Source organism: Desulfocicer vacuolatum DSM 3385 (assembly GCF_900176365.1).
GTDB lineage: Bacteria > Desulfobacterota > Desulfobacteria > Desulfobacterales > Desulfobacteraceae > Desulfocicer > Desulfocicer vacuolatum.
The window spans coordinates 1-439,668 of record NZ_FWXY01000001.1; the positions used below are offsets into that span (position 1 = coordinate 1).

Genomic DNA, 439,668 nt, shown 5'->3' on the forward strand with positions numbered 1-439,668 from the left:
GATTGACCTCCTTTCGCATTTGTATGTTATGGGAATCATTATACCGCGAATGGTGATTCAACAAAACCTTTTTGGTTCTGGCTTGTCCAGGTTAGGGAACATCGCCTTGTGCCAAAAAAATATTTTTCAAACAGGCTCTCCCATGGGGGGCACTGCGGATATTGAAACACATGATTAAAAAAACCATCTTCACGCTCTTGATTCTGGGCAGCCTGTTTGCATTGGCCGGATTCACCTATATGAACCACTTTGCCACAACGCCTTTAAGTACCCGGGGAAACACCCGCATGGTCACCATAGAAAGGGGTTCTGTTTTAAAGCAGATTTCAAATCACCTTTACACCCGTCACCTGATATCAAACAAACTTTTATTTGAAGCTTTTGTCAGGCTTCAGAAAAAAAGCGGGGCCATCAAATCAGGGGAATATGAACTCTCACCTGCCATGTCCCCGGCATATATTCTTGATCTTATCTGCCAAGGAAAAGTCAAGCGATACCGCATCACCATCCCCGAAGGCTTCACTGTGGCGGAAATTGCCCAAACCATTGAAAAAAAAAGCCTTGGTAAAAAAGCAGAATTCATGGCACTTTCCCAGGATTCCTCCCTTTGCCGCACCCTTGGCATACCGGCAGACCGCCTGGAGGGATACCTGTTCCCGGATACCTATTATTTTGAGAAAGCCACCCCCACATCCCGCATCATCACCACCATGGTGAAACGATTCAAAACCATTTTCACACGGGAATGGGAAGCCCTTGCAAAATCCAAGGGGCTCTCCATGCACCAGGTGGTCACCCTTGCCTCCATCATTGAAAAAGAGACTGGTACCCCTGAGGAGCGGCCCTTGATTTCATCGGTGTTTCACAACCGTCTGAAAGCAAAAATGCCACTGCAAAGTGATCCCACGGTGATCTATGGCATTGCCGATTTCAACGGCAACCTCACCCGCCGGGATCTGAGAACATTTACCCCCTACAACACCTATAAAATTAAAGGCCTGCCCCCGGGGCCCATTGCAAACCCGGGAAGACAGGCCCTTGAAGCAGCTCTGTTTCCGGCAAACAGTAACTTTCGATATTTTGTATCCCGAAACGACACCACCCACTATTTCTCAAAAACTTTAAAAGAGCATAACCGCGCTGTGAGAAAATATCAGCTGGGCAGATAAACCCATGGTATGGAACAGTGGGGGCGTGTGTCAGTCAAATTGATTGAGATACACAATCACAGCGCCGCTGTGGGCTTTTACCTTCTGATCCCATTCAAACCATAAAACCACCCCGTCTCGCTTGAGCCGCACCAGAAGATCTTCCACCACATGGGGCAGCACTGCACCGGATTCAGAATGAAGCCCCTTTCCCACCACCACCCGCAGGGTAAAGAAACCGTTTCTCCAGGAGTGACGAAGATAGCTTTCCGTACGGGACTGGGCCTCCATGGCAGTGAACCCGTGGAGATCCAACTGATTCTGGGGCGGGGGGTATCGTTTCAGCCTTTTTTTAAGCGGTACCGGCCGGGGGGGCTCCCGATCCCTTTTTTCCCTTAAAAGAAGATCCTGGTTTTTGCCCTTTAATGAAGATTCCAAAAGCTCAGAAAAATTTTCATCGGGTTCATTTTCCTCTGTTTTCGAGACCCTAAACAAATCAGACAAGTGTGACGATTTATCCAGAAAGGGCAAGCCATGGCGGTCCCTTGGTATGGGCCTGGATTTTTTGGGCAAATCCCCTTCCTGATCACCTTTTTCCCCTTTGTTCTCCCGGGGTTCCAAAATTAATTGAGAAAACATCCCGGTGAAATCCTCATCCTTTTTAAATACCCGGATTCCATTTCGATTAACCCGGCGGTCAGGGGATATTTTATCTCTTTTTTTTCTTTTCTCAGCCATGGAACCATATTAGTGGAAGTGCCCTTTTTTTTCAAGAAGAATAGCGTCATGTTAATTGACTTTACATATACTTGCTGATATTGTATCCCGTTATGGATACAGGAAATATAGTAGAATATATTGATCAGCAAAGAGTGGTTTGTGCGGTGGTGATGCAGCTCAAGAACCTGCGGTTAAAATTGCTCACGGAAAACAACCGTGAAGTCAATCTTGCCACAGGACGACTGGCCCACATCTCCCGGGAGGGACTCAACCCTTCTGCCTCCAGGGAATCCCTGGTAAGAGAGTTAAAGCTCATCTCCCAGAAAAGACGGAATCTGGCACAAACCCTTGATGTTGAGGAGTTGTGGGAACTGCTCCACGAGGATGGAGAAGCCATTGATATCCCCACCATGACAGCTCTTTGCTTTGATCCCCCGGTGACACCGGACCATGAGTCCGCCGTGATCCGGGCATTTTTCAGTGACAAGCTTTATTTCAAATTCGGCAAAGACATTTTAACCCCCAATACGCCGGAGCACATTGAGCTCAAACGCAGACAGATCCGGGAAGCCGAAGCCAAAAAACGCCTCATTGATAAAGGAAGTGCATGGTTCAAAGGCATGGACCAGGGCAAAACCACAGACCCGCCTGATCCTGAAATCATCAAAATTCTCACCGATTATTATATCCATGAAAAAGAGAGCAAAACCGCCAATGACGCCAAGGCCATTCTCTCTCGGACGGGCACTGAATCCCCCCATCAGATTTTCAACATCATGGTCAAAGCCGGTATCTGGAATAAAGATGAAAACCTTGACCTCATCCGTCTTGATATTCCCACCAAGTTCCCATCTTCGGTCATGGAAAAGGCCGACGGCCTGATCACAGCCCATGGGGATTTCACCCAAGATCCCCTGAGAAAAGACCTGAGAGATGTGCCTCTTATTACCATTGACGGCCAGTCCACCCTGGACTATGATGATGCCATCAGCCTTCAAAAAAAGGAAGACGGAGGCTATCTTCTGGGAATTCACATCATTGACGTGGGCTTTTATATCAAAAATGATGATATCATTGATAAAGATGCCAGGGACAGGGCCAGCTCCATTTACATGCCCGATGATAAAATTCCCATGCTGCCCCCCAATCTGTCCGAAGATCTTTGCAGCCTGCGGGAAGGAGAACTGCGGCCCGGCATATCCACCCTGGTAAATCTCAACCGTTTTTTTGAAATCATTGACTATGAGGTTACGGCCAGCATCATTAAAGTACACCACCAGATGACCTACACCGAAGCCAATATGCTCAACGGCGAAGACGACCCTGTCACCACACTTCACAAAATTGCCACGGTGCTCCGGGAAAAGCGCATCAAGGCTGGGGCCGTGCAGATCACCCTGCCCGAGGTCAATATCTGGGTGGAAGAAAACGGAGAAATCGGCATCTCCCGCATTGACCGGGAAAATCCATCCAGAATGCTGGTGTCTGAAATGATGATCCTTGCCAATTCTCTCATGGCAGAATTCCTTGCATCCCATGAGGTTCCTGCGGTGTTCAGATCCCAGCCCGAACCCAAACAGCGCCTGTTCCAGGGGGTGGAAACATCATTGTTCATGAACTGCATGCAGAGAAAACAGCTCAACCGGGCCGCCACCGGCACCAAACCGGCCCCCCATTCCGGACTGGGGGTAAAAGCCTATTCCACGGCCACCTCCCCCATCAGAAGATACGTTGATCTGATCACCCAGCGTCAAATCCGGGGCATTCTGGGATATGAAAAGCCCTATACCAGAGATGAGCTTGAATCCATTCTCCAGAGAATTGATATCCCCATGTCCAACACAGGCAGAGCCCAGTTCCAGCGACGCCGCTACTGGCTGCTTAAATATCTGGAAGGCATGAAAGGCTCTGCCCAGGAAGCCGTTGTTCTTGACAGTCGCAGGGATTTTTTCACCATCCTCATAAAGGAGTTCATGTTAGAGTGGAGACTGCCATCCGGGGGCATGAAACTAAAACCGGGAGACTTGGTCCAGGTAACCATCCAGCACGCCGATGCCCGACGGGATCAACTCTCTTTATTCAGCTATTAAGCGCCCCCCTGAAACAAAAGCAAAACCGCCACGGGCAGACCAAGACATAGCCTTGGTCTGCCCGTGGCGGTTTTTATATGATAAAGGGCCGGGAAGCCCCCCCCATGTAAGGAGTCTACAACCCAAGCCCTTGAATTGGTCAAACAATCAACAATATTAATGTTTAAAACTTCTCTGACCGGTGTAAACCATGGTGGCATTGTTTTCGTTACACGCCTCAATCACCTCATAATCATTCATGGAGCCACCGGGCTGAATCACCGATTTAATGCCTTGATTTAATCCCACATCAATGCCGTCCCTGAAGGGAAAAAAAGCATCGCTGACCATGGTCGAACCAATGAGTCCGCCCTTTTGGGTTTCCACATCCGCAGTAATTTCTGCCCGTTTGTCCAGATCAGTCAGCAGATTAAACGGTGTGTCATATCTTTCAAAGGAAAATCGATCCATTAATTTTCGATAGGCCTTATCAACGGCAATTTCTGCCACACCCACCCGGTCCTGCTCTCCGGTACCGATGCCCACAGTGACATTATCCTTCACATAAATCACCGAATTGGAGGTGATGCCGGACTCCACCAGCCACCCAAAGAGCATGTCCTGATACTCCTGCTCTGTGGGCTCCCGGTCCACCTTATAGGTTTTATCTTTGTACACTGTTTCGGCAACTTTCAAATCATCCCTGGAAAGGGCCGTGGGGGCAAAGGACCATTGGGCCACAATACCGCCGTCCATGAGACTCTTAAAATCCAGGACCCGCTCTCCAATGTAATTTTCCAGTCGATGGATATTATTGATACGAATCACCCGCAGATTCTTCCGCCGGGCCAGAATATCCACAACACCGTCTTCAAAATCAGGTGCAACCACCACCTCGGCATACTGGTTGGCAATGGCTTCTGCCGTGGCTTTATCCACAGATCGATTCAAGGCAATGCATCCGCCAAAGGCTGCCACCCGATCTGCCATGTAAGCCTTTTCATAGGCACTTTCCAGGCTGTCTGAAATGGCTGCACCACAAGGGTTGTTATGCTTTACAATCACCGCACCCGGGGTGGCGGAAAAATACCGTAAAATATTAAGCGCATTGTCGGCATCGGTGAGATTTGTCTTACCGGGATGTTTGCCCGACTGAAGAAGCTCCAGATTGGACACCATGTATTTTCCCGGCTGAATGGTTTCAATGCCCCCCAATACCAGGTTGCCGTTTACCAGGCGATAAAGGGCTGCTTCCTGGCCGGGATTTTCACCATAGCGCAACCCTTTTTCTATGCCGTCAATGGTCCATGCCACTTTATCATAAAACAGGGTCTGACGACCGTTTTCATCCACAAAGCTGATCTCCATGGACGGGGTAAAGTGGTCATCCATCACTGTTTTGTACATTTTTTTTAAATCATCTGCCATTTTTTATTCCTCTGTGCTGTTTTTTTAAGAAAAATCCGTGCAAGACACTGGTTTTTATCCTTCTTTGCGGACAGAACAAAACCGGTATGGAATCTATCCCCGGCAGTTATAGCAGGCTGCCATATCATCCACGGACATCTCTCCCAGGTAGTCTGCAATGGTTCTGTCATACACTGCGGTGTGTTCAAATGCCTTTTGTGAAAGTGCAAACCGGTCCGCCAGGGTCAACGCCCCGCTGTTTTTTTCCATGCTCTGCAAAATACCCGCATAATCATCGGGATTCACCACCGAGGCCACCCGGATAAAATTCTTTGCCGATGCCCGGATCATGGTGGGCCCGCCAATGTCAATGTTGCCCCTGGCGTTTTCGCAGGTGATCCCCTGTTTTTCAATGGTCTCCTTAAAGGGATAAAGATTCACCACCACCATATCAATGGCCAAAGAATCGGTGCGTTTCAAATCATTTTGGTGATCTGGATTGTAAGTTTCCGTGAGAAGGCCAAGGTAAATCCTGAAATCCAATGTTTTCACAAGACCGCCCTGGGTTTCGGGCTGACCGGTATAGTCAGACACCTGCTGCAGGCAGTCCTTTGCCCGATCCCCCAGAATCTCTTTAATCCGACCATGGGTCCCGCCGGTGGAGAGAATTTTCACCTGGGGATTAATATCCAGCAATCCGGGAACAAATGTTTCCAGTCCGGATTTATCAGAAACACTCACCAGAACCGTTTTGATTTTTACGGCATCATCAATTTTATTTACAATATTCTTATCCATTATCCACCCTTAATTGACTGGCAAAACAACCCCTGTCCACCACAAAACGGGTGTCTGAAAAATTGAGTTGTTTATGAACATGTCCGTTCCAATCGCTAATTGCCATACACCGGCTGCCCAATGATCTTAAGGCAAAATGCACAGCACACCCGGGAACAGATATGAGCCATGATTATAAATTGCAAATAATAATATAATTCAAAGATATAAGTCAAGTTGGTTTCACAAACAGCACCCCCTTTTATATGAAAAGACAGCCTCCAAGCCAACCTCAGCAGAGCCGCCCCCCCGATGGGTAATAGGAACCGGACAATTGAGCTGTCTACAGTTCCGGTCCGGGCCCATTGCCCATCGGGGGGGGCGGCGGCATGTTAGAACCAAGCCCCAAACCATATTTAAACGGCCCCTTTTAAAGCGCTCCAGACATGGGATCAAGGGCATTTTTTTATATTTTTTATTGATCCCCGGGTTATTTTTATGTACAAAGATGCTTCACAAAATAACACCCATGATTATTTTACATTCAATCATAAAAATAATGAAATTGGCCAAGGCATTAAAGAACAATTGGGCATGCCTCATTCACGGCTTACATTTTTCAAAATAATGTTCCCATTTCAGGGACAAGCTTCCAACAAAGTGTAAACTGATTTTTGGATCATATGAGGGATGCTGTTAATTTTCACACCGGAGAGGTTAACATGTCAGAAAAAAAAACATCAATACCTGAAGCCAGCACCGTTGATCTCCGGGGAAAGCAGTCGGTGCGGGCCACATTCAAACTCTCGGAACGGGCCATTGATTATTTAAGCCTGGTGGCGGTTCATCTGGGAATCAAACAAAAATCGCTGTTTGACCACCTCATTGATGATGCTCCGGCCCTGCGGGACATTGCCGCAACCATTCACTTGCGCAAATTCAACCGCATTGACAGGGTACAAAAAACCTATGTGCTCAGCAGAAAAACCCTGGAGGTCCTGGAACTCATATCAAATGATCTGGACACTCCCAGGGATGCGCTGGTGGAGTATTCCCTGCACAAACTTGAAGCGGTGATCCAGGGGGAAAAAAAACGCCATGAACAACGAAAACGTCTGTTTAAAGATCTCATGGCCCATTGGGAGGAAGGAAAAGATCTACTGGAAAAAGCGAGAAAAACCCTGGGGGAAGACGATCCTTTCTGTTTGGAAATACAGCGCTCCATGGGCGCCTTGACACGCACCACAAAGGAGCTCTCCGCCTTTATTGAAAAAAGCAGAGTCATTGAACAATATTAAATCCCAACGTTTGTCACCACAGGGACTGCCTGTCGTGACAGTGACACACCACCTGAAGGTTCCAGGCATTCCCCGGGAATGCAACATTCAGGTTGTAAAGGAGGTTCTGTGATACAGGTCAACAATCTGACCAAATACTACGACAGCTTCTGTGCTGTGGACGGCATCAGTCTGGAGATCAGACAAGGAGAGATATTAGGGCTCCTGGGTCCCAACGGTGCCGGTAAAACCACCACATTGAGAATGCTCACCGGTTTTTTCAAACCCACATCGGGCACCATTAAAATTGATGATCTTGAGATACCAAAGGACACCCTTGAAATAAAAAAACGCATGGGTTACCTGCCGGAATCCGCCCCCCTGTACCACAACATGCTCGTATTTGATTATCTCACCTATGTGGCAAAGGTGCGGGGGCTTGCCAAGGAAGATATTCCCGGAAGGCTACAGGAACTTTCAGGGCTATGCGGCCTTGCCGATATCATGCATAAATCCATAGACGCGTTATCCAAGGGATTAAAGCAGCGGGTGGGCCTTGCCCATGCCATGATGACCGATCCTGAAATCCTCATATTGGATGAACCCACGTCAGGACTTGATCCCAATCAGATTGCAGAGATAAGAGCCATTATAAGGCGCATTGGAAAGAAAAAAACCATCATTTTTTCCACCCATATCTTAAGTGAGGCAGAAGCCACCTGTGACAGAATCGTCATCATTAATCAGGGGAAAATGGTGGCCGACGACACCACAGAAAATTTAAAGCACAGGGCAGAAAAAGGTACCACCTTCTCCCTTGCCCTGTATGGAGAAACAGGAAAAGCACCCATAAAGCTTTTAAATACCCTGGACGCAGATCTTGACATCAGACAGGTGGCAGCCAGGGAGACCGGGACCTCACTGTACGAAGTCAAGACCGGCAGCTCCCGGGACTTTAGAAAAGATATCTATCTTAAAATCAAAGAAACCGACTGGGTCATGGCTGAACTGACCAGGGAGTCCCAGAGTCTGGAAAACATCTTTCAGGAATTGACAAAGGGAGCATAAACAATGCATCAGACCATTCACATTGCAACCAAAGAATTCAAAGATTATTTCATCTCCCCCATTGCCTACATTGTTATTTCACTTTTCCTGGTGATAACCGGGTGGTTTTTCTTTTCCACCTTTTTCATCTTTGACCGGGCCGACATGCGAAACTTTTTTGCCCTTCTTCCCACCATTTTTTCCTTTATCATACCGGCGGTGACCATGCGCCTTTTTTCCGAAGAGGTCAACGTGGGATCCTATGAGACCCTGATGACACTGCCGGTGTCCTTCAGGGACATTGCCCTTGGAAAATTTCTGGCAGCCACCGCTTTTTGTGGCTGCATGCTGCTGCCCACCCTGTCTTACCCTTTGTTCATCTCCATGATCGGTGAGGTGGACCCGGGACCCGTCATGGGTGGATACCTTGGTGCCCTGCTCCTGGCCGGGGCCTATTGCGCCCTTGGTATTCTGGCCTCCAGCATGACCCGGAATCAAATCGTGGCTTTTATTCTGGGGGCTGCCATCTGCTTTGCCCTCACCATACTGGACCGGGTTCTTTTCTTCATCCCGCCCTCCCTCACAGAACTCATCGGATTTCTGGGAACCAACACCCATTTTCAAAGTATTGCCAAGGGAGTCATTGACTCAAGGGATATTCTTTATTTCTTAAGTGTCATGTTTCTTGGGCTTTTTGGCACATACCTTGTCATGCAGGAAAAGAATTAAGGAGGATTCCATGCAAAAATATTCCAACAAAGGTGCATACCTTAAATTTTTCACCTATGCTGTGGTGGTCATCCTCATTAATGTGGTGGGGGTCACCCTTTTTTTCCGCAGCGACCTCACTGCAAACCGTATCTATTCCCTTTCCCAGGCCAGTAAAGATGCAGTAAAAACCCTTTCTGAACCCCTGACCATCAAGGTATTTTTCACCAAGAATCTACCGGCCCCCCATAATTCCACCGAACGGTATCTCCATGATCTTTTTGAGGCTTACGCCGCCGCAGGAGGTGATCGGTTCAACTACACCTTTTACGATGTCACGGCCGATGAATCCGGTCTCACAGACCAGTCCAACTCCAACAAAAAACTAGCCCAGGACTACGGCATCTCCCCTGTGCAGATCCGTATCATTGAAAACGATGAAATGAAATTCCAGCAGGCTTACATGGGGCTTGTGATCATCCACGGTGACATGATGGAAAAGATTCCCGCCATCACCTCCACCGACGGGGTTGAATATCTATTGACCACAGCCATCCAGAAACTCAACAACAAGGTCAGCGCCTTTATGGCCCTTAAAGAGAAGGTAAAAATTCGATTCTACCTATCCTCATCCCTGGAAAAGGTGGCCCCTCTCATGGGCCTTGACCAACTCCCTCTTTTACCCCGGGCCGTGGAAGAACTTGCAAAAAAGATGAATCTGGAAAGCCTTGACAACATAGATTATGCCTTTGTGGACCCCCGGGAAGATAAAACCCTGAACGATCTTGCCGCCAAATATGATCTCATGGTCATGAAGTGGCCGGATGTACCCCAACAGGGCATCAAGGCAGGAAGCGGCGGTGCCGGTATTGTCATGGAATACCGGGACCGGGTACGGGTAACCCCTGTGATCACCAGCGTAAATCTTCCCATCATCGGCACCACCTACCAGATGGCCGATCCGGCAGGGCTTGAAACCATACTCTCTGACACCATGGAAACCATGATCGGTATCAATGAAAATTTAGGATACCTTGCCGACCATGGCACCCCCACCCTCTCCCCGGGGGGCATGATGCCGGGCCAGCCCCGGAGCAACATGAACGCCTTTAATCAACTTCTGTCCAAACGCTACAGCATTGTGCCGGTTTCCTTAAAAGAAAAGAACATTCCAGAAGGGTTAAAAACCCTTATCATTGCAAAACCCACTGAAAATTTTTCCGATTATGAACTATTCCAGATTGACCAGGCATTGATGCGGGGAACCAACATTGCTTTTTTTCTGGATGCTTTTAAAGAGATCATGCCCCGGCAATCCATGGGCATGGGGGGCGCCCCCCAGTATGTACCTTTAAACACAGGCCTGGAAAAATTGCTCAAACATTATGGCATCACCATTGAGCCTGCCTATGTTCTGGATGAAAGCTGTTACAAACAGCAACGTCCTTCGGCCCAGGGTGGCGGAGAACAAAACATCTATTTTGCCCCCATCATCAAAGATGGCAGCATCAACCGCAGCCTTGCCTTTATGAACAACATAAAGGGGCTGATCACCATGCAGATTTCCCCCATAATGGTGGATCAAGACAAGTTGAAACAAAACGCTCTTGTGGCCACACGGCTTTTTTCCTCTTCGGAAAAATCCTGGACCATGGCAGACCGCATAGATCTTAATCCCATGTTCATGTCTCCCCCCACCCAGACATCGGAAATGAAAGCCCGGGATCTTGCTTATATGGTATCCGGGGAGTTTTCCAGTTATTTTGCCGGAAAACCCCTGCCTGCAAAACCAGCCGAGGAAAAAGAGCTGAGCCCGGAAAAAGAAAGCCCTTCTGCCGCCACAGAAACAGCCCCAAATGAAAATAACACCACAGCGCCCGGAGCAGAGAAAGATGCCCTTGTGGCAAAAATAGAAACCCGGAATGCCGTTATCACCAAGGGCAAACCAGGTAAAATATTTGTCATGGGATGCGCTTCCATGCTCCAGGACAACATGCTGGACCCCCAGGGCCAGAGCACCAATGCCGCCTTTATCCTCAATGTCATTGACCACCTCAATGACCAGGATAACATTGCCGTGTTACGAAGCAAAAATCAGACATTTAACCCCCTTGCCGAAACCACCCCCATGATCCGGGGGATTATCAAGCTGTTTAACATTGCAGGGCTGCCCATATTAATTGTGATCTCAGGGTTTGTGGTTCTGTTAAAACGCCGGGGCAGAAAACGGAAAATCAAATTGATGTTCCAGGAAAATTAAGGAGGCGTAACATCCATGAAAAAGGAATATCTCATACTTGCACTTATCATTGCCGGGCTTTGCGCGTATCTTGTGACCCACAATGAAAACAGAAATAACTACTCCCTGCCGGAACTGACATCCCTGGCAGGGTCGGACATCACCGGCATTACCATTGAACAAAAAGAAACATCCATAAAAATCACAAAAGTCGACGAGGTATGGGGGATTACGGAAAAATCATATCCAGCTGACACAGAGACAATCAAAAACCTTGTAAAAGACATCTCCACCCTTAAAATAACGGCCCTGGCATCGGAAAAGGGAGACCTTAAACGGTATCAACTGGACCTGGGAAACCGCATCAAGGTCACAGCCAGTGGTACATCAGGTGAAATACGCGCCTTTGAAGTGGGAAAAACAGCACCGTCGTACCACCACACCTTTGTAAAAATTAAAGGAGATGACAACATTTACCATGCCGCTGGCAACTTCCGTGGGAGTTTTGACACAGATGTCAATGGACTGCGGAATAAAAAAGTGCTCTTCTTTGATGAAAGTGTCATTGAAAGAATGGAAATTACCGCCGCCGGTATCACCCGGACCCTCAAGGCGGTATCTCCCCGGAAAACCGATACAGAAACTTCCCCGGAGGAGAAAAACACCGCCACAGAAGACAAAAAAATCTGGCAGTTTGAAAAAGATAACAGCCCCTGTGATGAATCTGCAGTGAAAAACATTCTCTCCACCCTCTCATCCCTGACGTGCGACGCCTACACGGGGGATGATAAAAAAATGCCGGCAGATGAAAATCCTGTGTGTCAAATCACCTTCAACGGGGAAAATCAGCTATCTTTTACCCTGTTTGATAAAAACAGCAATGACAAATATCCGGCACTTTCATCAACAAGTCCCTACCCTTTTGTTTTGGATGAATACGTCGGTAAAAATATCCAATCCCATGTGGAAACCCTTCTGGGCATTGGAAAGGAAGAGCCCTCCACCCCAAAAGAATAACATCACCTTTCAGGCCCGGTTTTCTCAATATTTGCAATGGTAAAAGCCGGGCCTGACCCTCTTTTTATTATCATCCTCCACCGTGTCCATCCTGTTTTTTGCAGCACGCCCCAATTTAAAATAAAAGCCACAAGACATTGAAACAACTATGTTTTATGGCTTTAAAATCATTTTTATACATATTTTTTTTCTTGACTTAAGAGTATTATTCAGAGAATAGTAGACTCTACAGTGGATAAATGTGGAGTTACATTTAAGAATACGACATCTTCTTTAACTCCTTACATCCATTTTTTGAGGAGGAGCAAGCACACTTAAAGGCCTTATTTACAGTAAACTCAAGCCTTGAGAACCTTTGACCGATAAAACAAATAGCACATTCCTGACTCTGATTCCCCATACCCCCTCCCCCAAAGCGTGCTTATTAATACTTAGAAGAAACAGAATCCAGGATACCAAAATGTTTAGATCCAGCTCATTTCACACCATGGACCCCAAAGGACGGCTTATCATTCCGTCCCGGTTCAAGAGCGTCATTGAGGCCGGTGGGGCAAATGAACTGATGATCACCACCAATGCAGGCTGTATTTACGCTTACACCATGAAAAAATGGACAGAAATAGAAAAGAAACTCATGGTGGTTAAACTGGATTATATGACCCGATTCAAACGGATATTTCTTGGTAATGCCACCCTTTGCAGCTGTGATAAACAAGACAGGATACTGATTCCCAAACCCCTTAGAGTTTATGCCGGTCTTAAAAAAAAGATTGTACTGGTGGGGCTGCTGGACCGATTTGAAATCTGGTCCATGGAGGGCTGGGAGATGGAGGGGAACAAATTTAATGATGACCTTAATCAACCGGATGTAAGCAAAACAGTTGCATCCCTGGGACTTTAATCAATGCATTTTGAACATACATCTGTCATGCCCGTGGAAGTGGATCTGCACCTGAACCTTAAACCGGGGGATGTGTGTGTGGACGGCACCCTGGGGGGGGCAGGCCATGCATCACAAATGGTGAAACGGATTTCTCCGGAGGGCACATTCATCGGCATTGACCAGGACATGGATGCCATTGTAAATGCCTACAAAAAATTATCCTGCAAAGAGACACAAATCACCATAGTGCATGATAATTTTTCCCACATGCCGCAGGTCCTTGACAAACTTCAAATACCGGGGGTGGACGCCATCCTCCTTGATCTTGGGCTTTCCCTTCATCAATTGAGAAAGGGGCAGCGGGGCTTTAGTTTTTTAAAGGATGAACCCCTTGATATGCGCATGGATAAACGCCAGGGACTCACGGCTGCCGACATTGTCAACACCTTTACCCTGAAAGCACTTACAGATCTGTTTTTTTCCTACGGGGAGGAACGGATGTCCCGGCAGATTGCCCGCAAAATTGTTGACCTTCGCCGGCAATCCCCCATCATGACCAGCGCCCGGCTCGCTGACATCATTGTGGACACCGTTCCCGCAAAAATAGCCAGAAACCAAAAAATTCATCCTGCCACCAGGGTGTTTCAGGCCCTGCGGATCAAAGTAAACCGGGAACTGGAACGTCTGGAAAAAATCATGAAAGAGATTCCGCAACTTCTCAACCCCGGGGGAAGGATCTGTATCATTGCCTTTCATTCCCTGGAGGATAGAATTGTAAAGCACGGCATCAGGGCCTTTGAAGAGGGATGCACCTGCCCCAGGGATTTTCCCCAGTGCACCTGCGGGTTTACCCCCTCTTTAAGATCAATATCAAGAAAACCCTTCATGCCCACTGCTGAAGAGTGCATTGCCAATCCCATGGCCCGGAGTGCCCGACTGCGGGTTGCTGAAAGAATATAACCGGTGAACACCGCCAACAGAAAAAAAGCAGTCAACAGCCAAGGTAATACCTTCCAGGGAAAATGGATAGTTTTCATTGTTTTTTTTATTTTAGAACTGTTGCTTTACACCTGGATCAGGGTGGAACAGACCCACACAGACAAACGAATTTTACTGGCAACCCAGGAACAGAAAACAGCTCTCAAATACCGATCTGAACTTCTGGTGGAGCAGGAAAGACTCTCTTCACCGGAAAGAATCATGACCATTGCCCGGGACCACCTCAATCTTCACACACCGGACCCGGATCAGATTATAAAAATGGATAACACCCCATGAACCCGCCCCTTTCCCGCAAAATAGCCAGGCGTATACGCCTGGTGGAAATTGTATTTGGGGTGATCATGGTTCTAATAGGGGCAAGGGCCGTGATGCTGCAATTGTTCAATGTGAATAAGCTTGCAGACAAGGCAGATAAAGATCTTATAAAAACCATTGAAATAAAAGGAAAAAGAGGCAACATACTGGACAGGCATATGAAAAAACTGAGCACAAGCCTGGATGCCGTATCCATTGCGGCCGCACCGGAGGATATAAAATCCCCCCATGTAACGGCACGCACCCTTTCTCCCCTGCTCCACATGGAAGAATCCCTCATCGCCGACAGGCTGGCTTCAAACAAAAAATTTGTCTGGCTCAAGAAAAAGCTCTCCCCCGGGGAGGGAAAAAAAATCAAAGCCCTGAACATCCCGGGTATTCTTACCATGCAAGATACCATTCGATTCCATCCCAGCCGGGAACTGGCAGCCCAGGTCATTGGCATCACCGGATGGAATAACCGGGGCAAAGAAGGACTTGAATTTAAATTTGACGAAATACTCAGGGGGAAAACAAAAAAAATTACTGTCAAAAAAACGACACGCCAGAGCACACAAGAGATGACACGAGAACTGTCAGGGAATTCCCTGGTGCTCACCATAGATAAAACCATTCAATATATTACTGAAATGGCGCTGAAGGACGCAGTGACTGACAATGGGGCACAATCGGGAATGGCCATTGTCATGGAACCTGACACAGGAGACATCCTTGCCATGGCCCACTATCCGCTTTTTAATCCCAATGCCTTTGGTGAATTTGATCCAAACAACTGGCGCAACAGAGCCGTGACAGATGCCTTTGAACCGGGTTCCACCCTGAAAATCTTTCTGGCAGCCGGGGCACTGGAACAGGGAATCAGCTCCCCGGACACTCCCTTCTTTTGTGGAAACGGTTCCTATGCCCTGGGCAGCAGAACCATACGGGACACCCATGCCCATGGCTGGCTCACCCTGGCACAGATTATCAAAGTCTCCAGTAACATCGGTGTGGCAAAAGTAGCCCAACTCATGGGGAAAAACAAACTTCACACCACGCTTACCCGGTTCGGTTTTGGCAATAAAACAGGTATTGCCTGCCCCATTGAAACAAAAGGCACACTCATGCCCCCGGCCCAATGGTCCATCATGGATACTGCGGCCATTGCCTTTGGACAAGCGATTTCCGTATCTGCCATCCAGCTTGCCTGTGCTGTGTCCGCCATTGCCAACAGGGGAATTTTAATGGTACCAAGACTTATCCGTGCCGTCATTGCAGAGAACGGCACGGCCAGAGAAACTTATCCCCCCAAAGTAACGGGCCGTGCCGTTTCAGAAAAAACAGCTTCTTCTGTCACCCGGATGATGGCATCGGTGGTCCAGAAAGGAGGCACCGGGACCCGGGCATATCTTCCCGGCTATGGCGTGTGCGGTAAAACCGGCACAGCCCAAAAGGCAATTCCCCATGCACGGGGATATTCAGATAACAATTATACGGCCCTTTTTGTGGGATTTGCCCCCCCAAAAAAGCCCAGGCTCACCTGTCTTGTTATTGTGGATGAGCCCCGGAAAAGTCATTATGGCGGCACAGTGGCCGCCCCGGCATTTAAAACCATTTTACAAAAGACCTTTAATTACCTGAACATTCCCCCTGACATGGGTAAATATTCGTCCAATATCCCATCTTCACCGGTCTGGGGCTGCTCACAACCGGGCAGTTCCCAATACGCGAATATGGGCCGGCGGTGAAACAACTACTACCCCCGATATTTACTGACATGATAAAGGGACAACCCATGGCCCCAGGGCCGGCGGAGCATAAGCTGTGAGACTTTCTTATTTGACCAAAACCTGTACCCCCCTTTGGGAAAGAAGCCTTGAATCTGAACGGGAACCGGGCATTGACCCCGAGATTCTCTCCATCCACTACCGGGCCCAGGACGTTACCCCCGGTGGACTTTTCATTGCTGTCAAAGGCCTTAAGGCCGACGGCCACGACTACATTGATCAAGCCGTTGGAAACGGAGCCGTGGCCGTTGTGGTGGACCGCCACATAAAAACCGCTGTGCGCACCATTGCCGTGAAAAATACCAGAAGAGCCATGTCCGCCATCAGTGCGCGTTTTTACGGTGATCCCTCAAAAAAACTGATTCTGGTGGGAATTTCCGGCACCAACGGCAAAACCACCACTGCCTGGCTTGTGGAGCACATCCTGAAAGCTGCACAATGTGAAACCGGCGTCATTGGTACCGTCAACTGGAGATACCGGGACAAGGTGGCAGATACACCGGTGACCACCCCGGAATCCATGGATCTTCAGAGAATGCTTGCCACCATGCTCAAAGCCGGAGTCACCCATGTGGTCATGGAGGTCTCTTCCCATGGCCTGGACCTTCACCGGGTCCGGGACTGCTTTTTTGATGCAGCCGTTTTCACCAACCTCACCCAGGACCATCTTGATTATCATAAAACCATGTCTGCGTACTGGGCCTGCAAAAAAAAGCTTTACACCCGACAGCTGGCCCGGGGGAATAAAAACGGCAGGGCCGTGATCAACATGGATGATAAAAGAGGGGCCAACCTTGCTGGCAAACTGTCCGGTGCTCCGGTCACCACCGGTATCCATGACGCCGCAGAAATTCGTGCCGTGGACGTGATTGAGGATATTTCCGGCATCAAGGGAAGCATTAACATTGGGGGCATTGAAACAGAATTTGCATCCAGCCTCACCGGTGCATTTAATCTGGAAAACATTCTCTCCGCCGCAGGGGCAGCCCATGCCCTTGGCATTGCTCCTGATATTATCTGCCGGGGAATTGAAGCGTGTAAAGGGGTACCCGGCCGCCTGGAACGAATTCCCAACCACGGGAACCGATTTGTATTTGTGGATTATGCCCATACCCCGGATGCCCTGGAATCCATATTAAAGACCCTAAAGCTGCGGGCACCGGCCCGGGTGATCACCGTATTTGGATGCGGCGGAGACAGGGATCGTTCCAAACGCCCCCTAATGGGAGAAATTGCAGCCAGATATTCTGACATTGCCATGGTCACCTCGGATAATCCCCGCACAGAATCCCCTGAAGCCATTATCATGGATATTCTGGCAGGTATGACACCTTCCCCGGAATCCAGCCAAAAAGCAACATGGGTCTCCCAGATAAGTGTAACCCAACCCCCTGAGTCCATTCTGGTGGAGCCGGACCGGAAAAAGGCACTTAATGCTGCCGTTGACCTTTCCTTTCCCGGGGACATCATCATTGCTGCGGGCAAAGGACATGAAACCTACCAGGTCACAGCCAGGGGCACCATTGATTTTGATGACCGCCAGGTGCTGAGAGAAGCCATGGAGCGTGCCAACTGGACTCAAGGAGGCAATCCATGATCTCCTTTTCCCCCATCCCCTGGCACACAGACCACATCATTGAAGCCCTTGAAACAGCCCAAACACCCCTTATTGCCCCCTGCACCTTTCCCAAGGTTGCCACGGACTCAAGGACCATGGCAACACAAGATCTCTTTGTGGCCATTAAGGGAGAGACCTTTGACGGACACCGTTTTGTCAAGCCGCTCATGGACAGGGGCGTCAGGGGATTTGTGGTGGAAAGCTCATTTTTCCAGAAGCTTTCCCCGGCTGAAAAGAAAAAATTGATATCCAAAGGCATATCTTTTTTTTGTGTGGAAAACACATTGACGGCCCTGGGAAAACTTGCAGCCTTCCAGAGAAACCGGGCCAATGTAAAGGTGATCGGCATCACCGGTTCCTGTGGAAAAACCTCCACCCGGGAAATGATTACAACCATTTTCAAACAAAAATACAAAGTGCTCACCACCCAGGGAAATTTTAACAATGAAATAGGCCTGCCCCTGACCCTGCTCAACTTATCCCATGACCACCAGTGGGCCGTGGTGGAAATGGGTATGAACCATTCAGGAGAGCTCACCCGCCTGGGGAAAATAGCCCGGCCGGACATGGGTATTATCACCAACACTTTCCGGGCACACCTGGAGGGCCTGGGGTCTGTGGAGGCAGTGGCCCGGGCAAAATCAGAACTGCTGCCGTGCATCCGGGACAAGGGCCTTGCCATTCTCAACAGGGATGATAAACGGTTCCATATCATGGAAGAAATTGTGGAGCGGTTGAACATCCCCCATTGCGTGTTTGGCATTACAAAAGACGCCCGGATCAGGGCCCAGGAGATCTGCCAGAAAGAGGACAGTCTCAACTTTACCCTGCATTGCCCTGGGAAAAAAGGCAGTGACAGTGTGGAGATAACCCTTGCCACCCCGGCACCGGCCATGGTGGAAAATGCCCTGGCAGCGGCAACAGCGGCCCTCAAGGCCGGTTTCAGCCTGGCTGAAATTAAAAAAGGCCTGGCTGATTTCACACCGGTGAAGGGTCGTATGGAAATACTGGAACCGGGGTGTGGCATAAAACTCATCAACGACACCTATAATGCCAACCCCGGTTCCATGGCAGCGGCCCTGGACATGATAAGTCACCACACCGGCCCCACCATTGCGGTGCTGGGGGATATGCTGGAACTGGGAGGAAAGGCCCCCATACTGCACAAAGAGGTGGGCCAAAGGGCCGCCATGTCCGGTATCTCCCATCTGTTTATCCACGGAGATATGGCGCTCCATGTCATGGAAGGTGCCCTGGAAAAAGGATTTCCCAGGGAAAAAATCTTCATTGGAAGCCACCCGGAACTGATCAAAAAAATCATACAAAAACTGACGCCCCAAATGAGAATCCTTGTGAAAGGGTCCCGGGGAATGCGCATGGAACATATTGTAACGGCATTGCACAACCACCTTGGAGAAAAAAATTAATCATGCTTTATGATCTTTTATATCCACTCCATACGGATATTTCTTTTTTTAATATATTCAGATACATCACCTTCCGAACCATCTATGGAGGACTCACCGCCTTTACCCTATGTTTTCTCTTGGGTCCCTGGGCCATTAAACGGCTCTCCCGGCTCCAGATCGGACAAATCATTCAAAAGGACGGACCCCAGACCCACCTGGACAAGGAGGGCACCCCCACCATGGGAGGGTTGCTCATTCTCTTCTCCATTGGGGTATCCACCCTTTTCTGGGCCAGGCTGTCCAACCACTACATCTCCATCACCCTTTTAAGCCTTATGCTCTTTGGGTTCATCGGATTCATTGATGACTATCTCATGCAGGTGAAAAAACGAAACATGGGATTCACAGCCCGGGGGAAATTCATATTGCAAATCATTGCAGGCCTGGGGATTTCGTGGCTTATTTACCACTGCCCGGACTTTACAAGTGAACTGACCATACCCTTTTTCAAATCCTTGTCTCCGGATCTTGGCATCTGGTATATTCCCTTTGCCACCCTGATCATTGTGGGCACCTCCAATGCAGTGAATCTCACCGATGGACTGGATGGCCTGGCCATCGGCCCCATCATCATTGCCGCAGTGGCCTACATGCTCTTTGCCTATGTGGCAGGGCATGCCAAGATTGCCCAATACCTCCAGGTGCAGTCCATTGCCTCCTGTGGAGAGCTTTCCATTGTGTGCGGCATTCTTGCCGGGGCAGGCCTTGGTTTTTTGTGGTTCAACGCCCATCCTGCCCAGGTTTTCATGGGGGATTCCGGTTCCATTCCATTGGGAGCCGTTCTGGGAACCATTGCTGTGATGACCAAACAGGAAATTCTTCTTTTACTGGTGGGGGGATTGTTTGTCATTGAGGCATTGTCTGTGATAATACAGGTGGGCTATTTCAAAATGAGCAACGGTAAACGGGTATTCCGCATGGCCCCCCTGCATCACCATTTTGAACTCAAGGGATGGCCGGAATCCAAGGTTATTGTCCGATTCTGGATCATTTCCATCACCCTGGCCCTTGTCTCATTGAGCAGCCTTAAAATAAGATAGGAACCATTAATGACTCACATGTCTCATCCATATATCCTGGTGGTGGGCCTGGGAAAATCAGGCATTGCCATGGCCCGTTTTTTAAAAAAAAGGGGAAACAGCGTGGTGATCACGGACAGTGATCCCAATATGAAAAAAAAGGCCAAAGCGCTTGAAAAAATGGGGATCACCACAGAAATCGGACCGCACAATGCCACCACCTTTGACCGGGCCCGGATGATCATTGCAAGCCCGGGAATCCCCCTTGACATGCCCCATCTTAAAAGGGCCGCCCAAAGGAAAATCCCCATCAGGGGGGAACTGGATGTGGCCGCAGAACAGATCAAAGTTCCTGTGGTGGCTGTGACAGGCACCAATGGTAAAACCACGGTGACCACCTTGATTGATCTTTTACTTAAATCTTCCCACACCGCTGTTTTCACCGGTGGTAACATCGGTGTGCCCCTTACCCGGTATTTTGATGAAGACGTCCCGGCAACGGTGGTGGTGGCAGAGGTGAGCAGCTTCCAGCTGGATACCGCCATGGCATTTAAGCCCCATGTGGCCGTTCTTTTAAACATCACACCGGATCACATGGATCGCTACAGCAGTTTTGCAGCCTATGCCGGGTCCAAATGGAGTATTTTTGCCCACCAGGACAAAAATGATGTGGCCATCCTGGGAAGCAGCCTGTCCACGTATAAAAAAGAGATTCAAGCACTCAAGGCAACACCTTTTTTCATTCGCCCGGCCCATGAAACACCCCCCGAAAACGGGGCGCACATCCAGGAAAAGAGCATCCGTTTTTACACCCGGGGCAAGCAAATGGCCGGGAAGCTGCTCATTTCAAAAATACGCATCAAGGGCAAACACAACCTGGAAAATATTGCGGCATCTGCCCTGGCAGCCCTGTGCATGGGAACCCCCATGGCCGACATTGAACAAATTGTGTATCACTTTCCAGGGCTGGAGCACCGCATGGAATTTTCAGGATATGTGAACGGCATTCCCTATTACAACGACTCCAAAGCCACCAATCCCGATGCCGTGATAAAGGCGGTTTCCTGCTTCAAAAACCTCATTCTCATCATGGGGGGGAAAGAAAAGAACACAGATTTTTCTTCCTTAAAGTCCAGTGTCACATCCCGGGTAAAGCATCTGATTCTCATGGGAGAAGCAGCAAACAACATTCAAAAAGCGCTTAGGGGCTCATGTGACATCACCCAGGTGGGCACCATGGCATCTGCCGTGGCCCTGGCCCGTACCCTGGCCCGAAAAAACGATACAGTCATGCTTTCCCCGGCCTGTGCAAGTTTTGACATGTATTCAAGCTATGGACACCGGGGGGATGATTTTAAACATCAAATCAAACAATTGACAATGCCATGATAACAAAAAACAACATCACAGCTCCGTTTTCCCGTGAACCTGCCATATTGATACCTGTTTTGATCATCACAGGCCTTGGCATTGCCATGGTTTACAGTGCCAGTGCTGACATCAGTGTGGCAAAACACAACACCTCGATGTACTATGCCGGACGTCAGGCCATCTTTCTTCTTCTGGGACTTGTGGTGATGTATGTCGGGGCCTTGTTTCCCCATGAACATTTTAAAAAACTGGTTTATCCCATCCTGGGGACTGCCCTGATTCTCATGGTGGGGGTGTTGACGCCCCTGGGAGCCGGGGCCGGTGGGGCCTGTCGCTGGATCACCGTCAAGGGGCTCACCTTTCAACCCTCGGAACTGCTTAAACTGGGCCTGGTGCTCTATCTTGCCTACTCCCTTTCCACCAAACAGGAAAATATCCGCTCATTTTGTATCGGTTTTTTACCCCACTTGCTACTTCTCACCGTGTTAACGGCCCTTCTGGTATTTCAAAGGGATCTTGGATCCATTGTCATCATTGGCTTTATTACATGGACCATGATGTTCATTGCCGGTGTACCCATGCTGCAACTTTCCACTGTTATTCCCCTTGGGGCAGCGGTTTTTTATTTTTTTGTGTACAATGAGCCCTATCGATGGGAACGGGTGCGATTCTTCATGGACCCATGGCAGGATCCCCTGAACGCAGGATACCAACTGACCCATTCCCTTAAAGCCTTTGGAGCCGGAGGGGTTCTGGGAAAGGGCCTGGGCCTGGGCTTCCAGACGGTCCATTACCTTCCCAAACCCCACACAGACTTTATCTTTTCCGTCATCGGAGAGGAATTGGGACTTGTGGGGGTTTTAGCCACCCTTGTGCTTTATATCCTTATTTTAAAACGGGGCGCTGTCATTGCCCGAACAGCCCACACCGTTTTCGGAAGCTTTCTGGCTGCGGGCATTACCATTCATCTGGGGCTCCAGGTGGTTATCAACACCGGTGTCACCCTGGGGGTGCTCCCCACCAAGGGACTTCCCCTGCCCTTTATCAGCTATGGCGGCACCTCCCTTGTGGTGAGCATGGCAGCCATGGGTGTTCTGATGAACATCGGCAGGACCGGCACCGAAATCCCCCGGGAAAAACACGCCACCCCACAAGATCAATCCACAATACCACCTGTTTCAATAACTGCCACGGACAGACCATATTCTGATCCGGTTCTGCCCACAACAAAACATGAAAACCCGTCAAATTTGGCGAAAATTTCTTATAAAAAAGGGAAAGCCATTGTCCAAACCTATTAAAATCATTATTGCCGGCGGTAAAACAGGGGGACATCTTTTTCCGGGAATTGCCACGGCCCAGGCACTTAAAGAGCAGTCAAACTCCGTTGAAATTCTCTTTGTGGGCACCAATACCCCCTTTGAGAAAAAGACCCTTTTAAGGTACGGCTTTACCCATGTTGCCATCTCCTCCAGTGGGATTAAAGGAAAAGGCATCCGGGAAAAACTGTCTGCCATGGCCACGATTCCCTTTTCCGTTTTCCAGGCTGCCTGGATCATTGTTTCCTTTAAGCCGGATCTGGTACTGGGGGTGGGCGGATATTCATCCGGCCCGGTGCTCATGGCGGCCAGGATTCTTGGAAAAAGAACGGCCATCCAGGAACAAAATGCCATCCCCGGCATCACCAACCGTATATTGTCACGCATTGTGCATAAAATATTTATTTCCTTTAAAAACACAAAGGGGTTTCCCGCCGGGGCAAATATCATCCTCACCGGAAATCCCATCCGAAGGGCAACCCCTTCCCCGGAAGCAGACCTTTCCCATGAGATGCCGTTGCCATCCTTTCCTGGCAACGGATTCAACCTTCTTATCACCGGGGGAAGCCAGGGGGCAGCCAGTATTAATAAAGCTGTTGTGGAGGCCATGCAACGCCTGAGTGATACATCTTCATACACAGTGATCCACCAGACTGGCAAAAATGACCAGAAACAGGTGGTAAACGCCTACAAAGAAATGGACATAAACGCAACGGCCCGGGCATTTTTCCATGACATGCCCCAACGCCAGAAACAAGCCGATCTCATCATCTGCAGGGCCGGAGCCGGTACTTTATCGGAAATCACCTCCCTTGGTAAACCGGCCATTCTGGTGCCCTATCCCCATGCTGCAGATGATCACCAGCGCCACAATGCCATGGCCCTGGTGCAACAGGGGGCGGCCATGATGATCCTGGACCATGAACTCAATGGAAACCGTCTTGGAAAACGCATTGAACAGCTGAGAAAAAATCCGGAAAAACTAAAAAGAATGGCCCAACAAGCAAAAAAAATTGGCATGCCCCATGCCCGGAACACCGTGGCCCGGGAAATTATCCACCTCATTACAAAGAACAGGTAAGATTCATGTACCAGAAAAACTATCATATTCATTTTGTGGGCATTGGCGGCATCGGCATGAGCGGCATTGCAGAGCTTCTTCTGGGGCTGGGGTACCGGGTGTCCGGATCCGATGTCAATGCGTCTGACATCACCCGCCGCCTACAGGAACTGGGGGCCACGGTTCACACCGGCCACCACCGGGATCAAATCAAGGGTGCCAGTGTCATTGTCACCTCCACGGCCATCTCACCGGATAACCCCGAAGTAACGGCGGCCCGGGAACAATCTGTTCCCATCATTCCCCGGGCCGAAATGCTGGCAGAACTCATGCGCATTAAATATGCCATTGCCATATCCGGGGCCCATGGGAAAACCTCCACAACTTCCATGGTGGCCCACATTCTGGACCGGGCAGGTCTTGACCCCACCGTGGTCATCGGCGGCCTTTTAAAACATCTTAACACCAATGCCCTGCAGGGCAAAGGGGCGTACATTGTTGCCGAGGCAGATGAGAGTGACGGGTCCTTTCTCAAATATAGCCCGGCCATTGCTGCGGTGACCAACATTGACCTTGAACATCTGGACTATTACACCGGCATTGAAGATATCAAATCAAAATTTAAGCAGTTCATCAACTCTGTCCCCTTTTACGGGCTGGCCGTTGTCTGTCTGGACAACGAGCATATCCAAGATATCCTTCCAGATATCCGGGTGAGATATACCACCTTCGGACTGACGGCCCAGGCAGATCTCAGGGCCCGGGACATTGAATTTGACGGCATAAAATCCTCATTTACGGTGGTTCACAAGGGAAACAGCCTTGGTAGCATCGCCCTGAATCTTTCCGGCAGACACAATATTTCCAATGCCCTTGCCGCCATTGCCGTTGCCCTGGAACTGAACATTCAATTTCCCACCATCAAAGGGGCATTGGAAGACATTGACGGCGTTAAACGACGCCTGGAAATAAAAGGAGAGGCAAAAGGCATTCTGGTCATGGACGATTATGGCCACCATCCCACGGAGATTAAAGCCACACTTAAAGCCATCCGGGAAAGCCGGCCGGACAGACGGGTGGTGGTGATTTTTCAGCCCCACAGATATTCCAGAACCCAGGCACTGTTTGATGCCTTTACCCGGGCCTTTTACCAATCTGATATTTTAATGGTTTTACCCATATATGCGGCCAGTGAAACCCCAATAAAGGGGGTGACCTCCCAGACCCTGTGCCGGGGCATCACAGCCCACGGCCATAAAGAGGTTTTTCATGTGAAAAGCGTTGAGCAGTGCCTCACCGTGCTCATGGAAACTGTAAAGCCCAATGACCTGGTCCTCACCCTGGGGGCAGGAGATGTCTATCGCCTGGGGGAAACCTTTGTAAAAAAACTTGGGGAAAATTAAAAATGGTTCTTTCTCGGTTAGCCAAAGACACCCGCCACTGCCCCCCGTGGCATCATAAAATAAGCCCCACCCCGGAGGAATGGGCCATGCACAAAAAAAATTTAATGCCCCTGACCCTGGAAACCTTTGAAAAACTGGGAATCAAACAAAAAGAACCCATGAAAAAACACACCTCTTTCAAGGTGGGGGGACCGGCAGACCTGTTTGCCCGGCCCCATTCCATTGAAACCCTTGAAAAACTGCTGAAGATGGCAAAATTCCATGACCTGCCCCTGACGGTCATGGGCAGTGGCACAAATCTGCTGGTAAGGGACAGAGGCATCCGGGGACTTGTCATCTCCATGGACAAACTTAAATACCCCATAATCATCACCCCTTTACAGCAGGAAATATACCGGATCCAGGTCTCTGCCGGCACCATCCTTGCCGGGCTGTACAGGGAGACCATGGCCCAGGGTATCGGCGGCCTGGGGTTTGCCGCCGGAATACCCGGAAGTGTGGGGGGAGCGGTGATGATGAACGCAGGAACCGGAGAGGGAACCATGGCAGATGTGGTGGCGTCCATTGATATAATGGATACCCAAAAAGGCGTCATCACCCTGCCCAGATCAGACCTGCGGTTCAGCCACAGATGTCTGAGCTTTAATGAAAACGTTCCCCGGCAACAGCGCCCCATTCTTGTGGGGGCCACCTTGATCATGGCCCGGCAGGATAAAAAAGAGATCAAGGCCCAATGGCAGACCCTGCTGGAAAAAAGAAAAAAGTGTCAACCCGTCCAGGGTGCCGGTGCCGGATGTTTTTTTAAAAATCCTCCCCGGGGAAAATCCGCAGGAGAACTCATTGACCGGGCCGGATTAAAAGGATTTAAGGTGGGCAATGCCATGGTGTCCTCAAAACATGCCAATTTTATCCTGAATATGGGCCAGGCCACGGCAGAAGATATTATAAAGTTGAAACATCTCATTGAAAAAAAGGTAAACACTCAATTTGGCATCCGCCTGGAAAATGAGGTAAAAATTGAAGGCGAATAAAAAAATTAAAAAAAATGAGTCTTCCACACTGTCTCTGTTACCCACCCTGGGTTTCATGGAAACCCTTGATCTGGGCATTAAATTCATTTTCACCATTGTGGCGATCATGCTCACTGGATTATTGTTCATTTTCATCCATGATTATGTGACCCAGAGCACCTGTTTTTCCATTAACACCGTCTCCATCCATGGGCTAAACCGCCTGACCAGGACCGAGACGCTGGTCCAGGCAGGCCTTACCCCCGGCGATACCCTTTTAAATATCAATGCACTTAAAATGAAAAAAAGGCTGGTGGCCCATCCCTGGATAAATACAAGCAGAATCAAACGAACATGGCCCCACACCCTTGACATTTTCATCCAGGAAGAGGTTCCAGTGGCCCGGGTGAACCTGGAAAACGCCCCGCCGCTGCTCATCAACACACAGGGAATCCCCTTTGCAGAAAATCCCCCGGAAACAACCACAGTTACAATGAAATTGCCCCTTATAAAAGGATTAATCCTTGAAAAAAAAGAGGAGCAGTGGGGGTTTCACGGCACCCTGTATCAAAAAATCATGGGATTGCTCAGGGAGGACCCCGGTCTCCCTATCACATCCATCACCGCTGACATTGCCACCGGCATCACCGTTGACACCCATTTTCTTTCCAATGATCTATCCGGGCAACCCGTTGAGACACCCATTACCCTAAAACTGGGTTTTTCACAATTTAAGTCTAAATTTGAAACTGCCGGGAAAATATTTCAGCATCTCCAGCAACAGGGCATGGGAAAAAATATCAAAGCCATGGACCTGTTCAACCCGGAACGGGTCATTGTCACCCCCGGCAGACACACCTCCGGAGCACAGACACCACAAGGAGCTTAAATTGCAGGAAAAAGAAAAAATCATCGTAGGGCTTGACATTGGTACCACCAAGGTATGTGCCGTTGTGGGAGAGGTGGTGGGCCGGGATATCAACATCATCGGCATGGGAAAAAGCCCCTCCAGCGGCATGCGTAAAGGCGCTGTTGTGAATATTGAATCCACGGTGGAGGCCATCCGCCATGCTGTGGATGAAGCGGCCATCATGGCCGAATGTGACATCAGCTCGGTGTATGTGGGCATTGCCGGGGGGCACATCAAGGGATTTAACAGCCATGGTTTCACCGCCATAAAAGCTGAAGAGATAACCCCGGAGGATGAGGCCCGGGTGATTGAAGCGGCCAGTGGCAGCGCCGCAAAACCGGGACGAGAAACCATTCACATCATTCCCCAGGAGTTCATTGTGGATGAGCAGGAGGCCATCCAAAATCCCCGGGGCATGACCGGCGTACGACTGGAGACAAAAATCCACATTGTCACCGGTGCTGTTTCGTCGGTGGGAAACATTATTAAATGCTGCAACAAGGCAGGTCTTGCTGTCAGTGATATTGTGCTGGAATCCATGGCTTCCGGTGAAGCCGTGCTCTCCCCGGAAGAAAAAGAACTGGGATGCACCCTGGTGGACCTTGGTGGGGGCACCACCAACCTTGCCATCTTCAAGGGGAATAAGGTAAAATACACCTTTGAGCTTCCCCTGGGGGGAGAGACTGTAACAAATGACATTTCCATTGGTCTGAGAGCCCCCTCCAACGAGGCAGATTACATTAAACTCACCCATGGTACCTGCCTTCGCGAAAAGATTAAACAAGGTGAAAATATTGATGTTCCAGGCATGGGGGGACGGGAATCCAAACAATTTTCCAGGGATATTCTGGTGGATATCATTGAACCCCGTGTGGATGAAATGGCCACCATTTTAAAAGACGCAATCCACAGTAACGGCCTTGAAAATGCCTTTCCGTCGGGCATTGTGCTCACCGGAGGCACGGCCCTTCTCAACGGCATTGAAGAGGTCATTGAATCGGTATTCAATGTACCGGTGCGCGTGGGAACTCCTTCAAACATCGGTGGACTCAAGGAGGTGGTGAACAACCCTGTCTTTGCCACAGGGGTGGGCCTGGTCATTTACGGCAGCCGCATCAGCCACAATAAAGAAAGGGGTCCCGGCAGTAAAACCGGAATATCAAAATTCATGACAAGAATCGTACAATGGTTCAGAGACATTATTTAAACCTTAAAAAACAACAGGCAGACACACCTAAATTTTACCCCGGGTATCCCTTCCGGATACAGGGGTAAGGCAATGCATAAATCAAACAGGGGGGACGATGGGCTTTTCTTATGTGGAAATAAATGATGATACCAACATCAAGGTTATGGGAATAGGCGGTGCCGGTGGAAATGCTGTCAATAACATGATTGACTCCGGCCTCTCAGGGGTGGAATTCATAGTTGCCAACACAGATAACCAGGCATTAAAGATCTCCAAGGCAGATTATAAAATCCAGCTGGGTGAAGAGCTGGCCAAAGGACGGGGTGCCGGTGCCAATCCCCAAAAGGGAAGAAATGCCGCCCTGGAAAATGTGGAAGAGATCAGGACCCTGCTCAACGGCAATGATCCTGACAAAAAAGCCACTGACATGGTCTTTATCACCGCCGGAATGGGGGGAGGTACCGGCACGGGAGCGGCCCCTGTGGTGGCGGAAATCTGCAAGGAGCTTGGAATATTGACCGTGGCTGTGGTGTCAAAACCCTTTGAATTTGAAGGTAAGGGCAGAATGAAAAAAGCCGAGGTAGGCATTGAAGAGTTAAGGACGGTCACCGACACCCTCATCACCATCCCCAATGAGCGCCTCATGTCCCTTGCCGAAGAGGATGAACTCATGGTGGAGATGTTCCTCAAGGCAGATGAAGTGCTTAACCATTCCGTAAAAGGCATCAGTGATCTGATCATGGTACCCGGATACGTCAATCTTGACTTCACCGATGTGGAAACCATCATGGCCCAGTCAGGGGCCGCATTAATGGGCATTGGCGTGGCCTCCGGCGAAAACAGAGCACTGGAAGCCGCAGAAAGTGCCATTTTTCATCCCCTTCTGGAGGAGGTCTCCATCAAGGGAGCCCGGGGGGTTTTGCTCAACATCTCTTCCAATAGAAATATCACCATGAAAGAGATGAAAACCGTCACGAAACGCATTGCAGATGAAGTGGGGGGGGAAAACGAAATCATCTGGGGTCAAACCATTGATGAAAGCATGGGGGATGAAATCAGAATCACCGTTGTTGCCACCGGCATTGGCCAGGAGCACGCAGTGGAAGACCCAAAGGTCAATTACCTGCGCAGGGCAACGGAACAGACCTCCCAGACCGGTGGTCGTTCCAACCGTTCCACCGCCATTGCCCGCGGCACCGTCCGCTCCGTCACCGACGATGATAAACAAAAGGAGTGGCAGGATGATGTGAACACTGTGATTGTAGCCCATCCAAAAGTCTCCAATGACGATGGCAGAAATCACCACGAAAATGCCAATATTCCAGCCTACCCGGATATTGAAAGTGACCAGGAGAACCTGGACATTCCCACATTTTTGCGCAGATCCACCAAATAATGGGTATTCGTCGTAAAAAGGGGGCGCCATGCCGGCGCCCCCTGGAAAAAGGTCAGGTGTTCCGGGGAGCAGGGGCGGGCATTAACATTGCCCTTGTGTATCCCAATACCTACCGGGCCGGGATGTCCAGTCTGGGATTTCAAAAGGTGTTTCAACTGTTCAACGCCCTGGAAGGCATGGCATGTGAACGGGTATTTCTGCCGGGAAAATCCACCGGCCCTGCCCGGAGCTGTGAAACGGACCGCGCCCTTGGACAATTTGACATCATTGCTTTTTCCATCTCATTTGAAAACGATTATTCCAATGTTGTCACCCTTCTTAAAAACGCTGGCATTCCCCCCCGGCAAAACCAACGCAACCTACGCCACCCCCTTGTGATGGCAGGGGGGGTTGCCTGTTTTCTCAATCCTGAACCCCTGGCCCCCTTCATGGACTGTTTTTTATTGGGTGAAATTGAAAACACCCTTCACCTGTTTTTAAATTCCATCCAGGCGGCACCCTTTAAACAAAACCTGACCCATGAACTGGCAGTGGAGATTCCCGGTCTTTACATCCCCTCCCTTTACACACCGATTTACGATGAAACCCTTATTTTTAAAGGCCATGAAAAACATCATCCCCAAACCCCTGATTCCATAGAGGTGCAGCACGTTGCCCACCTGGAAAACCATCAAACCGTCACCGGCATCATCTCTTCTGACACAGCCTTTAAAAACACCTGCCTCATTGAAACCGGCAGGGGGTGCCACCATGGATGCCGATTCTGCAGCGCCGGGTTTATATACAGACCCCCCAGGCTTTATCCCAAAGAAGTGATCACCCGGTCCATGAATGAGGCAAGTGAACTGACCAACCGCATGGGGCTTGTGAGTGCTGCGGTTTCCGATCACCCCCAGATAAATGACATCTGCACCTGGGGTATAGAACACGCCCTTAATATATCATTTAGTTCCCTCCGCTTGGATGCCCTCACCCATGAACTGGTGGAGACCCTCATGGCATCCGGGGTGAAAACCGCGACCATTGCGCCAGAAGCGGGCACCCAGCGCATGCGAAATATCATCAATAAAAAAATAACCCGTCAAGATATACTGGGGGCGGTGAAAACCTTGATCCAGGGTGGCATTCTTAATCTGAAACTCTATTTCATGGTGGGGCTTCCCTTTGAAACAGATGAAGATATTGAAGGGATCATTTCCCTTACCCTGGACATTCGAAATATTTTTCTTGAAGAAAGCAAAAAAAAGAAAAAAATCGGCACCATCACTCTAAGCGTCAATCCCTTTGTGCCCAAACCCGCCACCCCCTTTCAATGGCTGCCCATGGCACCGGCAGCGGTGCTGAAAAAACGAACCAACCATTTAAAAAACTCATTAAAAAAAATTCCCAACATGAAAATCAACTGTGAATCCCCCCGCATGGCAAGAATCAACGGAGTACTGGCCCGGGGGGATCAACGTGTGGCCACTTTAATCGAAACCGCGGCACAGGACGGATGGTCCAGGGCCATATCCCAAAAAGACCTGGCCCACTATCTTTACAGAAAAATTGAAATAAAGGCCCCCCTGCCCTGGGATATCCTGGACAGCGGTATTAAAAAAAGCTTCCTGGCCAGGGAACTTGAACGGGCAAAAAAAGAGAAAAGCACCCCGGATTGTCCCATGATTGACTGCAAAAAATGCGGTATCTGCCGATGAACAGCTCCCAAAGGTTGCCTTTCATAACTCTCCAGTGATATCATGCCGGACACTCCCTTGGTGAAAATAGTGTTATGCCGGGGAGGTCAGCGTTCACCATGCAAAATGCTCAAAATAACGGAGGCAGCCATGTATCTTGTCACAGCCGGGGAGATGCGGGAGATGGACCGGAAAACCATTGAAGAATTTGGCCTTCCCGGTCAGATTCTCATGGAAAATGCAGGGCGAAAGGCCCTTGATATGCTCTTTGACCATTTTCCGAAAATGATGTCAAAAAAAATAGGAATAGTTGTGGGACGGGGCAACAACGGCGGGGATGGCCTGGTCATGGCACGATACCTGCTACAGATGGGAAAAGATGTCACCACCTTTGTTTTCACTGCCAGGGATAAAATAAAGGGAGACGCTCTATCCAATCTCATCCTCCTGGAAACGCTGTGTGAAAAAAAGGAAGGGGACCATCTCTTTTTCATCCCGGACAAGGACACCTTTGAAACGCTTCAATCCCATATCTGCATGCATGACATTTTTGTGGACGGTCTGCTGGGAACCGGCCTGAATACACCGGTGAGGGGATTTTTCAAGGAGGTGATCACCGCTGTGAACGGCACCGGTTGCCCCATTTTCAGTCTGGATATTCCATCGGGGCTGGATGCAGACACGGGCATGCCCCTGGGAACCTGCATCAAGGCCACGGCCACGGCCACATTTGGGTTTGCCAAGGCAGGTCTTTTTCTGGGACACGGCAGGGAGTTCACCGGAAAAGTAAAAGTAATGGACATCGGCATCCCCGATTACATTGCCACCCAATCGCCACCAAGGCTCCAGGTCAGTGATACTTCAACCATTGCCCCGCTGTTCCCCCCCCGCAGCCCCCACGATCACAAGGGCACCTGGGGTCATGTGCTCATCATTGCAGGCTCCCGGGGAAAATCCGGGGCTGCCGTTCTGGCTGCCAATGCCGCAGTGGCCGCTGGCACCGGCCTTGTCACCCTGGGAATTCCCCATGACATCAACAGCAGTGTGGAAACCGCCACCCTTGAGGCCATGACAGCTCCCATGGGCAATGGACCACACGGCTATCTCACCCTGGATACCTTTGATCCCCTCATGGCGCTGGGCCGGAACAAAACCGCCCTGGCCCTGGGTCCCGGCCTGGGCACCCATGAAGAGACCCGAAAACTTGTGACGGCTCTGGTGAAAGAAAGTGACCTTCCCCTGATTCTGGATGCCGACGGTCTTAACTGCATTGCCCATGATCCATCCCTTTTAAAACAACGAAAGGCTCCCACCATACTCACCCCCCACCCCGGTGAAATGGCCCGGCTCACGGGATTGTCAACCCGGGAAATCCAGGCCCATCGTCTCGGTATTGCCACACAATTTGCCAAAAAATATAATGTCATCCTGGTATTAAAAGGGGCAGGTACCCTCACGGCCCTTCCCAACGGTTTCGTTTTTTTCTGCCCCACAGGCAATCCAGGCATGGCCACCGGCGGTACAGGGGACGTCCTCACCGGCATGATTGCAGGTCTGGCAGCCCAGGGCATGACTCCAGAAGATGCGGCCCGGGCAGGCACCTTTCTCCACGGTGCATGCGGGGACTTTCTGGCACAGGCAAAGGGCCCATGGGGATTTAAAGCTTCAGACCTGATCACAGCCCTGCCCGGCATTTTTTCACAATTAACAAAAAACAACGCCCAGGACATCTGACCTATCATGATCCTTGAATTGTATTGTACCTCCCACAACCGGACCCAGGCAGCAGGAGAAAAACTGGGTTCCCTGATCTCTTCACGCATGACCATGGCCCTGCACGGTGACCTGGGGGCAGGAAAAACCACCTTTGTCCAGGGAATAGCAAAGGGTCTTGGGGTACCGGACACCTATTATGTGACCAGCCCCACCTACACCCTTATCAATGAATACCCCGGCCGGGTCCCACTGTATCACATGGATCTTTACCGCCTGGGCGACATTGATGAACTGGAATATCTGGGATTTGATGAGATCATCTCCTCCCCGGGGGCCATTGTTGTGGAGTGGCCGGAAATCCTGGGATCGCATTTTGTGAAATTTGATCTGGATATCACCATTAAAACAGATAAAGCCTTTAACCGTAAAATAATTATTAAAGCATCTGGACTTGACGGAACAAATCTGTTAAGGGAACTGTCTGTATAATTGCCATGGGTGGTTGGTATTTCCATCCGGGCCTGCCCACAACGAAGATTGAAAATGGTATTATACCGCCGCCGCCCCGATGGGCAATGGGCCCGGACCGGAACTGTAGACAGCTCAATTGTCCGGTTCCTATTACCCATCGGGGGGGCGGCTCTGCTGAGGTTGCCTTGGAGGCTGCCGTTTCATATAAACCCACATGGCTGTAAGTACCAGCCACAACGAATAATGAAAAAGTAGTTGCTGTGAGTACCCAGAACCTAATACCCAGTACCCAGTACCCACTTTTTCATATAAAAAAAAATCCCATCAATCCAGGGAAATTTTCAAACCCAAATATTAACACAAATCTGACCCCGTTCCACTTTGCCAAAATCCGGAAGCCGGGTCATTAAACATATCAGGAGTCGTTATGGCATTGAAGGTGCAAAAATTCGGAGGAACTTCGGTTGCCGACATTGAAAGAATTAAAAATGTTGCCGACAGGGTAATTAACACCCAGAACCAGGGCGACCAAGTGGTGGTGGTGCTTTCTGCCATGGCCGGGGTCACAGACAGTCTCATTGCCCTGGCCCATGAGGCCGCAGAAACACCGTCAGCAAGGGAACTGGATGTCCTTTTATCCACTGGTGAGCAGACCACTGCGGCGTTGCTTGCCATGATGCTCACCCACCGGGGATATAAAGCAAAATCCCTTTTGGGATTCCAGGCCGGTATTTTAACGGATATGACCTCAGGAAAGGCCCGTATCCGGGACATTGACGGTGCACGCATCCAGGAGCTTCTGGACCAGAATTATATTGTTGTTGTGGCTGGCTTCCAGGGCCGGGACACTGTGGGAGATATCACCACACTGGGCCGTGGCGGTTCTGACACATCTGCTGTGGCCATTGCTTCGGCCATCAAGGCCGATGTATGCGAAATTTATACCGATGTGGACGGGGTCTACACCACCGACCCCAGAATCTGCAACAAAGCAAAAAAAATAAACAAAATATCATATGAAGAGATGCTTGAAATGGCCATACTCGGTGCCAAGGTGCTGCAGATCCGTTCCGTGGAATTTGCCAAGAAGTACAATGTACCCGTGCATGTCAGGTCATCATTCAACCAGGAGGAGGGAACCATGGTGGTCAATGAAAGTGCGGATATGGAAAGTGTGGTGGTGTCCGGCATCACCTGTGACAAAAATGAGGCCAGAATCACCCTGAGAAAGGTACCGGATCAACCGGGAATTTCCGCCCGTGTCTTTGGTCTTCTGGCCGAAGCCGAGATCATGGTGGACATGATCATCCAGAACACCCGGTCCGACGGCGAAACCGATTTGACATTCACCGTGACCAAGGATGATTTTAAAAAAGCGGTGGAATTGTCAAAAAAAGCAGCCAAGGAAGTGGATGCCAAGGAAATTGTTACTGCTGATCACATTGCCAAGGTCTCTGTTATCGGGCTTGGCATGAAGAGCAATTCCGGGGTTGCCGCCACCATGTTTGAAGCCCTTGCCAAGGAAAACATCAACATCCGTCTCATCAGCACCTCGGAAATCAGAATTTCCTGTGTCATTGAAGAAAAATATGCTGAACTGGCGGTGCGGGTACTGCACACAGCCTTTGGCCTTGATCAGGCAATTAATGAATAAAGCCCCACATCATGGTGGATAACAGTTCAAACCGCCACAGGCGGTATATTTCAACCTCAATCCCCCATAAAAAAATTGAGAATGCGGCATCTGCCAGACCTTTCAAAAGCACTGCTTTACATTTTTAAAGGACGAACACCGCAATATGGGCACTCACCCCATAAGGGAGTCAGCAGTTTTCAATTTACCGTTTATCCAATGTGCCACTTATAGAATGTGGCGGTCTGAATTTTGTAAATGGTAAATCAATAAAATCTGACTCCCTAAAAGTGTAAAGTAGAAATAAAGGATGCCAAAAATGCTGTTGTACATCCCGGACGGGCAGTGGGAACGCTCACCACCGTCCGGGACGCTCTTATTGCCCCAGGGCCTCATCAATTTCAGCACCGATTCGGCGGGCAGCCTCCCTGGGATCTGCTGCGGTCCGGATGGGACGTCCCACAACAATGAGATCTGCCCCGGCCTGCACTGCCATGGCAGGTGTGGTCACCCTGGCCTGGTCATCATTGTCAAGAAGGGACCACCCCGGGCGGATACCCGGTGTAACTGTCAGAAAATTTTCTCCCCAAAGCGCCTTCACACCAGCCACTTCATGCCCGGAACAGACCACGCCCCGGCATCCTGCCCCATGGGCCATCCCGGCCCGTTTCAATACCAGGGATTTGAGATCCTTTACATACTTTTGTTCATAGCCTGCCGCCTCAACGGCCAGGGAATCATTATCCGTGAGCAGGGTTACCCCCAATACGCCTGTTTTTCCCCGGCTGCCGGCCACGGCCCTTTCAAGCATTTTCCGGTTGGAGGCACAGTGCACCGTCACAAGGTCCACCCCCATCCGGGCCACCTGTTCCATGGCCCGTCCCACGGTTTCTGAAATGTCATGGAGTTTAAGATCCAGGAAAATCCCAGCATTACTTATTTCCCGGATCATCTGAACCACAGCAGGCCCCTCTTTAATGAAAAGTTCCAGTCCCACCTTGAACATACCCACTGATCCGTCCAGTTTTCTGACATAGGATCGAGCCTCTGAAAGGGAGGGTACATCAAGGGGGAAAACGATATATTCTGTACCATTTTTCATGGTGCCTCCAGTAAAAATGCTTGAATTTTAAGGTTGAAACAAACCAAAATTTAATGATATCTATGTGAGATCAAGATACTGTGTATTTTATTAAACCGATTTGGCACCCATCATTTATTCATAGAAACCGTTTAGACTTTTTATTTAGTTTTTCCGGAACTGCACAACATACTACGGGGGTGGTATGCGAGCAGCCCCAAATGAGTGAAGATGGGATACTGGCCAAATATTTACCTCCGGTCAAAGCCATGCCTACCATATCGGTCACAAAATGGCAAAGGGCCAATTGCATCTAAGGAAACCATATAAACCACATGCCCCAGCAGCCACAACAAATATTGAAAATAGTATGATGCAGCCCCCCCGACGGGCAGACCGTATTCTGACCCGGTTCTGCCCACAAAAAAGCATACAACCCGTCAGGTTTGCCGGGCGTTTTTTATAAACGGAGTATTATGATAAGTAAAGACAAACATCACGTTCTAAAACAACTTCCCGGAGTGGATCATCTCATGGTACTTGCCATGAACGATCCACGACTCCAGGAAACCCCTGTATCAGTAATCAAAACCGCCATTCGAAGGGTGCTGAAGCAGACCAGGCAAGCCATTTTATCCAACACCATGGAGCAATGCAACCAGGAGCAGATACTGACACATGTTGCCAGCCTGTCCGCCGAGATTATTGCCCCCCGCCTGCGGCCGGTGATCAATGCCACAGGCGTGGTGCTTCACACCAATCTGGGGCGTTCCCTGCTTGCTTCCAATGCCCTTGAAAACATAACCACCATTGCCGGGGGCTATTCCAACCTGGAATTTAACATTACAACGGGCAAAAGGGGCCTTCGATACGATGCTGTGGAACAGCTCATCTGTGAACTCACCGGTGCAGAGGCCGCCATTGCCGTCAACAACAATGCCGGGGCCGTTCTGCTTTGCCTGGACACCCTGGCAAAGGGCCGGGAAGTGGTGGTGTCCCGGGGAGAACTGGTGGAAATCGGCGGTTCCTTTAGAATCCCCGATGTAATGACCAAAAGCGGATGTATTCTCAAAGAGGTGGGCACCACCAACAGAACCCATGCCAGGGACTATGAAAATGCCATCCATGGAGAAACCGGCCTTTTAATGAAGGTACACACCAGTAATTACCGCATCCAGGGATTCACCAAAACGGTTCCCCTGAAAGATCTGGTGACCATTGGACAAAAAAATCACATCCCCATCATGGAAGATCTGGGCAGCGGCTCCCTCATTGACCTGTCATCCTTTGGTCTTGGCAAAGAACCCACCGTGGCCCAGGCCGTGTCCACAGGGGCAGATATTGTCACCTTCAGTGGAGATAAACTCCTGGGAGGTCCCCAGGCCGGTATCATCGTGGGGGGACATGACGCCCTTGACAAAATCAAAGCCAACCCCCTGACCCGGGCCCTTCGCATTGATAAACTGACCCTGGCCGCCCTGGAAGCCACCCTTTCCCTTTACCGGGATGAAAAAAAAGCATTGAAGCAGATCCCCATACTCAGGATGTTGACCATCCCCTTTGAAACCATTACAACCCGGGCAGACCGAATGGTCACGCTTTTAAAAAACACACTGGGATCAAAGGCCCGGGTGGCCACGGCAGATCTCTCTTCCCGCACCGGGGGAGGCGCTTTTCCCGAAGTTCGTCTGCCCAGCCGCTGCGTCACAATAACGGCTCCGGGAATGTCAGCCGCCCGCATGGAAAAGGCCATGCGTAATCATACACCGGCCATCATAGGCAGAATTGACAACGAGCGTTTTATCATGGATCCCCGAACCCTTCAAAAAGGAGAGGAGAACATCATTGCCTCGGCCCTTAGAATCATTTTATGCAGCGGATAACCATGACGGCAACATCCAGACTCCACATTGCAGAACAATTTCTGACATCCCGGGAGGTGGCCAATCAAACACTCCCGGACGCCCCCTGGCAAAAAGAATTGACCCCACCCCGGGAATATGTATCCGACATACTCATCCAGGGAAATTACAGAACAGACGCTTTTTCTTTTAAACTGAATCAATTCCAGAAACCGGAACAGGGCTTTCTCTGTGCAGTTATATCATTCACCGACAACAAAACCCTGGAAACCCATTTCCAGGACCACCCCCGTTACACTGAAAAAATATCCGGGATTATCACAGATCGGGGCGGCATAATGAGCTGGTTGACCCCCAATGTACTTTCCATGGCCATTCCCCGGCCCTGCCCCCCAGCCCCAATGGCACACCTGGCATCATCCATTAAAAAACAGATGGAAAAAAGCCTTGGGGTGATCATTTCCATGGGGGCTTCTATTTTCCCCTGGATGGATTTCAGTGCCCAAGAGACATTCCACCATGGGGTCAGGGCACTGGACCATGCCGGGTTCCATAAACCCGGTGCCTTGATTTTTCCCAACCCTGTCACCTTTAACATCTCCGGTGACCGTCGCTACCGGCTGGGCCACATTGATGACGCCCTGGCAGAATATCGCTTGGGATTATTGCTGGCCCCCACCAATTTTAATCTGCTCAACAGCCTTGGGGTGTGCAACAGTGTACTGAATCAATTTGACCGGGCCCTTGACCAATTTGAGAAAGCCCTTGAAATCATGCCAAAAGATGTGATGGCACTTTACAATGCCGGTCTGGTGTGCAATCTCATGAATCACCTGGACAAAGGAGCAGAGTACCTCACCCGGGCAAGCAAGCTAAATAATACCATTTTTGAAATTGAACTCACCGCAGGTATTTTGTTCACCAAGGCAAACCGTTTCTCCCGAGCCCTTGATCACCTGGAAAGAGCAGGTAAAATATCCCCGGGCACGGCGCTTCCCCATGGACTCATGGGAGATATACACCTTAAACAGGGGGACTGTTCCCGGGCGGTCAAGAGCTATACAAGGGCCATCAAATGCAATGCCCGGGATACCTGGAGCATGTCTGGACTGGCCCGGATTTATGAAATCCAGAATATCAACATGGACATTGCCATGGCCCTGGCCCGGCAGAGCGTGATGCTTGACCCTGGGATATCTCTGTTTCGACATCGACTGGGAAAAATTTATCTGAAAAAAGGATGGTATGAAAAAGCGGCCATTGAATTTAACCCAAAGAAAAAACCTTTTAACCTTGACAAAGGAGTGGCATGAAAAAAAGCATCCTTGACACCCTTGAAAAAAGCATCCAGGTGAAAACCGAATTTATCAACCACCATGCCGGGGCCGTGGAAAAATGCGCCGTTCACATGGCAGAAACATTTAAAAACGGAGGGAAACTGCTGTTGTTTGGCAATGGCGGCAGTGCCGCAGACGCCCAGCACATCGCAGCAGAATTCATCAACCGCTTCCAGATGGAACGCCCTCCGCTGCCAGCCCTGGCCCTGACCACTGACACTTCGGTGATCACCAGCATTGGCAATGATTACAGTTTTGAAGACATTTTCCATAAACAGGTCCAGGCCCTGGGGTGTCCCCATGACATGGCCCTGGGTATCACCACCAGCGGCAGTTCCCCCAATGTCATCAAGGCCGTGAAAACAGCAAAAAAACAGGGCCTAACTGTGATTGGATTTTCAGGCAACCGGGGAGAGTTAAAAGAACTGGCTGACTTTCCCTTTTGTGTTCCTTCAACGGTGACAGCCCGAATACAGGAAACCCATATTTTGTTGGCCCATATCCTTTGCGACCTCACTGAACAACTGCTTTTCAACCATCCCCAATGCCCATGAAACACATTTCCCGTGTGTATGCCCCACAGACACCCCATATGAATCTTGCATTTTTTTAATTTTGCTATATATTAGATAGGTTGTGAAGAAAAGACAGTAACGCAGGCTTGGCCCTGTGGGAGCCGTGGTGCTTACGGCATCCCATGGGGAGACCAAGCCCCAACCTGAAATCCAGGAAAATTAAAATGCCCATATACGAATACAAATGTAATCATTGCGAAAAAACCTTTGAAACCCTGGTTCTGGGATCTGATGTTCCCTCATGTCCTGCCTGTAACAGCCAGGACCTTGCCCGGCTTCTCTCCTGCTGCGGTTTTGTAACCAAGGGTGCAGGAGCAGCCAATGCGGCCTCTTCCCCCTCTTCATCCACTTCATCCTGCAGCGGCTGCACCGCCACCAGCTGCGCTTCCTGCAGCGGGTAATTCAATGAAAAATATAATTAAAATAGGCACCCGGGGAAGCCAACTTGCCCTGTGGCAGGCCAACTGGGTTAAAAATCAGATAGAATCCGGGTTCCCCGAAATTCAGGCCCTGATCATTGAAATTAAAACCACCGGAGACAAAATTGTGGACCGCCCCCTGGCCATGGTGGGGGGTAAGGGCCTTTTTGTAAAAGAAATTGAAAAAGCCCTGCTTGACAAAGACATTGACATTGCTGTCCACAGCATGAAAGACATGCCAGGAGACCTGCCCGGGGGGCTTTGCATCGGTGCCATACCGGTGAGGGAAGACCCCAGAGACGTATTGGTTTCCCGTAATAATATCCCTCTTAACGAGCTGCCTTCCGGGGCCGTCATCGGTACCAGCAGTTTACGGCGCGCCTCCCAGATAAAATATGTAAGACCGGATCTTACCATCGCCTCCATCCGGGGAAATCTGGGCACCCGTCTTGGCAAACTTGACAATGGAGACTTTGATGCCATTGTCCTTGCAGCAGCCGGTATTATTCGTCTGGGCATGAAAGAACGAATCACCCAGTACCTGGAACCGGACACCATGCTGCCTGCCGTGGGCCAGGGAGCCCTTTGCATTGAAACAAGGGAAAATGATGCGGATATCGCACCCATACTTGCCGTACTGGACAACCGGGATACCCGAATTCCAGTGGTGGCGGAACGGGCATTTCTCCGAAAGCTGGAAGGAAGCTGCCACATTCCCGTGGCCTGCTTCGGTACCCTGAAAGACCGGGAGTTGATCTTGACAGGACTTGTGGCGTCAGAGGATGGAACCCAGATGGTGAAAGAGGTATCAAGGGGTCCTGGGGCATCGGCAGAGGCGATCGGCACATCGCTGGCCACTACGTTGTTAGACCGGGGTGCCGCTCAAATACTGGAGAATTTATAAATCAAATGGACAAGACAAACGGAATAATATACCTCATTGGCGCCGGCCCCGGTGATCCCGGACTGATCACAGTAAAGGCTGTGGAATGCATTAAGGCGGCGGATGTTGTCGTATATGACTACCTGGCATCCCCCACCCTTTTGTCATATGCAAAACCAGGGGCAGAAATCATATATGTGGGTAAAAAAGGGGGGGATCACACCCTTACCCAGGACAAAATAAGTGAACTGCTGGCCCAAAAGGGTGAACAAGGTCATGTGGTGGCACGACTTAAAGGGGGAGACCCCTTTATCTTTGGCCGGGGGGGAGAAGAGGCAGAAGTTCTCATTGAACGCAATATTTCCTTTGAGGTGGTACCGGGTGTCACCTCTGCCGTTGCAGCCCCGGCCTATGCAGGTATTCCCCTCACCCACCGGGATTACACCTCGTCTGTTTCCCTTATCACAGGCCATGAAGATCCTTTAAAGGAGACCTCCAGCATTCATTGGGACTGTCTTGCCAAAAGCGGCAGTACCCTTGTTTTTTTCATGGGGGTTAAAAACCTTCCCAACATCGTCAACCAACTGCTGGAAAACGGGAAATCTTCCCAAACCCCTGTGGCATTGGTGAGATGGGGAACCACCACCCGCCAGCAAACTGTTTCCGGTACCCTTTCAAACATCGTTGAAAAGGTGAAAGAGGCAAAACTCAAATCCCCTGCCATCATTGTGGTGGGAGAGGTGGTCTCACTCCGGGAAAATATGAAATGGTTTGAAAACAGACCTCTTTTTGGGAAAAAAATCGTGGTGACACGGGCCAGGGCCCAGGCCAGCGGACTGGTGGACAAACTTCGGCATCTGGGGGCACACTGCATAGAGATCCCCACCATAAAGGTTGTGCCCCCCCGGGATAACACCCCCCTTGAAGATGCCGTCTCCTCCCTTGAAAAATATGAATGGATTATCTTCACCAGCGTTAACGGGGTAAAACACTTTTTTAACACTCTGTTTGCAAAGGGACTGGATGTGCGGGTCCTGGGCCGTCATAAATTTGCATGCATCGGACCTGTTACCCGGGATGAGCTTGGAAAATTCGGCATTGTATCTGATGTGCTTCCCAAAACCTATCGTGCGGAATCCGTGGTGGAGGCATTTAAAGACGCTGAAATCAATGGGAAAAAAATTCTGCTTCCCAGGGCCATGGAAGCCCGGACCATCCTTCCGGAAGAGTTGAGAAACATGGGGGCCCATGTCCATGAGGTCACTGCCTATGAAACCCAGCAGGTATCCACTGCCAAAGAAGAGCTCATGGCCCTTCTCAGAAACGGTGAAATTGACATGGTCACCTTCACCAGCTCCTCCACAGTGAAGAACTTCATGGCCCTGATTCCAGAACAGGAAAGAACCTCACTGCTGTCAGATGTTCTCCATGCCTGCATCGGTCCCATCACCGAAGATACAGCCGTCTCACTGGGACTTGCCCCTGAAATAGTTGCTGACAGCTACACCATTGATGGACTGGTGGACGTCATTGTGGCGTATTACACCGGAAAGGAGAACTGATGACCTATCTCTCGTCCCTTCCCCACTCCCCCGGAGAGACTCCCCGGGATAACAGAACCATCAACTACCTGAGAATATCGGTGACAGACCGATGTAATCTGGCCTGTCGATATTGTGTTCCCAAACAGGACCTTCCCTTTGTCACCCACGCAGATGTGGCAAGATATGAAGAACTTCTCACCATTGTGGAAGCGGCGGCAGAGCTGGGCATTACCAAAATACGCATCACCGGCGGAGAACCCCTGGTGAGAAAAGGGCTGTTTGGGTTTATCAAAAACCTGTCTGATGTCCCGGGAATTGAAGACATTGCCATCACCACCAATGGGGTATTGCTGGAAAAAAACATGGATGCCCTCGTGGCATCCGGTGTGCGACGGCTTAACATCAGCCTGGACACCCTGAGTCCGGAGATTTTTAAACAAATCACGGGAAAAGATCGCCATGCAAAGGTGTGGCGGGGGATCATGGCAGCCCATGACCGGGGCATTGCCCCCATCAAATTGAACATGGTCCCCTTGAGGGGTATCAATGAGGATGACATCGAAAAAATGGCCCGCCTGGTGCTCTCCTACCCCTTCCATGTGCGATTCATTGAATATATGCCCATGGGCAACTCAGGGGTCACCATGGATCAGCAGATGCTGATTCCGGAAATATCTGCCCGGGTGGAGGCCGCCCTGGGAAGCCTGACCCCCATGGGAAAAGGTAAACACGATGGACCGGCCCGTCGCTTCACAGCCAAACATGCGTTGGGGGAAATCGGGTTTATCTCACCGGTGAGTTCCCATTTCTGCCATCAATGCAACCGCCTTCGACTGACCTCAACGGGAATGCTCCGCCCCTGCCTTTTGCACAACTATGAAACAGACATCCTCTCCATTGTGAGAAATGGCGGCACCTGTGATGATATCAAATCTGTTATCCTTGAAACCATTGCCAATAAACCCCTGCAGCACTCATTGGGGGAAAAGGCCCCTGAAAAGATCAATTCCCAGATGTTCACCATCGGGGGGTGATGGGGGGCCCGCCCGGCCGGAACTGTAAATAGCTCAATTGTCCGGTTCCTATTGCCCGTCGGGGGGAGGCCCCCCCTTAGGTAAACTTGGAGGCTACCTTTTCATATAACGCATCTAAATCCAATAAAAAAACCGATTATCGGGATTTTCCCGACAATCGGTTTTTTTATGGTTGCTTCACGGCAGCCCCGGATTACACCGTGGTCTACCCAAAGCAAAACTTGAAAATTTATCCGGTTTACCGGAATATTTTTCTGTAGAAAGTAAAACAAATCCCCTGAACTATGCCCGTTCATCGGCCAGCGCTCTATTTCACTGCACTGTTCGATGTTCCCCGGATCTTTTCAGGGGAATGTTTTTAGTTATCTATGATCAATTCAATCATGGCCATGGGAGCGGCATCACCGGTTCTGGGTCCCAGTTTAATAATCCGGGTATATCCCCCCTGACGACTGCCAAACTTCTCCACAGCGTCATTGAACAGCTGATGAACCACATCTTTTTCTCTGATAACGGAAAAGGCCTGACGTCGGGCATGAAGATCTCCCCGTTTGGCCAATGTGATCATCTTATCCGCCAGTTTCCGAAGCTCTTTGGCTTTGGCGTCGGTGGTTTTGATTCTCTCATGTTTGAAAAGAGAGGTGACCATATTTCTGAACATCGCCTTTCGATGACTTGATGTTCGATTAAGCTTTACGCCTGATTTTCTGTGTCTCATGGGAAAATTTATTCTCCTTCGTTGGGTTGGTCTTCCTCAGGTGGCACAAATCCCTCAAGATCCATTCCAAGGGTGAGATCCATGGATGTCAGAACCTCTTTTATCTCATTCAAGGATTTTCGTCCGAAATTTTTTGTTTTCAGCATTTCACTTTCAGTTCTCTGTACAAGCTGATAAATTTTCAGGATCTGTGCATTTTTAAGGCAGTTGGAACTTCTTACAGAAAGTTCAAGCTCATCTACACTTCTGTAGAGATTATCATTAAAATTTCTTTCGGCACCATTATGCTCTTTTTCTTCCTGCTCAGGCTCAATGTCTTCATCAAAATTGATAAATGGAGTCATCTGTTCCTTGAGAATTTTCGCAGCAAAGGCAACAGAGTCCTCAGGCGTAACACTGCCATCTGTCCATACTTCCATGGTGAGTTTATCATAATCGGTTTTCTGACCAATCCTGGAAGTTCCAACGACATATTTTACTCTTTTAATGGGAGAAAAAACACTGTCAATGGGAATGGTTCCGACAGGCGCATCCTCATTCTTGTTGGCCGCAGAAAGTGCATACCCTTTACTGGTTCGAATCAGCATGGTCATTCGAAGCTCACCACCATCATTCACCGTGGCAATGTGCTGCTCTGGATTTAAGACCTGGACCCGACCGTCTGGAGAGGTAATATCAGCAGCTGTTGCCGCTTTTTCTCCGGTGACATGGAGATGCACCTCTTTGTCCTCCAGGTCCGATACCTTAAATCTGATCTCTTTGAGATTCATGATTATTTCAGAAACATCTTCACTGACGTTTGAAATAACACTGTACTCATGAAGTGCTTCTTCAAATTTTACGGATACAATGGCACTGCCGTAGAGTGATGAAAGAATAATCCGCCGCAGAGAGTTACCAATGGTAATACCAAACCCCCGTTCCAGGGGCTCACACACAAATTTACCATAGGTGGAGGTTGTGGTAACGGCAACTTTCTCGGGCTTGATCATCTCGTGCCAGTTGACATATACAAGTTCATCTGATGACATTGTTTATCTCCTGAATATAAACATAGGACAAACTGCAGCTCACTTATTTGGAGTAAAGCTCTACAATCAGCTGTTCCTGTATGGGCAGTGTAACATCTTCACGGGCTGGCAGACTCTTGACCGCGCCTTTAAAACCGTCTTTGTCAAGCTCAAGCCACTGGGGGATACCACGTCGAACAATGGTTTCAAGGGACTCGGTGATGGCAGCCACATTTCGGCTTTTTTCCTTGAGCTCAATGACATCCCCTGCCTTTGTAATATAGGAAGGAATGTTGACCTTTTTACCGTTCACAATGAAATGATTGTGTCGGACAAAATGACGTCCCTGGGTTCTGGAACTGGTAAAGCCCAGACGAAATACCACATTGTCAAGACGACGCTCCAGCATACCCAAAAGGTTGGTACCGGTGATGCCCTTTTGACGATCTGCCTTGGTAAAAATAATTCTAAACTGCTTTTCAGAAATTCCGTATATTCTTCTGACCTTTTGTTTTTCCCGCAGCTGAATACCATAATCAGAGAATTTAGCGCGTCTCTGTCCATGCTGGCCGGGGGGATAGCCCCTTCGATCAAAACTGCATTTATCTGAATAGCACCGATCGCCCTTCAGAAAAAGCTTCATATTTTCGCGTCTGCACTGACGGCAGACAGAACCTCGATAACGTGACAACGTTCTCCTCCTTTATCTCAAAAATCAACAAACGTTAAATTGGACAGTGATGATTTATACTCTTCTTCTCTTGGGCGGGCGGCATCCATTGTGGGGTACCGGGGTAACGTCCTTGATCATGGAGATATTAAACCCAATGGCATGAAGGGCACGAAGGGCGGATTCACGTCCAGCTCCCGGGCCTTTCACGTACACACTAACATTTTTCATACCATGTTCCATGGCTTTTGCACCGGCATCTTCGGCGGCCAGCTTGGATGCAAAGGGTGTGCTTTTTCTGGACCCTTTGAAGCCCTGGATTCCGGAGCTGGACCAGGAGATTGTATTTCCTGATTCATCGGTGATGGTTACAATGGTATTGTTAAACGTTGACTGAATATGTACAACGCCTGTTGATATATTTTTTTTAACTCTTTTCTTGGTAACGCTCTTTTTGGTCTTTTTCGCCATAACTTAGCAAAGCCTCCTGGTGGTCAACCGTCAAACAACAGATGTTTTTGGTTAACTTACTTTTTCTTTTTGACAGCCGCCCGTTTCGGACCTTTTCTGGTTCTCGCATTGGTGCTGGTCCGCTGGCCATGACAGGGCAGGGATTTCCGATGACGAAGTCCACGGTAGCAACCAAGGTCCATCAGCCGTTTGATATTCATTGAGGTAAGTGTTCGAAGTTCACCCTCAACTTTATATTTACTGTCAATGACCTTTCTGATCTGATTGGCCTGCTCTTCTGTAAGGTCATCGGATTTTAATGTCGATTCAATGCCGACTTCAGAAAGGATCTCCTGGGATCTGCTTCTGCCAATACCATAAATATAGGTGAGAGCGATCTCTATGTGCTTATTCCTGGGTAAATCTACGCCTGCAATTCTTGCCACGCTTTATGCCCCCTTATCCCTGTCTTTGATTATGACGTTTATTAATACAAATCACCCGGATGACTCCCTTTCTGCGGATAATCTTGCAATCCTTACAAATTTTTTTAACAGATGCTCTGACTTTCATCTTGAATATACTCCTCGCATCAACTGGCTCTTGCTCCCAGTGATGTGTTATTTATATCGATAGGTAATCCGTCCCCGGCTTAAATCATAGGGTGACAGCTCCACGGTTACCTTATCTCCCGGTAGAATTTTAATGAAATGCATTCTCATTTTGCCTGATATATGTGCCAGCAGCTGGTGCTTGTTATCCAGTTCAACCTTAAACATGGCGTTGGGTAATGTTTCAAGCACCGTACCTTCTACTTTAATGGCTTCTTCCTTTGCCATAGTCCACCTCTCATTCAATTATTCGTCTGTGATTGTGATGCTGAATTATACTACCGTCTCGATTTCACACTCCCCCCTGATTTCCCCAGGAAACCGTCATAATTCCTTGAAATCAGATGGGACTCTATCTGCGCAATCGTGTCGATGGAAACACCAACAACTATCAGCAGTGCTGTACCGCCAAAGTAGAACGGCACATTAAATTTTGTCATCAACATGGTGGGCAGAACACACACGGCAGATACGTAAACAGCGCCGCCCAGTGTAATTCTTGTCAGCACTTTATCAATGTATTCAGCGGTCTTTTTCCCCGGCCGGATGCCGGGAATATATCCCCCATTTTTTTTCATATTATCTGCCACATTATCAGGGTTAAAGGTAACCGCAGTATAAAAGAAACAGAAAAATATGATAAAGCCCACATAGATCAAATTATAAATTATGGTTCCCGGACTCATGGCAGCTGCCACCGTCTGCATGACGGGCAGATCAATAAAATTGGCCAGGGTGGCCGGAAACATAATAATGGATGAAGCAAAAATAGGGGGAATCACCCCGGCGGTATTGATCTTCAAAGGAAGATGTGAACTCTGGCCTCCATACATTTTCCGCCCCACCACCCGCTTGGCATACTGCACGGGAATTCTTCGCTGGGACTGTTCCATGAAAATAATAAATCCAATGACGGCCACCATGAGAACAATGAGAATAATCAGGGCAAAAATTCCCATCTCACCGGTGGAAACCAGACGCATGGTATTTCCCATGGCCGTGGGCATCCGTGCAACAATGCCGGCAAAAATGATCAGAGAAATGCCGTTCCCAATACCCCGCTCGGTGATCTGCTCTCCCAGCCACATGATAAAGGCAGTTCCCGCCGTCAAGGTGAGCACAGTCATCAAACGAAACCCCCATCCGGGATACATTACAATGGGTGCACCGGCCGGTGAAGTCATGCTTTCAAGGCCCACGGCAATGCCAAAGCCCTGGATCAGACTCAGGCCCACTGTGCCATATCTGGTGTACTGGGTGATTTTTTTGCGACCCTGCTCTCCCTCTTTGGAAAGTTGTTCGAGGTGGGGGATCACCACCGTCATCAGCTGAAGGATAATCGAAGCACTGATATAAGGCATAATCCCCAAAGCAAAGACAGAGAGACGATCCAGGGCACCTCCTGAGAACATGTTGAACATTGCAAAAAGGGTGCCCCTGGCATTGTCAAAAAACGAGGCCAGTGCCGCAGTGTCAATCCCGGGTGTGGGGACATGCACACCCACCCTGTAAACAAAAAGCAATGCAAATGTAATCAAAAGCTTTCGTTTTAAGTCTGGAAGCTTGAGTATATTCTGATATCCGCTCTCAATCATTTATAACAACCTCAGATAGAATTACAGTTCAATATTTCCGCCGGCAGCCTCGATTTTCTCCCGGGCAGACCGGCTCACAAGGCATCCCTTAAGGGAGAACGTTTTTGTCAGCTCTCCATTACCGAGGATTTTTATTCCGTCTATTTTCCCCTTTACAAGCCCTCTCTCTTTGAGAAGTGCCGCATCAATGGTGACACCGCCGTCAAAGACATCAAGGTCTGACAGGTTCAAAACAGCAATCTTTTTCTTAAAAAGGCTGGTAAAACCTCTTTTGGGAAGCCGACGATGCAAGGGCATCTGACCGCCCTCAAACCCGGGACGAACCCCGCCGCCGGATCTGGCATTGTGGCCTTTATGACCCCGGGTGGAAGTTTTTCCCATCCCGGAACCGGGACCGCGCCCCACTCTTTTCCTGCTTTTTCGGCTACCTTCTGCAGGGGATAATTCGTGCAGTTTCACTTTAAACCTCCTCTACCCTGACCAGATGTGGAACCTTTTTTGCCATCCCGAGGATTGCCGGGTTGTTCTTATGTTCAACGGTCATGTTTATCTTTCTCAAACCCAGCGCACGGAGAATTCTGCGATGTTTTTCAGGACGTCCGATGATGCTTCTGATCTGCGTTAGTTTCACTTTACCTGACATGTCAAGTCCCCCTTATATATCTTCCGGTCGAAGGCCCCTTCTTCTGGCAACCTCTTCCCTGGTTTCAAGTGACTTCAGTCCGGCCATGGTCGCTCTGACCACATTGTGAGAATTATTGCTGCCAATGCATTTGGTCAAAATATCGGTGACACCCACAGCTTCAAGAACCGCACGAACAGCACCACCTGCAATAACACCGGTACCCGGGGATGCCGGTTTTAAAAGTACGCGTCCGGAACCGGCATGTCCCACCACTTCACAGGGAACAGTACCGTCCAGAAGGGATACCTTTGTCATGGAGCGTTTTGCTTTTTCCACACCTTTGCGGATGGCTTCGGGAACCTCACCTGCCTTTCCCAGACCATAGCCCACGCTGCCTTCTCCGTCACCCACCACACACAAGGCGCTGAAACTGAAATTTCTACCGCCCTTTACAACCTTTGCCACCCGGTTGATCCGAACGACTTTATCAATCAACTGATTTTCATCTGTCTGTTTGCTGCCCAAGGAACTCCCTCCTTAATTAGAAATTCAACCCGGCTTCCCGGGCTCCGTCAGAAACAGACTTAACACGTCCGTGATAAAGAAAGCCATTTCTGTCGAAGGTGACTTTAGTAACCCCCTTATCCAGGGCCCGCTGACCAACAAGTTTACCCACGGCAACAGCACCTTCTTTGCCGCTGCCTTTAATACCGGTCTCTTTAAATTGGGCATCAAGGGTGGATGCTGACACAATGGTATGCCCCTTGACATCATCAATGATCTGGGCATAGATATGGCTTGCACTTCTGAAAACGCTCAGTCTGGGGCGTCCCGAAGTACCATTGATATTCTTTCTGATTCTTCGCTTTCTCTTTAATCTTGAGATTCGCTTTGTAGTTCGATTTGCCATTGTATTCTATTCCTGGTTATGATTATTTTGCTGCAGCCTTTCCGGCTTTTCTGATGATTCTTTCATCTGAATACATAATTCCCTTACCTTTGTAAGGCTCGGGCGGACGGACCTTTCGAATCCGTGCTGCAGTCTCTCCAAGAACCTCCTTGTCAATGGATGACAAGGTGATCTGGGTATTTTTATCCACCTTTGCGGTAACGCCGTCAGGCAGTGTAAAATCAACGGGATTGGAATAACCGACATTCAATATCAGTTGACTTCCCTTTGCTTCGGCACGATAGCCAATTCCGTTCAACAAAAGTGTTTTCACGTACCCTGTGGTTACACCGATCACCATATTCTGAATCAATGATCGATATAAGCCCTGCAGGGCCACGGTCTTCCGGTCCTCATTTACAGGGGAGACCAGAAGCCTGTCTTCTTCAATTTTAATTGTGACTGCCGGATGCAGACTGCGCTGAAGAGATCCCAAAGCACCTTTAACGGCAATGGAATCATCTGTGAGTGCAATTTCCACTTTTTCAGGAATCTGGACCGGCTTTTTACCAATTCGAGACATTTATCCCTCCAGTTTTACCAGATATTACAGAGGACTTCGCCGCCCACATTCTCTTTTCTTGCCTGCTTATCCGTCATCAACCCTTTTGATGTGGATAAAATCGAAATACCAAGACCGTTTAATACCGGCTTAACTTCTTTGGACTTTGTATAAACCCTGCAACCGGGTTTGCTGACCCTTTCAAGTCCATGAATGGCAGGTTTATTGTCATCTACATATTTAAGATAAACACGAAGCACACCTTGTTTGTCATCTTCAAGGAATTTGTGATTCTTAATGTAGCCCTGCTCTTTCAGCACCCGCGCCAATTCTCTTTTTAATTTGGACCCGGGGATATCCACTTTTGCGAACTCTGCCTTAGCACCATTTCTGATTCTTGTAAGCATGTCCGCGATGGGATCACTCATTGCCATAATAATCTCCTGAAACACCTTAACTGCCCTTTCAGACAGAAAAGAACTATTCGATATCTGTTATCCAAGCTTAATATAATCAAGCCGCCAAGACCAAGTCCCGGGGAATGATTACCAACTTGATTTTGTCACACCCGGCAATTTTCCGGCAGAAGCAAGATCCCTGAAGCAGATTCGACAGATACCTGCTTTCCGGATATATCCCCTGGGCCGGCCACAAATGGTGCAACGATTGTACGCCCGCACTTTAAATTTCGGCGTTCTCCCCGCCTTTGCGATAAGAGACTTTTTTGCCAACTTTACCTCCTGGAGGGATATGTTGAATGTATGGAAAAAAACGGAGCTGCTTTTCCATAAATCCATGCCATACCCGATTTACAACTTGCGATTAACGATCAGTTTTTAAAGGGCATTCCAAAAAGCTTCAAGAGCTCCTTGCCCTCTTTGTCGGTCTTAGCCGTGGTGACGATGGTAACATTCAGACCTTTGATACTGTCGGTCTTGTCATAATCAATTTCCGGAAAAATGATATGTTCTTTGATACCAAGGCTGTAATTACCTCTTCCGTCAAAGGCCTTTCCGGAAATACCCCGAAAGTCACGGACACGGGGAAGGGTAATGTTCACCAGTTTTTCCAGGAAATCATACATCTTTTCCCGGCGCAGGGTCACCATACATCCAATGGGCATACCTTCCCTGAGCTTGAATGCTGCAATGGATTTTTTTGCCTTGGTGATAACAGGCTTCTGACCTGAAATCAAGGTCAAATCAGCGGCGGCGGAATCCAGCAATTTTACATTTTTGATGGCTTCGCCCAATCCAATGTTCAGCACAATTTTTTCCAGGCCAGGCACCTGCATTCTGTTTTGATAGTCAAAGGACTGCGTGAGCGCCGGGACTATCTCTTTTTCATATTTCTCTTTAAACATCGAAAATTAGCTCCTCAGTCGAATCCTAAGCATCGATCTGTTCATTGCATTTTTTACAGAATCTGACCTTTTTTCCATCTTCAAGCACTCTGATGCCCACTCGAACCGGTTTAACGCATCGGTTGCACATGAGCATGAGATTGGAATAATCCACCGGCATTGCTTTTTCTACAATGCCGCCCTGGGGATTTGCCTGGGTGGGTCGCTGATGGATTTTTGCCACATTAATATTTTCAACAACGGCTCTGTTTTTCTTTTTAATGACTTTCAGAACCTTGCCGATTTTGCCTTTATCCTTACCGGCAATGATCTTTACCTTATCATCGGTCTTAATTCTTGTTTTGATCTTTTCCATGGAATCCTCTCCAACGTAGTGAACCGCTACAGTACCTCGGGTGCAAGGGATATTATCTTCATAAACCGTTTGGCCCGGAGTTCCCTTGCAACGGGGCCGAAAATACGAGTGCCAATTGGTTCATTGGAAGGATTGATAATAACAGCTGAATTATCATCAAATCTGATCATCGAACCATCGGGTCTTGCGACCTCTTTTTTAGTCCGCACGATAACCGCCTTGACAACATCACCCTTTTTAACCTTGGCATTGGGAATGGCTTCCTTAACGGAAACAACAATAATATCCCCGATGCCGGCATACCGTCTTTTGGATCCGCCAAGGACCTTGATACAATACAGTTCCTTGGCACCGGAGTTGTCTGCCACAGTCAATCTTGTCTCTGTCTGAATCATTATCTCAACTCCTTATAAAATCAAACTGCCCGTTTGACAATCTCACTGACGCGAAATTTCTTGGTTTTGCTAAGGGGTCTTGATTCAGTAATCTTAACGACATCCCCGGGACGACAAAGGTTGTTTTCGTCGTGGGCAGCATATTTTTTATAGCTTTTAATATATTTTTTATAAACCTTGTGCTGCACCAGTCTTTCGACCTGAACCACCACTGATTTATCCATCTTGTCAGATACTATAGTACCCAGAAGTACTCTTTTTCTTCCTCTTTCATTCATGGCATCAACTTTAAAGCTATGTGTTTAAATTCATCTCCCGGGAAACAGTTTTCAAACGGGCAATGTCCCGCCTGATTCCGGGAAGAATGGCTGTATTCTCAAGCTGACCAACACCATGCTGAAAACGAAGATTGAAAAACTCTTTTTTCAGCTCAGTCAGTTTTGTCTCAATCTCTTCGGCGCTCATGGCTCGAATTTCACTGATTTTCATGGGATTTAACTCCTTTCCACAAAGCGCGTTTTCACAGACAGCTTTCTGGCAGCCAGGCGAAGGGCTTCCATGGCAAGCTCTCTTGGGACACCTTCCATTTCATAGAGAATCCGTCCGGGTCTAATGGCAGCCACCCAGGCATCTGTGGGTCCCTTACCCTTACCCATTCTGACTTCTGCGGGTTTCTTGGTAACGGGCTTGTCTGGAAAAAAACGAATCCAGGTTTTCCCACTTCTCTTAATTTTTCGGGTCATGGCAATACGGGCAGCTTCAATCTGTCGGGCATTGACATACCCGCACTCAACGGCCTGTAGTCCGAAATCACCGAAGTTGAGTTCTGTGCCTCCGGTGGGCTTTCCCTTGAGCCGTCCACGCATCCGTTTGCGATACTTTACCTTTTTAGGACTCAGCATTGTATATATCTCCTAAGCAAACTTTCTATTAAGCTGTGAGGTTCTGCTCGGCATTAAGCACTTCACCTTTGAAGATGAAGACTTTAATTCCAATGGTACCATAGGTGGTCTGGGCTTCAATAAAGCCATAGTCCACATCAGCTCTCAATGTGTGAAGCGGAATACGGCCCTCTTTGTACCACTCCGTCCTTGCCATTTCTGCACCACCGAGTCTACCGGCACAAATGATTTTGATCCCCTGGGCACCAAACCGCATGGCAGAAGAGACACTTCTTTTCATGGCCCTTCTAAATGCAATGCGTCGTTCAAGCTGGGATGCAATATTTTCTGCAACAAGCTGGGCATCAACCTCAGGTCGTCGGACCTCTTTGATGTCTATGAGAACTTCGGGGGTAAGCATCTTTTCCAGCTCTTTTTTCAAAAGGGCAATTTCAGATCCTTTTTTCCCGATGATGATCCCGGGTCTTGCTGCAAATACGCGGAGTCTGATCCGTTTAGAAAACCGCTCAATTTCTATTTTAGAGATACCTGCATGGTAAAGCTTCTTTTTAAGAAATTTTCTAATTTTGTAATCTTCATAAACAAAATCAGCATATTCTTTATCGGCATACCACCGGGAATCCCATGTTTTGATAATACCTAATCTTAACCCGATTGGATTTACTTTTTGGCCCAATCCGAACCCTCCTTATTTAGACCGTTTCCGCAACTGTTACTGTGATGTGGCTGGATCTTTTAAGAATCCTGGCACCTCTGCCCCTGGCCCTTGCCCGGAAACGTTTCAGGGTAGGGCCCTGGTCAACAACAATGTTTTTAACGATGAGATCGTCAACATCCAACTCATTGTTGTGTTCAGCGTTGGCCACAGCCGAACTCAGGGTTTTGGATATGATACCGGCGGCTTTAAGGGGCATGAACTTGAGGATATTTAACGCTTCCTCAACAGGCTTTCCCTTTAAAGCTTCAACAGGAGCACGCAGTTTCAACGGTGATATTCGTACGTATTTAGTGACTGCTTTAACTTCCATTTCAGTTTCCTCTTACATTGTAACCCCTTGGGGGTTATCGCTTCATTTTGGACTTTTTATCACCTGCGTGACCGTAAAATGTTCTTGTGGGAGAAAACTCGCCAAGTTTATGTCCGACCATGTTCTCCGTAACAAATACCGGCACGAATTTCTTACCATTATGAACTGCAAAAGTGATTCCCACCATCTCGGGAAAAATAGTTGATCTCCTGGACCAGGTTTTGATCACTTTGTTGCTCTTTTTATCTTCTTGAGCAGCAACAACCTTTTTTATCAGTTCCGGGGCTATATAAGGGCCCTTTTTCAACGACCTTGGCATATCAGATCACCTATCTATTTGCGTTTAGCTCTTCTTTTCACGATGTACTGGTCAGTACGCTTATTATTACGGGTTCGATACCCTTTGGTCGGCACACCCCAAGGCGTACAAGGATGACGACCACCGGAGGATCGACCTTCACCACCACCCATGGGATGATCCACAGGGTTCATGGCAACACCTCTTACAGAAGGTCTGCGACCCAGCCATCTTGAACGACCGGCTTTACCAAGTTTGATATCATCGTGTTTCTCATTACCCACCCGTCCAATGGTTGCTTTGCACTTGATGTGCACCATGCGCACCTCACCGGAGGGAAGAAGAACCTGGGCATAGCGACCTTCTTTTGCCATGAGCCTTGCAAAGGTACCGGCACTTCTGACGATCTGACCGCCTTTCTGCTGCTTAAGCTCCACATTATGGATACGGGTACCCAGAGGAATATTTTCCAGGGGCAGACAATTGCCGGGCTTGATATCTGCATCGGGCCCGGTTTCAATGATATCACCCACCTGGAGATCCTTGGGACAGAGGATATAGCGTTTTTCCCCATCCACATAAAACAAAAGAGCAATGCGGGCACTTCTGTTGGGATCGTATTCAATGGCAGACACCTTGGCGGGAATGCCATCTTTATCTCGTTTAAAATCAATGATCCTGTACTGCTTTTTTGCCCCACCACCTCTGTGACGACTGGTAATCCGGCCATGGACATTACGCCCGGCTGTCTTTTTAATTTTTTTCAGCAGGCTCCGTTCGGGCTTTACCTTGGTAATTTCCTCAAAGGTAAAGTACTCCTGGGCCCGTCTGCCGGGTGATGTCGGCTTTGTCTTCTTTATTGACATGTGCTTACCTCTTTATACACCTTCAAAAAAATCAATTCTCTGCCCGGGCATTAACCGTACAATGGCTTTTTTCCAATCCCGCCGTTTTCCAAGGACCTTGCCACGACGTTTTACCTTGCCCTTCATTTGAATGGTTCTGACGGTCTGAACTTTGGTATTGAAAATACGTTCCACCGCATCTTTAATTTCCATCCGGTTGGCCTGACGGTCCACCTCAAAGGAAACCTGGTTGAAGAGCTCTTTTTGCAGAGTTGTTTTTTCCGTATTCAAAGGCCTTCGAATTATATCATAATCTTTAATCATCACCCGAGCCTCCCTTCAATTCCCTGAATGGATGACTCAACCAGCAGGAGCTTGTCATATTTCAGGATATCATAAACATTGAGGCCTTCGGTTTTAATCACCTTGACCCCGGGAACATTGCGTGAAGAGAGAAACAGATTTCTATCGTCGTCTGAAGTAACCACCAGGACCTTTTTCAAACCAAGTGCCCGGGTCACATCCACAAAAGCTTTTGTTTTGATCTCTTCCAGACCAAAACCGTCAATCACCCTTAAAGAATCGGTGGCCAATTTACTGCTCAATGCCATCTTAAGGGCCAGTGCGCGCACTTTTTTGGGCAGATTATAGGCATAGGATCTCTGGGTGGGACCGAAAATAACACCGCCGCCCCGTCTCAGGGGAGACTTGATGCTTCCGGACCTTGCATTACCGGTACCTTTCTGCCGGTACAATTTCTTGGTACTTCCTGCGATGTCAGAGCGCCCCTTTACAACGGCGGTTCCGCGTCTTCTACTTGCGAGCTGCATCCTCACAACATCATGCAGTACACTTTTTTTAACAGGTATGCTGAATATCGTATCAGGGAGCTGGGCCTCGGAGACCTTTTCACCTGACCTGTTCAAAACATCTACAGCAGCCATATATGTCCTCATTAAATTCCGACTGTGCATCACTGCGAAGGTCATTGCAATACCCACAGTCGTGGTAAAAACTACGTATACAATTCCAACTACTTTGCCACTTTTACGATCTCAAGGATGCCGGTTTTTGCTCCCGGAACAGGCCCTTTGACCAATAAAAGATTTTCTTCGGCTCTAACATCAATCACCACAAGGTTCTTGATCGTTTTTCGATCAACACCCATGTGTCCGGGCATTTTTTTGCCCTTGGTGATCCGTGCAGGCCAGGCAGAACATCCCACTGAACCGGGCTTACGATGGTTTCTGCTACCATGGGTCTCAGGCCCACGGCTGAAGCCGTGCCGTTTAATGGTTCCCTGGAAGCCGCGGCCCTTGGAGGTACCGGACACATTCACCTTATCTCCGGGCTGGAGAAAATCCAGATTCAGAACCTGACCGGGTTCATATTCTTCAGGGGCATCCACTTTGAACTCACGAAGGGTTGTAAAGCCAGACCCTCCGCTCTTTGCAAAATGCCCTGCGGCAGGTTTGGTACAGCGTTTAATATCTTTGGCTCCAAAGCCCACCTGCACTGCATTGTAACCGTCCACACTGAGGGTTTTAACCTGGGTAACCACACAGGGTCCCACCTCAAGCACAGTTACCGGCACAAGGGTACCGTCGGCGGCAAAGACACTGGTCATTCCCACCTTTTTTCCCACAATTCCATCACACATAATCATATCCTGTTCTATGTTTTCAAACCCCTTACAAAGGGACTTGATCTTATAGCTTTATTTGTACGCTTTTTAATCAGCACCGGAAATTCAAAAAAGCCGTCCAATCCCTGTGAGGAATCAGATTACAATTTAATTTCCACCGCCACGCCCGGGGAAAGATCCAGCTTCATCAAAGCATCCACAGTCTGCTGGGTGGGTTCAAGAATATCCATCAGACGCTTGTGGGTCCTGATTTCAAACTGTTCCCGGGATTTCTTATTTACATGTGGAGAACGCAGCACACAAAACTTATTGATCCGTGTTGGAAGTGGAATGGGTCCCACAACCTTTGCACCGGTTTTTCTTGCTGTATCCACGATGTCAAGGGATGAGCGATCAAGCAACTTATGGTCATAAGCTTTGAGCCTGATCCTTATTTTTGTTTTTATCATAACGATTCAATCTTCCCCGGCTTAGTCTTCAATTTCGCCAATAACACCGGCACCCACAGTACGTCCACCTTCCCTGATGGCAAACCGAAGTTCTTTCTCCATGGCAATGGGAGCAATGAGTTCAGCTGAGATACTTGCGTTATCTCCAGGCATGATCATTTCCACACCCTCAGCCAGGGTCAGAATACCGGTTACGTCAGTGGTTCTAAAAAAGAACTGGGGACGATAGCCGCTGAAGAAAGGTGTATGACGACCGCCTTCTTCTTTACTCAGACAATAAATTTCCGCCTTGAACTTGGTATAGGGTTTGATGGTTCCGGGTTTGGCAACGACCTGACCCCTTTCAACGGCGTCTCTTTTGGTTCCACGCAGCAGCAGTCCGACATTATCACCGGCCTGACCTTCGTCCAGAAGCTTTCTAAACATCTCAACACCGGTACAGGTGGTTTTGGTGGTTTCACGGATACCCACAAGCTCAACTTCTTCACCGGTCTTGATTACACCACGCTCGATACGACCGGTTACAACGGTACCACGACCGGAAATACTGAACACATCCTCAATGGGCATGAGAAAGTCTTTATCTGTATCGCGGACAGGCTCTTCCACATAGGAATCCAGAACACCCAGAAGCTCTGCAATACATTTAGCTTCTTCACCGTTGGGATCATCACATTCCAGAGCTTTCAGGGCAGATCCTCTGATAATGGGTGTATCGTCACCGGGGAATTCATACTTGTCCAGAAGCTCCTGAAGTTCCATTTCCACCAGCTCAATGAGCTCTTCGTCATCCACCATGTCACATTTATTCAAAAACACAACAATACTGGGAACGCCAACCTGACGGGCAAGAAGAATGTGCTCACGGGTCTGGGGCATGGGGCCGTCATCGGCACTTACAACCAGAACAGCACCGTCCATCTGGGCAGCTCCGGTGATCATGTTCTTGATATAGTCAGCATGACCGGGACAATCCACATGGGCATAATGACGATTGGCAGTCTCATACTCAACATGGGCGGTTGCAATGGTAATACCGCGCTCACGTTCTTCCGGGGCCTTGTCAATCTCGTCAAAGGGGACATAGTCGCCATGACCTGCAAGGGCGGCATGCTTTGTAATTGCAGCAGTCAAAGTGGTCTTACCATGATCGATATGTCCGATGGTTCCGATGTTAACATGCGGTTTTGTCCGCTCGAATTTTTCCTTAGCCATTCTAAATTTTCCTCCCTGAAATCTTAACAGGACTTTTTAAATATTCTTAAAAATTACCATCTGAAATGAGCAAAAGCTTTGTTCGCCTCAGCCATTTTATGGGTATCTTCTTTCTTTTTCATGGCACCGCCGCGCTCATTAAATGCATCCATCAGCTCAGCTGCAAGCTTGTTGGCCATCCCCTTTTCAGACCGTTTCCGGCTAAAGGTCAACAACCAGCGAAAGGCCAGAGCTGTCTGCCTTGAAGGCTTTATCTCTGTTGGCACCTGATAGGTTGAGCCACCCACCCGGCGTGATTTCACTTCCACAGAGGGACGAACATTACTGATCGCTTTTTCAAACACATCCAACGCTGTTTCACCGGTTTTCTTTTCAATGAGATCCATTGCATCATTAAAAACCCTCACAGCGACGCTTCGTTTACCATCTTTCATCACGCAATTAACAAACTTGGACACAAGGGTTTTTTCGCCCTTTGCACCCATGGTCAAATGCGCTGAAACTATTTTTTTTCTTGCCATACATCCACCAATTTCTTAAACTGATTCAATGATCCCAAGTCCAAACCCGATGCCCAAAGAACTTATTTGGGTCGTTTTGCACCATATTTAGATCTACCCTGCCTTCTATCTTCCACCCCAAGCGTATCCAGTGTTCCCCTCACAATGTGATAACGAACACCGGGAAGGTCCTTCACCCTCCCGCCCCTGACAAGAACCACGGAGTGCTCCTGCAGGTTATGACCCATACCGGGAATGTAGGCGGCAACTTCCATGCCTGTTGTCAGACGAACCCTGGCAACCTTTCTCAATGCAGAGTTCGGCTTTTTGGGCGTCGATGTATAGACCCTGGTGCAGACACCACGCTTCTGGGGACCACCCTTTAAAGCCGGGGTGCCCTGCTTCTTTTCGGCCTTTACCCGTCCCTTCCTTACCAGTTGATTAATGGTTGGCATACCTTTATAAAACTCCTTATCGAATGATTTCGAACAATCTTATGTGACAAAATGGTGAATTATTATATAGACAACTAAACTTGTCAAGCTTTTTTTATATTACCGCTGAGCGCACTCCCCCATTCAAGGCAGTTATAAATACAGCACCACAAATCAAAGCCGGTGTGATTTAAAGAAAAAAAACACTTTTGAAAAAAACCGGGGTCCATCTTTTCAACAGTTTTTTCCATAAAAAAATCTCCGCAAGGGGAAATATTTTCATACTTTGATGTGGGCGAACCAAGGTCATAGCCAGGGTCCGCCCGTGGCGGTTTTTATAAAATACCCCGCAGATCAGGAAAGTATTTTAAACTTTGTTCCGGGCGAAACGAGATCAGAATACGGTCCGCCCGTGGCGGTTATACAGGAAATAATAATTTCAAAAGCGCGTATAATTAATTCTCCACCGTCTCAATCTCCACATTTTTATACCCCACAAAACCTGTCCCGGCGGGAATCAAGCGTCCCATGATAACATTTTCCTTCAACCCCTTGAGGTTGTCGTATCTTCCCTGGATACTGGCTTCGGTGAGAACTTTGGTGGTCTCCTGGAACGATGCAGCAGAAATAAAACTGTCCGTTGCAAGGGACGCCTTTGTGATTCCCAGAATCAAAGGCTCTCCCCTGGCAGGCTCCCCACCCTTCATGACAATATCCCGATTAACCTCTGCAAATCGGTCTCGATCCACCTGCTCATCGGGGATAAAATCTGTGTCTCCAACTTCCAGAACCTTCACCCGCCGCATCATCTGGCTGATGATCACCTCAATGTGTTTATCATTGATGCGAACGCCCTGGAGACGATATACTTCTTGAACCTCATCCACCAGGTAACGGGCCAGGGCCACCTCTCCCTTGATATTAAGAATATCCTGGGGATTGGCAGAACCACCGATGAGGGGTTCACCGGCCTTTACATAATCACCGTCATACACATTGATATGACGGCCCTTGGGAATGAGATATTCTTTTTTGTCCCCCACATCAGTGGGCGTGACGGTGACTTTCTGTTTTCCCTTGGTACCCTTGGACACGGAAACATACCCGTCAATCTCTGTGAGTACGCTGGGCTCTTTGGGTTTTCGAACCTCAAACAGTTCGGCCACCCGGGGCAGACCACCGGTAATATCCTTGGTTTTAGTGGTGGCCCGGGGAAGCTTGGCAATGACATCCCCTGCCATGACCTCATCATCATCATCTTTCATGAGAATGGCGTTCACCGGCAGATAGTACATGACATTGGCCGAGGAACCCGGAAGTTTAATGCCCTTTCCGTCCTTGTCTTTAATGGTGATGCGGGGACGGATATCAGAAGACTTCCCTTCAATGATGGTGCGGGACACCTTACCCGTCACCGGATCAATCTGCTCCTGGACCGTATTTCCCACCTCAATATCGGCATACCGGGCACGACCGCTCACCTCGGTGATGATGGGTGTTGTAAAAGGATCCCATGAGGCAAGGACATCCCCCACCTCCACGGTTTGACCGTCCGTCACATGGAGATTGGCCCCGTAAATGACATCTTCCTTGGCCCGCTCACGCCCCTCGGGACCGGTGATGGAAAAACCGCCCCCTTTTCTGTTCATGACAATCTGTTCCTGGGTTGCAGTGGTAACGATCTGGATATTTTCATTGAATTTAATGATCCCTGCCACCCTGGCTTTAATTTCAGCCACTTCCACCTTTCGACTGGCAGTACCGCCAATGTGAAAGGTTCGCATGGTAAGCTGGGTTCCCGGCTCTCCAATGGACTGGGCCGCCATGATACCGATGGCCTGGCCAATCTCAACGGTTTTACCGTGGGCAAGGTCCCGACCATAACACTTGGCACATACCCCGTGTCTTGATTTACAGGTAAGTACGGAACGAATTTTCACACTGGTCACACCGGCACTTTCAATGATTTCAACCAGCTTCTCATCCAGCTCAACCCCTTTATCTGCAAGCAGAGTATTTTTATACGGGTCAATCACCGGGGCCTGGACCACCCTTCCCAAAATTCTCTCCCCAAGGGTCTGGATGACCTCTCCACCCTCCAGAAGAGACTCCACTTCCACCCCCATCAGGGTACCGCAGTCTTCTTCCATGACGGTACAATCCTGGGCCACATCTGCCAGACGACGGGTGAGATACCCGGAGTTGGCCGTTTTAAGGGCCGTATCGGCAAGCCCCTTACGGGCGCCATGGGTGGAAATAAAATACTGAAGCACAGTCAATCCCTCACGGAAACAGGCTGTGATGGGATTCTCAATGATCTCACCCGAAGGTTTGGCCATGAGACCACGCATTCCAGCCAGCTGACGCATCTGATCCTTGCTGCCCCTGGCACCGGAATCTGCCATCATGTAAACAGCGTTAAGGACATCATCGGATGCATCTTCACCACCGGGATTTTTCATGACAGCCATCATGGCATCGGCAATATCATCGGTACTCTTGGCCCAGATATCCACCACTTTGTTATACTTTTCTCCCTGGGTGATGAGACCTTCGGAGTATTGCTGCTTAATCCCTTGAACCTGCTCTTCGGACTTTCGGATGATATCCCATTTACCGTCGGGGATAATCATGTCATCAATGCAGATGGACAATCCTCCCAAAGTGGAATACCGATATCCAATATCTTTTAAGCGGTCTGCCAGAATAACCGTTTCTTTAAGACCGATATTTCGATAGGCATAATCCACAAGTCCCCGGACAGCGCCTTTATCCATCAGACGATTTAACAACTCAAAGGGAATGGTGATTTTTCTCTCATCCACCCTGAAAATATTAAACCTGCCATTGTATTCCACCACATCGGAATACTGGCCTTCCAGCAATCCAAACAGCTGGGTGACCACGATTTCACTGACTTGAAAATAATTTTGAAATTCCTTGCTGGTGAGAATACCGGTCTGGGTGACAGACACCGGATTTTCCTCATCCTCGATCTCGTCCAGCACGCCCTGGAATTCCCGGCCCTTTTTCAGTTCACCCAGAACCGCCTGGGCCGTTTCCCGGGTGGAAAAGCCGAAACAATTCATGGACAGCAGGGTATCTCCGGGAATAATTTCCCACAGTAAAATCCTGCCGGTGGTGGTTTCATGGATAACGCCGTCAATGCGCACCTTGATTTTTGCATGGAGATCCAATGCCTTGGAATCAAAGGCAGAACGAACTTCTGCAATACTGGAGAAAAGAACGCCTTCCCCTTTTTTACCGGACGCTTCCCGGGTCATGTAATAAATACCCAAAACAATATCCTGGGTGGGAACAATCACAGGCTGGCCATTGGCCGGGGAAAGAATGTTATTACTTGCCAGCATCATCACCCGGGCTTCCAGGCGGGCCTCCAATGAAAGGGGCACATGCACGGCCATCTGGTCACCGTCAAAGTCGGCGTTAAAAGCGGGGCAAACCAGGGGATGAAGCTGAATAGCCTTTCCCTCAATGAGAATGGGTTCAAAGGCCTGGATACCCAGTCGATGCAATGTGGGTGCCCGGTTGAGCATCACCGGATATTCCCGGACCACATGGTCCAGGGCATCCCACACGGCAATTTCTTCGCGCTCCACCATTTTTTTGGCACTTTTAACGGTGGATACAAGTCCTTTTTTCTCAAGGTAATTATAGATAAAAGGCTTAAAAAGCTCCAGGGCCATTTTTTTGGGCAAACCGCACTGGTGCAACCGCAGATCCGGACCCACAGTGATAACGGTACGACCGGAATAATCCACACGCTTTCCCAGAAGGTTCTGACGGAACCGGCCCTGTTTACCTTTAAGGGTGTCACTCAAGGATTTCAACGGTCTTTTATTGGTACCGGTGACCACCCTTCCGTGGCGACCATTGTCAAACAGCACATCCACAGATTCCTGGAGCATGCGTTTTTCATTGCGCACAATAATATCCGGCGCATTGAGGTCCATTAAGCGTTTCAATCGATTGTTTCGATTGATCACCCGCCGATACAGATCATTTAAATCCGAGGTGGCAAACCGCCCGCCTTCCAAAGGCACCAAGGGTCTTAAATCCGGCGGCAACACAGGAATGGCCGTCATGATCATGCGGGTGGGGCTCAGCCCGGAATTGAGGAATGCATCCACCACCTTGAGCCGTTTTGACATCTTTTGACGTTTGGCAACGGATTTGGTTGTGGCAATCTCTTCTCTGAGTTCATCATACACAGCCTTGAGGTCAATCTCTTCAAGGAGCTTTAAAATGGCTTCGGCCCCGATGCCCACCTCAAATTCCCCGGGACCAAACACTTCCATGGCCTCATGGTATTTCTCATCCGACAGCAGCTGATACTTGGAAAGCTCAGTTTCACCGGGGTCAATGACCACATAGGAATCAAAATAGAGCACTTTCTCAAGATTTTTAAGGGTCAAATCCAGCACATTACCGATTTTGCTGGGAAGACTCTTTAAAAACCAGATATGGGACACCGGACAGGCCAGTTCTATGTGGGCCATGCGTTCCCGGCGCACCTTGGATTGAATTACCTCCACGCCGCATTTTTCACACACCACCCCACGATGCTTCATGCGTTTGTACTTACCGCAGTTGCACTCATAATCCTTGGTGGGGCCAAATACCTTGGCACAGAAAAGACCGTCACGTTCCGGCTTGAACGTTCTGTAATTGATGGTTTCGGGTTTTTTTATTTCACCATGGGACCACTCTCTGACCTGGTCAGAAGAAGCAAGGCCTATCTGGACACCTTTATACATCTTGGGATCTTTTGGCTTGGCAAAGAAATCGTATATGGTTTCCAATATCTTCTCCTTAATTCTTTCCTTCAATAAGATTTATATCCAGTCCCAGGCTCTGAAGCTCCTTGGTCAACACCCTGAAAGATTCGGGCATCCCAGGTTCAAGCACATTCTGACCCTTGACAATTTTCTCGTACATGCGGGTTCGACCGGTCATGTCATCGGATTTTACTGTGATAAATTCCTGGAGGGCATGGGCCGCCCCATAGGCCTCCATGGCCCACACTTCCATCTCTCCCAGTCGCTGTCCGCCAAACTGGGCTTTACCGCCCAGGGGCTGTTGGGTGACCAGGGAGTAGGGGCCGATGGAGCGGGCATGGAGTTTGTCATCCACCAGATGATGGAGCTTGAGCATATACATGATACCCACGGTGATGGGCTTGTCAAAGGGCTCACCCGTACGTCCGTCATAGAGAATTGATTGACCTGACGGATGAAGACCGGCAAAGGAGATAAGCGATTTAATCTCTTCTTCCGAGGCCCCGTCAAAAACCGGTGTGGCCATGTGAACGCCATTTTTATAATAATTGGAAAACAGCGTCAATGCCATTTCATCCATCTGATCCACGGTTTCAATGAACTTTTTCTCATCTTCATTTACCAGTGGCGGCATGGGTTCACCCAGGGTGTAGTGCGCCTCAAAATCAAAATCTTTCACATCTTCCACACCGGTGATTTTCTTTTTCAACGGCGGCGTGGTGAAAATGCGTTTCAATCTTTCCTTGAGCTCATCATGTTTTTTCTCCTCCATGAGATCTTCAATCTGACGTCCAAGGCCCCTGGCGGCACATCCAAGATGAATCTCAAGGATCTGCCCAACGTTCATTCGGGAGGGAACACCAAGGGGGTTGAGCACCATATCCACGGTGCGGCCGTCTTCAAAGTAAGGCAGATCTTCCACAGGAAGAATTCTTGACACAACACCCTTGTTTCCATGGCGGCCTGCCATCTTATCACCCACAGAAAGCACCCGTTTCATGGCAACATTGATCTTGATGAGTTTTAAAACACCCGGGGGCAGATCATCGCCTTTTTCAAACCGATTCACCTGGCGGTTAAAATGATCCCTTGAATCCTGAATCTGCTTTTCCGCCCGCTCCAAAATGGTCTGTGCCATCTCGGTGACATCGGGGTCATCAACGGCCAGAGCCATGAGATCCGAAACAGACATTCCGTTCAATGTACCGGACAACACCGGTGTGCCCGAAGGAATAAGTACCTTTTTCCCCCGCTTCAAGTGGGTGGAAGTGGTGTGACCGGAAAGAATGCTTTCAAGCCGCTCCCATACATATTCAGTGATGATGTTGATCTCATCATCTCGATTTTTTTCCAGGGTTTCAATCTCGTGGTCTTCGATGTTCCGGGTACGATCATCCTTGGCCATGCCCCGGCGGGAAAAGACTTTGGCATCAATGACAATCCCCTCCACACCCGGCGGCACCCGCAGGGATGTATCTTTCACATCCCCTGCTTTCTCACCAAAAATTGCCCGTAGCAGTTTCTCCTCCGGTGAAAGCTGGGTTTCCCCCTTGGGGGTTACCTTGCCCACCAGAATATCACCGGGCTTTACCTCGGCACCCAAACGGATAATACCGCTTTCATCCAGATCTTTCAGGGCATCTTCACCCACATTGGGAATATCCCGGGTGATCTCCTCCTTGCCCAGCTTGGTATCCCTTGCCACCACTTCAAATTCTTCAATGTGCACAGAAGTGTAAACAGCATCTTTTACCAGGCGTTCACTGACCAGAATGGAATCCTCATAATTATAGCCGCCCCAGGGCATGAAGGCCACCACCACATTTTTACCCAGTGCCAGCTCTCCAAGATTGGTGGAGGGACCGTCGGCAATTACCTGGTTTTTCTTTACCTTTTCTCCCTTTTGTACAATGGGACGATGATTAAAGCAGGTATTTTGGTTGGATCGAACAAACTTGGAACAGGTATAGATGGAAACAAGGCTGGATGCATCCTTGTCCTTGGTGTCGATATTTTTAATGACAATGCGTTTGGCATCCACATCCACCACTTCACCGGCTTCATCGGCAACAATGGACACACCGGAATCCCTGGCAACAACCCCTTCAATGCCGGTGCCCACCAGGGGCGCCTCACTGCGAATCAAAGGCACTGCCTGGCGCTGCATGTTAGACCCCATGAGTGCCCGGTTGGCATCATCATTTTCAAGAAAAGGAATAAGAGAGGCAGACACTGAAACCAACTGGTTGGGAGAAACATCCATGAACTGAATTTCATTTTTATCCACCATTTCAAAGTTACCCTCCACCCGGCAGGTGACATGATCCCTTAAGAATCGACCGTCCTGATCAATGACGGCATTGGCCTGGGCAATGGGATGCTGCTTTTCTTCAAAGGCGGACAGATGCCTGATCTCCCGGGTGGCACTTCCGTCACCGGCGATGCGGTAAGGGGTTTCCACAAACCCAAACTGATTCACCCGGGCATAGGTACAAAGGGAAACAATGAGACCAATATTGGGTCCTTCCGGGGTTTCAATGGGACAAATTCGTCCATAATGGGAAGGGTGCACATCCCTGACTTCAAAACCTGCCCGCTCCCGGGTCAAACCACCCGGTCCCAGGGCACTGAGACGACGTTTATGGGTGGTTTCGGAAAGGGGATTGGTCTGATCCATGAACTGGGACAGCTGACTGGTACCAAAAAACTCACGCACAACCGCTGATACGGGCTTTGGATTCACCAGATCATGGGGCATCATGGCATCCACTTCCTGCATGCTCATGCGCTCTTTAATGGCCCGTTCCATGCGTACCAGGCCGATGCGGTACTGATTTTCAAGCAATTCACCCACAGCCCGTACCCGCCGATTCCCAAGGTGATCAATATCATCCACGGCCCCCTGGGTATCCTTTAGTTCGGCAAGGGTGTATGCAGTGAGCAAAATATCTTCTTTTCTTAAGGTCTTCACCTGAATACCGGTGTTCACCCCCAACCGGTGATTCATTTTCAAGCGTCCCACATCGGAGAGATCATAGTAGGCAGACTTGAAAAACAGATGATCAATGAAATCCTGGGCCACTTCGGGCGTGGCAGGATTTCCCGGTCTAAGACGTCGGTAAATCTCTATCAGTGCTTCGGAACGCGAGGTGATCTTGTCAACGGACAGGGTTTTTCGCATGGAATCAGAACTATAAGAATCCACGTAAAGAACCCGAAAGGTGTCCCGGCCCAGCTCCACGATCTTATCAAGGAGCTCCTGGTCTATGAGATCCCCGGCATGGACAACTACCTCATCGGTCATGGGGTCCACAATGGCCTCGGCAAAACCCTTGCCATAGAGCTCTTCCGGGGCAATGGGGATGTACTCAAGCCCGGCTGCCTGGAGTTGCTTCAGGCTTCGCTGGGTAAAAAGCCGCCCTTTTTTAACTGCCACATCATCGGTTCCAGGCAAAATAACATCATAGCTGGCCCGCTGACGCTTCAAATGCTTGGGAATGAACTCTTTGAAAAAGAGACCGTCCTTGAGAACAATTCTCTCTTTTTCATAAAAAAAGCTTAAAATATCTTCATTGGTATACCCAAAAGCTTTAAATAGAATGGTCACGGGAAATTTTCGACGGCGGTCAATGCGGATATTGACAATATCCTTGGGGTCAATCTCCATGTCAATCCAGGAACCCCGCACTGGGATAATCCGTGCCGTATAAACAATTTTACCCGACGAATGATTTTTCCCTTTGTCGTGATCAAAAAAAACACCGGAAGATCTGTGAAGCTGACTGACAACAGCGCGCTCTGTTCCGTTGATGATAAAGGTTCCACGTCGGGTCATCAACGGGATGGTTCCAAAGTATATTTCCTGCTCTTTGATGTCCCGGATGGTGGTAACACCCGCATCTTTGTCAACATCATATACAGCAAGTCTAACCCGAATATTCACGGGAATTTCATAGGTCATGCCCCGGCTGATACATTCCTGGATGGAATGTTTTATCTCACCAAAGGAATAGGACACATATTCAAGGGAAGACGTTCCGGTAAAGTCCTTAATGGGAAAAACGGATTTAAAAACCGAATGTATTCCTGTGTCCTCTCTGTTTTCAGGAAGGACATCTCTTTGTAGAAATCGCTCAAAGGAGGTGCGCTGCATTCCGATGAGATCCGGAATTTCAACAACCCTGCTCTTACTTCCAAACTCTTTTCTGATGCGCTTGTGTGCCAGAAGGCTCCCGGTCATGGTATCTCCAAATAATGGTTTATTATAACCGTGAAAGCGGAGACAGAGTCCATAAGACCTTGCCTCCGCATCGTGTGAGTGCAAATAACAATTTTTTTCAGATACTTACATAACAGGCTTTTTTATTTAACAGTTACCTGTGCACCAGCACCCTCAAGTTGTTCTTTAATTTTTTCAGCGTCTTCTTTGGCAATACCCTCTTTCACAGGTTTAGGAGCACCGTCAACCAGGGCTTTGGCCTCTTTCAGACCCAGACCGGTGATGGCACGAACCTCTTTAATGACACCGATTTTCTTGTCACCGGCAGCTTCAAGAATAACATCAAACTCAGTCTGCTCAGCAGCAGCGGCACCGTCACCGCCTGCAGGAGCAGCCATGGCCATGGCCACGGGGGCAGCAGCAGAAACACCGAATTTTTCTTCCAGTTCTTTTACCAGCTCAGAAAGCTCAAGAACGCTCATGTTTGCTATGAATTCTACAACATCTTCTTTGGTTACATCACCCATTGTTTATCTCCTTAAACGCACAAGGCGCATTTTAACATATATATATTTTCAAAAATTAAATAAATTTTTAAGCAGCTTCTTTCTGATCTTTGATGGCATTCATAACATTCACCAATGCCGTGGGAACGCCATTGAGGACGCGAACCATGGACGTTGGAACCGCATTCATGGCAGACAGAACCTGGGCAAGCAGGACTTCCCTTGAAGGCATGGTGGCCAGGGCTTTAATTTCATCCATGGACAATGCCTTGCCATTCATGGCAGCGGTCTTAATCTCAAGCTTGTCATTGTCCTTGGCAAATTTAACCAGAACCTTTGCAGGCGCAACAGGATCATCCTTGCTGGTGATTATCGCATTGGGACCTTTGAAAGCATCATCAATTACAGAGACATCCGTCCCTTTGGCTGCCATGGAGAGCAATGTATTTTTAACAACCTCCATACTGGCACCTTCTTTACGAAGCTCAGCCCGCAATGTTGTCATGGACTCAACATCCAAGCCCTTGTAATCAACAAGCACTGTGATCTGGGACTCTGCCAGTCTGGCATTCAAGTCCGCAACCAATTCTTTTTTTTCAGATAAGTTCAATATTCAAACACCTCCTTCCCATATATTAATTTTTCAGAGGTGCCAACTGTGCCAAAACATAACGCTGTCTCGGCAGGCCGGCATCGCCGATTAGACATAAAGCAAGGCTTTATGCACCTACTGTCTTGGACAGGCAAACAGTAATCTATATTATTATTAAAGCACAAAAAAAATTATTTAATTAAAAGAGGATCAATCTTGATACCGGGCCCCATGGTGGTGGAAACGGTAATCCCCTGAACATAAGTTCCTTTGCTGGCTGCGGGCTTCAGAGCAACGACTTTATTAATAAAGGCCCTGATATTTTCCACCAGTTTTTCAACACCAAAGGAGGCTTTTCCCACAGGAGCATGGACAATCCCGGCCTTTTCAACCCTGAAATCAATTTTACCGGCTTTAAGCTCATCAATGGCACGGGCAACCTCAAAGGTAACAGTACCGGTCTTGGCATTGGGCATTAAGCCCCTTGGTCCGAGTACACGGCCAAGCTTACCAACGGTACCCATCATGTCCGGTGTGGCAATGGCACGGTCAAAACCGAACCATCCCGCTTTAATTTTCTCCACAATTTCATCGTTGGCAATGAAATCTGCACCCGCATCAAGGGCCTCTTTCTCTTTTTCACCCTTGGCGAACACCAGGACCTTCACTTCCTTACCCAGACCATTGGGAAGAACCACGGTCCCTCGAACCATCTGATCTGCGTGCCTTGGATCAACACCGAGTTTAACAGCAACATCAACAGTTTCGTCAAATTTTGCAAAGGATGAAGAGAGTGAGATCTCTATAGCTTTATCAAAATCGTATCGCGCTTGCCTGTCGATCTTTTTAACAATTTCTGTATATTTCTTACCATGCTTAGGCATCTTGTATCACTCACTCCTTAATAACAGTTAAACAACCTCTATCCCCATGCTTCTGGCGGTTCCTGCAATGATATTAACGGCAGCGTCCACATCATTGGCATTCAAATCTTCCATTTTTATATTTGCAATCTCCACCAACTGATCCCGGGAGACTTTTCCCACCTTATTACGATTGGGTTCACCAGAGCCCTTGGCAATATTGGCAGCCTTTCTAAGCAGCATGGAAGCCGGAGGGGTTTTTGTTATAAAGGAAAATGTTCGATCCTGAAAAACAGTAATAACCACCGGAATAATTGAGCCGGCATCGTTGGCAGTCCGGGCATTAAAGGCCTTGCAAAAGTCCATTATATTCACACCATGCTGACCCAGGGCCGGGCCAATTGGCGGAGAGGGATTGGCTTTACCTGCCGCGACCTGAAGTTTAATCTGCGCCATCACTTTTTTTGCCATCTTCTTTACTCCTGACACACGCTTTAATGTTTCTAAATTTTGTAAGAAAAACCCGTGCGAGCCACTGGTTTTTCAAGCTTTGTTGGGGGTGGACCGAGCTCAGAACAAGATCCGCCCGTGGCGGTTATATCTTTGTCACCTGGACAAAATCCAGCTCCACAGGTGTTGCCCTGCCGAAAATACTGACAAGCACTTTCACTTTGCCTTTTTCCGGATTCACTTCTTCCACAGTTCCGTTAAAATTCACGAAAGGACCGTCAGTCACCCGGACATCATCTCCAATTTCGAAAAAATACTTAGGCTGGGGCTTGGACTTCCCAAGCTCCATGCGCTGGATAATATCCGCAGCTTCTTTTTCACTGATGGGCGCAGGTCTGTTTTTGCCCCCAAGGAACCCGGTCACTTTGGCCGTGGATGTAACGATATGCCACGTTTCATCATTGAGCTCCATGTTCACCAGAATATATCCCGGATAAAATTTCCGTGAAGATTCCTTTTTTTTGCCGTTGACAAGTTCAACCACATGTTCGGTGGGAACCAGAACTTCACCAAACTTATCAGAACATCTTGCGTTCTTAATCTGGTCTTCCAGTGCCAGTTTCACCTTTTGCTCATAGCCTGAATACACATGAACCACATACCATTTGAGAGACAATTTCAACTCCCTTTTTATGCCAGAACAATTTGAACAAGCTTGGACAAGCTGATATCCACCAACCCGAGAAACGCACCAAGAATAAAGACCAGAATAATAACCACAAGGGTGGAACCCGCTGTCTGCTTACGCGAGGGCCATGTTACTTTTTTCAACTCCACACGGACTTCCCTTAAAAATTCCAGCCCCTTTTGAATAAAATTGGGATCAGAAGGAACCACAGGCGCCGCTGCCGGTCGATTTTCCCCACGTTTCTGGCCCGCTTTGACAGAAGAAGCTGCCGGACTGTTTTTTTCGTTGACTGACACCCCTGAAGATGCCTCACGTTTTCGAGTCTTGTCCGATGATACTTTCTTTTTCTGTAACCGTGCCATGCCACTCCTGTCGAATACAACCGCCATCTTTATGCTTACAAAGCAGCGTATTTCCTATCTTAAAATTTTACACAAAATCATTATCCACAAACAAAAATGGCAGGTCAGGAGGGACTCGAACCCCCAGCATCCGGATTTGGAGTCCGGCGCTCTACCAATTAGAGCTACTGACCTGCATTCACAAACATAACTGGATAATCAACTCAATTCTACAATATCAATGCACAGCCTACTTTGTTTCCTTGTGCAGAACATGTTTTTTGCAGAATCGACAATACTTCTCAAATTCAAGCTTATCCGGTGTGGTTCGTTTGTTTTTCGTCGTTGTGTAGTTCTTTCGCTTACATTCAGTACATGAAAGCGTAATATTTACTCTTGCCACAAGAAACTCCCTTAGATTCTATTCGATAGTTAGAGCTATTCGATAATTTCGCCGATCACACCGGCACCAACAGTGCGTCCACCTTCCCTGATGGCAAATCGAAGTTCTTTTTCCATGGCAATGGGGGCAATCAGTTCCGCAGAAATGCTTGCATTATCACCAGGCATGATCATCTCAACACCTTCTGCCAGATTTAAAACTCCTGTCACATCGGTGGTTCTAAAGAAAAACTGGGGACGATACCCGCTGAAAAAAGGCGTATGACGCCCACCCTCTTCCTTGCTCAGACAGTAAATTTCCGCCTCAAACTTGGTGTAGGGCTTAATACTACCGGGCTTGGCAACAACCTGACCCCTTTCAACAGCATCCCGCTTGGTGCCCCGCAGAAGCAGACCGACATTATCTCCGGCCTGACCTTCATCAAGGAGCTTTCGGAACATTTCAACACCGGTACAGGTGGTCTTTGTTGTCTCCCGGATACCCACCAGCTCAACCTCTTCTCCGGTTTTGATCACTCCGCGCTCAATTCGACCGGTAACAACCGTCCCGCGACCGGAAATACTGAACACATCCTCAATGGGCATTAGAAAGTCTTTATCTGTGTCGCGCACAGGCTCTTCAACATAAGAGTCAAGAACGCCCAGAAGCTCAGCAATACACTTGGCATCTTCACCATCGGGATCATCACACTCCAGAGCCTTCAAGGCAGATCCCCTGACTATGGGAGTATCATCTCCGGGAAATTCGTACTTATCCAGCAATTCCTGAAGTTCCATCTCCACCAGCTCAATGAGCTCCTCATCATCCACCATGTCGCATTTATTCAAAAACACAACAATACTGGGAACACCCACCTGGCGGGCAAGAAGAATATGCTCCCGGGTCTGGGGCATGGGGCCGTCGTCGGCACTTACAACCAGAACCGCGCCGTCCATCTGGGCAGCTCCGGTGATCATATTTTTGATATAATCAGCATGACCGGGACAATCCACATGGGCATAATGACGATTGGCAGTCTCATATTCAACATGGGCAGTGGCAATGGTAATACCCCGCTCACGCTCTTCGGGCGCCTTGTCAATCTCATCAAAGGGAATAAAATCACCATGACCTGCAAGAGCAGCATGCTTGGTAATTGCAGCAGTAAGAGTGGTTTTACCATGATCAATGTGACCGATGGTTCCGATATTGACATGCGGTTTGGTCCGCTCAAATTTTTCTTTTGCCATTTTAAACAGATCCTCCCTGGTGGGGTGGAGCCCATGAACGGATTCGAACCGTTGAACCTCTTCCTTACCAAGGAAGCGCTCTACCTACTGAGCTACATGGGCATTGTCCACTGAATAACTACGATGCAACTATTTATTATGAAGAAATCAAAATAAGGTGTGGAGCGGGAGACGAGGCTCGAACTCGCGACATTCAGCTTGGAAGGCTGAAGCTCTACCAACTGAGCTACTCCCGCTTTTATAAAGAAGCGACCGCCGCAAAAAAGACAATCGAAACTTAAAGCATACATTCAATGCAGTATGCGACCCCTGTCATTTTGAGATCTCCTACACGAACAATTTTGTGGTGGTGGGGGGAGGATTTGAACCTCCGAAGGCTGAGCCGTCAGATTTACAGTCTGATCCCTTTGACCACTCGGGAACCCCACCATTACATTTTTTTCTGGAGCCGATACCCCGAATCGAACGGAGGACATTCTCATTACAAGTGAGATGCTCTACCAGCTGAGCTATATCGGCATCATCATCCGCAGCTGTTCTGCCTTGCGAAAGACCCGGGGATAATAACAAAGCACCCCCCATCTGGCAATCCCCAAAAAATGAGTTTAAAAATGATAAAAGCAGATTAAAACAGATTAAAAACCAAATTCAATCTATTTTCATCTGAATACTACTATTTTAAAGACTTATTGCTGTTTTTCACTATTTATTCAATTTTAATCAACAAATTCATTCCATTTGCCTCTGTGATCACCGGGTTCATATTTACTTGACACCTGTATATTATTCCGATAACAATAATCCCTGTGAATATGCTTTGGAGCCCGGGGTTTAACCGTCCCGGTGAACAAATGGCTCCGGGGATCAGGCTTGATTCAAATATTAACCCCATATCCAACAAGATCTATTTTTCATACAACTCGCCTGGGGAACCCTGTAATAATCCCCGTGAAAATTTTTATTAAAAGTCTGCCCCACCCCGTCAATCCTTGTACAAAAAAGCAGTTCACCGTCACTTCAACCCAAAACCGCATACCCAAGAGACGATGATATCACCATGAATAAAAATAATATTGGCACAGGCCTGAAAATTGTTTCATTGATCGGCATCTTTTATCTCACCGGCTGTACCCATACCATGAACACCGCTTCCACCTCTCCCCCCACCCAGCCTCCGGCATCAACCTTATCAGGATTACAGCCATCCACCGTTCACCAGCGTTTTTTAAAAGATTTTTCCCAAAATGAAACAATAGAAAATGAAGGGCCATGCGAAAAAACATCAAGCACAGACAATGCCCCCCTTCCCGTTTCCGCCACAGACAAATCCATCCCAATGGCCCAGGAAGGCATTGATCATGCCCTGGAGCTGTGCGAATCGGCCCAGGATTTCTGGGAAAAAGGCGAACTTGAGAGCGCACTCAATGAGCTGGACATTGCCTATGCCACCATCCTGGACCTGGATCTTCGGAATCAGCCTGAACTGAACCAGCAAAAAGAAGATCTTCGGTACATGATTGCCAAACGCATCCTTGAAATTCATGCGTCCCGCCATATTGTGGTCACAGGGGAGCACAACGCCATTCCCCTGACCCTTAATACCCATGTCAAAAAAGAGATTGCCCGGTTCACCGGTCCTGAAAAACAATTTTTCATCCGCTCCATGAAAAGGGCGGGCCGCTATCGCCCTTATATTTTGGCTGAACTTAAAAAAGCAGGACTTCCCCAGGAACTCTCCTGGCTTCCCCTCATTGAAAGCGGTTTTAAGGTAAAGGCACTTTCCCATGCCAGGGCCCTGGGACTGTGGCAATTTATTCCCTCCACAGGATATAAGTTTGGTTTAAAACGCAACTACTTCATTGATGAACGCCTTGATCCCGAAAAAGCCACCCAGGCCGCCATTGCCTATCTTTCGGAACTGCACAACATTTTCGGAGACTGGGCAACGGTGCTTGCCGCATACAACTGTGGAGAAGGAAGGGTCTTAAAAACCATCAGAAGGCAAAAAACAAATTATCTTGATAATTTCTGGGATCTCTATGAAAAACTGCCCCGGGAAACCGCACGGTACGTTCCCCGATTTCTGGCCACCCTGCACATTTTAAAGAACCCGGAAAAATACAACATTGATCCCGGGAAAATAGACACACCCATTCCCTATGAAGTATTTACGGTGAAAAAACAGGTTTATTTGAAAAATATTGCCTCGGCCACCGGTGCTTCCCTTAACAGCCTTAAATCCCTGAATCCGGAGTTAAGATACGAACTTCTGCCTGCTGATCCCTACGAACTTCGAATTCCGCAAACAGCTGCCCATGGCTTCCTGGCCCGCTTTAAAACCATAAAACCGTCCAGGACACGTACCACGGAAAAAAAATATGTATACCATCGCGTAAAAAGGGGGCAGACCCTTTCCTCCATTGCCAGATACTACGGCACCACCTTGAAAACGGTGACATCCGCCAATGGGCTGTCCACCCGTTCTGTTATCAGAACAGGCAAGGTGCTGAAAATCCCGGCAAACAAAGTAAAAAAAAGAACTGCCCCCGCCAAAAAGAAAAAAAACCGCCGCGCCTCTGTGAGATACACCGTGAGATCCGGGGACAACCTCTGGCTCATTGCCAATAAATACGGCACCACCACCAAACGCATACAGGCAGCCAACAAACTTCGCTCCACCCGGTTGTATGCCGGCCAGAAACTGATCATCCCCGGCAGTTCTTCTTCCAAAACAAAAAAAAGGAAAAAAACTGTATCCTATCGGGTGAAATCGGGGGATAATCCCTTTACAATTGCACAAAAATATAATATGACACTCCAACGCCTGCTCTCATTGAATCGCCTTACCTCAAAAAGCAGGATCTACCCGGGGCAAAAACTCCTGGTGGAATAAAACATCCAAGGCCCCCGTAGCTCAGTGGATAGAGCATAGGATTCCTAATCCTTGAGCGCAGGTTCGATTCCTGCCGGGGGTACCATTCTCTAAGCGAAAAATCATGCCTGAAAATTTTACAACACCAGAACTCCTGGCACCGGCTGGAAATTTTGAAAAGCTGGAAGTGGCCATCCACTATGGTGCAGATGCTGTTTATCTTGCCGGAAAAGATTTCAGCCTCAGAAATCTCACCCACAACTTCACGGAACCGGAGATGGCAGATGCCATAAATCTGGCCCATAAAAACGGCGTCAAGGTTTATGTGGCCTGTAACATCTACTCCAGAAACCACGAACAGGAAAGGCTTGCAGACTTTCTTAAATGTCTCGGAGATATGGGTCCCGATGCCGTGATCATTGCTGATCCCGGCATTATCCTTCTTGCCGGAAAGCTCATACCCCATGTGGATATCCATTTGAGCACCCAGTCCAACACCACCAATTATAATGCCCTGGAATTCTGGAAACAGACCGGGGTGACAAGGGTGAACCTGGCCCGGGAACTGAGTCTCAAGGAGATCCGGGATATCAGCAAAAGAAATATTCTGGAAACGGAAACCTTCATCCACGGTGCCATGTGCATCTCCTACTCCGGCCGGTGTCTGCTGAGCAATTTTCTCACCCGGCGTGACAGCAACCGCGGGGCGTGCAGCCATCCCTGTCGATGGAAATACCGTGTGGAGGAAGAGCAGCGCCCGGGGCAGTATCACTCTTTAATGGAAGATGAAAGGGGCACCTATATTTTCAACTCCAAGGATCTTTGCATGGTACAGTTCATCCCGGAACTGATAAAAGCCGGTATCACTTCTTTAAAGATTGAGGGTAGAATGAAGGGCGTCAGTTATCTGGCATCGGTGGTGAAAACCTACCGGGAAGCCATTGATGCCTTTGTCCGCTCCCCAAAGAATTTCCAGGTCACAGAACAATGGAAAAAGGAGCTGGCCCTTGTTTATCACCGGGAATACAGCACAGGATTCTATTTTAATTCTCCGGATGAGATCATGCCAAACTATGCCAATTATCATACCGGGCTGATCCATGCATTCATTGGGCGGGCAAAAACATGTGTCCCCGGCAACCGGGTTACACTGGATGTGAAAAATAAGATCTCCCGGGGGGATGAAGTGGAAATCATGGTACCGGAAGGAATACCTGTTAAAAGCCGTGTGAAAAACATCATTGATGCATCGGGGATGACCATTGAGAACGGACAGCCAAATTCCAGTCCCACCCTGGAACTTGAACACCCCTGCAGGCCCGGTGACATCATTCGCAAAGTAAGCAGCTAAATGTATGAAATAATTGTGAAGGATATGGATCCGGGTCAGGTATAAATCATCTTAAAGGGGATGGGGGAATATTTACACACCCCGGGACGGGGAATGATCTGTTCCAGGGACACCGTCAACCAGTTGGTATCGGGATTTAAATCACGAAGGCGTCCTCCCTCGGGGGGCAGGGAGTGGCAGGTGTAGTCGTAATTGACATTAAATATGCACACAAGTTTCTTACCTTCTCTTGCAATGGCATAATTTTTTGTAAAGCTGTTCTGGGTGATCATGGCACTTTTGGCAATCTCTCTGACCTCATCCCGGGAAAATCTGGCCAGTACAAATTTGGACAACCCGTTCTCCCCCAGTTTCAGCAATGCCCGGGACTCGCTGCTTCCCACATATATGGTCTTGATGCCCCTTATTTTTCTAAGATACTGTGCCGCCACAATGGCGGCTGTGCGCCGGCCCCCGGCCATCACTGGCACACCATGATACTCAAAAAATTTTTTTTGAAAATTTTCCGCGTATTTATCTCCTTTTTCATAAAGATCCTTGGAAATATATCTCAAATAAATGGCAAGGTCCTCGGCTGCATCGGCAATGGGCCAGTCCACCCGTACATGAAAATGGGTCAGAGCATACCGGCTCTTGGAATTCATATCCCGCTGGATCAACAGGGCATAATCCACAGGCATAAGGGATTTCATGAAGTCAAAAAAACCATCGGTTTCCAGGAATTTAACATTACGGTTAAAATCCATCACACTGGGAAATTCCTTATGTTTTAACAGATTGGTCTTGGTGGTTTTATTGATATCAAAAAAACGGATGTATTTTTTATGCTGATCATCAACATGATCCTCCAGAAACAAAATCAAGAATGAATTCTGACACTCAAACTCAACACTGGGAATCCTTGCCCGGGGTTTCATCTCCCGGGTCTCCACAAATGGATACCGTTTATTCTCCCTTAAAAAATTATTATATGAATCCACCAGGGAATATTCAATGACAAATTGATCCATCTCATCCCGGAGAACTTCATAGTAGGAGCGTCGCAGTTTTTCATCCCGGCTCAACGCATCTCTGGGGCAACAAAATTCCATATTATATTTTATCCAATTTTTCAAGGGCTGTCACACCGGGCAGTGTACGTCCCTCCATGAGATAAAGAAAGGCCCCGCCACCTGTGGAGATGTAATCCATTTTTTCTGTTACCCGACACACATTCACCGCAAGTCCGGTGTCCCCGCCACCCACCACGCAAAATCCCCGGGATGCGGCAATGGCCTGGGCAACGCCGCAGGTTCCACTGCGAAAACGTTCCATTTCAAAGACCCCCATGGGGCCGTTCCATACAATTGTTGCCGAGGTCTCCACAGCCCTGGAAAAGGCTGCTGTGGTTTCAGGGCCGATATCCATGACCATCCATTGCCGGGGAATATTCTCCACAGACACGATCTTCTTTTCTGCATTTTTGTCAAACGTTTCTGCAATCACCACATCCACGGGCAGAAGGCAATTGACCTTTTTTTCCGCGGCTTTTTTAAGAATCTCTCCAGCCGTGGCCACAAGCTCATCCTCAACCATGGATGCCCCCACATCAATGCCCCGGCTTTTTAAAAAAGTGTTGGCCATGGCCCCTCCGATGATCAGGGTGTCCACATGATTAATAAGATTATTCAAGGCGGAAAGCTTACTTGAAACTTTGGCACCGCCCACAACGGCAGTCAAGGGACGCTTTGGAGCCTCCACAGAATTTCGATAACAGGCAATCTCTTTTTCCAGTAAAAAACCGGCCCCGGACATCTTCACCACACGGGAAATACCCACCACCGAGGCCTGGGTTCTGTGTGACACGGAAAAGGCTTCGTTAACAAAACAGTCGCAAAGGGCGGCAAACTGTTTTGCAAATTCTGGATCATTGGCTTGTTCTTCCCCATGAAACCTTAAATTTTCCAGCAGTACAATATCTCCCGGTACCATTTTTTCAACGGCGGCGTGAACCTCCGGTCCAATGCAGTCATTGACAAAGGTAACAGGATGGGAAAGAAGTGCTTCCAGCCGCCTTGCCGCAGGGGCCAGGGAAAGTTCCGGCACCCGCTTGCCCCTGGGGCGGCCCATGTGGGAAATTAATATAATCCGGGTGTCATGTTCAAGCAGATAACGAATCAGGGGAAGGGTGGCCTTTATTCTGTTATCATCGGTGATGACCTGGTGTTCATCCAGGGGTAAATTATAATCCACACGCACCAGCACCCTTTTACCTTCCAGATCAAGATCTTTTACTGATTTCATTTTTTTCCCCAAATTTTTTTTTTTGCCTGTGAAGTTTCTTTTTTTTGGACCAGCGCTCAAGAAAACCAATGGCACCGGCTTTTTCCCCCCGCCTTACCATCTCTTCTTTTACATTGAGTCCCCCGGTGCCGGACATGGCCTGTCTAAGACAATCGGTTTTATGGATGCAGCCCATGCACACCTCCGGTGTCTGCCTGAGTCCCCGGTCCCCCATGGGAAATACTTTTTCAAGTTGCCCAAAACATTGCGGAAGAGATCTTTTCCCCGGATCAGCCATTTTGTTCAAACTCCCTGTTAAATTCAGCAATATAGCCCTGTTCAGCAAAACTGTAAAACCCGCTGCCCCCGGTGATCATGTGCTCATGGACCGTGATACCCACATGGCGCAGGGCAAAGACCAGTCGTTTGGTGATGGCAATATCTTCCGGTGAAGGGGAGACATCCCCCGAGGGATGGTTGTGGGCAAAAATGATGGCTGCAGCCCTGTGCTCCAGGGCCTTGACAATCACTTCCCTTGGATAAACAGAACTCATGGTCAAGGTGCCTTCAAAAAGAATTTCCATGGCATTGACCCGGTTCTTGGCATCCAGAAAAATCCCGGCAAACACCTCTTTATTTTTCCTTCCAATGGCATGACTCAAATAGGTTTTGAGTTCCCGGGAATTGCCAAGAATCTCCCCATGAATCACCCGGGAGGCAAGATATCTGTCTGAGACATCTTTTATCAGGCGAAGTCCCAGAATGTTGGATGGACCAATGCCCTTGACCCGGGCAAGCTCTTGGGGATTGGCCTCAAACACCCCCTGGAGGGTCTTAAATCGTTCCAATAATGCCTTGGCCCGGTCTTTACAATCCTGTCGAGGGGTGTTCAGGGTCAACAAAAGTTCAATGACTTCATAATCGAGAAATCCGGCAAGCCCTCCTTTGAGGAACCGTTCCCGCAATCGTTTCCGATGGCCCCGACCTTTATGATTGTCCTGCGTCTCCTTGCCCATGTTCACCATCATCCGTTTCCGGCGCATCCTCCCCAGGGGCCGATTCAGCACTTTTATCCGGGACCTCCCGGGGGGTATCTTCTTTATGATCCTCGGAAAGAGGCGTCTCTTCCTCAGGAAGTCTTGCCGCCCCAATGAGTTTTTCCCGGTCAGAAAGATTGATCAATTTTACCCCCTGGGTGTTTCGGCTGATCACTGAAATGCTGCTGATGTCGGTGCGAATGAGTTTTCCCTTGTCTGTTACCAGCATTAACTCATCTTTGTCTTCCACCAGCAATAAAGAAACCATCTGGCCGTTACGCTGGGATGTTCTGATGGAAAATACCCCCTTGCCTCCCCGGGTCTGGCATCGATACTCCTCAATATTGGTGCGTTTGCCATACCCATTTTCAGTCACGGTTAAAAGGGTTTCTCCATGGCTCAAAACTTCCATACCCACCACATGGGAATCTTTTTCACCGATGCGCATGCCACGGACCCCCATGGAGCCCCGGGCCGTGGATCGGACCTCTGCTTCGTGAAAGCGAATCACCTTGCCTTCATTGGAACCCAAGAAAATCTCCATATTGCCATCGGTGATGCCTGCGGCAATGAGCTCATCGTCGTCAGCAAGTTTAATACCGATAAGTCCCCCGGAACGGGGTCGGGAGTAAGCCATGAGGTCGGTTTTTTTCACCCTGCCCCGGGCCGTGGCCATGACCACATATTTATTTTCCGTGAACTCAGGCACTGTCAGCACCGTGGCAAGTTCTTCTCCTTCATCCAGATTCAACAGGTTTACAATGGCCTTTCCAAGACTTGAACGACTGGCCATGGGAAGTTCATACACCTTACTCTGGTACACCTTGCCCATGTTGGTGATAAATAAAAAGGTATGGTGGGTGGAGGCCACAAAAAGGTGTTCCACAAAATCATCCTCTTTTGTGCCCATGGCCATCTTGCCCTTGCCGCCCCGGTGCTGGGTGGCATAAAGAGTGATGGGATTTCGTTTAATATAGCCGCTGCGGGAGATGGTCACCACCATGTCTTCTTCGGCAATGAGATCTTCAATATTGATATCACCGGTACTTTCAACAATGCGGGTGCGTCTTTCATCGGAAAACTCTTCCTTAAGGTTCTCCATCTCCTCTCTGATAATTCCCCGAACGACTTGGTCACTGGAGAGGATTTCCTGGAACCAGGCAATATCCTTTTGCAATGCCGCATACTCTTCCTCAATTTTATCCCGTTCAAGGCCGGTGAGACGCTGAAGACGCATGTCCAATATGGCCTGGGCCTGGATTTCTGACAATTCAAATTCAGCAACCAACCCTTGTTTTGCAGCTTCCGGGGATCGGGACGAACGGATCAGGGCCACCACCCGGTCCAGCTGATCAAGCGCCACCCGCAGTCCTTCAAGTATATGTGCCCGCTCCTGTGCTTTTCTCAGGTCAAACCGGGTTCTCCGCAAAATCACATCCTTGCGATGCTTGATAAAATGTTCCAGCAGCTCCTTAATGGTAAAAAGTTCTGGACGCTTGTTAACAACCGCCAGAAAAATAATACCAAAGCTGGACTGCATGGCTGTATGTTTGTAAAGCTGATTGATAACCACTTCGGAAAATTGATCTTTTTTCAGGCCGACAGCAATTCTCATGCCGTCACGGTCGGACTCATCCCTTACAAATGAGGCCCCCTCAATGACCCGGGTCTTCATGAGTTCTGCGATCTTTTCCACCACCCTTGCCTTGTTCACCTGATAGGGCAGCTCTGTGACAACAATTGTTTCCCGCTTGGTTTTCTTGTTTTCCTCCACCTCAATTTTAGCCCGCATCACCACAACCCCCCGGCCGGTGGTGTATGCATCATGGATACCGTTTTTCCCATATATCATACCGGCGGTGGGAAAATCAGGCCCAGGCACATGGGTCATGATCTCGGGGATGGAGATGGTTGGGTTATCCAGCAATGCAATAACGGCATTGGCAACCTCTTTGATGTTGTGGGGAGGAATATTGGTGGTCATACCAACGGCAATACCCGAAGAGCCATTGACCAGGAGAGCCGGTAACCGGGTGGGCAGCACCGACGGTTCCTCCATGGTTTCATCATAATTGGGAATCCAGTCCACGGTTTCTTTTTCAAGATCCGCCAGCATCTGGTGGGCCACCTTTTTCATGCGGATTTCCGTGTACCTCATGGCCGCCGGAGAATCTCCGTCCACGGAACCAAAATTTCCCTGGCCGTCCACCAGGGGATAACGCATGGAAAAATCCTGGGCCATGCGTACAATGGTGTCATACACCGCAGAATCACCATGGGGATGATACTTACCAATCACATCACCCACCACGCGGGCGGATTTTTTATAGGATTTATTCCAGTCGTTGCGCAGCTGACGCATGGCAAAAAGCACCCGTCGATGAACAGGTTTGAGGCCGTCTCGAACATCGGGAAGGGCCCGGCCGATGATGACGCTCATGGCATATTCGAGATAGGACTGCTTCATCTCCTTCTCGATGCTTGTTACATTGTTGTCTTGGTTTATCATTCACTGTCCTTTAGGAACTTTACAACGGATATTATCAATCCAGATGAATCCTGGGGAAATGCCTGGGAACCGGATGTGCCGGGTTCAAGGCATTGCAGGCAGCTGTACCACACCGGGTTTGCAAGGCTCAATTCAGCTGCCGGAAAAAACGTTGGGGGGAATATTAAAGAGTAAAACTCGTGTAAAATAAGTGGCAGAAGCAGTGGCAGGTTTTGCATACAAGCGCCACGGGCGGACCGTGTTCTAACCTTGGCCCACCCACAACAACACTTGAAAATCCGTCAGGTTTGCCGGGTTTTTCATTTAAAAAATGAAACAAAATTTTTAATCAGTGCTGTGGAATTTATAACGACAAATAATATCGGATGTCCTGATGCTGTGCACAACATATTCCAGGTTTTTCAAAGCGGTTTACTTACGGCCGGTACACCCTACGGCTGCCAGCAAAAGTACGCATTCATAAATAATCACCTGAACAAAGCTTCCAAAAAAATGATACACAATACCACCACCGATGATCGCCGGAACGGCGGAAAAAATCATGATACCCAATTTCCTGCTGATGTCCATAGCTTCAAGCTCCCCTGTTTTATTTGCACCTGTTACGGTTTTTAAAAATTCCCTTGGTAACCAAGAGGACTTTCCTGTTTTTATTGTGGGCAAATTCAAGTGCCGCAATACACGATCTGCCCATTGTGAAAATTTCCCGGGGTTCCGGGAAATTTTCACATATTATTGTGGGCCCCAGATGTGAAAATATGGGCCCGGCCACGGCTATTTCCAATAAACCGCCGCAGCGGACCGTATTCTGATCCGGTTCCACCCACAACAAAGCTTGAAATACACCTCTGATTTGCGGAGTATTTCATATAACTGCCATGGGCAGACCTTATTCTGAACTCGGTCTGGCCACAACAAAGATTGAAATACATCCCTGATTTGCGGAGTATTTCATATAAAAAAAAGAAATAACGCGAATACGCCTTCATGCTTCATTGTGGGCAAACCAAGATGCAACATGCGGTCTGCCCTTGGCAGTTATAAACAATCTGTTTTTTTACCACCGGGAACGCTTCAAGTAAAGTAAAATTTACCGTTCAATGACCATGGCCATACCCATGCCGCCGCCAATACACATGGAAATAAGACCGGTGCCGTATCCCTTTCTCTTCATTTGATGAATGGCAGTGACCATTTGTCTGGCACCGGTGCATCCAATGGGATGACCCAATGAAACACCGCTTCCCAGCTCATTGGGTTTTTCCACATCAATGTTGAGCTCCCTCATGCATCCGATGGCCTGGGCGGCAAAGGCCTCATTGAGTTCCACCATATCAATATCACCCATGGCCATGCCGGTGGTGGAGAGCACCTTGTTAATGGCCGGTACCGGTCCCAGCCCCATATAGGCAGGATCAAGTCCACCGGCGGCAAAGGATTTTATCCGGGCAATTTTTTCAAGGCCCAGGGCGTCGGCTTTTTCTTCTGTCATGAGCAGCACTGCAGCGGCCCCGTCATTAATGCCCGATGCATTTCCTGCGGTGACACTGCCGTCCTTTTTAAAGGCAGGCCTTAATTTGCCCAGTTTTTCCATGCTGGTCTCCATGGGCCGTTCATCCACATCCACCACAACCTCTTTTCGCCGGGACATGAACGACACAGGGATGATCTCCTGGGCAAAGGTACCGTCCTTGATGGCTCCCAGGGCCCGGGTATGGCTCATCAAAGCCAGCTCATCCTGTTCCTGGCGGGTGATGCCGTATTTTGCCACAATGTTTTCCGCTGTCAGTCCCATGTGATATCCATAAAAAATTTCGTAAAGACCGTCAAACACCATCAAATCATAGATGTCACCGGTGCCGGTGAGTTCCATGCGATGGCCCCAACGTGCCTTGGGCAGTGCCATGGGGGCATTGCTCATACTCTCCTGGCCCCCGGCAAGGATAACATCTGCTTCTCCGGTCATGATGGCCTGGGCCCCCAGGGCAATGGCCTTGAGTCCGGAACCACATATTTTATTGGCAGTGAATGCCGGGGTAAAGCGGGGGATACCGGCGGCGATCATGGCCTGGCGGGCCGTATTCTGTCCCTGGCCTGCCTGGAGCACATTCCCCATGATGACCTCATCAATGTGCACCGGAGTAAGGGATTCATCGTAGTCATAGCCCTTTTTTTCAAGGTCAATCTGTCCCTGATCCTTGAGGGTGTCAGGACCAAATGCCTTAATGGCTTCATCCGCTTCAGGGCGCAGGCCCGCCCGCTTTAAAACCGATTTCATCACTGTGGCACCGAGCTCAACAACAGATACACTTTTTAACGAACCGCCAAAGGACCCAACAGGTGTTCTGACACCACTTACGATCACAACATCTTTCATTTTTTTCTGTCTCCGATGTGTTGATGCTCCCCCCGGCAAAACGCGTTGCCTGAATCAAACAAAGCCGCTGCAAGCGCCATGGGGAAGACAAGATTTTTTCCGACGGTACAGCCCCATGATAGCACCGGGGCCACCCATCGCTGGATACGCAATGATTTAATTTCAAACGGTTGTATGGAAATGAAACACGGGGCAGGCGGTGATGTTTTTAGCAGTCAGCATGGCGTACATCAAGGAACGGCGGCCCCATCCCATAACAGTCCGGATAAAAGCAAAATCATCGAATGAAACTGTTTCTACCATGAATCCATAGCAAACTTAAACAAAACATACAAGGAATTACAGCCATATTGGCTACTCTGATTTTGCTTCAGAATCTGTTAGAAATTCAACAAGTTACTTCTTCTCTCTTCCAGCATCATGCCTGTGAATGCGTTGCCGGGCCTCCAGACGATTTTTCACAGTTGCTTCATATCCCCGGGCCGTGGGATCATAAAAAGAGCAACCGTCAAGTTCCCGGGGAAGATATTCCTGGGGCACATACCCCCCGGGATAATCATGGGCATATTTATACCCGGCATGATATCCCTGCTGCTTCATCACCTCGGTGGGGGCATTTCTGATGTGCAGGGGAACGGGCAGATAACCGGTATTTTCCACCTCCCGGCGCACAGCCTTCCCTGCCATGTACACGCGATTGCTTTTGGGTGCCGTGGCCAGATATATGGCGGCCTGGGCCAGACAGTCATCCCCTTCGGGGTGTCCCAGAAACCGGAACGCTTCCAGGGCATTCAGGGCAACGGTCAATGCCCCGGGATCTGCAAGGCCCACATCTTCCACAGCAAAGCGCACCATGCGCCTGAGGATATACAAGGGATCTTCCCCGGCTGACATCATGCGGGTCATCCAGTACAATGCAGCGTCAGGGTCACTGCCCCGAAGACTTTTGTGAAAGGCGGAGATAAGATTAAAATGCTGATCTCCACTTTTATCATACCTCAACGCCTTTTTCTGCACCGCCTGCTCCACATCTGCAAGGGTGACATCCATGGGGGCACCTGTACTGCCACTTTTCACATCCGGCGTGCTTTGCCGGGCAAAGCCGGCAGCAGCCTCCAAATTTGTCAGGGCAATGCGGACATCGCCGTCAGAAACAGCGGCAATGTGATCCAGGGCCTCCCCTGACATGGTCAGATTCATATGCCCAAGGCCCCGCTCCCTGTCTGTTAAAGCACGCTCCAGGATAAGGCGAATCTGCTTTTTACTCAATCGCTTCAAAGCCACCACACGACACCGGGAGACCAGAGCCGGAATCACTTCAAAAGAGGGATTCTCCGTGGTGGCACCCACAAGAATAATAAGGCCCTTTTCAACATGATGGAGAAAGGCATCCTGCTGGGCTTTGTTAAAACGATGAATCTCATCCACAAACAAAATGGTTCTCCGGGCATGGAGCCTGCGCTGTTCCCCGGCGGCATCAATGACTTTGCGGATCTCTTTTACCCCGGAAAGCACCGCAGAAATTTCCATGAAATGGGACCGGGTCTCCCGGGCAATGATACCTGCAATGGTGGTTTTACCGCACCCCGGCGGTCCCCAGAGAATAATGGAAAAAAGGCGATCATCGGCAATGGATCGACACAGCAGCGAATCCCGGCCCACCACATGGGCCTGTCCCACCACCTCTTCAAGGTGCCGGGGACGCATGCGATCGGCCAGGGGCGCATGGGACAGCTGCTCTGCCATACCCGCATCAAACAGATCCATTTATTTATCCATCCCGTCCCGGGCCCGTTTCCTACGCTGTTGTTCCATGCGCGCTTTTTTTCGACGGGTGGTGGTTTTAAATTTCTTTTCCGTATACCGTTTTTCAGCCACGGTTTTTCCGGTGAACTCCATTTTTCCGGTTTTCTCCCGGAAATAGAGATTAATGGGGGTTTTTTCCAACTCTGCCATTTCCCGTATCTGATTAATCAGATAACGCTTGTAGGAAAAATGAACCGCTTCGGGATAATTAACAAAACAGACAATGGTGGGCGGCTTCACCGACACCTGGGTGGCATAAAAAAATTTCAGCCGTTTGCCCTTGTGAAGGGAGGGCTCTGAACGATAAATGGCATTTTCAATAATTCGATTGAGCAACCCTGTGTTTATGCGGTAATTATACTCGTCATACACCGATTCCACCATGGAGAAAATCTTATGGGTTCGCTGGCCCGTGAGGGCAGAAACGGTGATGGCCGGGGCAAAGGATAGAAACTTGGATTTCATCCTTAACTCTTCCATAAACATCTTTTGATTCTTTTCCTCCTTATCCAGCAGATCCCATTTATTCAACACAAAAACAGCGCCACACCCCCGGTCATGGGCATAGCCTGCAATGGTGATATCCTGGTCTGTGACCCCCTCACTTGCATCAACAAGAATCAGTGCCACATCACAGCGATCCAGGCTTTTCAACGCTTTGAGAATGGAATATTTTTCTATTTTTTCCCGAACCTTTCCCTTGCGGCGAATACCTGCGGTATCAATGAGACGGAATGTTTTGCCATCCTTGTCCATGGTAAGATCAATGGCATCCCTTGTGGTACCGGCCTTTTCACTGACCACCACCCGTTTGGTGCCAAACAAACGGTTAATCAGGGAGGATTTCCCCACATTGGGCCGCCCAGCCACGGCAATACAGATTTCCTGGTTTTCGGCTGCTTCCTTTTCGTCCATGGGGGGGGCAAGCAACACCTCATCCACAAGCACACCAATCAAAGCATCCATGAAAGTGGGAACTCCCACCCCGTGCTCTGCGGATACGGGAAAAAATTTATCCATGCCCAGGGTGAAAAATTCAGCAAGATCATCCCGCTGTCGGCTATTTTCAATTTTATTTATGAGATAAAAAACAGGTTTATCACTTCTTCTTAAAATATGAACCAGATCCTGATCAAAGGGAGACACCCCGGCCCGGCCATCCAGCACCAGCACCACAACATCGGCCTCTTCCACGGCCATTTCCACATGCTCCCTGATCTCTGCGGCAAAGACATCATCATCGGACACAAGAAATCCCCCGGTATCCACCACAGTAAAAGGAATTTCATCCCACAGGGCATCGGCATAATGACGATCCCTTGTTACCCCGGGAAAATCATCCACAAGGGCATTTCTGGATTTGGTCATTCGATTAAAAAGAGTAGATTTGCCCACGTTGGGCCGCCCCACAAGGGCAACAATGGGTTTCATTTGAATATAGAACCTCCGAATTTAAAAACAGAGTGCACCATGATCCTCAAAAAAGAGGGATCCCGTAAAAGTATATATCATCATGGCAGGCACGGGTATGTGACACCAGCAACTTTGTCATAAAAAAACACCGGCAAACCGGGCATATATTTCCAGGCTTGGCTGTGAATGGACCGGGACTGGAACGCAGGTCATACCCCGGGAGTGTGTATGGTTGTCAAAACAGATAATGTTGTGCCCGCAAGGGCATGTATTTTTCATGGGGATGGATCACAGTGGAGTATACAGGAAAAAGCACACCGGGCAAAGCATGAAAATATCCGACACGGCCCGGATGACAAAAAACCGGTACAAACAAAAAAAGCCCCGGAAAAAATTCCGGGGCTTTTATAATTTTTTCAAAGTCCAAAATGATGGCGTCCCCAAGGGGATTCGAACCCCTGTCGCCGGCGTGAAAGGCCGGTGTCCTGGACCGGGCTAGACGATGGGGACGCAACATCATTTTTGGGTGGTGGGCCGTACTGGGCTCGAACCAGTGACTCTCTGCTTAAAAGGCAGATACTCTACCGACTGAGTTAACGGCCCCCAAAAACAAGGCGAAACTATACTTTTCTGCCGGGCTTGTCAACTCTTTTTTTGAAAAAAGTTTTTTTAAAGCGTGTTATTTTTTCCAAAACTCAGGTACCAGCAGGATAATAACTGTATAAATCTCTAATCTTCCCAATAACATACACCACAAAAGAAGCCATTTCCCCGCCATGGGAATATGGGCAAAATTATCCACCGGTCCAACGGTACCAAAGCCTGGACCGATGTTGCCTATGCATGATGCCACAGCCCCAAGGGAGGTGAGCATGTCAATGCCCATGGCAGCCAGCAACACGCTACACACCACAAACAGCAAAAGATAGATCCCCAGAAATCCCATGATGCTCTTAAGAACATGATCCGGCACCACAGCATCATTGATTTTCACCTGGGCCACACTCCGGGGATGTATAAGGGTAAAAAGCTCCCGGTAACAGTATTTCATGCACACCATGAGACGGGCACATTTCATCCCCCCCCCGGTGGAGCCTGCAGAAGCCCCCACAAACATGCAGATAAAAATGATCACCTGGCTTAACCCCGGCCACAGTTCATAATCTGCCGTGGCATACCCCGTTGTAGTCACAATGGAAACGATCTGAAAGGAGGCATAGCGAAAGGCTGTGGAGACACTGTCATAAACAGTACCGTAAAGATCAAAGGTGACCACCAGGGTAAGCCCCAGGCACATCATCAGAAAAAAACGACACTCGGAATCCCGCCAGAAAATAAGGGTCCGGCCCCTTAAGAGCTGATAATGCAGGGAAAAATTGATGCCGGCAAGCACCATGAACAACACAATCACAAAATCGAAATAGGCATTGTCAAAATGTGCCACAGATGCGTTCTTAGTGGAAAACCCACCGGTGGGCATGGTGGTGAATGCATGGCACAGGGCATCGTAAAATCCCATGCCGCCTCCCATCAAAAAAAGCACTTCCAGCACAGAAATCAGGGCATATACATACCACAATATCTTGGCAGACTCACTCAACCGGGGGGTGAGCTTATCCGGCACAGGACTTGGCACCTCAGCCTTAAATAACTGCATCCCCCCCACCCCGAGAAAGGGCAGTATGGCAAGGGATAGCACAATAATTCCCATGCCCCCCAGCCATTGAATAAAACTTCGCCAGAAAAGAAGACTTTTAGACACACCTTCTATATTGCTAAACACCGACGAACCTGTGGTGGTAAACCCGGACACCGACTCAAACACCGCATCTGTAAAACAGGGGACAGCATCCCCAAAATAAAACGGCAAGGCGCCGAACAACCCGATGGCACTCCAGCCAAGGGCGACGATGGCAATGCCTTCCCGGGGGTTAATGTACTCAATGTCAGGCCGCCTGGATATAAAAAAAAGTCCGCATCCGGCACAAAAGGTGGCACCCATGGACAATAAAATGGCCATGAGGCTTCCGTCATTATAGATAAAACTGCACCCCAGGGGAAACACCATGACCGCCCCCAGAAACACAAGCAGAATACCGATGATATTTCCAATATATTGCCACCGCATCAGAAAAACTCCAATTTAACTGTCAACATTTTTTCAAGTTTATGAACCACCTGACGTCTTGCAAAAATAATGATTCGATCGCCGGGTTCCACAACACTTTCACCCGATGGAATCATGATGGCATCTTCCCGGATAATGGACACCAGAATTGCCCCCTTGGGAAAGGATATTTTTTTCAAGGGACGACCGGTGACGGCCGAAGTCTCAAGGGCCATGGCCTCAATCATCTCCGCCTCTTCACCCAGCACAGAGATGGCGGAAAGCACCTTTCCCTTTCTTACATCATGGAGAATGGAACTGATGGCCGACAAGCGCGGACTCACCACTTTTTGCAGCCCAATGGTGGACATCAAAGGAATATAACTGAACTTACTCACCTTGGTAATGGTACTTCTTGCCCCGAGATTTTTTGCCAGCAAAGACACCAGAATATTGGTCTCCTCATCATTGGTCAGGGCCACCACCACATCGGCATCCCCCACGTTCTCTTCCAGCAAAAGGTTCTGATCAGAACCGTCACCATGGAGCACCACCGCCTTTGACATTCCCTCGGACAGCACGTGGCATCGATCCATGTCAGCTTCAATGATTTTGGTGTGGATGGATTGTTTCTCAAGAAGGGTGGCCAGTCGTTCCCCAATGCGTCCTCCCCCCACAATCATCACCCGACGCAAAGGAATGGTGGTGGTGTCAAACAGGGCCACGGTCTCTTTTAATCTCTCATTTTCACAGATAAAATAGACCAAATCCCCCACTTCCAGGCGATGTTCCCCCCGGGGAATGATCAGTTCCTGACGTCTCACCACCGCTGCAATCAAGGGCCGGGTCTGTCCGAACATGGAAGCAAAATCCTTGAGCCGCACACCGGCCATGGGTGAATGTTTGTCCAGGCGCAGCCCCACAAATTTCACCCGTCCCTCCACCAGTTCCCCCATGTCCACTGCTGCCGGAATTTTCATTAACCGGTGGATGGTTTTCACCACCTCTATTTCAGGATTGATCACCGTGTTAATGTGTGGCGGTGCCGCTTTAAAGGCATCGTGGTAATTATCATAATGGGCATTACGAATACGGGCAAGGGTTCGGGTGGCAGGCGAAAGCATGTCTGCCATGAGGCATGCCACCAGATTGGCCTCATCGCTGTCTGTTACGGCAAGAAGAATTTCAGCCTGGCGGATACCGGCCTGTTCCAGGGTTTCAGGGGAACTGCCCGATGCGGTGATCCCCTGCACATCGAGATTTTCGGTGATCCTTCGAATGGCTTCCATTGATTTATCAATGACCACCACATCCTTATTTTCAAAGGCAAGGCGACTGGCAATGTGATAGCCCACCTCCCCTGCGCCGACAATAATTATTTTCACGGCCTGACTCCTAAATATTTTTATGATAAAATCCAGGTTACCCCGGAGACTTTCAAACGCAGTTATGACTGAGTAATTTCAGAATACGATCTGCCCGTGGCTGTTAAAGTGTGGATGTACTACATGCACATTTCAGTGTCAACCTCCAGCCCGTTGACAGTCCACCTCTGATTTTGACCTTGCAACCCGACAGGATATAACATATAGAAACGTCAAGATAATGATCCGAAACACACCCCGGGAACATGGCAACCCAGTCCGTAGGTCCATCTTTTAAGCAAACCAACCTGCTTTAAAAACGTGTTGCAAAGCGTCACCGGTGTGTGTTTGGGCACAACACCATAATTTCACATGGAGACCCCCATGAAAACCGAGAATCAAAAAGAAAAGGGGAAGAAAGGCAAAAAAAAAGCAGATCCCCAGCGCCGCATGGCCCTGGAAAGTCTCCCCCCCCACCTGCGGGACCACATGACCCCGGAAGAAGTTGAATTGTTTCTGTATGCCGAGGTATGGCCGGAAACATTAATGGAAAAAATGGAAGAATTCATCATCCCCCAGGAATAAAAAAAGGCCATGACCCCATAAAGGGTCATGACCATGAATGTTCCATACCGGCAATTGCGTCAGGGCGGACCCAAAACGGTCCGCCCATGGCGTTTATCCGGAAACAGCTTCTGTAAATTCCGGCATAAACTCCAGAATATCAGCCACAACACCCACATCTGCCACCTGGAAAATGGGGGCCTTGGGATTTTTGTTGATGGCAATAATATAAGGATTGCCCTTTACGCCGCCCATGTGCTGGAATGAGCCGCTGATACCCATGGCCAGATAAACCTTGGGTTTGACAGTCTGGCCGGAGGTCCCCACCTGACGGGATTTTTCCAACCATTTGGCATCCACAATGGGCCTGGAGCAGGAAACAACCGCGCCCATGGCTTCGGCCAGTTCCTGGGCCACTTCAATATTATCTTCTTCTTCAATACCCCGGCCAATGGATACCAGCAGATCAGACTTGGTAATATCCACATCCCCGACCTCGGCTTCCACCACTTCAAGAAAACGACGCTTACAGGCCAGATCACCGGCATCAGCGGATTTATCAACCACAGCACCGCCTGCCGCAGCATCCTCCGCCGGAACAAAGGAACCGCCACGCACAGTAACCACGGCACCGGCTGCCACATCACAGCTGACATGGGTGCTCACCGCACCGCCCAGTTCCTGGCGAACCACCTTAAGGGTTGTGCCGTCACAGGAATCAATGTCCACCACATCGGCAACAAAGGAGGCATCCATTTTAATGGAAAGCCCCGGTCCAAGATCCATACCAAAGGTGTTATGGGGAAGTAAAACAATGGCATCAGCAGGCAGCACGCTCACCAGGGCCTTTCTAACCACCTCTGCATTGGGATAGGCAAGGGCCTCATTGTCAATTTTAATCACAGATGAATAAACACCTGTCATGGCCTCCACCACCTTGTCCAGATCTGCGCCGGAACCGGTAACAACGGCTGTAACCGCAGCAGCGGCATCAATTTTTTTGGCAGCATCGGGGTATTCCATGGCAATGTCTTCTGCCACGCCTGCACTGTGGGGTATATATGCAAATATTTCAGCCATTATGCGAGCCCTCCCTTGCTTTTAATTCTTTCAATGAGCTGGGCAATAATCTCATCGGTGGAGCCGTCCAGCATTTCTGCACCGTCACCCATATCCGGCACAAAATAATCAACCCGTTTCACCTTGGCTGCGGCATCACCCACAGTGGCTGCATCCAGACCCAGATCAGAAGCGCCCTTCACAGGGATCTCCAGCTTGGCCACTTTACGGATACCCCGGATACCCACATATCTGGGCTCATTAATACCTGTTTGAATGGAAAGCACACAGGGAAGATCCAGTTCGTTCATTTCCTGGTTCCCCCCTTCGATCTCCCGGCCCACCTTTATGGCAGCATCTCCATCCACTTCCACTTTATTTACCAGGGATGCATAGGGATAATCCAGCATGGCGGCCAGCATGCCACCCACCTGACCGGCACCTTCATCAGCCTGTGCACCGGTGAGAATCAGGTCATAATTTCCCTTTTCCACCTCAGCTTTAAGAATGGTTGCAATTCCTTTTCCGTCGGCACCTTCAAATGCATCATCACTGAGCAAAATACCATTGTTGGCACCCATGGCCATCTCCCGGCGGAGAACCTCTTCTGACTCATCATCACCGACAGTTACAACCGTAACGTTACCGCCAACATTATCCACAATTTGAATGGCTTCTTCAACGGCATAATTATCCCATTCATTCACGGAATAGACCAGATCGTCACGATCAAGATCATTACCGGCACTGTTGAGCTCAAACTCATTCTCAGCAGTATCGGGCACTCGCTTGACACATACCAAAATCTCCATTGCAACCTCCAAATAAAATTAAACGTCCGTGCATTGCTTCCCCCGGAACTGAACCGGATTGACTCTTTTTGACAAAAAGATTTCCATAAAAAAACCAAAAGGTCACAGCTGGAGGAGAAATGCAAATTTACCCAAATTGTTTTTTTCAAATCGCAAAGATCGACTTTGCCCGGTGGAAGCGATGCCAGGCATGCAGTGCTGTATTTTTGTCATTGCCGCCGTCAAATGACAGATTACCGGACAAAAAAACAATGCTGCAAGACCTGTTCGGTTTCCATCCATGGCAATGGACAAAGTCAAATCCATGCGTTATTTTCAGGCCAGGTGCTGCTCAATAAGAAGCGTAAGATCCATTGCCTCAATTTCACCTTCTTTGCCTGCCACCTTAATACCGTCCTGAATATTCACAAGACAGAAAGGACAGGCCGTAACAATAACATTGGCACCGGCCTCAGCTGCCATGTTCACCCGCAATACACCCATGCGAACCTCTTCCTCCGGTTCATAAAACAGCATGAGGCCCCCACCGCCGCAGCAAAAAGAACGATCGCGGCTTTTTTCAAGCTCCACCCGCTTGAGGCCTTCAATGGCATCCAGGGCCTCCCGGGGATCATCATAAACACCGTTATGGCGACCCAGGTAGCAGGGATCATGGTAAACATATACCTTTTCCGGATGAATGGCATGCTTCAGGGTCAAAGAGCCTGATTTAATTTTTTCCGTAATCAGCTGACTGATATGTTTCACCGGGGGCAGTCCCTGGTAATCATTTTTCAGGGCATTGTAAGCATGGGGATCTGCAGTGACAATATTTTTAACCCCTGATTCCAGAATGGCTTCGGTGTTCTGCTCTTTGAGATCCTGAAAAAGCATTTCTTCACCAAAGCGAATCACCTCGTTGGCACTGTCCTTTTCTGCCTTGCCAAGGATACCGAAATCAACTCCGGCCCGATCCAGAATCTTGGCAGTACGCCGGGATATTTCCTGGATGTTATCATCATAGGAGGAGATACTGTCCACAAAGTACAGGGTATCTGCGGTGGCACCCTTTTCCAGAATTTTTACTTCACACTGGGCAGCAAATTCTTTTTCTTTGGTCCAGTCTGCCCGTTTTTTCTCCATCATACCATAGGGATTGCCTCTTTTTTCCAGGGCTTTCAGGGGTTTTTGCAAAGACTGGGGCACCATGCCCTCATCCACCATGCCCCGGCGCAGATCCACCACCTTGTCAATGTATTCAATGCCCAGGGGACATTCTTCTTCACAGGCACCGCAGGTGGTGCATGACCAGATCTCATCCTCAGTGTAGATATCTTCCACCAGAAGATTACTTTTATAAATTTCCCCGGACATGGGATAGTTTTTAAATATGAGATCCCTTGCCTTTATGGTGATAAAACGCGGGGAAAGGGGACGTCCCACGGCATTGGCAGGACACTGATCCGAACATCGGCCACAATCGGCACAGGAGTAGAAATCCAGCATGTGTTTCCAGGTAAAGTCCTCCAGGTATTTCACACCAAAGGATTCCAGGTCGTCCAGTTCCTCTTCGGAAATACCGTGTTTAACCGGCTTGATATTGCCTTTTTTAACCCGCATGAAAAAAACATTAAAAACAGAGGTGATGACATGGAAATGTTTGCCCATGGGCAAAAAGCATAAAAAGAAGAAAAAGGTAAGATCATGGATGTAGTACATCAAAATATGCAGTGCCTGCAATGTACCCTGGGACATACCGGCAACCATTTTTTTAAATATCCACACAAGGGAAAGGGGAGCCAAAAAAACGCCATGACCCGAAGCGGCCTCTTCTGCTGCCACCTGGGTGGCCTCAAAAAGACTTTCAGAAATCATCAAAGTGGAAATAATGGCAAGAACAAACACAGCTTCTGCTGTATGATCTTTGCCGTATTTCTCCGGCACGGCATAGCGACTGGGTTTGGTCACAAGGCGGCGGTAGGCTGCCACGATACAGGCAATGAACACGGCAGTGGCGGCATAATCTTTAAAAAAATTATAAACGCTGCCCAGGGCACCGTCAAAACCCGGTAACGCAAATCCGTCGGAAAGACCAATGATCACAAGGGATGTGGAGCGAATGGATAAAATTAAAAATCCTGCAAAAATAACAATGTGACAGATACCTGCCACCCGATACCGTGGCTGTCGGTACTGGGCAAGCCAGATCACTGCCAGATTTTTAATGCGATTGGGGATATCATTGAGCCGATTGTCCGGCGCCGCCTTTACCAGGGGGGCCAGTCGACGGGCCATGATATAGGCAAAAAATGCAACACCCACAACAGGTATCACAAATGAAAAAACTGCAGCGGGGAAAACCCCAAAGAACTTAAAGCTTGCAGGTCCAATCAGTGGTGACATGTTTTAAACTCCATTATATTTAATGATTAATATTCAGCGATCCCTATAGTCCACTCGTGGAATATATATAGCACCATACTCCTAATCAAGAAGGGCAAAAAAATCAAGAAGAAAGGGTATTTATCAAAAAAATATCATTTAGGTCTTGCATTCCATTTACCGTTTCTGTATTCCTCCGAGATAAAGATCCACCAGAGGGTCTGCCATGGCCACAAGATCATACTTTCTTTCAGCTGCCACCCAGGTGGCAATGATACCCTCCACTGCCCCCAGAACAAACCGTTTCACAAGGCCGATGAAAAGATCTTGGCGCAGCTGTCCTTCCATTTGCCCCAATTCAATGATCTCCGTTAAAAAATCAAGGTACAATTTTGAGATATCCTTCACCTGCAGGGCATTATTGCGAAGGTATCTCACTTCGGACTGAAAAATAACAGCCATGTTTCTGTCGTTCTGAAACTCTTCCAAATGGCAACGGATCAAATTTCTGAGTTTTTGTTCAGCTCCATCTGCCACATCCACTGCACTTCGCATTTTTTCAAAGAAGGCGGTGGTCTTAAATTGAATGTACTGATAGAGAATGTCATCCTTGTTTTTAAAGTAGAGATAAATGGTTCCATCGGCAACCCCCGCCTCCTGGGCAATCTGGGATATGGTCGCCTTGTAGAACCCAAGGCGGGCAAAGACAGCTCCGGCCCCCTGGAGTATACTTGAATATTTTTCAGATTTCTCTTTCGGCAAAATAAATTCGTCCTTTTTCAACGTGCACAACAAAATGAATATATATTCATAACTTCTATCAAATACTTTTTCCCATTGTCAAGAAAATAATCACTTTTCATTTTTGCAAATACACTGTTTTTAATTGATATTTTAGACAAACAACGTTTTCAAGCAAGAACGAGTAGTTCGTTTAAAAAAAATCTACAACTGAGCAAACATTCATTCATGAGAAGAATTCCGGCACCCGCAATTGCGTTTTTCATTCCCATGCTCTCCAAGGCCCATGCCATTCAAATTGCGCGTTAACTTTCAGTGGCTCCATTTATCCTGAATGGCTTGATTTTTTCCTCATTTCATGAAACAAGACAGAAAGAACATAATTAAATCAACAAGGAGGTTATATGCCCGTGCTTACCCACCCGTCTCCCCATTTCAAAACAGCCTTGGATCTGGGCAGACCCCCCACAATAAAAGAGCTTTTCCCCCATTCCCAAGCCCTGATTGTCAGTGGGAAATACATTGATCGTGCCATGAATGCCAAAGGCCGTGCCATGACCATTGCCGCCAACGGCAGGAATTTTTTCGTGCTCCAGGGGGCGCTCATGGCAGCCCAGAGGGCCAATGCCGCCATTATCATTGAAATTGCTCGATCCGAAGGCGGCACCGGGGCCTATTGTGCCGTGAACCTCTGGAACATTGCCAGACAGGTGGACGCCATCTGCAACCAGAAAAAAATCACCGTCCCCGTGGCCATCCATGCCGATCATTTTGGCATCAAATCCATGGCAGATATGGAACAGGCTGAAATTGAAATTCCCACCCTTTTTGATGCAGGCATCACCTCCATTGCCATTGATGCCTCGCACATGCCCGATGACCAGAACCTCATGGCCAACCTCTCCCTGGCCCACCTGATTCCCCCATGGGCAGGCCTTGAAACAGAAGTGGGTGAAATAAAAGGAAAACTGGGTCTTTCCACGGCCCAGGAAGCCCTTTTTCTCATCCAGGGACTCAATGCCCATGACATCTTTCCCAACTGGATCGCTTTAAACAACGGCACCACCCACGGCATTGAGGCCAGCGGGTCCGGCATTGACGTGGCATTAACCGGGGAAATCCACACCGCATTAAAACCGTACAACGTATCCGGTGCCCAACACGGCACATCGGGAAACAGCTCTGAAAAACTCAAGGCCATTGCCAAGGAAACCAGAACAACCAAAGCCAATGTGGCAACGGCCCTTCAGATGATTTCCTGGGGGGTGGAAGTCAATGATTACGGCAACGCCATCCTGGACGATGACAATCAATTCATCAAAAAAAGAGGGGAAGGGACATCCCAGAAGGTGTGGGAAGAGATGCTGGCCTTTGCACAAAAAAACAATCTCACAGGGGGGAATTTTAAGAAACTGAACCTTCCCTTTGAAAACAAACTCATGGCCCAGCCCCGGGAAATCCGGGAACGTATGGCAAAAGGAGTTGAAACATTTGTTTATGATCTTCTGACCAATGTATTCAATGCCGGAGATACGGCAGAGCTTGTGTTGGAGGACATTCTCAGGGCGAAATCCTGTGATCCCGGTCCCCAGGGAGAGCGCATTGAAGACCCGGCCCAGTGGACCCGGGAAAAAATCATGGAAAAAGCAGCGTCAATCGAATCAGACAAAGGACCTGAAGGCGACTTTGACGATTAAACGACTTATTGCCGGTGGGCTTGCCATGTACAGGCCACCGGCATTAAAAGTCAAATCGGGGACGTATTTCAAACTTTGTTGTGGGTGGAACCGGATGACAATACGGTCCGCCCGTGGCGGTTATTCAAATTCAAGGAATTTTGCCCCATGACAGTGCCTGCTTACCAAATACAAAATATTTTAACGCTTTACTGTCGAAAATTAAAACAATCCAGTTGCAAAGAGCAAGGTAAAATATCCACACCATTGCCACTGCAACTCAATGTCATTGCAAAAAGTAAAAAAGAGACAGTGATTAATAAGGTAAAAGAAAGCATTGTTTCCAAAATCACCATCATGGGGCCCCGCCGGTACATGGAAACCCATGTCCGGCCCACCATCTCCGTGGTAAGCCCTTTGCGAAAAAGCGCCTCCCGGAAAAACCACCTTTTTTCATTTACATCCCTGGAAAAAGGCAATATCCGCATACAAAAAAGCATCTCCATGGAAAACAAGGACGGTATTTGGTTCTAAATTTTAATCCCCCCGGGCATGAACAGCCGGGCCCCAAAGACTTTCATAATCCAGCGGTTCACAGAGTTAAAACACACCTCCTCAATACCGACCGGCATGGTCCCGAAAATATTTTTGGGACCATGGGATCAAACCTGTTCCTTAATTTTCAGCTCTTTCTGACCTTTATGTCTTTTCCGGATAAAAAGGCCTTTATCTCTTCAATGGTATAGGTTCCAAAATGAACCATGGAAGCAATAAGGGCGGCATCGGCCCGGCCCCGGGTGAGGACATCTGCCAGATGCTCAGGGGTTCCGGCCCCTCCCGATGCAATGACGGGAATATTGACATTTTCTGAAATCATGCGTGTCAACGCCATTTCGTACCCATCCTTTGTGCCATCGGCGTCAATGGAGTTGAGACAAATTTCTCCGGCCCCCAGGGCCTGGCCTTTCTGTGCCCATTCCAGGGCGTCCATGCCCATGAAAGTGCGTCCGCCATTGATAACGATCTCATACCCCGATGGAATCCCTGTCTTCTGCCCCACATGCTTTACATCCATGCCAAGGACCACGCATTGATTGCCAAAGGCCCGGGCCCCCTGGGAGATGATGTCGGGATTTTTCACGGCAGCGGAATTGACACTAACCTTTTCAGCCCCGGCCAGAAGCACGGCCCGCATATCCTCCAGGGTTCTTATGCCCCCGCCCACGGAAAAAGGGATAAAAATGGTCTGGGCCACCTTTCTCACCACATCAATCATGATATCCCTTTTTTCATGGGATGCCGTAATATCATAAAAAACCAGTTCATCGGCACCGGCTTCATAATAAAATTTTGCCATCTCCACAGGGTCACCGATTTCAACGTTGTTCTTAAACTTAATACCCTTGGTTGTCTTGCCCTCCCGCACATCCAGGCAGGGAATAATTCGTTTACTTAACATGGTGCCCACCTGCAAAAATTTTCCAAAATTAAAAGTCCGGGTTTACCACTTTTTTCCAGATGAAACTGTGTGGCAAACAGATTGTGCTTTCCCACGGCTGACGCAAATTTGATACCGTAATCCGTGGTTCCAAACACGTCATCCCCACTCCGGGGCACAGGGTAATAAGAATGAACAAAATAAAATTCATCTGTTTTTTTCACACCCTCAAAAAGGGGATGGGACCGGACCACATCAAGGCCGTTCCATCCCATGTGCGGCACCTTGAGAAAGCCGTCCCCATGCTCCGAGGGCATGGTGTCTGAAAAGGCCTTTGCACTGCCCGGGATCATGCCAAGACAGGCGGCATCATTTTCCTGGCTGCTGTCCATGATAATCTGACAGCCCACACAGATCCCAAGCATGGGGATACCGGCTTTAAACACCTGCTTCAAGGCATCATCAAGACCCCTTTCCCGCATGGTTTCCATGGCAGATCCTGCAGCGCCCACCCCCGGAAAAATCACCCGCTCTGCCCCGGTGATCTGCGCCGGATCATCGGTGATGACACAGTCATAGGACAAAAACGATACGGCCCGGGCAACACTTGTCAAGTTTCCTGCACCATAATCCACTATTGCAATCATATGTTATTTTTCACCTTATCCCATAAAAGTTCAAGCTCCCCACGGGGGATATCTTTCAGTGCAAGTCCCCGGCAGGCAAGCTCATTTTCCATTTTCCGATATCGTTTTTCAAACTTATCCGTGGATCGGGCCAGGGCCGTTTCCGGATGAATTTTTGCCAGGCGTGCCACATTGGTCAGGGTGAACATCACATCGCCAAATTCCGTTGCAATGTCATCCCGGTTCCCGGTGGCCAATGCCTCCCGGAATTCGGAGAGCTCCTCCTGGACCTTTTCCAGCACTTCATCCATGCCGGACCAGTCAAAACCTGCCCGCACTGCTTTTTCTGAAACCTTGGAGGCCCGGAGCAATGGGGGCATACCCGATGGAATGGCATCAAGCACAGATGCAGCAGCCGCTTTACCGGCATTTTTTTTCTCTTCTCCCTTGATCTGTTCCCAGCGCTCCCACAACTGTTTTTCATTTTCAAGGGTGGCCCTGGCATAGACATGGGGGTGACGGCGCACCATCTTTGCCGCAATGGCTGCCATGCTCTGGGATATATCAAAGCTTCCTTTTTCACGATAAAGTTCAGCAATGAAAAGGAGCTGGAATAATACATCTCCGGTCTCTTCACACACCCCGTCTTCATCACCCTCTTCAATGGCCTCCAGAAGTTCATACACCTCTTCAATGAGACATTTCCACATGCTTTCCGGGGTCTGTTTCCGGTCCCAGGGGCAGCCGTCTTTCCCGCGCAGGGTTCTGATAATCTGCGTCAGCTCATCTATGCCTTTGTTTTGACATCCATCTTCTGTTTTTCCCAAAGTGCTTTGATCCTTTTTATTTTTTTCTGGAATTGGCTTTTTATATCATTGTCCACAAAAAGAGACGCCCACTGGGAAATTTCACCCAGGTACGGCGCAAACCGGGAGCTGGAGATCCATTTTCCCTGACCGGGCACAAAGGTGGTGGCAAGGATGAAAATAACCACACACACCAGGATGCCCTTGGTTGCACCAAAAACCATGCCGCAGAAGCGATCCACCCACCCCAGCAATGCAATTTTCATAAAATAACGCAACAGCGTGGCCCCAAGCCCCACCCCCAGCACAATTAACATGAAAATGATAAAAAAACCCAGAAGTTCACGATGGGTTGCCGCATCAATCCAGGGCATTAACAGATCCCCTGCTGCGGCATAATAAACAGAGGCGCCGTAAAATCCGGCCACCACCCCCACAATGGAGGCCACCTCTTTGACAAATCCACGAAAGCCTCCACGCACAAGGCCGATACCGACAATGACCGCCACAATAATATCAAAGGAATTCATATTTTCACCATTTTATCCGGGCCGCCTTGCGCCGCCATAACTGCCCCGGCAAAGCCAACCATGGTATTTTTTCGGTGCAGGGATTGAAAATTCACCGTGAACTCTAAAAATCCGTTTATTTTCAGCTGGCACTTAATTATCAGGAGGCACTCTGCAACGTCAAGATTTTTTATTGACCTTTTAGCCAAGAGAGTGCACTCTATGGGCCATGAAACAGCTTACATTTGACAACATATCCTTGGCCCAGGAACTGTTTGGGCAGCACAACGATAATCTGGCCCGGGTGGCAGACGGTGCCGGGATTAAAATTGATGCCAGGGGCAACACCCTGACCCTCCGGGGAGACACCCTGCGCATTGCCGTGGCAGAAACCATATTGAACCAGCTCTATGAACTGCTTCAAACAAAATTTTCCCTGCAACCGGCGGACATTGAAGCCACCATCAAGGCCATCACCCAGGATCCTTCCTGCCGAATTAAAGAGATGTTCCTTGACACCATCTTCACCACCGTGAAAAAAAAACCCATCACCCCCAGAAACAAAAACCAGCAGCAATATCATAAGGCGGTGAAAGACAACGATGTTGTTTTTGCCATCGGCCCTGCCGGTACGGGTAAAACCTATCTTGCCGTTGCCATGGCCGTGGCGGCCCTCTCCCGGGGAGAGGTCAATCGCATCATTTTATCAAGGCCTGCAGTGGAAGCCGGTGAAGCACTGGGATTTCTTCCCGGAGATCTTGCCGAAAAAATAAATCCCTATCTGCGGCCCCTTTATGATGCGCTCTATGACATGCTCTCCTTTGAAAAGGCAAGGGAAATGATTGACCGGGGCACCATTGAAATTGCCCCCCTGGCCTTCATGCGCGGCAGAACCCTTAACAATGCGTTTATTATCCTTGATGAAGCACAAAATACCACCTCCCAGCAGATGAAAATGTTTTTAACCCGCATGGGATTCAGCTCCCAGGCTGTCATCACCGGAGATATTACCCAGATCGATCTTCCATCGGGAAAACCTTCCGGCCTTGTGGAGGCAAAGGCATTGCTCCATGGCATAAAAGGTCTTAAATTTATTTTTTTCACCAAAGCGGATGTGGTGCGGCACCAACTGGTGTCAAAAATAATAGACGCCTATGAAAAACAATAAGGTATTCCATGAAATCTGACAGCAAATTCCACGCCGTATCGATTTTTATTGGTACCAGCCCCAGCGTACTCTGGGTATTGTTAATCGCCCTTACCCTGATTTTCACACTGGTTCTCACCCCTTACAAGAACGATGTCACAGCCACCTATCACCAGGGAGATGTGGCAGAAAGGGACATCAAAGCACCCAGAGATTTTTTCATTGAAGATCAAGAAGCAACCCGCCAGAACCAGCTGACCACCGTGCGGACCATCCCCTTTGTCTATGACTACGATCCCGGGCTTTACCAACGCATTTCCCAGCGCATAGAACAATCCTTCAGTATTCCCCGGGACCTGTTCAACCCCAATAACCAGGAAGCCCCCCCCACCCTTGCCATGGTCATGGCCGCCCGGGAAGAATTTGAAGAAGCCCTTGGCATTCCCATGAGCAAAGGGGCCTATACCATTCTCCATAAAAATCAATTCTCCCGGGAAATCCCCCAGCTCACCCTGACCATTCTGAAACAAATTCTGGACAACGGGGTGGTGGCCAACAAAGAGCTTCTTCTAAAAGAAGAAGACAAGGGTATTCTTCTGAAAACCATTGACTCTTCCCAGGAACGTCTGGTGACAAATCTAAAGGCATTTTATGGTCCGGACCAGGCCAAGGCCATGGTGAGAATCGTTGGGGACCCCCTTCTCAAGGGCATCAATTACGCCCTTAGCAATCTCATTGTGGATATTTGCCAGCGCCTGCTGCTGCCCAACATCACCATGAACAGAAACGAAACCGAGCAACGCATTAAAGAGGCACAGTCCAAAGTAAAGCCGGTCCTTTATCAGATTAAAAAGGGTGAAATGATCCTCCGGGAAGGGGAGCGGGTGGATGAATTAAAAATGGTGAAACTCAAAACCCTGGAACAGCAAAGCCATGGAAAAAACATTTTCACGGCCCGCATCGGCTCCGGTCTTTTAATTTTTCTATCCATCCTCACCATATATATTACCTCACTGAAAGACCATGAAAGTCTTGAGAAACACCACAACCGCAACATTATTTTTATGACATCCCTGCTTTTGATCTTCATGATCATTGCCAAGCTGGGAATACCCATTGCCGGGAAAATGGATCTGGCCCTGCCGGTGACCATGGAAGGCGCCTCGGTTTTCATGCTCCTGCCATTGGGGGCCGGTGCCATGACCGTATGCATGTTTCTGGGATTTCATGCGGCCCTTTATTTTTCTTTGCTGCTTTCCATTCTGGTATCCATCATCATTTCAAGCCGCATGGATGTGTTTTTGTTTTTCTTTTTAAGCAGCATGGCTGGTGCCTTCTGGATAAAGGAGTGTAGGGAACGAAAAACCTTTATTTCCGCAGGCTTTAAGCTGGCTCTTTTCAACGGATCACTGGCTTTTTTCATGTATCTATACGCCGCCACCATCCTCCAGATTTCACCCGTTTTAAAAGATGTCATCCTGGCGGCATGCGGTGGGTTCATTGCAGGGGTGATCACGGCGGGATTAACCCCGGTGATGGAAATGCTCTTTGGATTTACCACAGAGATAAAGATGCTGGAGCTGTCCAACCTGGATCAACCCCTGATGAGGCGTCTCATGATGGAGGCCCCCGGAACTTACAACCACAGCATCATCGTGTCAAGCCTTGCCGAGGCTGCGGCCTCTGCCATTGGTGCCAGCACCTTAAAAGCTAAAATATGTGCCTATTACCACGACATTGGAAAACTTGATAAACCCCTTTATTTCATTGAAAATCAAACCGACGGAAAAAATCGGCATGACAAACTCTCCCCGTCCATGTCTGCCCTGGTTCTCATCCAGCATGTAAAAAAAGGGGTGGCCTTTGCCAAGGAATACAAGCTTGGCAGCGATATTGTGGACACCATACGACAGCACCACGGCACCAGCCTCATTCGGTATTTTTATAACAAAAGTGTTAAACTTCACGGAGAAGATGCTGTCAAAACCAGTGATTTTCGATATCCCGGCCCCAAGCCCCAGACCCGGGAGGCAGGCATTGTCATGCTGGCCGACGTGGTGGAAGCAGCATTGAGGACCCTGGAACGCCCCACTTCGGCACGTATCCAGGGCAGGGTACAGGATCTCATCAATGCCATCTTTGCCGACGGTCAACTGGAAGAGTGCGAATTGACCTTAAAGGACCTTCATCACATTGCCGGCAGTTTTAATAAAATTCTCACCGGTCTGTACCACCATCGCATTGAGTACACCGACAAACCCCAGGAAGCAAAAAAAGAGAGCAATGGAAAAAAAGAACATACAGATTCTGATTCAGGCAAATCAGACAAAGATACCAAAGGACAGCATAAGCCAAAAAGCCAACAAAATCTTAAGCGCCTTGGCATATGAGGATCATGAACTGTCCATTGTGATCACGGACAATGAAGAAATAAAAAAAATGAACCGGATCTATCGAAACATGGATCGTCCCACCAATGTGCTGGCCTTTCCCATGCTTGATCCGGAAGATATCCCTTCCGCCCCCGGCACCGCCGCCGGAGAAAACCATGCTCCCCCACTTCTGGGGGACATTGTCATCTCCATGGAAACAGCGGCAAAGGAGGCAGAAACAGCCTCCATTTCCCTGGACGAACGCATCAGCCAGCTCATGGTACACGGCATATTGCATCTTGTGGGCTATGACCACGAACAAGGGGAAGATAAAGCCCGGCACATGGAAGAAAAAAGCCTTGAACTGATTCGGTTGATTGAACCCAACCCGGATCTTGAAATATTTTAACCAGGAGGAAACATGGCAAAACTTGCGGTGAATGTGGATCACATTGCCACCCTGAGACAGGCAAGAGGAATCAACTACCCGGAACCGGTGGCCGCAGCCGTTGCTGCAGAAACAGCCGGGGCCGACGGCATTGTTGTGCATCTGCGTGAAGATCGACGTCACATCCAGGAACGGGACGTGAGAATATTAAGGCAGGTGGTTCAAAGCAAATTAATTCTGGAAATGGCTGCCACAACGGAAATGATCGGCATTGCCCTGGAGGTAAAGCCTGAAATAATTACCCTGGTGCCGGAAAAAAGAGAAGAACTCACCACCGAAGGCGGTCTGGATCTTCTCACCCACCACAGCGCCATTGAACAAAGCATCGCCACCTTGAAAAATGCCGGCATGGCCGTGTGTATTTTCATTGATCCCGATCTTGAACAGATTAAAATGGCCCACAAAATTGATGCCGACATGATAGAAATACACACCGGTGCCTTTTGTGATGCCAAAACAGAGCAGGAAAAAGCATTTGAATTTTCAAGAATTGTGGATGGGGCTGCCATGGGTCATAAATTAAAACTGGAGGTCAATGCCGGTCATGGATTGTGCTACAACACCATCAAGGCATTTAAGGGGCATGCTATCATAGATGAGTTCAGCATTGGGCACAGCATCGTGGCCCGGGCCACCCTCACGGGAATGGAAACCGCTGTAAGGGATATGCTGGCCCTTGTCAAATCCCTGTAATCCCAGACTGCCTGAAAAACAACATACATTGACGGACACAACGAATATTGAAATATGGTATGATGCCGCCCCCGATGGGCAAGGATGACTGACATAACAAATATGGCAAATGGCTTTAAAAAACGACCTCCATGCCCCGGAGGATGAAATTTCAAAATTTTTCCTTGTGTATCTTTTCAATTCGCCCTATAAGAAACCATGCACTTTTCTGAAATTCAGACTGGCAGTCAAATCAACCTATTGGACTGGATTTCCCATAAAAAAATTCATTATGGATGATTATTGGATCAATTAATCATCAGAAGTAGCACCATAATTTATTATATACGTACAATTTAAACGAGGAGGATTTATGTCAACGCTTGTCTTTGGTCACAAAAACCCCGATACGGACTCTGTATGTGCAGCCATCACACTGGCAAATCTTAAAAAAGCCCTTGGTGAAGATACCGCACCTGCCATGCAGGGCGAGCTGACCCCTGAAAGCAAATTCGTACTTGAGAAATTTGGCGTTGCCGCCCCTGAAGTGGTCACCTCATATGCAGGAAAAGATGTTTATCTGGTGGATCACTCTGACCTGGCCCAGAGTCCTGATGATCTGGCTGATGCCAATATTCTGGGTATTGTTGACCATCACAAACTGGGTGATGTGACAACGGGTCAGCCCCTGGAATGCTGGATATGGCCTGTGGGTTGCACCTGCACCGTGATCAAATCCATGTACAACTTTTTTAATGTGGAGATCACCAAAGAGATGGCAGGCCTCATGCTGTGCGCCATTATCAGTGACACCGTTATTTTCAAATCCGCCACCTGCACAGACCAGGACAAGGCAGCATGTGAAGATCTTGCAAAAATTGCCGGCGTGGCTGACACACTGGAGCTTGGCATGGATATGTTCAAGGTTAAATCCGCCGTTGACGGAACCCCTGCAAGGGAACTGGTTCTGCGGGATTACAAAGACTTTGACATGAGTGGCAACAAAGTGGGCATCGGCCAGCTGGAAGTGGTTGATCTTTCCATCCTTGACGGTGTAAAAGCAGATCTTGCCGCTGACATTGCCGCCCTTAAGGCTGAAGGTGGACATCACTCCATTTTTCTCCTTCTCACAGACATCATGAAAGAAGGGTCTGAAGTGCTCATCGTGTCCGATGATGAATCTGTCATTGATAAAGCTTTTGGTGTTAAACCCGAAGCTGGCAAAGCATGGCTTGACGGCGTCATGAGCCGTAAAAAACAAGTGGTTCCCAACCTTGAAAAAGCGTTTGCCTAAAATATAAAAGAGCAGACCAAGGTGGTTATGGACATTCTTTGTCCCAAACCACCCCAAGGAATATAAAAGGCACCTGGGATTTTCACCCAGGTGCCTTTTTGCATTGTTACACAAACAGCACAGGCAGACCGAGGTCAGAATAAGCTCTGCCCATGGCAGTTATAAAAAAAGGGGATACCCATAAATCGGTATCCCCTTTTTTATACAATTCAATTTTCCCGAAAAGGAAAAAGAGCCTTTATGACAGACCGCGATTTTTTACTATATCAGGCAGCTGACTCTTCTGCCTTTTCCGCCCCATCAGCCAGGGTCCTTTCATAGCACAAAAGACCGCATTTGAGACATCGTTCCGCCTCGGCCTTTGCCGTTTCCGGGGTATAGCCCGCAGCCAGTTCTGTCTTCACGGCCCGGGTGGCGGCATCATTCACCGGCATGATATTTCTTGGAATAATCTGTACCCCTTCCACCTTGGTGATACCCTGGAGGATGGAACGCCCGGTAACCGGTTTATAAGGCCCGGACAGCACAGGAACACCGTACATAACGCTATGAATGGTGGCAGCGGCCCGACGTCCGCCGTTTATGGCCACCACAGCAGCACTGTAACCGCTGAGTTCATCGGCAGGGGAAAGCATGCCAAGTTCATTATTGTCGGCAGGTTCCTTAAATATTTCCACCCCTTCCCATTTCACAGGAAGGATATCCTGGCGGACGGCCTCTTCTTCAGAAACGTCCTGTGCTTCATCCTTTGATGGTTCCACAGCCTCTTCAATACGTGAAAAAACAAGTTCCGGAAATCTTCCCGCTGACAGAATCAAAGAATCTGCGTTCACAACGTTTTTTGCACCCGTGGGAATATCCGTTAATTCAACGGCCTGGAGCATTTCATCCTGGCCCAGTACCCGGGTGACACCGGCAGTATATATAATGGTGGCACCATCTGCTTCCATGGCAGCCAGGGAAGAGGCATCAAATGCAGAATCGGCCTGCCCCCTTCTCTCCACCACGGTGATGGAGCGGGCACCCTGTTCACGACACACTCTCACGGCTTCAGGGGCCATTTTACCGCCTCCCACAATCACCACATCCCCGTCACAGGGTATACGCTCATCCTGCTGTACATCGCTGCGCAGAAGATCAATCATGAGATATCCACCGGGAAACACATTGGCCACAGTGTCAATTTCTCCCCGGGCCAGCCGACTGTCCCAACCGCCTGTGGAAGAAAAAACCGTCTCATAACCTTCTTTTAAAAGAGAGGCAATGGTGACATCCTGACCTGCTTTTTTCCCTGTTTTTACCTTAACGCCCATTTCCAGGATACCGTCAATGTCCCAGTCCAGCACATGCTGGGGCAAGCGTTCATCTGAAATAGCAATTCTCAACAGTCCACCCAGGGTAGATGTGGCCTCAAAGATAGTTGGGGTATGGCCCAGTCTGGCTGTGAAAAAAGCAGCGGAAAGACCTTCCACACCGCCACCGAGAATGGCCACCTTCCGACCGGTTTCAGGGGCTTTATAAGGAAGTACCCGCTCCCCCATATCCATTTCAAGGTCACACACAAATCTTTTCAGATTATTAATACCCACAGATTCGTCCACCAGCTGACGGCGACATTCCGACTCACATGGGGCCGGACAAATACGGCCGATCACCGTGGGAAATGGATTGCGTTCCTTGATTACCTGGACTGCCCCAGCATTGTCTCCTTCACGGATGTGGGCCAGATACTCCCGGATATCAATTCCTGTGGGACATGCCCGTTGACAGGGTGTGATACATTTATCCTCGGTGTACTCACGCATGATTCTGCGGGAGGTGGATGTCAGACGAATAATATGTTTGGGGCATACCTTTTCGCAGGTACCGCAGGCCGTACATTTTTCTTCATCCACCACAGGGATGCCGTCTTCTCCCATGGATAGGGCATCAAAGGGGCAGGCAGACACGCAGGTGCCAAGGCCCAGGCAACCGATATTGCACTCCTTCATACCGCCGAACACCATGGCTGCTGCCCTGCAATCGTCAATGCCATCGTAAAGATATTTCACATCAGCATCCTTGGTGCCGTAATAACACCCGGGTTTTGCCACTTCAGGTTCTTTTTCACCAATGACGACGCCCATGAGCCCGGCAATGGCGACGGCCACATCTTCGCCTGCCGCCACACAGGAATCAGGAGAAGACTTACCGCTGGCAATGGCCTCGGCATTGGGCGTGCAACCGGGATAGCCGCAACCGCCACAATTGGCACCGGGAAGCACATCATCAATGGCAGCCACAAGCGGGTCCACATAAACGTAAAAAATTTTGGATGCAAAGGCCAACACACCGCCAATCAGGAGCCCAAGGCCACCCATCAAAAAAACAGATTCAAGCATAAATCCCCCTGTTGTATATTTTTTGGTCTATTTGTTTATTGTAGTCTTATAAGCACTTGCCCGGGAAAAAGTCAAGAAGTGGTGAAAAATAGAGATGGGGCACATTGACAGAACTTGTTTTATCATGTACTTAAGTTTTATAATAAATTATTGATAAACCGTCGGTCATAACTTCTGAGGGCAGGCTTGGGGCATGGCGTTCTCATCGATTTCGCCCTTTGCGCCATGGCCTTCCACAAAAGCATGGAGTCGAATCACAAGTTCAGCCTCCAATAAACAAAAGCCAGACACCAATGAACCAATAAATAAACTCCCCCTCCAGGGCAAATGAAATTGGAAAACAGACTGCATTCTGGCTTAATTACTATTTAAGAGGAAAACCCATGGGTAAAGAAGATATTATCTACATTGATGACAACCCGTTTACCTTTACGCCCGGTGAAACCATCCTTGACGTCGCACATCGGAACAATATTTTCATTCCCACCCTGTGCCACCTGAAAGGAACCACCCCCACCGGTGCATGCCGCATCTGTGTGGTGGAGGTGGAAGGTGCAAGGGATCTTGTGGCCTCCTGTGCTGCACCGGCAACCCCCGGCATGGTGATCCATTCGGAATCAAAAGAGGTCATTAATGCCCGTAAAAACATCATACAATTGATGCTTTCGTCGGGTAATCACAACTGTGCCATACGGGATTTTGAATCCGATGACTGGACCTCATTCCAATTAAAAACACTGGAAGCTGACCAATACAATGAACTGTGCCCGGTGTGGGGAGACTGCAAGCTCCAGGACCTGGCCTATCGATATCAGGTCACCACCCGTCACATGCCGTTATCTGAATCCAAATATCCCATTGAAAGGGAAAACCCTTTTATTCAAAGGGATTTTTCCCGCTGCATTCTCTGTGGCAGATGCGTCCAGGCATGCAGAGAAGTCCAGGTGAACAATGCCATTGACTTTGGTTACCGCGGGGCGGACACCAAAATCATTGCCGGAACAGATGTACCCCTGAAAAATTCTGACTGCGTTTTCTGCGGTGAATGTGTGGAGGTCTGCCCGGTGGGGGCTTTGATCCCCAAAGAAAGCCTTAAGGCCAAAACACGCTTTGAAGATATCAAAAAAACACGTACCACCTGCTCCTTCTGCGGTGTGGGCTGCCAAATGGAACTTTCCGTTCAAGACAATAAAATTGTGGGGATCAACAGTGCAGGCAGAGACGTTGCTCCCAATAACGGAAGCCTTTGTGTTAAAGGAAGATACGGATACGATTTTGTGGCATCTCCCAAGAGACTGACAACCCCCTTAATAAAAAAAGAGGGAAAGCTCACCGAAAGCACCTGGGATGAGGCCCTGGATTTTGTGGCCACACGATTAAATGAAATCAAAGATCGTTCCGGGTCCGACAGCATGGGAGTGCTCACCTCGGCCCGGGTGACCAACGAAGAAAACTACATTGCCCAGAAATTTGCCAGGGCTGTGCTAAAGACAAATAATGTTGACCATTGTGCCCGACTGTGACATTCCTCCACCGTAGCCGGTCTGGCTGCAGCATTTGGAAGCGGCGCAATGACAAACACCATCGCCGACATTGAAACCGCCGATGTGACACTGGTAACAGGTTCCAACACCACAGAAAACCATCCGGTGTTGTCAACCTTTGTAAAACGGGCAGCCCTTCACGGCAAAACCCTCATTGTCATTGATCCCAGAAGGATCAAACTGACCCAGCATGCCAACAGCTGGCTTCGTCCCCAGCCGGGAACAGACATTGCCTGGATCAATGGCCTGATGCATGTTATTATTAAAGAAGATCTCCATGACAAAAAATTTGTCGAGGAACGCACCGAGGGCTTTGAGGCCCTGGCAGAAACTGTTAAAAAGTATACCCCGGAATATGTGGAAGCCATCACCGGCATTGATGCCGATGACATCGTGGCCACGGCCAGAAAATTTGCCAGGGCCAGGGTTGCCACCATTCTTTACTGCATGGGAATCACCCAGCACACCTGTGGTACAGACAATGTAAAATCCCTGGCCAACCTTTCCATGCTCTGCGGTCATATGGGAAAACCCGGTGGCGGCGTCAACCCCTTAAGGGGGCAAAACAATGTTCAGGGGGCCTGCGACATGGGGGGACTTCCCAATGTATTCACTGCCTATCAAAGCGTGGCTGATCCCAACAGCGCCAAGAAATATGAGGCTGCCTGGGATGTGGAAGGCCTTTCCACCACCCCCGGCCTGGTGGTCACAGAGATGATACAAAAAGCAGAATTGGGGGAATTAAAATCTTTGTACATCATCGGTGAAAACCCCCTGGTGTCAGATCCAGACCTTAACCATGCGGAAAAAGCATTTGGCAACCTGGAATTCATGGTGGTGCAGGATATTTTTCTCACGGAAACAGCCCAGATGGCAGACGTGGTGTTTCCGGCCTTTTGTTTTGCAGAAAAAGAGGGCACCTTTTCCAACACCGAACGACGGGTCCAACGGGTGAGAAAGGCAGTGGAAGCCCCGGGATTTGCCTGGGAAGACTGGAAAATACTGTGCGAACTTGCCACCCGCATGGGAAACCCCATGAACTATGAAAATGCCGAAGAAATTTTTGAAGAGATCCGAATGGTGACACCCTCCTACGCCGGAATCACCTGGGAGCGCATTGATCAAACCGGAATTCACTGGCCCTGCCCCACAGAGGAGCACCCGGGAACACCCATTCTTCATACGGCCCAGTTCACCCGGGGAAAAGGTCTGTTTCATGCCATTGAGCACCAGCCACCGGCGGAACTGCCCGATGACGCCTATCCCTTCATGCTCACCACCGGACGGGTGATCTATCACTACCACACCGGTTCCATGACCATGCAATCCAGGGGATTAAATGAGCTGTCACCGGAGTGCTTTGTGGAGATCTCCTCCAACGATGCGGCCAAACTGGACCTGGCAGATGGAGAAATGGTCAATGTTTTCTCACGCAGGGGCAAAATAACAGCCCGGCTCAATGTCTCCGAAAAAGCCGTGGACGGTACCATTTTTATCCCGTTCCACTTTGCCAAGGCAGCGGCCAATCGTCTCACCAATGCCCGCCTTGATCCCGTTGCCAAAATACCTGAGTTCAAGGTATGTGCAATCAGTATTGAAAAGGCAGCCTGATATATAACCGACACGGGCAGGCCGTGATTTAATCCCGGCCTGCCCGCAACAAAGCTTGAAATGCGCCTTTGATCCACCAGGCATTTCATGTCCAAGAATAAACATCCCCCCTTAAAAACAGCTTTCCCCATTGCCATCCCAAAGCCCATGGCTCAAAAGCAGTGCCTCCATGTCAGGGGCCAGGGGGGCAGTAAAATCCATGCGACGCCCGGACCAGGGATGGCGAAAGCCAAGTCGCCATGCATGGAGCATCTGGCGAGAAGCGGCTTTTTCAATGGGAAGCATATTTTTTTTTGTTTTTTTTCGCCGGCGCTGGCCATAGCAACCATCCCCCACCAAAGGATATCCCAATGCTTTAAAATGAACCCTGATTTGATGGGTTCTACCGGTTTTAAGGGCCACCTCAACCAATGTGGCACCTTTGCAGCGGGCCCGTTTACGCCACAGGGTAATGGCTGGCCTTCCCTGGGAAAGATCCACTGCCATGCACTTTCGTTTCACCGGGTGACGACCGATGGGCAGGGTCACCGTTCCCGAGGTTTCATCCATTTCACCGGATACCAGGGCAAGATACTGTTTTTCCATCCGTCGATATTTAAAAGCTTTTTTTAAAAATTCATGACTTCCGGGGGTTTTGGCCACCACCATGATACCGCTGGTATCTTTATCCAATCGATGGACAATACCGGGACGCATGCCATCGCCTCCCACCTTGTCAATGCCGGGACAATGGGCAAGAAGTCCATTTACAAGGGTGTCTTCCCAATGGCCCGGGGCAGGATGAACCACCAGCCCTGCTGGCTTGTTAAGGACCAGAATATGGGGATCTTCGTGGATAATATCCATGGACATGGGGGTGGCTGACACAGGGGGCAAAGGGGCAATTAAAAGTCTGCCGCTGATAACATCCCCGGGTTTCATCCGGTATCCAGGTTTTTTTTTAACCCCGTTGACCCGGATATCACCAGAACGAATCATGGCTGACACACTGCCCCGGGAAACCCCATGGGCCATCCGGGCCGCCACCGTATCCAATCGCTGCCCGACCTGCCCTGCCCCACTTTTAATTTCACTTTTAATTTCAATAACGGTATCCATATTATTACACATCACCACAAGATCGCCTTCCCCAAAAAAAACATGTATCCATTTTCCAACAAAAAACCGAAAGGCACCTGCAATGGCATCTTCCGGTTCGTTGGAATACGGTTTTTACTCAACTTTCGAAATGAATAAATGAGAATGGATATGGTGATAAAGAGATGTATAAGGTCACAATATTATCCCACAAATCATCAAGGGACTTTCCATCCGGGATGGAATATAACCGAAAGTCAAGGGCTATTTAAAAAATAATTGTCTAATCAAATAATTTTTCAATTTCCTGCATCATTAACTTTTCATCCATGTCCTTTGCAGTGGATAACTCCTGTACAAGCAGACTCTGGGCTGTATCCAGCAGTTTACGCTCGCCAAAGGAGAGATCTTTTTCAAGTTTGAGTTGAAAAAGGTCTCTGAACACTTCTGCAACATCATAGATTGACCCGGTTTTAATTTTATCCATGTACTCGCGGTACCTGCGATTCCAGGTCTGGTTATCAGCAGAAGCTCCTTTTTTCTGCATCACCTCATAAACCTGGGGAATCTCATTTTTCGGGATTACCTGCCGGAGACCGACAGATTCGACATTGCAAGTTGGAATCATGATGACCATGCCGTTTTCTATGATCTTCATCATATAAAAATTCATGGATTCACCGTTAATTTCCTTACTTTCAATGGCCTCTATACAACCCACGCCATGAGCCGGGTATACTGCAAGATCTCCTTTACAAAACTCTCTTTTTTCAGGTGCAAGCACTTCTGCCATTGTGGATTTTCCCCCCCATTCTTAAGTGAGAACCGTGGATGTAACGCCTTTGACCCATAGCCACAACACCGAAGAGAATATCAGCCCCACCATTTTGGGGGGATAAAATCTTCGGTGTTCCTGTTAAACAACAATCAACGTATATTTCCAGCGATCCCTTTACGTCTTTTTTTCTTTCAAATATTACCAGCAACATGTAGATATTCGACTTGGTACTGTAAATGTTTGGCCAGTGCCCCATATTTGCCTGTTTTGGGACTGCGTCGCATACCATTGCTAAGGGTGAGCAGGCCCAAATGAGTGAAGATGGGGTGCCGGCCGAATATTTACAGCAACATTTTGCCCATCATCTAATAATATAGCATATATTCGCACCTACAGCAAACACAAAACACAATTGTGATATCGATGGGAATTTCATGTGGGCAAACATTAAAATTCGGCACGCTTCATTTTCCAGCTTACACTTTGCAAAAAAATATATCCATTTCCCGGGGAAAATTGGACAAAAAAGCAAAAACTATTTTTGAAGTTGTGTAAAATATGCCTAAAACGCAATGAATTTGAGCGGCAGGAGGGGGGGGGGAAAGGCAAAAAGAAACGGCTCTGTGACGGACAGCGCCGGGCAGAACATTCATATCAACCTCTGTTAATGAGGTTCATGGCAGATGTGACCCCGTTCTCAATGATGGCCACGCAGGCATCCACACCGGCTGCCACCACCTCCTCAAGTTGCTTCATTTCTCCGGGGACAAATTTCCCCAGCACATGTCCCACAGCACCCGATTCTCCATGGGGTCTGCCAACGCCCACACGAACACGATTAAAGCCCTTGCTGCCAAAGGCATCAATTATGGAACGAATGCCGTTATGCCCACCATGCCCCCGATTATGAGCCACACGGATGCGCCCGAATGGAAGATCCAGGTCGTCATGAACAACAATAATGTCAGACAATTGAATTTTATAATATGAGGAGAGCTTCTGGACGGGGAACCCGCTTCGGTTCATATAGGACTGGGGTTTGAGTAAAACAATCCGATGTTGATGAAAAACACCCTTTGCACATTGCGCTTGGAAGCGAGTATTTTTAAATCCCAGGCACGCCCGGGTGGCAAGGGCATCAAGGATGATAAAGCCGATATTATGACGGGTCTGGACATATTCCCTTCCGGGATTGCCCAAACCCGCCACCATAATACCACTATTTTGAGACATGGATAAACCCTGTTCGTGAATAATGGGCTTACTCGTCTGCCGGAGCTTCTTCTTCGGCATCAGCGTCAGCATTAACGTCAATGTCCAGTTCATCATCATCTTCTGTGGTTTCCTGCTCAGCTGCACTGGGCGGTACCACGGTGAGAACTGTAAAATTCACCTCATGGGGAATTTCAACATCAGCACCCAGATCAATGGATTCCACATGGACAGAATCACCAATTTCAAGATCGGCAATGTCAATAACAATACTTTCCGGGGCATCTGCAGGTCGACAGATCACATCCAGTTCACGCCGGATAACCTGAACCATGCCACCCTCTTTTTCGCCCTTGCTTTCTCCGTTGGTTTCCACAGGAATGGTCACCGTAACGGTGTTATCCAGGTTGATTTCCTGGAAATCGGCATGAAGATAATTCAAACGAAAGGTGTCCATCTGAACGTCTTTGAGCATCACTGTACGTGATGCCTTGCTGTCACCGTCCACAACAAGTTTCATAAAGATACCGGTTGTTCCGTTTTTTCTGATGATTTCGGAAAAAGCATAGGTGGGAACGGCAACCGGCACAGGCTCGGTTTCAGGTCCATAAATCACCGCCGGCAACAGCTCGTTTTTTCTAAGGGCCCGGGCAGCACTCTTTCCCCTGCCCGATCTTACTGATCCTGTTAAATCTATTAGTTCCAAAAGTTTGTTCCTCCGTATCTGTGCTGCCGCACAGATCTGTCATTTTATTTTCTATACAAAAAGAGAATTTACAGAATCTCCCCTGTAACTTCGAAGAATGGCTTCACTGACAAGTTTTGATATGGAGACCTGGGTAATTTTTTCACAAGCTGAAGCAGCCTCGGACAGCGGAATGGTATCGGTGACCATAAGGCTTTCCAGGGAAGAATTGCTTATCCGATCCACAGCAGGCCCAGACAAAACCGCATGGGTGCAGCAGGCATGAACCGCCTTTGCACCTTTATCTTCGATAACACCCGCAGCTTCTGTGAGGGTACCGGCAGTATCCACCATATCATCAAGAATAATGGCTGTTTTATCCTTAACATCTCCAATAATAGCCATGGCCTTGGCCTGATTGGGGGCACTGCGTCGTTTATCAACAATGGCAAGACCGGCATGGAGACGTTTGGCAAAGGCCCGGGCCCGCTCCACCCCTCCGGCATCGGGGGAAACCACCACAAGATCACCGGAAAAATTGGATTTGATATGGTCCAGGATAACAGGAGCAGCATAAAGATTGTCCACGGGAATATCAAAAAAACCCTGGATCTGTCCTGCATGGAGATCCAGGGTAATGACTCTGTGAACCCCGGTCTGGGTTAAAAGATCAGCAACCAGCTTCGCACTGATGGGAACCCTGGGTGCCACCTTCTTATCCTGCCGGGCATAACCGAAATAAGGAATAACTGCCGTAATATAGCTTGCAGAGGACCGTTTCAAAGCGTCAATCATGAGCAAAAGCTCAAAAAGATTGTCATTTACCGGAGCGCAGGTGGATTGAATAACAAACACTTCCTGACGCCTGACGTTCTCCTGGATTTCCACCTGAATCTCACCGTCGCTGAACCGATTGATCTTTGCCCGGCCAAGGTGCAGGGAAAGATAATCAGAAATGCTCTGGGCAAGGGGTTCATTGGAATTCCCCGAGAAAACCGACATAGCATTCATATGAATTCTCTTCTTCGCAAATCTTATTTTTTTAAAAGTGGCTGGGGCGGGAGGATTCGAACCTCCGAATGCAGGAATCAAAATCCTGTGTCTTACCGCTTGACGACGCCCCATGAATGCGTCATATGAAGGAAGTTAGAAAAATGCGTTTGTGCGGGTTATTATGCCATCTCCGGGACAGCATGTCAAACGCGCACTCAGCCTGTCCATCTTCCCAGAACAGCACAAAAAAAGAGGCCCCACTTCCTGTCATCATCACCTTTTGGGTCAGAAGACCGGCCATCTCCGTTTTAAATGCCTGGATCTCCGGGTACAACTCACATGCAGATGCTTCAAGATCATTGTGCATATCCACACTGATATCCAGCACCCGATTCTCCTCACACGCAATAATCAGGGCATTATTAGTAGATTTATGCCCGGTTGTCAATGCTAAATTAATATTTTTATAAACCAGGGCCGTTGATGCTGCAACGCCGGGGCTGGCCAGCAATACCCTGCAGGGAGTTTTCAATGTACAAGGGGTCAGCAATTCCCCCACCCCCCGGGCAAGGGCAGCCCCCCCCTGGACAAAAAAAGGCACATCAGCCCCCAGGCAAAGCCCCATATCCATGAGATCCCGGCGGGAGAAGGGCTTGTCAAACCAATGATTCAATGATTTTAAAACAGTGGCAGCGTTACTGCTGCCCCCCCCAAGTCCCCCTCCCACGGGAATCTGTTTATCAATGGCAACAGCCACCCCCCCGGGCACACGCCCCACCCCCCTCTTGCGGGCCAGTTCTTTCCAGAAAATGGTGGCAGCCCTGTGGGCAAGGTTGGTTTCATCTTCAGGCACCCGGGGATGGCTGCATGTCACAGAAATATCCGATGCCTGGAAATCAAAATAGATGTCATCACATAGATCCACACAGGCCATCACTGTTTCCAGATCATGGTAGCCGTTCTTCCTCCTGCCGGTGACATGGAGGAAAAGATTGATTTTTGCCGGAGAAGCGACCTTCATCAACACCCCTTGGCCTTTACATAGGAAATCTGCAATTCATGGAGAAGACTGGTGATAAGATGGGCCTCTTCAGAATCCAGATTCCCCTTGGTTTTTTTCTGGAGCACATCAATGATATCCACTGTCTGCCTGGCAAGATCCATATTTTTAGACCGAACTCCGGTGGCCGGATCAGGCATTTCTCCCATCTGCACCAGGGCCGTTGAATACAAAGAGACAATCAGGGTTGAAAAATCCGCCTGGGGAAGCCCTTTTGGCGGTGGACAGGGTCCTTTATTACCGTCACACTCATTCATGCTGAATCCATTACCTTGTGCCATTTGTTTATCTCCTCTTAAGGTTAGATTATTTGTGTTAAATGAAGACACCGGCCGACATATCTTTTTATCTGCCAATGGCCCTATTGGTGAATAGCAGCCTAAAAACAGGGAATGCCAAAGCATCCACCGGCGCCCCCTTTTGCCAAATTCAAACCCTCTGATAAATTTATCTGTTTTAGTTATTCATGGCCCGGTCCACACCACATGGGATTGTCCCCCGGCAATGGATGCCACATGTCCATCCGACATAAAGTGTTCCACCCGGGTAACGACCCCTTTATAAGAGAGCTTCAGATGCAGGGGGCCGTCAACCGACACCACAGAGACATCCTTTAAACCAATCAATCCAATGCCATGAAGTTTCAGCACAGCCTCCTTGGCTGTGAAACAGCGGAAAAAAACAATCTCCCGGAGGACATCATGGAAAAGCCGGGTCTCCCCTTTGGAGCAGATACGCCGGAACAACCCGGGTGCAACAGGTTTTATCTCTTCAATATCAATTCCCACCGGACGCCGGGACACCACCCCGGCCACATGGCACGGCTTATGGCTAAGGGACCAGTGCACCCCACCCCATGGAAGGGGCTGCCCCTGATCTCCTTTGGGAAAGGTGCCCATGACAACACCCGCCCTGCGGGCGGAAAAACGCACACTTTGCCGGGCCAGCATGCCAAGGGCTTTTAAGCGCTTCTTGGGACTCAGTTCCCGGATATGCAAAGGCACCTGCATTACCACCGGAAACAAAACCCCCGCCCCCCGTGGAGATAGCCCCCCGTGGTGACCGGGTATCACGCAGGTGGAGCCAGTGAGATAATAATGTCAGCCACCGTGGTCCCCTCTCCCCCGACATGTACAAACAGAGGATTGATGTCCAGCTCCTTTATTTCAGGATGATTTTTCACCATGGCACTTAGACTCACCAGATTCTTTTCCAGGGCCTCAATGTCTGCCGGTGCTTCTCCCCGCACCCCGGTGAGGATGGGATATCCTTTTATGGCTTTTATCATGCGCCGAACCACATTCCGGCCCATGGGCGCCATGCGGAAAACCACATCTTTATAGACTTCCACAAAAATCCCCCCCAGTCCGAACATAATCACATGTCCGGAGGCGGCATGGCGGCTTACCCCCAGAATAACCTCTTTACCCTTGGTGGCCATCTGCTGTACCAGCACACCGTCCAAGGTAGCCTTGGCATTGTATTGCCGGGCATTCTTGATTATGGAGTCAAAGGCTTTTTTAACTGCCGCTTCATTGTTCAGCCCCACCTTCACACCTCCGGCATCGGACTTGTGGAGGATCTGGGGAGAAACAATTTTCATCACCACAGGAAAACCTATTTTTCGGGCAATGTCAACGGCCTCATCCGCAGTGGTTGCCAGGGCCATTTCCAGGGTATTAAATCCATAGCATTTAAGGATTTCATTTCCATCCAGTTCCCCCAGGGTATCTATCCCCTGCGCCATATAACCGTCAATGATAGCCCGGGCCTTTTCCACGTCATGGCTCATTTCATACTGGGGCAGGCGTCTTCTGGAAAGCCATCGGTTATTGGCATAAAGGGCACCCATGGCCCGGGCTGCACTTTCGGGAAACTGGTACACCGGCACATGATTTTCCTGGAGAAGGTGCACCCCGTCGGAAACATCCACCACCCCCATGAACGCACACACAATGGGTTTCACCTCAGACCTTGCAATATTAACAATGGCTTCTGCGGTTCCCATGGCATCGGTCATGGACTGGGGGGTTAAAATAATCAACACACTGTCCACCCCGGGATCACTGATCACCGTGGCCAGGGTGTTTTCGTACCGGTCCCGGGCTGCGTCTCCAATGACATCCACAGGGTTATGGAAATTGGCAGTGGGGGGCAGATATTTATGCAGTTCCCGGATGGTGTCCTGGGTGAATTTTGCCAGTTTCAATCCGGAATTTTCACTCATATCCGTGGCAATGATTCCCGGCCCCCCGGCATTGGTGACAATGGCAATTTTATCCCCCCGGGGCACTTTTTTGCAGGCAAGGGCCTTGGCATAATCAAACAGCTCATTCACGGTGCTGCATCGCATGATGCCGGACTGGGAAAAAATAGCATCATACACGGCATCAGAGCCTGCCAGGGAACCGGTGTGGGAGGCGGCTGCTGCTGCCCCGGCATCGGAGGTTCCTGATTTAATGGCAATCACCGGAGTGGGATTTAAGCCGGAGGTCATTTCCCGGACCTCACGGATAAAGGTCTGTGCATCACAGGAGAGCTCTTCCATGTAGATCATCACCACATCGGTGTTGGGATCAGCGTGATAGTAGCGCAGCAAATCCAGTTCATCCACATCGGCTTTATTTCCAATGGAAACAAATTTTGAAAACCCAAATCCCTGGTCCGCCGCAAAATCCAGCACTGCCGTACACAGGGCCCCGCTCTGGGAAATAAAAGAGATATTACCGGGCTGGGGCATGCGATTGGAGAAACTGGCGTTGAGGGACACCCCGGGGGAGGGATTGATCACACCCAGGCAATTGGGACCCACCAGTCGAATATCTGCATCCTGACACAATTGCTGGATCTTTTTCTCCATCTCCAGCCCTTCTCCACCCACCTCTTTAAATCCGGCAGAAACAATGACAATCCCCTTGACCCCTTTGGCAATGCACGCCTCCACAGCCTTCACCGCAGGCCGGGGGGGTAAAATAATCATGGCAAGATCAATGGGATCAAGAATATGGGCAATGGTCTGATAGCATTTTACGCTGAGAATGGATCGCGCCTTGGGATTTACGGGATAAAGGGTTCCTTGAAATCCCCCATAAAGGATATTGGCAAATATATCATGCCCCACCTTACCTTTTTGGGTGGAGGCACCAATCACAGCAATGGATTCCGGCGAAAAAATTGCATCAAGCTTATCCATTTTACCTCTCCAGTGCTTAAGCGTTAACAGTATCCATCACTTTTTCCATCATCTGCTGCACCGCCATGACCCCGGGGGAATCATCGGGTAACTCCAAAAGGGATTTTTGTTCCATGTCATATTCCAGCAAGGCATCATCATTGGGAATGGTGCCGATGATGGGAATACCGATTTTTTCCACCTCACCCAAAAAGACATCCCCCAGGGTTTCCGGTGCACGGTTCACCACCAGCCCCACATGCCCCACAGAAAGCTTGAGATCATCGAGCATGGAAACAATGCGACCCACGGCCCGAAGCCCCCGCAAAGCGTAATCCGTAACCAAAAGCAGCATATCCACCTTGCCGCTGGTGCGGCGGCTCAAATGCTCCATGCCCGCTTCATTGTCCACCAGAAGATATTTATAGTTTTTTTCCAGCTCTTCGGAAAATCTATTGAGAATATTATTCACCATGCAGTAGCAGCCCTGGCCTTCCTGACGTCCCATCACCAAAAGATCAAACTCTTTATTTTCTATGAGCACCTGGTTCATGAGCATTTCAAGATAAACAATCTTATCCATACCCGATGGAACGCCCTGGGGATCTTTCATGAAACTTTCCCGGATATCCCCAACGGTTTTTTCAACATTCAGCCCCAGAGTTTCTCCCAGGTTGGAGTTGGGATCTGCATCCACGGCAAGCACCGGGGAGTGGTTATTCGTTGACAGATATCTCAGTACCAGTGATGCCACAGTGGTTTTTCCCACTCCGCCCTTTCCAGCCAGTGCAATAACTTTACCCATGTTTACTCCCAAAAAATAGTTGTAATAGAAAATTTAGCGAACTTTATATTTTCACAAATCCAATGTCGCAAACCAGTTCACTTTGAACAGTGCTGTGTTTAAGCTTATCAATGTTATGATAAAATCCCATCACCGCATCGGTTGCAATAATATATAAGGACTAATTTCCCCAAAAGCAAAGTTTTTCTCAGTATTTCCCATTCAGTGCTATTTTTTGTCTTTCCTGCCACATTTCACCACGACGAAAAAGCAATATTAAAAACGGTGCTATGCCACCCCGGCCCAAAACAAAGCTTGAAATATCCCCCCTGATCTGCGGAGCATTTCAGACAAACGGGCATCTCCTGTCGGGCACAACGAAGATTACAATGGTATCATGCCGAAAAGTTCACAAATTTTATGTTGCACATTTTTTCAAAATAGATATGATTCTCCATCAAAAAAAACAAGCACGATTCAAACATAACCGCCATATAGCCGTCGGGGAGCATAATGCCATTTTCTATATGCGTTGTGTCCGGCAGGGCATGCCCATCATAAAAATTTTCAGAAAAATAAGGATAAAAACATGAGCAACACTGCGCAGAATATTTTAAGAAAAATCAACTACATTGAAGCGGACATGGACATTCAAAAGCAGATTTTATTTTCCATTCCATCGGAAGAAAAACAGGAGATGGAAAAAGTACTGAAAATCATTGCAGGACAAAAAGAAGAAATAAATACCCTGAGGCAGGAGATGAAAAAAGCGGCACCGGAGGAGTATGAAAAAATTCTCATGTTTGAAAAGGCCGCCCAGAAATTTAAAGCCCTTGCAGCAGAAAAAAAATTCAAAGATGTTTCATCCTTTGACGGTACAACACCCTGCACCGTTTCCCTTAAAGACGGCACAAGCATGGACTGCCTGGTCAAAGCCCAGGATGATGCAGGCGACTGGACCGTGATGACATTGGACGGCAAGATCCAGACATTTCAAGCAGATAGCGTGGTCTGATTTCTTACAACCCACATTTTTTCAGGAAAATAAAGAATCTTGAAAATGGTATCATGCCGCCCCCCCGGGGGGGGGCTCTGCCAAGGTTGCCCGGAGGTTTTATTTTCCAACAACCGCCACAGGCGGACCGTATTCTGACCTCGTTCCGCCCACAACAAAGTTAGAAATACTCCCCTGGTTAACGGAGTATTTCATATAAAAAAGCCCATGGCAGTTACAAAAAAAGGCCGGAGAAAAAATTCCCCGGCCTTTATAAAAAATCGGCAAATTTCCCCTGGATCTCGTAATCCAGAGATTATCAGCCTTTAATACAAATTTTTCCGCAAAAACAAAAAGTCCTGCTATCCCTGAATACTCAGCTGGGCAGATCTCAAGGTGTTTTTCATGAGCATGGCAATGGTCATGGGTCCAACACCACCGGGTACCGGGGTAATCTTTCCGGCAATTTCCTTTGCCTTTTCAAAATCCACATCACCCTTGAGAATGGCTTTGCCGGTCTCTTCGTTCATGCCCACACGGTTAACTCCCACATCAATAACTGTGGAACCGGGTTTAATCCATTCGGGTTTCACCAGATCGGGAACGCCTGCAGCCACAATGAGAATATCAGCACGTTTACAATGGGCAGCCAGATCTTTGGTACGGGTATGTACAATGGTAACTGTGGAGTTGGCACCCACACCCTTCTGGGCCATCATCATGGCAATGGGTTTTCCAACGATATTGGAACGACCCACAACAACCACCTCGGCACCGGAGGTTTCCGTGCCGGAGCGTACGATCATTTCCTGGATACCGGCAGGGGTGCAGGGCAGAAATTTTGCTTCATCACCGCCGATCATCAAACGCCCCACATTCACGGGATGGAAGGCATCCACATCTTTGTCAGGATCAATGGCATTCAACACTTTCTTATCATCAATGTGCTTGGGAAGGGGAAGCTGAACCAGAATACCGTGGATTTCAGGATCATTATTATATTTATCAATGAGGGCAAGAAGATCTGCTTCAGAGATATCATCTGGCTGATCGTCCTGGATCTCTTTGAATCCCACACTGAGGGCGGTTTTAACTTTAAGGGTCACATAGCTGATGGATGCAGGACTGGAACCCACAAGAATTGTTACCAGTCCAGGTACCTTTCCATGCTCTGCCTTCATTTTCTCAACATCTGCCTTTACTTCTGCAAGGATATCCTTGCGAATACTGGTACCGCTGATAATTTCTGCTGTCATTTTTCTATATTTCTCCTGATTTTTGGCAAAAACCTGTAGCCGCATTTACATCCCGGATGTTCATGGGATTAGAAGCACCCCACATTTACAATGTTTATCCCCAAAGTGAAAAAACTCTGGAATTTAAAACCGGACAGATTACGAACGATTTTCACCATCCATACAAAATAACAATAACACTTCACCCTCCCGGCTGCTAAAGTCGGGAGAATGAAGCATTATTCAAGACATGTCATCAAATAGAAAGGATATTTAACAAATCCTTAGAATACACCCTGAACCTTACCGGTTTCAACGTCTACATCAACACGTTTGAAAGCGGGGTTGGAGCCGGTACCGGGCATGAGGCTGATGGCGCCTGCCACAGGCACGATGAATCCGGCACCACCATAGGTAAGGACCTCTCTGATGCTGAGAGTCCATCCCTTGGGCACACCCTTGAGGGCAGGATTGTCAGAAAGAGAAAGATGGGTTTTAACCATGCACATACCCAGTTTGGAAAGTTCAGGATCTGCCTGGATTCTTGCAATGGCAGCATTGGCATCAGCAGAGTACTCAACACCGTCTGCGCCGTAAACTTCTTTGGCGATGAGTTCGATTCTTTCCTTAATGGGCATATCCAGCTCATAGAGGAATTTGAATTCTGTTTTTTCTTCACAGGCAGCCACAACGGTTTCAGCAAATTCAATGGCTCCGTCACCACCTTTTTCCCAGTGACGGGACAGGGCAACCTTGGCACCTTCAGCTTCACAAAGTTCACGAACCTTGGCAATTTCAGCATCTGTATCAGTATAAAAAGCATTGATGCAGACCACAGGAGAGATACCGGCTTTTCGGACGTTTCTGATGTGGTGAATCAGGTTGTCACAACCCTTGGCAACCCATTCCACGTTTTCTGTGCTGTACTCTTCCGGCATGGGTTTACCCGGCACAGGTACCGGAGCGCCGCCATGGCATTTAAGTGCACGGATGGTGGCCACAACAACGGCACAATCGGGCACAAGACCGGAGAAACGACATTTGAGGTTCCAGAATTTTTCAAAACCGATGTCCGCACCAAATCCAGACTCTGTGACATGGTAGTCGGCAAGCTTGAGACCCACACGGTCAGCAATGATGGAGCTCTGACCAATGGCAATGTTGGCAAAGGGACCGGCATGAACAATAACGGGCTGGCCTTCCAGGGTCTGCATGAGAGAAGGATTAAGAGCATCCACCATCCATGCGGTCATGGCACCGGCAACCTGGAGATCTTCTGTTGTGACAGGTTTACCTTTTTTGGTGTAAGCCACAACGATTTTACCCATTCTTTCACGCATGTCTTTAAGATCACGTGCCACAGAAAGGATGGCCATAACCTCGGAAGATACGGCAATACCGAATTTAGATTTCATCATGAAACCGTCGGATTTACCATTTACACCGTCAATACCGATGATGATATTTCTAAGGGCCTGGCAGCAGAAGTCCATGATCCATCCCATTTCAACCTTGGTGGGATCAATGTCAATGCGTTTCATGCCGGAAAGTCTTTCCAGCTGTTCATCAGTATAGTTTCTTTCATGCTGGAGTCTTGAAGTCAAGGCAACCATGGCAAGGTTATGGGCATTCATGATAGCGTTGATGTCACCGGTAAATCCAAGAGAGAACGGTGTCAGGGGGATACATTGAGCCAGACCGCCGCCTGCAGCAGAACCTTTGATGTTCATGGTGGGGCCACCGGAGGGTTGACGAATGGCGGCACATACGTTTTTACCAATTTTTCCAAGACCCTGAACAAGACCCATGGAAGAAGTTGATTTACCTTCTCCAAGGGGTGTGGGGGAGATGGCAGTTACGTCAATGTACTTTCCATTGGGTTTGTCTTTAAGGCGATCAAGAACTGCACGAAAATCAATTTTTGCAATATAATGCCCCTGGGGAAGCAGCTCTTCTTTGGTCAGACCAAGTTTTTCACCGATTTCATAAATGGTCAGCATGTCTTTTTCTGCATCCTGGGCAATTTCCCAGTCCGCATGTTTGGTTGGATCCAATGCCATGGTAAAACTCCTTTTTTTGGTATTTGGGCTCAGGGGATGAGCCGATCAGTTTTCTTTATTACAAAATACTGTGACAAGGTTGCCTGTCACAACTATATCAATAGTTTAAATATTATAAATTTTCGATGGGCAACTTCTTTAATGTGGCCCTACATAAAAATTGAATTTAAAGTAGCAGCATTATCATACAGAGGCCATGGACAATTACAAATTGATAATGCAATAACAGTCATGGCCAGACCTTAATTTTGATCAGGTTCTTCCCACAACGAAAGATAAAAGATTGCTGGAAGGAGCGATCAGGCTCGCCTTCCAACCAAAAGGTGCAACAGACACACTTCGCATGCTGATGAACTTTTAGTTAGCCCCATGTATCCTAAAATTTGTAAAACAGCCCTAAGCAAATCTGAATACTTCACAATTAAAAATCAAATGAGCACCACAAGATTTCACCGGGAATAATCTTATAATGTGCATTACTCGTCAAGAACTATTTGCACATTTACCAAAAAAAACATTCTCCATTTTTCATCCACAGCACAAATCGCCATGCAAAAAAACGAAATCACGCAGACTAAATAAGATTCATTCATTAATTATATCAAACATTTTTAAGAACTGCCGACTTTTACTATATTTTTGACTTTGTGTTTTTTTTAAGCCCTCATCTATTGACAAATAACCCCTCTGGATGTAAATCATTACACGGTAGACTTTGTGGCATAATTCAATTAGACATGTAATTTCACATCTAATAAAGGTGGATGGTGGGCCATAAATCAATTCAAAATTTCCAGAAAAAATATAACTCAAAAGGTGTTTTTTCAACACCCGTATCTGTTATTCCTATTTTTCCCCCATCCCCCCTTCACACCTATATATCCTTCCTGTTTCTTCCATTCATAATGTATGACAATTTCCCCATTGTTCATACTATCCATAATCAACCCGCAACCAATAACTATCAACTTATAAGGAGGTAAGAGTGGGATTTGAACTTACAAAAGAATCCTATGCTGGCGGAATTAAAGCAGTCACCATTGGAAAGGGTGATAACGCATTAACCATCGGCGGCCAAACATGTTATCCTTTTTACCAGTTCGAAGGTGAAATGCCCGGCAAACCCATCATTGCCATGGAAATCTGGGACATGGAACCCGAAGAATGGCCAGCAGCCGCCATGGCACCGTTCAAGGATGTCCTTGGTGACCCGGTGGCATGGGCCAAAAAATGCATTGACGATTTTGGTGCACAGCTCATCGTTCTCCAACTAAAAAGCATTGATCCCAATGACAAAGATAGAAGTCCTGAAGATGCTGCGGCCCTGGTGAAAAAAGTGGTGGATGCCATTGATGTTCCCCTCATTGTCTGGGGATGCGCATCCCCGGCCAAGGACGAAGATGTCCTCAAGGCCGTGGCTGAAGCCTGCCAGGGTGAGAATCTGATTCTTGGTCCTGTGGAAGAAAAAAATCATAAAGGTATTGGTGCGGCAGCCATGGGTTACGGCCATGCCATTATATCATCCTCCCCCATTGATGTTAACCTTGCAAAACAGGTGAACATTCTTCTTGAAAACCTTGGTATCCCCCTGGACAAAGTCCTTGTGGACCCCACCACCGGTGGTTTGGGTTATGGTCTTGAGTATACCTACTCCGTCATGGAACGTCTGAGCATGGCAGCCATGGCCCAGGGCGATGACAAGCTCCAGAATCCCATGATCAACAACCTGGCCAATGAAGTCTGGAAATGCAAAGAGGTTAAACAAACCGCAGAAGAGGCACCGGAACTGGGTGATCCTGAACGACGCGGTATCCTCATGGAGGCTGTGGGCGCTGTGTCTTACTTCATGGCCGGTTCAGACATCATGATCATGCGTCATCCTGAAGCCATCAAACTTGCCAAGGCATTTGTGGATCTCATCTGCGACGGCGGATCTGCCGCTGACGTGGCTCCCATCGCCAAGCAGCTTGATGATGTGGAAATTGACTTTGCAGCCCTTGCACCTGCCCCTGATCTTGCCATGGAAGCAGATGAAAAAGCAGCAGCTCCGGCAAAAGCCGAAGCTCCCAAGGCAAAAGCCGAAGCTCCCAAGGCTGCACCGGCAGCAAAAGCTGAAGCTGCACCGGCTCCCAAGGCAGAAGAAGCACCTGCTCCGGCAGCTGAAGCTGCACCGGCTGTGGATGCCAAGGCCCAGGCAGAAGCTGAGGCAAAAGCAAAGGCAGAGGCAGAGGCAAAAGCCAAAGCTGACGCAGAAGCTGCTGCTGCAGCAAAGGCTAAGGCTGAAGCTGAAGCTGAGGCAAAAGCAAAGGCAGAGGCAGAGGCAAAAGAGAAAGCTAAGATAGAAGCTGAGAAAAAAGCGGCTGCCGAAGCCGTTGCCCAGCGCGAAGCTGAAGAAGAGGCGATCAGGGAAAAACGGGCTGCGGAAAAAGCCCAGCATCACACAGCAGCTCCCAAAAAGGCTGTTACCCTCACCGCCGCCGAAGAACAGCTGTCTGATCTGGATAAAATTCTCAAAAGCCTTGAAAGAATCCACAGACGACATGTCGCATAAATGCCTAACAAAATTATGATTGCCATGTTCCAAGGCAAGCATTTACATAACAGGAGGAGGAACCTCTAATGGCAGACGTAAAAAAAGTTAAAAAAGCAAAAGCACCCAAAGTAGCCAATCCACTTGAGGCCACCATAGATGTGGCATCCCAGGAGATGATTGTCCGTGCCCAGGAATTGGGAATTGACACGGTATTTGACCGTGCCGTCACCATGAAACCCTGTGCCATCGGCCTCCAGGGAATTTGTTGCAAAAACTGCTCCATGGGTCCCTGTAGACTGCCCCTTCCCAAAGACGGCATTGAAGGCGAAGATACCCGTAAAGGTCTTTGCGGTGCCACTGCAAATACCATTGCCGCACGAAATTTTATTCGCATGATTGCCGGTGGTGCTTCTGCCCACTCCGACCATGGCCGCTGCGTTGCAGAAGTGTTCATGGCCGCTGCCAGAAAAGAAACCGAAGCCTATCAGATCAAAGACACAGACAAACTGCTCCAGATCGCCCCGGCACTGGGCGTTGACATTACAGTTGACGTTGACGGTGAAATCAAAGACCGTGACATCGACGAAATTGCCCTGGAAGTTGCAGAAGTGGCTCTGGCCGAATGGGGAAAACCCGAAGGCGAGATCCTCTACATGAAACGGGCCCCCGAGGCACTGTATGAAAAATGGAAAAAACTGGGCGTTCTTCCCAGAAACATCGACCGGGAAATTGTAGAAATCATGCACCGCACCCACATGGGCGTGGATCAGGACTATAAAAATCTCATGAAACAAGGCACAAGAGCGGCTCTGGCAGACGGCTGGGGCGGTTCCATGCTGGCAACGGATCTCCAGGATGTTCTTTTTGGAACTCCTTATCCGGTACAGTCAGAAGCCAACCTCGGTATCATGAAAGAAGACCATGTTAACCTCATCGTACACGGTCATGAGCCTGTATTGTCAGAAATTCTGGTGGCGGTTGCCCAGTCCCAGGAGATGGTGGATTATGCCAAGGAAAAAGGCGCCAAGGGTATTCAGCTGGGCGGCATCTGCTGTACAGCCAATGAAATCCTCCAGCGTCACGGTATCCCAACAGCTGCCACCTTTCTACAGCAGGAACTTGCCATCATCACCGGTGCCTGTGATGCCATGGTGGTTGACATCCAGTGTATCATGCAGAACCTGGCCAATGTTGCCAAGTGTTTCCACACCAAACTGATTACCACCCACCCCATTGCAAAAATGGAACAGGACAACGTCATTCACATTGAGTTTGACGAAGCTTATGCCCTGGAAGATGCCAAGAAAATCGTCAAAATGGCCATTGACAACTTTGAGAACAGAAGTTCTGAGGTAATGATTCCCCAGTACAAGAGTTCCCAGGTTGCAGGATTTGGCGTGGAATCCATCCAGTATCATCTGGGCGGAACCTTCCGCGGCACCTACTACACCCTTAACGATAATATCATCAACGGACGTATTCGCGGTATTGCCGGTGTGGTCGGCTGTAACAACGCCAGAACCAAACACAACGACGGCCACATCAAAGTTGTAAAAGAGCTGATTAAAAACGACGTCATCGTCCTCACCACCGGCTGCAACGCCATTGCCTGTGCCATGGAAGGACTGTTGACCCCTGAAGCCGCTGCCGTTCATTGCGGTCCCGGCCTTGCAGAAGTCTGCGAAACCGTTGGTATCCCACCGGTTCTTCACCTGGGTTCCTGCGTGGATAACAGCCGTATCCTCCTGGCAGCCACAGAGGTTGTTAAGGCCGGCGGTCTTGGCAACGATATCTGCGATCTTCCCGCAGCAGGAAGTGCCCCTGAATGGATGAGTGAAAAGGCCATCTCCATTGGTCATTACTTTGTGGCATCCGGCGTTTATACTGTATTTGGCGTCACCCTGCCCACCTCCGGCGCACCGGTATTTCACAAATACATCTCCGATGAATTTGAGAAAATCACCGGCGGAAAATGGGACCTTGAAATTGATCCCATCAAACATGCCCAGAAAATGATCGCACACATTGATAAAAAACGTGCAGAGCTGGGTATTGACAAAGCAAGGGAAAGGGTCCTCATGGATATGGCCGATCGTCAGAAACTTGAGGCGTAATCCATACAGGGTATGAACCATTTCGTTATTAACATAAGCTAAATCCTCAACGAAGGAGGAACACATGTCAAAATTAATAGCATTTGCAGCTATTCAGGGTGGATATAAAGTCGTTTCAGAGGTTGAAGGTCTTTACCAGAAAGCATTACAGACTTACAATGCAGATACAAAAGTTGAATTTCCCAACACCGGTTATTTTCTGCCGGTTATTTACTCATTAACAGGTCTTAAGGTACAGACCCTGGAAGATATCCAGAAACCGCTGGCCTTTGCCCGGGGACTTCTGCCCCCCCATGTGAAAAGTAAAAATCACCTGCCCTATCTTGGACCACTCCTTGATGCCGGTATGGCAGGTATCATTGCCTATGAGATCAAAGAGGCATTAAGAAGTGTTACAGATCCTGAATTTTACTATCCCCATGAAGATCCGGATCTGGATGCCGGTAAAATCTGGACAGGCCCTGCAGATGATACCATCCTGAGAAAAAGGGGTGTTGAGTTTGTGGATGGCTCCGCCCCGGGATTTGCCGCCATCGTGGGTGCTGCACCCAACCCGGAAATTGCAAAAATGATCGTGGAAGACTATCAGAAAAAGAGTCTTTATATCTTCTGTGCGGCCAACCACAACGGTCAGACTGTCATTGAACAACTCATTGAAGCCGGTGTCCAGGTGGGTTGGAATACCCGTATTGTTCCCTTTGGTCCGGATATTTCTTCTGCTGTATTTGCCCTTGGTTTTGCCAACAGGGCAGCCATGGCATTTGGTGGCGTTCAGCCGGGTGATCACAAAAAGATCCTCATGTACAACAAAGAGAGAATTTTTGCCTTTGTAAATGCCCTTGGTGATATCGGCACCGAATGGGGTGTGGCTGCTGCCGGTTGTGTTAACTGGGGTTTCCCGACCTTGGCTGACACAGATATTCCGGAAATTCTGCCCACAGGTATCTGTACCTACGAGCATGTGGTCACCAATGTTGCCCATGACGAAATGTGCCAGAGGTCCATTGAAACCCGTGGTCTCAAGGTTAACGTCACGGAAATTGACATCCCCATGGCATTTGGTCCGGCCTTTGAGGGTGAGCGCGTTCGCGGTGCTGATCTCCATGTACAATGCGGCGGCGGTAAGACCCAGTGCACCGAGCTTGTGAAAAAAGCCGAGATGAACGAGATTGAAGACGGCAAGGTTATTCTGGAAGGTCCCGATGTCACAGATCTGAAAGAAGGCGAAACCTTTCCCCTTGGTATCTTTGTTCAGATTGCAGGACGTGAATTCCAAGATGATTTTGAACCCATCATGGAACGCCAGATCCATCATCTGGTGAACTACATCCAGGGCATCATGCACATTGGACAGCGTGACATCTCCTGGGTTCGTGTTTCCAAGGGTGCCATGGAAAAAGGCTTCAGCCTGAAACACATCGGTACTGTGCTCTATGCCAAGTTCCATCAGGATTTCCAGAAGATTGTGGACAAGGTTCAGGTCACCTTGTACACCAAAACCGATGAAGTGGACAAAATGACTGCCCTGGCAAGGGAAAACTACCTTGCCCGTGACTCCCGCGTGGATGCCATGACCGACGAAGACGTAGATACATTCTACTCCTGCACCCTGTGCCAGTCCTTTGCTCCCAACCATGTCTGTTCAGTCAGTCCTGAAAGAACCGGACTTTGCGGTGCATACAACTGGATGGACTGCCGTGCCGCCTTTGAGATCAATCCCACAGGCCCCAACCAGCCCATTGAAAAGGGTGAATGCATTGATCCCAAGCTGGGTCAGTGGAAGGGTGTTAATGACTTTGTCAACAAAGCCTCCCGAGGTGCTGTGACCCATTACAACTTCTACTCCATGGTAACAGATCCCATGACCACCTGCGGTTGCTGTGAGTGCATCGCTGCCATGCTGCCCTCCTGTAACGGCGTCATGACTGTAGGCCGGGATTATTCCGGAGATACCCCCTGCGGTATGAAGTTCACCACCCTTGCCGGTGTCATGGGCGGTGGCGCATCCTCTCCCGGATTTGTGGGTCATTCCAAACATAACATTACCCAGGGAAAATTTATACTGGGTGACGGTGGCCTGTTGAGAATGGTGTGGATGCCCAAGATGCTGAAAGAAGAACTCAAAGATCGTATCGTTGCCAGAGGCGAGGCCATGGGTGTACCCGATCTCTACGACAAAATTGCCGATGAAAGCGTTGGTATCACCGAAGAAGAGATCCTTCCCTTCCTCGAAGAGAAAGGACACCCGGCACTGAGCATGGACCCACTGATTGGATAAACAACAGAATAACCGTGCTGCGGGTCTGCCCCACCATAACCGGCAGCACGGATACTCATATTTTTTGAAAAAAGGAGAGAACAATGGCATTAACCGGTATTCAGATCTTCAAACTCCTTCCCAAGACCAATTGTAAGGAGTGCGGTGTTCCCACCTGTCTTGCGTTTGCCATGAACCTGGCATCGGGCAAGGCAGAGCTTGACAGCTGCCCCTATGTGTCCGATGAAGCAAGGGAAAAACTGGCCGAAGCATCTGCTCCTCCCATCCGTCCCGTAAAACTGGGTAAGGGTGTTCGCCAGACCACAACCGGTGGCGAAACCGTTCTTTACAGACATGAAAAGACTTTCTTTAACCCCACCATTCTTGCCGGTACCGTGGCATCGGACATTGCGGCTGCCGACCTTGAACAAAAACTGAAAATATACAATGCCTTTCAATACGAGCGGGTAGGACTGAACTTAAGACCTGAACTGCTTGTGGTAAAAGATGCAGGTGCCGGTGCCGACGCCTTTGCCGCCACGGCAAAATGCATTGCAGAAACCTCGGAATTCAACCTGGTTCTCATGACTGAAGATCTGGATGTCATGAAAGCCGGTATTGCAGCCGCCGGTTTTAAACGGCCCCTGCTCTACGCTGCCACAGAAGCCAATGTTGATGACATGGGTGCCCTTGCCAAAGAAAACGATCTGCCCCTGGCCGTGAAAGCCGATTCCATTGACGCGTTGATGCCCCTCACCGAAAAACTCACAGGCATGGGATTAAAAGACCTTGTCATTGATTCCGGTGCCCGGGAAATCAAACAAGCCCTGGAAGATCAGGTGGGCATCCGTCGTGCCGCCCTCAAGGCCGGCAACAAGGCCCTTGGCTTTCCCACCATTACCTTTCCCTGTGAAATGGCTTCCAACCTTGACATGGAAACCGTTATTGCCGCCATGTTTGTGGCCAAATACGGCGGAATTGTGGTGATGTCAGACTTTGCTGCTGAATCTTTATTCCCGCTGCTCCTGGAAAGACTCAATATTTTCACCGATCCCCAGCGTCCCATGACCGTCACCGAAGGTATCTTTGAAATCGGTAATCCCGATGAAAATTCACCGGTTGTTGTCACCACCAACTTTGCCCTGACCTATTTCATCGTATCCGGTGAAATTGAAGGCAGCAAGGTTCCCTGCTGGCTGCTCATCAAAGATTCCGAAGGTCTTTCCGTTCTCACGGCCTGGGCTGCCGGTAAATTTGGCGGTGATGATGTGGGTATGTTCGTTAAAAAATGCGGTATCATGGACAAGGTGAAACACACCGAGCTGATCATCCCCGGTTATGCTGCAGCCATTGCCGGTGATGTTGAAGAAGAACTTCCCGGATGGACCATCACTGTGGGTCCCAGGGAAGCGGCCCATCTTCCTGCATTTCTTAAAACCAAATAACCCCGGATAAAATCAAAAGGGAAAAAAGGACCTCTTTTTTCCCTTTTGATCTATCCTGTTGATCCATCATAACCCATTTTTTTAACCTGAAAAAATCACTTTTAAACCTGAAAGGAAGACACTATGATACTTTTCGGAGAAAGTCTGAATGTTATCTCCAATGTCATTGGTAAAGAGTTCAAAGAGGCGGATCCTGCCAAGCGGAACCCTGAGCCCATCCAGAAAGAGGTCATCATGCAGAAGGAAAAGGGCATGGATTATATTGACATCAACCTGGGACCGGCAAAAAAATTCGGTACAGAGCTCATGCCCTGGGTGGTCAATGTTGTTCAGGAAGCCGTCCCCGGCATGCCTTTATTACTGGACTCCTCCAACATAGATGCCATTGAAGCAGGACTTAAAGTGGCAAAACCCGCTGACAAGCCCCACATTGTCAATTCCATCATGGCACGGCCGGAAAGATACGAAAAAATGGTTCCCATGACTGCCCAGTACGATGCGGACTTTGTGGCATTGATGTGGGGTCCTGAAGGACTTCCCAGGGACGAAAATGAACGTGCAGCCCTTGCTGTGGAACTGCTCTACTTTGCCAATGAAGCAGGCATTCCCAATGAAAAGATCTGGGTGGACGGTATTGTTACTCCGGTGAATATCCAGCAGCCCCAGGCCATCAGCCTCATGGAATTCCAGGGCATGCTCCAGGACATTGCTCCGGGTGCCAAAAGCACCTGCGGTCTGTCCAATATTTCCAATGGGCCGCCAAATCACCTGCGTCCCATTTTGAACCAGACTTACATGGTCATGCTGCAAAAATACGGCATGGAATCAGTTATTTCCGATCCCCTGGATGAGCAGCTCACTGCCATTGCCAAGGGCCAGCGCCAGGATATTGTTGACCTTGTTTACGGCATCATGGACGGCAACCAGCCGGATATGGCATCTCTTAGCAAAGAGCTTGCAGATTATGCAAAAACCGTCAATGTCATCCTGGGCAACACCCTTTATTCAGATTCATGGCTTGAGCTGTAATCGCTTTTGCCTGAAAACGTAGGACAAGACCTCTCCCTGGCAAAGGGAGAGGTTTTTACTTTTGGGAAATCTTATGGAACCGGACAAAACAATAAAAAATCAGTGGGTTCATGTGGTGATTCAAAACCCCGGCACACCGGGGGAAGAACTCATGGGCTATGGCACCGAACAGATACCGGAACCTTTTATTCCGGCCTTTACCACCCGGGAGGAAGCCCAGGCCTGTTTTTTAATGATGCCCAAGGATATCATGAACAAAAAATATGAAGTCCATGCCATCTTAAAAGAGGATCTCATTGAACAGGCCCGGACAAACGGGTTTAGAGTTTTTCTGATGGATGATAAAAGCAGTATCAAAGAAGAATTGTGTTAAGGGGAGAAATCAATGAGTTTAAAACTGGCCATCGGCGGTAAAGGCGGGGTTGGTAAAACAACCATCACATCTCTGCTTGCCAGATGTATTGCACACCTGGATAAAGAAAACAGCGTCATTGCAATTGATGCCGATCCCGTGGCCAATCTGGCTGCAGGCTTAGGCATTCCTGAAGACACCCCCATCACCCCCATATCCGAACTGTCCGACCTCATTGCAGAGCGCACCGGGGCAAAACCGGGAACCATGGGGGGATTTTTCACACTCAATCCCAAGGTGGATGATATCCCCGATCGATTTTCCCTGGAACGGGACGGGGTGAAACTGCTGGTCATGGGCACTGTACAAAGCGGCGGTTCCGGCTGCATATGCCCGGAGAGCACCATTTTAAAAGCCCTGATGAACCATCTGGTTCTGGCCAGAAATGAAATTGTGGTCATGGACATGGAAGCCGGGGTGGAGCACTTAGGTCGCGGCACATCAGGCTCCATGGATGCCCTGGTGGTGGTGGTCAACCCTGGAAAAAGAAGCCGTGTGGCTGCCGAGAAAATCAGAAAACTGGGCCATGACATTGGAATTAAAAGGGTGGTGGTACTGGGAAACCGGGTGGCATCACCTGAAGATGAAGCCTTGATAAGAGAATCCCTTTCCGACTATGAAATCATCGGATGCCTGCCGGAAATGGAAGAAATTGCCATGTCCGACCGCAGGGGCGTCCGACCCTACGAAGACATTTCCAAGGCTCCTGAAGCCTTGATGGACATTGCCAGAAAATTCATGGCCCTGGTGTAACCGCCATGGGCAGATCTTACTCTGATCTCGATCTGCCCACAACAAAGATAGAAACTTGCCCCTGATTGACGGGAAGTTTCTTATAACTGCCATGGGCAGACCTTGTTCTGATCTCGTTCTGCCCACAACGAAGCATGAAAGATTGATAGGTCTATCTACTCTTTCATATAAAAATGGTCATGTCCTGCCGAACACAACGAATATAGGGTCGTAGACGCGGAGCCAAATGGTATCATGCCGCCTCCCCCGACGGGCAATGGGCCCGGGCCGGAACTGTAGACAGCTCAATTGCCCGGTTCCTATTGCCCGTCGGGGGAGGCTCTGCTGAGGTTAACTTGGAGGATACCTTTTCAAATAACCGCCACGGGCGGACCGTATTCTGATCCGGCTCTGCCTTAGCTTGCCTTGAGACTGCCTTTTCATATAACTGCCACGGGCAGACCGTATTCTGATCCGGTTCTGCCCACAACAAAGCTTGAAATACGCCCCTGATTTGCGGAGTATTTCATATAAACGGCCATGGGCAGATCATATTGGGAACCTGACCCGCCCTTGGAAATTTCATCGTAAAAGCAAATTATAAAATGGCGTCAAATTTACAGCGATCATAACAGCTCATGCACTTGATGCACTTATCCTTATCAATAACAGCCACCTCTTTTTTCTGCCAGGCAATGGCATCGGCCGGGCAACCCTTGGCGCACAGCCCGCAGCGCTTGCACGCATCCGGGTCCACCTCAAATTTCACCAGATCAGGACAGGTCTTGGCAGGACAGGTCTTGGCATAAATATGGGCCTCAAATTCATCCCTGAAATACCTCAATGTGGATAAAACAGGGTTGGGCGCTGTCTGCCCCAATCCACAAAGGGCTGTGTGGCCCACCACATGGCAAAGGGATTCCAGTTCTTCAATGTCCCCGTCTTTACCCTTTCCCTTGCAGATATCCTCCAGAATGGTAAGAATCCTTTTGGTACCCTCCCGGCAGGGGGTGCATTTACCGCAGGATTCATCCTGGATAAAATCCATGAAATAACGTGCCATATCCACCATGCAGGTGGTATTGTCCATGACAATGGCACCGCCGGACCCCATGATGGCACCCACCTTGGCAATGGCTTCATAATCAATGGGGGTATCCAGATGTTGTTCCGGCACACATCCCCCTGAAGGCCCACCCAGCTGAACCGCTTTAAATGTTCGTTTACCGGGCACCCCGCCCCCGATGTCATACACAAGACTTCGAACAGAAGTCCCCATGGGCACTTCCACAAGGCCGATGTTGGCCACATCCCCGGACAGGGCAAAGACCTTGGTTCCCTTGCTGTTTTCTGTGCCCACACCGGCATACCAGGCCCCGCCTTTCAACATGATTTGGGGCACATTGGCCAGGGTCTCCACATTGTTTAATATGGTGGGTTTCCCCCACAATCCCTTGTGGGCCGGAAAGGGAGGTCTGGGAATGGGCATTCCCCTTTTTCCCTCAATGGAACGCATAAGAGCCGTTTCTTCACCGCACACAAAGGCCCCGGCGCCCTGGTACACTTCCACGTCAAAATTAAACCCTGATCCCAGAATATCGTCCCCAAGAAGTCCGTAGGCCTTTGCCTGGTCAATGGCAATGTGAAGGCGTTTAATGGCAAGAGGATACTCGCTCCTGCAATAGATATATCCCTTGTCAGCGTTGATGGCCCTGGCAGCAATGGCCATGCCCTCCAGCACCGCATGGGGATCAGACTCCAGGATGCTTCGATCCATAAAGGCCCCGGGATCCCCCTCATCGGCATTGCACAACACATATTTCTCATCCCCGTCGGCCCATTTGGCAAATCGCCATTTGGCACCGGCAGGAAAGCCAGCCCCCCCCCGGCCCCGGAGACCTGATGCCATCATCTCATCAATGATATCTTCAGGTTTCATCTCTGAAAGCACCTTGGCAAGTCCAAAATACCCGTCCCTGGCAATGGCCTCATCAATGAGCTCAGGGTCTATGAGCCCTTTATTTCGCATGGCCCTGAACTCCTGGCTGGCAAAAAAGGGAATATCCCCCATCTTGGAGATTCTCTTTTTTGTGGCCGGATTCTTATAAAAAAGCCGCTCCACCGGACGTCCGTGCAGACAATGCTCCGTGACCAGCTCCTTTGCATCTTCGGGTTGAATCTTCTGGTAAAAAATTCCTTCGGGCTGGGTCACCATCACAGGCCCCACCGCACAAAACCCGTTGCAACCGGTGATAACAATGGAAACTTCTTCTGTTAATCCCTGCTTTTCAATCTCTTCCTGGAGGGCAGCCCTCACCTTTTCACTGCCGGTGGAGTCACACCCGGTACCGCCACAGAGCATCAGCTGCATTCTAATTTTATTCATGTCCCTCTCCTGATCCCATGCCGGGTTATTTATAGTTTTCCAAAATCTGTATCACCTTGTCAGATGAAACCGCGCCATGGACATCTTTGTCCACCACCATCACAGGGGCAAGCCCGCACGCCCCCAGGCAACGAACCCCTTCCAGGGAGAAACGACGATCTTCTGTGGTCCCCCCCTCTTTTAAATTATATTTGCCGTGGATGCGATTGAGGCTCTCTTTAATGCCCTTGACATAACATGCCGTACCGGTACATGCCTTAATGGTGTGACGTCCCTTGGGGGTCAGGGAAAAAAAAGAATAAAACGTGGCCACCCCGAATACCTGACTCACGGGCAGATTCAGCCCGGAACTCACATAGGACAATAGCTCCCGGGGAAGATAACGCACCACGTCCTGGCACTCCCGAAGCACTGTGATCAATGCCCCGGGTTCTCCCCTGCCCGCCTCAATAATTGTATCTATTTTTTCCCACATATTTCCATCAATATCCGGATGGTGTGGATGAATCCTTTTTATCATTATATACCCCATCTATTTGGTTCTCCAGACCCGGGAACAGTGGCTGTTGAACCTGATTTTTTTATATGAAATACTCCGTTAACCAGGGGAGTATTTCTACCTTTGTTGTGGGCAGCACCGGATCAAAATAAGCCCTGCCCATGGCAGTTATTAAGAAATACCAGCACCTGCGACCGGGATATCCCCGGTTAATTTTAAAAAGATAAGTGGTAAATTTACCCCCACCCCCCATTTTTTGCAACCATTAATAATGAGATGCCAGCAAATCCAGCTCTGTGTCATAGGCGGCAATGATCCGGTTCCAGGCATATTGTTCCATCTTCTTGATCAAAACATCTCTCACCGGAATAAAACGAGAATAGTTAAGAATGATATTTTCAAGCATCCCGGGAAGGTATTTATACCCTTGATAAATCAGATCTCCATGGAATTCACGGGGTATGATTTCCGGATAGGCCAGGCGATCCGGCAACAAAGGCACACACCCCCGGCGCACTGCTTCCACAACGGAAATACCAAAATTTTCCTGATTGGCCGTACTCACCACAATGGCCCCCCGGTCCAGCCATGTTTCATACTCTTTTCTGGATGCCGCATACCCCCAGGTAACAATTTCCTTTTGAAAAAATCGCCGGGCAGACGCAAAGGCAGCAGGCACTGTTGTGCCGCCTTCTCCCAAAAGGGCCAGCTGAAAAGGGATTTTTTTTAATTTTAAAATTTTCAATGCTTTAAAAAAAGGGCCGGGATTTTTATCAAATTCCCATCGATGATTCCATATAATCAAGGGGGGATTTAACCAGGGGGTGCCGGGGAGTGCCTCCCCACCGGGAAAAGGGCACCCCGGATAAAGGACACCCGATTTTTCTGCAAGGGCTCCTTCACACCATGTGATATTTCCCCCGGGGATACGATTTAAAAAGTCAGATGCCCCTTCCAGAAAATCCCGGCGATGAAACCGGGAATTAAATATAATACGCCGGGCTGCCAGGGCCGTTGTGATATTCATGATCCCCAGGGATTCATCCCGTTGTTTTCCCGGAAACAGAGGATAGGTTAATTGATTTTCATGGAAATACACCAGGCAGGGGGGAAGGGGTTTTCTTGCCAGGGCCATGAAATCAGCAAGGTTCATCATGTCCGAAGTGATGATTCCGTCATAGGTTTCATAATTTTTTTTCTTTCCAATAAATTGCAGCGCCGCCCCCCGCATGCGCCATTTCCAAAAGGTATCCGGCAGGGTCAGAAGTTCAATGTCATGCCGGGAATGGGCCTGCCATCCCAGGGCAAAAGACTTATGGGAGCCGCCAAAAAACGGCTCCATAAATAAAAATTTCATGTATTCCTTTTTCACACTCTTTTATACAGACTGCCACGGTCAGCCCGTATTCCGGTCCCCGCCGGCTATGATCAAAAAGCCATATTGTGAGCAGACCGGAAAATGGCAATCCACCCGGCTGCAATGATGATATGGCTCATCTATAACACAACTCCCGGCAAGGGAAAACAAAGGATAAAATCCCTGATTTCAGCCTTAATTCATCAAAAGACTTGACTATTTAACCGTTTTTGCGTTTTTAAGGGAGGGGAAATAACTGTTTTTATCTTTACACCACCCGCTGGAGAGGATATTAACCAGATTAAACATATTTTTTTACACTTAAATTTGCCCAGGAGCATATGTAATGACAGACGATGTTGAAAAAAAAGAAGCATCCGGCAACCAAGAAGAGAGTTTTGCCGAACTTTTTGAAGCCTTTGGTTCAGATATCAGCCATGATGTCCGGCAGGGTGATAAAATTGAAGGAAAAATAATTGCCGTCGGCACAAACAGTGTTTACGTCAGCACCGGCTCTAAAAGCGACGGTGTGGTGGACAAAGCAGAACTCCTGGACGAAAACGGAGAACTCCCCGTGGCCGTGGGAGATACGCTGGAACTTTATGTGGTCTCCATGACAGAAAGTGAAATCATTCTCTCCAAAGCCCTTTCCGGCGCCGGAACCCTGGATCTTATTGAGGAAGCCTCCTTTAACAAGACCCCGGTGGAAGGCAAGGTCACTGAAACCATCAAGGGAGGCTTCAGCGTGGATATCATGGGCAAAAGAGCTTTTTGCCCGGTGAGTCAGATCGATATCAAATATGTTGAAACACCGGAAGACTATGTGGGGCAGCAGCTGTCCTTTATTATTACCCGATTTTCCGAATCAGGCCGTAATATTGTGATCTCCCGGCGGGATCTTCTGAATCGGGAAATCAAAGCCTCCCGGGAAGCTTTTTTAAAGGACCTCAAGGAAGGTGATACCTGCCAGGGCCGCGTGGTAAAACTGATGCCCTACGGTGCATTCATAGAGCTTGCTCCGGGGGTGGAAGGCATGGCCCACATTTCTGAACTCTCCTGGTCCCGGGTGGACAAGGCCGAAGAAGTGCTGGCACCGGATGAAACCGTCACTGTAAAAGTGCTTAAAATAGAAGCAAGGGATAAGCAGGAGAGCCCCAAGATATCCCTGTCCTTAAAGCAGATGTCCTCAGATCCCTGGGAAAGAGCCGTTGATACCATCCGTCCCGGAGATCAATTCACGGGCAAGGTGGTGAGGCTTGCACCCTTTGGTGCCTTTGTGGAAATAGAGCCCGGCGTGGACGGTCTGGTTCATCTAAGTGAAATGAGCCACACCCGCCGCATTGTAAAAGCCGAGGATGCCGTGTCCCAGGGAGAGCATATCCAGGTGGTGGTGAAAGAGATCAACCCCGATCAAAAACGAATTTCCCTGAGCATGAAAGATGCCCTGGATGACCCATGGTCAGGCGTAACGGCAAAATATCAGCCGGGTCAGCCCGTGGAAGGGACCGTGGAAAAAAGGGAGCAGTTTGGCCTGTTTATTAATCTGGAACCGGGGATCACTGCCCTTCTTCCCGCCTCACTCATGGGAAAATCCGCCACCTCCGCTGATTTTGACAAATTAAAACCGGGAGATACCGTTTCCCTGGTGGTGGAAAACACCGATGAAGATGCCCGCAGGATCAGCCTGGCACCGACGGATCTCAAGGAAAAAGACAATTGGAAACCCTTTGTGCCGTCGGAGAAAAAAAGCCTTGGCACCATGGGCAGCCTGTTAATGGAAGCCATGGAAAAAAATAAAAAGTAGGATTATTCGGCATGCTTCATTTATGGTTTACACTTTCCAGAACAATGTTCCCATTTTGAGGATAAATTTTCAAAAAAGTGTAAACTACTTTTGAAGTTGTATGAAAGATGCCGATTATTCAACGTAAATATTGGGGCAGTGCCGTACCTTTGCGGTACTGCCTGAAGTTAAAAAAAGCACCAGTGTGTACAGGGAAACAGACATGGGTAAAATCACCATTGAAGATCTTAAAAAAATAAAAGAAAAAACCGCCGGCATCGTATCCCAGCGGGAAGGAAAGGCCACCGTCACCATCCGTGTTCACATGGGAGAATGTGGCATTGCAGCCGGATCAAGGGATGTCATGACAGCCCTGCTTGAAGCCCGGGCAGAAGCCCATCGCTCGGATATCATGATCGTTGCAGCAGGCTGCGTGGAAAAATGCCGAAATGAACCCATGATAACCATTGAGGAAAAAGAAAAAGCTACGGTACAATACGGTAATTTAAATCCGGAAAAGGCCCGCCAGATATTCACCGGCCATATCCTTGACGGCCGGGTTCAAGAAAATTTCCTCATGTCCGGAGACTAAACTTTTCACCACTGATGTATGGCAACCTTTAATGACGGCAACCATTTTCACAGATGAACACCATAAAATATGCCTTGATAAACCCGGGGCAGACACCTACATCAAAATCAGCTATCCCCTGAAGTACGGCAGATACTCGGAAATTGAAACCCGGGATGCGGTACTTCAGTTCAATCTCAACCATGAAATTGTCCGTGCCAGGGGAAAGGACAGTAAATGGATACAACCCACGGAATGGTTGAAAAGAAGTATGGGAAACGACTGGGTCTATTACTCCACCGGGGGATACACCGGCGTATTTGAAGCCACCGGGGAGTATTATCTGCCCAACCTGCCCTACCCCACCAACTCACTTCTGGGGGGCAAACCCCTTAAAGAACCCTCGGTGATGCGCATTACCCACCACTGGTATGATATCCTCCAGGCAGTGAAGGCCCAATGCAACCGGCCCCATCCGGCGGTGCAGTCCTTTCTGGAACAGGCAGTGGCAAACACCCCAAAAATCCTGGAGCAAAAGGCGCAACAACTGTTTGATATTGCCGACGGACGCATAACAGTGATGCCCCCGGATGCCCGCCATGTGGATTATGATATCATCCCCCTGACCATTTCCCACGGCTGTATTTATAAATGTAAATTCTGCCGGGTGAAAACCAATGCGCCTTTTTCCATGGCCTCTGAGACAGAAATCCTTTCCAAAATAGCCCGGTTAAAAAAACTGTATGGTAACGATCTGGTCAATTACAACGGCCTTTTCCTGGGGGAACATGACGCCTTGAATGCCCATGCAGGTCTAATCCTGTTTGCCGCAGACAGTGCTTTTAAAGCATTTGATTTTAAAAACGCCTATATGAAAGGGGCAAGGCTGTTCATGTTCGGCAGTGTGGATTCCCTTTTAAAAGCCCCCCCATATCTTTTTGAAAAACTCAATGCCCTTGACTACCGGACCCACATCAACATCGGCCTTGAATCCGCCAACCAGGAGACCCTGGACCGCATTGGAAAACCCATCACCACAGATCAGGTTTTAAGGGCCTTTGATAAAATGCAGCAAATCAACGGGCAGTATGACCGCATTGAAATCACTGCCAATTTTATCATGGATGACACCCTTCCCAAGGCCCATTACACCACCTTTCTCTCCCTTGTAAGAGACAAGGTTCCCCGGCCCCGGGACAAGGGTTCCATTTACCTTTCCCCCCTTCGCATCAATGCCCCTTCCAGATCGGTTCTCTTCCAGTTCAATGAACTGAAGCGCCTCAGCCATCTGCCCACATATCTTTATATTATCCAGCGATTGTAACCTGTTGATCCTCTTTTCAATCCCCACCGGATGTGATATGGGAGAGCCCATGGAAAAAATAAGATACGTCTCTGTCCACGGCGGCCACAGTGGTGAATTCTGCGACCATGCCCGGGATAACCTGGAAGATATCATTGAACAATACATTGAAATGGATTTTGCGTGGGTGGGCATCACCGAGCATGTTCCCCCCCCCACCGATGCCCAGAGATATCCCGATGAAATTGAAAAGGGCATCAGTGCCGCCTTTCTCCGGGAACGATTTGCCCGTTACATGGGCCACTGCCGTCATCTCCAGGCCAAATACCAAAAAGAAATCACCCTTTTTGTGGGGTTTGAAACGGAAAGCTGGCAGGGATGCCTGCCCTATATTCAAAGCGTTGTCAAGCAGTTCAGGCCCGATTACATCGTGGGGTCTGTGCACCATGTGGATGATCATTGCATTGACTATTCACAAGCGCTTTACCGTGAAGCTGCCGGGGCTGTGGGTGGCATGGACAGCCTTTACTGCCGTTATTTTGACCGGCAGCATGAAATGCTTCTGGCCCTGGAGCCCGCCGTTGCAGGCCATTTTGATCTCATTCGAATTTTTGATGCAGATTATGAAAGGCGATTAAAAAAACCTGAAATATGGCAGAGAATCACCCGGAATCTGGCGTGCATTAAAGCCCTTGACATTGCCCTGGACTTTAACCTTCGTGCCCTTAAAAAAGGGGCAAAGGAGCCCTATGTCTCCCGGGCCATACTCCAGCAGGCAAAGAAGATGGGCATTGTCGTCATTCCCGGGGATGATTCCCACGGCGTGGCGGACATCGGCACATATATGAAGGTGGGCATGGAACACCTGAAAACCGCAGGTATCAGTGCAGGTCCCTGGCTGCCCCCACGCCTTTATGACGGCCCCAAAAGGCCCCGGTGGGGGGCCGATCTTAAGTACAACAAAATACCAAAATAGAGGAGAGAAATTCCATGAGAGCTGTTGTGCAACGGGTGAAGAATGCCCGGGTAACCGTTGGCGGGTCCGCCACCGGAGAAATTAACCGGGGGCTTACGGTGCTATTAGGGGTTGCCGGGGGAGATACCCAAAAAGAGGTCGATTTTCTGGTGGAAAAGATTATTCATTTGAGGATTTTTGAGGACAGTGACGGTAAAATGAACCACTCCCTCATGGACATCAAAGGGGATCTTCTGGTGGTCTCCCAGTTCACCCTGCTGGGGGATGTGAAAAAAGGGCGTCGGCCTTCCTTTACCCAGGCGGCCCCCCCGGATGAGGCAAAAGCCCTTTATGAATTATTCATTGAAAAAGCCCGGCACATGGGCATTAACACCCAGACCGGTGAATTCCGGGCCATGATGGATGTCTCTCTGGTCAATTCAGGACCGGTAACCCTTATTCTGGACACAGCAACCCTATGAAATACGATAATCTGAGTGTGGTGCTTGTGGCACCCCAGGGCCCATTAAATGTGGGTGCCACCTGTAGAACCATGATGAATTTTGGTTTTTCCGATTTGAGGCTGGTCACCCCATGCACCGCCTACCGGGGCCTGGAGGCCAGAAAGATGGCATTGACTGCCCAGCCCATGCTGGAAAAGGCCCGGGTATTTGACAGCCTTGCCCATGCCCTGGCCGATTGTCATCTGGCCTTTGGCACCACCCGGCGGTTTGGAAAATATCGAAACAATTTTTTCACCCCTGATGTGGCCGGAACAAAAATAGCACAACTGGATGATTCGTTTAAATGTGCCCTTGTCCTTGGCCGGGAAGACAATGGCCTCACCACAGAAGAGCTTTCCCTGTGCCAGCACTTTATCACCATTCCCACACAGGATGCCTTTGCATCCATGAATCTGTCCCATGCCCTAACACTTTTTCTCTATGAAATTGCCAAGGCCATGCAATCCGGCCAACAGCACACCGTGGCCCAGGGTCGGCCTGCCACCATGAAAGCCTCGGAACAGATGTATGCGCACATGCGAAAAACCCTGTGCGACATCGAATATCTTGATCCCCAGAATCCCGATCACCTGTTGCGAACCTTTCGAAGAATCTTCAGCCGGGCCGGGCTCAGGGACAGGGATGTAAACATCATCCGTGGGCTCATGAGTCGCATTGACTGGATCAACAAACAAAGAAAAAAATAATCGTCACGGGCAGACCTTATTCTGATCTCGGTCTGCCCACAACAAAAATAGAAATATTCCCCGGATTTGCGGAGTATTTCATATAAAAAAAATTCTTTAAATGAGCACGAACAGGGCCTGGTCTGTTTTTTCTATCAAACCGCTTTTTTTCAGTTTATACACCGCATCTGCCACTTTTTTAGCACTGAAACCGGTTTTTTTCTCCAGGGTTTTGGAGTCAAGTCCTGTTTTGCTTTTCTTAATGTGGTTTAACACCGTGGTGGCCGCCGTGATCCGGGGTTTTCGCGCAGCGGTTTTTTTCTTTGCTTTGGATGGCCGGGATGTTGATGCTGCTTTGGATTTCTTTGTCGTTTTTTTCACAGATTTTTTAGCAGCAGGGGTTGATTTTTTTTCAGGCACCGCAGACGCCTCCGGAGACTTAACAGCCCCGGCATCCTCTTTAACCGCAGCGTCTTGAACATCCGGCACCGGAGCACTGCCCGATGCTTTTTCAGCCGTTTCTTTTGCTGGAATTATCTTTTCTGTTACGGTGTCCGGAGTTTCGTCTTTTATGCCGTCGTTTTTTTCGGCTTCCGGGGGCACAGGTGCCTGGTTTTTCTCACTGTCTAAATTCACTGCAACTTGTTCAAAAATCTTTATAACATTGCTGATTCCAACAGAAATTGATTTCAATTGTTTTTGGATTTTTTCCATTGAATCTTTATCTGCGTCAATTTTTATTTCGATCTTCATGGGTGGGAAATTCCTAAGAAATTTTTTTAAATTTATGGGATTAAAATTTACACACGCTAACAGAAAAACGTTGGGAAATCGATCCCCACATTTTCACTGACAACACGGATAATCGTTGCCGGATCTGTGCAACCGGCATGGGCCGGAATCATAAAACGTCTAATATCATGGGGTTTTTATAAATCTTTTTCCCACAATATTCAATATAAAAATAGACATTAACTCCAATTGACGATCATAGAAAAAAGCTTTAAAAGCGATGTTTAAACGAAGCCATACTTTTTTCTTGAAAAACTTTCAATTTTAGATACACTGAAATGCATGAAAATCTTAAAAATAACGCTACTTATTATACAGACATTTTTTGTGATATCCCCACTGCCCGCCGGGGCCGGAGAAATCCAGGAAGTGATGCCGTCCACCATGGTACTGAGCCATGCTGTCATGTGCGAATCCATTGAGGATTTCAAACCCCGAAATCCTGCCATTGTCTTTTCCATTGATCTTGGCAAGGTATTTTGTTTCACCACTTTTAAGCAGATCACAGAAACAACCCGCATTTACCATAAATGGTTTCAGAGAAACCGCCTGGTTTCCCAAAAAAAATTAACGCTGAAACCGCCCCAATGGTCCACCATCAGCAGCATGCAGCTGCGCATGGCTGACAGGGGGCCCTGGTACGTGGAAATAACAGACAAAGACGATACACTTTTACAACGTTTACGATTCAGCATATCAGATTAAAGGAGCATCATGACAGATGCCTTGAGCTTCATGTCCAGTCTCCGATGGCAGGATTTTCTGGACATCGGACTGAACGGTTTTATTCTCTTCAGACTTTACGTACTTTTCAGGGGATCGGGACTGATTCGCGTCATGCCCGTGGTGGTTATTCTCTGGGCGCTAAGGGGGGTGGCCCTTTTTGCAGGACTGGTGGTGACAAGCTGGGCCATCCAGGGCATCATTGCCGCCGCAGCACTGATTCTTATCATCGTATTCCGGGATGATATTGCCTCGGTTTTTCAGGCCGGCAATCTTAAAACGTTTTTGTGGGGCCTTCCCTCCCATGGGAATATCACCTCCATGGATATCATTGCCCAAACCACCTTTGAAATGGGAAAAAACAAAATCGGTGCCCTGATGGTGTTCCCCAGGACAAAGGAGATCAACAATATTATCCAGGGCGGCATTGACTGGGATGGCAAACTGTCCAGGGAAATGCTGCTCAGTATTTTCTGGGACAAAAACCCCGTGCATGACGGGGCTGTTATCATCAAACAAAATAGGATTTCACGGGTGGGAGCCATTTTACCCCTTTCCCGGCGCAGCGATCTGCCCTCCCGGTACGGTACCCGCCACCGGGCAGGCCTGGGACTGGCGGAATCATCCGATTGCCTGGTGATCATCGTTTCTGAAGAATCCGGTCGGGTGACTGTGGTAAAAGGAACTGAAATAAAAGATGTCAGAAACGTGGCACAGCTTAAGATCATCATGGAAGGGCATCTGGGCAATGGCAAAAAAAAGAAATCAGCCCTGTGGAAAAATTTCTTTGAATACGGAACATCGGCCCTGGTGTGTCTGGCCCTGGTCACCGGCATCTGGTTTGGCCTTTCCAGGGGCCGGGAGACCCTTAAAAGCATTGTTGTTCCACTGGAATACACCGATATTCAAAAAGACTTTGAAATCATTGAATCTTCCACAAACACTGTGACCCTTCACCTTGGGGGATCGGTTCCCCTGCTCAAATCCCTGGGGCCCAAGCAGATTAAAGTGCTTCTGAAGCTCAATGCTGCATCTGCCGGTGAAAACATCTACACCGTGTCCGGTAAAAATATTATCCTGCCCCCGGGAATTCATCTTAAAAAGGTGGAGCCCTCCAGTGTCAAACTGGTGCTTGACGGTACCGTCACAAGACAGCTTCCCATCCAGTTGAACTGGACCGGAAAATTATCCGAAGAACTGATTCTGGCCAATGCACAGATGACCCCCCAAAACATCACAGTGACAGGTCCCCGGAAAGTTCTCAAAACCATCACCACACTTTACACGGAAAAAATCCCCTTGGACACCATCCAAACCTCCGGTACCAGGGAAGTGGCTGTAATCCTCCAGCCATCATCCTTGAATGTGGCTGACAAGAAAAACAGGGTGAAGGTCAGCTACACAGTGGTTAAAAGAGAAAAGGCCCCTGTTCTATAGAACTCTGCCTCCCTGTTTTTGATAACCGCCACGGGCGGACCGCATTCTGATCCGGTTCTACCCACCACGAAGCTTGAAATACACACCTGATTTGTGGAATATTTCAAATAAACTGGCATCTATGGCATTATACCGCCCCCCCCGAGGGGTAATGGTTCCGGCCCGGAACTGTAGACAGCTCAATTGGCCGGTTCCTATTACCCCTCGGAGGGGGCTCTACTGAGGTTACCCGGAAGTTTTATTTTCTAACAAACTGCCACGGACAAACCTTATTTTCCAATGCCCAATACATCTTTGGCATATTTAATGCTTTTAATACACGCATCCATCTCTTTTTGACGGGCCACTTCCACGGAATCTTCTCCCATGTCCCATTCGATTTCAAAGGTAATACGATCGGTGGGGGAAAGTTCCCGAATGGTATTGTAGGTTTTAAAGCAATCAATATCGCCGTCACCCAGGGCCACCCCATGAAAACGGATGCCAAACTGATCCCGGTCCAGCTTATGATCACAAAAATGGTTGGAAAAGGCATAGGGCGCCAGCTTTTCCACGGCATCTTCGGGATTTTCAAGAACCCCCATGGAGTTCACGGTATCCACACAGGCCCCCACCAGAGGATGATTTATCTGTTCAATGAGCCAGATAATTTCATCACTGAAGGTTTCCGTATGATTTTCCAGGGCCAGTTTAATACCGGTTTTTTCAAGAAACGGCACAACAGCCATCACCTCGTCGTAAACATCACACAATTGACGCATGACCTTGGGATGAAAGCAGCTGCCGTACAATGGACGGGGACGTCGAATGTCAAGACTGAGTTTGGCAAGGTCCGCCCCAAGCTTATGGGTGATGTGAAGGCCGTCTTCCACGGTGTCTGTGAGCCGGGGATCAAACTCTTCAGCCCGGGAATAATTATATTCCAGATAAAGTCCATGATCCTTTGCCGCCTGATTGATCTCCCGGAGTCGGGCATCGTCCTTGGTTTCAAGATCACAACCTGTGATATGCAACCCGTCAAGGCCCCATTCCACTGCCTTGTCCATCAACTGCAGCAAATTCATCTCTTTGGGCCGCGGGTCCGCCTGAACCCCCCAGTTCTGGCCCAATCCCCACAGATGCAGTGTATAGGTGTGAAGTCCAAGTTTCATTTTTTTTCCCATGGTAAACCTCCTCATAAATGATCTTTCAGTCCGCTGGATTTCGCATCATTGCGTTGTCATTTGACGATTATTTTTGACATGATTTTGCCAAGGCAGCAAAAAGTACCAATTTTATGGGAGATACAGCAACTTCCATACCATGCAAATATGCGAGATAAAAGTTCATATGGAAAAAATGCATAAGCACGGCATCATTTCCGGAAAACTGAATCAAAAAGATACACAGGACAAAGGTCGGTTCTCATTGCCGGGAATAATTATTGGGAGCAGTATGCTACGCAGTCCCAAACAGGTGAATATGGGGCGCTGCCCAAACATTTACATTAGCCAGCCGACTATTTCCCGGTAAAAGCAAAAAAACTTCAAAATTCAAAATATTAACTTCAAAAGGAGAAATCATAAAAATAATCCCCCACACTGAATATCAACAAAGGATCAAAATAAAAAAACAAATTTTTTTTAAAAACCCAAAGTAAATTTTTTTACCTGAAAATTCAAAAAAGAGTTAAACAACATGCGCAATCCCGCATCCCCGCTCTACAGAAGAAAATCCTTTCGAAACAGGTTGTGTTTTTTCATCTTGTAATGAAGAAGCTGGGGGGAAATACCCAATTCCTTTGCTGACCGGGATATATTACCCTGGAAGCGGCTTAACATGGCGTATATGGCCCGATACTCATTTTCCGCCTGTATACTGCCCAGGGATTGCCCCCCTGCCCCCGGGGACACTTTAAATCTCCGGCCGGGAGGAACAGATTGAGGCCCGGCACAACCCGTATCTCCCACCGGTTCATCGGAGAATGCATCCAATATTTCAGAAGAATCAGAAACGGAGGAGGATATACGACGAATGTGGACCGGCAGATGCACAATTTCAATAACCGTTGCATCCTTTTCCACCAGGTTGGCAGCCCCCTCAATGACATGTTCCAGCTCCCGGACATTACCAATCCAGCGATAATTGTAAAACAGCTCCATGACATCGGCGGAAATCGCATTGATGTTTTTACCCAGAATGGCATTGCACTTATGAAGGAAATGAGTGATAAGGGCCTCAATATCCCCCATGCGCTCCCTCAACGGCGGCAGATTGATGAGCACCACCCCCAGACGATAGAGAAGGTCATATCGTAAAGCACCCCTTTCTGCAGCCCCATGGGGATCTTCATTAACAGAACTGATAATTCGAAGATCAATGTCCATTTCCTGTAATGATCCCACCCGTCGTACCTTTCGTTCCTGGAGCACCCGGAGCAGTTTAGACTGCAAACCAACGGACATGGAGTTTACTTCATCCATGAACAGGGTGCCCCCATGGGCCTGCTCAAAAAGTCCGGCCTTATCCTGGGCACCGGTGAAGGCCCCTTTCACCGTTCCAAACAAAATACCTTCCAGCAGATGTTCGGGTATGGCGGCACAATTGATGGCAATGAAAGGTTTGTCTTTGCGTCCACTGCTGTTATGAACAGACTGGGCCAACAGTTCTTTTCCTGTACCGGTTTCACCGCTGAGCATGATGGAGGAAGGTGAATTGGATGAAAGCTTTGCCGCCGTTAACGCCCGGGTGAATACCGGCGACGTACCGATGATATCATGAAAAGAAAATCGAGTTCCATTGGCCAAGGGAGGTTTGGAATTTCCTGTTTTTGAAGATGGATCAAAATGTTGTATAGTGTTTCCTTTTCGGGGTTGGGATATGATTTCATATGTTTGCTCCACAATACTGTAATCCCTGACAAAACAGATGGTACCCACCAGGGTGTCGTGGGCATACAGGGGAAAAACATTATGAATGGAGTTGATCACCCGCCCCAGACGGGTACGATAATAACAAGGAAAATTTTCAACAATTTTTCCACTCTCCAGACACTTGATAATGGGGGTATCATCATCATCCACACGATAAAGCTCCCGGACAGAGCGCCCAATCACCCCGGTGGTATCCAGGTCATCAATTCTGGCCTGGGCGTCATTGAAATAGCGAATATGCCCCAGATGATCAGTAATAACCACCCCTTCGTAAAACTGATCCAGAACGGAAAAAAAAGGGATGGAACCAACATCCACACCTGGAAATAATTTTTGAATTTCAACCGACTTCATGGCGTTTTTGCCTCATCTATCCAATTACTTAAACCGTTTAAAGGAAATAATCCAGAACTGCAATGTATCCACCCGGAGATGAATTGTTCACGAAAAGATTTCAAAACAACCTGAACGTTAACTGGGATACGGTACAATGGAGGAACACAAATATCACATTTTTTTATTAAAATATATTGGGGTGGACTAAACATTGTCAATATAAAAAGGTGCCATACACCAATTTCAGGATTGCTATTTTTCAAATATCCCATGGTTGTCACTGGCCGGGACATGCTCAATCCCAAACATTAGCCTTGACGGTGCACGATCTTTACGCAACGTGCCGAATAAAGCGTGTTGTTTTCCCCCCATAGTGGTGATAAGAGGGCATGGTAAAAATAAATATTCAAAAAACGCATCTTGTTTGAATAAATGGGCTTGATCATAACGTCGAACACCTTGTAATGGAATTTCAAACTTGGAAAATAAGCGATATTATTCCAAGTGTTAGCGATGGGTGTTAATTCCTCTCCCGCATAGTGGCCCATATTATGATCAAGCCTGAAAAAATGGAGAAAATACAATGGATTTTTTTCTGGAACACGGATACTGGGGACAGTTTATTTCTTCATTTATGGCTGCCACTATTCTACCCCTGAGCTCGGAAGTTGTATTAACCCTGCTCCTTGCCAATTACTATGATCCTGTGGCTACAATCGCCGTTGCCACATTGGGCAACGTCCTTGGATCTGTATTAAACTATGCCATGGGATTCTGGGGACGTACCATGGTGGTGAAACGCGTACTGAAAATCTCCGATAAAGAAATTGACAAGGCCACCCGGCGATTTTCACGCCACGGTGTTTTTTCCCTTTTTTTTGCGTGGGTACCCATCATCGGTGATCCTTTAACCGTGGTTGCCGGGGCATTGAGGGTAAACGGGCTTATTTTTTTATCCCTTGTCACCACAGGAAAGCTGCTGCGTTATATTGTGGTTGGCTATGCAGCCATGTGACAATGAACAGACAATTGATTTGTAAAACTTTTGTCCCCATTTCCAACCATCTTTACTTTTCATCTGAATTCATCCATAAATATCTATCCATCAGCGTTACCACAGATCTGCCCCTGAAATTCCATGAAAAATGGGGCTGTGAAACTGAAAACCTGAACTTTTTGAATCCAATGATAATCGTCACGGATGAATCTTAATGATGATATTGGTCCGTCCGTAATAACACCCGAAAACCGGAACAAAAATTACCAGGAAAAAACGTTTTGTCCCATACAATCTTTGATAGCCCGGCCCTGAAAAAAATAATGCCGCGCCTTTCTCGAATGATATTAAAAGCGGCCCAATGGCGGGTTGAAGGAAGCCTTCCCCAAAGCTCCAGGTTTGTGGTCATTGCAGCACCCCACACATCCAACTGGGATTTTCCCTTTATGCTCTTAATCTCGTTTGCCATGGAAATGAAAGTTAACTGGATGGGGAAAGATGCTATTTTTCGTAAACCGTTCAGGGGACTTTTTAAATGGCTGGGGGGAATTCCCATTGACAGAAGCAGGAGCAATAACGTTGTTGGGCAGTCCATTGAAACCTTGACACATCTCGATAATCTGGCCCTGGTCGTTCCCCCTTCGGGAACCCGACAGCGGGTGACCCGCTGGAAAACGGGATTTTATCACATCGCCCATGGGGCAAAAGTACCCATTGCATTGGGTTTTCTGGATTATCAAAGAAAGGCAGGCGGCATCGGCCCCCACCTGATACCCCGGGGAGATCTGGCGGCAGACATGGAAATCATCAGTAAATTTTATGCCCGGGTAACAGGCAAACATCCGGAAAATGCCATACTCCCCTCCCATGTCAACAACAAAACCCCTTGAAATCGGCATCCGCATATAACCGCCACAGGTGGCCTTTTTTTTACGGATTATTATTGATTTTTTTTTATTCTGGTCTACTTTATAGAGCGACTTAAGAGTCATAACTCATAAATAAGTAAAGGAGACCTAAATATGCGTGTTGCCACACTGTATAAAAACCAGACACACCCCAGTATTTCCTTTGAATTCTTCCCTCCCAGGGATGAAAAAGCCGAGGTAGAATTCACCACTGTTGTTGATCAACTGGCCACCCTGGCACCCGATTATATGTCCATGACCTTTGGAGCCGGCGGCTCCACAAGTGAAGGCTCTTACCAGGCTGTCAAAATGATGAAACAAGAAAAAAAGCTGCCCACCGTGGCCTACCTGGCCGGATTTGGGCTCAGCCCCGACAGCATCACCACGGTCCTGGATCGATACAAAGCCCTTGGCATTGAAACCATTTTTGTCCTGCGGGGGGACGAACCCCGGGGCAGTGATTTTGTTCCCCACCCGGACAGCTTTTCCTATGCATCAGACATTCTCAAATTCATCAGTGACCGCTACGATTTTGATCTGGGATGTGCCGGTTATCCAGAGGCCCATGTCCAGGCAGAAAGTCTGGAAAAAGACATTGAATATCTCAAGCTGAAACAAGATAACGGCGCACAATATGTGGTGGTCCAGTATTTTTACGATAACGATTTTTTCTACACCTATGTGGACAAATGCCGGGCCGCCGGTGTCACCGTTCCCATCATTCCGGGTATCATGCCCATTTACACGGCAAAACTGACCAACATGCTGTGCAAATTGTGTGGTTCCACCCTGCCCCAAGGAATAAAAAAACAATTGGACAACACAAAAAACGCAAAGGAAGCCGCAGCATTGGGAATGGATGTGGCCTTTGAACAATGCAAAGATCTCCTGGCCCACGGCGTGGACGGCCTCCATTTCTACACCATGGACCGGGTCCCTTCGGTGACCCGGATTGTTCAACGATTAAGGGAAGAAAAACTTATTAAATAACAATACCTTCGCCAATTTTTAGGATGTGCTTTGATCTGAAATTTATGGCTCAATATATAGTGTGTTTGTTATTTAACAAGCACACTATATGGCTGAAAAACTGATCAGAAATATAATTGGCAAAGGTATTAAATAATAGGCATACGTCATTTTTCAGTTTACACTTTCCAAAAAAATATACCCATTGCCCGGGAAAAATTGATCGAAAAGTGTAAACTGCTTTTAAAATTGTATGAAAAATGCCAAATAAAGGCTCAAACAATTACCCCGGACAATCAGGAAACATAGAAATGGCAGACAAACTGGATCAATTTCTGGATGACCTCCAGGAAAAAATATTTGATGAAGCAAAAGAAGTGTTGGGAGACAAGGGATTTCATCGATGGCAGAATCCCAGATTCAGAGGAAAACTATCCGACTGTGATGTCCATGCCCACACGGTTGGGGCCTGCGGAGATTCCATGGATATCTATCTTAAATTTGATAACGAAATGGTGTCAGAGGCCTCCTACATCACCGACGGATGCGGCTCCAGCAATGTATGCGGCTCCTTTGCCGCCGAATTGAGCCTGGGAAAACGGGCAGAGGAACTTGCCGACATCACAGGAGAACTTATTCTCTCAAAACTTGGAGAGGTCCCCGAAGATGATCAGCATTGTGCCTTTCTGGCCGCCGGTACCGTGCAAGAGGCATTAAAACAATACTATACCGCCGATAATAATAAGACGAAAAAAAAAGAAACGCCCCAATGAACTGCATCCCGGAAATGATAGCGATTCAGGTCAATCTGGACATCACTGTTGCAGCATTGCAGACCGCTGTTCCCACTGCCAGAAAAGCTGTAAAAAAGGATGAACGGGGAGAGTCTACTGTGGAATACTGGAGAATGTCTGTGAAAGATAGTTTAACAATTTCTGTATAACCGCCACAGGCGGACCTTATTCCGACCCGGTTCCGCCCACAACGAAGCATGAAAGAGTGTTAGGCTTGCCTGCTCTTTCTTGTAAACTGTCACGGGCAGATCGCGGTCAGACTACGGTCCGCCCGTCGGGCGGTGTCGCACCATTGTTATACATATATATCATTACTAAATGATACACAGCCCAAATCCTGCAACCGATTATTTTCGAGCCTTTTGAAGGGCCTGCTCCGCAGCAATGGTGATGGGCTCTTTGCTGGGCTCTGATGCGCAATCCGGATTTCCTGCGCACATGAGCATCACCAGATCCCCAATCTTCTTTTCCCCCAGTATCAGGGCATTGACGGTATCAATTTCCTTTACCGGTCCTTCAGCATCACTGATGATCTGCCCCCCCAGAAGCTTCTGGGAATCTTTGTCAAACACCAGCTTAAGGGTCCAGGGACGCACCCCGGGGATCATGCTGTGCTTGCTCACCGAATCCACTGTGGCGCACACCGGGGTAAACCCGTTCTGTTTTGCCATCTCCTCTGTGAATCCCGTGGCAGAAATATTTTTTTCAAACAATTTCACGGCACTGTTCCCCAGAAGCCCGGGAAAGGGAAGTTCAAATCCGGCCAGACGTTTGGCAATGAGGCGGCCCTGGATCACGGCAGGTCCCCGGAGCTGAATGGGGGTGGATTCCTTGGTGATGAAATGGAAATTATCAATGCAGTCCCCCCCTGCAAATATATCTGGATCTGAGGTTTCCATGAATTCATTGGCTTTTATGCCAAATTGCCCCATGTCAAGTCCTGCGGCCGTGGCCAGTTCCAGATTGGGCCTGGAGCCCACATTCATGAACACCATGTCCGCCTCCACAGTTTCTCCGGATTCAAACTTCACTCCGCAGACATGCCCGTCTTTACCAAGAATTTCAACGACCTTTTCTCCCATGCGCATGGCAAGGCCTTTTTCTTCAAGATAGGTCTGAACCGTACCTGCCATTTCAGGGTCCAGCATCAGTCCCAGGGGGTGATCCAGCACTTCCACCACGGTTAAATCATAAAAATCAGGATTGGACTCCTTTAATAAAGTGGCCACTTCCAGATTTAAAAAACCCGCCCCGATGAACACGGCTTTTTGGGGGGATTTTGTATCCACATATGTCCGCACTTTTTCCGCATCCACAAGGGCTCTGAGGGTAAAAACCCCTTCCAGCTCATTGCCGGGGATGGGCAGTAAAAATGGGGAAGACCCCGTGGAAAGAATCAATTTATCATAGGCAATCTTTTTTCCACCACCCAGAGAAACGGTTTTATCTTCCCGGTTCACACTTTCAACACGATCAATGATCACGTTGATATTATTATTTGTAAACATGGCGTCGGGATTAACAATGGACTCTCCTGTGACCAGACCGGCCACGACATGGGGCAGTGCTCAGCGAACAATGAATCGGTCTTCAGCCCGGATCAAGGTGATATTCACCCCGGGCATCAATTTTCTGGAAAGCATGGCAGCCGGGGCACCCACACCACCACATCCTACAATGACAAGATTTTCTCCCTTTTTCATGCAATGTCTCCTTTATTTTAACAAATAACTACCATGGGCAGACCTTATTCTGACCCGGTTTTACCCATAACAAAATTTGAAATACCCCCTGATCTGCGGTGTATTTCATATAACCGCCACGGGCGGACCGTATTTTGATCCCGCTCCGCCCACAACAAAGATAGAAATTTTCCACAGATTTGCGGAGTATTTCATATAAACTGCCACGGGCAGACCGTATTCTGATCCGGTTCTGTCCACAACAAAGCTTGAAATACGCCTCTGATCTGCGGAGTATTTCATATAAATTCATATAAAATGAACTCGTATTCCTGGAAAGGCATATATGCAAAAGAAATACCACATTTTGATCATTACCTCATTACACCAAAAAAGTCACCCATTAACAACAAAATCAATGAAATCAGGAATGCTCACACGTATTTAACTCAACTTTCGGTGTTCGCATTTCGTGGTGGGGCCAGGCTTTCGTTATTGACATTATCGAGGCTTTTTTCGTTGGCAAAGGCCTTGGTCAATAACATCAATAACAAAAGCCTGACCCCGTCGGCACACTGACCCCATCGGTACATTTAAAAATGCCGGCTTTGAAATGAAGCCCAAAAGTTGAGTATTTAAAATAAACAAAAGCATTTCTCTCTCTGCCCCAAAGCGTTACCGTTACAAAGAAACGTCAACTACCCTCATGGTAACGCCACATTGGGAACCCCCAAAATGCAAATTCCTTACAAATTCATGAAACCGTATGGCCAATTTCAGACAATTAAACGCGTATGGGTCAAATCGTCGACTTTTTTTTAAATCCCTGATATGGATGACACAATGAACCATCCACAAAGACAAATTTCCAAAAGATACAAGACACTCATAAAATTATTAACATGGAGGTGTCATCATCATCATGGGCTTTACAAAAATAATTTGGGCAGTTTTTTATCTGTGCTGTTTCATCAGCAATCCCTTGACAACAAGGGCCTTTGAACCTGTCAAAATCGCCGTTATTCTTGCAAAGACAGGTATCGCAGCCCAAGACAATGTGGCCATGGGCCAGGCAGCCACCATGGCAGTGGAGGAGATCAATGAAAAAGGGGGGCTTCTGGGCAGCCCGGTTGAATTGATTTTAATTGATAACAAAAGCACATCATTGGGGTCAAAGGCTGCCGCCATGGAGGCGGTACAGCGTCAGGTCACAGGGGTTATTGGAGCGTCCTGGAGTTCCCATTCTCTGGCCATGGCACCAGTGCTGCAAAGGGCAGGGATACCCATGATCACACCGGTTTCCACAATGCCCGGGCTCACTGAAATCGGAAACTATATTTTCAGGGTCTGTTTCACCGACGAACTCCAGGCCAAAGCCATGGCAAGCTTTGCCACAAAGGATCTCAACGCCCATACCGCTGTGGTGCTGCATAATGTCAATGAACAATACAGCGGCACCCTGGCAAATTATTTTTCCCAATGCTTTATCAAAAATAACGGAAAAGTGCTTTTCCATGGGTATTACACAGCAAAAAGCGTTGACTTTACAGACATGCTTGCAACGGTCAAAGACATGGCCCCGGATATTGTTTTCATTCCCGGTTATTCCAGGGACAGCGCCCTTGTGATCCGTCAGGCCGTTGAAATGGGCATAACAGCAACCTTCCTTGGAGGAGACGCCTGGACAGAGAAAATGTTTGACTATGCAGGCAACGCTCTAAACGGCAGCTACACCACTGCCAGCTGGCACAAAGATTTTTCCTTTCCTGGGTCCCGTCATCTCAAAGCATTGTTCCGTAAAAAATATACCAACACCCCGGTGTATAACTCCGACATTCCCCTGACCTATGATGCTATGGGACTCCTTGCCCATGCCGTTAAAAAAGCCGGAACCCTTAACACTGAAAAAATCCGGGATGTCCTGGCCAAAACAGTTGATTATCACGGTGCCACCGGAGATATTGCCTTTGATGGAAAGGGGAATCCCCTGGGAAAGGAAGTTGTCATTGTTCAACTGGAGGGGAACACCTCCAGATTTGTAAAATCCGTTAAAGAAGAAACCGTCAAAATAGCGGCAATTTATGCATTATCCGGTAAAGCCGCAGAATCAAATAAACCCTCCCTTGAAGGCGTGATCAATGCGACAAATGACATCAATGCCTCAGGGGGTATTTCAGACAAAAAAATAAAACTTCATATTTTTGATAACCAAAGCACCCCCATCGGTGCCAAGATGGCTGCAAAAGAAGCGGTGGCAAAGGGGGCCAGAGCCATCATTGGAGCAGACTGGAGTGACCACTCTCTGGCCGTTGCCAGGGTGGCCCAGGCCGCAGGCGTCCCCATGATTACCAACGTTTCAACAAACCAGGAGATTACAAAAACAGGGAATTACATTTTCCGGGTCTGTTTTATTGATTCGTTTCAAGGAAAGGTAATGGGTAAATTTGCCCTTGAGGATTTAAGTGCTGCCACTGCCGTTATTTTTACCAATATAACAAGTGCGTACAGCATGGGGTTGTCCCGGGAATTTCAAAAAACCTTTGAAAAGTCAGGGGGTAAGATTTTATTCACTGCACCATACAAAACCGGGTTAAAAAAATATAAAAAACTTATTTCCCAAACCAAAAATAAAAATCCCGATGTAATCTTTTTCTCAGGCCACGATGAAAGCGGTTTTCTGGCCCGGCAGATACAACGTTCCGGGGTGCGGTCAATTTTACTGGGAGGAGATGACTGGGATACAAAAAGCTTTTTATCAAAGGGGGGGAAATATATCACAAAGGGATATTATTGTACCCATTGGTCCATGGCATCCAAATCTCCTGTTTCCCTTGATTTTGTAAAAAGATATCACACCATGGAAAAAATACCTTCAGCCTTTGCTCTATCCCATGATGCCGTTCTATTGCTGGCCAATGCCATGAATCGCGCCGGAAAAATGGACAGAAAGTCCATTCGAGATGCATTACAGGAAACCGCCGCCTTTGAGGGTATCACCGGTAAAATAGTTTTTAACAAAAACAGAAATCCCGTTAAAAATGCCATCATCAATGAAATTAATCATGGACAGATCAGATATTTTAAAACCATCTCCCCCTGATCAACAGCCGGAGAAATGAATATTGAGTTCTAAGTGAGCCAGATCTTATTGATTTACCATTTAACCATACCAAATTGATATGTTTTATGGATAAAATTTCAGATAAACGGTAAATTGAAAACTGCTGACTCCCTAAAGTTTAACTTGGCTTAACAATTTGGAAAAACAAGTGATAAATCCATGAACAGAACGATAAAAACAACAAGTCTTGGTTTTAAAATAAACACCATTATTATAAGCACATGTTTAATATTTGCACTGGTGTGCGGTTGTGTATTGTATTTTACCAGCATAAACATCCTGGCACAGAAATATGATGAAAACAGCACCCTGTTACATGTACTGTTTGAGCAAAATCGAGAAGACATTGCCAATGAAATATTTGCAGAACAGAACATGGCACTCCAGGAATCATTAAATGACATCCTGGATGTTAAAGGAATGGCAGGGGTGGCAGTATATGACAAAAAAGGGATTTTAATACTGTCCACAGGAACAAATCACAGGGCAACACTTTCTCAAAATGAGATGCAGTCCCTTAATGAAAAATCTATTTTTAAAAAAAGAGTTAACTCAAATAAAAATATGACTTCCTATTCTTCCATGATTAAAGTCATTGGGGAGCAACTTGGCTATATAACAATGTATTATGATTCCAAATCCATAAATAAACAATTAAACCAGGTTGCAATCATTTTTATCTCCTTTTTTGTCATGTTGACCATTTTTACCCCATTAATTTTAAATATCCTTTTATACCGTTTTATCATTAATCCTGTTTTGACCTTAAAGCACTCCATGGAAAAACTGGACAAGGGCAGTCTCGGTATAAAAGTAGATCTTTCCGCCAGGGATGAAATCGGTGATATGGGGTCGGTTTTTAATAAAATGTCTGAAACATTACTCCAGAATCACACGGCCCTTGAAAATGCGGTTCAAACAGAGGCGGATTACGCATTAAAGCTTGTAAACGCCAACACAGAGTTAAAAAGAGTCAATGTTGAAATTGAGAGGTCAAACAATGCACTGGCCCAACTCAATACCGATCTTGAAAAAACCGTGGAAAAACGAACCGCAGCCCTTATGGAATCCAATGCCAGCCTTCAAAGGGAGATGGATGAAAAAGAAAAAATGCAAAAAGACCTCATCCGGGTGGAAAAACTTGAATCAACGGCCTTGCTTGCCGGTGGTATTGCCCACGATTTTAACAACATTCTAAGTATTATTACGGGTAATATCTCCCTTGCTCAACTCCAGGCAGAACAGGGAGAAAACATATCAAAAATCCTCGTGGATACTGAAAAAGCGTGTTTCCGGGCCAGGGATCTAACCAAACAGCTTCTCACATTTTCCAAGGGGGGAAGCCCCGTTAAAAAAACGCTGGTGGTGAGCGAACTCATACAAGAAACCGTTGTGTTTGCCCTAAGGGGCTCCAATGTGAAATATGAGTTTTCCATTGCACCGGATTTGTCTCCTGTGAATGTGGATGAAGGCCAGATCAATCAGGTGTTGAGCAACATCGTTATCAATGCTGGCCATGCCATGCCCCATGGCGGAACAGTCATGGTGACGGCAGAGGATTTAACCATTAAAGCGAAAAACTCTTTTTCCATTCCCCTGTCCCCGGGACCTTACATCAGAATAAGTATCAAAGATACAGGCACCGGCATTGCAAAGAAAAACCTTCACTCCATATTTGATCCTTATTTCACAACCAAACCAACGGGAAGCGGTCTTGGCCTTGCCACGGCCCATTCCATCATTGAAAAACACGGAGGATTCATAGGGGTTGAATCCCAGGAAAAAAAGGGCACCACATTTCATATTTATCTGCCCGCATCCATGAAAGGCATCCATGGCAGTGGTTCTCCGATCAATGCATCCATGACAACACTTTCCCAGGGACATGGAAAAATTTTAATCATGGATGATGAAGAGATGGTAAGAAAGGTTGTGGGAGAATTGCTCAAACACATGGGTTATGCACCTGATTTTGCCAAAGATGGTGTCGAGGCATGCAGGAAATATCAGGAAGCCATGGCAAATAACGATAAGTTCAAAGCAGTTATCATGGACTTGACCATTCCCGGGGGGATGGGTGGAAAGGAAGCCGTGCAGCATATCCTGGAAATTGATCCCCAGGCAAAAGTGATTGTTTCCAGCGGATTTTCCACGGATCCTGTGATGGCAGATTATAAATCCTATGGGTTTTCCGGTGTGGTTGCCAAACCGTTCATGGTTCAGGAATTAAGCGATGTGCTTTGTAAAATAATCTAACTGTTTGTCAGACACATGTCCACATGGGGAATACCGTCTTCAAGATAATTCCGGGAAATGGTGGTAAAACCGTGGGAGAGATAAAATTTTTTCAGGTAAACCTGGGCCGCAATGCGAATATTTTTTCCTGACCACAGTTGCCCGGTCTCACAAAAAGCCTGTTCCAGGAGTCGGTGTCCCAGCCCTTTACCCCGGTAGGGAGATGCCACCACCAACCGTCCCAGTCCCACCTCAGGAAACACCATCCCCGGGGGCAGTATGCGAAGATAAGCTGCCAGCTCACCACTGCCTGACACCCGACCCAGCAAATGCCGGGTGCCCGGCCGGATGTCAAGCCCGTCCAAATCAGGATAAATACACAGTTGAAATTTTTCCTTTTTCGCTTTGACAAATGTGCGATTCTTGCATACAAATAAACCATAGACCCACCACCCAAAACAGGGATACGGGAGGGAAAAATGACCCCCATCATCAAAAAAAGTACGCCCATGCTCCCACGCACCAGGTACTATATTATGATTCTTTACACACTGATGGGCATGATCATCCTATGCAGTTTATCCTTTATACAGAAATTCAGTGCAGGATTTAATCCCTATATACTGAAGGGATATGTCATCCCCCTGATATTCGGAGGCGGATCAGGGTTAACCATTGGCATATACATTTCCAGACACAAAGCTGTGGAAGCGATCTTAAGGGAAAGTGAGAGCCGTTTCAGAACCATTGCCGACTATACCCATGACTGGGAATACTGGCTGAAACCAGACGGCAGTTTTGAGTATATTTCACCCTCCTGTGAACGGATCACCGGATACAGGCCCCAGGCATTTTTTAAACGGCCTGAGCTGTTCACGGAAATCGTTCATCCCAAGGATCTTCCAAACTTCAAGCAACATCTTCAAACAGAAAAAGATATAAATGAACCGGTGCCCATTCATTTTCGCATCATCACCCAGGGCGGAAAACAAAGATGGATCAGCCACTCATGTCGATCCGTGTACAATGAAAATGGAAAATATCTTGGCCAGCGGGGCAGTAACCGGGACGTCACAGAATCAAAAAAATTACAAATAAAACAATTCAAACAACAACGGATGGAATCCATTGCAACCCTTGCCGGGGGTGTGGCCCATCAGTTCAACAATGCCCTTGCCGTCATCACCGGCAACATGGATCTGATGCAGGAAGACATTTCTCCCAATGATGCTGTGGAACATTATACCCATGAGATAAAAGAAGCCACAGACCGAATGACCCGCCTGACAGCTCAATTGCTGGCCTATGCCAGGGGAGGGAAATACCGGGTCCAGGATATTGAGTTAAATGGTTTTATCACAGAAACGGTTCCCATTATCCGACATAAACTTTCCGAAAATTTAGAAATTCATACCCCGCCACAAAGTGGCGATCTGACAATCCACGGAGATCCCATTCAGTTGCAGATGGTTTTATCCGCAGTGCTGACCAATGCCCATGAAGCCATGGACGGCCACGGAAAAATTTACATTGCATGCGAAAAAATAAACGCAGGCACAAAAGATAAGGCACTGCCCGTGGAATTATCTCCGGGGGAATATGTCTGTCTCAGCATTGCAGATAATGGAAAGGGGATGGATGAAGAAACCCGGGAACGGATATTTGAGCCCTTTTTCACCACCCGCTTTGAAGGGAGGGGACTTGGAATGGCCGCTGCCTTTGGTATCATAACCAACCACAACGGCACCATTAAGGTGGCATCCCAAAAAAACAAAGGAAGCACTGTTTCCATATTTATCCCCCTTGTCCCCCATGAAGCTGAGTCTACCCCACCAAACGCTGCATCAAAACCAACTGAGATTGCCCCCCACCACACCATTTTAATCATTGAGGATGAAGAAAGCGTCATGATCGTATGCCGACAAATGCTCCAACGCATGGGATATCATATACTGGAAGCAGACACCGGAGAAAAAGCGCTGGCCCTGGCCGGTGATGCCGATAACAAGATGGATCTTGCGTTGCTGGATGTAATGATACCCGATATCCAGGGAGATCTGCTGTACCCGCGCCTGAAAAAACTGCGTCCGGAGTTAAAGGTTCTTGTCACCAGCGGTTACTCCCTGGACAGTCCTGCCCGGGACATCATTCGGGCCGGGGCTGAAGCCTTTCTCCAGAAACCATTCACAACCGCCGCATTGGCCCATAAAATTAAAATCTGTCTGGATCAATGAGCGTGGAACAAGCCGGAACGAAAATATTGCAGGGAAAACTAAAAAGTGTTTTAATGTGACATGGGTTCAATCGTACTGTTCTTTGTTTTCCATGAAAAAAAAATCGGTGAATTCATCAATCCCATTGCTAGCTGACAGGAGACTTTTATTGGCAACGACCAGACTGCAAAGATATTGGTTCTTAAAAATCCACCTCCTTTTCATGACCCTTTTTTTATTTTTTTTTTGTTCCATGGCCGGGGCCGCAGAAAAAGTATCCATACAGCTGGCCTGGAATCACCAGTTTCAATTTGCCGGTTACTACGCGGCCCTGCACAGGGGATATTACAGCAAGGAGGGTCTTGATGTCACCATCATCGAAGGGGGAACAAACACATTTGCCAGGGAAGCTGTGGCCGGTCACCGGGCCCAATATGGTGTGGCAGGAGCAGAACTGATGCTCCACCGCATTGACGGTGATCCTTTTGTTGTACTGGCTCCCATATTTCAGCACTCTGCCACCATCCTTCTGGCCAGACGGGATTCGGGCATATCCACCATCCATGATCTCATGGGCAAGCGGGTGATGTTATTGCCGGGGAAAAAAGATGCCGACATTCTGGTGGCTTTTTTAAACGAAGGTATCCCCATAAGTGCCATTGAGCGCATGGATCAGACCTACAATCTCAATGACCTCATCCAAGGACGCACCCATGCGGTGAGCGCTTACACCACCAATGAACCCTGGCAGTTACTGCAAAACAACATAGAACCTGTCATCATTTCTCCCCGGACCTATGGCATTGATTTTTACAGCGATTGCCTGTTCACCACCCACAATGAAATCAAGCATCATCCCCGTCAGGTGAAGGCATTTCTGGAAGCCTCCCTCAAGGGATGGGCCTATGCCATGGATCATCCTGAAGAGATCATTGATCTGCTCATATCACACTACCATGTTAAAAAAAGCCGGGGTCATCTCCGGTATGAAGCCCAGGCCATCCGAAAAATAATGCGTCCTGATTTAATTCAAATCGGGCACATGAATCCCGGCAGATGGCGTCACATTGCAAAAACATACCGGAAACTGGGGCTTCTCACCGGGGAATTCCCCTTTGATGACTTTCTATACGACCCCAACCACACAACAGATGCGACCCGACTCAAACGCATTGCCGCCGTTGCTGTGGGCATCTGCATGGTATTTATCGTGGTCATCTTAACGCTATACTTTTTTAATAGAAAGCTGGCAAACGAGATAAGAGAACGTAAAAAGGTGGAAAAAAACCTCCGGGAAAGGGAACAGCTTTTAAATGAGATGGGAAGCCTTGCCAGGATCGGCGGCTGGGTACACGATCTGGTGGAAAACCGTGCCACCTGGACCAAGGAAATCTATAAAATCATTGAAATAGATGATTCCACCGTTCCCCCGGGCCCTAATGAACACCTGAACTACTATCCCCCCCGGGACAGGGAAATGCTTGCCAGAGCCTATGATCTTTCCATGGAAACCGGTGAAAAATTTGATATTAAGTTACAATGTCACACGGCCAGTGACCGCCTGCTCTGGGTCCATGCTGTGGGGCGACCCGAGTATGCAAATGGGGAATGCATCAAAATGAAGGGAATCTTCCAGGACATCACAAAACAAAAAGAAATCGAAACTCAGCTCCTCCAGGCCCAGAAAATGGAAGCTGTGGGAAGGCTGGCCGGTGGTGTGGCCCATGATTTTAACAACATGCTGAGCATCATTCTTGGCAATGCGGAAATTCTTCTGGAAGATATGCCCCCCACCGATCCACTCACAGACAATGTCAAAGAAATTCATAAAGCAACAAAACGATCTGCCAATCTCACCCGACAATTGCTGGCCTTTGCAAGAAAGCAGGCCATTGCGCCCCGGATATTGGACATCAACCAGGTACTGGAAGAAATGCTCAAAATGCTCCAGCGACTTATCGGTGAAGACATTGAACTGTCCTGGATACCCGGACAAGGGATATGGCCGGTGCGCATGGACCCTTCCCAGGTGGATCAACTGCTGGCCAATCTGTGCCTCAATGCAAGGGACGCCATTGAAGACATCGGAAGGGTCACCATAGAAACGGATAATGTGGTGTTCAATGCCGATTACTGCCGGGACCACATGGGGTTTCACCCCGGTGAATTTGTCATGATCGTGGTCAGTGACAATGGTGCAGGCATGGACAAAGAAACCCGGGAAAATCTTTTTGAACCATTCTTTACCACAAAAAGCATTGGCCGGGGAAGCGGGCTGGGACTGGCAACTGTGTTCGGTATTGTCAAGCAGAACAAGGGGTTTATAAATGTTTACAGCGAACCCGGCAAAGGTTCAACATTTAAACTGTACCTGCCTGCATCCGGGAAAAGCATGCCACCTGAACCCCCAAAAAATATGCCCTTCTCCCCCCAGAGCGGTGATGAAACCGTGCTGCTGGTGGAGGATGAGCCACCCATTCTTAAAATAGCACAAAAGATACTTGAACAGCTGGGGTACACAGTGCTGGCCACCCATAGCCCTGATGAGGCCCTTAAAATGGCCGGAATGTGGGGAAAAAATACCATCCACCTGCTCATCACCGATGTGATCATGCCCGGCATGAATGGCCGGGAGCTGTCTGAAAGGCTGTGCCGTCTTCACCCTGACATGAAATGTATTTTCATGTCAGGCTATACGGCCAATGTTATTGCCCGCCACGGGGTCCTGGACAAAGGCGTACATTTTATTAATAAGCCCTTTTCCAGGCAGGATTTGGCCCAAAGCGTCCGGGAAGCCCTGGGTCACAGCTAAGGAATGAGTCCGAAATAACTTTGCCATTTAGGGGCGGGGACAGATTTAAAAATCTCTGCCCCTAAAAGCACACAAACGGGCAACCCGGTTACAAACCATTTCCAATGCGGATGTTCAAGAAACAAAGGAGCTTTTCCATGAAAACCCATAAGATGTGGGACATTCATTTTTTCAATCAAATCCTTGACACCATGGCTGACGGTTTGTTCACTCTGGACAGCCACGGACAGATCACTTCATGGAATCGTGCCATGGAAGATCTCACCGGGTATACGGCAAAGGAGGCCTTGGGCAAAGGCTGTAATCTGCTCCAGTGCAATCGATGTTTTGGCAAAGACTGTCCTTCTGACATGAAAAAATGCGGTGTACTCAAACACGGCACTTCAGAATCCAAAGAGTGTCATGTAAGGCACCGGGACGGCTATGATGTGCCTGTGATCAAAAGCGCCCGGGCAGTGAGGGATGAAAATGACACCCTTCTCGGCATTGTGGAAACCCTGACCAACCTCACAGAACTCAACCGCATGAAAAAAAAAGCCCAGGACGCAGAGCGGCGGCTGGGGGAAATCCATGCACTGGGAAACATCATCGGCAAAAGCCGGGGCATGCAGGACGTTTTCTATGCCATTACAGCGGCGGCGGACAGCCGTGCCACCGTACTGATCCAGGGAGAAAGCGGCACCGGCAAAGAACTGGTGGCCGGTGCCATCCATTACAACGGTCAACTGTCCCAGGGGCCTTTTATTCCGGTGAACTGTGCGGCCCTGTCTGAAACCCTCTTGGAAAGCGAATTGTTTGGACACATTAAAGGAGCCTTTACCGGGGCCCATCGGGATCGAAAAGGACGGTTTGAAGAGGCCCACGGGGGCACCATTTTTCTGGATGAAATCGGAGAGCTTTCACCATACATGCAGGTTAAATTGCTCCGGGTGCTCCAGGAAAGGGAAATCCAGCGGGTGGGGGAATCCCGTAAAATAAAAATCAATATCCGAATATTGGCAGCCACCCACAAGGATCTCTACCGCCTCACCCGGGAGGGGCAGTTCAGGGAAGATCTTTATTACCGACTCAAGGTTTTTCCCATCCATATCCCACCGCTTAAATCCCGGCGGGAGGACATTCCCCTGCTGGTGAGAAAATTCATTGATAAAAACAATGATCGGGAATCAAAAAAAATCAAGGATATCAGTCGCAACGCCATGGCAAAGCTCATGGAATATCCCTGGCCCGGCAATGTGCGCGAACTTGAAAATGCCATAGAACACGCCTTTGTCCTGTGCCCGTCACAGCAAATTCAAACCCGGGATCTTCCCATTGAAGTCAGAGAAAAAAAAGAATGCCTTGAAATCCCCCCATCCGGGTCTGAATCGCCCATGCCTGCCACTGCCATGGGGGCTCAACCCAAACTGAACCGGGAAAATCTGATAACGCTTCTCCATGAATGCGGCTGGAACAAGGCCGAAGTGGGACGACGCATGGGTAAAAGCCGAACTTCCGTGTGGAAATACATGAAAAAATGGCATATCCCCCTGCAGCCGGAAACCAAATAACTCCATACTCCCGGTGAACACAACGAATATATGAAAATGACATCATATCTCACCCTGCGGGGTATGACACGAAAGCAAACCATTGCTACTTCATGTGCTTGTGTTTGTTAAAAAAATCCTTCATCAGACTTTCATGGGTATCTTCTGCTTGAATCTGTTCCAGCAGGCGCTGTATCATACGGGCATGGATCTTGGCAATTTCAAAGGAGATCTGGGGGTACTCCATGAGCATCTCCTCAAATTCCTGCTTATGAATCTCCAGGAGCCGTGTGGATTCCTTTGCCCGACAGGTGAGCAAACGTTTGCTGTCCACCAGAAAGGCACTCATGCCAAAGCTGTCCCCCGGGTTAAACGTACCCACACCCACGTTGTTTCTGGATGCTGACACAGCCCCTTCCACGCAGATATACATGGTATCTGCAAACTCCTTTTCCTGGAAAAGAATTTCTTTGGGAGCAAAGGCCACTTCCTGGGCAATATCACTGATGGCAGCCAGTTCATTGATGGCCAGATTTTTAAAAATATCCACTTTCTGGATATAAACAATTTTTTCCTGGAAACTTAAGCTGTTTTCCATCACCACCTCCGTTGAGCTGAAATCTTCCAACCTGTCTGCATTGGCATTTCCTTGAAATAATTGCCCTGTGCACAGCGTTTTTGTTGTTTTAATGTCACCATCCAGCACATCCTGCGGTAATGTTTCCAATACCCCCCGGGCCAGACGTACTGTCAACCGGCTATCACTTTGCAACAAAAATTCAAGGGCCTTTACCGGCTCAAATAAGCGCTCCGCTCCCCCCGGTTGCCTGTATAAACTTTTTAGAATATCCTCTGGCGCTGTCCCATCCAGAAAAGGCATGATTTGCCGGACCAACCGCGGATGCATGGTGCTTTCCAGGGCCTCCAGTGCATTGGATCGCCTGCGATGATCCCGGGAAAAAAGACTTCTTAAAATAAGCCGCACCTGCCCTGAATCATCATTAATGGAAGCCACCCGAAGCCCGGCCTGGATATGAACGTGTCTGATTTCAGAAAGGTGACGGATCAGCAATCGGCAGGACAGATTCCGGGGTAATTTTTCCAAAGCCCGGGAAACGGCAAGGCAGATGCATGCCTTACGAATCTCTCCTTCAAAAAAGGCAAACATGTCAGGATCTTTGATGTCAAGGGCTTTAAGAATTTCAAAAATGCCCTCCCGCATTTTCCGGGAAGCCGGATACAAAAATTCAAACAGCAGCCGTCCATTGCAATGGGGACAAATTTTGATCTTTTCAATGGCAAGGGTGCGGATCTTGTCGGAACGATCCCCCACAAGGGCAAGAACCCGGCGCCGCAGCCCATCGTCATCATTTATTTCCAACGCTTCCAGGGCTGCCATGCGCACCTCAACCCGGGAATGGTTTAAAAACAAAGCCACCCGATGTGTGACACCGTCCGGATCAAGCTTTTTTAAGGCACGAATCAGGGCCGGCAGCAGCCGCTCATGGGAAGCCCCCCGGTTCAACAGCTGATTCAACAAAGAAACATACACAGTCTCCCCTGATTCTGCCACGGCAATGATGGCGGCATGGACATGATCCAGGTTGGCGCCGCGCATCCACTGCCCCATGAGCTCCCGCCGGTGTTCAGACATTTCCATGAGCAGACAGGCAGCGGAGTGGGCCCTTATTTCCGGAGAAACACAGGTTTGTACCCCCCGGGATCGACATTGCTGTTCCAATGCCTGATAAAATTTTCTACAGGCCTTTGTGTTGCGGGGTTGGGCCACCCGAATCATGGCAAGGGTCAATGGCTCATCTGCCACATTGATCATTTTTTTCAATATCCTGAAAAAACGATCACCACATTGGCCTGAAATCAGCGGCAACAGCTTAATCACAGTGGCACTGTCCTGATATTTCAAATTGTTTAAAATATGATTATCAAGATTTTCCATGCCCAGGTATTTCAGCAGACGGGCATGGAAAAAAGCGTCGATGCCCCTGCTGGATTTAAAATTATCCAGCAATTTATCCTGTATTTGCCTGTCGTGGAACAATTTTTTGATCACATGGGCTTCGGTGGACCTTAAATCCAGAAAATTAGCCCCAAGTAACCGGATAATCAAGGCGGCATATTTAAACTTTAAAAAAATCACCGTGCCAATCCAGCCAACCACAAAGGGAAGGGCCACAATGGAGAGATAATGGGGTGGCAGCACAGTGGTGGTCAGCAATATCAGGCAGGAGCCGGTGATCAATCCGGCCCGGGCCACCACGCCCCTTAAAAAGGGACGCATTCTGGAGCGATATTCATCCGGGAAAATGCCAATGAGCATATTGTTCACCGGCTGGTTAAAGGTGGTACGAATCACATTGGTGGAAAATCGGGCATACATGGCGGAAAAAATATCAAACCGAAACAAAAACCCCAGAAAAACCAACAGATAATTCATTGGATGGAACAGCAATGCCATGGGAATACCCCACCTGCCGTAAAATCGACCGGAAAAAAAAAGAAGCAATATGGAAACCACATTCATGGCCCCCCGAAAGGTGCCAAAAAAGACAATCATGGCATTTTCACCGCCAAAACGGTGATCCACCGCCACATTGAACTGATAGTTCATGATGGGCAGCACCACATTGGCAAAAAAAGTAAGTCCCACCATCACCGGAACAAGAGTGGATTTTTTCATCAAGGGGCCCATGCCCACAATGCGCTTTAAAAAGGTGCTTTCTTCTTTTGTGGCGACCTTTGGCTTTTTCGGCACCACCTGCAAAGGAAATCGGTTCCCCAGATACCGGGTCATCACGGCAGCAGAGATTAACACCGCTCCATACATCAGCAGCAAATGGTTAATGGCAACAACCTGTGAAACACCAACAGTTAAAAGGTTTCCCCCCATATCCCCCAGGACACCGCCAATGGTAATCAAAGGAAACAATCGCTTGGACTGATGAAAATTAAACAGTTCATTGCCAAGGTTCCAGAAAAAAACACTGAGCAGGGTCTCAAACTGCACTTTCATCACAAACAATATGGGATATAAAAATCGGCCTTCCATAAACATCAGCACCCAAATAAAAAACGCCATGGTGCCACAGCTGAAAAGCAAAAAAGAGAGACGACGGTAGGCAGAAAGATGGGGTTTAATGCTGGATAATTTTTCCAGGAAAAACAGTGTGATCATGGGATTGACAATATAAAGCACCGGCAACCAGGAAACCCCGAAACGCTTTAAAAAAGCGGTTTCAGCAAAATTATTAAAAATCAGCCCGGCGCATCGGATTAAAAAGATCAAGGCCACGGATCCCAAAAACAGGCCCATCTCCCGGGGACGAATTTTCATCCATTTTTGCATATAATTTATCATAATTGTTCTTAAAAGCCTTGTATTTGGGAATTAACAGCAACATCAATAAATTATCAAAAACTTAATTTTGAAATTCAGTATCAATACGCACAAAACATACAAAATACAAGCAAAGAAGCCAAGACAATGTAAAACTTTCATTGAAACTTACAAAAAATGTTCAGCAAAAAACGTTCCATTTTTTTCATAACTGCCACGGGCAAACCGTATTTTGATCCGTTTCTGCCCACAACAAAGCTTGAATTACGCCTCTGATTTGAGGAGAATTTCATATAACGGACATTTCCCGGCGGACACAACAAATATAGGGCCGTAGACGCGGAGCCAAATGGTATTATACCGCCGCCCCGACGGGCAATGGTCCCGGACCGGAACTGTAGACAGCTCAATTGTCCGGTTCCTATTACCCATCGGGGGGGCGGCTCTGCTGAGGTTGCCTTGGAGGCTGCCTTTTCATATAAACCCACATGTCTTGGCGGACACAACGAATATTGAAATATGGTATCATGCCCGCCCCCGGGGATAATAGTAGCGTCACACCAACCGTTACCGCTACCGTTACATCAACGTTAAAATTACGTTACATCACCTCTTTGAGTCCGTCCATTTTCATCAAAAAAAATATCCATGAAAATAAAAGAAACTCCTGAAACACCCTGCCGGCAAAGATTTCAAATGATTCTTCGCCACACATGGACACCAAAATCTCAAAAAAATCAAGACAAAAAAAAACTGGGCACACCCTTTGCTATTTATACATTTCACAGGGCGGTATCTCATTTTTCTGCCGCCAACACTTCAATTTTTTATTCAGGAGATAAAAGATGAAAAAACTAACACGTTATATCGCAATTGCAGTAACATGCCTTTTCTTTGTGGCTGCCGGTGCCAACGCCATGACCTTTAAAGCTGGAGATATGGGAGAAATGCAGATTAACGCTGCTTTCAAGGCAAGCTTTGGTGCCACCCAGTACCTTGATTTTGTGGATGACTATTCCAAAGGTGATGATTCCGATTTTGATGCCACACGGGAATTGAGTTTCAAGGCCCAGTGGATTCTTAATAAAAACCTCAAGGGGGTGGTCAGTTTCCAGATCGGTGAAGGTTCCACCGGTGGTTATTTTGGTAGCACAGATGCCCTTGTGGGTGGTGAAGAAGACGGGGATCTTATTCTGGAACTGGATAATCTCTACATTGATTTCACAACGGATTCAGGAATTAATTTTAAAATAGGTTCCCAAGGTTTCAGTCTTGCTGAAATCGCATACGGCAGTAATCTTTTCTATGAAGTCCCCGCAGGTGTCACTTTTTCTGCTCCCCTGACCAACTCATCAAGCCTCCAGGCTGGCTGGTTCCGCATGGCAGACCTCATGGATGATTCCAACAGCAACACCGATGATCAGGCTGATTTCCTGTATGCTAAATTACCTGTTAAAATGGATGCCATCAGCTTTACCCCCTGGGCCGCCTATGCCAATATCCAGGAAGATGTCATTGCCAATGCCCCCAGCCACTGGAGATATGCCTACTTTGACTATCCCGGATTTCTCACCGGTGCCAACAGCGCAGTGATTGATCCCACAGCAACGGACGATGTGTCTGCCTGGTATCTGGGTGTGAGTTTTGGATACACCATGGATGCCCTTTCCATTCAGGCCAGTGCCACCTACGGTGATATGGACTGGGAAACCGCCACAGTGGATGCAAGTATTGCCGGTTATTTTGCTGACCTTGTCATTGACTATAAAATGGATGGATTCACCCCGGAATTTTTCGCCTTTTACGGCAATGGACCCGATGCCAATGACGAAGATTTTGACATGATGCCGGTCCTCATCGGCGGTCCCACCTACACCAGTTCCTACTTTGGCGGCAGCCGGTTCAATGACAACATGTTTGACTCCTATGATTCCACCTATGCCACTTCCATGTGGGCCGTGGGTTTTAAGGTAAAAGACATTAAAACCGGAGAAAAACTCTCCCATGAGTTCCAGATCATGTATGCCGAAGGTACCGCAGAAGATACCATTTTTCAATCCCCCAACGACATTCTCATGAACGAAGATGAAAGCGTTCTGGAGGTCAATTTCAATTCAGAATACCAGATCATGAAACACCTGCTCTTTGCAACGGAACTGGGCTACATGACCTTTGATGAGGACTCTGACTACAACGAGGCCCTTAACGGATCAGTGGAAGATTTCTGGAAAGTGGCCTGCGCCATTGAGCTTTCATTCTAACCCTTCACAATATCTATCCCCCTTAAACCGGGGCCGGGCGGGCAGCTATTTAAATATCGTCAAGCAGCACATGTTTTCCTCCTACAAAAAACGTGATTAAACGCCGATTAAAATAGCGCCCTTTTAAACAAACACCGCCGTTTTCAGACACATGCCTGCCCGGCCCCAAATCACCACTTACACCCTAACACCACAACCTGTTCAGTGTGGTAAACTTAACAGTTTAAGTGATCCAATTATCTTCTCCCCCATTGACCAGGCCCGAACCCCATTGGACCGATACCGGATGGTACCGATTGGGATTGGGAACGGACCGATCAATTTGATAGCCGAGGCTTTTCGACATTTTTTCCATATACAGTTCTTATGGATAGCTTAAAGTGACGATAAAGAAGAAATAGTTTTAAAACAATTTGCCCCGGTTTTGAGAATATGCTAATTTAAATCTCATCAAAAATTATCATGGAGGTCCAAATGAAAATCATACCCATTATTGCAACAGCCTTTATCATTTCAGTTTATGGCACATCCTACGCCGATGTGGACCATTCAGAATTTATTGAGACCCAATGCCTCACAGGAGAAGATGTCACCCGCACCTGCCTGGAATGCCATGAAGAGACCGCAATGGAATTCATGGACACGGCCCACTGGATGTGGAAGGGCAAAACCCCCTATCTCAAAGGTCATGAAACAGATGGCCGATTTGGCAAAATCAACCTGATGAATGATTACTGAGTGTCCATTGAATCCAATTGGTGCAGTTGCACCAAATGCCACGCCGGCTATGGATGGAAGGATGCCTCATTCGATTTTTCAGACATGGAAAAAATGGACTGCCTCATCTGCCATGACACCACCGGTACCTATTCAAAGAAAAAAAACAGCTGCGGTATGCCCAACAAAGATCTTGACCTCACCGACATTGCAAAACAGGTGGGCCTTCCCGGCAGGGGTAACTGTGGAGAATGCCACTGGTATGGCGGGGGCGGTGACAATGCCAAACACGGAGATCTTGGAAGCGATCTTCTGACACCGGATGCCAGCCTTGACGTTCACATGGGCAAACTCGATTTTACCTGTCAAAAATGCCACGTAACAGATGCCCACAAAATAGCAGGCAGCAGCACCACCTCTTCGGTGAGTGAGGGCCGGGTCTCCTGCACCGACTGCCATGATGAAAATCCCCATGACAGTTCCTTTCCCCTGTTAAGGAAACTAAATGAACACGGCATGGCCATGGCGTGTCAAACCTGCCACATTCCCCAATATGCGGTGAACAAATTTACCCTGACCTATCGGGACGGATCACGCATTTCAGACAAAACCGAAGTGGTGAGCCAGAGCCCCGATAAACGGGAACTCAAAACCCCCATGGGCCAGAAAATCCTGGAAAAAAATTTAAAGCCCTCCTATGCCTGGTACAATGGGAAACATCACAGATACATGAAAGGAGATCCGGTTGATCCCAAGGGCATCACACCATTAAATGCCCCGGATGGAACCATTAAAGATCCTTCAGCAAAAATTACCCCCTACAAAATCATTAAAACCCGTCAGGCCATTGATGCCCGCCATGGATATCTCATTGTTCCCCATCTGGCCGGAAAAGACGGATTGATTTCAACCCATGACTGGCAGGTCACCGCAGAAAAAGGCATGAAAGCCGCAGGCCTCAAGTTCAGCGGAGAAATCGCCTTTGCAGATACCATGATGTACTGGCGCCTGAACCATGGCGTGGTTCCCAAGGAAAAAGCGCTGTCCTGTCTTGATTGTCACGGCCCCGAAGGTGTGATGGATTTCAAGGTCCTGGGATACAAAGGAGATCCCATGGCCACGGGATGGCGATTTGCACCAGACAAATAAAATTATCATTTAGAAACAATACGTTAACAACAGATACAGTAAGTTCTCAACAAATCAGGCATTCAGAAATTCGTTTTGAATGCACCCGGATTTTAAAGGCTTGAGCAGACTTTATCCCCCGGGTTATTGAGAACTTACCAGATACAGGAGTAACTTTTCATGAACAATATATCATTTTCGGACATGGCCGTTGTTTCCTGCGGCACCATGCAAATGGAGCTGGAGTCCCTTAGAAAAGAGGGATTTCTTGATACAGAGCATCTGTTTTTCACCCCACCCGGTCTGCATCAGGATGTGGAAAAGCTGGAAGAACGGCTCATTGCCACCATTGACAGGGCCAAAAAAAAGGCAGATAAAATCATTGTGGTCTACGGCGGCAAGTTCTGTTACGTCAATGCCGACAACCCCACCCGGAACATGCAGGAGATCATTGAAGAACAAGGCCCGGGTGTGGCACGGATCGATGCCACCCACTGCATGGATATGGTGGCAGATGAATCAGAGCTAAAGCGCATTGGTGAAGAACTTGCCGGTGGCGAACCGGTGTGGTGGATGACTCCCGGCTGGGTGAAATTCAAACATCAGGTGTTCAAGGGGTGGGACAAGGCCCTTGCCAATGAAAATTTTCCCCGTCACACCGGCGGTGCCATTGTACTGGACAGCATTGGATTTATGGAGCAATACATGGAGACAGATCCGGAAGGCTTTCTGGAGTACTGCGACTGGATGGGGATTCCCATGCAGGCATACCCGGTGACCCTGGATCGCTTTAAAGCCCTTCTCTCGGATCAGGCCCAGGTGTTAAACTCAGTCAAATAACACATACAGGTGCTTTATTTTTTGTGCCATTTCGTCAACATTAGAGCCTTTCCAAAAGATGCCGTCCCCCCGGGTAATGCACCCGGGCCGGGAGCGTAGACGGCTCAATTTGCCGGTTCTCATTAACCCTCGGGGGCCCTGCTGAGGGCAATTTAACGTTACTTTGTATATATCCTGTCGGACACAACGAATATAGCAAATGGTATTATACCGCCGCCCCCCGACGGGCAATGGGCCCGGACCGGAACTGTAGACAGCTCAATTGTCCGGTTCCTATTACCCGTCGGGGGGCGGCTCTGCCTTAGCTTGCCTTGGAGGCTGAATTGTATATAACCGCCACGGGCGGACCGTATTTTGATCCGGTACTGCCCACAACAAAGCTTGAAATATGCCTCTGATCTGCGGAGTATTTCATATAAAAAAACCACGGGCATCGGAAATAGTGATTTTCAACCCGGGTTATTGAGATTCCTCGGAAATATCTCTGTTTTTTTTGAAAACCACAATCTTACCCTCAACAGCGGCAGGCTCAGGGGAAGCCTGCCTTGCCATCCAATTCTTAAGCGTGGTCTCCACTTTGATTTTTATTTCTCCAAGGCTGCCGTTCTTTCTTGCTTCAAGTTCCATTAATGTAATGATAATCTGACCTCCCCTGTCGGGATTCCTGAAACGCCGTGCCATGAAATCATTCAGGGGAAGCACATTCTCAGCTTCTTTGTCTTCTGACAGTTCATTTCCTGCCATGACAGTGGCGGTTCCGATGCTGGAATGGCTTTTTTCAAACATCTCCTGAATCCATCCCACGGTGTCGAAAAAGGCCCGGGGGTACTCCCGCTCCAGTGCGAGTAAATCGGCAATAATACGGCAGGCAACTTCACTGTTTTGAAACTTCACAGATATAGCTTTTTTCACAGAGCTGTCCATCTTGTTTATCCGTAAGTTTACCCCCCGTAAATACTCACCGACGGAAACAGAGATCGATCCGTATGGGGATAAAACTTGGCCCCGGAAAAGGTGTTCATGAAAGACTGATTCACATTAAGCTCAATATAAGTGATACTTTGCCCAATCATCCGGATCTCTTCAAAGGCATGGGGGTCCACAAGAAGCCGGGCCGCCCCACCCAGGGAAGAGTTACCCAGAACCTCAAATTTATCCAGGGGCATATCCGGCAGCATGCCGATGGAGATGGCAGATCTGGGATCGATAAAAGAGCCAAAGGTACCGGCCACGTAGAACTTTTCCAGTTCTTCAAAGGAGAGCCCCGCAGTCTGCCGGACAATGACCTCCAAAATGGAGTGCATGGCCGCCTTGGCACTGGTCAAGGAGTTTAAATCCACCTGGCTGAACAAAATTTCCCGGCCGGTGCCGGAATCTTCCCGTTTCACCAGGCAAAGATGCTGGATCTCATCTTTTTCAAAAAGCCTTTCCCCGCACCGTTCCGGGCTGAACTTGCCCCTGATATCCACCATGCCGGACAAAAAAAGCTGGGCTGCCAGATCAATCATGCCTGATCCGCAGATGCCCACAGGGGGTTTATTTTCAATGGTACCAAGATCAATTTCAAGGGTATCAATATCAATGGACACCCGGTCAATCACGCCGGGCCCTGCGGTCATGCCCATGTCACTGATGCCCCCTTCCAGGGCAGGGCCCGCAGCCCCGGCACACGCCATGAGCCAATCCCGGTTTCCCACCACCACTTCAGCATTGGTGCCCACATCCACCATGAGACAGGGATTTTCCTTTTTATGGAGCTGTGCAAATAAAATCCCGGCAATGAGATCCCCCCCAAAATAGGAGCCGATATTGGGAAATAAAAACACCATGCCATGGGGGTGCATCCCAAGGCCTGCATCACCGGCGGCCATGGATTCCGGGGCATTCACCGCCGGAATATAAGGTTCCCGTATGATAAAAGAGGGCTCAATGCCCAGAAACAGATGGGTCATGGCGGTGTTGCCGGCCCCGGTGAACAGATACACAGATTCCACACCCAGCCCCGCAGCATGCACAAGCTTTTTGATGTGCCGGTTCATGCCGTCAATGATCAGGGCCTGCATCTGTTCAAGCCCTTTGGGGTCCCGGGCATGGTGAATCCTTGTCAACACATCGGGCCCCAGGGCAATCTGGGGATTATCAAACCCCAGTTCCCCAAGATTGGCACCTGTTTCCAGATTCACCAGGCGAAGCACCACCCGGGTGGTGCCAAGATCCGCTGCCACCCCGCACACCGGCTGGGTTAATTCCGGATCTATGACAGCAATCACCCGCCACCCCCGGGAATCTTTAAACAGCACCACCTTGATGCAATGTCCCCATTGGCGAAGCTGCCGGGCAAGATCCGGCACCAAATGCGGTGGAAAATACACCGATGAATCCTTTGGGGCGTTTCCCTTCTGTTCCAGGTCATGGGAAAGGGCTGATACCAGGCGCTCCACATCTGCGGTGTTGTTACCCAGGCGTGGCTCTTTCACCTGTATTGTGCGAACAAATCCGTTGATATTTTCCACCGTTGTCATCAGGATGCCTGCCTTGCCCGGGTCTTTTCCTGGAGCCGTTTATGGAGCCGTGGAAAATAATTGAGCTCTGTGTGGGGTAAAAACAATGCTCCCACATAATGATCCATGTATGAAGGGGTTTCAGCCAATTCAAAGTTGGTCATCATCTCCACCACATCCACCACATCCCGGCGAAGCACATTGGTCAAAGAACTCATGCGGGCCCCCAAAAGGGAGCTGTTGCCCAGATAGACCACCTGTTCCGGATCAACCTCGGGCAGCAACCCGATGGTCATGGCTTTTTCAAGATCCACATAACTGCCAAATCCACCGGCAAGGATAATCACCTCAATGTCCTGGATGGTGAGCCCCACCTCCTCCAGCAAGGTCAAAGCACCACTGTACATGGCACCCTTGGCCCGGATGAGATTGTCAATGTCCGGCTCGGTGATGACAATGTCCCTGTCAATCTGTGTGGCATCCTTCCACACCAGTACATACTCCCAGATCTCTTCTCTCTGGCGAATACGATCTGTGTTCAAATTACGATTGAATTTACCACGGTTATCAATGACACCGTTTTCAAACAGCAACGCCACAATGGTAATAAGACCGGACCCGCAGATCCCCTTGGGTCTGACATTGCCCTTGGTGACAATCATGGGTTCACAGGAGATGGGATCAATGGAAAAATCCTCAATGGCCCCTTTTGCAGCCCGCATGCCAAAGGTGATACCCCCGCCTTCAAAGGCAGGTCCGGCAGAACAGGCGGTACAGGCCATCCAGTCCTTGTTGCCGATGACAATCTCGGCATTGGTGCCGATGTCCATGAAAAGGGTCAGTTTTTCTGATTTATACATACCGGCCCCCATGACACCGGCCACAATGTCGCCCCCCACATAACTTGACACACCGGGATAAATAAGGGCCTGGGCATGGGGGGCCAGATCAATGCCAAGGCTTTGGGCATGGAACGGCGGGTACATAATGGCCGCCGGCACATAGGGCGCTCTTCTGACATACCGGGGATTAATCCCTAAAAGCAGCTGGGTCATGGTGGTATTACCGGCCAGGGTGATGGTGGTAATACACTCGCGTTTGACTTTTCCCCTTTTAAAAATACGGTCCAGGACGCCGTTAATGGTTTCCACCACCCTTTTTTGAAGGGTGGCAAGGCCGTCCCCTTTTTCGGAAAACATGATCCGGGATATCACATCTTCGCCATAACTGATCTGCCCGTTGAAGTCTCCATATTCCGAAACCACCTCTCCGGTATTCAGATCCAGGAGTTGACCGTATATGGTGGTGGTACCGATATCCATGGCCACAGAGTAATTGCAGTCTGTGGTATCACCGGCCTCTATATTAACAATCTGATTTTTACCGTCTTCCCGCACCGGGCGAACAATGGTGGCGGTGACTTCAAATTTTTTTTCCCGGAAGACATCGGGCACCTTTCGCATGACATCTAAATCCACTCCCAGGCGATGCTCATCATATTGCACCTTAAGATGCTGGATCAAACGGGTGACATCGGCAATATTATCCTGGGCAGAGGGCTCAGGCAATTTGAGATATTTTTTCTCCACCGGAGGAATCAACAGCCCTTTTTCCTTGAGATCTTCAAAACTGAAACTCTTTACCCGGGCCGTGTGGCGGGGGGCCGTATGTTTATTTAAAACAGAGGCATCCACCTCTGATTCCACAGGAACCCTTATTACCACATCGGATTTCACCTGGGAAAGGCAGGCCAGGCGGTAACCGTGTTCCCTGTCCTCGGTGGAAAGCTTATCCAGGCCACCGCCTTCAAGGTCACCGGATTCCACCAAAATTCGACACTTACCGCACACCCCTTCCCCACCGCAGGAGGCATTGATGTGTACCCCGGCTTCCATGGCCGCCCGGAGTAAATTTTCACCGTCTGCAACTGAGATCTCTTTTCCATGGGGTTGAAACAAAATTTTATGGGTTTTCAGACTCATACATTCTCCTGATTTTTTAACAACAGCCCCCAGTGTCACATGGTCTGTCGTCTGTTTAAAAGGTCTATTTTCTTACGTATAAATTCCACGTGACATGTCTGTCCCGGTAACTTCCTGCATTTTCCCCACCCCATGTGTATAATCCCTTCCCCAAATAATATCCAGTCTTTTTAACTCAATTTTCAAACCCGGATTCATTGGCACCGTAGCAACATTTTGCCCAGCTACTTTATATTTTTTTTTATATGAAATACTCCGCAAACTTGTGGAGCTTTTCTGTCTTTGTTGTGGGCAGAACCGAATCAGAATAAGGACTGCCCGTGGCAGTTTATATAAATCCAGAACCTCCTTTATTTGCTGTATTTTATTCATTGCGATTATCATAAAGACCTTGCTTTTACAAGTTTATGCTCATATAGTGGTTAAACACTGTTTAGTATTGACGTATTTTATTTTTATGCATATGACTCATAATCAAAGGACCACCCATTGGAATATCACCGTAGCAAGTCAAACATACTATACTAATTTTCGACATTAACGGATTTACAGGGAATTTGGCCTGTATGATTGCATTTTTGTCAATGCGGCACTGTCTCTTTTTTAATATGAAATATTCCGCAAATCTGTGGAGCATTTCTACCTTGGTTGTGGGTAGAGCCGGATCAAAATACGGTCTACCCGTGGCAGTGACATGAAATACCCAGCAAATCAGGGATGTATTTCAAGCTTTGTTATGGATGGATGGAGATCAATATGAAATTTACCCATGACCGTTAATCAAAAGGACAAAAAACGCCTTATTCCCAGCCACCGGAATCCAATTTCAAAAATCAAGTATACCAGCTGACGCTTTCATAATTATTTTAGGTTAAGAGGGAAAACACTGATGAACACTCTAAATGTTTCCATATTGCAAGGCATTGTGGGAAAAAATAATGTAAAGGATGACCCGGCCGATCTCATGGTGTATGGATCAGACAGTTCCGTACATGCAGCCAGACCCTGGGCTGTGGTGCGCCCCGGAACCGTTGAACAGGTTCAAAAAATCATGAAATACGCCCATGAAAATAAAATTCCCGTCATCACCCGGGGAGCAGGTTCCGGTATGTGCGGTCAAACGGTTCCCATCAATGGGGGAATTTCCCTTGATATGAAAAGAATGAACCGAATTCTGGAAATCAATCCGTCGGATGTTTACTGCAGGGTGGAACCGGGGGTTGTGGATGATGATCTCAATGCGGCACTCAAACCCCATGGGGTGTTTTACCCCCCCACACCGGCATCCAGCCGCATCGCCACCATCGGGGGTGAAATCGGTAACAACGCAAGTGGGGTAAGATCTGTGAAATATGGTGCCACCCGGGACTCTGTACTGGGACTAAAGGTGGTGCTGCCCGGGGGCAAGCTTGTAACCCTGGGGGCCAGAACCCGTGTGGAAGCCACCGGATACCAGCTGCACAAACTGGTTGTGGGATCAGAAGGTACCCTGGGTGTGGTGGTGGAAGCCACTTTAAGCTTTGTACCCATCCCAAAATACAGATGCCTTGGCATGGCCAACTTTGACCGACTGGAAGACGCAGGCAATGCCATTGCCGACATCATGGCAGGGGGAGTGATTCCTTCCATGCTGGAACTGGTGGACAATGTGGCCATCAAAGCTGTGAACAAAACCATGGATCTGGGACTTCCGGAGGTGGAAGCCGTACTCCTTTACGAAGCCGACGGCATGGTAAAAGAGGCCGTGGATTATGAAATCGACACCATGAAAGCCCTGTGTAAAAAGAACAACGGTACAGGCCTGACCAGCAGTTTTGATCCCAATGAACGGGCCAAAATCTTCATGGGCCGAAAGAAACTCTTTCCGGCCCTGTCCAAATTCAGTGAAGTGCTCTCCAGCACCTCCCTTGCCGATGACATGGCTGTTCCCTACTCTAAAATGGCGGAAATGGCCCGGAAAATACATGAAATTGCCGAGAAAAATGACATTATCATGACCGCCTACGGCCATTGCGGTTCAGGATGCATGCACACCAAAATTTTGATGGAACCGGGCCGAAAAGATCAATGGGAATCTGCCAAGAATGCCGTATCCCAGATTTATGAATATGTGCGTTCGGTGAACGGCACCACTTCGGCAGAACACGGCATCGGCATCTCCAAGGCAGATGCATTTAAAGCTGAAAAAGCCGACTCCCTGGATCTCATGTCCCAGGTTAAAAAAGCCTTTGATCCCCACGGCATACTCAATCCGGGAAAATTGATGGATGCCCCGAAAAACTGGGTCACTGCCACGGACTTAAGGTATATGGTTGGCTGATCATCTCTATTTTGGGGTTACACAGGATAAATTCGTAATCCTTGATTGATCCATGAACAATTGACAATCCGGCACTTTATTTATGGGTTCATCCCGGATAAGCCGAAAAAAAACTTTATAACACAATCAAAAAGAAAAAATCGGTGAAAAAGGGGCTGACTTCACAGGCCCGGCGTACCCAGTACCCAGTACCCAGTACCCAGTACCCAGTACCCAGTACCCAGTACCCAGTACCCAGTACCCAGTACCCAGTACCCAGTACCCAGTACCCAAAATTTATCCCCTTTTTCACAAACATACGGAAATAAAATACATGGAAACCAAAACAAAGTTTCGAGAATTCAAACCCACCCACCTGGAAAAATGGAAAAATAATCTGGACAGCTGTATCCGCTGCGGCTACTGCTACGAGCATTGTCCTGTATTTAAATATGACCGATGGGAATCCGACGCCCCCCGGGCAAAAATGATCATGATATTCGGCCTTTTGTCAGGACAGCTGGAACCCTCCACCTACATTGCGGACAAAATCGCCTCCTGCTTTCATTGCGGACGCTGTGTGGCAGCCTGCTCCAGTGGCGTTCCCCTGCTGGACATCTTCACCGATGCCAAGCGTGATTTTGCCGGTACAGAATGGGAAAGCCCCGGCACCACAACCCTCACCGGACCGGAGTGTGCCGCCTGTCTGGCCTGTGTCCGGGCCTGCCCCCATGAGGCAAGAAGTTTTGTGGACGGTAAAATTATCACTGATATTGTCAAATGCCAAAGTTGCGGTGCCTGCCTGGACGTCTGTCCCAACAAAGCCGTCTTTACCCACCTGAGCTGCGGCACGGATCAGCAGGCATTGAACCGGGAAATCGGCCAGTTTCTTGAAAAAGAGAAGGCCAAGGCCATTGTATTTGGGTGCAACTGGTCCTATTATCCAGATCTTCAATCATCCACAATGGAAAGTAACGTACCCGAGGAGTATAAGATACTCATCAACATGTGCGGCGGCAGACTGGAAAAGCCCCTGCTCCTGGAACCCTTTTTGAAAAATGGATGGGGGGTCCTGGTGGCCTGTTGCCCGGACGGGGATTGTGAGCATGATGGAAACGTCAAGGCTAAAACCCATGTGGCTGCCATTAAGGATTTTCTGGCCCAGATCAATATTGCTCCGGAACGGATTGAGCTTGTTCAGATCGCCCATGGCGACAAGGCAAGATTCCAGTCTGCCATTGATGAATTCATGGAAAAAATCAATGCCCTTGGGCCCATCAAAAAATAATTTAAACAATGTCCCACATATGAAGAGGAAAATATGAAAATAAGTGTTCCCTACGGAAAAAAGGGAGAACTCACCGCCGAGATCAACGACACCATTGCCCCGGTATTTCTGGAGGCCAATGATGTAAACATCGGTGACACCGACAATTTGATTAAAGGGGCCATGGCATCCCCCCATGAAAGCCCGGACCTGTCGCAGTTTCTGGGCGATGCAAAGGACCTTTTAATCATTGTCAATGATGCCACCCGTCCCACCCCCACCAAAACCGTATTGGATGCCATCTGGGATGATATTAAGGATATCCCGGTGAAATTTATCATTGCCACCGGGGCCCACCGGGGACCCAGTGAGGAAGAGTATGTTCAAATTTTCGGTTCCCATTATGAAAATATCAAGGACAAAATTATAGTTCATGATGCCTTGAAAGATGAAGAGATGGTGTTTCTGGGAACCTCTTCCAACGGTACGGAAATGTCCGTCCATGAGGCTGGGGTCAACGCCCATAAAATCATCATCATAGGCTCTGTGGAGCCCCATTATTTTGCCGGATACACCGGAGGACGCAAATCCTTTCTTCCCGGCATTGCCTCTTATAAAACCATTGAGCAGAACCACAAGCTTGCCCTGGGTCCCGAGGCGTGTGCCCTGGCCCTTGAAGGCAACCCTGTGCATGAAGACATGGTGGATGCCCTTAAAGTGGTTAAAAAAGAAATATTTGCCATCATGACGGTGCTGGACAAAAACCACAAGGTGTACGCTGTCACCGCCGGGGATATCTATGCTTCCTTTGATGCCGCCATTGAACGGGCCAATGAAGTATTTTGTGCCCCCATTGAAAAAAAGGCGGATATTGTGGTGTCCGTGGTTAAATTCCCGGCAGACATTGACCTTTACCAGGCCCAGAAGGGTATTGACAATGCCAAGCTGGCACTGAAAGAAAACGGTATCCTCATCCTGGTGGCCAAATGCCGCTGCGGGATCGGCGGCAAGGCATTTGCCGATCTCCTGGGCAGCTGTGACACCCCCCAGGAAGTATTGGACACCATTGAAAAGGGTTATAAGCTGGGGTATCACAAGGCGGCTAAAATGGCGGAAATCGGACGCTGGGCAGAGATGTGGGGGGTCACCGATGTTCCGGATGAAGAACTCTCACAACTGTTTATCCGTCCCTTTGACACCCTTCAGGAAGCCCTGGATAAGGCTCTGGAACAAAAAGGAGCAAATGCCGATGTGATGTTCCTCATGGACGGCAGTCTCACCGTTCCCATGCTCCAGAACAAATAAGAGGCACCATGGCGCGGGTCTGAAAGAACCGCCGTGGACAGACATGGGTTTGCCCACATTTCATCCGGGAGCACGGACGGAACGTCCGCGCTTCCGGACATATCACCATAAAAAAAGACCGGCGGAAGGGAATGATCCTTTCCAACGGTCTTTTTTATTTAAAAAAAAATCTTTGAACAGCATTCAAAGATCAGCGCTTTAAATTTCGGCCATATCTGAACCGGGGGCCTGTCAGGCCCCTGGATATCTCACTTTAAAACGCACACAGGTAACTGCGGTTAGAGCTTTTCGGCAAACTCATTGACCTTACAGGCAAATTCCCGGGCCATGTTGGATGCAATGGTGGTGAAAACCACCCGATCCTTATTGAGTCCCATATTTTCCAGTCGCTGGCGAATCTCTTCCACTCGCCATCCTGCGTAAATATTGCCCCTTTCAGCCTTGCAGTTTCCTTCATGACAGGCAGCAACCATGACACCGTCAGCCCCTTCCACAAGGGCATTCATGATAAAGTCCACATCCACCTTACCGGCACAGGGAACCTTGACCATGCGGAACCCGGCGGGCATTTCATGGCCAAATTGAGCTGCTGCTTCCCCGGCTTCCAGGGCAGAATTCTTGCAGCAAAAAGCAACAATGGAGGGGGTTGCATCGGCTGCAGAAGCCACGGCTTCTTTCACACCGCTCTTTAAATCTGCATCGGTGAACTCGCCCAGCTGAATGGCATCCATGGGACATTCACTGGCACAGATACCGCATCCCTGGCAGGCCGCCGGAGAAATAACCGCAGCTCCGTCCTGCCAGAAAATGGCACCATGGGGACAACAGCGGTAACAGGTAAGACAAATAACGCACTTGGTGTCATCCACCACGGCAATGTCCTCGGTGAGTGTGCGAACACCGTCACCGATAAGGGCTTTTACCTGCAGGGCCACATTGGCGGCATCCACATCGTTCTGGGCAACATAGATACCCTCTCTATTGGATTTCACCGGAAAACGGTGGACATTGTTGCTGGGCAGAAAACCGTCAACATCCGCATCAATGCCAAGGGTCTGGGCAATGCCAAGATTGTCTGGCCCCACCACAACACCTTCTTCAACCACCACATAATCGGGTTCCAGCTCAACATCGGCCCGGACCACAGGATCAGTGATAACGATCTTCACATTTTCCTTGTCCTGTTCAATGGTGGGCATGGTTTTGGGTTTGAAACAGACCACGCCTTCATTTCTACCCTGGGTAAAAAGTCGTTCCATTCCTTTGGCACCCACTTTTACATTACCCGCATAGATGTAGGAACGACAATTTTCCAGTTTCTGAATTTCAAGGGCAGACGCCAACACCCTGCCTGTGGCTGTTGGATCACCTTCCTGGCCAAATCCGGACAAAAAGGCCACGGTGCTGCCGCTGCCGTTGACCAATTTTTCTTTACCGGCATCATCGGCCAGCAGGGCTTCCAGCTGGGTCTGACTGATCACCTTGTCATTAAGAGCCAGACCATAGGCACTGTTCAGGGGCACACCGGTGTACTGGGGAGCCACCACCACGGCCCCAAAAGTGACCTCACAGGTTTCTTCTCCTTTGCCAAGGGTGACCCTGAAATCACCGGCCACACCGGCAATGTCCACCAGGGATGTACCGTCCTGGATTTCCACAAGTCCTGCATCCTGCATCTCTTTGCTGCATCCGGCACCACAGGCACAGGCGGTTTTGTTCCCAATCACCACGGCCTTATAGCCCTGGGCTGCAATCTGGGCTGCGGCAGTAAGACCGGCCTTGCCGGCCCCCACCACCAGGACATCTTTATTAATCTGAACGTCTATTGTTTTACTGCTTTTTTCTGCTATCATTTGCTCCCCCCCAGATAATTCATGGTCGCAAGGGCGACATTTCCAGCACCTGCAATGGTGGCGGCAATACTTCCGGGGCCTCCGGCCGTTCCGGCAACAAATACACCTGAATCCCCCGGAACGGCGTCAAGAAAGCCGTCCTGGTTCACGGGGATATTTAATATTTCAGAAATTTTCGCCGTGTCCATGCCGGGCATGATTCCCACAGAGAGCACCACAAGATCAAATTGTTCCGATGAGGGAGCGCCCTCGTCTTCGGCCATGTGGCGAAGTTCCAGGCTGTCTCCTTCCAGGGGATAAATATCCACAGGAATGGTTCTGACAAACCTGATTTCTTCTTTTATCTTTTCATAAAATACCGGGAATTCCTTGCCGCTGTTCTGGATATCAATGTAGAACATGGAAATTTCAGCTTCAGGATCGGCATTCTTTGCCACACCTGCCATGCGCATGGCATAGGGACAGCAAACCTCAGAACACCACAGGTTCCCCAAACGTTCATCCCGGGAGCCCACACACTGAATAAAGGCAATGCGTTTGGGTTTTTCGCCATCTGAAGGACGTACAAGGGAGCCATTTTCCCGAATAATATTTTCAAGATCAAGGCCGGTGATCACATTGTCCCACTTATCATACCCGTAGGTGCCTTTAAGATTGGGATCAAAGGGGGTATACCCCGTGGCAACCACAACCGCATCAACATCCACTGCACCTTCACTGCCCAGCGTATCAATACTGACGGCCCCTTCCGGCGCATCAGCTGCACCGTCGGCAACCACGTACAAAGGTGAATTATGATGGGAAAATCCCTTAAGCACACCCTGGGGAGCCACCTCTTCCACTGCACTTTTGGCAAGGGAAACACTGAAACCGTCTTTTTTCTCAAGGCCGCATACTTCGGTTCTCAGATGTACATTTATTAAGGGTTCATTCACCACGTTGGCGAGCATCTCTTCCACACTGCAGGCACCGCATTGCTTGCAGGTGTCTGTGGCCTTGCAGGTAAATCCGATACTGTGTCCACCCAGAAAGCAGCTTTTTTCCACCAACTCCACATTGATATTCTGCCTGGAAAGTTCCCAGGCAGCAGTGAGACCGGCAATACCGCCACCAATGACCATCACTTTTCCGGTTTTACTATTCAATTTGGAAACTCCTTCTCTTGGGTTTAAACTTCAGGCCTTGGCAGGACTCCGGCTCTCTCAGCAATTTCAGGAACCTTATGTTCCCATTCAATGGCCATGAGATGAACGCCGGCCACACCTTTCATCTCCTTGAACTCTTCAATCTGTTCACAGGCGATTTTAATACCTTCGTCGGCCACGTTTTTCTTGTCAACGCCCTGGAGTCGCTTGATCAACTCCTCCGGCACGTCCATGCCGGGCACTTTTTTCTGCATGTACCGCGCCATACCGATACTCTTCATGGGGGTGACACCGGCAAGAATATGAACCTTGTCTGTCAATCCCATCTCATTGGCCTGGCGAACCCATTCACGCATTTTGGGCATGTTGTAAATACACTGGGTCTGGACATAATCGGCTCCGGCGGCAATTTTCTTGGCCAGACGGTGAACCCGCCATTCAAAGGGCTCGGCAAAGGGGTTGGCAGCAGCGCCGATGAACATCTTTGGGGGCTCATCAATGTCCGCACCGCCCAGAAATTTTCCTTCATCACGCATTTTTTTCACCATGCTGATCAGCTGCATGGAGTCAATATCAAAGACACCTTTGGCCTGGGGATGATCCCCAAACGTCTGGTGATCTCCGGACAGGCAAAGCATATTGCGAAGTCCATGGGCATAGGCACCCAGGATATCCGCCTGCATGGCCAAACGGTTTCTGTCACGGCATACCATCTGAAAATTGGGCTCCACACCCTCTTCCAGACAAATCATGGAGGCGGCCCAGCTGGACATTCTGACCATGGCAGTCTGGTTATCGGTGACATTGGCCATGTCCACCATGCCCTTCAAGGGTTTAATTTTTTCACGCAGTGCCTCCACATTGGCACCCCGCGGCGGTCCCACTTCCCCGGTAAAGGCAAAATGGCCAGCCTCAAGCGTTCTTTCCAGTTTACTTCCTGATTTCATATTTTTTCTCCCTGAATTTATTAAATATGATGGTCCGTTCACGATTATTCCCCCATTGTACGGCCCTGCCATGCACCATCAGAACAAATATTCCCGGCAGCATGATATGGCTGTGAAATAAAGGAAATCCCGTCCACGGAATCATCAAATATGTTTCATCACCGGATCTGTCTAACCAAGGGCTTTAACACGCGCTTCGTAGCCTGGCTGAATCACTTTGCGAGGTTTCTGATTACTCCAGTCATTGGGAGGAGACAGCTTAATGATCTGATCCAGACGTCCCTGGGCCGCCAGGCGTTCATAAATCTGGAACCACGCACAGGGCTGATCAGGATCAATTTCACAGGATCCCTGGTTGGTACCGCCGCAGGGACCGTTGAAAAGACCCTTGGCACACATGGTCACAGGGCAGATCCCGCCGGTCATGTCAAGCACACAATTACCGCAGGCCCGGCATTTTTCCTCGTACCAGCCCACGTCCAGATTCACACCGATAAAGCTGGTGTTCACTGCGGGAAGTACGGGTTTGTCGGGAAAGCGCTGGGCCAGAAACTGGATGCCTGCACCGCATGCCATGGAAAGAAAGGCATCATACTCACCGGCTTTGGATTCCAGTTCATCCAGAAACTCCATATCACACTGGCGCTCCAATGTTTCTGCACCAAATTCAACGCCGTCCTTGCCAAATGCCAGATTCAGCTCGGCATTCAAGGTTTCCACTTCCTTGGACCCTCCGGCCAGACATACGGCGACACAGGTTCCACAGCCCACGGTGAGAACCTTTTTATAACTTGACACCATATCTTTGATCTCATCAAAGGGTTTTCTCTCTGCTACAATCATGAATCCTCCTGTTATACAGACAACATATAATTTTATCCCTGAAATCTATAACTCAACCTTCAAACCGGGTATTTTTTGCCAAGGAGGTCTGTGAAAGGTTTATCGCACTTTTTTTTCAAAAAATGCCCTTTCCAGACAAAAAGACAATAGACCATGCTCGTTCCAATGCAAAGTGACCCGTTCCGGACAGCTGGGCCTACAAATAACAAAAAAGCAATAATTTAAAATTCTTATTTGCTTGTTTCTGCAATTGTCCATGGAGTGTCTAAACCCTGAATTTTTGGACACTATTAAAAACACTCCCTTATATAAATAAAACATGGCCACATTTCCAGATTCAAATAAAAAAGTCAAGGATATTGACTTATTATTGAAAAAAACAAAAAACATAAAATAAATCAAGTTCATTCCTTTGCTTTCAATCAATGATTGACTTGACATGAAAAATAAGATGTCTTATAACTTGAAACAAGCAGGGCCAGCCCCTCCGTGACATTTTTTCCCAATTCTCCTGCCCTGATTTAATTGTGTAACCACCGCAACCCCACCACAGATTGATTTAGGTAACGTCATGGATAATAGATTGGAATTAGAAAACAGTTATCTCAACAAAGCCTTGGGAGCAATCAAAAAACAGCTCATCGTTATCTCACCTGAGTATAAACTTGTTGTCACCAATGAAAAAGCCCATATGACAAACACCGCCGGAGCCACGCACAATAATGCTCTTTGCTGCCATGAATTGATTTTCAACAGCCCCACCCCTTGCATTCATTGTCCGGCCACCGAAGTGATGCGCACAGGCAAACCGGCACTGAGGCATATTTCTCTGCACAACAGCGCCAATACCTGTTCCTGCCTTTATGCCTTTCCCGTTCAGCACACCGATTCCCTGGAAAAAGCCATTGTGATCCTGGATTTTGATCTGCCTCCCCTGGCTAAGTTTGACGAAAAAAGACTCACATCCAATGTTTTTCTGCGAAATCTCATTGATAATGCCGTGGACGGTGTCATAGCAGCGGACATGACAGGGAAAATATTCATATTTAATAAAGCTGCCACAAAGATAACCTCCTACTCCAAAAAAGATGCCATTGAAACCCTGAATATCAGGCAAATTTATCCGCCTGGAGACGCCCGGAAAATCATGAAAAAAATGAGAAATCATGGCAATGGAGGAAAAGGAATCGTACGCTCCCTTGAGCAGGTGGCCATACGAAAAGACAATACCCCCACCCCCATTCGCCTTAATGCATCCATTGTCTACGAAGACGGCAAAGAGGTGGCCAGTATCGGATTTTTCCACGACCTCACCGAAAACAAGCGCATGGAAGCTGAACTGGAAAAAACTCAAATTCAGCTGCTCCAGGCCGAAAAGATGTCTTCCCTTGGAAAACTTGCCGCTGGCGTGGCCCACCAGCTGAACAACCCCCTGGGGGGCATCACCCTGTTCACCCAGCTCATGCTGGAAGAACATGAACTGTCACCGGATGCCACCAATGATCTATTGAGAATCCAACGCGATGCCCAGCGATGCAGCGACATCGTCAAGGAACTGCTGGAATTTGCCCGCCAGACCCGGCGGGAAGTGCGTCCCCAGAGCATTAATAAAATCATTGCCAGAACCCTTTTTCTGCTGCGCAACCAGACCATTTTTCAAAATATTGTTATTATTGAAGAGTATGACAAATCCATTCCTGATATTCCTGCAGATATCCAACAGCTCAACCACGTTTTCATGAACATTATTCTCAATGCCGCAGACGCCATGGAGGGAAAGGGATACCTGGAAGTAAAGACTTTTATGACGCCGGATGAAGATATGGCCCAAATCACCATCACCGATACAGGCCCGGGTATTCCAAAAGGCGTTTTATCCAGTATTTTTGAACCCTTTTTCACCACCAAAGAAGAGGGAAAAGGCACAGGATTGGGCCTTAGTATGGCCTATGGCATAGTTGAAAGTCACCATGGTAAAATCATGGCGGAAAATATCGCCGACTCCGGCGCACGCTTCCACATCAAACTGCCACTGGCGGCCCCGGCACCATAGACGATATTTTTTACTAAGTTTTTGGTTGACATGACGAACCGAGGCCTATATAAATTAATCATGGATTATTTTTTAAATTCCATTTAGACAATCAAATCAAAAAGATGTCACACCTTTCACCCCTTTTCACTTGATGAACGATTTTTTTGAACAAGATATTGGAAAAAGGGTATCTGGCTTGTAATCCAGCGCGGTTACCTGCACAAAAAAACAACACATACATCTCAAAACAACTCAGATCCCACGGCTTCGATTTTAAAAAAAGCAGATCATCAAGTTCCATTAATTTTTTTACCAGGGAGATCAATTATGAGCGAAAAAAAAAGAATACTGGTTGTTGACGATGAACCCGATTTTGCATCAATTGTTCAGTCCAATCTTGCCCGGGAAGGATTTCAGGTGGAGGTGGCCTATGATGGTGTGGAAGCCATGGAAAAAATAAAGGCCAGCCCGCCGGATGCCATTGTCCTGGATGTAATGATGCCGGAAAAAGACGGATATGAGGTCTGTTCTGAAATTAAGGGAGATGAAAAAACCCGGGATATTCCTGTCATCCTGCTCACTGCCGTGGCAGACCATGTGGGCTCCACCCGGTATTCCCATGCCGACGGCATGAGCATGGAAGCAGACGATTATCTCCCGAAACCTGCGTCTGCCGAAGAAATCACGGCAAGTGTCAAGGCCTTGGTTTCATAAGTTTAGCCTTTGACTGCACATTGCACTGCGGGACTTGGTCATAACATTTTCCACCCACCATCATCCAGGGGCCACCAAAACGGCCCCGCCATGTAACGGGTGCTGTGACCGGGCCCCGGGGCAATGTTGTCTGCCGTTACCGTCATGAGGGCAATGGCAACAACAATTTGGCAACGTTGATATTATCCCGGGGGGGACAGTATGGCTGTATTGTAAAGCTGTCCACCGGGTTTTTTCGTAAAATCCGGCAAAATATTGCCTTTAGAAAGGGCCTCCCGTCATACAATGAAAATTTTTTGCATACTCAGCGATGAAAGGGCATTCCAATCAAAGTCTCCGGCCCTGTACAATGCTGTTTTTAAAAAAATCGGCATCAGTGCAGCCTACGTTCCCTTGAAGGTAATGCCAGATCAGATAGGACCTGCCATGCAGGGGCTCAGGAACCTGAATTTCAGTGGTGCCAATGTCACCATCCCCTACAAATCACTGGTGATTCCCCACATGAACATACTGTCGGAAGGTGCCAACATCATTGGTGCCGTTAACACCATTATCCGCAATGGAGATGAACTTAAGGGATATAACACCAATGCCATCGGGTTCATGGATACCCTGGAGGAGGTGGGATTTGACGTCACCGGTAAAAAAGCCCTTATTTTCGGCTCCGGCGGAGGGGCCAGGGCCGTTATTTTTATTCTCAACTGGTTACGGGCCGATGCCATTGACATTGCCGGTCGCACAGCAACAAGGGTGGAAGATATCGTCACCGGAATCGGAGGTAGCCCCACCACCCTGGAGCATCTGGATGACACCCCCAGTGAAGCCCAGATCATTGTGAACACCACCCCCATATCCGCCCCGGAAGATTCACCGCCTTTTTATGAATTTATCCAGCGCCAGTCCTTTAAAAACTGTCGTTTAATCGTTGATCTCAATTATGGAAGGAAAAATAACTTCTGGGAACAAAAGGCCCGGGAACTGGACATTGAATTTGTTGACGGGCTGATCCCCCTGGCCCATTCTGCCCGGCGGACCTTGATATTATGGACCCGGGTGGATGTGCCCCCGGTGGAATTCATGAACGCGTTAAAAAAAATTTAAAGCTTGATCATAGCTTGACCATGCCACAAAAAGCCAAAACAATGATCAAAGCCCGGCACTTAAGACAGAGAACTTCAAGATGAGGAGCATTGGCCATGGATAAGTTGGACCCCGGCAAAATTCTGGTTATTGATGATGAACAAAGCCTCAGAGAGGGTGCCCAGCGTATCCTCACCCGCATGGATTTTGAAGTATTCATGGCATCCCGGGGGGATGAGGGAATTGCTCTTTTACAGGAAAAACCTGTGGGCATTGTGCTTTTGGATATGAAAATGCCCGGCATGGACGGCATGGAGGTTCTCAAACGGATCATGGCCATGGAGCGGGGAATCATTGTTATTGTCATCACCGGTTATGCCACGGTGGAAACCGCCATTGAAGCCATGCAGCTGGGGGCTTACAATTTTATCCCCAAACCCTACCAGCCCGAACAATTGAGAATCACCGTATCCAGAGCCCGGGAAAAAATAGAGCTTGCCCTGGAGGCGGAAAAGCTTGCCAGGGACAGAAAAAGAACCCTGGCAGATCTGCACACGGAACAGAGCCGAACCCATACCATCATTGAATCCCTTCCCAATGGGGTCCTTGTGACAAACCCCCGGGGAAATGTGGTGCTGATCAACCCGGCATGTTACCATCATCTGGACATTGACTCGGACAAAAAACCGGGATTACCCATTGAGGCGTTCATTGAAGATCAAGAGCTTTGCCAGTTGATCCTGGACATCTCCCGGGGAAGATACATTGATTATACAGACATCCCGGCCCATGAAATTGACATCAACAATGGAAAATTTTTTCTGGCCCGGTGCCGTCCGGTGCTGGGAGAAAAAAGAGAGTGCCTGGGAGCCGTGGTGAACATCATGGACATCTCCGCCATGAAGGCCCTGGATCAGTTAAAATCAGAATTTGTGGCAAAGGTGACCCACGAATTAAGATCTCCACTTTCCACCATCCATGAACAATTGAAAATCGTCATGGATGAAAAGGGAGAAGATGCCAGTGAAGAAGATCAATACATGCTCTCCCGGGCAAAGGAAAAAACCGCAGGCCTTATCTCCACCATCGGGGATCTTCTGGATCTCTCCCGCATTGAGGCGGGCATCTCATCGGCCCGGGAATCCACCCCTGTGAAGGTTGATGAACTGCTAAAGGGTATTGGTGAATTTTTAGATGCCAGGGCCCTGGCAAAGAACCAGACACTGACAATTGTGCAGCCCCCCTGCCCCATCCCCCCCCTCACCGCTGATTTCATGGCCCTTGAAAGCCTTTTTGGCAACCTTATTTCCAATGCCATCAATTACACCCAGGAGGGCGGAGAAATTAATGTCACCTGTGATGTCACAGGAAACAATATCCGGGTCAGGGTCAGGGACAACGGATTTGGCATTGATGCCAAATACATGGACAAAATATTTGACCGCTTTTACCGGGTGAAAAACGACAAAACCCGTTTCATCACCGGCACCGGCCTGGGACTTCCCATTGTAAAAGGCATTGTGGATAAACTGGGGGGGTACATCAACGTGGAGAGCGAAGTCAATAAGGGCACCATCTTCACCGTGCTTTTACCCCAAAAAAAACAGCTTGCTCATGACGCTGCCATGGGACTTATGTAAATTTTACGGTTTTCCATGCTCAACAATAAAAAAAACCTGAAACTGAGCCTTTCCCGGGCGACGGGGACGGGCCTCAGTTCCAGGTTTTTATATTTCCCGATTAACTATATTTAAGAATAGATACTACACGATTACGACCGGGGAGTAAAGACAATTACAAGAATTTTTGCAATTTCCCCCACGCCTCTGACAGCATGGGGAATGCTGGAATCAAAATATATGGCGTCACCCTCGTTCAGCACATGGCTCTGTTTTGCCGTACGAAACTCCAATTGCCCCTCCAGAAGAAACATGAACTCCTCCCCCACATGATTATTGTAAAGCAGCTCATCATCCCGGCGACTCTCAATTTCCGCAATAAAAGGTTCCATCTGCTTATCTGCCATGGGATAGGCAAGGGATTGGTAACGATAACCGATATCTGAGCTATAGTTGTGGTGGGATAATTTTTTAACCCCATACCGCTGATCCTTTCTCACCACGGCAATGCGGCTGTGATCCATGGAATGGTCCTGGAAAAAATGGCTGATCTTCACCCCCAGGGCCGTGGAAATTTTAATGAGCGTGGCAATGGGCGGGGCGGCAATATTATTTTCTATCTGGGAGAGTAACGGCTTGGACAAACCGGTGAGATCAGACACGGCCTGGAGGGTAAATCCCCTTAAGGTGCGAAGCTGTTTTATTTTCTTACCAAGATTCAGGGCGGCAACTTCATCTTTTATATTAATGTCCATGGCATTGGGCATACTGGGTAATCCATTCCTAATTTATAAATGATTTAAAGTGTCTGAATCTACCATGAATGGCCACCCCCATCAAGGAAAGAGTCTACTTCACTTTGGAATCATCGTCCCCGGTGCCCCGAAGAGAACTTAAAAACAAACCCAGCCCCCCAAAGGCCAGCACAAGGATGGTGATCAAGTCAAAGGCACTCATGGAGCGAAACCCCATACGCAGGGTTGAAATAACCCCAAAAATCAATGAACCCAATGCCCCCAGAGACACCAGCCATCCAATGATGCTGCGGGCATTGTAAAAAATCATGCCCACCCCCAGTATCAGGGGAATGAAAATCATACCGCTGGTGATATTGAACTGGCCCCCCATCATGGAAAAGCGGTAAATGCCAAGCCCCATATGAAAACCGGATCGGATGGTGATGGCACTTAAAAGCATGTAAAACCCCGCACACATCATGAAAAACCCTAAGAAAAACCGTCCTGCTCCCCCCTGTGTTCCACCTGCGCCCATGGATACTCTCCTGTTTACCAATTAACTGACCTGGCGTGTAACGTAATTTTGAATGATGCCAAATTTTTCATATCTTAATCTTATTTCAATGGATTTTCAACTCCCTTGCCACCTTATATCTTCTCCATTTATATTGCCCATGCAACCGCATAAAAAACATTGCAGTCCATTTCTACCCCACTAAGATGGAGATCCCGGTATCTAAAAGGCAAAAGAATCTTTGCAATATAAATCATGCGGTGCAAGATTATCAATGCACTTAATTTAAAGAAAAACAAACGAAAAGCCCTCAGCAGAGCCCCCCGAGGGGTAACAGGAACCGGCCAATCAAGGGGTTTACAGTTCCGGTCCGGGACCATTGCCCCTTTGGGGCGGCGGTATAATACCATTTTTAATATTTGTTGTGTTCCACAAAAGATGCCCGTTTATATGAAATACGCCACAAATCTGTTGGAGTGTTTCTACTTTTGTTGTGGGCACATCAATTTCAAAATAAAATTCGCCGCAGACATCTTATGGTACCCATATTGCATGCTTGGATTAAAAAATATTTTTCCGGCACCACCGGCGGAGTGAATCAATACTTTTGGAGGCTATGAATGAGTAAATACTATCTGTTCCAGGATGCAAAACAATGTATTGGATGCCGTACCTGCGAAATCCAGTGCAAAACCAATAAAAAACTGCCCACCGGTCCCCGGCCATGCCAGATCATCCAGGTGGGCCCCCAGCTCATTGGCGGCCTTCCCAGAACCTCCTATATTTTCATGCCCTGTTTTCATTGTGAAACCCCCTGGTGCGTGGCTGCCTGCCCCACGGGAGCCATGCAGAAAAGAAGCAAGGACGGCATTGTTTTCATTGATCCTGATCTGTGCGTGGGCTGCAAAACCTGCGTATCTGCCTGCCCCTGGGGTGCCCCCCAGTGGAACCCGGAAACAGGCAAAGTGGTAAAATGCGACTATTGCATGGACCGCATTGATGAGGGCCTTCAACCGGCCTGTGTCACCACCTGCACCAGTGGATGCCTTAAATTCGGCAAGGTGGAAGATATGACCCAGATCCGCCGGGAACGACATGCACAACTGGTGGCTGCCCTTGAAAATTCTGTATCATAATTCCATGGCATCCCAGGCAATCTTCAATGGAAAAAGGAGTTCACATGGCTGAAAATCTCTGTCCGGTTCATGGCACCATCCTTTATTTATCCCGACAACTGGATTCCGGTGCAATCACTGAACCCAGAACCATAAGGATCGCAGAAGAAATTTTAAAGTTGCTGGAAGAGATCTCCAACGGTCATGCCGGTACGGAGCATCTCAACGGCGTCAATGCCAGGGTGGCGGAGTTTTTTAAAAACCCGGGTAATCCCCAGGGACTTAAAACCGGTACATATCTAAGGGATATACTGGAACAACACGGACCGGTGTTTCAAAGCCACATTGACACAGGCAACTGCGCATCCATGGACTGTGTCAGGCTGGCCCCCTCCCCCTGCCAGATGGCATGCCCGGCCGGCATTGATGTACCCACCTACCTCTCCCTCATTGCCGAGGGCAGGGATGCTGAAGCCATTGAGGTGATCCGCCATGACAACCCCCTTCCCTGGGTGTGCGGTCTGGTGTGTACCCGCCCCTGTGAAATGATGTGCGTCCGGGCACGCATTGACACCCCGGTGTCCATAAAATTTTTAAAGGCCTTTGCCGCAGAACGGGCCATGTCCCACGGCTTGTATACCAATCCCCCCCCCAAGCCCCCCAACGGCAAAAAAGTGTGTGTGATGGGGGCAGGCCCGGCAGGACTCTCTGCAGCCTATTACCTGGCCCTCATGGGATACGGTGTCAGAATACTGGAAGCCCTTCCCGTACCCGGCGGCATGCTCATGGTGGGTATTCCCCGGTACCGCCTTCCCCGGGAGATCATTGACCGGGAAGTGGCCATGATCCAAGACCTTGGGGTGGAGATCTGTTACAACACTGTTTTTGGCAAAGATGTCACCCGGGAATCCCTGGAAAAAGAAGGCTTTGGGGCCTTTTTTCTGGCCATTGGTGCCCATAAATCTTACCAGCTGGGGCTGGATGGAGAAGAAGAGTACAAAGATAAAGGTGTTGTTGACTCTGTGATGTTCCTTAAAAATGTGGCCCTGGGTCAACGCACCGTCCCCGGGGACCGGGTGGTGGTCATCGGTGGTGGCAATGTGGCCATTGATGCGGCCCGGACCAGCCTGAGACTGGGGGCCAAAGAGGTGACCATTGCCTATCGAAGAACCCGGTCAGAAATGCCCGCAGATGTGGAAGAGGTGGAGCATGCAGAAGAAGAAGGCGTCAAATTTGCATTTCTCACCATCCCCACCGCCATTGTGGGTAATGGAGAAAAGGTCACCGGTCTTCATTGTCTGAGGGGGGAACTTGTTAAAAAAGAGGGCAGTGACCGCCTCTACCCTGTGCCCGTTGAAGGCAGTGATTATGTCATGGAAACAGATGCCGTCATCAGTGCCATCGGACAATTTGTGGACACCGACGGCATGGATCAATTCCAGGAAGTTCAATGGACCCGCAGGGGAACCATTGAGGTGGCCCGGGCATCCATGGAAACCTCCCAGCACGGTGTGTTTGCCGCCGGAGATGCTGTCACCGGTCCTGCCACGGTGATAGAGGCCATTGGCGGCGGGAAACGGGCAGCAGAAGCCATTGATCGCTATTTCAACGGGATGCCCCAGCCCAGAATTCCCAAGGTACCGGTGCGGTACCGCAGGGAAAAAACCCTGGAGATGCCTGCCAGCACCAAAATGGTTTTAAAACGACCGGACATGCCCATGCTCAACATTGACCGAAGACGAACCATGTTTCAACAGGCAGAGCTGGGCTACACCGAAAATATGGTCCGGGAAGAGGCTCGACGCTGTCTGCGTTGTGATATTTGCCTGCGCTGCGGTAAATGTGTGGAGGTGTGCCGGGATAAAATGGGCATTGATGCCCTTAAATTTGGTTACATGGATTTTGATAATCCCGGTGAAACAGACTTTCGTAAAACCGCAGAAAACTGTATTGCATGCGGTGCCTGCGTGGCCAATTGTCCCAATGACGCCATCACCATGGAAGATCGAAACGGGGAACGCCTTTTAATGCTCTGCGGCACCGTGATCAACCGCCAGAAACTGGTTCATTGTGAATCCTGCGGGGCCATCATGGGACCGGCTAAATACCTGGATTACATCAACAAAAAAACACAAGGTATCAGACCCGTCACCCAGAAAGCTCAATTGTGTAATAATTGCGCAAGGGAGCAAACTGCGGGTTTCAATGTTGCCACCCACCCTGTGACACCTAAATAAAAGGAGGAAACATGCAATTTCGAAGGGGTCAGAAAATAGAAGTATACCAGACGTCCAAAGATGAGGCATGGGAATCCTACATGGACGACTTCATCGGTTGCCATGGCATCATCACCGATCCAGACACTGCCATCAATGATCCGGACGCACTTATTGAGGTAAGCCTCCAGGGCATGGGAACCCACCGCTTACCCCAGGACTGCCTCCGGGCCCTTGAAACACATACATGAAAAGGATGATATATGCTTGTAAAAGAGTTGTTGAAAAAAGAAAAAAACCCCTTTCACACCATTGGTCAGGAAGAGACTGTGGCAGCCGCTTTGAAACTGATGTCAGGATATAATATTTCCGCCCTGCTGGTCATGGACGACCGGCGCATTGCCGGTATTTTTACGGAAAGGGACCTGCTCCGCTGCCATGTGATCTTTCCGGAAAAAAACACTGTGGAGATACAGGTTCGGGAAGTCATGACCCACAATCTCATTGTGGCAGAACCCGACGATGAAATCAAAGACGCCATGGGCATGATGATCAAGGCCAAAATCCGCCATCTGCCGGTGATTGAAAATGCTGCAATCAAAGGCATCCTTGCTCTGGAAGATCTTGTCAAAAACCATGTGGGAGCGCTGACCCAGGAACTTCATTACCTCCAGGACTATGTAACGGATCTCCAGGACGCAGCCCAGGATTAAGGAGGAACACATTCAATGGTTGACATTACCATAGATGGACAACCCATAACCGCAGAAAAAGGCGAAACCCTGATTCAGGTGGCCAAAAGAAACGGAATTCAAATTCCCCATCTGTGCTACCACCCGGCTCTAAAGCCCTCGGGGGCCTGCAAGCTATGCGGCGTGGAAGTGACCTCCCATTCGGGAAAGGCCGTTGTCATGCTCTCTTGTATTCTCAAGGTAAAACCGGGACTTGAGGTAAAAACCAATACCCCCCTTGTCCAGAAGGCCCGGACCAAGGCCTTTAACAAATTGCTTCAAATGGCACCGGATGCGGAAAGAATCCGAACCATTGCCCGGGAATTTGATGTGGAGGTTACTCCCCCCCCGGACGGTTGTATCCAGTGCCGGCTGTGCATCAGGGTATGCAATGACATCGTCAAGGCCAAGGCACTTAAAATGGTATCGGATGAGTCCGGCAAACGGGTGGTGGCAGATCCTTCTTTGTGCATCGGTTGCGGTACCTGTGCCAACCTCTGCCCCACCCATGTGATCACGGCCACGGACAAAGATTCCATGCGAACCATGGCCATAAAAGATCAGGTGTTTTGCCAGCTTCCCCTGGAACGATGTGAAGGATGCGGTCGACGCTATGCCACCACCCGGTTTCTTCACCACGTGGAAGATGTCACCATTGAACAGCCCCACGTCAAAGAACACCATAACTATTGCCCCAACTGTGTAAAAATAATGTCAGATAAGGCAATTACCGAACGAACACATTTGCCAAAAAGAATCAAATAACTGCCACGGGCAGATCGAATGATGATCCGGATCTGCCCACAACGAAAAATGAAACCCTCATAATTCCAGAGTGTTGGGCGGGATTTTATATAAAACGAGTATGTCCTGTGGAACACAACAAATATAGGGTCGTAGACGCGGAGCCAAATGGTATTATACCGCCGCCCCCCCGATGGGAAATGGGCCCGGACCGGAACTGTAGACAGCTCAATTGTCCGGTTCCTATTCCCCATCGGGGGGGCGGCTCTTCTGAGGTTGCCTTGGAGGCGACCTTTTCATATTCAAAAAACAAACTGTTCAAAAAGAATAAACATTAAAACCGGTATCCTTTATTCAAGTCCCGGCACATTCCCATTCCCATGGATCCCCATCCCGGAGGGGAACCCGGGAGGAAAAAAGGTAACCCTAAAGCTCATCTCAAAGGAGAAAAACATGCAAAAAATTGTTTCACGTCTTGTATTTGTGTCAATGCTCATGTTGTTTGCCGTTGCAAACGCATCCGCCGGCATTGAAGCCTCATTGTCTGCCGACACCTATAGTGCCGGCGATACCATTCAGATCACCGGAACCATTGAACCTGGAGCAGATCTTTATTTGAGTATTGCATCCAAAGAACGATTTGCCTCCAAAGACACCGACGGTAAAACAGAGGTGAAAAAGTTAGCCAAGGAAGCCAAGAAATATGGTTACACAGTGGACACCAGCATCCCCACTCTCTACTATATGCTCACCTCAAATCCGGAAAAATTCGGTGCCGTGATTGATAAAAAATTTGGAGGTCCCTCCTTTTTTACCCAAAAGGGAAAAAGAGGACTTTACAGTACCACCATGTTTAAACTCAAAAAATGGTCTGAACTTGATGAAGAAACCCGGAATATGCTGGGCAGCATCAAGGATGAAGCAGAATGGCGTTTTTATAAATATGCCCATGAAAGCAGTTATGGTATCAACACCATCACCAAAGAGAGTACCAAAGTGGGTAAAGTAACCATTTTCTCCAGAAGTGTTCTGGGAGATTATGGGGCCTCGGATAATTATTGGGACAAAGGAACCAGCATTCAACTGGACAAAGCCACAGGAAAATTTACCGCGTCCTTTAAAAGCTTTCGCCACACCCCCCCGGACACAGAATTTGAGGTGTTTGCCAATGGACAGCCTGCGGGCAATTTCACCCTGGAACCCAAAGGATTCTGGCTCACCAAAGGCGGCCGTTACATGAATCCGCTGTGGATCATCATCGGTGCCATTCTGGTGGGCGCTTACTTCTCCATGATCGGTGCCGCAGGCGGTATGCTCATGGCTGCCTTCCAGGTGATGGTGGTACAGACAGCAGGTCCCATCGGTATTAATGCGGCCAACGTTCTTCGCCCTTCAAACATTGCACTGACCCTGTTTTCCCCCCTGGGTTCTTTTTATCGATTTGCCGTAAAAGAGCGTCGGGTGGCATGGCCTGTGGGGCTATCCTTTGGTGCGGGAATTTTCATCGGTTCTGTGTGGCTGGGGAAATATGCCATTGAATACCTTCCCATGAAAACCTATAAAGAATGGCTGGCCATTCTGGTTGTGATCATGGGCTTTAAAACCCTCCAGGAATTAACCCCCAAAGCCATGGAAAAACGAAAAAACATTAAAGCCATGGTGAAAAAATTCAATGCTGCCGTTGCCAAAGCAAAATCAGAGGGGACCGCTGCTGAAATGGGTACCATTGAGCCTGTGGCCTCCAGCCTGACCAACTATCGCTTCAAATTCTGGGGAGAAGAGTTCAAAATCAATCCCCTGCTTTTTGCCATTCTGGGGCTTGGTATCGGTGTTGTTTCCAGAAGTTTTGGTATTGGTGGTGGATTCCTTCTGGTGCCTGCCATGACAAGCCTGGGAGCCCTTCCCATGTATGTTGCTGTTCCCATCGCCCTTGTGGGAACCTGTTTCAGCAGTATCGGTTCCTTTATCGGATATCTGCTCAACGGGTATCTACCGGACATGTGGCTTGCCATCAGTATCATCATCGGTGGATTTGCCGGCGGTATGCTGGGCAGCAGACTTCAGACGCTGTTTTCTGAAATTCAGCTGAAATGGGTTCTTGCCATCACCCTGTTTTTTCTCTTTTTCAGATTTTTTAAGATTGAAATCTGGATCTAAACATTTTAAACTGTATTTGACAAAACAAAACAGTGAATGAAAACAGATCCGGGAAACAGCGTCATTGCTGTTTCCCGGATTTAAAATAAAAAAAAAGGGATATCAATGGATGATATGCTGGACAATGTGTGGTTCGGGATTGAAGCCGGTATCCAAAAAATTGCCGGGTTTATGGATGCGCTGCTCCTGCCCCTGCGGTTTCTGGGGCCGGAAATGATTATTTTTATTCTGGTTCTTCTGTGTATAACGCTCTCCCGGTTTTTCAAAAAACACTACAACACCCAACGATATATCCGGCTGAAAAAAAATTTTGACCACTGGTTTGAACTTCGCCAGGAAGCCATGAACCATGCAGAAACAGAAAAAGGGCGTGCCATGGCCAAAAACATTGACCAGGCAGAACTCAACCGGGCCTATTATGACTTCTTTTTTGAATCGTTACTTAAGAGCCTTATCACCACATGGCTGCCCCTTCTTTGCACCCTGGCATATGTAAATCGAAGTTTTACCCCCGGTGGGCTCATGCAATGGTTTGGCAGGCCCGAACTTTTCATGATCAATGGTCACTCCATACTTCCCTGGTCAATTCCCTCAATCTTTTGGTTTTTCATTTCAGTGCTGCTTGTTTATGCACTTTTTCCCACCATGGCATGGGTGCGCAAAACGATTTTTAATCATGGTGAATAGCCCAAAGTTCAATACAGCATCATCTGTTTTTCATCATCCGCCATATGGATGACGGGCCAACCATATTTTCAGGAAAAGCCGTTGAACAAAATCCTTCCTTTACAAAAAAGACTGACTAAAAGATCAATAATCATGGCAATGATCTTTATCATTTCTCCAACCCTGTCCCACGCCACCCAGATGCACAGCGCCAAAGAAGGTATTCTGGTTCATCAGCTGGGACATCTTTTTTTTCTGATCTCCATGGCCATTCTCATCCTCACCATCCAGGGTAAAAGACTGCACATGGAACGGGGATGGCGGTTGATACAATACAGTGCTCTGTTTTTTATTTTCTGGAACATGGATGCCATCCTGGTGCATCTGCTCGATAATCAGACAACCTTTATTTCCACCTCCCTGATCTCCATGACTAACATCCACATAAAAACCCTGGAGCACCATGAAGGGCTGGCCATCCTCTACTATCTGCTGCGACTGGATCATCTTCTCTGTCTGCCAGCAATGATATTTCTCCACAGAGGACTTTCTCACTTACTGCAGAGGAAAACCCCATGATATTTCCCTATATGCCCATTCTGGCCATTGATGTCCTGGGGTCACTGGGGATGATCTGCATTGCGGGTGTTTCCCTTTCCAAAGCCCGCAAATTAAGGGCAAAGGAACCGGATAATGCCATCTGCCTTTATCTGGTGTGGATCTGCTCCGGTCTTACCATTTTTGCTCTGTCCCGCGCGTTTGGCCACATTTTAAAACAGGTTCTCCTGCTCACCTCCCACGGCCATATCTGGTCTGCCATCGGTCCTTACAGCGGCACCATCAACACCGTTTCTTTCATGCTTGTGGGACTTGTGACCCTTTTTTTCAACCAGAGCTGGACCATCAACACCAAAATTTTGTCCAGCCGCAGGGCCCTGGAAGAGACCCACTCCCAACTTGTGAGCCTGAACCAGACCCTGGAGCAAAAAGTGGTGGAGCGCACTGAAATGCTCACCACCTCGGAACATAAATGCCGACGTATTTTTGAACAATCCCTGGACACCATTCTGGTCACAGATGATCACTGGCACATCCGGGAAATCAACCCCGCAGGGGTGGCCATGACCGGATATACCAAAGAGGAACTTTTAATGGAAAACATGCCCATGGACCGGTTATTTGCCTCGGATGAAGACTGGCAGCGAATCAGCCGACTAATCATGGAAAATGAATTTATCCTCAATGAAGAGACCTATTTTAAAGGAGTCCGGGGTAACAAACTCTACGTAATCATCACCGGCGGTATTGATTATGGTGCCTTTGGGTGTGCAAAAACATTTCATTTTATCATCAAAAATATCAATGAAAAAAAAGAGATGGAAGAGCAGATCGTCCAGGCAGACAAACTGGCAGCCCTGGGAGAACTTTCCGCAGGGGTGGCCCATGAAATCAATAATCCATTGGGAATCATATTGGGGTACACCCAGCTGATGCTCAAAGCCGAAGCCGCCAACAAAGACAATTTTCCCTACCACGATGATCTTAAAATCATTGAAAAACATGTAAAGAACTGCAAAACAGTGGTATCAGACATGCTGGCCTTTGCCCGAAAGGATACCCTGGAGCGGGGCATTATCAACATTAACCAGGTGTTGACGGATGTGGTGAATTTTATCCATAACCACGCTGATTTCAGAAACATCACCATTGAACTGAATCTCTTTGACAATTTCCCCCTCAACATCATGGGCAATGAACAGGAACTCAGACAGGTAATTATAAACCTTCTGATAAATGCCTGCCATGCCCTGGACAAAAAAGGAAATATATCTGTCAGCACCCGGAAAAACCGTTCAGATGAGGCTGTAATTGTGGTAAAAGACAATGGAAAAGGAATCAGCCCGGAAAACATCACCCGGATATTCCATCCGTTCTTCACCACCAAACCTGTAGGCCAGGGAACCGGACTGGGTCTTTCCGTGAGTTATGGTATTATTAAAAAACACGGTGGCCGTATCCAGGCAGAAAGCGAAAAAAACAAAGGGGCCACATTTACCATTACCGTGCCCCTGCCACCGGAAAAAGGAGATTATTAATGGCTGCACATATTCTTGTTGTGGATGATGAACAAGATATGACAAGACTGTTAAAGCGTACCCTGGAAATTGAATTTAACTGCCATGTCACCATGGCATTTTCCGGTGAAACAGCTGTGAACATTCTTGCCAGGGAATCCTTTGATCTCATGCTGTGTGACATTAAAATGCCGGGCATGGACGGTTTTGAACTGCTCCGGCACACCGTGGAGCATTACCCGGACCTCACTGTGCTCATGCTCACCGCCTTTGGCAGCATTGATGTGGCCATTAAAGCCATCAAAAGCGGGGCCTATGACTTTGTGTCCAAACCCTTTGAGCAGGACGAAATCCTTTTCCGGGTAAAAAAAGCCCTGGAACGGGGGGGACTCATAAAGGAGAATAAAAAGCTCCACAGAGAAAAATCCGCCACCTTTGGAAAACTCATTGGAGAGAGCCCGGCCATGCAGGAGGTGTATGATAAAATATCCATGGTGGCCCAAAGTGATGTCACGGTGCTCATCACCGGTGAATCCGGCACAGGTAAAGATCTCACGGCCCAGTCCATCCACGCCCTGAGTCAACGGAAAAAAAAAAAATTTATCCCGGTGAACTGCCCCACTGTTCCCGAAGCCATTCTGGAAAGTGAATTATTCGGCTATAAAAAAGGCGCTTTTACCAATGCCATGAGGGATAAGTCAGGTCTGTTCCAGGAAGCCCATGAAGGCACCATTTTTCTTGATGAAATCGGAGATATCGGCCCCACCATCCAGACCAAGCTGTTGCGGGTACTCCAGGAAAAAGAAGTTAAACCCTTGGGGGACACCCGGTCCAGAAAAGTGGATGTGCGCATTGTGGCCTCCACCAACCGTAATCTTGCCCGGAAAATAGAGAAAGGCGAATTTCGCGAAGATTTTTTCTACCGACTCAGCGTGTTTACCATCACGCTTCCACCGTTAAGGGATCGCATCACAGACATTCCCCCCATTGCCTGTCATCTGGTGGAAAAACATTGTAAAAAACTCAATAAAACAGCAAAGAAAATAGATCCGGCACTCATGGATCTTCTTTTGAAGCAGCACTGGCAGGGAAATGTCCGGGAGCTGGAAAATATGTTAATCCAGGGTATTTTACACAGCGATGGAGATACCATCTCCCCGTCCCACATGGATCTGGCCGATCAGCAAAAAACAGTTCAGCCTCCTTTTCCAGATACAGAAAACCTTTTTAAATTACCTTATAAAGAGGCAAAAGAGCAGTTACTCCAGCAATTTAACCACAATTACATCGGCACCCTTCTCTCCCTGACAGGGGGCAACGTCACCCAGGCTGCGCGACAATGCGGTCTGGAGCGCCAGGCCCTGCAACAGATAATGAAACGATTTACCATTAAAGCTGATACTTACAGATGAGCCTCAATATTCTGGCGCTGACATGCAGCCAAATCACCCGTTACCTGGAAAAAAATTACGGCAAAGGAAAATTTCACGCAAGGGCACTGATCCGTGAAATCATAAAAACAGGCAATTTACAATTTCAGCAGGCCCGGGAATTTACAAATTCTCCCCGGCTGACGGTGCAGCTGGAGCAGGACCTCTTACTGCCGTCCATGGAAATTATTGATCAGCAAGAGGATTCAGGAACCCTTAAATTTGTCACAAAGCTTAAAGACGGCCTGACCATTGAATCGGTGATCATCCCCATGAAGCACTACAGCACCCTTTGTGTATCCACCCAGGCGGGCTGTCGCATGGGATGCATTTTCTGCGAAACGGCAAAACAGGGATTTCACCGAAATCTCGCCGTTGACGAAATCACAGGACAGCTCTTTTCCGCCAGATTCACGCTGCAAAAAAAAATCAAAAACATTGTTTTCATGGGGATGGGAGAACCCTTTGATAACCTGGATTCGCTATTCCAGGCCATCCGGGTACTTAACGATCCCCGGGGATTTGACATGGCCCTTCGTCATATGACCGTATCCACCTGCGGCGTAATACCGGGCATTGAGTCCCTTGCCCGCCAAGGCATGCCCCAAATCAATCTGGCTGTCTCCATCAACAGCGCAAGTGATAAAACCCGCTCCATGCTCATGCCGGTGAATCAACGCTATTCCCTGGGAAAATTAAAACAGGCTCTGCTGGCATACCCCCTTATGTCCCGGCGGGTGATCCTCATTGAATATATTCTCATCAAAGGCATCAATGACTCACCCAAAGACGCAGAAAAATTGGTAAACTACCTTTCCGGATTGACGGTGCGGGTCAATCTCATCGCCTATAATCCCCCTGATCATGGGATTTCAAGCGCCGGGATATCACGAAAACGTCCTCAAAATTTATCTTTACAATCCGTTGATGACAACGCCATGCATCAATTTGCCGCCATCTTGGAGGCCAAAGGACTTTTTGTGGTCAAGCGATGGGCCAAGGGCCGAAGTCTTCAGGCAGGATGCGGTCAACTTTCAGGCAAAAATCTACATCAATCAATGTAAACGGGCAGAATTTACCGGGACAGGAGATTATCGGTACAATTTGTATGGGAAAAGGCTGAACACGGGAACGTGTCAGTAACCTGCATGGCGATCGGCGATGAAGGGGTCTCTCAGGGAGTCGTTCAATTCAACTTCAGGATAAGGCATGGGATCGTGATGGGATTCAAAGGTTTTTACCGCACCGCAACAGGGGCAGGTTTTCTGATTTTTCAAGAGTATTACGCCACATGCTTTACATACGTTTTCCATAATTAAATTTCTCCTTTCTTTAACCGTTTTCACAAAAATATCCACGACACAGCCCAAAAGTGAAAACAGGTTGTTATTATGAGCCCTTGGCTTCAGGGGAACGAAGACAAGGTAAATCCCTTTTAGCGCATATTGTCAATCCACCGGAAATGACAAAGAATTACACACTGGGCGTCCCTGGAATCAGGAACAATAATGAAAGGATGCGTCATGAATTATGAGCATATGGTATGCATTGACGATGATATTGTCAAGGTAAAGTTGGTAATTTATCCAATTTTTCTTATATTTTCCCCATGGGCGGTGTACAGGCAAGAAAAGGAATTTAGAGATTTCAGATTGAATTAAGGAGTGATAAAACAGCATCATGGGTAAAATAGAAACACAAAGGAACAGATAATAACATTATACTTCAAGGCATCCCTGAAAAAACAACACACGATATGTATCATAATCTTATTAAGGCTATCATGCCTCCCGACAATTGCCATATCCTGATCGGCAACGCTCCCGATGCTTTTTAAGCAGGACAATCGTAAAATTCGGCTCATAAATGTAAATGTTTGAGCAGTTCCCCATATTCACCCATTTGGGCGGCGTAGGGCAGGCCAAAACGGGTGAAGATGGGGTGTTAATCGAATATTTACGGACAATCGCCGGGACTCCAAGAGAGTTATTCTTTTTGGGAAAGGTTATCAATATACCAGGACATGGGGTCCAACAAAGAAAATCCAAGGGCTGTGATTTTCTTTTTCACCCGCACCACATTGTTGGTTAAAAGATAAATAAAAACGGCCCGTTTATCTTCTTCCCAATGGCGATTGACAAGTACACTGCCAAAGGAAATCCCCTCTTCGGTGATGGTGTCCACAAGTTTTTTCAATTGCCCCACTTTCTCTTCCACCAGCACACAAAGCAATGTGCCCGGCTCATTGATATTGAGCACATTAATAAATGAGCTGAGTAGGTCCCGCACGGAAAGAATTCCCATGAGTTCTTTTTTTTCGTTGATGACAGGGAAAGCCCCCACTTTGTGCTGCTGAATCAAAAGCAAAGCATCCTGGATGGTATCCATGGGAGAAATGCTTTTGGGATCAAGGGTCATGATATTTTTAACTTTAAGATCGATTAAACCTGCTTTTTCCTCATCGGTGTGGGACCCCTTGAGCAGGGTGTAGGGCAAGGCACTTCTGATATCTCTGTCCGTCACAATGGCCAAGAGTCTATTTTCAGCATCCACAATGGGCAGATGACGAATTTGTTTTTCTGCCATGAGTTGCTGTGCTTCAAAAACAGAAGCATCCTGGTCCACGGTGATCACGGTTTTTTTCATGTGATTGCTGACAAACATCTTTTACCCTCCAGTTTTTTATGAATCAAGCAAAATTTTTACATGATTTCCGGCAAGTTCCGGTAATCGTTGCAGGGAATAGCCCCCCTCGAGAATGGATATCACCCGACCGTCACAATGGCGTTCCCCCAGATCCATGATGGTCTGCATCATCCATGAAAAACACTGGGTGCTGACTTTGATATCAGACATCTCGTCATCTCTGTGGGCATCAAATCCCGTGGAGACCAAAATCACCTCCGGTTCAAATTTATTAATGGCAGGCATGAGATCGCCCTGGATTAACATGTAATAAACATCATCCCCCTGCCCCGGAAGTACCAGTGAATTTTTGGTAAAACCGTGTCCTCCAAGGGTTCCCACCTCAAAATCCCTTCCGGTTCCGGGATAGGCAAAGGAAGGGTGCTCATGGATGGAATAATAAAACACCGATGCATCCTGTTCAAAAATATGCTGGGTACCATTGCCATGGTGCACATCAATATCAATGATAGCCACTTTTTCAATTCCCCATTTTTCCTGGAGATATCGAGCAGTAATGGCAATATTATTAAAATAACAAAATCCCATGGCCTTGTCCTTTTCCGCATGGTGTCCCGGTGGACGTACAGCACAAAAGGCATTATCAATTTTATCTGTCATCATCAGATCAACGGTGTCAAGGATGCCCCCCACGGCAAGAAAGGCAGATTCATAGGTGTCCATGGAGATACAATTATCCGGATCATCAAAGGTATTGTGTCCGGACAGACAGATCTCTTCAAACCGCCTTATATAAACGGGATCATGGACCGTTTCAATCCATTTCAAGTCGGCCCGGGAAGCAGAAATCATGGTGAGGTGTTCCAGTATCCCTTCTTCTTTAATTCCCTCGTATACGGCCAGAAGTCGATCGGACGTCTCGGGATGATGAGGCCCTGTATCGTGTAGTATATATCTATTATCATGCAAATAACCAGTTCTTTTCATATAAAAATTTCCCCATCCGGTAAACCGGAATTCATTATTTCAATGTTGTTAATAAAACTTTTCTGGCACCCATGAAAGTGCTACTGGCTTCAAACAAGTTGGTCTATTTAATTATGGTGGTCCGTCACCATACGGTATTTCATATATTCTCCATCTCTTGGCGGATACAACGAATATTGCAAATGGTATTATGCCGCCCCCCGAAGGGCAATGGACCCGGCCGGAACTGTAGACAGCTCAATTGGCCGGTTCCCATTGCCCCTCGGGGGGCTCTCTGCCGGGGTAAACGTGGAGGCGGCCTTTTCATATATAAACTGCCACGGGCAGACTCTATTCTGATCCGGTTCTGCCCACAACGAAGTTTGAAATACACCCCTGATTTACTGAGTATTTCATACCAAAAAAAGTTCTGAATGGCCGGACTCAATTGAAAACTTATGTATATTTTTGATTCTCTGGATTTTTCCGAATATTTAAAAGAGTTTGGGCAACCCTTATTAAACATATCAACTGATATAACCCCATGGTACCACGATTTTGCATTCTTTCACTGCCTACTCTTCACATATTTTCAATATGTGTCAAGCAAATAATAAAAAAGAATTTCAAAACAAAATAGACTTTAATTTAAAATACTATTATACTTCAGTAAAAATAGAGAGAATCAACAACTACTTGGCATTAATTAACTTAGAGACTCAACTTTCGGGCTTTATTTCAAAGCCAGCATTTTTAAATGTACCGATAGGCTCAGTGTGCCGACGGGGTCAGGCTTTTGTTATTGATGTTATCGACCAAGGCCTTTGCTAACGAAAAAAACCTCGATAATGTCAATAACGAAAGCCTGACCCCACCACGAAATGCGAACACCGAAAGTTGAGTTAGAGATTCAGAAGTTTTGAATTCACCGTTTATTCAGGATTTCAGCCATGGACAATAATAAGCGAAGATTATTCAATGGTAACTCAATAAAGTCTGATTGAGTCCCTTCGTGCTGCACCATCACTTGTTCTCAGCCCAACCGGCCTGGAAAAATTTAAAAGGGCAATTCGCTGTGGCAGGTGTCCCGATTTTTTTAAGCAACCTCAGCAGAGCCGCCCCCCGACGGGCAATAGAAACCGGACAATTGGGCTGTCTACAGTTCCGGTCCAGACCCATTGCCCGTCGGAAAGCGGCGGTATAATACCATTTGGCTCCGCGTCTACGACCCTATATCTGTTGTGTCCAACAGGAGATGCCCGTTATATCAAATGCCTCTCAAATCTGGGGCATATTTCAAGCTTTGTTGTGGGCGGAACGGGATCAGAATACGGTCCGCCCGTGGCGGTTATATGAAATATTCCGCAAACCTGAGAGACATTTCTACCTTTGTTGTGGGTAGACCGAGGTCAGAATGCGGTCCGCCCGTGGCAGGCATCAGAAGAAACTCTTAAAAAACAAAATAAACAGTAAAGAGGAAAATATGAAAATCACCATCACAGGCGCATCAGGGTTTGTAGGCACCCATCTCACACGCATCATGATTGAGCAGGGACACACCGTAACAGGGGTGGGAACCTCTGCCACACACCCCCGGGAAGGAACAAAAAACTTTAACTGGATCAGCGCCGACACCACCCGCCCCGGACCATGGCAAAAAAACATATCCCAAGCAGAGGTCATTATAAATTTAACTGGTAAAAACATTTTCGGATACTGGACAAAGCGCTATAAATCCCAAATTTATGACAGCCGAATTTTAACCACAAAACACATTGTGGATTCAATCCCAGAAAGCAGCCAGCCCCTTTTGATGAACACCTCCGCCATTGGATATTACGGAGACGGCGGGGAGGATACATTGGCAGAAAATCGGGAACCCGGTGATGATTTTCTGGCATCGGTGTGCATTGACTGGGAAAAAGAGGCCCTCAGGGCCACCGAAAAGGGATGTCGGGTGGTTTTAATGCGTTTTGGGGTGGTACTGGGCAAAGAAGGAGGCGCCCTTGCCCAAATGATACCCGCATTTAAATTATTTGCCGGGGGTCCATTGGGCAGTGGCAGGCATTGGTTTCCCTGGATTCATGTGGCAGATCTTTTACAGGCAATTATTTTTCTCATGCAAAATAAGGAGTTTTCCGGACCGTTTAATTTTTGTGCGCCGGAAACCGTTCGCCAGAAAACCTTTGCAAAGGAGCTTGGAAACGCATTGAAACGCCCAAGTATCATGCCGGCACCTGCATTTATGATGAAGCTTGCATTGGGGGAAATGAGCAAGGCCATCATGGGCAGTCAAAAAGCTGTTCCCAAGGCGCTTTTAAAAGAAAAATTTCAATTTCAATTTCCCCGTCTTGCCATTGCATTACAAGAAATTCTCAAGTGATGGTCTCAACTTTCGGGCTTCATTTCAAAGCCGGCATTTTTAAATGTACCGACGGGGTCATGTGCCGACGGGGTCAGGCTTTTGTTATTGATGTTATCGACCAAGGCCTTTGCCAACGAAAAAAGCCTCGATAATGTCAATAACGAAAGCCTGACCCCACCACGAAATGCGAACACCGAAAGTTGAGTGATGGTTGTCTTAATAATTCAGCAACTTCAATTAGCTGCATTGCAAGTAACAATTTTGAAATCGTTTGGATTTTATGGACGAATCAGGAAAGAGCCATCAAATGGAAACGCAGATTTTTCTTTCGATCGGAAATACCCAATTTTTTACGAATATTTTTTCGATGGAAATGCACGGTTGATTTTGAGATATATAAAATATCGGCTATCTCTTTGCTGGGCTTGCCTTCTTTGACCAGGGTGGCCACCTGGAGTTCCTGGGGGGTCAAAAAAATCCCGGCATGGCTGAGGCGATTCATAAAAGGAGATATGATGGCCATGAGCTGGGAATCAATAATGTCCACAATTTTTTGCTCCTCTTTCCGAAGGGGGGCTGCCTTTAATCGCTCAAGGTAAGGCAAAATGGTCTCTTTGACATTGGTCAGAACATTTTGTTCCATCTCTATTTTATCTGCCTCTCGCTGCTCCAGCAGCACCTTAAGCGCAATATTTTTTTCTTCCAGAATTTTTTTTTGTTTTTTAAGACTCTCCTCCCCCAGTCGAAGGGCCTCCTGTGCCAGCTTCAGCCCGGTGATGTCTTCATGGCTCACCAGAAGTTTTAAGGCCCCCCGGGCCGACAGACGCATGACCCGAATATAGTACCAGATACGCTCCCCCGGAGTATGAAGTGGATATTCCAGGCAGAATTCCCCAATGGAACCATCAATAACCCCCTGAATACCCTCAATGATTTCAAGGGTTTTCTGACGATTATTCCCCATTATTTTTCGGCACACCTGCAGATAATTTTCTCCGGGCACATCATAACCACACGGGTTTCCCCTTTTTCTGGCACTTTCATTCCAGGCCCGATTGGTGGAAAGAATGGTGCCGTTTTCATCCAATATGGCAAGATGGGCTGTCAGGGAATCAAATACGGTGTCATTCATGGAAAAATTTACATCCCAGATACTTTCTTTTTTATCCATCTTTCATCCCCTGTATGGTGGATATGATCACAATATTCCCCTACCCTGAAAATCCCGGAGCATGTCGCACCGGGGGTAAAGCAATTGACAAACAACCATTCAAATTATAAATACAATGTTTATTGAACTTGTGCGCCACGTGCAAGTTTTTTTATGTTGACAAAAACAAACACAAAATAACCACATTAATATAACTCAGGAAACATACCATGGCTGGAGCGATTGAAGATATAGAAAAAATCGGTGTAATCGGTGCCGGAAGCTGGGGTACAGCCCTTGCCAACCTTCTGGCAGACAAGGGGCACAAGGTGGATTTGTGGGCCTATGAAACAGAAGTTGTCCAGGATATTATGACGCACCGGGAAAACAAAATGTTTCTCCCCGGCATTGCCCTGTCTCCCAACCTTATTCCCTCCAATGACCTTGAACAGGTGGTGAAAAGCAATAAAATCATACTGGTGGTGGTCCCCTCCCACACCATGCGGGACATGGGCGGCAAAATGGCCCCCTTTATTGCAGAGGATACCATTGTCATCACGGCATCCAAGGGCATTGAAGACGGAACCTATCTGACCATGTACGGCGTGCTGAAAGAGTGTCTTCCCTCCCTGAATCCCCACAACATTGCCGTATTATCCGGCCCGAGCTTTGCAAAGGAAGTGGCTCTCAAGGTTCCCACTGCCATCAGTGTGGGGGGAAAAGACAATGCCGTTGCCACCCGGGTTCAACACATTTTTGCCACAGATTACTTCAGGATATATGTCAATGATGATCCCATCGGGCTGGAACTGGGGGGGGCAGTGAAAAATGTCATTGCCATTGCCGCAGGATTTGTGGACGGCGTGGGCTTAGGGCTCAACACCCGGGCCGGTCTCATCACCCGGGGACTTGCGGAAATAAGACGACTTGGCCTGCACATGGGGGCCAATCCCCACACTTTTTCCGGTCTGTCCGGTGTGGGGGATCTGATTCTTACCTGTACAGGGGATCTAAGCCGGAATTACACTGTGGGAAAACAATTGGGACGGGGAATGACCCTGGCGGAAATCCAAGCGGAACGACGCACCGTGGCAGAAGGGGTCCGGAACACAAAATCCATCTACCACCTGGCCAAAAAACTGGACATAGAGCTGCCCATCATCAATGAAGTTTACCGGGCACTGTATGAAAACAGCAATCCTGAAAAAGCCATCACACGCTTAATGACCCGTCCCCTGGGGCACGAAACCAGCGAAATTGACAAATACGCTGCCCGATCCCACAAATAATTTTTCCGATCAATGCCCGGATTTTACCACACCGGGCTCAAAAAAAACAAACTCAGGGAATTGTGATGGTTCGTTTTTCAGGTTCCCTGTGTTCCCTGTAATATATGGCCACATGGCCGATGAGCCCGGCCAGATGGGACTGGGTACGCCGGGCAATCTCCCGGGCCAGTGCTGTTTTGGTCTCTTTTTCTTTATTATCCACAAATTTTACCTTGATCAACTCCGCCGCATCCAGCCCCTGGTTGACCTCACTGATAAGGGCATCGGTCATTCCCTTTTGCCCCACAAAGGCTGCCGGATTTAATCCATGGGCAAGCCCTCTTAAATATTTCCGTTGTGATCCTTTTAATTCTTTCAATATACTTTCCTCAGATCCTGTTGAAAAATCAGGAAATCAACGCCTAATCCCATGGAAACCGGAACCGATTTTCTCAAATTTTCTGTTAACAGCCGGACCATTGACCGAAAATCCGGAAAACTCAAGACCGTTCCCATGGGGTTGCAGCCGATTCATCTATTTTTAAACAAGCTCTTACATCAATAGGTTTTAGGTTTTGAAAAGCCCCTTCCAAGGACATTAAAGGTATTTTCAGTGATCATAAAAGCCAGGGGATCAATCAAAAGTACAGCCTCTTCAAGGCGTTTGAGCTGATAATTATGAACCACCGTTAAAATAATTTTTTTCTCCTTGCCGGAGTAAACACCGGCACCGTTAATAAAAGTGGCCCCCCGGTTTAATTTGTTTTTAATGGTATCTGCAATCTGATCATGGTAATCCGAAATAATTAAAATCATTTTTCGCTGGTTGAACATGGTTAACACATGTTCCAGCACCTGGGAAGTGACATAACTCAATGCAATGGAATAAAGCACAAGATCTGTCTCCATAATACTGAAACTGAAAAGAAACAATACCATGTTAAAGGCAAACAGAAAATTGCCGATGCGGATACCAAACTTTTGGTTAAGCATGATACAAACAATATCAAGTCCCCCCATTGATCCCAGGGAATGCAGGGCAATCCCCGCACCAATCCCCATGATGCTCCCCCCGGCCAAAATGGCCAGAAAGGGATCGTTTATGGCAATCTCAAAGGAAAAAATTTCCATACAAAGAGAGAGTGCAACCATTCCAAAAAGACTGTAAAAGAAAAATCGACGGCTGATTTTCACCCAGCCCACAAGAAACAGGGGGATATTGATAATCAAGTACCAGACACCGGTGGAAAGCAAATCTGCGGCATAGTAAATCAACAGACACACACCGGACAATCCCCCGGTGATAAATCCGTGGGGAATAACAATGGCGTTAATACCAATGGCAAGAATGATGGAACCCACAGTCAGGAGCAAAAGGTTCCACAATACAGAGGAGAGTAATTGTTTTTTTTCAACACTCATGGGAAAATTTCCAATTAAAGACCACTAAAGGGCATGGAATCATATCTCCTGAAAGTAACATTCAAGATGCAAAGCCATGAATGCAACCTCCAGGTATTAAATAACAATTCAGTACATTTCCGCAAATATTCGGTTAGCACCCCATCTTCACTGTTTTGGCTTGCTCACCCCCTTAGCAATAGTATGCTACGCAGTCCCAAACAGCCCCATATGGGGCACTGCACAAACATTTATATCACCAAGCCGAATATTTACACATTCCCGACACATGACCGGAATATCTTTCCCATGGAAGGCCACACGACCGCCAAGGAAAGAACGCAGCGTTTACACCTATTTTATAATAGAGTCAACCCTTTTTATGCCCCAGAGTTTAAAAATGAAAAAATCAACAAATCCGGGGGAGCTGGTCCCCGGCCAGCATGTCAACAATTCGGGCACCCCCGATGACGGTTTCCAGAAATACCTTGCCGGGATCTTCTGCGGTCACCTCCCCGATAACTGCCGCGTCCCTGCCAAATGGACTGTTCTGAATGGCCCTCAATGCGGCATCGGTATCTTCCGGAGCAACAACGGCAAGCAATTTTCCTTCATTGGCAATGTAAAGGGGATCAAACCCCAAAAGTTCACACATGCCAAGGACGGCCCCTTTTAAAGGGATATACTGCTCTTTTATGCGAATGCCCACACCGGACTGGGCTGCAATTTCGTTCAAGGTGGTTCCCACGCCCCCCCGGGTGGGGTCCCGAAGGACATGGACACCCGGGGCCGCTTTGAGAATTTCTTTGACCATATGGTTCAAGGGAGCACTGTCCGTTTCAATTTCAGAGTCAATTCCCAGCCCCTCCCTTGCCGTAAGAACGGTGATCCCATGGTCGGCAACGGTTCCACTGATGATCACCCGGTCTCCGGGGCTTGCACTGCTGCCGGAAAGATGAATCCCCGGGGGAATAATACCAAAGCCCGAGGTATTGATGAATATTTTATCTGCCTTGCCCCGGGGAACCACCTTGGTGTCCCCGGTGACCACCTGGACACCGGCCTTTTGGGCGGCCCGGGCCATGGATTGAAGAATAATGGACAAGTCATCCGAGGAAAAGCCTTCCTCCAGGATCAATCCCACACTGACATACTCAGGGATGGCACCACACATGGCCACATCATTCACCGTGCCGTTAATGGCCAGATCTCCAATATTACCACCGGGGAAAAAGATGGGGTCCACCACATAGGAATCTGTGGAAAAAGCCACCCGACCGCCGTTCATTTCAAGGACGGCACCATCATCCAGGCGGTTTAACACAGGATTGTTAAAGGCGGGAAGAATCATGTTGGAAATCATGGCATGGGAAATCTTCCCGCCGCTGCCGTGGTCCAGTAATACCTTGTCATTGCCCATATATTGTCCTTTCTTTTGTAAATATTCGGTCAGAATCCCCCATCTTCACTCATTTTGGTCTGCCCCCCCCCCCTTAGCATTGGTGTGCTACGCAGCCCCAGCTAAGCCAATATGGGGCACCGGTCAAACAGTTACAATAGCAAATCAAATACTTACTTTCTTTTTCTAATTTCAATAATCGCCAAGGGCGGATTCTATTTTGACCTTACCAATCATCCATAGCGATAAAATGCGGCGCAGGCCCCTTCGCTGGAAACCATGCAGGGTCCCACAGGATTCATGGGGGTGCATCGTTTTTTATAAAGTTTGCACTGATCAGGTTTTTTCAGGCCCATTAAAATGTCGCCGCAGGCACACCCGGCAGGTTCCGGCGCATCACCGGCCTGGATATCAAATTTTTCCAGGGCATTGAACCGGTTAAACCCCTCCCGGAGTACAAGCCCGCTGGCCGGAATCATGCCAATGCCCCGCCACACAGTATCTGCTTTTTTAAACACCTGGTCCATCACGGCCAGGGCCTTGGGGTTGCCCTTGTCACAGACAGCCCGGGGATAGGCGTTTTCCAGGGCCGGAACACCGGAAACATTTTGTCTCACCAACATTAAAACGGCCTTTAAAATATCCACTGGCTCAAACCCTGCAATCACCGCCGGTATTTTATATTGATCAAACACCGGAAGATAGGCCCCGGTGCCGGTGATCACAGAAACATGGCCGGGAAGCAAAAATCCATCAATCTCCACCCCCGGGGTTTCCATGAGCGCTGCCAGGGCAGGAGGGGTGAGTTTATGTGCGCAATGGATGGAAAAATTGGTGAGCCCCTGCTGCTGTGCCACCATGATGGAGGCCGCCACTGTGGGGGTGGTGGTTTCAAATCCCACTGCACAGAACACCACCTGACGATGGGGGTTCTCCGCCGCCAGCTTCACCGCGTCAAAGGCGGAATACACCACCCGGATATCCCGGCCCCGGGCCTTTTCCTGCTGTAGAGACGAAAGGGTTCCGGGTACCCGCATGAGGTCGCCAAAGGAGGTAAGAATCACCTCCGGCACCATGGAAAGGGCCACAAAAATATCAATATCCCGCTGGGCAGTCACACACACAGGACACCCCGGCCCGGTCAAAAGGGTTATACTATCAGGCAATACACTGGGAATTCCATGGCGAAAGATGGACATGGTGTGGGTACCGCACACCTCCATGAGACGCATTTTTTTACCCTCAATATCACCAATGGCCGCAATGAGCTGTCGGGCAAGCTCTCCGTCCCGATACTCCTGAACATATTTTAATGCCATATGAATTCCTTTATTCTGATATCTTTGCCCGTTGTCCGGCAATCACGGCCTGGCCCAGGCTGATGCCCCCATCCCCGGCAGGAACCTTTTCATGGGTATAAACCTTTAATCCCTGATCTTCAAGGCGTTTTAAAATCCCTGACAATATCCATCCATTATTAAAAACACCACCGGACAGCACCACCTTGCAAATACCTGTCTTGTCACTCACCACCAGGACAGCGCGGGAAAATGCCTCAATAACGGTTTCATGGAAGCGTCCCCCGATGCTGCCGCAAGAAAGGCCCTGTTCCATCTCCTGCAGCATCTCAATAAAAGCCGGAGCCAGATCCATTTCCATCACAGACTGCCCGTTCTCATCAAAGGCATCATTAAATTCAATCCCATAGGCCCCCTTGTTTTCCATGTGACTCATTGCCTGGAGGTTCATGGCTGCCTGCCCCTCAAAGCTGATCTTATCCCGGAGTCCCAAAAGGGAGGCCACGGCATCAAACAACCGTCCGCAACTGGAGGTCAGGGGACAGTTCACCCCCCTGGTCATCATGGTGGCCACAAAGTTAAGTTTGGCCCGCCCCAGACGCTGGATCAGGGGAATTTTCAAATCCAGAAAATCATTTCCCCGGATGTGCCACAAATAAGCCGCTGCCATGCGCCACGGTTCCAGAACCGCTGCATCCCCTCCCGGCATGGGAATGTATTTAAGATGGGCCCGGCGTTGAAAATCGGTCAGCGTGCAGGTAAGCACCTCACCGCCCCATATGGCACCGTCACTGCCAAGGCCTGTGCCGTCAAGGGTGACGGCAATCACCGGTTCCACAATGCCGTTTTCCGCCATGCACGACACGGCATGGGCGTGGTGGTGCTGAACCCCCACCTTTATCATCCCCTGTTGCTCCCCGGCCCAGGATGTACTCATGTAACCCGGATGAAGATCATGGGCAATGATGTCAGGGGAGATATCCAGTATCCGCTTAAGATGATCCACACTGGTCTTATAGAAATGAAAAACCTTTTCATTGTCAAGATCCCCAATGTGCTGACTTAAAAACGCCCTGTTCTCCCGGGTGAGACACAGCGTGCTTTTTAATCCCCCGCCACAGGCCAGGACCCGGGGCATGGATTGCTTTAAAAAGACCGGCATGGGGGCATACCCCCGGGAACGTCGGAAAAATCGCGGCACATTTTCCTGAACCTGCATGATGGAATCATCGGCCCTGAAATAGATATCCCGATTGTGAAGCAAAAAATAGTCGGCCATGTGGGAAAAGGCGGCAAGGGCATGGTCATTGTCAATGGAAAGGGGTTCTCCACCGGGATTACCGCTGGTCATGACAAGTATGGAAGGCCCTTTTTCCAAAAGCAGATAATGGAGGGGGGTATAGGGAAGCATGACCCCCAGAAAAGGATTGTCCGGGGCAACAGCATCACTTAAGGGCAGGGCCCCGTGCAAGCCCCTTTCCTGCCCATTATCATTAAGACACCGGTCACCAGGGGAACGGCGCTTTTGAAGCAGCACAATGGGACGGTGACGGGAGGTGAGCAAACGCTCTTCTTCCGGGGTCATGACAACATGACAGGCAGCATCTCCGGGACATCGCGCCATCAGAGCAAAGGGTTTATCCGGTCTTTTTTTTGCTTCCCTCAGGCGGGTCACCCCGGGATGACAGGCGGCATCCACAGCCAGATGAAATCCCCCCAGTCCTTTTATTGCGACAATGTGTCCCTGCTTTAGCAGCAAGGCTGCTTTTTCCACGGCCTCCCCGGGCGTACAATCCACCGGCCTTCCCCCGGCATCCACCAGAAAGGTATGGGGGCCGCACACGGGGCAGGCATTGGGCTGGGCATGGAAACGTCGATTCATTGGATCATCATATTCTTTCCGGCATGCCGGGCACATGGGAAAAGAAGCCATGGCCGTTTTGGGACGATCATAGGGAATGTCTTTAATGATGGTGTATCGGGGCCCGCAATTGGTACAATTTATGAATGGATATTCAAACCTGCGATCCGTGGGATCGGTCATCTCCTTAAGGCAATCATCACAGACAGAGACATCCGGAGATATCAATGCCGACCGTTCCCCCTCCCCATGGCTGGTACAAATGGTAAAATCAATATATCCCCGCACCGGAACCGGGGTGTATTGCAAATCACACACAGATGCAAGGGGGGGATGCTTTTTTACAATGTCCCGGCAGAAGTCGTCCATTTTTTCAGGATTGCCCTCCACCACCAGGCGAACCCCCCGGGAGGTATTGCTGACCTCTCCGTTAAATCCATAGTCATGGGCCAGCTGGAATAAAAAGGGACGAAATCCCACACCCTGAACAACGCCGGAGATATTAATCCTTCCGGCTGAAATGCTCTTATTGATCTCCATGCCGATGCATCACACTGTTTTATCGGACATGTCACCCGCAGCATCCAGCATGTTCCGCATATCCACAAGGGCCTGTCTGGCAACATCCTCATCCACCTTGCTGATGGCAAAACCGGCATGGATAATGACGTAATCCCCGATGCTGACATCCTCCAGGAGCAAGAGGCTGGCTTCCCGCCGCACCCCATCCACATCCACGGTTGCCAGAGATTCTTTTATTTCAACAATTTTTGAAGGAACGGCAAGACACATATTTTGATTTACCCCATTTAATTTCAGTTACGGTATAGTACCCGGGCCCATCAAATGAGTCAATAAGGAACTCAGGTGGAAACGCCCCTGAAAATACCCAAATCAAAAACTTGCCATTGACAATGTGGAAAATATGCACTAAAAGATTCTGATGTAACACTTTTTTTAAACTGAAAGCAAGTCAAAAAAAGTCATGATTATAATCAGCCCGCATATTCACCTTGCCTACATGAAACATAAAGGGCCTGTCAAGCCGGACGGCTTCATACAGCCATTCATGGACATTGCAACCCATCCCCAATACCTTCCCAACATGAACATCCTTTTTGATTACCGTCTTGCTGATATCAGCAACCTCCTTTTAAAGGAGATCACCGCGTTTCACAATTATCTCATGGATCAGCACCAACGGTGGTATAACCGCATTTCCATTGTGGTGGACAACGGAGTATTCCAAGACAAAATATGCCCCTTACCCTTTAAAGAATTTTCACAAAAAGAAAAAATATTTCAATCCATTTTCCAGGGTGAAGCATGGCTTTTTAAAAATACCCAGCCCCAGATTAAAGCCAGCTACCAAAGCATGAATCAACACATGGAAAAAATAAGAAACCTGCACGATCACCATGTGATGTATAAAGACGGCACCATTTTAAGCTCCACAGTCAAAATGCCCCTGGATAACATTCCCCTCCGGGGAAGAAAAATATCAGAGTTCCTCCATGACGCCTATGCTTACCCATTCATGTGCCTCCTTCGCAGGGTTACCAAGGCCCAGAAAAAGGCCTGGATAAATTTTCGAATTCACCATCAGGACTATGCCCACTGCATCATCCCCATTGACAGTACAAAAGCACATGTCACAGAATTTAACATCTCAGGTATGGGGGAGTACGAGGTGGAACGATTAAAATGGTATTATGCCGCCCAATAGCATGCGGGCACACTGAAAAATTAATCAAGGGAAATCTCAGGCAGGGGTCTTAGTTTTTTATTCCTGTCCAGGCACACCAGATGAATTTCTCCTGTGACAGCGGGCTTTTCTCCACCGGGTCGCCATACCTCCTGGTGCCATATGACCCGGTACAGACTCTCTTTGTCCCACCGGGTACGAATATCCAGGGTATCGCCGAAGACAGCCCCTTCATGAAAGGAAAGATCTGCCCGGTAAACGGCAAACCCCACCCCCTCCTCATGCCAGAGCCGTGAAAGTTCCTCAATTCCGATGATATCTTCCCTGGCCCTTTCAAAATATTTAAGATAATTGGCATGGTAAACCACACCGGAATGATCGGTGTCTTCATAATAAACCTGGGCCGTGAAGTGATGCAGCTGGGATGACATAGTTTTCCTTTTTTTTATATGAAATACTCCACAAACCGGGGGTGTATTTCAAACTTTGTTGTGGGCAGAGCTGGATCAGAATACGGTCCGCCCGTGGCGGTTATATGAAATACTCCGCAAATTCAAGGCGTATTTCAAGCTTTGTTGCGGGCGGAACGGGAGCAAAATACGGTCCGGCGGTATAATACCATTTGGCTCCGCGTCTACGACCCTATATTCGTTGTGTCCGCCGGGACATGCCCGTTATTAACATTCAAAGGACGGGATGTAAATAATGACATGGAACCGGTTTTCTGCTATAACCCCTTTGCTTTGGGCCGGGGGTGAGTCTTTTGCTCTCAAAAAACCGTCCGGATACTGTCCATTCAACGCTCTCTTCCAAATCAAAGAGCCGAAAGGGGAGCGCAAACGCCAAGCTAAAACAGTTGAATAACTGCCATGGCAGAGCTTATTTTGATCCGGTTCTGCCCACAACAAAGCTTGAAATACGCCGCTGATTTGTGGAGTATTTCATATAAACTCAACTTTCGGTGTTCGCATTTCGTGGTGGGGTCAGGCTTTCGTTATTGACATTATCGAGGCTTTTTTCGTTGGCAAAGGCCTTGGTCGATAACATCAATAACAAAAGCCTGACCCCGTCGGCACACTGAGCCCATCGGTACATTTAAAAATGCCGGCTTTGAAATGAAGCCCGAAAGTTGAGATATAAACCCACATGTCCTGGCGGACACAACGAATATAGGGTCGTAGACACGGAGCCAAATGGTATGATACCGCCGCCCCCCGACGGGCAATGGGCCCGGACCGGAACTGTAGACAGCTCAATTGTCCGGTTCCTATTGCCCGTGGGGGGGGGGCGGCTCTGCTGAGGTTGCCTTGGAGGCTGCCTTTTCATATAAAAAGAACATATATGGCTGTAAGCAACGGCCACAACGAACAATGAAAAAATAGTTACTGTTAATACCCAGTACCCAGTACCCAGTACCCAGTACCCAGTACCTGCTTTTCATACAAATAAGGATAAGGCCATGAAAAAATCAAACCCACGCAAACCCAAACATAAAACCATGAACAAAACCCCGCTGGCACCGGTGGTGGCCAACAAAGACGGAGAAATCTTTGAACTGGAAGGCTTTGGGGCCGCGGCCATGGCCGGTGATCAACCGATACTTCTCACCCGGGGAGAAAGCATAGAAATGCCCTACGGCAGTGAATTGATGATGCTGCCGGATCGCTTTCCCCTGGTATTCAATTTTGATAAATTTTGTTTTGAAACCCTTAAAACAAACCCCTACAACCCCGAAGAACCCATCCATGCGGTGTCTGTTTTCAACTCTCCGGGATATGTCAACAGATATGTTGCCGCCTATGAAAGTGCCGTAAAAGGTGCTCTTTTGCCCCTGTTTTCATACGGCGCCGTTGGCTGGGGAAAGGGGGGATTCAGGTCCGCTGCCATTTGCGTGGATCGGGAAAGACGTCAGGATCTGCGCCTCATGCCCCGCAAAGGCATTGTGGCCGGGGTCAAGGCCATGCAGAAAAAGTACCCGGACAATCGCCTCATGCGACATCTGGAAAAATGCGCTCTGGAATACAGCTGCCCTGCGGCAAAAAATTTTTTTCTGGGCAGATTTGAAGCCCCGTTGCCCACATCACAGGTGTGTAATGCCAACTGCATGGGTTGCATCTCCCTTCAAAAAACTGACAATCTTGCCGCCTGCCAGGATCGCATATCCTTTACCCCCGAGCCCCATGAAATTGCCCAGGTGTGCCTTGAACATATCCCCAAGGTGAAAAAAAGTGTGGTGAGCTTTGGCCAGGGATGTGAAGGCGACCCCCTCACCGCATTCCATGTCATTGAACCTGCCATTTACCAGGTAAGGGAAAAAACAGACCAGGGCACCATTAACATGAACACCAACGCCGGCATGCCCCATCGCCTTGATAAATTATTTGATGCAGGACTCGATTCCATGCGGGTGAGCATGAACTCTGTGCGGGAAACCTGTTACACCACCTATTTCAGGCCCAAAAGCTACACCTTTCAGGATGTGATGAAAAGTTTTGACATTGCAGAACAAAAACAAAAATTCATCTCCATCAATTACCTCAATTGTCCCGGAGTGACAGATTCCGAAGCAGAATTTGAGGCCTTGAACCGCTTTTTATCCACCCACCGGGTCAATATGATCCAATGGCGCAACCTGAACTATGATCCATTGGGATATTTTAAAATCATGGAAACCGCCGGGGGAAAAAGCCAGGCCCTGGGCATGGAATTTATTATTAAAAAACTTTCCCAGCGATTTCCCCACCTCATCCACGGTTATTTTAATCCGCCGGTGAGATAAGGAAGTCAGTAATTTTCAACTTACCGTTTATTCGAAGTCTCATTTGCGAAAAATAAGAATCAGAGCTTATTAAATGGTAAATTAATAAGCTCTGCGTCCCTACAACAGTGCTAACTAAATGGTGGGCACACTCCTTCCCTGAACCAGAAGGGTGTTCCACACCCCGTCAGGGCTGATGCGCTCCACCAGGGTAACCGATTTTTCTTTCAGACGCTCACACACCTTATCTGCCTCGCTTTTCAACAGCCCGGAAAGAATGAGCCACGGTTTTTCCACAAATTCCGGTGCTTCAATTAAAATTTTCATCACATCATAATGGATATTGGCCACCACAAGCTGGGCAGGTACAGCCATAAAAGCCTCCCCCCGGGCCTGAATGGCCAAAATTCTGTCATGGAAATCATTTAATCGAATATTGTTCAAAGTGGTGCGCACGGCCAAAAGATTAAAATCAAGTGCCAGCACCCGGTCACAGCCCAATGCCGCAGCCCCCAAAGCCAGGATACCCGTTCCGGTGCCGATATCCACAACCGTGGAAATTTTTTCTTTCCGACAAAGGTATTCCATGTATCCCAGACAATCCTCTGTGGTCTGATGACGACCGGTGCCAAACACCACGCCGGGGTCCAGAAGAATATGGGTCAAATTCCGTTGATTGACAAAAGGAATTTTCCAGGGGGGGGAAATCACCAGACTGCCTGCGGTGTAGGACTCTATTTTATCACCATGCCATTGATCACTGGTCATCTCATATTTATCAATAAGTGAAAGGTGGTCTTCCCGGGCAACCATCTCGTTGATCAGATCATCATGGGGGTAAGAAAAAAAAAGAAAAGAAAAACCATCCTCTTCCCAGTTGCCGATAAAAGTACTCTCTTTAATGGCCGGGTCAAGGGAAGAGGGAATGCCCTCCAGATAGTAAATATAAAGATATTCATAGGGATTGGACAAAAAAGACCTCCTGCAATGGACGCGCCAGCTGGATTATCCCGGCGCATTTCAAGGTTAATTATCTATTTTTTTATGAAAAGGCAACCTCGGCAGAGCCGCCCCCCCCCCCGATGGGCAATAGGAACCGGACAATCGAGCTGTCTACAGTTCCGGTCCGGGCTCATTGCCCATCGGGGGGCGGTATAATACCATTTGGCTCCGCGTCTACGACCCTATATTTGTTGTGTCCGTGAGACATGCCCATTTTTATATGAAATATTCCGCAAATCAAAGGTGTTTTTCAAGCTTCATTGTCACCCAGAATCACTCTGTCCCGGCCCTGGGCCTTGGCCAGATAAAGAGCCTGATCTGCCCGGTGTAATAACTCTTCAAATGTCTTGCCGTTATCGGGAAACACCACCACCCCCAAAGAGGCGGTGACTGGACTTATCTGCCGGCCTTCCCAGGAGATATCAAGCCCTTTGATTCCCTCCCTGAGTTTCCGGGCCCGGGCGCAATAATCTTTTGCTTCCCCGGAGGTCATCAATATAAAAAACTCTTCTCCGCCAAAGCGACACACCAGATCCTCAACCCTGAAAGCTGATTTAAGAAAGTGCCCCACTTTTTTCAGCACCTCATCCCCGGCATCATGGCCAAAACTATCGTTAACATCCTTGAAGTAATCCAGATCCACCATGATGGCACCAAGGGATGCCCCGGCTCTTTTGGCCCGTATGATTTCCCGGGGAACAGTTTCATCCATGTGTCTGCGGTTGAACAAACCGGTGAGCGGATCTTTCAGGGTCAGTTCATGGAGGCGTTTCTTGAGCCTTAAATTAACAATGGCCAGGGCAAGATATTCTGCCGTAACAAAGGCAAGCCCCCGGTAACCGGCTCTGATCCGGGCAGTTGCGCCACTTAAACACAGTATGCCAAAGGCGTGACTCCCATCACAGAAAGGAATGCAACACTCCCCCCGACGACACTTTTCACAGGGAATCGCTCTATTCTCACTGGTATTTACAACAACACCGCAGGCAAAGGCCCGGCAGTGCTCAAAATCCGGCATGGGCATCTCTTTTGTTAATTTTCCCCAGACAAATGCGGAATGAATCTCCTTTTCCAACGTATCCTGTAAAAAGATCTCGCCATAAACATCGGGAAACAATTTGGGTAGATATAAAAAGATAACATCAAACAACTCCTCTTCCTTATCACAGCTTTGAAGAAGCATAGCCATACCGGTGAGCAATTTGAATTTTTCAAGATAGATGGTTTCATTCATCATGGCAGTTCCATGAACCCCCTTATTTTAATCCATTTTATGCCAGATCCCGCAAAAAAATAACAGGCGTTGTGTTTCCATGTTGAAAAAAGAGCTTTTTCCATGATATTCAAAGGACAATTTTCCAATGAGCCCACGCTCCAGCCACAACGAACAATGAAAAAGTAATGAACGCATAAAAGAAAAGAAGATACCATGAAATGGATACATGTAAAAGCCGTCTTTACCGGCAATGATGAACAACTGGCAGAAGAGCTGGTCACCGATATTTTTCTCAGCCTTGGCCTGAAAGGAGTGGTGTGTGATGTCCCCCTTCCACCGCCTGTGGATGGATTTGCCAGCGATGCCTTGCCCCGGTCCACGGAAAACGCCATTTCAGGATATATTCCTGACAGTGACACCTCCCGGAACCTTTTAAGCAATATTAAACAAAAATCCACAGAGCTTTTATCCAGCGGCGTAACAGTAAATATCACCACCCAACTGGTGGACCAGGAAGAGTGGGCAGACTCCTGGAAGGAATTTTTCTTTGTCACCCGCATCACCGACAAAATTGTCATCAAACCCCAGTGGCGGGAATTTGAGGCCGGTGATGACGATCTTATCATCCACATCGATCCGGGCATGGCCTTTGGCACAGGCACCCATCCCACCACAGCCATGTGCATTGCCATGATTGAAGAAACCCTTAAACCGGGTCAGACCTTTTTGGACGTGGGAACCGGTTCCGGTATTCTCATGATTGCAGCCGCTCTTCTGGGGGTATCTGCCATGGCAGGCATTGACACCGATGAGGTGGCAGTACAGGTGGCGGGAGACAACCTTGAAAAAAACAAAGTTGACCCGCAGATTTATCATCTGGCGCAAACCACCCTGGATCAATACCCGGACAAGGGCATGGGACCCTTTGATGTGGTGGTGGCCAACATCATTGCTGAAATAATTCTGGAAATCATCACAGACATCAAGCAATGGATAAAACCCGGGGGAACAGCTATTTTATCGGGAATTATAACGGAAAAGAAAGACAGTATTGTGGCAAAACTCCTGGAAAATGAGTTCACTGTCACAGAAGTCAGGGAAGAAGGCGAGTGGGTGGCCATTTGCGCCATTTTTTCCGGTAAAGGGTAATGTCACAGGCCATCATTGCGGCACGGCCACCAGTTGCGAGGCCCTTACAATACGGGCCTTTTTCTGGATTTTCGGTAACAGATCCTCCAAAGTGGCCAGGGTAATCCGGTAGGGGTGCCCGATGCCGATGGCAGCCCCATGGTGCCGGCTGATGCCAATCAATCGGGAAATCTGCCCGCTGATATACTTTTTATCCTGGATATTATCCAGAAAAACATCCCGCCGGGCAAAGGCAAGCTGGAACAGGCGGGCAGAGTCCCTGCATACAGACTCTCCCGCCGTCAGGCTGTCAATGAAAAAAAGTTCCCTTTTTTTCAAAACAGTAAAGACCTGGCGCATTTGATCAGACCGGGTGGTTAACCGTGATCCCATGTGATTGTTCACCCCTTTTACATGGGGTATGAGATCAAGATTATTCCGCAGGGTCTGTAAAAGCTCATCCGGTGACATCCCGGTCATGATTGCCCCGGGTCCCGGGTCCACGGCCGGGTACTGCAAAGGTTCCATGGGCAGATGGAGCATGATCTCACATCCCCTGACATGGAGCCGTTCAGCAAGGCTTCTACCAAAGGGTGATCCCGGCAGTATGGCCATGGTGATATTGGGATGTAACCGGGAAAATGCCATGGCAAGGGTTTTATCAAACCCCACATCATCAATGATGATGGCCACCAAGGGTAATGGTTCGTTGCCTTTGGCAACAGGCATCTCCCCCGGCCCGTAAACCGAAAGATTCTCCTTATCAAACACCTCATATATGGGTCTCTCCCCTTGCACAGCACCAGTGTCAAATTCAATGACTTGGGAGGGGGGGGAATCCGATTCCAAAACAGATTGTCCGGCGCTTAAATCAGGAGGAGGAGGGAAAATCAATGTCGGGTCTGTCTTTTCAGGCACTTCTTTTTCACCCAAGGTCTGCAAAGTCCCTTGAGAATCACTGTCCGTGCCGGTTTCAACAGATGTTTCCGGCCCGGAAGATGGATGTGGGGCAAATACCATGCTCTCTGGAGGGACATCGGGTTTCTCCGTCAAATCTCCATGGTTCACATAAAAATGAATTCCCAGAAGTGCCAATGAAATAAAAAAGAGAAAAACCAACAAAAAGGCACCCCCCTTTTTTGAAGCAAACTCAAAAAGAATATGGTTTTTTTTTTCTTTTTTCCTTTGATTATTTTCACTCTGCGGGACTTTTTTATCCCAGTTTTTCATCGCTCTACAGCCATGGGCTTACCGGGTTGCCTCTGAACGGCTCAGCAGACTGTATCCCATGAGGATTCCCAATGCCTGCCGGACCTGGGAATCATTTTTAAGTCCCTCAAAACCAATGGAATCTGCCGGAGCAAGGTGATCTGTCTCTTTTTTTATCTTTTTGCCGGATTTATCAAGCAGCTCCATTTCCGGTTCAAGGTGGTTTTTCAAATCCTTTTCCCGGAGCATATGTTCCATGGAAAATTTTTTGTGCTCCTTGTTTTCTGTCCCATTTTCCGGTTCATCCATTATTTTGTGAAAGGACACTTCAATGTCCGGGTGAATGCCCTGGGCCTGGATGGATCTGCCGCTGGGGGTATAATATCTGGCAATGGTATACTTGAGCCCAAAACCGTCTTTCATGGGTTTCACCGTTTGAACAGATCCCTTGCCAAAGGAGGTGGTCCCCAGGATAACGGCCCTTTTATGATCCTGTAGTGCCCCGGCAACAATCTCCGCAGCACTGGCACTGCCGCCGTTAATGAGCACCACCATGGGATATCCCCGCTTCACCGAACCCGCCCGGGCCTTAAAAATTTCCGTATGGTCTGCCTGACGGCCTTTTATGGACACAATGACTCCCTGGTCAAGAAAGGTGTCAGACACGGCCACAGCCTGGTTTAAGAGGCCTCCGGGGTTATTTCTCAAATCCATGATCAATCCCTTTAAAGGAACCTCGGCGGATTCAAGTTTTGTCAAAGCCTCCACCATGTCACGGGCCGTGTTATTCCTAAAATTTGTCACCCAGATATACCCATACCCCGGCCGCAGGGTGGTGCTTCGCACACTGGTCATGGGAATAATATCCCGTTCCAATGAAAAAATAAGGGGATCCGTCTCTCCCTTACGGACAATGGTTAATACAACAATTTCTCCCCTGGCCCCCCGCATTTTTTTAACACATTCCCACAGGGCAAGTTCTGCGGTGTCATGGTCATCAATCTTGACAATGACATCTCCTGCCATGATACCGGCCTTGTATGCCGGGGTACCTTCAATGGGGGACACCACCGTCAACACACCTTTTTTCATGGAGATCACAATACCGATGCCGCCAAACTCTCCCTTGGTATCATCCTGGAGTTCATCAAAGGCCTCGGGGGGCATGAAATTGGAGTGGGGGTCCAGATTGTCCACCATGCCTTTGATGGCATCCTGGATCAATTGTTCAGCATCCACCTCATCCACATAATTTTCTTCTATCTCCTGCAGCACATCGGAAAAAAGTTTTAATGACTCATAGGTCTGTTCTTTTTCCGCCATCAGGGACCCTGCAAAGCCCTCCCCCAATATGAACATCACCACCATTGCACCCAAAGGCAGCCACTGTTGCATCAGCTTTGCCAAACGCACTCTCATCTTACGCTCCTTTTTTCAGCCATTTAAGGGGATCCATCGGTTTGTCATGGTGTCTGACTTCAAAATGAAGGTATGGGCCCCGCACCGTTCCCGTATCCCCGGCTGTGGCAATGACCTCCCGGTCCTCCACCACATCTCCCTTTTGTTTGAAAAGCTCTTCCACATGGGCATACAGGGTATAATAGTTATCGCCATGGTTGATAATGATAAGATTGCCATATCCTTTTAACCAGTCTGCATAAAGGATCTCACCCCTGAAAACCGATTTCACCGGCTCCCCCATGTCCACCCTTATATCAACTCCCGTTTGAAAAGTGAAGGTCTTGTCATCTTCGTCAATTCGGGTTCCGAATTTTGACAAAATATGCCCATCCACCGGCATGGGTAAACGCCCCCTGCGGGATAAAAAAAGGCCTTTTTCAGCTTTCCATTTCCGGGCCGGGGATTTTTTTTCCGATATGTCATCGGAGGAAAGGGATGATTTTTTCAGGGACTGCATGGTCTTTACCAGGGCTTTTCTAGCAGACACCATGGCCGCCTTTGTCAATGCCCTTTTTCCCTTTACCTCTGCCAGCAGGGCCTGGCGTTTTGCTTTTTGGTTTTCCAGGGCTTTGATCTCCAGGTTCAAACGGCTGTCAAGGCGCTGTTTCTCCCTGATTTCACCTTCAAGCAAAAGGGTGGTTTGTTCAAGCTTTTTAAGGTCTGCAGCCTGTTTTTTCACAAGATCCACATCTGAAGCCAGGATAACAGTTAATGTCTGCTGTCGTTTCCAGAAATCAAAAAGCGATCGGGGTTTTGAAAAAAGCGACCAGGAACCGGTTCCCCTGATGCGATGCAGCGCACAAAGACGTTCCCCCACTATGCTGCGATTTTGATCAATGGTGTTTATAACTGCCTTTTGCTTCTTTTCAAGGCGCTTGATTTCCCGAGTTATTTCATTATTCTCCTGGGAGACAAGGGACACCCGAAGTCTGCGTTGATTGATGCTTTGATTCACATCATCCAGTTGCCGGACAATGTTCAACCGGGTCTGGCTCAATTGATTGGCCTCTTTTTCCAGGGCCGAAATTCGATTTTCAAGGAGACGGATATCCACCACATTTTTTTTCCGGGTCATCTTTTTAAGGGATTTTTTATGCGCCACCGTCTCTCCCCGGGCCGGGGGCACCATGATCCAGCCCAATGACACCGCAAGGATAAGAAACATTCCCAGTATATTTATTTTGTTTAATTCGATTTTAAAGAGATAAAACATCCCAGCCATCCCAGAAAAATACCTGCACCCACGATTAAAGCCATCATGGGAAAAGAGAGAAATTGAATATCCATCAACGGAACCAAGGACGCCTCCGGTGGGATTGCCCCCCGTATCCCCTGGAACAGAAAAAATAAAATAACAAGACCCACACTCCCCCCGCAAAAGCCCTGGAAAATGCCCTCCAGGTAAAAAGGGGTGTTCACAAAGGCCTCTGTGGCCCCCACAAGGCGCATGATCTCAATTTCTTCCTGTTTTGCATAAAAGGCCAGTCGCACCGTATTGGCAGACACAAAAAGAGCTGTTATTACAAAAAGGCCTCCCAGCACCAGGGCCCCGGTTTTCAAAGTATTAACCATGGGTAAAAAAGCCGCAACCCAGCCATGCCCATACACCACCTCCTTGACATGGGCCCTTTGCCCGGCACTCTCCACAAAGGCTTCCACGGCATCAAGGGTATCAAGGGAAGGAGAAAGAAGTATCTCAAGGGTGTGCGGGAGGGGATTTTCCCCAAGATCAGACAAAGTAACACCGCTGGACTCAAGGTCTTTTTGCAGTTGTTCCAGGGCAGTCTCTTTGGAAACAAAACGAATATCCTTTACCCCCTCAATGCTTCTGAGATCCCTGGTTACACCTGCCAGATCCCGGGGGGTAAAGCGCTCATCAAGATACGCCATGACCCGTATGCCCCGGTTCCAGTCCCCTGCCAAGCGGGCGGCATTTTCAAAAAAAAGAAAAAAGGCACCGGCAATCAACACAGACAGTGCAATGGTGAAAAGGGTGGTGGCGGTGAGAAAAACATTGGCAGCCATATTTTCCAGTGCCCGTTTTACATAGGATCGCATGCTCAAGAAACCCTCCCCCGGGTCTCATTCCCCATGATTGGATTCATGGCTGCACAGATATTTTCTCCGGGCTGTGCAAGTTGTCCTGCTTCAAGGGTATAAAGGACATCAAAGCCTGTGCTGTTTATTAATGCCGTATTGTGACTTGCAATGAGTATGGTGGTTCCTTTTTCTTTGTACTCCATGAGATACCGGGTAATCACTTCGGCCGAACAGGCATCCAGGCTGCCGGTGGGCTCATCTGCCAGGATAATATCCGGGTCTCCCACCACGGCCCTTGCCACTGCCACCTTCTGCTGCTGACCGCCGGAAAGGGAAGGGGGCAGTGCATTCATATATTCTGTCATACCGGTTCGCTCCAGCACCTCCTCCACTTTCTTTTTAATAACAGCCGGGGGCTGTCCTGCGGCTTCCAGGACCAGGGAAATATTGTCAAACACACTTCGGTGGGAAATCAATTTAAAGTCCTGAAAAATAACACCGATGCGCCGCCTTAAATAGGGAATTTTTTCCGGAGACAATCGTGCCAGGTTCATGCCCCCCACAATGATCTGGCCCCGGGTCACCGGCGTGGCCAGATATAAAAGATTTAACAATGTGCTTTTACCGGCTCCAGAGGCACCGGTGATAAAAACAAGATCCCCCACCTTCACGGACAGGGTGATGTTTTTCAAGGCGTATCCGGCACCATATTGTTTGGAAACATCAAAAAGCTGAATGATTGATCGTTTTCGTTCCATGAATTTTTCTGTGCGTCCCTCCACGTTGACGTATGTGGAATTTACTGATATATGACAGGTGTTGTCAAGGAGTGCTGCCAAACAGTTTTCCTTACACACCGCCTTCACTGGATCCCGCCCGGCGGCTTCTTCCTTCAGTGGAGGCGTTCTTTACCCCCCCCGTCATTGCCGCCCCTGTGATTTACCAACAAAAACATTTGCTCAAAACAGACATTTCAACTATAATTACAAAACTTGGCCATAACACCATCCCCCATAATTTTATGTTATGAATCAATGGAAAATCAGGCTGTCAAAATTTGATCATCAGATGATAACTGTAGTGGGCAGGCCTCATATTGACCCCGGTTTGCCCACAACAAAGCAGACCAGCCGTCACGTTTGCCGAATATTTACTTTTTTTTTAATGAAATTACCTTAAAAATCTTAAAGAAGAAATAAGATTCATCATTTTTAACATCCTTATTAAGGTTTATCCACTCATACCAGGCATAGGAATAGACTAAATGACTGAAGAAAATATTGATTTCAGCACCATGGCCTCAAATCTGGGCTTTGACGAAGATGAGTTCAAGGAAGTGGCCCAGTTATTAATTACTGTTTCACTCACAGATCTGGAAAACCTTGAACAGGGAATTAAAGAAAACGACCCTGACAAGGTAAAGGACGCAGCCCATTCCATCAAAGGCGCTGCCGGGAATCTGGGATTCACGGAACTTTCAAATTGCGCTGAAACAATAGAAAATTCAGCACGTTCTCAACAGATAAATGAACTCACTTCCCATGTCATGACCATAAAAACACAATTGCAGACCATTTCCAGTGCCCTTTCCAGCTGAAAAATGTCCCTTTCCTGTTCCAACGGGGTGTGGCCTGGGTGGCATGATATCATTGTGCTTTAAATTTATGACTCAACCTTCGGGCTTCATTTCAAAGCCGGCATTTTTAAATGTACCGATGGGCTCAGTGCCGACGGGGTCAGGCTTTTGTTATTGATGTTATCGACCAAGGCCTTTGCCAACGAAAAAACCTCGATAATGTCAATAACGAAAGCCTGACCCCACCACGAAATGCGAACACCGAAAGTTGAGTTTATGATAACAGCCGCGCCTGCATTGGGAGGTTTTTTCTATAAATTACCAAACCGAATATTTACTTCGTTGTGGTCAGGGCCGGATTAAAATACGGTTCGCCCGTGGCGGTTATTCAACATTTTCACATCTGCATCACCGGATTTTTAACATGTTTACCACACACCCCATGACCATCCTGGCCATTGATGATCATCCCCTTAATCTCAAGATTATTGAAAAGGCCCTTTCCAAGGAAGGGTACCGGGTTCTTTGTGCAGATAACGGCCCTGAAGGCAGAAAGCTGGCCGTGGAGCAGCACCCCAGCCTCATCCTTCTGGACATTACCATGCCCGGTGAAACCGGTTTTGATGTCATCCGTGCCCTGAAAAAAAATTTTATAACCACCGCCATTCCCGTAATTTTTTTAACGGCATCCCATTCAGTGAAGTCAAAGCTCAAGGGTTTTCAGCTGGGTGCCGTGGATTACATCACCAAACCTTTTCATCCCCAGGAGGTCATTGCAAGGATTCAACTGCACCTTAAGCTCTCCATTGCCTCCAACTCATTGATCACGGCCCAGGCAGGCCGATTGCGCCAGATCACCCAGGCCCAGGCATCACTGTTACCCACACCGGAAGCACACCCCGATGCCACCTTTGGCGTTTTTTATAAAACCATGGAAGAAGCCGGTGGGGATTTCTACGATATCATTGACGTTGCAAAGGATATCAAGGGGTATTTTGTTGCAGATTTTTCCGGTCATGGCATTGAAACCAGCTATATGACCTATTCCCTCAAGGCCCTGCTCACCCAGAACTTCATCCCCGTATATAAGCCTGTGGAAAGCATGAAAATCATCAACGACGTGCTGGTGGAACTGCTCCCCGAAGAAAAATACCTCACGGCCTGCTATCTTCTTATCAACCGTATAACAGGCATTGCCACCATCATCAATGCCGGTCATCTGCCGGTGATACTGCTTCCGGTATCCGGAGCCCCCCATCTTGTGAAAACCGATGGCGATATTCTGGGAATGTTCACCGATGCCACCTTTGGCATGATGCAGTTCAAAGTTCACCCCGGAGACAGGCTGTTCATGTACACCGACGGCCTGGTTGAATCCGTAAAAAACAAAATCACCTGGTGCCGTGGGGCAGACACCCTTCTGCCCATGTTTAAAAAGGCACCCCCATTGCCCATTAAAGAGATGTCCCGCCGGCTGGTTCAGACAATCTTCAACAATTCAGGCCCTCCGGAGGATGATATTTTACTGCTCAGCATAGAGGTGTAATCCATGCAAAGTGACACCACTTTTACCATGACACGCAGAGGAGACCGTCTGGCCATCACCTTTAACTCCACATTGGATAATGTGGACAAGGCATGCGGCCATGCCCTTGAGTTTTTGCACCAAAAGATCAGTGACTTTGAACATGATTTTGAGATCAACCTGCTCATGCGTGAGGGCCTTATGAATGCGGTGAAACACGGAAATGCCTTTGCCCTTGATAAACTGGTTCATTTTTCCATAAGGGCGTGTCCACCGGATGCCATCCTCATGGAAATAGAAGACCAGGGGGAAGGATTTAAATGGCAAAAAAAAGGATACGATCTGCCTGAGAATTTTGCCGAAAGCGGCAGGGGAATCTTCATCATCCGGCAATATTGCTCCCTGGTAAAATACAATGCCAAGGGCAATCATCTCACCATCCACAAGCAACTCACGGTTGAATAACTGCCACGGGCAGACCTTATTCCGGCCTTGGCCTGCCCAAAGCTTGAAATACACCCCGGATCTGCGAAATATTTCATATTTAAAAAAGTAAAAAACAGTAATCAAATTTCAATCAAAGTGTATCAGCATAGAGGAAAACAATGGAAATTAAATTCTGCAGCAACTGCGGCGGCAACATGAAACAAGGCATCCCCCACGGCGATGACCACATGAGAGCCATCTGTACACAATGTGGCTTCATACATTATCTTAACCCCAAAGTGGTGGTGGGCTGTATTCCCCAATGGGGGGATAAGATCCTCATGTGCAAACGAAACATTGAGCCGGGAAAGGGAAAATGGACCCTGCCTGCGGGATATCTTGAAAACGGTGAAACCATGGAAGCCGGGGCCGCAAGGGAAACCCTGGAAGAGACACGGGGCATGGTGAATATCACCGGTCCCTGCCGACTGTTCAACATTCCCCATGTCAACCAGATTTACATGATGTTCAGGGCCGAACTCACCTCAAGGGAATTTGGTCCCACACCGGAAAGCACCCATGTGCAATTGTTCCAAAAAGAAGAAATCCCCTGGGATAACATTGCCTTTTCTGTGATCCACAAAACCCTGAAAGACTTTTTTTCCGAAAAACACCGGGGTTCCCATTCCTTTGAAATAAAAACCATGGAAGCCCCTTTACCCCATGGATGACAAGGCCAAGGCAACCACGTCTGCCCTTGACAGTGCAAGTAATTTTTGGTTAGTATACCAGCGTTACATTACTTGCTTCTTGAATCAAATACATTAATAAAAAAGGATTTATACCATGCTTAAACTTGGAGAAAAGGGTGTTGTGCCCCAGCGTGACAAAAAGACCTATGCCATTGCCCCCCACATCCCCTGCGGGGTCATCACCCCTCAACAGCTCAGAACCATTGCCGATGTTGCAGATAAATATGAAGCCCAGGCGTTAAAACTCACCAGCGCCTCCCGCATTGCCATGGTGGGCCTTAAAGAAGAAGACATAGACAATGCCTGGAAAGACCTTTCTCTGCATCTTGGGCATGCCGTGGGGCTGTGCGTCAGAAGCATCAAAGCCTGTCCCGGCACCACTTTTTGCAAACTGGCCCAGCAGGACAGCCTGGGCATGGGCATGAAACTGGATGAAATCTACCACGGCATGGAGCTGCCCAGCAAAACCAAGATGGGGGTAAGCGGCTGCACCAATCAGTGCGCTGAAAACTGCATCAAAGACATCTCCCTCATGGGCAAAAAATCAGGCTGGACCCTCATGGTGGGAGGCAACGGTGCCTCCCGTCCCCGCCTTGCCGAAGTTTTTGCCCAGGAGCTGGACTCTGACACGGCCCTGGATCTCATTGAAAAAATCGTAGCATTTTACAAGGAAAACGGCAAAAAAGGTGAACGCATCGGTAAAATGATCGACCGCCTGGGGCTGGACACCATGAAAGATGCCATTCTTGCCTGACAATCCAGGTATTGCCTCCGTTCAATCAATTTTGACATCCGGAAAATCCCTGCCCTGCCGTCATGGGCAGGGTCTTTTCTCTAAGGGGAGAAAACAAATGCCACAGGAAGCTATGCCATGAAAAAAATAACAGCGCTTTTTTTACTTTTTTGCGGAATCATCCTGCCGGCATGTCCGTCTGAAAAGCCCCCCACACCCACCCCGACCATGCTCATATTTTGCGGTATTACAATGATCAAACCCATGATGGACATTGCCGAAATCATTGAATCCAAAGAAAACATCAACATCCTCATCACCAAGGGGGGGTCAGGAAATCTTTTAAAATCCATTGTGTTTAACCAGAAGGGCGATTTATACCTGCCCGGCTCAGAGCGGTATTACCAGACCATCAAAACAGATCACCCGGGCCTCATTGTGGATCAGGTTCCGGTGGGAAAAAACCGGGCTGCCATCATGGTGCAGAAGGGAAATCCCAGGCAAATTTCATCCGACCTTGAGAATTTCACCCGATCGGAATATGCTGTGATCATCGGCAATGCCACCAGTGGCAGTATTGGCAAGGAGACCCGAAACATCTTCACCAACAAGGGCATCTACGAAAAAGTCCTGGCCAACACCATGCATCTGACCACCGATTCCAAGGATCTGGCCCGGGCCTTAAGAGAGAAAAAAGCCGATATGGTCATCAACTGGTATGCCGTATCCACCTGGGAGGAAAACGCAAAATTCATGGACACCATTGACATTGATCCACGCCATGCAAAACCAAAATCCTTAATTCTGGGTCTTTTAAAATTTTCTAAGCACCCCGAAATTGCCCGTAAATTCATGGCCCTGGCAGCATCTCCACAGGGCCGGGCCATTTTTAAAAAATATGGATTGCATTTTTAATCAGGTTCCCCATCACCGCTTTTCGGCATCGGATATCCAGCTATGCAACATAAACATCCTGTTGTGAAACTTATTTTTTCAGAACCCATTACCCGGTTACTCATCTATTTTATGGCCATCCTGATTCTGAGCTCCACGGCACAGATCATGGTGGAAAACCTTTTATTAAGTAAATTGGAAAGCCAGAATAAGATTGTTGAGAACCAGCGGGCCAAACAAAAAATAGGGGAGTTGATCCAACAGAAAATTATACTTCTGGAATTGAACTTCAGACAAATGCTACTTTCCAGAAACCCCCATGCCATCAAAGAGATCGCCCTGCAATCCCAAAAACACATTGCGTCACTTAAAAAAATGCTGATAATCCTTCAAAGGGGAGGAATGTTCATTGAAACCATGCAACTTAACCTCAACCGCACAGATCTGTTCCAGGAAACCATCTCATACACCCGGGACACCCCCGGAGAAATGGCTGTTGAGGTCATTAATATTTCACCCAAACTTGCCCAGCTGGAAAAAATTCTTTTAACCGTCACAACGCTGCTGCTGGATACCTTGGACCAGCCCACAACCGACACAAGCCTTGAAAACGGCATTGCCATAACAGCACTGGAGGCAGATCCCCTGTTCCGCCGCTGCCGGGAAAATGCCAATAAAATAAGCCATGACACCAGCCACACCCTGGCCAGGCTCATCCAGGAAAGAAATCAGCAGAAACAAAATTTCCAGAAAATCAGAAATATTTTCTTTGTTTTAATCCAAATCTTTGTCATCACCATGATGGTTTTGATCTTATTCAGAATCATGCGCATTTTAAACCAGCGAAAAATTGCCGAAGATAAAAACAAACAGCTCTTATCAGCCATAAAATTAAGCCCGCTTACCTTTATCATCACCGATAAAAACGGCATAATTGAGTATGTTAATCATGCCTTTGAAAAAAGCACGGGCTACTCAGCAAAAGAGGCCATTGGCCAATCCACCCGGATCATGAAATCCGGACAGTATGACAACGCGTTTTACCGGGAGATGTGGCAGACCCTCCTTTCCGGACAAATATGGAACCGGGAAATTCAGAACCGCAGAAAAAACGGAGAACTTTTCTGGGAAAGTGCCACCATCATCCCCCTGTACGATGAAGACGGCAGCATCAATCAGTTTCTGGCCATTAAAGAAGATATGACGGAAAAAATAAACCTCTTGAAATCCTATGAAGAAGCCAATGAGGTGTTTGAAGAAATTTTTTCCAACCTGCCCGTGGGTATTGTCATTGTAAATACAGACAAAGAAATTCTCCAGATCAATGCCGAGGCAGAACAGATACTGGGGTATGCCCCCAATGAAGCAGAACATTTTTTGAAAAACCGGGTATGCCATGGTAATTATTGCACTCTAAAATCAGGTGAATGTCCCATTTTTGAAGGCAAAAAATCAAAGCTAATTCTGGAAGAAAAATATGCCATTAAAAAAGACGGTACCACCATTCCCATTCTAAAAAGCGTCATCCCCATAAAGCTCAAGGGAAAACGGGTACTGCTGGAAGCCTTCATGGACCTATCCGCACGAAAACAGGCAGAAACGGCAATGATTGAAGCAAAAACTGCAGCAGAAACCGCCAACAAAGCCAAATCTGAATTTCTGGCCACCATGAGTCATGAAATCCGAACCCCCATGAATGCCATCATGGGGTTCACCGACCTGCTGTTGTCCGAAGAGTCCGGGGAGGATAAAAAAGAAAAACTCAAAATTATTTCAGAATCTGCCCATAACCTGCTACAGCTAATTAACGATATCCTTGATTTCTCAAAAATAGAGGCAGGAAAAATTGAGTTGGCAAATCTGCCGTTTTCCATGAAAGCGTTGCTAAATCAAGTGCACAGTCTTTTTGTATTTAAAGCAAAAGAAAAATCACTGGAGCTTGTCCTGGATATCAGGGAAGATATGCCGGAATATGCCCTGGGGGATGAACTCAGGGTTCAGCAGATACTGATCAACCTGCTGGGAAATGCCATTAAATTTACCCAAAATGGCTCCATACGGATCCATGCAGACCATCGCGACACCCACTTTTTCCTCCAGGTGGAAGATTCCGGGGTGGGCATCCCAAAGAAGAGTATCAACCATATTTTTGAATCCTTTCGCCAGGCAGACAGCTCTACGGTGAGAAAATATGGCGGCACAGGTCTGGGGCTTGCCATCTCTTCATCCCTGGTAAAATTAATGGGGGGACGCATTGAGGTTTCAAGTGAACCGGATAAAGGCTCTTGCTTTTCCATCCACCTGCCCCTGGCCACACCGGAATCGAAAAACACAGAATCACCCGACCCCGTGCAAGATAAAAAACAGCCGTTTCTGGCAAAAAAAAAGATCCGGGTACTGGTGGTGGAGGACAACGCCTTTAATTTAAAAATCGTAACCGCCATGCTCAAACGCATGCACATTGAGCACGACAGTGCAGAAAACGGTGCGGTGGCCATGACCATGCTGGGAATCAGTCGCTATGACCTGGTTCTTCTGGACATGCACATGCCGGTTATGGACGGCATGGAAACCATTGCCGCCATCCGCAACACACCGGAACTGAAAAATATTATCGTCATTGCCCTCACTGCCAATGCCATTGTGGGGGATCGGGAAAAATACATCAAGGCAGGCTGTAACGACTATCTGTCCAAACCCCTTAAGCGGGAGGCCTTCCAGGAAAAAATACAATCCATCTTTCCCGATATATTTTAAAGTTTCCCTGCCACCCCGGCATCATCAAAAGAGGCCATCTCGCACATAATTTTACAGGCAGCTTCTGCGGTGTCCATGGTCAGGGCCGCACCGGTGCCCTCCCCAAGGCGCATTTTAAAATCAATGACAGAGGTGATATCCATGTATTCCAGGGCCGATTTCTGGGCCACTTCAACGGATTTATGACCGGAAATAAGATATCCCCGGATATCAGGGTTAATCACACAGGCCACAAGGCCCGCTGCAGTGGAGATCACCCCATCCAGCACCACGGCACATTCCCGGGAGGCGGCGGCAAGTACAGCCCCGGCAATGCCGGCAATTTCATAGCCCCCCACCTTTTCCAGAATTTCCAGGCCGTCTGCGGGGTTGGGCTGCTGAAATGCCAGGACCTTTTCAATGACTTCGGTTTTATGGATCAACCCTTTATTGTCCACACCGGTTCCCCGCCCTGTTGCCTGGGCAGGGGTAATACCGCAGACGGTGGCAATGATGGCCGAGGCTGAGGTGGTATTGCCAATGCCCATCTCCCCCACCCCCACAATGTCCACGGGAGTGTTATCATGGCTCTCCAGAAACACAGACATGCCATGTCCCAGGGCCGTGAACATCTCCTGCCGGGTCATGGCAGGTTCCAGGGCAAAGTTCCGGGTACCCCGGCGGACCTTTTTGACAATGAGATCAGGATGGGAATCAAAGTCTCCATCCACGCCCATGTCCACAATTTTCATGTCAATGTGATGATGGCGGCACAACACATTGATGGCAGCCCCGCCATCCAGAAAATTTTTCACCATCTGCCGGGTCACTTCCCGGGGATAGGCAGACACCCCCTCTTCGGTGATACCATGGTCCCCGGCAAAAACAAAAAGAGCCTTTCGATGGATGCAGGGATTCAAATTCTGCTGGATCATGCTCATTTGAAAAGCCAGTTGTTCAAGGGTACCAAGGGCACCTAATGGTTTTGTTTTATTATCAATTTTTTCCTGGACCCGGGCCGCCATTGCCATATCCACAGGTGAAATGCTTTTAATGAGATCCCGGCAAAACCCCTCACCGGGCAGGGCCGTTTCAGTGGATATATTACCGGATATTTTTTCCGATGTTCCCCCGGAACTATCCAGGGACCTTGCCATGACACAGCCGGATGTGCTCTGGCCATGGGCACCCGTGTAATTCCCGTTTTTGATCCCATGGGCAACAACGTTTTTTTCTGCATCAATGGGGGATCCATTCCCTGATCCCCCCCCCTGCAAGACAGAAAACTCCTCCAGATAATCACCGGTAAAGTCAATGATATATTTCAAGGCTTTGCCATCCACCACCTGCTGCATGAGTCCGGCAACGGCAACAGGGGATACACAGGCCTCCACCAGCAATTCCAGAAAATGCTGATATTTTTCCATGAAAGGCACCCCGTCCACCATGTTTTTCCGGGTCAAGCCATAGGCCCCGGACACCACAGCCTCTTTGTAATGGATAAGGTTTAAAAGATTGCTTTCAATGGTTTCATTTTTGGTGATGCCGCTGAAAAAACAGATCCTGCTCCCCTTTCCCGCCTTGACAATACCAAGGCTGAAGGCAATGAAATCAGCGCAGGCATTCACCACCACATCAAATTCACTCTCCACAGTGTCCTTGAGACAGGAAATAGCCGTGGCCTCCAGAAAAGGGGCGATCCTGGATCGTTTTTCTTCACTTTTTTCAACGACAAGCACCTTTGCCCCGGCATCTTTAAAAACCAGGGCCGCCACAAGCCCCATGGTGCCGCCGCCGTAAATGATCACCCGATCATCCCTGATACTTCCCAGTTTATCCAGAAGATTAAATACACACCCCACAGGTTCGGCAAAACAGGCAATGGGGTCGGAAAGCTCCCCGGGCAGCGGTACCAGGCTTGATGCAGGGACCACCACCTCTTCGGCAAACCCCCCATGGGTGTGAAAGCCCATGATTTTCATCTCTTCACACAAATTTTCCCGGCCCCCACGGCAATACCGGCAATGGCCACAGCTCTTTCCCGGCCACACGGCAAAGCGATGGCCCCCACGGTCAACCACCACCATTTCATGGCCCGGTACCCGGGGCAGGGAGAGGTCCCGGTGTCCCTGGGCCCACATCTTTGCATCGGTTCTGCACACGGCGCAGCAGCGCACCTTGAACACAGAATCATCTGTTAAAAAATCATCCTCCGGGGTATCCACGTACTCAAGGCGTTTCAAGCCTGCCAATACCAGTTTTTTCATATAAACCCTCTTTTATCCGCCTGCAATGAACAGCAACTTTTTTTATATGAAATACTCCGCACATCAGGGGTGTATTTCAAGTTTTGTCGTGGGCAGACCGAGGCCAGAATACGGTCTGCCCATGGCAGTTATATACAATGCAGCCTCCAAGGCAAGCTAAGGCAGAGCCGCCCCCTCGACGGGCAATAGGAACCGGACAATTGAGCTGTCTACAGTTCCGGTCCGGGCCCATTGCCCGTCGGGGGGGGCGGCGGTATAATACGGTCCGCCCGTGGCGGTTATTAAAAATATCCCCTATGCCAAGGGCTCTTCCCGAAGAATCAGGCGATGAATGCGCCCCTGCCATCCATGCTCTTTTTCCATGGCCACCACATGGGCTTTAACAATTTCAAGTTTATTCATGGGAAAAACAGAGGCCTTGTCAAGTCCACATACAAGGAAGTGGTCCTCTTTCACCCGGATATAATCATTGCCGTTTTTGATAATCAACAATTGTGTCTCCATGGGGTCTCCATTGCCCGTCGGGGGCGGATCATACCATTTCTATTTTTCGTTATGGGTGACCAAGCTTAGAATGCTTTTTACCCATGGCACCTATAAAAGCGTATCAAGTTTTTTCAATCCCTGCTCAGGCTCGCTGTTCTGGGAAGAGACCCAGTTTTCCAGGGTCTCAAATGCACCATTGCCGTCCAGTGCCTTTGCGGCAGCTTCAATGCCGGCAGCAATGGTGTCAACCTTACCGGCCACATAAAAAATCAAAGCCGCATTTAAAATGGCAGCATCATACCGGGCACCTTTTTCCCTGCCCCGAATAAGCGCCACAAAACGGGCCGGTTCATTGATAATATCTACCTCTGGGGCCAAATCCACAGGATCATGGCATTCCAGGGAAAAGTCCCCAGGCAAAAACTGAAACTGAGAAATATCACCATTTTCCATGAGTTCTGCACACCAGGTGGTGCCGCACACCGAGGCTTCATCCATTCCCTTGTCAGACCTGTTGATTCCTCCATGGAGCACCAGGGCACGTTTAAATCCAATGGCCTTCATCACCTCAACCACAGGAAGAATCATCTCCTTTGCATACACCCCCCGGACGGCACGATCCGGCATGACAGGATTGGCAAGGGAGGCTGCAATATTAAGGGTGGAGCCAAAGGAGATCTGTGAAAGAATTCTGCCAAGGGCCATGGGATGAATCAGGGGACTCATGCCGTTGAACAGTCCCAATCCTGCGGTTTCAATGCTTTTGGCCACCACATCCACATGGCACTCCACATCCACACCCAGCGCTTCTGCCAGATCCACGGTGCCGCACCGGGAGGTGATGGCCCGGGCACCGTGGCGTGCCATGCGGATACCTCCGGAAGCGGCAATGATGGAAGCGGCCGTGCTGATATTAAAAGTCTTAAACGTATCCATGCCCGTACCGCTGTTCTCCACAACCGGGTTTGATCCGTTTAAACTAACCTTGTTTGTGTCCAGTTCATAGATCGCCTCCCAGCTGCCCGCCACTTCGTGGGCTGTTTCCCCCTTGGCGGTGAGGGCCGCCAGAAAGGCCCCCTGGTGCATGGCAGTGACGTCATCATTTAATATGTGCTCAAAGGCCTTGTTGGCCTCGTCTCTGTCCAGATTTTCCCTTCGAATAAGGCGGGTAATCAACCCACCAAATTCTTTATTTAACGCCAATTCCTGCATATTCACTGTTTATTCTTACTCCTGAAAAAATATAAAATCATGGGGTCCCCCATTTGCGATTTACATATTTTGGGGTTGATCATAAGCTGGACCACTATACATGAGATAATATTTTATTAGCTACAAGGTTTTGTAATTACAAATATTAATTTTTACCGCCAAAATTTTATCACAAAATGGCCGATGTTATGACCAAGCCCCATATTTTTTTGTTAACAAAAAAACTTCCGGGCAACCTCAGCAGAGCCCCCCGAGGGGCAATAGGAACCGGCCAATTGAGCTGTCTACAGTTCCGGCCGGGCCCATTGCCCCTCGGGGGGACGGCATAATTCCATTTTCTGTATTCGTTGTGGCCGCCATAGCCTTATTTTGGCCCGCAACAAAGATAGGAAATGATATTTTTACACCCTTATGGGCATTTATGGAACAGTGCCATGAGCGCCCGGGCAACCTCCCCGGGGGATTTTGACGTGGTGTCCACCTGGTGATATTGCCCATATCCTTTTTTACGTTCCGCCAAAAGGGCCGTAAGCGTCTCCATGCCGTGGGCATTCTGGAGCAAGGGCCTTTTGACCCCGGTATCTCCGGAAACCCGATGCATGATCGCAACAGGATCTGCCACAAGACAAAAAACAGCACCGCTCTTTTCCAGGATATCCTTATTGGCCTTATCCAGCATCATTTTCCCCCCGGTGGAAATCACCAGACCCTGCCGGTGGGAAAGTTCCCGGGCAAGTTCGGCTTCCATGGATCGAAAAGCAGATTCTCCCCGGGTTTCAAAAATTTCTTCAATGGTGCAATGATGGCGATTCATGATTTCAATGTCGGTGTCCACAAATTCGTATTCCAGGGCCTGTGCCACAAGTTTACCCACGGTTGTCTTTCCTGTTCCCATGAAACCTGTTAAAATTATATTCTTTTTAGTTTCCATTATCTGCAAAACTCCCCATTGCCTTTAAAGACAAACCTTTGACTCAACTTTCGGGCTTCATTTCAAAGCCAGCATTTTAAAATGTACCCATGGGCTCAGTGTGCCGACGGGGTCAGGCTTTTGTTATTGATGTTATCGACCAAGGCCTTTGCCAACGAAAAAAGCCTCGATAATGTCAATAACGAAAGCCTGACCCCACCACGAAATGCGAACACCGAAAGTTGAGCCTTTGAGTTAATTCAAACCTCATCTGACCGGAATCAGTGGACAATATCATTAAAAAAGCTGTGATATCCAACCCACGGCCCGGCTTTACTCCAAGGGGGGATACCGACAACACAAAAGTTGTTATAATATTTATTATTTAAGGCTTTAGTCAAGCCATTTTTACTTGCCCTTATCTATTTTTGGTGCTAATTTTCTAACTTTCCAGCTTGCATTATGCAACCAAAGTGATTCTGTTAATCTCCACTGCTTGATGACGTTTCACAATGGACAGCAAGTTTTTGAGCCCGTATGCCCGGGATATGTCATACCCTGTGTAAACATTAATTTCTGTGTACAGGACTGTTCAATGGAAAATTCTTCTTCCTGGACATGATGTCATTAATTTACTGCGCACCGTGGACATATCGCGCATACATCATTTTTTCAAAATATTTCAAACCATTAACTAAGGGAGACTGTTTGTGAAAAAGATTTTCAGTTCTTTATGTGTTGTGGCTGTCATGTTTGCCTGTGTACCCATGGTATTTGGTCAAACCATTAAAATTGGATTTAATATTCCCCTCACAGGAGAGATTCCCAAGGTGGGTGAAGAATCCAAGTACGCCGGAGAAATGCTGTTGAACGAAATTAATGGCAATGGCGGTCTTGAAGTGGGTGGCGAAAAATACATGCTGGAGTTTGTCTACGAAGACAATGAATCCAAGGCTGAATCAGCCGTAACCGCAGCATTAAAATTAATTGAGCGGGACAAGGTCCTTGCCATTGTGGGACCAAACTCCAGTAAACAGGCCGTGCCGGCAGGGCAGGTGTGCAACGACAACCGCACCCCCATGATCTCCCCCTGGTCCACCAACCCCGACACCACCAAAGACCGTCCATGGGTGTTTCGAGCGGCCTTTCTTGATCCCTTCCAGGGACCTGTGGCCACGGATTTTGCCATTAAAACCTTTAATGCAAAAAAAGCTGCCGTTCTCTATGCCCTTGCCAATGATTACAGTAAAAACCTTGCTGAAATCTTCCAGGCAGACTTTAATAAAAAAATGGGAGAAGGGGCTGTGGTTGCCTTTGAAACCTATGGGGATAAAGACCAGGATTTCAGTGCCCAGCTCACCAAAATCCTTGCTGCAAAACCCGATTTTATCTTTCTGCCCAACAATTACAACGAAGTGGCCCTCATTGTAAAACAGGCCCATGACCTTGGCTGGAACGGCCCTTTCATGGGGGCTGATGCCTGGGGGAATTCCGAACTCATGACCCTTTGCGGGGATGACTGTAAAGGCCACTATTTTTCCACCCATTATGCCGCCGCCGGTGCCACCGGTGCCACCAAGGAATTCATTGACAAGTATACCAAACTGTACGGATACCAGCCTGCAGATGTGGCAGCCCTGACCTGGGATGCCATTAATGTGGTTCTGGCAGGCATCCAGAATGCCGGGAAAGTCACCGGTAACCTTAGAAAAGATCGTAAAAATCTCAAAAATGGTATCAGCGCCATCACAGAAGTAAAGGGCATCACCGGCAACATGAAATTTGATGAGCAGGGAGATCCCATCAAATGTGCTGTTGTGGTTAAAATAAGTGACACAGGTGAATTTGAATTCACGGAGTCTGTCTGTCCATAAAAATTGGGGTAATTCCCCGAACTAAAGACTCCGGGGGGGCTTGCCTATTTTTATAACTGCACGGCGGACCGTTCCTTAATCCGATTTTGCCCGTGGCGGTTTTTATATGAAATACTCCGCAACCCCGGGGAGTATTTCTAACTTTGTTGTGGGCGGAACCCAATCAGAATACGGTCTGCCCACGGCAGTTATAAAAAAAGGATATTCCCGTGTTTGACAGTATCTTTCAAAACCTATTCAATGCACTGCAATGGGGCAGTTTTTACTCCCTCATCGCCCTGGGGTACACCCTGGTTTACGGAGTGCTCCGATTGATCAACTTTGCCCATGGAGATATTTTCATGGTGGGGGCTTATATTGCCTTTTTCCTTTCGATCTTCTTTTTTAAAGGAGACCTGGCCCTCTCCGGCAGCACCACCCTTGTCCTTGTCATCCCCTTAACCATGATTCTCACCTCCATCTGCGGGGTGACCCTGGAACGTATTGCCTACCGCCCCCTGCGACGCAAGGGTGCCAACCGACTCTACGTGGTGATCACCGCCCTGATGTGCGGCTTGATTCTGGAAAACGGCAACCTTGCCTTTCTCGGGGCCAGCCGGAAAAGTTTTCCCGAACTCATAGACAAGGTGGTCTATCAATTCGGTCCCATCAGCATGACCAACCTGAAAATCGGGGTGGTACTCTCCTCCATCATTGTCTTTTTCATCCTCAATGCCTTTATCACAAAAACCAAAATCGGCATGGCCATGCGGGCCATCTCCTATGATAAATTTGCCATTCCCCTCATGGGCATTCCCATAGACACCATCATTGTGGTCACCTTTGTCCTGGGCTCATCCCTGGCCGGGCTTGCCGGTATTCTCTTTGCCATGTCCTACCCGGTGCTGGACCCGTTCATGGGGGCACTCATTGGGTGGAAGGCCTTTATTGCCGCCGTGGTGGGAGGCATCGGAGATATAAAAGGGGCCTTTGTGGGCGGATTTTTATTGGGGATTGTGGAAATCATGGCTGTGGCGGTGTTTCCCTCCACCTTCAGGGATCTCATTGCCTTTTCCATTCTTCTGATGATTCTGGTGGTAAAACCCACCGGCCTTTTCGGCATTGCAAAATCAACCAAAATATAGGGTTCTCACATGAAAAAGTTATCCATACCCCTTCTGCTGGCCCTCATTGCCGTGGGAACTGTGCTGGCAGCCCATTTTGAGCTGCTGGATCTTTACATACAAACGGTGATCATGTTTGTGGGCGTTAATATCATTTTGTCTTCCAGTTTTAACATCATCAACGGCTACATGGGAGAATTTGCCTGTGGCCACGCCGGATTCATGGCCGTGGGAGCCTATGTCACCTCGGTGCTAAACCTCATGCTGTTTACCAAAAGCAAGGCCTTTGGCCCTCCATTGCTTTCCCCGGACCTTGCGCTGTACTTCTTTCCGGTGACGCTGATACTGGGCGGTATTGCCGCTGCCATTACCGGGCTTATTGTGGCGGTGCCCTCTTTTAAAACAAGGGACGATTATCTGGCCATCATCACCCTTGCCGCCAATTTCATCATTGTCAGCCTTTTCATCAACATGGATATTGTGGGGGGTGCCCGGGGGCTCATGGGAATGAAACAAATTATATTTGCCATGGAAGACATTGTCTTTATCCCCTGGATGCTCATATGGGTGTTTACCTTTACCTATCTCACCGTCTTCATCATCCGGCGCTTTGTCACCTCCACCTATGGCAAGGGTATTATTGCCATCCACCAGGATGAAATCGCCGCAGAAATCATGAGTGTCAACACCGATAAGATGAAACTTGTGGCCTTTATGCTCTCCTCGGGCCTTGCCGGTGTTGCCGGAGGTTTATTTGCCCACATATTAGGATACATCAACCCCAACTCCTTTGGTATTTTAAAATCCACGGAATGTCTGGTCATGGTGTACATGGGCGGCATGGGTTCCCTGAGCGGTTCCATCATTGCGGCCATCCTCTTTACCCTGCTCATTGAAGGATTACGGTTCATCATCCCGGCAGCCGATACCCTGATCCACTATCTTCCCTTGATCCCGGACACCTTTCATTTAAGCCAGGTATTAAAATGGGTAATTATTCCCCTGATCCTGGTGATTCTCATGCAATTCAGACCCGAAGGCATCATGGGAAACAGGGAGCTGTCTGATTTTTTTCCAAAACTCAAGCGATTCTATGTTTTTAAATAGCCGCCGCGGCATGGCAAAAAACATGGTAAACAGCCCATTAAGCACTCAAGCGGAACCACGCATCTTGGGAATTTTTCAACGGAGAGATGATTTATGTCTTTACTTAAAATAGAGGGTCTAACCCAGAAATTCGGAGGGTTAACCGCTGTATCTGATTTTTCAACACATTTCCAGGGTAATGAACTCATGGGACTTATCGGCCCCAACGGTGCCGGGAAAACCACTGTTTTTAATATTGTGTCAGGTTTTTACACCCCCACCCGGGGCAACATTATTTTTAAAGACAAACCCATCAACGGCCTTAAACCCCACGTGGTGACAGGCATGGGTATTGCCAGAACCTTCCAGAATATTCGTCTGTGGCATGACATGTCCCTTTTGGACAATATTCTTATTTCCCAGCACCACAACCTTGGCTACACCTTGCTTGATTCTTTTTTGCGAAACAAACGATATGTGGACAATGAGCACCGCATGCGCACCATTGCCATGGATCTTCTGGAACAACTTGATCTTATTCAATTTAAAGATGAAAGGCCTGGGAACCTGCCCTATGGGGTCCAGCGAAAAATTGAAATTGCCAGGGCCTTGTCTGTTAAACCGGATCTGCTGCTGTTGGATGAACCGGCAGCCGGACTGAATTCAGCAGATGTCCAGGATCTGATAAAGCTCATTGCCTGGATTCACAAGGAGTTTAATATTGCCATCTGGATGATAGAGCATCAAATGGCTGTGGTCATGTCTCTTTGCTCATGGATACAGGTGATTGATTTCGGGAAAACCATTGCCCAGGGCACCCCCGAAGAGATCCAGAGCAATCCGGCGGTTATTAAAGCATATCTGGGGGATGATAATATCTGATGTTACTTGAAATCAAAAATTTATATGTTAAATACGGCAATATCGAAGCCCTGCACGGCATCTCCTTCACTGTGGACAAGGGTGAAATAGTCACCCTCATCGGCTCCAACGGGGCGGGCAAAACCACCACCCTCCACGCCATCACCCGGGTGCCCCCTCCCGAGGGCTCCAAGGTGAGCGGAGGGGATATCCTTTACGATGGAAAAAGCATTCTCAATGTGTCGGCCCACTCCATTGTGGCAGACTATCACATTGCCCTGGCCCCGGAAGGACGTCATATTTTTGGAAACCTCACCGTGGAAGAGAACCTGAAACTTGCCACCTATTCCCGAAAGGATGATGCGGCCAGAAAAAAGGATTATGAACGGGTCTATGATCTGTTTCCCAAAATGGCAGAACGGCGATATCAACGGAGCGAAACCCTGAGCGGCGGCGAACAGCAGATGCTTTCGGTGAGCCGGGCCATTATGACGGCCTGTGATTTTATTCTGTTGGATGAACCCTCCATGGGATTGTCTCCCCTTCTTATGTATGATATGTTCAGGGTGTTGAAAAAGCTCAATGAAGAGGGAATGACCATCCTGCTCATTGAACAGAATGCCAACCTTGCCCTGAAGTTTGCCCACCGGGGATATGTCCTGGACACCGGAGAAATTGTGGCCCGGGGCTCAGCCAAAGACCTTCTAAACAACCCGGATGTTAAAAAAGCATACCTGGGTGGATAAAACCTATGAAATTCAGACCCTGTATTGACTTGAAAAACGGCAAAGTGGTTCAAATTGTGGGGGGAACCCTTAATGATGATCAGGATAAGGCCCCTGTCACCAATTTTGAAACCGAAAAAACCCCGGGGGCCTTTGCACAATTATACAAAAAAGACCGACTCCACGGGGGACATGTGATTGCACTGGGCCCAGGAAACCATGATGCCGCCATATCCGCCCTTAAGGCCTTCCCCGGAGGACTGCACATGGGGGGCGGCATTACCCCGGACAATGCCTTTGACTACCTTGATGCCGGGGCCAGCCATGTCATTGTCACTTCCCATGTTTTTTCCAGGGGGAAACTTGACATGGACAAACTTGACACCCTGGTAAAAAAAGTGGGAAAAAAACGCCTGGTGCTGGATCTGAGCTGTAGGAAAAAGGACGGACAGTTCTTTATTGTCACCGACCGCTGGCAGACCTTTACCCGTGTGCCTGTCACCGAAAAAACCCTTGCCGATCTTTCAGCCCACTGTGATGAATTTCTCATCCACGGGGTGGACGTGGAGGGGAAAATGGCAGGCATACAAACCGAACTTGTTGAGATACTGGGGAAATATTCCCCCATCCCAGCCACCTATGCCGGGGGAGCCGGTGAATTTTCCGATCTTGAGCGGGTAAAAAAACTGGGCAAAAACCGGGTGGATCTCACCATTGGCAGTGCCCTTGATATTTTTGGGGGCAGCATACCCTATGCCGATGTGGTGGCATGGCACAATGCCTGTGCTGAATAACTGCCACAGGCAGGCCGTATTTTGATCCGATTCCACCCACAATAAAGCTTGAAATACATCCCTGATTTGCGGGATGTTTCATATAAAACGGGCATGTCCTGCCCACACAGCAAATATAGGGTCGTAGACGCGGAGCCAAATGGTATTATACCGCCGCCCCCCCGATGGGCAATGGGCCCGGACCGGAACTGTAGACAGCTCAATTGTCCGGTTCCTATTGCCCATCGGGGGGCCGGCTCTGCTGAGGTTACTCGGAAATTTTATTTTCTAATAACCGCCACAGGCGGACCGTATTCTGATCCCGTTCCGCCCACAACAAAAGTTGAAATACTCCCCGGATTTGCGGAGTATTTTTATATAAAACATACATGGCTGTAACCACCAACCACAACGAACAATGAAAAAGTAGTTGCAATGAACACCCAGTACCTGCTTTTTCATACAAAAAAAACACCAATGTCCAAGGATATATATATCAAAATGGAAACAACCGATAGCATGGATGCCCCAAGCAGAACCAAAAAGAAAAAAAACGCCGAGGCCCTTCAAAAAATTGGCGTGGCCCTGGTGGAACTTCCGGAAAAAGAGCTCAAAAGCCTGGATATTCCCGGGGAGCTGAAAACGGCTGTACTGGAGGCCAAGGCCATGACAAAACACGGCTCCAGAAGGCGTCAGCTCCAGTATATCGGTTCTTTGATGCGCAACCTTGATCCGGAACCCATACAAATGGCCGTGGAGCATCTTTCCCTGGACAGGGCAAAGGCGGCCCATCAATTCCAGAAAATGGAAGCCTGGCGGGATCACCTGATATCCTCGGACAGCAAAGAACACACACCGAAAGATTTTATAAGCGCCTTTCCCCACACAGATCGCCAGCGGCTGGGGCAGCTCATCCGCAATGCTGCAAATGCCAGGGATGAAAAAAAAAGAACCAAGGCATCCCGGACATTGTTTCGGTATATCCGTGAGGTCATGGAAGACACCGGGGAGCCTGCCCACTGATGTTTCTGCCCACCACAAAAAAAGAGTGCAGGGAACGGGGCTGGAGACAGCTGGATGTGATCATTGTAACCGGTGACAGTTACATTGATTCTGCCTTTATCGGGGCTGCCGTCATTGGCAAAACCCTTACAAAAATGGGGTTTAAAGTGGGAATCATTGCCCAGCCGGACATGGATTCACCCGGGGATATTACTCGCCTGGGGGAACCAAAACTTTTCTGGGGTATCACCGCCGGGGCCGTGGATTCCATGGTATCCAACTACACTGCCACAAAAAAGCGAAGAAAAAAAGACGATTACACCCCCGGCGGCATCAACAACCGCCGCCCGGACCGGGCCGTCATTGCCTACACCAATCTAATTAAACACTATTTTAAAGGAACCTGCCCCATTGTCCTGGGGGGCATGGAAGCAAGCCTGCGCCGGGTGGCCCACTATGATTTTTGGAGCAATAAAATCAGGCGCTCCATCCTTTTTGATGCCAAAGCAGATTATCTCATCTACGGCATGGGAGAAAACAGTGTAATGGCCCTGGCCAAAGCCCTTCATCGCCATGATAAAGCCCCCTGCCCGGACACACTTCAACGGGACATATCTAAAATAAAAGGGCTTTGCCATATTTCCAGAACCCCTGTACCCGGCTATAAAGAACTGCCATCCTTTGATAGGGTTAAAAAAGATCCAAAAGCCTTTATCCAGAGCTTCCATGATTTTTACCAAAACAATGATGCGCTCACTGCCACAGGGATTATCCAGAAACAGGATGCCAGATATCTGGTGCAAAATCCCCCCTGGCCGGTGCCGGACACGGCAGAGATGGACCGCATCCACGACCTTGACTTTGAAAGGGAGCTTCATCCCTATTATGAAAAAATGGGACATGTAAAAGCCCTGGACACCATCCGTTTTTCTGTTTCCACCCATCGGGGATGTTATGGTGAATGTAATTTCTGCGCCATTGCCCTCCATGAAGGACGTACGGTGCGCTGGCGAAGCCAGGATGCCATTGTGAAAGAGGTGGAAAAAATGACAGCCCACCCCAAATTCAAAGGCAACATCTCCGATGTGGGAGGCCCCACAGCCAACATGTATGGGTTTGAATGCAAAAAGAAACGAACAAAGGGCCCCTGCCGGGACAAACGCTGTCTTTTCCCAGCCACCTGCAACAGTCTTATGCCCGACCATGCCAACCAGATATCTCTTTTAAAACGCATCAAGGCTGTAAAGGGTGTTAAAAAAGTATTTGTGGCGTCGGGTATCAGGTATGATCTGATCCTGGCAGATAAAAAACACGGACAGCAATACCTTGGACAAATTGTTAAGGATCATGTGTCCGGTCAGATGAAAATTGCACCGGAACACACGGAAAAAGGCGTTCTTGAACTCATGGGCAAACCCGGTGAAACAAAAGCCCTTGTGGCGTTTAAAAACCGCTTTGACACCCTGTCCAAAAAGGCAGATAAAAAACAATTTCTCACCTACTACTTCATGGCTGCCCACCCGGGTTGCCAAAAAAAAGACATGGGCGCTCTGCGACAATTTGTGCAAAAAGAGCTTGGCATACACCCCGAACAGGTCCAGATTTTCACCCCCACCCCTTCCACCTATGCCACCTTAATGTACGTCACAGGCTTTAATCCCTTTTCCATGGAAAAAATTTTTGTGGAAAAAAATGTCCCGGAAAAAGAGAAACAAAAACAAATGATCACAGGTTTTGGAAAAACCGCCCCAAAACGTCATGGAAAAGCAGCAGGCTCCAAACCCTGCCATAAAAAGATAAACAACCGGTGTGCCCCCCACTGCCATGGCAAAAGAAGAGATCGTGCCTCCAGTCCGGGAAACAAAAGATCATGACCCTATTTCATTCCATACGCACAAAACTTGCGCTGTCAGCCTTTTTGATTGTTTCTTTATCCATTGGAATGATCACGGCCACAGCCACCTGGAAAATCCGTGAAACCACACTGTTAAACAGCCAGCAGGAAACCCGGCTTTTTCTAAAAAAGAACAGCCAGGAAATCCATGAAAAAATACAGGATGCCATTCAACTGAACCACATCCTTGCCCAGTACATCGCCGCCACCCACCACCAATGGCAAAAAACTATTTTTCTCAACAATATTTTAAAAAACAGTCACATCGCCGGTATTAAAAGCATTTTCATCATCCCTTCCGCCAAAAAAGACACCCGACGTCTCAACGATGAACTCATTCAATTCTGGCAAACCACCCCCACAGGGGAAACCAGCAGCACATTTTTTGACCCGTCCCAGATTCCCGAGGTCATGAAAAGTGCCATGCAGGCCAAAATATCAGCTAAGACCATTATTTCAACCCCCTATCGCGATCCATCGGAAATGACGGACACCCTGTTGTGCGCCATTGTAACCCCGGTGTTCCGGCACAAAAAATTCCAGGGCACCACCTGTGTGGAGCTTTCCATCAAAGAGATATGCAAACCCATCATCGATAACTTGAACAATTTTTCCCTGGCAAAAGAGATCTCCCAGATGGATCTTTTCACCGACAGCGGAGCCCTTGTGTGGCAGTTAAAAACCGCTTCGATTCAAGGTAACCAAGCCATGCCCCTTGAAGCGCAACACATTGAGCCCAGTCCCTTGCATGGCACCGAAAAAATAGGTCAATCCCAGATCATCACCATGATAATTCAAGGTAAAAAAGAGATCGGCACCCACATTCCCATCCATTTCAAAAACTCAGAAAGCATCTGGTCCATTGGCCTGAGAATACCCTTTACAGCAGCCACAAAAAATGCTGATAAACAGATGCGCACCCAAGCCCTGTTGGGCCTTCTGATCTCCCTTATCACCCTTCTGGTGGTAATGGTTCTTTCACGGAGGCTCACAGAACCTCTTCTGGATCTGTCCCGGGCCGCGACCCAGATCTCCCGGGGAAATTACAATCACCCCATCACTCCCCGGGGGGCAGGGGAAATAAGGGAGCTGTGCCGGGCCTTCAGGGATATGATTACCCAGGTACAACAGAGCCGTCAACATCTCCAGAGCTCCATTGAGGCGTTGAAAATCATCATTGAAAAGGTTCCCTTTGGCATGATCCTCATTGATGGTGATCACCGGATAAAAAGCGTCAACAGAGAAGCCCTTGCCATTTGTGGAAAAACCGAAGAAGAGACCCTGGGGCAACCTTGCTACCACCATTTCTGCATTGATCCCACCCCCAGATGTCCCATTAAAAGAACCGGAATTCATCCTGAAAATCAGGAAATGCTTCTTAAGCAGAAAAACGGACAATTTATTCCAGTACTCACCACGGTAATCCCCGCCAGGCTCTACGGGGAGGAGATGCTCATCAAAGCCATCATTGATATCTCTGAAATAAAGAAAAAAGAAGAAGAGCTGAAACGGGCCAAAATCGCCGCCGAACAGGCATCCCGGGCCAGGAGCGAGTTTCTGGCAAACATGAGTCATGAAATAAGAACCCCCATGAACGGCATCATCGGCATGGGAGAACTTTTGTGTGAAACCCCTTTAAACCACGAACAAAAGGAGTATGCCCAGGCCATTTCCACCAGTGCAGACGCCCTGCTGGTGATCCTCAACGATATCCTGGACTTTTCCAAAATAGAAGCCGGTAAAATTGACATTGAGCACATCGACTGCAACCTTGCCGTGATTATTGAAGGCGTTGCCGATATTTTATCCCATAAAAGCAATGAAAAGGGCATTGAATTCATCTGCATGGTTGACAATGACATCCCCGATTTTGTCAAGGGAGACCCGGGGAGACTACGCCAGATATTGATGAACCTTGGGGGGAATGCCCTTAAATTCACAGAAAAAGGGGAGGTGGTGATCCAGGCAAAGCTTGAGAGCATCACAGACCACACCACCACAGTGAAATTCACCGTAAAAGACACCGGAATTGGCATCTCCAAAGAAAAAGTGGGACAATTGTTTGAAAAATTCACCCAGGCTGATGCCTCCACCACCCGAAAATATGGTGGCACCGGCCTGGGGCTTGCCATTTCAAAACAACTCACCGGCCTCATGAATGGAGAGATGGGAGTCACCTCATCCCCGGGTCACGGTTCCACATTCTGGTTCACCATCCCCTTTGGAAAAAGCACAACCCCCCTCAACCCTGCCCACCAGGCATCTCTTGGCACTTCCCTTTTAAATAAAACTGTTTTGATCATTGATGACAATGCAACCAACCGCACGGTGATACAAAAATATCTTGCCCCATATCATTGTCAAATCCTTGAAGCCGATTGTGCCGCTGCCTGCCTTAAAATTTTAAATTCCCCTCCCCCAACGCCCATTGATCTGGCATTGGTGGATTTCATGATGCCCGGAATGAACGGTATTGACCTTGGGTTCACCATCCGACAAAGAAAACAATTTGATCCCATGGTGCTGGTGATGCTCACCTCTGCAGCCATGCGGGGGGATGCCCAAAAAGCCGGAGATGCGGGATTTGATGCCTACCTTACCAAACCCATCAAAAAAGAGGCCCTGCTCAAGTGCCTGGGCACCCTTCTTCATCCAAAGGCCAAAAGACGTCCGGATATACTGCTGACAAAGTACAACTTCACCCGGGAAGATCACCCCGGGGAACGAAGGCAGGCGCCCCCTCCCAGGGGGGGGAATTTAAAAATTTTAATTGCAGACGACAATAGAATGAACCTCATGGTTGTGGAAAAAATGATCAACAAAATGGGGCACACCCCCATTAAAACCATGAATGGAAAAGAGGCTGTAACGGCCCACCTGGAAATGGCGCCGGATATTATTCTCATGGACATAAATATGCCGGAAATGGACGGCCTTGAAGCAACAGCCCTGATTCGGAAAAACGAAGCTCAGCACAATAAAAAACCCACCCCCATCATTGCCTTGACCGCCAACGCCCTGAAAGGAGATCGGGAACATTTCCTGGCCAACGGCATGGATGACTACCTGGCAAAACCCATGAAAAAACAGGATCTTGAAACCATGCTGACCCGTTACAGTAATATCAAAGCCACGGCCAGCCGCCCCCCCCATGGGCCAGACAAAACAAAAAAACCATGACAAACTTTCCATTCACAGAAAAAAAATTTCACACCCTTTCCCCCACGGGAAAACACCGCTGGATCATTAAATGGCTGTCAACATTTTATCATGGGTTAACCACCAACCGTGTATCCCCGGCGGAATGCACCTCAATTGCCCACCAATACACCACTGTTAGAAAATGGATGGGATTTGAGTCATTGGACTTCCCGGATGTCATGGAAAAAAGGGAATGGATGGAGTTCATATCCAATGCCATCCATCTTCATCGCATGCACATGGGACTGTCTCCCCGGGACCATGATCTGCTGCCCAATGTACGCACCGGGGATAAAAAAAAAGAATCCGTCCTACCTGCCTTCCATTACCACATGGCCCTGGATGGCCTGCGAAGCCTTTTTAATGTGGGGGGTATTTTTCGTACCTGTGATGCCGGGGGATTTCAAGGCCTTATTCTGGGCAATATCCCCAAAGGAGACCACCCCACCATCCGGAAAACCTCCATGGGCACCTCGGCCTGGATGCCCCATTGCACCACCCCGGACCTTGCAGGGGAGCTCCTGGAGATGAAAAAAAAGGGCTTTTCCATCATTGGCATTGAAACCACAGAAAACTCTTCTTCCCATGCTGCATATGCATGGCCCCAAAAAGCGATCATTGTTCTTGGCAATGAAGAGTACGGTATCTCCTCCCATGTATTACGGGTGTGCGATGCCTTTGTGCACATCCCCATGCTGGGACGAAAAAATTCCATCAATGTGGTCAGTGCCGCATCGGTGATTGTCTTTCACATCGGTGCATTCTTTAACCGGCCCGGATGAACAAAAAAACACCCAAAACGACATCCCTTTATTGATTTCGTAATTTCACACGCCATTGCCAAAAACCAACCCGAAAAAATGTAATTTTATCTTGCTTTATAATTGGCTCTCGGGTTATACTTTGTGGTTATCTTAGCTTCCCTTAAAACCACTTGATACTCTTTAAATATCTCTGTTAATTTTTCAAGGCTTGCCTGGAAAATACCAACTGGTTTTGGGCAACGGCGGATGCCTTTATTTTAATAACATTTTCGTGTGAACACCTCTTTTGCAACGTCAATGGCAAAACAACACAAGGAGAACCCCATGAAAAAAAGAGCGGTATTGAGTCTACTTGTTATTTTACTGGTCTGGTTTGCGCCCATGGCGGCACCGGCTGCGGATAATATATTGGTGGGTATTTCAAAAATTGTGGCCCACCCGGCCCTGGATGCCCTGGAGCAGGGGGTTCAAGATGGCATAAAGGAAAAATTTCCCCAGGCCGTATTTGACCTTCAAAATGCCAATGGAGAACTTTCCACCGCCGCATCCATTGCCCAGAAATTCAAGGCAGAACAGGTCTCCCTGGCTGTTGGCATTGCCACTCCCACAGCCCAGGCCCTGGTGGGAGCCATCAAAGACAGACCCGTACTGTTCTGTGCCGTCACCGACCCTGAGGGGGCAGGCCTTGTGGCCTCGGTTCACAAGGGAGAAAAATATGTCACCGGCACATCGGACATGACTCCGGTAAAAGAGCAAATTGCCCTGCTCAACCGCATTAAACCCATCAAAAAACTGGGGCATGTCTATTGCAGCAACGAAGCCAATGCTGTCACCCTGGCCGCCATTGCAAGGCAGGTGTGCAAAGAGATGGGCATCATTTTTATTGAAACCACGGTGACCAACTCCGCCGAGGTTAAACAGGCAGTGCAGACCATTGCCTCCCGGGTGGACGGCATCTATCTGAGCAATGACAACACCATTTTTTCCGCCCTGGGTGCTGTCACCGAAGTGGCCATGAAATATGGTATCCCGGTGATGTCCGCCGACCCAAGTTCTGCCGTGGACAATGATGTCCTTGCTGCCTGGGGATTTGATTATTATAAAATGGGGGAAAAAACCGGGCATATTGCCGCTGATATTCTCAAGGGAGCCTCCCCCGTGGATATTCCCACGGTGTACATGACCGATCCTTCGGATGTGGATATTCTGTTAAACATGGACGTGGCCAAAAAACTGGGGCTGAGCTTCCCCGATGATATAAAAGCCACGGCCAATAAAATCATTGAAAACGGTAAACTGACAGAACCGCTTAAAAAATAATCAGGAGTCACACAACAACCAATGATTGAAGGTATATTTGTTGAAGGATTGATCTATTCTATCATGGCATTGGGGGTGTTTTTCACCTTCAGAATCCTTGATTTTCCAGATCTCACAGTGGATGGTTCATTTCCCATGGGGGCGGTGATCATGGCGGCCTGTCTCCACGGCGGCATCCATCCCCTCACCGGGCTGCTGCTCTCCTTTTGCGGCGGGCTGACAGCCGGCGCTGTCACGGCAGCCATCCACAACAAACTCAAAGTACCCCATCTGCTGGCCGGAATTCTCACCATGACCATGCTCTATTCGGTGAACATCCGCATCCTTTCCAATCGGGCCAATCTGCCCCTGTTACGGGTGGAAACCCTTCTCACCCGGGTCCATGACTACACCCGGGAATTTATCCCCCCGGAATATGCCTCCCTTTTATTTTTCATCCTGGTGGTATTTATTATTAAAAAATTGCTGGATCTTTTTTTCATCACCGACATGGGACTTGTATTTGGTGCCCTTGGAAACAATGAACAGATGGTCAGGGTCCAGGGCATCAATCCTGCCACCCTGAAACTCATTGGTGTGGGGCTTTCCAACGGCCTTGTGGCCCTGTCCGGTGCCTTTGCCGCCCAATACCAGGGATTTGCCGACATTAACCTGGGCCAGGGCATTGTGGTCACAGGCCTTGCCTCTGTGATGCTTGGGGAATTTTTATTAAAATCAAACAAAATATCTGTCCTGACCCTGCGGGTGATCCTGGGAACCATTTTGTTCAAGGCCATCATGTATCTGGGGCGGTATTACGGCTATTATATCAACATGACCCCCAATGATCTGAAACTCATTGCCGGTATTCTGATCATCCTTTCCCTTGGGGCCACCAACTTCAAGGGCATTAAAAAGGGGAGCAGATCATGATTACACTTAAGTGTCTTACCAAAACCTTTAACAGGGACAGCGCCAGCGAAAAACAGGTGATCAAATCCATTGATATTCATGTGAACCCCGGGGATTTCATCACAGTGATCGGCAGCAACGGTGCCGGAAAGACCACCCTGTTCAATCTCATTTCCGGGGCCATATCCCCCACCTCCGGCAGCATCCTGATCCGTGGCAATGATGTCACAACCCTGCCCGAATACCTCCGGGCCAAAAACATCGGCCGCATATTCCAGGACCCCCTGGCCGGCACCGCCTCCAACATGACCCTGGAGGACAACATGATGATCACCTGTAAAAAGGGGTTCAAATGGCCAGTGATCAGCCTGAACAAAAAAATGCGGCAATTTTTTCAAAAAGAAGTCACCTGCCTGGACATGGGGCTGGAGTCCCGCATGAAGGAAAATGTCAGTACCCTTTCCGGGGGACAGCGCCAGGCATTGACCCTTCTCATGACCGTGTTGTCCCGTCCGGACATTTTATTGCTTGATGAACACACGGCAGCCCTTGACCCAAGGAATGCCACCATGGTAATGGCACTGACCCGACGGTTCATCATCGAAAAGAAACTGACCTCCCTTATGATCACCCACAACATGGGGCATGCCATTGAATTTGGAAATCGACTGATTATGATGGACGGGGGGGAAATTATAATTGATGTACAAGGGGACACCAAAAAATCGCTGACCATTCCAAAACTCATCGATATGTTTGGTTCCATCCGAAATAAAACCTTTGAAAATGACGAGGTCCTCCTCACAACTTGAAAAATCCGGGTTTAAACAACCCGTTTTTCCATACTTGAATTAAAGGATTAAACGCACCAATGAGCCAGAAACAAGAAAATAAAAACATTCGAAATATCGCCATCATTGCCCATGTTGACCATGGTAAAACCACCTTGGTGGATGCCATGTTCAAACAGAGCGGGGTGTTCAGACAGGGAAAAGAGGTGGATGACCGCATCATGGATTCCATGGATCTGGAGCGGGAACGCGGCATCACCATCTCCGCCAAAAATTGCGCTGTCATGCTGGGGGAGACCAAAATCAACATCTTGGACACCCCGGGCCATGCCGACTTCAGTGCCGAGGTGGAGCGTGCCCTTTCCATGGTGAACGGTGCCATCCTTCTGGTGGATGCCTCGGAAGGCCCTCTGCCCCAGACCCGGTTTGTGCTGAAAAAAGCACTGGAGGCCGGGCTTCGTATCATTGTGGTGATTAACAAGATTGACCGGGCCGATGCAAGGACCATGGAGGTGCTGGATGAGATCTATGACCTTTTCATTGATCTGGATGCCACGGATGATCAGATTGACTTTCCCGTGCTATATGCAGTGGGACGGGACGGCATTGCCAAAAATGAACTGGAGGATGATTCCCAGGACCTTCAGCCACTGTTTGATGTTATTTTAAATGAAATTCCTGCCCCCACCTTTGATCCGGCAGAGCCCTTTCAAATGTTGGTATCTGATCTGGGCCATTCCGATTACACCGGGCGTCTTGCCATTGGTAAAATTGCCAACGGTCGGGTCAGTTCCCGTGATGAATTGGTGCTCATCGGACAAGACAACACCCCCATGAAATTGAAGGTTTCCAGCCTTCAAAGTTATGACGGTGCATCCCTTGGTCCTGCCGATGTGGTGGAGGCCGGTGACATTGCTGTGGTTTCGGGAACTGACATCTTTGAAATTGGCGACACCATATGCACCAAGGAGTTTCCCAAAGCATTGCCCCGCATCACCGTTGATGAACCCACGGTGTCCATGATGTTCTCCTCGTCAGACTCCCCTTTTTCCGGTATGGAGGGCAAGCTTGTCCAGTCCAGTCGCATCAGGGAACGCCTGGAAAAGGAAGCCCTGGCCAATGTGGCAATCTCCGTTAAAGAAACCGTGGAAAGGGGCTCTTTTGTGGTCCAGGGACGGGGAGAATTCCAGATGGCCATTCTGGTGGAAACCATGAGACGGGAAGGATTTGAGCTTTGTGTGGGCAGACCCGAGGTGATTTATCGCACCGATGACAAAGGCCATAAAACAGAACCGGTGGAACGCCTTTACGTGGATTGTGAAGAGACTTTCACCGGTGTGGTCACAGAAAAACTTTCCATTCGAAAGGGACGTCTGGTGAACCTCTCCAACAAGCGGGGACGAGCCAACATTGAATTTTCCATTCCCTCCCGGGCCCTCATTGGTTACCGGGATGAATTTCTCACTGATACCAAGGGTACCGGTATCATGAACTCCATCTTTGATGGATATGAGGAGTACCGGGGGGATTTTCCCACCCGGCGAACGGGCTCCCTTGTCAGTGATAGAAAAGGAAAAGCCGTCCCCTATGCCCTTTACAACCTGGAACCCCGGGGGCGTCTCATGATTGTCCCGGGCACCCCTGTTTACGAAGGCATGGTGGTGGGAGAACACAGCAAGAGCAACGATCTGGATGTCAACCCCTGCAAGGAAAAGAAATTAACGAATATGAGGGCTTCGGGTAAGGATGACAGCACCACCTGTTCTCCGGTGAAACCCCTGACCCTGGAGCAGGCATTGAACTTTGTCAATGAAGATGAGCTGGTGGAAGTAACGCCTTTGAGTATCCGGGTTCGCAAAAAAATTCTTTCCCGTCAAAGACGGTATACCAACAGATAACTTCTTTATAACTCAACTTTCGGGCTTCATTTCAAAGCCGGCACTTTTAAATGTACCAATGGGGTCAGTGTGCCGACGGGGTCAGGCTTTTGTTATTGATGTTATCGACCAAGGCCTTTGCCAACGAAAAAAGCCTCGATAATGTCAATAACGAAAGCCTGACCCCACCACGATATGCGAACACCGAAAGTTGAGTTTATAACTGCCACGGGCAGATCTTATTCTGGCCTCGGTCTGCCCACAACGAAGCTTAAAATACACCTCTGATTTGCGGAGTATTTCATATAAAAACTGCCACGGGCAGCCCATAATGGCAAAAGATTTATCTGCGATAGCGTAATATTCTTCCTCGAAACGGTTGCACTAAGTATTCTGTGGCACCGGGTTTGGTCTGGGTGTGGGAATAACCCAATTTCACCATTTTTTTACTGAACTTGGCATGGTTTCCGCGTCCCGGGTCCACGATAATCACTTCACAGTTATTTTTTGCATGTTGATTGATAAAAAGAGATAAAATTTGTGCATGGTCTCTTTCATACAAAAGGTCACTGCCGATAATAAGATCAAATTGGCCCAGATCACTCTTTTCATCTTCCCAGCCGGTACGAACAAAGGGTATATTTTTTCCTTGATTCAGTTTGATATTCTCAAGAAGAAAATTTTCAGCTTCAGGATGGTAATCTGTGGCAGTGATATCAGCACAACGATGATTCAACAAAAGACTGGCCAATCCGATGCCACACCCCACCTCTAAAATTCGCTTTCCAGCGATATTAAAATCAAAAAGAAAATGAGATAATACCAGGCCGGAATCCCAGACAACGCCAAACAAGGGCCATGTTGCCGATGAAATTCCCAATTTCTCGGCGATACCATCATCATCACGGTATTGCTGATTGTCGCGTAAGGTTCGGACATGAATATCTACTTCATCAAACTCAATGGTTTGATAACAAATGCGTAACGATGACATAATATGCCTATGTTTTATTTCAAATATGTTAACTTATATGCTCAATGGTATCCAATAATTCAATATCTCCATCACAGGTGAAAATGACGCCCAGCGCCCCACCACCCACACGTTAGCGACGCTTTGAATCTCCAGTAAATAGCTTCTGTAAATTTTTAAAACAAAATCCAGATTATAGATTACAGGTCACGCCCAAGGACATCAGGCAGAATTTCATAATGATCAAAAGGAGGCATCACACAGGCCCCCTGGAAGAACTCCCGGGCCACAGCCACCATGTCCCGGGCATTGGACACCCCCTGGGCCACGGAATCCGAGGCACTGTGCATCTTTTTTCTAAGGGCTTCAGGCACAGCAATGCCTGCCACGCGCTCATGGAGAAAATCCGCATGCCTGGGGGTTCTTAAAGGCAAAATTCCCATGATAACGGGAATGTTCAAGTGGGCCACAGCCTGGGAAATTTCCTTTGCAGTGTCCCGGTCATAGATGGGCTGGGTCACTGCGTACTGCGCCCCTGCTGCCACTTTTTTCTCCAACCGTTTCACTTCCCGTTCCAGGCCGTTCACTTCGGGACGAAAATCCAGTACTGCACCGGTGTGAAGACCGGACTCCCGGGCCATGGTCACCAGCTCAAATACATTAACATCCTTAACATCAGACACGATTTTTCGATCTGCCATGGCCACAAAATCCCCGGTGGCAACCAGGACGGAAGAAACTCCCAATGCCTTGGCCCCCCACATCAGGGACTGGAGACTGATGCGGTTATGATCCCGGGTGGTGCAATGGAACACAGCCGGACGTCCGGTGCGCTGCTGAATCAGGGCACACAAAGCCATGGCGCACATGCGGGGTTTGGCAACAGGGTTGGTGGCCACGCTGAAACCATCCACAGGCAGATCCCCAAGCGCTTCCAAGGAGGTCAAAAGGGCTTCCGGATCATCCCCCCCCGGGGGCACCACTTCAATTGTGAGGATAAATTTTTCAAAATCCAGGTCGTTTACAATTACTTTTTCTGCATCATCAAATGTCCTGTTTTTCACAATTCACCTCCATGATTTTAAATTGAATTTTGATACCGTCTGAAACGGCTTTGAAACTCAAAGAAACGCGGGGTCTGCCATTATTGTATTTTCATTGTTCCTACCGGCGGCATGGCGATTAAACATCTTCATCCCCGGGTCCATTGAGGCTGAAATCCAGGCGAACCGTGGCCTTTCGCTGGGCAAGTTCTTTATCCAGCATCATAAGGCCCTGGGGACTGGGTCCAATGAGTTTAAGCTGATCAATGATGTCATGATCATTTTCCTCTTCTTCCACCTGTTCCGTCACAAACCACTGGAGAAAAATCCGGGTGGCATGGTCTTTTTCTTCCATGGCGGTTTCCATTAAATCATTTATGGAGGCCGTAATAAACTCTTCATGGGCAAGGGTTTTCTCAAACATGTCCATGGCGGATTCAAAGGAGGAAGCCGGGGCTTCAATGGCTTTCAAAATCACCCGTCCCCCCCGGCTGTGAATATAGTCATACAATTTCATGGCATGGGACATCTCTTCATGGTACTGCACCATGAACCAGTTGGAAAATCCCTTAAGACCCATATCTCCGGCATGGATGGACATGGACATATAAAGATAGGCAGAAAACATCTCTTTGTTCACTTGATCATTTAATGCGGTTTCCATTTTTTTACTGAGCATGTGCGGTTCTCCTCTAAATTTATAGTATTTTTTTACATGAAACTCCTGTCCAAAGGTCTGGAATCATATCAGCATGCGAAGGATGTCTGTTGCAACTTTTGGTTGGAAAACGAGTGCAGCGAATCCTTCCAGCTATTATTTACTCGTCAGTCATAAGTTCTCCAGTTTGACGCCACACAATGTGTTTCTTTGAAATTAACATATCCCATGTGGTATGAGAAATGAGAACTTCGGACTCATGAGTTATTTATTTACTCTAATTATATTAAGAGCGCATGTCAAATTTAAGATATAAGGCATTGCATTGCTCACAAATGTAAACATTATTCTCTTGACAAGACAGATACACACACATACTATCACAACGATTGCTTTTATTATCTTGATATTTGCTGATTATTTTTTGTAAAAAATTTCGGGAACCCAGAATGAAAACAAGGGCATTTCCTGTGAAATTTTACAGTGAGGCCCTTTTGGTGAATGAACACCAAAGCCAAAAATTTCGACCCTGCTTTTGCAAAATCCTCCGGCAACACTTTAATCATCCTCAGATAAAACAGCAAAATCGGGACAAACAGAGCAACAAATCTCCAAAACTTTTAAACTATTTTCCACCATGCCACCGGCATCTTTGGACCGGGGAACTTTTCCCAAGAGTCCTGCTTTTATAATGGATGATCCAACCGATCATCCGTGGCAGCCAACCTTTTACCAAAGGAGTAACACCATGGGCGTAAAACTCATTGAAACCACCCCTTCGGCCTATAGCTATCCTCTTCTTGTCAAAAACATCTTTAAAAATTCCCTGATACGATCCCCCGATCAGGAGATCATCTACCGGGACAAGATGAGATACACTTACCGGGATTTACATCGCCGGGTGGGGCAACTGGCCAACGCTCTTAGTGAGCTTGGTGTGAAACAGGGAGACACCGTGGCCGTGATGGATTTTGACAGCCATCGATATCTGGAATGTTATTTTGCCATTCCCATGATGGGTGCCGTGCTTCACACCGTGCACATCCGACTGTCACCGGAACAGATTCTCTACACCATCAACCATGCACAGGACGATGTGATTCTGGTGAACTCCGAACTTCTGCCTCTTTTGGAACCCATTAAAGATAAAATTGAAACCGTCAAAAAAATCATTCTCATCCAGGAGACTGACAAGGCCCCGGAAACAGCCATCCAATTTGACGACACCTACGAAAATATGGTCACCAATGCCAAAAAAGGGTATGAGTTCCCCGATTTTGATGAAAATGCCATGGCCACCACTTTTTATACCTCGGGCACCACCGGTAACCCCAAAGGGGTTTATTTCAGTCATCGTCAGCTGGTACTGCACACCTTTGGCCTCATGACCGGATTATGCGCCATTGACTCCCAGGCAGTGATGACATCCAAGGATGTGTACATGCCACTGACCCCCATGTTCCATGTCCATGCATGGGGCATGCCCTATCTTTTCACCATGCTTGGCAACAAACAGATCTATCCGGGACGCTATGAACCGGAAATGATTTTAAAGCTGGTGGTGGGAGAAAAGGTCACCTTTTCCCATTGCGTTCCCACCATTATTCACATGCTGGTGAACTCTCCTGTGGCGGATAAGGTGGATCTTTCCCAATGGAAGGTGGTCATTGGAGGCTCGGCATTGCCCAAGGGGCTTTGCAGTGCAGCACTTAAACATAAAATAAATCTCTATTCCGCCTATGGCATGTCAGAAACCTGCCCCCTCCTCACCATTGCGCACATCAAACCCCACATGGAAGAATGGAATGAAGATGCCTTGATTGACATCCGATGCAAAACCGGTATGCCCATTCCACTGGTGGACATTGAAATCATAGATCCCATGGGCAACCCTGTACCCCATGACGGTGTCCAGACCGGAGAAGTGGTGACAAGAACCCCATGGCTCACCCAGGGATACCTCCATAATCAGAGCAAAAGTGAAGAGCTCTGGGAAGGTGGCTGGTTACACACCGGCGATGTGGGCCACATTGACACCGAAGGGTACCTTAAAATCACCGACCGTCTCAAGGACGTGATCAAAACCGGGGGAGAATGGGTTTCTTCTCTGACACTGGAGGACATCATCAGTCAACATCCGGCAGTGAGTGAGGCAGCCGCCATTGGCATACCCGATGAAAAATGGGGAGAACGCCCAATTGTGCTGGTTGTACTTAAACCGGATACCCCTTCCCAGGGCCTGGAAGAGGAGATGAAAGCCATATTCATGGATGCCTTTAAAAAAGGCGAAATTCCCAAATATGGTGTACCGGATAAAGTACTTTTTGTGGATGAAATTGCCAAAACCGGTGTTGGCAAACTGGACAAAAAAGTGCTCAGAGTTCAATTCGCCGATTAATCCCTACCCAAAAAAAATTCTCCGGCAGAAGCATTGCCTTTGCCGGAGAAATCCGCCTCCCCGCCCCTCCTATATTCCAGTCTATCAGTTGATTAAAAGCAATGGGCAGCAATGGCGCTCCCCTGTTGCCACCCAAACGGCCAGAATAAGAATGAACCGCTTTTCAGGCTTGGCATTGACAAAAAAAGTCCGCTCATATATTAATTTTTATCTGTATCACTTTAAATTATGCCCCCCTGGAATTCCATTGACACCATAAACGGTCAGATGAATGTGGGCTGGAAATGATACTGCAACAATCAAATAGAAGTGGTTGACAGACCACATGTAATATACTGTCAAACGATATTTTTAACCCAGAAAATTAATTTTAACAAAGGGAGATGATGATCCATGTTGACAAAAATTTTTCCGTTTCTGCTGTGGTTTAAAGACTATGATGGGGACAAAATGAAACTGGATGTGGTGGCGGGTATCACCGTTGCCATGGTCCTTATTCCCCAATCCATGGCTTACGCCCAACTGGCAGGACTGCCTGCATATTACGGCCTGTATGCCGCCTTTTTGCCCCCCATGGTGGCGGCCCTTTTCGGTTCCAGTCGTCAGCTGGCCACAGGCCCCGTGGCTGTGGTCTCGCTGATGTCCGCAGCCTCCCTGGAACCCCTTGCCACGGCAGGAAGCGCCCAGTTTATTGCCTATTCCATCATTCTGGCTTTCACTGTGGGCTCATTCCAGCTGTTTCTGGGTGTTTTCCGGTTGGGACTTGTGGTGAATCTTCTTTCCCACCCTGTGGTTAACGGTTTTACCAATGCTGCTGCCATTGTCATTGCCTCTTCCCAGTTTTCCAAACTGTTCGGCGTATACGTGGATAAAGCAGGTCATCACTACCAGACCATCATCAACGTATGCAAGTCAGCCTTCCACTATACCCATTTCCCCACCCTTGGCATGGGTGTCCTGGCCATTGTGATCATGGTTGTGTTAAGGCGTTATAATCCCAGAATTCCCAATGTACTGGTGGCTGTGGCCGTTACCACTGTGTTGTCTTACTTCACCCATTTTAACAATGATACCTTTGTCTCTGTTACCCAGATTAAAAATCCTGAAGTTATTGAAATAATCAACGAGTTCAACCATGAAATCGCTGAAATTGAAAAACTGGGATCAGAACGTGCCATCTTGAACAATGAGATGAAGGCTGCCAAAGAAGAATCCAAGGCCCATGGCGGTCATTTTATCTCCAACAGAGAAATCGAGCTGAATCACCAACTGTCACTCCTCCAGGCAAAAATTGATCATGCCAAGGCCAAGGCCCATGAAAAACGGGAAACACTCAGACTGATTCATTTTTCCGTGGCAAAACAGGGGGGTGACACACCGGAATTTTACGTAGGCCCCGCCCTTCCGGACAACTCAGAAACCGATGGAAGAAAATGGCGCATCAAGATAGGTAATAAAGCCTTAAATATTGAAAGTTTAAAAATGATCGGCGGCGGTGCCGTTGTGGGGGATATCCCCAAGGGATTAAAAGTAGGCATTCCCAAGGCACCAGACAACACCTCCTACCTGGCCGCATTTATACAGCTGCTCCCCTATGCTGTGATTATTTCCCTTCTGGGATTCATGGAAGCCATTGCCATTGCTAAATCCATGGCAGCCAAAACAGGACAAAAGCTGGACCCCAACCAGGAACTCATTGGCCAGGGGCTTGCCAACATCATTGGCTCTTTTGGGCAAAGTTATGCCGTATCCGGTTCCTTTTCCCGCTCGGCGGTGAACCTCCAGGCCAATGCCGTCACCGGAGTATCTTCGGTTGTCACCAGTGTCATGGTGGCACTGACCCTTCTGTTTTTCACCCCGCTTCTTTATCATCTCCCCCAGGCAGTGCTGGCATCTGTCATCATGATGGCGGTCATCGGCCTTATCAACACCAAAGGTTTTGTCCATGCCTGGAAAGCCAAACGTTCCGACGGCATAATTTCCGTCATATCCTTTGTATGCACACTCTATTTTGCACCCCATCTTGAAGAAGGTATCATGGTGGGTGTGGCATTGACCTTCTTTTTGTTTATTTATAAGCACCTGAGGCCCAAAGTGGCCCTGTTGTCCATGTCCAAGGACAATACCTTGAAAAGTGCCATCAAATGCGGTCTTAAAGAGTGTGATCACATAGCAGTTGTGAGATTTGACGGTGCATTGATTTTCACCAACGCCACCTACCTTGAAGACAAGGTACTGGAATACATCTCTGAAAAGCCTGATCTTCTCCATGTGCTTATAGAATCCAGCGGCATCAACGACGTGGATGCGTCGGGGGAAGATGCCCTGTCCATTCTCATTGATACGGTGCGGGGAAGCGGTCGAGAGATCTCCTTTTGCGGACTCAAAGAGCGGGTCCTTGATGTCATCACCCGGACCAATCTGATCCAGAAAATCGGAGAGGAAAATATCTATCCTGAATCAGGTGCGGCCCTGTACCATATCCACAAGGCCATTCATGACAAAGGCGATTGTGTCTCCTGCCCCCTTAAAACCTGTAAGCCACTGGAGGATATTGCTGTTTCCTGATCCTGCCCTTTAACAGGTAGCGTCCCTCTTGAGTTTCTGATTCAGGAGGGACATTCACCAGATACCATTTGCCCAAAACATCAAAGGCCTTTCCCAAATCACTTTGGAAAAGGCCTTTTTTTTATATGAAACACTCAGCAAATCAGGGGTGTATTTCAAGTTTTGTTGTGGGCTGATCGAGGTCAGAATACGGTCTGCCCATGGCAGTTATATCGTATTTTTTTATAGCCCTCAATATCCTCCCCCTTATTTTTTCCATCCTTTCTATGGTTTAATGACAATGGTGGGATACAGCCCCTTTCTGGGTCCCTCGGGATAAGGTTGCAAAGTATTAAAAGAGATATATTGATTTTTCTGGGCATGGCCTTTTTTATCGCTGCCGTTGAAAAAGGCCCCATTGGCCTCCAGAATGTGATGAATGCGATCTTGAAAACCGGCAATAAAACTTGCACCATCCCCTTCAAAGAACATGTTGCCCATGGAAAGGCCACCATTTATCTTTGAAAATTTTTCAATGGAGATACTGTGATTTTTCAAATCTTTTGCAGATTTGATCATCCCCCACACAAGAGACCCTGCCGGTATTTCAAGGGGCTCTTTAATGTCAATGATGGTATGGGGCATGACAATGGAATCCTTGCCAATGGTCAGCCGACTGTCCGGACCGCCCTTTAAAAAGCTGTTAAATCCCACAAATACATTGGTACCCATATCGGCTTCAATGATCTTTGCTCCATGGGCCGTGACATTACACCCTTCCAGACGCGAATTGATGATATAACAATTTTCCTGGGCATTGGCACCTTTGCCCAGCCAGGCATTCTGTAAAAAAGCCCTCTGGGATACCAGTACATTCTCCCCGATATGGATGGGGGATTTGCTCACGGCATATCGATCCAGGGAAGCAGAGCTGGGCACTGGGATGGATTGTTCAATATTCACCACATCAAACACCCGCTGAAAAGCCTCTTTGCGATCCTCCACAAAATCAATGAGCTGTCCCTGGGGGGCAATTCCTGCTTTAAAATAAATATAATGATTTAACTCTTCCTGGGGATGGGTATAGATAAAATTAAATTCACCGGGAACCCGGACCCACACCGTTCCCGGTGCAATGTCAAGATGACTGATTTCTCCGGCCTGGACATAGGCAAAGTTGCCAATGACACTGTCTCTCATGGTGGTGAGATCCACTGTGGCAAAAGAGCCCAGAAAACAGCCGTCAGAGGGCGCACCATGGATATTGGCATAATTCATGGAGATGGTGTCTTTAATAAAAAATTCTTCCAAGGTTTCCGGATCATGGGAAAAATTGTGCACCAGGGTTTTAATGAGCAGACTGTCTGTGATCTCAATCTCTTCATCCCGGCTCACGGGAATTTCAAAGCCTTGATATTCAAAAAGATCTCCCGCCCTTTTAAGCTCATCGCCCCGGATATCACTTTTATATAAGAGCGAATTGGTGATGCGACACTGCCCCAGAAAATAACTGCCGGCAAGATTGGAATTTTTAAATTGAAAATTGAGACGATGATGGGGGGATATCCCAAAAAAAGCATAAAATTTAATCATCTGCTCAAAGGGGATAACGTTTTGAACATAAGGATTTACATCAAACTCCAGCTCCCTTAGATTGATATTGGCACGCTGGATAATCCGGTCATACAGCTTCTGTATCTCTTTCATGATTTATCCTCAAACTTTTTATCATCAGGTTTTTGATTTCATGGCATTGATCACGGCAGTGAACACATCGGACAATCTCAATACGCCAACGACTTCGTCATCCCGGGTGACCAGCATGGAAAGCCTTTTTCGCACAGACATCTGGTGCGCTGCCGTGGCAAGGGAAGTATTTTCATCAATGAAATCATTATCAGCAAGTTTTTTCATGAAATCTTCCACTTTCATCTGTAATGTTGTGGAGCTTGTGTACACATTTTCAATGGAGGTGTCATCCAGGCGAAGTTCTTCCCGCAACTGGGTGATAAAATTTGAACCAAACCCAAATTTACCCAGTTTATCAATATTTTTGACATCTTCTGTTCTGGGCTCCAATGCCCGGAGCATGTTAATCTGACTCAGCTTACCAACCACCTTTTCGTCACTATTGAGCACCAGCACTATCCAATGGGGATGGATGGAATTTTTCAAATCCACCTCAGGGGTTTCCAGGGCAAGAAGGGCTTCCAGAAATGTAGAACCTTCTGAAATGGTGGCATAATCGGAAATTGGGACCATTAAATCTTTTACAATATAATTCATCAAAAAATACTCCGATTGCAGGTTAATCAAGTTAAATCATCTTACTATCAGCGTTGCACAATATGATTCCAGAGCCAATTCAGTTTGACCATTTGATGACGGGACCGGCCAATTCTCTAAATTCCCTGAAATTTAAATTCTTAAAATAATCGATTTTTTCTACCATGTCTTTACTGTTATGGCAAGATATTGAAATTTTTGATCTTGATTCTTGTTTTTAACGTCTCTCCCCATTGAGAGGTTGCCAGCCATTGAGAAAATGGATATAACCTCCCCATGAAATCCCGCAATAACAAAAAAACCACCGTAAAAAAAAGAACCATCAATACCTTCACCCCCCATAAAGGTATTTTTTTCACGCTTTTTTTTACCTTGTTTGCCACGGTCACCGGCGTGGGCATTGTGGTGCCGTTGCTGCCGGTATATGCAGAACATCTCGGAGCCGCCGGCATCCAGGTGGGGCTTATATTCGGCTCTTTCTCCCTGTCGAGGACCCTGTTTCTTCCCTGGTTTGGGAAACTGTCGGACCAGAAGGGACGAAAAACCTTTATCCTCATGGGACTTGCCGGGTATACCCTGATGTCCATTGCCTTCATTGCCGGAGACTCGGTGACAGCCCTTATTTTCACACGATTTTTCCAGGGAATTGCCTCGGCCATGGTAATGCCCGTGGTCCAGGCCTATGTGGGAGAAATAACACCCCGGGGCAAGGAAGGCTACACCATGGGGCTTTTTAACATGTCCATGTTTGCAAGCCTGAGCATCGGCCCCATCCTGGGTGGGGTCATCACCGATGCCTGGTCCATGGATACAGCCTTTTTGTGCATGGGACTTCTGGCAGCCCTTGGCTTTGCCCTGAGTGCCTTTTATCTTCCCCCGGTGAGCCGGGAACCTGCCGCTGCCAGAGAAACGACACCCATTGCCTGGAAACTGCTTTTTAAAACCCCTTCCTTTGCCGGACTTTTTATTTATCGTTTTGCTTATACTGCCTGCATCTCCATCATCTGGTGCTTTATTCCGTTGTTTGCCCAGAATCGCTTTAATCTGTCCGGATCATCCACGGGTATTCTTGTAACCCTTGGCATCTTCATCAGTGGTCTTCTCCAGATCCCCATGGGAAAACTGGCCGACGCTATCAATAAACGATGGATGGTGATCATCGGGGGAATTTTGTGCGGAATAGCGTTCATGCTTATTTTCACCGCAGCCACCCACCGGGATTTACTCCTGGCAATATCGTTTTTTGGCCTGGGAGGGGGTATTTCCATGCCCGCCATCATGGCCATGGGGGTCATTCTGGGGCATGAAAAAAACTCCATGGCATCGGTGATGTCCATGTTAACCGTGGCGCACAGTGCGGGAATGATGGTGGGGGCCATGGGGGCAGGCGGGGTCATGGACTATTTTTCCCTTGAATATGCCTTTCCCTGTGGTACCATCCTCATGGCAACAGGGGTGATTCTGTTTTTTATATTCACCCGATCCCTTTCATTGATTCAAAAAAAGATATCTCCGGCAAGGCCCGGAGAACATGACATATAAGGATAACCTGATGCACCACAAACAAACATTATCGTTACAAGTAAATATTTGACTTGGGAATGTAAATGTTTGGGCAGTGCCCCATATTTGCCTGTTTGGAACTGCGTAGCATTCTATTTGCTAAGGTGAGCAGGCCAAAACGGATGAAGTTGGGGTACTGACCGAATATTTACCGTTACAACGAGGTGAATTCTGTTAAATAAACGCCTTAACCCGATGTTTTCAACATGGAGAAGCGCACAATGACCGTCCAGTCAAACTGCAAGGATTTGCTCAAAAAAATAGCGGACCTGGAAAAAGAACTCACAGATATTAAAAAAAATATTGCAAAATCTTACCAGGGTATATTTTCCCGCATGGGCACCCCCCATGAAAATAATTTATTTGAGATGATCATTGACAATGCACCGTTAATCATTGATGCCTTTGACACCCGGGGAAACTGCGTATTCTGGAATAAAAAAGGAGAGGAACTCCTGGGCTGGACAAAAAAAGAAGTGATCAAAAGCGATGATCCCCTGGCCCTTTTTTATCCAGATCCAACCTATCGTAAGAAAATTTTACAAATTATCCTGAAAGCAGACGGTAAATTCCGAAAATTCAGGCTTAAAGCCAAAAACGGTGACATGAGAATCCAGGAATGGGCCAACTTTAAATTTGGCGAAAACATTCACATCGCCTTTGGTATTGATATCACTGAAAAACAAAAAACCGAAAAAGATCTTGAACAGAGCCATTATTTCATCAAAACCCTGCTCCAGACCATTCCCAATCCTGTTTTTCACAAAAATGCCCAGGGCAGATACACCGGTTGCAACACCGCCTACGAGGAGTTCATGGGTATCCCGGAAAGAGAATTAATGGGTAAAACAGTGTTTGAAACGGCCCCTGAACATCTGGCCCAAAAATATCACGAACACGATACCGCTCTTCTGAAAAAACCCGGGAAAAATCATTTTGAAACCCAGGTGACCCAGATGGATGGAACACTCAGTGACATTATTATTGACAAAGCATCCATCATCAATTCCAAGGGAGAAATCACGGGTATTGTGGGGATATTCACCGATATTACCCACCGAAAACAGATGGAAAGGGCATTGAAAAAAAAGGAGGCACGTTTTCGGGCCTTTACCCAGGCCATTCCAGATATTTTGTTTATCTTTGATGAAGACGGCCGCTACATTGAAATTTTCACCAGTGCATCGGAACTTCTTTTTGATGAACTGACAGTATTAAAGGGAAATTATATTAAAAACACCTTGCCCACGGAGGTGGCCAGACAGCATATGCAGGTGATTGAAAAAACCATCCAGACCCAGAAAAGCCAGTTTTTTGAATATGCCCTGGATGTGCCCAAGGGCAGGTGCTGGTTTGAAAGTCACACAGCCCCCATCATGGGCCTTGAAGAAGAAAAATACTTTATTGCATCATCTGTAAGGGATATCACCGATCGAAAGCTTGCAGAAAAAGAAATTAATGAAAAAGAACGTCTGGCAGCCGTCATGGAGACCGCCGGGGCTGTGTGCCATGAATTAAACCAGCCTTTGCAGATCATATCCGGATGCTGTGAACTGCTGGCAGATGTCCATGGCCTGGATGCCAAGGTCCAGCGCAAAATAAATATCATCATGAAAGAGAGCCGGCGCATGGCAAAGTTAAATCATAACCTGATGAACATCACCAGCTATAAAACCAAGTCATACCTGAAATCAAAAATAATAGATATCAAGGGTGCCACAGAAGCATAGCAGGCACTTTTTTAACAATATCACAACGCCGCCAATGGCAGGATCAATTCCCTTTGCGGCGGATAAAGGAAAATATATTTATCATGTTAATCATCGGCAGTTACAATGATCTTGTGGTGGAACGGGAGGTTTCATTTGGATTTTACCTCAACCCCAAAGAGGATGAGGTATTACTCCCTGGAAAATATGCCCCCAGTGGACTCAAACCCGGGGATACCATCACGGTATTTGTTTATACGGATTCAGAAGATCGACCCATTGCCACCACCCTTACCCCCCGGGCTGTGGTGGGGGAATTTGCCTGCATGACCGTGGTGGACACCACAAGTTTTGGGGCCTTTCTGGACTGGGGCCTTGAAAAGCATCTTTTGGTACCGGCGGACGAAATGTCCCCCCGGCTGAGAAAGGGAGAACGCCATGTGGTCAAGGTGTGCCTGGACCCGGAAACCCAGCGGGTGTATGCCACGGCCCGCATTGAGCAGAATTTAAGTAAATACAAGGCCGGTATATCCCGGGGGGACGGGGTGGACCTCTTGATTTACCGCATCACAGATATGGGCTACCAGGCCATCATCAACAACAGTCACAGCGGTATGCTGTACAAGGCCGACACCATTCCCCCGCTTACCGTGGGGGATAAAACCAAAGGGTTTATCCATAAAATCAGGGAAGACGGAAAGATAGATCTGGTGCTCAAGCAGCCCGGTTATGCATCGGTGTCCGGCTCCAGCGACATTGTTCTTGATATTCTTGAAAAAGCAGGGGGGTTTCTCCCCTGCCATGACAAAACCAACCCGGAAATTATCAGAAAAACCTTTGCCATGAGTAAAAAAGAGTTTAAACGATCCATTTCCCGGCTCTACCGGGAGAGGGAAATTACCATTTCATCCACCGGCATCACCCGGAAATATTCTGATGCTCAGGACGAAGCAGATCATTCACCGATTTCACCGGATTAAAGGTGGAAAGGGGCACTTCCACAAACACCGTGGTCCAGAACGCCATGGAGCCATTCCACAATCCTGGAAGTTCCATGGCTTTAAGCTCCTTTCCCTGGCTGGATTTCATGGTGATGAAGCCGCTGTTATAATCGGCATAGTCATTTAAATTAAAAGGATTTCCCTTGTAATCCCGTACGCCGCACACCAGGTCCACAGGATTAAAATGGGTGGAAGAGGAAAGAATCTGTGCCTGGATGGGATCGTCATCATCCACCTGGGACGATTCCACAATTTGAAGGGAACACCCATATTTTCTGTCCCTGGCCCAGAAAGGCCCTCCTCCGGGCTCCCCAAGATTTTTAACCATGCCGCACACCCGGATGGGTCGGTTAAAAAGAGAAAATAAAGTGGACAATTTTTCCGATGCTTTCATAAGATTAAAATCATCCGGCAATGTCAAATGAAGTGTTTCACGGGCAAACCCAACCATTTTCTCCATGGCATCAACGGAAACTTTCCTGCCCTTTTCCAGAAAACCAAGGTACTGAAACACCTGATTCTGCAAATGAATTAAATAACCGCACAGCAATGCTTTCCAGGTGATGGTATCGCCCCGGTGGCAATCGGGAACCACATTATCAATGTTTTTAATAAATACAATGTCCGCACCAAGATCATTGAGATTTTCCAAAAGGGCACCATGGCCCCCCGGTCGGAAGATAAGTTCATCATCCAGGGAGCGAAATGCCCTGTTTCTCATATCCACGGCAATGGTATTAGTGGATTTTTTCTGTGTGGAAAAGCTGATATCAAAGGATTGACTGTTGTGCCGGTATCGATGTTTTACCGATGCAATGTGATCTTTTATGGCCTGTTCATGGACCTTGGAAACGGTATAATGAATGGGAATGGGCATTTCAGAACTCCGGGACTGGGCCATGGCCTCTGCCATGTGTTCCTCAAAGGCGGTGCGGGGGTGATCATCATAATTATGGAATTGAATAAGTCCTTTGGGTTTTTCCCCATAACCAAGCCCCCAGTGCTCCAGAACCCCCCCCAGGATTTTCCGGAACGCCCCCTTTTTCCGAAGTGTTTCCATGTTATACCCCTTCCGGGCCAGGCAGGACGAAAGCCCATCATAAAAAGCAAATTTATCAATGGATTCAATAAATTCAAAGAATAGTTTGTAATCTGCATTCTCTTTTGCCGCTGTGGCAATACTTTCCCGGGTGAGGGGATTATTGGAATTATACACAGACAGCAACGCTTTAAACATACGGGTGGCGGCACCGGATGCCGGAACAAATTTTAAAATACGATGGTCATTCAAAGCCTGGCTGTAACATTCAAGATAGGTGTCAAACAGATTCTCAGCAATTCTGTCAATGCCGTCTCCGGGGGTGCAGGGACGCACAAGGGAGATAAAGGAAAAACCCTTATCAAAAATCTCCATTTGAGAAATAATTTTTTCTTCAGGGATACCGCTTGAAATCAATTGTTCGATATTTTTTTCAGTTTCGCGAATTTTATCTTGGAATGTCTTCACAGAATTTATCTCCTCCACAGTTAAGAATCAAGTCATTGGTTCTCCCCCGGGCCATTGGCGGATAAAAACATACCGGGATGTATATTTTTTTTATTCGTATTCAAGACAGCCCGTTTCCATGCATGGAAACACGCCATACAAAAGACGGGTAAAAAACAACCGAGTCGGTATATCCTTTGACAGAAACAGCCCTGTTGATTCATATCTTTATGACACAAGTGTGTCAAGGGCATAACCTGCCACGCGATTCTTTCCACACAGTCACAACAATCCGTAATAAAAGCACACCCACCAAACAAAAATCCCCCCAAAAGCACATTTGTCTTTTGGGGGGATTATTTTATAAACACAAAATTCTCAGGAAGCTTTTTTAACGGTGACAAAATGCTCCTGCATGGCAACGGCACCACCGGCCTTGTCCCATTTTTCAAGACCGCCTTTCATCAGTTCATGGTCGGCAACCCCTTTGCCAAAGGCCCGGGATTCCACCGGCAATTTATGCCCGAACCCGTGAATCATGAAAACACAGTCCCTGTGAATAACATCGGTTACATTGGCACCGGTCACCGCAGAATACCCATTGGAACTGACCTCCACGGAATCTCCGTCCCGAATACCCATTTCCCGGGCCACATCGGTATGAATCCAAACAGTGTTGGTGGGCATCATCTCATGGAGAAGGGGGTTGTTCACTGTATGCCCCTGGGTGTGCAGGGCGCAGCGGCCAAAAACAACCCTGAAACGCTTTTCTCCATCTGTATTGGTATCCTGGTCCGGGTCTTTATAAGGCGGCAGGGAATCTATATCTGCCTTGGAAAGCTTTTCACTGATGACTTCAAGTTTTCCCGACGGAGTTTTCCAGGTAAAAGAATCCATGTCATGATAAATAGGATCTTTGGTAAGGGGAACCTGTGCCCCGTTATCAAAATCGTCAATGGTCAGACCGGTTCCCTGGAGCTGGTAGTTCCAGATCTCTTCAATGGTTTTAAATTCTCCCAATTTGCCTGCGTCCAGCTCCCGGGCCAGACCGGTGAAAATCTCCCAGTCGGCCAGGGAATCATACCGCGGCGCCAAAGCCCTTTTTCGCATGAAAAATTTAGGTTTAAGGCCACCTTTATGGGCAATGATGCTTTCCCGTTCAAGATAGGTGGACAGAGGTAATACCACATCAGAGTGCCATGCAGTATCACTCCAGGAAAAGGTAATGGAGACCAGCAGGTCCAGGTTCTCAAATATTTTTTTCTGGGCCTCGGGATCAGGCAGTGCCATCAACGGGTCATGGCGAAAGGCAATATAGGCCTTCACCGGATAGGGCTCAGCCGTTTCAATGGCTTTAAATGCCAGATGAAGCAGCCCCGGACCGGCATCAAAATGGTTGTACTTCCACCCCACCCCGTCAGCTCTTTTTTCATCGGGTTTGGGATAAAGATCGGCAAGGGCAGTTAATCCCTTTTGATTGCAGTCTTTGGCTTTATTGGTGATGGCAAGGCCACCCTTGGCCCCCAGGGAGCCCAGGAGTCCGTTAATAAGATAAGCGGTGCGACTCACATAAAAAGAGTCTTTAAACCGGGCCGTATTCCAGCCCGGATGCCACAACACCCGGGGCGCTGCCTTGGCAAGTTCCCGGCAAAAGACCAGCAGCCGATCCGGATCAATGTCACACACCTTGGCGGCCCATTGGGCTGTATAGGGTTTCACAAATTCTGCCAGGGCGTCAAAATCCTTGAAATGGCGTGACACATAGTCTGCATCGTAGAGGTTGTGGGCAATGAGGGTGTTTATCACCGCCAGATTAAACCCATAATCTGTTCCAGGTTTGACCAGAAAAAAATTATGTGCCTTGGATGCCGTCACCGTGGAACGAACGTCAATGACAGACAGCCTGCAACCGTTTTCCATGGCAGACATCAACTGATTTACTTCTCCCACGTTCACAGCTTCAAAAATATTGCGACTCTGGAGTATCACATGTTTTGCATTTTTAAGATCATAACTGACGCCCTTTCGGCCCAGCCCCATCACCGATTGGGCTGCATGGTGAACGTTCCGGGCGCAGGAAGCATCATGGTTGCAATAGTTGGGGGAGCCGATGCTTCGCATGAAAGCTTTGTGAAGATCGGGAAAGGGCCCCCCCCGATCGGACATGAGCACACTTTTGCTGCCATACTCTGCCATGATATTTTTAAGTTTATCTCCCACATAGGAAAAAGCCTCTTCCCAGGTGGCTTCACGCCATTTACCCTCACCCCGCTCTCCCACCCGGATAAGGGGTTTCTGGGGTTTTTCAGGATCATTTAACAGGCCGACCCCTGCGGCCCCCCTGGGACACACGGAGCCATCCAGGCCGCCGGGACGGCTTCCCTCAATGTTAACCACCTGACCATTTTCAGTGAAAACCTCGATGGGACACCGAACCGTACACATACCGCAAATGCTATAAGTTTTCTCCATGCGTTTTTATAAACCTCCCATGTGAACCACGCACCCGATGCTGCCTTGCAGCTTTAAAACGCACGATTCAACACTGTTTTATGGATTTGCCAAACCAAATCCAATACTGATTTCAAAGAGTGGGGACTCTTAAGAGCCAATTTAAATTTTCATTTTTTATAAGCAATTTCCATACCGACACAACAAAGATAGAAATTCCCCATAGATTTACGGAGTGTTTCATATAAAACTGGCATGTTTTGGCGGGCACAACGAATATAGGGTCGTAGACGCGAAGCCAAATGATATTATACCGCCGCCCCCCCGATGGGCAATGGGTCCGGACCGGAACTGTAGACAGCTCAATTGTCCGGTTCCTATTACCCATCGGGGGGGCGGCTCTGCTGAGGTTGGCCTGGAGGCTGCATTGTATATAACTGCCATGGACAGACTTTGTTTTAATCCGGCTCTGTCCACAACAAAACTTGAAGTATGTTCCTGATTTGCGGCGTAATTCATATAAAAAGAACCGCAACAGACGGGCCTCATATTATATGAGGTTTATGGATGCCCCATATGCAATAAAAAAGATGCAACGCAATAAAAAAAATGCGTCGCATCTTTAAAAGAACTGCCACGGGCAGACTGTATTCCGCCAGTGGCGGTTATAGAGAGGGGTGCAATAAAAATTTGCCCCCTGGATTATACCTGCCGGACCATAAAACCCCAGAATTCGATATTTGTTGTGTCTGTCAGGGTAAACACTCTTCAATTTGATCTATAAAACGACTTTTATTTGCATACTGCCCCTTACGATAGCTGGCATGGGTCAGATAGAGGAAACGTTCGGCCCGGGTCATGGCCACATACATAAGACGTCGCTCTTCCTGTAATGCCTTGGCACCGGCATCCACAGAACGCCAGTGGGGGAAAAGCTTTTCTTCACACCCCACCACAAACACTGTATCAAACTCAAGCCCCTTGGCTGAATGGATGGTTAAAAGTGCCACCCCGGATTCAGGTTCATCTTCATCATTGGTGTCCTCCCGGATCAGGGCTGCCTCTTCAAGGTACTCCAGAATATCTGATTTTTCCCGGGCCGCATATCTGAGTTGCTCCAGGTTTTCTTTTTTGGAGATAAATTCCCCTTCGGTTTTAAGCTTTTTTTTCAGATATCCATAATAATCCGTTGCATCAATGACACGGTCAATGGCCTCATCCGGGGTCAAATCCCGAATATCATCCAGAAGGTCCAGAAGATCAGATAAATTTTTATGAACCTTTGGCGTGAGCACCCGATCTTTCACCATGACCCGGGCACATTCCTGCAACCCCATGCCCTGCTCTTTAAGGGCACCGATTTTTTTCACCATGGCAGGTCCTATGCCCCGTTTGGGGGTATTGATCACCCGATCAAAGGAGACATCATCATTGGGAAACTGGGCTGCACTTAAATAAGAGTTGATATCCAGAACTTCCATTCTCTCAAAAAAACCCTGGGCACCCATGAGGCGATAGGGGATCTTAAACAGCCGAAACGTTTTCTCAAAGGCAAGGGAACAAAACTTGGTCCGGTACACCACTGCCATTTTATCAAAGGGAATGCCATCTCCATGGGCATTAAGGGCCTTGGCCCGGGCCGTTACCCACTGGGCTTCTTCGGCATCGGTGAAAAAATCGTGGATCTCCACCGTGCCCCCCCGTTTTTTGGAAAAACATTTTTTTTCCATCTTGTCGGCATTAAAATCAATGAGGCCGTTGGCCACTTGGACGATCTCATCTGCGGAGCGGTAATTTTCCTCCAGGCGGAAAATCCTGGCATTGTCATATCGCTTGGGAAAATCGAGAAAATGGTTGACATTACTGCCCCGGAATCCATACACCGCCTGCCAGTCATCCCCCACACAAAAAAGATTGCCATGGCTTCCCAAAAGCAAGCGGGTGAGCTCATCCTGAAGATTATTGGTATCCTGGTACTCATCCACCAGAATATGGGTGAACAATTGTTGATAATGCTTTCGGATGTCAGCATGATCCCTTAAAATATCCCGGGTTTTCAACAAAATATTATCAAAATCAACACTGTTGGCTTCCAACAGTTTTTGCTCGTATTTTGCAAATATATCCGCCACTCTTATCCCTGCAATGTGGGATTTAAAATCAAAATAGCTTTCCGGATTTCCGCTGTTTTTTGCCCGGGAAATGGCGGAAATAAAATTTGAAGCATGTTTTTTATCAAAATTACTTTCCACCAGAGCTTCGGTGACCAGTTTTTTCTGCTGGTACACGGAACATATCTGTATGGGCTCCCCATAGCCCAGCAGGTGACAATGTTTTTTAAAAATCAAGAGACAGGCAGAGTGATAGGTGCGCACCCAGGAAAATTTTGAATATCCCATGCCTGTGAGCTTGTAGAGCCGATTTTTCATCTCTTCGGCGGCTTTATTGGTAAAAGTGATGGCAAGAATTCGACCGGGGTCTTGACCTGTTTCAATCAAGTGCAGAATCTTTGCAGTCAATGTCCTTGTTTTGCCGGACCCGGCACCGGCAACCACCAGGGCCGGAGAACCGGAATGATTCACCGCGTTTTGCTGTTGTTGTGATAATTCCATGAACGGTTTATAGCTCCAAATTGAAAAACAGTGCCTGGAAATTACACCGGACACTGTTTTTTTTTATATGAAATACTCCGCAAACCGGGGATGTATTTCAAGCTTTGTTGTGGGCAGACCGAGGTCAGAATAAGGCCTGCCCGTGGCAGTATTAGATAATAAAACTTCCGGGCAACCTCAGCAGAGCCGCCCCTCCGACGGGTAATAGGAACCGGACAATTGAGCTATCTACAGTTCCGGTCCGGTAGGAGGGGCGGCGGTATAATACCATTTTATGGCATCTTTCATATGCCCCCAAAAGTAGTTGACACTTTTTTATCAAGTTTTTCCGAAAAATGGGTATACCTTTCTGAAAAGTGTAAACTGAAAAATGAAGATGCCCATTTCCTATATTTGTTGTGTCCGCCAGGACATATGGGTTAGAAGAAATTCAATTCAGGAGGCAATAATTTTCTTCAACTCGGTTTCAACTTTATTTCGAATTTCATCCAGACGTTCCGAAGAGTCGGCCTCAAACCGAAGCACCAGGGCCGGCTGGGTATTAGAGGCACGCACAAGCCCCCATCCTCCCTCAAAAAGGGCACGCATGCCGTCAATATCAATGACCTCATACCCTTTTTTAAACAAATCCGTGATCCGCTGCACCACATCAAACTTGATATCATCGGCACATTCCACCCGGATTTCCGGGGTGGTAAAGGTCTTTGGAAGATCCTCAATGAGCTGGGAAACGGTTTTACCGGAATTAACCATGATTTCCAGAAGACGCAAGGTGGCATACAAGGCATCATCAAACCCCAGAAAACGATCACTGAAAAAGATATGACCGCTCATCTCCCCTGCCAGGGCCGCGTTTTCCTCTTTCATCTTTTTCTTGATCAAAGAGTGCCCTGTGCGCCACATGATGGCACGCCCCCCATGTTTTTCAATGTCATTGTACATGGTCATGGAGCATTTCACCTCGGAAATAAATGTGGCACCTGGCTTCCGGGAAAGGATCTCCCTGGCAAATATCACCATGAGTTGGTCCCCGTAAATTATCTCTCCGTTTTCGTCCACCACACCAATGCGATCCCCGTCTCCATCATACCCAACCCCCAGATCAAGTTTTTTATCTTTTACAAGATCAATAAGCTCCAGCATATTTTTTTTCACCGTGGGATCAGCTTCATGGTTGGGAAAATTCCCGTCCATATCGCAATAAAGCTCATGCACCTCACATCCCAATGATTTCAACACCGGAAGGGCGGTTACACCACCGGTACCATTGCCTGCATCAATGCCAATGCGTATTTTTTTATCAATGGATACATTTTCTTCAAGGTAGGCTTTGTACGGGGTCACTACGTCCACCTGCTCAAGGGAACCCTCTCCCTGCACAAACTCACCGCTGTCAATAATCCTGCGGATATCCTGGAGCCCCTGGCTGTGGATGGAATCAAACCCACTCATCAATTTAAACCCATTGTATTCCGGAGGATTGTGACTGGCAGTAACCATGCCCCCACCCTGGGTTTGACAATGGTGAATGGAAAAATAGAGCACCGGCGTGGGGCAAACACCAATATCAATGACATCACATCCGGTGGAGAGAATTCCCTGGATAAACAGACGGGCATAATTTTCACCGGTCACCCGGCAATCCCTGCCCACGGTCACTTTTTTATTTCCATGGTGGTTTAAAAGCGTTCCATAGGCCTTTCCAATTTTAATCACATCCTCATCATTAAAATCTTCACCTGCCACACCCCTTATGTCATATTCCCTGAAAATTCCCGGATTCATGCAGCCTCCTTAAAAGCCTTGGTTTTATGTTTAAAAATTATTTTTTTTTATATAAAAAGGCAGCCTCCAAGGCAACCTCAGCAGAGCCGCCCCCCGACGGGCAATAGGAACCGGACAATTGAGCTGTCTACAGTTCCGGTCCGGGCCCATTGCCCGTCGGGGGGCGGCGGTATAATACCATTTGGCTCTGCGTCTACGACCCTATATTCGTTGTGTCCGACAGGACATGCCCGTTTTATATGAAACGCCACCCAAAGCATTGCAATGATTAGAGTTTCAAATTTCGTTGTGGGCAGGTCAAATCCCAATATGATCTGCCCATGGCAGTTATATGAAATACTCCGCAAATCTGTGGAGAATTTTTATCTTTGTTGTGGGCAGAACCGGATCAGAATACGGTCTGCCCGTGGCAGTTGTACGATCAACAAATATGTCCGGCAATGATGGCAACAATTCCCAGTGCCCAGCAATAGGGAGCAAAGAGATGCAATCTGCCCTTTCGAACAATGCGCATCAAAAAAATCAGGGCGCCATACCCCACAACAAAAGCGATGACTGTGCCACAAAGGGTGGCTCCCAGATCTATGGAAGAACCATGTTGCATGAAATCCTTAATACTTAAAATTTCCGCCCCCACAATGGCCGGAATGGACAGTAAAAAAGAAAACCGTGCCGCAGTTTCCCGGTCAATGCCTCCAAAAAGCCCTGCGGAAATGGTTGCGCCGGACCGGGAAATACCGGGTATTACAGCCAATCCCTGGCACAACCCCACCAACAACGCCCGTTTCATTCCAAAGGTCATGACACCGTCTCCTTGTGGGGCAACATGGCGGGTCATCCATAAAAAGGTGCCGGTGACAAGGAGCATGCACCCCACAAAGGATACCGAAGAAAATAAGGTATGAACATACGGTTTAAATCCCAGCCCCAAAAAGGCCGTGGGAATGGACGCAACAATAATTAAAAAAGCCAGTCGAACATTTTCATCTGTTTTGACTGTCTCCAGAAACTCTTTTCCGGAAAAAATCAGCTTAATCAGTTCAAACAGTGAAATGAGCATGCGTTTAATATCCTGGAAAAAAACAACCACAACGGCCAGCAATGTACCCATATGGAGGCTGACATCAAAAAACAACGCCGGTTCTGTGATACCGAAAAAAGATTGGCCCAGTGCCAGGTGCCCGGAACTGCTGACGGGTAGGAATTCGGTGAGTCCCTGTAGAATGCCAAGAATAATGCCCTGATAAATTTCCATTTTTTCTCCGATTGCTGCTTTATTTGAATCAATACTGCTGAGGTTGCCTTGGAGGCTGCATTGTATATAAAACTGCCACGGGCAGACCGTATTCTGAACCCGCTCTGCCCACAACAAAACTTGAAAGACACCTCTGGTTTGAGAGGTATTTCATATAAACCGCCACGGGCAGACCGTATTCTGATTCGGTTCCGCCCACAACAAAGTTAGAAATACTCCCCGGGATTGCGGAGTATTTCATATAAAAAAGAATGCTCATAACAAGCTTACTGACTTCCATGACGTTTTATCTGTTTGAACAAAAAAAATCAAGAAGGAGCATGCTTAAAAACCCTTCATTTCAAGTCCTCCCGGGCTTTTATGCAATCCTTGCCAGCCTTGAGCACGAATTTTAATCTGCATCTTTGTCACAAAGCCCTTGCCACATTAAAGTAAACAATTTATACTCCACAATGATACACAATGGGTTTCATGATTTCAGCCACCCCAAAGATTCCAACTACCAATATAATACGTATCATCTCTGTCACAAATAAATATAACGACCACGGCCATATTGTATTTTTTATAAAAGATTGATCCAGATCAAATTTTTTTCGCCAAAACTGCTTTATAGTGATCATCAGAACAAGCTCAAAAAAAGCACCCTAACCAAATAAAAGGAGAGCGACCATGTTTTGTTTTCAATGTCAGGAAACTGCGAAAAATATCGGATGCACCGTAAAAGGCATGTGTGGAAAAGAAGAAGAGACAGCCAATCTCCAGGATCTTTTGATCTTTAACCTCAAGGGTATTGCCGTTCTTGCCCAGGCACTGAAAGCCAATGGGAAAAAAACAGACAATGAAGTGGGTCATTTTGTATCCAAAGCCCTTTTCACCACCATCACCAATGCCAATTTTGATGATGACAGTCTTGTGAAATGGGTGGATCAATCCCTGACCTGCAAAAAAGCGTTGTCCACAAAACTTGATGACGACATTCTGAACACCCTGCATGCGTCAGCCACCTGGTTCTGTGACAATGTGGCTGATTACCGGGAAAAAGCCAAAACCGTGGGGGTTCTTGCCACGGAAAACGAAGATGTGCGATCCCTGCGGGAACTTTTGATCATCGGCATCAAGGGTATTGCCGCCTATGCTGATCATGCCGCCGTCCTGGGTGTGGAAAAGGATGAAATCTATGATTTTATTTTAGAAGCTCTGGTCTCCACCACCCAGGATCTTTCAGTGGATGAAATGGTGGGCATGGTGATGAAGGCGGGTGAGTGCTCGGTTACCACCATGGCAGCCCTGGATGAAGCCAACACCGGTGCCTATGGCAATCCTGAAATCTCCCAGGTCAATATCGGTGTGGCTGACAACCCCGGTATTCTCATCAGCGGCCATGATTTAAAAGATATGGAAGAGCTGTTAAAACAGACCCGGGGCACAGGGGTGGATGTGTACACCCATGGCGAAATGCTGCCGGCCAACTATTATCCCGCCTTTAAAAAATATGATCACCTCAAGGGTAACTACGGCAGTTCCTGGTGGAAACAAAATGATGATTTTGAAACCTTTAACGGTGCCATCTTAATGACCACCAACTGCATCATTCCCATTAAAAAGAAAAACACCTACCAGGATCGTATCTTCACCACCGGCGTGGTGGGTTATCCCGGGCTTACCCATGTGGCAGACCGTGCCGACGGAAAGAGCAAAGATTTTTCCGCAGTCATTGATCGGGCCAAAAAATGCGCCCCTCCCACAGAGATTGAAACCGGCACCATTGTGGGTGGATTTGCCCACAATCAGGTGATGGCCTTGGCAGACAAGGTGGTGGATGCCGTTAAATCCGGGGCCGTTAAGCGCTTTATTGTCATGGCTGGCTGTGACGGCAGGCAAAAAGGGCGGGGCTATTTCACTGAAGTTGCACAAAAACTGCCAAACGACACCATCATCCTCACCGCAGGCTGTGCCAAATATCGTTACAACAAGCTCAATCTTGGCGATATCGGCGGTATTCCCAGGGTTCTTGATGCCGGTCAGTGCAATGACTCTTATTCCCTGGCCGTCATTGCACTGAAGCTTAAAGAAGTGTTTGAACTTGACGACATTAATGATCTGCCCATCTCCTTTGACATTGGATGGTACGAGCAAAAGGCTGTGGCTGTACTTCTGGCCCTCTTGTTCCTGGGGGTTAAAGGTATCCGGCTTGGGCCCACACTTCCGGCCTTTGTTTCCCCCACTGTTCTTAATGTATTGGTGGAAAACTTTGATATCAAACCCATTGGGGATGTGGACGAAGACATAGCAGCCATGATGCTGGGAAAATAACGCTTCCATCTTTACCATAATTTAATTTAACTGGCCCACAGGGCGGGTTGCCCGGTTTTTTAACCGGCGCACACCTGCCCATTGGTGGTTTGGTCTTCCAAAAAATCATGGATAGCAGGGAGGGAGAAATCAATATGTCCAACTATGCGCTTCGACTGATTGCAGTGGCCACTACCCTTGTTGTGGCCACGGGTATCGGATTTGTGGTAAAGGCCCAGCTCATTCCAGATTCCTTTGGGAAATATGGCCATTACCGGGCAAATGCCATTGACGAAGAGGTTCAAAGACCCATCCGCCACGGCACCAATACATCCTGCCTTAAATGTCATACCTATGAGGCGGCCATCCACCTCAAGGGCCGCCACAACACCATCTCCTGCGAATTCTGCCACGGCACCTATGCCGATCATGTCAGCAACGGTAAAAAATCCGGCACTCTGCCAGTGAAAAAAAACACTGAAATCTCCACCTTGTGTCTTCGCTGCCACAACACAGAAATCAAGGCCAGATCCCAGGCAGTGATTAAAACCGTTGCCATGCCCCAACATCTTGAATCCCAGGAAGTAAAACTCACCCACACCTGCAACCAGTGCCACCATGTCCATGCACCGCTTAAATACATCAACCGGGCAAAACAGATAACAGGATTAACGGAGGCGGAATCATGAAAATTGAACAGGCACCGCCACAACTCAACCGCAGAGCCTTCATCAAAAAAGTGTTAAAGGGCAGTGTCACAGGTTCGCTGCTTCTGATCTATCCCATGGGCGGGGGCGATGCCCTTGACATGCTCCAGCCCTCCACCATGCCTGATATGCCGGAACAAATTCCAGGCATCCGGGGCAAAGCGTATAACATCCATGAGCGCAAATTTGCCTTTATTGTGGATATCACCCGCTGCATCGGGTGCGGTTCCTGCTGTGTGGCGGACAAACGGGAGTACAATGTACCAGATGGGTATTACCGCACCTGGGTGGAACGATATATCAAGGATTTTGACGATCAGGTGTATGTGGACTGTCCCAACGGCGGGCTTGACGGCTACCAGAAGCCCAGGGAAGACATTGACGTCCAGGTTCGAGACACCTTTTTTGTACCCAAACTTTGCAACATGTGCAAGGAAACCCCCTGTACCCAAGTGTGTCCGGTGGGGGCCACCTTCACCACCCCGGACGGCTTTGTACTCATGGACAGTGACCGCTGTGTGGGGTGTGGATACTGCATCCAGGCCTGTCCCTATTCGTCACGGTTTCTAAACCCTGTTACCCACACTGCAGAGAAATGTACCTGGTGCTATCATCGGGTGAGAAAGGGACTGTTGCCCGCCTGTGTGGAGGTGTGTCCCACCGGGGCCAGAAAATTTGGCAGTCTTAAAGACGAAACATCGGAAGTCTATAAAATTCTCAAGGGCCCCGGGGTACTCACCGTGCTCAAGGAAGCCATGGGGACCTGGCCCGCCCTTTACTATCTGGGCGCACGACTGGAGGTGATATAGATGAGTGGATTCCATGAAGGTTCAGCCATGCTGCTGTCCAACTTTGTTCTGCCCAATGATCTCCATGTGCACTGGAGCATGATGATCGTCCTTTATCCTTACATCACAGGGCTTGTGGACGGCGCCTTTATCATTGCGGCCCTTTATTACCTTTTTGACATCAAAACCCTGAAACCCGTGGCCCGGTTTTCGTTGCTCTTTGCCCTGGCCTTTTTGTGCTGTGCCACCATCCCTTTGCTGCTGCATCTGGGAAGACCGGAACGAAACTTCAATATGCTGCTCACCCCCAACCCCAGTTCAGCCATGGCTGGATTCGGCTATATCTATGCCGTGTCCATGGGGGTTTTGGGATTCATTGTACTTTTTGTCTACCGGGAAGATCTGGTAAGGCTCAAACAGCAATCCCGGGGCATGATGAAACTGATTTACCGATTGTTGACCTTTGATTGTGATGATCTCTCCCCCAAAGCCATGGCACTTAATGAGCGATTGATTAAAATACTGGTGGGACTTGGCATCCCAGTGGCTGCCGTGCTCCACGGTTATGTGGGCTTCATCTTTGGGGGGGTTAAGGCCAACCCCACCTGGTCCACCCCATTGATGCCGGTGATTTTTCTCTTTTCTGCCTGTGTTTCCGGTATATCCGCCATTGTCCTTGCCTATATTGTAATACGAAAACTCACCGGAAAAGCCATTGACGGTCCCTGCATCATCACCTGTATTAAAACCCTCACCGGTTTCTTCATTCTGGCCTTTTCCTTTGAGATGCTGGAAGTCTTTTCCCATTCCTATCTCAAATCTGGATATCACCACATGGTGGAAGGATTGTTAAACGGCCCCCTGGCTGCCTCTTTCTGGCTGTGGCAGGTAAAAATATGCTCAGGTATTCCCCTTGTCCTGCTGGGGGTCATGGCTTTTATCAAACTTTCGCAAACCCGTTATAATCTTCTGGCGGCAGGGGTGTCTGCTATTTTGCTGCTCCAGGTATTTATCATGCGCTGGAATGTGGTCATCGGGGGGCAGCTCATGTCCAAAAGTGCCAGGGGATACACAGTATTTCATCCGGAATGGCTGGACAAAGAAGGCATCTTATCGGTGATTGTGGTGATGATCATCCCCTTTGTCATTCTTTTTGTCCTGGGTAAAATTTTTCCCTTCTGGAGTGATGACCGGGGAGAGTCCATAGACTAATATCCGTGGAACAACAACATAAGGACCGCAGATGAAATAACTTGAGCAGAAATAGCGCAGAATCTTGGTTCATCTACAAGGCGCATTAAAGGTTTAATAGCAAGCCTATTTGGCCTTTGATGCAACGCAGTAGATGGGCCAAAAGGCAAGCTATTTCGCTCAAGTTATAAGATTTGCGGTCCTAAGTTAAACTGAAACTTGAAAAAGGGAGGAAAATGAGATGACCTTATTGAGGGCTTTCACCGTGATGACATTACTGGGTTTTGTCAGCGCAGGATCGGCACTGGGACTGACCCAGGAATCCTTTGATGTAAAAAATCCCAAAGTACAGGAGATGAACAAAAAGTGCATCACCTGTCATCTGAAAGAGAACAAATCCCTGGTATTGCAATGGGAATCATCGGCCCATGCCGCAGCCAAAGAAGGACAGGTGGGCTGCTACAACTGTCACGCTGCGGACAAGGGTGATGAAATGGGTTACCAGCACGAAGGTGCCTTTATCAAGGCCATCCTTTCCCCCAACGACTGTGCCAAATGCCATGAACCGGAAGCAAAGGAGATGGCCGTCTCCCACCATGCCACAGCCGGAGAAATCATGGCTTCCCTGGACAATATGCTGGCCGAAGTGGTGGGTGGCATGCCCACCAATAAAGCGAACATGGTCAGTGGGTGCTGGCAGTGCCACGGCTCTGTGGTGGCCCCGAAACGGGATGTTGACGGCAAGTTGCTGCGCTCTAAAACCGATGCCCCCCAGATGGATCACAATACCTGGCCCAACTCCGGCATTGGCCGTATCAATCCAGACGGAACCAAGGGCGTCTGCAATGCCTGCCATTCTAAACATTCCTTCAGTGCCTCCCGGGCACGTCAGCCGGAAAATTGCGGCAAATGTCATCTGGGACCGGACCATCCACAAAAAGAGATCTACGAAGAATCCAAACACGGCATTGCTTATTTCACGGCACCCAAGGGCCCCGGACCCGACGGCATGAACATTCACAAAGACGGTGCCTGGGTATTGGGGGATGATTATTACACTGCCCCCACCTGTTCCACCTGCCACATGGGATCATTTGTGAAACTCAACGGCGCGGTTGCTAAAAACAGCCACAATGTGGGAGATCGTCTCTCCTGGAACCTTCGGGCGCCTGTCTCTTCCAAATTGAACAGGGTCACCTTCACCGACGATACTGTCACGGATATTCCCGGTGAAATTCCTCCCCGTCCGGGACAGAAGGCCAAAAAGAAATCCTATGTACGGGAAGGCGACAAACTTAAGAAAGTCATTGAGGAAAAAACCATCAAGAGCGTGGTTTCCTGGAAGGAGCGTCGCACCGCCATGCAGGAAGTGTGCAAATCATGCCACGGTGTCAATCAGGTGCGCGATTTCTATAAGCAACTGGATGACGTGGTCAACCTTTACAACGATAAATTTGCCAAACCCGGTGTGGAACTGGTGGGCATGATGAAAAAGGACGGCATCTGGGAAAACAGCGGATTCCAGAACAAACTGGGGTACACCTGGTTTGAGATATGGCACCATGAAGGTCGCAGGGCCCGCATGGCGGCTGCCATGTTTGCCCCGGACTATACCCACTGGCACGGTCTTTATGAAATTTCACGAAATTTCTATCATGAATTCCTGCCCGAAGTTCAGGAAATGGCCGACCACGCCGGCATGGGAGAAAAGTACAAAACACACATAGAAGCCCTGCTGGCCCAGCCGGAACATCTGTGGATCAAAACCGGGGGCAGTGCTGAAACCATGAAACTCATCGAAGAAGAACGGAAATTAAGATATAATCAATAATTTTTTATATGAAATACTCCACAAATCTGTGGAGTATTTCTACCTTTTCCTATTGCCCATCGGGGGGCGGCTCTGCTGAGGTTGCCTTGGAGGCTGCCTTTTCATATAAAAAAAAACTTTACGGATGTTTAATCATGACAAAAAAACTAATCATATCCCTTTTTTTATTGGGAGTTACCTCCCTGAGCCTTGGCACGACCTCCCTTCCCCTTGAGACATTGTATAATCAAGTCAGTTCCCTTCATCTGGAACACAAGGGCTATATCCTGGGAGCCCCACTGAGCTCTGCCCAGCAAGCAAAGGCCCTCTCCCATCTGGTGGAAGGATCCGCCCCCGGAACATACAAATTCATGGACAACAACCTGGGCGTGGTGGCTGATGCTGCAAACCACCGGGTTTTAATTATATTTGAATCATTTAAAAAGGTCTTTCCCCAGCGTATTCAAGATCTTGTGGGAAATCTTTTCATGCAGTTTGACGAGCCCACAGTATCGGCCCATGATAAAATCATTTACTGGGCCTATGATGCAAAGGGAAAAATTCCTGCCTCAAAATACCAGGCAGCCAAAGATGAAAAAAAACATCTGACGATTCTGGCCACGGTGAAACTCAACAGTGATATCGCCATCATGACCCCTTCGGACACAGACACCACACCCCCCCAAAGCAATGCCTACTACATTATCAGTTCACCCATTCTGCTAAAAGAATTTCAAAAAAACTCCTCCAATGAATAACGCGTTACCCAGAGAGGCTATTTCCCACCGGAATTATTGTTTTCAAGCGCGCCAATGGATGCGCTCAAGATGCCAAAGAAGATTTCACCATTCCGGCAAGCTCCTTAATTGTATATGGTTTTTTAATAAATCCCCCGGCACCCATTTGCAAAGTTTTTTCAATGTCTTCACTTTCTGAAAACCCACTGGCCACCAAAGCCTTTTGGCCGGGATGAATTTTGATAATCCCCTCATAGGTCTGACGTCCATTGATGCCCGGCTCCATGAGCATATCAAGAAGAACCAGGTCAACCTTGTGTTCCTTCACATAATCCAGTGCAGTTTCACCGGAACTGACACACACCGGATGATAACCAAAACGTTCAAGAATACTTTTTGCAAGCCCACGCACCTGGGCATCATCATCCACAACAAGAATACGCTCACCCTCTCCCATGAGATCGTCTGTAACTGTAGAATTTTTTTTGTTCCGGGCCGGCTCATTTTTTATGACCGGCAAATATATAAAAAAAGAAGTTCCTGTTGTCCCGGTTTTAATGTCAACGGCACCGCCATGCTCCCGGACGATATTCCAGGTCACAGCCAGCCCCAGGCCTGTGCCACTTCGTCCCATGACATTCTTGATATAAAAAGGTTCAAAAATGTGTTCCAGATCCTCCGGGGAAATTTCAGGCCCACTGTCGCTTATCTGCAAAACTGCATAGTGCCCCGGTATAATAGCTTTTTCCCGGGCTTGACCTTCATTGATTTCACAACTTGATGTTGCAAGAAAAACCACACCACCGGCAGTACCGTTTGCAGCCTCCATGGCATTAAGCAATAGATTCATCACACATTTTTGAATATGAACCGGGGAGCAGGAGATATTAAGCAATTCCAGGCCAAGGATTACCCGGAATTCAACTTCGTTGTAAAGCGTTGATAACTCTTGGGCCTCGGGGGTATCAAGCTGGGACTTCACAAGATCATTCAAATTTGAATTTTCTCTGGTATTGGCCACCCCCCGGGCCACGGTTAAAAGATCGGCAACAATATTACGGGCCTTTTTTCCTGATTCATGGATGGCCGTTAAAGGTGCCCGCAGGGGGCTTTGTTGGGGTAACTCCGGAAGAAATAACTCCGGATAGCCCACAACGGGTGACAAAATATTATTAAGATCATGGGCAACCCCCCCGGCCAGCAAACCGATGGCTTCCATCTTTCTGGCCTGCCGCAATTGATACTCCATGGTTTTTTTCTGTACTTCAGCCTGTTTTTCCAAAGTTTTATCATTGCAAAGCGCAACAATGTCCCCTCCGGGGAGCTTATATATTTTATTCTCAGACCAGAAAAGCAGTCTGGAACCGTCATAGGAGGTTATGGGGTGCTCCTGGGGTCTGCCTGTCTTCCAGACATTTCTAAACACTGCAAACACCCCGGTATCAACCATTGAAGGAAGAATTTCACTCAACTTTTTTCCCAAAACATCCGCTGCCTGAATATTGAAGATCTCCTCCATGGACGGATTTATCTCCTTGAGTACAAAGTTTTTCCCCCCGTCAATGGCTTCATAAATGGCCATTCCGCTACTGGCGTGTTCAAAGAGCTCATGGAAACGATTCTCACTGACGGCAAGGGCTGCGGTACGCTGCTCAACGGTTTTTTCCAGGTTTTCCACAAGATCCTTGATGCGAATGGCCATGAAATTAAAGGTCTGACCCAGCTGCCCGATTTCATCTTCCCCCCCCGGCGTAACACCAAACTCAAAATGGCCTTTTTTAAAGGCCCGGGCAGATTTGGTCAGCAACAAAATCCGATGGGTAATATTTATGGTCATAAACCGAGAGATGACCACCGCCGTGATCAATCCCACAACGATGACAAGCAGCAAAATCATTGTGGTGAGTTTGTGGGTATCTTCAATGATTTTACGGGCGTTAACCACTTCTTTTTCTGCCAGCGCCACCAGGGTTTCAGAAATGGTGCCGGTGATCCTTTCCTGGAGTACAAAATCATTAAATCTGGAATGAATGGCCACATCCACGGTCATGCTTTCTTCTGCAAGCTCTTGAAAATGATCCAGCATCATATTAATTTTTTTCTTATGCATTTGTGTGAATGAAGGATCCATTGCCATGCTTTTTCGCAGCTTAAATGCAACATTAAATGCAGACTGCATTAAAAATCTTTCATGGGTGACTTGATATTGCCGGGCAAAGGATGCCATTTCAAAATAGAGGTCCGGCATATCTTTGAATGCTGTTTTAAGACTGCCAAGCAGACGTTCCAAGCGATCATACAGTCCTTTTTCCGGTGTGGCCAGTCGGGTGACCAACTCAAAAGAATCTATGGAGGTATCGGCAAAACGCTTTGCCGAGGAGAGATAAAGATTAACATCAATCTGACTTTTGCTGATGGCATTGCTCACCTCCGGCCGCTCAATCATATCCTTTAACAGCCTGCTGATGGAAACCACCCGGGCGGTCTGGCGAATGGATGGCTGGGCATATTTTTCATGGGCCTCGTTAAGGCCTGTTCTGGGATAATAAAGAAAAAATTTACCGTGTAAATGGCGGGCCTTTGACATTTCACCGTCCATTTTAAGCACAAGGCGCTGAATTTCGGTGCTGACCTCAATGGCGTTATTGGCAATGCGAACATATCTCAAGGAAATATAGGCAGTGATTGCCACCCCTGCCATGAGCAGCAGCAGCACACCAAGCCCCAGGGAAGATTTCAGTGAAATGGATTGATTATGCCAGAATTTATAACAACGCTTCCAATTGATCATTTGTGAGCTCCCGCCACATCTTCTTCCCGCTGTCCCACGGGGGAGTAAGAGAACTGAACATTCAACAACAATCCTTCCATCCCCAATGACGGCTCATCCATTCGAAACACATCAAAGGCAGGGTCTCCGCAATCGCCAAACTCATCACACGTCAAAAGGCCCGTTGCGCCTTTAAATTTTTTTATTCCATAAAGCGTCTTTCTCAAGGCCTGCCTCCCGATGTATAATGTTCCCGGTACATGGCCGGGAACTGCTACTTTTTCAATGGCTTCAAACAACAAGGTGGCGGCATCATAGGCACTGAGGTAGTAAGAGGTGGAAGGAGGTGCCCCGTATTTCAGAGTATATTTTTTACCAAGTTCCTTGGTGATGGAGGTTGCAGGACTTGATGGTCCGACAAAGTACATACCCCTGGCTTTTTCTCCCACAGCGTTGAGAAAAGAGCGATCAATTAATGCCCCTGCGCTCATTACGGGAATATTTTCAAAACCTGACATTTCCCGGGTTTTTAATAAAATATAATTTCCTTCAGGCTGGAATAAGGGGCAAAATAAAAATTCAGCACCGGAATTTATCGTGGCGGTGAGCACTGGTGCCATCTCTTTATCCCCTTTATTGATGGCGGTATCCAGCACCACCTTCCCCCCAAGCCCCTTAAACATTTTCACAAAGCTGTGGGTGAGCCCCTGGGTGTAGATATCTCCGTCATTAATCACTGCGGCCTTTGAAACACCAAGAACCTTAGCAGCATACATGGCAGCGGCCTTTCCTGCGTTTTCCTCATTGGGAGCGGTCCTGAAATAGCCGGGTTGCCATTGTGGCGCACGCCTACCCCCAATGGCTGTGAGAAAAGTGGCACTGTTATTTCCCGAAACCATGGTAAATCCGGCAGATGACATGGCCCTGGATACCGTTGCCGCCGCACCGGAACAGGTGGTTCCCAGTATGGCTATTTGTTCAGGATCTGCCAATATTTTCAACACAGCATTGGCACCCCCTTCCGGGGAACAGCCTGTATCCTCAATCTGAAAAAGGACATCATGCCCTGCCACCTTGCCGTTACGATCCTCCAGTGCAAGCTCAATGCCCCGGATTTGCCCCTTACCTATGGAGGCGACCTTACCGGTGAGAGCCTGTAGAATTCCAATTTTCAATGGTGCCCCGGGCTCCACACGCACACAGCCCAAAATGTCATCACATGAAACTTCAGGTGAGGGACGGTGGCACGCAGGCACGGCAAAACCAAGATAGAAAACAATTAATATTATCTTTATTCCATGAAAACACTTTAATGACGACATGTTATCCCACCATCTCCAACAAAAGACAAACATTACAACCACTTGTACAAGCTCTACATAATATCTCAATAACCCGGGGTAAAAAATTATTCTCAGCCCTTCAAATATTTGGTGATACCCACAAGCCAGTCCTGAATACCCGGACTTATTGACAACATACAGTTCTACTGGTAAATATTCAGCCTTACAATATCTCTTGCAAAGACCGTGAATATAAATTTTTTAAATTTTATTGTAAAAAAGTCTATCATATGAGTTACTCAACTTTCGGGCGTCATTTCAAAGCTGGCATTTTTAAATGTACCGATGGGCTCACTGTGCCGACGGGGTCAGGCTTTTGTTATTGATGTTATCGACCAAGGCCTTTGCCAACGAAAAAAGCCTCGATAATGTCAATAACGAAAGCCTGCCCCCACCACGAAATGCGAACACTGAAAGTTGAGTGAGTTACAATAAAATAATATTTACCTATAGCATGGCTTTATAAGGAGAACAACCACCCTTTTAACCTTTTATCCAAAGATGACCATCTCGAAACCCAAACCTTTCGACACAAAAGGACAATGTAAAAAATGGATAAAAACATAATTCCAATGGACACAACTTGCCAAAAGATACGCACCATTCCATTGTTCAGTGGTTTAAATAAAGAAGATTTTGAAGGTATTACTGCCATTGCCCAGCGTAAAAAGTATAAAAAAGGCGAATTGATTTTCAATGAAGGAGATGAAGGGAACGGTTTTTATATAGTTGAGACAGGTAAGGTTAAAATTTTCAAGCTCTCCTTTGGAGGGAAAGAACAGATTCTTCATATCTATGGACCGGGAAAACCCTTTGGTGAGGTGCCGGTGTTCACCGGAAAAAATTTTCCTGCCACAGCCCAGGCCGTGGTGGGTTCCACTTTAATTTTTTTCCCGAGAAAGGATTTTATCGCCCGCATTACAGAAAACCCATCCCTGGCATTGAATATGCTGGCGGTACTATCCAAGCGCCTGCGGGAATTCACAGTGATGGTGGAGAATCTGGCGTTAAAGGAAGTTCCGGCCCGGCTGGCATCTTATCTGGGAGTATTAACAAAGGAACAGAACAATCTATCCGTGGTCACCCTTCCAGTGTCTAAAAATCAACTGGCAGGGCTTTTGGGTACCACTCCTGAAACCCTGTCCCGAATCTTCAGTAAAATGTCCGGGCAGGGGCTTATCGGGGTGGACCGGGGAATTATTTCCATTCTGGATGCCCAGGGAGTGGCCGATATGGCCGAGGGGGGATGAGCCCCCACAATTGAAGAAATCAGGCGGATTGCCCCCGGGTCTGGCCCGAGCATTTTCTTTAAAATAACATATTCCTTTGGAGGAATACTATTTTTCACCAACCGCGCACCTTTTTTTAAGGTGGTCCCGGTGGTTAGACATCAGTGGTTTTTGGAGGACACCTCAGGGCAGCCGGGGGCTATATGATGGATGTTGAAAACATCAGTAATAAAATTTCAATTCCAACCCGACCCTGTCTTCATTTCTATGGTTCCATAAAAAACTGTCACCATGGGGTGCCTGGAAAAAAACATACTCCATTGAAAATTCGATATCGTCGGAAAAATCATAATCAAAACCAATTTTATGAAAAGCATTTTTTTTACTGACTTCACTATAACACACATATTCAATTGTCAGAGTGTCACGGAAAAACGATTTATTATATTGAAAATAAAGACCTGTATTATTTTTTTTCACACCGTAAAACTCGCTTGTATAATCAACTATATAACGATTGGTCAGTTCAATATTTATCACATACCTTCCATTGGCATCATATTCCATGGCAAAGGCGGTGTCCCAGACATTCCCTTGCTCTGCGCTGTATTGAGAAAGTGTTTCCATGGACTGAAACAAAAAATCTTTTTTAAATGCGATATCCATCTTAAACAGAAAACTGCCAATGGTATAGCTTGCTCCAACCCCGTAGAAGTTGTACCTGCCATAAACGCCACGACAGGCTTCTCCATCGCTACCGACAACAACCCTGTCATTGCCAAGCAATGATGCCGTCATCAATGAAATTTCAAATTTGTCATATATTTTTTTCCATTTAACCCCCAACTCTCCATGGAAAAAATGGGGACGATCCAGTATCACAACAAAGGGATATTTCTCTCTGAAATATCGGGTTCCCTGGGAAGGATTGTCATTAAAACCAGGATCAAGCGTGAAAAACCAAAAGAAATCCCCAAGTTTGGAATAATAATCCATGGAGAGCATATATTGACCAAGCCTGGCATCTTCAAGGTCCATAAATACAAATTCCGACAAATCCCTTGGGGAGATCACATCATTTATCACATCACCGTCGGTTTCCCCCCATACAACAACCTGTTTGCCAGCCCGGATCATCCATTTATCAAATCCGGCCTGGATATAAAATTCTCTTATCTTTCCATCAACAACGGCTGATTTTCCCTCTGCATCTGCCACATGATCGTTTTGAAGATACAAGGATGTCCCGGCGTCAAATTTTACAAAAAAACCATCACCAAAGGATCTGTCAAACTCCCACCGCAGGGAAGATCTGTTGGTAACAACTTCAGAACCGGAAGCTTGAACAGCCCAGGAGAGATCATGGGCAAAAGTAAGCGTTAAATCTTTTAAAAAAAAAGATTTCTCAGTTTCGGTGGGGATCTCTTCCTGAAATGTATCGTCCCCGTCAAAGGTTTCAAAAACATCGAACTCCCCAAGCTCTCCAAAATTATCAAATCCTCCTGACAATTCAAGAGCCTCAACCGAATTCGGGGAGGTAAGCTCACCCGGGGTATCTGCCAAAGCCCAATGAACCATAAAAAAAAAACACCAGACAAGAAGACAAATTATTCTTTTCCCCCTGGACAAAAAAGAAAATTTCACCGCCCGGACTCCTGATATTCTTTTAGTTTTTGTTCCCTGAATCCCTTGTCCGTCAAGGTTCTCTGGGTTAAATAAGCATCATCCACAGCCCTGTTTAATATGATTTTTTCATAAACCATGATGGTTCGTCTGCCGGTTTCAACGTTATTTACAATAATTTTCATGGGAACCAGGATGCCATCAATGATTTTAATATTACCATAAAGAATTTTTTTTACTTTTTTGCCGTTACGATTAAACAAAATAGATTTCAAAATAAAATCCCTTTTTTTGTCAATCCATAGAATTTCACGGCTATAGTTACTTTTTACGGCTTTTCGCATCACAGGAATTGCCTCCATTACCCAGCACTGATTTTTCCCATAGAGTTCACTGCCAAGAATTCTGTAGGTATAGTCATCTATATTATAGAATTCCATATCCTCATAGTTTAATTCGGTGCCAAAAAAACTGCCGGTTTTGGGCTCATTGTCATTACCGGAAACAATACGTTTTACCTTACCCATGGCCGACAGGTACATCCATTGATCTGTATCCCTTCCCACCTTTTCATAATCGTATTGCAAAAAACTGATGCCTCGCTCACTTTTAGGCTGGACCACGGTGGATACACTTTTATGATCTTTTTCCCTGGGACCGTAATCTTTTCTGACAAAATCCATTAATTTGACCCTTGGTTTTTCAGCTGGTACGTACTTTCCTCCTTTTTTTACATATCGATAGCTTGTCAGGCGCACCCGGGAAATAAGGCTGGAACCATCGTCCCGTTTATCCACCTTTTCCATGATACTTCTTGCATCCTGGGCAAAGCAGATGGACACTGGCAAAATTAACATCACCACCAGTGAGATGATACTGTTTTTTAACGGCAATTGTCTTTTTTTAGCTCTATTTTTACAATTTTCAGGAGATCTTGAGCTTTCTCTGGAGTATTTCCCCCAGAAAAAATATCGTTTTTTAAAGGTACCCGATTTGAAATCCACCTTAAAAAAAGTGCACAAGGCCGGAAGCAGATAAATATCGGCAATGAATGCCGTTATAATGGCGATGGCCGAAAATATGCCAAAATGACTCAATCCCTTATGAAATGAGAGAAAAAACATTGAGAACCCCGTTGCAAGAATAAGTGATGTGAAACAAATAGCCTGACCGGCCTCCCTTATGGAACTAACGGCTGCTTTTTTAATATCTCCGTATTTATCCACTTCAAGCCGGTAATGGGTTAAAAAATGAATGGTGTCGTCAACGGCAAGCCCAATTATGACAGGAGCGATCAAAAGGGTATCCATATCCAAAGGTATCCCCAGAAATCCCATGATACCAAAGGTGGCAAGGATGGGAAAAACATTGGGAACAATGGCCATGATCCCAGCTTTTACATTGCCCAGCACCATGAACAGAATCACCGAAATCACCACAAGGGTAAGGCCAAAACTTTTAATCTGGGACCAGGAAATATAATCCAGCATCTTTGCAAGAAGAATCATGTTTCCGGTGAGGGTTATCTCACTGTTCGGGTATTTTTCCCTTATCTCTTTAAAATTATCATCAATGTAATGCTGCACCTTTTCTTTAAACAACAAAGATTCCACAGATCCTGCATTTTTTGAATGTATACCTATCCTTGCATTGCTGTAATCATCAGACACCAGTCGCCTTCTGTCCCTTGGATTTGCATTATCAAAAAGAAATAAGGTCTGGGCCAGCACACCGGGCTCATCAGGAATCCTATAAAAATGTTTATCTCCATTATTCAAGGCTTTGTATGAATCTTTGACAACATTTACAAGGGAAATGGTTTTCACCACCTTTGATCCCTCAACATCCCTTAAATAATCCTGCAATGCCTGGATTTTATAAAGAATTGCCGGGTCTTTCAAGGCATCCGCCTCTTTAAAATCAATGGAGATTTCCATGTTACCGGTACCGCCCATGTGTGTATTTACCACATCAAAGGAGGCCCTCAGGGGCAACCCTTTCTTCAACACTTCAATTTCATCGGAATCTATGCGAAGGGTCATAAGTCCCATGAAAAAAATTATCCCCAATCCTGTAAATACCATGATCACTTTACCGGGAGCCACAAGACCTGTGTTTTCAACCTTTTGAATCATGCGCTGTATAAAATGCTGTTTTTTTACGCCAACCCGGGGACCCGGATGCCACAGGTCAAGCATGAGCGGCATCAACACCAAGGTGAGTAAAAACGCTGTCAAAACCCCCAGAGCAGTAAAAATCCCAAACACAGCAATGGGTTTAATGGGCACAAGGGAGAGGGATAAAAGCCCCACCGCCGTTGTGGTGCTTGTTAAAAAACAGGCCAGACCCGATTTTTTCATCACTGCCTTTAAAGCGTTTTCATGGTCACAATTACCCTGCCTGAAAAAAAGATATCCCGATAAAATGTGCACGGCATCTGCCACACCAACGGATAAAATCATGAAAATGATAATTTGGAACATGATGGACATGGGAACCTTACTCCAACCGATGATCCCCATCACCCAGATCACAGTGGTAACAATCAAAACCACCGGCCACACCACAGCACAAAAGGATCTGAATAGAAGCCAGAGCATGGCAACGATGATGAGCAGTACAAGGCCCATGATTTTGCCCATGTCTTCAAATACAACCTTGGCGAAAAAATCCATCATCACCGGCTTGCCAACGGGATGAAAATCCAGGGCATTACTATATTCCTTTTTATTCATAAGTGATCTAAGGGCAGACAATAAAAGGGGATATTCGCCCATATCTGTTTTCTTAAACACCATATCAGTGGGCTCTCCACTGAACACAGAATCATCCCAGGTTTCATCAAACTCATCCTCATTGTCAAAGGTTTCGGTATTCTCACCCCCCCCATCACCCAAGGCCGCAATTTCACTGTTAAAATCGGTTCGTAGCAGCATTCCCCCGTAACGTGAGTCCTTTGATAAAAAAAGATGGGGATAATCCGGATGATTCAGAGCTTTTTCCCGGAGAATTTCCCTTTCATGCCTGTTTTCCGGTAAATTATCTCCAATGAGACTTCTTGAGTAGAGGGTATCTTTTGAGGCTTCAAGAAATTTTATATTAATCAAGGATTTAATTTCAACAATATGATCCAGGGGCGATTTTTGCAAGGCCGGTAATCCCAATCGATACTGGGCAATATCGTCATAAAATCCCTTCAGGGCCTGGATGGATTTTGCTGAAAAAATATCCCCGTCCCTGGCACGATAAACAATGTATATGTATTCATCCCCTCCAAAAACCGCCTTAAAGCTGTCATACTGTTTTTTTACAGGATCATCGTCCTTAAAAAAAGAGTCCAGGGAGTTGTCCATGATAATTCCACGGATACCTCCGCCCAACACCAGAGTTATGGCAAGCATCACTGCCAGCACCACAAATTTATGCCGCCTGAGCATCTTTGGCAGATTTTCAAAATAGTTGTTCAGCCCCTTAACCGTGTCTTTCATTTTGTCTCCCATGTTCATCTGATTTAAATGAAATCAAGCAAGTTTCAACGAGACAGCATCTTAATAAGCACAATGGATCACAACATCGCCTTTTCCGGAATGAATCCATGGCAGGGATTGTCAGGCCTTTGTTCTTGTCTTCATTTTAACTGTTTTTATCAACTCCACAGGACACTTCCACCCGTTGACAGGGAAAGAAACGCCTGTAAAACCCTGCTAATGCCATCAACCATGATGGTATAATGAAAGCATGGATAAAAATCACCATCCAAAAGGATGGAAATAAGGGAGCTTTTTCAGGGAAAGAATCAAGATTTGCTGGGAAAAATGAGGTAAGGATGGGGTGAAAAATTAATCACATCGTAACCATCCCGGGAGATGATACCCCGGTCGGTTGTATTTTTTGTCATTTTTAATCAAGAGCACTTCAGATCAGATCATAGGTTTCAGCCACTGCCACGGCTTCTCCCCGTCTTTTCACATTGAGTTTTGCAAAAATACGACTGGCATACCATCGAACGGTATTCACGGATAGAAAAAGGGTGTTGGCAATAATCTTATTTGAGCTGCCTTTTTTCATCAGTTTGAGAATCTCAATTTCACGGTCATTAAAATTCTCTTTAAATTCATTGATGATGACCCATCGTGTTTGAGATTGCCTGGGAAATGCTTCATCAACAAAAGGGATTAAATAATCGGGTAGGAGCTCTCTTTTTAACGCCTCCTTAAACAAAAGCTGAACAGGCGCCCCTTCATCCATATATATCCGTACCTGCTTTTCTTTTTCAGAAATATCAAATGCTTTTTTAAGGGTGTCAAGGGCCTTTTCCATATTCCGGTCCACAAAATATGCAATGGCCTTGAGAAGATAACATTCAAGAAGCCGCCCATTCCTCTTAACAACAAGATCCTCTTTAATCATGGCTGTTGTAATTTCATGCACCTGTGAAGTTTTTTTATTATAAAGACAATACCGACAAAAGCTAAGATATTCACACTGTCTGTGGTAGGGAATATCTGTTTGTGAAAAATCCCCCATCTCTTTAAGCAGGCTTTTTGCCCCAGCCATGTTCCCCCGGGATATTTGGATTCTGACCCAATGGGCCATGGACATGAACGCACCCCATGTGGAGCTTGCCCTGGCCGCCTCAATGGAAACCACCATTGCCTTTTCAGAGGCTTCATAACTTTTGTCCGCCGCAAGAATTCTTGCATATTCCAGGTTACCCAGAAAAATAATTTCAGCATATTCATTGTTTCTGGCAAGGAACAATCCCCTGCGGCAGGCTTTTAAAGCGCCTTTAATATCATCCCTCTCCCGGAGAATTCCCCCTTTAAGGATATAAAGAAAGCCATATTCCGGAACAAGATCATTCCCGTAACGGAGGATTCCATTTTCAATGATTTTTTCGATGAAAGACAGAGCCATGGAAAGATCTCCCATGGTAAGAAGCACATCGGCATAACTAATGGCCCGTAATACAGAGGTGTCAGCATCCATGGGCATTTTTTTAAGATAGGCATGGGCCGATGCCATGTCACCGCTATACCGCAGGGCAAGCACCAGCACCAGCTGCCCCATCTCACGAACCAGAGAATCCTTTTCCGGCAAAAGCTGAAGAGAGCATTTCACCTCTTTTATACTTTTTTTAAACTCCCCGGTCTGATAAAAATAGCGATAACTTTTTATCAGAGATGTAAAACCTGCCACCCCTTTATCGCCCTTGAAACGCTCCTTATAAAGTAAAGCAACACCTTTAAAATCACCGGCAAGAACATTGAGCCACACCGAATAACAGCATAGTACCGCATTTTCATGGACAATTCTTGGGGGCAGACGATCAATGGATTGCTTGAGCATATATCCACCATATTCCCGGAATAATTCCGGTGCATTTTCTGCCAGAAGTGTTGCTGCTGCCCTGTAATTTTCACCCAGCAGCCCATGCTCAAAAGCTTCAGTGGCATAGCCCTTATCTTTCAGCCAGACAAAGGCCTTAAAATGAAGGTCCTTTACCTCCCGGGGGGGCAGATCCACCTGTCTTTTAAGTAGAAATTCCCTGAAAAGATGATGGTACCGGAACCATTCCCGCCGGTCATCCAACGGCACCATAAAAAGATTGCGCTGTTCCATGTCCATTAAAATAGAGTGGGTTTGAGGATTTTGTGTCACATCCCGACACAGGGCCGGACAAAATCGTTCCAGAATTGCAATCCTGATCATAAAATCTTTGATCTCCTGCCCAAGACCGGACAACACCTCTTCGGCAAGATAATCTATTATATATCTGTGACTGCCGGTGAAGGCATCAATAAATGCTGCCCGGTCAGTCTGCTCTTTCATGGACACAACCGCAAGGGCAAGTCCTGCAATCCACCCTTCGGTTTTATTCCTGATGGATAAAATCGCATTTTTGTTCAAGTTAAAGCCGTGAACCCCATTGAGCAGCGCCTCTGTCTCATCGGTGTTAAATCGAAATTCAATCTCCCGAATTTCAATCAGTTTTCCCCACACACGATATTTTGAAAGTGATATCCGGGGCTCTTCCCTGCCTGCAATGATTATCCGCATATTGCAGGGAAGATGATCCATTAAGAACTCCATTCCTCCATGGATTGATCCATGGGAAATCACATGATAGTCATCTAAAACAAGAGTGAATTCAGTCTTATCCTCAATAATTTCATTGATTAGAGTAATGAGAATATTTTCAATGGCGGCACCATTGGATGACTTAATCTGTTCCAGAGAACAGTTATCGTATTTTTTTAAAACAGACGAGACGGCGGTTATGAAATAACGCCAGAAAACCACAGGAATATCTTCACTCTTTTCAAGGGAGATCCATGCCACCTGCGCTTTACAACGCCTTGCCCACTGGCTCAACAGGGTTGTTTTGCCAAAGCCCGCCGGTGCCGAAAGGATACAGATGGAAGCGCTCTCATCCATTATACGACTTATTCGTTCCCGGTGAACCATGGCCCCATTGCTTAGCCCCGGAATATGAAATTTTGTTTTAAGAAGCTGCATTCCACTTACACCCCGATCATTACACCTTGATCATACTTTACTTGGCGGGTATTATGACCTGTATGTGTTCTGGGCGCAACATTTTTGAGAAGCGGGTACCGTTTTTTGAATGAATTTTATAAAATGCCAGTGCCCGTTTTAATACTTCAAGAACTTCCAGTTCCGACATCAGCCGGGGGATCTCCATGGCCAGGCGGGGATGTCTGCCAAGACGTCCTCCCAATTGTACCCGAAAGCCTTTTTCACCCTCATCAATGGTGCCACTGGGACAAGCATTGATACATTTGCCGCACATCATGCAGGCATCAAAATCAATAGATGGCGCTTTCGCATTGTCATCCAGAGAAATGCAGAGATCCGGACAAACCGCCACGCAGGCAAGGCACTGGGAACAGGTCTCGTCTGTCAAACGGGGAGTAACTGCCCCTAAAATGCCCACATCTTTTATCTGGGGTTGGGAACACCCATTGGGGCAATCAGCACAGCTCATGCGAAATTCATGGTGGTATTTAAGATCACCTTTGACCTCTTTTTTTAGAAACCCCAAAATATCTTCTTCCATAAAAACAGCTTCAGCTTTTTCCATGATCCCCTCACAGGACATGGCCCCATGGGGGCATCCCGATGCACCAAAGCAACGATCCAGCTGATATCCCTTGATATCTGTGGACATGGAAGAAAGGAATTTCTTTTTGGCGGCTTTGACATCAGCAATTCCCACAAGGGTTTTTCCCTTGTCCCAGGTATATTGCTCAACTTTTTGGCGTACCTTTTTTCTTACGAAAAAAGGTACTTTTTGCATTGCCTTGTCCGCTTCGGGGGACCACTTCATTGAACCACATCTCCCCTGGCACTGATCACCACTTGTTCCATGGGGATCTCAACACCGGCAAGGGCCATGGCCTTTTCCACAAGCCCCGGCAGACCGGAACAACAGGGAACTTCCATGATCAAGGTGGTGATGCTTTTAATGCCAGCCACTTTAAAAATCTGGGCAAATTTTTCCACATAGGAGTCCACATCATCAAACTTGGGACATCCCATCATCACCACTTTTCCCTTAAGATAATCATTGTGAAAAGACGGGGCTGATACTGCCGCACAATCTGCGGTGATCAAAAGGTCTGCATCCTTAAGAAAGGGAGCTGTGGGGGGAATGAGGCGGATCTGAACCGGCCAGTGACTTAAGGCCGAGGTCCCCGTTGAAATGTCGACGGGTTTGTTGGCCTCTTGGCACCCCCCCGCCACGGGAAAAGTCTTGAGATGAGTGGAGGCGCAACCGCAATCCAATTTGGGCGCAGCCTTCTTTTGTTGGGCCTGTTGTTTCTTTTGTTCTTCCAGAAACGCTTCCACAGCAGCCTCATCAAATTCATCAGCTTCCCGCTCAACAAGCTTTAAGGCATCCTGGGGACATTCTCCCAAACAGGCTCCTAAACCGTCACAATACTGATCTTTAATTACCTTGGCTTTGCCGTCAATAATCTGTATGGCCCCCTCGGCACAAGAAGGAACGCAATTACCGCAGCCATCACATTTTTCTTCATCTATTTCGATTATTTTTCTAAGTACTTTCATTGTATTTTTCCTTTAAAGCCTATATAAAATTTAGAATATCGAATTGAAATCTCAAAAGATTGCAACCGATTCATTTATTTCTATGCAGGCCCATATCTGTGAGGGGGAGCGCCCCTGTTTTTCATTAAATACCGTCTATCCGAATCATGGTTACAGGGTATCCGGCTTTGAATGTCGGCATATAAATTTTTAACTCAACCCAGAATTCTGGATGCCTTGGCTTTTCCAGAATCCGTCAAAAAAAAATTTTCAAGCATACGATCCAGTTGTTCAAATGCCATTTTTTCTTCTTTATATTCTTCTTCCAGGTTGGCAATAAGATCAGCATCATACAAAACCTTAAAATTAACGGTCTCATTTTCCCTGGGGTGATGATGGTGTCCCACAATATCGCACACTTCATCAATGAGTTCTGATTTTGCCCCCAATTTTTCCAATATGCTTCTGGCAATGGGCGGGCCCTCCAGTTCCTGGTACTTGGGGGCATTGGAATTATATTTTTCCTCGGCCGATTTAATGCCGATGTCATGGAGATAGGCCGCTGCCAGAATCACAGCAAGATTTCCCTTTTCATTGCGTCCAATCTCTTCGGCATACCGAGCCACCCGCATGGCATGCCCGATGCGTCTAAAGTCAGTTTTAAAATAGCGCTTCATCTCCACTGCCACTCTATCTTTAAGGAGATCTTCCCGTTCTTTTAAAAATTCTTCTGGCAGCGTACCAATGCATTGATCTGCAAACTGGCAATAGGAAGCACATCCAAAATCCAGATGAGGATTTACAATGCGTTTATCGCACCCTTTACATTTTCGGGCCGTATCGTCCTTGAAAAATTCAATGGAATTTCCGCACTCGGGACATGCAATTTCAAAAATCGCTTCTTCATTCCAATATTGGGTATCCTGTCCGGGACATTTCATGATTGCCTCCCTGTGGTCTCTTTGTTAATCCACCCGTTGTATCCATGGACTGTTTTCCATGTGGGCTTTTGCCTTTTAAGTCAACCCTTGGGTTTCATGGCAGCAGCAGAGGCTCTCGGCCATTGATGCTGACGTGGAATCAAATTTAAACAACTCAATTTTTAAGATTGCCTTTCCAAGGCATGATTTGAATATAAGACATGAAAAAGCTTTTTTCCTTGATCCGGATCAAGTTTTTTATTTTTTATGGAAAATCATGGATTCATGAAGTGCACAAAATGAAACGTGCCTGCATTTACCCGGTTTAATTCGCTATCACAAAAAAACCGGGCAATATCATGGACTCAGCTTGCTTTCCGGGTCCGATTCTGCTCCCGCAGGGCATTCACATCCCGGGCCACTTCCTGGAGGGGTTTGCGCCGGATGCGATGGGGAAGGGCCAGTTCCGCCCCATGTTCAATATCTTCAAGAATCACCTCGGTGCGACCATGGTAGGCCGCCAGGGTCTTGGCGGTTTTTAAAATAACAATATCCCCCCGGTGACCGTCCACCCCCACATCCAGACAAAAGGAGGCAATTTCAAACAGCAGAGAACGATCCATGGTAACCTTGGGATAAAGGGCCATGGCGGTTTCAATTTTCCGGGAAAGGGCCTGGGAATCATCCTGCCAGCGGCTGCAAAAAAGCCCGGGATCTTCATCAAAGGCTGCCCGCCGTTCCATGACAGCCACCCGATCCTCGGGATCATGGGCACCTTCTATATTCACACACAGCCCAAAACGATCCAGCAACTGGGGCCTCAACTCCCCCTCTTCGGGATTCATGGTACCCACCAGGGTGAATTTTGCCGGATGGGAAAAAGACAGACCTTCACGTTCTATGGTGTTTACCCCCATGGCTGCAGAATCCAGCAGCACATCCACCACATGGTCATCCAGCAAATTGACCTCATCCACATAGAGAATGCCCCGGTGGGCCGCGGCCAGGATACCGGGATCCACCCGTTTTTCTCCTTTTTTCAGGGCATGTTCCAGATCCATGGTGCCCACCACACGATCTTCAGTGGCTCCCACAGGCAATTCAATCACCTTGATGCCAGTTTTCTCCATATCCGGCCGGTTGATATTTCCTTCTTTAACAGGGCAGGCGGCCACAATGCATTCCCTACAGGTATTTCCTGTTTCCCGGCGGGACAGGCGAAAAGGACACCCCTTTACCGTGTCAATTTTGGGCAAAATTTCAGCCAGGGCCCTCACCGCCGTTGATTTCGCGGTTCCCTTTTCCCCCCGGATGAGTACCCCGGAAAGACCGGGATTGATGATATTTAAAATCAGGGCCAGTTTCATCTGCTCCTGGCCCACGATGGCAACAAAGGGAAATGTGGCTCTTTTTTCCATGAAATTTTCTCCTTTTTATTTTTTGTAAATATTCGGCTTGGTCGTGTAAATGTTTGGCAAGTGCCCCATATTCGTTTAGTTGGGACTGCGTAGCATACTATTGCTATGTGAGCAGGCCCAAATGAGTGAAGATGGGGTGCTTGCCGAATATTTACTATTTTTTTATGAAATACTCTACAGATCAGGGGCGTATTTCATGCTTCGTTGTGGGCAGAGCCGGATCAGAACACGGTCTGCCCATGGCAGTTTTTATATACAAAGCAGGTACTGGGTGCTGGGTATTAGGTACTGGATGTTCACAGTAACTACTTTTTCATTGTTCGTTGTGGCTGGTGTTCATAGCCATGTATGTTTATTAAAATATTTACTTTCGGGCAACCACAGCAGAGCCGCCCCCCGATGGGCAATAGGAACCGGACAATTGAGCTGTCTACAGTTCCGGTCCGGGACCATTGCCCGTCGGGGGGGCGGCGGCGGTATAATACCACTTGGCTCCGCGTCTACGACCCCATATTTGTTGTGTCCGACAGGACATGTGGGTTATATGAAACTCCAATACACTCCTGGGCCGGGGCCATTACCCCTCGGGGGGCGGCATAATACCATTCTCAATATCCAACAGATTTCTCCCCGGTGGCACCATGAACCAGATCCACCAGGGATTCAGCCTTTAAATCATCTATTTTGCAATATTCAGCCCGGGCCGCCAGGGCCAGCTTCCGGGCAATACCAAAGGTGACAATGCCCTGGGGCTCGGTGTCCACAACAATGTACTGAACCCGGTCATCATCCCCCATGATTGATGCAAATTTCAGGGCTTCTTCCACAGGTTTTTCCCAGCCCATGGCCACATTGGATTTTCCATCGGTGATAATCAACACAATGGGACGGATGGCAGGATCTTTTAACAAGGCAGCAGAAACCAGACGATGGGTCTGGTCCAGGCCGGCGGAAAGGGGGGTTCGTCCCCCCACGGGCATCTCCTTTAAATAGTGGGCCGCAAGTTCAATGGAAGCTGTGGGGGGCAGATTGACAACGGCCTCGTTCTTGCGAAAAGATAGCATGGCCACCCGGTCTCTTTTCTGGTAGGCATCCAGAAGAAGGGAGAGAATGGCCCCTTTGGAGGCTGCCATGCGGCCCCGGGAACCCATGGAACCACTGGCATCCACACTGAAAACCAAAAAATTGCCCATGCGTTTTTCCCTGATCTTTTCCCGAATATCCTGGGATTTCAGTGCAATGGTCATCCCCGGGGGAATGGTGCGGGTGGCCTGAAAAGGGGCCGCAGCCCGCAGGGTGGCATCCAATGCCACATCATTATTATGGCGTTTCATACTGCTTTTCACATAACGTCCCTGCTTTTGGGAAACCCGACTGCGTGAGCGCTTACCAGACCCCCTTCGCATTTGACGATCCTTGGGAGAACTGATTTTTTTCACCTGAAATGTGGCTCCAATCTCAAAAATCTGATCTCCACCGGTATCCTTGTCCGATGGGGACTCTTCCCTGTCCTTATCCCTGGAAGATTCAGGAAGCGATGGAGGGGATAAAGCATCTTCTCTGGAGGAATCGTCCCGGGGAGATGATGTCTCATCATCCCGGGGAGGTGGGGGGGCCGTTTCCTGCTCTTGTTTTTCTTCTTCCCGGGATTGCTCATTTTCCCGGGAGTCATTGTCCGCTTCCGGCGGTTCCGGCGGCGGTGGCGGAGGGGCAGCATCCCGTTTCCGGTGAAGCAGCACAAAAGGTGCCACCCGGGAAATATCCTCCACTTCCACCCGGATCCGGCCCTCCAGGGCAGCATGGGCCCGGGCTGCCTGTTCCATGACAATATCAGCCCGGTGCCCTGCCACATTGTTGGTGGCGCACAACTCTGCAATAAAACCTCTGAGCTCTTGTTTGACGCCCACCCGGGGCAGGATATCCCGGGCTTCAATAATTTTCCGGGCCAACTCCAGGCGCTGCACCTCATGGGCTTTTCTAAATGCTGCAGGATCGTTGTCATAGGCTTCCCGCTGCTCCATAAGGGTCATGCGGACCTCGGGATCTTTTTCCGATTCAACTTCCACACAAAGCCCCAGACGATCCAGCAGCTGGGGTCTTAAATCCCCCTCTTCAGGGTTCATGGTTCCCACCATTATGAACCGGGCCGGATGATAAAAAGAGAGCCCCTCACGTTCAATGCGATTCTCCCCGGAGGACGCCGCATCCAGGATAATATCCACGATGTGATCATCCAGCAGATTAATTTCATCCACATAGAGTATCCCCCGGTGGGCCTGGGCCAGAAGTCCGGGTAATAATACCTTTTTACCCTCTTTAACAGCCCTGTTGAAATCCATCCCCCCTGCCACCCTGTCTTCGGTGGCATTTAAAGGAAGGGTCACCACCCGCTGGGAACGAAGGTGTGTCTGGAATTTTTGTCTTTTTTGTTGACAGTCATCACACAACACCTCTCCTCCAGGATCACAGCTGAAGGGACAGTCTGAAACCACCTCAATGGGATAGAGCAGATCTGCCAGTCCCCGGACAATGGTTGATTTGGCAGTTCCCTTTTCACCACGAATGAGCACGCCCCCCACACCGGGATGAACGGCGTTGAGCATCAAGGCAAGTTTGAGATCCTCCTGGCCCACAATGGCTGAAAACGGAAAAACGTCATTGAAAATCATTCCTTTCCCTCATATTCTCTCAAGCAACACAATGGAATACACCTGATCCTGTTCATCAAAGCGGATATCCAAAAATTGAGATATGCTTTTTAGGCCCGTAAAAACAAAAATCCACGGACCGATTAATTCAATCCGTGGATTTCCCTTTTTATCCATTAGACCACTGACTTGTATGCACTCCCATGCATTACAGTCCTTATTGTCCAGGCAGGTCTTCTGACTTTCGGATCATCCGCTTCACCGCGCCTTCCCGGACCGTTGGAAACAAAAAATAACAGCTTTTGTTTTCAACGCTTCCAGTGACATCATGCGGTGTTTGTCCCCGATTACAGCGATGGGCTCGCTCCCGATTTTCACGGGATTCCCTTTTCAGCCAATGGCACCTGAAACAGGTGCAAAATTATCCAAATCACCCCAAACTGTCAATATCTTAATTATCATGAAAGGCAAAAACCGGGCATGAAATATCCCAATTAATCATGCAGACAATTCATATAACGGGCATCTCCTGTGGAACACAACGAATATTGGAAAAAAATTTTAGTTGAACCTGTTTTCCCTTGTCATCTTCAACATTTTATAGGTCGAGACTATAAATGCGATACTGACAAAGAAAAATGGCCCACCTAAAACAATTGCAAGACTCTTGATTGCAGCAAATCCCCCCGTCAATTGGAAAAGGATACCGGTTAGACCAATAATTGCTCCCCAGAGAAGTCTCATGGCAATGGATGGATTAAAAGACCCTTTTGTCATCTGCATTGCGATGAAAAAGGATGCAGAATCCGCAGTTGTAACAGCAAAAATAATAAGGTTGGTAAGAACGATAAGGCTCAACCACCATCCTCCCTTCATACTTCCAAGGAGAAGATATATACCTGCTTCATTGTTCAGCTGAACTTTTTCCCAAAGTGGAACGATTCCACTTACATCGGCATAGGTGGCGGAGCCGCCCCAGATACAAAACCATAAAACAGTAAGAATCATGGGGACAACCATAACCCCCACAACAAATTCTTTTAATGTTCTGCCCCGTGAAATACGGGCAATAAATCCACCACAAAACGGAATATAGGAGATGTACCATAACCAATAAAATACAACCCACCAGCCAAGCCATTCCCTTTGTTTGAGACCTTCAACATCACTCCAGAAGGAAAATTCAACCAATTTTGTTACATAATCACCTGTCATCTGTGTGATCATATTCAGAAGGTAATTTGTTGGAGCAGGCCCCCAAAAAAGTATTATTAAAAGAAGAATACCGGCAAGCGTCATATTGGTTTGACTTAAAATTTTTATTCCCTTTTCAACACCACTTGCAGCACTTATGACATAAGCAGCAATAAGAAAAAGCATAAGGATTATTTTTCCGACATTATCAAGCTGGACACCAAAGATCTGGTTAATTCCAAAACTTATGGAGGCAACGCCAAGTCCCATCATTGTGGCAGTTCCGCCAATGGTTCCAAGGGCTCCAAGGCCATCTGCAAGTCGTCCCCAAATACTTGAATTGCATCTGTCTCCAAGTATTCCGTAAAGGCCGGTGGCAACGGTCATTGGTTTTCCAAGCCTGTAGGCCGGGTAAGCAATGGCCCATCCGGCAACGACAAAAAGAGCCCAACCATGCAGGCCCCAGTCCAGAAGGGTGAGATGGATGGCCCTGGGAATACCGGCTGCAGTTCCTGTAAGACCGGCATCAGCAATATAGGGGGCTTTATATAAGTGAATTAAAGGTTCTGTCACGCTGTAAAAGACGAATCCAATACCAAGACCACAACTAAACAGCATTGCGATCCATGCTGAAAATGAAAAATCGGGAATATCATCTTCCTTTCCAAGCTTAATATCGGCATATGGGCTGAAGATAAGATAAATACAAAAGAAAAGTGTAAATCCCACCCCCAAAAGAATGGCCCAGCTAAAGTTAAATATCATAAAGTTACGGGCTGTGATAAATGTCTTTTCAGTTTCTTTTGGGAATGCAACGGCACAGATTAGAATGATGAGAAAAAAGGTGAGAACCGGCCAGAAAAGTTTTGGATCATAACCCTTTAATATTTTTTCCATCAGGCCTTTGGTTTGTTGGGTTTTGCTTTGAACTGCTGATGTGGTCGACATATGAAACTCCTTTGATTGATAATGGTATTACTCTTTCTCAGGATATTATTTGTTCAACAATTATTTACTTTTTTCAGGATTTAACTCACAGCTATCCCTCCATGGTTGTTAGCCCTCCGCCCGTGGCGATTTATGCCGCCTTCCGGGACAATGCTATCATGTACGAAAATGGATTGTTTCGCGAATATGGCGAACTGAGATATTCTCTTGGAAATGATAGAAGAGCGGAGCGTACTGTTAAAATTTGAAATGAATTTCCGACAAAATAATTTCCGGCAGATCAAGCATAAAATCTGGGATTACTTTGCTTTCTGTGAAACAAAAAGTAAATATTCAGTCAGCACCCCATCTTCACCTGTTTTGGTCTGCGCACCGAGTATTAGTATGCTGCGCAGCCCCAAACAGGCGAATATGAGGCACTGCCCAAACATTTACATAACCAAACCGAATATTTACAACAAAAAAAAACTAAGGGTAAGAGGATGAAGAAATCCGAATAATTTAATGATAGTATCCGGATTAAATTTTGATCGCATTGTCAAAGAACCAACAGTACCAATGCAAAGAGTTAACCGGACAGCGCTAAATATTAATCTCATTTTTAATTTTAAAAACCTGTTTTTCTTGAAAACATATCAAGAATGATGCATAGATTCAGATACTTATTAGTTTTATCATGCAGATAAAAATCATCAAAAAATATTTAAAAAAAACTTAATTCACATGGCGCAGTGATGCCGTCGCGCATCAACCTGAATCAAACGATTCATTATTGCATAACAAAAGCTCAATCTTATCAATGTCTTTTACTCATGATATTTTTATTGCGACAATCAACATTCCTTTAACCTGGACTCCTGATTGCTTTCTGATATCGGCTTTTTTCTTTTCCATTAATTGAAATCCATGACATTCCAGGCATTGTTCAATATAGGCTTGGGAATGGGCATAACGCCCACTGGGAAAAAGCGCATACCCATGGCTGGAGTCCTCCAGCAATTCCACAGAAAACCCAAGAATACCACCATTGACAAGGGAGGTTGATGCAGATTTTATAATGGAGTCCAGATTTCCAAAATATACAAAAACATCAGAGCTGTAAATCAGATCAAATTTATGAAAAAAAGGCCATTCCTGGAGAATATCAAACACCTCCAGCCGGTTGTAAATATTCTTTTCAGCCGCTTTTTCAAGCATTTTCAAAGACACATCAACCCCTGTAAGATGTTTTGCAAAGGGCTTATAAAACTGTGCTCCAAGACCGGTACCGCAGCCAAGATCCAGCACATTCATTTTTTCCGTTAAATGGGGCTGAACAAGCTCAAACAGGCGCTCCGGGGTTTTGTACGCCAGATCTTTTACCAAAATGGTTTCAAAATTATCCGCACACCGGTCAAAGATATTGCGCACATGTTCCACCGGGGCCGCATCCGGTGTTTCCAGAATTCCCAGACTCTGGAGCATAAAAGTTGCAACCTTGTTATCCGGCTGGATCTCAAGGACCTTGTTATAATGTGATTGCGCTTTTTTAAACTCTTCTCTCTTTTGAAGACAAATCCCGATATTTAAATGGGCCGAAGCATAATCCGGCTCTATCTCAATGGCTTTATTATATGAGTCCAGGGCGTTTTTGCTCTGGGTTAACTCATCCTGGGCCACCCCAAGGTTATTCCATGCCTCTGCCATGCCCGGAGCAAAGTTAACAGCCTTTTGAAAACAGGAAAGGGCATGGTGCTTGTTTCCGATTTCCCGGTATGCCACTCCCAGATTATTCCATGCATCACCAATATCCGGCTGTTGTTCCAGCATCATTTTATAAATGGGTATGGCTCCCCTGTGATTATTATCCATCTGCTTCATCCGGCCCAGATTATAACATGCAGATAAATCAGGCGGCGTGATCCGGGTGGCTTTTTCAAATATTTTTGCGGCTTTTTCCGGCCGGTTCTGGTCAAGAAAGAGATTTCCCAGGGCATTCAAAGCCCGACCCCAGTCCGGCTTTTTTTTCAATATTTTTTGATACCCTTTTTCTGCCCTGGCAAGTCTGCCTTGTCTGTGGGCTGAAACGGCTTTTTTAAAAAGATGTTCCACATCTCCTTGAATAGAGGGTTGCAGGTTTGATCGTTTTGGGGGTTGGCCCGGTCTAAGTGGTTTGTTTGTCATTTTTGCTTCCTTGAACCCCTTTGTTTTCAATTATCTCAATGCAATTCATAGTGCCATTTTGCCGGACATTTAAAGATTTCCCAGCCAAATAACCGTTATCTCCTCCATCAATTCTTCGTGAAGATAATTCATATCCCCCACACCTGTAAACAACAATTGCCTTCGTCCCAGTTAAGCGGTATAAAGAGCGCCTCATTTGTAGTTAACAAAGCGTCTTCCAGAAAATAATCAAAAACATATTTATTCATTATTATCTCTGAGACTTATCATGCGCACCCCTTAATAATAGCCCCCTTGGAAGGAACATCAGGAATAACTTAAATGAAACGCAGTTTTTATAAAATATCCAAAAAAATTCACAAATATGTGGGACTCATCTGTCTGTTCTGGTTTTTATTGATGGGGGTCAGCGGTGTACTGATTAATCACCCGGCACTGATTCGGGGAATATCAATTCCAACCCCCTTTGTGCCAACGGGATTCCATTACAAAAACTGGAATCGCATGGCCATAAAAGAGGTGGTCTATTCTAAAAAAAGAGCAAACACCCTGTTTGTCGCAGGAAGAATGGGTGTCTGGCAGAGCAACGATGGGGGCCGCACATTTTCTCCCATGGACACAGGCTACCCTTTGTCAGCCTTTGATCGTGACACCAATTGCCTCTTGTTAACCCGGCACAATGGTAAAAAAACACTATATGCCGGTAACCGCTCAGGCCTTTTTTTCTGGAATTTTCGCACCCGGCAATGGACACAAATTACCCACAAAGATGTGAACAACATGGGGATAAAAGACATTGTTTTGATCCATGGAACCCCCGTGGTATTCACTTCCCGGGGATGTTTTGGCATTGACCCATCTAATCAAGATCCCACCCTTTCACCCATGCCGCTAAAACTTGACACCCGTCCTTTACAAACCGTACCCATGGTCATAGGGATGCTGCGCATTCATGACGGCAGCATCCTGGGACTTCCCGGCAAATTATTTGTTGATGTTCTGGGAGTGGGATTAATATTTTTAACCATTTCTGCCATCTGGCTGTGGTATCTTCCCTGGCGCAGAAAACGATTATATAAACGCACCATGGATGCATATCTCTATCGATGGATGCATAAATATCATTTAAAACTTGGCATTTATACCAGCTTATTTTTATTGGTATTAACCTTGACCGGCATGATTATCCGTCCCCCCTTTCGTCACCCCATTGACAATAAAACCATTCCATCCACCTGGGTTAAATTTGATGAATTTTCCGGGAATCAATATCCTGAAATTCGACGGGCACTTTATCTTGAAAAAGATAATTGTCTTCTTTTGGCAACCAAGGTGGGGTTTTTCATGGGAGCGGCGGATTTTTCTAAACCCTTTACCCTGACTCCCATGGGGATTCCCGTCAGCGGCATGGGGGTGAATGTGCTGGAATCCCTTTCCGGGGATCAGATACTTGTTGGTTCTTTTAACGGGCTGTATATCAAAAATCTTATAAGCGGTGCTGTAACCGATGCCATAAAAGAAAATAATCCCACCATGCTGAATTTTAAAAAACGCCGTAAAAACAGAGCGGTGGGAGCCGGTATAAAAAAGGGAGAACTGCTGTTCTGGGTGGATTATAGACAAGGAATAATACCCGTTGGACTTGAGGCGAAATCCATCACCATGCCCAAAGCACAGAATTTTAACAATCAAATGTCATTATGGCATTTTATGCGGGCCGTTCACACAGGGCAAATTTTTAAAGATTTATTGGGAAGATACACCTGGCTGGTGATTCCCGCAGGGGGGATGTTTTTATTGATTAGCTTGCTTAGCGGTGGTTATGACTGGTTGTATCGACAAAAAAAAGAGTTGCGTCCTTTTCCAATAATTTCATAATTTCTCCAAATAATGATTTTCAAGCGGTTAATCATTTGCTTACCTTTTGATGCCTGTTCAGACAGGTTCCAACGTGCGTTATTGTCCTTTGTCTTGATAAAACGGATTGTAAAAAAGCATCATAACACAAATTATGACTTTGTTGCAGCAGATACCCTATAACCGCCATGGAGAAGTTTAGCTTAGTCTATACTCTCCTTTAAATTTGAAAACAATCTTGACCAAAAAGATATTAGATGTTAAATAAGAATAATTATCATTTAATATCAAGAGAGTCCCATGGCAGATCATAAAAAAAGATTTGAAATCATCATCCAGAAATTAAGGGAGAATGGCCAGAAGATAACGCCCCAGCGTATGGCCATCGTGAAAATTCTTGCCAAAAGCACAGGGCATCCCAGTGTTGAAGATATCCATGATGAAATAAAAAAAGATTTTCCCACAATGAGTCTTGCCACAGTATACAGAAATATTGTATTAATAAAATCACTTGGTGAAGTTCTTGAGTTAGGATTTCCAGATGGGCGCAATCGATATGACGGAAACAAACCTTACCCCCACCCCCACGTGATCTGCATTAAGTGTAAAAAAGTAATTGATTCCAATCTGGGAAGCCTGGATGATCTGAAAGACGAAGTCGCTGTGGAGACCGGCTTTAAAATTTTGAATCACCGATTGGACTTTTTCGGTATTTGCAGCAATTGCATGGCAGAAAAAGTGTAATATTTTTTTTGCCATTAATTGATAATCGTTATCACATAGTATCCTAATCCCCTTGAACACAAAATGAGGAGGTCAACATGTCCAATGAAAATGGCAAGTGCCCGGTAACGGGACGAACGGCTAACCCCACTGCCGGCGGTGGCACGTCAAATCGCGATTGGTGGCCGAACCAGATAAACCTCAAGGTTCTTCATCAAAACTCCTGCAAGAGCAATCCCATGGGCGCGGGGTTCAATTATGCGGAGGAATTCAAAAAGCTTGATTTGGGGGCGATCAAGGAAGATCTTTATACCCTGATGACCGACTCCCAGGAGTGGTGGCCAGCGGATTACGGCCATTACGGTGGACTTTTTATCCGCATGGCATGGCACAGCGCAGGTACATATCGCATGGGCGACGGGCGGGGCGGGGCAGGCTCCGGCAATCAGCGCCTGGCCCCTCTGAACAGCTGGCCGGACAACGTGAATCTTGACAAGGCCCGCCGACTGCTTTGGCCCATCAAACAGAAATACGGCAATAAGATCTCCTGGGCCGACCTTATGATCCTTGCTGGCAATTGCGCCCTTGAATCCATGGGATTTAAGACCTTTGGCTTTTGCGGTGGGCGTGAAGACATCTGGGAACCGGAAGAGGATATTTACTGGGGAACCGAAAACGAATGGCTGGGTGACAATCGCTATTCCGGCGAACGGGAACTTGAAAATCCCCTTGCCGCTGTGCAGATGGGGTTAATCTACGTGAACCCCGAAGGCCCCAACGGTGAACCCAATGCCGTGGCCTCCGGCCATGACGTTCGGGAAACCTTTGCCCGCATGGCCATGAACGACGAAGAAACCGTGGCGCTGGTGGCCGGCGGGCACACCTTTGGCAAGTGCCATGGGGCCGGTGATGCAGCCCTGGTGGGGCCGGAACCCGAAGCCGCAGGCATTGAGGAGCAGGGCCTTGGCTGGAAAAGCAGTTTTGGCAGCGGCAAGGGGGATGACACCATCAGCAGCGGCATTGAGGGGGCCTGGACAGCAAACCCAATCCAATGGGATATGGGGTATTTTGATTTGCTGTTCGGCTACGATTGGAATCTGGAAAAAAGCCCCGCCGGTGCCTACCAGTGGGTTCCGGTGAATCCCGATGAAAAGGATCTTGCCCCTGCAGCCCATGATCCGTCCAAGCGGGTTACAACCATCATGACCACAGCAGACCTCTCTTTGCGCATGGATCCAATCTATAAACCCATTGCCAAACGATTCCACGAGAACCCGGATGAATTTGCCGACGCCTTTGCCCGGGCGTGGTTCAAGCTCACCCACCGGGATATGGGGCCCCGTTCACGTTATCTGGGTCCGGAGGTTCCCACGGAGGAACTGGTGTGGCAGGACCCGGTGCCACCAGTGGATCATGAGCTGATCAATGACCGGGACATCGCGACGCTTAAGGCAAAAATACTTGCTTCGGGGCTGACGGTTTCCCAACTGGTTTCCACTGCCTGGGCATCGGCGTCCACATTCCGGGGTTCCGATAAGCGCGGCGGGGCCAACGGGGCACGCATTCGTCTTGCTCCTCAAAAAGATTGGGAAGTCAATGAGCCCACCCAATTGTCCACGGTACTGCAGACCCTTGAAGGCATCCAGCAGGAATTCAACACTGCCCAGTCAGGTGGAAAAAAGGTTTCTCTGGCAGATTTGATTGTCCTGGGTGGATGTGCAGGCGTGGAGCAGGCTGCAAAGAATGCCGGGCATGATGTGACTCTTCCCTTTACACCGGGCCGCACGGATGCGTCCCGGGAACAAACCGACGTGACCTCATTTCACGTGCTTGAACCGGGTGCCGATGGATTTCGTAATTATCTCAAAACCAAATACAGCGTATCGGCAGAGGCGATGCTGGTTGATCGCGCCCAGTTGCTGACCCTGACTGCCCCGGAAATGACGGTGCTTCTTGGCGGTATGCGCGTCTTGAATGTCAATTTCGGACAATCCTTGCATGGGGTTTTCACCAAACGGCCAGGGATGCTCACCAATGATTTTTTTGTAAATCTGCTTGATATGGGCACCACCTGGAAGGCAACCTCGGAAAATGAAGACCTGTTCGAAGGTCGTGATCGCGTAACAGGGGAGCTCAAGTGGACCGGCACCCGTGTTGACCTGATTTTTGGTTCCAATTCCCAGCTGCGGGCCCTGGCGGAAGTATATGGATGTGCGGACTCCCAGGAGAAGTTCCTGAACGACTTTGTGGCGGTGTGGAACAAGGTGATGAACCTTGATCGCTTTGACCTTGTCTGATTTTTTTTGAATAAATATTCGGCCGGCACCCATATTCACTCTTTTTGACCTGCTCATACTACGCAGTCTCAACTAAATGAATATGGGGCACCGGCCAAACATTTGTGCAGAAAGGATTGCATTATTGACAATAATACTTAAATTTTATCTCAATACAAATCATTGTCAAAAGCATGGGGCCTGATAAATAAAAATTCTGGAGAACGATGCCTACTTCCACAAAGAAAATGCAGCAAATAGAAGAATTTGCCCTGGACAACGGAGCAAGTAAAGCCGCTGTTATTTCATCCCGGGACATTGATGTTAAGAACAGATTTGCAGCTTTTTGCAAAGAACCCAAATGTCCCAATTTTGGTAGATCCATGAGCTGCCCGCCCCATGTATCAGGTCCGGAAGGATTCAGGAAAAAACTAAAGGAAACGCAATATGCAGTGGCAATTCGATTGGAAGTCGATGCAGGATCACTCATCGGCGAAGAGCGTCCCCAGGTTTTTCGAATATTGCAGGAGATTGTGGCGGCAACAGAGCTGAAAGCAAAATCACTGGGGTTTACAAAGTCGGAAGGATTTGCCGGTGGATCATGTAAACAGAGTTTCTGCAGTGAACATGACTTTTGCCGGGTTCTTTCCAGAAAGGGCACATGTCGGTACCCCGACAGCGCCCGTCCGTCCATGTCCGGTTTTGGTGTAAATGTTGGAAAGCTGATGAAGTGTGCCGGATGGAGTTCAGAATTTTTTTCTTCTAAAGCCCCCCGGGAAGAACAAATGATGTGGCTGGCCGGGGTGGTTCTTTTGAAATAACTGCCACGGGCAGACCGTATTTACTGATACTGGATTTTCCAGACCGTTGAAGCCAAAACCAATGTAATCGGTGCCATAAGTCTAAATCAGTCCCCGTCAAAGAGCCTTCCAATGCCCCCCAGGACAGACCCTTCTCCCTTGTTACTTCCTCCGACAGCTGGCGCATGGGCAAGCACCCGATCAGCCAACCGTGAAAACGGAAGGCTTTGGAGATAAATGGTACCCGTACCGCTGAGGGTGGCAAGAAAGAGCCCTTCACCGCCAAAAAACATGGATTTCAGATTTCCGGCACGCTGGATATCATAATCTATTCCCGGGGTGAAACCCACAATGCAGCCGGTATCCACCTTGATGGTTTCATTGACAAGCTCTTTTTTCACAATGGTGCCACCGGCATGGACAAAGGCCATGCCATCTCCACACAGACGTTGAAGAATAAACCCTTCTCCACCGAAAAAACCAGCGCCAAGCTTTTTATTAAAGGCAATGGTCACCTGGGTACCAAGAGCCGCACACAAAAAAGCATCCTTCTGGCAGATCAGTTCGCCCCCCATGGTGGCCATGTCAACTGGAATAATTTTACCGGGATAGGGAGCACTGAAGGCCACTCTTTTTTTACCCGTTCCCTGGTTGGTAAAATGGGTCAGAAAAAGGGACTCTCCGGTGATGGCCCTTTTACCGGTGTCCAGAAGTTTGCCGAACAATCCCCTTTCCGGCTGGGAACCGTCGCCCATTTTGGCTTCAAAGGAGATTTCTTCCTCCATCCAGTTCATGGCCCCTGCTTCTGCAATAACGGTTTCTCCGGGGTCCAGTTCCACTTCTACCACCTGCATATCGTCCCCGAAAATTTCATAATCTACTTCATGGCATTTCATTGTACACCTCTTTATTTCCATCTGTTTTCCATAGTATATGCTCCATGATCTTTTCAAAGCCTCTGGGGGCACAGTTGAACCAACATAACCCTGCTAATAATGCAACCCCTCTACGGAAATTAATCAAGTATGACACTACAAAGGTTAAATAGAAAAATCAATGCTATAGCATATTAAGTGTTCAACTCAGCTCTTCAATATCCCCTTCAATCTCAAGATATTCTTCTTTAAGACGCTCTTCCATATCAGCATCCGCCTCCCACATACCCCGGGCAATGGCTTCCAGAAGTTTATCCAGAATATTTTGCCGGGCATGGGGGTTCACCGACTCCATCCATTCTTTCATATCTTCGTCCAGGGCATATTTATTGGCCATGCTTTCATACATCCAATCTTCCATGACCTCGGCAGTGGCATCCCATCCCAGGGCAACATCCATCATATGGGAGATGTCACCGGCCCCTTTATACCCGTGGCGCATCATTCCCTGGAGCCATTTGGGATTCACCAGCCGGGATCGCAGCACATGTTTTGCCTCCTCGGCCGTGGTGCGCATGATCACCCGTTTGGGATCAGAACTGTCCCCCACCATGGAAAAGGGCAGTTTGCCCCGCACTGTTTTGTTTGCCACAATCAGCCCGCCATAATAGTTATAATAATCGGTGCATGACATCATGTCATATTCCCGGGAATCCTCGTTCTTTACCGTGACATCCATGCGGGAAAGAACGGTTCTAAAGGCCGAAGGTTTCTGCTTACCATAGCTTCCCTCTCCATAGGCGTGGCTGGAATAGCGGATGTAGTTATTACCCAGATCTTCCTGGGTCTGCCAGTTCTTGGACTCCACCAGCTCGGAAACTCCTGCCCCATAGGTGCCCGGAGGGCAGCCAAACACCCGGAAAGATGCCTCACGAAAGGCGTCATCCTCTGTCATCCCCTGGGATTTATACGCTTCTACGTCCGTGAAAACATGCTTTCTGATCAAATTTGATTCATGGGGTTCATCCAGAAGAGCCACCATGCGCACAGCCTCGTCAATGCGTTGGACCAGGATGGGAAAGGAATCCCTGAAAAAACCTGATATCCGGGGAATCACATCTATTCTGGGACGGTTGAGCTCTTTTTGGGGAATAATCTCAAGGCCGGTGACGGCCTGACTGGTGGGATGCCACACCGGCCGAACCCCCAAAAGGTAGAAAATCTCTGCAATATCATCCCCCCGGGAACGCATGGTGGAGCCGCCGTAAACAATAATCCCCACACTTTCAGGATAATTATCTGTCTCCTGCTGATATCTGTCCAACAGGGCATGGGCCAGGCGTTTGCCCACTTCCCAGGCCCCGGGGCTGGGAATTTTATTGGGATCAACGGAATAAAAATTTCTGCCTGTGGGCAAAATATCTGCCTGGCCCCGGGTGGGGGCCCCTGAAGGTCCGGGAAGTACAAATTCACCGTCCAGGGCCGTGAGGGTGGCATCCATTTCATCGGTGGTCTGATAAACATTGGGCAGAAGATAATCTGCAATGTATTTAAGGCTTTTCATAAGATCTCCAAAGGCACCGGCATTGACGGGGGGAGCTTTTGCAATCATATCAATGGCCCTGCCCGGTTCGCCCACGGGGAATGCCGGATCAGCCCCATTGTTTTTTTCACCCATGACATCCTTTTCCCAAAGCCCCTCAATGTCAGGTTTTGCCCGGTCAAGATCAAAATCAAAGGCTGCCAGGGCTTTTACCACGGCCACGGCAAGCCCATGGGCCCCGGCAATGATGTCACCCCCGGAAAGCCCCTTACCGGGATCCACAATACTGCCTTTATTCTCAGCCACATGGTCAAAATCATATCCCAGACAGGAGACAATGGATTCCCGCAGGGAGGGAACTTCACCGTTGGACAGGCGGGTGAGTTGCACCAGGAACTCCACCAGACGGTCCCCTTCCGGCGGCGTTCCCAGGGTGTGAAGGCCGTCGTTGATCATGGTGTCGGCAAGCTCCCCGAGATAGGTGTGAAGGGATTCCAGAAATTTTTCAAAATCATCAAAGGCACTCTCCCGGGTAATGTCAAGATCCTTGTCCAGACTTGCAGCAGCAACAGCTTCCCAGATCATGGGCCGGAGCACCTCACATTTACCCGGATCTTCCCTTGTGGCGTCCCCATACGCTTTGATGTGGTTTTCCACCGTGGAAAGTTCCTCATAAAGATCGGCATTGGTCATGGCCGGGATGAGATGATCAATGATGCAGCAAAAGGAGCGACGCTTGGCCTGGGTGCCTTCACTGGGATCATTAATAATATAAGGATAGATATTGGGAAGCTCCATGATGGAAAGATCAGGATAACACTCCCGGGACAATCCCAGGGCCTTGCCCGGAAGCCACTCCAGGGAGCCGTGTTTCCCCACATGGATCACCGCATCGGCCTTAAAAGAGTCCCGGATGTATCGGTATTGGGCAAGGTAATGGTGGGGGGGAGACAGATACATGTCATGGTAGGCTTTTTCTATATTTTCAAGGTAGCCCCGGGGGGGTTGCACTGTGATAAACAAATTTCCGTTCAAGGTGCCGGAGAACATCAGCTCATCATTGTGCACGAAAAGATCACCGGGCATCTCCTGCCAGTCATGGACCATTTTCTCCCGGGTGGATGGGGGCAGTTCCCGGTGCCAGGGCATGAATTCCTCCCTTGACGCCCGGGCCCGGCATCGCTCGTGCATCTGTTCCGGCAACAGCCAGCGCTGATCGCAGGTCATGCCCGACACAATTTCATGGGCCAGTTCATCCCCGTTTTCATAGGTTTTTTCCACCTGATACCCCTTTGTCTTCAGGGTATCTATTATCTTTTTGACACTTTCAAAGCTGTCAAGACCGGCCGCACATCCAATGCGATCGTTGCGGGGGGGATAGTGGTGAAAAATAATGGCCATTTTTTTATCCCGGTTTTTCTTTTGCCTCAGTCGCGCCCAGTTCATGGCCATTCTCACCACCTTGGCCGTGCGATCCTGTATGGGGATGTACCGGGCCATGAGTGCCCCGGTCAAGGGATCGGTTTCTTCCTGCTCCCGGGAGGCCACAGGCACGGTGATCAGGCATCCGTCAAACTCGGGCTGGGCTGCGGAAAAGGAGACCTCCATGGTGGTCATTCCCTGGACATTTTCCTGCCAGCTCTCAAAGGGCTGCAGGGTAATCATGGCCTGGATACAGGGAACGTTTAAACGGGGATAAAGGGTTTTATAGTCCTCATGGGCCAGGGTCAAAGAGAACATCATGGGGCTGATGAGCACATCAATGACGGGTTCTCCATTGTCCATGAAAAACTGTTCCACAATGTAGTCTGCCCCGTTGTTTTTCAGCTGGACATCTTTATATCGGAGGTGAAACACCGGAATAATATTGGCACCGGCCCCTTCTGCAGCCCGGATAATGGCATCCACAAAGGTCAAATTATTATTCAGCCAATAGGTTTGATTGAACCACAGGCCAATGGTGGGACGATGCGGTTTTATGCGGGCACTGCGGTATTGGTCCATGGTGGGAATACCGGGCATGTCCGGATGGTAAAGCCCTTCATTGGGTAATATCATGGCAGGAGGAGCCTGGTTATCCCGGTTATGAACCTTATTACAAAGATGGGTTAACAGATAGGCATAGTTAATGCTTCCCCCCTGTTTTAAATACCCATGTATGGTATCCCAGGCAGGGGTGCCAAACCCGTCAGAATGCTGCCGGGCCATGGCAATGCCGTCCTCATCCCCCCCTGTGGGTTGAATGTGCAGCCATGGCAATGTATTCCCTTTTTCCTTATGGGAATCCATTGCCTCGATAAGGGCATCAAAGGCCGGGCAGGAATCCTTGCCGCCATGGAGGTTCACTATAATAATATCCGATGCCAGAGCCTTTTCCACAAACACATTGATACGGCTCCGGTCAAAGAGCTGGGTCTGGGTTCTGGCGTATACACCAACGCTGCCACCGGTTTTTTGATATTGATCAATGCCCTGGGACAGGGAGGAAATTTCCATGGATGTGGCACTGTAGTAGCAAAGTTGAAAGGATGTCATGGGGTGCTTTTCCTTCTATAAGTAGTAGGACATAATTTTTTTCCCTTGATCCATCAATTATTGCCTTGACGGCAGGTGTTATTTAAAACCTTAACAGGAAAAAAATTCGTCCATGTATTTAACCGATATGTCCTGTGGGACAAAACAAATATAAGGTCGTAGACGCGGAGCCAAAGGGTATTATACCGCCGCCCCCCGACGGGCAATGGGCCCGGACCGGAACTGTAGACAGCTCAATTGTCCGGTTCCTATTGCCCGTCGGGGGGCGGCTCTGCTGAGGTTGATTTAGGCAGCATTTTCTAATAACCGCACGGGCGGAGCGATATTCTCATCTCGGCTCGCCCACAACAAAATTTGAAATACTCCCGGTTGTACGGAGTATTTCATATAAAAAATTACCATGGGCAGATCGTATCGGGATTTGACCGGCCCACAACGAGAAGTGAAACTCTAACCATTACAAGTCTTTGGATGGAGCTTCATACAAAAAAACATCCATATAATGTTTTATACATAACACAGGCCAAAGCGGCATTGCCGTTATAATAAATCCGGCCGGGGCAGTCTCCGGGACATCTGCCTTTCAGCGGGCAGGCTCCACAGTATTCCGGATCAAAATTCCCGGCCCGTTTTAACCCGGACAGGGATGCCGGAGCATCCATAAAATGAGGATTCTCCAGGGTGCCCCAGAAAAAATCAGGATCAAAGGCTGTCTGGGTACAGGGATAAAGGCCCCCCTCCGGTGTGACGGCCAGGCTTTTATTAACAGCGGCATGGCAAAAGTGACAATTGTCCCTGCCCCGGGCTGATGATGTCAGACGATTAAGCTCCCTTAACTGCAAAGGAATGGGCCGCAGGCGGTTCACCCCATCAAGGGCTGTCATCATCTTTGTAATTCCCTGTTCCAGCTCACAGGGATCAGGAACAAGATGGTTTTTCGCATTGCCCTTGTTAACCAGCAGATCAAGCCCCAGGCCCCGGGCCTGGGCAAATCCCCCCAGCACCATGACAAGGGCATGGAGATGGGAAACATTTTCCCGGGTGACCACGGTGGTGACGGTGAAGGGAATTTGCCGATCTTCAAGATATTGAAGCCCCAGAAACGTTTTTTTTGCCTTTCCCCGGAGCTTTTCCTGGATCTGGGGAGGGCCGTCAAGACTCACCCCCACATCCATATGAAAGTCCAGCATCATGTCGGCCATGGCATTGTCAATGCAGGTGGCATTGGTCTGAATGCCCAGGGTGGAATCAGGGCTCAATGTTCTCACCTTTTTTGCGGCATGAAAAACCGCCCGGGGAGCCAGGGTGGGCTCTCCGCCGGAAAGCTGTACATGAAAAGGCGTTCCCGATGCCAGGGCAAGATCCATGGCCCGGTCAATGGTGTGGGGTGCCATGGTGTGGGTGGATTTATGGTTCCCCAGATAACAATAGGCACACTCCAGGTTACAGGCATCGGTGAGCATTAAGATGAGATAATCCGGAGAAAAATCCATACGTTTTATGTTGCCTTAAAAGTAATCGTTTCCATTTCATCCACAAGCTGACATTCATCATCCAGAAAATGAATCTCATCGTATTCCAGGGCCGTAAAATGCTCCCGACTCTGGCCGTTCCTCAGACTCAATACCGGTTTTTTCATGGCAAGGGCGTCTTTTAACAGACAGATGTTATCTCCATTAACCTTTTCCAGGCCAAACCCGGTATCAATGACCCAGTCACATTGGCTCATCTCCTCCTTTGCCCACTTGCATATCTCCTCGGAAAATTTATCTATGTGGGGCTGCACCAGACAATGGGCACCCAGGGAATGGGCCACATGGTAATCAATATCATTCTTATGAAGCATGCCTGTAAAAATATGATACTCTTTTTTGGCCAAAAGCCGATACAGTACCGATGCACTGCCCATGCCCCCCACCACAAAAACCTTGCCTTTTTTTTCACTGTTTTTCATCTCAATGGTGCCAAGCATGCGGTTGAAACTGGCATTACTAAAATCATACAATTGGGTCACCGCATCATCCTGCAGCACATTTTCCGGAGGCCCAAAGGCCTGGATGGCACCTCCTTTAACCAGGGCCACCTTGTCCGAGAGCTTGGCGGCAATGTCCACATCATGCAGGGAAGCCACAACGCAGATGCCCTTGTCCCGGCACAGTCTCTGGAGAATGGACATCACCTCCATGCGGTGTTTCAGGTCCAAATGCATGGTGGGTTCATCCAGCAAAATAATATCCGGTTGCTGGGCCAGGGCCCTTGCCACCAGCACCTTTTGCCGTTCACCGTCACTCAAGGTGGAAAGATCTCTAAAAACAAGTTCCCGGGCATGGACCATGGTGAGGGATTCCATGATCACCCCATCATCCTTTTTTTCCAACCTGCCGCTCCAGTGGGTATGGGGATAGCGGCCCATGGCCACAAAATCATACACCGTAAACAGGGGGGGCTTGACCTTTTCCGTGAGTACCACAGACATGGTTTGTGCCAGGCGTTCCTGTTTCATGGCGCTGATATCTTCGTTATTCACCAGAACCTTGCCATTGATGGTTTTAAGATGTTTGGACAGGGTGCGCAAAAGGGTGGTTTTACCGGCCCCGTTGGGCCCTAAAAGGGATATAAATTCTCCCTTTTTAAATTGCAGTTCCACCCCTTTGAGTATCTCTTTTCCGGAATATCCCACACAAAGATTCCGGGTGGATAAGATGGTGTTTTGGGTGTTCATATATCAACCCTCCTTTTCATAAGAAGACTTAACACCACCGGCGCCCCGAAAAATGCGGTGATGGCACTGATGGGAAGTTCCACAGGGGAAAAAACCATGCGGGCAATGAAATCGCACAGACTGATCACCATGGCCCCCACAAGTATGGTGCCGGGGATGAGTATTTTATTGTCCGATGTGGAGAACAACAGGCGCACCATGTGGGGAACCGCAAGACCCACAAAGGCCACAGGCCCGGCCACAGAGGTGACCATGCCGGCAAGGGCACAGGCACTTAGCAAAATGAGCATGCGAAACAATTTAATATTCACGCCCATGGATGCGGCATAATCCTCCCCCAGTAAAAAGGCATTCAAGGGTTTGGCCAAAAAGTAGACCAACACCAGTATGGCCCCCCCTGCCACCAGCATGATTTCAATCTCGGTCCATTTGAATCCGGAAAAGCTGCCCAGCTGCCACAAAACAAACCCTTTTATCTTTTCTTTTTCGGCAAAGGCCACCAGCACACTGGTGACGGCATGGCATAAATAACCCATCATCAACCCCACAATGAGCAGGGTCACTCCGTTCTTCACCCGGGAGGCAACACTTAACACCACAAGCATGGTGCCATAGGCCCCGGCAAAGGCGGCCAGGGTGCACATAAATGGGTTTAACATGGTAAAGCCCAGAGAGATGGTGGAGAGCATCACCACTGATACAAACAACGTGGCTCCGGAAGAGATCCCCAGGATAAACGGTCCCACAATGGGGTTTCTGAAATAGACCTGGAGCAGCAGACCGGCCACGGCCAGGTAAGCCCCGCCAAGACCTGCAGCAATGGCCCGGGGAATGCGAATGTTCCAGATAATAAAGCCCTTGGTACTTGTGGTTTCATGGCTTAATAAAATATCCATCATCTCAGAAAAGGGGATGCTTATGGAGCCCACCAGGATATTTACGGCCATAAAAATCACCAATAGAATGCCCACAACGGCAAGGCAGATATTTTGTCGTTTCATCACCTTCCGGCGAAATGCCATGGTGCCCGAAGATTTGATTGCTGTGGTTGTCACTGTTTCACCTTTATTTTTTACTTAGGATTCAGGGTCTTTGTCAGGCAGTTCCCGGAAAAATTTAGATTTATACCCCGGATAACAGCTGGGATGAATAATAGCGGCAATGTCCGTTAAAATTTCATCCAGTCGATCCCCGGACTGGGAATAATGGGGCAAAGGAGAGTAAACCTTACCGTCTTTTAACGGTTTCAATCCGGCAATCATGGGGTTGGCCCGGGCCAGGGCCGCCTTGGAGGTGGCTCCGTTTTTCGGGGTGCGGTAGGTAAAGAAAATCTGGGCATCCTGGCCACTGAACAAAAAGCGCTCCAGGGAGATTTCAATGCACGATTTTCCAAACACATCGTCAAACAGGTAATCGCTCTGGGCAAGCCCCACCAGTTCTCCCACCCAGGCATTGCCGGGCTCCACCAACACTCTTTTTTCGTAAATGTCCCCCCACATCACCTTGGGCTGGTCTGTGGCGTTCCGGGTGGTTTCCCGGATGTTTTCAAGGGCCGTTGCCACCTTATGAAAATATTGCTGAGCCTGTTTTTCCCGGTTGAAAAAAGGCGCAATGAACTTGACAAAGTGCATCCTGGCATTGAGGCACATGGCCACAGGAGTGGTGGTAATGACACAGGCCGCTCCCATCTCTTCCACCATGGGGATGATGGACATGTCCCAGGTCATCACAAGTTCCGGTTCACTTTGTTTAAGTCGCTCAAAATCAATGGCATTATAATTGCCGAGAAAGGCGATCTTGCCCTTTTCCATGCCGGTGACCACCTCGGGAATGGCCCACTCTTTTTTGGGGGCCGTGACCCCCACCAGCACATCTTCTATAACCCCCAAAGCTTTTAAAATGGCGATATCAAAGGAACCATAAGCAACCACCCTTTGAACAGGTGTGTAAATAATCTGTCGGGGCTCGTATCCTGCCGGTGGTGTTTCCCCCCGGGGGATGAGGACAAATTCTCTACCGGCACCGTCCCGGACTTCCACCCAGCCTTTATCAATGGGATTAACAGAAAAGCCTCCTATACTCATAAAGCTTGTTTTATCTGCTTTTGTTTCCGATGCATCCTGCTTGTCATCAGAGGTGCATCCGGACATCATCAGCAACGCCCCCATCAGCATTACCACTAATTTATTTTTCATAACCTGTTCTCCTGACCTTGGCCCTGGGTCATTGTTTGTTTTATCTTAAACTCTCCGTTTTTCACCCGTTTTTCCCAGAGATACATGAAAAGCCCCAGGGTGAAAAACAACATGCCGGCAAAATAGTAATATTTTCCCGGATCATTTTTGATAATGACGTGGATAAACCGCCTGCGCCCCATTCCCCCACTGGTTTTAGGGGCAAAGTCCTTTAAATGGATGGAAATTGGGGAAAAATAGATGGGCTGATTAAATCCCAGAACGGCCCGCTTTTGCCTGTGATCATTTTTAATGGCAATAACAGCCGTTACGTTAATGGCTCTTTTTGCCATGTTGGCAATGCGATCTCCCCGGTAGTAATCAATATCAAGTTTTTCCAGGGTGATGGTGCAGGCAGGCGTGGCAAGGGAGATAGATGTTCCCGGCAACAGAACCTTTCCCATGTGGGTACCGGCACACAGATAACTGATAAGATACCCAAGGAACATCAAAAGCATGCTGTAATGAATGATGTGGGGGGATAATCTTAAGACAAACTGAATGCGGGTGGAAAATGCGCTGCGGTGTCGAATCAATTTTGTCATGCGCTGGGTGGTGCACACAAAGGTGTTGATGGAAAGAGATGCCAAGAGTCCCACCAGCATAAACAGCCAAAATGTATGTTTTAAATAATGAACCCCGTAGGTCATGGACCACTTGTAAAATCCCACATCATTGATGGGGGCAAAAAACTCTGGATGATGTTTCAACGGATGATATCCTGCAAACAGATCCAGCATCATCAGTCCAATGATAACCAGGGTCAGGTGAATATGGCCGCAAAAAAACCAGATGGCATGAATAATTTTCACAACAGCCCCCCTGGACATCTGAAAATACCAAGTTCCGGCACACAAGTGCTCACAAACATCGTCACCGAACCCAGCAATGCCAGGACGGATCGTGGAACGGGCCGGTACAATGCAGGGATAAGATGGAGATGCAAAAACAAAGTGTAATACAGCCACACGGCCATGGTGGTGCTTAAAAGCGGATCATCCCAGATAACAGGAGAGCCCCACCCCAGATAAGACCACATGGCACCGGAAAAAATGGACAATGTCCAGAAAAAAAATCCCCACATGGTGGTGGTACTCATTTTTTTAATATTTCCTGAATCATCTGATTTGATTAAGATCATCACGGCCCAGATGCCGGACATAAAAAACATGGCTTTACCCACAACTCCGAAAAGAAAAAAGAGGTGCGAAAAAAGTGTTTTAAACTGTAAAAAGGGCAGATAATAATCATTGGGGAAAAACAGTGCTGTGACGGCCAGCAATGAAATTGTCAATAAATGGACAGGATGGCCTGAACGGGAAAAAACCGGTTTGATGCAGCAGACACCGAGGATGCAGGGTACAAAATACGCGCCCTGGTAAAGGGGAAGCAGGGGAAAAGACGTGTAGTAGCGTACCCCCAGGGACAAAGCATTGCAAAAACATCCCACGCTTAATAAAAAAGTGGCACCAACGATATGACGCCGGAGCATAAAGGCCAGGCTGGTGATATAGCACAGGGTTGCCGCCAAAAAACTGCTCTGTATGAATTCAGACATGGCAGATGACACGCTCCTTAAAATATGTGCAAAAAACGCAGATGGAGGTGACAAAAGAAAGGCAGTTGCAGGCAAAATATGTTGTTCGGTGTTTCATGTTCCCCCATAAACGCAAAAAATCCACAGATCACAATTAGCAGATCCGTGGATTTCCCTTTTTTATCCATGGGAGTCTATTGGACACAATAGCACTCCCATGCAATGTATCCTTAAGCAATTTAACGGGGAAAAGTCGACATGTTCACCTGTCGGACACCCACCGATCAGATCGGTGATGTTTTACCTGTCAGCCCCCAAGCATATTAAATATATCTTCGGGGTTAAATTGCTTTTCTTCACCAGGCAGGTCTTCTGACTTTCGGATCATTCTACTGACTGCGCCTTCCCAGATATTAATATCCAGTGACATGTTTGCAGTGTTCGTCCCCGATTACAGCGGCGGGCCCGCTCCCGATTTTCACGGGATTCCCTGTTTGCAACAGCAAAACCTGATAAATTATCTGGACAAATTACAAAGGATAAAAAGGAAAGTCAAGCGCAAAAGAACAACCGAACCCAGGGTGGACGTGGTGGAAATGTGGAGAAGGGACTTTTCAACGATTTCCATTTTGGTTTCCAGAGCTTAAGTAAATATTTACGAGCTTAAAATAAAATTTTCAGTTGATAAAGCGCCTTATATCATATATCTGTTTCACCCAGCCGACAATAAGCATTTGTTCAAAAACAACATTTTATTGATATTCATCTTAAAAAAGGTCAAGGAAACAGTATGGCAGACAAACAAATTTTTACGGCAATTGCTCTGGGAATCTGGTGTTTGTTTTTGAACTTCCCAACAACTTCAACGGCATCCAAAGGCAGTGATGCCATCACCATCACAGCCAAAGAAATTGAAGCCATGAACGTTAATACCATGGCAGATATTTTAAACCGGATTCCGGGGGTGCGATGCGGAGACACATCGGTATCCATCCACGGCTCATCCAAGGTCAAGGTCTATGTGAACGGCAAACCCCTTAACGATCCCACAGCCACCCACGGTGGTGTCCGGTGGGATATGGTGGACATCGATCACATTGAAAAAATTGAGGTTTTCAAGGGTAAGGGCGGGGTATCCCATGGCAGTGATGCCGCAGGGGGGGTGATATTAATTTCCACCGGAAAAATTACGAAATTCAAAGGAAGCGTTAAAACCCATGTGGGCAGAAATGATGTATTCAACGCAAAAACAAACGCCACCATGCTTTTGGGAAAAATGGGCCTTGGTCTATCTGGAGAATACAACACAGACGATGGATACAAACTAAATAATGACAAAGAGACCCACAGGCTGGGGGGACGACTTGAATACTCCCCCGGGGATGCCGCAGACTTTATTTTAACAGCTGATTATATGAACGATGAACGCGGGTTAAGCGGCCTGCCCGATTTTCCAACGCCCTTTTCACGTAAAGAAACAGATATCTCCATTTTTTCTCTTCTCTCTTCATTTAATGCCGTCACCGCAAAAACATACCTGAACCAGGGGAAAAAACACAACACCGATATCAGCAAAGGTCTGGATAAAAGCATTAAAGTAAAAAAATGGGGCCAGGACATCAAGTATAATTGGAAATTCAACAAAAATAATGGATTTAATCTGGGGGCAGCCTGGGAGTTAAACACAGCATCAGGCACAGCCTTTTCCTCCAAAGAAGAAAATTCTCTTTCTGCATTTTCCACATGGTCCAGGAGCTTTGATTCCCTGCCCATCACCCTTTCCATGGGGCTTCGCGGCAATTATAACTCAGATTTTGAAAATGCCGTAAACCCGGAATTAAAAATAATTTACAAGAAAAACAGCTGGCAGATATCTGCATCCTATAATCGTGCCAATAATACACCGTCGTTTTATCACAGATACAATGAAACCTCGTCCACCATTCCCAACCCTGATCTGACCATGGAAACCTCAAACAATTATGAACTGGGGCTCTCCATGACCCATTCTGATGCACTTTCCACCCACGTGACCTTGTTTTACAACCGGCTCAAAGACAAAATCACCTATGTTCGCAATGATTACGGCATTGGCCAATATCAAAATTTGGGAGAGGCAACTTACAAAGGCGGAGACCTGGGCATCAATTATCGCCCCCTGGAACAGCTTGCCATCAACGGTTCATACACCTACCTTGAAGCAAAAAATGAAAAAACAGGCTTATGGCTAACGGCCAAGCCTGCCCATCGGGCCAATGTGGATTTTAATTTCACCCCCACTCCGAAACTATTTTTTAATCTTAATTTGTTGTACACATCCAAAAACTACACCAACAAATCCAATACCCGGAGTGTTTCACAATACCTCATTGCCAATGCCCGGGCAGAATATTTTTTCCAGAAATTCAGTGTTTTTTCAGAAATAGAAAACATTGCCGATACCACCTATTATTTCGTAGATGGCCTGCTTGCCCCTCCCCTGCTTTGGATTGTGGGTCTGGAATATAAATTTTAACATTTTTTTAAAAAAATAAAAAACCGGCAGGCCATGTCTTTTTATAAAAAACTGAATCCAACGGACCTTGAACCTGAATCAAAAATAGAGGTAGCCACATAAAAACATTGACTATTCACCCAAAAGCTGCTTAAAGCGATCTAATAAAATTGTTTGGGTGCTTGATATGCATAGAAATGTCCCGTGATGCAGTGTCATAAAAAAAATGACACGGCAATGGGATGTTTTGAACAGGGAACCCCGTGAGAATCGGGGACGGGCCCGCCGCTGTAATCCGTTTTTTCCATAATTAAAGGGAAAGCCACTTCAGCTGTGTATGCCACTGCCTTATTGTATTGGATTTGTTTTCAGCTTGATTTTAAACCGTAATTTTCAATGATTTACAAAATCATTGATATGGAAAATTATAGCTTAAAAGCCTGCTTTGTAAAAACAGATGCAATCCCGGGTGGGAAGGCTGCTGAAAGGGTAAGGAGAGTCAGAAGACCTGCCTGAACAATAGATGAATCATTTTTTCGTGGACGGGAAAAATGATTTAATGATCCTGCCGGATAAAAATGGGACATCCCAGGTCGTTGTTTTATGATGATTTGGGGTGTTTTTTGCATCTGTTGCCATGGTCTGAAATGCATTTTTTTTGTGTTTCCATGGATACACCGGAATGCGATTTTCACAAATACAATTCAAATCATAAAATCTTGTCCTCGTAAAAAAAAGGCAAACGCCTGTAAATGAAGCTTTTTTTTTCCTGCTTCACAGGAAAGAATACGTTTCAACTCAGTGCATTGACTTTACATGGACAGTTACGCCACCGGCGTAATTGTTCACCATGTTTAAAATTGCTTTGCAAAAAAAGCAGACCGCAGAAATGCATATTTAATGTATTTTTGTTAAATTGTGTTTGTAAGAGGAAAAAAAGATGAAAAAAAAATTATTTGCTATTATTGTTGCAGGGATATGCTGTTTGCCGGGATTGACCCCGGCCCAGGCCAGTGAAACGGTTCAACAACTGGATGAGGTGGTTATAACCGCCACCCAAACCGAAAATTCCATTATGAAAACAGCATCCAACATTTCCGTTATTTCGGCAGGAGATATTGAACGGCTGGATGCAGAGAATGTGGCAGAAGTGTTAAGAACTTTGCCGGGTATTTCCTATACCAATGCTTCGGGCCTTGAACCGAAAATCAATCTGAGGGGCACCAAAATGGGCATGAGCCCCGGTGCTCTGGTGTTGCTCAACGGCATTCCCGTTAATATTGGAAAATTTGGATATGTGGATTACGAAGCCCTTCCCATTGAAAACGTGGAAAGGATCGAAGTTGTCAAAGGTCCCATGTCATCCCTTTACGGCGGAAATGCAGCCCGGGGTGTTATCAACATTATCACCAAACGGGGCAAAGACGGTTTTGGCGGTTCTGTAAGTGCCATTGCCGGGTCCAACAATGACCGGCGACTATCTGCACTTATCAATGGCGGCAAAGGAAAATGGGATTATAATCTCAATGTTAAAAAAAGAGATGAAGATGGCTATCGTGATGAAACAGATATTGACAATTTCAATGTCAACGGCGAGCTGGGTTACTGGATTTCCGATGATGTAAGAGTTGGCGGCTATGTCAATGTCATGGACAAAAAACGATCCCTTGCTAAGAAACTGACCCAGGCCCAGAAAGATGAAGATCCCACCCAGGCAACAGATTACAGTCTTACAGATAATGACGATCTGATCACCGGAATAAATCTGGACATCACAAAAAAATTATTTGATGTCAAAACCACAGTTTATTATAAAAATCGGGATAAAACCTACGAAAATTATCTCATGGCCACCTCCACCCCCTACCTTGAAGAGCTGGAAGAGGATGTGTTCGGCATGAGCGCCATTGTCACTTATAAAGGCGATTTGATGAGCCGGACCAATAAGTTGTCCGTGGGGTTTGATTATGACAATGATCAAATCGACCTTGCCACCACCAAAGCAGGGTCCAAGACCGTGGGAGCAGCCTATACCAAACCTGATCCCAAAAAAACCGGCGATTTTGCAAGCGAGGTGATCGGCGTATTTATCCAGGATGAATTCTCCATTCTGGACAATCTGACCCTCACAGCAGGTCTCAGATACGACTATTTTGAATTTGACAACGACGCTGAGTATGACTTTTCCCAGGGTGGCAAATACGATTACAATGACAATCCTGATTATGACAAATTAAATCCCAAGCTCAGTCTTAATTATCAACCCATGGCCAACCTTGGTATTTATGGAAGCTACAGTCGTTCCTACCGTCCCCCAAGCATTTATGACTATTATGCCAGTGGCTCCTACTCTTCCAAAAACGCCTATGTGCTGGAACCGGAAACCTTTACCCAGTATGAAGCAGGTGTAAGATATCAATATGCTGCCTGGTTGAACATTGATGCATCCGTATATCATATGGTGATTGACGATATGATGGATTCTGCCTACGAAAACGGCAAGTATATGGGTAAACAAAACATTGGTGAAGCCACCACCAAAGGATTTGAACTGGGCCTTTCCGGCACCCCGTGCAAATACTTTAACTACAATGTGGCATACACTTATACTGATGCCAGATATTCCGACGATATTTTCATAAAATCAGGAACCAATATCAAAGATAATCGCATTACCAAGGTACCCTACAACGCCTTGAATGTGGACCTGGGATTCCTGCTTTTTGAAAACGATACATTCAAAGTACTGTGGGACAACAACATCATGGCCCAGGATGGATTTGCCATGGACAATGCAAACACCAACACCTATAACGGCTATGCACTGGTCAACACCAAACTTCGCCTGAAATATAATGATTTTACCTGGTTTGTTGCCGTGGACAACGTACTGGACAAAGATTACGACGGCTATGCCTATACAAGCTCCGGCAAGGATTATTTTTATCCGGCAGACGGTGCCACTGTGGCCCTGGGAGTGGAATATAAATTTTGATAAACACCATGTTTGTTTTTTGCCTTTGACCTTCGCTCTGCATTCTCTTGGCGGTTTGCAATGATAATTTTGAAAAACTATTATTGCAATCTTAAACCATAATTACCGGTTTACCCCATGATTGAGCCAGGCAAAAAAAACAATTTATCAAAGATATAAATAAAATCCCCACTTGCCTTGGTTTGTGGGGATTTTTTTATGAAATGTTAATTTATCGACAAAAAAAATTAAAAACCAGGGGAGCTTATGAAAATCGCAATCTATGGAAAGGGCGGTATCGGGAAATCCACAATTTCAGCCAATCTTTCTGCGGCCCTTGCAAAGGCCGGTAAAAAGGTGTTGCAGATCGGCTGCGATCCCAAACACGACTCCACCCGATTGCTTCTGGGGGGAAAACGCATTATGACGGCCCTGGATTACATGAAAAACACCCCTGTGGGCCTGCAACGGCTGGACCGGGTTCTCCATGTGGGATACAAAGGCATTGTGTGCGCCGAGGCCGGTGGACCGGAACCCGGTGTGGGGTGTGCGGGACGGGGTATTTTAAGCACCTTTGCTCTGTTTGAGCGCCTGGGCCTTGATATGAACACCTTTGATGTGGTGGTATACGATGTGCTGGGGGATGTGGTGTGCGGTGGATTTGCCGTCCCCTTGCGACAAGGCTTTGCCGACACTGTCTATGTGGTGACCTCAGAGGAGTTCATGTCCATCTATGCTGCCAATAACATCCTTAAAGGGGTGAAAAATTTTGACCAAGGGGGCCATCGTCTGGCAGGGTTAATCCTGAACAGCAGGGGTACCCATGAGAACCGCCACCCCGTAAAAAGATTTGCCCAAAATGTTAAACTGCCCGTGAAACAAACTGTACCAAGAAGTGAATTGTTCAGAAAAGCTGAAATGATGGAAAAAACCGTGGTTGAAGCTTTTCCTGACTCCACGGAGGCCCGGGCCTTTCATGATCTTGCCCGGGATGTCCTGGAAAACCATACCTTTTACCCTGCCCGATTTTTAAATGAAGACGTTCTTGAACAGCTGATTTTGCAAGATTCCCCCCCCCAGGCACAAACAGATGCGGAAAATCGGGTCCCGTCCAAAGCGCCTGGGATTAATGAAAAATCGCCGGAAAAAAAATTCAAGGTCAAATCCAGCGATAAAAAAAGCGTTTTTTTATCCAAAAGCCTTCTCACCCGGGAACCCCTGCACGGCTGCGCCTTTTCCGGAGCCCTTGCCACCACCACCCAGATCAAAGACACCGTCACCGTGGCCCACGGCCCCAGAAGCTGTACCAACATCGCCTGCCAGGCCATTTTATCGGCAGGGTTCAGGCTGTTTACCCGGAAAAAGATATTGCTGGAAAACCAGATAGCCCCGGCGGTGATCTCTTCGGACATGGATGAATCCGTGGTGATTTACGGGGGAAAAGACAACCTTGTAAAAACCCTTGAACAGGCCATGGAACAAAATCCAAAAGCTGTATTTCTGGTGACCACCTGTCCCTCCGGGGTCATTGGAGATGATCCTGTTGCCGCCATCCATGAAATCCGGCAGAAATACCCCCAGATACCGGTGATTGCCGTCACCTCCGACGGTAACCTCCGGGGGGATTACATGCAGGGGGTGCTTAATGCCTGCATGGAAGGGGCCGGCGCATTGATGGATAAAACCGTCACCCCCAAGTCCCATTGTGTAAATATCCTGGCGGAAAAAAACATTGCCTTTAACGCAGAGAGTAATTTTAACACCATTGCGGACATTCTCAAGGAGATGAACATTGATATCAATTGCCGCTTTGTGAGAAACACCTCTGTGGAGCAATTGAAAGGCTTTTTAAAAGCCCCATTGAATCTGCCTGCCTACACCGACTATTTTGGGCGCCTCATGGCAGATTTCATTGATGAAAGACTGGGGATTCCCACAGCAAAACAACCCTTTCCCGTGGGGTTTTCCGAAAGCGTTGCCTGGGTCAGGGAAATTGCAGATTTTTTCCATGAATCCATGGCCGGGGAAAGGGTCATTGACACCCATCGCCGACACTATGAAACCATGATTAAAACATATGGACATACCCTTAAGGGACGACGGCTCATGATTCTCACCTACATGCACAACGTGGACTGGATTGTGGAGGCAGCCTTTGATCTGGGCATGGAAGTTATCAAAGTATGTATTTTAAACTTTTCCCAGGACAATCTTTTTATCACCCGATATCCAGAGCGTTTTGAGGTGGAAACCAATTATGATCCAGCCAAAAGAGATAAAGATCTGGAACGGTTAAAACCGGATCTTCTTCTGGGAAATTACACCCCCAAAAACCTGCCTTATCCATTGCACGTGGATATCATTCCCATGTGTCCGGATGTGGGATTTTACGGCGGACTTGCCTTTGCCCATCGCTGGGCAACCTTAATCAAAGCACCGGTCACCGAAGGATGGAAAAATGATGCCCTCTGATAATTCAAATATTATTCCCGACAGCTTCACCGGAGCCATTATGGCCATTGAAGGCATCCGGGATGCAGCCGTGCTGCTCAATGGTCCCACAGGATGTAAATTCTATCATGGTGCGATTTCTGAAAATCAGATGCCCCGCACCGATTTTATTGATCCGCTGTACTATAGTGAAGAATTTTATTTTGGTCAGCCCCGGGTGCCGGTGACATATCTGGATGATTACGATTATGTATTTGGCGCCACGGACAAACTTGAAAAAATCTTACCTGTGGTGGCAAAAAAAGGCCAGGGACTCATTGGCGTAATCAATTCGCCGGGGGCCGCCCTCATCGGCGATGATCTGCTGCGCTTTATTAAAAACGCCAACCTGCCTGTTCCCTGCATTGCCGTGGAAAACACAGGCTTTTCCCAGCCCCTGGCATGGGGATTTCAAAACACTGTCAAAGAGGTGCTCACCCGCATTGCCCCCCTGGAATCTCCCCGGGAAAAAGCCGGTGTCAATTTAATGGGAGTTTCCATTTTTCACCACCATTGGCAGGGCAATATTGCCGAACTCACCACTCTTTTGCAAGCCTGCGGCATCCGGGTGAACACCACCGTCTGTGCGGGATGCACCCTTGCTGAACTTAAAAACATAAATTTGGCCCGGTTAAATGTTGTTGTCCATGCCGAGTATGCCAATACCCTTATGCCCTTTATGGCAGAGCGATTTAACATGGATAGTTTTATTCCCCCGGATGGCGCCCCTGTGGGATTTCAAGCCACGGAATCCTGGATATCCGGGGTGTGCGAAATCCTTGATGTCAGCCCTGCACCGGCCCTGGAATTGATTAAAAATGGCCGGCAAAAAAGCCATGAAGCGTTAAATCGATTCAATGCCCTGACAGGGTTGCCCAAGGGAGCCACCTTTGGCGTGGAGGGGGATGCCTCCATGGCATTGCCCCTGGTGACATGGCTTTATGAGTACCTTGGCATGGTGCCGGTTTCTGTCCGGGTAAACAGAGGAGATGCCCAATCCACGCACAATCTCAAACTATTTCTTCAAAAAATAGATTGTGCCGGGGCCTGGCAGGCCCACATGGCCCATGAAATTCCGGATGTGGTTTTTGGAAGCGGGGCCGTGATTGCCCGTTTAAGGGTGTCCGGCCATCCCTTTACAGGTATTGAGCTGTCCCTGCCGGCAGGTACATACCAGCATGTGATCCCCAAGGCATATATGGGCTCCCAGGGAGCCCTTTATCTCATTGAACGAATCATCAACGGCCTGGCCGGTTGTTGAACGCCCATGAACCTCACAAAGATGCCCATTATCCTGATGCCCAGGCCCTTGCCGGTTGTAAAAAAGAAATTGGAATGGTCCAGCACACATTAATTAAACAATCCCATTGAATTATTTTTTTCTAACTCCCTGCCACATCAAGCAGGTATAGATCTATTGTTCACTTATATGTTCAAGCTTTTCTCATCCATTGATGATGGCAGCACAGTGTGCTGCTTGGAATGGCAGCATTTTGCCCACCTGTTAAACACAGGTGCACCGCATCTCAGGTAAGAGTCAGGGATTTGATATGACGTATCAAATCCCTGAATATTTTTTTTTCATAATTACGCTTTTTTAAATAAATATTAATCTGATCGTTCAAAGTCTCTATCTCCGGAAACAGTTCATTTAGCTCTCCCTGTTTCAACTCCCTTAATACGGTATATCGGGGAACAAAACCCACCCCCAGAGATTCCAGGGTTCCGTTGATAATGCCTCTGACACTGGAGATGGTGGTGATAAAATCAAACCCAAAATCAGCATTGTGATCCAATGCATTGATAAAATTTTTCCACCATCCCAGATTCCTGTCAAAGGAAAGCAGATTACAACCTCTTAAATCTTTCATTGTTACGATTTTCTTATCTTTAATATACTGTGGAGTGGCAATTACCACATATTCCTCCCTGAGCAACGGAATAACCACCAGATCCTGATGAATGTGGGGCACGCAATCCACAACCAGGTTCAACTTATCTGTTAAAAGGGACGGCAAAAGATCGGATCTAAGATCAAAATCCATATGAACATAAGTATGTTTCTTTAAAAAAGGGGTCATGCCTTTAATGAGCACGGAAGATCCAAACTCCACCGGTGCTCCCAAGGTTATGGATATCGGAAGGTAGGCTTCCTGGGCCAGATATTCAAGGGTTTCCTCAATGCAATCGAATATTCCGGCACACCGGGTGGAAAGGAACTCTCCCTGGCGGGTCAATCGGAATTGACGATTGGCCCGGTCTATGAGATTAAATCCAAGATCTGTTTCCAATTTTTTGATGGCGTGGCTCACTGCAGACTGGGTCAGATAAAGTCTATCTGCGCACCGGGTGTATGATTTTGTTCCCGCCAGGGTATAAAATATCTTTAATTTGTTCAGATCCATCCGCACTCAGTCCTTTTTTCATTTGATGGGTGGGCAATATCTATAATGACGTCCATCCATGGCGGTTATAATCAAATGCCAAAAAAATTTCAACAAACCTTTGAAAATAAAGCCGCTTTTCAACAATTGCTCCGCGATAAAAAAATTAAATGCCGATATGTCGGCTGATATTAATATCGCACAGACTTCTATACACGAAACAAAAGCAAACAATATAGACAGTATCGACACAAAAGCTATTCATTAATGACGATTTCGCATCAAAAGCACCTCCCACACAGACATGAATGAATTTCATGGAAGGGCATTAATTTTTTCCATTTGACATAATTTCCAATAGATATATAAGAATCGCTCTGATGTCAATGTAATGTGTTAATCCTCAAAACATAATGGAGAAAGGTCAAATGAAAAAAAGAAATCTGCTGTATCATCTCATCGCAATGAGCATTTGCTTGTTGTTTCTGTTCGCCATGCCATTAACGGCGATGTCAAAGGAAAAAAAAATCGTATGGCGCAACGCCATAATGTGCGCCGGCACAGAAGATGCGTTTAACTGGGTGCAACTGGCTAAGGATGTAAAGAAAGCGACAAACGGCAGGCTGGAAATAGAGCTTTATCTACCGGGTGAACATCCCTACGCCCCTGCGGATTCCCTCCGGGCAGTGAGAGATAATGAATTTCAGATAACCGGTCTTTCAGGGGGGTATGTCACCGGGGTGGATCCCAGACTGGGCGCACTGGATCTGCCCATGCTCTTACCCGGCGGAGATTATGAAACCTTTTTAAAAGTACATGACGTCTTTGACTCCTATCTGAAAAAAGTTCTTGATGAGAGATGGAACGCTGAAGTTCTGATTCATCATAACTGGGGTAACATGCAATTTTTCATGAAAAAAGGATTTCTGGAGGATTGGGACAGCTTTAAAGGGAAAAAAGTTCGAGTATGGAGTGCGGAGATCGCCGATCTTGTAACGCTTCTCAACGGCACTCCCATAAACATTCCATGGGGTGAAGTGTATACTTCCCTTGCAACAGGTCTTGTCAATGGTTTGACCACCGATTTCTTCTCCGCTTACAGCACCCGTCTGACAGAGCTGGCCCCCAATCTCACAATGATGTCTTACATGTTTGGTACAAACAACTATATTGTGAACAAAGATGCATTAAACGCTTTGCCGGCAGACGTAAAAGAAATTCTGCTCAACTTGATGGCTGAAAAAGACCATGAATTCCGCACCGCCACCGTACAAAAAGACGGTTTGGCCCTTCAAGAAGCATTTTTAAAAGATAATATAAAAGCCCATGGCATCTCCAAGGGATTTTTTAAAGAGGTGCGTGAAAAATCATATGAAGCCATATGGAAGCCATGGATCAAACGAAGTGGTCCCGAAGGCGCTGCTGCATTTGACGAAGTCGCAAAACTCATAATTGATCTGGGATATGATGTTCCCGGCTATAAACCTCAAAATTAAAAAAATAGAACCGCCACGGGCGAACCTTGTTTTAACTCTGGTTCGCCCACAACAAAAATAAAAAATCTCCCCAGATCTGCGGAAATTTTTTTACAAAAATATCAGGCAATTTCAGTTGAAAAAATTTTAAACCTTAGTTTTTGTCTTATTTTTCAGAATCAAGACGGGCCTTTTCCCCATGTCACCATCATGAACAAAGCCCCGCATGAACCATGCACATCTCGTTATTTTTTTATTGAAATCGCTGATAACCTGGAGAAATTGCGTGATTACCGTTTTAAATAAAACATCAAAAATTCTTTCAAATATTTTAGTTAATATCGCAGCAGCCACCCTTATTTTCTGGGTATTTATTATCGTTATATTTGTCTCTGCCCGCGCTTTTTTCAATGTGAACTGGATGTTTGTAGAAGAATACACCGGTTATGGAATGGTTCTTTTAACTTCCTTTTCCTTTGCCTATGCATTACGGCGCGGTGCCCATGTAAAGGTCACTGCTGTTGCAGACAATATCCCCAAAAAACTGCAACGACCATTGAAAATTTTTGCCGACTTGGTGGGACTTATTGTTGCGCTTTATCTTACCTGGCATGGAATACAGTGGTTGATGCATGGCATTGAAGGCGGTGAAAGATCCTGGTTCCCCAGTCGGACCCTTATGTGGCCGGTGTATGCCCTGATTCCCATTGGGTTGGGGGTTCTATCCCTTGAATTTCTCAATCAACTGGTTTTAAACCTGAGCGGTTCCCAAGAGGAACGTGAGGAACAAAAGTAAAGGAGAGTATATCGTGTCATTGTGGTTATTAATTATAAGACTTGTTGTACCGCTTTTTGTGCTGCTGGCAGGTGGAGTGTACATTGCCGTTTCCCTTGCGGCAACAGGTATACTCGGTCTGGAGTTTCTGGTAAAGGTACCCCAGTTAACCGGGAACCTGATGTTTAAGAATTTAAACAGTTATACCCTGCTGGCCATTCCCCTTTATATATTCATGGGAGAAATCATGCTCCACAGCGGGCTGAGTCACGGTCTTTTCAGTGGAGCCTCCAAGTTAACCAAAGTTATCCCAGGTTCTTTATTACATACAAATATTTTGAGCTGTGCCTTTTTTGCCGCTGTTTCAGGATCAAGCCTTGCCACAGCAGGAACAATCGGTAAAATTGCATATTCAGAAGAAAAAGAGCGTGGTTACAGCCGTTCCATGATCGGCAGCACCATCGCAGCCGGAGGATGCCTGGGAATATTAATCCCGCCATCCATTGATATGATCATTTACTGCGTCATTGTGCGGGCTTCGGTGGGCCGTTTATTTGCCGCCGGTTTGATCCCCGGAATTCTCTTGGCTCTGCTTTTCAGCTTATACGTCGGGTTCAGAACAAAACAGAATCCAAACATCGCGGAAAAAACACAAAAAATTTCCTGGAAATATTTTGCAGGTATTCCGGCGGCGTTAAAAGAGTTATGGCCCCTGTTTTTTATAATGGGAATCGTTTTTGGAGGAATATACGGTGGTATATTCACCCCCACCGAAGCCGCTGCCGTGGCAAGTGTGGCAGCACTGGGCATTGCGGCCCTTAACAGAAAATTGAGTTTCACCCTCTTGAGGAATTCGGCACTGGCAGCACTGGAAACAACCGCCATGATACTGTTCATCATGCTGGGTGCCCAGATTTTTGCCATTTCATTGTCCATGCTAAAGGTACCGGCTCACCTGTGCGCCCTGGTGGCAGATCTTCCCATTCATCCCATGATTATATGGTTTTTTGGCATTATTCCCCTCTATCTTGTGTTGGGATGTTTTCTGGATTGTGTCTCCATGATTGTGCTGACTGTCCCGATTATCTATCCCATTGTTGTGGGTTCCTTTGGTTTTGACCCCATAATGTTCGGTGTTGTTTTGGTTATTCTCATTGAATGCTCTTTACTGACCCCACCTGTGGGTATGAATATTTTTGTGGTCCACAATGTAACCGGTGGCCGTAATATCATGGCGTTGTTCAAGGCTGCTTTGCCATTTGTTATCTGCCTGTTGTTAATGATCACCGTTCTGACTTATTTCCCCCAGATTGCACTGTTTCTGCCTTCCCTGCTGTTTGATTAAGTACTCTTTAAAGACTGCTGATTTTCAGTATATCCATTTATGCCTGAATTGTTTCTTCTTTGATGCAATTCAGGTATATTTTTTAAAAAGTAATCATATCCGTCAGACCCACGACGTTTAAGAAATAAATTATATCTATGATTTAATAATCGTATCGTATGGAGTATTTTAATTCTCCAGTGGCATCAAAACGGTTCTTTTTTTCTGGACGTTGGGAATTACCCATGGAAATGAGACTTTTTCCTTTCAGTTTAAAATTTTTGTCAAAATATTGAATCCATTTCATATCTCCCTTCCCATCGTATTGATATTGAGTAATTTTGGAGATACTCCCCTCTGAAGAAAGGGTGTAATCCTTTATCCTTCGCCCTGATCCATCAAAAATATAAAGCTGGGTTCGTATAAGCTGATTTTCAGCATTATATGTTGTTTTACGAATTCTTTCCCCATTTTGATTAAAATAATAATAATGCGTTTTTAAAAGGGTTTTATACCCATCCAGGGTCACATGGGTACACATATTTTTACGGACATTATAGGAGTATTGATTGATTTTCAGGGGATGGCCCTGGGAAGTCTGTTTTATTTTTTTCACCAGGCGATCCCGGCTGTCAAACCGGTATATAATTTCCAATTTAACTTGGCCATTATGATCAAAGTGTGTTTTTTTCACAATACGCCCCTGGGCATCGCGCTGGATAACGATTTTTTTTACCTCCCGGCCCCGGTTGTCTATTTTGGTGTAACCCAGAAGATCTTTCACCCGGTATGAATACATGCCCACCTGACCGGAAACCGGACTTGCAAGAAGACCATTTTTTTCCAGCGCCTGTACATGGGACGGCACTATGCATAAAGGAATAAACATGGCCAAACAATAAAATATTAAAACCAATTTAATTTTCATACAGATGATTTTTCCTTTCCCGGGAAATTCCTATGCAATCTGCCATAAGGAAATCCATATCAGATTTTGTTTTCTCATTAAGTACAACACATCGTAATGCATGGTGAATCCCTGATGGAAGCCAAAAGGATTTAATGGAGACTATTTTAATCTCAATACCTTTCTTCAGGATTTTCAAAATCTTCTGATTGGCTCCAAGGGAAAGTTGCTAAATCCACAGAACCGATCTGCCCCCGAATCCGTTTAAGAAGCTGGACAGCCCGGGAAGCCTCTTTTAAATCAATCCCAGGCAGGGCCTGTTCAATAATTCGGTGTTCTTTTTCTTCAGCCTGCTGAAATCTCACAGCACCGGACTCGGACATCCGAATCAACATGGATTTTTTGTGAAACGGATTTTCCCCGGACTCCAGAAAACCCTCTGCAATCATCTTATTGCAAACCGTTCTTATAAACTGGCGGCTGACCCCAAGCCTTGAGGCAATATGGGGAATAGTTGTTGGTCCATGCCGGTCCAGGACATGCATAATTCTACGTTGAGGAGTCCCCAGACCGGCCTGCTCATGAACAGTATCAGTGATGGCGGATAACACCCCATGGAGCAGAAATACCTCCTTAAAAAGATCGTGAACCACCTGCCCCCGGGATTCCTCTGTATCTTTTTTTACCTGTATCATACCCAGCGCCGCACCTTTTCGCAATATAACAGATATTCATTTTTAAAAGTTCTTTCCATGTACGATTCCTCCTTTGGAACAACATAACAAGCCAAATATATTCCCAATGGAAAATAAGAAACTATCATCCAAAGACTTCCCAGTGCAAGTCCAAGACCTAAAAAAAAGGCAGAACCTCCCACATACATGGGGTTCCGGCTGAACCGATAGGCCCCTTTAATAACACACAGGGAAGCCGATTGATTGGTGGGAACATTGGTGCCGAGGGCTTTAAATTTCTCATGGGCGCACATCATAAATATAAAACCGGCGCTTCCAATCAAGATACCAATTATCCTTACCATTGGATGATCAAGCATTAGAATAAAAGACGGAAAAAAAAACTCCGCCACGCCTCCTGCGATTAGACAGGCATAAAACACGACAGGGGGCATGATATTCACACCCGGATTATCTTTCTTTTGATTTTTAAGAGCCACTTGAACCAACATGATTTCCTCCTTGATCTGGATTAAAGTTGGATCAAACCTACATCATGACAATAGACTTGTCAAATTGGCATCATTATTGTCATTGTTTCTAATTCATATCCAAACCTGGCACTGAATAATATTCACGTCAAAAACAAATTACATCCCATATCAAGGCTGCCAAAAGCCTTTATTTTAAAGGCCATTCCGCTTTAAGTCGATAACTGGAAAAAATATTATAACTTGATAACTCAACTTTCGGTGTTCGCATTTCGTGGTGGGTTCAGGCTTTCGTTATTGACATTATCGAGGCTTTTTTCGTTGGCAAAGGCCTTGGTCGATAACATCAATAACAAAAGCCTGAACCCGTCGGCACACTGCGCCCATCGGTACATTTAAAAATGCCGGCTTTGAAATGAAGCCCGAAAGTTGAGTTGATAAAAGAAAAGCTCTTGACAGAGAAATAAAGATCGGATAGTAAGAAACCTCAATAAAAGTTTTAATATTCTAACTTAACAACATGATTAGCACATAGTTATAATTATAAACACATTTACCATTAAGTAGCGATGCCGTCATAGCATGAAGGAGAACAAACAAAATGACAATAAATCGAAAAGGGCATTGGATTCAATTTGCATGGAACGGGTTAACCATTCAACAATTGCCTGGAAGGATAAAATTATTAGAGATACTCTTTGTTGCAATTCTGCTCCTGGGAAATATGCTTTCACCTTCCAACACCTCAGCCCACTCTCTCTACATTCAATCCAGCAGATATGATGTCAAGGAAGGAAAAAGTTTTCCTCTCTTTTTTTGTTATGGTCATCATATCCCTGTTTCCGATGGCTTGAGAGCTAAAAAGATCAAATCCATTCAAATCCACACCCCCACAGGTGAGGTGCGAGATATCAGCGTTCGGGATGAGACCTCACTTCATTCGTATCTTGTGGAATACGAGAACAAGGGCACCTATGCTCTGACCGCCCAGACAACCCCGGGCTACTATACGATTTATGTTGATAAAAAGGGACGGGAGCACCATGTGATCAAGCCCCAAAGCAAGATTAAAGACAAGGCAAAAGAGATCAAGCTCAGTCTTTACAGTCGACAGTTTACAAAAAGCTACGTCACCTGCGAAGCTTCATCCACGCCCTTTCCAGCCAATGTCGGCCTCCCTCTGGAGCTGGTTCCTGAAAAGGATTTAAATAATCTTAAGGTAGGGGAAGACCTTGTGCTGCAAGTTTATTTTAATGGAAAACCTTTCACTGGATCAGGGACCTGGGACGCAACTTACAACGGCTTTTCCAGCCTTGCCGAAGACCATTACTATCCCGGCAAAGAGATCAATGGTGACACCATTAAGATGTTCGTTTCCAATCCCGGTCGCTGGTTTGTCCGTTATTTCATAAAAGTCAATGCCCCGCCGGAAGAAAAGGAGAAGTGCAGCCAGCTTAAATATACTGCAACATTGGTTTTTGAGATTCCCAATGAGCGGATGAGACAAAAAAAGACATCCCATTAATTTAAGTCTATTTGGTAAAACCAAAATTCATTGAATTCACGTAAGGGTATCAGGGGGCATCCTGCGGTTCGGATTGAAATAGATTCGAAAAGTGAGGGCGTAACCGGATGTGAACAGAAAGCTGTTTTCTTTCGCATACGATTACGCCCTTTTGGGTTTGTAACAACCATGAAATCTCATCCAACATATTAATTAACAAAACAAAAAGGCCGTGGAGCTCCTCTCACTCTCCGCAGGGGCAGGAGAGTGGGGTTTTCTTGAAAGGGTCCGACAGGCGTGAAAAAAATGTGGTGATTCGAATAAGCAACGGCCTTATGCCCCACTACTTTTAAAAGATACTTCAAAAACGCATGGCCAGTGTTTCATATAACCGCCACGGGCGGACCGCATTCTAACCTCGCTCCGCCCACAACAAAGCTTGAAATACACCCCCGGTTTGCGGGGTATTTCATATAAAAAGAAACAAAGAACAAATGATTGTAACAATTGAGTTTAAATTATTTTTTGAGGAGACAAGATGAAATCTTTAGTTGTCTATTCAAGTAAAACCGGAAATACCAAAAAGGTGGCACAAGCCGTGTTTGATACCCTGCCGGAACCCAAGGAGATCCACCCCATGGAGAATGCACCCAGGGTTGATGGATTCGATTTTCTGGCGCTGGGGTTCTGGGTGGACAAAGGGACAGCCGATCTAAAGGCCCAAAAATTTTTTAAGAAAATCAAGGGAAAACAGATCGGTCTATTCGGCACCCTTGGCGCATACCCTGACTCAGATCATGCCGGGGAGAGTATGAAAAAAACCAAAGCCCTTCTGGCGGGTAACGAGATCCTGGGAACGTTCATGTGCCAGGGAAAAGTAGACCCTTCTTTAATTGAGTGGATGGCTAAACAATTTAAGGATGATCCCCATCATTCCATGACACCGGAACGGAAAGCACGACTAAGGGAAGCTGAAAAACACCCCGATAATGCCGATTTAATAAATGCCCAAAACGCTTTTACCCAAATGCTTGAAAAGTTGCCTAAATTAGCGCTTCTTTTGTGCTTTGCTTTAACGCTTACACTCTTTTCAACCGGGTTTTCAGGAAAAACGTCCATTGCAAATGCTGCAGGTTCTGATTCCGATGATGAGATGATCATAATGGATAACACCTTAATCACCGCCACCCGGACCGAAAACAATGTAAAAGATGTTCCCGTCAGTACAGAGATCATCACGGCAAAGGAGATCAGCAACATGGCCGGAGCCACGGCCCAGGATGTGCTCACCTATGCCGTGGGGGTCAATTTTTATGAAAACATGCTCAGATCCGCCCCCTCCATTCGCGGATTTGAAGGAAAACACACCTTGATCCTCATTGACGGCAGGCGCATGGCAGGCCCACTGGGCAAATTCAATGAACTGGACCGCATTACTTCGGATAACATCCAACGTATCGAGATTATCCGCGGCCCCATGAGCACACTCTATGGGTCCGAAGCCATGGGCGGCGTCATCAATATCATCACCAAAACGCCCCGGAAACCCAGTGGCAGTGTTGGATTCAAATATAGTGTCTACAACGATAACAGCGATGTAGATTCCACTGAAGCCACCTTCAACATAGCTGGTGCCGGAGAAAACATGGGGCGATTGGGTTTCTTTCTTTCCGGGAGTGTCATCAAAAATACCCCCTTAAAAAACGATGAAAATGAATATCTTTCTTCTGACAAGGAACTTTACAGCATCAACAGTAAGCTTACCTGGAAATTTTCCGATGTACTTTCATCGGATATCACTTTTGATTTCTCCAACGACGACGTGGAAAACGAGTATTTCAGCACATACATGCGAAGTTCAAGTAACTGCTATGACCAAATGGGGACATCCGTCGGTCTTGCCTACGACACAAAAGAGCTCCAGGCCAATGCAAGGGCCTACTTCTCCACCTGGGAAAAAGATTATGAATCCAGGTACGCCCAGGATTACACCGGTCGGGGCAAATTTCACCCAAAAGGGGAATTAAAAGATTTTAGCAATGACGAGCGCGAAACCACTGTAGTGGAAGCCTCTGCCTCAAAGGTATTGATGGAAAGCCATCGAATCACCCTGGGGGGGGACTGGCGCAAAGAGTTGTTTCACAGCGCCCGGAACAGCACCGGTGACAACCCTTTTACCTTGACACGTGAAGGCATCACCATTAAAGGGTCAGATTACGAGCCTTCGGCATATTCACTCTTTCTCCAGGATGAGTGGTTTATCGGTAATAAATTATTGATTATCCCCGGTGTCCGTTATGATAAACCCGACGATTTTGACAATGAATTGAGTCCCAAAATCGGCATCACCTGGTTTGTCCATCCACAATTCAGGGTAAAAGCCAACTACGGACATAGTTATGCCACCCCGGCAACAGGCCAGCTTTATAAAGACTGGTACGGCATGGGGGGCAAGTATCATATCATTGGAAACCCCGATCTTGAACCCGAGACAAGCAACAGCTATGAAATTGCCCTGGAAGGAGAAATGGGCAGATTGGGCGGACGGATGGCCTTTTTCCATAACGATGTAGATGATCTCATTGACACAGTCAAGATTGGGAAAGAAGCAGAAACCGGCGCCACCATTTCCAATTACACCAACATTGACGAGGCTGAAATCAAGGGTTCGGAAGTGGAGTTCAATGTCAAACTTCATAATAACCTCACCTTTGAAGCCGGGTATGCCTACCTTGATGCCATCGACAAAAAGACAGATGAACGACTGGAGCAGCGTCCAAAGAACAAGGTTACGGCAAAGCTCTTCTACACCAACGAAGACTATAACTTTGACGTCAATATCTGGGGTGAATATGTGTCTGATTTTCTCCAGGATAAAAAGGATTATAACTTTACCATCTGCAATCTCAACATAAAAAAACGTTTCCTTAACGGTGTGGAGGTCTATGCTGGCGTGGACAATATTTTTGATGAAATGGAGAAAGATCTCCACGACAGGGTGCTGGGTGCCAAGTACTATACTGGAATAAACTATAAATTTTAAGGCATTTAAAACCTTATTTTTTCAACCAAAGCCATTGACAGGATGGATTGACAGAATGAAAGAAAATTCAAAACCCAGGGAAATATCCCATGAAAGCGATGAGTCAGCCCTTGACAAAGAAAATCAAGCAGAGAACAAGAACGCGCAGAATCTGGGTAAGCTGGATCTGATGACATCCCAGATGACCCACAAGGAGGATCGTACTTTCTTTGCCAAAGAAAATGTCAATCCCTTGACCCATGCCTTTGATAAAAAAAGCACTGTGCATGCAGGACTGGGCGGAAAACCGGTGGATCCATCCCGCATGGCCGCAGTTTGGGACGAACTGATGGAGATCCCCCGGAATCAGCAAACAGCGCTTTATGTTCATATTCCCTTTTGTCGGAACCATTGTCTGTACTGCGGTTTTTACCTTAACCCGGTAACCGCCATGTCCAGTAAGATTTACACCGATGCCCTGATCCGGGAGATGGCTCTGGATGTGGATAAAAAGGCCAACACCCAATATCCGATCCACGCTGTTTACCTGGGGGGGGGTACACCCACAGTGCTGGACCCCTGGGATTTGAAACGCCTGTTAAAAGCGATCCGGTCCTTTTTTCCCCTGGCCAATGATTGTGAAATTACAGTGGAAACCACTGTGTTTGATCTGAATGAAGAGATCCTCTCATCTGCTCTGGAAGGGGGTGCCAACCGTTTTTCCGTGGGCGTTCAAACTTTTGACACCACCATACGAAAAAATCTTGGGCGCACCTGTGATACCGATGCCATCATAAAAAATCTTATCCGTGCGCGGGATACCGACAATGCCGTGACGGTCATTGATCTCATCTACGGTCTGCCCGGTCAAACCATGAGTGTCTGGGGAAAGGACATTGAGCTATTTCAATCCCTGGAACTGGATGGGGTTGATCTTTATCAACTCAATACCTTTAAGGGAAGCCCCTTGGAAAAGGCTCTGAACAAAGGACGATTACCCCCTGCCGCAACAATTCCGCAACAGGCCCTCATGTTTAAAAGGGGGGTGTCGATGATGTCAAATGCCCACTATGGACGATTGTCCATGAGTCATTGGGGGCGGGAAACGCGGGAAAGAAATCTTTATAACCTTCTCATGAAAAAAGGAGCACCGTGCCTTTCCCTGGGATCCGGAGCCGGTGGTTCCCTCCACGGATACGGATGTTTTACCACTAACAGGCTGGCACCCTATCTTACTGCCCTTGAGACCGGGAACAAACCCCTTGCAGCATTGATGGCCTATCCGGAACAAAGACCTGTCATCAACAGCATCACCGGGGCATTGGAGGTGGGACATCTGAATCTTTCCGGCATTAAGCAAAAGCATCAATTTGACCTGGCCCGGGTATGCGCACCTCTTTTGGAGCAATGGGAAAAAGTGGGCCTGATCCGGCAAAAAGGAGACTGGATTGATCTCACCGTTGCTGGCCAGTTCTGGCAGGTCAATCTGGCCCAGGCCTTGATTGATTACTGTCATAAAAATTCATAATAATCTGGAAAACAAACATGGATATTCAAAAACAGGAAATAGTCAGTACGCTGAACAGCAGTGTCAAAGATCTTCAGGAAAGAATGGATCTGCATTGCTGTCTGGTCTCATCCATTTTGGAAAATCAACTGGATGAGAGACATGTCCAATCTTTTTTCGACCGCTGCCCCAAACGATCCAGAGAAACGGCACTGGAAGATGCCATCAAGCATGCCATTGAGGTGTTGGAAGAGACCAGAAAAGCATTTAAGTCCAAAAAACTGGAGCACTTGAGAAAGGATTTGACCAAAGTTTTAATTAAAGCGGAATAGTAAATCAAAATGATCAGGGAGTAAAAATGGAGACGTTTTTATGGAGGAGTTCTATATGAAATACTCCGCAGATCTGTGGAAATATTTTAAACTTTTTTGTGGGCAAAGTCGGATCAGAATACGGTCCCGTAGCGGTTATAAGAATAATCGCTGGCATCCATTATCATTTTATGCCCTTTTGCCCCCGGGCCTGATCCTTGGTCTTTTATTGATATTTCAGCCTGTGCCGGTACTGGGAAACGCCCACACAGCCTCCCAGGTCAAGAAGGTTGCGGAAAAAACCGTCATCACTGACACCGCCACCCAGAAAGCGGTGGAATCCTGGGTGGATGAGGAACAAAAACTTATGGATCGGATTGAGGCAGTTTCAACCCGGCTGAAACACACCCGGTGGCAGGTGGAAAAAAATAAAATTTTTCAACAGACCCTTGCAGCAAAAATTGAGACACTCAAGGCCCAGGGTGCTGAGCTGGAAAAGGTAGAAACACAACTTCTCCCGGTGCTGGAATCAACCCTGCAGAAACTGGGTTATTTTGTGAACCGGGATCTCCCCATGGAACTTGAACGCCGTCTGCAAGCCATAGACTCTTCCCAGTCGGTATTGGACGACTACGACATGTCACTTCTCATCAAAACCCGGGCAGTACTTGATTCTCTCATCAGGGAGGTGGACATGGGATATAGCGTGGGCGTCAGGGAGGATAAAATTGAGGTGGACGGCCGGGCCAGGCAGGTTAAACTTCTGAGGGTGGGCCGTATCGGCCTGTTTGCATTGACGCCGGATGGGCAGACAGCCTATGTCTGGGACAGGGATCAAAATCGTTATATTGCCCTGGAAGGAGGGGAAACAGATATTACCCAGGCCATGGAAATAGCAGAAGGCATTAGAATTATCGGATTGAGTCGACTTCCTGTTACCCTGACAGAATCTGCCGGATCTGCCCAGGCAGAACCCGGGAAGGGAGGAGATTCCATTGAAAACAATTAAAACACTGTTTATGGCCCTTGCCCTTCTTGGGCTCCTTGGAGCAAATGCTCCGGTTTTTGCTAACAAAACCCTTGATGTGGTGGGGGATGTCGTAGATTCAGAACTGAAAACAGCCGTAACAATTCAAAAATCAAGCAAAAAAGACATTAAAGAAAAACGCAGTCAACGGCTCCGGGAGCTTGCGCAATTAAATAACAGCCTGGAGGCATTAGAGCTGGAACTTACAACCGGCAGGGAGCAGCTCAAGGAAATGGCCGAAGAAAGGGATCGTCTTGAAAAAGAGATTTCATCCCGACTGGCCGGAAAAGAAGAACTGGAAACCATTATGCGGGATGTGACCCGTAACCTTCTGGGTCGGGCGGAAAAAAGCCCTTGTTCAGCTGAGCATCCCGAAGACATCCAGACCCTTAAGAGCCTCCTGGAGATAGAGCATCTGCTGGGGATGAAGGAGCTTGAAACGCTTATTAATATCTGTTTCAAAGATATGGATCATTCCGCAACCCGGAAACAATATACAGGAATGGTTCTGGACCGGAACGGAGAAACCGTGGAATCTGAAATCACCCGTCTGGGTCATATGACGGCCCTTCACAGGTCAGGGAAAAATATCGCGTACCTGACCATGTCCCCGGCATCCGGCCGTCTGGTGGTGGGAGCCAAACCGCCTTTTCCGGTCAGAAAAAACCTTAAAAAATATCTTGAGGGAAAGAGCGAAAAACTCTTTATGGATATTTCAGGGGGCATCGCCATTGCCCAGCTTTCCCGAAACGTGAGCTGGATGGAACAGCTCAAAAACGGCGGTATCCTGGTCATCCCCATACTTGTGGTGGGAATTGTGGCCCTGTTTTTGACCATTGAACGTCTGTTTTTCCTGGGAAAAGTTCGCCACAACACCGACGAGCTCATGACAAAGGTCACAGATCTTGTTGCCCAGGGTGACATCAGAGCCGCCCTTGCTGCCACCATGCCCCATAGAAAGCGCCCCACGGGCCGTGTTCTCATGGCCGGGCTGGCACTTAAGAATGAGTCCGAGACCGTGATGGAAAGTGCCCTGTCCGAGGCGATCCTAAAGGAGACCCCCCGGTTGGAACGCTTCCTTTCCGCCCTGAAGGTCTCAGCAGCCGTTGCTCCGCTCCTGGGACTTCTGGGAACTGTCACAGGCATGATCAATACCTTCCAGGTGATCACCGTCCACGGCACCGGGGACCCCCAGCTCATGGCCGGGGGGATCAGCGAAGCCATGATCACCACCCAGGTGGGCCTGGCCGTGGCCATCCCCATCATGATTATTGCCGCGTTTTTAACCCAGCGGGCCCAATCACTGGCCAGGGACATGGAAGAGAAGGGGCTGGCCCTCATGGCTGCCCTGCTCAAGCTTGAAACCAACGGAAAATAAGAAACCGACTCCAATGGAAATCTTTTTTAGAATATGGAAAATTATAGAAACCGGGGGGCCCGTCATGGTGCCCATTGCCCTGTTGTCCGCCTGGATGTGGGTTCTCATCGTCCTTAAAGTAGATTGGGTCCGACGAAAAACCCGGCATGTTCTTTCTGTGCCGGAGGCCCTGAAATGCCTTCAATCCACGGATCGGCCCGTGCCGGTTACGGACTGCCCCCGGGCTGGAATCCTGAATTTTTTTCTGGAAAATCATTTTAGAAAAAGAGCAGGAAAACCAGGCCGACCGGACCAGATTTTTTTCGAAGTGGCCGTCCGCCGCCAGACCAGGGATTTTTACCGCCACATCCCCACCATCATGGCCCTGGCTGCGGCGGCCCCTCTTTTGGGGCTCCTGGGAACTGTCACAGGTATGGTGGAAACTTTCAGGGTGATCGGACTCTACGGCATGGGCAACTCCCAGGCCATGGCTTCGGGGATAAAAGAGGCCCTGATGACCACCCAGGCAGGCCTGGTGGTGGCCCTGCCCGGTCTTCTTGTGGGACAGTTCATGCGTAAAAGAATAAGAGCTGTTCACCAGGATATCATGATTTTTCACCGGGCCGTAAATCAATGGCTGGAAAAGGAAAAAGAAAAATGCACAGAATAGGCAATCTTTCAGGTCCCTCGGGTATGGATGACAATGATATTGAAATCAACATGATGCCCCTGATCGACATGATTTTCATACTCCTGATTTTTTTTCTGGTTACGGCCAGCTTTGTCCGGGAATCCGGTGTAGAGGTAAACCGCCCCCAGGCGGTTACGGCCCAGGCAAAGGAAGCTGTGGGTTTTATCGTGGGCATCACCAAAGACGGCAACGTTTTCATAGACAATCAGAAAGTTGATTTAAGAAGAGTCCGGGGCCTGGTGGAAATCTTTTTAACGGAAAACAGCGAAGGTGGGATAATCATTGATGCAGACGGTGCATGCCCCACTTCCCGCCTGGTGGCAGTCCTGGATCAATGCCGCCTGGCAGGGGCACAAAATATTGCCGTATCTGCAGTAAAACCGGGACGGTGAACAATGCAGTACAACGCCCTGTCCATAACAAGTCATCCCTGGCGAAAGCTCTTTCTTACGTCAGCAGGTATTCTGCTGGGAACCGGGGTTCTGGGCCTGATTCCCTTTTTAATGCATCATACCACAATGAAGCACAAAAAATTCTCGGCCCAGGAAATCCGACTCATCGCCCAGGAGCCTGCCTCCTTAATGGAACCCTTCCGGGAAAAAATCCCCGAAGATCCCCCCCCCCCCCCGGAGCCGGATATAGATATCCCTCCCCCCGAAGTGCCTGACCCCATAGTTCAGGAATTGCCGGAACCACTGGTTCCGGCACCCCCACTCCCGGAAGCTGTGGATCTTTTACCCCTGCAGCAACCCGTATCCGCTTCGGTCAACCTTCCATCCCTGGGTGCCCTTGCCGTAAAAGGAGTGCCGATTCATGCCAATCTGACAGGCTCCGGGTTCAGATTCTCCAAGGAACCCGTACCCGGACATCTGCCCGTTCCCAAAACTTCCATAAAAAAACCGGTGAACAAAATCCGCTTTAATATGGATGAACTGGATACCCCGCCGGAAAAAATTTCTGCCATCCAGCCCATGTATCCCTACCGGGCCAAACGGATGAATATTGAAGGTGTGGTATCGGTAAAATTTCTGGTGGACCGCTCAGGCGCAGTCCGGAAGCTGGCAGTCATCAAGGCTGATCCATCGAATATGTTTGAGGAGATCGTCATGAAAACTGTTAAAAAATGGCGGTTCAAGCCGGGAAAAAAGGACGGCAGGGCAGTGGAAACATGGATGAAAACCAGCATAGAATTTAAACTGGAGAAAAGCTGATGACAGGCATTGCATGGGGTCTGAAAAAACAGGAAAGAATGGAAAATTCTAAAATAAAAAAAAATACTATTTTTTTAAAATTTATTTTTGCCTTTGGCGCATCACTCCTGTTGACTCTGGGTCTGGGCCAACAGGCGACATGCATGTCCGGAACCCATGCCCCCTGCCCTGCAATCCAGGCACCCCTGCCAGCAGAGGTCCATGAAACCGTCATCCGGGCCGAAGAGCTGGACAAGGCCGGAAAGCACGGGCAGGCTGCCGCACTTTTATCAAATTTTCAAAAAAAACATCCAGAACATGTTTTTGCCTATATTGACTATAATATCGGGTTCTTTTTCTACAATGCCGGAAAACATAAGTCTGCGGTTTCGCACCTGGAAAAAACAGTTAAACTCGCCCCCTGTTTTGCCGGGGGATGGCAGCTCCTGGCAGCTGCTGCCCAGGAGCTGAAGGATTTTAAGCTGGCAGCCCGGGCCATGGAAAAAACTGCGGCCATGAACCATGATCCTGATTTGAAATACCAGGCAGCCCTGTTATGGATGGAATCCAAATCACCCCAAAAGGCCCTGCCCCTTTTGCGGGATCTGGAAAAAATAAAACCTGTTAAGTCCCAATGGCTGGTGGCCCTGTCCAATGTGCTGGGTACCATGGAGAAAAAAATAGAAATGGCCAGAACCATGGAAAAAGCAGCCCGGGCCGGAAAATCCCCGGATCTCTGGTTCCATGCAGCCTGGCTCTGGGTGGATGCCCACCGCCCCCGGAATGCCCTGGGGCTTCTGGAGGTTCTGGCCCAACGGAAAAAGGTCAAGCCAGACTGGCTTTTGATGCTGTGCAATGTCTACATGGCACTGGACAAACCCCTTAAAGCTGCCCAGACCATGGAGCATGCACTAACCCTTGATTCATCCCCCCAAAATCTGTATACGGCAGGGGTTCTATGGCTCCAGGTAAACAAGCCGGTGAACTCAAGGAAACATTTATTGAAATTAGTTGAATTAAATCCGCCCAAGGCCGACTGGTTTGTGGCCCTGGCCCAGTCATGGATCATGTCCAAACAAATTTCCAGGGCGGCCCAGCCCATGGAAAAGGCGTTTAAAATAAGCAGAAACCCCGACCATGCCTACCAGGCAGGCTTACTCCGGCTTCAACTGACCCAGCCAGACAAAGCCTTAAACTCTCTTTTGTTTCTGACAAAGCAATCCCGGCCAAAACCCAAATGGATGAAGGCTGTTTCCGATGCATGGCTCATGAAAGAAAAATTCCCTCAAGCGGCCAGGGCCATGGAAAAGGCTGCCAATATCAGCCAAAAGAACAAGCATTATTACAGGGCCGCTCGGTTGTGGCTCCAGGCCCAGGCACCTGAAAAAGCTCTGCCTTTGCTTACACGGCTGGCAACGACCAAACATCCCAGGGCAAAATGGTGCATTACCCTGTCCAATACCCATCTGCTTTTGAAAAATAATCTCCAGGCGGCAAGGGCCATGGAACAGGGTGCCCGCATCTCAGGCAAGGGCAAGCATTTATACCGGGCAGCCATGCTCTGGGATCGGGAAAACAATCAGAAAAAAACCCTTTCCCTGCTCCGGCTGAGTATTGCCGCCAAACCCGCCAAGTCCCTCTGGTTCATTGAACTTGCCTCCCGTCTTCTGAGGTCCAAAGAAAAAACCGAGGCCCTTGCCGTCATGGAACAGGTCCATTTCACAGATGAGGCCCCGGCCCTCAAATACAGAGCAGTTCTTATCTGGCAAGGGCTTGACCGTCCTGAAAAAGCCCGGCCCATTTTGAAAAAATTGTGCCAAATGCCAAAGCCCGAATATCCATGGCTGGTTTCCATGGTCCGGCTGGACATGGAACTCAACCTTTGTAATGAAGGATCTTCAATGTTGACAAAGCTTTTAAACTGTTACCCGGACAAGCCTGAATCCTGGAAACTTGCGGTGTGGGTGGCCCGGGAAAAATCAGATTATGCAGGGGCTGCAGCAGCCATGAATGTGGTCTTTCGCCTTGAGCCCCAAAAAGAGAAACAAAATTTAAAGGCCCTGGGACATTACTATCACATGGCCGGGGTTCCGGTGAAAGCAGCCCAAAGTTTCAGGGAGGCGGCCGGTTCCACCCCGTGCCCCAAGGATTTTGACCGGATAAAGGATGTGCTCCTTGGAGGAAAGCGCTACGATCTGGCCCTTGAGGCCGCTAAATCAGCCCTTGAATCCGAAAAAAACCCGGCCCGATGGGAGGCTGTGGGAGATATTGCCTTTCTAATGAGACAATATGATGAAAGCTCCCGGGCCTACCTTGAGGCCCTTGAATTGACGGACAAGCCCAGTCTGAGGATAAAATCAGCCTATGCCCTGATGAAACAGAAAAAGCTCACACTGGCCTGCCGGTATTTTCAAGAGGTGCTTGAACAGAAAAACATAGAGGAATCAATTATAACAGAGGCTTCCCAGGCCATGGCATATATCAAAAATATTCAAGCAATGATGCCGTGAACAGGGTCTGACAATAACCCAATCCATTATTGGACAAAGGAAGATAGACGCGAGTAATGAAAATGAAGCCAAGCTCATGGGGCAGGTCTGGCTGTAATGGGCAATCTCAGGGCTGCATCGCAGACCTTTGACAATAGTTCAAGGTCATGGGTGATGACCACCACACTGATGCCGTCATCTGAAGCGCTTTGAATCATATCGGCAATGCGCTTCATATTCCGGCCGTCAAGTCCTGATGTCGGTTCGTCAAGAATAAAAATATCCGGATTTGCAGCCAGACCGCAGGCAATGACCAGGCGCTGTTTTTCTCCACCGGACAGGGACTGGGGATGTCGCTCTGCCAGGTGCTTGAGCCCGAACCGCTCCAGAATTGCCATCAATCCCTCTTTTTTGACATTCCCGGGATTGAGTATGCCCGAGGCCATTGCGATTTCCTGGACCACGGAATTCATGTGAAGCTGGTGGTCAGTGTTCTGGAGAATAAGGGCGGATCGTTTCAAAACCTCTTTGCCCGGGACCGGCTTGCCGTTTATGAATATCTTTCCCTGCCTCATCCTGCTCAGACCGGTTAAGAGACGGGCCAGTGTGGTTTTTCCTGTACCATTGTCCCCGATAATAGCTGTAACCCCCTTACCCAGAGAAAAACTTATATTTTCATAGAGCAGGGGAGCATTTTTGTGGGCAAAGGTTAAATTTTCCACATGGATATGGCCGGTATCGGGAAGTGAAGGCAGTGTCTGGCGTACATCTTCAACCCGATGACTGCGCAATCCGTATTTTTCCTTACATTCAGGCTCTTCCAGAATGGAGAAATTCCCCTGGGCTGCGATGGTACCTTTATCCATCACCAAAACCCGATCAACAACATCCTCAAGCCAGTAAAGGCGATGATCTGCCACAAGAACGGCAATATCCCGGGCTTTTAGTTCACGGATAAGCCGGGCCAGCTCCCGGGTACTTTCCGGGTCCAGGTTGGCCGAAGGTTCGTCCAGGACCAGAATGGAAGGTGCCAGGGAGAGCACCCCCCCAATGGCCACCTTTTGTTTTTGTCCTTCGGACAGCTCATGGATGGAGGCAGACAGGATATCGGTTATGCCAAGGCGCCGGGCCGTTTTATCCACAATGTTTCGAATCTGTTCAGCGGATTTACCCAGCCATTCATGGGCAAAGGCAATTTCATCATCCACGTTCATGGCAAAAAACTGAAGTTCCGGGTCCTGGAAAACCGTACCCACCAAGGTGGAAATTTCCTTAAGGGTCTGGGCCTCACAGGAGATTCCATTCCGATGTATATCGCCCTCAAATTCCCCTAAGAAAAAATGGGGGCAAAGCCCATTGACAAGTCGTACCAGGGTGGATTTGCCGCAACCGCTGGCCCCGGTGACCAGGACAGCCTCTCCGGGGTTGACGGAAAAGGATATATCCCGAACAGCGGGTTGCTTTTGAAAGGGATAGGTGTAGGTTACTTTATTCAATTCAATCATGGAAGCATTCCTGTTGTATCCGTGCCCCACACCGCTTGAATGCCCCCTGCTGCAATGAGCAGGAGCAAGGCAGCGACCAGGGTAACAGCGTCGTTAAATTTAAAAACCAGGGGAGTATAGCTTTCTATTCTGCTATTTTCTGTGGAGTAACCATATCCCACCCCCTTGAGTTCGGCAGCGATCCCTAAATCATCGGCGGAACGCAGTGCCCGGAAAAGAATGGGAGCTGCCATGAGTCGCACCGCAAGCCTTGGGTGCCGCAAAATAAAAATTAGATTAAAGCTGTACCCCCGAATGCGCATGGTTTCGTAAATCTGCCGGATATCTTTAATAAAAGAGGGAATAAAACGAATCATAACCGCCGAAGGAATATAAAGCCAGATGGGCAGCCTGAAGCTTTTTAGAGAAGTTAAAAGGGTTTGTATCCGAGAAGACAGAGCCAGGGCTAAAATCGTGTTAAACATCACCATGGTGCGCAAAAAAGGAACCAGCATTTTAACAGGTTCCGTCACCGGAATCATGGGGCTCATGCTATGTATCAAGCGCATAAAGGCCATGGATAACAGCCACATGAAACAAATGGCAAGATAGCACATTCCCACCATCTTGTATCTGCCAATATCAAGCACATAAACCAGACTTGCCAGGGTAAGAAATGCCAAAGGCTCAAAGGATTTTAAAAAAACCACGGCAACGGACATGGACAGACAGAGCAAAATTTTGGTCCGTACATCCAGGCCGGACACAAAGCCGTGCCCTCCGGTTGGCGGCTCAGCTGCGGATAATACATGCATGGCGCAACTCCTTTACAAAAAGAGCCCCTGTGAACAGCCCCATCAGGGCACCGATATATCCAATACCCACGATAATTGCAGACATGATAACCATCTCCTGCTGTTCCCGCATATATAACCAGGAAACACCTACGGAACCGATCTTAAACAGCAGATCATAAGATCCCACCCCAAACATGAGATTAACGCTTTTTTTATACCCACCCAGAGTCAGGATCAATCCTTCAGCTGCAAGTCCGGCAACGATCATGGGGGGAATAAGAAAAAGCCCGCCCCCCATGAGGAGCATGGATACTATGACATTGACCAGAAGAAAAAGGGTCAATGCACCAAATTTTCTTACTTTATATAAAAGGACTATGGTCAGGGTGGTAAACAGCATATTTTTAAGAATCAGGGTCAGGGGATTCATTCCACCGCCCACCAGGGCCACAAGGAGAGTGGAAACTTTGGTTACAGCGGCAAAAACACCGATGACAACAAGTTCACGCATTTCCCAGTAGGGTTGTTTATTTTTCATGTGTGATTCCTTGAATTCCAGGTGCTCGATGTTCAAGTTTTTTTTGACCGGTTTTGCAAGACTTACCCCACCTCCATTTTATCAATATAAAAAAACTTGAACATCAAGAGATAAGTGGGGGATCACAGGGCCAGAAAATCTGCCCATTGCTTAAGAACTCCGGGATATTCCATGACAGAAGCATCCACATATCCGGGCAGGCTGAACAGTGCATGCCCCTTAAGGGCGGGCACACCGGCCAAGGCCGGATTCTTTTTTACAGCCCGGTAAATGGCCTTTTGAACGGCCTGGGCATCCCCGGTCATGATAATGGCATCCGGGGCCGCAGCAATCAACCCGGTAAGCTTGCGCACCTGGATATGACCCTTTGAAGGGGTCTTACCCTGGGGAACGGCCAGTTGTCCCACATTGTTTATCCCCAGAGGATCGAGCATGAACTTATCTGCATACCCATTGGGACTTTCAATGCGTAAAAAGGTCTTGCCGCTGGCGGCCTGATATGTGCCCCGGATGATCACCACATTCTTTACAAAGGTTTTGTTTTTAATAAATTTCAGGGTTTTCTCCATGGCCTGCCGGTATTTTCCCATGGCTGGGACGGCTTTGTTCTTTTGACCGATGAGTTCAGCGGTCCCCTGCACTGCATGGTCCAACCCCTGGGTGAAATCCACATAACTTACCTCATAACCTCCGGCCTTGGCCAAATCTCCTATTTTTTCAAGGTCCAGGCCTTTTTTATAAGCACAAAATTCCATGCTTTTTTCGATGAAAACCTTTTTAATGCCATGTTTTTCTCCATACTTAAAAAGGGGATCTAATTTTTTCTTAAGCAGGCATTCGGGACAACCCAGAACCTGCACCGAAGATTTGAGTTTATCGCACATGGGCCACATGGAACATCGCACAACCATGGCTACAGGCACCACCCCCAGACTGTGGGCCGCATCCACCAAACGGTCTCCCACCATAATTACGGGAATCTGTTCACCCACCTTTGACGGAGAAGCCATGGCCGAGGGTGTGGGCAGGGCAAGGGCTACGGCCAGGAGGAAAAGCAATCCTGTGACGATAAAAAGTTCAGCTCTTTTCTGTGACATAACTATTTCCTTTTATTTATTATGGATTAATAATGACAGGTCAGGCAGCATCTAAAAAGATAAATCCCTGGCCGTTGCTACTCCCCTTGCGCATAGGCATTGTCAATATCGTTCAACCAGACTCCTGTCGTCAGAACCTATGTTATTTGAGATACTTTCTACAAAAAGAATCGGCAAGGCTAACACTCTTTCAAGCTTCGTTGTGGGCAAAGCGAGATCAGAATACGGTCTGCCCGTGGCAGTTATTTTAAGAATGCCTTGTTCTGCGGTTCATGGTTAAATACGTCTTAATATCAGCAGGAGTATCTGCTCCAATATCAACAGGGTTTCTGAGTGGTATAAGTTTGTTGAGGTATTCAGTGGCCATTTTTTCCGGTACAGGCCGGGCAAAAAGATATCCCTGGGCCTTGTGGCATCCTAATTGTTCCAGGATATCCAGCTGCTCATCCTTTTCAACACCTTCGGCCACCACCTCCACTCCCAGACTTATGGACATCATAATGATGGATTTCACCACTTCCAGAGTTTGGGATCTTTCATTGATTTTTCCAATAAAGGAGCTGTCAATTTTCAATTGATCCATGGGAAACTCATGAACATAGGCCAGAGATGAATATCCGGTTCCAAAATCATCTATGGCAATTTGAACGCCTTTGTTTTTGATAAGATTTAATTTTTCCACAGCTTCCCTGGAATGCTTCATCAACAACGACTCGGTGATTTCCAATCGAATACATCGGGGAGGAACCCCGTATTTTGCAATCATTTTATCAATTATTTGAACAAAAGAAGGCTGTAAAAATTGATTGACAGAAACATTGATATTCATGCAAAGTGATTTTTCCGCTTCCCCCATGCCGTGCCATTGGGAAAGCTGTTGACACGCTTTTTCCAGCACCCAGGTACCAATGGGAACAATCAGCCCCGTCTCTTCGGCAATGGGGATAAATTTTTCTGGAGAGATGACTCCGTACTTGGGGTGGCACCACCGAATGAGTGCTTCAAATCCCGACAATTGATTCTTTTCAATGGAAATAATGGGTTGAAAATAGAGACAAAATTCATTTCGTTCCAGGGCAAAACGAAGTTCATTTTCCACCTTGATCCGCTCCAGGGCTTGTTCATGCATGGAACTTTCATAGTGTCTGAAACAGGATTTCCCGGTATTTTTGGCGCGATACATGGCCATATCCGCGTCCCGGAGCAACTCTTCCGGAGAGCGCCCAACAGCTGTTTGCCAGACAATCCCGATACTGGCACTCAAGGTCACTTCCACATCGTTGAAGGCAACGGGCTTTTGGATCACCGTCTGCATGCGCCGGGCGATCTCCTCCACCTGCTGGATATCCTTTACGTCTTCAACAATTGCTACAAATTCATCCCCCCCCATACGGGCCAGGGTATCCATGGATCTCAGACAGGACTGAATGGTTTTTGAAAGATGAATCAACATTTTATCCCCGGCCAGATGCCCCAGGGAATCATTGAGTTCTTTAAAGCGATCAAGATCAATCATCAACACGGCAAAAGGACAATTGGAATTTCTTTTCAATCGTTCCAAGGCCCTATTCAGACGTTCAGTCAAGAGAGTTCGGTTGGGTATATTTGTCAGGGGATCGTAAAGCGCCTGATATCGCAATTTTGCAAGTAATCTGTCCTGATGTTTTTTTAAAGCAAGATGAGAGCGCACCCGTGATTTTACCACCATTTTTTTCACCGGCTTTCTAATATAGTCCACTGCCCCCATGGCAAAACCCCTTATTTCGTCTTCATCATCACTTTTTGCCGAGACAAAAATCACCGGTATATCCCGGGTCCGATGATCCTTTTTTAATTTCCGGCAAACCTCATATCCATCCATCTCCGGCATCATCACATCCAACAAAATCAGATCCGGAGGATTGCTGAACGCCGCTTGCATTGCCTGGCAGCCGTCAATGGCGGCCAAAACCTGATATTCTTGACTGAGCATTCCCCACAATACATCAATATTCTCAGGGGTATCATCCACAATCAACACCTTGTTCTTCATAACTGCCTCGCACTTAGCGTGATATCCTTTATTATCAGGACGTAAATCCATTGGTGGAAAAAGAGTGGATCTTCCTTCGAATCTGCGCCATGGTATTCCGGGCGCTGTTGAAATCAAACAATTTGATCTCTTTTTCAAGATCCATGATTTCCTCCTTGAGATCAGTGCCCTTTAATGGGGTTAAATGTTTATTTATAAAAATTTTGGCCGTCACTTGATTCTCTTCCAGCATCCGGCTGCATCTTTCCAGCAACACAGACATTTGCGACCAATCCACATCACTATTATTAAAGGATATTGTCTGTTCTACATCTTGAGGCGACTGACCTGAAAAGGGTACCTTCTTTTCCTCCACGGTCTCCACGCTGCAAACTGGAAAGGTCACAGTAAAATAAAAGGAACTCCCTTTATTCTCTTCACTTTCCACCCAGATGCGCCCCCCCATCAGCTGGAGCAAATGACGGGAAATGGCCAATCCCAGGCCGGTTCCACCGTATTTTCGAGTCACAGTGTTGTCAGCCTGGGAAAAAGGAGAAAAAATCGTATCAATGGCGTCTGGTGCAATGCCAATGCCTGTATCATGAACGGTAAACAAGAGCTTTTCCTCTTCCTTCCCATCCCCCGGCCCTATCTCAGTCGTTTGCTCCACCGAAATCTTCACTCTTCCCTTTTCAGAAAATTTAATTGCATTGGACAGCAGATTATTCACAATCTGCTTTAAGCGAAATGGGTCACCGGAATGCTGAAGGGCCACTTTATCGCCGATCTCCAATTCAAGGGTAAGTTTTTTTTGTCGTGCATTTTCACGGAATAACGCCACCGCATCCTCCACGACACTCTCCACGGAAAAAGGAATGAACTCCAATGTCATTTTGTTGGCTGCAGCCTTGGAAAAATCAAGAATATCATCAATGATCCTCATCAAAGCAGCTGTGGCATCTGAAGCTGTCTGGAGATACATATTTTGGGTTATATCAAGATCGGTGGAGGATAAAACTTCTGTCATCCCGAGGATGGCATTCATGGGGGTTTTAATCTCATGGCTCATATTGGCCAAAAAGGTACTTTTTGCCTTGTCAGAAGCCACAGCCACCTCCTTGGCAACCCGTAGTTCATCAACAAGGGCCGCCAACTCCCGGGTTCTGCGGGCAACTTTTTCTTCCAGATCGCTTTCACGATTACGGATCTGCCGAATCATCCAGTTCATATCCCGCATCAACTGGTTTAACTCGTTTTCTTCATCCTTTTCCATGGGGGGATTGGGGATCTCAAAAAACATGTAATTGCCCTTTTTGATTTCCCGGCATAGGGATGAAATAGTGTTTAATTGGTTTAAAACAATCCAATTAAGCCCGGGAAGAATGTGGGCAATCATTGGAAGAACCACGGCCAAGCCAATTCCAAGAATTAAGGCTGCCTGAAAATCATGCACTAAGAACATCTGGTGGCACCATCCATACCAACCCAAGATCAAAACCGGAACAACGCTGTAAAAAAAAAGAACGATCCGAAACTTTGTTTTTAACATTATGGAAAACCACACAAATACATACCTCCATACCACCAGGTCAAGCAGGCACTTTATAAAAGGCAGGAATCCTCCTGCCCGAAAAATCAAACTAAACCGCTATTTTTTCCAGTGGAACAACCCGTTTGCCCACCTTTTTTTTCTTTCTGACGTTACATTTACAATTGACACAATTTCCTTTACAACCATGGCGTGATTTTTCAGCTATTTTGAGCACTTTACTCCCCGTCGGAGCCATTGCAAAACCGTTTTCGCCTTTAAAATAGAGAATTTCAGGAGGGACAATTCCTTTGTCTAAATAATTTTTAAAAATATCACATCCAAATGGAAAAACTTCCTGTAAGTGTCTGGTATCGACAAATATTCTTCCCTTTCCTTTATATGTGGCATGGAGCAGGTTGAGCAGTTCCCAGGCTGAATTTCCATTAAAACTACCTTGAGCTCTCACATGAAGGTCTCCATTGCTTTTTTTGATATTCATCTGAAAGTGATTTTGCATTACATTCTCCTTTTTCAATAAATCCCTGAATAAAAATTTGAACAAATCAGACTCAGGCCGTTTAACAATGGACATGGTTTTTCCCCCTTTAAGAACATTGTTTGATAAAAAACAACCGGCGCAAACCCACGATTTTTTTTAACCTTGTTATTGACGGAACAAGTATTTTGTTACCCTTATCCCATGTGATGACTTTCATTTCACGCACCCCCCCCATAACGTCTATCATTGTTTTACACATCTAACTTAAAGCTCAAAAAAAATCCGTTAATAAAAACGGATTGTCTGCCTGCACACTGAATATCCCCCCTCCCTGATTGATTGACCGGGGAGGGAAGAATAATTCAGGGTTAAATCAAATAAAAAGTGCCGGTGCTGTTTCAGATTTTAAAATTCAATGGCCAGCTGGGCGGTGATAACATCTGCCTCATCATCAGACTCAAATTCGTCATGGAGATACTCAAGAGCAAGGGTGGTATTCTCCAGGATAGCCACGGCAACTGCACCCACCACGCGGGTTTCCGGAAGCTCGTCTTCCAGATTGTCTGTTCCCTGATAGGCAAGACCCACAACGGTTTCTTTTCCAGCCATCTCAAAGGTATAACCCACTTCTGCATTCCATGCACAAGGTTTTTCTCCCTCTCCTGTGGTACCATTGGCATAGTTCCATTCAGGCTCATCCGTTGCGCCGACATACTCACCGATGACGGTCAAGGGACCAAAATTGAAAACGCCATGGAGGGCAACCCCCCCCACATACTCATCCAGAGCTGCTCCAGAACCATCCACAATATCGCCCATTCCATCGGAATCCAACAGATTGTTGATATAGCTGATACCCATATCCAGACTCATGGCATCGGTTTCCAGGGCATAACCGGCATTAAGACCGAAATTATCAACGTCGTTATCTCCATCAACTTCATCCACATCCCCGTTAAAAAGATAAGCCGCACAATAAAATCCTGCTATTTCATACCCAACTTCCAACGCGGTCTCGCGGGTCTCCCCAATCTCCAAGGTCAGGGGATCTGAAATCATATTACTCTCAAATGAACCAAAAGGCACATACAATTCACCGGCCTTAAGGTAAAACGGCAAATTTTCTCCACCGGTCAAGGTGATAAAAGCTTCGTCAAATACAATGTCTTCACCGTCTTCATAGAGCAGAAGCAGAGAACCGCTTACATGCTCTGAGATTTCCCCCTCAATACCCAGTTCCACAGTGGCAAGGGAAAAATCACTGGAATCTTCATCTTCAGCAGCGGGATTATCAAAATCAAGACTTTCAAATCCTGCTTCCACCTCAATGACACCACTCATGCTGATACGATCCAGCCAGCCGGGTAATGCCCCGCCACCACCTTTCATTTTTTCTTCAAGCTGGGTAATGCGTTCTCCAAGTGCGAAATTGGACAATTCTTCAGCCCAACCCATGGAGGTAATACAAAAAAGCATTAATCCACAAAATAGTGCTTGGAACCATTTCACCGTCAATACATTCATCTTTTTAACTTTCATCTTTTTCCTTCGGCATCTTTCATTCCTGCTGTACACTTTTACAGTCAATTGACCATTTTCAGGTGCTCGTTTTTTTAAAACTCTAAAGTATCTTTGGGGTAACTGAAAGATGCCTTTCCTTCTATGATTATTTCATATCCACAGCCTTGATCCACATAACAGCATCCCGGGAACATTTTTTACCTTTATGGGTGTAATCCGGATCAAGATCCAGAGCTGCAAATCCCCACCATCCCTGTTTAGGGATACCAAAGGTGAAAACACCGTTAACGTCGGCAAAAATGGTCTGCAAAACAAAGGAGTCCTGGGGAGCTTTTGCTGCGGCTTCCTTGGCAAAGGCTTTTTTGTCCAGCAGAGGCTTGTGGTTCATGTATTCAATTTCAATTTCAGCACCGGGTACGGGCTTGCCGTTAAAAAGCACCTGGCCCTGGAAGACATTACCGGTCCAGCGATCATAGGGTTTGCAAAGGGGAACAATTTCGGTGGGAAGACCAACAGGCTCCATCCATGCTCCGGGCTCTCCGCCCACATTGATGATCACCTTGGTGTTTTGTTTGATAAAAAAGCCGTCACCCTCTTCCCAGTAAGGATCGGGAATCAGACAAAATGTGTGGTCCCCGCCCCGGGCAGTATAACCGGTTTCCCAGGCAGCACCTGAATTGGTCAGACTGGTCCAGATAACAGGCTTGAGAGTGGGAAGAAGGTCGGTCTTTTTAGGGGTGTTTTCACCCCTGGATCGCACCACAAAAAATTGTTCCGGTTTTCCCATATCCATTGTATGGCCTGCCTCAAAGGGATGGGTAAATACCAGGGCCAGGGGAATTTTTCCGCCTTTGTTTAAGGCCGCTTCAGGGGTGTAGATCATCTGGAAATGGGCCATGGCCGGCAGAGACATGGCAAGAAGCATCATCCCGGCAAACAGTACAATTTTCTTTTTCATCGAACAAACTCCTTAAATAGTATTAATTAATCGGCACGGGCAAATCCGGCTTTGAGTCGAATTTACCCACTACACATCTTTATTCCACGATCTCATCACCGTCATTTTCCACAGCATGACCTTCACCACCATCAAAAATGACTTTATAAGGAACAGACGGCTTATCAAAGGAGAACTCGCTGTCCTCATTCATTTTTCCCTTGAGCAACTGCTTTCCGCTTTTATCCTCCACCCGCATCTCCACACCGGAGGCAGATGATCCATCAGAAAATCCACCCTCACAGGTGATGGTGTTATCTCCGTTGTCATAGCAGGAGCAAAGGGGGGTGTGGGCATAAACAGCGCTTGAGAAACAAAGAGAAAGTCCCAGTAATCCAGTAGAAATAAACCTGGTGTTAAATCGAATCATAACAGTTTCCTTTTTACCTTAAATTTATTGTATTGTTTTTGGTTCTGGACGGATGCACATAATTGCCGCCCGATTTATTATCCCTGTTATAAATATCGCATTACATTAGTAACTATTAAAAATAATAGATATATCTAACTTGATAGCCCAATAAAAGGCGTAGCTTTATTTCAATAATAATTTGCTACGCCTGTTTTTTTATATGAAGATCTTTAATTTTGAAAAATTATTGTATAGATGCCCCGGGTGCTCCGCTAACCGGTGTCATTTTTTTCCCCCAATGCTTGAACAAACCCGTTGCAATGGTCAACAGCACCGTTAATCCGTAAAAGACCCCCATCATCTGAATACCGCTGAGCCCCATGAGTCTGCCACCGGTGAAGATCCCCGATGCAACGACAAAACCCAGAATCGTTGGAAACACCATGGAAAACACCATCCACTTATAGGAAGCGGTCTGTACCTTGATCATGATGGTGGTGGCCAGGCAGGGCGGATACATGGCAAAGAATACCATGATGGCCAATGCATGAAGAGGCGTAAAATTATCTCCACCTGTTTCAGCGGCCATGCGATCTTCAAGGCTTTTATTTTCATCGGCTCCCTGCTGATACAGGACACCAATGGTGGCCACACTGGACTCCCTGGCGGCAAAGGATGATAAAATAGCCACATTTACTTTCCAGTCAAATCCTGCCCACTGGGTCAGGGGTTCCAGGGAGCGCCCCACCATACCCAGAAAACTGGTTTCAATCTGCTCTTCCTTGATCTGTCTGCGCAGACCTTTTCGTTTGGAGACAAGCTTGCGTAAACTCTTGTTAATTTTTTTGGCAGCCTTATCGCCCTTTGGCTTTAAGAATTTAAACAGGTCCGGATACCTGGATTGAAATTTAGCATCCAATGCCCTGGACCCTTCTGCCGTTTTAACGGTCAATTTGGCGGTCTTGTAATCAGTGTACACGTTCACAAGGGAGATAAGTGCAGCCTTGTCTTTAAATTGATGGGCATAACTGCTTGAAGCACTCTTTTCATGAAAAATTGTCACGGCCTGATCCATCTCATTCTGAAATTGTGTCGCCTTTTCATGGCCGAGCCCCGGAAACTGCAACATGGTAAAAACACAGACGGAAACGGCAACAACAATGGACCCCACTTTTTTAATGTATTGCCATGTCCGCTCAACGGCCCGTTGTCCTACGCCAAAAAAGGTGGGGGGATGGTATTTGGGAAGTTCCATGACAAAGGGGGCGGTTTCCATGGAGCTCAACAGGGTTGCCGTTAAAAATCGCGCCACCAAAAGTGCCACAAAAATTGTAAAGGTGGAGAGAAAAAGCATGGCCCACGATTTATAGGGCGCAAAAAACACGTTGATAAGAAGGGTGTAAAAAGGCACCTTGGCCAGGCAGTTCATGTAAGGCACAGTCAATATGGTGGCCATGCGGGAACGCTCGTCTGGAATACCCTTGGTGGCCATGACACCGGGAACGGCACACCCCCCGGCAAAGACACCGCCCAGGATAAAAGGCAACGTAGACTGCCCATGGAGCCCGAATAAATTAAAGAGCCGATCCAGGATAAAGGCAATGCGGGCCATATATCCGCTGTCTTCAAGGATGGCAATAAGGGCAAAAAGAATCAAAAAAATGGGAATATAATTTAAAAGGGCATTGGCGGAATCCACCATCCAAAGCCCCATGGATCGCACATAGGGGTCTTGCAGCATGCCGGCATCGGGTAAAAAGCCTGCCACAATGGCCCTGAATTTTGCCAGAACCGGCCACCAGTACCGGGTCAGTTCATACCCCTTGACAATGGAAAGCTGATAGATCATAAAAACGGTGAGCACAAGGAAAAAAGGGGCAGCAAAACGGTTTAGGACCACCGAATCAATCATTTCGGTGACCCTGTCCCTGCCGTCTTTTTTTTCAGTGACGCTTTCCTTGATAACCTTTGTGGCAAGCTTATCCCGGCATCCCATCATATAATCGGCCACATCCAGATCGTTCTGCGCCTCAAAGACATCCTTGATGCGACGGGCAGTCTGCAACTCATTACAAGACGCTCCCAGTGCCTGGGTGACAAGCCTCACAGCCTCGCTGTCTCCCTCCACAAGCTTGACAGCCAGCCATCGGCAGGGATATCTGCTTTCCAGGGTCGTCTGTGCCAAATCCTGTCTGAGATCCTCAATGGGTTTTTCAAGGGCATCGTAATTGATTTGCAAGGGGCTTTGAATTTTTCCATGATTTTTACCATTAAACACCTCAAGAATGGCATCCCTCAATTCCTTTTTACCAATACTTTTCCGCCCCACCGTGGGAATTACGGGCACTTTCAAATTTTTCCGCAATGCTTCAAAGTTAATCTCTGTACCATTTCTGGCAGCCACATCCATCATATTAAGGGCAATCACCACAGGAAATCCCATCTCCAGCACCTGGAAAGAAAAATACAGACTTCGTTTAAGGGATGAGGCATCCACAACATTAACAACAACATCAGGTTTTTCCGTGATAAGAAAATCCCTTGCCACCCGCTCCTCAAGGGAAAAAGAGGTAAGACTGTATGTTCCGGGCAGATCCACCGTTTCCACCTTCACATCTTTGTATCGATAAAATCCGGTCTTTTTATCAACGGTGACACCGGGATAGTTGGCAATGTGCTGACCGGCTCCGGTCAACATGTTGAACGTGGTCGATTTTCCGGCATTTTGCTGACCGGCCAACCCAACGAGAATTTTATTATTTACAAACTCAGGTGATATTGACATCGTGTTTCCCATGAACTTTATCATTTGCTTCCAAAAGCAGGTTCTTTTGCTGGATTAAGCATATTCAATTTCAATGAGATCTGCTTCCGATTTTCTAAGGGCCACCTTGTAGTTGGCCACACGACATTCAATGGGATCTCCCAGGGGGGCTCTGCGGATGACATCCACTTCTGCCTGGGGTACAAAGCCAAGATCAAGCAAGCGTTGCCTGACAGCGCCCTTGGCGTGATGGCAATGTATTTTTGCGCTGCACCCCGGCGGCACATCATTTAACATGCAACACTTTCCATGGCGTCGTCCCCTCATATTCTTTCCTTTTCCAAACCCTGGCATTGCTTACCTCCAAATAAAAAACATTGATATCAGGTCCCATTACTTCATCAAAATCGAACTCACATTACACAACTTCAATAACATTTTCAACAACAATTTTATATATCTAACATTTTTTAGCCACACGAACAAAAAAAACATAGACAAAACCTCTATTTTATTCCTTTTATTAACAGGGCGACCAAAATATTTTATTACAAATCCACTACAGGCTTTATTTCTATTTCTTGGACAAGCGTCCCTGCATGATTAAAATCCAAAGGTCCCGACAATCTTTTCTTCGCCATATTCCGTGGCATCCCGGATCACCTGGGAAATGGCACTCACACTGTAATTATGAAGCATATGAACATTTTTTTTATGTTTTTTACCCAGCTTTTTAACCACTGTACAGGCTGCATGGCTGTTACAGTTCACCGGGCACAGGACCATATCGGCACGTTTCATGCGATTTTCCAGGGGCTTGGAGCCTTTTCTCATATAGCCGTCATGGTAGTCAAATACCCCGCCATTCCCCTCGATGACCTCCCGATAAAGGGATTCCATGCGGGCAATGCCCCCCACAATCAATACCCGCTTTTCACAAAGATCAAATGCCGGACAGGAAGGATCACAAACGCACGGGTCAGAATTTGCGCATCCACTCTGGTTTGAATCCACAAAGTGGCCAATCAGATTCTGGGCTTCCCGGATGACCTGCTCGGTCCGTTCTTTTTGCAGTTTCAATTCCATGACAAGTCGCTCCCGTCCTTCCTTTAAGGTGTGTAATCGGGCCTTGGCTGCTCCGTGGGATTCCAAAGCATGTTCCAGGGAATCCTCCAGGTCCCGATTTCTCCCTTGAAGTTTTATCACTTCTGCTTTCCCTTGCTGATTCTGTAATTTTTTTCCAAGGTCTTGATTTTCTTTTTGGAGCAATTTGTTCTCTTGCTCCAGGCGGGCAAATGCTCTTGCCATATCATCATTCTTTTTTTGTAAGGATCGTCGGTGGGCCTTCCCTTTCTTGAGCTCATCGTTCATTTTTTCAATTAAGCCGTTCAAACGGGTAACCTGTTGCTTTATTTTCCGACTCTCGTCTCCCCCCCAGTGCATGGACATATGAATTTCACCAAACACCTTTCGTTTTGACTCCAGTGAAAGTTTAGGGTTGGCCGCAGCGGCCCAAAAAGAGATTAAATACTCACCGGCTTTAAAAGTTTTTTTAAAATGAGACATAAACGCCTTGTCATCCAGTTCAAAAAGCGGGGCTGCTGCTTTCATAAATTTTTTCTCCAGCAGGGCATCCACACGGCGGGAAATCTTGTTATCACTGTCCCCGCAAACCACCAGGGCCTCATGTATTTCGTAAAGGCCGGTCTTTTTCAAGGGGAAATCGGTCTTCTTTAAAACCTGCCTCTGCTCCGCCACCGTCAGGCACATCCCAACAATGGGACAGATAAAGCAAGTATCTACTTCCCAAAATTTCAACCGCTCCGGGGATTTAATCAAATCAATATTCAAAACCTGGTTGTTTTCATCTTTTACCCTGTTGGGTAAACTGGATTCCTGCATCGTGAGCCTCCTGATTCTTAATTATCAATATAATTACACATAGCTACTATTGTTTTAATTATCTAACTTTACAAATTTAAAAAAATCGTCCATACCTGTTATTTTTCAGGTAGACGATTGGTTATTTAATATAAACTGCCATGGACAAATCATATTGGGGTTCCAACGAAAATGGAACCCTAATTATTACAAGTCCTTGGCTGAAATTTTATATAAAATGATTAATGGAACATGGGCTTTGGACACAACCCACTCCACCGTGACACTGGGTAACACCATGACGACAGCCTTGTGTTGTAGCTATTGTTTAGAACAAATCTTGCAGATCAAAGGCTGCACAAAAAATATTGTCAACGCAAAACAGAATTCAAACCAAAGCAGGGGCGTGATGAGCGCATCAGACAAATTAATACCCCGTTCAGGGCTTCACCTTAGACATGGTATCCACTTGATCTTGAATTTTGCATATTATTGTACCTGTGCGTTCACGGCACTTTTCAGGGCGGCATCCATGATTCCGAAATTCTTGAAAAAAATCGAGCCACTCCTCCCCGGATCGGGGACATTTCTGGATAAAATCCATAAAATCGGCAAAGGCTTGCAAGGTTTCAGAACTGAGAGTATGTTCCATCTTACAAGCTTCTTTGTCAGCATTCTTGTAATCCACATTCAAAATTTCACTCAAAAATTTAAAAAGCACCTCATGTCTGTGGCGCATCTCCTTACCTATTTTTCTCCCCTCTTTGGTCAATTCCACGTACTCATATTTTTCATAGTCCACCAATCCTTTGCTGCCAAGATTTTTCAACATACTGGTTACGGTGGGCATTTTGACGTCCATCTCTTTTGCTATATCTTTGACCCGCACCACTTTTTTTTTCATACCCAGATTAAAAATAGCTTCCAGGTAATCTTCCATAACTGAGGTCAATTTTTTCTTGGACTTGCCGGGTGCAGCTGCTGCCACCATGCCGCCCTCCTATCAATATTAGAGTAATAAAATTATTTTTTATACTATTATCCAACCGAGTGCCAATTGTCAAGCACTTTACCATTTTGATCCTTTATATGACCGCAAAAATACTTTACAATTTTTTGGGAAAAGCCCCTCCAAATGGGGAAGAAGCACAGCCAGAAAATGAGCGGTCATGGAAAGCTTACATCAAACGGAATGGGCTTGGTCATAACGTCGGCCATTTTGTTATAAAATTTTGGTGTCAGAAATTAATACTTGTAATTACAACCTCTTGTAGCTAATAAAATATTATTATCTCTCCATAAAAAAGGAGTTCATCCGAATGGCCCGTTTTTGTACACCCCAGATGTAAAGGCCTGATTGAGAAGTCTACTCATCTATAACCTTTCTAACAATTCTTGCCAGATCTTTTTTGGAGAATGGTTTCTGAATAAAGTTCACCCCTTCGTCAAGAACACCATGCCGGGCAATGGCATTACTTGTATAGCCGGACATGAAGATGCACTTGAGGTTCGGGTAAATGGATTGCAGACTGTTGGCCAGTTCAAGGCCGTTCATTTCAGGCATGATTACGTCCGTTAAGAGCAGATCTATTTTACCGGTATATTCTTCAGCCAGCCGGATTGCTCCCGCCGAAGTGTTTTGTGTCAACACAATATAACCCAATCCGTCAAGCATTTGTCGGGCAAGTTTCAGGATTGATCGATCATCTTCCACAATCAAGACAATTTCCCCATGACCTGCCATGATCTCTTCTCTATTCTCCATTTGGATCTCAACAGCGTTGCCTTTATGCCGGGCCAGGTAGATCTTGACGGTCGTTCCTATACCGGGCTCACTGTAGACGTTAATGAAACCGTTGTTTTGTTTTACAATACCGTACACCGTGGATAATCCAAGCCCAGTACCTTTATCCAAACCCTTTGTGGTGAAAAAGGGCTCAAAAATATTGTCCAATATTTTTTTATCAATGCCGCAACCATTGTCGCTTACAGCCAGCATAACAAACTCCCCTGGAATAAAACCGTGATGTTCCGCACAATAAATCGCATCAAAAGATACTTTTTTTGTTTCTATGCTCACTTTGCCAACTCCGGAAATGGCGTCCCGGGCGTTAACACAAAGGTTGGCCAGGATCTGGTCGATCTGGGATGGGTCCATCTTAATGGGCCACATTGCAGCCCCCGGGCACCAGGACAAATCGATATCCTCACCGATAAGGCGCCGGAGCATCTTAATCATACTATCCACACTCTTGTTAAGGTCAAGCACCTTTGGGGCAATGGTCTGCTTGCGGGCAAAGGCCAGCAACTGACGGGTAATGTCCGTTGCACGCTTTGCAGCCTTTAGGATTTCTTTGAGGTCCACACGCAATGGTTCGGTCAGATCCTTCTCCTCCATGGCCAGTTCGGTGAACCCCATGATAACGCTGAGTACATTGTTGTAATCATGTGCCACCCCGCCTGCCAGACGTCCCACAGATTCCATCTTTTGAGCTTGGCGGAGTTGATCTTCGATGCTTTGACGCTTTTTTATCTGTTTATCTCTTTGCAACCTTGCATTCAGAAGGGGCGCAAGATGGCTGGCAATGGCCTCCATTAACCGAACATCGCTCTTATCATAGTCCGTCTCCTTATTGCCAACCAGCAGATTTCCAATGACTTCTCCATTGTAAATAATGGGAACACTCAGCGTTCTTGTTATTTGAATATGCCCTTCCGGCACCTGTGAGGGCTGGTTGGAATACAAGGATTTTCCCTCCATAAGAGATTGACCCCAGATCCCTGTCCATGACTTACGGGGAAATCTGATATCCTTGTCATGGACCTTGCACTCCTCCCATATATCCTTTGTCATGGAGGGGCAGACCAATGCCCCATCCTCGTCAATGTAACCCAAGATACCATACTTGCTGATTAAGGCCTTTAATACAATGTCTAAAAGGTCCTTGAAAACTTCGTCGTCAGGGGAAGTAATAAATACCCGGGAAATATGATTTTTAATGGCCAGCTCATTCTCGGAACGCCGCAACGCTTTTTCAATGCTTTTTCTCTCTTCGATTTCCTTTTGCAAATAAAGATTGGATTTTGACAGCTCGTGGGTTCGTTCCAATACCCGTTTTTCCAGTTCATCCTTGATTTGCTCAAGTTCCAGGTTAGCCTTTTTAAAGTCATTATTTTTTTGAATGGCAGCTTCATAGGTGGAAAGCAAAAGATCAATCATCTGTATTCGTTCGGAAGATAAAAAATATTCTTTTTCCCTGAAAAATATTTTAACTCCCACCTGGGAAGTGACACATTTTCTCATCTCCATGTTTATAATTGTGTATTTGATTCGGGACAGCATTACTTTTTTATCAAAGGGTTTGATGATAAAATTATTGGCCCCGCAAACCAGTCCGTTGATAACGTCTTCCGGTTCGGAAAGACTTGTTAAAAGGATCACCGGGATATCTTTGAGCTCATCATTCTTCTTGACCTTTTCACAGAGTTCATACCCATTCATCCTTGGCATGACAATGTCGGATATAATTATGTCGGGCCTGAAATCACTCAACATGCCAAAAGCTTGTTCACCATCTTCAGCGATTAAAACATTGTATCCGTTCTGTTCCAGAAAATATTGAATCTCCATAGCCTGGGTGGGGCTGTCCTCTACTACCAATAAAGAGACATTATTTTTCATAACTAATTCCTTTTTTGGAGGATCATATCGCTGTATTTTCATCAGGCATCAGATAGTTTCTATTTGAAACTCATTTTTTAAAACCCGGGACAGAAACTCTTCAGCCGAATTTGCAGGTGATTTGATTTGCGTTTGCGTTTGCGTCCTTATTAACCAAATCTATCAATACTTTGGCTATATTTTCCGGAGAAAGTTCATACATTACAGCATTACCTTTCATCGCCTCGCCCGCCATGCCGTGCACCAATGAACTGTCTTTATCCTGGGCAAAGGTAACTGCCCCTTTATCTTTCATAAATTTCAACCCGTCAGCCCCATCTTTCCCCATGCCCGTAAGCAGAATGCCTGCCGCAGATGGCCCATATACCTTTGCGACACTTCGAAATAAAAAAGAGATGGAGGGGCGGGAGCTGTTTTCCGGCTTGGCTTTGCTCAAGAGTATCCTCTTTGAGTGCTGAACTCCCATGTGGTAACCGTCCGGTGCAAAATAGACATGGCCCGGAAGTAAAATCTCTCCGTGGGAGGCAAGGTGAATGGCACAACCCGTGGTCTGGCCAAGCCAATTTATCAAGCAGTCTATGAAGCCTCTTGATATGTGCTGGACAATCAATATGGGTATGGGAAAAGTGTCAGGTATTTTTAAAAGAATTTCTTTTAATACAGGAGGTCCGCCTGCGGACGCGCCCATGGCTATAATGCCTATGTCAGCAGATCTTGCCACAGACCCGCCCCCAGGTACTCTCGGCATTGGCTGCCTTGGCTTTTTTGTCATATCCGTTACGTGTTTATGACGCTTGACCATGGTTATTTCCGACATCAGCTTTACATTTTGAAGCAATTCTTCATAATCACGCTCATGGTCCGGGTGGTTTACCCCCCATGGTTTATTTAAAATGCTGACCGCACCCGCTTCCATGGCGCGAAATATCACAGCAGTCTCTTTAACATCGTGAATTGCACTCATAATAATGATGGGCACGGGATTGTTTTCCATAATTATGCGGGTTGCCTCGAAACCATTCATTTTGGGCATATGAATGTCCATTAAGATCACATCTGGATGCTTTTTTTTTGATAATGCCACCGCCTCTTTGCCGTTTTCGGCAATTCCCACGATGGTGGTTTCATCGTCTGAATCCAGTAGATATTTCAGATATTCCATGGTTGTATGCGAATCATCGGCTATTAAAACTTTAATCATGGTAATTTCCTGACTGCTAAATATATTTTTGAACTACTTCCAATAGGTTGCTCTGGTCAAAGCTGCTTTTAACAATGTATGCGTTGGCACCAACATCAATTCCCCGCTCACGATCTTCCCGGGAATGAAGCGCCGTCACCAGTATTACGGGTAAATCGCCAAGCGTTTTATCTTTACGAATTTTTTCGGTGAGAACAAATCCGTTCATCCTTGGCATGTCAACATCAGATACTAACAAGTTATATTTTGTTTGCTTGAGCTCTGTTAAGGCTTCAAGGCCGTCAATTACTGTTTTTACCCGGTACCCTGCTGACTCCAAAATGGTTTTCAAGAGCATGCGTGAAGTAATGGAATCCTCGGCAACCAACACAGATATCTGTGCTGCTTTCTTGCCAACGGCACCCCTTGCAACCATGGGCCTCACGTGCATTGCAGATTTTATCAAATCCGTAACATTCAAAATGGATACCACCTTCCTGTTTCCCAGAACCGTTGCGCCGTATATGTTCCTGACCCGGGAGAGCTGATTTCCAAGACTCTTAAACAAAATCTCTTCCTCATCCAGGACATTGTCCAGGCTGAATGCAATCCGTTTTTCCCGGGTTCCCAGAACCAGGGCCGGAATTTTAGATGCAAATGTTTGTTCCTTAGGCGGAATTTCCAGGACGTCGTCAAGGCGAACCAAAGGAATTCTATGTCCGTTTAAGGGAATGGTCTTTCTGTTTTCAACGGTTTTAACATCATCCGGATTGATTCTCACCACCTGGTTAACACTTGCCGTGGGCACAACAAACTGCTGATTGCCTGCCTCCACCAGAACGCCTCTAAAGGTGGCAAGGGTTATGGGAAGAAGCGCCCGGATTATCGTCCCTTGACCCAAACGGCTTTCAATAGACACCTTTCCGCCAAGCCGTTCAATTTTCTCACGCACAATGGCCATACCCAGGCCCCTTCCGGAAATGTCCGTTACTATTGAACTTGTGGTCACCTCTGATTGAAAAATAAGATCAAAGACCTCCTTGTCAGAAAGTCCGCTTGCCTCCTGCCTGGATACAACGTTTTTCTCAATGGCCGCTTCTTTTACTTTTTCTAAGTCAATTCCCGCGCCATCATCAGAGATGGAAATCTCTATCCTGTCACCGTTCACCTGGCTGACCATGACCTTAATAGTTCCCATTGGCGGCTTTTGATTTTTTTTTCTCAACGCCTGTTTTTCAATTCCGTGATCCACACAGTTGCGCAATACATGTATGAGCGGATCTTTCATCTCTTCCAGGATTTTCCTGTCAATTTCAATCTCTCCTCCCTCCATTGATACCTTGACGTTTTTCCCTTGATCCCGGGAAAGATCCCGCACTATTTTGGGAATAATCTCAAGAAAAGTTGAAAAAGGCAACATCAACACATCTTTCATATCTTTGAGCAACCTCTCCACCAGCTCACTGATCACCCGCTTATCCCGGTGCGCTGACCTGACAAGGGAAATGAGCCTGGATTCAAATATTCTGGATTGATCCTGGTTGGACGCCACAAGCGCCATCAACTTGGATACAGAGTTCAAAGCTGATCTCTCCCGGTTACCTGATTCTCCTTTTTTTTTAATAATCTGTGTTAAAATACGCGTAGTATCGGCAACCCTGCCCCACTCCTTCTGCAATAACTCCAGCATTTCAATGATGTGCTCAAGTTCGTTCTTGTGCTGATTTGCCAGAAGTTTTACCTGAAGCATTTCCTCGGCTTGCAGCATGAGCAGATCCAATTTTTTTAACGACACCCTTACCGTTTGCGTCTTATCTTTGGAGCGATCCGACTTTGTTAAAGTATCTTCAGCAAATTCTTTGGGGGGAGGAATTTCTTTTTTATGACTTTCTTCTTCTTTAATGATCGCAATCGCTTCTTTCACAGGCTCTGGTTTTTTTTTAACAAATTTAGTTTTCCCCGGGCTTTCCCCTGAACTGAGCGCATTGATTTGTTCCACAATTTCACAAACCTGATTTTTATGATCACTTGGCTGATTATTGCCAAGCGTGTCAGCAAAATCAGCCAATGTGTCGGTTGCGTGATGGAGCACATCCATCATTTCAGGCATAATTTTAATTTGTTTTCTTTTCAACGCTGAAAAAACATTCTCAAGGGCTTTTATGATTTTTTCTATCTCCCTCAGACCGGCCGAGCGGGAGGCACCTTTCAGGCTGTGGACCTGTCGGAACATGGATTCAATCACCTCATCGCAGCCGTCACCGCCAGGATTTTTTTCCAGCTTGATCAGATCAGAACTCAGCTCTCTAAGGCGTTCTTTGGCTTCTGTTTTAAATGCCGCCTGGAGCTTTCTTATCAAATCAACATTATTCATGGGGTTTCCCCGTTTCATGCGGTAACTTTATACCATTCCATTACCTGTTTTAGTTTCTGGCCCAGCTCGCTCAAATTCTGGACCGCTGTTTCAAGCTGCCTGGTGCCAGCGTCATTTTGGGCGCAGGCCTCTTTTATGTCCATCATTATCGTTCCTACCTGGTCCATCCCCACCAATTGCTGCTGGCTGGACGCCGCAATCTGAATCGCTGCCTGAGTCGCTTCGGTGATACTGGTGGTGAGAGTAGAGATCGCCCCCCCTGACTGCTTGGCCTGCTTCACTCCCGCTTCAACAGTCTTACTGCCCTCTTCGGTCACCATGACCGCCTTTCCTGTGGCCCTTTGAATCTCATTGAGTATGGCTCGCACCCTTTTTGTTCCCTGCTTGGATTGTTTTGCCAAATCCTTGATTTCCTGGGCCACAACGGAAAACCCCTTGCCCATTTCACCGGCCTTAACCGCTTCAATGGAGGCGTTAACCGACAGCAGGTTTGCCTGCTCGGCAATGTCGTCCACCGTGGCGATAATTTCCCCGATGGCCTGGCTCTGCTCGCTCAAAATCACAATGGATTCAGCAATGGAAGTCATTTGGATTTTTATCCGACCCATTCCCTCAATGGCTTCATCTGTGGCCTTTTTACCGTCAATAGATATTTGCTGGGCCTTTTGTGCGCCCTCGGAAACGGCCTTTGATTTTTTACTGGTGAGATCCGCAGTCTGTCTTACCTCTTCCACTGTGGTGGTGGTTTCATTGGCAGAGGTTGCCGTCTCAGACACACTGGCGGCAAGCTGGGTGACCGTGGTGGCAATTTCAGAAGTGGAAGAGGACAAAACATTAACCGCTTCCTTTAATGCGCCGGTCTGTTCCTGAAGGTTCCGGGTCATGGCGGCCAGGGCATTTCCCAACACATCTTTTGTTGATTTGGGTATCACTTCAATATTCAAATTGCCTTGGGATATCTTCTGGGCCACGTCAGCCTGCTCCTGAAGATTCTTGATCATGGCCACAAGGGCATTTCCCAGCACATCCTTTGTTGATTTGGGTATCACTTCAATGTTCAAATCGCCCTGGGATATTTTTTGGGCCACCACAGCCTGTTCCTGCATACTTTCCTTCATATTTCTAAAGGCATCTGCCAGTTGCCCGATTTCATCTTTTTGTACAATTTCCACCTCATGGCCAAGGTCGCCGCTGGAGATTTCTTTTGCGATCACCGTGATCCGGTCGATGGGAACAGTGATGGCTCTGATAATTGCAAATGAAATGAATACTCCTAAAACAATGATGGCAATTGTGCCGCCTAACATCAGATTGATTGACAAATTCATCTCGTTTAACATCTTAGCCTTCTGGTCAGTTCTTGCATCACCACAAGTATTTTCCACGGATCTTGCAGCTTCCACCATTTTTTCCAAATTTACGTTGAGCCCGTTATTCAGTTCATTGTAGGTGAGAAATGCCTTTTGATAACTCTCGGCATCAACAATAATTTGCTGGGCCATTTTCTTATTTTCTTCCTTAGTGAAATGATTTTTAAGATCATTTGCCTGGTTGATGATCTTTTTTATATTTTTAGTCACCTGCTGAGACGATACTATATCGTTGCGCAAAATAAAATTTTTCTCATCCTGTCTGCATTCAAGCATCCACTTGATCATCCGGTTGGCAGCATCCGCCTTATTCAACTTATCGTCCAGGTCAGCCTCGTTTGCATTTTGTGTGCGTAACTGGGTGTACTCTTTTTTTTCGTTTTGTCTTAATGCAATGGCTATTTTCTCAAGTTCACGGGCCACCCTGACCATATTGGCTTCTTGTTCTTTCTGCTTTACTTCAATATCCAGGTATTCATAAAAGGAATTGGCATAATCATCTACGGCAGTTGCCACGTCATCCATCTGGATTTTGTTGACATCCTGTGTAAATTTTGTCTTGGTCTCCCTGACCTGTTTTCTCATCTCCTCCAGTTTAGCAAGGACATCATCTGAGTGCTGCTGATCCTGTCTCAGGATATAGTTCTTTTCTGATCTGCGCACCTCAAGAATATATTTGACCAGACGGTTGACGTCGTCCGCCTTGCCAACCCGGTCCTTCACGGCAATCAGTCCGGAAGACCCTAAATACGCCACCCCCGCCGCCAGAAGCATAATAACGAAAAAACCAAATCCGATTTTCATGCTTATTTTCATGTTTTTGAGCATTTGCGCCTCTCCATTTAAAAATATTTAACACTTAATTTCCAACCTCTTCGTGTACGATTATTTTGGGGTCAGATATGATTTTTGCCGCATCAAGAACAATAGTGCTATCCTCTAAAACTCCCTTGAGATAGGCCTTGCGCTTTCCGGTTAAAGTTGGCAGCGGGGGATTAATTTCATCTGTCCGAATGAATCGAACGCCTATGATGCTATCTGATAAAATACCGAATTTATTAAATTCTGAATTTATGACGATAATTTTATTCAAATCAGCAATTCCCTTGTCGGGCAGATCAAAGAATTTTTTGAAGTCTAAAATTGAAAGAATGCTTCCGCGCAGATTGATGACCCCCAAAACAAAGTCCGGCGTGCACGGTATGGGGGTAAATTCTTTTAACGGATAAACCTCGCTGATGTATTTGGATTCAATCACATAATTTTCATGCGCCAGAACAAATTCCACCATTGAAATCTGCTCATCTTTTTCCACAATGGAGCTTGACTCCCTGGAAAGCAGTAAAGCCCTTTTTTTAAGAATTTTGATCTTTTCCTCCGGGTTCGATGATACCCCTTGTTCAATGGCGGCTTTTGACACTTCCAGGCGACGGTGGACCCGGTCCCAGTCTATTTGTTTAAAAATTCTCCCATTATCAGTCATCTACGCCTCCCTGACTGGATAAAGAGTTTATAATCTCTTTGAGTCGGCCTGCTGTTATTCCTCCTGATTCAGGTAATATTTCCTTTGTTTGCAGTTTACTCAAAATTGAAGTGGCATTATCAAAATTCTTTTTTGATTCTTCCAGTTTACCCAATTGACGGTTGATATTTCCCAAGGAAAAATAAGCAATCACAAAGTTATAGTCGAGATAGAGAACCCTCTTCAGCGCATCCACCGCATCCTCCATCCGGCCCTGTTCAGCCATGATGGTTGACAGTAGATAATGGAAGGATGGATTGAGTTTATCAATTTGAATTGCTCTCTCACACCACTTGGCGGCCTTGGCAAGATTGCCTTTATTAGCATATGTTCTGGCTAACAAAATCATGGCGTTTGTGTCGTCTTGATTGTGCGACAATAATCCATGGAGGGATTCCACGGCCTCACCATAATAGCCATTTTCAAATAATTCCAGACAGTGCCCATGGGAATTACCAGGCATTCCTATGGATTTGGAAGATTCCCGAGGAGCTTCCAGAGGCTGGGATGCGACCTTATCAAAAGTATCTTTTTGATCTAAAAAGACAGTTTGCTGCTGTAAATTGTTTTGAAAATCAAGGACTTTTTCCGGTACAAGAGGTATTTGTTTTGTTTTAATATTTTTTTCTAAAGGAACTTGAGATCTACCTTTTCTGTATAGGATAGCACCGCAAAGGTGAATAGTGGCGAATCGTGATTGAAATTTATGCGGCATTTCTCCCGGACTTATCACCAGCCATCCACCATTGGCCTGGGCTTGGTATATACGTCTGATGACCTTTTTGGTATATTCCAGGGGAAAATACATGAGCACGTTTCGACAAAAAATCACATCCATGGTATTGGTATTGTTTATCATTGAAGGATAACAATCATCCATGAGGTTAAGGTTTGAAAATTTGACCATATTTTTGATCAGCGAATTGATTTTACGATGACCATCTTCTGTTTTTGTGAAATATTTTTTTTTGATCCACTCGGGAGTACTCCGGAATGACCACTTGGTGTAGACTCCATTTGAAGCCATTTTCAAAGATCGAGGGTTGATATCTGTGGCCAAAATAGTAACATTCCAATCATTCAGATCAGGTATCATTTTTGAAAGCAATATGGCAAGGGAGTATGGTTCCTCACCTGTTGCGCATCCTGCGCTCCAAAATCGCAACCGCTTACCGGTATTGCGCCGCATCTGTATCAGTTCAGGAAGGATGTGCATTTCAAGCGCATTAAAAACATTTTTATCTCGAAAAAAATAGGTTTCCCCCACGGTGAAGTGTCTTGCCAGTATGCCAACCTGATCTTTTGTAAGGGTTGATGAGGTAAGCCAGCGAATGAAAGATTCTGGGTCTTTATGGTTGAATTCAAGGCTGACGGCCGCGATACCCCTTGTAAGATCATGCCACCGTTCTTTGGGAAAAGATATCCCCATGTTAGCGGAGAGAAACTCACTAACCAGAAAAAGGGATGAATTTGAAATCGAGTGTGTCATTAAGCCCTATTTGCTTATTCTTTCATTGCATTTTCCAAGGATTTTTCTTCATCAAGAGATAAAAATGTATCAAGATCATGAATTAGGATCATGCCATCCTTGCATTTAACTACACCTTCAATGTATTCCATACCCGGGATGATTTTTTGGGCCTTGGTAACCTCATGCTCCGAACATTCCATGATTCCGCTGACACTGTCCACTAAAAGAACCACCGTCCTGCTTACCGTGGAAGCAACAATCAGCTGGTCTGTCAGATCAATCTCCTTGGCTGGAATCCCAAAACGCTTTCTAATATTAAAGACTGGCAAAATTTGGCCCTGAACATCAACGACACCAATGACATTGGCAGGAGCCTTGGGCAATGGAGTGGGTTCCACCGAGCGTACTACTCTGTCGACTGAGTCAAGGTGTAAGGCATATTGAAGACCGGCAAGGGAAAACCTAAGTAGTTGAATAAGATCGCTCATGATTTTATCCTTTTAAACCAGTATGGATTGTCTGTATCCCCCAAAATGATTTCATTTTTTTGGGGAAATATTCCTGAAAAATGGAATTGGCGTAAAAGTCCATTTCATTAGACTAAAAAGCTCCCCCTGCAAGGGATAGGATCATGGAAATGTGATATATTGAGAGATGTCGACTATTTTAGTCTTAAATATTCTTGGGCTTGGTCATAATGTCGGCCATTTTGCGATAGAACATTAGTGGTAAATATTAACATTTTTAATTACAGCATGTTGCGATCAATAAAATTTTATCCCACATATAGTGGCCCAGCTTATAATCAACCCCATATTTTTATTATATGATATAGAGTAAAACAAATCAAATGTAAATATCCCGGTTCCACCAAATGAAGTGCTAACCTCCGAATGTTCCCAAGACAATCCCCCTGAAAAGAGAAGTTAAAGACTTAAAAAGCATTTTTTATAACGGACATCTCCTATCGGACACAACGAATATAGAAGATAGTGCCATGCCCCCCCCCGAGGAGCAATGGGCTGGCCCGGCCCGGAACTCTGTAGACAGCTCAATTGACCGGTTCCTATTTCCCCTCGGGGAGGGCGCTCTGCTGGGGTAATCTTGAAGCTTACCTTTTCATGTAAAAATGATAATGGCTTTACGACAACATTATACATTCAGCTCACATGTTTATAGTGGACACCGTATGTTGTAATAAAATCTCAAAAATGTAAGCGTTGACAGGAATAATTTATTGAGTTAGTTAGAACCAATATTTTTCAGATATAGATCCAGCTGAAAATTCTGAAAACCGGCACACGGTTTTCCGGAAAACAGCCAAAACAGATTGTGGGAAAGCTGGACAAGGGAATCCCGTGAAATTCGGGAACGAGCCCGTCGCTGTAACCGGGGACGAACACGGCAAAATGCCACTGATTGTTTTTAAACTTAAAGATTGGGAAGGCGCCGTCAGTAGAAGGATCCGGAAGTCAGAAAACCTGTCTGAAAAATGAACCCGTAATCGCGTGGATGGCGTGTGTGGTTCAAGATCTGATGGATAAAAAGGGATTTCCAGGATCGGCACTTTATGTCGATCCTTTTTTTTTGCTCAAAATCTGAACAAAATCCATCACCTCACCCGCCTCCCTTTTTTCATGGATGGTCTGGATCTTTCGGGACGCTCACGCCCCTGCTGCCCCGCCCCATGATTACACCTTGTTCCGGAGGATACAATGGCCCTGAAGAGCCTGTTTCTGGGAGTTCTTTTTTCCATGGGAATCTTTGCCGTTAAAAGCGGTTTTGGCCTTAATTATTATTTGGGAACCTGTAGTGGTATCCCTAAAAGGGTCTGGGGCACAACACTCTTTACAGTGCTCTATGGTCTGATTTTTATTGCTTGCACTATTTTGGTTACCACCACCGACCTCATGGCCTGGTTTCCGCTGTTTCAAATCATTATTTCCCATGCCATGACCCTTCATTTTTTTTTGGCGGTTCTCATGTGCATCTGGAGCCTGGCCCTGATACGAAAGAAAAAAGGCAACAAAAACAAAACCCGGGGCTGGATGCTGCTGGCACTGCCCTGCCCCGTTTGCATGGTGGTTATTTTTTTATCTGTGGCATTTTTCGCAGCCTATGTCCCTGAGCACGTAAAAGAAACAATTTCCCTGCTTTTTCTGGGATTTATGATCCTGAACCTTTCCACCCTGGGAGCCCTGTATAGACTGGGCAAACGCACCCACACCCCACCGGACCATCTGTTGGGAGGAGCCATGTTGTTCATTGCGCTTTATTTTTTGCTGTCCGTGATCATCATGCCCCAGTTTTCAGGTATTGAAGAGATTTACAGCCTCTCTTTGCATGGCAGTCCCCCAGGACAAGATCTTTTAATGGAAAAGCGATGGACCTTCACCCTGCTGACCCTTTTGTTCATGGGCGGCACCCTCACAGCAATGTCCCAGATGAGCCCATCTTCTTTTTTCCATTCCCTGGTCCCAGCCCCTTTACCCTGGAAACGTCACAAAAATATTTATAAAAAATAGTACTTTCAATGTTTGTTGTGTTCCACAGGACATGCCCGTTATTAACAAATCACCCAGGAGAACAATTAAAATGATACCCTCTCAAACAATTCACATCCCCGGCTTCCGGCCCGGCCTCACCCTGTGGCAGATAAGGATCTGCCCCGTGGATATTGTCACCCTTTTATTGACAGTATTATTCATATTGGGGCCAATCACAGTCCGGGCGGACCACAGTCAAACAAAGAACCCAAAAGCCTCCACAACAAAGGCAAACACCGCCATGACGCCTGCGGTCACCCTGGAAGCGGTCACCGTGGTGAGCCGGAAAATAGACGATTACATCCATAAAAATCCCAATCAGGTGGTGAGCATGGATGCAAAGGAAATGGCCCAGAGAAATTTCCTGGAGGCCTATGATGTATTGAGCAGCATGCCCGGCGTGGACGTCAGAAGAGGGTCCAGCGGCATGGGGGCCCGCATATCCATCCGGGGCGGCGGCGGTTCCGGCAGTGTACTGGTACTGGTGGATGGTCGTCCCATGAACACCGGTCAATTCAGTGGTGTGGATCTGGGCAGCATTCCCATGGATATTATCAAAAAAATAACCGTATTCAAGCCCCCGGCACCGGTGTGGCTGGGTCCAGGCAGCAGTGCCGGAGCCATATACATTGAAACCAAACAGGGAAAAGCCGCCAAAACGGCCACATCCAGCGGACGACTGAGAACCGGTGCCGGTTCCTTTGGCCGTTTTGATCTCAACGGGTCCTGGAAAACCAGCTGGGAAAAAAGCAACCTTCTTTTGGCCGCAGGCTACGGCCACAGGGATGGCAAACGGGAAAACAGCCAGCGGGATAAAGGCCACTTCAGCTTTAACTGGGACAAAGAGACCCAAAGCCTTGTCAATGTCCAGGTGAACGGCAAGTATTATCTGTCCAACCATGGCATATCCGGCCCCACCTACAATCCCACCCCCCATGCCCACCAGCGCTATGAAAAGGGAGGGCTTGACATGAAAATCAAGGGATTCATGGGAGATACACTGGATTATGAACTTAAGGCTTTCGGGGATTTCACAGATCTTGAAGACACCTCCAACACAGGGGAAAAGGCCAACCTGGATTCATTTTCCACCGGCGGGGGTGGAGAAATCTTCTGGAACAATGAAGCCGGAGACAAAGAACTTCGCATGGGAACCTTGATTAAAACCGAACAGGTTGATCAAACCCTCACAGGAGAACATGACCGCACCCAGGTATCGCTGCATGCCATGCACACCATGAAGTTCAATCCATTTATTTTAACCATGGGGGCCCGGGGGGATTATTCCAATGATTTTGATTTCTCACCGGCAGGCAACCTGGGCCTGAGTTATGAAATCATGCCCGATCTTCTGATGAAAACCAGCCTGGGTTATACCACCAATCTTCCCAGCTTTGGCCAGCTTTACCAGCCCAGCCACGGCTCCATTGATCAGGTCCGGGGCAATCCTGATCTCAAGGAAGAAAAAATCACCTCCTGGACCCTGGGCATCCAGAAAAATTTTAAGAAAAAAAGTTACATGGAACTTGTCGCCTTTCGCACAGACAGCAGGGATCTTATCAAATACCAGCGGGGGGCAGATCTTATCAGCCGACCGGAAAATGTGGACAAAGCCTGGAAACAGGGAGTGGAAGTCACCTTTAAATATAAATTGGGCAAAGGCCTTTCCCTGGATCTGAACCATGTATGGCAGGACACAGAAAACGAAGACAACGGCAAAGAGTTAAGTTACGCGCCGGACCACTCCTTTAAAGCAACGCTGAAGTCCAAATTAAAGCGGGGGACCCGCCTGGAAAGCTCCCTGCGGGCCTATTCCTGCCAGTTTACGGATACGGATAACACAGAGGCCGAGGCCATTCACGGCTATGCCACTGTGGATGCCAAGGTGATCGAACCCATTCATATATGCAAGCGTTCCGGTGAGGTGTATCTGCATCTCATGAACCTTCTGGATCGCGACTACTCATCCCATTATGGCTACCCCGACGACGGCTTTCGCTTTGTCTGTGGTTTAAATCTTAATTTTTAACGCTTGTTTAAAAATCAGGGGATCGGCTGCAATCCCATTAGATTGCAGCTGACTCATCTATTTTTAAACTGACCTTTAAGGACGTTCAATGGCTTTTGATGCAATTTTAAAAACTTTTATTTACATTGTTTCCGCTTCTTTATTTTATCCTGTTCTATTTCTTCTGGTACTGGCTTTTTTGTGGGTCATTGTGTTCAGTGGCGGCTTTTTCGGCCAATGGCTCCAGCGTACCCGCCTGGAAAAATCCCGGCCCGAGGACCTGCCCGACATCATTCTTAACAAAAAAGAAGCAGCATACCTGCCCCGGAACATCCAGACCTTTATCAGCCGCTTGCGCACCGTGGTCCATGACCCGGCATATTCCGAGCTTGCCATAGAAAATTTCATCCAGGACACCACCTTGAACCTGTGGAAAAAAATCGACCGCCTGCGGATTCTGGTGCGTGCGGCCCCTTCACTGGGGCTCATCGGCACCCTTATTCCCATGGGCACCGGTCTTGCCGCATTGGGCCAGGGGGATTTAAGCCGGCTCTCCTCGGATCTTGTCATTGCCTTTACCACCACGGTGGTGGGCATGACCGTGGGCATCACGGCATTTTTCATGTACACCGTCAAACGCCGTTGGATTGAAGAGGATGTCAAGAACCTGGAACTTGCCGCAGAACTCATTGCAGGGGTAACAGAAGAAAAGGAAGACACCGGTGAAGTATTATAAAAAAAGACGTCACAGCGGGGTACACAAACCCCTTGGCAATCCTGCATTCAGCGATGACGATCCCCTTTCCGGGGTGGCCAACCTCTTTGATGTGGGGCTGGTGTTTATTGTGGGACTCATTGTGACCTTGTTTTCCGCCTATTCCATGCAGGATCTGTTTGATGAAAAAAAGAACATGACCATCATGAAGCAGTCGGACAGCGGTGAGATGGAGATCATCACCAAAAAAGGCAATAAGATCAAGGCCGTGAAGATGTCCAAAAGTAAAATGACGGGCCAGGGTACCCGCCTGGGGGTGGCCTATCAGCTCCAGGATGGTTCCATGGTGTATGTACCGGAAAAATAGTAAATATTCGGTGAGTTTTTGTAAATCCGGGGTATTGCAACCAGCAAAAAAAAGGGATTAATCACAGAAATGAACGTCCAGATGTCTCCCAACAAAAATCCCTATAAAGGGCATGTCCTTCCGCACACAACGAAGATAGAAAATGGCATTACGCCGCCCCCGACGGCTGCCCTGTCTGGAACAAAAACGCCGAAGGAATTTCTTATCAAGGCCACCACCCTGATAAAAATGTTGGTGATTGTTTTTCTTCTCATGTCAGGGGCAACGCCCTTGCTTTCAGATGCCCGGGCAGATGAAAACGTGGCCATCCTGGATGCAGATACCAACAGTGTCCAGCTGAACCTGGCCCTGCAAAAACTACAACTGCCTGACAGCATTCATACCCGTTTTTTTACCCTGGCAGACATCAGGGATACCGGAGAAAAGGCAAAAGAGGCAAAAGCCTTTATTGATAAAGCAAAGGTGGTTTTTGTCAATGTCATGCTTTCCGATCTTGCCCAATACATGGTCACAGAAAAGCTCATGGCCCGGAAAACCGTTTACGGCATGAGCCGGGGCCGGGACATGGATACCCTGAAACAACAAGGGTTTATTTTTGATGAAACCATGGAAGGCTATTATGGCAATCTTTGTGTTTACAATATCATCCAAATGGTGCGCATGGCTGTCCATCGCCATGTGGACGACGCTATTACATTTGCCCCGGCCCGGCAAAAACCCCATGACATCATTTATCACCCCCATGCACCGGACAAATTCCAGCAGGTAAAAGCGTTTCAGGCATGGTATGAAAACCGTGGAGATTTCAACCCCAAAGCCCCATGGATGGCCATGCTTTTTTATGCATCCACCCTGCAACAGGGGCAAAGGACGGCTGTGGATGAAATGATTTTGAAGATGGAACATGAAGGCTTCAACGTCATGCCCTGTTTTGGCACATTAAAAACCGTGTTCAGCCGCTTTCTTCTTCCTGCACGCCCCAAGTTGGACATGGTACTGGCCTTTACCATGAAATTTTCCTCTTCCATCAACCCGGAAATCCATAAAGCCGTGAACCACCTTAATGTTCCCATATTTAATGTAATAAGGCCCTATGGTACCACCATTGAAGAATGGCGAAACAGCGACCTTGGCCTCACCCCTTTTGAATCCACCTGGGCATTGTCCGTGCCTGAATGTTCCGGTGCCATTGAACCCACGGTGGTGGCCGGTAAAAAACAGATATGGGACGAAACCACGGGAAAACGCCTTTATATTTATGAAAACATTGATGAAACCCTCTCTTTTCTCATTGCCCGCCTGAAAAAATTGGCCATTCTGCAAAAAAAGCCCAACCCGGAAAAAAAAGTGGCCATTCTCTATTATAACCACAGCCAGGGCAAGCAGAACATCGGTGCCAGTTATCTCAATGTGTTCCGGAGCCTCCAGGAGATGCTGGGGCGTATGGCAAAGGAGGGATACAGGGTCGACAACGTTGAAAGCCTTTGTGAAACCGGTATCCAGAAACTGATCATGGCCACCGGCCGCAACATCGGCTCCTGGGCTCCGGGGGAGCTGGATGCCATGATGGCATCGGGTCATGTGGAAACAATTCCCCTGGCCACCTATGAAAAATGGTTCAAGGCCCTGCCCCCGGATTTTCAGGAAAAGGTAACAGCCCAGTGGGGCCCCCCTGCCAATTGTGCCATCATGGTGAAAGACGGGCAGTTGATTTTTCCCATGGTAAAACTTGGCAACCTTGTACTATTGCCGGAACCGGCCCGGGGATACAGTGATGATCCCATGAAACTCTACCACGATCCCACCCTCTATCCCCACCACCAGTACATTGCCGCCTATCAGTGGCTTAATCATGTGTTCCATGCCGATGCCATGGTGCATCTGGGTACCCATGCCACCTATGAATGGCTTCCGGGCAAACAGACCTGTCTTGCCCCCTGGGATCCTCCGGAAATCATGGTGGGGGACATCCCCAACATCTACCCTTACATTGTGGATGATGTGGGTGAGGGCATCCAGGCCAAACGCCGGGGCCGGGCCGTGATCATTGACCACCTCACCCCGCCCATGGCCCAGGCCGATCTGTACAACGAATACGCAGAGCTCAAGGTGATCATGGGAAAATATGAGCTGTCCCACAGCATGGGCAGCGACACCGCAGGGCAATATCTCATCCGCTTGGAAGAGATGGCCAGAGCGCTTGGCCTGTTAACAGATCTTGGCCTTGAAGCCTTTGACCATGATGCCGTGGAAGCACTGGATCTCTATCTCCATGAAATGGAAACCAACTCCCTGCCCCACGGCCTTCACACCTTTGGTACCGCCTGGTCCCGGGAGGCGGTTAAGGAAACCCTGGCGCTCATTGCACATCAGAACCCCAATGAAGACAAGGGCCTCATCCGGCAAAACCTTGAGAACTCACCTGTCCGGGAAATGGACAATTTCATCCGGGCCCTGGATGGTGAATACATCCCGGCAGGAGAAGGAAATGATCCGGTAAGAAACCTTGCCGCCATTCCCACAGGGAAAAATTTCTACGGATTTTCACCGGCCAGGGTACCTTCCAGGGCTGCCTGGGAAATGGGCAAAAAGGCAGCAGAGGCCCTGATCCGGGATCGCCTGAAAAAGGATGGCACCTACCCCCAAAAGGTGGGGGTGGTGCTGTGGGCCACGGAAACCACCAGAAATGAGGGGGTCCATGAAAGCACCATTTTATATCTCATGGGCATGGAACCGGTGTGGGATGCCACGGGCAGGGTCACAGACAGCCGGGTGATCCCGGGCAGGGTTCTGAGCCGTCCCCGCATTGACGTGTTGATCAACCCTTCAGGGCTCTACCGGGACATGTTCCCGGACAAGCTTTTGTTCCTGGACAAGGCCGTGCAAAAAGCCATGGCCCAGACGGACATGGAAAATTTCCTGGCAAAAAATAAAAACAGGATAAAAGCCGCTCTCATGGAGTCAGGTCTGGATGAAGCCGGGGCCGAGGAGCAATCCCGATTTCGTATTTTTACGGAAAACACCGGATCTTACGGAAACGGGGTGGCGGAAATGGCCGGCAACTCCGGGGTGTGGGAATCTGATGAAGAGATCTCCCGGGTGTACATGAACCGCACCCAGTTTGCCGTGGGACAGGGGAAATGGAGCACCCCCGTCAAACAGGCCCTTAAAGAAAATTTAAGGGATGTGGACATTACGGTCCATTCACGCTCCAGCAATGTTTACGGCCTCATTGATACGGATGATTTTTTCATGTATCTGGGGGGCATGTCCCTTGCTGTTAAAAATATTAACGGAAAAGCACCAGATACCCGGGTCACCCTGAACCGCCAAAAAAATGAAGTCATTGTGGAAGATGCGGCAAGGACAATCGGCCGGGAGATGCGTACCCGTTATCTCAATCCCCAATGGATCGGGGCCATGAAAAAAGAAAACTATGCCGGGGCCCGTCAAATGTCTGAATTTGTGGAAAACTTCTGGGGCTGGCAGGTGACGGTGCCCGATGCTGTGGGCCAGGCCCAGTGGCAACAGATCAATGAGGTTTATGTTGAGGATAAGTACGGCCGGAATGTTAAGGCATTTTTAAATGAACACAACCCCTGGGCCTATCAATCCATGACGGCCCGCATGCTGGAAGCTGTGCGCAAGGGGTATTGGCAGGCAGATAAAAAAGTAACGTCGAAACTTGCCGTGGAATATGCCGTGAACGCCGTGGAAAAAGGGGTGGCCTGCTGTGATCACACCTGCAATAATCCTTTGCTCAATCAGATGGTGGTGAATCTTATTTCCGTGCCCGGGGTATTGTCCCCGGAGGTGGTGGAACAATTTAAGATGGCCATTGAAAAAATGGCAAAAAAATCCCTTGAAAAGCAGGTGGCTGAGCGAAAGGCCCTTCAAAAGGCCCTCAATGCCGACCTTGCCCAATCTGCCCGGCCGGAGGCACCGTCAAATAAGACAAACGCCCAAAAGGAAGCGGTGAATCCACCGGCTGCCACCATGGACAATGCAGTTAAATCATCTGACATGGAAAAACCCAGTCACACAGGTGAAGAAGAGCCGGACACCCAAAGTGTTGAAGGGTATAAAATGGAGGAGATGAAATCCCAGGATACCCAGACCACAGTGAGTTCCTCCGGGGTTCAATGGTTTGCCGCTGTGTTCATTCTGGTGATGATGGCGCTTTTCGCATGGGGTATTGGCAGAGGAAAAAGGGGGTAATTACCCAATTACTTAAACTATATTTTTATTTATCAAGGTGCATAAAGGTTATTTTCTATCCGTCAATAGCCTGATTTGCCGAACAGGGAACCCCGTTAAAATCGGGGACGGGCCCGCCGCTGTGACCAGGGACGAACGCCGCAGATAAACCACTGTTTCAAAGATTGAAATGGGAAGGTGCGGAAAACGGATGATCTGGAAGTCAGAAGACCTGCCTTGATAATCAACAGGATATTTTTCGTGGACAGAAAGATATCCAATAAACATCCGTGGATAAAACAGGGACATCCCGGGTCGATACCCATCGGTCCGGGAATTTTTCCGGACCCATTGTTTATTTCAGTAGAGGAAGGAAAAATGAAAAAGATTTTTATTACAACCATGCTGGCCCTGGCCTGTTTCAACCCGGCATGGGCAACCACGGAAGAGGTGGCTCAGGTGGGAGAAATGGTGGTAACAGCCACCCGAGAAGATGCCAGAGCCATTGATGTCCCCACCCATGTGGAAGTGATCTCCCAGATGCAAATTGAACAGTCCGGTGCACTGAACCTGGGAGATCTTCTGGGAAAATTTACCACAGGCCATCTGCACAAGTACAACGGCATGCTCACCTCCATCGGCATCCGGGGATTCAGAACCGAGGCCCACGGAGATGACTTAAAAGGCTATGTTCTGCTGCTGGTGGACGGCCACCGCCTGGGAACAGGTAATGCTGCCAAGATCGATATCGCCCGCATCGAAAAAATCGAAATCATCAAGGGGCCCTCTTCGGCATTGTATGGCTCTGCTGCCATGGGCGGTGTGGTCAACGTGATCACCAAAAAAAGCACCGGAGACATTAAAACCACCCTGACCCAGGAATTTGGCAGTTTTGACTGGTCTGAAACCAGCATCTACAGCGGGGGCGGTATCAATGAAAAATGGGGGTATGACCTGTCTGGATCATATTCCGACGTGGATGACTATGATGACCCCGAATTCGGCACTGTTTACAATACATCGGAGATGCAGAAAAAAATCGGCGGTAACATCACCTTTGCCCCGGCAGACAACCACATGTTCCGTCTGGGGTTTGACATGGCAGACCTCACCGGGACCTACCCTTCCTGGGACAATTACACCACCTACTCCAACTATGTAAAAGATGCTGTTTCAAAATATGATAAAAGTCATAGATTCTTTGACCTGGAATATAACGGCGCCTATCTTGACGGCAAACTGAAATGGAAAGCCATGGGCTATTATCTATGGGACAAAAACCACTGGTACTATGGATCTCCTGATCCGGATCTGTCCCAGTCAGAATACACCGATGACACCTGGGGAACAGATCAGCAGTTCACCTATGCCCTTGCTTCGTGGAATACCCTTTTAATGGGCTTTACCCTGGAAACTTTGGAAAAAGAATCAAAGGGCGTTTCCGGCGGTTCCCCTTCCCTGCCCTATACACCGGGCATGGAGTACGATACCCAGGCATTGTTCCTCCAGGACTCCATGGATTTCATGGACAATCGACTCAACGTGATTCTGGCAGCCCGGTATGACAATTTTGATTTGACCACCAAATCCCCGGAAACCGGTACCCTGCTCAGCATCAACGAAAGAAGCGAAAGCTTTGATCATATTTCTCCCAAAGCCGGTGTTTCCATGAAATTCATGGATGAAATGCTCAAGGTGCGCACCAATGTAGGGGTAGGGTTCAAGGCGCCCTCAGCAGATCAACTGTCTGCCATGTATGAAAAAGAATCATGGGGATCTGTTTCCCGGTATCTGGGAAATCCGGATCTGGACCCGGAAACCAGTCTTACCTGGGATGTGGGATTTGATCTTTTCTTCCATGCTGCGGACCTGAGTGTCACCTGGTTCCACACCGATTACAAAGATAAAATCGTCACCACCTCCACAGAGTATGACAACAAAACCTGGACCACCTGGGAAAACAGCGGAGAAGCTGAACTCCAGGGATTTGATATCAACCTCAAGTGCAATCTCAGCCAATTATTCAACTGGGACCCCTTAGTGAGCCTTTATTCCAACATTACCTTTAACACTGATTTTGAGGATAAAGACACCCATGAGGACTTGCTCTACATTTCTGACTATGAAATCAAATCAGGTATGAACATTAACCACAAAGGCTGGGGCATGGCCCTGTCCCATGTGCTGGTGGGGCCCCAGATGATCACCAATTATGATACCTATGTGGACGAAGAAAAGGGTTCCTTTAGTTTCTGGGATCTGAATCTGAAGTATGACTTCATGGATAATTACGGTATTGAGGTTAATGTGTTGAATATGTTTGATCAGACCTATGAATGGGTCCGGGGATATATTATGCCGGAAAGAACCTTTAAGGTGGCACTATCCTATACATTCTAATTTAGCGTGATATTGCGGGCGGCATCTTCTGTCACCTGCTACTGAAGAAATGCGTATAACGCCCAGGGGACAGATTTTTAAATCTGTCTCCGCCTCCACAGATTTACGGAGTGAATATAACGGGCATGTCCTGTCGGACACAAGAAATGGAGGGTCGTAGACGCGGAGCCAAATGGTACTATACCGCCGCCCCCCGACGGGCAATGGGCCCGGACCGGAACTGTAGACAGCTCAATTGTCCGGTTCCTATTGCCCGTCGGGGGGCGGCTCTGCTGAGGTTGATTTGAGGCTGCATTTTCTAATAATTGCCATGGGCAGATCATATTGGGATTTGGCCTGCCCACAACGAAAAATAAAACTCTAATTATTACAGATCTTTGGACGGAGTTTCATATAAAACCGCCACGGGCGGACCGTAGTCTGATCCAGCTCTGCCCACAACGAAGTTTGAAATACACCCCTGGTTTGCGGAGTATTTCATATAACGGTCATGATGCGCTGCATCACAACAAATAATGAAAGTCTATTATAAAAATATCCGAATGGTTCTACCGTTCTGTATATGTCTGAAATTATGATATTTAAAATTACTTTCTTATAAAAAAAAACAGGAGATAAAAGTGCTATTGGGTACCTATTACGATGCATTGACCCTTCACAGGAACAACAAAAAAGTATACGCGCGGTTCAATATACCCCACGCCGTGGTCTCCACCTGCCGGATCAACGGCGGTCTTCGGGATGACATCACCACATTGCTCAACCACCAATCCTGTGAACCCTGCAATCACACCCTGGCCCGGGCCGCTTCCGTTGTCCGGGAGCCGGAAGCCTATCTTGAACGCATCTGCAGGGAAGAAGATCTGGATCACACCACCTGCGCATCATTGGGAACAGCCGCCAATATGAATTACACCGCAGTGGAATCCCTGGAATTCAAGGAACTCACCGTGGTTGCCGTTGCCACCGGAGGTGTGGAAGCCAATGCAGGAAGAGCCGGTGACCCAGCCCACTATCATGAAACAGACGGCACCTTTATCCATGAATCCCATCCAGATAAAAAGCCCACCCCCGGCACCATCAACATCATGGTCTTTATCAATCGCACCCTTAACCGGGGCGCCCTTGTCCGGGCCATAATCACAGCCACGGAAGCCAAAAGTGCCGCCTTGCAGGAACTGTCCGTTAATTCCCGGTATTCACCGGAACTTGCCACCGGTACCGGAACGGATCAGATGGGTATAGCCTGCCAACAGGGGGATGAAATACCCCTGACCAGTTCAGGCAAACACACAAAACTTGGAGAACTCATCGGCAAAACCGTTAAAAAAGCGGTGAAAAGAACACTGAAACTTCAAAATGAATTGACACCCCAGGGCCAACGGTCCATAAAGATTCATATTGAACGCCTGGGTACGGATAAGACAAAAATGCTGGAAGGAATCAGCAAATTTCTGGATGAAAAAACAGCCACCCTGCTGAAAAATAATTTTGACAGTGTCAACCGGGACCCCCTTGCCGTGGCTGCTGCTGCAGCCCTGATGCACCTGCGGGACAAGTGGGCCTGGGGCATTTTGCCCAAAGGATGCATGAAAGAGATATGGTCCAGCCAGGGTGCACAGCTGGCAGCGGCTGTTTCTGGAAATATCCATCAAATTCCAGATTATTACCAACGTCTTTCCCAAACCCTTATCACAGTGGATGATATCCATCTGCTGCAACTGCTTTACCAGGCCATGGCCATGGGATTTAAAGAGAAATGGAAAAACAACTGAAAATCGGACTGGTTCACCTGGATGTCCGGTATAAAAATCCAGAACTGAACCGCAAAACACTTTTACAACTCAATGAAAAAGCTGCCCAAAAAGGCCATCAACTCATCGTTAACACGGAAATGGCCATTCCCGGATATAGTTTCCAATCCCTGGAAGACATTGCCCCCCATGTGGAAACAGACAGCGGCCCCACCATGACCGGATTGCAGGCCATTGCCCAAAAATATGGTGTATTCATCTGCCTGGGATTTGCAGAAAAAGACGCTGAAAGCGGCATTTATTACAACTCTGCCCTGGTTCTGGACCCCGGGGGTAATATTGTGTGTAGATACCATAAAATCAATGCAGAAACCCGATGGGCCTGCCCGGGTAACGGCGTGCAGGATAATTTTTTTGAGACCCCCTGGGGAAGAATTGGTGTGTTGATCTGTTCAGATACCTACCATGGACTCATGCCTCGTCAGACCGCCCTTAAAGGAGCCGACCTCATCATTGCCCCGGCCAACTGGCCCCGGGGGGGGCTGGATCCTGCAGAACTGTGGCGGGTCCGGGCTTTGGAAAATGGTGTTTACATGGTGGGTTGCAATCGGGGGGGAAGGGATCGCACCATGTCCTGCAAAAACGCCCCTTCCTGCGCCTTTGATCCCCATGGCCGCACCCTTCTGAACCGGGAATCATCAAGCTCTGCCTTGATGACCGTGAATATTCCCCTGGAAAAGGGGCGCCTGGCCCGGACAAAGCGCTTTGAAAGACTCAAACAGCGCCATCCGGAACGATACCGGCCCATCTATCTGGACATGCGGCATGTCACCTATGGTGGTGGCGATTACACCTCCTACTACGATCTTGCCCCTCCGGGCCTTTATGAAATATCCTGCTACACCCAGGTTGCCACGCTTCAGTCCATCCTGAATATTGTGCAAAAACACCAAATCCCGGAAAAATCCAATCTTGGCGTGCTGCTTTTTCCAGAACTTCCCCACCAAAAAAATGTCATGGCACTGCTTCCCGTTATTAAACAGCAAATCCAGGACTCAAAAAAAGCGGTGTGCCTGGGATTCAGAGATGAAGCCGGGGCCTCCAGACAAATTTTCATGACCCCGGACGGCATGGTGTACCACCACGGAAACAACTGGACAAAGGAGTGCATCAGCAAGGCAAACGCCCTTCCCGGTGGAGATTGTTACCGCACCATTGTGGACATGGGACCCATCCGTGCCGGTATCTGCACCCCTGACGAATTGACCCACCCGGAGGTGGCCGTGGCCCATGCCAAACTGGGATGTGATGTACTTTTTTCCTGTGCCGGGCACATTGAACCCTCCTGGCAGATCGTGGCAGCAGCCAAAACCCTGGAGCGCATCAACATTGCCGTGGCCGGCCATAATATGGGGTTTATCTGCCAGCCCCCGGAATCCCATGACCGATGGAAGGAAAACCTGAACACCGCCTCTGGTGTTTGCCGGGCAATGCTTGACTCAAATGAAACCCGGTCCAAAAAATTCCAGGACCGGCTGGATTTTATGACCTTGTTGTGCCAGACCTGACTGATCCAGAATAAACCCATAAATCCCAAGGTAAATATTCGGTCAGCACCCCATATTCACCTGTTTTGGCCTGCTCACATAGCAATAGTATGCTACGCAGTCCCAAACAGGTGAATATGGAGCACTGTCCAAACATTTACATACCCAAACCGAATATTTACATCCCAAGGAACAAAACGCCAATGAAACGAATCGTTTACAAAGATAAACTGGTTGAAATCACACAGGATACCATCCTGTTCCGACATTATTATTTTCCCCTGGGTGACAAACAAATTGATATCAGCAACATCAAAAAGCTGGAAACATTAAAGCCCACCTTAATGAGCGGCAAGTGGCGCATCCATGGTACCGGCGATTTTACGACCTGGTTTCCCTGGGATTCGGGCAGACCCAAGCGAGACATGATTTTTCGTATCACCCTTCACAAGGGATGGTGCCGTATTGGGTTTACTGTGGAGGATTCTGCTGCGGTTACTGCTATTTTTGAAAAATGGAAGTTAATTTCTAAATAACCGCCACGGGCGGACCGTATTCTGATCCGGCTCCGCCCACAACAAAGTTTGAAATACCCCCCCGGTTTGTGGAGTATTTCATATAAACTGCCATGGGCAGGCCTTATTCTGACCTCGGTCTGCCCATGGCAGTTACAGGAAAAAAGACTGCTTTCTTAGGATCACTTAACCATCTTTGATAATTGCGCAATGGCCAGCAAGGCTGATTTTTTCTGTTTATCAAATTTAGCGGCCCTTTCAAAGGCCTTCTTTGCCCGATCCATCTGCTCCAGGTTCCAGGCACAATAGCCCAAAAGCAAAAAATATTCACCTGGTCTTTTGGAGCGCCCGGCCAGTTGTTCGTACACCGAGGCGGCCTTGTCATACTGCTCCAGCTCATAAAGAAAGGCGGCCTTTTGCTTTAAAAGATCAAAATCTGACTTCCAAGCCAGGCCCCTGTCAATCCAGGCCAGGGCTTTTTCAGGTTCATGGGATGCGGTGTAAGCCTGTATGATGCGCTTTATCTTTGTGAGATCCTCTTTGTCCTTGAGAATTTTCTCATAAAAAACCGATGCCCGGGCCGGAATACCCAGGGAAAGATAAAGATCGGCCATGAGAATTTTTTCTTCCCGGGTGGGAGGGGTCAAATAAGAATAAATCAGTAAATTACTCAGCCCGTTTTTCATGTCATTACGATTAAGATAAAGATGGGATACGGCCTTCCACCACTTGGGTTCCGTGGGGTCGGTGCGGGTGAGCATTTTTCCATATGCCAGGGCTTTTTTGCTCATTTTAAGGTTCAAATACTGGTACAACAAAATTTCCTGCCACTTTTTCTTTTTCTCACCGGTGAACTTTCCGGCCAGAATCTCCACATGGGGAAGGGCTGTTTTGTTTTTATCCATGGCAAAAAGGATGCTCACATAATTTTCCCGCCATGCCGGGGAAAACGATTTGGGATGTTTTTTTATGAGACGGTTAAAGGTCTTTAAGGCCCTTGAATGGTCATTGGCCTGGAAATAGCAGATGGCCCCATAATAAAGGTGACTGGCGTTTTTTTCCGGGCTTGCATCATACCCTTTTACAAAGGCCCGGGCCGCTTTGTTCATTTGATCCAGATCGTAGCGGCATTTGGCCAGATTAAGCCAGGCCGGTGAAAGATCCGGCTTTTTTTTCACGGCCTGATCATAGGCCCGGGCCGCTCGTTTCAGCCAGGTCCCGGTCTTTCCCGTACCCTTTTTTTCAGAACACATTAAACAGGTGTTGCCAAGCAGAAAATCAATATAATAGTGGGTATACCCTTTTTTCTCAGCCGTCCCGGGATCAACACCCTTTTGTTTGGCCTTAAAATTCTCAAGAACGATAACAGCTTCCTGTAATTTTCCCTTTTGAATCAGGGATTCCACTTTATTGATGCACATGGCGGCCCCCAGGGGAAGCTGTTCTCCGGCACCGGCCCCCAGAGGCAACCCTGCCATGATCACCAGTAAAATAATAAGACTCGCAAATAAGGACCATCTGTCTTTGGGGTGTATCATCATTTCTCCAACTCAAATCGAATGGTGGTTTCCGCCATGGTATTCACAGGTTCCCCCTCCACAGTGCCGGGTTTAAATTTCCACTGGGAAACACAATTGATGACACTTTTCTCAAATACACCTTTGGGGTCCGCTTCAACCACCTTCACCTGCTCCACCCTGCCCCGGCTGTTAACCAGAAATCTCACTGTTACCCAGCCTTCAATGCCCCGACGCATGGCCCGCATGGGATAAATGGGAGGAATTTTTGCAAGGGGAGTCAACGGACTGTCCAGCTCTCCCATTTCGTAAAGCCCCTTTAATGTGGGTGCTTCCATGGAAAAACTTTCCATGGGCGGCATGGTAAGGCTGGTGGCGGTGGCTGGCAGTTTGGGATTGAGTTTAAAGGGCAGTCGGGGTTTGAGTTGCAGTTTTTTCTGCTGCACCACCTTGGTGGGGGTGGTGGTTTTCACCCGTTTGGGTTCCTGTTTGGGCTTGGGTTTTTTAAGTTCTTTTTTACGGGGCGGCGTTTCCTGGCGCTTTATGCGAATCACCTGGATGGCGTTGATATCTTCAAGGGCATCCTGATCCTTGGGAATCATATGAATGAGTCCGGGCATGAGGCCAAATAAGGTGATATTTAAAAGGGCAGACACTGCAATGGCAAGCCCCCAGCCCACAAAGGAGGTCCATAACGATCTGTCCACTTTTTTCCCGGGTGGAACCCCTACAGACTCCGGTGTGGACGGGGTATCAATATAATGGGTTGAATTCATGGGTAACGGCCTATCCCCCCTGGGGCAGACTGGCTGCCAGGGCCACATTTTCCGCACCGGCCAGTTTGCAGTTGTCCATCACATTGATCACAAGCCCGGTGACACTGTCTTTATCTGCCACAATAACCACACTGGCCTCGGGATTTTCCGCCAGGGCACGTTCCACATTGGCCCTGACAGCCCTGGGATCTATTTCCCGTTTATCCATGTGCACGGTATTGTCCCGGGTAACGCCAATGAGAATGGTGGTGCCTGTTTTACTCACCGCAGTGCTGGCTGCCGGGCGGGAGATATCCACACCGGTTTCTTTGACAAAGGAGGTTGTCACCAGAAAGAAAATCAATAAAATGAACACCATGTCAATGAGAGGGGCAATGTTGAGTTCCAGATTCCCCTTTTTGCCCCGCCGGGCTGCTGATATATTTAACATGAGTTATTTCCTTATAAAAATCGCCTCAGATACATGCCTGTGGCTGAAATACGGTGTTTCAGGTTATGTGCCCGCCGGTTGAGAAAACCGCTCATGTAAAGCCCGGGGATGGACACCAGAAGACCTGTCTGGGTGGTGATTAAGGCAACGGAAATCCCCCCGGCCATGGCCTTGGCATTGCCGGTGCCAAACACAGTGATGACATCAAAGGTGGCCATCATCCCCACCACAGTGCCCAACAGGCCCAAAAGAGGGGCCACACCGGACAACACGGCAATGAGGGCCAGATATCGATCCATTTCCATGACAAGCCGGAGTACGGTTTCATCCAGTATGTAGCCGTCCAGCTGCCGATCACCGGTTCTGCTGGACAAAAACTCCCTCACCAGAAGGGAGTTGGCTCCCTGGTACTTTTTGGGGGGCATGCGGTTCTCTTTCACCAGTTCACCGGCCTCGGCCCGGGGAATATTCTTAACAAACAACTTTCGCATCACATAGACCCGGTTGATAATGAGCATCCACATGATAAAGGAGACCCCCAGAATGGGAACCATCACCACCCCGCCGGACCGTATGTAGCTTTCCATGTGAAATAAAAATTCATCCATGGGGTCTATTCCCTGCAACTATTACGATTTTTAAATACCATATTCACAAAGGAAACAGCCTTTTCTTCCATTTTACTGATCTGCATCTCCACCCTTCGGTTTAAAAGGGTGTGAAAAAGCATGATGGGAATGGCAACGCTCAGGCCTAACATGGTGGTGACCAGGGCCTCGGAAATACCGCCGGACATCATGCGGGGGTCCCCTGTGCCGTAATAGGTGATCACATGGAAGGTATTGATCATGCCGGTAACAGTGCCCAAGAGCCCCAGAAGCGGTGCAATGGCCGCCAGCATGCCCAGGGTGGATAAAAAGCGTTCAATGTGGGGAATCTCACCCAATATGGCCTCCTGCAGGGCATTTTCCATATCCACCCGCTCCCGGTCCTTGAACTCCAGGGCCGTGAGCAACACCTTGGGAATTAATTTTTTCCGTTTGGATTCCAGCAGTACACGGCACTCGTCCCATCGATCTTCATTGATGAGCTTCTGGATTTTAAGCATAAAGGCATCTGCATTCATTCGTTTTCTCAACATAAAAAAGAGACGTTCCAGCAGAATCAGAAAAGCCAGGCCCAAAATGCCCACAATGGGCCACACAATGGGCCCCCCCTTGGGAATCTGTTCCCACAGACTCAACTCATGGGTCAGCTGTCTTAAAGCCCCCCCCTTGGAGATATCCATGACAACATCTCCACTTTCTTTATTCATATATGCCTTTATATTGGCAATCATTCGAGCAGAAGGCAGTTTGGACAAAGCAAAAAAGCGCCGACTCTGGTCGGAATAAAGCAAAAAACCGGTCTCATCATCCAAGGTATACATACCTGTAAAATTTCCAATGAGCAAAAGATCTGCCATGCGTTCTTTGCCCTGCCGATCAACAATGCTCCCCCGGGTAAGCTTCACCTCCCCGGATGCTTGAATCTCTGTGAACAAAAGAGAGACCATGTGCCGGATATCTTCCATGGAGGGAAATTTTTCCTGGTTGATCAAAGGGGCAAGAAAAGTATGACGTTCCAAATCCAGGGCACTCTGGAGGCTCTGGATAAGCATGCTTTCAAGATCCTTGGCATTGCTGCGAATAAATCCGGACAACTCCCGGTTAACGGCCTGGGTTTCTGCCAATGATTCTCTGACCTCGTCTGCCCGGGATTTGGTCTGTTCAATATCTGCCAGAAGATCGGCGTTGGCCTTTTTCAAGCGTTGATTTTTTGCTTTAATGGCGTTGATGGCTGCCATCAGTGAGGCGCGATCCTGTTTAATCTTTTCTTCCTGGGCAATGGCCTCCCGGCGTGCCGCTTTTAACTCCTGGGCAGCCTTTTCCTGCATTACCTTTTTTTGCCGGGCAAGGGTCACATGGGTCTGCCTCATATCCTGGGCCCCGGCCGGAACAAAGGTGCAGCAGATCACAAGGGCAATTAACACCATGCCTTTATGGATAATGTACGGGTGTTTCATTATAAAAAGTCCTCGGGAAAATAGTGTTAGTTCGCCAGTTGCCCGATGGGCAGGGACATGACTTCAACGGTGCGTTGTTTTTTACCCATCTCCACGGCGGCAGCCACTGATTGAAGATGCTCTTTTGACAGTGCATCCCATCTGTTTTCCGCCACATTGAACACCCCGGCCGACTGCTGATCCAGAGTAAGGGCAAACAGAGAAATTCTACCCAGGCGAAAGATATCTGCCAGGACCTCACTGCCGGAAAGCTCTATTTTATCCTGGGTAACTTCAATGGTGTTGCCATATTCAGCTTCCACACAAAGCGCTTCCATCACCTTTCGGTACTTTTCTGCAATGGAGATATCAACATCATCCATGAGAAGGGCCAATTTTTGAAGACGGTTCCGGCGCTCTTCCCTTAGAAAAGGAGCATCATTGAGCACCATCTCCTCAAGGGCGGCATACACCTCTTTTAAAAAGGGCAGCATCTCTTTTTGAATTTTTAAATTGGCCTCTTTTCTGGCCATAAGCTCATCCAGGGCAAGGCGATGGGCCTTGGCCTGGGTGATTAATTCAACATTGGCCGCTGCCAAAAGTTCCTGCTGTTGTTTTAATTGTTCATATTCAGCCACCAGCCCTGCCTTTTGCTGTTCCCAGCGGTCCAGTTGCTTCTGGGTTTTCTGCCGGGTGGCAATGGAACTGTCCACTTTCTTTTTTACCTTTTCAGCGGTCTGGGAACAAAAAGCAACCCATGGACCTGTCAGTAAAAAAAAGAGGCTGAAAAAGAGCACAGGTTTTAATAAGAAAAGCTTCATTTGTCTATCCTGTTCGATGTTTCAGTTTTTATTGATTTTATTGATTTGATTTTCATTCCGGCGTAAATATTCGGCTTGATAATGTAAATGTCTGGGCAATGCCCCATATTTACATTCTGGCTGATGTTCACAGCCATACATGGTGTAAAAACTTAAAGACACATATACCCTTAAATTATGTTGCCCCCTTTATACCCATGACGCTTCATTCCTGCAAGGTATTTTGGGGGGAATAAAATTATGGGCATAGAATTTGACGGGAGATGAAAAAATGCTGATGAGGGGCATTGAAACGAGGTTTCAATGCCCCCATACGCAAAGTCATCAGCTACTTGAGGAGAAAACAACGGCACTTCCGATAAAGTTCTTGAAAAATTTAGACATTTTCCAAATGATCTTGTCAAAAGCTATGGTCCGAACAGCCGGTATTCCGTTCTTCGCCGTTTTATGTGATATCAGGGATAAAGTCGGACCCATGTCACTAAATCCAACTTGTCCTGTTGTCACCCAATGGAAATCAGGTAAGCGTCCGGGGAAAAAATCAATTCCTGGTTGAACAAACTTTTTCTGCCTGTTTGATTCCTTCCTGTGGATAATAGGAAAAAAAATTTTTTTAAGATGGGCTAACAGAAAAACAGGCGGCCCAGAAAGTGTTTCTTCCCCAGACGATGGAGGAGGGAGATACTCAGAACTACCAGGCGGGAAACTCACATGACCTGTTTGATGGTCATGATTTATTATTTTGGGAAATCTCCGGAAAAAATCAGTAACGGTTTTTAAGGGATTTCCAGAAAAGCTCCGGGACATATTAACCATAATCAAGTTTTTCCCCCACAGCGTCGCACCGCCGACGTTTACAGGTGCCGCCGTTTTCAGGGGAGAAACCACATTGTCACAACATTTAATAAACGCGCCCGCAACGCGATCCCGGAGCCTTTCAGGAAAAGCAGGTATAGAGATATATTCATGTTTTTTTGTATTGGCAGCAGGGGTGCAAAAAAGAAAAGTACCCTTTTGGCGATTGATGCGCCAGAAGGACGAAAAACCCCATGGCAATTTCATCCGGCATCCATGATCTTGGACCATGGCGCACACAGATAAAAACCAAAGGGCAATATTTTTTTCCCGGTATTCCATATAAAAAAACCCCACAAACGCAAAAAATCCACGAATTAATTTAATCATCCGTGGATTTCCCTTTTTTATCCATGGGATCTATGGGCAATGCTGCATTCCCATGCAATGTGCCCTGAGATAATTATTTTTAAAAAAATTTGTCACCATGCACATGTCAGCCTGGAGTCACAAATCAAACAAACTTGCATTTCACAGGTAAATGTGGAGGACATTGAGCTGTTACTTTTAAGTCCCGTAACAAATAAATCATCTCTGTTCATCAGGCAGGTCTTCTGACTTTCGGATCATTCTACTGACTGCGCCTTCCCGGATATTAAATCCAGTGGCATATATTGCAGTGTTCGTCCTCGATCACAGCGGTGGGCCCGTTTCCGATTTTCACGGAATTCCCTATTGAGCAATAGCACCTAATAACACTGGAAAGCAAAATACAAAGTAAAAATGGGAATGTCAAGCCAAAAATTACTTTTTTTATAGAAATTTTCTCCGAAATTTACGAAAAACTTCTTACAAAAAAATATATTGACTAAACAAAGAAAGAGTGCTTAAAGTTGCTGCCAAAATTGTCTGAGTGCTTTGTAAGCATAGAAAATTCAGGATGGCCCTGCCCTTGACAGCACGGCTTTTTTGTTCTGGATTTTTGAACAGGGAACCCCGTGAAACTCGGGGACGGGCCCGCCGCTGTAATCCTTTTTTCCATTATGTTCAATGGGAAAATCGCTTCGGCATGAAATGCCACTGTTTTGTGTTTTTATGCATATTTGAGCTGTCTCCTGTACCTGTGGCGACTGCAAAAAACAATAAAAACACAAAATGGGAAGGCTGCTGAAGGGGACGGAAAGTCAGAAGACCTGCCCAGACAAATAAAGCTGTTTCCCGTGGACAAAGAAACAGTTCAAATGATCCCTCCGGATAAAAAATGGGACATCCCGGATCGTTAGTATTACGGTTTGGGGTGTTGTCTTTATTTGTAAATTTTCACCTCCCCTTATGTTTGATACCCGGCGTTTTATCAACAAAATTTTTGCGCCGCATCATCATTGGCCGTAATTTTCATTTATTGTCCAAATTATTTTTTAAAAGGAGTTAAGGAGAATTAAGATGAAAAACAGAACAAAAGATGCATGCAGCAAAAAGGGATTCGCCGCCATGGTGACAGCGCTTTTTATGGCAATCTGTATGTGCAGTACAGGGTTTGCCATGGATCTGGGCGATATTAATCTGGGTAAAATTGATCTGTCCGGTTGCATTGAGATTGAAGTAGGGTTTGAGGACAATGGAGTGGATGATGAAGACAGCAGCGATATCTCCCTTGCCACGGCAGAGGTGGGCCTGGAAGCCACTCCCACTGACTGGCTAACGGGTTTTGTGCTTTTTTCCTGGGATGACGATGAAGAAGAGATGATTTTTGACGAAGCCCATATCACACTGGGCGGATCAGACAGCATCCCCTACTATCTCCAGGCCGGAAAACTGTATCTCCCCTTTGGTGTGTATGAAACAAACATGATTTCAGATCCCCTGACCCTGGATCTGGGAGAAACCGTGGACAATGCCATTCAAGTGGGGGTTGACATGGGCGGTGTCAGTGCTGCCGCATACATCTTCAACGGTGACTCCGATGAAGTTGATGAAGACGATGCCATCCGTTGCTTTGGTGCATCCCTTGCTTATGAATATTCCTCCGATACATTTTCCCTGGCTGTTGGTGCAGACTGGATGAATAACCTTTTTGAATCCGATGGACTCATTGACGTGGCAGAAGATCATTCCGGAATTGTGGATTATGTGGACGGTTACGCCCTTCACACCCTTGCATGCATGGGACCTGTCGCTTTCATGGCAGAGTATGTTGCAGCAAGTGATGATATTTCCTTTGCTGACAAGACTGAAATAGATGCCCCTGCCGCCTGGGCCCTTGAACTGGGGTACACCGTTGAACTGGCAGGAAAAGAGACCACCTTTGCCCTGGGATATCAGGGATCTGAAGATGCTGTGGACATTTTACCGGAATCCAAGCTTCTCTGCTCTGTGGGCATGGGATTCAATGACTACTTTTCCGCTGCAGTGGAATACGCCACTGCTGAAGATTATGACACCTCTGACGGTGGCAGCGGCGAAGACGTTGACACCGTGACCCTGCAACTGGCCCTGGAGTTTTAAAAATTTAACGAAATGATCCCACAAAAGGTTTGCCAGGCGCCCAGCTTCCTGCAAGCTTTGACCAATGGGATCAATCTTGTTCTATTGGAACCTGAGTTTTCTCAGGTTCCAAATGTTTTACTTTACACGAGCCGGCCACAGTGCTAAAGGGACCAAAGAAAGACTGGTAAATAGAAGTTGCAAGCTTATTTGGCCGGATATGCAAGGCACCGGACATCCCACCGCCCCTCCGACGGACAATGGGTGCCCGCCCGGAACCGTAGACGGCCACGGCCCAATTGTCCGGTTCCCATTGCCCCTCGGGGGGCTCTGCTGGGGGTACTTGAATACTACCCAATATCCGTTGCCCAGGAGAAGTAATGCGCTATCCTGCCTATCTTGAAAAAAAATTTATCTTTCCAGATTTTTATCGTGTAAAGACAAATCATCTGCCCCGGGGCCTTAAAGACCCTGTCTCTGTTTTAAATGAAAAGTTAAAACAGGCGCTTTTGCAATCGGACATCAAACCGGGCCACCGTGTGGCCATTGGCGTGGGCAGTCGAGGCATCGCCAACATATCCTCACTGGTAACGGCGCTTTGCCGGGGCATCCGGGAAATGGGTGCATCGCCTTTTATTATTCCTGCCATGGGCAGCCACGGAGGTGCCACCGCCACCGGCCAGACCCGGGTCCTTAAAAGATTGGGTATCACAGAAACCCTGTGCGGTGCCCCTGTTATATCTTCCATGGATGCGGATAAAATAGGAACGGTCATGGGCGATGTTCCAGTGTATTTTTCCCGGGATGCCCTTGCCATGGACCACACCGTATGCATCAACCGCATCAAACCCCATACTAAATTCAAAGGTCCGGTGGAAAGCGGGCTGTACAAAATGCTGTGCATTGGTATGGGAAAGCATAAAGGGGCGCTGGCCTACCACAATATGGCCTTGAAACATGGATTTTTCCCCTTGCTCAAGGCCATGGGCGATGAAATTATCCGTCAGAGCAATATCAGGTTTGGTGTGGCTGTGGTGGAGGATTGTTTTGACAATACCATGGCTGTTGAAACCGTTATGTCACCAAATTTTTTTGCAAGGGAAAGCAAGTTGCTGAATCTGGCCCGGAACAACTTTCCCCATCTTCCCTTTAAAGAACTTGATGTGCTTGTAATTGAACAGATCGGCAAGGAGATCAGCGGCTCAGGCATGGACCCCAATGTTACGGGCCGAACATTTGATTTAATGGAGGATGATTTTTCAGAAAGTCTCCGGGTGGGACGCATTGCCATTTTAAATCTTTCCCAAAAAACCGCCGGCAATGCCATTGGTCTTGGCAATGCCGACATCATCACAGAAAAGGTATTTCAATCTCTGGATTATGAGAGTACCATCATGAACGCCATGACCAGCATTTCATTGCGAAAGGCTTTTATTCCTGTTCGCCTTCCCAGCGATGAGAAGGCCATCCAGGCAGCCTTCAGCACCCTGGGGCCCATTGATCCTGTGGATGTGCGGGCTGTCATCATAAAGGATACCCTGCACGTGCAGGAGTTCCGGGCAAGCCAGGCCCTTTTACAAGATCTTGGGGCCATGGACAATGTCGACATATTGGAAAAAACCCCTTTGCTGTTTGATGAAAATGAAAATATCCAAAACCACTGATAGTAGTTAAAGCCGTTGGAGAGTCTATGAATAAAATAAAAATCAATTCTTCCGACATCTTCATAGATGGGAATATGGCCAAACCGGGATCGGGAAACAAAGATTCAATCATGGCTGTTTTCTACTTTGAAAACGATCTTGCTTTTTTATTTCCTTATATCAATGCCGTTGCAACGGGTGCTGAACTTTATGAAAATCCGGCGTTCATTCGATTCATATTAAATAAAGTGCATTGTGTTGTTTATCCTGGGCGCTGTCTTGTAACCCCTTTGAAAAATCGAGAACATGTAGAAAAAATCAAAAAGGACATTCTTTTTTTTTTAAATGATATCTTTGAGAAAAAGAACAAGATTACCCCCAAATTTAAACTATTCCAGCCCATACCCATAACCACTATTTTAAAACTTCTACCAAAGACCAATTGCGGAGACTGTGGATTTAACACCTGCGTGGCCTTTGCCGCCATGGTTTCCAGGCAGAGAACAGCGCCCTCCAGATGCCCGCATATCGGTTTACCGTTAAAAGAGCAGGTAACCTATCCGGTCTATGATGATACCGGCACCCGGGTTTCCTCCATCACCATAGATGTTGACACATCAAATGCCCATGATGATTCCCCCCTCCCCTATAAAAAGACAACTATTCTTCAAACTAAAACACTTAATGCCGCAAATTCATCCTTGCCGTCTGCCCTCACAAAAAGAGAACTTCAAGTATTATCCATGATAGGAGCCGGTCTTACAAATAAGGAAATCTCAAACCGGCTGCATATAAGCGCTCACACGGTTAAAAGCCATGTTGTCAATATCTTTAACAAACTGGGGGTGAACCATAGAACCCAGGCAGTGGTATGGGCGGCTCGCAATGAATTAATTTAACTTCAGATAATTTTTACTCAACTTTCGGTGTTCGCATTTCGTGGTGGGGTCAGTTTCGTGGTGGGGTCAGGCTTTCGTTATTGACATTATCGAGGCTTTTTTCGCTGGCAAAGGCCTTGGTCGATAACATCAATAACAAAAGCCTGACCCCGTCGGCACACTGAGCCCATCGGTACATTTAAAAATGCCGGCTTTGAAATGAAGCCCGAAAGTTGAAATTTTTATATGAAATACTCCGCAAACCGGGGATGTATTTCAAGCTTTGTTGGGGGTAGAGCCGGATCAAAATACAGCCTGCCCATGACAGTTAATTTCTGACATCTCTTATTCCCGTTTGACACCTTCCAGCGCAATAATGAATTTTTCATTTTTTTTATCTCCCCCCCCTTTTGGGTGATGTTTTTTAACCCAATCTCTTTTATTTTGTAATCCTGAGCAGCTGTTGGGCAAAACAATTTTTAATTTTGACCAAGGAGTGAATATGCGTTCTTTTGCAAATGCCATGGATGTCTTCAGGCTTCTTGAAAAAACCAATTGCAGGAAATGTAATGAAAAAACATGTCTTGCCTTTGCCTCCAAAGTTTTCCTGGGACAAAAAACTTTGGATTTATGCCCTTTCATAAATCAGGAAATCCTGGGGCAATACCAAGAACAACAAAGCAAAACAAATGGAATTGAGACAGAGTTCACGCTGTTTGACCTTAAAAATGAAATCAAAAAATGTAATTTGGAATTATCAGCAAAAAGAGTGGGAGGTATTTTCTCAAACGACAGGCTCACCATCAAAATATTTGGTAAACCTTTTTCCATTGCATCCAATGGTAAAATGTTTTCGGATATCCATATCAATTCTTTTATCGCGGCGCCTATTTTGGAATATGTACTTCATTGTAAAGGAGTTCCTTTGACAAACAAGTGGATATCGTTCCGGGAACTTCAAGGTGGTCAGGAAATGAATGGTTTGTTTGTAAAAACATCGGAAGAACCATTGAAAAAAATAGCAGATAGATATCCCAGTCTATTTGAAGATTTAATGGTCATCTTTAATGGCAAAAAGATCGAAAACGGTTATGAATCTGATATTTCACTGGTACTATACCCCTTACCCAGACTTCCCATACGCATATCTTACTGGAAGCCTGAAGACGGAATGTCCTCGGATTTGCGCATATTTTTTGATTCATCTGCTGATATGAACGCCAAGTTGAATGTTGTTTACAGATTAAGCGCCGGTATCGTAAGAATGTTTGAAAAAATTTCCAAGAAACACGGTATCCCGGAATCAGTGGTGGCTTAGAAATTAACTTACATTGGATTTAAAACTCAACTTTCGGTGTTCGCATTTCGTGGTGGGGTCAGGCTTTCGTTATTGACATTATCGAGGCTTTTTTCGTTGGCAAAGGCCTTGGTCGATAACATCAATAACAAAAGCCTGACCCCGTCGGCACACTGAGCCCATCGGTACATTTAAAAATAAAGCCCGAAAGTTGAGTTTAAAAGATAAGTCCAAGGAGAGGAACTCATGCTTCAACGCTCTGCAATATTTGATCAAAATTATGACAGCTATGTGGAACAACTCGCCAAAATAAATTTTAAATCCATTAAGACAATACTTGGGATAGCATGTCATGGTGACCAGGCCCAAATTCATTTTTTAAATCACAAATATCTGATTTCAAAAAATGGAATTAAAAATTCTTCCGGTAACAGACCTGACTATCGAATCTGTGTTATACTTGCAAAATATATTTTATTATGCCCCAGCCAAATACACCTTGACACAAAATGGGTATCTTTTAAGGATTTCAAACGAACCTCTCACTTTACAAACACAAATTTTTTTGCCAGCGACACACAGTCTGTAATGGTCAAACATTTTTCAGGCAGACTTAAAGCACTTTTTAATATAAGTAAAAAACTGGGTGGTGTTCCCCATAAAATGGAGACACCATATGATCTGTCAGTGCAATTTAACGTCCTCCCCCGGATGTCTCTGCTTCTGCTTTTCAATGACAGTGATGAGGATTTTCCGGCCCATTGCAATGTGCTTTTCCCCAAACATGCGGAATTCTACCTTGACCCGGAGTCACTGGCCGTGACAAGTGCAGTACTTGCAAACAGTTTGATCGAAACCGACCAGACGTGGAGCGACTAAATCATCCACTTCTGTTTACCGGATTTTGCAGGGATCCGGGATCGTAATTTGAATATTTTGTAAGCCTGTGCGGTTAAGCATGAACTTTGCATCCGCACAGGCTGAACCTATCAGATAATAAGCCGTTCCATTTCAAAAAACAACTCCTGCTCCCGGATAATACCGCCGGTTTTACCGGATATCGTTACAATGAGACGTCTCTGATTTGCTTCCAGCATGAGATAGGCCGCTTCCATTAAATTTGCCTGACCGTCAATGGAGGCAGGGGAAGGTGACATCACCTGAGAGAGACTGGTATTCCCCATCTGTTGGATACCCATGGTGAACATGCCTTTCCAAAACATGGGAGAATATTCAATGCTGTCTGCCAGGGAGGGTTTGGGGGCGGAAAGATACCCCGGCATCACCATTTCCATGAGATCCCGGATGGTGAGAATGCCCTTGACCTGTTCATTACTGTCCACCACAAGAATGGAGCGATGCCCTGTCTCCATAAGACGACTGGTGGCCATCTGGGTAATAAACGATCTTTTAAGGCGAATAACGGCCTCTTTAACGCTTTTGTCCTCCCGGATGGTGGAATACTCTGCAATGGGAATCATGATATCTGCCACACTGCGCTCCCGGGGAAGTTTGTTCTTATCTTTAAGGTGATGGGCTTCCTTTATTTTTTCAGCCAAAAGATTGATGTCACAGGGTTTGCTCAAATAGTCAAAGGCCCCCCCGGCCAGGGCTTCCTTTGCCGAGGGCATGGCACCGTGGCCAGTGAGCATGATCACCGGCAGATGGGGGTTTATCTCCTTGATTTTTGCCAGGGTTTCATGACCGTCCATGCCGGGCATTTTAATATCCAGAATCACCACATCCGGGGCCTGGTCCATTTTTGCCAGGGCATCTTCTCCACTGTCTGCCAGAATGGTTTCAAATCCCTTGCCATTGAGAATTTTTTTGGTGGTGTCACGAAATCGTTTTTCGTCATCCACCATTAATACTTTTATCTGACTCATCGTTACCGTCTCCTTGATGTTCACTTGATGATTAAATTGTCCACCGCTTCCCTACCCCGTGGCTCCAAAGGCCACAATGGCTGAATATAAAAGGCAAACTTGTATAAAAACCGACACTGAAACCACCCAGAAGGCCCTTTTGCCAGTGAGGCCAAAGCTGTGTTTAAACCCTGTGTACAGCAGCCACCATCGCCATGGCTCTGTGAACCACAACATAAAAGGAAGCCAGGAAAGAAAAAACGTAATGCCCGAAGAAAATGCATAGATACTGAGCACCCCGGAAAAAACTTCTTTTTTCCCTGCCAGCATCATCAGGGTCACATGGCCGATGACGGCAGAAATCAAAACGATTCCCAGGGCATTCATGAAAAACACCATGCCCATAATCCCCACCGACTGCCCATGGGTCCCGGTGAGGAGGCTTGCCGCTGCATAAAACAAACTGCTGAGCACCATGAAGCCCCAGGTGGTTCTTTTTGTGGATTTCTTTGGCAATTCCATGAAAAATTGTCCAGGCTCGATCAACAGCTGAACAATGGCATAAGCATAGAACTGATAATTTTTGATGCTGAAGTTAAACATTGTCCTGCACCTTTTCCCATTATTCCAGCCTGAACAGATGAAGTGCCGTCTCCGTCAGGGCATGGCTGTTTAAGTTATTTTTACAATAATGCCGGCCAGAAGCATCATGACGGTCATGTAAAAGAAGAATTTACGTTCTGCCTCTCTGGAAAATCTTATTTCTCCATTTGCAAACAGTTTTTTCCATGAACCGCCGAGGTTGCTTTGTTGTTTTTTCATGATTTAATTCCATTCTCATGAGTCCGAAGTTCTCATTTCCCATACCACATGGGAAATGTTCAATTTCAAAATAACAGATTATGTGGCGTCAAACTGGAAAACTTATGACCGACGCGTCCCGTTCAAAAAGGGTTAAAAACCGGGCATACCGCCAAATCCCCTGAAGGTCCAGTAAACACCGGTGAGCAGCAGCAACACCACATTGGCAAAAAAGAACAGCGGGATGCCGGCCCTGAGATAATCCTTGGGCTCAAGATAACCGCTGGCATAAACAATGGCATTGGGCGGTGTGCCGATGATCAGACAATAGGCAAAGGAAGAAGAGATGGCCGTTGCCATGGCCATGAAGGGCAGATAAGTGGTGCCGGGATGCACCATACCGGCCATGTTAAGGGTTATGGGACCCACAGATGCCGCAGCAGGACCGTCGGCCATGAGGTTGGTTAAAATGGAGGTTAAGCCGTTACTGACGGCAAGAAGAGGAAGCCCGCCTTCCATGCCAAATTGAGACAGAAAATCAATGACAGATCGTGCCAGCCAATAGGCAGCCCCGGTTTGATCCAGCACCCGGCCAAAAATAATGGCACCGGCATAGAGCCACACAACCCCCCAGTCCACTTTTTCCTGGTAATCCCGCCAATTCACCACACCGGTGAGGATATATCCCACAGCACCGGCAACGGCAATGACGCCAATCCCCAGACGAACGGGGTAGATACCCAGATTGTAAAAGGATTTTTCTGTGAACCACCCAAACACCATGATGATAAAAATTATCAAGGCCCAGATCTGCTGCTTGTTCCATCCCCCCATCTTACCGATTTCCGTCCTTAAATGTTCCATGGCCGGGGCCAGGGACACCACCCGGGGTTTAAACCTGAAATTAATAACAATCCAGGACACCGGAATCATGAGAATGAGAAAGGGAAAACAATAGGTGACCCACTGGAAATAACCGATATCCACGCCAAACATATCCGTTAGATAGGTCATCATGATCACGTTTCTGGCACCCCCTGAAGGAGCACCGGGGCCGCCGATGTTACAGGCCATGGCAATGCTGATCATGAGCATTTTGGCAAGCTCTGTATCCTCCGGCACCTCCCGGGTGAGGCTGTTCTGGTATAAAAGCATGCCAATGGGAAGAAACATGGCTGCCAGGGCATGGTCGGAAATAAATGCGGCCAGGGGGCTGATGATGAGAAAAAATATCAGGGTGATCCACTTAATATTGGGCACGGCCAGTTTTTTAAACATCATCAAACACACCCGTTTATCCACCCCGGTTTTGACAAAAGCCGCTGCAAACATCAAGCTTCCCATGATAAACCAGCAGGCATCACTCCAATAGAGCATGGCCACTTCTTTTCTGGAAAGCACGCCTGTGAACACAAGAATCAGCCCAATGCAAAAGGCCACGGCAGGCAGGGGAATGCATTCGGTTAAGAAGCAAAACACCACAAAGAGCCCCATGGCAATGGCCACCTTGATCTCCCATGCGCCTTTATCTGCGGCTTTTTTGTCACTTCCGGTCTGATCTTCGTATTTGAGCCCATCCTTTCGCAGCACCAGGGCACTTTTCATGATGGTGTGAAAATCCTTATCTGTGACATGATCCTTGATATAGGCCCGGGCCTTGTCAAAGTTGGTTTCATTTACCTCTATTTTATATTTATTACACCATTTGGCATTTCGCTTGAGAAAGCGATCTTTTTGCAATGCACCAATGCGCATGTTCTGTTCCATGATTTTGGCCGTGAGCAGCTGCCATTGTTCCACCTCTGTGCTTTTTTGCTGGAACAACACCATGGTAAGATGGTTAACCACTGCCTTGGGACCCACATTGTACTCCATGCCCACATCTTTCATGCCATGGGGAGTTGGCATCACCAGAACCACGAAAAAGAGAATAACCGGGATGATAAACAGCTTCCAGTTGATGTACTTGTCATATCCGGTGACCGGCTTTGATTTTTTCATTTATCAACCTCCAAAAATAAATTTTATGCTTCATCGTCCTTGAGAATTTCCCGGGGGGATCGCATGAATTTCTTGGTCTGGGCCGCCCGGATTTTCTCTTCCAGACGCTGTCTTTTCTCATAGGCTTCTTCTGCTTTTTCAATGATCTCATCAATGTCAGCCGGTTTCATGAGATAATCCGTGGCCCCGGATTTCAACCCGTCAATGGCAGAATCCACTGTGGCATGCCCTGTGAGCATCACCACCTCCACCAGGGGATGGTGCTGTTTGATGGCCTTTAAGGTTTGGTTACCGTCCATGCCGGGCATTTTAACATCCAGTATCACCACATGAATAATTCGTTTTTGAAGTGTTTCCAAAGCTTCCTGACCACTGCTTGCCACGGCCACGGCATACCCTTTTTTTTCCATGAGCCGTTTGGTTGTTTTCAGGTATCTTTCTTCGTCATCCACCAATAAAAGTTTCATTTTTTCCAAAACTATTCCCTCCTGTTTTTCATATGAAAATCCCGATAAATCTGAAAAATTTTCATACGTTATTAAGGCAAATCACACCATGGCCGGCAGGGTGATCACAAAGGTGGTTCCCTTGCCTTGTTCGCTTTTCACCGTCATGGTGCCGCCAAGATTTTTTATAATGCCGTAACACACGGATAGTCCAAGGCCAGTGCCTTTACCCACGGGTTTTGTGGTGAAAAAAGGCGAAAAAATTTTTCCAATATTGTCCGATCCAATGCCCACACCATTATCGGAAATATTGATCTGGGCATCTCCCTGGTCTGTTTTTTCTGAGGTAACACTCAATAGACCTCCAGAGGTCCCATGGGCCTGGGCAATGGCATCCATGGCATTGTTCACAAGATTTAAAATCACCTGCTGGAACTGGGAGGCATCCCCCTGGAACCGGGGGGTGTCATGGGCAATATCCATGCGCATGTCAATGCCCTCCACATGGGCCTTTTTTTCCACCATGTGTATGATTTCAGGAATAATGTCACAGGGATTTAACACCTCCGGTTTTGAGTCATTTTTACGACCAAACTTTAAAATGGCATGGGTGATTTCAGAGCATCGGTTTACCTGGAGTTTTATCTGATCCATGGAGTCTTGTATCTCATCAAGGTCTTCCCCGGAGGTGGGGGGCAACAGCGCTGCAATTTCCTTCATAAGGGTTTCAACCAAAAGGTGTTCTCCTTTGATAATTTGCAGGGGATTGTTGATTTCATGGGCAAATCCGGCAGCCATCTCTCCGATTTCCGCCAGTTGGACCGCCCGAATCAGCTGATTGCCAAGGCTTTCTTTTTCCATGCCAAGGGTGTCCATGCGTTTGAGGATATGTTCTGTCATGTAGATGGCAGTGACAATGATCACAGCACCGCCCACCACCATGATCAACAACGTAATGTACATGGCAGAGTAGAGCGCTTTATAGGCATCTTTTTTTTCCTGGCGCACCACTAAAAGCCATTCCTTATTTTTAAGCCGGGTGGTGGCATAGAGGTATTGATCTTTGGCTGGATCGGTTTTAATGAATGTCTCAATGCCGTTTTTTGACGGAGAAAGCTCAAGTGAGTGGGGGAAATCAATATATTCCGGATCTTTTTCCATGATACCGATCCCTCCGGAACGCCTTTCGGTCTGGGAAATACCGGAACTGTTCAAAATATAGGATTCTCCGGTCTTTCCAATGCGAACCTTGGATACCAGCCGGTCAAAAACCAGGGTGTCAATGGTGGCCCTGAGCACCCAGGCGTCATTGTCTGCTCCCTGTTTTACGGCAATGATAAAATGGGGAACATTGCGATATCCTGAAAAAATGTCGCTGATATAATAGCCTGTCTGCATCACTTTTTTAAACCACACCTCATTTCTATACTCCTTTCCCTTTAATAACTGGAATTTCCCGGCATAACGTTTGTGAATCCCCCGGCTGTTAAAAAGCCCCAGATCCACAAAGGCCCCGGATCGTTTTTTGAGATTTTCAAAAATCCCATCAATGGCTGCCCCTTCCATGATGTCATCAAAGGAATAGGTGTTGGTAATCAGCTCAAGATCGGATTGACGCTCCATTAAAAAGGAATCGATCATGTGGCAGTGATCTTCCACAATGCGTTTGAGACTGGCAGTACTGCTTTGCTCCAGGGTGGTGGCGAAATAGTAAAAACTGACCCCGATGGCCAGAAGAAAGGGAATAAACGGAATCACAATCATATTGGTTAAAATGGATCGTTTGAGCGGATGATTTATTTGCTTTTGATTTTCACTGATTTTATCCATTGTTACCGCCCCCTGTGTTTTTAAAAAAGTGTGCTTTAATTGCTATAGTTGAATATTAGCAACTATGATGCCGCTGGATAAAAACAGGGAATAAAAAAATCAGATCTTTTAAAATTTAAAAAACAATAAAGGATTTACCCGGACATGGATCAAGGAGAAGAGGCGATATCATGGGAGAGGATAATCATCAATGTGTGCTGTTTTTATTTTTAAATACAATATCTTTTATGAATTTTCTAAGAAAGGGGAGAGGGGGTGGCCTGGCATACTCAGATATTTTGACTGGGGATAATCTATCTTCATCAAGGTCCACAAATCAAATTCTCTGATCTTTTTGCTGTCATGGTAAAAACACAAATGGATGTCAGATTTTTTTTCAACGTGTAAAAGAAAACAGGTAACAGACCCCGATGATTGAACTTTGGGCAAAAAAGGTGCAACTTTTTTTTTTACTTATCTTGTTATTTCATCTCTGACGGATCAATATCCAGCGGGCTTTTGGTTTTCTTGATGGTCCTTGATTTAACCGTATGGGTGTAAATCATGGTGGTTCGGATATCACTGTGACCTAACAGTTCCTGGATCGTTCGGATATCGTAGTTTGCCTGAAGCAGGTGACTGGCAAAACTGTGCCGAAAGGTGTGAGCTGTGGCCCGTTTGGTCAGCTGTGCCCTTTGTACAACTGATTTGATGGCTTTTTGGACATGGCGATCATGCAAGTGGGCGCGCCGGTATTCTCCGGCATCGGGAACCCAGGTGAGATCCTTTGCAGGAAAAAACCATTGCCAATGAAATTCCCGACCGGCATTTTTGTATTTTTTTTCAATGGAATCAAACATAAAGGCACCGGCAATCCCCTGATCAAGGTCTTGTCGATGAAGAAGCCTTACTGCATCAAACTGCCGGTGTATCTCCGGCAGAATGACCTCTGGCAACGGCAGGGTCCGGTCTTTTTTTCCCTTACCGTCATGGATGGTCAAAACGCCTGCATCCAGATTAAAATTATTGATGCGAATATTCATACATTCCCCCAACCGCAACCCGCAGCCATACAAGAATTTTACAACCAAATCATAGGGGTATCTCAGCTTCCCGATGATCAGATCCACCTCTTGCCGGGACAATACCACAGGAATATATGGCTTTCGTTTGGCACGAACAACGCCGTCGACCTTGCCGAATTCCCGGCCAAGGCAGTGCCGGAAAAAAAATAACAACGCGTTGAACGCCTGGTTTTGTGATGAAGCGGATACTTTTGATTCAACAGCAAGAGAGGTCAAAAAAGCCTTAACATCCTCAACGGTCAGCAGATCCGGGGCCTTGTTTTTCATAAAATGCTGGAATTTTCTTGTCCAGATGCTGTACGCCTTGTGGGTTTTTGGCGAATAGTGCCTGATCTTTATTTCAGCACCCAGTTTTTTATACACTTCATGCCATTGATCCTCATTGGGAAGCTTGGCATGAAAGGATGCTTTTTTTTCCAAAACCATTGACATCCCAGGAGGAGCGTTTAACCAATGGGGATGGATATCCAACAATTCATAATATAAAAGAATGGCGTTATAGGCCTGTTTCTGCTGTTGTATGGTTTGATTTTTAGCCCTGATTTTGTTGATAAACAGCGGTAAACTGTCAGAAACTTTCGCAGGGTGATTGTATTTGTGACAAAAATCCAAATAGTACCGTAACCATTTTCGGTAATATGGCTGGCGCTCCTGAGAAATATTTTTATTGCACAGCAGTGCGTCAAATTGTTTTAAAAGTACTTGCGGTATTATTTTCATCATGGTATCCAATTTCAGATAGCATTATTAATATGAATGATATCCGGTTAGAAACGATAGAATATATGCGAAGAATTGTCAAATATTTTTTCAGGAATGATATCCGACAATGGATACCACAACTATACGGAAACCGTTCAATTGCTTGTTCATGACCGGACACACGGGGGCGGGCTGGACAATTGTCCGATTTTATGCTACCGCTGAAGCGTTGCTTCGCAGCCGCATAACTGCGTTATGACG

At 47.7% G+C, this 439,668-nt stretch carries 366 protein-coding genes, 9 tRNA genes and 7 riboswitches; of the genes, 170 read left to right on the plus strand and 205 right to left on the minus strand.

Going from position 1 to position 439,668, the window contains the following annotated elements; all coding sequences use genetic code 11:
- Nucleotides 1–170: 170 nt before the first annotated feature.
- On the plus strand, nucleotides 171–1,169 hold the full coding sequence (mltG, locus tag B9A32_RS00005; RefSeq protein WP_139795649.1) for an endolytic transglycosylase MltG: 999 nt from the start codon (nucleotides 171–173) through the stop codon (nucleotides 1,167–1,169).
- A 30-nt stretch (nucleotides 1,170–1,199) separates the two neighbouring features.
- On the opposite strand, the gene B9A32_RS00010 is transcribed toward mltG, so the two are convergent.
- Complete coding sequence (locus B9A32_RS00010) at nucleotides 1,200–1,886, minus strand: Smr/MutS family protein (RefSeq protein ID WP_084066330.1); 687 nt, start codon at nucleotides 1,884–1,886, stop codon at nucleotides 1,200–1,202.
- A gap of 92 nt (nucleotides 1,887–1,978) precedes the next feature.
- Here B9A32_RS00010 and B9A32_RS00015 point away from each other — a divergent pair, with 92 nt between their 5' ends.
- On the plus strand, nucleotides 1,979–3,958 hold the full coding sequence (locus tag B9A32_RS00015) for a ribonuclease catalytic domain-containing protein (protein WP_084066331.1): 1,980 nt from the start codon (nucleotides 1,979–1,981) through the stop codon (nucleotides 3,956–3,958).
- A gap of 156 nt (nucleotides 3,959–4,114) precedes the next feature.
- On the opposite strand, the gene B9A32_RS00020 is transcribed toward B9A32_RS00015, so the two are convergent.
- Together B9A32_RS00020 and B9A32_RS00025 are read right to left on the minus strand one after the other, a co-directional pair.
- The gene (locus B9A32_RS00020) at nucleotides 4,115–5,365 is read right to left on the minus strand and encodes an IMP cyclohydrolase (RefSeq protein WP_084066332.1); all 1,251 of its coding nucleotides are present in this window, start codon (nucleotides 5,363–5,365) and stop codon (nucleotides 4,115–4,117) included.
- A 93-nt stretch (nucleotides 5,366–5,458) separates the two neighbouring features.
- Nucleotides 5,459–6,142: a hypothetical protein gene (locus tag B9A32_RS00025; RefSeq protein WP_084066333.1), complete on the minus strand. Its 684-nt coding sequence runs from the start codon at nucleotides 6,140–6,142 to the stop codon at nucleotides 5,459–5,461.
- 701 nt (nucleotides 6,143–6,843) lie between these two features.
- On the opposite strand from B9A32_RS00025, the gene B9A32_RS00035 reads away from it, so the two are divergent.
- The 24 genes from B9A32_RS00035 to B9A32_RS00150 all read left to right on the plus strand — a co-directional run bounded on the left by B9A32_RS00035 (nucleotide 6,844) and on the right by B9A32_RS00150 (nucleotide 35,656).
- Nucleotides 6,844–7,419 carry a hypothetical protein gene (locus tag B9A32_RS00035; protein WP_084066335.1) on the plus strand — a complete coding sequence of 192 codons (576 nt, stop codon included), beginning with the start codon at nucleotides 6,844–6,846 and terminating at the stop codon, nucleotides 7,417–7,419.
- 108 nt (nucleotides 7,420–7,527) lie between these two features.
- Entirely contained in the window at nucleotides 7,528–8,466 is a 939-nt protein-coding gene (locus B9A32_RS00040; RefSeq protein ID WP_084066336.1) for an ABC transporter ATP-binding protein, read from the plus strand.
- Nucleotides 8,467–8,469: 3 nt separating this feature from the next.
- Nucleotides 8,470–9,174 carry an ABC transporter permease subunit gene (locus tag B9A32_RS00045; RefSeq protein ID WP_084066337.1) on the plus strand — a complete coding sequence of 235 codons (705 nt, stop codon included), beginning with the start codon at nucleotides 8,470–8,472 and terminating at the stop codon, nucleotides 9,172–9,174.
- Between the two features lie 10 nt (nucleotides 9,175–9,184).
- On the plus strand, nucleotides 9,185–11,413 hold the full coding sequence (locus B9A32_RS00050; protein ID WP_084066338.1) for a Gldg family protein: 2,229 nt from the start codon (nucleotides 9,185–9,187) through the stop codon (nucleotides 11,411–11,413).
- Between the two features lie 15 nt (nucleotides 11,414–11,428).
- The gene (locus B9A32_RS00055) at nucleotides 11,429–12,409 is read left to right on the plus strand and encodes a DUF4340 domain-containing protein (RefSeq protein ID WP_084066339.1); all 981 of its coding nucleotides are present in this window, start codon (nucleotides 11,429–11,431) and stop codon (nucleotides 12,407–12,409) included.
- Nucleotides 12,410–12,869: 460 nt separating this feature from the next.
- Nucleotides 12,870–13,310: a division/cell wall cluster transcriptional repressor MraZ gene (gene mraZ, locus B9A32_RS00060; RefSeq protein WP_084066340.1), complete on the plus strand. Its 441-nt coding sequence runs from the start codon at nucleotides 12,870–12,872 to the stop codon at nucleotides 13,308–13,310.
- A 3-nt stretch (nucleotides 13,311–13,313) separates the two neighbouring features.
- The gene (rsmH, locus tag B9A32_RS00065; protein WP_084066341.1) at nucleotides 13,314–14,252 is read left to right on the plus strand and encodes a 16S rRNA (cytosine(1402)-N(4))-methyltransferase RsmH; all 939 of its coding nucleotides are present in this window, start codon (nucleotides 13,314–13,316) and stop codon (nucleotides 14,250–14,252) included.
- Between the two features lie 3 nt (nucleotides 14,253–14,255).
- Nucleotides 14,256–14,570 (plus strand): cell division protein FtsL, encoded by a 315-nt coding sequence (locus tag B9A32_RS00070; protein WP_084066342.1) that lies wholly within the window; start codon nucleotides 14,256–14,258, stop codon nucleotides 14,568–14,570.
- Nucleotides 14,567–16,336, plus strand: a complete 1,770-nt coding sequence (locus tag B9A32_RS00075) for a peptidoglycan D,D-transpeptidase FtsI family protein (protein ID WP_084066343.1) — start codon at nucleotides 14,567–14,569, stop codon at nucleotides 16,334–16,336. Before B9A32_RS00070 ends, B9A32_RS00075 begins: the two co-directional genes overlap by 4 nt.
- A 76-nt stretch (nucleotides 16,337–16,412) precedes the next feature.
- On the plus strand, nucleotides 16,413–17,972 hold the full coding sequence (locus tag B9A32_RS00080; protein ID WP_084066344.1) for a UDP-N-acetylmuramoyl-L-alanyl-D-glutamate--2,6-diaminopimelate ligase: 1,560 nt from the start codon (nucleotides 16,413–16,415) through the stop codon (nucleotides 17,970–17,972).
- On the plus strand, nucleotides 17,969–19,420 hold the full coding sequence (locus B9A32_RS00085; protein WP_084066345.1) for a UDP-N-acetylmuramoyl-tripeptide--D-alanyl-D-alanine ligase: 1,452 nt from the start codon (nucleotides 17,969–17,971) through the stop codon (nucleotides 19,418–19,420). Before B9A32_RS00080 ends, B9A32_RS00085 begins: the two co-directional genes overlap by 4 nt.
- Before the next feature lie 2 nt (nucleotides 19,421–19,422).
- Nucleotides 19,423–20,502: a phospho-N-acetylmuramoyl-pentapeptide-transferase gene (gene mraY, locus B9A32_RS00090; protein WP_084066346.1), complete on the plus strand. Its 1,080-nt coding sequence runs from the start codon at nucleotides 19,423–19,425 to the stop codon at nucleotides 20,500–20,502.
- Between the two features lie 18 nt (nucleotides 20,503–20,520).
- Nucleotides 20,521–21,870 carry a UDP-N-acetylmuramoyl-L-alanine--D-glutamate ligase gene (murD, locus tag B9A32_RS00095; RefSeq protein WP_212637531.1) on the plus strand — a complete coding sequence of 450 codons (1,350 nt, stop codon included), beginning with the start codon at nucleotides 20,521–20,523 and terminating at the stop codon, nucleotides 21,868–21,870.
- Complete coding sequence (ftsW, locus tag B9A32_RS00100) at nucleotides 21,867–23,153, plus strand: putative lipid II flippase FtsW (RefSeq protein WP_084066348.1); 1,287 nt, start codon at nucleotides 21,867–21,869, stop codon at nucleotides 23,151–23,153. The genes murD and ftsW overlap by 4 nt, the downstream gene beginning before the upstream one ends.
- A complete protein-coding gene (gene murG, locus B9A32_RS00105) occupies nucleotides 23,137–24,252 on the plus strand; it encodes an undecaprenyldiphospho-muramoylpentapeptide beta-N-acetylglucosaminyltransferase (RefSeq protein WP_084066349.1) in 1,116 nt (371 codons plus the stop codon). The genes ftsW and murG overlap by 17 nt, the downstream gene beginning before the upstream one ends.
- Before the next feature lie 5 nt (nucleotides 24,253–24,257).
- On the plus strand, nucleotides 24,258–25,634 hold the full coding sequence (murC, locus tag B9A32_RS00110) for a UDP-N-acetylmuramate--L-alanine ligase (RefSeq protein WP_084066350.1): 1,377 nt from the start codon (nucleotides 24,258–24,260) through the stop codon (nucleotides 25,632–25,634).
- Between the two features lie 86 nt (nucleotides 25,635–25,720).
- Nucleotides 25,721–26,665: a UDP-N-acetylmuramate dehydrogenase gene (gene murB / locus B9A32_RS00115; RefSeq protein WP_170923637.1), complete on the plus strand. Its 945-nt coding sequence runs from the start codon at nucleotides 25,721–25,723 to the stop codon at nucleotides 26,663–26,665.
- A complete protein-coding gene (locus B9A32_RS00120; RefSeq protein WP_084066352.1) occupies nucleotides 26,652–27,533 on the plus strand; it encodes a cell division protein FtsQ/DivIB in 882 nt (293 codons plus the stop codon). Before murB ends, B9A32_RS00120 begins: the two co-directional genes overlap by 14 nt.
- A 1-nt stretch (nucleotide 27,534) precedes the next feature.
- On the plus strand, nucleotides 27,535–28,761 hold the full coding sequence (gene ftsA / locus B9A32_RS00125; RefSeq protein WP_084066353.1) for a cell division protein FtsA: 1,227 nt from the start codon (nucleotides 27,535–27,537) through the stop codon (nucleotides 28,759–28,761).
- Nucleotides 28,762–28,858: 97 nt separating this feature from the next.
- A complete protein-coding gene (ftsZ, locus tag B9A32_RS00130) occupies nucleotides 28,859–30,139 on the plus strand; it encodes a cell division protein FtsZ (RefSeq protein ID WP_084066354.1) in 1,281 nt (426 codons plus the stop codon).
- Nucleotides 30,139–31,836: a radical SAM protein gene (locus tag B9A32_RS00135; protein WP_084066355.1), complete on the plus strand. Its 1,698-nt coding sequence runs from the start codon at nucleotides 30,139–30,141 to the stop codon at nucleotides 31,834–31,836. The genes ftsZ and B9A32_RS00135 overlap by 1 nt, the downstream gene beginning before the upstream one ends.
- 129 nt (nucleotides 31,837–31,965) lie before the next feature.
- Nucleotides 31,966–33,549 (plus strand): NAD(P)H-hydrate dehydratase, encoded by a 1,584-nt coding sequence (locus tag B9A32_RS00140; RefSeq protein ID WP_084066356.1) that lies wholly within the window; start codon nucleotides 31,966–31,968, stop codon nucleotides 33,547–33,549.
- A gap of 6 nt (nucleotides 33,550–33,555) precedes the next feature.
- Nucleotides 33,556–34,020: a tRNA (adenosine(37)-N6)-threonylcarbamoyltransferase complex ATPase subunit type 1 TsaE gene (gene tsaE, locus B9A32_RS00145; protein ID WP_084066357.1), complete on the plus strand. Its 465-nt coding sequence runs from the start codon at nucleotides 33,556–33,558 to the stop codon at nucleotides 34,018–34,020.
- A gap of 409 nt (nucleotides 34,021–34,429) precedes the next feature.
- Nucleotides 34,430–35,656 carry an aspartate kinase gene (locus tag B9A32_RS00150; protein ID WP_084066358.1) on the plus strand — a complete coding sequence of 409 codons (1,227 nt, stop codon included), beginning with the start codon at nucleotides 34,430–34,432 and terminating at the stop codon, nucleotides 35,654–35,656.
- Nucleotides 35,657–36,011: 355 nt separating this feature from the next.
- Here B9A32_RS00150 and pyrF read toward each other — a convergent pair whose 3' ends face one another.
- Entirely contained in the window at nucleotides 36,012–36,737 is a 726-nt protein-coding gene (gene pyrF / locus B9A32_RS00155; protein WP_084066359.1) for an orotidine-5'-phosphate decarboxylase, read from the minus strand.
- A 455-nt stretch (nucleotides 36,738–37,192) separates the two neighbouring features.
- Here pyrF and selA point away from each other — a divergent pair, with 455 nt between their 5' ends.
- The 7 genes from selA to moaA all read left to right on the plus strand — a co-directional run bounded on the left by selA (nucleotide 37,193) and on the right by moaA (nucleotide 44,370).
- The gene (gene selA, locus B9A32_RS00160) at nucleotides 37,193–38,599 is read left to right on the plus strand and encodes an L-seryl-tRNA(Sec) selenium transferase (protein ID WP_084066360.1); all 1,407 of its coding nucleotides are present in this window, start codon (nucleotides 37,193–37,195) and stop codon (nucleotides 38,597–38,599) included.
- Entirely contained in the window at nucleotides 38,587–39,891 is a 1,305-nt protein-coding gene (locus B9A32_RS00165; RefSeq protein WP_084066361.1) for a tetratricopeptide repeat protein, read from the plus strand. The genes selA and B9A32_RS00165 overlap by 13 nt, the downstream gene beginning before the upstream one ends.
- Nucleotides 39,888–40,469, plus strand: coding sequence for a D-sedoheptulose-7-phosphate isomerase (locus B9A32_RS00170; RefSeq protein WP_084066362.1), 582 nt, complete (start codon nucleotides 39,888–39,890; stop codon nucleotides 40,467–40,469). Before B9A32_RS00165 ends, B9A32_RS00170 begins: the two co-directional genes overlap by 4 nt.
- 185 nt (nucleotides 40,470–40,654) lie before the next feature.
- Nucleotides 40,655–40,891 carry an FmdB family zinc ribbon protein gene (locus tag B9A32_RS00175; RefSeq protein ID WP_084066363.1) on the plus strand — a complete coding sequence of 79 codons (237 nt, stop codon included), beginning with the start codon at nucleotides 40,655–40,657 and terminating at the stop codon, nucleotides 40,889–40,891.
- 4 nt (nucleotides 40,892–40,895) lie between these two features.
- Entirely contained in the window at nucleotides 40,896–41,813 is a 918-nt protein-coding gene (gene hemC / locus B9A32_RS00180; protein WP_084066364.1) for a hydroxymethylbilane synthase, read from the plus strand.
- A 5-nt stretch (nucleotides 41,814–41,818) separates the two neighbouring features.
- Nucleotides 41,819–43,354 carry a uroporphyrinogen-III C-methyltransferase gene (cobA, locus tag B9A32_RS00185; RefSeq protein WP_084066365.1) on the plus strand — a complete coding sequence of 512 codons (1,536 nt, stop codon included), beginning with the start codon at nucleotides 41,819–41,821 and terminating at the stop codon, nucleotides 43,352–43,354.
- Complete coding sequence (gene moaA, locus B9A32_RS00190; protein ID WP_084066366.1) at nucleotides 43,354–44,370, plus strand: GTP 3',8-cyclase MoaA; 1,017 nt, start codon at nucleotides 43,354–43,356, stop codon at nucleotides 44,368–44,370. The genes cobA and moaA overlap by 1 nt, the downstream gene beginning before the upstream one ends.
- A 358-nt stretch (nucleotides 44,371–44,728) precedes the next feature.
- Here moaA and rplQ read toward each other — a convergent pair whose 3' ends face one another.
- The 47 genes from rplQ to B9A32_RS00425 form a co-directional block, all read right to left on the minus strand.
- Nucleotides 44,729–45,088: a 50S ribosomal protein L17 gene (rplQ, locus tag B9A32_RS00195; RefSeq protein WP_084066367.1), complete on the minus strand. Its 360-nt coding sequence runs from the start codon at nucleotides 45,086–45,088 to the stop codon at nucleotides 44,729–44,731.
- An 8-nt stretch (nucleotides 45,089–45,096) separates the two neighbouring features.
- Nucleotides 45,097–46,119, minus strand: a complete 1,023-nt coding sequence (locus tag B9A32_RS00200; protein WP_084066368.1) for a DNA-directed RNA polymerase subunit alpha — start codon at nucleotides 46,117–46,119, stop codon at nucleotides 45,097–45,099.
- 43 nt (nucleotides 46,120–46,162) lie between these two features.
- The gene (gene rpsD / locus B9A32_RS00205; protein WP_084066369.1) at nucleotides 46,163–46,789 is read right to left on the minus strand and encodes a 30S ribosomal protein S4; all 627 of its coding nucleotides are present in this window, start codon (nucleotides 46,787–46,789) and stop codon (nucleotides 46,163–46,165) included.
- A 54-nt stretch (nucleotides 46,790–46,843) separates the two neighbouring features.
- Nucleotides 46,844–47,239 carry a 30S ribosomal protein S11 gene (gene rpsK / locus B9A32_RS00210; protein WP_084066370.1) on the minus strand — a complete coding sequence of 132 codons (396 nt, stop codon included), beginning with the start codon at nucleotides 47,237–47,239 and terminating at the stop codon, nucleotides 46,844–46,846.
- A 56-nt stretch (nucleotides 47,240–47,295) separates the two neighbouring features.
- The gene (rpsM, locus tag B9A32_RS00215; protein WP_084066371.1) at nucleotides 47,296–47,664 is read right to left on the minus strand and encodes a 30S ribosomal protein S13; all 369 of its coding nucleotides are present in this window, start codon (nucleotides 47,662–47,664) and stop codon (nucleotides 47,296–47,298) included.
- 13 nt (nucleotides 47,665–47,677) lie between these two features.
- Entirely contained in the window at nucleotides 47,678–47,791 is a 114-nt protein-coding gene (gene rpmJ, locus B9A32_RS00220) for a 50S ribosomal protein L36 (protein WP_084066372.1), read from the minus strand.
- Nucleotides 47,792–47,838: 47 nt separating this feature from the next.
- Entirely contained in the window at nucleotides 47,839–48,057 is a 219-nt protein-coding gene (gene infA, locus B9A32_RS00225) for a translation initiation factor IF-1 (protein ID WP_084066373.1), read from the minus strand.
- A 50-nt stretch (nucleotides 48,058–48,107) separates the two neighbouring features.
- Nucleotides 48,108–49,424, minus strand: coding sequence for a preprotein translocase subunit SecY (gene secY, locus B9A32_RS00230; RefSeq protein WP_084066374.1), 1,317 nt, complete (start codon nucleotides 49,422–49,424; stop codon nucleotides 48,108–48,110).
- A gap of 21 nt (nucleotides 49,425–49,445) precedes the next feature.
- On the minus strand, nucleotides 49,446–49,883 hold the full coding sequence (gene rplO / locus B9A32_RS00235; protein WP_084066375.1) for a 50S ribosomal protein L15: 438 nt from the start codon (nucleotides 49,881–49,883) through the stop codon (nucleotides 49,446–49,448).
- Nucleotide 49,884: 1 nt separating this feature from the next.
- On the minus strand, nucleotides 49,885–50,067 hold the full coding sequence (gene rpmD / locus B9A32_RS00240; protein ID WP_084066376.1) for a 50S ribosomal protein L30: 183 nt from the start codon (nucleotides 50,065–50,067) through the stop codon (nucleotides 49,885–49,887).
- 12 nt (nucleotides 50,068–50,079) lie between these two features.
- Nucleotides 50,080–50,574 (minus strand): 30S ribosomal protein S5, encoded by a 495-nt coding sequence (gene rpsE / locus B9A32_RS00245; protein WP_084066377.1) that lies wholly within the window; start codon nucleotides 50,572–50,574, stop codon nucleotides 50,080–50,082.
- 16 nt (nucleotides 50,575–50,590) lie between these two features.
- The gene (gene rplR / locus B9A32_RS00250) at nucleotides 50,591–50,959 is read right to left on the minus strand and encodes a 50S ribosomal protein L18 (protein ID WP_084066378.1); all 369 of its coding nucleotides are present in this window, start codon (nucleotides 50,957–50,959) and stop codon (nucleotides 50,591–50,593) included.
- Between the two features lie 22 nt (nucleotides 50,960–50,981).
- The gene (gene rplF / locus B9A32_RS00255) at nucleotides 50,982–51,521 is read right to left on the minus strand and encodes a 50S ribosomal protein L6 (RefSeq protein ID WP_084066379.1); all 540 of its coding nucleotides are present in this window, start codon (nucleotides 51,519–51,521) and stop codon (nucleotides 50,982–50,984) included.
- Between the two features lie 14 nt (nucleotides 51,522–51,535).
- A complete protein-coding gene (gene rpsH / locus B9A32_RS00260) occupies nucleotides 51,536–51,934 on the minus strand; it encodes a 30S ribosomal protein S8 (RefSeq protein WP_084066380.1) in 399 nt (132 codons plus the stop codon).
- Between the two features lie 111 nt (nucleotides 51,935–52,045).
- Complete coding sequence (locus B9A32_RS00265) at nucleotides 52,046–52,297, minus strand: type Z 30S ribosomal protein S14 (RefSeq protein ID WP_456297762.1); 252 nt, start codon at nucleotides 52,295–52,297, stop codon at nucleotides 52,046–52,048.
- Nucleotides 52,298–52,329: 32 nt separating this feature from the next.
- Nucleotides 52,330–52,863, minus strand: coding sequence for a 50S ribosomal protein L5 (gene rplE / locus B9A32_RS00270; RefSeq protein WP_084066382.1), 534 nt, complete (start codon nucleotides 52,861–52,863; stop codon nucleotides 52,330–52,332).
- 25 nt (nucleotides 52,864–52,888) lie between these two features.
- Nucleotides 52,889–53,218, minus strand: a complete 330-nt coding sequence (gene rplX, locus B9A32_RS00275) for a 50S ribosomal protein L24 (RefSeq protein WP_170923639.1) — start codon at nucleotides 53,216–53,218, stop codon at nucleotides 52,889–52,891.
- 26 nt (nucleotides 53,219–53,244) lie between these two features.
- Nucleotides 53,245–53,613 (minus strand): 50S ribosomal protein L14, encoded by a 369-nt coding sequence (rplN, locus tag B9A32_RS00280; RefSeq protein WP_084066383.1) that lies wholly within the window; start codon nucleotides 53,611–53,613, stop codon nucleotides 53,245–53,247.
- Between the two features lie 20 nt (nucleotides 53,614–53,633).
- The gene (rpsQ, locus tag B9A32_RS00285) at nucleotides 53,634–53,891 is read right to left on the minus strand and encodes a 30S ribosomal protein S17 (protein ID WP_084066384.1); all 258 of its coding nucleotides are present in this window, start codon (nucleotides 53,889–53,891) and stop codon (nucleotides 53,634–53,636) included.
- 16 nt (nucleotides 53,892–53,907) lie between these two features.
- Nucleotides 53,908–54,102, minus strand: a complete 195-nt coding sequence (gene rpmC, locus B9A32_RS00290; RefSeq protein ID WP_084066385.1) for a 50S ribosomal protein L29 — start codon at nucleotides 54,100–54,102, stop codon at nucleotides 53,908–53,910.
- A 5-nt stretch (nucleotides 54,103–54,107) separates the two neighbouring features.
- A complete protein-coding gene (rplP, locus tag B9A32_RS00295; RefSeq protein WP_084066386.1) occupies nucleotides 54,108–54,515 on the minus strand; it encodes a 50S ribosomal protein L16 in 408 nt (135 codons plus the stop codon).
- 28 nt (nucleotides 54,516–54,543) lie between these two features.
- Nucleotides 54,544–55,191 carry a 30S ribosomal protein S3 gene (gene rpsC, locus B9A32_RS00300; protein WP_084066387.1) on the minus strand — a complete coding sequence of 216 codons (648 nt, stop codon included), beginning with the start codon at nucleotides 55,189–55,191 and terminating at the stop codon, nucleotides 54,544–54,546.
- 16 nt (nucleotides 55,192–55,207) lie between these two features.
- Nucleotides 55,208–55,543, minus strand: a complete 336-nt coding sequence (rplV, locus tag B9A32_RS00305; RefSeq protein WP_084066388.1) for a 50S ribosomal protein L22 — start codon at nucleotides 55,541–55,543, stop codon at nucleotides 55,208–55,210.
- Nucleotides 55,544–55,577: 34 nt separating this feature from the next.
- Nucleotides 55,578–55,862: a 30S ribosomal protein S19 gene (rpsS, locus tag B9A32_RS00310; protein WP_084066389.1), complete on the minus strand. Its 285-nt coding sequence runs from the start codon at nucleotides 55,860–55,862 to the stop codon at nucleotides 55,578–55,580.
- Nucleotides 55,863–55,876: 14 nt separating this feature from the next.
- Entirely contained in the window at nucleotides 55,877–56,707 is an 831-nt protein-coding gene (rplB, locus tag B9A32_RS00315; RefSeq protein WP_084066390.1) for a 50S ribosomal protein L2, read from the minus strand.
- Nucleotides 56,708–56,719: 12 nt separating this feature from the next.
- Complete coding sequence (gene rplW / locus B9A32_RS00320) at nucleotides 56,720–57,007, minus strand: 50S ribosomal protein L23 (RefSeq protein WP_084066667.1); 288 nt, start codon at nucleotides 57,005–57,007, stop codon at nucleotides 56,720–56,722.
- A 2-nt stretch (nucleotides 57,008–57,009) separates the two neighbouring features.
- Nucleotides 57,010–57,630, minus strand: a complete 621-nt coding sequence (gene rplD / locus B9A32_RS00325) for a 50S ribosomal protein L4 (protein WP_084066391.1) — start codon at nucleotides 57,628–57,630, stop codon at nucleotides 57,010–57,012.
- A gap of 89 nt (nucleotides 57,631–57,719) precedes the next feature.
- Nucleotides 57,720–58,346 carry a 50S ribosomal protein L3 gene (rplC, locus tag B9A32_RS00330; RefSeq protein ID WP_084066392.1) on the minus strand — a complete coding sequence of 209 codons (627 nt, stop codon included), beginning with the start codon at nucleotides 58,344–58,346 and terminating at the stop codon, nucleotides 57,720–57,722.
- Nucleotides 58,347–58,471: 125 nt separating this feature from the next.
- The gene (rpsJ, locus tag B9A32_RS00335; protein ID WP_084066393.1) at nucleotides 58,472–58,780 is read right to left on the minus strand and encodes a 30S ribosomal protein S10; all 309 of its coding nucleotides are present in this window, start codon (nucleotides 58,778–58,780) and stop codon (nucleotides 58,472–58,474) included.
- Between the two features lie 21 nt (nucleotides 58,781–58,801).
- Nucleotides 58,802–59,995: an elongation factor Tu gene (gene tuf / locus B9A32_RS00340; RefSeq protein ID WP_084066394.1), complete on the minus strand. Its 1,194-nt coding sequence runs from the start codon at nucleotides 59,993–59,995 to the stop codon at nucleotides 58,802–58,804.
- A gap of 53 nt (nucleotides 59,996–60,048) precedes the next feature.
- The gene (gene rpsG, locus B9A32_RS00345) at nucleotides 60,049–60,516 is read right to left on the minus strand and encodes a 30S ribosomal protein S7 (RefSeq protein WP_084066395.1); all 468 of its coding nucleotides are present in this window, start codon (nucleotides 60,514–60,516) and stop codon (nucleotides 60,049–60,051) included.
- Between the two features lie 62 nt (nucleotides 60,517–60,578).
- Entirely contained in the window at nucleotides 60,579–60,950 is a 372-nt protein-coding gene (gene rpsL / locus B9A32_RS00350; protein WP_084066396.1) for a 30S ribosomal protein S12, read from the minus strand.
- 434 nt (nucleotides 60,951–61,384) lie between these two features.
- A complete protein-coding gene (rpoC, locus tag B9A32_RS00355) occupies nucleotides 61,385–65,752 on the minus strand; it encodes a DNA-directed RNA polymerase subunit beta' (RefSeq protein ID WP_084066397.1) in 4,368 nt (1,455 codons plus the stop codon).
- Nucleotides 65,753–65,762: 10 nt separating this feature from the next.
- Nucleotides 65,763–69,968 carry a DNA-directed RNA polymerase subunit beta gene (gene rpoB, locus B9A32_RS00360; protein WP_084066398.1) on the minus strand — a complete coding sequence of 1,402 codons (4,206 nt, stop codon included), beginning with the start codon at nucleotides 69,966–69,968 and terminating at the stop codon, nucleotides 65,763–65,765.
- A 122-nt stretch (nucleotides 69,969–70,090) separates the two neighbouring features.
- Nucleotides 70,091–70,474 (minus strand): 50S ribosomal protein L7/L12, encoded by a 384-nt coding sequence (rplL, locus tag B9A32_RS00365; protein WP_084066399.1) that lies wholly within the window; start codon nucleotides 70,472–70,474, stop codon nucleotides 70,091–70,093.
- A gap of 67 nt (nucleotides 70,475–70,541) precedes the next feature.
- Nucleotides 70,542–71,063: a 50S ribosomal protein L10 gene (gene rplJ / locus B9A32_RS00370; RefSeq protein ID WP_332308485.1), complete on the minus strand. Its 522-nt coding sequence runs from the start codon at nucleotides 71,061–71,063 to the stop codon at nucleotides 70,542–70,544.
- Between the two features lie 173 nt (nucleotides 71,064–71,236).
- Entirely contained in the window at nucleotides 71,237–71,929 is a 693-nt protein-coding gene (gene rplA / locus B9A32_RS00375; protein ID WP_084066401.1) for a 50S ribosomal protein L1, read from the minus strand.
- A gap of 27 nt (nucleotides 71,930–71,956) precedes the next feature.
- Nucleotides 71,957–72,379 carry a 50S ribosomal protein L11 gene (gene rplK, locus B9A32_RS00380; protein WP_084066402.1) on the minus strand — a complete coding sequence of 141 codons (423 nt, stop codon included), beginning with the start codon at nucleotides 72,377–72,379 and terminating at the stop codon, nucleotides 71,957–71,959.
- A 124-nt stretch (nucleotides 72,380–72,503) separates the two neighbouring features.
- Nucleotides 72,504–73,034, minus strand: a complete 531-nt coding sequence (gene nusG, locus B9A32_RS00385) for a transcription termination/antitermination protein NusG (protein ID WP_084066403.1) — start codon at nucleotides 73,032–73,034, stop codon at nucleotides 72,504–72,506.
- Nucleotides 73,035–73,048: 14 nt separating this feature from the next.
- Nucleotides 73,049–73,408, minus strand: coding sequence for a preprotein translocase subunit SecE (gene secE, locus B9A32_RS00390; RefSeq protein ID WP_084066404.1), 360 nt, complete (start codon nucleotides 73,406–73,408; stop codon nucleotides 73,049–73,051).
- Nucleotides 73,409–73,505: 97 nt separating this feature from the next.
- Nucleotides 73,506–73,582, minus strand: a tRNA-Trp gene (locus tag B9A32_RS00395).
- A gap of 55 nt (nucleotides 73,583–73,637) precedes the next feature.
- Entirely contained in the window at nucleotides 73,638–73,790 is a 153-nt protein-coding gene (rpmG, locus tag B9A32_RS00400; RefSeq protein WP_084066405.1) for a 50S ribosomal protein L33, read from the minus strand.
- Nucleotides 73,791–73,825: 35 nt separating this feature from the next.
- Complete coding sequence (gene tuf, locus B9A32_RS00405; RefSeq protein ID WP_084066406.1) at nucleotides 73,826–75,019, minus strand: elongation factor Tu; 1,194 nt, start codon at nucleotides 75,017–75,019, stop codon at nucleotides 73,826–73,828.
- Between the two features lie 25 nt (nucleotides 75,020–75,044).
- Nucleotides 75,045–75,121, minus strand: a tRNA-Thr gene (locus tag B9A32_RS00410).
- Between the two features lie 58 nt (nucleotides 75,122–75,179).
- Nucleotides 75,180–75,255, minus strand: a tRNA-Gly gene (locus B9A32_RS00415).
- A gap of 108 nt (nucleotides 75,256–75,363) precedes the next feature.
- A tRNA-Tyr gene (locus B9A32_RS00420) sits at nucleotides 75,364–75,448 on the minus strand.
- A 14-nt stretch (nucleotides 75,449–75,462) separates the two neighbouring features.
- Nucleotides 75,463–75,538, minus strand: a tRNA-Thr gene (locus B9A32_RS00425).
- A gap of 538 nt (nucleotides 75,539–76,076) precedes the next feature.
- Between B9A32_RS00425 and B9A32_RS00435 the strand changes: the two genes are divergently transcribed.
- The 3 genes from B9A32_RS00435 to B9A32_RS00445 all read left to right on the plus strand — a co-directional run bounded on the left by B9A32_RS00435 (nucleotide 76,077) and on the right by B9A32_RS00445 (nucleotide 79,242).
- Nucleotides 76,077–77,912 carry a lytic transglycosylase domain-containing protein gene (locus B9A32_RS00435; RefSeq protein ID WP_084066408.1) on the plus strand — a complete coding sequence of 612 codons (1,836 nt, stop codon included), beginning with the start codon at nucleotides 76,077–76,079 and terminating at the stop codon, nucleotides 77,910–77,912.
- A 10-nt stretch (nucleotides 77,913–77,922) separates the two neighbouring features.
- Nucleotides 77,923–77,997: transfer RNA gene (locus B9A32_RS00440), tRNA-Arg, on the plus strand.
- A gap of 18 nt (nucleotides 77,998–78,015) precedes the next feature.
- Nucleotides 78,016–79,242, plus strand: a complete 1,227-nt coding sequence (locus B9A32_RS00445) for a peptidase U32 family protein (RefSeq protein ID WP_084066409.1) — start codon at nucleotides 78,016–78,018, stop codon at nucleotides 79,240–79,242.
- Nucleotides 79,243–79,277: 35 nt separating this feature from the next.
- On the opposite strand, the gene B9A32_RS00450 is transcribed toward B9A32_RS00445, so the two are convergent.
- From B9A32_RS00450 to der, 11 genes are all read right to left on the minus strand, one after another.
- Nucleotides 79,278–80,333 (minus strand): hypothetical protein, encoded by a 1,056-nt coding sequence (locus tag B9A32_RS00450; protein ID WP_084066668.1) that lies wholly within the window; start codon nucleotides 80,331–80,333, stop codon nucleotides 79,278–79,280.
- 1 nt (nucleotide 80,334) lies between these two features.
- Entirely contained in the window at nucleotides 80,335–81,525 is a 1,191-nt protein-coding gene (locus B9A32_RS00455) for a phosphoglycerate kinase (protein ID WP_084066410.1), read from the minus strand.
- Nucleotides 81,503–81,802 carry a hypothetical protein gene (locus B9A32_RS00460; RefSeq protein ID WP_084066411.1) on the minus strand — a complete coding sequence of 100 codons (300 nt, stop codon included), beginning with the start codon at nucleotides 81,800–81,802 and terminating at the stop codon, nucleotides 81,503–81,505. Before B9A32_RS00460 ends, B9A32_RS00455 begins: the two co-directional genes overlap by 23 nt.
- Nucleotides 81,795–82,520 carry a RadC family protein gene (gene radC / locus B9A32_RS00465; RefSeq protein WP_084066669.1) on the minus strand — a complete coding sequence of 242 codons (726 nt, stop codon included), beginning with the start codon at nucleotides 82,518–82,520 and terminating at the stop codon, nucleotides 81,795–81,797. The genes B9A32_RS00460 and radC overlap by 8 nt, the downstream gene beginning before the upstream one ends.
- Nucleotides 82,492–85,050, minus strand: coding sequence for a DNA gyrase subunit A (gene gyrA / locus B9A32_RS00470; protein ID WP_084066412.1), 2,559 nt, complete (start codon nucleotides 85,048–85,050; stop codon nucleotides 82,492–82,494). Before gyrA ends, radC begins: the two co-directional genes overlap by 29 nt.
- A complete protein-coding gene (locus B9A32_RS22245) occupies nucleotides 85,047–85,181 on the minus strand; it encodes a hypothetical protein (protein WP_269748985.1) in 135 nt (44 codons plus the stop codon). The genes gyrA and B9A32_RS22245 overlap by 4 nt, the downstream gene beginning before the upstream one ends.
- Before the next feature lie 280 nt (nucleotides 85,182–85,461).
- Complete coding sequence (locus B9A32_RS22250) at nucleotides 85,462–85,593, minus strand: hypothetical protein (RefSeq protein WP_269748989.1); 132 nt, start codon at nucleotides 85,591–85,593, stop codon at nucleotides 85,462–85,464.
- A 182-nt stretch (nucleotides 85,594–85,775) separates the two neighbouring features.
- Nucleotides 85,776–85,919 (minus strand): hypothetical protein, encoded by a 144-nt coding sequence (locus tag B9A32_RS21465; RefSeq protein WP_212637533.1) that lies wholly within the window; start codon nucleotides 85,917–85,919, stop codon nucleotides 85,776–85,778.
- Between the two features lie 221 nt (nucleotides 85,920–86,140).
- The gene (locus tag B9A32_RS00485) at nucleotides 86,141–87,427 is read right to left on the minus strand and encodes a thiolase family protein (RefSeq protein ID WP_084066415.1); all 1,287 of its coding nucleotides are present in this window, start codon (nucleotides 87,425–87,427) and stop codon (nucleotides 86,141–86,143) included.
- 396 nt (nucleotides 87,428–87,823) lie between these two features.
- Nucleotides 87,824–89,194, minus strand: coding sequence for a replication-associated recombination protein A (locus B9A32_RS20995; protein ID WP_139795650.1), 1,371 nt, complete (start codon nucleotides 89,192–89,194; stop codon nucleotides 87,824–87,826).
- Complete coding sequence (gene der, locus B9A32_RS21000) at nucleotides 89,195–90,664, minus strand: ribosome biogenesis GTPase Der (protein ID WP_139795651.1); 1,470 nt, start codon at nucleotides 90,662–90,664, stop codon at nucleotides 89,195–89,197. It lies immediately after the preceding gene.
- A 210-nt stretch (nucleotides 90,665–90,874) separates the two neighbouring features.
- Between der and B9A32_RS00500 the strand changes: the two genes are divergently transcribed.
- Nucleotides 90,875–91,057, plus strand: a complete 183-nt coding sequence (locus B9A32_RS00500) for a hypothetical protein (RefSeq protein WP_084066417.1) — start codon at nucleotides 90,875–90,877, stop codon at nucleotides 91,055–91,057.
- A gap of 21 nt (nucleotides 91,058–91,078) precedes the next feature.
- Here the strand turns inward: B9A32_RS00500 and B9A32_RS00505 are convergent.
- The 4 genes from B9A32_RS00505 to trkA form a co-directional block, all read right to left on the minus strand.
- Nucleotides 91,079–91,156, minus strand: a tRNA-Glu gene (locus tag B9A32_RS00505).
- A 17-nt stretch (nucleotides 91,157–91,173) separates the two neighbouring features.
- Nucleotides 91,174–91,249, minus strand: a tRNA-Lys gene (locus B9A32_RS00510).
- Nucleotides 91,250–91,325: 76 nt separating this feature from the next.
- Nucleotides 91,326–92,774 carry a TrkH family potassium uptake protein gene (locus tag B9A32_RS00515; RefSeq protein WP_084066418.1) on the minus strand — a complete coding sequence of 483 codons (1,449 nt, stop codon included), beginning with the start codon at nucleotides 92,772–92,774 and terminating at the stop codon, nucleotides 91,326–91,328.
- Nucleotides 92,774–94,138: a Trk system potassium transporter TrkA gene (gene trkA / locus B9A32_RS00520; RefSeq protein WP_084066419.1), complete on the minus strand. Its 1,365-nt coding sequence runs from the start codon at nucleotides 94,136–94,138 to the stop codon at nucleotides 92,774–92,776. Before trkA ends, B9A32_RS00515 begins: the two co-directional genes overlap by 1 nt.
- Before the next feature lie 363 nt (nucleotides 94,139–94,501).
- Here trkA and B9A32_RS00525 point away from each other — a divergent pair, with 363 nt between their 5' ends.
- Nucleotides 94,502–94,702 carry a hypothetical protein gene (locus tag B9A32_RS00525; RefSeq protein ID WP_084066420.1) on the plus strand — a complete coding sequence of 67 codons (201 nt, stop codon included), beginning with the start codon at nucleotides 94,502–94,504 and terminating at the stop codon, nucleotides 94,700–94,702.
- A gap of 93 nt (nucleotides 94,703–94,795) precedes the next feature.
- On the opposite strand, the gene B9A32_RS00530 is transcribed toward B9A32_RS00525, so the two are convergent.
- The 5 genes from B9A32_RS00530 to B9A32_RS00550 form a co-directional block, all read right to left on the minus strand.
- Nucleotides 94,796–95,761: an electron transfer flavoprotein subunit alpha/FixB family protein gene (locus B9A32_RS00530; protein ID WP_084066421.1), complete on the minus strand. Its 966-nt coding sequence runs from the start codon at nucleotides 95,759–95,761 to the stop codon at nucleotides 94,796–94,798.
- A complete protein-coding gene (locus B9A32_RS00535) occupies nucleotides 95,761–96,552 on the minus strand; it encodes an electron transfer flavoprotein subunit beta/FixA family protein (RefSeq protein WP_084066422.1) in 792 nt (263 codons plus the stop codon). The genes B9A32_RS00530 and B9A32_RS00535 overlap by 1 nt, the downstream gene beginning before the upstream one ends.
- Nucleotides 96,553–96,654: 102 nt before the next feature.
- A complete protein-coding gene (locus B9A32_RS21470) occupies nucleotides 96,655–96,858 on the minus strand; it encodes a hypothetical protein (protein WP_212637535.1) in 204 nt (67 codons plus the stop codon).
- Between the two features lie 9 nt (nucleotides 96,859–96,867).
- Nucleotides 96,868–98,934, minus strand: a complete 2,067-nt coding sequence (locus tag B9A32_RS00545) for a (Fe-S)-binding protein (RefSeq protein WP_084066424.1) — start codon at nucleotides 98,932–98,934, stop codon at nucleotides 96,868–96,870.
- A 156-nt stretch (nucleotides 98,935–99,090) separates the two neighbouring features.
- Nucleotides 99,091–99,675, minus strand: coding sequence for a TetR/AcrR family transcriptional regulator (locus B9A32_RS00550; RefSeq protein ID WP_084066425.1), 585 nt, complete (start codon nucleotides 99,673–99,675; stop codon nucleotides 99,091–99,093).
- Between the two features lie 383 nt (nucleotides 99,676–100,058).
- Between B9A32_RS00550 and B9A32_RS00555 the strand changes: the two genes are divergently transcribed.
- Nucleotides 100,059–101,351, plus strand: coding sequence for a class II fructose-bisphosphate aldolase (locus B9A32_RS00555; protein WP_084066426.1), 1,293 nt, complete (start codon nucleotides 100,059–100,061; stop codon nucleotides 101,349–101,351).
- A gap of 147 nt (nucleotides 101,352–101,498) precedes the next feature.
- A complete protein-coding gene (locus B9A32_RS00560) occupies nucleotides 101,499–101,864 on the plus strand; it encodes a hypothetical protein (protein WP_084066427.1) in 366 nt (121 codons plus the stop codon).
- Between the two features lie 148 nt (nucleotides 101,865–102,012).
- Here B9A32_RS00560 and hisF read toward each other — a convergent pair whose 3' ends face one another.
- Genes hisF through B9A32_RS00580 form a run of 4 tightly spaced genes read right to left on the minus strand, consistent with a single transcriptional unit; the run spans nucleotide 102,013 to nucleotide 104,730 of the window.
- Nucleotides 102,013–102,789, minus strand: a complete 777-nt coding sequence (gene hisF, locus B9A32_RS00565; protein WP_084066428.1) for an imidazole glycerol phosphate synthase subunit HisF — start codon at nucleotides 102,787–102,789, stop codon at nucleotides 102,013–102,015.
- Nucleotides 102,783–103,415: an imidazole glycerol phosphate synthase subunit HisH gene (gene hisH, locus B9A32_RS00570; protein WP_084066429.1), complete on the minus strand. Its 633-nt coding sequence runs from the start codon at nucleotides 103,413–103,415 to the stop codon at nucleotides 102,783–102,785. The genes hisF and hisH overlap by 7 nt, the downstream gene beginning before the upstream one ends.
- Nucleotides 103,412–104,221 carry a nucleoside triphosphate pyrophosphohydrolase gene (gene mazG / locus B9A32_RS00575; protein ID WP_084066430.1) on the minus strand — a complete coding sequence of 270 codons (810 nt, stop codon included), beginning with the start codon at nucleotides 104,219–104,221 and terminating at the stop codon, nucleotides 103,412–103,414. Before mazG ends, hisH begins: the two co-directional genes overlap by 4 nt.
- Nucleotides 104,182–104,730: a CvpA family protein gene (locus B9A32_RS00580; RefSeq protein WP_084066431.1), complete on the minus strand. Its 549-nt coding sequence runs from the start codon at nucleotides 104,728–104,730 to the stop codon at nucleotides 104,182–104,184. The genes mazG and B9A32_RS00580 overlap by 40 nt, the downstream gene beginning before the upstream one ends.
- Nucleotides 104,731–104,938: 208 nt before the next feature.
- Here B9A32_RS00580 and B9A32_RS00590 point away from each other — a divergent pair, with 208 nt between their 5' ends.
- The 5 genes from B9A32_RS00590 (at nucleotide 104,939) to B9A32_RS00615 (ending at nucleotide 110,642) form a co-directional block, all read left to right on the plus strand.
- Nucleotides 104,939–105,877: a PhoH family protein gene (locus tag B9A32_RS00590; protein ID WP_084066433.1), complete on the plus strand. Its 939-nt coding sequence runs from the start codon at nucleotides 104,939–104,941 to the stop codon at nucleotides 105,875–105,877.
- An 8-nt stretch (nucleotides 105,878–105,885) separates the two neighbouring features.
- The gene (locus B9A32_RS00595; RefSeq protein WP_084066434.1) at nucleotides 105,886–108,246 is read left to right on the plus strand and encodes an HD family phosphohydrolase; all 2,361 of its coding nucleotides are present in this window, start codon (nucleotides 105,886–105,888) and stop codon (nucleotides 108,244–108,246) included.
- Complete coding sequence (gene ybeY, locus B9A32_RS00600; protein WP_084066435.1) at nucleotides 108,140–108,637, plus strand: rRNA maturation RNase YbeY; 498 nt, start codon at nucleotides 108,140–108,142, stop codon at nucleotides 108,635–108,637. Before B9A32_RS00595 ends, ybeY begins: the two co-directional genes overlap by 107 nt.
- Before the next feature lie 12 nt (nucleotides 108,638–108,649).
- On the plus strand, nucleotides 108,650–109,369 hold the full coding sequence (locus B9A32_RS00605; protein ID WP_084066436.1) for a pyridoxine 5'-phosphate synthase: 720 nt from the start codon (nucleotides 108,650–108,652) through the stop codon (nucleotides 109,367–109,369).
- A 352-nt stretch (nucleotides 109,370–109,721) separates the two neighbouring features.
- Complete coding sequence (locus B9A32_RS00615) at nucleotides 109,722–110,642, plus strand: manganese-dependent inorganic pyrophosphatase (protein ID WP_084066438.1); 921 nt, start codon at nucleotides 109,722–109,724, stop codon at nucleotides 110,640–110,642.
- Nucleotides 110,643–110,908: 266 nt separating this feature from the next.
- Here the strand turns inward: B9A32_RS00615 and B9A32_RS00620 are convergent, their stop codons facing one another.
- Nucleotides 110,909–113,023, minus strand: a complete 2,115-nt coding sequence (locus B9A32_RS00620; protein ID WP_084066439.1) for an RnfABCDGE type electron transport complex subunit B — start codon at nucleotides 113,021–113,023, stop codon at nucleotides 110,909–110,911.
- Between the two features lie 383 nt (nucleotides 113,024–113,406).
- Between B9A32_RS00620 and fdhF the strand changes: the two genes are divergently transcribed.
- Nucleotides 113,407–116,178 (plus strand): formate dehydrogenase subunit alpha, encoded by a 2,772-nt coding sequence (gene fdhF / locus B9A32_RS00625; protein WP_084066440.1) that lies wholly within the window; start codon nucleotides 113,407–113,409, stop codon nucleotides 116,176–116,178.
- Between the two features lie 111 nt (nucleotides 116,179–116,289).
- Here fdhF and B9A32_RS00630 read toward each other — a convergent pair whose 3' ends face one another.
- From B9A32_RS00630 to B9A32_RS00680, 11 genes are all read right to left on the minus strand, one after another.
- Nucleotides 116,290–117,288: an RluA family pseudouridine synthase gene (locus B9A32_RS00630; protein ID WP_232366997.1), complete on the minus strand. Its 999-nt coding sequence runs from the start codon at nucleotides 117,286–117,288 to the stop codon at nucleotides 116,290–116,292.
- A gap of 250 nt (nucleotides 117,289–117,538) precedes the next feature.
- Complete coding sequence (locus B9A32_RS00635) at nucleotides 117,539–118,048, minus strand: CarD family transcriptional regulator (RefSeq protein WP_084066441.1); 510 nt, start codon at nucleotides 118,046–118,048, stop codon at nucleotides 117,539–117,541.
- 639 nt (nucleotides 118,049–118,687) lie between these two features.
- Entirely contained in the window at nucleotides 118,688–119,266 is a 579-nt protein-coding gene (gene pth, locus B9A32_RS00640; RefSeq protein WP_084066442.1) for an aminoacyl-tRNA hydrolase, read from the minus strand.
- Nucleotides 119,267–119,294: 28 nt separating this feature from the next.
- Nucleotides 119,295–119,951 (minus strand): 50S ribosomal protein L25, encoded by a 657-nt coding sequence (locus tag B9A32_RS00645; protein WP_084066443.1) that lies wholly within the window; start codon nucleotides 119,949–119,951, stop codon nucleotides 119,295–119,297.
- A 51-nt stretch (nucleotides 119,952–120,002) separates the two neighbouring features.
- Nucleotides 120,003–120,941, minus strand: coding sequence for a ribose-phosphate pyrophosphokinase (locus B9A32_RS00650; RefSeq protein ID WP_084066444.1), 939 nt, complete (start codon nucleotides 120,939–120,941; stop codon nucleotides 120,003–120,005).
- Nucleotides 120,942–120,979: 38 nt separating this feature from the next.
- Nucleotides 120,980–121,054, minus strand: a tRNA-Gln gene (locus B9A32_RS00655).
- Between the two features lie 8 nt (nucleotides 121,055–121,062).
- Nucleotides 121,063–121,944, minus strand: a complete 882-nt coding sequence (gene ispE, locus B9A32_RS00660; protein ID WP_084066445.1) for a 4-(cytidine 5'-diphospho)-2-C-methyl-D-erythritol kinase — start codon at nucleotides 121,942–121,944, stop codon at nucleotides 121,063–121,065.
- Nucleotides 121,944–122,264: a DUF1844 domain-containing protein gene (locus B9A32_RS00665; RefSeq protein WP_084066446.1), complete on the minus strand. Its 321-nt coding sequence runs from the start codon at nucleotides 122,262–122,264 to the stop codon at nucleotides 121,944–121,946. Before B9A32_RS00665 ends, ispE begins: the two co-directional genes overlap by 1 nt.
- A gap of 183 nt (nucleotides 122,265–122,447) precedes the next feature.
- A complete protein-coding gene (locus tag B9A32_RS00670) occupies nucleotides 122,448–122,999 on the minus strand; it encodes a 4'-phosphopantetheinyl transferase family protein (protein ID WP_232366998.1) in 552 nt (183 codons plus the stop codon).
- Between the two features lie 53 nt (nucleotides 123,000–123,052).
- Nucleotides 123,053–125,176 (minus strand): acetate--CoA ligase alpha subunit, encoded by a 2,124-nt coding sequence (gene acs, locus B9A32_RS00675; protein WP_084066448.1) that lies wholly within the window; start codon nucleotides 125,174–125,176, stop codon nucleotides 123,053–123,055.
- Between the two features lie 16 nt (nucleotides 125,177–125,192).
- A complete protein-coding gene (locus tag B9A32_RS00680; protein WP_084066449.1) occupies nucleotides 125,193–125,960 on the minus strand; it encodes an ATP-binding protein in 768 nt (255 codons plus the stop codon).
- Nucleotides 125,961–126,528: 568 nt separating this feature from the next.
- On the opposite strand from B9A32_RS00680, the gene B9A32_RS00690 reads away from it, so the two are divergent.
- The gene (locus B9A32_RS00690) at nucleotides 126,529–126,954 is read left to right on the plus strand and encodes a hypothetical protein (RefSeq protein ID WP_084066451.1); all 426 of its coding nucleotides are present in this window, start codon (nucleotides 126,529–126,531) and stop codon (nucleotides 126,952–126,954) included.
- Nucleotides 126,955–127,295: 341 nt separating this feature from the next.
- Here the strand turns inward: B9A32_RS00690 and folD are convergent, their stop codons facing one another.
- Nucleotides 127,296–128,189, minus strand: coding sequence for a bifunctional methylenetetrahydrofolate dehydrogenase/methenyltetrahydrofolate cyclohydrolase FolD (gene folD / locus B9A32_RS00695; protein ID WP_084066671.1), 894 nt, complete (start codon nucleotides 128,187–128,189; stop codon nucleotides 127,296–127,298).
- Between the two features lie 263 nt (nucleotides 128,190–128,452).
- Entirely contained in the window at nucleotides 128,453–130,228 is a 1,776-nt protein-coding gene (locus B9A32_RS00700) for a formate--tetrahydrofolate ligase (protein ID WP_084066452.1), read from the minus strand.
- 985 nt (nucleotides 130,229–131,213) lie between these two features.
- On the opposite strand from B9A32_RS00700, the gene B9A32_RS00705 reads away from it, so the two are divergent.
- From B9A32_RS00705 to B9A32_RS00735, 7 genes are all read left to right on the plus strand, one after another.
- Nucleotides 131,214–132,779, plus strand: coding sequence for an acetyl-CoA decarbonylase/synthase complex subunit delta (locus B9A32_RS00705; protein ID WP_084066453.1), 1,566 nt, complete (start codon nucleotides 131,214–131,216; stop codon nucleotides 132,777–132,779).
- Between the two features lie 68 nt (nucleotides 132,780–132,847).
- Nucleotides 132,848–134,875, plus strand: a complete 2,028-nt coding sequence (cooS, locus tag B9A32_RS00710) for an anaerobic carbon-monoxide dehydrogenase catalytic subunit (protein ID WP_084066454.1) — start codon at nucleotides 132,848–132,850, stop codon at nucleotides 134,873–134,875.
- Between the two features lie 64 nt (nucleotides 134,876–134,939).
- On the plus strand, nucleotides 134,940–137,153 hold the full coding sequence (gene acsB / locus B9A32_RS00715) for an acetyl-CoA decarbonylase/synthase complex subunit alpha/beta (RefSeq protein WP_084066455.1): 2,214 nt from the start codon (nucleotides 134,940–134,942) through the stop codon (nucleotides 137,151–137,153).
- A gap of 83 nt (nucleotides 137,154–137,236) precedes the next feature.
- On the plus strand, nucleotides 137,237–138,577 hold the full coding sequence (acsC, locus tag B9A32_RS00720; RefSeq protein ID WP_084066456.1) for an acetyl-CoA decarbonylase/synthase complex subunit gamma: 1,341 nt from the start codon (nucleotides 137,237–137,239) through the stop codon (nucleotides 138,575–138,577).
- A 123-nt stretch (nucleotides 138,578–138,700) separates the two neighbouring features.
- Entirely contained in the window at nucleotides 138,701–139,606 is a 906-nt protein-coding gene (locus B9A32_RS00725; protein WP_084066457.1) for a dihydropteroate synthase, read from the plus strand.
- 61 nt (nucleotides 139,607–139,667) lie between these two features.
- Complete coding sequence (locus tag B9A32_RS00730; RefSeq protein WP_139795652.1) at nucleotides 139,668–139,979, plus strand: hypothetical protein; 312 nt, start codon at nucleotides 139,668–139,670, stop codon at nucleotides 139,977–139,979.
- A gap of 12 nt (nucleotides 139,980–139,991) precedes the next feature.
- On the plus strand, nucleotides 139,992–140,771 hold the full coding sequence (locus B9A32_RS00735) for an ATP-binding protein (protein ID WP_084066458.1): 780 nt from the start codon (nucleotides 139,992–139,994) through the stop codon (nucleotides 140,769–140,771).
- Between the two features lie 577 nt (nucleotides 140,772–141,348).
- Here B9A32_RS00735 and nuoF read toward each other — a convergent pair.
- The 3 genes from nuoF to B9A32_RS00750 form a co-directional block, all read right to left on the minus strand.
- Nucleotides 141,349–143,136, minus strand: coding sequence for an NADH-quinone oxidoreductase subunit NuoF (gene nuoF, locus B9A32_RS00740; protein ID WP_084066459.1), 1,788 nt, complete (start codon nucleotides 143,134–143,136; stop codon nucleotides 141,349–141,351).
- 25 nt (nucleotides 143,137–143,161) lie between these two features.
- The gene (locus tag B9A32_RS00745; RefSeq protein WP_084066460.1) at nucleotides 143,162–143,656 is read right to left on the minus strand and encodes an NADH-quinone oxidoreductase subunit NuoE family protein; all 495 of its coding nucleotides are present in this window, start codon (nucleotides 143,654–143,656) and stop codon (nucleotides 143,162–143,164) included.
- A gap of 244 nt (nucleotides 143,657–143,900) precedes the next feature.
- On the minus strand, nucleotides 143,901–144,992 hold the full coding sequence (locus tag B9A32_RS00750; RefSeq protein WP_084066461.1) for a tRNA-queuosine alpha-mannosyltransferase domain-containing protein: 1,092 nt from the start codon (nucleotides 144,990–144,992) through the stop codon (nucleotides 143,901–143,903).
- Nucleotides 144,993–145,338: 346 nt separating this feature from the next.
- On the opposite strand from B9A32_RS00750, the gene B9A32_RS00755 reads away from it, so the two are divergent.
- The 6 genes from B9A32_RS00755 (at nucleotide 145,339) to B9A32_RS00780 (ending at nucleotide 150,814) form a co-directional block, all read left to right on the plus strand.
- Nucleotides 145,339–146,796, plus strand: coding sequence for a 30S ribosomal protein S1 (locus B9A32_RS00755; protein WP_084066462.1), 1,458 nt, complete (start codon nucleotides 145,339–145,341; stop codon nucleotides 146,794–146,796).
- 202 nt (nucleotides 146,797–146,998) lie between these two features.
- Nucleotides 146,999–147,367 (plus strand): (2Fe-2S) ferredoxin domain-containing protein, encoded by a 369-nt coding sequence (locus B9A32_RS00760; RefSeq protein ID WP_084066463.1) that lies wholly within the window; start codon nucleotides 146,999–147,001, stop codon nucleotides 147,365–147,367.
- Nucleotides 147,368–147,398: 31 nt separating this feature from the next.
- Nucleotides 147,399–148,670 carry a radical SAM protein gene (locus tag B9A32_RS00765; protein WP_139795653.1) on the plus strand — a complete coding sequence of 424 codons (1,272 nt, stop codon included), beginning with the start codon at nucleotides 147,399–147,401 and terminating at the stop codon, nucleotides 148,668–148,670.
- Nucleotides 148,671–148,719: 49 nt separating this feature from the next.
- The gene (locus tag B9A32_RS00770) at nucleotides 148,720–149,625 is read left to right on the plus strand and encodes a histidinol-phosphatase (RefSeq protein WP_084066674.1); all 906 of its coding nucleotides are present in this window, start codon (nucleotides 148,720–148,722) and stop codon (nucleotides 149,623–149,625) included.
- Between the two features lie 14 nt (nucleotides 149,626–149,639).
- Entirely contained in the window at nucleotides 149,640–150,086 is a 447-nt protein-coding gene (gene dtd, locus B9A32_RS00775; RefSeq protein ID WP_084066464.1) for a D-aminoacyl-tRNA deacylase, read from the plus strand.
- Nucleotides 150,083–150,814, plus strand: a complete 732-nt coding sequence (locus tag B9A32_RS00780; RefSeq protein ID WP_084066465.1) for an RNA methyltransferase — start codon at nucleotides 150,083–150,085, stop codon at nucleotides 150,812–150,814. Before dtd ends, B9A32_RS00780 begins: the two co-directional genes overlap by 4 nt.
- Nucleotides 150,815–150,910: 96 nt before the next feature.
- Here the strand turns inward: B9A32_RS00780 and B9A32_RS00785 are convergent, their stop codons facing one another.
- The gene (locus B9A32_RS00785) at nucleotides 150,911–151,546 is read right to left on the minus strand and encodes a hypothetical protein (protein ID WP_084066466.1); all 636 of its coding nucleotides are present in this window, start codon (nucleotides 151,544–151,546) and stop codon (nucleotides 150,911–150,913) included.
- Nucleotides 151,547–151,867: 321 nt separating this feature from the next.
- Here B9A32_RS00785 and B9A32_RS00790 point away from each other — a divergent pair, with 321 nt between their 5' ends.
- A complete protein-coding gene (locus B9A32_RS00790; RefSeq protein ID WP_084066467.1) occupies nucleotides 151,868–152,290 on the plus strand; it encodes a DUF2914 domain-containing protein in 423 nt (140 codons plus the stop codon).
- A 9-nt stretch (nucleotides 152,291–152,299) separates the two neighbouring features.
- Nucleotides 152,300–153,745 (plus strand): diadenylate cyclase, encoded by a 1,446-nt coding sequence (locus tag B9A32_RS00795; RefSeq protein WP_084066468.1) that lies wholly within the window; start codon nucleotides 152,300–152,302, stop codon nucleotides 153,743–153,745.
- Here the strand turns inward: B9A32_RS00795 and B9A32_RS21475 are convergent.
- The 3 genes from B9A32_RS21475 to B9A32_RS00805 form a co-directional block, all read right to left on the minus strand.
- Entirely contained in the window at nucleotides 153,706–153,852 is a 147-nt protein-coding gene (locus B9A32_RS21475; RefSeq protein ID WP_212637538.1) for a hypothetical protein, read from the minus strand. The genes B9A32_RS00795 and B9A32_RS21475 overlap by 40 nt on opposite strands.
- Nucleotides 153,853–154,014: 162 nt before the next feature.
- Nucleotides 154,015–154,908 carry a sugar phosphate isomerase/epimerase family protein gene (locus B9A32_RS00800; protein WP_084066469.1) on the minus strand — a complete coding sequence of 298 codons (894 nt, stop codon included), beginning with the start codon at nucleotides 154,906–154,908 and terminating at the stop codon, nucleotides 154,015–154,017.
- 537 nt (nucleotides 154,909–155,445) lie between these two features.
- Nucleotides 155,446–157,011 (minus strand): sigma-54 interaction domain-containing protein, encoded by a 1,566-nt coding sequence (locus B9A32_RS00805; RefSeq protein ID WP_084066470.1) that lies wholly within the window; start codon nucleotides 157,009–157,011, stop codon nucleotides 155,446–155,448.
- 565 nt (nucleotides 157,012–157,576) lie between these two features.
- On the opposite strand from B9A32_RS00805, the gene B9A32_RS00810 reads away from it, so the two are divergent.
- From B9A32_RS00810 to B9A32_RS21245, 5 genes are all read left to right on the plus strand, one after another.
- Entirely contained in the window at nucleotides 157,577–158,008 is a 432-nt protein-coding gene (locus B9A32_RS00810; RefSeq protein ID WP_084066471.1) for a YqaA family protein, read from the plus strand.
- A gap of 305 nt (nucleotides 158,009–158,313) precedes the next feature.
- Nucleotides 158,314–158,880 (plus strand): 1-acyl-sn-glycerol-3-phosphate acyltransferase, encoded by a 567-nt coding sequence (locus B9A32_RS00820; protein WP_084066675.1) that lies wholly within the window; start codon nucleotides 158,314–158,316, stop codon nucleotides 158,878–158,880.
- 132 nt (nucleotides 158,881–159,012) lie between these two features.
- Entirely contained in the window at nucleotides 159,013–159,888 is an 876-nt protein-coding gene (locus B9A32_RS00825; protein ID WP_084066473.1) for a methylenetetrahydrofolate reductase, read from the plus strand.
- A 290-nt stretch (nucleotides 159,889–160,178) separates the two neighbouring features.
- Nucleotides 160,179–160,640 (plus strand): iron-sulfur cluster assembly scaffold protein, encoded by a 462-nt coding sequence (locus tag B9A32_RS00830; RefSeq protein WP_084066474.1) that lies wholly within the window; start codon nucleotides 160,179–160,181, stop codon nucleotides 160,638–160,640.
- Nucleotides 160,637–160,810, plus strand: coding sequence for a hypothetical protein (locus B9A32_RS21245; protein WP_170923641.1), 174 nt, complete (start codon nucleotides 160,637–160,639; stop codon nucleotides 160,808–160,810). Before B9A32_RS00830 ends, B9A32_RS21245 begins: the two co-directional genes overlap by 4 nt.
- A 198-nt stretch (nucleotides 160,811–161,008) precedes the next feature.
- Here B9A32_RS21245 and B9A32_RS00835 read toward each other — a convergent pair whose 3' ends face one another.
- From B9A32_RS00835 to B9A32_RS21250, 3 genes are all read right to left on the minus strand, one after another.
- Nucleotides 161,009–162,169, minus strand: coding sequence for an FAD-dependent oxidoreductase (locus tag B9A32_RS00835; protein ID WP_084066475.1), 1,161 nt, complete (start codon nucleotides 162,167–162,169; stop codon nucleotides 161,009–161,011).
- A 60-nt stretch (nucleotides 162,170–162,229) separates the two neighbouring features.
- Entirely contained in the window at nucleotides 162,230–162,364 is a 135-nt protein-coding gene (locus B9A32_RS22020; RefSeq protein ID WP_139795654.1) for a tryptophan 7-halogenase, read from the minus strand.
- 105 nt (nucleotides 162,365–162,469) lie between these two features.
- Nucleotides 162,470–162,646: a hypothetical protein gene (locus tag B9A32_RS21250; protein ID WP_170923642.1), complete on the minus strand. Its 177-nt coding sequence runs from the start codon at nucleotides 162,644–162,646 to the stop codon at nucleotides 162,470–162,472.
- 619 nt (nucleotides 162,647–163,265) lie between these two features.
- On the opposite strand from B9A32_RS21250, the gene B9A32_RS00840 reads away from it, so the two are divergent.
- Nucleotides 163,266–165,443, plus strand: coding sequence for an ABC transporter substrate-binding protein (locus tag B9A32_RS00840; RefSeq protein ID WP_084066476.1), 2,178 nt, complete (start codon nucleotides 163,266–163,268; stop codon nucleotides 165,441–165,443).
- 180 nt (nucleotides 165,444–165,623) lie between these two features.
- Complete coding sequence (locus tag B9A32_RS00845; RefSeq protein WP_084066477.1) at nucleotides 165,624–167,720, plus strand: ATP-binding protein; 2,097 nt, start codon at nucleotides 165,624–165,626, stop codon at nucleotides 167,718–167,720.
- Here the strand turns inward: B9A32_RS00845 and B9A32_RS00850 are convergent.
- A complete protein-coding gene (locus B9A32_RS00850; RefSeq protein WP_170923643.1) occupies nucleotides 167,717–168,064 on the minus strand; it encodes a GNAT family N-acetyltransferase in 348 nt (115 codons plus the stop codon). The two genes, B9A32_RS00845 and B9A32_RS00850, sit on opposite strands and share 4 nt — an antisense overlap.
- Before the next feature lie 114 nt (nucleotides 168,065–168,178).
- Between B9A32_RS00850 and B9A32_RS00855 the strand changes: the two genes are divergently transcribed.
- The 3 genes from B9A32_RS00855 (at nucleotide 168,179) to B9A32_RS00865 (ending at nucleotide 174,274) form a co-directional block, all read left to right on the plus strand.
- Complete coding sequence (locus B9A32_RS00855; RefSeq protein ID WP_084066479.1) at nucleotides 168,179–169,933, plus strand: hybrid sensor histidine kinase/response regulator; 1,755 nt, start codon at nucleotides 168,179–168,181, stop codon at nucleotides 169,931–169,933.
- A gap of 148 nt (nucleotides 169,934–170,081) precedes the next feature.
- Nucleotides 170,082–172,724, plus strand: coding sequence for an ABC transporter substrate-binding protein (locus B9A32_RS00860; protein WP_170923644.1), 2,643 nt, complete (start codon nucleotides 170,082–170,084; stop codon nucleotides 172,722–172,724).
- Nucleotides 172,725–172,861: 137 nt separating this feature from the next.
- Nucleotides 172,862–174,274 (plus strand): sigma-54 interaction domain-containing protein, encoded by a 1,413-nt coding sequence (locus tag B9A32_RS00865; protein ID WP_084066481.1) that lies wholly within the window; start codon nucleotides 172,862–172,864, stop codon nucleotides 174,272–174,274.
- An 85-nt stretch (nucleotides 174,275–174,359) separates the two neighbouring features.
- On the opposite strand, the gene B9A32_RS00870 is transcribed toward B9A32_RS00865, so the two are convergent.
- Together B9A32_RS00870 and B9A32_RS22255 are read right to left on the minus strand one after the other, a co-directional pair.
- Nucleotides 174,360–177,617, minus strand: coding sequence for a cyclic nucleotide-binding domain-containing protein (locus B9A32_RS00870; RefSeq protein WP_170923645.1), 3,258 nt, complete (start codon nucleotides 177,615–177,617; stop codon nucleotides 174,360–174,362).
- 149 nt (nucleotides 177,618–177,766) lie between these two features.
- Nucleotides 177,767–177,901, minus strand: coding sequence for a hypothetical protein (locus tag B9A32_RS22255; protein WP_269748990.1), 135 nt, complete (start codon nucleotides 177,899–177,901; stop codon nucleotides 177,767–177,769).
- A 355-nt stretch (nucleotides 177,902–178,256) separates the two neighbouring features.
- On the opposite strand from B9A32_RS22255, the gene B9A32_RS21010 reads away from it, so the two are divergent.
- The 5 genes from B9A32_RS21010 (at nucleotide 178,257) to B9A32_RS00890 (ending at nucleotide 182,554) form a co-directional block, all read left to right on the plus strand.
- Nucleotides 178,257–178,457: a hypothetical protein gene (locus B9A32_RS21010; RefSeq protein WP_139795655.1), complete on the plus strand. Its 201-nt coding sequence runs from the start codon at nucleotides 178,257–178,259 to the stop codon at nucleotides 178,455–178,457.
- On the plus strand, nucleotides 178,454–179,869 hold the full coding sequence (locus B9A32_RS00875) for an outer membrane homotrimeric porin (protein ID WP_084066483.1): 1,416 nt from the start codon (nucleotides 178,454–178,456) through the stop codon (nucleotides 179,867–179,869). Before B9A32_RS21010 ends, B9A32_RS00875 begins: the two co-directional genes overlap by 4 nt.
- A 474-nt stretch (nucleotides 179,870–180,343) precedes the next feature.
- Entirely contained in the window at nucleotides 180,344–180,607 is a 264-nt protein-coding gene (locus B9A32_RS00880) for a hypothetical protein (protein ID WP_084066484.1), read from the plus strand.
- Nucleotides 180,608–181,735 carry a tetrathionate reductase family octaheme c-type cytochrome gene (locus B9A32_RS00885; protein ID WP_084066485.1) on the plus strand — a complete coding sequence of 376 codons (1,128 nt, stop codon included), beginning with the start codon at nucleotides 180,608–180,610 and terminating at the stop codon, nucleotides 181,733–181,735.
- A 159-nt stretch (nucleotides 181,736–181,894) separates the two neighbouring features.
- Entirely contained in the window at nucleotides 181,895–182,554 is a 660-nt protein-coding gene (locus tag B9A32_RS00890; RefSeq protein WP_084066486.1) for a DUF1638 domain-containing protein, read from the plus strand.
- A gap of 459 nt (nucleotides 182,555–183,013) precedes the next feature.
- On the opposite strand, the gene B9A32_RS00895 is transcribed toward B9A32_RS00890, so the two are convergent.
- From B9A32_RS00895 to B9A32_RS00910, 4 genes are all read right to left on the minus strand, one after another.
- The gene (locus tag B9A32_RS00895) at nucleotides 183,014–183,478 is read right to left on the minus strand and encodes a hypothetical protein (protein WP_084066487.1); all 465 of its coding nucleotides are present in this window, start codon (nucleotides 183,476–183,478) and stop codon (nucleotides 183,014–183,016) included.
- Nucleotides 183,479–183,495: 17 nt separating this feature from the next.
- Entirely contained in the window at nucleotides 183,496–185,076 is a 1,581-nt protein-coding gene (locus tag B9A32_RS00900; protein WP_084066488.1) for an ASKHA domain-containing protein, read from the minus strand.
- The gene (locus tag B9A32_RS00905) at nucleotides 185,076–187,037 is read right to left on the minus strand and encodes an ASKHA domain-containing protein (protein ID WP_084066489.1); all 1,962 of its coding nucleotides are present in this window, start codon (nucleotides 187,035–187,037) and stop codon (nucleotides 185,076–185,078) included. The genes B9A32_RS00900 and B9A32_RS00905 overlap by 1 nt, the downstream gene beginning before the upstream one ends.
- Nucleotides 187,038–187,109: 72 nt before the next feature.
- Nucleotides 187,110–187,409 (minus strand): hypothetical protein, encoded by a 300-nt coding sequence (locus B9A32_RS00910; protein WP_139795657.1) that lies wholly within the window; start codon nucleotides 187,407–187,409, stop codon nucleotides 187,110–187,112.
- A 517-nt stretch (nucleotides 187,410–187,926) separates the two neighbouring features.
- Here B9A32_RS00910 and B9A32_RS00915 point away from each other — a divergent pair.
- From B9A32_RS00915 to B9A32_RS00925, 3 genes are all read left to right on the plus strand, one after another.
- Nucleotides 187,927–189,357: an FAD-binding oxidoreductase gene (locus B9A32_RS00915; RefSeq protein WP_084066491.1), complete on the plus strand. Its 1,431-nt coding sequence runs from the start codon at nucleotides 187,927–187,929 to the stop codon at nucleotides 189,355–189,357.
- Between the two features lie 313 nt (nucleotides 189,358–189,670).
- Nucleotides 189,671–190,624, plus strand: coding sequence for a hydrogenase iron-sulfur subunit (locus B9A32_RS00920; protein WP_084066492.1), 954 nt, complete (start codon nucleotides 189,671–189,673; stop codon nucleotides 190,622–190,624).
- 33 nt (nucleotides 190,625–190,657) lie between these two features.
- Nucleotides 190,658–191,908 carry a nickel-dependent lactate racemase family protein gene (locus B9A32_RS00925; RefSeq protein WP_084066493.1) on the plus strand — a complete coding sequence of 417 codons (1,251 nt, stop codon included), beginning with the start codon at nucleotides 190,658–190,660 and terminating at the stop codon, nucleotides 191,906–191,908.
- A gap of 278 nt (nucleotides 191,909–192,186) precedes the next feature.
- Here B9A32_RS00925 and B9A32_RS00930 read toward each other — a convergent pair whose 3' ends face one another.
- From B9A32_RS00930 to B9A32_RS00945, 4 genes are all read right to left on the minus strand, one after another.
- Nucleotides 192,187–193,761: a hydrogenase iron-sulfur subunit gene (locus B9A32_RS00930; protein ID WP_084066494.1), complete on the minus strand. Its 1,575-nt coding sequence runs from the start codon at nucleotides 193,759–193,761 to the stop codon at nucleotides 192,187–192,189.
- Nucleotides 193,758–194,906 (minus strand): FAD-dependent oxidoreductase, encoded by a 1,149-nt coding sequence (locus B9A32_RS00935; protein WP_084066495.1) that lies wholly within the window; start codon nucleotides 194,904–194,906, stop codon nucleotides 193,758–193,760. The genes B9A32_RS00930 and B9A32_RS00935 overlap by 4 nt, the downstream gene beginning before the upstream one ends.
- Before the next feature lie 23 nt (nucleotides 194,907–194,929).
- A complete protein-coding gene (locus B9A32_RS00940) occupies nucleotides 194,930–195,853 on the minus strand; it encodes a methylenetetrahydrofolate reductase (RefSeq protein WP_084066496.1) in 924 nt (307 codons plus the stop codon).
- Nucleotides 195,854–196,024: 171 nt separating this feature from the next.
- The gene (locus B9A32_RS00945; protein WP_084066497.1) at nucleotides 196,025–196,696 is read right to left on the minus strand and encodes a methylenetetrahydrofolate reductase C-terminal domain-containing protein; all 672 of its coding nucleotides are present in this window, start codon (nucleotides 196,694–196,696) and stop codon (nucleotides 196,025–196,027) included.
- Between the two features lie 583 nt (nucleotides 196,697–197,279).
- On the opposite strand from B9A32_RS00945, the gene B9A32_RS00955 reads away from it, so the two are divergent.
- The 4 genes from B9A32_RS00955 to B9A32_RS00980 all read left to right on the plus strand — a co-directional run bounded on the left by B9A32_RS00955 (nucleotide 197,280) and on the right by B9A32_RS00980 (nucleotide 202,165).
- Entirely contained in the window at nucleotides 197,280–198,749 is a 1,470-nt protein-coding gene (locus tag B9A32_RS00955) for a two-component system sensor histidine kinase NtrB (protein WP_232366984.1), read from the plus strand.
- A 309-nt stretch (nucleotides 198,750–199,058) separates the two neighbouring features.
- The gene (locus B9A32_RS00965; protein ID WP_084066501.1) at nucleotides 199,059–199,445 is read left to right on the plus strand and encodes a response regulator transcription factor; all 387 of its coding nucleotides are present in this window, start codon (nucleotides 199,059–199,061) and stop codon (nucleotides 199,443–199,445) included.
- Between the two features lie 285 nt (nucleotides 199,446–199,730).
- Nucleotides 199,731–200,546 (plus strand): shikimate dehydrogenase family protein, encoded by an 816-nt coding sequence (locus B9A32_RS00975; RefSeq protein WP_084066503.1) that lies wholly within the window; start codon nucleotides 199,731–199,733, stop codon nucleotides 200,544–200,546.
- Nucleotides 200,547–200,641: 95 nt separating this feature from the next.
- The gene (locus tag B9A32_RS00980) at nucleotides 200,642–202,165 is read left to right on the plus strand and encodes a sensor histidine kinase (protein ID WP_084066504.1); all 1,524 of its coding nucleotides are present in this window, start codon (nucleotides 200,642–200,644) and stop codon (nucleotides 202,163–202,165) included.
- A gap of 131 nt (nucleotides 202,166–202,296) precedes the next feature.
- Here the strand turns inward: B9A32_RS00980 and B9A32_RS00985 are convergent, their stop codons facing one another.
- Together B9A32_RS00985 and B9A32_RS00990 are read right to left on the minus strand one after the other, a co-directional pair.
- Complete coding sequence (locus B9A32_RS00985; RefSeq protein ID WP_212637540.1) at nucleotides 202,297–202,899, minus strand: helix-turn-helix domain-containing protein; 603 nt, start codon at nucleotides 202,897–202,899, stop codon at nucleotides 202,297–202,299.
- A gap of 94 nt (nucleotides 202,900–202,993) precedes the next feature.
- Nucleotides 202,994–203,416 carry a hypothetical protein gene (locus tag B9A32_RS00990; protein ID WP_084066506.1) on the minus strand — a complete coding sequence of 141 codons (423 nt, stop codon included), beginning with the start codon at nucleotides 203,414–203,416 and terminating at the stop codon, nucleotides 202,994–202,996.
- Between the two features lie 599 nt (nucleotides 203,417–204,015).
- On the opposite strand from B9A32_RS00990, the gene B9A32_RS01000 reads away from it, so the two are divergent.
- From B9A32_RS01000 to rlmN, 11 genes are all read left to right on the plus strand, one after another.
- The gene (locus B9A32_RS01000) at nucleotides 204,016–204,531 is read left to right on the plus strand and encodes a 4Fe-4S dicluster domain-containing protein (protein WP_084066508.1); all 516 of its coding nucleotides are present in this window, start codon (nucleotides 204,016–204,018) and stop codon (nucleotides 204,529–204,531) included.
- 44 nt (nucleotides 204,532–204,575) lie between these two features.
- On the plus strand, nucleotides 204,576–206,747 hold the full coding sequence (locus tag B9A32_RS01005; RefSeq protein WP_084066509.1) for an FAD-dependent oxidoreductase: 2,172 nt from the start codon (nucleotides 204,576–204,578) through the stop codon (nucleotides 206,745–206,747).
- A gap of 11 nt (nucleotides 206,748–206,758) precedes the next feature.
- Nucleotides 206,759–206,977 carry a hypothetical protein gene (locus tag B9A32_RS01010; protein WP_084066510.1) on the plus strand — a complete coding sequence of 73 codons (219 nt, stop codon included), beginning with the start codon at nucleotides 206,759–206,761 and terminating at the stop codon, nucleotides 206,975–206,977.
- A gap of 12 nt (nucleotides 206,978–206,989) precedes the next feature.
- A complete protein-coding gene (locus B9A32_RS01015) occupies nucleotides 206,990–207,439 on the plus strand; it encodes a CBS domain-containing protein (RefSeq protein WP_084066511.1) in 450 nt (149 codons plus the stop codon).
- A gap of 15 nt (nucleotides 207,440–207,454) precedes the next feature.
- A complete protein-coding gene (locus tag B9A32_RS01020) occupies nucleotides 207,455–208,222 on the plus strand; it encodes a 2Fe-2S iron-sulfur cluster-binding protein (RefSeq protein ID WP_084066512.1) in 768 nt (255 codons plus the stop codon).
- A 432-nt stretch (nucleotides 208,223–208,654) separates the two neighbouring features.
- Nucleotides 208,655–210,358, plus strand: coding sequence for a sulfite exporter TauE/SafE family protein (locus tag B9A32_RS01025; protein ID WP_084066676.1), 1,704 nt, complete (start codon nucleotides 208,655–208,657; stop codon nucleotides 210,356–210,358).
- Nucleotides 210,359–210,463: 105 nt separating this feature from the next.
- On the plus strand, nucleotides 210,464–211,045 hold the full coding sequence (locus B9A32_RS01030) for a hypothetical protein (RefSeq protein WP_084066513.1): 582 nt from the start codon (nucleotides 210,464–210,466) through the stop codon (nucleotides 211,043–211,045).
- A 132-nt stretch (nucleotides 211,046–211,177) separates the two neighbouring features.
- A complete protein-coding gene (locus tag B9A32_RS01035) occupies nucleotides 211,178–211,603 on the plus strand; it encodes a hypothetical protein (protein WP_084066677.1) in 426 nt (141 codons plus the stop codon).
- Entirely contained in the window at nucleotides 211,600–213,120 is a 1,521-nt protein-coding gene (locus tag B9A32_RS01040; RefSeq protein WP_084066514.1) for a two-component system sensor histidine kinase NtrB, read from the plus strand. The genes B9A32_RS01035 and B9A32_RS01040 overlap by 4 nt, the downstream gene beginning before the upstream one ends.
- The gene (locus B9A32_RS01045) at nucleotides 213,120–214,511 is read left to right on the plus strand and encodes a sigma-54-dependent transcriptional regulator (RefSeq protein WP_084066515.1); all 1,392 of its coding nucleotides are present in this window, start codon (nucleotides 213,120–213,122) and stop codon (nucleotides 214,509–214,511) included. The genes B9A32_RS01040 and B9A32_RS01045 overlap by 1 nt, the downstream gene beginning before the upstream one ends.
- Nucleotides 214,508–215,593: a 23S rRNA (adenine(2503)-C(2))-methyltransferase RlmN gene (gene rlmN / locus B9A32_RS01050; RefSeq protein ID WP_084066516.1), complete on the plus strand. Its 1,086-nt coding sequence runs from the start codon at nucleotides 214,508–214,510 to the stop codon at nucleotides 215,591–215,593. Before B9A32_RS01045 ends, rlmN begins: the two co-directional genes overlap by 4 nt.
- 72 nt (nucleotides 215,594–215,665) lie before the next feature.
- Here rlmN and B9A32_RS21255 read toward each other — a convergent pair whose 3' ends face one another.
- The 3 genes from B9A32_RS21255 to B9A32_RS01060 form a co-directional block, all read right to left on the minus strand.
- Complete coding sequence (locus B9A32_RS21255; protein WP_170923646.1) at nucleotides 215,666–215,842, minus strand: thioredoxin domain-containing protein; 177 nt, start codon at nucleotides 215,840–215,842, stop codon at nucleotides 215,666–215,668.
- 673 nt (nucleotides 215,843–216,515) lie between these two features.
- Nucleotides 216,516–217,193: a CBS and ACT domain-containing protein gene (locus B9A32_RS01055; protein WP_084066517.1), complete on the minus strand. Its 678-nt coding sequence runs from the start codon at nucleotides 217,191–217,193 to the stop codon at nucleotides 216,516–216,518.
- Nucleotides 217,194–217,211: 18 nt separating this feature from the next.
- Nucleotides 217,212–218,144, minus strand: a complete 933-nt coding sequence (locus B9A32_RS01060) for a histone deacetylase family protein (RefSeq protein ID WP_232366985.1) — start codon at nucleotides 218,142–218,144, stop codon at nucleotides 217,212–217,214.
- 1,480 nt (nucleotides 218,145–219,624) lie between these two features.
- On the opposite strand from B9A32_RS01060, the gene B9A32_RS01065 reads away from it, so the two are divergent.
- Nucleotides 219,625–220,524 carry a TIGR01777 family oxidoreductase gene (locus B9A32_RS01065; protein WP_084066678.1) on the plus strand — a complete coding sequence of 300 codons (900 nt, stop codon included), beginning with the start codon at nucleotides 219,625–219,627 and terminating at the stop codon, nucleotides 220,522–220,524.
- 271 nt (nucleotides 220,525–220,795) lie between these two features.
- On the opposite strand, the gene B9A32_RS22260 is transcribed toward B9A32_RS01065, so the two are convergent.
- Nucleotides 220,796–221,677 carry a helix-turn-helix domain-containing protein gene (locus B9A32_RS22260; RefSeq protein ID WP_269748991.1) on the minus strand — a complete coding sequence of 294 codons (882 nt, stop codon included), beginning with the start codon at nucleotides 221,675–221,677 and terminating at the stop codon, nucleotides 220,796–220,798.
- Between the two features lie 209 nt (nucleotides 221,678–221,886).
- On the opposite strand from B9A32_RS22260, the gene B9A32_RS01075 reads away from it, so the two are divergent.
- Nucleotides 221,887–222,945, plus strand: coding sequence for an NAD(P)H-dependent glycerol-3-phosphate dehydrogenase (locus B9A32_RS01075; protein ID WP_084066519.1), 1,059 nt, complete (start codon nucleotides 221,887–221,889; stop codon nucleotides 222,943–222,945).
- A gap of 52 nt (nucleotides 222,946–222,997) precedes the next feature.
- On the opposite strand, the gene B9A32_RS01080 is transcribed toward B9A32_RS01075, so the two are convergent.
- The 6 genes from B9A32_RS01080 to B9A32_RS01105 form a co-directional block, all read right to left on the minus strand.
- Nucleotides 222,998–223,303 (minus strand): YhbY family RNA-binding protein, encoded by a 306-nt coding sequence (locus B9A32_RS01080; protein ID WP_084066520.1) that lies wholly within the window; start codon nucleotides 223,301–223,303, stop codon nucleotides 222,998–223,000.
- A 179-nt stretch (nucleotides 223,304–223,482) separates the two neighbouring features.
- Nucleotides 223,483–224,346: a YitT family protein gene (locus B9A32_RS01085; RefSeq protein WP_084066521.1), complete on the minus strand. Its 864-nt coding sequence runs from the start codon at nucleotides 224,344–224,346 to the stop codon at nucleotides 223,483–223,485.
- A gap of 388 nt (nucleotides 224,347–224,734) precedes the next feature.
- Nucleotides 224,735–225,745 (minus strand): hydrogenase expression/formation protein HypE, encoded by a 1,011-nt coding sequence (gene hypE, locus B9A32_RS01090; protein WP_084066522.1) that lies wholly within the window; start codon nucleotides 225,743–225,745, stop codon nucleotides 224,735–224,737.
- Nucleotides 225,746–225,957: 212 nt separating this feature from the next.
- Nucleotides 225,958–227,043 carry a hydrogenase formation protein HypD gene (gene hypD / locus B9A32_RS01095; protein ID WP_084066523.1) on the minus strand — a complete coding sequence of 362 codons (1,086 nt, stop codon included), beginning with the start codon at nucleotides 227,041–227,043 and terminating at the stop codon, nucleotides 225,958–225,960.
- Between the two features lie 10 nt (nucleotides 227,044–227,053).
- Entirely contained in the window at nucleotides 227,054–229,423 is a 2,370-nt protein-coding gene (hypF, locus tag B9A32_RS01100) for a carbamoyltransferase HypF (RefSeq protein ID WP_084066524.1), read from the minus strand.
- Nucleotides 229,424–229,432: 9 nt separating this feature from the next.
- Nucleotides 229,433–229,675: a HypC/HybG/HupF family hydrogenase formation chaperone gene (locus tag B9A32_RS01105; RefSeq protein WP_084066525.1), complete on the minus strand. Its 243-nt coding sequence runs from the start codon at nucleotides 229,673–229,675 to the stop codon at nucleotides 229,433–229,435.
- Nucleotides 229,676–229,904: 229 nt separating this feature from the next.
- On the opposite strand from B9A32_RS01105, the gene B9A32_RS01110 reads away from it, so the two are divergent.
- Entirely contained in the window at nucleotides 229,905–230,609 is a 705-nt protein-coding gene (locus tag B9A32_RS01110) for a hypothetical protein (RefSeq protein ID WP_212637541.1), read from the plus strand.
- Between the two features lie 20 nt (nucleotides 230,610–230,629).
- Here B9A32_RS01110 and B9A32_RS01115 read toward each other — a convergent pair whose 3' ends face one another.
- Entirely contained in the window at nucleotides 230,630–231,019 is a 390-nt protein-coding gene (locus tag B9A32_RS01115; protein ID WP_084066527.1) for a YbgC/FadM family acyl-CoA thioesterase, read from the minus strand.
- Between the two features lie 1,028 nt (nucleotides 231,020–232,047).
- Here B9A32_RS01115 and B9A32_RS01120 point away from each other — a divergent pair.
- The gene (locus B9A32_RS01120) at nucleotides 232,048–233,367 is read left to right on the plus strand and encodes a radical SAM family protein (RefSeq protein WP_232366986.1); all 1,320 of its coding nucleotides are present in this window, start codon (nucleotides 232,048–232,050) and stop codon (nucleotides 233,365–233,367) included.
- 114 nt (nucleotides 233,368–233,481) lie between these two features.
- Here B9A32_RS01120 and B9A32_RS01125 read toward each other — a convergent pair whose 3' ends face one another.
- Both B9A32_RS01125 and B9A32_RS01130 read right to left on the minus strand, forming a co-directional pair.
- Nucleotides 233,482–234,318, minus strand: coding sequence for a 50S ribosomal protein L11 methyltransferase (locus B9A32_RS01125; RefSeq protein ID WP_084066528.1), 837 nt, complete (start codon nucleotides 234,316–234,318; stop codon nucleotides 233,482–233,484).
- 280 nt (nucleotides 234,319–234,598) lie between these two features.
- Entirely contained in the window at nucleotides 234,599–235,585 is a 987-nt protein-coding gene (locus tag B9A32_RS01130) for a GGDEF domain-containing protein (RefSeq protein WP_084066529.1), read from the minus strand.
- A gap of 192 nt (nucleotides 235,586–235,777) precedes the next feature.
- On the opposite strand from B9A32_RS01130, the gene prmA reads away from it, so the two are divergent.
- Nucleotides 235,778–236,713: a 50S ribosomal protein L11 methyltransferase gene (gene prmA / locus B9A32_RS01135; RefSeq protein WP_084066530.1), complete on the plus strand. Its 936-nt coding sequence runs from the start codon at nucleotides 235,778–235,780 to the stop codon at nucleotides 236,711–236,713.
- Between the two features lie 12 nt (nucleotides 236,714–236,725).
- Here prmA and B9A32_RS01140 read toward each other — a convergent pair whose 3' ends face one another.
- From B9A32_RS01140 to B9A32_RS01160, 5 genes are read right to left on the minus strand one after another with little or no spacing between them, the layout of a single operon-like run.
- Entirely contained in the window at nucleotides 236,726–237,922 is a 1,197-nt protein-coding gene (locus tag B9A32_RS01140) for a divergent polysaccharide deacetylase family protein (RefSeq protein WP_084066531.1), read from the minus strand.
- Nucleotides 237,923–237,940: 18 nt separating this feature from the next.
- Nucleotides 237,941–239,320: a S41 family peptidase gene (locus B9A32_RS01145; RefSeq protein ID WP_084066532.1), complete on the minus strand. Its 1,380-nt coding sequence runs from the start codon at nucleotides 239,318–239,320 to the stop codon at nucleotides 237,941–237,943.
- Between the two features lies 1 nt (nucleotide 239,321).
- Nucleotides 239,322–240,527, minus strand: a complete 1,206-nt coding sequence (locus tag B9A32_RS01150) for a murein hydrolase activator EnvC family protein (RefSeq protein ID WP_084066681.1) — start codon at nucleotides 240,525–240,527, stop codon at nucleotides 239,322–239,324.
- 20 nt (nucleotides 240,528–240,547) lie between these two features.
- Nucleotides 240,548–241,420, minus strand: a complete 873-nt coding sequence (locus B9A32_RS01155; RefSeq protein ID WP_084066533.1) for a cell division protein FtsX — start codon at nucleotides 241,418–241,420, stop codon at nucleotides 240,548–240,550.
- A gap of 2 nt (nucleotides 241,421–241,422) precedes the next feature.
- Nucleotides 241,423–242,241, minus strand: a complete 819-nt coding sequence (locus B9A32_RS01160; RefSeq protein WP_232366987.1) for a cell division ATP-binding protein FtsE — start codon at nucleotides 242,239–242,241, stop codon at nucleotides 241,423–241,425.
- Between the two features lie 425 nt (nucleotides 242,242–242,666).
- Between B9A32_RS01160 and B9A32_RS01165 the strand changes: the two genes are divergently transcribed.
- From B9A32_RS01165 to B9A32_RS01195, 7 genes are all read left to right on the plus strand, one after another.
- On the plus strand, nucleotides 242,667–242,999 hold the full coding sequence (locus B9A32_RS01165; protein ID WP_084066534.1) for an Hpt domain-containing protein: 333 nt from the start codon (nucleotides 242,667–242,669) through the stop codon (nucleotides 242,997–242,999).
- A 403-nt stretch (nucleotides 243,000–243,402) separates the two neighbouring features.
- Complete coding sequence (locus tag B9A32_RS01170) at nucleotides 243,403–244,524, plus strand: PP2C family protein-serine/threonine phosphatase (RefSeq protein ID WP_232366988.1); 1,122 nt, start codon at nucleotides 243,403–243,405, stop codon at nucleotides 244,522–244,524.
- Between the two features lie 3 nt (nucleotides 244,525–244,527).
- Nucleotides 244,528–244,968 (plus strand): ATP-binding protein, encoded by a 441-nt coding sequence (locus B9A32_RS01175; RefSeq protein WP_084066535.1) that lies wholly within the window; start codon nucleotides 244,528–244,530, stop codon nucleotides 244,966–244,968.
- 140 nt (nucleotides 244,969–245,108) lie between these two features.
- A complete protein-coding gene (locus tag B9A32_RS01180) occupies nucleotides 245,109–245,660 on the plus strand; it encodes an NUDIX hydrolase (protein WP_170923648.1) in 552 nt (183 codons plus the stop codon).
- 115 nt (nucleotides 245,661–245,775) lie between these two features.
- Nucleotides 245,776–246,435 (plus strand): nitrite/sulfite reductase domain-containing protein, encoded by a 660-nt coding sequence (locus tag B9A32_RS01185; protein ID WP_084066536.1) that lies wholly within the window; start codon nucleotides 245,776–245,778, stop codon nucleotides 246,433–246,435.
- 117 nt (nucleotides 246,436–246,552) lie between these two features.
- A complete protein-coding gene (locus B9A32_RS01190; protein ID WP_084066537.1) occupies nucleotides 246,553–247,329 on the plus strand; it encodes a substrate-binding domain-containing protein in 777 nt (258 codons plus the stop codon).
- A gap of 42 nt (nucleotides 247,330–247,371) precedes the next feature.
- Nucleotides 247,372–250,065, plus strand: coding sequence for a PAS domain S-box protein (locus B9A32_RS01195; protein WP_084066538.1), 2,694 nt, complete (start codon nucleotides 247,372–247,374; stop codon nucleotides 250,063–250,065).
- Here the strand turns inward: B9A32_RS01195 and cobT are convergent.
- The 4 genes from cobT to B9A32_RS01215 form a co-directional block, all read right to left on the minus strand.
- Nucleotides 250,062–252,311: a nicotinate-nucleotide--dimethylbenzimidazole phosphoribosyltransferase gene (cobT, locus tag B9A32_RS01200; protein WP_084066539.1), complete on the minus strand. Its 2,250-nt coding sequence runs from the start codon at nucleotides 252,309–252,311 to the stop codon at nucleotides 250,062–250,064. The two genes, B9A32_RS01195 and cobT, sit on opposite strands and share 4 nt — an antisense overlap.
- A 294-nt stretch (nucleotides 252,312–252,605) precedes the next feature.
- A complete protein-coding gene (locus B9A32_RS01205; RefSeq protein ID WP_084066540.1) occupies nucleotides 252,606–252,815 on the minus strand; it encodes a hypothetical protein in 210 nt (69 codons plus the stop codon).
- Between the two features lie 90 nt (nucleotides 252,816–252,905).
- Nucleotides 252,906–254,009 carry an anthranilate phosphoribosyltransferase gene (gene trpD / locus B9A32_RS01210; protein WP_084066541.1) on the minus strand — a complete coding sequence of 368 codons (1,104 nt, stop codon included), beginning with the start codon at nucleotides 254,007–254,009 and terminating at the stop codon, nucleotides 252,906–252,908.
- A 409-nt stretch (nucleotides 254,010–254,418) separates the two neighbouring features.
- Nucleotides 254,419–254,940 carry a shikimate kinase gene (locus tag B9A32_RS01215; protein WP_084066542.1) on the minus strand — a complete coding sequence of 174 codons (522 nt, stop codon included), beginning with the start codon at nucleotides 254,938–254,940 and terminating at the stop codon, nucleotides 254,419–254,421.
- Between the two features lie 689 nt (nucleotides 254,941–255,629).
- Here B9A32_RS01215 and B9A32_RS01220 point away from each other — a divergent pair.
- From B9A32_RS01220 to typA, 14 genes are all read left to right on the plus strand, one after another.
- Nucleotides 255,630–256,793: an ABC transporter substrate-binding protein gene (locus B9A32_RS01220; RefSeq protein ID WP_084066543.1), complete on the plus strand. Its 1,164-nt coding sequence runs from the start codon at nucleotides 255,630–255,632 to the stop codon at nucleotides 256,791–256,793.
- 209 nt (nucleotides 256,794–257,002) lie between these two features.
- A complete protein-coding gene (locus tag B9A32_RS01225) occupies nucleotides 257,003–257,917 on the plus strand; it encodes a branched-chain amino acid ABC transporter permease (protein WP_084066544.1) in 915 nt (304 codons plus the stop codon).
- Between the two features lie 9 nt (nucleotides 257,918–257,926).
- Nucleotides 257,927–259,003 carry a branched-chain amino acid ABC transporter permease gene (locus B9A32_RS01230; protein WP_084066545.1) on the plus strand — a complete coding sequence of 359 codons (1,077 nt, stop codon included), beginning with the start codon at nucleotides 257,927–257,929 and terminating at the stop codon, nucleotides 259,001–259,003.
- A 93-nt stretch (nucleotides 259,004–259,096) separates the two neighbouring features.
- On the plus strand, nucleotides 259,097–259,864 hold the full coding sequence (locus tag B9A32_RS01235; RefSeq protein ID WP_084066546.1) for an ABC transporter ATP-binding protein: 768 nt from the start codon (nucleotides 259,097–259,099) through the stop codon (nucleotides 259,862–259,864).
- Nucleotides 259,864–260,589, plus strand: a complete 726-nt coding sequence (locus tag B9A32_RS01240) for an ABC transporter ATP-binding protein (protein WP_084066547.1) — start codon at nucleotides 259,864–259,866, stop codon at nucleotides 260,587–260,589. The genes B9A32_RS01235 and B9A32_RS01240 overlap by 1 nt, the downstream gene beginning before the upstream one ends.
- 5 nt (nucleotides 260,590–260,594) lie before the next feature.
- The gene (gene hisA, locus B9A32_RS01245) at nucleotides 260,595–261,362 is read left to right on the plus strand and encodes a phosphoribosylformimino-5-aminoimidazole carboxamide ribotide isomerase (protein ID WP_084066548.1); all 768 of its coding nucleotides are present in this window, start codon (nucleotides 260,595–260,597) and stop codon (nucleotides 261,360–261,362) included.
- Between the two features lie 480 nt (nucleotides 261,363–261,842).
- Nucleotides 261,843–262,364 carry a ribosome biogenesis factor YjgA gene (gene yjgA, locus B9A32_RS01250; protein ID WP_170923649.1) on the plus strand — a complete coding sequence of 174 codons (522 nt, stop codon included), beginning with the start codon at nucleotides 261,843–261,845 and terminating at the stop codon, nucleotides 262,362–262,364.
- Complete coding sequence (locus B9A32_RS01255; protein WP_084066550.1) at nucleotides 262,364–264,217, plus strand: YgiQ family radical SAM protein; 1,854 nt, start codon at nucleotides 262,364–262,366, stop codon at nucleotides 264,215–264,217. The genes yjgA and B9A32_RS01255 overlap by 1 nt, the downstream gene beginning before the upstream one ends.
- A complete protein-coding gene (locus B9A32_RS01260) occupies nucleotides 264,214–267,417 on the plus strand; it encodes a response regulator (protein ID WP_084066551.1) in 3,204 nt (1,067 codons plus the stop codon). The genes B9A32_RS01255 and B9A32_RS01260 overlap by 4 nt, the downstream gene beginning before the upstream one ends.
- A complete protein-coding gene (locus B9A32_RS01265) occupies nucleotides 267,414–268,220 on the plus strand; it encodes a TrmH family RNA methyltransferase (RefSeq protein WP_084066552.1) in 807 nt (268 codons plus the stop codon). Before B9A32_RS01260 ends, B9A32_RS01265 begins: the two co-directional genes overlap by 4 nt.
- Nucleotides 268,221–268,526: 306 nt before the next feature.
- Nucleotides 268,527–269,522 (plus strand): ABC transporter substrate-binding protein, encoded by a 996-nt coding sequence (locus tag B9A32_RS01270; RefSeq protein WP_084066553.1) that lies wholly within the window; start codon nucleotides 268,527–268,529, stop codon nucleotides 269,520–269,522.
- A 21-nt stretch (nucleotides 269,523–269,543) separates the two neighbouring features.
- Nucleotides 269,544–270,434: an ABC transporter permease gene (locus B9A32_RS01275; RefSeq protein ID WP_084066554.1), complete on the plus strand. Its 891-nt coding sequence runs from the start codon at nucleotides 269,544–269,546 to the stop codon at nucleotides 270,432–270,434.
- Nucleotides 270,431–271,225: an ABC transporter ATP-binding protein gene (locus B9A32_RS01280; RefSeq protein WP_084066555.1), complete on the plus strand. Its 795-nt coding sequence runs from the start codon at nucleotides 270,431–270,433 to the stop codon at nucleotides 271,223–271,225. The genes B9A32_RS01275 and B9A32_RS01280 overlap by 4 nt, the downstream gene beginning before the upstream one ends.
- A 59-nt stretch (nucleotides 271,226–271,284) precedes the next feature.
- Nucleotides 271,285–273,102, plus strand: a complete 1,818-nt coding sequence (gene typA / locus B9A32_RS01285) for a translational GTPase TypA (protein WP_084066556.1) — start codon at nucleotides 271,285–271,287, stop codon at nucleotides 273,100–273,102.
- A 322-nt stretch (nucleotides 273,103–273,424) separates the two neighbouring features.
- Here typA and B9A32_RS01290 read toward each other — a convergent pair whose 3' ends face one another.
- The 3 genes from B9A32_RS01290 to B9A32_RS01300 all read right to left on the minus strand — a co-directional run bounded on the left by B9A32_RS01290 (nucleotide 273,425) and on the right by B9A32_RS01300 (nucleotide 275,776).
- A complete protein-coding gene (locus tag B9A32_RS01290) occupies nucleotides 273,425–274,075 on the minus strand; it encodes a class I SAM-dependent methyltransferase (protein ID WP_084066557.1) in 651 nt (216 codons plus the stop codon).
- 179 nt (nucleotides 274,076–274,254) lie between these two features.
- Nucleotides 274,255–275,118 (minus strand): methylenetetrahydrofolate reductase, encoded by an 864-nt coding sequence (locus B9A32_RS01295; RefSeq protein ID WP_232366989.1) that lies wholly within the window; start codon nucleotides 275,116–275,118, stop codon nucleotides 274,255–274,257.
- Between the two features lie 118 nt (nucleotides 275,119–275,236).
- Nucleotides 275,237–275,776: a ferritin gene (locus tag B9A32_RS01300; protein WP_084066558.1), complete on the minus strand. Its 540-nt coding sequence runs from the start codon at nucleotides 275,774–275,776 to the stop codon at nucleotides 275,237–275,239.
- Nucleotides 275,777–276,503: 727 nt separating this feature from the next.
- Here B9A32_RS01300 and B9A32_RS01310 point away from each other — a divergent pair.
- The gene (locus tag B9A32_RS01310; RefSeq protein ID WP_084066560.1) at nucleotides 276,504–278,153 is read left to right on the plus strand and encodes a fatty acid--CoA ligase; all 1,650 of its coding nucleotides are present in this window, start codon (nucleotides 276,504–276,506) and stop codon (nucleotides 278,151–278,153) included.
- Nucleotides 278,154–278,546: 393 nt separating this feature from the next.
- Nucleotides 278,547–280,721 carry a SulP family inorganic anion transporter gene (locus tag B9A32_RS01315; RefSeq protein WP_084066561.1) on the plus strand — a complete coding sequence of 725 codons (2,175 nt, stop codon included), beginning with the start codon at nucleotides 278,547–278,549 and terminating at the stop codon, nucleotides 280,719–280,721.
- Between the two features lie 264 nt (nucleotides 280,722–280,985).
- Here the strand turns inward: B9A32_RS01315 and B9A32_RS01320 are convergent, their stop codons facing one another.
- Entirely contained in the window at nucleotides 280,986–282,407 is a 1,422-nt protein-coding gene (locus B9A32_RS01320) for a transferase (protein ID WP_084066562.1), read from the minus strand.
- A gap of 24 nt (nucleotides 282,408–282,431) precedes the next feature.
- Nucleotides 282,432–282,986 carry a CBS domain-containing protein gene (locus B9A32_RS01325; protein WP_084066563.1) on the minus strand — a complete coding sequence of 185 codons (555 nt, stop codon included), beginning with the start codon at nucleotides 282,984–282,986 and terminating at the stop codon, nucleotides 282,432–282,434.
- A gap of 276 nt (nucleotides 282,987–283,262) precedes the next feature.
- Between B9A32_RS01325 and B9A32_RS01330 the strand changes: the two genes are divergently transcribed.
- From B9A32_RS01330 to B9A32_RS01340, 3 genes are all read left to right on the plus strand, one after another.
- A complete protein-coding gene (locus B9A32_RS01330; protein ID WP_084066564.1) occupies nucleotides 283,263–284,528 on the plus strand; it encodes an MFS transporter in 1,266 nt (421 codons plus the stop codon).
- Between the two features lie 242 nt (nucleotides 284,529–284,770).
- Complete coding sequence (locus B9A32_RS01335) at nucleotides 284,771–286,279, plus strand: PAS domain S-box protein (protein ID WP_170923650.1); 1,509 nt, start codon at nucleotides 284,771–284,773, stop codon at nucleotides 286,277–286,279.
- An 83-nt stretch (nucleotides 286,280–286,362) separates the two neighbouring features.
- On the plus strand, nucleotides 286,363–287,238 hold the full coding sequence (locus B9A32_RS01340) for a CvfB family protein (protein ID WP_084066686.1): 876 nt from the start codon (nucleotides 286,363–286,365) through the stop codon (nucleotides 287,236–287,238).
- Here the strand turns inward: B9A32_RS01340 and B9A32_RS01345 are convergent.
- From B9A32_RS01345 to B9A32_RS21480, 6 genes are all read right to left on the minus strand, one after another.
- Nucleotides 287,177–288,766 carry a DUF4301 family protein gene (locus B9A32_RS01345; protein WP_212637547.1) on the minus strand — a complete coding sequence of 530 codons (1,590 nt, stop codon included), beginning with the start codon at nucleotides 288,764–288,766 and terminating at the stop codon, nucleotides 287,177–287,179. The two genes, B9A32_RS01340 and B9A32_RS01345, sit on opposite strands and share 62 nt — an antisense overlap.
- A 357-nt stretch (nucleotides 288,767–289,123) precedes the next feature.
- Entirely contained in the window at nucleotides 289,124–291,217 is a 2,094-nt protein-coding gene (locus B9A32_RS01350) for a molybdopterin-dependent oxidoreductase (protein ID WP_084066567.1), read from the minus strand.
- A gap of 731 nt (nucleotides 291,218–291,948) precedes the next feature.
- Entirely contained in the window at nucleotides 291,949–293,808 is a 1,860-nt protein-coding gene (locus B9A32_RS01355) for an ATP-dependent helicase (RefSeq protein ID WP_084066568.1), read from the minus strand.
- 435 nt (nucleotides 293,809–294,243) lie between these two features.
- A complete protein-coding gene (locus B9A32_RS01360; protein WP_084066569.1) occupies nucleotides 294,244–295,593 on the minus strand; it encodes a phosphomannomutase/phosphoglucomutase in 1,350 nt (449 codons plus the stop codon).
- Nucleotides 295,594–296,014: 421 nt separating this feature from the next.
- Nucleotides 296,015–296,848, minus strand: a complete 834-nt coding sequence (locus tag B9A32_RS01365) for an undecaprenyl-diphosphate phosphatase (RefSeq protein WP_084066687.1) — start codon at nucleotides 296,846–296,848, stop codon at nucleotides 296,015–296,017.
- Nucleotides 296,849–296,876: 28 nt separating this feature from the next.
- Nucleotides 296,877–297,089, minus strand: coding sequence for a hypothetical protein (locus B9A32_RS21480; protein ID WP_212637548.1), 213 nt, complete (start codon nucleotides 297,087–297,089; stop codon nucleotides 296,877–296,879).
- Nucleotides 297,090–297,520: 431 nt separating this feature from the next.
- Here B9A32_RS21480 and hcp point away from each other — a divergent pair, with 431 nt between their 5' ends.
- The 6 genes from hcp to B9A32_RS01395 all read left to right on the plus strand — a co-directional run bounded on the left by hcp (nucleotide 297,521) and on the right by B9A32_RS01395 (nucleotide 304,397).
- A complete protein-coding gene (hcp, locus tag B9A32_RS01370) occupies nucleotides 297,521–299,164 on the plus strand; it encodes a hydroxylamine reductase (protein ID WP_084066570.1) in 1,644 nt (547 codons plus the stop codon).
- Between the two features lie 107 nt (nucleotides 299,165–299,271).
- Nucleotides 299,272–299,832 (plus strand): hypothetical protein, encoded by a 561-nt coding sequence (locus tag B9A32_RS01375; RefSeq protein WP_212637550.1) that lies wholly within the window; start codon nucleotides 299,272–299,274, stop codon nucleotides 299,830–299,832.
- Complete coding sequence (locus B9A32_RS01380; protein WP_084066572.1) at nucleotides 299,829–300,659, plus strand: 4Fe-4S dicluster domain-containing protein; 831 nt, start codon at nucleotides 299,829–299,831, stop codon at nucleotides 300,657–300,659. The genes B9A32_RS01375 and B9A32_RS01380 overlap by 4 nt, the downstream gene beginning before the upstream one ends.
- Nucleotides 300,660–301,850, plus strand: coding sequence for an NrfD/PsrC family molybdoenzyme membrane anchor subunit (gene nrfD, locus B9A32_RS01385; RefSeq protein WP_232366990.1), 1,191 nt, complete (start codon nucleotides 300,660–300,662; stop codon nucleotides 301,848–301,850).
- Between the two features lie 220 nt (nucleotides 301,851–302,070).
- The gene (locus tag B9A32_RS01390; RefSeq protein ID WP_084066573.1) at nucleotides 302,071–303,660 is read left to right on the plus strand and encodes a multiheme c-type cytochrome; all 1,590 of its coding nucleotides are present in this window, start codon (nucleotides 302,071–302,073) and stop codon (nucleotides 303,658–303,660) included.
- Between the two features lie 8 nt (nucleotides 303,661–303,668).
- Complete coding sequence (locus B9A32_RS01395; RefSeq protein WP_084066574.1) at nucleotides 303,669–304,397, plus strand: hypothetical protein; 729 nt, start codon at nucleotides 303,669–303,671, stop codon at nucleotides 304,395–304,397.
- A gap of 64 nt (nucleotides 304,398–304,461) precedes the next feature.
- Here the strand turns inward: B9A32_RS01395 and B9A32_RS01400 are convergent, their stop codons facing one another.
- Both B9A32_RS01400 and B9A32_RS01405 read right to left on the minus strand, forming a co-directional pair.
- Nucleotides 304,462–307,167: a response regulator gene (locus B9A32_RS01400; RefSeq protein WP_084066575.1), complete on the minus strand. Its 2,706-nt coding sequence runs from the start codon at nucleotides 307,165–307,167 to the stop codon at nucleotides 304,462–304,464.
- Nucleotides 307,164–308,321 (minus strand): branched-chain amino acid ABC transporter substrate-binding protein, encoded by a 1,158-nt coding sequence (locus B9A32_RS01405; protein WP_170923651.1) that lies wholly within the window; start codon nucleotides 308,319–308,321, stop codon nucleotides 307,164–307,166. Before B9A32_RS01405 ends, B9A32_RS01400 begins: the two co-directional genes overlap by 4 nt.
- A 740-nt stretch (nucleotides 308,322–309,061) precedes the next feature.
- Between B9A32_RS01405 and B9A32_RS01410 the strand changes: the two genes are divergently transcribed.
- The gene (locus B9A32_RS01410; protein ID WP_084066689.1) at nucleotides 309,062–309,739 is read left to right on the plus strand and encodes a Crp/Fnr family transcriptional regulator; all 678 of its coding nucleotides are present in this window, start codon (nucleotides 309,062–309,064) and stop codon (nucleotides 309,737–309,739) included.
- 201 nt (nucleotides 309,740–309,940) lie between these two features.
- Here B9A32_RS01410 and B9A32_RS01415 read toward each other — a convergent pair whose 3' ends face one another.
- The 7 genes from B9A32_RS01415 to B9A32_RS01445 form a co-directional block, all read right to left on the minus strand.
- Nucleotides 309,941–311,362, minus strand: coding sequence for a DUF1302 family protein (locus tag B9A32_RS01415; protein ID WP_084066577.1), 1,422 nt, complete (start codon nucleotides 311,360–311,362; stop codon nucleotides 309,941–309,943).
- Nucleotides 311,359–314,829, minus strand: coding sequence for an efflux RND transporter permease subunit (locus B9A32_RS01420; protein WP_170923652.1), 3,471 nt, complete (start codon nucleotides 314,827–314,829; stop codon nucleotides 311,359–311,361). Before B9A32_RS01420 ends, B9A32_RS01415 begins: the two co-directional genes overlap by 4 nt.
- A gap of 427 nt (nucleotides 314,830–315,256) precedes the next feature.
- Complete coding sequence (locus tag B9A32_RS01425) at nucleotides 315,257–317,860, minus strand: winged helix-turn-helix domain-containing protein (protein ID WP_084066579.1); 2,604 nt, start codon at nucleotides 317,858–317,860, stop codon at nucleotides 315,257–315,259.
- Between the two features lie 37 nt (nucleotides 317,861–317,897).
- The gene (locus B9A32_RS01430) at nucleotides 317,898–318,692 is read right to left on the minus strand and encodes a 4Fe-4S dicluster domain-containing protein (RefSeq protein WP_084066580.1); all 795 of its coding nucleotides are present in this window, start codon (nucleotides 318,690–318,692) and stop codon (nucleotides 317,898–317,900) included.
- Nucleotides 318,689–319,435, minus strand: a complete 747-nt coding sequence (locus B9A32_RS01435) for an ATP-binding protein (RefSeq protein ID WP_084066581.1) — start codon at nucleotides 319,433–319,435, stop codon at nucleotides 318,689–318,691. Before B9A32_RS01435 ends, B9A32_RS01430 begins: the two co-directional genes overlap by 4 nt.
- Before the next feature lie 194 nt (nucleotides 319,436–319,629).
- Entirely contained in the window at nucleotides 319,630–320,355 is a 726-nt protein-coding gene (locus B9A32_RS01440; protein WP_084066582.1) for an HD domain-containing protein, read from the minus strand.
- A gap of 344 nt (nucleotides 320,356–320,699) precedes the next feature.
- Nucleotides 320,700–321,752, minus strand: coding sequence for a magnesium chelatase ATPase subunit I (locus tag B9A32_RS01445; RefSeq protein WP_084066583.1), 1,053 nt, complete (start codon nucleotides 321,750–321,752; stop codon nucleotides 320,700–320,702).
- 164 nt (nucleotides 321,753–321,916) lie between these two features.
- Here B9A32_RS01445 and B9A32_RS21485 point away from each other — a divergent pair, with 164 nt between their 5' ends.
- Complete coding sequence (locus B9A32_RS21485) at nucleotides 321,917–322,057, plus strand: hypothetical protein (RefSeq protein ID WP_212637552.1); 141 nt, start codon at nucleotides 321,917–321,919, stop codon at nucleotides 322,055–322,057.
- 303 nt (nucleotides 322,058–322,360) lie between these two features.
- Here the strand turns inward: B9A32_RS21485 and B9A32_RS01450 are convergent, their stop codons facing one another.
- The gene (locus B9A32_RS01450; RefSeq protein ID WP_084066584.1) at nucleotides 322,361–324,421 is read right to left on the minus strand and encodes a putative cobaltochelatase; all 2,061 of its coding nucleotides are present in this window, start codon (nucleotides 324,419–324,421) and stop codon (nucleotides 322,361–322,363) included.
- 189 nt (nucleotides 324,422–324,610) lie between these two features.
- A riboswitch (cobalamin riboswitch) is annotated at nucleotides 324,611–324,823 on the minus strand.
- A 138-nt stretch (nucleotides 324,824–324,961) separates the two neighbouring features.
- Complete coding sequence (locus tag B9A32_RS01455; RefSeq protein ID WP_170923653.1) at nucleotides 324,962–326,491, minus strand: BCCT family transporter; 1,530 nt, start codon at nucleotides 326,489–326,491, stop codon at nucleotides 324,962–324,964.
- A gap of 62 nt (nucleotides 326,492–326,553) precedes the next feature.
- On the opposite strand from B9A32_RS01455, the gene B9A32_RS21015 reads away from it, so the two are divergent.
- A complete protein-coding gene (locus tag B9A32_RS21015; RefSeq protein ID WP_139795662.1) occupies nucleotides 326,554–326,790 on the plus strand; it encodes a hypothetical protein in 237 nt (78 codons plus the stop codon).
- Nucleotides 326,791–327,352: 562 nt separating this feature from the next.
- Here the strand turns inward: B9A32_RS21015 and B9A32_RS01460 are convergent.
- Nucleotides 327,353–328,705: a tetratricopeptide repeat protein gene (locus B9A32_RS01460; RefSeq protein ID WP_084066586.1), complete on the minus strand. Its 1,353-nt coding sequence runs from the start codon at nucleotides 328,703–328,705 to the stop codon at nucleotides 327,353–327,355.
- 321 nt (nucleotides 328,706–329,026) lie between these two features.
- Here B9A32_RS01460 and B9A32_RS01465 point away from each other — a divergent pair, with 321 nt between their 5' ends.
- The 4 genes from B9A32_RS01465 to B9A32_RS01480 all read left to right on the plus strand — a co-directional run bounded on the left by B9A32_RS01465 (nucleotide 329,027) and on the right by B9A32_RS01480 (nucleotide 334,382).
- Nucleotides 329,027–330,583, plus strand: a complete 1,557-nt coding sequence (locus B9A32_RS01465; protein WP_084066587.1) for a PepSY-associated TM helix domain-containing protein — start codon at nucleotides 329,027–329,029, stop codon at nucleotides 330,581–330,583.
- A gap of 279 nt (nucleotides 330,584–330,862) precedes the next feature.
- Entirely contained in the window at nucleotides 330,863–331,306 is a 444-nt protein-coding gene (locus B9A32_RS01470; RefSeq protein WP_084066588.1) for a Fur family transcriptional regulator, read from the plus strand.
- A 77-nt stretch (nucleotides 331,307–331,383) separates the two neighbouring features.
- A complete protein-coding gene (katG, locus tag B9A32_RS01475; RefSeq protein ID WP_084066589.1) occupies nucleotides 331,384–333,582 on the plus strand; it encodes a catalase/peroxidase HPI in 2,199 nt (732 codons plus the stop codon).
- A gap of 206 nt (nucleotides 333,583–333,788) precedes the next feature.
- On the plus strand, nucleotides 333,789–334,382 hold the full coding sequence (locus B9A32_RS01480) for a DUF2284 domain-containing protein (RefSeq protein ID WP_084066590.1): 594 nt from the start codon (nucleotides 333,789–333,791) through the stop codon (nucleotides 334,380–334,382).
- 86 nt (nucleotides 334,383–334,468) lie between these two features.
- On the opposite strand, the gene B9A32_RS01485 is transcribed toward B9A32_RS01480, so the two are convergent.
- From B9A32_RS01485 to ccsA, 8 genes are all read right to left on the minus strand, one after another.
- Nucleotides 334,469–335,257 carry a TIGR00266 family protein gene (locus tag B9A32_RS01485; protein ID WP_084066591.1) on the minus strand — a complete coding sequence of 263 codons (789 nt, stop codon included), beginning with the start codon at nucleotides 335,255–335,257 and terminating at the stop codon, nucleotides 334,469–334,471.
- Between the two features lie 181 nt (nucleotides 335,258–335,438).
- Nucleotides 335,439–339,314 carry a cobaltochelatase subunit CobN gene (gene cobN, locus B9A32_RS01490; protein ID WP_084066592.1) on the minus strand — a complete coding sequence of 1,292 codons (3,876 nt, stop codon included), beginning with the start codon at nucleotides 339,312–339,314 and terminating at the stop codon, nucleotides 335,439–335,441.
- A 479-nt stretch (nucleotides 339,315–339,793) separates the two neighbouring features.
- The gene (locus B9A32_RS01495; RefSeq protein WP_084066593.1) at nucleotides 339,794–340,807 is read right to left on the minus strand and encodes a radical SAM/SPASM domain-containing protein; all 1,014 of its coding nucleotides are present in this window, start codon (nucleotides 340,805–340,807) and stop codon (nucleotides 339,794–339,796) included.
- Nucleotides 340,808–340,812: 5 nt separating this feature from the next.
- Nucleotides 340,813–342,036: an ABC transporter ATP-binding protein gene (locus tag B9A32_RS01500; protein ID WP_084066594.1), complete on the minus strand. Its 1,224-nt coding sequence runs from the start codon at nucleotides 342,034–342,036 to the stop codon at nucleotides 340,813–340,815.
- Entirely contained in the window at nucleotides 342,033–343,091 is a 1,059-nt protein-coding gene (locus B9A32_RS01505; RefSeq protein ID WP_232366991.1) for a FecCD family ABC transporter permease, read from the minus strand. Before B9A32_RS01505 ends, B9A32_RS01500 begins: the two co-directional genes overlap by 4 nt.
- 21 nt (nucleotides 343,092–343,112) lie before the next feature.
- Entirely contained in the window at nucleotides 343,113–344,231 is a 1,119-nt protein-coding gene (locus B9A32_RS01510; RefSeq protein WP_084066595.1) for an ABC transporter substrate-binding protein, read from the minus strand.
- Nucleotides 344,228–345,082 (minus strand): hypothetical protein, encoded by an 855-nt coding sequence (locus B9A32_RS01515; protein ID WP_084066596.1) that lies wholly within the window; start codon nucleotides 345,080–345,082, stop codon nucleotides 344,228–344,230. The genes B9A32_RS01510 and B9A32_RS01515 overlap by 4 nt, the downstream gene beginning before the upstream one ends.
- Nucleotides 345,079–345,828, minus strand: coding sequence for a cytochrome c biogenesis protein CcsA (gene ccsA, locus B9A32_RS01520; protein ID WP_084066597.1), 750 nt, complete (start codon nucleotides 345,826–345,828; stop codon nucleotides 345,079–345,081). The genes B9A32_RS01515 and ccsA overlap by 4 nt, the downstream gene beginning before the upstream one ends.
- 324 nt (nucleotides 345,829–346,152) lie before the next feature.
- Nucleotides 346,153–346,335, minus strand: a riboswitch (cobalamin riboswitch).
- Nucleotides 346,336–346,651: 316 nt separating this feature from the next.
- Here ccsA and B9A32_RS01525 point away from each other — a divergent pair.
- The 4 genes from B9A32_RS01525 to B9A32_RS01545 all read left to right on the plus strand — a co-directional run bounded on the left by B9A32_RS01525 (nucleotide 346,652) and on the right by B9A32_RS01545 (nucleotide 355,026).
- Complete coding sequence (locus tag B9A32_RS01525; protein WP_212637561.1) at nucleotides 346,652–348,322, plus strand: TonB-dependent receptor plug domain-containing protein; 1,671 nt, start codon at nucleotides 346,652–346,654, stop codon at nucleotides 348,320–348,322.
- 173 nt (nucleotides 348,323–348,495) lie between these two features.
- Nucleotides 348,496–348,831, plus strand: a riboswitch (cobalamin riboswitch).
- Nucleotides 348,832–349,241: 410 nt separating this feature from the next.
- A complete protein-coding gene (locus tag B9A32_RS01535; RefSeq protein ID WP_084066600.1) occupies nucleotides 349,242–351,296 on the plus strand; it encodes a TonB-dependent receptor in 2,055 nt (684 codons plus the stop codon).
- Nucleotides 351,297–351,542: 246 nt separating this feature from the next.
- Entirely contained in the window at nucleotides 351,543–353,747 is a 2,205-nt protein-coding gene (locus tag B9A32_RS01540) for a nitrogenase component 1 (RefSeq protein WP_084066601.1), read from the plus strand.
- Nucleotides 353,734–355,026, plus strand: coding sequence for a nitrogenase component 1 (locus B9A32_RS01545; protein ID WP_084066602.1), 1,293 nt, complete (start codon nucleotides 353,734–353,736; stop codon nucleotides 355,024–355,026). The genes B9A32_RS01540 and B9A32_RS01545 overlap by 14 nt, the downstream gene beginning before the upstream one ends.
- Before the next feature lie 265 nt (nucleotides 355,027–355,291).
- Here the strand turns inward: B9A32_RS01545 and B9A32_RS01550 are convergent, their stop codons facing one another.
- The gene (locus B9A32_RS01550) at nucleotides 355,292–356,170 is read right to left on the minus strand and encodes a LysR family transcriptional regulator (protein ID WP_084066603.1); all 879 of its coding nucleotides are present in this window, start codon (nucleotides 356,168–356,170) and stop codon (nucleotides 355,292–355,294) included.
- Between the two features lie 407 nt (nucleotides 356,171–356,577).
- On the opposite strand from B9A32_RS01550, the gene B9A32_RS01560 reads away from it, so the two are divergent.
- From B9A32_RS01560 to B9A32_RS01570, 3 genes are all read left to right on the plus strand, one after another.
- The gene (locus tag B9A32_RS01560; protein WP_170923654.1) at nucleotides 356,578–357,645 is read left to right on the plus strand and encodes a TRAP transporter substrate-binding protein; all 1,068 of its coding nucleotides are present in this window, start codon (nucleotides 356,578–356,580) and stop codon (nucleotides 357,643–357,645) included.
- A 265-nt stretch (nucleotides 357,646–357,910) separates the two neighbouring features.
- The gene (locus B9A32_RS01565) at nucleotides 357,911–358,420 is read left to right on the plus strand and encodes a TRAP transporter small permease (RefSeq protein WP_170923655.1); all 510 of its coding nucleotides are present in this window, start codon (nucleotides 357,911–357,913) and stop codon (nucleotides 358,418–358,420) included.
- Between the two features lie 13 nt (nucleotides 358,421–358,433).
- The gene (locus B9A32_RS01570) at nucleotides 358,434–359,744 is read left to right on the plus strand and encodes a TRAP transporter large permease (RefSeq protein WP_170923656.1); all 1,311 of its coding nucleotides are present in this window, start codon (nucleotides 358,434–358,436) and stop codon (nucleotides 359,742–359,744) included.
- A 142-nt stretch (nucleotides 359,745–359,886) separates the two neighbouring features.
- Here B9A32_RS01570 and B9A32_RS01575 read toward each other — a convergent pair whose 3' ends face one another.
- The 3 genes from B9A32_RS01575 to B9A32_RS01590 all read right to left on the minus strand — a co-directional run bounded on the left by B9A32_RS01575 (nucleotide 359,887) and on the right by B9A32_RS01590 (nucleotide 361,816).
- Nucleotides 359,887–360,612 carry a hypothetical protein gene (locus B9A32_RS01575; protein ID WP_212637570.1) on the minus strand — a complete coding sequence of 242 codons (726 nt, stop codon included), beginning with the start codon at nucleotides 360,610–360,612 and terminating at the stop codon, nucleotides 359,887–359,889.
- Between the two features lie 191 nt (nucleotides 360,613–360,803).
- On the minus strand, nucleotides 360,804–361,325 hold the full coding sequence (locus B9A32_RS01585) for a MarR family winged helix-turn-helix transcriptional regulator (protein WP_084066610.1): 522 nt from the start codon (nucleotides 361,323–361,325) through the stop codon (nucleotides 360,804–360,806).
- Nucleotides 361,322–361,816, minus strand: a complete 495-nt coding sequence (locus B9A32_RS01590) for a methyltransferase family protein (RefSeq protein ID WP_084066611.1) — start codon at nucleotides 361,814–361,816, stop codon at nucleotides 361,322–361,324. The genes B9A32_RS01585 and B9A32_RS01590 overlap by 4 nt, the downstream gene beginning before the upstream one ends.
- A 580-nt stretch (nucleotides 361,817–362,396) precedes the next feature.
- Here B9A32_RS01590 and B9A32_RS01595 point away from each other — a divergent pair.
- From B9A32_RS01595 to B9A32_RS01640, 10 genes are all read left to right on the plus strand, one after another.
- Complete coding sequence (locus B9A32_RS01595; RefSeq protein WP_084066612.1) at nucleotides 362,397–363,320, plus strand: DUF4198 domain-containing protein; 924 nt, start codon at nucleotides 362,397–362,399, stop codon at nucleotides 363,318–363,320.
- Between the two features lie 517 nt (nucleotides 363,321–363,837).
- The gene (locus B9A32_RS01600; protein ID WP_084066613.1) at nucleotides 363,838–366,342 is read left to right on the plus strand and encodes a TonB-dependent receptor domain-containing protein; all 2,505 of its coding nucleotides are present in this window, start codon (nucleotides 363,838–363,840) and stop codon (nucleotides 366,340–366,342) included.
- A gap of 55 nt (nucleotides 366,343–366,397) precedes the next feature.
- Nucleotides 366,398–367,849 (plus strand): heme anaerobic degradation radical SAM methyltransferase ChuW/HutW, encoded by a 1,452-nt coding sequence (gene hutW, locus B9A32_RS01605; protein WP_084066614.1) that lies wholly within the window; start codon nucleotides 366,398–366,400, stop codon nucleotides 367,847–367,849.
- Nucleotides 367,850–367,866: 17 nt separating this feature from the next.
- Nucleotides 367,867–368,160, plus strand: coding sequence for a hypothetical protein (locus B9A32_RS01610; protein WP_084066615.1), 294 nt, complete (start codon nucleotides 367,867–367,869; stop codon nucleotides 368,158–368,160).
- Nucleotides 368,161–368,215: 55 nt separating this feature from the next.
- Nucleotides 368,216–369,148, plus strand: coding sequence for a DUF3450 domain-containing protein (locus B9A32_RS01615; protein WP_170923657.1), 933 nt, complete (start codon nucleotides 368,216–368,218; stop codon nucleotides 369,146–369,148).
- On the plus strand, nucleotides 369,135–370,544 hold the full coding sequence (locus tag B9A32_RS01620; RefSeq protein WP_139795663.1) for a MotA/TolQ/ExbB proton channel family protein: 1,410 nt from the start codon (nucleotides 369,135–369,137) through the stop codon (nucleotides 370,542–370,544). The genes B9A32_RS01615 and B9A32_RS01620 overlap by 14 nt, the downstream gene beginning before the upstream one ends.
- Nucleotides 370,545–370,557: 13 nt before the next feature.
- Complete coding sequence (locus tag B9A32_RS01625) at nucleotides 370,558–371,193, plus strand: MotA/TolQ/ExbB proton channel family protein (RefSeq protein WP_084066617.1); 636 nt, start codon at nucleotides 370,558–370,560, stop codon at nucleotides 371,191–371,193.
- Complete coding sequence (locus tag B9A32_RS01630; protein ID WP_084066618.1) at nucleotides 371,181–371,606, plus strand: ExbD/TolR family protein; 426 nt, start codon at nucleotides 371,181–371,183, stop codon at nucleotides 371,604–371,606. Before B9A32_RS01625 ends, B9A32_RS01630 begins: the two co-directional genes overlap by 13 nt.
- A 3-nt stretch (nucleotides 371,607–371,609) precedes the next feature.
- A complete protein-coding gene (locus B9A32_RS01635; protein ID WP_084066619.1) occupies nucleotides 371,610–372,425 on the plus strand; it encodes an energy transducer TonB in 816 nt (271 codons plus the stop codon).
- Nucleotides 372,425–374,914, plus strand: a complete 2,490-nt coding sequence (locus tag B9A32_RS01640; RefSeq protein WP_084066620.1) for a tetratricopeptide repeat protein — start codon at nucleotides 372,425–372,427, stop codon at nucleotides 374,912–374,914. The genes B9A32_RS01635 and B9A32_RS01640 overlap by 1 nt, the downstream gene beginning before the upstream one ends.
- Before the next feature lie 74 nt (nucleotides 374,915–374,988).
- On the opposite strand, the gene B9A32_RS01645 is transcribed toward B9A32_RS01640, so the two are convergent.
- The 21 genes from B9A32_RS01645 to B9A32_RS01750 form a co-directional block, all read right to left on the minus strand.
- Nucleotides 374,989–376,398 carry an ABC transporter ATP-binding protein gene (locus B9A32_RS01645; protein WP_084066621.1) on the minus strand — a complete coding sequence of 470 codons (1,410 nt, stop codon included), beginning with the start codon at nucleotides 376,396–376,398 and terminating at the stop codon, nucleotides 374,989–374,991.
- Entirely contained in the window at nucleotides 376,395–377,192 is a 798-nt protein-coding gene (locus B9A32_RS01650; protein WP_084066622.1) for an energy-coupling factor transporter transmembrane component T family protein, read from the minus strand. The genes B9A32_RS01645 and B9A32_RS01650 overlap by 4 nt, the downstream gene beginning before the upstream one ends.
- On the minus strand, nucleotides 377,170–377,712 hold the full coding sequence (locus B9A32_RS01655) for an MptD family putative ECF transporter S component (RefSeq protein WP_084066623.1): 543 nt from the start codon (nucleotides 377,710–377,712) through the stop codon (nucleotides 377,170–377,172). Before B9A32_RS01655 ends, B9A32_RS01650 begins: the two co-directional genes overlap by 23 nt.
- A 122-nt stretch (nucleotides 377,713–377,834) precedes the next feature.
- On the minus strand, nucleotides 377,835–378,809 hold the full coding sequence (locus tag B9A32_RS01660; RefSeq protein WP_084066624.1) for a TroA family protein: 975 nt from the start codon (nucleotides 378,807–378,809) through the stop codon (nucleotides 377,835–377,837).
- Between the two features lie 247 nt (nucleotides 378,810–379,056).
- Nucleotides 379,057–380,892, minus strand: coding sequence for a two-component system response regulator (locus B9A32_RS01665; protein ID WP_084066625.1), 1,836 nt, complete (start codon nucleotides 380,890–380,892; stop codon nucleotides 379,057–379,059).
- Nucleotides 380,876–382,120, minus strand: a complete 1,245-nt coding sequence (locus B9A32_RS01670) for a sensor histidine kinase (RefSeq protein ID WP_170923659.1) — start codon at nucleotides 382,118–382,120, stop codon at nucleotides 380,876–380,878. Before B9A32_RS01670 ends, B9A32_RS01665 begins: the two co-directional genes overlap by 17 nt.
- 340 nt (nucleotides 382,121–382,460) lie before the next feature.
- Nucleotides 382,461–382,943, minus strand: coding sequence for a hypothetical protein (locus tag B9A32_RS01675; protein ID WP_084066627.1), 483 nt, complete (start codon nucleotides 382,941–382,943; stop codon nucleotides 382,461–382,463).
- Between the two features lie 312 nt (nucleotides 382,944–383,255).
- On the minus strand, nucleotides 383,256–384,389 hold the full coding sequence (locus B9A32_RS01680) for an LbtU family siderophore porin (protein ID WP_084066628.1): 1,134 nt from the start codon (nucleotides 384,387–384,389) through the stop codon (nucleotides 383,256–383,258).
- Between the two features lie 127 nt (nucleotides 384,390–384,516).
- Nucleotides 384,517–385,329, minus strand: a complete 813-nt coding sequence (locus B9A32_RS01685) for a DUF4198 domain-containing protein (protein ID WP_084066629.1) — start codon at nucleotides 385,327–385,329, stop codon at nucleotides 384,517–384,519.
- A 79-nt stretch (nucleotides 385,330–385,408) separates the two neighbouring features.
- Nucleotides 385,409–385,738, minus strand: coding sequence for a hypothetical protein (locus B9A32_RS01690; RefSeq protein ID WP_084066630.1), 330 nt, complete (start codon nucleotides 385,736–385,738; stop codon nucleotides 385,409–385,411).
- A gap of 226 nt (nucleotides 385,739–385,964) precedes the next feature.
- The gene (gene feoB, locus B9A32_RS01695; protein WP_139795665.1) at nucleotides 385,965–388,505 is read right to left on the minus strand and encodes a ferrous iron transport protein B; all 2,541 of its coding nucleotides are present in this window, start codon (nucleotides 388,503–388,505) and stop codon (nucleotides 385,965–385,967) included.
- 54 nt (nucleotides 388,506–388,559) lie between these two features.
- Complete coding sequence (locus B9A32_RS01700) at nucleotides 388,560–388,838, minus strand: FeoA family protein (protein WP_232366992.1); 279 nt, start codon at nucleotides 388,836–388,838, stop codon at nucleotides 388,560–388,562.
- 249 nt (nucleotides 388,839–389,087) lie between these two features.
- Nucleotides 389,088–390,386, minus strand: a complete 1,299-nt coding sequence (locus B9A32_RS01710; protein ID WP_084066633.1) for a DUF2325 domain-containing protein — start codon at nucleotides 390,384–390,386, stop codon at nucleotides 389,088–389,090.
- Between the two features lie 418 nt (nucleotides 390,387–390,804).
- The gene (locus B9A32_RS01715) at nucleotides 390,805–391,356 is read right to left on the minus strand and encodes a metal-dependent transcriptional regulator (RefSeq protein ID WP_084066634.1); all 552 of its coding nucleotides are present in this window, start codon (nucleotides 391,354–391,356) and stop codon (nucleotides 390,805–390,807) included.
- Between the two features lie 375 nt (nucleotides 391,357–391,731).
- The gene (locus tag B9A32_RS01720; protein ID WP_170923660.1) at nucleotides 391,732–394,047 is read right to left on the minus strand and encodes a response regulator; all 2,316 of its coding nucleotides are present in this window, start codon (nucleotides 394,045–394,047) and stop codon (nucleotides 391,732–391,734) included.
- A gap of 100 nt (nucleotides 394,048–394,147) precedes the next feature.
- Nucleotides 394,148–395,248, minus strand: coding sequence for a chemotaxis-specific protein-glutamate methyltransferase CheB (gene cheB / locus B9A32_RS01725; protein WP_084066635.1), 1,101 nt, complete (start codon nucleotides 395,246–395,248; stop codon nucleotides 394,148–394,150).
- A gap of 16 nt (nucleotides 395,249–395,264) precedes the next feature.
- Nucleotides 395,265–397,601: a hybrid sensor histidine kinase/response regulator gene (locus B9A32_RS01730; protein WP_084066694.1), complete on the minus strand. Its 2,337-nt coding sequence runs from the start codon at nucleotides 397,599–397,601 to the stop codon at nucleotides 395,265–395,267.
- A gap of 14 nt (nucleotides 397,602–397,615) precedes the next feature.
- Nucleotides 397,616–399,775, minus strand: a complete 2,160-nt coding sequence (locus B9A32_RS01735) for a methyl-accepting chemotaxis protein (protein WP_212637578.1) — start codon at nucleotides 399,773–399,775, stop codon at nucleotides 397,616–397,618.
- A 55-nt stretch (nucleotides 399,776–399,830) separates the two neighbouring features.
- A complete protein-coding gene (locus B9A32_RS01740; protein WP_084066637.1) occupies nucleotides 399,831–400,454 on the minus strand; it encodes a chemotaxis protein CheW in 624 nt (207 codons plus the stop codon).
- Nucleotides 400,447–401,982 carry a CheR family methyltransferase gene (locus tag B9A32_RS01745; RefSeq protein ID WP_084066638.1) on the minus strand — a complete coding sequence of 512 codons (1,536 nt, stop codon included), beginning with the start codon at nucleotides 401,980–401,982 and terminating at the stop codon, nucleotides 400,447–400,449. Before B9A32_RS01745 ends, B9A32_RS01740 begins: the two co-directional genes overlap by 8 nt.
- 14 nt (nucleotides 401,983–401,996) lie before the next feature.
- Nucleotides 401,997–402,452, minus strand: a complete 456-nt coding sequence (locus B9A32_RS01750; RefSeq protein ID WP_084066639.1) for a chemotaxis protein CheW — start codon at nucleotides 402,450–402,452, stop codon at nucleotides 401,997–401,999.
- 824 nt (nucleotides 402,453–403,276) lie between these two features.
- Nucleotides 403,277–403,467, plus strand: a riboswitch (cobalamin riboswitch).
- A gap of 212 nt (nucleotides 403,468–403,679) precedes the next feature.
- On the opposite strand from B9A32_RS01750, the gene B9A32_RS01755 reads away from it, so the two are divergent.
- The 9 genes from B9A32_RS01755 (at nucleotide 403,680) to B9A32_RS01795 (ending at nucleotide 418,034) form a co-directional block, all read left to right on the plus strand.
- On the plus strand, nucleotides 403,680–404,489 hold the full coding sequence (locus B9A32_RS01755) for a DUF2162 domain-containing protein (protein WP_084066640.1): 810 nt from the start codon (nucleotides 403,680–403,682) through the stop codon (nucleotides 404,487–404,489).
- Nucleotides 404,490–404,559: 70 nt separating this feature from the next.
- A complete protein-coding gene (locus tag B9A32_RS01760) occupies nucleotides 404,560–406,539 on the plus strand; it encodes a TonB-dependent receptor plug domain-containing protein (RefSeq protein ID WP_170923661.1) in 1,980 nt (659 codons plus the stop codon).
- A gap of 88 nt (nucleotides 406,540–406,627) precedes the next feature.
- Entirely contained in the window at nucleotides 406,628–407,254 is a 627-nt protein-coding gene (locus B9A32_RS01765) for a MotA/TolQ/ExbB proton channel family protein (protein WP_084066642.1), read from the plus strand.
- Nucleotides 407,241–407,600, plus strand: a complete 360-nt coding sequence (locus B9A32_RS01770) for a DUF2149 domain-containing protein (protein ID WP_084066643.1) — start codon at nucleotides 407,241–407,243, stop codon at nucleotides 407,598–407,600. Before B9A32_RS01765 ends, B9A32_RS01770 begins: the two co-directional genes overlap by 14 nt.
- Nucleotides 407,601–407,669: 69 nt before the next feature.
- Nucleotides 407,670–411,818, plus strand: coding sequence for a cobaltochelatase subunit CobN (locus B9A32_RS01775; protein ID WP_232366993.1), 4,149 nt, complete (start codon nucleotides 407,670–407,672; stop codon nucleotides 411,816–411,818).
- An 18-nt stretch (nucleotides 411,819–411,836) separates the two neighbouring features.
- Nucleotides 411,837–412,051: riboswitch (cobalamin riboswitch) on the plus strand.
- A gap of 124 nt (nucleotides 412,052–412,175) precedes the next feature.
- Complete coding sequence (locus tag B9A32_RS01780) at nucleotides 412,176–414,197, plus strand: TonB-dependent receptor plug domain-containing protein (protein ID WP_139795666.1); 2,022 nt, start codon at nucleotides 412,176–412,178, stop codon at nucleotides 414,195–414,197.
- Nucleotides 414,198–414,823: 626 nt separating this feature from the next.
- Nucleotides 414,824–415,972 (plus strand): adenosylcobinamide amidohydrolase, encoded by a 1,149-nt coding sequence (locus B9A32_RS01785; RefSeq protein WP_408607017.1) that lies wholly within the window; start codon nucleotides 414,824–414,826, stop codon nucleotides 415,970–415,972.
- Nucleotides 415,957–417,519, plus strand: coding sequence for a carbon-nitrogen hydrolase family protein (locus tag B9A32_RS01790; RefSeq protein WP_084066646.1), 1,563 nt, complete (start codon nucleotides 415,957–415,959; stop codon nucleotides 417,517–417,519). Before B9A32_RS01785 ends, B9A32_RS01790 begins: the two co-directional genes overlap by 16 nt.
- Nucleotides 417,520–417,701: 182 nt before the next feature.
- On the plus strand, nucleotides 417,702–418,034 hold the full coding sequence (locus B9A32_RS01795) for a hypothetical protein (protein WP_084066647.1): 333 nt from the start codon (nucleotides 417,702–417,704) through the stop codon (nucleotides 418,032–418,034).
- Between the two features lie 161 nt (nucleotides 418,035–418,195).
- Here B9A32_RS01795 and B9A32_RS01800 read toward each other — a convergent pair whose 3' ends face one another.
- From B9A32_RS01800 to B9A32_RS01830, 7 genes are all read right to left on the minus strand, one after another.
- On the minus strand, nucleotides 418,196–419,554 hold the full coding sequence (locus B9A32_RS01800; protein WP_084066648.1) for a tetratricopeptide repeat protein: 1,359 nt from the start codon (nucleotides 419,552–419,554) through the stop codon (nucleotides 418,196–418,198).
- Nucleotides 419,551–420,306 (minus strand): energy transducer TonB, encoded by a 756-nt coding sequence (locus tag B9A32_RS01805; protein ID WP_170923663.1) that lies wholly within the window; start codon nucleotides 420,304–420,306, stop codon nucleotides 419,551–419,553. The genes B9A32_RS01800 and B9A32_RS01805 overlap by 4 nt, the downstream gene beginning before the upstream one ends.
- 10 nt (nucleotides 420,307–420,316) lie before the next feature.
- Nucleotides 420,317–420,736, minus strand: a complete 420-nt coding sequence (locus B9A32_RS01810; protein WP_084066650.1) for an ExbD/TolR family protein — start codon at nucleotides 420,734–420,736, stop codon at nucleotides 420,317–420,319.
- 11 nt (nucleotides 420,737–420,747) lie between these two features.
- A complete protein-coding gene (locus B9A32_RS01815) occupies nucleotides 420,748–421,323 on the minus strand; it encodes a MotA/TolQ/ExbB proton channel family protein (protein WP_232366994.1) in 576 nt (191 codons plus the stop codon).
- A gap of 26 nt (nucleotides 421,324–421,349) precedes the next feature.
- The gene (locus tag B9A32_RS01820; protein WP_139795667.1) at nucleotides 421,350–422,801 is read right to left on the minus strand and encodes a MotA/TolQ/ExbB proton channel family protein; all 1,452 of its coding nucleotides are present in this window, start codon (nucleotides 422,799–422,801) and stop codon (nucleotides 421,350–421,352) included.
- 26 nt (nucleotides 422,802–422,827) lie between these two features.
- Nucleotides 422,828–423,601 (minus strand): DUF3450 domain-containing protein, encoded by a 774-nt coding sequence (locus B9A32_RS01825; protein WP_084066652.1) that lies wholly within the window; start codon nucleotides 423,599–423,601, stop codon nucleotides 422,828–422,830.
- Between the two features lie 324 nt (nucleotides 423,602–423,925).
- A complete protein-coding gene (locus tag B9A32_RS01830; protein WP_084066653.1) occupies nucleotides 423,926–424,786 on the minus strand; it encodes a hypothetical protein in 861 nt (286 codons plus the stop codon).
- 197 nt (nucleotides 424,787–424,983) lie between these two features.
- A riboswitch (cobalamin riboswitch) is annotated at nucleotides 424,984–425,163 on the minus strand.
- A 192-nt stretch (nucleotides 425,164–425,355) separates the two neighbouring features.
- Nucleotides 425,356–425,611: riboswitch (cobalamin riboswitch) on the plus strand.
- Nucleotides 425,612–425,839: 228 nt separating this feature from the next.
- Here B9A32_RS01830 and B9A32_RS01835 point away from each other — a divergent pair.
- The 3 genes from B9A32_RS01835 (at nucleotide 425,840) to B9A32_RS01845 (ending at nucleotide 429,422) form a co-directional block, all read left to right on the plus strand.
- On the plus strand, nucleotides 425,840–426,901 hold the full coding sequence (locus B9A32_RS01835; protein WP_084066654.1) for an LbtU family siderophore porin: 1,062 nt from the start codon (nucleotides 425,840–425,842) through the stop codon (nucleotides 426,899–426,901).
- A gap of 359 nt (nucleotides 426,902–427,260) precedes the next feature.
- Complete coding sequence (locus tag B9A32_RS01840) at nucleotides 427,261–428,544, plus strand: nickel pincer cofactor-dependent isomerase, group 22 (RefSeq protein WP_084066655.1); 1,284 nt, start codon at nucleotides 427,261–427,263, stop codon at nucleotides 428,542–428,544.
- 26 nt (nucleotides 428,545–428,570) lie between these two features.
- Nucleotides 428,571–429,422, plus strand: a complete 852-nt coding sequence (locus B9A32_RS01845) for a LuxR C-terminal-related transcriptional regulator (RefSeq protein WP_084066656.1) — start codon at nucleotides 428,571–428,573, stop codon at nucleotides 429,420–429,422.
- A gap of 324 nt (nucleotides 429,423–429,746) precedes the next feature.
- Here B9A32_RS01845 and B9A32_RS01850 read toward each other — a convergent pair whose 3' ends face one another.
- Nucleotides 429,747–429,926 (minus strand): hypothetical protein, encoded by a 180-nt coding sequence (locus B9A32_RS01850; RefSeq protein WP_084066657.1) that lies wholly within the window; start codon nucleotides 429,924–429,926, stop codon nucleotides 429,747–429,749.
- Here B9A32_RS01850 and B9A32_RS01855 point away from each other — a divergent pair.
- Both B9A32_RS01855 and B9A32_RS01860 read left to right on the plus strand, forming a co-directional pair.
- Entirely contained in the window at nucleotides 429,925–430,719 is a 795-nt protein-coding gene (locus tag B9A32_RS01855) for a DUF3786 domain-containing protein (RefSeq protein ID WP_232366999.1), read from the plus strand. The two genes, B9A32_RS01850 and B9A32_RS01855, sit on opposite strands and share 2 nt — an antisense overlap.
- Nucleotides 430,720–430,944: 225 nt before the next feature.
- A complete protein-coding gene (locus tag B9A32_RS01860; RefSeq protein ID WP_084066659.1) occupies nucleotides 430,945–431,577 on the plus strand; it encodes a DUF3786 domain-containing protein in 633 nt (210 codons plus the stop codon).
- Between the two features lie 110 nt (nucleotides 431,578–431,687).
- Here the strand turns inward: B9A32_RS01860 and B9A32_RS01865 are convergent, their stop codons facing one another.
- From B9A32_RS01865 to B9A32_RS01890, 7 genes are all read right to left on the minus strand, one after another.
- Nucleotides 431,688–432,584: a response regulator gene (locus B9A32_RS01865; RefSeq protein ID WP_084066660.1), complete on the minus strand. Its 897-nt coding sequence runs from the start codon at nucleotides 432,582–432,584 to the stop codon at nucleotides 431,688–431,690.
- 51 nt (nucleotides 432,585–432,635) lie between these two features.
- Nucleotides 432,636–433,166, minus strand: a complete 531-nt coding sequence (locus B9A32_RS01870) for a YIP1 family protein (RefSeq protein WP_084066661.1) — start codon at nucleotides 433,164–433,166, stop codon at nucleotides 432,636–432,638.
- Between the two features lie 69 nt (nucleotides 433,167–433,235).
- Complete coding sequence (locus B9A32_RS21260; protein WP_170923664.1) at nucleotides 433,236–433,385, minus strand: hypothetical protein; 150 nt, start codon at nucleotides 433,383–433,385, stop codon at nucleotides 433,236–433,238.
- Between the two features lie 132 nt (nucleotides 433,386–433,517).
- Nucleotides 433,518–435,365 carry an SLC13 family permease gene (locus tag B9A32_RS01875; protein ID WP_084066662.1) on the minus strand — a complete coding sequence of 616 codons (1,848 nt, stop codon included), beginning with the start codon at nucleotides 435,363–435,365 and terminating at the stop codon, nucleotides 433,518–433,520.
- A gap of 23 nt (nucleotides 435,366–435,388) precedes the next feature.
- Nucleotides 435,389–435,841, minus strand: a complete 453-nt coding sequence (locus B9A32_RS01880) for a response regulator (protein WP_084066663.1) — start codon at nucleotides 435,839–435,841, stop codon at nucleotides 435,389–435,391.
- Between the two features lie 72 nt (nucleotides 435,842–435,913).
- Entirely contained in the window at nucleotides 435,914–437,641 is a 1,728-nt protein-coding gene (locus tag B9A32_RS01885) for a sensor histidine kinase (protein WP_084066664.1), read from the minus strand.
- A gap of 461 nt (nucleotides 437,642–438,102) precedes the next feature.
- On the minus strand, nucleotides 438,103–439,125 hold the full coding sequence (locus tag B9A32_RS01890) for an integron integrase (protein ID WP_232366995.1): 1,023 nt from the start codon (nucleotides 439,123–439,125) through the stop codon (nucleotides 438,103–438,105).
- Nucleotides 439,126–439,668 lie beyond the last annotated feature (543 nt).

Coding starts and splice junctions, on each gene's coding strand:
- mltG (WP_139795649.1), top strand. CDS start 171: ATGATTAAAAAAACCATCTTCACGCTCTTGATTCTGGGCAGCCTGTTT.
- B9A32_RS00010 (WP_084066330.1), bottom strand. CDS start 1,886: ATGGCTGAGAAAAGAAAAAAAAGAGATAAAATATCCCCTGACCGCCGG.
- B9A32_RS00015 (WP_084066331.1), top strand. CDS start 1,979: ATGGATACAGGAAATATAGTAGAATATATTGATCAGCAAAGAGTGGTT.
- B9A32_RS00020 (WP_084066332.1), bottom strand. CDS start 5,365: ATGGCAGATGATTTAAAAAAAATGTACAAAACAGTGATGGATGACCAC.
- B9A32_RS00025 (WP_084066333.1), bottom strand. CDS start 6,142: ATGGATAAGAATATTGTAAATAAAATTGATGATGCCGTAAAAATCAAA.
- B9A32_RS00035 (WP_084066335.1), top strand. CDS start 6,844: ATGTCAGAAAAAAAAACATCAATACCTGAAGCCAGCACCGTTGATCTC.
- B9A32_RS00045 (WP_084066337.1), top strand. CDS start 8,470: ATGCATCAGACCATTCACATTGCAACCAAAGAATTCAAAGATTATTTC.
- B9A32_RS00050 (WP_084066338.1), top strand. CDS start 9,185: ATGCAAAAATATTCCAACAAAGGTGCATACCTTAAATTTTTCACCTAT.
- B9A32_RS00055 (WP_084066339.1), top strand. CDS start 11,429: ATGAAAAAGGAATATCTCATACTTGCACTTATCATTGCCGGGCTTTGC.
- mraZ (WP_084066340.1), top strand. CDS start 12,870: ATGTTTAGATCCAGCTCATTTCACACCATGGACCCCAAAGGACGGCTT.
- rsmH (WP_084066341.1), top strand. CDS start 13,314: ATGCATTTTGAACATACATCTGTCATGCCCGTGGAAGTGGATCTGCAC.
- B9A32_RS00075 (WP_084066343.1), top strand. CDS start 14,567: ATGAACCCGCCCCTTTCCCGCAAAATAGCCAGGCGTATACGCCTGGTG.
- B9A32_RS00085 (WP_084066345.1), top strand. CDS start 17,969: ATGATCTCCTTTTCCCCCATCCCCTGGCACACAGACCACATCATTGAA.
- mraY (WP_084066346.1), top strand. CDS start 19,423: ATGCTTTATGATCTTTTATATCCACTCCATACGGATATTTCTTTTTTT.
- murD (WP_212637531.1), top strand. CDS start 20,521: ATGTCTCATCCATATATCCTGGTGGTGGGCCTGGGAAAATCAGGCATT.
- ftsW (WP_084066348.1), top strand. CDS start 21,867: ATGATAACAAAAAACAACATCACAGCTCCGTTTTCCCGTGAACCTGCC.
- murC (WP_084066350.1), top strand. CDS start 24,258: ATGTACCAGAAAAACTATCATATTCATTTTGTGGGCATTGGCGGCATC.
- murB (WP_170923637.1), top strand. CDS start 25,721: ATGCACAAAAAAAATTTAATGCCCCTGACCCTGGAAACCTTTGAAAAA.
- ftsZ (WP_084066354.1), top strand. CDS start 28,859: ATGGGCTTTTCTTATGTGGAAATAAATGATGATACCAACATCAAGGTT.
- B9A32_RS00135 (WP_084066355.1), top strand. CDS start 30,139: ATGGGTATTCGTCGTAAAAAGGGGGCGCCATGCCGGCGCCCCCTGGAA.
- B9A32_RS00140 (WP_084066356.1), top strand. CDS start 31,966: ATGTATCTTGTCACAGCCGGGGAGATGCGGGAGATGGACCGGAAAACC.
- tsaE (WP_084066357.1), top strand. CDS start 33,556: ATGATCCTTGAATTGTATTGTACCTCCCACAACCGGACCCAGGCAGCA.
- B9A32_RS00150 (WP_084066358.1), top strand. CDS start 34,430: ATGGCATTGAAGGTGCAAAAATTCGGAGGAACTTCGGTTGCCGACATT.
- pyrF (WP_084066359.1), bottom strand. CDS start 36,737: ATGAAAAATGGTACAGAATATATCGTTTTCCCCCTTGATGTACCCTCC.
- selA (WP_084066360.1), top strand. CDS start 37,193: ATGATAAGTAAAGACAAACATCACGTTCTAAAACAACTTCCCGGAGTG.
- B9A32_RS00165 (WP_084066361.1), top strand. CDS start 38,587: ATGCAGCGGATAACCATGACGGCAACATCCAGACTCCACATTGCAGAA.
- B9A32_RS00170 (WP_084066362.1), top strand. CDS start 39,888: ATGAAAAAAAGCATCCTTGACACCCTTGAAAAAAGCATCCAGGTGAAA.
- B9A32_RS00175 (WP_084066363.1), top strand. CDS start 40,655: ATGCCCATATACGAATACAAATGTAATCATTGCGAAAAAACCTTTGAA.
- hemC (WP_084066364.1), top strand. CDS start 40,896: ATGAAAAATATAATTAAAATAGGCACCCGGGGAAGCCAACTTGCCCTG.
- cobA (WP_084066365.1), top strand. CDS start 41,819: ATGGACAAGACAAACGGAATAATATACCTCATTGGCGCCGGCCCCGGT.
- moaA (WP_084066366.1), top strand. CDS start 43,354: ATGACCTATCTCTCGTCCCTTCCCCACTCCCCCGGAGAGACTCCCCGG.
- rplQ (WP_084066367.1), bottom strand. CDS start 45,088: ATGAGACACAGAAAATCAGGCGTAAAGCTTAATCGAACATCAAGTCAT.
- B9A32_RS00200 (WP_084066368.1), bottom strand. CDS start 46,119: ATGTCATCAGATGAACTTGTATATGTCAACTGGCACGAGATGATCAAG.
- rpsK (WP_084066370.1), bottom strand. CDS start 47,239: ATGGCGAAAAAGACCAAAAAGAGCGTTACCAAGAAAAGAGTTAAAAAA.
- rpmJ (WP_084066372.1), bottom strand. CDS start 47,791: ATGAAAGTCAGAGCATCTGTTAAAAAAATTTGTAAGGATTGCAAGATT.
- infA (WP_084066373.1), bottom strand. CDS start 48,057: ATGGCAAAGGAAGAAGCCATTAAAGTAGAAGGTACGGTGCTTGAAACA.
- secY (WP_084066374.1), bottom strand. CDS start 49,424: ATGATTGAGAGCGGATATCAGAATATACTCAAGCTTCCAGACTTAAAA.
- rpmD (WP_084066376.1), bottom strand. CDS start 50,067: ATGTCAGGTAAAGTGAAACTAACGCAGATCAGAAGCATCATCGGACGT.
- rplR (WP_084066378.1), bottom strand. CDS start 50,959: ATGGCAAATCGAACTACAAAGCGAATCTCAAGATTAAAGAGAAAGCGA.
- rplF (WP_084066379.1), bottom strand. CDS start 51,521: ATGTCTCGAATTGGTAAAAAGCCGGTCCAGATTCCTGAAAAAGTGGAA.
- rpsH (WP_084066380.1), bottom strand. CDS start 51,934: ATGGCAATGAGTGATCCCATCGCGGACATGCTTACAAGAATCAGAAAT.
- B9A32_RS00265 (WP_456297762.1), bottom strand. CDS start 52,297: ATGGATTTATGGAAAAGCAGCTCCGTTTTTTTCCATACATTCAACATA.
- rplE (WP_084066382.1), bottom strand. CDS start 52,863: ATGTTTAAAGAGAAATATGAAAAAGAGATAGTCCCGGCGCTCACGCAG.
- rplX (WP_170923639.1), bottom strand. CDS start 53,218: ATGGAAAAGATCAAAACAAGAATTAAGACCGATGATAAGGTAAAGATC.
- rplN (WP_084066383.1), bottom strand. CDS start 53,613: ATGATTCAGACAGAGACAAGATTGACTGTGGCAGACAACTCCGGTGCC.
- rpsQ (WP_084066384.1), bottom strand. CDS start 53,891: ATGAATGAAAGAGGAAGAAAAAGAGTACTTCTGGGTACTATAGTATCT.
- rpmC (WP_084066385.1), bottom strand. CDS start 54,102: ATGAAAATCAGTGAAATTCGAGCCATGAGCGCCGAAGAGATTGAGACA.
- rplP (WP_084066386.1), bottom strand. CDS start 54,515: ATGCTGAGTCCTAAAAAGGTAAAGTATCGCAAACGGATGCGTGGACGG.
- rplV (WP_084066388.1), bottom strand. CDS start 55,543: ATGGAAGTTAAAGCAGTCACTAAATACGTACGAATATCACCGTTGAAA.
- rpsS (WP_084066389.1), bottom strand. CDS start 55,862: ATGCCAAGGTCGTTGAAAAAGGGCCCTTATATAGCCCCGGAACTGATA.
- rplB (WP_084066390.1), bottom strand. CDS start 56,707: ATGTCAATAAAGAAGACAAAGCCGACATCACCCGGCAGACGGGCCCAG.
- rplD (WP_084066391.1), bottom strand. CDS start 57,630: ATGGCTGCTGTAGATGTTTTGAACAGGTCAGGTGAAAAGGTCTCCGAG.
- rplC (WP_084066392.1), bottom strand. CDS start 58,346: ATGTGTGATGGAATTGTGGGAAAAAAGGTGGGAATGACCAGTGTCTTT.
- rpsJ (WP_084066393.1), bottom strand. CDS start 58,780: ATGATAAAAACAAAAATAAGGATCAGGCTCAAAGCTTATGACCATAAG.
- tuf (WP_084066394.1), bottom strand. CDS start 59,995: ATGGCTAAGGAAAAATTCGAGCGGACAAAACCGCATGTTAACATCGGA.
- rpsG (WP_084066395.1), bottom strand. CDS start 60,516: ATGGCAAGAAAAAAAATAGTTTCAGCGCATTTGACCATGGGTGCAAAG.
- rpsL (WP_084066396.1), bottom strand. CDS start 60,950: ATGCCAACCATTAATCAACTGGTAAGGAAGGGACGGGTAAAGGCCGAA.
- rpoB (WP_084066398.1), bottom strand. CDS start 69,968: ATGACCGGGAGCCTTCTGGCACACAAGCGCATCAGAAAAGAGTTTGGA.
- rplL (WP_084066399.1), bottom strand. CDS start 70,474: ATGGGTGATGTAACCAAAGAAGATGTTGTAGAATTCATAGCAAACATG.
- rplA (WP_084066401.1), bottom strand. CDS start 71,929: ATGCCTAAGCATGGTAAGAAATATACAGAAATTGTTAAAAAGATCGAC.
- rplK (WP_084066402.1), bottom strand. CDS start 72,379: ATGGCAAAAAAAGTGATGGCGCAGATTAAACTTCAGGTCGCGGCAGGT.
- secE (WP_084066404.1), bottom strand. CDS start 73,408: ATGGCACGGTTACAGAAAAAGAAAGTATCATCGGACAAGACTCGAAAA.
- tuf (WP_084066406.1), bottom strand. CDS start 75,019: ATGGCAAAAGAAAAATTTGAGCGGACCAAACCGCATGTCAATATCGGA.
- B9A32_RS00435 (WP_084066408.1), top strand. CDS start 76,077: ATGAATAAAAATAATATTGGCACAGGCCTGAAAATTGTTTCATTGATC.
- B9A32_RS00445 (WP_084066409.1), top strand. CDS start 78,016: ATGCCTGAAAATTTTACAACACCAGAACTCCTGGCACCGGCTGGAAAT.
- B9A32_RS00450 (WP_084066668.1), bottom strand. CDS start 80,333: ATGGAATTTTGTTGCCCCAGAGATGCGTTGAGCCGGGATGAAAAACTG.
- B9A32_RS00455 (WP_084066410.1), bottom strand. CDS start 81,525: ATGAAATCAGTAAAAGATCTTGATCTGGAAGGTAAAAGGGTGCTGGTG.
- B9A32_RS00460 (WP_084066411.1), bottom strand. CDS start 81,802: ATGGCTGATCCGGGGAAAAGATCTCTTCCGCAATGTTTTGGGCAACTT.
- radC (WP_084066669.1), bottom strand. CDS start 82,520: ATGGGCAAGGAGACGCAGGACAATCATAAAGGTCGGGGCCATCGGAAA.
- gyrA (WP_084066412.1), bottom strand. CDS start 85,050: ATGATAAACCAAGACAACAATGTAACAAGCATCGAGAAGGAGATGAAG.
- B9A32_RS22250 (WP_269748989.1), bottom strand. CDS start 85,593: ATGATTTTTTCCGCCGTTCCGGCGATCATCGGTGGTGGTATTGTGTAT.
- B9A32_RS21465 (WP_212637533.1), bottom strand. CDS start 85,919: ATGAAATACTCCGCAAATCAGAGGTGTATTTCAAGCTTTGTTGTGGGT.
- B9A32_RS00485 (WP_084066415.1), bottom strand. CDS start 87,427: ATGAAAGATGTTGTGATCGTAAGTGGTGTCAGAACACCTGTTGGGTCC.
- B9A32_RS20995 (WP_139795650.1), bottom strand. CDS start 89,194: ATGGATCTGTTTGATGCGGGTATGGCAGAGCAGCTGTCCCATGCGCCC.
- der (WP_139795651.1), bottom strand. CDS start 90,664: ATGAAACCCATTGTTGCCCTTGTGGGGCGGCCCAACGTGGGCAAATCT.
- B9A32_RS00500 (WP_084066417.1), top strand. CDS start 90,875: ATGGTTGTCAAAACAGATAATGTTGTGCCCGCAAGGGCATGTATTTTT.
- B9A32_RS00515 (WP_084066418.1), bottom strand. CDS start 92,774: ATGCGGTGGCAATATATTGGAAATATCATCGGTATTCTGCTTGTGTTT.
- B9A32_RS00525 (WP_084066420.1), top strand. CDS start 94,502: ATGAAAACCGAGAATCAAAAAGAAAAGGGGAAGAAAGGCAAAAAAAAA.
- B9A32_RS00530 (WP_084066421.1), bottom strand. CDS start 95,761: ATGGCTGAAATATTTGCATATATACCCCACAGTGCAGGCGTGGCAGAA.
- B9A32_RS00535 (WP_084066422.1), bottom strand. CDS start 96,552: ATGGAGATTTTGGTATGTGTCAAGCGAGTGCCCGATACTGCTGAGAAT.
- B9A32_RS21470 (WP_212637535.1), bottom strand. CDS start 96,858: ATGGATTTGACTTTGTCCATTGCCATGGATGGAAACCGAACAGGTCTT.
- B9A32_RS00545 (WP_084066424.1), bottom strand. CDS start 98,934: ATGTCACCACTGATTGGACCTGCAAGCTTTAAGTTCTTTGGGGTTTTC.
- B9A32_RS00555 (WP_084066426.1), top strand. CDS start 100,059: ATGCCCGTGCTTACCCACCCGTCTCCCCATTTCAAAACAGCCTTGGAT.
- B9A32_RS00560 (WP_084066427.1), top strand. CDS start 101,499: ATGACAGTGCCTGCTTACCAAATACAAAATATTTTAACGCTTTACTGT.
- hisF (WP_084066428.1), bottom strand. CDS start 102,789: ATGTTAAGTAAACGAATTATTCCCTGCCTGGATGTGCGGGAGGGCAAG.
- hisH (WP_084066429.1), bottom strand. CDS start 103,415: ATGATTGCAATAGTGGATTATGGTGCAGGAAACTTGACAAGTGTTGCC.
- B9A32_RS00580 (WP_084066431.1), bottom strand. CDS start 104,730: ATGAATTCCTTTGATATTATTGTGGCGGTCATTGTCGGTATCGGCCTT.
- B9A32_RS00590 (WP_084066433.1), top strand. CDS start 104,939: ATGAAACAGCTTACATTTGACAACATATCCTTGGCCCAGGAACTGTTT.
- B9A32_RS00595 (WP_084066434.1), top strand. CDS start 105,886: ATGAAATCTGACAGCAAATTCCACGCCGTATCGATTTTTATTGGTACC.
- ybeY (WP_084066435.1), top strand. CDS start 108,140: ATGGAAAAAAAGAACATACAGATTCTGATTCAGGCAAATCAGACAAAG.
- B9A32_RS00605 (WP_084066436.1), top strand. CDS start 108,650: ATGGCAAAACTTGCGGTGAATGTGGATCACATTGCCACCCTGAGACAG.
- B9A32_RS00615 (WP_084066438.1), top strand. CDS start 109,722: ATGTCAACGCTTGTCTTTGGTCACAAAAACCCCGATACGGACTCTGTA.
- B9A32_RS00620 (WP_084066439.1), bottom strand. CDS start 113,023: ATGCTTGAATCTGTTTTTTTGATGGGTGGCCTTGGGCTCCTGATTGGC.
- B9A32_RS00630 (WP_232366997.1), bottom strand. CDS start 117,288: ATGTGTAATAATATGGATACCGTTATTGAAATTAAAAGTGAAATTAAA.
- B9A32_RS00635 (WP_084066441.1), bottom strand. CDS start 118,048: ATGGCAGAAGTGCTTGCACCTGAAAAAAGAGAGTTTTGTAAAGGAGAT.
- pth (WP_084066442.1), bottom strand. CDS start 119,266: ATGTCTCAAAATAGTGGTATTATGGTGGCGGGTTTGGGCAATCCCGGA.
- B9A32_RS00650 (WP_084066444.1), bottom strand. CDS start 120,941: ATGAATGCTATGTCGGTTTTCTCGGGGAATTCCAATGAACCCCTTGCC.
- ispE (WP_084066445.1), bottom strand. CDS start 121,944: ATGAAGGTCGCTTCTCCGGCAAAAATCAATCTTTTCCTCCATGTCACC.
- B9A32_RS00665 (WP_084066446.1), bottom strand. CDS start 122,264: ATGGCACAAGGTAATGGATTCAGCATGAATGAGTGTGACGGTAATAAA.
- acs (WP_084066448.1), bottom strand. CDS start 125,176: ATGGATAAGCTTGATGCAATTTTTTCGCCGGAATCCATTGCTGTGATT.
- B9A32_RS00680 (WP_084066449.1), bottom strand. CDS start 125,960: ATGGGTAAAGTTATTGCACTGGCTGGAAAGGGCGGAGTGGGAAAAACC.
- B9A32_RS00690 (WP_084066451.1), top strand. CDS start 126,529: ATGAGCAACACTGCGCAGAATATTTTAAGAAAAATCAACTACATTGAA.
- folD (WP_084066671.1), bottom strand. CDS start 128,189: ATGACAGCAGAAATTATCAGCGGTACCAGTATTCGCAAGGATATCCTT.
- B9A32_RS00700 (WP_084066452.1), bottom strand. CDS start 130,228: ATGGCATTGGATCCAACCAAACATGCGGACTGGGAAATTGCCCAGGAT.
- cooS (WP_084066454.1), top strand. CDS start 132,848: ATGGCAGACGTAAAAAAAGTTAAAAAAGCAAAAGCACCCAAAGTAGCC.
- acsB (WP_084066455.1), top strand. CDS start 134,940: ATGTCAAAATTAATAGCATTTGCAGCTATTCAGGGTGGATATAAAGTC.
- acsC (WP_084066456.1), top strand. CDS start 137,237: ATGGCATTAACCGGTATTCAGATCTTCAAACTCCTTCCCAAGACCAAT.
- B9A32_RS00725 (WP_084066457.1), top strand. CDS start 138,701: ATGATACTTTTCGGAGAAAGTCTGAATGTTATCTCCAATGTCATTGGT.
- B9A32_RS00735 (WP_084066458.1), top strand. CDS start 139,992: ATGAGTTTAAAACTGGCCATCGGCGGTAAAGGCGGGGTTGGTAAAACA.
- nuoF (WP_084066459.1), bottom strand. CDS start 143,136: ATGAATAAAATTAGAATGCAGCTGATGCTCTGTGGCGGTACCGGGTGT.
- B9A32_RS00745 (WP_084066460.1), bottom strand. CDS start 143,656: ATGATAAAAAGGATTCATCCACACCATCCGGATATTGATGGAAATATG.
- B9A32_RS00750 (WP_084066461.1), bottom strand. CDS start 144,992: ATGAAATTTTTATTTATGGAGCCGTTTTTTGGCGGCTCCCATAAGTCT.
- B9A32_RS00755 (WP_084066462.1), top strand. CDS start 145,339: ATGACAGACGATGTTGAAAAAAAAGAAGCATCCGGCAACCAAGAAGAG.
- B9A32_RS00760 (WP_084066463.1), top strand. CDS start 146,999: ATGGGTAAAATCACCATTGAAGATCTTAAAAAAATAAAAGAAAAAACC.
- B9A32_RS00765 (WP_139795653.1), top strand. CDS start 147,399: ATGACGGCAACCATTTTCACAGATGAACACCATAAAATATGCCTTGAT.
- B9A32_RS00770 (WP_084066674.1), top strand. CDS start 148,720: ATGGAAAAAATAAGATACGTCTCTGTCCACGGCGGCCACAGTGGTGAA.
- dtd (WP_084066464.1), top strand. CDS start 149,640: ATGAGAGCTGTTGTGCAACGGGTGAAGAATGCCCGGGTAACCGTTGGC.
- B9A32_RS00780 (WP_084066465.1), top strand. CDS start 150,083: ATGAAATACGATAATCTGAGTGTGGTGCTTGTGGCACCCCAGGGCCCA.
- B9A32_RS00785 (WP_084066466.1), bottom strand. CDS start 151,546: ATGAAGATCGAAATAAAAATTGACGCAGATAAAGATTCAATGGAAAAA.
- B9A32_RS00790 (WP_084066467.1), top strand. CDS start 151,868: ATGAAAATCTTAAAAATAACGCTACTTATTATACAGACATTTTTTGTG.
- B9A32_RS00795 (WP_084066468.1), top strand. CDS start 152,300: ATGACAGATGCCTTGAGCTTCATGTCCAGTCTCCGATGGCAGGATTTT.
- B9A32_RS00800 (WP_084066469.1), bottom strand. CDS start 154,908: ATGGGAAAAAAAATGAAACTTGGACTTCACACCTATACACTGCATCTG.
- B9A32_RS00805 (WP_084066470.1), bottom strand. CDS start 157,011: ATGAAGTCGGTTGAAATTCAAAAATTATTTCCAGGTGTGGATGTTGGT.
- B9A32_RS00810 (WP_084066471.1), top strand. CDS start 157,577: ATGGATTTTTTTCTGGAACACGGATACTGGGGACAGTTTATTTCTTCA.
- B9A32_RS00820 (WP_084066675.1), top strand. CDS start 158,314: ATGCCGCGCCTTTCTCGAATGATATTAAAAGCGGCCCAATGGCGGGTT.
- B9A32_RS00825 (WP_084066473.1), top strand. CDS start 159,013: ATGCGTGTTGCCACACTGTATAAAAACCAGACACACCCCAGTATTTCC.
- B9A32_RS00830 (WP_084066474.1), top strand. CDS start 160,179: ATGGCAGACAAACTGGATCAATTTCTGGATGACCTCCAGGAAAAAATA.
- B9A32_RS21245 (WP_170923641.1), top strand. CDS start 160,637: ATGAACTGCATCCCGGAAATGATAGCGATTCAGGTCAATCTGGACATC.
- B9A32_RS00835 (WP_084066475.1), bottom strand. CDS start 162,169: ATGTTTACAAATAATAATATCAACGTGATCATTGATCGTGTTGAAAGT.
- B9A32_RS22020 (WP_139795654.1), bottom strand. CDS start 162,364: ATGAAAAAGGGAGAAAATCTTGTCATTGTAGGATGTGGTGGTGTGGGT.
- B9A32_RS21250 (WP_170923642.1), bottom strand. CDS start 162,646: ATGAAATACTCCGCAGATCAGAGGCGTATTTCAAGCTTTGTTGTGGAC.
- B9A32_RS00840 (WP_084066476.1), top strand. CDS start 163,266: ATGGGCTTTACAAAAATAATTTGGGCAGTTTTTTATCTGTGCTGTTTC.
- B9A32_RS00845 (WP_084066477.1), top strand. CDS start 165,624: ATGAACAGAACGATAAAAACAACAAGTCTTGGTTTTAAAATAAACACC.
- B9A32_RS00855 (WP_084066479.1), top strand. CDS start 168,179: ATGACCCCCATCATCAAAAAAAGTACGCCCATGCTCCCACGCACCAGG.
- B9A32_RS00865 (WP_084066481.1), top strand. CDS start 172,862: ATGAAAACCCATAAGATGTGGGACATTCATTTTTTCAATCAAATCCTT.
- B9A32_RS00870 (WP_170923645.1), bottom strand. CDS start 177,617: ATGCAAAAATGGATGAAAATTCGTCCCCGGGAGATGGGCCTGTTTTTG.
- B9A32_RS22255 (WP_269748990.1), bottom strand. CDS start 177,901: ATGAAATTCTCCTCAAATCAGAGGCGTAATTCAAGCTTTGTTGTGGGC.
- B9A32_RS21010 (WP_139795655.1), top strand. CDS start 178,257: ATGAAAATAAAAGAAACTCCTGAAACACCCTGCCGGCAAAGATTTCAA.
- B9A32_RS00875 (WP_084066483.1), top strand. CDS start 178,454: ATGAAAAAACTAACACGTTATATCGCAATTGCAGTAACATGCCTTTTC.
- B9A32_RS00880 (WP_084066484.1), top strand. CDS start 180,344: ATGAAAATCATACCCATTATTGCAACAGCCTTTATCATTTCAGTTTAT.
- B9A32_RS00890 (WP_084066486.1), top strand. CDS start 181,895: ATGAACAATATATCATTTTCGGACATGGCCGTTGTTTCCTGCGGCACC.
- B9A32_RS00895 (WP_084066487.1), bottom strand. CDS start 183,478: ATGGACAGCTCTGTGAAAAAAGCTATATCTGTGAAGTTTCAAAACAGT.
- B9A32_RS00900 (WP_084066488.1), bottom strand. CDS start 185,076: ATGACAACGGTGGAAAATATCAACGGATTTGTTCGCACAATACAGGTG.
- B9A32_RS00905 (WP_084066489.1), bottom strand. CDS start 187,037: ATGAGTCTGAAAACCCATAAAATTTTGTTTCAACCCCATGGAAAAGAG.
- B9A32_RS00910 (WP_139795657.1), bottom strand. CDS start 187,409: ATGAATAAAATACAGCAAATAAAGGAGGTTCTGGATTTATATAAACTG.
- B9A32_RS00915 (WP_084066491.1), top strand. CDS start 187,927: ATGAACACTCTAAATGTTTCCATATTGCAAGGCATTGTGGGAAAAAAT.
- B9A32_RS00920 (WP_084066492.1), top strand. CDS start 189,671: ATGGAAACCAAAACAAAGTTTCGAGAATTCAAACCCACCCACCTGGAA.
- B9A32_RS00925 (WP_084066493.1), top strand. CDS start 190,658: ATGAAAATAAGTGTTCCCTACGGAAAAAAGGGAGAACTCACCGCCGAG.
- B9A32_RS00930 (WP_084066494.1), bottom strand. CDS start 193,761: ATGATAGCAGAAAAAAGCAGTAAAACAATAGACGTTCAGATTAATAAA.
- B9A32_RS00940 (WP_084066496.1), bottom strand. CDS start 195,853: ATGAAATCAGGAAGTAAACTGGAAAGAACGCTTGAGGCTGGCCATTTT.
- B9A32_RS00945 (WP_084066497.1), bottom strand. CDS start 196,696: ATGATTGTAGCAGAGAGAAAACCCTTTGATGAGATCAAAGATATGGTG.
- B9A32_RS00965 (WP_084066501.1), top strand. CDS start 199,059: ATGAGCGAAAAAAAAAGAATACTGGTTGTTGACGATGAACCCGATTTT.
- B9A32_RS00975 (WP_084066503.1), top strand. CDS start 199,731: ATGAAAATTTTTTGCATACTCAGCGATGAAAGGGCATTCCAATCAAAG.
- B9A32_RS00980 (WP_084066504.1), top strand. CDS start 200,642: ATGGATAAGTTGGACCCCGGCAAAATTCTGGTTATTGATGATGAACAA.
- B9A32_RS00985 (WP_212637540.1), bottom strand. CDS start 202,899: ATGGACATTAATATAAAAGATGAAGTTGCCGCCCTGAATCTTGGTAAG.
- B9A32_RS00990 (WP_084066506.1), bottom strand. CDS start 203,416: ATGGGCGCAGGTGGAACACAGGGGGGAGCAGGACGGTTTTTCTTAGGG.
- B9A32_RS01000 (WP_084066508.1), top strand. CDS start 204,016: ATGAGTAAATACTATCTGTTCCAGGATGCAAAACAATGTATTGGATGC.
- B9A32_RS01005 (WP_084066509.1), top strand. CDS start 204,576: ATGGCTGAAAATCTCTGTCCGGTTCATGGCACCATCCTTTATTTATCC.
- B9A32_RS01010 (WP_084066510.1), top strand. CDS start 206,759: ATGCAATTTCGAAGGGGTCAGAAAATAGAAGTATACCAGACGTCCAAA.
- B9A32_RS01015 (WP_084066511.1), top strand. CDS start 206,990: ATGCTTGTAAAAGAGTTGTTGAAAAAAGAAAAAAACCCCTTTCACACC.
- B9A32_RS01020 (WP_084066512.1), top strand. CDS start 207,455: ATGGTTGACATTACCATAGATGGACAACCCATAACCGCAGAAAAAGGC.
- B9A32_RS01025 (WP_084066676.1), top strand. CDS start 208,655: ATGCAAAAAATTGTTTCACGTCTTGTATTTGTGTCAATGCTCATGTTG.
- B9A32_RS01030 (WP_084066513.1), top strand. CDS start 210,464: ATGGATGATATGCTGGACAATGTGTGGTTCGGGATTGAAGCCGGTATC.
- B9A32_RS01035 (WP_084066677.1), top strand. CDS start 211,178: ATGGCAATGATCTTTATCATTTCTCCAACCCTGTCCCACGCCACCCAG.
- B9A32_RS01040 (WP_084066514.1), top strand. CDS start 211,600: ATGATATTTCCCTATATGCCCATTCTGGCCATTGATGTCCTGGGGTCA.
- B9A32_RS01045 (WP_084066515.1), top strand. CDS start 213,120: ATGGCTGCACATATTCTTGTTGTGGATGATGAACAAGATATGACAAGA.
- rlmN (WP_084066516.1), top strand. CDS start 214,508: ATGAGCCTCAATATTCTGGCGCTGACATGCAGCCAAATCACCCGTTAC.
- B9A32_RS21255 (WP_170923646.1), bottom strand. CDS start 215,842: ATGGAAAACGTATGTAAAGCATGTGGCGTAATACTCTTGAAAAATCAG.
- B9A32_RS01055 (WP_084066517.1), bottom strand. CDS start 217,193: ATGTTTGTCAGCAATCACATGAAAAAAACCGTGATCACCGTGGACCAG.
- B9A32_RS01065 (WP_084066678.1), top strand. CDS start 219,625: ATGAAAATCACCATCACAGGCGCATCAGGGTTTGTAGGCACCCATCTC.
- B9A32_RS22260 (WP_269748991.1), bottom strand. CDS start 221,677: ATGGATAAAAAAGAAAGTATCTGGGATGTAAATTTTTCCATGAATGAC.
- B9A32_RS01075 (WP_084066519.1), top strand. CDS start 221,887: ATGGCTGGAGCGATTGAAGATATAGAAAAAATCGGTGTAATCGGTGCC.
- B9A32_RS01085 (WP_084066521.1), bottom strand. CDS start 224,346: ATGAGTGTTGAAAAAAAACAATTACTCTCCTCTGTATTGTGGAACCTT.
- hypE (WP_084066522.1), bottom strand. CDS start 225,745: ATGGGCAATGACAAGGTATTACTGGACCACGGCAGCGGCGGGAAGATT.
- hypD (WP_084066523.1), bottom strand. CDS start 227,043: ATGGCATTAAAATATGTTCAGGAGTATCGGGACGGAGAGCTTGCCCGA.
- hypF (WP_084066524.1), bottom strand. CDS start 229,423: ATGGAGATCAATAAGAGCATTTCAGCCGGAAGGATTAATATCTCCGGC.
- B9A32_RS01105 (WP_084066525.1), bottom strand. CDS start 229,675: ATGTGTCTTGCCGTTCCTTCAAAAATTGTTGAAATAAAAGAATCTCTG.
- B9A32_RS01110 (WP_212637541.1), top strand. CDS start 229,905: ATGAAACATAAAGGGCCTGTCAAGCCGGACGGCTTCATACAGCCATTC.
- B9A32_RS01115 (WP_084066527.1), bottom strand. CDS start 231,019: ATGTCATCCCAGCTGCATCACTTCACGGCCCAGGTTTATTATGAAGAC.
- B9A32_RS01120 (WP_232366986.1), top strand. CDS start 232,048: ATGAAAAAATCAAACCCACGCAAACCCAAACATAAAACCATGAACAAA.
- B9A32_RS01130 (WP_084066529.1), bottom strand. CDS start 235,585: ATGATGAATGAAACCATCTATCTTGAAAAATTCAAATTGCTCACCGGT.
- prmA (WP_084066530.1), top strand. CDS start 235,778: ATGAAATGGATACATGTAAAAGCCGTCTTTACCGGCAATGATGAACAA.
- B9A32_RS01140 (WP_084066531.1), bottom strand. CDS start 237,922: ATGAAAAACTGGGATAAAAAAGTCCCGCAGAGTGAAAATAATCAAAGG.
- B9A32_RS01145 (WP_084066532.1), bottom strand. CDS start 239,320: ATGAGAGTGCGTTTGGCAAAGCTGATGCAACAGTGGCTGCCTTTGGGT.
- B9A32_RS01150 (WP_084066681.1), bottom strand. CDS start 240,527: ATGTTTCTTATCCTTGCGGTGTCATTGGGCTGGATCATGGTGCCCCCG.
- B9A32_RS01155 (WP_084066533.1), bottom strand. CDS start 241,420: ATGCGATCCTATGTAAAACGGGCACTGGAAAATATGGCTGCCAATGTT.
- B9A32_RS01165 (WP_084066534.1), top strand. CDS start 242,667: ATGACTGAAGAAAATATTGATTTCAGCACCATGGCCTCAAATCTGGGC.
- B9A32_RS01170 (WP_232366988.1), top strand. CDS start 243,403: ATGTTTACCACACACCCCATGACCATCCTGGCCATTGATGATCATCCC.
- B9A32_RS01175 (WP_084066535.1), top strand. CDS start 244,528: ATGCAAAGTGACACCACTTTTACCATGACACGCAGAGGAGACCGTCTG.
- B9A32_RS01180 (WP_170923648.1), top strand. CDS start 245,109: ATGGAAATTAAATTCTGCAGCAACTGCGGCGGCAACATGAAACAAGGC.
- B9A32_RS01185 (WP_084066536.1), top strand. CDS start 245,776: ATGCTTAAACTTGGAGAAAAGGGTGTTGTGCCCCAGCGTGACAAAAAG.
- B9A32_RS01190 (WP_084066537.1), top strand. CDS start 246,553: ATGAAAAAAATAACAGCGCTTTTTTTACTTTTTTGCGGAATCATCCTG.
- B9A32_RS01195 (WP_084066538.1), top strand. CDS start 247,372: ATGCAACATAAACATCCTGTTGTGAAACTTATTTTTTCAGAACCCATT.
- cobT (WP_084066539.1), bottom strand. CDS start 252,311: ATGAAAAAACTGGTATTGGCAGGCTTGAAACGCCTTGAGTACGTGGAT.
- B9A32_RS01205 (WP_084066540.1), bottom strand. CDS start 252,815: ATGGAGACACAATTGTTGATTATCAAAAACGGCAATGATTATATCCGG.
- trpD (WP_084066541.1), bottom strand. CDS start 254,009: ATGCAGGAATTGGCGTTAAATAAAGAATTTGGTGGGTTGATTACCCGC.
- B9A32_RS01215 (WP_084066542.1), bottom strand. CDS start 254,940: ATGGAAACTAAAAAGAATATAATTTTAACAGGTTTCATGGGAACAGGA.
- B9A32_RS01230 (WP_084066545.1), top strand. CDS start 257,927: ATGAAAAAGTTATCCATACCCCTTCTGCTGGCCCTCATTGCCGTGGGA.
- B9A32_RS01235 (WP_084066546.1), top strand. CDS start 259,097: ATGTCTTTACTTAAAATAGAGGGTCTAACCCAGAAATTCGGAGGGTTA.
- B9A32_RS01240 (WP_084066547.1), top strand. CDS start 259,864: ATGTTACTTGAAATCAAAAATTTATATGTTAAATACGGCAATATCGAA.
- hisA (WP_084066548.1), top strand. CDS start 260,595: ATGAAATTCAGACCCTGTATTGACTTGAAAAACGGCAAAGTGGTTCAA.
- yjgA (WP_170923649.1), top strand. CDS start 261,843: ATGGAAACAACCGATAGCATGGATGCCCCAAGCAGAACCAAAAAGAAA.
- B9A32_RS01255 (WP_084066550.1), top strand. CDS start 262,364: ATGTTTCTGCCCACCACAAAAAAAGAGTGCAGGGAACGGGGCTGGAGA.
- B9A32_RS01260 (WP_084066551.1), top strand. CDS start 264,214: ATGACCCTATTTCATTCCATACGCACAAAACTTGCGCTGTCAGCCTTT.
- B9A32_RS01265 (WP_084066552.1), top strand. CDS start 267,414: ATGACAAACTTTCCATTCACAGAAAAAAAATTTCACACCCTTTCCCCC.
- B9A32_RS01270 (WP_084066553.1), top strand. CDS start 268,527: ATGAAAAAAAGAGCGGTATTGAGTCTACTTGTTATTTTACTGGTCTGG.
- B9A32_RS01275 (WP_084066554.1), top strand. CDS start 269,544: ATGATTGAAGGTATATTTGTTGAAGGATTGATCTATTCTATCATGGCA.
- B9A32_RS01280 (WP_084066555.1), top strand. CDS start 270,431: ATGATTACACTTAAGTGTCTTACCAAAACCTTTAACAGGGACAGCGCC.
- typA (WP_084066556.1), top strand. CDS start 271,285: ATGAGCCAGAAACAAGAAAATAAAAACATTCGAAATATCGCCATCATT.
- B9A32_RS01290 (WP_084066557.1), bottom strand. CDS start 274,075: ATGTCATCGTTACGCATTTGTTATCAAACCATTGAGTTTGATGAAGTA.
- B9A32_RS01300 (WP_084066558.1), bottom strand. CDS start 275,776: ATGCTCAGTAAAAAAATGGAAACCGCATTAAATGATCAAGTGAACAAA.
- B9A32_RS01310 (WP_084066560.1), top strand. CDS start 276,504: ATGGGCGTAAAACTCATTGAAACCACCCCTTCGGCCTATAGCTATCCT.
- B9A32_RS01315 (WP_084066561.1), top strand. CDS start 278,547: ATGTTGACAAAAATTTTTCCGTTTCTGCTGTGGTTTAAAGACTATGAT.
- B9A32_RS01320 (WP_084066562.1), bottom strand. CDS start 282,407: ATGAAAGAGATACAGAAGCTGTATGACCGGATTATCCAGCGTGCCAAT.
- B9A32_RS01325 (WP_084066563.1), bottom strand. CDS start 282,986: ATGAATTATATTGTAAAAGATTTAATGGTCCCAATTTCCGATTATGCC.
- B9A32_RS01330 (WP_084066564.1), top strand. CDS start 283,263: ATGAAATCCCGCAATAACAAAAAAACCACCGTAAAAAAAAGAACCATC.
- B9A32_RS01335 (WP_170923650.1), top strand. CDS start 284,771: ATGACCGTCCAGTCAAACTGCAAGGATTTGCTCAAAAAAATAGCGGAC.
- B9A32_RS01340 (WP_084066686.1), top strand. CDS start 286,363: ATGTTAATCATCGGCAGTTACAATGATCTTGTGGTGGAACGGGAGGTT.
- B9A32_RS01350 (WP_084066567.1), bottom strand. CDS start 291,217: ATGGAGAAAACTTATAGCATTTGCGGTATGTGTACGGTTCGGTGTCCC.
- B9A32_RS01355 (WP_084066568.1), bottom strand. CDS start 293,808: ATGGAATTATCACAACAACAGCAAAACGCGGTGAATCATTCCGGTTCT.
- B9A32_RS01360 (WP_084066569.1), bottom strand. CDS start 295,593: ATGAATCCGGGAATTTTCAGGGAATATGACATAAGGGGTGTGGCAGGT.
- B9A32_RS01365 (WP_084066687.1), bottom strand. CDS start 296,848: ATGGAAATTTATCAGGGCATTATTCTTGGCATTCTACAGGGACTCACC.
- B9A32_RS21480 (WP_212637548.1), bottom strand. CDS start 297,089: ATGAAATACTCCGCAATCCCGGGGAGTATTTCTAACTTTGTTGTGGGC.
- hcp (WP_084066570.1), top strand. CDS start 297,521: ATGTTTTGTTTTCAATGTCAGGAAACTGCGAAAAATATCGGATGCACC.
- B9A32_RS01375 (WP_212637550.1), top strand. CDS start 299,272: ATGGATAGCAGGGAGGGAGAAATCAATATGTCCAACTATGCGCTTCGA.
- B9A32_RS01380 (WP_084066572.1), top strand. CDS start 299,829: ATGAAAATTGAACAGGCACCGCCACAACTCAACCGCAGAGCCTTCATC.
- nrfD (WP_232366990.1), top strand. CDS start 300,660: ATGAGTGGATTCCATGAAGGTTCAGCCATGCTGCTGTCCAACTTTGTT.
- B9A32_RS01390 (WP_084066573.1), top strand. CDS start 302,071: ATGACCTTATTGAGGGCTTTCACCGTGATGACATTACTGGGTTTTGTC.
- B9A32_RS01395 (WP_084066574.1), top strand. CDS start 303,669: ATGAAATACTCCACAAATCTGTGGAGTATTTCTACCTTTTCCTATTGC.
- B9A32_RS01400 (WP_084066575.1), bottom strand. CDS start 307,167: ATGATCAATTGGAAGCGTTGTTATAAATTCTGGCATAATCAATCCATT.
- B9A32_RS01410 (WP_084066689.1), top strand. CDS start 309,062: ATGGACACAACTTGCCAAAAGATACGCACCATTCCATTGTTCAGTGGT.
- B9A32_RS01420 (WP_170923652.1), bottom strand. CDS start 314,829: ATGAAAGACACGGTTAAGGGGCTGAACAACTATTTTGAAAATCTGCCA.
- B9A32_RS01425 (WP_084066579.1), bottom strand. CDS start 317,860: ATGCAGCTTCTTAAAACAAAATTTCATATTCCGGGGCTAAGCAATGGG.
- B9A32_RS01430 (WP_084066580.1), bottom strand. CDS start 318,692: ATGAAGTGGTCCCCCGAAGCGGACAAGGCAATGCAAAAAGTACCTTTT.
- B9A32_RS01435 (WP_084066581.1), bottom strand. CDS start 319,435: ATGAAAGTACTTAGAAAAATAATCGAAATAGATGAAGAAAAATGTGAT.
- B9A32_RS01440 (WP_084066582.1), bottom strand. CDS start 320,355: ATGAAATGTCCCGGACAGGATACCCAATATTGGAATGAAGAAGCGATT.
- B9A32_RS01445 (WP_084066583.1), bottom strand. CDS start 321,752: ATGGAAAAAAGAGCCACATTTCCCTTTGTTGCCATCGTGGGCCAGGAG.
- B9A32_RS21485 (WP_212637552.1), top strand. CDS start 321,917: ATGAAATACTCTACAGATCAGGGGCGTATTTCATGCTTCGTTGTGGGC.
- B9A32_RS01450 (WP_084066584.1), bottom strand. CDS start 324,421: ATGATTTTCAATGACGTTTTTCCGTTTTCAGCCATTGTGGGCCAGGAG.
- B9A32_RS01455 (WP_170923653.1), bottom strand. CDS start 326,491: ATGGAAAAAATATTAAAGGGTTATGATCCAAAACTTTTCTGGCCGGTT.
- B9A32_RS01460 (WP_084066586.1), bottom strand. CDS start 328,705: ATGACAAACAAACCACTTAGACCGGGCCAACCCCCAAAACGATCAAAC.
- B9A32_RS01465 (WP_084066587.1), top strand. CDS start 329,027: ATGAAACGCAGTTTTTATAAAATATCCAAAAAAATTCACAAATATGTG.
- B9A32_RS01470 (WP_084066588.1), top strand. CDS start 330,863: ATGGCAGATCATAAAAAAAGATTTGAAATCATCATCCAGAAATTAAGG.
- katG (WP_084066589.1), top strand. CDS start 331,384: ATGTCCAATGAAAATGGCAAGTGCCCGGTAACGGGACGAACGGCTAAC.
- B9A32_RS01480 (WP_084066590.1), top strand. CDS start 333,789: ATGCCTACTTCCACAAAGAAAATGCAGCAAATAGAAGAATTTGCCCTG.
- B9A32_RS01485 (WP_084066591.1), bottom strand. CDS start 335,257: ATGAAATGCCATGAAGTAGATTATGAAATTTTCGGGGACGATATGCAG.
- cobN (WP_084066592.1), bottom strand. CDS start 339,314: ATGACATCCTTTCAACTTTGCTACTACAGTGCCACATCCATGGAAATT.
- B9A32_RS01495 (WP_084066593.1), bottom strand. CDS start 340,807: ATGGATTTTTCTCCGGATTATCTCATCTTAATGCTCACCGATGCCTGT.
- B9A32_RS01500 (WP_084066594.1), bottom strand. CDS start 342,036: ATGAACACCCAAAACACCATCTTATCCACCCGGAATCTTTGTGTGGGA.
- B9A32_RS01510 (WP_084066595.1), bottom strand. CDS start 344,231: ATGAAAAATAAATTAGTGGTAATGCTGATGGGGGCGTTGCTGATGATG.
- ccsA (WP_084066597.1), bottom strand. CDS start 345,828: ATGTCTGAATTCATACAGAGCAGTTTTTTGGCGGCAACCCTGTGCTAT.
- B9A32_RS01535 (WP_084066600.1), top strand. CDS start 349,242: ATGAAAAAAAAATTATTTGCTATTATTGTTGCAGGGATATGCTGTTTG.
- B9A32_RS01540 (WP_084066601.1), top strand. CDS start 351,543: ATGAAAATCGCAATCTATGGAAAGGGCGGTATCGGGAAATCCACAATT.
- B9A32_RS01545 (WP_084066602.1), top strand. CDS start 353,734: ATGATGCCCTCTGATAATTCAAATATTATTCCCGACAGCTTCACCGGA.
- B9A32_RS01550 (WP_084066603.1), bottom strand. CDS start 356,170: ATGGATCTGAACAAATTAAAGATATTTTATACCCTGGCGGGAACAAAA.
- B9A32_RS01560 (WP_170923654.1), top strand. CDS start 356,578: ATGAAAAAAAGAAATCTGCTGTATCATCTCATCGCAATGAGCATTTGC.
- B9A32_RS01575 (WP_212637570.1), bottom strand. CDS start 360,612: ATGTTTATTCCTTTATGCATAGTGCCGTCCCATGTACAGGCGCTGGAA.
- B9A32_RS01585 (WP_084066610.1), bottom strand. CDS start 361,325: ATGATACAGGTAAAAAAAGATACAGAGGAATCCCGGGGGCAGGTGGTT.
- B9A32_RS01590 (WP_084066611.1), bottom strand. CDS start 361,816: ATGTTGGTTCAAGTGGCTCTTAAAAATCAAAAGAAAGATAATCCGGGT.
- B9A32_RS01595 (WP_084066612.1), top strand. CDS start 362,397: ATGACAATAAATCGAAAAGGGCATTGGATTCAATTTGCATGGAACGGG.
- B9A32_RS01600 (WP_084066613.1), top strand. CDS start 363,838: ATGAAATCTTTAGTTGTCTATTCAAGTAAAACCGGAAATACCAAAAAG.
- hutW (WP_084066614.1), top strand. CDS start 366,398: ATGAAAGAAAATTCAAAACCCAGGGAAATATCCCATGAAAGCGATGAG.
- B9A32_RS01610 (WP_084066615.1), top strand. CDS start 367,867: ATGGATATTCAAAAACAGGAAATAGTCAGTACGCTGAACAGCAGTGTC.
- B9A32_RS01615 (WP_170923657.1), top strand. CDS start 368,216: ATGAAATACTCCGCAGATCTGTGGAAATATTTTAAACTTTTTTGTGGG.
- B9A32_RS01625 (WP_084066617.1), top strand. CDS start 370,558: ATGGAAATCTTTTTTAGAATATGGAAAATTATAGAAACCGGGGGGCCC.
- B9A32_RS01630 (WP_084066618.1), top strand. CDS start 371,181: ATGCACAGAATAGGCAATCTTTCAGGTCCCTCGGGTATGGATGACAAT.
- B9A32_RS01635 (WP_084066619.1), top strand. CDS start 371,610: ATGCAGTACAACGCCCTGTCCATAACAAGTCATCCCTGGCGAAAGCTC.
- B9A32_RS01640 (WP_084066620.1), top strand. CDS start 372,425: ATGACAGGCATTGCATGGGGTCTGAAAAAACAGGAAAGAATGGAAAAT.
- B9A32_RS01645 (WP_084066621.1), bottom strand. CDS start 376,398: ATGATTGAATTGAATAAAGTAACCTACACCTATCCCTTTCAAAAGCAA.
- B9A32_RS01650 (WP_084066622.1), bottom strand. CDS start 377,192: ATGCATGTATTATCCGCAGCTGAGCCGCCAACCGGAGGGCACGGCTTT.
- B9A32_RS01655 (WP_084066623.1), bottom strand. CDS start 377,712: ATGAAAAATAAACAACCCTACTGGGAAATGCGTGAACTTGTTGTCATC.
- B9A32_RS01660 (WP_084066624.1), bottom strand. CDS start 378,809: ATGTCACAGAAAAGAGCTGAACTTTTTATCGTCACAGGATTGCTTTTC.
- B9A32_RS01665 (WP_084066625.1), bottom strand. CDS start 380,892: ATGGATTTACGTCCTGATAATAAAGGATATCACGCTAAGTGCGAGGCA.
- B9A32_RS01670 (WP_170923659.1), bottom strand. CDS start 382,120: ATGTTTTTTGAGATCCCCAATCCCCCCATGGAAAAGGATGAAGAAAAC.
- B9A32_RS01675 (WP_084066627.1), bottom strand. CDS start 382,943: ATGTCCATTGTTAAACGGCCTGAGTCTGATTTGTTCAAATTTTTATTC.
- B9A32_RS01680 (WP_084066628.1), bottom strand. CDS start 384,389: ATGAAAGTTAAAAAGATGAATGTATTGACGGTGAAATGGTTCCAAGCA.
- B9A32_RS01685 (WP_084066629.1), bottom strand. CDS start 385,329: ATGAAAAAGAAAATTGTACTGTTTGCCGGGATGATGCTTCTTGCCATG.
- B9A32_RS01690 (WP_084066630.1), bottom strand. CDS start 385,738: ATGATTCGATTTAACACCAGGTTTATTTCTACTGGATTACTGGGACTT.
- feoB (WP_139795665.1), bottom strand. CDS start 388,505: ATGTCAATATCACCTGAGTTTGTAAATAATAAAATTCTCGTTGGGTTG.
- B9A32_RS01700 (WP_232366992.1), bottom strand. CDS start 388,838: ATGCCAGGGTTTGGAAAAGGAAAGAATATGAGGGGACGACGCCATGGA.
- B9A32_RS01710 (WP_084066633.1), bottom strand. CDS start 390,386: ATGCAGGAATCCAGTTTACCCAACAGGGTAAAAGATGAAAACAACCAG.
- B9A32_RS01715 (WP_084066634.1), bottom strand. CDS start 391,356: ATGGTGGCAGCAGCTGCACCCGGCAAGTCCAAGAAAAAATTGACCTCA.
- B9A32_RS01720 (WP_170923660.1), bottom strand. CDS start 394,047: ATGAAAAATAATGTCTCTTTATTGGTAGTAGAGGACAGCCCCACCCAG.
- cheB (WP_084066635.1), bottom strand. CDS start 395,248: ATGATTAAAGTTTTAATAGCCGATGATTCGCATACAACCATGGAATAT.
- B9A32_RS01730 (WP_084066694.1), bottom strand. CDS start 397,601: ATGAATAATGTTGATTTGATAAGAAAGCTCCAGGCGGCATTTAAAACA.
- B9A32_RS01735 (WP_212637578.1), bottom strand. CDS start 399,775: ATGAAAATCGGATTTGGTTTTTTCGTTATTATGCTTCTGGCGGCGGGG.
- B9A32_RS01740 (WP_084066637.1), bottom strand. CDS start 400,454: ATGACTGATAATGGGAGAATTTTTAAACAAATAGACTGGGACCGGGTC.
- B9A32_RS01745 (WP_084066638.1), bottom strand. CDS start 401,982: ATGACACACTCGATTTCAAATTCATCCCTTTTTCTGGTTAGTGAGTTT.
- B9A32_RS01750 (WP_084066639.1), bottom strand. CDS start 402,452: ATGAGCGATCTTATTCAACTACTTAGGTTTTCCCTTGCCGGTCTTCAA.
- B9A32_RS01755 (WP_084066640.1), top strand. CDS start 403,680: ATGGCCCTGAAGAGCCTGTTTCTGGGAGTTCTTTTTTCCATGGGAATC.
- B9A32_RS01760 (WP_170923661.1), top strand. CDS start 404,560: ATGATACCCTCTCAAACAATTCACATCCCCGGCTTCCGGCCCGGCCTC.
- B9A32_RS01765 (WP_084066642.1), top strand. CDS start 406,628: ATGGCTTTTGATGCAATTTTAAAAACTTTTATTTACATTGTTTCCGCT.
- B9A32_RS01775 (WP_232366993.1), top strand. CDS start 407,670: ATGAACGTCCAGATGTCTCCCAACAAAAATCCCTATAAAGGGCATGTC.
- B9A32_RS01780 (WP_139795666.1), top strand. CDS start 412,176: ATGAAAAAGATTTTTATTACAACCATGCTGGCCCTGGCCTGTTTCAAC.
- B9A32_RS01790 (WP_084066646.1), top strand. CDS start 415,957: ATGGAAAAACAACTGAAAATCGGACTGGTTCACCTGGATGTCCGGTAT.
- B9A32_RS01795 (WP_084066647.1), top strand. CDS start 417,702: ATGAAACGAATCGTTTACAAAGATAAACTGGTTGAAATCACACAGGAT.
- B9A32_RS01800 (WP_084066648.1), bottom strand. CDS start 419,554: ATGATGATACACCCCAAAGACAGATGGTCCTTATTTGCGAGTCTTATT.
- B9A32_RS01805 (WP_170923663.1), bottom strand. CDS start 420,306: ATGAATTCAACCCATTATATTGATACCCCGTCCACACCGGAGTCTGTA.
- B9A32_RS01810 (WP_084066650.1), bottom strand. CDS start 420,736: ATGTTAAATATATCAGCAGCCCGGCGGGGCAAAAAGGGGAATCTGGAA.
- B9A32_RS01815 (WP_232366994.1), bottom strand. CDS start 421,323: ATGGAAAGCTACATACGGTCCGGCGGGGTGGTGATGGTTCCCATTCTG.
- B9A32_RS01820 (WP_139795667.1), bottom strand. CDS start 422,801: ATGAAACACCCGTACATTATCCATAAAGGCATGGTGTTAATTGCCCTT.
- B9A32_RS01825 (WP_084066652.1), bottom strand. CDS start 423,601: ATGAAGCTTTTCTTATTAAAACCTGTGCTCTTTTTCAGCCTCTTTTTT.
- B9A32_RS01830 (WP_084066653.1), bottom strand. CDS start 424,786: ATGATTAAATTAATTCGTGGATTTTTTGCGTTTGTGGGGTTTTTTTAT.
- B9A32_RS01835 (WP_084066654.1), top strand. CDS start 425,840: ATGAAAAACAGAACAAAAGATGCATGCAGCAAAAAGGGATTCGCCGCC.
- B9A32_RS01840 (WP_084066655.1), top strand. CDS start 427,261: ATGCGCTATCCTGCCTATCTTGAAAAAAAATTTATCTTTCCAGATTTT.
- B9A32_RS01845 (WP_084066656.1), top strand. CDS start 428,571: ATGAATAAAATAAAAATCAATTCTTCCGACATCTTCATAGATGGGAAT.
- B9A32_RS01855 (WP_232366999.1), top strand. CDS start 429,925: ATGGATGTCTTCAGGCTTCTTGAAAAAACCAATTGCAGGAAATGTAAT.
- B9A32_RS01850 (WP_084066657.1), bottom strand. CDS start 429,926: ATGGCATTTGCAAAAGAACGCATATTCACTCCTTGGTCAAAATTAAAA.
- B9A32_RS01860 (WP_084066659.1), top strand. CDS start 430,945: ATGCTTCAACGCTCTGCAATATTTGATCAAAATTATGACAGCTATGTG.
- B9A32_RS01865 (WP_084066660.1), bottom strand. CDS start 432,584: ATGAGTCAGATAAAAGTATTAATGGTGGATGACGAAAAACGATTTCGT.
- B9A32_RS01870 (WP_084066661.1), bottom strand. CDS start 433,166: ATGTTTAACTTCAGCATCAAAAATTATCAGTTCTATGCTTATGCCATT.
- B9A32_RS21260 (WP_170923664.1), bottom strand. CDS start 433,385: ATGAAAAAACAACAAAGCAACCTCGGCGGTTCATGGAAAAAACTGTTT.
- B9A32_RS01875 (WP_084066662.1), bottom strand. CDS start 435,365: ATGAAAAAATCAAAGCCGGTCACCGGATATGACAAGTACATCAACTGG.
- B9A32_RS01885 (WP_084066664.1), bottom strand. CDS start 437,641: ATGGATAAAATCAGTGAAAATCAAAAGCAAATAAATCATCCGCTCAAA.